The sequence below is a fragment of the Streptomyces sp. BHT-5-2 genome, from assembly GCF_019774615.1.
Classification (GTDB): Bacteria; Actinomycetota; Actinomycetes; order Streptomycetales; family Streptomycetaceae; genus Streptomyces.
This window is the reverse complement of record NZ_CP081496.1, coordinates 4,693,298-5,154,670: the sequence shown is the minus strand read 5'-3', so window position 1 is coordinate 5,154,670 and position 461,373 is coordinate 4,693,298. Positions and strand designations below refer to the sequence as shown.

The window sequence follows — 461,373 nt, the reverse complement described above, 5'->3', positions numbered from 1 at the left end:
TCAGGTCCATCGTCTTGAAGAGCGTGCGGGCGGCGCCGATGACGGGCGGGTAGACGAACTCGGCCATGTCCGGGGGACCCCTTTTCTTTGCCTGGGGAGGGTTCTCCCGGCGGAAACCTACGCAGAGGTAACTCTGCGGCTCGGGAGATCGTGCCCGATATTCGCGCTCGGCGGCCAGCGGGTGGGCGTCCCGGGCCGGGAGATTCTCGTCACGTGGGCCCGGCGGGAGAGGGGAAACGGCAGGTCGCAGGTGGTTTCCGGGGGTGCTGTACGGCGTTGTCGGGCACGGCGGGCCGTTGTGCGGGGGTTCTTGCCGGGAGCGCGGGGTGCGCTGGTGGTGCGGGGCCGGGAATCTTTGGGGTCCCGGGGACGCTGCATGGTGGTGGAGGGCGCGGACGGGGAGGGGCGTGGGGGACGGTGGAGACGGCGGGGGCGGTCAGGGGCGTCGGTGCGGGGTGCCGTGCGCGTGGGGTGGCGGGCGGGTTCGCCGGTCGCAGGGACGGAAGGACGAAGGTGGGCGAGCGGGACGACGAGGCACGGCTGGGAGCCGTGGAGATCGGCGCGGAGCTGGGCGAGCGGGCCACCCTCGTCCAGTTCTCCAGTGCCTTCTGCCAGCCGTGCCGGGCCACCCGGCGGGTGCTGGCCGACGTCGCGGGGATGGTCGAGGGCGTGGCCCATGTCGAGATCGACGCGGAGGACCGTCTGGAGCTGGTGCGCCGACTGGAGATCCTCCGTACGCCGACGGTCCTGGTGCTCGACAGACACGGTGCGGTCGTCCGCCGCGCCGCGGGGCAGCCGCGCAAGGCCGACGTCATCGCGGCACTGGGGGCGGCGGTCCGTGATTGATCTCCCAGATTCCGGGCGCCACTTGACGCCTCGGGCCACGCATCGTCAGCCTGACGTGATGGGGCCAGGCATCTTCCTTCTTCTGTACGGACGCGTGCACGTCGATCTCCAGCGGACCGCCAGCGCGCGCTGTCCCGGCGTGTGAGCAGCGACGACGTCACCGCCGCCGCCCGCCGTTCGGCCGCCGGCGGCCCCGCCCGGGCTCGTAGCCCACAGCAGAAGGACAACTCCATGACGGTCTCGCCCGAACTCGGCACGGCCCGCACCGCCTCCCCGGAACTCCTGCGCTCCGTCTTCCGCCGGCACGCCGCGGGCGTCGCGGTGATCACCGCGGCCGGTCCCGGACCCGTCGGCTTCACCGCCACCTCGCTCACCTCCGTCGCCGCCGAGCCCCCGCTGCTCTCCTTCGGCATCGGCACCGCTGCCTCCAGTTGGCCGGTGGTCTCCGAGGCCGAGCACATAGGCGTCCACCTCCTCGGCGAACACCAGGGGGAGTTGGCCGCCACCTTCGCCCGCAGCGGCGCCGACCGGTTCGGCCCGGCCACCTCCTGGCGCACCGGCCCCGAGGGCGTGCCCCTGCTGGACGGTGTGGTGGCCTGGCTGGTGTGCCGGGTGGTGGCCCGCGTCCCGGCCGGAGACCACCGGATCGTGCTCGCCGAGCCGGTCGTCGGCGACCCCACCGGACCGGGCCGGCCGCTCCTCTACCACCAGGGCGGTTTCAACGCGTTGCGGGACTGATCGGTTCCTCCGGACCTGCTTCGTCACCCGGTCCGGGCCGTTGGGAAGGTCACATTTCGACGGCCTTGATTCGGGGCACCAGACTGTATGTACTGGCGAGTAATATGACGGTCGGCGCGGGGATCCGTATCCGACCGGGAGCCGCCCCGTGAGGCGCCTATGCTGCCAGCACAAGGCAGTTCTGAAGAGACGAAGCAGGTAGGAGAGCCGGCGTGAGCTTGAGGATCGTTGTCTGTGTGAAGTACGTGCCCGACGCCACCGGCGACCGGCACTTCGCCGAGGACCTGACCGTCGACCGGGACGACGTGGACGGCCTCCTCTCGGAGCTCGACGAGTACGCCGTCGAGCAGGCCCTGCAGATCAAGGAAGCCAACGACGACGACGCGGAGATCACGGTCCTGACCGTCGGTCCCGAGGACGCCACCGACGCGCTGCGCAAGGCGCTGTCGATGGGTGCCGACAAGGCCGTCCACGTCGAGGACGACGACCTGCACGGCACCGACGCGCTCGGCACCTCGCTCGTGCTCGCCAAGGCCATCGAGAAGACCGGCTACGACCTGGTGGTCTGCGGTATGGCCTCCACCGACGGCACCATGGGCGTGCTGCCCGCGCTGCTCGCCGAGCGGCTCGGGGTCCCGCAGGCGACCCAGCTCTCCCAGGTCGCCGTCGCCGACGGCAAGGTCACCGGCCGCCGGGACGGCGACACCGCCAGCGAGCAGCTGGAGGCCGCGCTGCCGGCCGTCGTCTCCGTCACCGACCAGTCGGGCGAGGCGCGTTACCCCTCCTTCAAGGGCATCATGGCGGCCAAGAAGAAGCCGCTGGAGACCCTGGACCTGGAGGACCTGGACATCGAGGCCGACGAGGTCGGCCTGGAGGGCGCCTGGACCAAGGTCGAGTCGGCCACCGAGCGCCCGGCCCGCACCAAGGGCACGATCGTCACGGACGAGGGCGAGGGCGCCAAGCAGCTCGCCGAGTTCCTCGCGGGCCAGAAGTTCATCTGAGCCGCGGGCCCGGGGCGCCACCCCGGGCCGGGACCGCCGCCGCGGCCGGGACGGAAGTCAACTCCCCTCTCCCCGCCGGCATCTGACGGTCCGTCGGAACCACCGTCCTCCCCTCGCCCGCACTCTTCCCGCAGGAGCAATTCCCATGGCTGAAGTCCTTGTCTACGTCGACCACGTGGACGGCGCCGTCCGCAAGCCCACCCTCGAACTGCTCACCCTCGCCCGCCGCATCGGCGAGCCGGTCGCCGTGCACCTCGGCGCCGGCGTGGACACCGCCGCCCCGGTGCTCGCCGAGCACGGCGCGGTGAAGGTCCTGACCGCCGACGTCCCGGAGTTCGCCGAGTACCTCGTCGCCCCCAAGGTCGACGCGCTGCAGGCCGCCCACGAGGCGGTCTCGCCGGTCGCCGTCCTGCTGCCGTCCTCCGCCGAGGGCAAGGAGATCGGCGCCCGCCTGGCCGTCCGGATCGGCTCCGGCATCATCACCGACGCCGTGGACGTCGAGGCCGGCGACGAGGGCCCGGTGGCCACCCAGTCGGTCTTCGCGGCCTCGTACACCACCAAGTCGCGGATCACCAAGGGCACCCCGGTCATCACCGTCAAGCCCAACTCCGCCGCCCCGGAGGCCGCGCCGGCCGCCGGCTCGGTCGAGCAGCTCGCGGTGACCGTCGCGGACGCCTCCAAGGCCACCAGGATCGTCTCGCGCACCCCGCGCGAGTCGACCGGCCGCCCGGAGCTGACCGAGGCCGCGATCGTGGTCTCCGGCGGCCGCGGCGTCAACGGCGCCGAGAACTTCCCGGTCATCGAGGCCCTCGCCGACTCGCTCGGTGCGGCCGTCGGCGCCTCGCGCGCCGCGGTGGACGCCGGCTGGTACCCGCACACCAACCAGGTCGGCCAGACCGGCAAGTCGGTCTCGCCGCAGCTGTACATCGCGGCCGGCATCTCCGGCGCCATCCAGCACCGTGCCGGCATGCAGACCTCGAAGACCATCGTCGCGATCAACAAGGACGCCGAGGCGCCGATCTTCGACCTGGTCGACTACGGCGTGGTCGGCGACCTCTTCAACGTCGTCCCCGCTCTGACCGACGAGGTCAAGACCCGCAAGGGCTGACCCGGCCGGGCCCGCCGCGGGCCCGCGCGCACCGCACGGCCGAAGGCCCCGTACGCAGGCGGCGTACGGGGCCTTCGGCCGTCCGGCGGCTGCCGCTCCTCCGCTGCTCAGGCCCCGGTCGCGCCGTCCAGGGCCTCGCGGAGCAGATCCGCGTGCCCGTTGTGGCGGGCGTACTCCTCGATCATGTGGACGTAGATCCAGCGCAGGTTGAGGGTGCGGCCGCTGCGGACGGTGAAGGTCTCGTCGAGGCCGCGGTCGGCCACCGCCGCGTCGCAGGCCGCGATCTCGGCGCGGAAGGCCATGTGTTCCGCCTCGGCCCGGGCCGGGTCGAGGTCGTCGAAGTCGGCGTCCGGGGCGTCGTCGGTGCAGTAGAGGCTGTCGACCGCCTCGCCGACGAACCGCTGCCGGAACCAGACGCGTTCGGCGTAGGCCAGATGACGCACCAGGCCGAGCAGGGTGAGCGGGGACGGCGGGGTGGCGGGCCGGGCGAGCTGCTCGGCGGTCAGGCCCGCGCACTTGGCGAGCAGGGTGTCACGGTGGAAATCGAGCCAGCCCTGCAGCATCGCGCGCTCGCTCACGGCGGCGGGTGTGTCCCGGCGTTCGATCCGGGGTGCGGTCCATGTCATGACGGGGATTGTGGGCCGTACGGGGCGGCCCGCGCCACGGAGTTGTCGGCCCGCGGTGGGCCGGTGACCTGCGTCGCCACGGCCGGGAAGGTGTTGACCTCGCCTACCGACACCGTTAGCTTCGCTATACGGATTGTTGATTCCGTTAAGCGGAAATGCTCGGGGTCGGCGACGGCGGCGGGCACAAGCACCGGGAGGGTACCGAGATGGGGCAGCAGGAGACCGTGGCGACGAGCCTCGCGGACACCGTACGCGAGGGCATCGGGGCCGCTCTCGCCGAGGTGGACGCCGACCTGGCGCGGCGCTACCCGGGCGACCCCGGCACCCGCCAGCCGGTCCACACGGTCTACGTCCCCGGCGACACCTTCACCGCCGGCACCATCCGCTCCTGGGGCGACCAGGCGCTCGCCATGCTCGACGAGCACGCCCCCGACGCCGGCGCGCTCGCGGCCGTCCTCGGACTCCCCGACGACCTCGCCGGCCCGGTGTACGAGCGGGTCCGCGCCAAGCTGGAGCGCGAGCCCGTCGAGGACCTGCGGATCGACTTCGAGGACGGCTACGGCCCGCGCTCCGACGCCGAGGAGGACGAGACCGCCGCCCGCGCCGCCGCCCTGGTCGCCGCCGCCCACGAGAACCGCACCGCCGCCCCCTACATGGGCATCCGCATGAAGTGCATGGAGGCCGCCGTCCGCGACCGCGGCATCCGCACCCTGGACATCTTCCTCACCGGCCTCATGGAGGCCGGCGGCCTGCCCGACGGCCTGGTCCTCACCCTCCCCAAGGTCACCTACGCCGAGCAGGTCACCGCCATGGTCCGGCTGCTGGAGGCGTTCGAGAAGGCCCGCGGCCTGGCGCCCGGCCGGATCGGCTTCGAGATCCAGATCGAGACCACCCAGGCCATCCTGGGCGCCGACGGCCGCGCCACCGTCGCCCGCATGATCGAGGCCGCCGAGGGCCGCGCCACCTCCCTCCACTACGGCACCTTCGACTACAGCGCCTCCTGCGGCGTCAGCGCCGCCTACCAGGCCAGCGACCACCCCGCCGCCGACCACGCCAAGGCCGTCATGCAGGTCGCCGCCGCCGGCACCGGCGTCCGGGTCTCCGACGGCTCCACCAACGTCCTGCCGGTCGGCCCCACCGCCCAGGTCCACGACGCCTGGCGGCTGCACCACGGCCTCACCCGCCGCGCCCTGGCCCGCGCCTACTACCAGGGCTGGGACATGCACCCGGGCCACCTCCCGACCCGCTACGCCGCCGTCTACGCCTTCTACCGCGAGGGCCTGGAGAAGGCCGCCGCCCGGCTCACCGCCTACGTGGCCAAGGCCGGCGGCGACGTCATGGACGAACCCGCCACCGCCAAGGCCCTCAGCGGCTACCTCCTCCGCGGCCTCGACTGCGGCGCCGTCGACCCCGCGGAGGTCGCCCGCCTTACGGGGCTGACACGGGCGGAACTGGACGGGTTGGCGGGTCGTCCGGCGAAGCTCGGCTGACATCCCACGTTGTCGGCGCTCCCGCCGTGGGGGTCGCGGTCTTTCCGCCTTCGGCGGAGGGGGTGTGTCGGGCGGGGCGCCCGGTTGCCGGTGGGTGCCGGGTGCGGTCCTCCGGGGGCTGGTTGCCCCCTTCCGTGAGTTGGCCGCCCCCGCCCGGTGAGGGGTGAGGGAAGAGGGCCGGAGCGGGGTGCTGCTTGTACCTCTTCTCCCACCGGGGCGGGATCCCGTCCCCGTACGGGAGGGGGCGGTGCCGGAGGGGTGGGTGTTCGGACGTAAAGCGCAGCAGTCCGAACACCCACCCCGGAGGCACCGAACCCGGCACCCACCACCCAGCGGGGCCCCGCCCCGACACCCCCTCCGCCGAAGGCGGAAAGACCGCAACCCCCACGGTGGGAGCGCCGACCACGTGGGGCGTCACCCGGTGGGCCGGATCTCGCCGGACCCGCGCGCGATCAGGCGCGTCGGGATCTCCAGCCGCTGGGGCGGTTCGTCGGTGCCGTCGAGGCGGCGGAAGAGGAGGGTGGCGGCGGTGCGGCCGAGGCGGGCGGCGTCCTGGGCGACGACCGTGATGGCGGGGCGGACGAGGTCGGCCAGTTCGAAGTCGTCGAAACCGACCAGGGCGACCGGGCGCGGGTGGTCGCGCAGGACCCGGACGGTGGTGACGGTGACGCGGTTGTTGCCGGCGAAGAGGGCGGTGACCGGCTCGGGGGCGGTCAGCATGGCCGCGGCCGCGGCGCGGACCCGGTCGGGGGCGGTGGAACCGGGGGAGACCCAGGCGTCGGCGACCGGCAGACCGGCCTCGGCCATCGCGGTGCGGTAGCCGCGCAGCCGCTCCTTGGCGGTGTGGATGCCCGGCTGGTCGCCGATGAAGCCGATCCGGCGGTGGCCGTGTGCGATGAGGTGGGCGACCGCGGCCCGGGCGCCGCCGAAGTTGTCGGAGAGGACCACGTCGGCGTCGATCCGGCCGGCCGGGCGGTCGACGAAGACGGTCGCGACACCGGCGGCTATCTCGGGCTCCAGATAGCGGTGGTCGTCGCCGGCCGGGATGACGACCAGCCCGTCCACCCGGCGGGCGCACAGCGCCAGCGCCAACTCCTGTTCGCGGGCCGGGTCCTCGGCGCTGGAGCCGTTGATCAGCAGGGCGCCGTGGCTGCGCGCGACCTCCTCCACGGCGCGGCTGAGCGGGCCGTAGAAGGGGTCGGCGAGGTCTTCGAGGACCAGGCCGATGCTGGCCGTCCGGCCCTTGCGCAGGACCCGGGCGGAGTCGTTGCGACGGAAGCCGAGCGCGGTGATGGCCTCCTGGACCCGGCGTTCGGTGTCCGGGGTGACGCCCGGTTCGCCGTTGACCACCCGGGAGACGGTCTTCAGACCGACGCCGGCCCGCGCCGCGACGTCCTTCATCGTGGGGCGGGTGCCGTAGCGATGGGAGGTGCCGCGGGCGGTCTCGGTCACGAGTGCGGTCCTGTCTGGAGGGGGCGGATGCGGTGCCGGGGCGCGGGTGGACGGGGCGCGCGGCCGGACCGTCGTGTGGCGACGAGCATAGTCCCTGGACAACGTTGTCAATTGCCGGAAGACTGGCGTTCTCACGCCGGGCCGGACCCCGGCCCCCCGGGCCCACCAGGAGAATTCGACACCGATGCAGACGGACCTCAGCGCAGCGCTGGACATTGGCGGCACCAAGATCGCCGGCGCTCTGGTGGACGCGCAGGGCAGACTCGTCGTCCGGGCCGCCCGGCCGACCCCCGCGGACCAGGACGGCGCCACCGTGATGCGCGCGGTGGCCGAGGTCGTCCGGGAGCTGGCCGCCGGGCCGGACTGGGCGCGGGTGGCGGCCGTCGGCATCGGCAGCGCCGGCCCGGTGGACGCCGCGGCCGGCACCGTCAGCCCGGTCAACATCCCCGGGTGGCGCGACTTCCCGCTGGTCGCCGGCGTGCGGGCGCTGGTCGGGGAGCTCCCGGTGACGCTGGTGGGCGACGGGGTCGCGATGACCGCGGCGGAGCACTGGCAGGGCGCCGCGCGCGGCCACGACAACGCGCTGTGCATGGTGGTCTCCACCGGGGTCGGCGGCGGACTGGTCCTCAACGGGCGGCTGCACCCGGGGCCTTCGGGCAACGCGGGGCACATCGGGCACATCAGTGTCGACCTCGACGGCGACCCGTGTCCCTGTGGGGCGCGCGGCTGCGTGGAGCGGATCGCCAGCGGCCCCAACATCGCCCGCCGGGCGCTGGCCGACGGCTGGCGGCCGGGCCCCGACGGGGACACCAGCGCCGCCGCGGTCGCCGCCGCGGCGCACGCCGGCGACCCCGTCGCGCTGCGCTCCTTCGCACGGGCCGGACAGGCGCTGGCCGCCGGGATCGCCGCCACCGCGACCCTCGTCGACATCGACATAGCGGTCGTCGGCGGCGGGGTGGCGGGCGCCGGCGAGGTGCTCTTCGCTCCGTTGCGTTCCGCTCTGCGGGACTATGCGACGCTGTCGTTCGTCTCCGGGCTGACGGTGGTCCCCGCACGGACGGGGACGGACGCCGGCGTGGTGGGTGCCGCCGCGGCCGCCGCACAACAGTCCCGTCTCGATGCGTTCGCCCCTGCTCCATAGGGGCATCGGCCGAGCCCCTCCGCCCCGTAGTCTGGTGCCGGCCGTCTTGAGGGCCGAGGCGCGGCGCCCCGGCACCCGGACGGACCGGCCGCGGTGGGGCATGGACTCGTAGCGAGGGGATCGGCACGGTGACTTCGGGGGAGCACGAGCAGCGCGGGGCGGACGAGGCAGGTGCGGCGGGCGGTGCCAACGGCACCGGACCGGCGGGCCGGGAGCCGGGTGCCGCGGCCGGCGGGGTGCCGCGGGCGGCCGCCCGCAGCGGCCCCCGGCGCGGTGCCGACGACGACCTCACCGGGCGGGTGCTGGGCGGCCGCTACCGCGTCACCGGCCGGATCGGCCGCGGCGGCATGGGTGTGGTCTGCCGGGCCGACGACCAGGTGCTGGGCCGCGCGGTCGCCCTCAAGGTCCTGCGGGCCTACACGGACGCCTCCGCTCCGGAACTCGCCGACCTGCGCACCCGGATGCAGCGCGAGGCGCGGGCCGCGGCCCGGATCCGGCACTCCGGCGTGGTGACCGTCCACGACGTCATCGAGGAGGACGGGCGCCCGGTCATCGTCATGGAGCTGGTGGACGGGCCGTCGCTGGACGACGCCGTCGGCGAGCACGGACCGAGGGACCCCCGGGAGATCGCCCGCATCGGCGCCGCCGTGATGGACGCGCTGGACGCCGCCCACCAGGTGGGCGTGCTGCACCGCGACGTCAAGCCGGGCAACGTCCTGCTCGACCGCACCGGCCGGGTGGTGCTCACCGACTTCGGCATCGCCAGTATCGAGGCCCCCGGCGACGGCGCCACCACCAACATCACCCGCAGCGGCGAACTCGTCGGCTCCCTCGACTACTTGCCGCCCGAGCGCGCCCAGGGCATGGACCCCACCCCGGCCTCGGACATCTGGTCGCTGGGCATGACGCTGTACGCGGCGGTGGAGGGCGGCACCGCGCCGTTCCGCCGCACGTCGGTGTACTCCACGCTGACCGCGATCGTCACCGAACCGCTGCCCGAGCCGCGCCGGGCCGGGCCGCTGACGCCCGTGCTGCACGCCCTGATGGCCAAGAACCCGGCCGACCGCCCGTCCGCCGCCGAGGCCCGCAGCATGCTCCGGGCGGTGGCGGACGGCCGCGACCCCGGTGTGACGCCGCCCGCCCCGCCGTCGGCCGCTCCGCCCGGCCTGTCGTACGCGCCCACCGCGACGGACGTGACGGCGGGGGGCGGGCCGGTGCCCGGTCCCGCCGGCTCCGGCGTGGCACCGGCCGGCTGGCTCGGCGGGCCCGGTGCCCAGGCCGGCGCCGCCCCGCAGCCGCCGGCCCCGTACGCGCCGCAGGGTCCGGCCGCCCACGACCCGTCGGCCACCGCGGCCGGCTCCTCGATGGGTGCCACCGGACCGCACCCCTATCCGGGCGGCGCGAACGGCGACACCACCCGGCTGCCGGCCCGTCGCCGCCGTCGGGTGCTGCTGGCGGCGGCGGCCGTCCTGGCGGTGCTGGCCGGTGGCGGTGGGCTCACCTACGCGCTGGTGGGCGGCGGTTCCGGCGACCGGGACACCGCGGGCGGCCGGCAGCCGGCCGCGCCGGTCGGCTCGCCCACGGCGGGCCGGCCGAGCGTGTCCGCCGGGAAGGGCGGCGACGGCAAGGCCCTGAGCCCGTCGCCGTCCGACGCGACGACACCCTCGGGCGACACCTCCGCGTCCGGGAACCCCGAGCCCGGTGGCCCGGGCGGCAGTTCGGGCGGCCAGAACGGCGGAGCGGCCGCGGGCGGCGAACAGGGCGGCACAGCCGGCGCCGCCGGTGGGGCGCAGGGCGGCACGTCGGGCGGCGCACACGGCGGCACGACCGGTGGCTCCGGCGGTGGCTCCGGGTCCGGCGGTGCCGGTGGGGGCAGCGCCGGCACCGGCGGCGGGCCGACCCAGGGCCCGTCCTGCGTCGACGTCGGCGGCGGCAAGGCCAACTGCACCGTGTGGCGCACCGCGGCCTCGTACACCGCCTCCTTCCAGCAGGTCGGCCATCTCAACATGGGCACCAACTACTTCTACTGCCAGGCGAAACTGGGCCGTCGCGAGACGTCCGGGAAGTGGACCAACGTGTGGTGGGCCAAGACCGACGACGACAGCGGCAACTCCGGTGTCTACATCAGCGTCGTCTACCTCACCGGCGGGGAGAACGACCAGCCGGTGCCCGGGCTGCGGGTCTGCTGAGGCGCGGGGTCCGCTGAAGCGCGGGCGGCGCGCCCGGCGCGCCGGGCCCATGGGACTCCGGCATATGCGACGTACCGCCCCGCCCCCGGTCGGCCGGACGCCATCCGCGGGTGGGGGTTTCGGTGCTGGAGGGGCGGGGGAGCGCTTGTTTGCCGGGACTTCGCGGCGGGGGAAGCGGACCGGCATCCTCCGTGCGGTGTGTTCCAGAGGCGGTGTTCCCGGCCCTGCGCGCGGCCCGTGATCCCGAGCGTTTCCGTGGCAGGGTGTTGCGGGCAACTCACCTGGGTCTAGGGAAGAGGGGAAACCGTGATCGTCTGGCTGAACGGCACGTTCGGTGCGGGCAAGACCACTGCGGCTCATGAACTGCTCGACCTGCTTCCCGGAAGCACGCTCTACGACCCCGAACTCCTGGGCAGCGGGCTGCGGTTGATGCTGCCTGCCAAGCGGTTCGAGGAGGTGGACGACTACCAGGACCTGCCGTCCTGGCGGCGGATGGTGGTGGACACCGCGGCCGCACTGCTCACCGACGTGCCGGGCCCGCTGGTCACGCCGATGACGCTGCTCCGCCAGGAGTACCGCGACGAGATCTTCGGCTCCCTCGCCGCCCGCCGGATTCCGGTCCGACATGTTCTGCTCCATGCGGAGGAAACGATCCTGCGCGAGCGGATAGCCCACCGCGAGGAAATCCCCGGCGACCCCGAGGGCAGCGCCTCGGCCCGCCGCTGGTGCCTGGAGCACCTCGGGCCCTACGCCCGGGCGCTGGACTGGCTCAAGGGCGACGCGCACGTCGTCGACACCACGACGCTGACGCCGCGTCAGACCGCCGAGCGGGTCGCCGAGGCCGTCCGCACCGGAGCCGGTGCCTGCGACATCGTGCAGACCCCCGAACCCACCGCGGAGACCCTCGCCGCCGGCGTGCTCCTCTTCGACGACCAGGGCCGCGTACTCCTGGTCGATCCGACGTACAAGCCCGGCTGGGAGTTCCCCGGCGGCATCGTGGAACCGGGCGAGCCACCCGCTCGCGCGGGCGTGCGCGAGGTCGCCGAGGAACTCGGCATCCAACTCCCTTGCACACCACGGCTGTTGGTCCTCGACTGGGAAGCACCCAAGCCGCCCGGCTTCGGCGGTCTCCGCCTCCTCTTCGACGGCGGCACCCTCACCGAGGACCGCATCGGCGACCTCCTCCTCCCCGGCTCCGAACTCCGCGCCTGGCGCTTCGTCACGGAGTCCGAGGCGGAGTCGATGCTGCCGCCGGTACGCTGGAACCGCCTACGGTGGGCGCTTCGCGCCCGGGAGCGGGGGTGTCCGCTGCATCTGGAGGCCGGCGTGCCCTTGGGGTGACCCCCACGTTTTCGGCTTTCCCGCCGTGCGGGTTCCTGTTTTTTGCGCCTGGCGGCGCTTGGACTTTGTGCCTGGCGGCGCGGGTCCGCTGCGCGGGGCTGTTCCGGCCCGCTTCGCGGGCGTTGTTGGTCCGCTGCGCGGGGCTGTTGGGTGCGGTGACGGGCCTCCGGGGCAGGGGGTGTGTCCGGACTGCTGCGCTTTACGTCCGGACACACCCCCTGCCCCTCCGACCCGTCCCCTCCCGTTGTGGGTCATGAAAACCCATAGACGGGGCAACGGTTATCGGTCCCCTGCGAGCTCTGGATTGATGGGCGACCGTCCCTCTACGCCTGACCGTCGGCCATCAACGAGTGACCGTCAGCGGACCACTGGGGCTGGCCCCCACCCACCGTCTTATGACCACTCACGGGAGGTGACGGGTCGGAGGGGTGGTGTGTCGGACGTAAAGCGCAGCAGTCCGACACACCACCCCCGGAGGCCCGTCACCGCACCCAACAGCCCCGCGCAGCGGACCAACAACGCCCGCGAAGCGGGCCGGAACAGCCCCCGCGCAGCGGACCGGCCCCGCGCCGCAAGCGCAAAGGCCAAGCGCCGCCAGGCGCAAAAAACAGGAACCCCTATGGCGGGGCAGCCGACTACGTGGGGATCAGCCCCGCTTCGCGAACCGCTGGAGGAACAGCGCCTCCGCCAGCGAGAGCCTCCGGAGCTCCTCCGGGCAGACGCTCTCGTTGACGGCGTGGATCTGCGCCTCCGGTTCGCTGAGGCCGATCAGCAGGATCTCTGCGTCGGGGTAGAGGGCGGTCAGCGTGTTGCAGAGGGGGATCGAGCCGCCCATGCCGGACGTCTGCATCTCCTGGCCGTCGTACGCCTCGCGCAGCGCCTCGGCCATGGCGGCGTAGGCGGGGCTGGTGGTGTCCGCGCGGAACGGCTGGCCCTGGCCGACCTGCTCGGCCGTGACCCGGGCGCCCCAGGGGGCGGCGCCCTCCAGGTGGGCGGTGAGCAGCTTGGTGGCCTCGGCGGCGTCGGTGCCCGGCGGCACCCGCAGGCTCACCAGGGCGCGCGCCGAGGCGTGTACGGACGGGGTGGCGCCGACCACCGGCGGGCAGTCGATGCCGAGGACCGTCACCGCGGGGCGGGCCCAGAGGCGGTCCGCGACGGTGCCGGTGCCGATGAGTTCGACGCCGTCCAGGACCTTGGCGTCCGAGCGGAAGTCCTCCTCCGGGTACTGCAGGCCCTCCCAGGCGGCGTCCGTGGTCAGCCCGCGCACGGTCGTCGAACCGTCCTCGGCGCGCAGCGAGTCCAGGATGCGGATCAGCGCGGCCAGCGCGTCCGGGGCCGCGCCGCCGAACTGGCCGGAGTGCAGATTGCCCGCCAGGGTGTCGACCCGGACCTGCACCATCGTCATGCCGCGCAGCGTCGCGGTGACCGTCGGCAGCCCGGCCCGGAAGTTGCCGGCGTCGCCGATGATGATGGCGTCGGCGGCCAGCAGTTCGGGGTGCGCCTCGGCGTACCGCTCCAGGCCGCCGGTGCCCTGCTCCTCCGAACCCTCGGCGATCACCTTGATGTTGACCGGGACGCCGCCGTGCTCCTTGAGGGCGCGCAGCGCGGTCAGGTGCATGATCACGCCGCCCTTGCAGTCCGCGGTGCCGCGTCCGTACCAGCGGCCGTCGCGCTCGGTCAGCTCGAACGGCGGGGAGATCCAGGCGGCCTCGTCCAGCGGCGGCTGGACGTCGTAGTGCGCGTACAGCAGCACGGTCGGCGCACCGGCCGGGCCGGGGAGGTGGCCGTAGACGGACTGGGTGCCGTCGGGGGTGTCCAGCAGTGCCACGTCCTGGAAGCCCTCGGCCCGCAGTGCGTCGGCGACCCAGCGGGCGGCGCCCTCGCTCTCGCTCTTGGGGAACTGTGCGAAGTCGGCGACCGACTTGAAGGCCACCAGCTCGGTGAGCTCGGCCCTGGCGCGCGGTTGCAGCGCGGCGACGGTCTGGGCGAGCGGGCTGTCGGACATGGAACGCTCCTTGTGGGCGCGACGGCGGGTAGGCGCGGCACGTCCGGCGGAGTGGGCCGGGCGGGCCGGACGTACGGGTGTGCGTATCACCGATCTTCCCACAGGCGGTCCGGCCGGACGCGGCCCGTAGGATGCGGGGCGGTACGCGCAGCCAGGCATCGGACGGGAGCGGAAGCACAGGTGAGCAGCGAGCAGGCAGCCGAGGGCGAGCAGCAGGTGTGGGACGTCGTGGTGGTGGGCGCGGGGCCCGCCGGCGCCTCGGCGGCACACGCCGCGGCGTGTACGGGACGCCGGGTGCTGCTCCTCGAGAAGGCCGAACTCCCCCGCTACAAGACCTGCGGCGGCGGCATCATCGGCCCGTCCCGGGATTCGCTGCCACCGGGTTTCGAACTTCCGCTGCGCGACCGGGTGCACGCCGTCACCTTCACGCTCAACGGCAAGCTGACCCGCACCCGTCGTGCCAAGAACACGCTCTTCGGGCTGGTCGACCGCCCCGAGTTCGACGCCGCGCTGGTGGCGTCCGCCAAGGACGCCGGGGCGCAGCTGCGGACGGGCGTCACCGTCTCGCGGGTCGAGCAGCACGGCGGCAACGTCCCCGACCGGCGGACCGTCGCGGTGGTGCTCGGCGGCGGCGAGGTGGTGCTGGCGCGGGCCGTGATCGGCGCGGACGGCAGCGCGAGCCGGATAGGCGCGCACGTCGGCGTCAAGACCGACCAGGTCGACCTCGGGCTGGAGGCCGAGATCCCGGTGCCGGAGACGGTCGCCGAGGACTGGGCGGGCCGGGTGCTCCTCGACTGGGGCCCGCTGCCGGGCAGTTACGGCTGGGTCTTCCCCAAGGGGGACACCCTCACCGTCGGCGTGATCTCGGCCCGGGGCGATGGTGCGGCCACCAAGCGCTATCTGGACGACTTCATCGGCCGGCTCGGCCTGGCCGGCTTCGAGCCGCGGATCTCCTCCGGGCACCTGACCCGCTGCCGCACCGACGACTCCCCGCTCTCCCGCGGCCGGGTGCTGGTCTGCGGCGACGCGGCCGGTCTGCTGGAGCCCTGGACCCGCGAGGGCATCTCGTTCGCGCTGCGCTCGGGGCGGCTGGCGGGCGAGTGGGCGGTGCGGATCTCCGAGGCGCACGACGCGGTGGACGCCCGCCGGCAGGCCCTGAACTACGCCTTCGCGATCAAGGCCGGGCTGGGTGTGGAGATGGCGGTCGGCCGGCGGATGCTGGCCGCCTTCGCGCGCCGCCCGGGGATGTTCCATGCCGCGCTGACCGGACTCCGGCCCGCGTGGCGGGCGTTCGCGAAGATCACCCGCGGTTCGGCCACGCTCGCCGAACTGGTGCGTACGCATCCGCTCGCCCGGCGCACGCTGGACGCCTTCGACCGGGCGGAGGCGGCCCGGGGGACCGTGCCCGCCGCCCGGCCGGAGGAGATCGGCGACCCGGAGCCGGCGGCCGAACGGCGGTGACACGCCGGGCGGCGTCGCGCGCCCACCGGCGGCCGCGGCCGGTGGCCCGCGTACTCCCCGGGGAGTAGCCGCGGCCACCGCGTCGGGCGGACGCCGCCGCGCCCGCCGCGGTCTAGCGTGGCGGCATGGACAACGCACGGCCGCCGTGGGCGCGGCGACCCGGCGCGGCGGGGGAGCGGTGGGCGGCGGGCCCGGGGCCCGGAGGGCGGGCCGGCGGCCGGCTGCCGTGGCGCTCGACGCTGGCGGTGACCGTACTGGTCACCGTGGGCAGCAACGCCGCCGCCCACAACCCGCACGGACGCGTCCCGCTCGATCCCCTCGGCCATGTGCTGCTCCTCGTCGGAGCCCTGCTGCTGCTCTTCCGGCACCGCTTCCCGCGGGCCACCGCGTCGGCCGTCGCCATCTGCTGCGCCGCCTACTTCGCGGCCGGCTACCCCTACGGACCGATCTTCGTCACCCTGGCCCTCGGCGCCTACGCCGCGATCGTCGCCGGGCACCGGGTGGTCGCCTGGTGCGCGGTGGGCGGGGTCTGGCTCGTCCACCTCCTGGTCGCGCACTGGCTCTACCGCTGGCTGCCTCCGCACACCGGCCCCGCCCCCTGGGCGCAGGAACTGGTCGTCGCCGCCTGGGTGGTGGCCGTACTGGCGGCCTCCGAACTCGCCCGGGTGCGCCGCGAGCAACTGGCCAGGGCACGGGCCGAACGCGCCGCCGCCGAGCGCCGCCGGGCCGACGAGGAGCGGCTGCGGATCGCCCGCGAACTGCACGACGTGCTCGCGCACAGCATCTCGGTCATCAACGTCCAGGCGGGCGTCGGACTGGCGCTGCTGGACTCGGACCCCGAGCAGGCCCGCACCGCGCTGACCACCATCAAGTCCGCGAGCAAGGAAGCACTCGGCGAGGTCCGGCAGGTCCTCGACACCCTGCGCACCCCGGGGGACGCCCCGCGCGCCCCGGCTCCGGGCCTGGACCGGCTGCCCGAACTCACCGAACAGGCCGGGGGCGCCGGCCTCGCGGTGGACGTCACCACCGAGGGCGCCCGCGTCGCCCTGCCGCCCGGCACCGACCTCGCCGCCTTCCGCATCGTCCAGGAGGCGCTCACCAACATCGTCCGGCACTCCGGCTCGCGCACCGCCCGGGTGCGGCTCCGCTACGCTCCCGGTGCGCTGGAGATCCGGGTCGACGACGACGGCCCGGCGACCGCCGGCGGCACCGAGCCGGCCGGCGGCGGCAACGGACTGGCCGGGATGCGGGAGCGGGCCGCGGCACTGGGCGGCAGCGTCGAGGCGGGCCCCCGGCCGGACGGCGGCTTCCGGGTCCGGGCGCACATCCCGCTCGCCGCCAGGGCCCGCACCGCCACCGAGGAGGAGTCGTGATCCGGGTACTGCTCGCCGACGACCAACTGCTCGTCCGGGCCGGCTTCAAGGCGCTGCTGGACGCCCAGCCCGACATCGAGGTGGTCGCCGAGGCGGCGGACGGTCAGGAGGCGCTGGCCGCCGTCCGCGCGCACCGTCCGGACGTCGTCCTGATGGACATCCGGATGCCCGTCGTCGACGGCCTGGCCGCCACCCGCCGGATCACCGAGGACCCCGCGCTGCGGGACGTCAGGGTCGTCATGCTGACCACCTTCGAACTCGACGAGTACGTGTTTGAAGCGATCCGTTCCGGGGCCTCCGGCTTCCTGGTCAAGGACACCGAGCCGGAGGAACTCCTGCGGGCCGTGCGCGCGGTGGTGGCCGGCGACGCGCTGCTCTCGCCGGGGGTGACCCGCCGGCTGATCGCGGAGTTCGCCGCCCGCTCCAAGGAGCCGGCGCCGGCCGCGGCCCTCCGCTCCCTCACCGAACGCGAGCGGGAGGTGATGGCCCTGGTGGGCATCGGGCTCTCCAACGAGGAGATCGCCCGCCGCCTGGTGGTCAGCCCGCTCACCGCCAAGACCCACGTCAGCCGCACCATGGTCAAGCTGGGCGCCCGCGACCGCGCCCAACTGGTCGTCCTGGCCTACGAGTCGGGACTGGTCCGCCCCGGCTGGCTGGGCTGAGGAGCGGCGACGGGGCGGGGAGGTCGCCGTCTCCGCCCGGCCGTGCGGTCGGGGGGAGTGGGGCGGTGGGCGGCGGGACGGAGTGGGGCGGGGGTGCGCCGCTGCCGAGCGACGCGTGGCACACGGGGTGGCCGGGGCATGCCCCCACGCGGCACCCCGGCACCCACAGCGGCAGCGGGCACCGGCACACGCCGTACCCGGCACAGGGGAGCATTCCCACCTCGCCCTCCGCCCCGACCGCCCGCCACAGCGTACGGATCAGATGGCCCCGCGCTCCTGTCAGATGGCCCCGCGCTCCTGCCAGAGCTTCGGCAGGGACGGGTCGCCGGAGACCTTCAGGCCGTCCCACGGCAGGCGGTTCCACAGCGCCAGATACAGCTCCTCGGCCGGACCCTCGACCGTGCAGTCGGGCGCGGCCCCGTCCGCTTCGGGGGTCGGCACCGTGCGCGGCGGTGCGTCGGGCGTGAGGTGCACCGTCCAGTCGGCGTCGGGGGTGTCGGTGGCGCGCAGCCGCAGGCTCCGCGGTGCGTCCGGGTGCACTCGGCTGCGGCTGCCGGCGTGGAAGCCCGCCAGTATCTCGTCGACGCCGTCGGCGGCGAAGCGCGCCGGCAGCGGCGTGAGCGGCACGCCGGCCGCCTGCTGGGCGTCGGCGCGGTGCACCGACGTCTCGTGGGCCTGCCGGCGCGCCCAGAAGGCGAGCGGGGACGGCGCGGGCAGGAACGTCCACGTCCGCAGGTCCGCCGGCGCGGTGTGCAGCGCCACGACCAGGCGGTGATGGCCCTCGCGCAGCCAGGGCACCAGCTCGTCGTCGGCCGGCATCGGGTCCTCCGGGAACGGCTGCCGCTGCTCCTGGGGCTCGGTGATGTGTTCCGCGGCCCAGCGGTGGACCCGCCCCATGTGGTGCACCAGATCGCGCATCCGCCACTCGGGGCACGACGGCACCGGGGCGTCGGGGCCGGCTTCGTCGGCGGCGTCCGCGAGCAGCCCGCCGTCCAGCCGAAGGGTTTCGACGAACTCAGTGATCTCCATGCGTCCGAGTCTGCCAGCCACCACTGACAACCGACCCCGCCGGGTTGCCCGCCCCCGGCCGGGCGCACCCACCACTCCACCGCCATGACCTCAACCGCCCCCGACTGGACGGCAACCGGCCGTCAGCCGACCTCAATCGCACATCAACCGGACAGGGGGCCGGGGGCCGTGGCCGACAACGCGCCTGCGGGCGGCGGAGGTTGGGGCTCCGGATGCGCTCAGCCGACGGAGGGTGCCGCTCCGCTCCGGTGTGCCCCGCGCGCCATGTGCGCGACCAGCGCCGCCACCGCGGCCAGCAGCGCAACCGTGGTCAGGGCGACCGGCAGGCCCCACACCTCGGCGAGGAAACCGATGGCGGGCGGCCCCAGCAGCATGCCGCCGTAGCCGATCGTGGACGCGATCGCGACCCCGTCCGGCCCGCCGGCGGCCCCGGCCCGCGCGATGGCGATCGGGAAGATGTTGGCCAGCCCCAGGCCGGCGATCGCGAAGCCCGCGCAGGCGCCCCACGCGGTCGGCGCGAGCGCCCCCAGCAGCATCCCGGCCGCCGCGGTGGTGCCGCCCACGACGAGGGCCCGGGTCGGACCGAAGCGTTCGACGATGGCGGTCCCGGACAGTCGCCCGGCGGTCATCGCCAGCGCGAACACCGCGTAGCCGGCGGCCGCGAGCCCTGGGGAGGCGGCCAGGTCCTGGGTGAGGTGCAGGGCACCCCAGTCGGCCAGCGCGCCCTCGCCGTAGGCCGTGCACAGTGCGATCACCCCGAAGACGCACACGAGCCGGCGGGTCCGGCCGGAGACGCGGGACCGTTGCGGCCGCCGCTCCGCGGCCACCGCGCCCCGCTCCTCGGCGGGCGGCACCTCCGCCCCGGAACCAGCACCCGTACGCGTACCCGTATCCGTGCCCGTGCGTCCCCGCACCAGCGGGACGCCCGCGACGGCCGTCACCAGCAGCCCGCACACCGCCAACGCCAGCAGATGCGCGAACGGTGAGAGTCGGCCCGCGACCAGACCGCCGAGCCCGGCGCCGATCATCCCGCCCAGGCTGAAGGCGGCGTGGAAGCCGGACATCACGGGGCGGCGCAACGTCGCGATCAATTCGACCGCGGCGCTGTTCATGGCGACATTGAGAGAGCCGTAGGCGGCGCCGAACACCAGGAGCACCAGCCCCAGCACGGTGGCCGAAGGGGCCAGTGGGGGCAGCAGGATGCTCAGCGCGAGCGCGGCACCGGAGGCGACGGTCACGGCATGGCTGCCGAAGCGCCGGCACAGTCGCCCGGTGAGCATCATGAACGCCACCGCCCCGAACGAGACGCCGAGCAGTGCCAGCCCGAGGGTGCCCGCACCGGCGCCGGTCTGCGCCTTGATCGCGGGAATCCGCACGACCCAGCCGGCGAAGAGGAAGCCGTCCATGGCGAAGAACGCGGTGAGCGCGGCGCGCATCCGGCCCGGTCGTGGGGGGACGCGCACGACCGGCGCACCAGTACGCGCCCCCGGCGCACCGGTATGCGCCCCGGACGAGATGTCACTCGCTCCGGGCGGGACGTCACACGTTCCGGGCGGGACGTCATCCGCCCCGCTATGCGGTGATCTCGCAGCCTGCAACGGCTTGGAGGAGGAATGGGCCCGATTGCGGGTCAAGGCCGTGCGTATTTTGTTTAGCGTCGGCACAAAGCCAGAATAGAGGTGTGACCCAGACTCGGACAACCAGGCTGGAGCGGGGCCGTAGCGCCCTCGGACCCGCACTGGAGCTCGTACACACCGGACGCGCCCCCACCCGCGCCGTCCTGACCACCGAACTCGGCGTGACCCGTGCGACCGCGGGGGCGGTGGCCGCCGAGCTCGAAGCGCTCGGCCTGATCACCGTCGACTCCCGACCGCACGCCTCCGCGGGCTCCCAGGGGCGGCCCTCGCACCGGTTGTCCGTCAACGAGAACGGCCCCGTCGTGCTCGCCGCCCAGATCCACGCCGACGGCTACCGCGCCGCCCTGGTCGGCCTCGGCGGCCGGGTCGTCGCCACCACTCCCAGCTGCGGCATCATCCCCGCGGACCCGGCGCACGTCCTGGCCGAGGTGGTCGAGGCCGGCGCCGCCCTGCTGCACGAGACCGGCCGGCGCTGTCTGGGCGCGGGCCTCGCGGTGCCCTCCGCGGTCGCCGAACCGGACGGCGAGGCGCTCAACCCGCTCCACCTGGCCTGGCCTTCGGGTGCCCCGGTCCGCGAACTCTTCCTGCGCGCGCTGGCCGACGCCGGCATCCCCGGCGTCACCGAGAAGATCGGCTTCACCGGCAACGATGTCAACCTCGGCGCGCTCGCCGAACACCGTCACGGCGCCGGCCGCGGCGCCCGCCACCTGCTCTGCGTCGCCTCCGGCCACCGGGGTGTCGGCGGTGCGCTGGTGCTCGACGGCCGTCTGCACAGCGGCAGTTCGGGCCTCGCCCTGGAGGTCGGGCACCTCACCGTCAACCCCGAGGGCGCGCCCTGCCACTGCGGCAGCCGCGGCTGCCTGGACGTGGAGGCCGACCCGCTCGCCTTCCTCGTCGCCGCCGGCCGGGAACCGGGACCGGAGGTCTCGCTCGTCCACCAGGCCGGCGAACTCCTCCGCAACGAGTACGCCGACCCGGGCGTACGCGCCGCCGCCGACCTCCTCATCGACCGGCTCGGCCTGGGCCTGGCCGGCCTGGTCAACATCCTCAACCCGGACCGCATCATCCTCGGCGGCCTGCACCGCGCACTCGTCGAGGCCGACCCGGAACGACTGCGTGCCGTCGTCGCCGAACGCAGCCTGTGGGGGCGCAGCGGTGGCGTCCCCATCCTGCCGTGCACCCTGGACCACAACAGCCTCGTGGGCGCGGCCGAGTTGGCCTGGCAGCCCATCCTTGACGACCCGTTGGTCATCCTTCCCTGACGGTCCGCTGCGCGTAGCCGGCGTTTCCGCCGGGGTTTGCCGCTTGTCTGTTGCGCCTGCGGCGCGGTGCCCGCCTGACGGCGGGATTGTGGTCCGCTGCGCGGGGCTGTTGGGTGCGGTGCCGGGCCTGCGGGGGTGGTGTGTCGGACTGCTGCGCTTTACGTCCGACACACCACCCCCTCCGGCCCGTCCCCTCCCGTTGAGGGTCATAAAGACGGTGGGTGAGGGCTGGCCCCAGTGGTCCCCTGACGGTCACTCGTTGAGGGCTGACGGTCACTCGTTGAGGGACGGCCGCCCCTCAGTCCAGAGCCCGCAGGAGCCCAGCAACCGTTGCCCCGTCTATGGGTTTTCATGACCACCCACGGGAGGGGACGGGTCGGAGGGGCAGGGGGTGTGTCCGGACGTAAAGCGCAGCAGTCCGGACACACCCCCTGCCCCGGAGGCCCGTCACCGCACCCAACAGCCCCGCGCAGCGGCAACGCAGTCGATGCGCCGCAGGCGCAAACGGCAAGCGGCAAACCCCGGCGGAAACGCCGGCTACGTGGGACGCGGCCATTCGGCCGCAAACGCTCGGGAGGGGTTCGCGGTCAACATGCCCCGTACGGCCGCCGCCCCCACCGCGGCCTCCAGGCGCGGTCGTAGCCTGCGCAGCAGATACCGCAGGCCGGGGCCGCCGTTGACTGCGCGGGCGGCGGCCGTCGTGGTGTCGCCGCCGAGCAGGATCCGGTCGGCGAAGCCGGCGTCGCAGAGGGCGGCGACCGCGTCCGGCATCCGCCAGTCCGTGGGGTGGTTGGCGCGCGAGGGGCCGTCGAAGGCGAGGTACGCGCCGGAATCGGCGGCCATCCGGTGCACCGCGAAGTCGGGTGAGCGGTTGAGATGGCCGAGGATCACCCGGTCCGGCGGGACCGCCAACTCGCCGCACAGCAGGTCGAGGACGTCCAGCGCGCCGGTGCCCAGCTCCAGGTGGACGCCGATGGGCGTGCCGGTCGCCCGGTGGGCCTCCGCGGCGGCCGTCATGGTGTACCGGGCGTGCCGGTCCAGCCCGTGGAAGCCGCCGGCCACCTTGATCATGCCGGCCCGCGGCCGGGGCTCCGAGGAGTCCCCGGAACCGGCGCTTCCGCCGTCGGTACCGAGGGTGCCCATGGCGCCCATTCCCTCGGTGAGTTCGCCGACGAACAGCTCGGCCAGGTCGGCCGAGGTCGACAGCCCCTCCAGGGCGTCGGGGTGATAGTGCGCCGCCTGGTGGAGCCCGGTCGCGGCGACGATCGTGACGCCCGACTCCCGTGCCAGCCGGGGGAGTTCGGCCGCGTTGCGGCCCATACCGTACGGCGTCCACTGGATCACGGACGTTCCGCCGGCGCCCCGGAAGGTGCGCAGTTCGGCGGCGGCCGCGTCGGCGTCGGCCAGTTCCTGGCCCGGGAGTTGGGGGCTGCTCATGAAGAGGTGGTCGTGGGCGTCGCAGACGCCGAGCCGGTCGGGGGCGATGTCGCCCAGAACCGTCCGGACGGTGGGGCCGGGTGTGGCCGCGGGGCTCGGGGTCACCACTGCCGCCCGGCGCCCAGCCGGCCGACGCCCGGGGCAGACAGGTGCAGCACCTGGAAGCGCTCCCCGACGGCGGATTCCGGGGCGGCGCCCGCCCACAGGGTGAAGTGGAGCAGTTCCCAGCGCCTGGGATCGAGGCCCAGGGCGGTGGTGTGCACCCCGTCCGCGGTCGCCGGATCCTCGTGCGCGGCGAGGGCGTCCTCGACGACGGCCGCGAGGTCGGCGCCCTCGGGGACGGGCACGGTGCGCCGGGTGAAGGCGGTGGGGAGCCGGTCGGCCGCGGGGCCCGGACGGTGGTACAGGCCCTGCCAGTTGTGGACCGCCGGACGTCCGAAGTCCCGGACCACTCCGCGGAAGCCGTCGCCCAGCAGGAAGCGGTTCATCGCCTCGTCGTCGGCCCAGAGGTAGAACGGCGCGTACTCGTTGACCGGCGAGCCGTCCGTGCCGCGCTCCCGGATGCCATAAGCCTTGAGGCCGAGGCCGTCGAAGCCGTCCAGGAGGTGGCCCCTGGTCCTCACGCGGTGCCGGATGATCTCCATGTCGTAGTCGGCGGGCAGGGTGACGCTGTACTGCATGGCGTGCATCGGGTGCTCCGTAGGGGAGGGGAGAGGGGCAGGGGCGTCGCTCAAGGGGTGGCCGGGTCGTTCCCGTGCGCCGGCGCCGCGGTGGACTGCGCGGCCAGCAGCGCCAGCAGGCCGTGTACGGCGGCGTCGAAGGGCGCGGGGTCGTCGGCCGCCCGGGCCAGGACATAGCCGCCCTGGACGACCGCGACGACGCCGGCCGCGGTGGCCGACGGGTCGAGGGCGGCGGTGAGTTCGCCGCGCCGCTGCCCCTCGGTGAGCACCTCGGCGATCCGCTGCCGGAGCCAGCCGAACATCTCGTCCAGCGGCGCCCGGAGTTCGGGGTCCTGCACCACGTCGCGGTCCTGCGTCATCCGCCCGATCGGGCAGCCGCGCAGCACCTGCCGCTCCCGGAGCAGATAGGCCGCGACGCGGTCGTACGCCGTGCCGGGAGCCGCGAGGAGTTCCTCGGTCGCCGCCCGCATACCGTCCGCGGTGCGCCGGATCGCCGCCAGCGCGAGATCGGACTTGCCCGCGAAGTGGTGGTACATGCTGCCCTGGCCGACGCCCGCGCGCTCCAGGATCGCCTTGGGGCTGGTGCCGACATAGCCGCGCTCCCACAGGAGTTCCTGGGTGCTGGTGACGAGGCGTTCCCGGGTGCTGCCGGCCGGAGGAGCGCCGGCTGCCGTCGTCCCGCTGTCGTCCCGCATGCTCTTGCTCATACCTTGACTGTACATACTGGTAGTTACAGAGATCAAGAAAGCGAGGGGTCGGGGGAGTGAGGGATCGAGGGCGGGGGAGGTCGAGAGGGGGAGGGGAGAGGCGGCCCTCGGAGCGCCCCCCGGCCCCGGCCTACTCCCCGCCCCCGCCCGTGCGCCCCGCTCATACCCCCACCGTCGTATCCCCACCGCCGCCGCCCGTACGACGACGTGGCCTCGTTCGGGCGCGACGCTCGAAGGGAGAGATCCGGCGACTCGGGCCGGTTCGTTCCGTCGAGGAGTTGACTTTCATGAACGCACTGGCAGCGCACTGGTCCGGCGGCGGCCCGGGGCCGTGGATCCTGTTCGTCCCGCTCGTCTGGGCGGCCGTCGTCCTGGGTGTGGTGACGCTGCTGCGCCGTGCCGGGTGGCGGCGTGGTGGCCCCGGGCGGGCCTTCCCCGGGCCGTGGTCCGGTCCCCGGACCGCGGGTGGGGGTGACGCCCCGACCCCGATCGCCGTCCTCGGTCGCCGGTTCGCCGCGGGCGAGATCGACGAGGAGGAGTACTGGCGGCGGTTGTCCGTCCTGGAGGAGCACTTCGGCGGGGGCCGTAAGGGGAGCGCCGCGTAACGCCCCGGCCCGCGGTCAGCCGACCCGCGCGCTCCGGGGTCGGGGTCGCGGGTCGGCGGCCGCGTCCTCCAGCGGCGCGGTGTCCCAGCGGGTGTGCGGCGCGCCGGCCTCCTCGGGGGCGGCGGTCAGAGCGGGGAGGGTGAACCAGACGACCTTGCCCGGGTCGTGCGGGCGCACTCCCCAGCTCTCGCTGAGCGCCGCGATCAGGGCCAGGCCGCGGCCGGAGGTCTCCCAGCCGTCGGCGTCCCGGAGGCGTGGCAGCCGGGGGTCGAGGTCGTGCACCGAAACCGTCAACTGGTCGAGCAGTACGTACAGTTCGATCGTGCACTGCTTGCTGGGGCGGGCGTGCCGGTGGACGTTGGCGAGGAGTTCGGTCACCCCCAGGGCGGCCGGATCGACCAGGGCGTCGAGGTGCCAGAGGCGCAGTTGCGCGGAGACGATTCTGCGCGCGTGGCCGATGCGGGCCGGGTCGGCCTGGAGCTCCACCGTGCAGTGTCTGCTGGGCTGCCTGATCACGACCGCGACTCCCTGATGAGGCCGGGCGCCCCTCGTACCGGGGAGGGGCGAAGATCGGAACCAGCGATGCCGATGCCGGCTGCGTCACAGTGTCACCGCTGGTGAACCCTCAGTGATACGTGTCCAGAGTCGGGCAGGCGATGCGCCACCGCAACCGCACCGCCGCGCCGAAGCCGGCGTTCACGCGCGTGGCCGACGGGCCGCCTCCACGGCGTGCAGGAATCGGTCCCGGGCGCCCAGGGTCAGGGAGTAGCGGTTGCCGTTGAGGATGGCCAGTGCCCGGTCGCGGGCCGCGAACAGCGGCTTGTGGGCCTCCACCGCACCGAGTGGTGCGCTGTCGATCTCCCTGCCGTAGCTGGTCAGCAGGGCCAGCCGGCCGCCGCTGATGCGGACCTGGCCTGCTCTGGTCAGCGACCGCAACGAGCGCTCGATCCGTACGCCGGTCGCGTTGTACTCCGGCTCCGCCATTCTCACCACTCCCCGATGCCGTGGGCGGGTGCCGTCCACCGCCCCCCGTAGGGAAGTTTGCCGCCACCGCGGCCGGTGCACCAGTGCCACAGGGGGCGCCAAGGCGCACAACCCCCTTTCCCCAGGGTCTTCTTGGGGCCTCTCAAAGGGATGTTTATGCAGGTGAGAAGCGTGCGCCGGGTGGTTATAGTCGAAACCGGCCCGGCCTTCCGACGGGCCCGTACACCCCCTTGAGGAGCGCGCCGGTGAGCACCGCACAACCGCCCCAGAGCCGGCCCGGCGACCCGCGCGCGGCCGGCGCGACGACCCCGTCCGCCGCGCCGACCGTCGACGTCGACCGCTCGGATCCGGACTACCGGGCGTGGCTCAAAGAAGCCGTCCGCAAGGTCCAGGCGGACGCCAACCGCACCGCCGACACCCACCTGCTGCGCTTCCCGCTGCCCGAGGAGTGGGGCATCGACCTCTACCTCAAGGACGAGTCGACGCACCCCACCGGCAGCCTCAAGCACCGGCTGGCCCGCTCGCTGTTCCTCTACGGGCTGTGCAACGGCTGGATCCGCCCGGGCAAGCCGGTGATCGAGGCGTCCAGCGGCTCAACGGCGGTCTCCGAGGCGTACTTCGCCTCGCTGATCGGGGTGCCGTTCATCGCGGTGATGCCGGCGACCACCAGCCGGGAGAAGACCCGGCTCATCGAGTTCCACGGCGGCACCTGCCACCTGGTCCAGGACCCGCGGACCGTCTACGAGGTGTCCGCCCGGCTCGCCGCCGAGTCCGGCGGGCACTACATGGACCAGTTCACCTATGCCGAGCGGGCCACCGACTGGCGCGGCAACAACAACATCGCCGAGTCGATCTACCAGCAGCTGCGGCTGGAGCGCTACCCCGAGCCGGCCTGGATCGTCGCCACCGCCGGCACCGGCGGCACCTCCGCGACCATCGCCCGCTACGTCCACTACATGCAGTACGACACCCTGATCTGCGTCCCCGACCCGGAGAACTCCTGCTTCTTCGACGGCTGGCTCACCGGCGACGCCTCGACCGACTGCGCCACCGCCTCCCGTATCGAGGGCATCGGCCGGCCGCGCATGGAGCCGAGCTTCGTGCCGGGTGCGATCGACCGGATGATGAAGGTGCCGGACGCGGCCAGTGTCGCGGCCGTCCGCGCGCTGGAGCGGGCCATCGGCCGCAAGGCGGGCGGTTCGACGGGCACCGGGCTGTGGAGCGCGTTGCGGATCGTCGCGGAGATGGTCGCGGAGGGCCGCACCGGATCCGTGGTGACGCTGCTGTGCGACCCGGGCGACCGCTACCTCGACAAGTACTACTCGGACGACTGGCTGGCCGAGCAGGGGCTCGACATCGCCCCCTACGCCCGGACCATCGAGCACTTCCTCGCCACCGGGTCCTGGGGCGACTGAAGGCGCGGTCGGGCCGGCGTCCGGTGGCGTCCGCCACCGGCGGGCCGGACACCTTGGCTGACGTGACGTCAGCAGTCTGTGTCGGTCGCCGGTTCGCCCGCCACCACCAGCTCCGTCGGCCGGTCCGCGAACTCCGCCCGCGCCTCGGCGGACAGCCCGGCATCCGTCACCAGCACATCCACCTCGTCCAGCGCGGCGAACGAACTCAGGCCGACCGTGCCCCACTTGGTGTGGTCGGCGACCACCACCACCCGCCGCGCGGACCGCACGAAATGGCGGTTGGTCTCCGCCTCGGCGAGGTTCGGCGTGGACAGCCCCGCCTCCACCGATATGCCGTGCACCCCGAGGAAGAGCAGATCGAAGTGGAGCGAGCGGATCGCGGCGTCCGCCACCGGGCCGACGAGGGTGTCCGACGGCGTGCGCATCCCGCCGGTCAGCACCACCGTCGCCGCCTCCGCGGGCGGGCGGCCCTCGCCGGCGCTGGCCGCGGCCCGCTGGGCGGTGTAGAACACATCGGCCACCCGCACCGAATTCGTCACCACCGTCAGCTCCGGCACCTCCAGCAGCCGCTGGGCCAGCGCATACGCCGTGGTGCCGCCGGCCAGCGCGATCGCACTGCCCGGCACCGCCAGCTCGGCCGCCGCCTTGGCGATCTCCGCCTTGGCGCCCGGCTCCAGCCCCGACTTCACTTCAAAACCCGGCTCGTGCGTACTGGGATCGCTCACCGGCAGGGCGCCGCCGTGCACCTTCTCGATCATGCCCTGGCGGGCCAGCGCGTCCAGATCGCGACGGATCGTCATATCCGAGACGCTCAGCCGGCGGGTCAGTTCATTGACCCGCACCCCGCCCCGCCGCCTGACCTCGTCGAGGATCAGGGCCCGCCGCTGCTCCGCGAGGAGGTTGTGGTTGTCGCCCACCGCGGCCCGTCCCTTCCACCCGGCTCACCGCCCCGGGTCCTTCCGCCGGCTGTCCGCCGCCTGCGCTCTGTGCTGCTGCCGACCTTCATCCTCGCACGCGGGTCCGACAGCGCCCCCGCTCCGGGCACGCCGCGGCCCGGGAACCGCAACCGGCGCCCCGGGAACCGCAAGCCGGATGCGAACGCTCCCAGAAGACGGGGACAATCCGAGAGGGGGCGCAGCACCACACGACCGACCACCCGCCTCCCGCACCACGCCATGCCAGCCGCACCGCGCACCTCACCACTCCGTCCACTTCGCACCGCACCACACTGACATCGGGGGAAAGCCAGTGGAGACCGCGGCCACACCACCGTCCGCCCGCACGCCGGAACCGAGCCCGGCGGTCGACCCGTCACCCGTCACGGCACCGCAACCGCAGCTCGCCCTGGAGCTCCTCGTCCACGGCGTCGGCGGCACCACCCCGCAGGAGATGCTCGGCGATCCACGCGTCCAGCTGATCACCGGCGACGACACCGCCGCCTGCTACCGCCGCACCGAGGACGCCGACGCCGAGCGGCGCCCCGGCGCCCACCGCACCCGGCCGGTGCGCGAGGCGTACTGCTGGTCCAACCTCACCTCCGGCAACGGCGCCCGCGCGCTCTGGCTGATCCTGCTGCCGTTCATGGTCGCCAACCTCGCCCACTGGATGCGCCCGGCCGCCCCGCCCGACCACCGGGGCCAGCGCATCTACGACCTCCTCGTACGGCTGCTCGCGCTGACCCTCACCGTCCTGCTGGCCGCCGCGGCCTGCGAGGTCGCCCTCGACCTGAGCGCCTGGCAGTGCGCCGGCACCCCGGTCTGCGCCACCGGCAAGTCCTGGCTGGGCTTCCTCGACCCCGCCGGCGGCGGCTGGTGGAGCGCCCCGGGCCGCCGCCTGGTCCTCGCCTCCGCACTGCCGCTGGCGGTCGTCGGCTTCCTGTGGTGGCTCTCGCACCGCACCTGGAGCGCCTACGAGTCCGCCTCCCCGCCACCGCGCCGCCCCGGCACCTCCCGCGACACCCCCGCCCACGAGCGCACCGCGCTCGGCCTGGACGGCTTCTGGTACGGCCGCCGGCTCGTCGCCCGGCTGCGCGCCGCGCACAGCACGGCCGGGGTGCTGACCATCGCCGCCGCCCTGCTCGTCGCCTCCCTGCGGGCCGACGACCGGGCCGGCGCCGCCGCCCTGACCGCCGTCGGCCGGACTCTCACCGGCCTGGTCGTGCTGCTCGCCGCCGGCACCCTGCTCGTCGTCTGGCGCACCGCCCGCAGCGAGGCGGTCCGCGACGAGGAGTCCGACCGCCTCGCGGTCCGCGCGCTGCCCTACCTCGCGCTGGCCGCCCTCGTCCTCACGGCCGGCTACGCCGCCTGGTCGCGGCCGGCGGCGCACAGCAGCGGCCCGCTGCCCGGCGTCGCGGCGTTCGGCGGGATCGCCGTCCTCCAGGGCGGGTTGGTGCTGGCCCTGGTGGTGACCGCCTGGTTCCTCCAGCGCGCCGCCCGGGGCGAGGCCCGCACCGCGCTGCGCGGCATGGGCGGGCCCGCCGTCGCGCTGCTGTCCTGCGCGGTCGCCGGGGTGCTGACGGGGGGCGTGGCCCAGCGGTTCGCCGACTGGATCGACGGCCCCGCCACCCCCGGCCAGGACCACGCGCCGATCCCCGGGCCGCCGGTGCTGCTGTCCTGGCAGGCGTCGGTACTGCCCGCGCTGCTCGTCGTGGTCGCGGCCGTCGCCGTCCTGGCCGGCATCCGGGTCCTGATGGTCCGCAAGCGGGTCGTCGAGGACGTCCCCGGCCTCTACGACCCGCGCGAGCGGCCCGACGCGCTGCGCACCGAGCGCATCGCCGGCACCATCGCCCGCGCCGGACTCACCGACGCGGCGCCGGTCCTGGTGGCCGCGATCGCCGCCGTCACCTTGTCCCTGGGCGCCGGCGCGGTGGCCGGTGCCTGGCTCACCGACCGGGCCCCCGGCCGCGCCACCGAGGGCGCGCCGCCGTTCGTGCACGCCGCCGCCACGGCCGCCGAGTCCCTCGGTTCCTGGCTGATGGGCGCCGGGGTGCTCCTGCTGCTCACCATGGGCCGGCGCGCCTACCGCGACCACTCCGCCCGGCGCACCATCGGCATCCTCTGGGACGTCGGCACCTTCTGGCCGCGCGCCGCACACCCCTTCGCGCCGCCCTGTTATGCCGAGCGCGCCGTCCCCGACCTGACGTGGCGGATGGCCACCTGGACCGAGCGCTACGACGGCCGGCTGGTGATCTCCGGCCACTCCCAGGGCAGCGTGCTGGCGGCGGCCGCCGTCTGGCAGTTGGACCTGGTCACCCGCAGCCGGGTCGCCCTGCTCACCTACGGCAGTCCCCTGGAACGCCTCTACGGCCGCTGGTTCCCCGCCTACTTCGGCCCGCCGGCCCTCACCGGCCTGCACCGCGAGATGGACGACTGGCGCAACCTCTGGCGCTTCACCGACCCCATCGGCGGCCCGATCCGGCTCACCTGCGAGGACGGCCGGGCGATCGACGAGGGGCCGCTGCGCGACCCGCTGGCCTTCGGCCGCACCCTCCAGAACCCGCTGCCCGCCCAGATCCTGGGTCACGGCGACTACCAGGCCGACCCCGTCTTCGACCGGGTGCGTGCCCAACTGCTCGCCCGGCTGGCCGCGGGGATACCGGCCCAGCGGGCCGACGGCGCGGAGAATCAGGGGAGTTCGGGCAGGTCCTCGGCGTAGAGCAGGGTCAGGTCGTCGGTGCTCGGGTCGGTGATCCTGGCGACCCGGCCCGCGTGCCGCTCGACCATCGCCTCGAACGTCTTCCGCGCGGTGCGGCCGTTGCCGAACGAGGGCCCCTTGGGCAGCGCGGTGAAGTACTTGAGCAGCGCCTCGCCGGTCCCCTCGGCGAGGCGGTACTCGTGCTCCTCGCCCTGCTGCTCGACGATCCGCAGCAGCTCCTCCGGCGCGTAGTCACCGAACCTGATGGTCCGTGAGAAACGCGAGGAGATACCGGGGTTGACCGCCAGGAACCGCTCCATCTCCGCGGTGTAGCCGGCCACGATCACCACCACCGCGTCCCGGTGGTCCTCCATCAGCTTCACCAGGGTGTCGATGGCCTCCTTGCCGAAGTCCCGCCCGGAGTCCTCGGGGGAGAGCGCGTACGCCTCGTCCACGAAGAGCACCCCGCCGCGCGCCCGGTCGAACGCCTCCTGGGTGCGGATCGCCGTCGAGCCGATGTGCTCGCCCACCAGGTCCACCCGCGACACCTCGACCAGGTGACCGCGCTCCAACACCCCCAGGGAGTGCAGGATCTCGCCGTACAGCCGGGCCACCGTGGTCTTGCCGGTGCCGGGGGAGCCGGTGAACACCAGATGGCGCCGGACCGACGCGGCCTTGAGGCCGGCCTGTTGCCGGCGGCGCCCCACCTCGATCATGTTGATCAGGGTGCGCACCTCCCGCTTGACGCTCTCCAGCCCCACCAGGGCGTCCAGTTCGCCCAGCACCTCCTCGGAGGGGCGGCCGGGCGCCGGGGCCTCCGGGGCGGGGTCGGCGGCGGCCGGCGCCCGGCGCGGCGCCGGGACGTTGCCCAGCAGCCCGGCCGTCCCGGTCGCCGGCTGCACCGTCGGGGCGGTCACCGGCGGCGCCTGCGTGGTCCGGCTCTCGTCGCTGGTGCAGTCCTCGACGGTGGGCCCGCCGCCGCTGCCGTCGCCGAACGCGTCGGCGAACTCGTACCCGCCGCGCGCGCACCGTTCCGTACGGCACCGGGTCAGCGTCGTCCGGCAGCCGTCGATGACATGGAAGCCGAAGCCGGAGCTGCCGGTGACCCGGCAGCCGTGGAAGGTTCCCCGGCCCTCCGCCGAGACGTAGAACCCGGCCTCGGTGGGCGAACTGACCGTGCAGCCCTCGATGGTGGGGTCCGCGCCCTTGGTGACGATGACCCCGGTCTGCGTCCCGTCGATGGTGCAGTTGGCGAGCGTGCCGCCGCTGCCGTGGTCGCGGAACCAGGCACCGGTCGAGGTCTCCCGGATCCGGCAGTCGTCCAACTGGACGGTGGCGCCGTCGCTCACCGACACCGCGGTGTTCCGGACCTGTGTGAGGTCGCAGTCCACGACGTCGGCCCGGGAGCCGCGGTCCAGGACGAACAGCGCGTCGGGCACGTCGTGCAGCCGCGTGGAGTCCAGCACCGCGGTCGCGCCGTCGCTGACCCACACCGCCGGGTAGTCGCCCGTACTGTCGTGGATCTCGCACTGGTTGGCGTCCACCCGGGTGCCCGGGTCCCACACCGACAGGCCGTTGCGCCCGAAGTGCCGCACCGTGCAACGGGTCAGCGTCAGCACCGAACGGGACCGCAGGTCCACCGCGTTCTCCGGGACGTCGTGGATGTCGCAGCCGGCGAGGGTGAGCACCGCGTCGGTGTCCAGGGTGACGCCGTCCGCCGTGGTGCGGTGCACCGTGCAGTCGGTGAGCTGGCCGGCGGCCCGCCCCGTCACCTGGACGCCGGTGCCCTTGATCTCGTACAGCTCGCAGCCCACCGCCTCGACCGTGCTGCCCTCGCCGGTCAGCGACAGGCCGGCGCCCGAGGCGTGGTGGATACGGCAGTTCGTCAGCCGCGGGTGGGCGCCGCCGCGCACCGCCACCCCGACTTGGCCGGCCGCCACCACCTCGCACTCCTCGAACACCCCGCCGGCGCCGTCCAGGACGCTGATGCCGACGCCGCCGGCGTTGTCGACCGTGCAGCGCCGCACCGTCGGACGCGCGCCGCCGCGCACCTCGATGCCGGCCGCGGACCGGGTCACCACGCGGATGTCGGTCAGCTCGGGGGCGCCGTCCTCCACCAGCAGTGCCGGCGACGCCGAGTCGGTGGCCTCCAGGTGCAGGTCGTGGACGGTGGCCGAGGCTCGTATCGTCAGCGCCACCCCGTCGGCCGGCGCGATCCGCACCGAGCCGCGCGCCCCCTCCGGTCCGCGCAGCGTCACCGCCCGCTGGAGCACCAGGTTCTCCCGGTACGTCCCGGCCGGCACGGTCAGGACGTCACCGTCGCCGGCGGCCTCCAGGGCGGCGGCGAGCGAACTGTACTCACCGGTGCGGCGCCGCCAACGCGACGTTCCGGAGTGCGTCACCTGGACCGAACCCTGTGCCATGGCGGTGTCGTGTCCCCACTTCGTGCGGCGGATGTCGGCCCGGCAGCCATGCGTGAAGCGGGTGTCCGCTCTCGGTCTGCGGGGCCCCAGCCGAGGGGCTGGAGGGACCACCGTAGCGCGCCCGGCGGGCGGCAGTTGACACGGTCCGCAGCCTGGTCAGCCGCTCCTCAACTCCCGGCGTCGGCCCGTCCCCAGTCCTGTCCGGCGCGTGCCCAGGCCGCGCCCCAGCGGCGGAACCGACGTGCCATCAGCCGCCGCACGGCCAGCCGCCGGCCGCCCTCGACGAGCCAGCCGACCGCCGTCGCGGCGGCCACCCCGGCCACCCCGGCCAGCGCCGCGTGCGTCCGCGCGGTGTCCTCGCGGAGCCGTACCGCCGCCAGCGCCAGATGCCCGTGATCGCCCGCATCGTGCCCCTCCCGCTCCCGCGGATACCGCATGACGGGGCTTCCCGTGCGTCGGTTCCGCGCAGAGAGCGCAACGTCGCCCCGCGGGCGCCGTCGACGGGCAGGAGACACTCCCGCCCCGGTCACCCCAGACACCCCACCCGGCCCACTTGCCCCTAACGCCCCTGTTGGCGCGTCCGGTTGGTGGCCGCTCGGCGCACCCGCCGCCCGTCCCGTCCCCGCCCTCGACCGAGGCCGGCTCCCGCTGCGGACGGGCCTGCCGTCAGCGCAGCCGGACCGCCACCGTGACCACCGCGCCCCGCTCGCCCGCCGTGCCGGTGCCGGGGCCGACCGCGAACCGGTCCGCCACCAGTCGCGCCAGCCACAGCCCCCGCCCCTTGGGCGCACCGTCCAGGCCCGGCAGCAGTTCCGGGATCACCGTCTCGCTGAAACCGGGGCCCGCGTCGCTGATCCGGCATTCCAACTCGTCCCCCACCCGCCGCAGCACCAGCCGCCCCGCGCCGCCGGCGTGCTCCACGGCGTTCCCGGCGATCTCGTCCACCGCGAGCACGAACTCCCCGCGCCGCGGCTCGTTCAGCCCCTCGCGGGCGGCGCACTCCTCGACCAGCAGCCGCAGCTGCGGCAGCAGCCGCGCGGTGAAGCGCCGCTGCAGCAGCCGGCGCCCGGCCTCCTCCGCCGGCTCCTTCGCCCGACCGTGACCGGCCGTTTCCGGATTCAGCACGGCCGTACCACCTCCCTCGGCGCCAGCCGCGGCACCGCCTCGGCGCCCGGTCGCCGCAGCATCCGGTGCTGCCCGCGGTCGCAGCGCACTTCGATCAGATCGTGTCCCGTGGCGCCCCGGGGCAGGGTGAGCAGACCCACCGCGCAGCCCACCGGCAGGAAACGCAGCCGCGTCAGGTCCACGGTGAGCCGGTGGGCCTTCGCCGTCCGGGCCGGCGCGATCCGCAGCGAGCGGTCGGTGCTGGGCGCGGCCACCCAGCCCACGTCGATGAGCGCCCGCAGCCCGGTGCACCCCTCGGCCGTCGCCCGGTCGGTGGCCGCGCGCGGCGGCCTCAGCTGCCGGACGGCGGTGAACTCGACGTCCGGCCCGATGAGTTCCCGCACGCTGGTGACCAGCAGCTGGCCGCGCTCGCGGGCGCGGGCCGTGCTGCGGCCGGGGAAGCCGACCCGGGCCGGCACCTCTTCCTCCGGTCCTTCCGGCACCTCCGGGCACGGCAGCACCATGACCTGCTCGCCGCGGGCCGGACCGAGCCGGACGAAGGCCGTCACGGCCTCCTCGCGGACCTCGTCGTCGCCGTGGCCCGCAAAGGCGCGGTCCCGGCGCTGGACCGGGACGAAGTGGCCGCTCACGGCATCCCTGGCAGGCATCGGCACAGCAGCTCTCTGTCTCCCCCCGCGGCCGGTCCCGTCGGCGGCGCTGAGCGCTCACTGTAGGCAGCCGCCGACCGGCCCGCAATGAGGGCGACGGCGACCGCGTGCGGCCGTCAGCCGAGTATCTCGAACGGGTCGCCGACGCGGAGCGTGCCCGCGCCCCGGGGGATCAGATTCTGGCCGAACACCAGTTGGTCGCCGAAGCGGCGATGGCGGGCGAGGGCCCGCAGCGGCTCCTTGCCGCGCTCGGCGGTGCGCTGGTCGATGGTGGTCACCACGCAGCGCCCGCTGGGCTTGGCCACCTGGAACTCCACCTCGCCGATCCGCACCCGCCGCCAGTCGTCCTCGGCCCAGGGTGCCGTACCGGCGATCACCACATTGGGCCGGAAACGGCTCATCGGGAGGGGCCCCTCGCCGGCGTGGTCGCCCAGCGCGACGAGGGAGTTGAGGGCGTCGAGCGACCCGGCGGTGGTCAGCAGCAGCGGATAGCCGTCGGCGAAGCTGACGGTGTCGCCGGGATTGCCGTAGCGGGGGTCCACGGGGCGCCGCTTCTCCGGGGCGTCCATGTGCAGCAGCCGGCACTCGACGCCCAGGAAGCCCCGGCACCAGGCGGCCGCCTCGGGGCCCGCGGGCACCGCCTCGACGATGACGTCGAAGACCCGTACCGGGACCGTGCCCAGCGGCTCGGGCACCTCGACGACCAGCGGCGGCATCCCGGGCGCGGTCAGCCGCAGGGCGCCACCCGGAAGCCCCTCGGCGCGGGCCAACGCCAGCCTCCGCTGTTGCCGTTGGGTGATCTGGCGCCCCGCACCGTCGTCGACCAGCCACCGCCGGTCCCCGGCGAGCCCCCACGGCTCGACGACCGCCTCGCCGGGATCGGACCCCGCCAGGGCCTTGACCGGATAGATGTGCAGCGACTGGACCTGTGGCCTGGACATGGGCTCATCCTGCCAGCCGCTTCGCACATCCGGTCGAGCGGCCGCTTCAGTAGCCCCGCGGCGGATACTGCCGGCCGTAGCCCGGCTCGTCGAACGGCGAGGCGGGCCGCGGCGCGACCGGGCCGGCCGGACGCATCGCCTCGTACCCCGTGCCCATGCCCGGTGCCGGGCGCTGGTGCTGTTGCGGGGGCTGGTAGCCGCGGTGGCCCGCCTGCTGCGGGATGTACGGCGCCGGGGTGTGCTGTAGCGGGGCGGCCGGCTGCGGCACGGCGCCCGGATACCCGTGGCCCTGCGCGGGCGCGGACGGCGCCGCGGGCAGCGCAGGCAGTGCGGAGGGCAGGGCCGGCAGCGAGGAACCGGTCTCCCAGGGGGAGGGGTTCACCCGGATCGGGGCGATCTGCGGAGTACCCCGCTCTGCGACGAGGCTGTCGTAGATGGGGGTGTCGGGGAAAGAGGGCGATGCGTAGTAGCCGCCGCTGTAAGTGGAGCGGGGGGAGGTCATGCCTCATAAGTTAAGCCCACGATGTGTCGATTGGGGAGCCTGACAAGCAGGTTGTTTTACGGGTTCGGAGAGGCTCCGGGTCCGCAATGTGAGCGAACTTGTGAAAATCGGTCGCGATCGCCCGTAGGGATCGTGTAAAGACCTCCCTTCCCGCAGATGAACAGGGGGCTTCGGGGTGTTCCCGGCCAAGTGGGTTGGTGACGGCCACGGCTGACGGGGCGCGAGGGCTCCACGAGGGCTCCATGACGACGGGAAGGTGCCGCGATGTCGCTGCTCATGGGAGGCGACGTCCCGGTTCGGCGCCGACGGTCCGCGTGGAGCCGGTGCCCGTCCCGCGGTCTGCCGTGGCGCCGTTGCCGACCGGTCAACCGGTGGCGTCAATTCCGCCCCCGCCCGGCCGGACCGCGCCGGCCCCCGCGCCCACTCTGGTTCCCCCGACGAAACTCACCCTCACGAAGGACGTCGCGGCCGTCTCGTTGACGAAGCGGGGTGGGGCCTCCGGCGTGATGCGGGCCACGCCTGCGGCCGGAGCCTTACGTGGTTCCCGGCCGGCAGGGGCCCGCTCAGGGTGCCCCGTAGGTGCGGCCCTTCCACGCGGCGCCGCGGCCCCGGTGGTGCTGCACGGCCGAGTCCACGGTCATCAGCAGGTAGAGCAGCGCGGTGAACGGGAGCAGTGGCGCCGTCCAGAGCGGCTGCCGGTAGTGGCGCAGCATCGGCAGATACGTCCCGCACATCACCGCCCAGGCCGCGCCGCCCAGCCCCGCGGCCACCGGGTCGTCGGCCGCGAGTCCGGCCAGGAGGGCGGCCGGCGGCACCAGGTAGACCAGCGTCAGCCCGAGGACCGTGCCCAGCAGGAGCAGCGGCCGGTGGCGGAGTTGGGCGTAGGCGCTGCGGGAGACCATCCGCCACAGTTCCGCCAGCCGCGGGTAGGGGCGAACGCTGCGCACCCGGTCCGCCAGCCCCAGCCAGACGCGTCCGCCGGAGCGCTGCACCGCCCGCGCCAGCGACACGTCGTCGATCACCGCGTGCCGGATCGACTCCGGGACGCCGGCCCGCTCCGCCGCCTCCCGCCGCAGCAGGACGCAGCCGCCGGCCGCCGCCGCGGTCCGGGCGCCCGACCGGTTGACCCACCGGAACGGGTAGAGCTGGCCGAAGAAGTACACGAAGGCCGGCACGATCAGCCGTTCCCAGCGGGTCGCCACCCGCAGCCGGGCCATCTGCGACACCAGGTCCAGCTCGTGGGACCGGGCCGCGGCCACCAACTCCCGCAGGCTGTCCGGCTCGTGGGCGATGTCGGCGTCGGTCAGCAGGAGGTATTCCGGGGCGGTGCGCTCCCGCGCCAGCGCGATGCCGTGCCGGACCGCCCACAGCTTCCCCGTCCAGCCCGGCTCCGGTTCGCCGGGCGAGGCGACGGTCAGCGGCAGCCCGCCCCCGCCGGCCGCCAGCTCGCGGGCGAGCGCGCCGGTCCCGTCCGTGCTCCCGTCGTCGATCAGGAAGACCGCGACCCGGCCCGGGTACTTCTGCGCCAGCAGCGTCGGCAGGCTCGCCGGCAGCACCGCCGCCTCGTCCCGCGCCGGCACCACCACCGCCACCGACGGCCAGCGGTCCGGATCCCGGCGGGCCGGCAGCCGGACGTCGGTCCGCCAGAAGAAGCCCTGCCCCAGCAGCAGCCACAACCAGGCCACCAGGGACACCGCGGCGATCCACTCCATCGCGTCCACGGCCGCAGTGTGCCCCACCGGGGCCGCCACGGACCGGTGCCCGACACGGACGCGCGGCCCCCGCCCCCTTCCGGTCCCTCCCGGCCCGGATGACCAGCCGGTATGACAAGTGGGACGGACCGTTGAGTAAAGTGTCCGGGTGAAGATCGCGCTGATGGACTCCGGAACCGGCCTGCTCCCGGCGGCCGCCGCCGTGCGGCGTCTGCGGCCGGACGCGGATCTGGTCCTCTCCACCGACCCCGACGGCCTGCCGTGGGGACCGCGCACCCCCGACGACGTCACCGCGCACGCCCTGGCCGTCGCCCGGGCCGCGGCCGCGCACCGCCCGGACGCGCTGATCGTCGCCTGCAACACCGCCTCCGTGCACGCGCTGCCCGCGCTCCGCGCCGAGCTGGAGCCGGCCATCCCCGTCATCGGCACCGTCCCGGCGATCAAGCCCGCCGCGGCCGGCGGCGGGCCGGTCGCCATCTGGGCCACCCCCGCCACCACCGGCAGCCCCTACCAGCAGGACCTGATCGCCCGCTTCGCGCAGGGCGTCGAGGTCGCAGGTGTGCCCTGCCCGGGCCTCGCCGACGCCGTCGAGCAGGCCGACGAGGACGCGATCGACGCCGCGGTGGCCGCCGCCGCCGAGCGCACCCCGCGCGACATCCGGTCCGTCGTCCTCGGCTGCACCCACTACGAGCTGGTCGCCGAACGCATCCGCGCCGCCCTCCAGCAGCCCGGCGGCCCGTCGTTGGTCCTGCACGGTTCCGCCGACGCGGTCGCCGCCCAGGCACTCCGCCGGATCGGCGCCGAGCCGGCCCCCGCGGCCGCCCCCACCGGCACCCTCGACGTCCTCCTCAGCGGCCGTCCGAGCCCGCTCCCCGAGGTGGTCCTGGCCTACGCGGAGGGCCGACTGCTCGCCGGCGCCGTCCAGGCCGCGCCGCGCACCGCCTGACGCACCGCCCTGCCACACGGACGCAGCGGCCGGGCTCCCGGATGCGAAGGCGCGTACGCTGCGTCTCATGAGGGACCACCCCCAGGAGGGGGCCGCCGCCCCCGGTGAGCGCGGAAGCACGGACGGTGCCCCGGCCGGTGGCCGACCGGCCGGCGGCGCGCGTGCGGAGATTCCCGAGGTCTGGCACGGCCGGGCGTCCAACCGCTTCCAGTGGCTGCTGGCCGCCGTCGGTGCCGCCTGTCTGGCGCTGGGCGTCGAACTCGCCGTGAACAGCACCTGGACCTCCGCGCCGGCGCCCCTGGTGATGGCCGTGGTCGGCTGTGTCGCCGCCGGCCTGCTGGTGCTCTTCGGCACGCTCGCCTTCGTCCATGTCGCGGTCCGGGTCGACGCGGACACCCTGGAGGTGCGGTGCGGACACATGGGCCTGCCGCGCCGCCGGATCCCGCTGGACAGCGTCGTCGACGCGGACTTCGCACCCCGGGTCACCCCGCGCCACTGGGGCGGCTGGGGGTACCGCTGGCGGCCCGATCAGGGCACGGCCGTGATCGTCCGCCGCGGTGAGGCGATGGTGCTCCGACTCGGCGACGGGCGGACGTTCACCGTCACCGTCGACGACGCCGAGGGCGCGGTGCGCTGCATCCGCGAGCGACTCCGGCTGCGCCGCTCTGCGTCGACGGCCTAGGACCGGCGGACCGCGTCCGCTCAGGGCCGGTGATCGTCCCGTAGGGTCGGGGCATGGCCACCCCCGATTTCATCCGCGACCTCCGGGCCGACATCGGCACCAAGCTGCTGTGGCTGCCCGGGGTGACCGCGGTGGTCCTCGACGACGCCGGCCGGGTGCTGCTGGGCCGGCGGGTCGACACCGGTGGCTGGTCGGTGATCGGCGGCATCCCGGAGCCCGGTGAGCAGCCCGCCGAGACCGCGGTCCGCGAGGTGTACGAGGAGACCGCGGTGCGGGTCGTCCCCGAGGGGGTGGTCCTGGTCGAGGCCATGCCGCCGGTGCGGTACCCCAACGGCGACGAGTGCCAGTTCCTGGACGTGACGCTGCGCTGCCGGGCGGTCGGCGGCGAGGCGAGGGTCAACGACGACGAGTCGCTGGAGGTCGGCTGGTTCTCCGTGGACGCCCTGCCGGAGCTGGACGACTACGCGCGCACCCGGATCGAGCGGGCGCTGGCGGGCGGGCCGACGTGGTTCCGGGAGATGGCGGTGCCGGAGGAGGCCGGCCAGGGACGGGACGGTCGGTCTGCCGAAGCCTAGAGCTCGGTGGTCGACGGTTCGTCCATGGGGAGCGAGGGGTCGTCGGGCGAACCGGGATCCTGGCCCGGGTCCTCGGTGTGCATGGCGCGCTCGTCCTGCCGGCACTCGGTGACCCAGGTGCCGGTGGGGCCGCCGTCGTACTGGCAGGTCCAGCCCTTCACGGCCAGCGAACTCGGGTGCCCGGCCGACTGGGGCGGCGCCCGCAGGAAGAACTCCTTCATCACCGCGCGGGCCTCGGCGCAGCCCACCGTGCCGCCGGCGCCGGGGTCCGCGTAGAGGGCGACGCCGTGCGCCTTGCCCAGCGCGTCGGCGATGGCGCCGCAGCTCACCGGCTGGCCCGGGATGGTGGGGGAGCCCTGCGGCTCGGGGGCCCCGCCCGGGTCGGGCGCGGACGCGGTGGCCGGCGTCTCCTCGCGGTCCTCGCCGGTTCCGCAGCCCGCGGCGGCCAGGGCGAGCAGCACAGTCGGCACGGCGATGAGCCTCCGCATGTCGGCCTCCTTGGGGGCGGCGGTGCGCAGTCGGAGCTGCGTCGTTCGACGCTAGGAGGCCGACGGGGTGCGGGGCGATCCGGGACGGCCGTTCGGGTGAACGGGGCGGGGCCCCGAGCGGGCCCCGAGCGGGTGCCGGGCGGTGCCCGGCGGGGCCCTGCCGCGGCGCGGCCGGCGTCCCGGCCCGGTGGCACTCGACCTGCGCGGCCGGACCGCCTGGTCATGGGCGTCGCGCGGGGGTACCTCCCGCGCCGTTCAGGCAGTGGGGGAGGCATCGGACGGGCCCGCGCGCACCGGCTGGCCGCCGCCGGTGCCGCCGTGCGGGCGGTGGACCCGGACAACGGTTCATCGAGCCCGAGGAGGTCGCCGAGGCGGTGGCGTACCTCTGCCCGCCGCAGGCTTCGTTCATGACCGACACCCATGACCGACACCTCCCTGGCAATGGACGGGGGTTGGACCGCGCACCGGGCGGCGTCGGCGGGCGTGGTTCCGGATGCGGGCGGCGGGAAGCTGCGGCAGCGTGGTGGCGGAGCCCCGCACTCTGCCGGGGCTCCGCAACCTCCCTGTCGAACGAAGGAGTTCGTCATGCCTGACAAGGGCGCCATGGACAAGATGAAGGGCAAGGCCAAGGAGATGGCCGGCAAGGCGAGCGGCGACAAGCGGATGACCGCCGAGGGCCGCACCGACCAGGCCAAGGGCAAGGCCAAGCGCGCCCTGCGGGACGCCGAGGATCGCGCCCGCGGCATGAAGGACTCGCTCAAGGGACGCGACGACGCCTCCTGATCCTTCCCGACCCTTCCCGGCGTCCGCGCTGGACGATCCGGGCCTCCGTGGTGGCGTACCGCGGGGGCCCGGGGGCGTTCCCGACGGTGCGGTTCCCGGCGGCGCGGCGAGGGTGGTGCGGCGGGGCGTGCGGGCGGGAAGTACGTCCGGGAGGTATGCCCGAGAGGTACGTCCGAGAGGTACGTCCGGGTATCAGTGGTGGCGGTGCGGATTGCGCGGCGGGGAGGCGGCCGGGGGAAGTGGGGCGCCGAGCGCACACTTTCGGCCACCCGCCATACTGCGAGCGATCCGCCGCCCGGCCCGAAGGGAACCGCCCGCCGTGTCCTCGCCCGCAGCACCTCCCGCCGCCCCGCCACCCGCCCGCACGTCCGTCGTCATCGTCGGGGCCGGCCCCGCGGGGCTCACCGTGGCCAATCTGCTGCGGGCCGCGGGTGTCGGCTGTGTCGTACTGGAGGCGGAGAACCGGGAGTTCATCGAGCGGCGGCCGCGGGCCGGCTTCGTCGAGGAGTGGGCGGTGCGGGCGCTCGCCCGGCACGGGCTCGCCGGCCGGCTGATCGAACGGGCCGTGACCCAGGGCGAGTTCGAGTTCCGCTTCGACGGCGGGCGGCACACGGTGCGGACCGCCCGGCTCTCTGGGCGGCGGCATTTCGTCTGTCCGCAGCCGCTGTTGGTCTCCGATCTCCTCGCCGCCTACGCGGACCGGGCCGGTGGGACGGTGCGCTTCGGGGTGCGCGAGGTGCGGCTGCACGACATCGACGGGCCGCAGCCCGCGGTGTCGTACCGGGATCCGGAGAGCGGCGCGCGGCACCGGATCGCCTGCGACCACATCGTCGGCGCCGACGGGGCGCGCGGGGTGAGCCGTGCGGCGATACCGGAGGGGCGGGGGCGGCTGACCCGCCATGACCACGGGGTCTCCTGGCTCGCGGTGCTGGCCGAGGCGCCGCCGTCCGCGGACGGGGTGGTCTTCGGCATCAACCCGCGGGGGTTCGGTGCGCACATGGCGCGCAGCGCCCACGTCACGCGCTACTACCTGGAGGTCCCCGCCGGCGACGAGGTCGCGGACTGGCCGGACGAGCGGGTGTGGGCGGAGCTACGGCTCCGGCTCGCCGCCGAGGGGGCCCGGCCGCTGTGCGAAGGGCCGTTGAGCGAGAAGACCGTGCTGGCGATGCACGACTACGTGGTGGAGCCGATGTCCTACGGCCGGCTCCATCTGGCCGGTGACGCGGCGCATCTGCTGGCGCCGATCGCGGCGAAGGGGATGAACCTCGCCCTCAACGACGCCCTGTTGCTGGGCGAGGCGCTGATCGCCCACCACAAGGGCGACGACCGTGGGCTGGCCGGGTACTCGGCGGCCGGCCTGCGGCGGGTCTGGCAGTACCTGGAGTTCTCGCAGTGGCTCTCGGAGCTGCTGCACGGCGCCTCGTCGGGCGACCGGTTCCGGGCCGGGACGGCCTCCGCCCGGCTCCGGCGGCTGCTCGGTTCGGAGGCCGCGGCCAAGGCGTTCGCCGGGCTCTACCTCGGCGAGGAGGCCGATCTGTGAGATCGATGTGTGAGATCTGTGCGTGAAGACGTTCTCTGAATGCGATCGGTGAGCTCGTACGGTGAGTTCGTACGACGGCGGGGCCGCCAGCGGCCGGGTGCGGGGCGCGGAAGCGGTGCGCTCGGCCGCTGTACGGGCGCGTCAGGCGGTCGCGTAGACGCGGTTGGCGAATTCGGCGACCTGGGTGTCGGTGAGGTTCTTGGCCAGGTTGGCCTCGGTGATCATGCCCACCAGTTGGTGACCGCCCTTGACGTCGATCACAGGGAGGCGCTTGATCCGGTGCTGCTCCATGGTGCGCAGGACATCGCCCGCGTCCGCCTCGGCATCGATCCAGTGGATCTTGCTTTGCAGGGTTCCGGCCTGCACCGTCGCCGGGTCGATGCCCTCGGCACAGCACTTGATGACGATGTCACGGTCGGTGATCATCCCCGTCAGCTTGTTGTTGTCACCGCAAATCGGCAACGCGCCGACCCTCAGGTCGCGCATCATCTGCGCCGCGTCCTTCAACGACTGGTGCGCGCCGACGCATTGCACTCCGCCCGTCATGATGTCCCGGGCTCGCAGCTTGCCGGCCATGATTCCTCCCGCTGTCACAGGGTTCTTCTCAGGACTTCTCCGGAGTGTTCGTCGCATGGCGTCCGCGCGGCACGGCGGCCACGTGGTCCGCGTGGCCCGCGGGCGTCCACCCTTCGATGACATCACGGATGGCGCAAGGTCGCTTCCGGGGCCGGGAGGCCGCCGGACCGCCCGAAATCCGGCTGCCGCACGGCCGGGACGCCGCTGCCGACGCACCTGCTGCCGCCCCGGAGAAACGGGCATATCGTGCATAGTGTGGTAGGGGAGTCGGGGGTCGAACGAGGCTATCCGCAGGGACCGCATCCTGCCGGGCCGGGCCCGACTCCGCGCTCCACGGCGCCCCGTGAATCCGCTGGATCCGCACGCGAGTCCACCGGATCCGTTCGTGAAAACCGCTCGTGAAAACTGCTCGTGAAACCGCTCGTGAATCCGCTCACCGAAAGAAGGGTTCCGATGCATGCTGCGCTCAGCCCCGCTGAACTCGCCAGGCTTCGCCGGCAGCGGCCCTACCCGGCCGTGTCGGTGCTGCTGCCCACACATCGCCGTGAGCCGGACAACGCACAGGACCCGGTCCTGCTGCGGAACATGCTCGCCGAGGCCAAGGAGCGGCTCCAGGCCGATCCGGACGTCACCAGGGAGCGACGGATCGACGTCGTCGAGCAGTTGGACAAGGCGGCGGCGGAGGTCGATCTGGCCCACGCCGAGGAGGGCATGGTCCTCTTCGCCGCGCCGGGGGAGCACCAGGTGTGGTCGCTGGGCCGCACGGTCCCGGCGCGGGTGGTGCTCTCGGACACCTTCCTCACCCGCAATCTCGTCGCCGCGCACGCCGCCGAGCATCCCTTCTGGGTGCTGGCGGTCTCCGCCGACCACGTCAGCCTGTGGAGCGGTGCGCTGGACCGCCTCACCGAGGTGCGGCGCGGCGCCTTCCCGCTCACCCGCAGCCTGGTCGATCCCGACCCCGAGGACCAGTTGCAGGTGGGCGAGGTGCCCAGCACCTTCCGTGACGAGCACACCCGCAAGTTCCTGCGCGAGGCGGACACCGCGCTGGCCACCGTGCTCAAGGCCGACCCCCGACCGCTGTACGTGGTCGGCAAGGCCGCGGCGCTCTCCCTCCTCGACGACGTGGGGACGGTCATGCGGGGCGGCACCGGCACCAAGGTCACGGTGACGCAGGTACCGCAGGCCGGGCTGGCCGCCGGACCGCCCGAGCCGCTCTGGCAGGCCGTCCGCCCGTACGCGGAGAAGCGCGCGGAGGCCGAAGTCGCCGATGTGCTGGCCGAACTGGACCGGGCCCGCGGGCGCCGGGCCTTCGCCGCCGGACTGGACGAGATCCGGCAGAACGCGGAGACCGGCCGGGTCGCCCTGCTTGCGGTGGAGGAGAACTACCGGGAGACCATGCGGGACACCGGCGGCCATCTGATGCCGGCCGAGCCCGGTGAACGGGACGCCGTCGACGACATCGTGGACTCGATCGTGGAGCGGTCGCTGGACACCGGAGCGGAGGTGCGGTTCGTACCGGACGGCGTGCTCGCCGAGGTGGGCGGGATCGCGGGGACGTTGCGGTACTAGCTCGGTACCAGGTACCAGCCGTACCAGCCCCCGTAGAGACCTGTAGAGACCCATGTAGGTAGAGAGTAGAGACAACAGCAGAGGCAACAGTGGTCAGCGGATCGCCCGTTGACCACTGTTGTCAGTTGACCGCTGTTGTCACGTGGGCCTGTCACGTTGACCGCGGTTGCGTTGTCGCGCGGCTTGCGGCGCCGCCTGCGATGCGGCCCCGTTATGCGGCCCCGTTATGCCGGGAGCAGACGGAAGTGGCGGGTGAACCAGTCGCGGGCGAGGGTGGACACCTTGTCCAGGGCTCCGCGCTCCTCGAAGAGGTGGGTCGCGCCGGGCACGACTTCCAGTCTGTTCTCGCAGACCAGCGCGGACTGCGCCTGGCGGTTGAGATCCAGTACCAGGGTGTCGGCGCCGCCGACGATCAGCAGCGTCGGGGCCCGTACGGCGGAGAGCAGCGAGCGGCCCGCGAGGTCGGGGCGGCCGCCGCGGGAGACCACGGCGCCGATGTCCGCGTCGGGGTAGGCGGCGGCCCGCAGGGCGGCCGCGGCGCCCGTGCTCGCGCCGAAGTAGCCGATCGGGACGTCCTCCCGGGCCCGCAGCCAGCGGGTGGCCTCGGCCAGCCGCCGGGCCAGGGTCTCGATGTCGAAGACCTTGGCCCGGTCGGCCTCCTCGGCCGGGGTGAGCAGGTCGAAGAGGAGGGTGCCCAGGCCCGCGCGGTTCAGGGCGGTGGCCACCGCGCGGTTGCGCGGGCTGTGCCGGCTGCTGCCGGAGCCGTGCGCGAACATCACGACCGGCCCGCCCGGTACCGGCAGGGTGAGGTCGCCGACCAGCCGGACCGGCCCGGCCTCGATCCGCACCTCCTCCCAGTCGCCCGCCCGGTGCGCCGTCGTCGTACGGGCGCCGTGCGCCGTACCGGTCGGGGCGGTGGTGCCGCCCGCGGCCTGGGAAAGCAGGGAGACCACCTCGTCGTCGGAGGTCTGCGAGAAGTCCTGATACCACTCGCCCACCGCCGCGAACGCATACGGGGTGGACAGGCAGACGAACTCGTCGGCCGCGGTGCGCAGACGCTCGGCGGCGTCCGGCGGGGCGACCGGCACGGCCAGTACGACCCGGGCCGCGCCCTGGGCGCGGACCACCTGGCAGGCGGCCGCCGCGGTCGATCCGGTCGCGATGCCGTCGTCGACGACGATCGCGGTCCGGCCGTCGAGCGGCAGCCGCGGGCGGCCGGCCCGGAACCGTTCGGCCCGGCGCGAGAGTTCCGCCTCCTCGGTGCGCTGCACCGCGTCGACGTCCTCGGGCGCGACCCGGCCCCGGCGGATGATGTCCTCGCTGAGGACCCGGACGCCGCCCTCGCCGATCGCGCCGAAGCCCAGTTCCCGCTGGTACGGGACGCCGAGCTTGCGGACCACGATCACATCGAGGGGCGCGCGCAGCGCCTGGGCAACCTGATAGGCCACGGGGACGCCGCCGCGGGGCAGGCCCAGGACGACGGGCTCTTCCTTCTCCAAGTGGCGCAGCGCCTCGGCGAGCCGCCGTCCGGCGTCTGCGCGGTCAGTGAACAGCACAGTGTGCACCCCCTACCCAGGGGAGACGGAAGCCACGTCCACACCTAAGTCCGGAATAACTCCGTCCCGGTCGTTCCGCAAGCCGCGCTGGTCACTGAGCTGCTGGTCGCTGAGCCGCGCCGGTCAGTTCGCGGGTCCGGGTGGCGGGGCCGGCCCGGCCGAGTCCGGGTCGGCGGCCAGCAGGGCGGTGATCTCCGGTACCGACCACCGAGGGTGCACCCCCGGGCACGTGGCGAGGTACTCCGCCGTGCGGAGCGCGGACCAGCCGTGGGCGACGGCGATGCCGGTCCCGATCAGGCGCAGATAGGCGGGGGAGGGCGGGTTCGGCGGGACCTCGGTGCTCCGCCAGGGCGCCGTGAACGTCAGGACCGGATGGCCGTCGAGCCGGCCGGCGCAGACCAGCGTCTCGTAGCGGCCGGGGCCGAGCCGGGCGCGCCCGGCGGCGAGGACCTCCGTCAGATCGAGGTCCGCGACCGGTTCCCGGTACATCTCCTGTGCCGCCACGTCGGAGAACTGACCAAGCGTCAGGAGGTGGGCGTGGGCGGGGGTTTCGCTGTCGGCGTCGGGGTCGTAGAAGGCCCGGCCGCCGGTCCACACCGCGGACTCGGTGGCGAAGTACAGTCGCCCGCGCAGCAGTACCGGCGCGCTGCGCCGCGGCCGCCGGGGATCGCGGCAGCCCGGGAACTCCCGCAACCCGCCCGGCGGACGGCCGCCGGCGAGATAGCAGCCGAGCCGTCCGGGGTGGGTGTTGGAGCCGTACGCGGCGTACCAGACATGGGTGACGGGGAGCGGGCGGGCGTTCCCGTCGGCGTCGAAGGGTTCCGGGGCGCGGGGCGCGGTCACCTCCTCACGGTAGCGCCCCGGCAGTGCGTCGCCGGGGCCTGCCGACGGGGTGTGCCGACGGGGTGTGCCGACGAGGCGGTCCGGGCTGTCCGGATCGCCCGGGTCGTCCGGGTGCGGAAGGGGAGGCGTGCGGGCAGGCAGGCGGGCGGGCGGTCTGCGGGAGCGGGGCCGGCGGCGCGGGGGCACGATGACCGTATGCTGCTCGCCGCTCTCGCACGGGTCTCGGGCGAGGTCGCCGCGACCTCGGCCCGGTCGCGGAAGACCGCGCTGCTGGCCGAGCTGTTCCGGGCCGCCGCGCCGGAGGACGTCGCGGTGGTCATCCCCTGTCTGGCCGGGCGGCTGCCGCGGGGGCGGATCGGCGTCGGTTGGAGCGCGCTGCGCGACCCGCCGCCGCCCGCCGACCGGCCCACCCTCACCGTGCGCGACGTGGACACCGCGCTGACCGCCCTGGCCCGGGTCGCCGGCCCCGGCGCCCAGGCCGAACGGCGCCGGCTGGTCGGGACGCTGCTCGCCGCCGCCACCGCCCAGGAGCAGCGGTTCCTCCACGGGCTGCTGACCGGCGAGGTCCGGCAGGGCGCCCTGGAAGCGCTCGCCGTCGAGGGGCTCGCCGCCGCCACCGGCGCGCCCGCTGACGCGGTGCGGCGCGCGGTGATGCTGGCCGGCTCGCTCCCGGACGTCGCCCGGGCGCTGCTCGCCGAGGGCCCGCCGGCGCTGGCCGGCTTCCGGCTCACCGTCGGCCGGCCGGTCGGGCCGATGCTCGCGCAGACCGCCGGCTCCGTGGACGAGGCGATCGGCCGGCTCGGCCGCTGCGCCGTCGAGGAGAAGCTCGACGGCATCCGGGTCCAGGTGCACCGGGACGGCCCGGACGTGCGGGTGCACACCCGCACCCTCGACGAGGTCACCGGTCGGCTGCCCGAAGTCGCCGCCCTGGTAGCGGAGTTGCCGGCGGAGCGCCTCGTCCTCGACGGTGAGATGATCGGCTTGGACGCGGACGGGCGCCCGGTGCCGTTCCAGCGGGTCGCCGGCCGGTTCGGCTCCCGGAAGGACGTCGCCGCGGCCCGTGCCGCCCTCCCGCTGACCCCGGTCTTCTTCGACCTGCTCGCGCTCGGCGACCGCGAGCTGCTGGACCTCCCCGGCGACCGCCGGCACGCCGAACTCGCCGCCGTCGTACCGGAGTCGGTGCGGGTGCGGCGCTGTGTCGTCGAGGATCCGGAGGACCCCGGCGCCCGCGCCGCCGCCGCGGAATTCTTCGCCGCCACCCTCCGGCGCGGCCACGAGGGCGTCGTGGTCAAGTCCCTGGACGCGCCCTACAACGCCGGCCGACGGGGCGCGGCCTGGCTGAAGGTGAAGCCGGTGCACACCCTGGACCTCGTGGTCCTGGCGGCCGAGTGGGGCCACGGCCGCCGCACCGGACGGCTCTCCAACCTGCACCTGGGGGCGCGGGCCGCGGACGGCGGGTTCGTCATGCTGGGCAAGACCTTCAAGGGGCTCACCGATGCCACCCTGGACTGGCAGACCGCACGGCTCCGGCAACTGGCGGTGGCGGACGACGGCCATGCGGTGACGGTCCGTCCGGAACTCGTGGTGGAGATCGCCTACGACGGGCTGCAGACCTCGCCGCGCTACCCGGCCGGGATCACCCTCCGGTTCGCCCGCGTGGTGCGCTACCGGGAGGACAAGACGGCCGCGGAGGCCGACACCGTGGAGACCGTGCTCGCCGCCCACCGCTGAGGTGACGTGCGGGAGCGGTGAGGGGAAGCGATACGGGAATCAGGAGCGGAGGGAGCGGCGGGACGATGGCCGGGAAGCGGAGCGCCGGGCTGTTGCTGTACCGCGGTGGTGCGGACGGCGGTGTCGAGGTGCTGTTGGCGCACATGGGCGGCCCGCTGTGGGCCCGCCGGGACGCCGGCGCCTGGTCGGTGCCCAAGGGCGAGTACCTGCCGCCGGAGGAGCCGCTGGCCGCGGCCCGCAGGGAGTTCACCGAGGAGCTGGGTGCGGTGCCGCCGGACGGGCGGTACGTGCCCCTGGGGGACGTCCGGCAGTCCGGCGGCAAGGTGGTGACGGTCTGGGCCGTCGAGGCCGACCTCGACCCGGACCGGATCGAGCCGGGCACCTTCGAGATGGAGTGGCCGCGCGGCTCCGGGACGATGCGGACCTTCCCGGAGATCGACCGGGTGGCGTGGTGCACACCGGGGGAGGCGTACGACCGGCTGATCACGGCCCAGCGGGCGTTCCTGGACCGGCTGGCGGACGCCCTCGCCGAGGGCGGGCCCGGGGCCGGGCGCTGAGGGCCGGTACCACCGGCACCGTTCCGGGCGTGCGCTCTCGACCGGGTGCGCGCCGCCGTGCGCCCGCTCGTCCGCCGCGCTCCGTCCGGGCGGGTGCCGCGCGGCGTGCTTTCCGTTCGGCCATGGCGGTGCCCGTCTCAGCCCGCAGCCGGGTTTGTGGCACGGGTTCTATTGCCCGAGGTTGCCCGCAGTGGACGGAAATGCGCCTGTTTCTGACCGATTCCGAGTGCTCCTTTTCGGGCCTGCGTCGCTGGTCCGGGCCCGTTCGGGCCCTTGCGGACACCCGTGTCCGCCACCGGAGCCCGCCCGCGTACGCCGGTGGCACGGCGGTGGTGCCGGGCACCGCGGCGCTTAGGCTGGACGGCATGAGCTCGGAGATGCGGTCGTTGGCGGTCACCGCACTCGTCCAGGAGGACGAGTGCGCGGTGCTGCGGGTCAGCGGTGAGCTGGACCTCCGCACCGAGCAGGCGTTCCTCGCCGAGGCCCGGTCCGTCGTCTCGGCCGGCCACCGCTTCCTCGTGCTCGATCTGACCGCCCTGCGCTTCTGCGACTCCCGGGGCCTGAGCTGCCTGCTCGCCCTGGAATGGCTCTGCCGCCGCCTGGAGGGCCGGCTGCTCCTGGCCTCCCTGGGCGTACGGATGCTCAAGCTGCTGGTCGGGACGCAGTCGCTCGGGGTCTTCTCCTGCTACCCGACGGTCGGCCACGCCCTGGCCGCGGTCCCCGACGGCAGCCGCCCGGCGTGGCCGCCGCCCGAGGACCCCGCGGACTGACCACCGCCCGCCCGGGGCCCGCCCGCCCGCGGACCGGCTGCGCCATCCGGGGGAGCGGTCACGCCTGCGGGCGAAGCGGTCCGGCCCGTCCGTGCTGACCCCTGCGTGTGACGCTCCGGCCGCCCGGCACCGACCCGCGGGCCCGGAGCCGCCTCGGGGCCCGGCTCCCGGCCGTCCCTTGCTTCGGCCTCCGGCCCCGCCGCCGACCTCGACGCCGCGTCCGACGCCGCGTCCGACGCCGCGTCCGACGCCGTGTCCGTCTCCGCGTCCGGTTCCGCGCCCGCGCGTAGCGCGGCGATCAGTGCCGCGACCGAGGGCCGGGACCGGGCGGCCGTGCCGACCGCCACCACGATGTGCCGCTCGACGGTCTCCCGCAGCGGCACCGCGGCGATCCCCGCCGACCGCAGCCGCAGCATCAGTCCGGTCAGCGGCGCCACCCCCAGCCCCGCCCCGACCATCGCCAGCGACGTCGCGGTGTCCGTCACCTCGTGCACCACCCGCGGCTCGCCGCCGGCCCGGCGGCAGGCCGTCCGGATCGCCCGCCCGTAGTACGAGCCGGCCGACGGCAGGATCCAGTCGTACGCCGCCGCCTCCGCCAGGGGCAGGGGGGCCGCCTCCCGGGGCGCCCGCCCGGCCGGCACCGCCAGCGAGAACCGCTCGGTGCGCAGCCGCACCAGCTCCACCGCGCCGTCCCGGGCCAGCGGTGCGTCCGGATAGTCCAGGCCGAGCGCCAGATCGACCCGCCCGGCCAGCACCTCCGCGTACGCCTGGTCCACGTCCACCTCGCGGCCGACCACCCGCACCTGCGGATGCCGGGCCGCCAGCCGCCGCAGCGCCGGCGGCAGGAGCAGCGCCGCCGCCGTCCCGAACACCCCCAGCCGCAGCCGCCCGGCCACCTCCCCGCGGGCCCGCTCCAGGGCCGCCACCGCCTCGGCCTGCGCCCCCAGGATCCGCTCCGCGTGCACCGCCAGCGTCCGCCCCGCGTCCGTCAGCTCCACCCGGCGCCCGGCCCGCCGGACCAGCTCGGTGCCGGTGGCCCGCTCCAGCGCGGCGATGTGCAGGGAGACCGCGCCCGGGGTGTACCCCAGTGCCGTGGCCGCCGCCGTCATCGTCCGGCTCCGGGTCAGCTCCAGCAGCGTCCGCAGCTGCACCCCCGGCAATTCCACGGCGGGACCCTACCCACCCGCCACCGGCGCCACCCGCGCCCCGCGAAACCCGCGGACGCCGACACCTCCTCACAGATCACCCGCAGCGACGCTGCATGGACGGCCGACCCCCGGCCGGTCACCATCGAAGGGCACCGGCCCCGCGGTCCGCCGCCGGGACGGCCCACGGCGTGACGACGTGCCCACCCGACCATGTGACGACGGGAAGGCGGCCCGGATGGCCCGCTCCACGGCTTCGGCCCCCTCGCTCCGCGACCCGCAGCCCGCCCCGCTCCCCGCCTCCGCCGACATCGTGGTCATCGGCGGCGGGGTGATCGGCGCGAGCATCGCCTTCCACCTGGCCGAGGCGGACGCCGGCCGGGTGCTGCTGCTCGAACGCGACCTGCCCGCCGGCGGCTCCTCCGGCAAACCGCTGGGCGGGGTCCGCGCACAGTTCTCCGACCCGCTCAACATCCGGCTCGGCCTGCGCAGCCTGGACGCCTGGCGGGACTTCGCCCGCCGCCCCGGCGCCGACATCGGCCTGGAGACCGTCGGCTACCTCTTCCTCCTGGGCGACGAGACCGAACGCGACACCTTCGCCGCCGGCGTCGAGCTGCAGAACGCCCACGGCGTGCCCAGCCGGCTGATCACCCCGCGCGCCGCCCGCGACCTGTGCCCCTACCTCGACCCCGGCACCCTCGTCGCCGCCGCCTTCTCGCCCAACGACGGCTACGCCACCCCCAGGGCCGCCGTCACCGGCTACCTCCGTGCGGCCCGCCGGCTCGGCGCCACCGTCCGCACCCGCTGCCCGGTCACCGCCATCGACACCGCCGACGGCCGGCTCCGGGCCGTCCGCACCCCGCACGGCACCGTCCGCACCCGCACCGTGATCTGCTGCGCCGGCGCCTGGTCCGGGCAGGTCGGCGCGCTGGCCGGGGTCGCCCTCCCGGTCACCCCGCTGCGCCGGCAGATCGCCTTCACCGGGCCGCTGCGCCCCCGCCCGCCCCGTATCCCCTTCACCCTCGACTACGCCTCCACCCTCTACTTCCACAACGACGGCGCCGACGGGCTGCTCCTCGGCCTCTCCGACCCCGCCCAACCACCCGGCTACGACCGGGAGTTCAGCCGCGAATGGCTGGTCCCCTTCCGGGCCGCCGCGGCCCGTCGGGCACCGGCGCTGGCCGACCTGCCGGTGACCGGCGGCTGGGCCGGCCTCTATGAGATGACCCCCGACCGCAACGCCCTCATCGGCGAGGCCCCGCACCCCGGCCGCTTCCTCTACGCCACCGGCTTCTCGGGTCACGGTTTCCTCCAGGCCCCCGCCGTCGGCGAGCTGGTCCGCGACCTCTACCTGCGCCGCGAACCCTTCCTCGACATCGGCCCGCTCGCCGCCACCCGCTTCGACGGCCGGCACGCCGCCGCCCGGCCCGAGGCCCACATCATCTGAAACATCCGCCCCGTCCCCGGAGAGGAGCCCCCATGGCAGGCCCCCTGGCCACGATCCCCACCTGGCGGCTGCGCGCCGCGTTCGCCCGCCGGCTCTCCGCCATGTACGGCACCGAAGTCCCCGCCTACACCACCCTCCTGGAGGTCACCGGGCAGATCAACGACGAGGTCGCCGCCCGCGACCCGGACGCCGGCCGGCTCGGCGGCCTGGACCGGGTCACCGCCGAACGCCACGGCGCCATCCGCGTCGGCACCCCCGCCGAACTCCGCCAGGCCGCCCGGATCTTCGCCGCCCTCGGCATGCACCCGGTCGGCTTCTACGACCTCCGGGACGGCGCCGTCGGGGCGGTCCCCGTCGTCTCCACCGCCTTCCGCCCCACCGACCCCGCCGAACTCGACCGCAACCCCTTCCGCGTCTTCACCTCCCTCCTCACCACCGGCGACCGCCGCTTCTTCGACCCGGACCTGGAGGCCCGCCTTACCGCCTTCCTCGCCCGCCGCCGCCTCTTCCCGCCCGAACTCCTCGGCCTGGCCGAGCGCGCCGAACGCGAACAGGGCCTGGACGAACCCGCCGCGGAACGCTTCCTGACCCTCGCCGTCGGCGCGTTCACCCTCTCCACCGAGCCCGTCGACCGCGCCTGGTACGCCGAACTGGAACGGATCTCCGCGGTCGCCGCCGACATCGGCGGGGTCACCACCACCCACGTCAACCACCTCACCCCGCGCGTCCTGGACATCGACGCCCTCTACCGGCGGATGGGGGAGCGCGGCATCGCCATGATCGACCGCATCCAGGGGCCCCCGCGCTGGGCCGGCCCCGACGTCCTGCTGCGCCAGACCTCCTTCCGCGCCCTGGCCGAACCCCGTACCTTCCGCGACCCCGGCGGCCGGCTCACCCGCGGCGCGCTGCGCGTCCGCTTCGGCGAGGTCGAGGCCCGCGGCATCGCACTGACCCGCACCGGCCGGGCCCGCTACGACGCCCTCATGGCCGAGACCGACCGCCGGACCGCCGAGCGCCCCGACGCCGACCGGCGGACGACCGCCCGCGCCGTGTGGGACGACGGCTTCCCCCGCACCGAGGCCGAACTCGCCGCCGAGCGGCTGGCGTTCTTCACCTACCACCCGGTGACCGACCGCCCCCGCGACGGCCGCCGCCCGCCCGCCGGCCTGCCCGCCCTGCTCGCCGAAGGCTGGCTCACCGCCCGCCCCCTGGTCTACGAGGACTTCCTGCCCCGCTCCGCCGCCGGCATCTTCCACTCCAACCTCACCGGCGACGGCACCCGCGACCCGCACCGCGACGGCACCCCCTTCGACGCCGAACGCCTCTCCGCGACCCTGGACCGCCCGGTGCTCGACCCGTTCGCGCTCTACGGCGAACAGCAGGAGCGCTCGCTGCGCCGGGCCCTGGCCGCCCTACAGGCCGACGAGGCCCTGGCCGCCCTGGCCCCACCCGCATCCAACGCCTAGTCACATACCTTGAAACACAAGGGAGTTGTCGATGACCGTCAGCGCACAACCAGCCACCCTCGGCCTTCCGGGCACCGACGCCCTGCGGGCCCGCGCCACCACCGCGCTGCGCCGCTGCGGCGCGGCCGGGCTCGACGTGTACCCGGAGGCCGCCCCCGGGGACACCGCCACGGTCGCCGCCCGGACCCCGCTCACCGGCGCCGTCCTCGCCCACCTGCCCGCCACCACCCCCGAGCAGGCCGAGGCCGCCCTCGCCGACGCCCACCGCACCTTCCTCGCCTGGCGCACCGTCCCGGCCCCGGTCCGCGGCGCCCTGGTCAAACGCCTCGGCGAACTCCTCACCGCCCACCAGGAGGACCTCGCCGACCTCGTCACCCTCGAAGCCGGCAAGATCCGCTCCGAGGCGCTCGGCGAGGTCCGGGAGATGATCGACATCTGCGACTTCGCCGTCGGCCTCTCCCGCCAGCTCTACGGCCGCACCATCGCCGGCGAACGCCCCGGCCACCGGCTCTCCGAGAGCTGGCACCCGCTCGGCGTCGCCGGGGTGATCTCCGCCTTCAACTTCCCCGTCGCCGTGTGGTCCTGGAACACCGCCCTCGCCCTGGTCTGCGGTGACCCGGTGGTCTGGAAGCCCTCCGAACTGACCCCGCTCACCGCCCTCGCCTGCGCCGCCCTGCTCGCCCGCGCCGCCGCCGACACCGGAGCCCCGCCCGGCCTCCACCACCTGCTGCTCGGCGGACCGGAACACGGTGAACTGCTCGCCGACGACCCCCGGGTGGCCCTGGTCAGCGCCACCGGGTCGGTGCGGATGGGACGGCAGGTGGCGCCGCGGGTCGCCGCCCGCTTCGGCCGCTGCCTGCTGGAACTCGGCGGCAACAACGCCGCGGTGGTCGCCCCCTCCGCCGACCTCGACCTCACCGTCCGCGGTGTGGTCTTCGCCGCCGCCGGCACCGCGGGCCAGCGCTGTACCACCCTGCGCCGGCTGATCGTCCACGAGGACCTCGCCGACCGCCTCGTCGAACGCGTCGCCCACGCCTACCAACAGCTCCCGCTCGGCGACCCCTACCGGCCCGGAACCCTCGTCGGACCGCTGATCAGCACCGCCGCGCACACCGCGATGACCGAGGCGCTGGCCGCCGCGCGGCGCGCCGGCGGCACCGTCGTCACCGGCGGCGACCGCCGGTTCGCCGACGAGGCCCCGGACGCCGCCTACGTCCGCCCCGCCCTCGTCCGGATGCCCGCCCAGGCCGACATCGTCCGCACCGAGACCTTCGCGCCGATCCTCTACGTCCTGGCCTACCGCACCCTGGAGGAGGCCATCGCCCTCCAGAACGGCGTGCCGCAGGGCCTGTCCTCCAGCATCTTCACCCGCGACCAGCGGGAGGCCGAGGCATTCCTGGCCGCCGACGGCTCCGACTGCGGCATCGCCAACGTCAACATCGGCACCTCGGGCGCGGAGATCGGCGGCGCGTTCGGCGGCGAGAAGGAGACCGGCGGCGGCCGGGAGTCCGGCTCCGACGCCTGGCGCTCCTATATGCGCCGGGCCACCAACACCGTCAACTACTCCGCCGACCTGCCGCTCGCCCAGGGCGTCGACTTCCTCTGACCGCCCGCCCGCCGGCGTCAGTTCATGGCCCGGCCCAGGTCCGCCACCAGCGTCGGCGACGGCCGGGGGATGGCCCCGAAGTCCTCGTCGTCGCCCTCCACCACCAGCCGGTTGATGACGTTCTCCAGCGCGGCCGGCAGCGTCGGCGCCAGTCCGCTGTGCCACTGGACGAGGAGGTTGTGCCGGGCCTCGTCCGGCAGCAGCTGCCGCTCGTCGAAGGCCGCCACCGCCCGCGGCTCCTCGTCGGGCGCGTGCGCGGCCTGCTCGCGCCAGTAGGCGGCGTCGCGGAACTCGCCGTCCCGGCGGTGCGCCAGATACAGGCAGTACGCGGCGGTCCGGCTGCCCGCGCCGGCGCCGAAGAGCCACCAGAACCGCGCCGCCGCCGACCGCCCGGTGATGTGCAGCAGGCACCCGAAGACCAGGGCCCCCTCCGGGTCGATGTGGTGGTCGTCCACCAGCCGCTCCAGACTCGCCGCGGCCGCCGCCGCGTTGACCACCAGGGCGCACGCCAGTTGCAGCTCGTGGGTGGCCTCGTCGCGGGCGGTGGGATACGCGCTGGGTGCGGCCCGGTCAGGACCGGCCGGCGGCGGCACCACCGCCCGCGGTGACCGCTCCGACCACTCCGTCGCCGGCGTCAGACAGCCCAGCCCGTCCAGCGCCCCCGCCTCGTCCAGTGCGCCGAAATCCGCCAGTCCGCCGATCCCGGACACCGCCGCGGCGGCGCTGAGCAGCGACTCGACGGTCTCCCGCCGCTCGCCGGGACCCCGATACGCCCTCGTCATGTTCCGTTCCCCCATGTTCGACTCTGCCCGGCTCTGTCCGACTACCGCTGATCTCCGGCCGGTCGGGCCGGCTGTCCCTGATCGATGCCGAGCGCGGCGGCCAGCTTCCGCCGGCCCCGGCTCGCGTACGAACGCACGGTGACCTCGTCCACCCCGAGCAGCGCGGCGATCTGCGCGTCGCCGTAGCCGATGACGTGCCGGAGCACGATCACGTCGCACTGCCGCTCCGGCAGCCGGGAGATCGCCGCGTAGAGCCCCAACTGGCTCTCCAGCACGGCGAACTGCTGCTGGCACTCGCGCAGCAGGGCATGGGTGACGACGGCGAAGGCGGCGGTCTCGGTGAGCGCCGTCGACTGCCGGTGGTCGTAGAGCCACTCCATGACCTGCTCCTTGAGCAGCGCCCAGGCGTACGCCTCGACCGACGCCTGCCGCAGCGCGTGCGGCCACACCCGGCCGAGCCGCTCGTACGCCGCCCGGGTCACCGCGCGGGCCGCGTCCTCGCTGCCGGTGTGCAGATAGGCGTAGGCCAGCCACTTGCGGGCGTGGGTCGACAGGAACGCCTCGAAGGCCAGCGACAGCCGACGGCCCGACTCCGGTGGCGGAGCCGGCTCCGTTATGGCGGCACGGCTCGATCCCAGGGCCGGCAGAAGTCGGTTCCGGTGTGTGCTCACGCGCCGTCCTCGTTCCGTTCGCCGTGCACCGCCGCGGCGCCACCGAGGACGGCGGCCGCGCCGGGAGGACGGTTTGCCCTCACCCTCCAATCAACAGCAAACCTCGTGGATTTGTGGCACCCGGCGACAAATAATCCTGCGCTCCGCAGTCACCCGACTACTCGTGATCGAGAACGATCAGAAGCGGACGCCCATGCCCATCGCGCGACCACCGGCACCCCGGCGCACGCCACCAGGCGCCCCGCGTACGACTCCGCCCGGCGCATGAACGCGCACACGCCGGGCAGTGCTCACCACGCGGTCGCCGCTCCCCGGGAGCGCTCTTCCGGCGACCCATCAGGCGGCGGGAGGCAGCACGCGATGAACGACCACGAGCCGGTGGTGGACCTACAACTGGACCGGGCCCACTCGGCCCGGATCTACGACTACATGCTGGGCGGCAAGACCAACTTCCTGGCCGACCGGATGGCCGCCGGCCGGGTCCTGGGCGTCTTCCCCGCCGCGCTGGTGGCCGCCCGCATAAACCGCGAGTTCATGCACCGCGCCACCCGGCACCTCGCCGCCGCGGGCCTGCGGCAGTTCCTGGACATCGGCACCGGCATCCCCACCTCGCCCAACCTCCACGAGATCGCCCAGCGCACCGCCCCCGACGCCCGCGTCGTCTACACCGACAACGACCCCGTCGTGCTCGCGCACGCCGCCGCCCTGCTGCGCGGCACCCCCGAGGGCCGCACCGCGTACGTACCGGCCGACGTCACCGACCCCGCGAGCATCCTGACCGCCCCGCAGCTGCGCGCAACCCTCGACCTGACCCGGCCGGTCGCCCTGAGCCTGAACGCCCTGATGCACTTCGTCACCGACGACGGCCGGGACCGCGCGCACACCGTCGTGGCGGCCCTGAAGTCCGCCCTCCCCAGCGGCAGCACGCTGGCGATGACCCACGCCACCCCCGACTTCAGCCCCGACACCATGCACCGGATCCTCGGGATCTACCGCGAGGCGGGCACCGAGCTGCAGTTCCGCACCCGCGAGGAGTTCCTGCGCTTCTTCGACGGGTGGGAACTCCTCGACCCCGGCGTCACCCTCTCCCACCAGTGGCGCCCCGACCGCCCCGAGGACGCCACCCACGTCACCGACGGCGAGGCCGCCAGCTACGCCGCGGTCGCCCGCAAACCCTGACCCGGCGTCCGCGCGGCGGCCCCCCCGCTCAATGCTTCCGGTAGCCGTACGCCTCCTCGGCCGCCGCCGCCACCGCCGCCAGATCCGCCCCGGCCGACGCGCTGACCACGGCGGCCACCGCCCCCTCGACGAACGGCGCGTCCACCAGCCGGGCGTCCGGCGGGAGTTCGTCGCCCTCGGCGACCATCGCCTTCACCGTCAGCACCGCGCTGCCGAGATCGACCAGCAGCGCCACTCCCGCGCCGCGGTCCACCTCCCGGGCCGCGGACGCGATCAGCTCGGCGCTCGTCCCCAGCCCGCCGTCCGGGGTCCCGCCCGCCGCGGCCACCGGGGCCGTGGCACCGTCCCCGGTCAGTCCGGCGGCCAGCTCCGCGACCGCCTCCGCGACCGCCTTGCTGTGCGAGACCAGCACGATGCCCACCACCGGCCGCGCGTCGCTCATCGCGCCACCTCCGCCAGTGCCGCGAACAGCAGCGCGGTGGACGTCGCCCCGGGGTCCTGATGCCCGATGCTCCGCTCCCCGAGATAGCTGGCCCGGCCCTTGCGCGCGAGCATCGGCACCGTCGCCCGGGCCCCCTCGTCGGCCGCCGCGGCGGCCGCGTCGAGCGAGTCCCCCAGCGCCTCCACGGCCGGCACGAGGGCGTCCACCATGGTCTTGTCGCCGGGTGCGGCACCCCCCAGCTCCCGCACCGAGTCCAGCCCGGCCCGCAGTCCCGCCTGCAACTCCGCCGCCGTCACCTGCGGTGCCTCGCCCAGCCGCTTCCCGGCCCGCCGCAGCAGCGTCCCGTACAGCGGCCCGGCCGCGCCGCCCACCGTCGAGATCAGCTGCCGCCCCGCGGTCATCAGCACCGCGCCCGGCGCGGCGGGCGGCTCGGACTCCAGCGCCTTCACCACGGCGGCGAAGCCCCGCTGCATGTTGGTCCCGTGATCGGCGTCGCCGATGGCCGAGTCCAGCTCCGTGAGCCGCCCGGCCTCCCGCTCGACCAGACCGGCCGCCGCGGCCATCCACCGTACGAAGAACGCACCGTCAAGCGTCACGTCCACCACACCATCACCCCTCTGCACAACCGACAGCCAACAACGTCTGCGACAGTCAACACCGTGCACGTCACGACGGCACCCGGTGGCCGGCCGCTACCGCCCCCACCGCAGGCCGGCCGTCGCCACCGGCGCGTCCCACAACCGCAGCAGTTCCTCGTCGACCTGACACAACGTCACCGAGCAGCCGGCCATGTCCAGCGACGTGACGTAGTTCCCCACCAACGTACGGGCCGCCGCCACCTGACGCTCGTCGAGCACCCGGTGCACCTCCGCGGCGAAGCCGTACAGCTCCAGCAGCGGCGTCGCCCCCATGCCGTTCACCAGCACCAGCACCGGCAGCCGGGGCCGGAGGTCCGCCAGCACCGCGTCCACCGCGGCGTCCGCGATCTCGTGCGCGGTCATCATGGCCCGCCGCTCCCGCCCCGGCTCGCCGTGGATGCCCACCCCCAACTCCAGCTCGCCTTCAGGGAGTTCGAAGGTAGGGCCGCCCTTGGCCGGTGTCGAGCAGGCGCTCAGCGCCACGCCGAAGCTCCGGGACGACGCCACGACCTGCCGGGCCAGCGCCTCGACCCGCTCCAGCGGCATCCCCTCCTCGGCCGCCGCGCCCGCGATCTTCTCCACGAACAGCGTGGCCCCCGTCCCGCGCCGCCCGGCCGTGAACGTCGAGTCGCGCACCGCCACGTCGTCGTCCACCAGCACCGAGGCGACCTGCACCCCCTCGTCCTCCGCCAGCTCCGCCGCCATCCGGAAGTTGAGCACGTCGCCGGTGTAGTTCTTCACCACGAACAGCACGCCGTGCCCGCTGTCCACCGCCGCCGCGGCCCGCACCATCTGGTCCGGCACCGGCGAGGTGAACACCTCTCCCGGGCAGGCCGCGTCCAGCATCCCCGGCCCCACGAACCCCCCGTGCAACGGCTCGTGCCCGCTTCCGCCCCCGGAGACCAGCGCCACCTTCCCGGCCACCGGTGCGTCCCGCCGCACGATCACCCGGTTCGCCACGTCCACCACCAGCTCCGGATGCGCCGCGGCGAACCCTCGCAGGGCGTCCGCCACCACGGTCTCGGGGACGTTGATCAGCATCCTCACGGGTACCTCCCAGGGAGCTCAGCAAGCATGGCCATGATCCGAGTCTTCCCGGGCACGCCTCGGCGGATCAAGTATCGGGCTCCGAGGAGTTCGACGCACCGCCGTCCACGAGGTTTCTCCGCCGCGCCGGGCTCCCTGGGCCGCCGCCCGCCCCGCGCACGCGGCGCGAGCCCCCGTCCCGTCCACTCGAACGGGGCAGCCGGCGGCCGGGGGACATCCGGCCGTCGCGCCCGGTGGCGGCCGCCCGTCACCGGTCCCGGGCGGGAGTCGCCCGCCGGTCGTCCGGGGCCGCGACGGGCCCGGCTTCGGCGTCGACGAGGCCGGCGACCCGGCGGGTGGTGCGCAGCGCCCTCCTCGTCGTGGTCGCGGCGGCGACGACCGTCACGACCAGGCCGCCGGCGGCGATCGTCCACCAGCCCGCGTGACTGGCGGCCGGCAGCGATCCGGCGACGTCGCCCGGGGCGAGGCGGGGGACGATGAGCGCGCCGGTCACCGCCACGCCGAGGGCCTGGCCGGTCTGGCGGCCGGTGGAGGCGACCGCCGAGGCCACCCCGGACCGGGCCGGCGGCATGCCCTCGACCGAGATCGCGGTGATGGGCGCGTTGAGCATCCCGAACCCCAGGCCCAGCAGCACAAGAGAGGTGGTCAGCAGCCAGCCCGGGGTGTCCGGCCGCAACCGGGTGAGCGTGAGCGCCCCGAGCGCGATCCCGGCCCCGCTGAGCACCAGCGGGATCCGCGGCCCCCGGCGCGCGGCCAGCCGTCCCGAGAGCGGTGCGACGACCAGCACCGTGAGCGCCAGCGGCAGCAGGAAGGTGCCGGCGGCCGAGGGCGTCATCCCCCGGGCGTCCTGTAGGTAGAACGTCATCACCCACAGATAGCCACCCGCGGCGGCCATGCCGACCAGGGCCATGACGACGCCGCCGCTGAACGGTGCACTGGCGAAGAAGCGCGGGTCGATCAGCGGCTCGTCCCGGCGCCGTTCCCACCGCACCAGCACCGCGGCGGTGCCGGCGGCAACGGCCAGCAGGCCGACGACGGCCGCCGAGCCCCAGCCCAGCGCGGGGCCCTCGATGATCGCGTAGGCGAGCGCCAGCAGCAGCACCACCACCATGGCCTGCCCGGCCGGGTCCGCGGCGCGCGGCCGCGGGGCCCTGGACTCCGGAACGAACCGCGCGCACAGCGCGATCGCGGCGATCCCGACCGGCACGTCGACCCAGAAGACCGACCGCCACCCCGCGCCGTCGACGAGGTACCCGCCCAGGACCGGGCCGATCGCCATGCTCAGCCCGTACACCCCGCTCCAGACGCCGAACGCCTTCGCGCGCTTCCCCGGATCCGGGTGGACCTGCGCCACGATCGCCATCGCCACCGGGTTCATCATCGAGGCGCCGACCGCCTGCGCCACCCGGAACGCGATGAGCCAGCCGGCCGTCGGCGCCACGCCGCACAGCAGGGACGTCACCGTGAACACCGCGAGACCGGCCTGCAGGGTGCGGCGCCGGCCCCACCGGTCCGCCGTCGCCCCGGCCGTCAACAGCAGGGCGCCCAGTACGAGTTGATAGGCGTCGACGGTCCACTGGGCCGCGGCGAACGAGGTGTGCAGATCGGCGCGTATCGAGGGCAGGGCGATCGTGACGATCGTGTTGTCGACGCCCACGATGAGCAGGCTCAGGCAGCACACGGCCAACACCAGGCCGGGGCGGGTGGCGGATTCACGTGACATGCCCCCACCCTCGGAGGCCGGCCCCCGCCGCGTCCAACAATGATTCCGTTTCATCATCGATGACGGATCGGTATCGATGAGGGGTCGGGATCGATAGCGGACCCGTATCGGTTGTCGCGTGGTCTCGCTAGGGTCGACGCATGCCGGTCACCCTCGACATCGCCCCGCTGCGCAGCCTCGTCGCCGTCGCGGCCTGCGGCGGCTTCCACAAGGCCGCCGGCGCCCTGCACCTGACCCAGGCCGCCGTCAGCCGGCATGTCCAGCGCCTGGAGGACGGCCTCGGCGCCGAACTCGTCGTCCGCGAGGGGCGGTCGATCCGGTTCACGCCCGCCGGGGAGCGGATGCTGGCGCATGCGCACACCATCCTGGAGGCCCACGACGCGGCCGTCGACGAGTTCCGCACCCGCACCGGCACGTTCACCATCGGCGCCATGGACCACGCCGCGGACCTGCTGCTCCCGGGGCTGGTGGACGAGGTGCGCGCGGCGCTTCCGCACCGGACGGTCCAGGTCAGGCTCGGCCGCAGCGCCCGTCTGCGCGACGCGATGGCGAACCACCAGCTCGACGCGGCGCTCGTCCTGGAGCGACTCGCCGACGAGCCGGCCGGGCGCGGCATCCTGCCCACGCACTGGGTCGGCGGGGCCCGACCGGCCGACGCCGAACCCCTCGCGGCCCCTCTGCCGTTGGTGCTCTTCGACGACCATTGCGGGCTGCGCACGGGTGCCCTCAGGACGCTGAACGCGGCCCGCATCCGCTACCGCATCGTCGCCGAGGCCCCGGACCTGGCCGGAATCCAGTCGGCCGTCCGGGCCGGGCTCGGCTACACCCTCCTGCCCCGTCTGGGGCGCCTGCCCGACCGGCTGCACCCCGCGCACGGCCTGCCGGTACCGCCGGGCGTCGTCGTCGGCGTCCGGATCGCGGACCACGTCGGTGCCCGTGACGCCCGCACCGTGCGCCGGCTGATCCGGGCCGGGCTCCAGGACCGGAACTCGTCCGGGACGACCGGTACGCGGGACCGCTGAGCTGCGTCGAACGGCCGGTCGGTCAGTTTGACTTCTCCGTAAAACATGGTGAGTTCCGGGCTGTCCTGGGATCTGGTGACCGCTGTGGTGACAGTTGCTGACCCCTCAGGAGGAGCCATGGCTTCCGCGCCGGCCGTGTCGCTGATCGTTCCGACGTTCAACGAGGCAGGGAACATCGATGAGTTGCTGGACGTGGTGAGCGCGGCGGTTCCGACCGGGTGGGACGTCGACGTGCTGTTCGTCGACGACTCGACGGACAACACGCCGGAGGTCATCGAGAAGGCGGCCGGCCGGGTGCCGATCCCGGTCGCGGTGCTGCACCGGGAGGTGCCCGAGGGCGGGCTCGGCGGGGCGGTGGTGGCCGGGATCGCGCGCACCAGCAAGCCGTGGATCGTGGTGATGGACGCCGATCTGCAGCATCCGCCGCACCTGATGCCGGAGTTGGTGCGGGCCGGCGAGCGGGCCGGGGCGGAACTGGTGGTCGCCAGCAGGTACGCGGACGGCGGCAGCCGCAGCGGGCTGGCCGGCGGGTACCGGATGGCGGTGTCCGGGGTGTCGACGAAGCTGACCAAGGCGCTGTTCCCGCGGCTGCTGCGCGGGGTCTCCGACCCGATGAGCGGGTTCTTCGCCATCCGCCGGGAGGCGGTCGAGCGGGCCGCGCGGGAGGGCGAGGCGCGGCAGGAGGGCGGGCTGCGGCCGCTGGGGTACAAGATCCTGCTGGAGCTCGCGGTGCGCTGCCGGCCGCGCGGGGTGGCCGAGGTGCCGTACGAGTTCGGGGAGCGGTTCGCGGGGGAGTCCAAGTCGACGGTGCGGGAGGGGTTGCGGTTCCTGCGGCACCTCGCGGAGCTGCGGAGCAGCGACAAGCGGGCGCGGATGGTGGCGTTCGGGCTGATCGGGGTCTCCGGGTTCGTCCCGAACCTGCTGGCGCTGAGCGCGCTGACCGGCCTCACCTCGCTGAACTACGCGGTGGCCGAGGTGCTCGCCAACCAGCTCGGGGTGGTCTGGAACTTCGCCCTGTTGGACTTCCTGGTCTACCGCAGCGTGAAGCAGGGGCACTGGGCCGGCCGGCTGGTGGGGTTCGCGGCGCTCAGCAACCTCGATCTGCTGGCCCGGATCCCGTTGATGGTGCTGTTCGTGGAGCGGGCCGGGATGGGGCCGGTGCCGGCGACCGTGCTGAGCCTGGTGGTGGTGTTCGTGCTGCGGTTCCTGCTCGTGGACACGTTGGTCTACCGGCGCAGGCAGCGTCGGCGGGCCGCGGCGGTGCACGGTGCGGGGGAGGAGCGCACCGCCTGAAGGGGCGCCGGTGCCCCGTATGGGCGCGCTGCTTAGCTGACAACGCAAACTCGTGGCGGTCCGCCCCGGCCCGACAGGAGACTCCAGTCGATGATCGCGCCGTCCGGACCGGACGGCGCCGTGACCGACGTCGTGCCTCATGAAGTGCCTCATGAAGTGCCTCACGACGCGGCTTACGACTGGCTTTCGACGGCGGATGGGGCGGTGGACGTGGCGGCGGTCGCTGTTGAGGTGCGGGATGTGCCGGTTGCCGGACCGCGGGTGCGGCCGGCCTGGCGGACGGCCGCCGCGGTGGCCTGCGCCGTCGTCGTACTGCTGCTCGCGCTGGCCGGCCGGTACGGCTACAACGTCGACGAGCTGTACTTCCGGCTGCTGGGCGAGCGCGGCTGGGCGTGGGGGTACACCGACCAGCCGCCGCTGGTGCCGGCACTGGTGCACGCCACGACCCAGGTCCTCGGCGACTCGGTCTGGGCGATCCGGGTGCCGGCCGCGCTGTGCGCCGGCGCCGTGGTGCTGCTCGGCACGCTGATCGCCGCCGAACTCGGCGGCTCCCGGCGGGCGCAGACCCTGGCCGCGCTGGGCCTGGGCAGCTCGTTCCTGGTGCTCAGCGTGGGCCACATCATGGTGACCACCACCCTGGACCTGCTCGCCTGGTCCGCGTTGCTGCTGTGCGTCGTACGGGCGCTGCTGCGTGGCCAGGGCCGATGGTGGGTGTGGGCGGGGATCGTGCTCGGCCTGGCGCTGTACGCCAAGTACATCGTGGCGCTGCTGCCGGTGGGACTGCTGGTGGGGCTGGCGCTGGTGGGGCCGCGGAAGGTGTTCCGGGACCGGTGGCTGTACGCGGGCATCGCGCTGGCGCTGGTCATCGGGGCACCGAACCTGATCTATCAAGCCACCCACGACTTCCCGCAGTTGCAGATGGCCGACGCGCTGGGCGCCACCGACGGACCGATGAACCGCGTCATCTTCGTGCCGAGCCTGGTGATCCTGTTCGGGCCGGTGCCGACCGTGGTGTGGGCGGCCGGGCTGGTGCGGCTGCTGCGCGACCCGGCCTGGCGCCCGGTGCGGGCGCTGGCACCGGCGTTCGGCGTGGCGGTGGCGCTGACGATCTACGGCGGGGGGCGGCCCGACTACGTCGGCGGGTTCCTGATCGCGCTGTTCGCGGCGGGGGCGGTGGCCGTCGACCGGTGGCTGGGGCAACGGCGCTTCCGGCAGGTGCTGTTGGGCGGCGGGCTGGCGGCCAGTGCGGTGCTGCAGCTGCTGATGGCGCTGCCGGTGCTGCCGCAGAACTCCCCTTTCACTCCGCTGAACAACATCTCCCTGGAGAGCGTGGGCTGGCCCCGGCTGGCCGACCAGGTGCGCACCGCCTACCTGGCGCTGCCGCCCGAGCAGCGCGAACGCGCCGTGGTGCTGGCCGACAACCTCGGGGAGAGCGGGGCCCTGGACCGGTACGGGCACGGACTGCCGCCCGTCTACAGCGGTCACAACGAACTGCACAAGTGGGGTCCGCCGCCGGAGTGGGCCGATGTCGTGGTCGCGGTGGGTGTCGAACGGCCCCGGCTGGCCGCCGACTTCCGCAGCTGCACCGTCGTCGGCCACCTGGACAACGGCGTCGGCGTGGAGAACGCCGAACAGGGCAAACCGGTGACGGTCTGCCACGGCCGCAGGGCCCCGTGGGCCCGGCTGTGGCCCGCCTACCACTACTTGAGCGGCTGAGCTGCCCGGCCGGACCGGGGGAGAAGCGAAGACTCGGCGGGAGATGAGGCGTGATGACGACGACGTCCCTGGACAGGGAGAGCAAGGCGAAGGCGGGCGGCGCACCGCCGCTGCGGGCGGCGCCCGTGGCGTGGCGGCCGATCGCGGTGGTGGCGGCCGCACTGGCCGTGCTGCTGTTCGCGTTCGCGAGTGAATACGGCTACCACGCCGACGAGTTGTACTTCCGGCTGCTGGGGAAGCACGGCTTCGCCTGGGGCTATGTGGACCAGCCGCCGCTGCTGCCGATGGCGGTACGCGCGGCGATGGCGGTCTTCGGCGACAGCATGTGGGCGATCCGGGTGCCCGCGGTGCTGTGCGCCGTGGTCGTCACCCTGCTCGGCGCGCTGATCGCCGCCGAACTGGGCGGCACCCGGCGGGCGCAGACGCTGACCGCGTTCGGGGTGGCCACCTCGACCATGGTGCTGAGCTTCGGCCACTGGATCCTCACCACCAGCTTCGACACCGTCGCCTGGGCCGCGGTGCTGCTCTTCGCGGTGCGGGCGCTGCTGCGCGGCGAGGGGAAGTGGTGGCTGTGGGCCGGTGTGGTGGTCGGCGTGGGGCTCTACGCCAAGTACATCGTGCTGCTGCTGGCGGTGGCCCTGTTGGTGGGGCTGGCGCTGGTGGGGCCGCGGAAGGTGTTCCGGGAGCGGCGGCTGTACGCGGGCATCGCGCTGGCGCTGGTCATCGGGGCGCCGAACCTGATCTACCAGGCCACCCATGACTTCCCGCAGTTGCAGATGGCGGAGGGGCTGGCGGGCACCGACGGCGAGGCCAACCGCGCCATGTTCGCCACCAACCTCGTGCTGCTCTTCGGGCCGGCGCTGTTCGTGCTCTGCCTGATCGGGCTGTGGAAGCTGTTCCGGGTTCCGCAGTGGAAGCCCGTACGGGCCCTGGGCGTCGGCTACTTGGCCGCCACCGCGGCGTCGTACCTGATCGAGGGCGGCCGGCCGGACTACACCGGCGGACTGCTCATCGCGCTGCTGGCCGCCGGGTGTGTGGCCGCCGACCGGTGGGCCGGCCGGCGCAGGCTGCGGCTCTCGGTGCTCGCGTTCTGCATGGCGCTCAGTGCCGCGGCGCAGATGCTGCTGTCGCTGCCGGTGATCCCCAAGAGCGCACTGCGCGACTTCCAGATCGCCAGCATGCCGTTGGAGACCGTGGGTTGGCCCCGTATGGTCCAGCAGACCGAGGCGGCCTACCGGGCGCTGCCGGCCGCCGAGCGCGACCGGGCGGTGCTGCTGGTCGACAACTTCGGTGAGGCGGGGGCCCTGGACGTGTACGGGCACGGGCTGCCGACCGTCTACAGCGGCCACAACGAGCTGCACAAGTGGGGTCCGCCGCCGGCGCGCGCCGATGTCGTGATCGCGGTCGGCATCGACCGGGCCCGGCTCGCCGCGGGCTTCCGCTCGTGCACCGTCGTCGGCCACATCGACAACGGGCTGGGCATCGACAACCCCGAGCAGGGCGTGCCGATCACCGTCTGCCGTGGACTGAAGCAGCCCTGGTCCGCGCAGTGGCCCGAGTACCGCCACTACAACGCGTATCTGTGACGGGTCCCGGCCCGCGGCCCGGTGCGGGGACCTCCCCCGGACCGGGCCGCGGGGCGACCTGCTTCGCTGCACGGTAAAAGTCGTGGATCGGCCGGGAAGTTCCCCCGAGACTGGAAATAGCTGGAATGCGTACGCCCAATCGAATTGCGGACGGACCCCGTTGGGGTGGAGGCGGGATATGAGTACCGAGGTTTCCGAGGCGCAGGCGCGACGCGCCGTCGCAGACATCTTCAACTCGACGTTGGCCTCGTCGGCCATAGGCGCCGCGTGGGAGCTCGGAGCTCTTGACGAGCTGCGGGAGAGCGGCAAGCTGGACGTTTCCGATTTCGCCGTGCGGCACGATCTGCACCGGCCGGCGGTGGTCGGTATGTTCACCGCCCTGGCGAGCGTGGGAATCGTGCGGCGGGACGACGAGACGGTTCTTCCCGGGCCGTACTTCGCCGAGGCCGACCATCACCGTTCACTGTTCCACTGGCTCAACCAGGGCAGCGGCGAACTCTTCCGCCGCATGCCGCAGGTGCTGCCGAACGCCAACCGCGTCGGCGACTTCTACCAGCGCGACGCGGCGGCGATCAGCTACGCCTGCCGGGAGATCAGCGAGCGCTACTTCGACCCGGCGTTCTGGTCCGCCGTCGACGGCCTGGGCTACGAGCCCACCACCGTCGCCGACCTGGGCTCCGGCAGCGGCGAGCGGCTCATCCAGCTCGCCCGGCGGTTCCCCGGCGCGCGCGGACTGGGCATCGACATCGCCGACGGCGCGATCGAGATGGCCAAGCAGGAGGTGGCCGCCAAGGGATTCGGCGACCGGATCTCCTTCGTGCGCGGCGACGCCCGCACCATCGACCAGGTCGAGGCGCCCGAGGAATTCGCCGAGGTCGATCTGCTCACCTGCTTCATGATGGGGCACGACTTCTGGCCCCGCGAGAACTGCGTGCGGATCCTGCGGAATCTGCGGGAGTCCTTCCCGAACGTCCGCCGGTTCCTGCTCGGCGACGCCACCCGCACCGTCGGCATTCCGGACACCGAACTCCCCGTATTCACCCTGGGATTCGAGTTCGGACACGACATGATGGGCGTCTATCTGCCGACCCTCGACGAATGGGACGGGGTATTCGAAGAGGGCGGCTGGCGGTGCGTGAAGAAGCACGCCATCGATTCGCTGTCGGTCTCCGTGGTCTTCGAACTCGAATAACCGCGCAGGGCACCAACGACCACGTCGGCTGAGGGGGTTTTCCATGGGTGAGTGGCGCGAGCGTCGCCTGGACGAATTGTTCGCGGAGCAGGTGGCCAGGACACCGGACCGCACCGCGGTGGTGTTCGAGGGCCGGGCGGTGAGCTACCGCGAACTCGACGACCGGGCCGAGCGCCTGGCCGCCGTGCTCGCCGCGCGCGGGGCGGGCCCCGAGCGGTTCGTCACGCTGCTGCTGCCCCGCTCCGCCGACCTGGTCGTGGCGATCCTCGCGGTGCTGAAGTCCGGCGCCGGCTACGTCCCGATCGACCCGGAGTACCCGGCCGACCGCATCACCTACATCCTGGGCGACGCCCGCCCGGTGACGACGGTCACCACCGAGGACCTCCGGGACGCCCTGGCCGGGGAGCCCGCCGCGGCAGGGACGGACTGGCTGGTCATGGGCGCCTGGGAGCGGGCGGCGGCCGAGGCCGCGGCCCGCCGCGCGACCGGGGCGGACACCGTGCCCGTCCCGGCCGCCCCCCGCTCCCCGGAGAACCCCGCCTACGTCATCTACACCTCCGGCTCCACCGGCCGGCCCAAGGGCGTCGTCGTCCCGCACGGCAACGTCGCGCGGCTGCTGTCGTCCACCGCCCACTGGTACGGCTTCGACGAGCACGACGTCTGGCCGCTGTTCCACTCCTTCGCCTTCGACGTGTCGGTCTGGGAGATCTGGGGCGCGCTGCTGCACGGCGGCCGGCTGGTGGTCGTCCCGCACGCCACCACCCGCGCCCCCGCCGACTTCCTGCGCCTGCTGGTCGAGGAGCGGGTCACCGTCCTGAACCAGACGCCGTCGGCGTTCTACCAGCTGATGACCGCCGACCGGGAACACCCGGAACTCGGCGCCGAACTCGCCCTGCGCTACGTCGTCTTCGCCGGCGAGGCGCTGGACCTCGGCAAGCTCGCCGACTGGTACGAGCGCCACGACGACGGGACCGCCGGCGGCCCGACGCTGGTCAACATGTACGGCATCACCGAGACCACGGTGCACGCCTCCTTCCTGGCGCTGGACCGGGAGGGCGCGGCCCGCGCCGCGGGCAGCGCTGTCGGCGTCGCCATCCCCGACCTGGCCTTCCACGTCCTCGACGAGGACCTCAGGCCGGTGCCGGCGGGCGCCGAGGGTGAGCTGTACGTGGCCGGGCCCGGCCTGGCCCGCAACTACGCGGGGCGGCCGGGGCTGACCGCGGAGCGCTTCGTGGCCTGCCCGTTCGGCCCGCCCGGCGCCCGGATGTATCGCTCCGGCGACCTGGTGCGGCTCCTGCCCGACGGCGGCCTGGAATACCTCCGGCGCAGCGACGACCAGGTCAAGATCCGCGGCTTCCGGATCGAACTGGGCGAGATCTCGCACGCGCTGGCCCAGGACCCCTCGGTCGACCAGGCCGCCGTGGTCGTGCGCGACGACGCCTCGGGGGAGCGCCGGCTGGTCGCCTACGTCGTGCCGTCCGGCGACGGCCGCCCCACCCCGTCCCGGCTGCGCGCCGCGCTCGCCACCCGGCTGCCCGGCTACATGATCCCCACCGCCTTCCACACCCTGGCGGCCTTCCCGCTGACCGCCAACGGCAAGCTGGACCGCCGGGCGCTGCCCGCGCCGACCCGCGAGGACAGCGTCGACGCCGCCTACCGCGCGCCGGAGGGCGCCACCGAGGAGGCGCTGGCCGGCATCTGGCGGGAGGTGCTCGGTGCCGAACAGCTCGGCGCCGAGGACGACTTCTTCGAGCTGGGCGGCGACTCGCTGTCCGTGGTGCGGGTGCTGTCGCGGATGCGCACCGCCCTCGGACTGCACCTGACCGCCGCCGAGTTCTTCGCCGCCCCCACGGTCCGCGCGCTGGCCCGGCGCCGCACGGCGGCCGGCACGGCGGAGGCCGAGCGGATACCGGCCGCGCCGCGCACCGGCGCGCTGCCGCTGTCCTTCACCCAGCAGCGGTTCTGGCTGTTCCACGAACTCGACCCGGGCGAGGTCGAGTACAACGTGCACTCCGCGCTGCGGCTGCGCGGCCCCCTCGACACCGCGGCGCTGCGCACCGCCCTGGCCGGGCTGATCGCCCGCCACGAACCGCTGCGCACGACCGTGCTGTCCCGGGACGGCCGCCCCACCGCGGTGATCGCCCCGGCCGAGGGCCACCCCGTGCCGCTGGACGTCCGCGACCTCACCGCGCTGACCGGCGAGGAGCTGGAGCGCGCCCAACGCCGGCTGCTGGCCGAGGAGGTGGCCCGGCCGTTCGACCTGGCCGCCGGTCCGGTCCTGCGGGTGCTGCTGATCAGCCGCAGCGACCGCGACCACGTCCTGGTGATCGGCGTGCACCACGTCGCCACCGACGGCTGGTCGATGGGGCTGATCACCGACGAGCTGAGCACCCGCTACCACGCCGCCCACCGCGGCGTCCCCGTGGAGCTGACGCCGCTGCCGGTCCGCTACGGCGACTACGCCGCCTGGCAGCGCACCCTCGCCGACGAGGGCCGACTGGCGCCGCAACTCGACTACTGGCGCGACCGGTTGGCGGGCGGGACACCGCTGCAGCTGCCCACCGACCGGCCCCGGCCCGCGGTGCGGACCTCCGCCGGCGCGGCGTACCGCTGCACCCTGGACCGCCGGCTGGTCGCCGGCCTCAAGGAGCTGGGCGCGGCCCACGGCGCCACCCTCTTCATGACACTGGCCGCCGCGCTCCAGGTCCTCCTCGCGCGCTGGTCCGGGCAGCGCGACATCGCCCTGGGCACCGCCGTCTCGGGCCGCGACCACCCCCAGGTCGAGCGCCTGGTCGGCGCGTTCATCAACACCGTGGTGCTGCGCTCCGACGTCCGCGGCGAGCTGCCGTTCGACGCCTTCCTCGGTGAGGTGCGCCAGACCGTGCTGGGCGCCTTCGCCCACCAGGACGTGCCGTTCGACCAGGTCGTGGACGCGCTGGGCGTCGAGCGCGACCCGAGCCGCACCCCGGTGGTGCAGGCGATGCTGCTGTTGCAGAACGCCCCGGCCGCCGCAGAGGAGTTCGCCGGCCTGCGCACCGAGACCGTCGCACTGCCGCGACCGGCCGCCATCTTCGACCTCACGGTGGACGTCACCGAGCGGGCCGGCGCGCTGGAGGTCTCGGTCGAGTACAACACCGACCTGTTCGACGCGGCGACGATCGAGCGGCTGGCGGGGCAGCTGCGGGTGCTGCTGGACGCCGTCCGCACCGCCCCGGGCACGCCGCTGCACGACCTGCCGCTGCTGACCGCGGACGAGCGCCGGACCGTGCTCCACGACTGGAACGACACCGCCACCCCGCTGCCCACCACGCTGGGCGTGCACCGCCAGTTCGCCGAGCAGGCGCGCCGCACCCCCGACGCGCTCGCCGTCACCCACCGCACGGAGTCCCTGACCTACGCCCGACTCGACGCCCGCGCCAACCAGTTGGCGCACTTCCTGATCGGGCTCGGGGTCGGCCGGGGCACGCCGGTGGTGCTGCACCTCGACCGCCGGCCGCAGCTGGTCGTGGCGATGCTCGCGGTGCTCAAGGCCGGCGGCGCCTATGTGCCGACCGCACCGGACACCCCCGCCGCGCGGCTCGGCCAGCTCCTGACCGAAACCGGCACACCGGTGCTGCTGACCACCGGCGGCCGGGCCGCGGGCCTCCCGGCCACCGCGACCGTCGTCGACCTCGACGCGGCGGCACCGCAGATCGCCCGCCGCCCCGCGGACGACCCCGGGGTCCCGACCGGCCCCGACGACCTGGCGTACATCGTCCACACCTCCGGCTCCACCGGCCGCCCCAAGGGCGTCGCGGTGCCGCACGGCGCACTGACCGACTACTGCGCCTGGCACAACGACGCCTGGGGCGTCCGCCCGCAGGACCGCGGCTCCTCGGTGGTCGGGCTCGCCTTCGACGTGGCGGTCGGCGAGGTGTGGCCGTACCTCTGCGTCGGCGCCCGGGTGGACCAGCCCGACCAGGAGACGCTGGACGACCCGACGGCACTGGTCGAGTGGTTCACCGCGAACGGCACCACGGTCGCCTATCTGCCGACCCCGCGCATCGAGTCGCTGCTGGACGTCCCGGCGATCACCGGGACCCGGCTGCGCACCCTCATGGTCATCGGCGACTCGCTGCGCCGCCGGCCCCAGCCTGGGCTGCCGTTCACGCTGGTCAACGCCTACGGCCCGGCCGAGGCGACGGTCGCCGCGACACAGGCGGCCGTCGCACCGGCTGCCCCGCACGGTGCCGGCGCGCCCACCGGCCTGCCGTCCATCGGCGCCCCCCTGTACAACACCGCCGCCTACGTCCTCGACGACCGGCTCCGCCCGGCCCCCGTCGGGGTGCCCGGCGAGCTGTACCTCGCCGGCGAGGGGCTGGCCCGCGGCTACTTCGGCCGGCCCGACCTGACCGCCGAGCGCTTCGTGGGCTGCCCGTTCGGCCCGCCCGGGACGCGGATGTACCGCACCGGCGACATCGTGCGCTGGTTGCCCGACGGCACCCTGGACTTCCTCGGCCGCGCCGACAACCAGGTCAAACTCCGCGGCTACCGCATCGAGTTGGGCGAGATCGAGAGCGTGCTGGCCCGCCGGCCGGAGCTCGCGCAGGTCTTCGTCACGGTCCGCGAGCCCGCACCGGGCCGGCGCGCGCTGGTCGCGTACGTCGTCCCCGACCGGGGCGCGGCGCCCGACCCGGAGGAACTGGCCGCGCACCTGGCCTCCGCGCTGCCGGAGTACATGGTCCCGTCCTCCTTCGTCGTGCTCGACGCGCTGCCGCTGACCCCGAACGGCAAGATCGACCGGCGGGCGCTGCCCGACCCCGAGCCGGCTGCCGGCGGGACCGCCTACGCCGCGCCCCGCAACGCCGTCGAGGAGGCGCTGGCCGCCGTCTGGGCCGAGGTGCTCGACGTCGAACGGATCGGCGTGCACGACAACTTCTTCGCCCTGGGCGGCGACTCGATCGCCGGGCTCCAGGTCGCCGTGCTGGCCCGCAAGGCCGGTCTGCGGCTGGCGTCCAAGGACCTCTTCCGGCTGCAGACCATCGCCGCACTCGGCCCGGCCGTGACCGTGGACCGGCGGCCCGCCGAACCGGAACGGGAGGTGGCCGGCCGGGCGTTCGCCCTGAGCGGCCTGGACGCCGCCGGCATCGCGCGGCTCGGCGCCACCGGCGCCCCGGCCGAGGACGCCCACCCGCTCACCCCGATGCAGAGCGGGCTGCTCTTCCACAACCTGATGGACACCGAACGCGGCCTGTACGTCGAGCACTTCCACTTCGTGCTGGACGGCATCCACGCACCGGAGCTGCTCGCCGACGCCTGGCAGCGGGTGGTGGACCGCACCCCGGTGCTGCGCACCGACCTGTTCTGGGAAGGGCTCGCCGAACCCCTCCAGGTCGTCCGGTCCGGCGCCCGGATACCCGTGGTGCACCTGGACTGGACCGCGCTGGACGAGGCCGGGCAGCGGACGGCGCTCGCCCGCCACCTGGCCGAGGACCGGGCACGGGGCCTCGATCTGCACCACGCGCCGCTGATGCGGCTCGCCCTGGCCCGGCTCGGCGGCGGCCGGCTCCAACTGGTGTGGACCTTCCACCACCTGCTGCTGGACGGCTGGAGCGCGCTCCAGGTGCTCGCCGAGGTGCTGGGGGAGTACGCCGCGCTCGCCGACGGCGTGCCGTACACCGCACCGGAGCGGCACACCTACGCCGAGTTCGTGGCCTGGCTCGCCGCCCAGGACGGTGCCGCGGCCGAGAAGTACTGGCGGGCGGCGCTCACCGGACGCGAGTCGCCCACCCCGCTGCCGTACGACCGGCCGCCCACCGGCACCCACCGGGCCGCCCCCGACGCCACCCGCACGGTGCGGCTGTCGACCGCGGAGACCGCCCGGCTCGGGGAGGTCGCCCGGCGCGCCGGGGTCACGCTGAACACCGTCGTACAGGGCCTGTGGGCGCTGCTGCTCGCCCGGTACAGCGGCGAACGGGACGTGCTGTTCGGCGCGACGGTCGCCGGCCGCCCGGACGACCTGGCCGGCGCCGAGTCGGTGATCGGGCTGTTCATCAACACCCTGCCGGTGCGCGTCGAGGTCGATCCGGACGCCGCCCTGCCGGCCTGGCTGCGCCGGGTGCAGGACGAGCAGGCCGAGGCGCGCGACCACGAGCAGGTCTCCCTCGCCCAGGTGCAGGGATGGGCGCCGGAGGGCTCGGGCGGCGCGCTCTTCGACTGCGTGCTGGCCTTCGAGAACTTCCCCGCCGAGGTGGGCGTCGCCCGCCGGTACGGCCTCCGGCTCGACGCGATCGAGGCCAGCAACACCTCCAACTACCCGCTGAACGCCATCGTCCACGCCGGCGACGCGCTCTCCGTGGTGCTGTCCTACGACACCGCGCTGTTCGACCCCGGCACCGTCGAGCGGCTGGCCGGGCAGCTGCGCACCCTGCTGACGGAGACCGCCCGCGACCCCGACCGCCGGGTCCGCGAGCTGCCCTGGCTCACGCCGGCCGAGCGGCACACCATCGTGGACACCTGGACCGACACCGCCTCGGCGTACCCGGTCGACCGCCGGCTGGACACGGTCATCGCCGAACGGGCCGCGGCCCGGCCGGACGCCGTGGCCGTCGTCGACGGCGAACGGCGGCTGACCTACGGCGAGTTGGACCGCCGGGCCAACCAGCTGGCACACCGCCTGCGGGCGGCCGGCGCCGGCCGGGGCACGCTGGTCGGGATCGCCGTGGAGCGCAGCGCCGAGGTCGTGGTGGCCATCCTGGGCACCCTCAAGGCGGGCGCCGGGTACGTCCCGCTCGACCCGGAGTTCCCCGCGCAGCGGCTGGCCGCCATGCTCGCCGAGTCCCGCCCCGCGGTGCTGCTCACCCAGGAGCACGTGCGGCCCGGACTGCCCCCGACCCGGGCCCGGGTGATCTGCCTGGACCGGGACCTGACGGCCGTCGCCGGGTACCCGGAGACCGCCCCGGAGGGCCCCGGTGGCGCCGGTGACCTGGCGTACGTCACCTACACCTCGGGTTCGACCGGCCGCCCGAAGGGGGTGATGGTCGAGCACCGCTCGCTGTTCAACATCGTCACCGAGGCCGTCCGGCTCTACGACCTCGGTCCCGGCAGCCGGATGCTGCAGTTCTACACGATGAGTTTCGACGGCGGCGTCTGGGAGGTCTTCCTGACGCTGGCGTCCGGCGCCACCCTCGTCATCGCCACGCCCGAGGCGCGGCAGAGCCCGGCCCGGCTCGCCGAGCAGCTGCGCGCGGAGTCGATCAGCGCGCTGACGCTGCCGCCCGCGGTGGCCGCGGTGCTGGACGCCTCGGCACTGCCCGGCGTGCGCAGCCTGGGGCTGGCCGGCGACGTGCTGGCGCCCGAGCTCGCCCGCGAATGGGCCCGCGGGCGGCGGCTGTTCAACATCTACGGGCCCAGCGAGGTGACCCTGTCGGTGGCGCTGCACCGCGTCGACCCCGAGGCGACCGGCCGCCGGGTGCCGCTCGGCCCGCCGGTGCCCAACACCCGCTGCTACGTCCTGGACGAGCGGCTGGCCGTCGTACCGGTCGGTGTCACCGGAGAGCTGTACCTCGGCGGCGCGGGCCTGGCCCGCGGCTATCTGGACCGCCCGGACCTGACCGCCCAGCGCTTCGTCGCCGACCCGTTCGGCCCGCCCGGCAGCCGCCTCTACCGCACCGGCGACCTGGTGCGCTGGACCCCCGAGGGCCGGCTGGAGTTCGCCGGGCGGGTGGACAACCAGGTCAAGATCCGCGGCTACCGCGTGGAGCCCGCCGAGGTGGAGAGCGCCCTGCTGCGCCAGCCCGGCGTCGCGGAGGCGGCGGTGATCGCCCGGGACGACGGCACCGGCCACAAGCGGCTCGTCGGCTACGTCGTGACGGACCCGACCGGCCCGGCCGGCCCGACGGGCGGTACGGCGGCGGACACCACCGCACTGCTGCGCGCCCTGGCGGGCGAACTCCCCGGCTACATGGTGCCGTCGGCCCTGGTCGCCCTGGCGGCGCTGCCGCTCGGCCCCACCGGCAAGGTCGACGTCCGGGCGCTGCCCGCACCGGACCCCGCCGACCGGGCCGCCGACGGGCCGATCGCCCCCCGCACCCCCACGGAGGAGGCCCTGGCCGCCATCTGGGCGGAACTGCTGGGCCTCGCACGGGTCGGGGTCGAGGACAACTTCTTCGACCTCGGCGGCGACTCCGTCACCAGCCTGCGACTGATGGCACGGATGAGCGGCGCGTTCGGCGTGGAGGTCTCGCCCCGCGACTTCTTCGACGCTCCCACCATCGCCGCACTCGCCGAGCGCCTGGAGGACACGATCCTGGCGCAGTTGGAAGAAGCCGTCGGAGGCGGCGCCCTATGACCAGCTCTGCACCGGACCAGTCCGAGAACCCGACCACCGCCCCGGCGTCCCGGGCCGCACGCACCGCCGCGCTGCCCGCCCACGCCCGGGAGCTGCTGCGCGCCCGGCTCGCCGGCAAGGCGGCCGCGGCGCCCGGCGCCGAGCCGATCCCCCGCCTCGGGCACGACGGCCCGGTCCCGCTCTCGCCCGCCCAGGAACGCCTGTGGTACCTGCACGAACTCGAACCGGACAGCAACGAGTACAACACCCTGCGGGTGCTGCGGCTGCACGGCCGGCTCGACCTCGACGCGCTCACCGAGGCGCTGACCGGAGTCGTCGCCCGGCACGGGGCGCTGCGCACCACGTTCGACTCCCGTGACGGCCGGGCGCAGCAGACCGTGCACCCGCCGGGTAAGCCGGAGTTCCCGCTCGTCGACCTCTCGGCGGCCGCCGACGACGAGCGCGACGACGCGCTGCGCACCCTGCTGCTGGCCGAGGCCCGGCGCCCGTTCGACCTGCGCCGCGGCCCGGTGCTGCGGGCCCAGCTGGTCCGGCTGGCCGCCGACGACCACGTCCTGGCGCTGGGCCTGCACCACATCGTCACCGACGGCTGGTCGACCGGCGTCCTCCAGGGCGAGCTGACCGCCCTCTACACCGCCGCGGTGCGCGGGGAGCCGGCCCGGCTGCCCGAACTCCCGGTCCGCTTCACCGACGTCGCCGCCTGGCAGCACGACCGGCTGACCGCCGAGCGGCTGGCCGAGGGGCTCGACCACTGGCGTCGCGCGCTGGCCGGGCTGACCCCGCTCGACCTGCCGACGACCCGGCCGCGGCCGCCGGTGCGCACCAGCGCCGGCGCGCTGCACACCTTCGAGGTCCCCCCGCGGCTCACCGCCGGGCTCAAGGCACTGGGCCGGGAGCACGGCGCCACCCTGTTCATGACGCTGGTCGCCGCGGTCCAGCTGCTGCTGTCCCGCCGGACCGGGCAGGTGGACCTGGCGGTGGGCACCGCGGCGGCCGGCCGCGGCCGGCCGGAGACCGAGCACCTCGTCGGCTTCTTCGTCAACAACCTGGTGCTCCGCACCCGGATCGCGGAGGACCGCCCGTTCACCGAGCTGCTGACCGCCGTGCGCGGCACGGTCCTGGACGCCTTCGCGCACGAGGACGTGCCGTTCCAGCGGGTCGTCGAGGCGCTGCGGCCGGAGCGCGACCCCAGCCGACCGCCGCTGGCCGAGGTCGCGGTGAACCTCCACAACACCCCGCGCACCGGCACACAGGTACCGGGGCTGCGGATCGAGGAGATGCTGCCGCCGGTGGTCACCTCCAGCATGGAACTGGCCTTCGACTTCACCGAGCGGGACGGCCGCCTGGACGGGCATCTCACCTACAACACCGACCTGTTCGACGCGGACGCCGCCGCGCGCACGGCCGCCGGGCTGCTCACCCTCCTCGACGACCTGACGGCGCGGCCCGCCGTCCCGGTGGCGGAGCTGGCCGTGCTGCCGGCCACCGAGCGCCGCGAGGTGACCGAGGAGTGGCCGCACTCCGGGCCCGGCCGGCCCGCCCGCACCATCCCGGAACTCTTCGCCGAGCAGGTGGCCCGCACCCCCGAGGCCGACGCCCTGGTCACCGACGAGGAGACCCTCGACTACGCCGAACTGGACGCCCGCGCCAACCGGTTGGCGCGGCTGCTGCTCGCCCGTGGCGCCGGCCCGGAGAAGCTGGTGGCGCTGGCGCTGCCGCGCTCCGCGGAGACCGTCGTGGCGATCCTCGCCGTCCTCAAGGCCGGCGCCGCCTATCTGCCGTTGGACCCCAGGAACCCGGCCGAACGCAACCGGCTGATGGTCCAGGACGCCCGCCCGCTGCTGGTGCTCACGGTGTCCGGCTTCGACGGCGGCACCGACCTCGGCGCGCCCGCCCTGCTGCTCGACGGCCCCGAGGCCGACACCGCCCGGTACGACGGCGCCCCGCCGACCGCCGACGAGCTGCCGGCCCTGCTGCTGCCCGGCCACCCGGCGTACGTCATCTACACCTCCGGCTCGACCGGCCGCCCCAAGGGCGTGGTGGTCACCCACGCCGGTGCGCACGGCCTGGCGGCGGGACAGTCGGCGCACTTCCGCTCCGGCCCCGGCGCCCGGGTGCTGTCCTTCGCCGCGCTCGGCTTCGACGCCGGCTTCTCCGAGTTCGGGATGGCGCTGCTGTCCGGCGGCGCGCTGGTGGTCGTCGACCAGGAGCGCATCCTGCCCGGCCCGTCGCTGACCGAGGTGCTGGCCGCACACCGGGTCACCCATGTGACGCTGCCGCCCGGCGCGCTCTCCGCGCTCACCCCGGGCACGCTCCCCGCGGACCTGACGCTGATCGTGGCGGGCGAGAGCTGCCCGCCGGCGGTGGCCCGCACCTGGTCGGCGCACCACCGCATGATCAACGCCTACGGTCCGACCGAGGCCACCGTCTGCGCCAGCATGAGCCGTCCGCTGACCCCCGACACCGTCGGTGCGGCGGTCCCCGTCGGCCGCCCGCTGCCCGGCGTCCGGGTCAGCGTCCTGGACGACCGGCTGCGCCCGGTGCCGGCCGGCGTCCCCGGCGAGGTGTACCTCTCCGGCATCGCGCTGGCCCGCGGCTACTTGGGGCGTACCGCGCTGACCGCGGAACGCTTCGTCGCCGACCCGTACGGCCCGCCCGGGAGCCGGATGTACCGCACCGGCGACCGCGCCCGCTGGCTGCCCGACGGCGACCTGGACTACCTGGGCCGCACCGACGACCAGGTCAAGGTGCGCGGCTTCCGGATCGAACTCGGCGAGGTCGAGGCCGTGTTGTCCCGCCACGACGGCGTCACGGCGGTGGCCGCCGCGGTCCACAAGGACGAGCGCGGCACCCGCCGCCTGGTCGCCTACGCCGTCCCGGCCGCCCCGACGGGCCCCACGGGTTTCGCGGACACCGACACCGCCGCCCGCCTGCGGGAGTTCGCCCGCGGCGCGCTGCCCGAGCACATGGTGCCCTCGGTCGTCGTCCTGCTGGACCGCCTCCCGGAGAACGCCAACGGCAAGGTCGACCGGCGGGCGCTGCCGGCACCCGACCTGCGCCGGACGGGCCACGCCCCCCGGATCGCCCCGCGCACCCCGGCGGAACGGACCCTGGCCCGCATCTGGTCGGAGGTCCTCGGCGTCGACGACCTCGGTGTCGAGGACAACTTCTTCGACCTGGGCGGCGACTCCATCCTCAGCCTCCAGGTGGTGGCGCGGGCCCGGGCCGCCGGACTGCGGGTGACCGCCAAGCAGACCTTCCTGCGGCAGACCGTCGCCGACCTGGCCGCCGAGGCCGTCGCCGAGGAGGCGACCGCCGGGCCGGCCGCGGCCGACGACGGCCCGGTCACCGGCGAACTGCCGCTCACCCCCATCCAGCACTGGTTCTTCGACACCCTCGGCGCCAGCCTGCGGCAGTTCAACCAGTCGCTGTACCTGGAGCTGGCCGAGGACCCGGACCACGGGGCGCTGCGCACCGCACTGGCCGCGCTGACCGCGCACCACGACGCGCTGCGGCTGCGCGCGGAGCCCGACGGCGACCGGTGGCGGCTGCACCACGCCGCCGCCGAGACCGGCGAACTCCTCGTCCCCGTCGACCTGTCCGGCCTCGCCCCGCAGGCCCAGGACGCGGCGATGACGGCCGCGATCGACGCCGCCCAGCGCGGCTTCGACCTGGCCGAGGGGCCGCTGCTGCGCGCCCGGCTGTTCGCCCTCGGGGCCGACCGGCCGGCCCGGCTCTACCTCGTCGCCCACCACCTCGTCGTCGACGGGATGTCCTGGCGCATCCTCCTGGCGGACCTGGAGACCGGCTACCGCCAGGCGCTGGCCGGCCGGCCGGTCGACCTGGGCCCGCGGACCACCTCCTTCCGCGACTGGTCGCGCCGGCTCTCCCGGCACGCCACCGAGGGCGGTCTGCGGGACGAACTTCCGTACTGGGAGGCCGCGTCGGCGGCCGCCCGCCGGGCCGCACCGCTCCCGGTGGACTTCGCCGGCACGCCGGACGGCAACACCGCCGGCTCCGCCCGTACGGTCACCGCGCGGCTCTCCGCGGCGGCCACCGACGCCCTGCTGCGCCAGGTGCCCGAGGCGTACCGCACCCAGATCAACGACGTGCTGCTGAGCGCGCTGGGCCGGGTGCTGGCCGACTGGACCGGCGGCGACCGGGTCCTGGTCGCCCTGGAGGGGCACGGCCGGGAGGACCTCTTCGAGGACGTCGACCTCAGCCGCACCGTCGGCTGGTTCACCACCGTCTTCCCGGTCGCCCTGCAACTGCCCGGCGACCGTGACTGGGGGGCCGTCCTCAAGAGCGTCAAGGAGCAGCTGCGGGCGGTACCGCGCAACGGCCTGGGCCACGGCGTGCTGCGCCACCTGGCCGGCCCCGACACCCGGCTCGCCACCGGCCCGGAACCGGAGGTCGGCTTCAACTACCTCGGCCGGCTGGAGGCGACCGCCGGACCCGGCGGGCTGGCCCGCGCGCTGCTGGACAGCCCGGGCGCCGAACGGGCCGCGGACCAGCGCCGGCACCACCTGCTGGAGATCAACGGCCAGGTGACCGGCGGCCGGCTGGAGTTCGCCTGGACGTACTCCGCCGAGCGGCACCGCACGGAGACGGTCGAGCGCCTCGCGGCGGCGTTCATGGCCGCCCTGGAGGCGATCGTGGCGCACTGCGCCGAGCCCGGCTCCGGCGGCGCCACCCCCTCCGACTTCCCGCTGGCCGCCCTCGACCAGCCCACCGTGGACCGGATGGTCGGCGACGGCCGGGCGGTCGAGGACGTCTACCCGCTCACGCCGATGCAGAGCGGCATGCTCTTCCACGCGCTGAGCGAGTCCGGACGCGACCCGTACACCGGGCACTTCGGCGTCCGGATCGACGGGGTCACCGACCCCGGGGCGCTGGCCGCGGCCTGGCAGCAGGTCGTGGACCGCACCCCGGCGCTGCGCACCGCGATCGTCTGGCAGGACGTCGCCGAGCCGATGCAGGTGGTGCACCGCACCGCCCGGGTGCCGGTGACCCACCACGACCTGCGGACGCTGCCCGAGCAGGACCGGCGGGCGGCCCTGGACGAGCTGTGGGCGCGGCGCACCGAGACCGTCGTCGACCTCGCGCAGCCGCCCGCGCTGCGGCTGACCCTGGTGCGGCTGACCGACACCGCGGTGCAGATGTACTGGACCTCGCACCACATCCTGATGGACGGCTGGAGCTTCGCCGGGCTGCTGTCGGAGGTGTGCGCCGGCTACGCCGCGCTGACCGGCGGCCCGCGGTCCGCCGCCCCCGCCCGCCGCCCGTACCGCGACTACGTCCGCTGGCTGGGCGAACAGGACGAGGCGGCGGCGCGGGCCCACTGGCGGTCGGTGGTCGAGGGCTTCACCGTGCCGACCCCGCTGCCCTACGACCGGCAGCCGGTGAAGGCACACGGCACCCGCTCCTCCCGCGAGGTGCAGGTCACGCTGTCCGCCGAGCGCACCGCCCGGCTGACCGAGGCCGCCCGGGCGGCCCGGCTGACCGTCAACACCCTGGTGCAGGGCGCCTGGGCGGCACTGCTGGCCCGGTACTCCGGCGCCGCCGACGTCTGCTTCGGCACCACCGTCTCCGGTCGGCCGGCGACCCTGCCGGGCGCCGAGGCGATGGCCGGCCTGTTCATCAACACCGTTCCGGTGCGGGCGCGGCTGGACGGCACCCCGGCCGTCGAGTGGCTGCGGGACCTCCAGGGCGCACAGCTCGACTCCCGGCAGTACGAGCACGTCTCGCTGGCGCAGATCCAGCGCGCCAGCGGCGTCCCGGCCGGCACCAACCTCTTCGACAGCATCGTGGTCTTCGAGAACTACCCCTACGACGGCGACGCCGCCGCCGCGTACGGCCTCGGGCTGGGCACCTTCCAGGGCGACGAGGTCACCAACTACGCGCTCACCCTGACCGCGTACGCGGCCGACACGCTGCACCTGAACCTCGGCTACGACCCGGACCTGTTCGACGAGGCCACCGTGCGCCGGCTGACCGGGCACCTGGCGACGCTGCTCGACGGCATCGCCACCGCCCCCGGCACCCCGATGGACGACCTGCCGCTGCTCGACGCGGCGGAGCGCGAGCGCCTCCTGGTGCGCTGGAACGACACCGCGACCGCCTTCCCGCCGCCCCGGCCGGTCCACGAGCTGTTCGCCGAGCGGGCGGCCCGCACCCCGGACGCGGTGGCGGTCACTGACGCCGAGCGTCGGCTGACCTTCGCCGAACTGGAGACCCGCGCCAACCAGTTGGCCCACCACCTGGTCGGCCTGGGCGTCGGCCCCGGCACCCTGGTCGGGGTCTGCGCCGACCGCGGGGTGGACGCCGTGGTGGCGCTGCTGGGCGTGCTGCGGGCCGGCGGCGCGTTCGTGCCGCTGGACCCGGCCTACCCGGCGGAGCGGCTGCGGATCATGCTGACGGACGCCGCGGTCCCGGTCGTGGTGACCGAGGAGCGGCTGCTCGACCGGGTCGCCGGCCACGACGCGGTCACGGTCTGCCTGGACCGCGAACTGCCCCTGCTCCAGGGGCTCCCCGCCGGACCGCCGCAGACCGCCGTCACGCCCGAGGACCTGGCGTACGTCATCTACACCTCCGGCACCACCGGCCGGCCCAAGGGCGTGATGGTCGAGCACCGGCACGTCCACCACATGCTGCACGGCTGGGACCGGCGGTACGGCCTGGCCGCCCTGCGGCCGCGGGCACTGTCCGTCTCCAGCATCTCGGTCGACCTCTTCTTCAGCGACTTCCTGCTCTCCGCCCTCTTCGGCGGCACGATGGTGATCTGCCCGCAGGACGCGGTCGCCGACCAGGTGGCGCTGACCGACCTGCTGTTGGAGAGCCGGGCCCAGCTGATGGTGACCGTGCCGACGCTGGCCCGCGCGGTGGTCGCCGAGCTGACCTGGCGCGGAATCCGGCCGGAGGACCTGCGGGTGCTGATGGTCGGCTCGGAGGGCTGGCCGGCCGACGCCGCCGCCGAGATCCTCGACGGACTGGCGCCGGGCACGGTGCTGGTCAACGCCTACGGATCGACCGAGACCACGGTCGACTCCACGGTCTTCCAGCTCGGCCGGGACCCGCTCGGGGACGCCGCGTTCGTTCCCGTCGGCCGGCCGCTGGCCAACACCCGGATCTACGTCCTGGACGCCCGGATGCGCCCGGTGCCCACCGGCGTCGCCGGCGAGTGCTACATCGGCGGCGACGGCGTCTCCCGCGGCTATCTGGGCCGCCCGGAGCTGACCGCCGAACGCTTCCTCGACGACCCGTTCGCACCGGAACCCGGCGCCCGGATGTACCGGACCGGCGACCTGGCGCGCTGGCGCGCCGACGGGAACCTCGAATGCCTGGGCCGGGTCGACGACCAGGTCAAGGTCCGCGGCTTCCGGGTCGAACTGGGCGAGGTGGAGGCCGTGTTGGCCCGGCACCCGGACGTCTCGGCGGCGGCCGCCGCGGTCCGTCGGGACGACGGCGGACCGGCCCGCCTGGTGGGCTATGTCGTGCCCGCCGCCGGACGGGTCCCGGACCCCGGCGCGCTGCGGGCGTTCGCCGCCGAACGGCTGCCGGCGCCGGCGGTACCCACCGCGTACGTGGTGCTGGACGCGCTGCCGATGACACCGAGCGGCACCGTCGCCCGGCGCGCCCTGCCGGCCCCGGCCGGCGGCCAGGACCCGGCCCGGCCGTACGCCCCGCCCACCGACGGCACCGAACTGCTGCTGTGCGGCATCTGGCAGGAGGTGCTGGGCATCGAACGGGTCGGCGTGCACGACAACTTCTTCGAGCTGGGCGGCGACTCGATCCTCAGCATCCGGGTCATCTCCCGCATCCGGGCGTCGCTGGGGGTGGCCCCCTCGCCCCGCCAGCTCTTCGACACCCCGACGGTGGCCGCGCTCGCCGCGGCCCTCGGCCGGCAGGCGCCCACGGACGGCGCCGGCCTGCCACTCGTCCCGGCCGACCGCGACGCCCCGCTGCCGCTGTCGTCCGCCCAGCAACGCCAGTGGTTCCTGCACGACTTCGACCCGGACAGCAGCGAGTACCACATCGTCACCGGCCTCCGGCTCGGCGGCACGCCGGACGCCGGGGCGCTGCAGCGGGCGCTGACCGGGCTCGTCGCCCGGCACGAGGCGCTGCGCACCACCTACGAGGCCGTCGACGGCGGCGCCCGCCAGGTCGTGCACCCGGCGGCCGAGGTGCCCTGGACCCGTACGGACCTGTCCGGGGTGCCGGCACAGCGGCGCGAGGACGCCCTGCGCGAGGAGGTGGCACGCGCCGCGGCCCGGCCGTTCAGCCTGGCCGAGGGCCCGGTGCTGCGCGCCGAGCTCTTCCGGCTCGACGCCCGGGACCACCTGCTGCTGCTGGTCGTCCACCACATCGCCACCGACGGCGCTTCGATGGCGGTGCTGTGCGAGGAGCTCGGCGTGCTCTACGCCGCGGAGCTGGCCGGCACCGCCCCCGCCCTGCCCGAACTCCCCGTCGCCTACGCCGACTACGCGGCCTGGCAGCGCCGGATGCTGTCCGGGCCGGCGCTGGACGGCCAGCTCGCCTACTGGCGCGAACAGCTCGCCGGGGTCCGCCCGCTGGCGCTGCCCACCGACCGGCCCCGGCCGGCGGTCCGCAGCTCCGCCGGCCGGATGCTGCTGGTGGACGTCGAACCGCGGGTGGCCGCCGGCCTCAAGGAGCTGGCGCGCCGCCACGACGCGACGCTGTTCATGGTGCTGACCGCCGCGGTCCAGCTGCTGCTGGCCCGCTGGACCGGCCGGCCGGACATCGTCGTCGGCACCCCCTCCGCCGGCCGCCCCCGGCAGGAACTCGAAGGCGTGGTGGGGCTGTTCGTCAACACCGTCGCGATCCGCTCCACCGTCGAGGCGGACCGCACCTTCGGCGAGCTGCTGGAGTCGGTGCGCGGCACCGTGCTGGAGGCGTTCGAGCACGCGGAGGTGCCGTTCGACCGGCTGGTGGAGGTGCTCCGACCGCGCCGCGACCCGAGCCGCAACGCACTGGTCGAGGTGTTCGTCGGGCTGGAGACGGACCGCTCGGCACCCCCGGCGCTGCCCGGTCTGACGGTCACCGAGGTCCCGTACGTCAGCGACGAGGTCAGCCACGACCTCAGCTTCGACTTCGTGGACCAGCCGGACGGGCTGCGGGCCGCGATCGGCTACAGCACCGCGCTGTTCGACGAGGCGACCGTCGAGCGGCTGGCCGGCCGGCTGCTGGCGCTGCTCGCCGCGGCGCCGGAGGACTCCCGCGCGGTGTCCGAGCTGGTGCCGGCCGGCCCCGGCGAGGCCGCCGACCCGGCGGCGTCCCCGAGCGCCCGGCAGGCCGGGCACGACGGCCCGGACGCGGAAGGGGACGACGACGCGGCATGGGAGGCGGCCGCGCCCTACCGCGCGCCCGCCACCGACGCCGAGCGGACCCTCGCGGAGATCTGGGCCGCCGTCCTGGGCGTGCCCCGGGTCGGCACCGACGACAACTTCTTCCAGCTGGGCGGCGATTCGCTGCTGAGCATCCAGGCCGTCCAGCGGATGCGGCAGGCCGGCCTGGCGGTGACCACGAGGGACCTGTTCGTCCACCAGAGCATCCGGCCGCTGGCCGCCCAGGCGGCCGACCGCGCCGCGGCGCGGGCCGCGGAGACCGGACCGGCCCCGGCGGCCGAGGACGCCGCCGCGGCGGGCCCGATCCCGCTCACCCCCGCCCAGCACGACTACTTCGCCGCCGTGCCGCTCGCCCCGCACCACTTCACCCAGTCCGTCCTGGTCGAACTGCACGCCGACACCGACCTCGCGGCGCTGCGCCGGGCGCTGACCGCGCTGGTCGACGGGCACGAGGCGCTGCGCCACCGCTTCGTCCGCGAGGCCGGAGCGTGGCGGCAGTACGCCACCGCGCCGCGGGCGGCGGACGTCCTGCGGCAGCACGACCTGTCGGAGCTGCCGACACACCAACGCGCCACCGCGATGGACGAGTTGGCGGCCGAGGCGGACGCCGGGCTGGCCCTGGGGTCCGGCCCGCTGTTCGCGGCGCTGCTGTTCACCTTCGGGCCCGGGGAGCGCCCGGCGCTGTTCCTGACCGCCCACCACCTCGTCGTCGACGGTGTCTCCTGGCGGATCCTGCTGGCGGACCTGGAGGACGGCTACGGCCGGGCCCGCGGCGGCGCACCGGTGTCCCCGGCGGCCCCCGGCAGCACCTTCGGCCGCTGGGCGCACCGGCTCGCCCGGCACGTCGCCGACGGCGCGCTGGACGCGGAGGCCGCGTACTGGCGGGGGCTGCCGCCCGCGACCGAGGTCCCCCGCGACGGCGTCGGCCCCGCGGTGGTGGAGTCCGTGCAGACCGTCACGGTGGAGCTGCCCGAGGACCTCAGCGAGGTGCTGCTGCGCCGGTCCGCCGGGGTGTTCCGCACCCGCTTCCACGAGGTGCTGTTCGCCGCGCTGGCCGGTGTGCTGTCGCGCTGGACGGGCGAGCGGCAGGTGGTCTTCGACACCGAGGGGCACGGCCGGGAGGAGCTCTTCGAGGACCTGGACCTGTCCCGTACGGTCGGCTGGTTCACCACCGAGTACCCGGTCGCGCTCGATGTGGGCGACGATCCGGACGACTGGCCCGCGCTCGTCAAGGGCGTGCGCCGGCAACTGCGGGCGCTGCCGGGCAACGGCTTCGGCTACGGCGCGCTGCGCCGGCTGGGCCCGGCCGGCTCGCCCGGCGCCGCACTGGCCGAACGCGCCCCGGCGCAGCTGGTGTTCAACTACCACGGGCAGGCCGACGAGGCCCAGCGCGCCGGGGGGAGCGGGCTCTACCACGCCTTCGGCGACCCGATCGGACGCGAGCAGCGGCCCGACGAGGTGGTCCGGCACCCCCTTGAGGTGGTCGGCGCCGTCCAGGCCGGACGGCTCCGCTTCACCTGGTACTTCTCGCGCAACGTGCACCACCGGGCGACCGTCGCCAAGGTGGCCGACGACTTCGCCGACGCGCTGCGCGCCCTCGCCCGACACGTCCAGGAGCGGTGACCGATGGACCCTGACAGACTGCACCGAACCCTGGCCGAGCTGGCCGCCCGCCACCAGGTGCCGGGCGCGCAGCTCGCCGTCCTGCACGGCGGGGACCGCTTCCTGGTGCACACCGGCGTGGCCGACACCACGACCGGCGCGCCCGTGGCGGCGGACACCGCCTTCCCGGTGGGCTCGCTGACCAAGCCGTTCGGCGCCGCCCTGGCGATGATCCTGGTGGCCGACGGGGACGTGGACCTCGACGACCCGCTGGACGGGCCGCTGCCGGAGTTCGGCGCGGGGCACCTGGTCACCCTGCGGCAGCTGCTCAGCCACACCGGCGGCCTGCCCTCCGACGTGCCGGAGGGCACGGCCGGTACCGGCGACCGCGCCCGGTGGGTGGCACGCCACTGCCGGACGGAGGACCTGGCGCATCCGCCGGGGACGGTCTTCTCGTACTCCAACGTCGGCTATGTCGTGGTGGGCCGGCTCGTCGAGGCGGTGACCGGGATGACCTGGCAGGAGGCGGTCGGCGCGGTGCTGCTCGAACCGCTGGGCATCCGGCCGGCGTTCGTCGCCGGACCGGAGCGCACCGACCGCCCGGTGGCCTCCGGGCACGGCGTCCAGGCGGCCCGCGGCCGGGTGCTGCCGGTCGCCGAGCAGGACCTGCCCGAGGTGGAGCTGCCCAACGGCGGCCTGGCGCTGAGCGCCGCGGACCTGGTCTCCTTCGCCCGCCGTTACTTCGCGGGCTGCCCGGACCCGGCCCCACTGGACCGGGCGACCGCCGACGACATGTGCTTCGACCAGCTCGCCTCGATCGCCGTCGGCCCGTACGGCATGGCCGACGGCTGGGGGCTGGGCTGGGCGCGCTACGACGACGGCGCGGCGGACGTCTACGGCCACGACGGCACCGGCGACGGCACGCACTGCTCGCTGCGGTTCGACCCGTCCAACGGCAGCGCGGTGGCACTGACCGCGAACGCCAACACCGGCGCGCGGCTGTGGGCGGACCTGGCGCCGCGGCTGCGCGAGCTGGGCCTGCCGGTCGGCGACCGGCCGGAGCCCGGGGCGCCCGCCGGGCCGGGGCCGGTGTCCGCCGCCGCCCGCTGCCCGGGCCGCTACGCCAACGGCGACACCGTGTTCGAGGTGACCCGTGCGGCCGACGGCGGGCTGCTGCTCGGCTTCGGCGGAGCGCCGCGCGCCGAGCTGCTGTGCACTCCCGAACTACGCTTCACCATGCGGGAGCTGGGCAACGGCACCTGCTCCCCGGGGCGGTTCGTCGCCGATCCGCTCACCGGGCGGATCGACTACCTCCAGATCACCGGTCGGCTGGCCGCCCGGACCGGCGACGGCAGCGGCCCGCTATGACCGCGGTCCCCATGGGCGCCGCCGGCACCGCCGACACCGGCGACGACACGGATGCCGGCGACGCCGGTAGGGTGCCCGGCCGCCCGGTCGTCCCGCTGTCCCGCAACCGCGACTACAACGTCCTGTGGACGAGCCAGCTGCTGTCCGAACTGGCCCTGGAGATCGCCGCGGTGGCCGTCCCGCTGCTGCTCATCGCCCGGCACGGGTCGCCGGTGCAGCTCGGCCTGGCGTCCTCGGCGCTGGCCGCCGCGCACATGATCGCGGTGGTGCCGGCCGGGGTGCTCGCCGACCGCTGGGACCGCCGGCGGCTGATGCTGGGCTGCCAGCTGCTGCGGGTGCTGGGGACGGCGAGCCTGGCCGGGGCGCTGCTGCTGGGCCGGTACGCGTTCTGGCACATGCTGCTGGTCGTGGTGGCGGACGGCTTCCTCGGCTCGGTCTTCGACCCGGCCGAGCATGCGGCGCTGCCCCAGGTGGTGCCGCCCGCCCAGCTCTCCACGGCGGTGGCCCGCAACGCCGCCCGCCCGTATGTGGCCACCCTGGTCGGCCCGGCCGTCGCCGGCTTCCTCTTCGCGGCGCTGCCGTCGGGGCCGTTCCTGGCCAACGCGGCGATGTTCGTGCTGTCGTCGGCGGCGCTGTGCTTTCTGCGACTGCCCCGCGGCCGCACCGGCACAGGTGCGCGACGACGGCCCGTGGACCGGCAGGCGGCAGGCCCGGAGGGGGCAGGCCCGGAGGGGGCGGACAACGACGGGCCGGGGGCCGGCGCCGATGCCATGGCCGGGTTCCGCTGGGTCCTGGGGCAGCCGGTGATCCGGGCCACGATGGCCTGGATGCTGGTCACCAACCTGGTGTTCAGCGCCCTGCTGATCGTGCTGCTGGCGCTCTCCGGCGAGGACCGGGTCGGGCCCGGCGAACTGGGCCTGACGATGGCCTGCTTCGGCGTCGGCGGGCTGCTCGGCGGGCTGCTCGCCGCGCGGCTGCACGGCGCCGTCCGGCCACCGGTGATCCTGCTCGGCTTCGCCTGGACGGCGGTGGCGGCCACCGCGGTGATGGCCCTGGTGCCGGCCGGCCTGCCCCAGGGCGGGCTGCTCGCGGTCCTCGCCTTCCTGGCCCCGCTCGCCAACACCACCGTGCTCACTCACCAGTTGACGGTGACCCCGGACGCGCTGCGCGGCCGGATGAGCGGGGTCGCCGGCTTCTGCTCCGGGGGCGCGGGTGTGCTGGGCCCGGCGCTCGGCGGCGCGTTGACCGGGATGGCCGGCGGCGTCGCCGCCGTGCTGCTCTGCGCCGGCTGTCTGCTGGTGGTGGCGCTCGCCGCGACCCTCAGCCCGACCCTGCGGCGCTTCCCCGCCCCGGCATCCGAGTCCTGACGGCCGCTCGGGGCCCGACGGCCCGGGGGAGACGCGCCACGGTGCCGTGCCGACCCGTGCCGACCAGCCAACTTGACTCCACAGTCAAGAAGGTGGAACGCCCTCCTGGTTCCGACGATGCTCGGAGATCACCATTTGGAGATGTCCGCGCGGCCTCGGTGCAGGGGGTCCCGGGCGCCGGTCCGCGGGACCCGCCCCGGCCACTCCGGCGGGTGCCGCGCGGCCAGGCGAAGGGCCCTGTATGCAGACCACCCCCCGACCACCGCGCCCGGCACCGGACGCGTCGACGGCCCGGCCGGCCGGCCCGGCACCCAACCCCAACCTCCGCTCCCTGACCGGCTTACGGTTCCTGGCCCTGTTACCCGTCTTCCTCACCCATGCCGCCTTCGAGGGCGTCTTCGGCGACGCGAAGCTGAGCTGGGGCTTCCTCGACGCGATGGGGAGCACCGGCTACACGGCGGTGTCGTTCTTCTTCGTGCTGAGCGGCTTCGTGATCACGTGGTCGTACCGCTCCACGGACACCGCGCGGAAGTTCTGGCGCCGGCGCCTCTTCCGGGTCTTCCCCAACCACCTCGTGGCCTATGCGTTCACGGTGGCGCTGATGCTCGCCGCGGGCGCCGTCCTCGACGTACCGGGCATGCTCGCCCAGCTGTTCCTGTTGCAGGCGTGGGTCCCCGATCCGCTGTTCATCGACACCGGCAACACCGTCACTTGGTCGCTCGGCGCCGATGTCGCGTTCTACGCGCTCTTCCCGCTGCTGCTCGCCCTGGTGCACAGGATCAGGCCGACCCGCCTGTGGTACTGGGCCGGTGCCCTGGTGCTCGTGGTGATCGCACTGCCGACCGTGGCCCTGTCCGTGCTTCCGGACAGCCCGTTGATGCCGGTCGGCGGTGCCTCCCGCGCCCAGTACTGGTTCACCTACTTCTTCCCGCTCTCCCGCGCCGTGGAGTGCGTGATCGGCATGGTGTTCGCGCGGATCGTGCTCACCGGGAAGTGGATACGCCTGCCGGTGCCGGCCGCCGCGGCCCTGGTGGTCGCCGCGTACGCACTCGCCCAGTACGTTCCCTTCCTCTACCGGCTGAGCGCGGTGCCGGTGGTGCCGCTGGCGCTGCTGACCGCCGCGCTGGCGGTGGCGGACGCCGAGGGCCGCGGCACCTTCCTCGGCGGCCGGCGGATGGTGTGGCTCGGTGAACTCTCCTTCGCCTTCTACCTCGTGCACCAGCCCGTCCTGGCCTACGGGCACACCCTGGTCAGCGCGCGGAACGACCGGGGCGAGGTGGTGCCGCGCACCTGGGACACCCCGGCCGGCATCGCGGTGGTCGCCGGGGCGTTCGTGCTGTCGATGGCGCTGGCCTGGCTGCTGCACAACGGCGTCGAGAAGCCGGCGATGCGCCGCTGGTCCCGCCCCCGGCGTCCCGCCGCGCCACCGCGTCCCGCCGGGGCCCCGGCGACGTAGCCGAGCGCACCCGCGGCCGCACCCCGGCCGGCCCCGACCCGGCCCGGAGCACGGCAACTTAGCCGCCAAGTGAAAGATGTGGAGCGAGCGAACGATCTCGGCCAAACTCCGGCTCAACGGGGGAGCGAGGCAACCGTTGCCAGAAGTCCGCGTGCGCCGTGGAGATCCGGTGCCGGCGACCGCACCCGGGTCATCCAACAGCAGACGGTGGTGCGGCCGCCGCGGACCTGCGCCGTCCGCACCGCCCGTCGCCCGTCCGGCGGAGGTCCGCATGCAGACGAGTGCCCAGCCAAGTACCCAGCCAAGTAAGCAGCCGAGACCGCGGCCGGCGCCGCCCAGGGTGAATCTCAGGTCCCTGACGGGTCTGCGCTTCCTGGCCACCCTGCCGGTCTTCCTCACCCATGCCGCCTTCGAGGGGGTCTTCAGCGACGCCAAGCTGAGCTGGGGCTTCCTCGACGGCATGGGGACCATCGGCTACACCTCGGTGTCGTTCTTCTTCGTGCTGAGCGGCTTCGTGATCACGTGGTCGTACCGACCCACGGACACCGCGCGGAAGTTCTGGCGCCGGCGCTTCTTCCGCGTCTTCCCCAACCACCTGACGGCCTATGTGCTCGCCCTGGTGCTGATCCTCTCGGTCGGACTGAGCGTCCAGGTGCTGCCGTCGATCACCCAGGTCCTGCTGGTGCAGTCCTGGGTGAACGACCCGGCCTTCACCGACACCGGCAACAGCGTGAGCTGGTCGCTGGCGGTGGACGTGGTGTTCTACGCGCTCTTCCCGGTGCTGCTGGTGCTGGTGAACAAGATCAAGCCGAATCGGCTGTGGTTCTGGGCGGCCGGCGCGGTCCTCTGCGTGGCCCTGGTCCCGACGATCGCGTTCACCGCGCTGCCGGACACCCCGAAGATGCCGCTCGGCGGGGTCTCGGTCACCCAGTACTGGTTCACCTACTTCTTCCCGCTCTTCCGGATGCTGGAGTGCGTGCTCGGCATGCTGATGGCGCGGATCGTGCTCACCGGCAAGTGGATACGCCTGCCGGCGACGGCCGCCGCGCTGCTGCTGGTGCTCGCGTACGTGATCGCCCAGCACGTGCCGTACCTGTTCCGGCTGAGTGCGATGACGGTGGTGCCGGTGGCGCTGCTGACCGCCGCGTTGGCGGCGCGGGACGCCGGGGGCCGCGGCACCTTCCTGGGCAGCCGGCTCATGGTGTGGCTCGGCGACCTCTCCTTCGCCTTCTACCTGCTGCACAACCTGGTGCTCAAGTACGGCCATCTGCTGCTCGGCCACACCGAGCAGGACGGCGAGCTGGTGGGCCGCACCTGGAGCACGCCTCTGGGCATCGTCGTGATCGCCGCCGGCTTCGCGGTGTCCCTGCTGCTCGCCTGGCTGCTGCACAACGGCGTGGAGAAGCCGGTGATGCGCCGCTGGTCCCGGGCCAAGGCGACTCCTGTGGCTGGTGTGACCAGTGAGATCCCTGTGAAGGACGGGGCAATTTAGCTGGCGAGTAAATAACGTGGAACAACCACTCGAAAGCGTCAAAGATTCGAATGACCGGCCGTTCGGTGCCGGAACGGCCCATTCCGGTGCCCTATCTGAAGGGACGAGTACGTGCTGACGCACCATCTGCAGGATGACGACGTCGCCGCGATCGACACCGTGGTCGACGAACTCAGCCGGCGCCACGACACCGTGGAGTCCACGGACTTCCAGGCCGAGAGCCGGCTCTTCGCCGACGAATTACCGCGTCGGGTGCGTCAGGCGCTGCACGAGTACCGCAGCACCGAGAAGTCCGGCCTCCTGGTCGTGCGCGGGCTGTCCGTGGACGACGCCGCGCTGGGGCCGACGCCGGCCGAGCGCCGGCACAAGCCGGGGCCGTCCTCGTCCCTCCGTCAGGACATCGCGTTCTACCTGATAGCCAACCTGCTCGGCGACCCCATCGGTTGGGCCACCCAGCAGGACGGCCTGATCATGCACGACATCTACCCCGTCCGCGGCTTCGAGCACGAGCAGATCGGCTGGGGCAGCGAGGAGACCCTCACCTGGCACACCGAGGACGCCTTCCACCCGCTGCGCACCGACTACCTCGGCCTGATGTGTCTGCGCAATCCGGACGGCGTCGAGACCACCGCCTGCGACATCGCCGACGTCCGGCTGGACGCCGCGACCCGCGAGATCCTCGCGCAGGAGCGCTTCCACATCCTGCCCGACGACGCACACCGCATCTCCGGGCAGGCACCGGCGGACGAGAGCCCGCGCGAGGCCGCCCTGCGCGCCCGCAGCCGGCAGCGGGTCGACGCCGCCATGGAGACGCCCGAGCCGGTCGCCGTGCTCTTCGGCGACCCCGACGACCCCTACCTGCGGATCGACCCGCACTACATGCAGGGCGTCCAGGGCGAGGCCGAGCAGCAGGCGCTGGACACCATCGGCGCCGCGATCGACGACGCCATGTCCGGTGTCGTCCTCACCCCCGGCGACATGGTCTTCATCGACAACTACCGTGTCGTCCACGGCCGCAAGCCGTTCCGCGCCCGCTTCGACGGCACGGACCGCTGGCTGCGCCGACTCAACGTCGCGCGCGATCTGCGCGCGTCCCGCGGATCGAGGCTCGCCGCGCACACCCGCGTCATCTACTGACGCCGCCGCGCCACCGCCGACCGGTGGCGGCCCACCGACCTGCGGCCGCCACCGCCCGCATCACACCGTGTCGTTCGCACGGCCCCGTCCGGGAGCACTCCCGCGCCGGCGGCCGAGCGGACCCCGCCATCCCGCAACCGGGGAACACCCACGTCTCTGCGAGGTACACCTGTGTCCGGAAAGCAGCAAGAAAACGCCGCTCGGGGGAACTCCGAAGGTGCTACCGGAAATCTCACACAACTCGAATTCCTGGCGATCAACAGCGAGTTCAACCTCGCCGACGGCCACGCCCGGCAGTCGCTGACGGCCGGTCAGAGCCAGATCGTCGCCGAGCTGCCGCTGCTCTTCGAGGAGGGCGAGAAGCGCCCCGTCGAGGAGCTGGAGCGTGAGGCGCACGCCGCCTTCTTCACCGCGCTCGGCCAGCACAGCTACCCCTCGGCCCCCGGCCGGGTGCTCAGCTGCTACTCCTCGTCCGTCGCCATGGAGATCCTCTCCCGCGCGCTGGCCGAGACCACCGGGTCGGTGGCCCTGGTCCACCCGACCTTCGACAACATCGCCGACCTGCTGCGCGGCAACGGCCTGAAGCTGGTGCCGCTGGCCGAGGACCCGCTGCACGGCGACGACCTCGACACCGAACTGCTCGCTTCGGTCGGCTGCGTCTTCGTCACCACCCCGAACAACCCCACCGGCCGGGTCGTCTCCAAGGAGCGGCTCACCCGGCTCGCCGAGCAGTGCGCCGCCCACGGCGTGGTCCTCGCGCTGGACACCTCCTTCCGCGGCTTCGACACCCGCGCCCACTACGACCACTACGAGGTCCTCCAGGCCAGCGGCGCGCGCTGGGTGGTCATCGAGGACACCGGCAAGCTCTGGCCGACCCTCGACCTGAAGGTCGGCATGCTGGTCCACTCCGAGAACCTCGCGCTGCCCGTGGAGAAGATCTACTCCGACATCCTGCTCGGCGTCTCCCCGCTGATCCTCGCCATGGTCCGCCGCTTCTCCGAGGACGCGGCCGCCGGCGGCCTTCAGGACCTGCACCGCTTCATCGCGGGCCACCGCGCCATGGTGCGCGAGGAACTGGCCGGCCTGCCCGGCGTCTACGTCCCGGACCCCGACAGCCGCGCCAGCGTCGAGCGGATCGGCCTCACCGACCTGACGGGTACCGAGGTCTGGGAGCGGCTGCGGGCGCACAACGTCTACGCCCTGCCGTGCCGCGCGTTCCACTGGGACGACCCGTCCCAGGGCGACCACACCCTGCGGCTCGCCCTGGCCCGGTCCACGGACCCGCTGACCCAGTCCGTGCGCGCGCTGCGCCACGTTCTGCAGCAGCGTTGAGGGCGCCACTCGACGCGGCCGGACCCTCGCCCGACCCGGAGCCCGCGCTGCCGCACACCCGGCAGTGGCGGCCCGGCGTCGTGCAGGAGGTCGCCCCGGCCGACGTGCTCGACCTGGGGCCCGGCTACATCGAGCCCGCGCTGCTGCCGGTACCGCTCCTCCGGGACGCGTACGCGCAGGCGCTGGCGGAGTACGGTGCGGCGGCGCTGGGCTACGGCCACAACCCGGGCGCTGAGCCGCTGCGCGCCCTGCTGGCCGCCCGCGCCGCCGCGGCGGACGGGCGGCCCTGCGACCCCGAACAGGTCGTGCTGACCGCCGGCACCTCCCAGGCCCTGTACCTGCTCGCGACCGCCCTGGCGGCCCCGGGCGACACCGTGCTGACCGAGGAGCTCTGCTACGACCTGGGCCGCCGGATCTTCCGGGACTGCCGGCTGCGGCCGGCCCCGGTCGCCATGGACGGCTCGGGGATGCTGCCCGAGGCGCTGGACGAGGCCCTGGCCCGTCTGGCGGCCGAGGGTGCCCGGACGGCCTTCGTCTACCTCACCCCCACCCACCACAACCCGGTGGGCCACACCATGCCCACGGAGCGCCGCCGCCGGCTGCTGGAGGTGGCCGCCCGGCACGACGTACTGATCGTGGAGGACGACGCCTACGCGGAACTGCCGCTGGACGACGACACCGCCCCGCCGCCGTCGCTGGCCTCTTTGGCCGGTTACCGCGGTGTGGTGCGGCTGTGCAGCTTCTCCAAGACCCTCGGCCCGGGCCTCCGCCTGGGCTGGCTGCTCGCCGACCGGGCGCTGGCCCGACGGCTGGTGGCGCACGGCCTGTTCGTCAGCGGCGGCTCCCTGAACCACACCACCTCCCTCGCCGTGGCCACGCTGCTCGCCGGCGGCGCCTACGACCGTCATCTGACGTCGTTCCGGGCGCGGTTGCGGGACCGGCGGGACGCCCTGGTGGGCGCCCTGCGCCGGACGGCGGGGGAGCGGGTGGAACTCCGGGTGCCGCAGGGCGGGTTCTTCCTGTGGCTGCGCTTCGGGGCCGGGGCGGACGAGTCCGCGCTGCTCGCCGGCGCGGCCCGGGCCGGCGTCGGCATCGCCGCCGGCTCGCGCTTCGGCACCACCCAGGAGGTCGGCGTCCGGCTGGCCTTCAGCTTCAACCCGCCCGCTGTACTGGAGCAGGCCGCACAGCGGCTGACCACCGCATGGGCCGGCAGCATGCCGGAGCCCCGGATCGGAGTGAGATCGTGACGACCAGCATCGGGACCAACGGCCGGCCCACGGCGGCCGGTCCGGGCGACGGCGGCCCCGTCGGCTACAGCCTGCCGCTCTCGCCGACCGGCGAGTCGGCGATGCTCACCCCGCCGCCGTGGCACTTCTCCGGCGAGGTGGTCATGGTCGAGTACCGCGTCGACCCGGACGCGGCACGGCGCTTCCTGCCGCCGGGGCTGGAGCCGGGCGCCGACCCGGGTGCCGCGGCCGCGGTGTTCGCCACCTGGCAGTGGTGCTCCGCGGACGGGGCGGAGCTGACCGATCCCGCGCGCTGCCAGTTCGGGGAGTTCCTGATCCTGCTCGGCTGCGAGTTCGAGGGCCGTCCCATGGCCCGGGCGCCGTACGCCTGGGTGGACCAGGCCGTGCCGATGATGCGCGGCTGGGTGCAGGGCATGCCCAAGCAGTTCGGCGTGGTCCACCAGAGCCGGCCGGTCACGGTCGGCCGGGCCGGCTCCCGGCTGGAGCCCGGCGGCCGGTTCGACGGCGCGCTGTCCGTCAACGGACGGCGGGTCGTGGAGGCCGCCGTCACCATCGAGCGGCAGACCGACCGGCGGCCGGTGCTGCACGACGTCCCCCTGGCCCACACCCTGGTGTTCCCGGAGTGGGTGCCCTCGGCGGCCGGGCCGCGGCCGCGGCTGGTCGCGTCCGAGGTCAGCGATGTGGAGTTCTCCCCGATCTGGACCGGATCGGGCGATCTCACGTTCTTCGAGGGACTGGGGGATGATTTCCGGACGCTCGCGCCTTTGGAGGTAGGGGACGGCCACGTGTTCGCCTACGGGGAGACCCTGCACGGCGGCCGACTGCTCAGCGACTACTCGTCGAGCGCGCACGACATCAGAGATGACAATGGGGGAGCACGTGCTGAGGATCCACTTCACAGTTGAGGACCTGGCTCATACCAGGATGCTGGCGACCCTGGGGCCGTTGGCGGAGAGCGCCTTCGCGCTCTACCTCTTCGGCCGCAACGGGGACGTCGCCTTCCACGAGTGGCGGCGCACCGTCCGCGCCGAACTGGGCAGGGACGCGGCACGGTTCATGGCGCTGTCCCAGCAGTTCCGCACGCTGGAGGAGCTGCCGGAGGCCTTCGCCGACGCCTTCACCTTCGGCGCCGATCCTGACCAGATCGCGCCGGGCGAGGAGCGCAACGGCACCCGGATGCTGGCCGAACTGTGCCGGGTGGCGGTGCTGCCCCACTGGAGCCTGATCCGCGGCCATCTCGACGGCGCCCGGGAGGGCTGGGGCAGGGTGGCCATCGCGCACGGCGTCGAGCGGCTGCTGAGTTCGGTGCACCCGAAGGTCCGCTGGCGGGCACCGGTGCTGGAGGTGCGGCACGGGCCGCACCGCGACATCCACCTGGACGGCCGCGGGCTGCTGCTGTGCCCGTCGTTCTTCCTGTCCGAGCAGTCCTGCGCCTTCGTCCCGGCGGTCGGCAAGGAGTCCATGCCGGTACTGGTCTACCCCGTGAAGGTCTCCTCGCGCGGTGACATCTGGGGGACGCCGGAACACGACGAGCAGGCGCTCGGCGCGCTGGTCGGCCACACCAGGGCGGCCGCGCTCGAAGCGCTCACCGAGGGCTGCTCCACGGGCGAACTCGCCGAACGGCTGGGCATCTCGCTGGCCGGTGCCAGCAAGCACGCGGCGGTGCTGCGCCGGTCCGGGCTGGTGACCACCTCCCGCAACCGCAACACCGCCCTGCACGCCCTCACGCCCCTGGGCACCGCCCTGCTGCGGCACAGCGGGGGCGACAGCCTCCCCGCACGGTCCCCCGCTCCGTTACCGATCGTTCCGCCGCAGCGCATGCGGACGATGCCGTTCAGGCCCGTGGGCCCCGGCGCCGACCGGCAGGCGGTCTGAAACTCCTGGCGGCGGCCCCGTCCCCCGGGCCGCCGCCAGGGCCCGGCACCACCGGCACCGCTCGCACCCCGAACACGAGAGGACACAAGAACAGATGGGCGCAAACCCCTTCGACGACCCCGACGGCCGCTTCCTGGTGCTGATCAACGACGAGGGCCAGCACTCGCTCTGGCCGGCCTTCGCCGAGGTGCCGGCCGGCTGGACGGTGGCCCTCGCGGAGACCGACCGCCAGTCGGCCCTGGACCACATCACCGAGCACTGGACCGACATGCGGCCCCGCAGCCTGGTGCGGTCCATGGAAGGGGCCGACTCGGCCTGACGGTACGTCATATCCGGCCGGTGGCGGCGCCGGGCAGGAGCTGCCCGGAGAAAGCCGCCCCGGCCCGTCCCGCCATACGGCAGAATTCCCGCTTGTGACTATTCGTTTGTTGATCGCCGACGACCAGGAGATGGTTCGCCGGGGAATGCGCCGCATCGTGGAGAGCCAGTCCGACATGACGGTGGTCGGCGAGGCGACGAACGGCGCGGACGCCGTCGAACTGGCCCGCACACTCGGCCCCGACGTCGCGCTGGTGGACATCCGGATGCCGCGGATGGACGGCCTGGAGGTGACCCGCCGGCTGGTCGATCCGGCATTTCCGCATCCGGTCCGGGTCGTCGTCGTCACCACCTTCGATCTCGACGAATACGTCTATCCCGCGCTGCGCTTCGGCGCCTCGGGATTCGTCCTCAAACGCTCGGGTCCGGCGCTGCTGGTCGAGGCGGTCCGGGCGGCGGTGGCCGGCGACAGCCTGATCAGCCCGCAGATCACGGCGCGTCTGCTACAGCACGTCACCGGTCCGACGACCGGCCGGCGGGGCCGGAAACAGCGCGACTCGGTACTGACCGAGCGCGAGGCGGAGATCGCCGGAAAGGTCGCCGAGGGCAAGTCCAATTCCGATATCGCCCGCGAGTTGTTCATCTCGGCGGGCACCGTCAAGACGCATGTCGCCAGCATTCAGCGCAAGCTCCAGGTCCGGAATCGGGTCGGGATCGCGGTGCGCGCCTGGGAATTGGGCTATGCCACCGGGCAGCTGCCCGGCTGACATTCCCCGGCCCCGGTGCGGACACCGCCGCGTAACGGCCCGGGACCGCCCGCCGGAAATATCTGCCGTACGGCAGATGCCGCACGATGCGTTCCGTGCTCACCGCCGCCGGCGGCCTGGAAGGTGCGTAGCCTCACCCCATGGATGACGAAACTCTTCCGCTCCCGGAGCGCCGACGGCAACGGCGCGGCCGCTGGGCCGGGTTCGCGGCCGGCGCGATGCTGCTCCCCGCCCTGGTGTCGCCCCCGAGCGCCGCTCCGGCGGCCGTCGTCGCCGCGCTGACGCTCGCCGCGGCGCTGCTGGTCTGGCCGATCGGCCGGATCTCGCTGGACCGGGCGGCGGCCGGGGCGGCCCTGCTCTCCCTGGCCGCCGACGCGGGCTACTTCGGCCCACCGGGCCTGGTGATCCTCTGGTACCCGTTCGAAACCGTCGCGCTGTTGGTCCTGTTGGAGCGGGTGGTACGCCATGTGCCCAGCCCCAAGGTGGCCTTCGTCGCCCCGCTGACCGGCGCCGCCGCGGTACTGCTGCCGCTGCGGTTCACCCTGCACGCCCCCACCACGGGGCTGAAGGAGTCGGTCGCCGGCGCGCTCTTCGCCCTGTTCCCGGTCGCCGTCGCGGGGGGCGTCGGGCTGTATCTGCGGTCGCTGGACAACCGCCGTTCGCACGCGGTGGCCCTGGCCCGGCGCGAGCAGCGCCTGGAAGTCGCCCGGGACCTGCACGACTTCGTCGCCCACGAGGTGACCGGCATCGTCCTGGAGGCCCAGGCGGCACAGCTCGTCGACGACGCCGGCCCCGAGGAGTACCGGGCGCTGCTCCAGCGCATCGAGCAGGCCGGGCTGCGGGCCCTGGACTCCATGGACCAGACGGTGGCCGCGCTGCGCGCGGCGGAGAGCCGCAAGTGGGGCGAGCCGCCGCCCACCCGCCTCTACGGCCTGGCCGACCTGCCCGAACTCATCGGCCGCTTCTCCTCGATGGCCGCCGCGGAGGTGGCGCTGTCGCTGGAGGACGAGGTGACCGGCACGCTGTCGCGGGAGGCCGAGGACACCGCCTACCGGGTGGTGCTGGAGGCCCTGACCAACGTACGGCGGCACGCGCCGCAGGCCGGACGGGTCGAGGTGTTCGCCGGCCGCACCGCCGACCGCGCCGTGGAGGTCACCGTCGCCGACGACGCCGGACCCGCGGCCCCGGCCGGCTCCCGGCAGGGCGGCGGCACCGGCCTGGCCGGCCTGGACGAGCGGGTCAGTGCCCTGGGCGGCACCCTGCAGGCCGGCCCGCACGGCCCCGGATGGCGGGTCCGCTGCCTGCTGCCGGCGCCCGCACTCCGGTGAGCCGACGGCCCCGCCGAGCCGACCGCTCCGCCGAGCCGATATCTGCCGATCGGCAGATGTGGCGGCGGCGGGGAATCGAGATCCTTTCATCAGTGCACCGCCCATGAGTGCACCGCCCGTAACCCTGGAGGAACCGATGTTCTCAAGCGCCCGAGCGAAGCGGCCCGTCACACTCGTCGCCGCGGCGGCGGCCTGCGTCGCCGCGTTCGGCCTCACCGGCTGCTCGGTGGACGCCTCGAAGGCCAAGCCCGTGACCAAGACCTTCGCCTACAGCGGCAAGTCGCTGAACGTGACCACGCACGAGGTCGCCACCAAGATCGTCGCGGCCGACCGCAAGGACATCAAGGTCACCCGCTGGTTCGACTCCGCCGCCGGCACCGAGCACCTCAAGTGGGTCCTCAAGGGCGACACCCTCGACATCGACGCCGGCTGCAGCGGGATCGCCATCTGCGACGCCAAGTTCCAGGTCGAGGTCCCCAAGGGCATCACGGTCTCCAAGGACGGCGAGCAGTCCCTGAGCGGCAAGAGCTGAACCGTGCTGGAACTCGTCGACGTCACCAAGGTCTACAAGGGCGGCAAACGCGCCGTCGACAATCTGACGCTGCGTCTGGAACCGGGAATGGTGGGCCTGTTGGGCCCCAACGGCGCCGGCAAGTCGTCCCTGATGCGGATCGCCGCCACCGTCACCCGGCCCACCAGCGGCACCGTCCGCTTCCACGGCGAGGACGTGGTGGCCCGCCCCAACACCCTGCGCCGGGCGCTGGGTTACCTCCCGCAGGACTTCGGGGTCTACCCGAACCTCACCTCCCGCGAGTTCCTCCGGTACATGGCCGCGGCCAAGGGCGTCTCGGCCCGCACCGCCAGGGCCCGGATCGACGAACTGCTGGAGCTGGTCAACCTCACCGAGGCGGTCAAGCGGCCGCTGGGCAAGTACTCCGGCGGCATGCTGCGCCGGGTCGGCATCGCCCAGGTGCTGCTCGCCGACCCGCAGGTCATCATCGTGGACGAGCCCACAGCGGGCCTCGACCCCGAGGAGCGGGTGCGGTTCCGCAACCTCCTCAGCGACCTCGCGGCCGACAAGGTCGTGCTGCTCTCCACCCACATCGTCTCCGACGTCGAGTCGGTGGCCTCCGACATCGCGGTGCTGGCCGGCGGTCGGCTGCAGCGCCGCGGCTCCCCCGAGGACCTGCTGCGCTCGGTGACCGGCCAGGTGTGGGAGGTGCTGGTCGACCCGTCCTCCGTACCGGCGGTGCAGGCGCAGTACATCGTCAGCCGCCTGGTGCGCACCGCCGAGGGCGTCCGCATCCGGCTGCTGTCGGAGGAACGGCCCTACGAGGGCGCCGCCCCGCTCACGCCCGACCTGGAGGACGCCTACCTCGGCATCATCCGGTCCGCCGAGGGCGGCCGGCCCGCCCAGGGCTTCGGCGGGCGGACGCTGCGGGCCGGGGCGGTGTGACGCGGTGTTCCAGATGCTCACCGGTCTCGCGGTGGCCGACTTCCGCGACCGGATCCGTCGCCCCGCCTACCTCGTGGTGCTGGCCGCGGCCGTCGCCCTGGGATACGTGGCGGTACCGTCCTCGGACGCCAAATGGATGATCATGCAGGTCGGTGATCACCGAGGGATCTACAACAGCGCCTACGTCGGCATGGTGACGGCGCTGGCGGCCGGCCTGTGGCTCACCCTCGGCGGCTTCTACATCGTCCGCAACTCCATCGAGCGCGACCGCAGCACCCGCGTCGGCCAACTGCTCGCCGCCACCCCGCTGCGCACCCCCGCGTACATGGCCGGCAAGTTCCTGAGCAACCTGCTGCTGCTGGCCTCCATGCTCGGCGTGCTCGCGGTCACCGCCCTGGTCATGCAGCTGGCCCGCGGCGAGTCCACGGACCTCGACCTGGTGGCCCTGTGGCAGCCGTTCGCGCTGATCGCGCTGCCGCTGGTCGCGCTGACCGCCGCCTGCGCCCTGCTCTTCGAGTCGCTGCCCGTGCTGCGCACCGGCGTCGGCAACATCCTGTGGTTCTGCATCTGGCTCGTCGTCTCGACCGCCGGTCAGGGCCCCGGGCTGCCGCTCGACGGCATCGGCGTCAACAGCGTCGTGAAGTCCATGTACACCGACATGGTCGCCCAACACATCGACGTCACCGGCGCGTTCAGCCTCGGCCTGACCTATCTGGACAAGCCGCTGGGGCTGTTCACCTGGCACGGTTTCACCCCGACCGCCGGCTATGTCCTCGGCCGGGTGACCCTGCTGCTGATCGCCGCCCTCGTCGCCCTGCTCCCGACGCTGTGGTTCGGCCGCTTCGACCCCTCGCGCAGCCGCCGTCACCGGCCCGCCGCCCAGCAGGTCCAGGACGCGGCCGACGGCACCGTCCAGCCGGTCTTCGTCGACGAGGTCGGAGCCGACGCCGCCACCCGACCCACCGTGGGCAGCGTGCTGCGCACCCGCCCGGAACCGGGCGCGGTGACCCTGCGGCTGTGGGCCGGCGAGATCCGCATCCTGCTCCAGGGCGTGCGCTGGTGGTGGTGGCTGGGCGCCGCGTTCCTGATGATCTGCGGGCTCACCGCCCCGGCCATCCACGGCATCACCCGCGTCATGCTGCCGCTGTCCTGGATCTGGCCGGTCCTGATCTGGTCCCGGCTCGGCACCCAGCGCCACGAGCACGGTGTCGAGGGCATGCTCGCTGCCTACCCCGCGGTACGCCGCCGGGTGCTGGCCGAGTGGGCCGCGGGCCTGACCGTCACCGTCGTGGCCGGCATCGGCCCCCTCATCCGCCTGATCGCGGCCGGGGACTGGCTCGCCCTGGCGGGCTGGACCGGCGGCGCCCTGTTCATCCCGTCGCTGGCCATGGCCCTGGGCACGCTCAGCCGCACCCACCGGCTCTTCCAGGCGGTCTACGTACCACTGTGGTACTCCGTCGCCAACGGGCTGCCGATCTTCGACTTCATGGGCGCCCTGCGGGACAGCAGCGAACTGGCCAAGGTGCAGCCGCCGATGACCGTCATGGTGGCCGCGGCCCTGATGGCCGTCGTCTTCGCGGCGACCGTGCTGCGCCGCTTCAGCCGCGACTGATCCGGCCCGGCCGGCGCCGCCCCGTCGGCCGCCGGCCGGCCGCCCGGCGCGACACCCGCACCACGCACCGCGCCCCGAGCCCCGAGCCGCGCGAGAGATCACCGAGCCCCGAGCGAGGAGAGATCCATGCCCGAACCCGCCCCCGTCCACCCCTTCCACCTCATCCGCCCCGAAGCCGACACCGCCGGCCGGACCGTCCCCGCCGGCCTGCCGCGGACCGAGTCCCGCATCGCGGAACTGGAGCGGGAGGTCGACGAGTTGCGCAGCGCCAACGCGATCCTGCTGTCCGTCGCGACCTACTACAGCAAGCACCACGTTCCGCACTGCACACCCGGCAGACCGTCCGCATCCAGCGGGAGTTGACGGTACGTCGGTACCAGTACGTCAGCCGCCCCGCGGACACGACCACAACGGGGGTGACATCCACACACGAAACGACCACACACAAGGAGCTCCGATGCGACTGCGGCGCCGACACCCCAGCGCGGCCGACCCCGCCCGCCGGCCCCCGCACACCGGTGTCCGTCCCTTACGCGCGACGGCCGTCGCCATGCTGGCCACCACCCTGGCCGCGGCGCTCACCGGCGCCTGTTCCCCCGCCGACCCGGCCCTGCGGACGACGGCAGCCGCGTCCCACGCCCCCCGCACCGGGCAGCAGTGGACGGCCTCCTGGGGAGCCACGATGCAGCAGGCCACGGACTACAGCGACCACACCGACGACGCCAAGGACGCCAAGGACGCCGACGGCGCGGCCAACTGGTCCCGGGAGGGGTTCCACGACGAGAGCCTGCGCCAGGTGATCCGGATGAGCGTGGGCGGATCCGCGCTCCGGCTCCGCTTCTCCAACGCCTACGGCACCCGGCCGCTGCACCTCGCCGGCGCCACGGTCGCCAGATCCGACGGGCAGGCCAAGGCGCGCCCCGGCACCGCCCGCGCGCTCACCTTCGACCACGCCCGCTCGCTCACCCTCCCCGCCGGCCGCACCACCGTCACCGATCCGGTGTCCCTGCCCACCGCCAACCTGGAAAAGCTCACCGTCACCCTGCGTTTCACCACCCCCACCGGCCCGGCCACCATGCACCGCTTCACCACCGCCACGTCCTACCGCGCCCCCGGCGACCGGCTGGAGTCCGCCGCCGACGACGCCTTCGACCGCCGGACCTCGCACGCCTGGTACTACCTGACCGGCGCCGACGTGCTCGCGGCCGGGCCCGACCCGGCCTCGTCCGTGCTGGTCTTCGGCGACTCCCTGATGGACGGTGTGGGGACCAGCCCCGGCACCGACGACCGCTTCTCCGACAAACTCGCCGAACGCCTCATCGCCGACGGCCGCCCCACCGGCATCGCCAACGCCGGCCTCGCGGGCGACCGGCTGCTCCACGACTCGCCCTGCTTCGGCGAGAAGGGCACCGCCCGCTTCGTACGGGAGCTGCGCAACCACGCCGGGCTGCGGGCCGTCTTCGTCCACCTCGGCGCCAACGACCTCTCGCGGCTCCCCGACGGGGACTCCTGCGGTGAGAACCGGCCGGTGACCGCCCGCCAGCTGATCGACGGCCACCGCGCCCTGATCCGCGAGGCGCACGCCCGCGGCGTCAAGGCCATCGGCGTCACCCTTCCCCCGCTGGCCGGTGCGGTCTTCCCGTTCACCGACCCGGCCGGCATCCAGGCCCGCCGGGAGCTCAACCACTGGATCCGCACCAGCCACGCCTATGACGCGGTGCTGGACGCCGCCCGGGTCCTGACCGACCCCCAGGACCCCGACCGCACCCGCCCCGGCTACGTCTCCCAGGACGGCCTGCACCCCAGCGACGCCGGCTACCTGGCCATGGCCTCCGCCGTCGACCTGACCACGCTCTGACCCCCGCCCCCCGATCAGCCCCGACCAGGAGCCCCCTGTCCCTGGTCGGGGCGCCCGCCTACGGAACCGGCCCGTCGGCGGCTACAGTTCGCCGGCCCGCCAGCGGGTCTCCTCCGCCTCCGCGGCCCGGGCCGCGCGGCGCGGCGCGCGACGCCGTACGGCCGTCAGCCACGCGCCCAGCCGGACGCCGAACTCGCCGTCCCTGCCCCCGCTTTCGTCCTCGGTCCCGACCTCCGTGAACAGCGCCAGCAGAGCGTCGGCCGCCGGATCACCGCGGTCGCAGCCGGCGCACAGCACGCTCTCCCGGAGGCCGTCGACGCGCGCCCCCGACCGGTTGTGCCAGGAGTGGGGATAGCGGGCCACCAGGAGCACCGGGGTGTCGCAGCGCGGGCAGGGCGCGGGAGCGGACGCGGGCGTCCGCAGCGTCACGGCCGCCGGCCGTTCGGCGCCGGGCGTCACGCCGGCCCCGCCCATGCCTCGGCGCCGAACGCGCCCTTCACGTCCGAGGCGAGGCCGGCGGCGTCCACCGTGGCGCCCAGCGCGTAGACCGTGGTCCGCCGGGGGTCGCGGACGCTGAGGTGCACCGGACTCTCGCCCGGATGGTCGGCGAGGATCCGCTTCAGCTCGCGCACCCCGTCCGCGGTGATCCGGTGCACGGGGAACGCCAGGCGCACCGGTGGCCGCCCGCCGCCCTCCGCCGAGCCCACGTCCAGGACGCCCAGCTCGCGCCCGAAGACGTTCAGGGTGCCGTCGCGGTCCTCGATCCTGCCCCGGACGGTGACGACGGTGTCCTCGGCCAGCGCCTGCTGGACGAGCTGATAGGCGGCGGGGAAGAACAGCACCTCGATGCCGGCGTCCCGGTCCGCGAGGGTGACGACGGCCCAGGCGTTGCCCTGCTTGGTCACCTTGCGCTGGACGCCGGTGATCAGCCCGGACAGCCGTACCTCCCCGGTGGTGCGGCCGGAGGCCAGCAGCTCGGCGAGCGGGCAGTCCCGGGCGCCGGCGAGGATGTGCTCGGCGCCGTCGAGCGGGTGGGCGGAGACGTAGAGACCCAGCATCTCCCGTTCGAGCGCCAGAAGTTGGCGGCGCGGCCATTCCGTCTCCTCGACGGGGAGGTCCAGGCCGAAGGCCGGCCCGCCGTCGTCCCCGCCGCCGAGTTCGGCGAAGAGGTCGTCCTGGCCGAAGCCGGCCGCCTTCTTCACGGGGATGATCGCGTCGATGGCGCTCTCGTGGACGGCGGTCAGGCCCTTGCGGGTGTGCCCGAGCGAGTCGAAGGCACCGGCCTTGACCAGGGACTCCACCGCCCGCTTGTTCAGCGCGGGCAGCTCCACCTTGTCCACGAAGTCGGCGAAGGAGGTGAACCGCCCCTTCCGGCGGCGGGCCTCGACCACGGCGTCGATGACACCGTCGCCGACGTTGCGGACGGACCGCAGCCCGAACCGCACGTCGTCCCCGATCGCGGTGAACTCCGCGACGGACTCGTTGACATCGGGCTGTAGCACCCGGACGCCGTTCTTGCGGGCGTCGGCCAGATAGACGGCCGCCTTGTCCTTGTCGTCGCCGACGGAGGTGAGCAGGGCGGCCATGTACTCGGCCGGATAGTTCGCCTTGAGGTAGGCGGTCCAGTACGACACCAGGCCGTAGCCGGCGGTGTGGGACTTGTTGAAGGCGTAGCCGGAGAACGGCAGCATCACGTCCCACAGCGCCCTGACCGCCTCGTCGGAGTAGCCGTTGGCGCGCATCCCGCCGTGGAACTTCTCCCACTCCGCCGCCAGCACCTCCGGTTTCTTCTTGCCCATCGCCCGGCGCAGCATGTCCGCGCCGCCGAGGGTGTAGCCGGCCAACTGCCGGGCGATGGCCATGATCTGCTCCTGGAAGATGAGCAGGTGGTGGGTGGAGCCGAGGATCGGCTCCAGGGCGTCCTTCAGCTCCGGGTGGATCGGGGTGGGTTCCTGCTTGCCGTTCTGGCGCAGGGCGTAGTTGGTGTGGGCGTTGGCGGCCATCGGGCCGGGCCGGTAGAGGGCGTTGGCCGCCGCGATGTCCTCGAAGCGGGTGGGTGCCATCAGCTTGAGCAGCGCCCGCATTCCGCCGCCGTCGAGCTGGAAGACGCCGAAGGTGTTGCCCGCGGCCAGCAGCCGGTAGGTCTTCGCGTCGTCGAGCGGGATCACGACGGTGGACGGGTCGCCGTCCATCGGGTCCACGGTGGCGAGGGCGACGCCGCGGTTCTCCCGGATGTTGGCGAGGGCCTGGTCGATGACGCCGAGGTTCCGCAGCCCCAGGAAGTCCATTTTGACCAGGCCCATCGCCTCGCACGACGGGTAGTCGAAGCCGGTGATCCGCGCGCCGTCGGCGGCCCGCATGTGCAGCGGGATCCGGTCGGTCAGCCGGGTCTTGGAAAGGATCACCGCGGCCGCGTGCACGCCGGTGCCGCGGGTCAGCCCCTCCACGCCGCGGGCGGTGTCGATCACCTGCCGCACGTCCGGCTCGTCCTCGTACATCCGCCGGATCTCGCCGGCCTCGGCGTACCGCTCGTGCGCGGGGTCGAAGAGCGCGGCCAGCGGCGCGGACTTGCCGTTCTGGTCCGGGGGGAGGGCCTTGGTGATCCGTTCGCCGTGGGAGAAGGGATAGCCGAGGATGCGCGCGGAGTCCTTGATCGCGTTCTTGGCCTTGATCTTGCCGAAGGTGTTGACCATGGCGGTGTACGCGTCGCCGTACTTCTCGGTGACATAGCGGACCATCCGGTCGCGCTGGCGGTCGTCGAAGTCGAGGTCGATGTCGGGCGGGTTGATCCGCTCGGGGTTCAGGAAGCGCTCGAAGAGCAGGCCGTGCTCCAGGGGGCACAGCTCGGTGATCCGGGTGGCGTAGGCCACCAGCGAGCCGGTGGCCGAACCGCGGCCCGGACCGATCGGGATGCCGTTCTCCCGCGCGTACCGGCAGATGTCCGCCACGACCAGGAAGTACGCGCTGAAGCCCATCGGCCCGATGACCGCCATCTCGGTCTCGAACCGCGCGAGGACGTGCGGCGGGACGGGATCGCCGTAGCGCATCGCCAGGCCCCGCAGGACCTCCCCGCGCAGCCAGGACTCCTGGGTCTCGCCCTCGGGGACGTCGGGGAACCGCGGCATCTCGTCGACGTGGTCGAAGACCCCGTCGTAGGGTTCGACGCGCTCGGCGACCAGCAGGGTGTTGTCGCAGGCGTCGGGGAGTTCGGCGAAGAGGCGGCGCATCTCGGCGGCCGACTTGAGGTAGTAGCCGGAGCCGTTGAAGCGGAAGCGGACGGGGTCGTTCTTGTTCTTGCCGACGCCGATGCACAGCAGGTTGTCGTGGGCGTCGGCCTGGTCCTCGGTGACGTAGTGCGCGTCGTTGGTGGCCAGCAGCGGGAGGGCCAGCTCCTTGGCCAGGCGCAGCAGGCCGTCGCGGACGGTCCGCTCGATGTCCAGGCCGTGGTCCATCAGCTCCAGGAAGTAGTTCTCCGGCCCGAAGATCTCCTGGTACGCACCGGCCGCCGCCCTGGCCTCCGCGTACTGGTTCAGCCGCAGCCGGGTCTGGATCTCGCCGGAGGGGCAGCCGGTGGTGGCGATGATGCCGTCCGGCCGCTGCGCGATCAGCTCCCGATCCATCCGCGGCTTGCCGGCCGGGAACTGGCCCTCGTAACTCGCCTGTGTGGAGAGCCAGAAGAGGTTCCGCAGGCCCTGGACGTTCCGCGCCCACATGGTCATGTGGGTGAAGCGGCCGCCCCCGGAGACGTCCTTGGACCCCTCGCCGTCGTCGCTCACCGCGCGCCGGCCGCCCGGCCCCCAGAACTCCTGCTTCCGGGCGAACCGCGAGGACGGTGCCACATACGCCTCGATGCCGATGATCGGCCGCACGCCCGCGAAGTCCCGGGCGACCTGCTGGAACTCATAGGCCCCGAACATGTTCCCGTGGTCGCTCATGGCGATCGCCGGCATCCCCTGCCGGGCGACCTCGGCGAACATCGGCGCCATTCGCTGCGCGCCGTCGAGCATGGAGTATTCCGTGTGGTTGTGCAGATGGACGAAGGAGTCCGGCACCGCTGCGTCACCTCCGGGACGAGTGGGCGGCCCGCCCGGCCGGAGCCGGGGCGGGCCTGGAAGGCCGACTGCGTCAACGGGGTCGGACGGCGCGGACGGACACGGCCCGGCAGGCATCGCACAACCAATGGTTGTTTCAAGTCCCGTCGACCGTTCCTGTCGCCCATGGCGCGGCGAGAACCGCCGGTACCGGCCGGCGATCCCGACCCCAGTCCGGCGCATGTGCCCAATCCGCCCAATTCGCCCGATCAGCCCCACACATGACCCATACTCCGTGCGGTTCTGCCCGGGTTCCCCGTTGGCGACCGCCATCAAAGCCCCCGACCACCCGGCGGATCAAACAACCGCCACGTCGGCGAGCCACAACGCCGCGTTGTGCCTATAGGGTGTGCGCCGTGGACCTCAACGCTGTGCGCACCTTTGTCGCGGTCGCGGAAACGGGGCAGTTCCAGAAGGCCGCCGTCGACCTCTCGCTCACCCAGCAGGCCGTCTCCAAGCGCATCGGCGCCCTGGAGACGGAGCTCGGCGTGCGGCTGTTCACCCGCACCGCGCGCGGCGCCGGCCTCACCATCGACGGGCAGGCGTTCCTGCCGCACGCCCGCGCACTGCTCCAGGCCGAGGAGCGGGCCGCCGCCTCCGTCCGGCCGGGCAGCCGCGCGCTCCGCGTCGACGTGGTCGGCCGGCGGACCGCGACGGCCGGCCTGCTGCGCGCCTTCCACCGCGCCCACCCCGAGATCGCCCTCGACGTCGTCACCCTCTTCGGCGCCGACGAGGCCGTCGCCGCCGTCCGGGCCGGCACCATCGACGCCACCTTCCGCGCCGTCACCCGGCCCGGCCGCCAACTGCCCGAAGAGGTGCGGGCCGCCCCGGTCTTCGACGAGGAGCTCCAGCTCTGCGCCGGCCCGGCCCACACCTTCGCCGGTGCCCAGGCACTCACCCTCGCCCAGCTCGCCGGCCACCGGATCTGGATGCCCTCCAACGCGCCCGGCACGGAGTGGCGCGCCTACTACGACGATCTCGCCGCCGCCTTCGGCCTCACCATCGACACGATCGGCCCCGACTTCGGCGTCGAGGCCCTCCTCGACGCCCTCGCCGACTCCGCGACGGTGGTGAGCTTCTTCGGCGAGCAGACCCCGCTCGTCTGGCCCGCCGGCCACGACCTGCGGCGCATCCCGCTGCGGGACCCGACCCCGGTCTACCCGCACTCGCTGCTCTGGCGCGACGACAACCCGCACCCCGGGCTCACCGCGCTCCGTGACCACCTCACGTCCCGGTACCCCAACCGCCCCGACGCCGGCACCTGGCGCCCGGACTGGGCCCTGCGCCAGGCGCACTGAACCGGTGCCGGCGGCTTGGCCCTCCCCGGCCAGGTCCTTCCTGAAGACCGTCGAGCCGCGGACCACCGCCATGCCCACCCGCAGATACAGGTCGAGCGCGCCGGTGTCCGAGCGCGTCCACAGGGCGCAGGTCCGCCGGCCCCGCCGGTGACAGGCGCGGAAGGCGTGCCGCAGCAGCAGTCGGACGACGCCGCGGTTGCGGTGGCCGGGGCGGACCGCGAGCTGTTCGACATGGCCCTCGTCGGCCTCCGGAAGGTCCGACGCCATGGCCGCGCCGACGAGTCGGCCGCCGGCGAACGCCACCGGCGACAGCCGGGGCGAAGGCGGGCCGGTCGACGGTGTGCCGGGCCCACTCCTCGTAGGACCTGCGGCGCGGCTGCCAGGTAGCCGCGCGAGCGGACCAGTGTGCGGGCGGCCGCGTCCTCGGCCGGCACGGTCTGGACGATGCCCTCGCTCCCGGCCCGGCGGGCCCGCGCCTCCGCCCAGCCCGGCAGCGCCGCCCCCAGGCCCCGGCCCCGGTGCGCGGGGTGGACGTCCACCCCGGAGCGCCGGTTCGCCCAGGCCCGCGCCGCCGGCCGCCCTGCCCGGTCGTGGACCAGCAGGGTGTCCGACTCCGGTTCCGGACCGGGCCGTTCGAGGTCGGCGGCGATCGCACCCGGATCGCTCTCCGCCCGCCCGTAGAGGGCGTGCTCACAGGCGGCGACCAGGGCGTGGATCGCCGGGATGTCGTCGGCGGACACCGGCCGCGCCCGGTAGCCGGCGGGCAGCGCCGGTAAGGGATCGGGCATCCGCGCAGGCTGCTTGCGGCACGGACGGGCCCGCCACCGTCTCAGTCCGCCTCGCCGTCGCCGCCGGTGCGGCCGGCCAGGCGCTCGAAACGCTGCCGGGCCGCCTGCGGCGTGCCCAGGCCGAGGCCGAAGGAGATCTCCTGCCACGTCATACCGCGGCCGCGGGCCATCTGGAGAAGTCCGGTTTCCAACTCGTCCATCTCCCCGCGCACCATGGGCACCAGGCTCAGCGCGGCGGTGATGTCGGCGCGGTCCACCTCCGCCTCCCCGTCGTGGAGTTCGGCCGCCCCGCTGAGCAGGAACGACACCAGCCGCACCGCTTCGTGGGGCGCGAGGATCGCGGGGTGGGTCTGGCGGCGGCGCTGCTCGTCGGTGGCCGCGTGGCGTTCGGCGATCCGGAAGAGCGCGGCATGCGCGCGGTGCGCACGGGCCCGGCCGGGATCCGGGGGAGTGAACGGGTCGGCGGGGGCGGCGGGTTGGGCGGCGGACGGGGTGGACGGCTGCGGTTGCTGCTGCTCCGACTTCGGTGACATGGCGTCAGAATGGCGGCTTCCTTGATTCGTTGTCAACGATTTATTGTGAACGAAGTGTTCAAGAGCTTAGGGGGCGCGAGGCGCCCGTCCTGCGGTCCCGGTGAAGCGACGGCGGATGTCGGCAGACTTCGCGAGACAAAGCCGGAAGCCGTCACCCTGGGCGCGGTGGGCGCGCAGCTGGTGCATGCCCGGGAGATCGACGGCCGGGCCCCGTTCCGGCTGATCGGCGCCGCCCTCGGGGTCTCCGGGAACACCGTCGCCCGCCGTTACCGCCGGCTGCCCGGGCCCGGCTCCCCGGCGTCCGGATGCCCGCCGGGGGACCCGGCCCTACCCTCGGGGTATGCCGGGTCTTCGCGGGTCCCTCGCGGTGCTGGCGGCGGGCGCGCTGGCCGGCGCCCTGGTGGGAGCCCCCGCCCCGGCCACCGACGGCCCGGACCTCACCCGCTTCTACGCGCAGCGTCCGGCCTGGGAGACCTGCCCGGCGGACTTCACCGGCGCCGCCCCGGCCCCGCGGGGATCGCCGCCGGCACCGTCCGGCGCCGCGCCGGACGGCGCCGCGAGCCGCTTCCAGTGCGCCCGGCTGGAGGTCCCGCGGGACTACGCCCACCCCGAGCGCGGCACCGTGCAGGTGCAGCTGGTCCGGCTGCCCGCGACCGGGCCCGGCAAGCGGCTCGGCTCCCTGGTCGTCAACCCCGGCGGTCCAGGCGACTCCGGCGTCGACTACCTCATCGGCAACAGCGACGGCTTCGCCGATCTCGGCCGGCGCTACGACCTGGTGAGCTTCGACCCGCGTGGCACCGGCCGCACCGAACCGATCTCCTGCGGCAGCGGCTACACCCCGGCCGCCGGCAACGGCACCGCCGCGCTCGCCGCCGACGAGAAGCGCATCAACGAAGCCTGCGGCCGCCACTCCGGCGCGCTGCTGCCCTGGGTCGGCACCCCGACCGTCGCCCGGGACATGGACGTCCTGCGGTCCGCGGTGGGCGACCGCAAGCTCGCCTACCTGGGGTTCTCCTACGGCACCCGGCTCGGCTCGGTCTACGCCCACACCTTCCCCCGCAACGCCGGCCGGTTGGTCCTGGACAGTGTCGAGGACCCCACCAAGAACATGTGGCAGACCGCGGTCGCGCAGGCCGCCGGCTTCCAGCGGGTGCTCGACGACTTCGCCACCGACTGCGTCCACGGCAGTCAGTGCCCGATCGGCCCGAACACCGCCGCCGCCGAGCGCCAACTCACCGACTGGTACCAGCAGTTGACGAACCATCCGATCCAGTCGCAGGGCATCGGGGTGGACGGCACGACCTATGTCTACGCGCTGCGCCAGGCCCTCTACAGCCGGAGCAGCTGGCCCGACCTGAGGGACGCGCTGGCGCGGCTCAAGCACGGCGACGCGAGCGGGATCGCGCAGCTCAGCGGCGGCGGCAGCGGCAGCGGCACGGGCCACGCCGGCCGGGCCCCCGGGAGTGCCGCCGCGGCCATGCCCTCCCAGGACCAGCTGGCCCTCCGGGCGGTCACCTGCCGGGACACCTCCGAGCGCTACGGCCCCGACGACTACCCGCGCGCCGTCCGCGAACTCACCCGGGCCTCCCCGCTGTTCGGCCCGGACATCGCCCCCACGCTGCTGGACTGCTACGGCTGGCCCGTCCCCGGCGACGACGCGGTCCGCGACGTGCCCGCCCACGACGCACCGCCCGCCCTGCTCGTCGCCACCACCGGCGACCCGGCCACCCCCTACGAGGGCGCCGCGAACATGGCCCGGGTCCTCGGCAACCACAGCGTGGTGCTGACGTACCACGGCGAGGGCCACGCGGCGTACACCTCCGGCAACCCCTGCATACGCCAGAAGGTGGCCGCGTACCTGACGGACGGGGTGCTGCCCGCGGGCGGCACGGGCTGCCGCTGAGCGGCCCGCGCCCGGCGGCCCCGCGGCGCTCAGCCCGCCTTCCGCCCGCGGCCGGCGGTCCGTTCGGCCGCGGCGGACTTCCGGGCCGCGCCCGCCGTCTTCGCCGTGCCGCCGCGCTTCGCCGCCGCGGCCTTCTTCCCGTCCGTGGAACCGCTCTTCGAGGCACCGGCCGTCGCCTTCGCCGTCGGCTTTTTCGCCGTTTTCGCCGCTGCCTTCGCCGTCGTCCTCGTCGTCGCCCCGGCCGTCTTCTTCGCGGCCTTCGCCGTAGCCTTCTTCGCGGTCCTCGTCGCCGTACGGCCGGCCGTGCGCGTGCCACCGGCACCGGCCTTCTCCGCCGTCTCCTCGTCGAGCTCGCCGCGGGCCCGCTTCGCGGCCCGCACGCTGTCCTGGAGCGCCGCCATCAGGTCCATCACCTGGCCCGCCGGGGCCTCCTCGCCGGCCTCGAACTCCGGCTCGCGGTGCGCGAGCTTGGCCGCCACGATCTCCTCCAGGGCCTCCCGGTAGTGGTCGTGCACATCCTCCTCGGACAGCTCGCCGAAGGAGTCCATCAGCGTCTCGGCGGCCCGCACCTCGTTGGCGCCGACCTTCACCTCCCGGTCCGGGAGGACCCCCGTCATCGGACGGATCTGGTGCGGCCACAGCAGCACCTGCATCACCAGCATGTCCTGCACCGGCCGGATCATGGCCAGGGTCTCCCGGCCGTGCAGTGCGATCTTGCCCAGGCCGACCCGCCGGTGCCGCTCCATCGCGTCCCGCAGCAGGGCGTAGGGCTTGGCCGCCGCGGGGCCGTCCGCGCCCAGGTAGTAGCCCTTGCCGATCTGGAGCGGATCGATGTCGCCGCCGGCGACGAAGGCCAGGATCGTCAGGGTCCGGGCGGTCGGCAGCGGCAGCGCGTCCAGGTCCGCGTCGCTCAGCGGGACGATGGCCTCGTCCTCGGTGCGGTAGCCGCGGCCGATCTCGTCGGCGGCGACCTCGGTCCCCTCCAGGGAGCAGACCGGCTGGTTGCGGACCCGCCCGCCGTCCTCGGTGTGGATCCGTACGAAGCCGACCGAGGCGGCGGTGTCCGTGGCGTTGTAGGCGGCCACCGGGATCGTGACCAGGCCGAAGCTGATGGAGAACTTCGCGGTGGGCCGCATGGGAGCCGCCTTCGTGGTGCGGTTCGGTGCCGTTCCAGCCTAGGAGCGCGACCTGCCCGGCACCTCCCGGGCGAGTGCCCGCCACCCGGACGCCGGGGCGACCGGGTACCCGGCCCGCACGAACCCCCCCGCACACCGACCGCGCGGACCACTGCGGGCGGCACACGACGTCGGGCGGCCCGGCTCCGCTCACCCCGACCAGGTCCACTCCGCGACCTCCGGCAGGTCCGTGCCGTGCTCCCGGATCCAGGCGTGGTGCCGGGTCCGGGCGTCCGCCATCGCCTGCCGCAGGGCCACCGCGCGGTCGCCCAGCCCCGGCACCCGGTCCACCACGTCCATCACCAGCCGGAACCGGTCCAGGTCGTTGAGCACGACCATGTCGAACGGCGTGGTGGTGGTGCCCTGTTCCTTGTAGCCGCGGACGTGCAGGTGCTCGTGGCCGGTGCGGCGGTAGCAGAGCCGGTGGATCAGCCAGGGGTAGCCGTGGTAGGCGAAGATGACCGGTTTGTCGCGGGTGAACAGCGCGTCGAACTCGGCGTCCGGCATCCCGTGCGGATGCGCGTCGGCCGGCAGCAGCCGGGTCATGTCGACGACGTTGACCACCCGCACCGCCAGCTCCGGAAGATGGCGGCGCAGCAGGTCGGCGGCGGCCAGCGTCTCCTGCGTGGGCACGTCCCCGGCGCAGGCCAGCACCACGTCCGGGGCCCGGGTGCCGTCCTCGGTGCCCGCCCACTCGAAGACGCCGGCGCCGCGGGCGCAGTGCGTCCGCGCCCGGTCCAGGGTGAGCCAGTCGAAGCAGGGCTGCTTGCCGGCCACGATCACGTTGACGTGGTCGCGGGTGCCCAGCACGTGGTCCGCCACCACCAGCAGGGTGTTGGTGTCCGGCGGCAGATAGACCCGCACGACCTCCGGGCTCTTGTTGAGGACGTGGTCGACGAAGCCGGGGTCCTGGTGCGAGAAGCCGTTGTGGTCCTGCCGCCAGACATGCGAGGTGAGCAGGTAGTTGAGGGAGGCGATCGGCTGCCGCCAGGACAGCCCGCGCGCGGTCTTCAGCCACTTGATGTGCTGGTTGACCATCGAGTCGACGATATGGGCGAACGCCTCGTAGCTGGAGAACAGCCCGTGCCGACCGGTCAGCAGATAGCCCTCCAGCCAGCCCTGGCAGAGGTGTTCGGAGAGCACCTCCATCACCCGGCCGTCCCGCGCCAGGTGCTCGTCGGTGGGGAGCGTCGCGGCCTGCCATGCCTTGCCGGTGGCGCCGTAGACGGCGTCCAGCCGGTTCGAGGCGGTCTCGTCCGGGCCGACCAGCCGGAAGTCGCGGCGCTCCGCCGTCGCCGCCATCACCTCGGCCAGCAGCCCGCCGAGCACCCGGGTCGGCTCGTGCACGGCGGTGCCGGGCTTGGCGACCTCCACCGCGTGCCGCTCCAGCGGCGGCAGCGGCAGACTGCGCAGCAGCAGCCCGCCGTTGGCGTGCGGGGAGGCGCCCAGCCGGCGCCGGCCCGTCGGCACGCACGCCAGCACCTCCGGCCGCGGCCGCCCCGCCTCGTCGAACAGCTCCTCCGGCCGGTACGAGCGCAGCCAGTGCTCCAGCTGGTGCCGGTGGTCGGCGTGGTCGCGCACCCCGGCCAGCGGTACCTGGTGGGCGCGCCAGGTGCCCTCGACGGGCTGCCCGTCCACCTCGCGCGGACCGGTCCAGCCCTTGGGGGTGCGCAGCACGATCATCGGCCACCGTGGGCGGCCGGCGCCGCCGTCCTCGCGGGCCCGCCGCTGGATCGCCGCGATCCGGTCCAGCGCCCGGTCCATGGCGGCGGCCAGCGCCTGGTGCACCGCGGCCGGGTCGTCGCCGGTGACGTGCAGGGGCTCGTGGCCGTGGCCGCGCAGCAGCGCGTCGAGGTCGCCCTGCGGGATGCGGGCCGGCACCGTCGGGTTGGCGATCTTGTAGCCGTTGAGATGGAGGATCGGCAGCACCGCCCCGTCGTGCACCGGGTCCAGGAACGCGGTGGAGTGCCAGGACGTGGCCAGCGGCCCGGTCTCCGCCTCCCCGTCGCCGATCACGCAGGCGACCAGCAGCTCCGGGTTGTCGAAGGCCGCGCCGTACGCATGGGCGAGGGAATAGCCCAGCTCACCGCCCTCGTGGAGGGAGCCGGGGGTCTCGGGCGCGACATGGCTGGGTACCCCGCCGGGGAACGAGAACTGCCGGAACAGCCGCGCCATCCCCGCGTCGTCCCGGGTCACGTCCGGGTACGTCTCGGTGTACGTCCCGTCCAGCCAGGAGTTGGCCAGTACGGCCGGCCCGCCGTGCCCCGGCCCCCAGACGCAGACCGCGTCCAGGTCCCGCGCCTTGATCACCCGGTTGAGGTGGGTGTGCACGAGGTTCAGCCCGGGGGAGGTGCCCCAGTGGCCCAGCAGCCGGGGTTTGATGTGCTCCGGGCGCAGCGGCTCGGTCAGCAGCGGGTTGGACATCAGGTAGATCTGGCCGGCGGAGAGGTAGTTGGCGGCCCGCCAGTACGCGTCGAGGGTGCTCAGCTCGGTCGGGCCGAGCGGCCCCTCGGCGTCCGTCGCCGCGGGCCGGGTGCCCTTCGTCGGGACGGGGCCGGTCCCCGTGTCCCGGCCCGTGTACTTGGCCGTATTCGTCGTCCGGACGGTGCGCGCTCCCACACTCCTGCTCCTTCACGTCGGTTCACGGTCCACGTCGTCGCCGCACGGGACGGCCCCGGCGGTTCGGGCCGGGGCCGGACGGGCCTAGGGTCTGTCCGATGGGTCGGCGTGGGCCCTCGACGCCTGGTACCGCACCTCGCGGCGTTGTCGCATCACCCACGGACATCCAGTCCGCGGGCGACGCTCCGCCTTGCGATGCACGGCACCAGAAGCCGCGGGCTGATCCACGCCGACCCATCGGACAGGCCCTAGCCGTTGTGCCGTTCGGGCGTCCGGGGTTCGGTCCGGTCCGTCGCCGTCCGGTCCGTCGCCAGGTACTGCTCCGCCTCGATGATCGCCTCGTGGACGGTGCGCCGCCCCATCAGTACGCAGAGCGTGTACGCGACGTCCTCCAGCCGGCGCCGGGCGGCCGGATCGTGCGGGTCGGCGAGCACCACCCGCTCCCAGACGCGATAGCGCCGCAGCAGCTGCGCGAGTACGGACTTGTCCGGCAGCAACATCGCCGTTCTCTCCCGACCTCGGCCCGGCGTACCCGGGCGGCTGACCGGCGCGTCGGCGCGCGCCCGGACCGGAGTGGCTCCCACCTTGCGCCGATCGGGCGGCGGCTGCAACCGGACGGCCCCCCGGGGCGGCGCCCGGCGGGCTCAGTCGGGCGGCTCGGGCGCCGGGTGTTCGCCGGGCCGGGCGCCGGGCGGCTCCTCGGGGGCCGACTCCGGGTCCTCCGGCGGCTCCGGGGGCTCGTCCTCGGGGTCGGGCGTCCCCGGATCGCGCGGCACCGGCCGCGGGGTGGTGGGCACCGCCTCCGGCCCGTCGCCGGTCGTTCCCTTGTTCATGCCGGCGGCCCTCCCTTCTGGGTGGTTCCATCCTGCGCCGATCTGCTGCCCGCCGCTCCTTCCGGCAAACGGGTCGCCCTTTCCGGCAAACCGGCCGCCGCTTCGGGCAGTCCGGCCGCCGCGGGACCCGCCGCCGTGGCCGGGCCGTCCGCCGGACCCTCCGCGGCCAGTACATGCCCGGAGCCCGCCCCGGCCCTGCCCACCGCACCTCCCGAGCCACCTGAACCACCCGCCCCACCGGCCTCGTTGGCGCCGTTCCGGCACCCTCCCGCCCCTTCCGAGGCCGTCCCGGACCACCCCGGACTCTCCCGGTCGCCGAGCCGCCCGCCGGCACCGATCGCGTCTTCGCGGCGGCTGTGCTCCTCTGGAAGCGAGGACGGCCCCGGTACGGGAGACGGGCCGCGGGCCGAGGAGCACCGAGGAGCGCCGCGCCATGCCCCCCACCTTCCGTATCGCGATCATCGGCGCCGGTCCCGGCGGGCTGCTCTGCGCCCGGGTGCTCCAGCGCTACGGGGTACCGGTGACCGTCTTCGAGCGCGCGCTCGGCCCGGTGGGGTCCGCGCCCGGCGGTCCGCTGGAGCTGCGGCCGGCGAGCGGGCAGGCGGCGCTGCGCGCGGCCGGGCTGGAGCGGGAGTTCCGCGCCGCGGCCCGGCCCGCCGGACAGGAGGTCCGGCTGCTGGACCGCACCGGCACGGTGCTCGATCAGGAGGTCCCCGCGCCCGGCCCGACCGCGCAGCGCCCCGAGATCGGCCGGCGCGAGCTGCGCCGGCTGCTGGCGGACGCCCTCGCGCCCGGCACCGTCCGGTGGGGCAGGTATCTGCGGACGCTGCACCCGCGCGGCGGCGGCCGGCACCAGGTCGTCTTCGACGACGGCGAAACCGCCACCTTCGACCTGGTGATCGGCGCCGACGGGACCTGGTCCCGGGTGCGGCCGCAGCTGTCCGAGGCGGTCCCGCACTACTCCGGCGTGACCTTCGTCGAGACCGGCCTCCACGACGTCGACGCCCGGCACCCCGCGATCGCCCGACTGGTGGGCCGCGGCACCATGATGGCGCTGTCCGGACCGCGGGGTCTGCTCGCCCGGCGCGACGGCCGCGGCCGGATCCGGGTCTACGCGGCCCTGCGCTGCTCCGAGGACTGGGCCCGGCAGGCGGGGGTGGGCACCGCCGACACCGAGGCGGTCCGCGCCGCGCTGCTGGCCGCGTTCGACGGCTGGCACGACGGGCTGCGGGCGCTGCTGCGGGACAGCGACGAAGGCTTCGCCAACCGCCCGCTGTTCGCGCTGCCGGTCCCGCACACCTGGCCGCACACCCCGGGCCTGACGCTGCTGGGCGACGCCGCGCACGTGATGACGCCGCTCTCCGGCCCGGGCGCGGACCTGGCCCTGCGGGACGGCTGCGAGCTGGCCCGGCACCTCGCCGAGGCGCACACCTGGCAGACCGACCCGGACCAGGCGGTCCGGGCGTACGAGGCGGCGCTCTTCCCCCGCTCGGCCGCCGCGGCGGCAGCCGCCGCCCACGACCTGGACGCCGCCCTCGCCCCGGCCGCCCCGCGCCCCGTCCACCACCTGCCCCGCCGCCGGCACCCGCACCCCTCCTGACCCGGCCCGCCGCCGGGTTGCGGGCCCGCACCGCCCGTCGGACGATCGGCACCGGAGGACGCCGGGGGCGGCGCGGCCCCGCGCACCGCCGGCCCGGCCCGTGGCGCCGAGGGACGGAGCGACCCGTGAAGATCACCGAGCCCACGCCCGGTGCGCCGTGCTGGGTGGAGCTGGGCACCTCGGACGTGCCCGCGGCCGCCCTCTACTACCGCGAGGTCTTCGGCTGGCACGCCGACACCGACCCGCGCCCGGAGTCCGGCGGCTACACGGTCTTCGCGGTGGGCGGCGCCCGGGTCGCCGCGGCCGCCCCGCTGTACGCGCCGGGCCAACCGACCGCCTGGACCGTCACGTTCGCCACCCCGGACGCCGAGGCCCTGGCCGAGGCGGTGACCGGGGCCGGCGGCCGGGTGCTGGTGCCGCCGCGCGACCTCCTCGACCTGGGCCGGTTCGCGGTGCTGGCCGATCCGGCGGGCGCCGCCTTCGCGGTCTGGCAGGCCCGGTCCTTCGCCGGCGCCGAGCTGCTGAACGAGTCCGGCGCGCTCGGCTGGGTCGAACTGGCCACCGGCGACGCCGAGTCCGCGGTGTCCTTCTACTCCCGGACCTTCGGATGGTCCGTCAGATCCCACGGCACCTACACCCAATGGGGCATCGGCGGCGCCGACTTCGGGGGGATGAGCACCGTGGAGGCGCGCGACCGGGAGGACGTCCGGCCGCACTGGCTGCCGTACTTCGCGGTCGAGTCCGTCGACGCGACCGCGGCGCGGGCCGCCGACACCGGAGGGATGCTGCTGATGGCGCCGACGGACGTGCCGGACGGGCCGCGGATCGCCATGCTGCGCGATCCGCAGGGCGCCGTCTTCGGCATCCACCAGGCGGGCACCGAAGGCTGACCGCGCGTACCGCCGCGCCGCCGGGGGCGGGCGGGCTCGTTCGGCCACCGGCGACCGCCGTCACACGATCGGCCGCGTGGTCGTCGTTTCACCACACTATTTGGGGTCTTTACGCGTAATGTCCGCAACGCACCGATGGGTGGCACTGCGCGGCAACGCATCGCGCGTCAAGAACAGGAGACCCCTATGCCCACGACCGACGTCCTCGTGGCCCGAGGCAAGAAGCTCGCAGCCGGTGCGGGCGCCCTGACCACGGCTGTCGCCCTGGGGGCGACGCTGCTCGTTGCGGCTCCGGCCCAGGCCGCGCCGCACCCCCGGCCCACCCCGCAGGAGCAGCCCGCTCCCGAGGAGCAGCCGGCCCCCCAGATGGAGTCCGGTCAGGACTACGCCTACGGCAGCGTGACCGCCGCCCGCGGGATGAACGAGCGCGAGTACCCCAGCACCGACTCGTCGTCCAAGGGTTACCTCCGCAACGGCACCCGGATCTACCTGGTCTGCAAGGTCCGCGCCCAGAGCATCCGCGGCAACGACCTCTGGTACCTGATCCGGGGCAGCCGCCGGACCTGGATCGCTGCCAAGCACGTGTCGAACCACGGCAACGTCCGGTACTGCAAGGACGTGCACCGTGACCGCGCCCAGCCGAACGACGAATACCGGTACGCCGGCTGACGCCGCCCCGCGCGGCGGTTCCGGAACGGGCCCGGCCCGGCACCCCTCCAGGTGCCGCGCCGGGCCCCTCGCGCATCGCCGGCCGACCGGTCACCACCCTTCCGTATTTCTGGAACGCGTTCTACTGTGCCCCCGACCGCGGAATCCGACGGGCCGTCAGCACCCGGCGGCCGCCGGGCGACGGAACGAGTGGACCGGACGACTGGTGGAGGGGCCGTGCACCTGGACTACACCCCGGAACAGCAGCGGCTGCGCGCCGAACTGCGCACGTACTTCGGCGAACTGGTACCGGACGACGCCCACACCCGGTACGCCGACCCGGCCGCGCAGAAGCGCTTCTACCGCGAGACCGTGCGCCGGCTCGGCACCGACGGCTGGCTGGGCGTGGGCTGGCCCAAGGAGTACGGCGGGCGCGGCCTGACGCCCATGGAGCAGTTCATCTTCTTCGACGAGGCCGCCCAGGCCGGGGTGCCGCTGCCGGTGATGGCGCTGAACACCGTCGGTCCCACCCTCATGCGGTTCGGCACTGAGGAGCAGCAGGCGTACTTCCTGCCCCGGATCCTCTCCGGGGAGCTCGACTTCGCGATCGGCTACAGCGAACCGGACGCCGGCACCGACCTGGCCTCCCTGAAGACCCGCGCGGTGCGCGAGGGCGACGAGGAGACCGGCCACTACATCGTCAACGGCCAGAAGATCTGGACCACCAACGGCGACACCGCCCACTGGGTCTGGCTGGCGGTGCGCACCGCCCCCATCGAGGAGGGAGTGCCGCCCCACAAGGGCATCACCCTGCTCCTGGTCCCCACCAGTGACCCCGGCTACTCCTGCACCGTGATCAACACCCTCGCCTCGCACGACACCACCGCCAGCTACTACGAGAACATCACCGTCCCCGCCACCCGCCGCGTCGGCCGGGAGAACCAGGGCTGGCGGATCATCACCAACCAGCTCAACCACGAGCGGGTCACCCTCGCCGCCCACGGCACCATGGCCATCCGCGCGCTCCACGACGTCCGGCGCTGGGCGGCCGGCACCAAGCTCGCCGACGGCCGCCGGGTCATCGACCTGGGCTGGGTGCGCGGGCGGCTGGCCCGCACGCACGCCAGACTGGAGGCCATGAAGCTGCTGAACTGGCGGATGGTCGACGCCCTCCAACAGGGCACGCTGACCCCCCAGGACGCCTCCGCCGTCAAGGTCTACGGCTCCGAGGCCCGCCGGGACGCCTACGCCTGGCTGATGGAGGTGGCCGGCGCCGCCGGACCGCTGAAGGAGGGCTCGGCCGGCGCGGTGCTCCACGGCGAACTGGAGCGCGGCTACCGCTCCGCGGTCATCTTCACCTTCGGCGGCGGCAACAACGAGATCCAGCGCGAGATCATCTCCTGGATCGGCCTGGGCATGCCCCGGGTGCGGCGCTGACCGGCCGGCGGGAGGCGAGGCCGATGGCAGGCGACCCCGGGCTCTTCGGGCCCGGCTCGGTGACCTGGCAGCTGCACGCGGACCCGATGATGTGGATCGCGGGCGTCCGCGCGCTCTACCTCCAGGCGCTGTACCCGCGCGCGGTGCGCGGCGTCATGCAGAACTCGGCCGCCTTCGGCATGGACGAGCAGGGCCGGCGGGACGCCTGGGGGCGGCTGATGCGCACCGCCGACTTCGTCGGCACCCTCACCTACGGCACCACCGACGCCGCCGAACGGGCCGGCGCCGCGGTCCGCGGCCTGCACCGCCGGCTGACCGCCACCGACCCGGACACCGGCGAGCGCTACCGCATCGACGCACCGGAGCTGCTGCTGTGGGTGCACTGCGCCGAGGTCGACTCCTACCTCCAGGTGCTGCGCCGCTCCGGCCACCCGCTCGCCGACCGGCAGGCCGACCGCTATCTCGACGAACAGCGCACCAGCGCCCGGCTCGTGGGCCTGGACCCGGACACCGTCCCCGGCGACACGGCCGCGTTCGCCGCCTACTTCGACCGGGTCCGGCCGGACCTCGCGCCGACCCCCGAGGCTCGCCAGGTCGACGCCTTCCTGCGGCGCCCGCCGATCGCGGCGCCGCTCGTCCCGGCCCGTGCCCTGCTCTGGCGGCCGGTGGCGGAGCTGGCCTACGCGGCGCTGCCCCCGTACGCCCACCGGCTCTACGGCCGGCCGGCGCCGCCGCCCGCCCTCGTCACCCGCCGGCTGCGCAGGGCCGGCCGGCTGCTGCGCGCGGTCCCGGCGGGGGTCCGCTGGCAGCTGCCGCCGCGGCACGTCCTGCGGGCGGTGGCCAGGCTCGGCCCCGATGCGCGGCCGGTCCGGCCCTGACCCGTCGGACAGGCCCTACAAGCCGGGTCGCTCCGCCGCCATACTGGACGGGCACGGCACACAGGGGGATCCACGCGGCTGAACGCGGGAGCGGGGGCGGCGACAGGGATGGCGGAGCACAGTCTTGTCCAGGGGCGTTACCGACTGCTCGACACCATCGGACGCGGCGGCATGGGGGAGGTGTGGCGGGCCCGCGACGAGTCGCTGGGCCGGCTGGTCGCCGTCAAGTGCCTCAAGCCGATGGGGGATCGGCAGGAACCAGGATTCCTACGGGTGCTGCGGGAGCGCTTCCGCCGCGAGGCCCGGGTCGCGGCCGCGCTCCAGCACCGCGGCATCACCGTCGTGCACGACTTCGGCGAGGACGACGGCATCCTCTTCCTCGTCATGGAGCTGCTGAACGGCCGCAACCTCAGCCAGCTGCTGGACGACAACCGGCGCCAGCCGCTGCCGGTCCCGGACGTCGTCGAGATCGCCGAGCAGATCGCCGCGGCCCTGGCGTACACCCATGAACAGGCCGTGGTGCACCGGGACCTGAAACCGGCCAACATCGTGCGGACCACCGACGGCACGGTCAAGATCTGCGACTTCGGCATCGCCCGGCTCGGCCACGACATCGGCTTCACCACCCGGCTCACCGGCACCGGCGTCGCCATGGGCAGCCCGCACTACATGTCGCCCGAGCAGATCGGCGGCGGCACCGTCGACCACCGCAGCGACCTGTACTCCCTGGGCTGTGTGCTCTACGAGATCGCCACCGGCGCCCCGCCGTTCGCCCAGGGCGACGCCTGGGCGGTGCTGGTCGGCCACCGCGACACCGCCCCGGACCCGCCGCGCGCGGTCCGCCCCGACCTGCCCGAGGCGTACGAGCGGATCGTCCTCGACCTGCTGGCAAAGGAGCCGGACGACCGGCCGCGGGACGCCGACGACCTCGCCAAGCGCCTGGCGGACGCCCGCCACCGCCGCGCCCCGCGGGGTGCCGGCCCGGCGCCGGAAGACCTGACGGTGCCCGCCCCGCGGCTGCCGTCCTGGACCCGCGGGATCACCGCCGGCGCCCCGGCCGCCGGCACCCGGCCACCGCACCGGCCCGCGGCGGACCCGGCCGTCGCGGGCCTCACCGACGTCTGGACCCCGCCCGGCGACCCGCTGCGCGGCGAGGCGTCACCGGCCCTCGGCTCCGACCGCCCGGCCCCGCCCGGCGACCACCACGCCCTCCTCGCCGCGCTGGCCGGACGGCTGGCGCAGGCCCACGCGCTGGCCGGGGCGGACCGGCACTTCGAGGCCCAGGAGCTGCGCACCGAGGTGCTGGCCGGCCGCGAGCGGCTGCTCGGCCCGGACCACCCCGACACCCTCGGCTGCCGCCACGACATCGCGGTCGGCCTCGGCCGGCTGGGCCGCCTGGAGGAGTGCCGGACCGCCGCCCGCGAGGTCGCCGAGGCCCGCACCCGGGTGCTCGGCGCCCACCACCCCGACACCCTCGCCTCCCGCTGGCAACACGCCTTCGTATCAGGGCGGTTGGGGCGCTGGGCGGAGGCGCTGACGGCCTATCAGGAGGTGGCCGCGGGGCAGGCCGCCGCGCTCGGCCCGGACCACCCGGACACCCTCGCCGCCCGCTACGAGACCGGTGTCGCGCTCGGCCGGCTGGGCCGCAGCGCGGAGGCGCTGGCCCACTACCGCGACCTGGTGGCGGCCCGCACCCGCGCCCACGGTCCGCACGACCCGGAGACCCTCCGCGCCCGGCACGGCCTGGGCGTCAACTACGGCCGCCAGGACCGTTGGCCGGAGGCGCTCGCCGAGGCCCGGGAGGTGGCCGCGGTCCGCGCCCGGGTGCTCGGCGCCGACCACCCCGACACCCTGGCCAGCCACCGCGAGACCGCCGTGGCGCTGGGCCGGCTCGGCCGCTGGGCCGAGGCGCTGGACGTCCACCGCCGGGTCGCCGACGCCCGCGCCCGGGTCCTGGGTGCGGCCCACCTCGACGCGCTGGCCAGCCGCGGCGAACAGGCCCAGTGCCTGGCACGGCTGGGCCGGCCGGACGAGGCGGACGCCCTCCACCGCCGGGTCGCGGCGCTGCGCCGGGAGCGAGCCGCGACCCGGCGGTAGTGGACGCCCGCGGAGCCCCGCCGCGGTGCGCGGGGCCGCCGGTTCAGTGCTCCGGCCGGACCCGGAAGAGCACCGTGGCGTGCGGCGGGACGTTCCGGGCGATGATCGTCCGGGTGGTCCGGGCGCTGCGCCCGGTGACGAGGTCGCGTGCCACGTAGGAGTGGGCCCTGGGCAGTTCGGCGGCGCCCGCCGTGATGGACAGCGTGCGGGCGGTGCCGCCCCCGTTGAACAGCGCAACGGCCCGGTCGCCGTTGCGCAGCGGCTTGGTCAGCACCACCCCGTCGCCGTCCTGCTGCACGATGTGGCCCTGGACGCCCAGCGGGTCCTGGTCGACCGCGATCACCTCGCGGTTCCCCAGGATCGCCCGCGCCGCCGGCGACAACCTGCCCAGGTCGGTGCTGGAGATCAGCGGCGCGGCCATCATCGCCCACAGCGACATCTGGCTCTGCATCTCGTCCCGGCTCAGCCCGGAGTCGCCCACCAGCAGGAAGTCCGGGTCGTTCCAGCGTCCGGGGCGCTGGAGGTCGGCGAGGTTGGCGTTGTAGCGGAAGTTGCCGCTGATGGACGCCCACTTCGCGGCCGGGGTGCTCTGCTGCAACGCGATGTCCGCCCCGCCCCGCCACAGGTTGCCCAGCTGCGCGGACCACTGGATGACCTTGTGCCAGACCGCGTCACCGGAGAACTGGAAGTAGGCCGGCGCGGAGACCGAGAAGACGATGCGCCGCCGGGTGGCCCGCAGTGCCCGGCTCTGCTGCGCGTACAGGTCGTGGTAGGCCCGCTCCTTGCTCTGCCCCTTGGGCACCGGGACGTTGCAGCCGTCCGCCTTGAGGTAGTCCACCCCCCAGCTCGCGAAGAGCTTGGCGTCCTGCTCGAAGTGCCCGTAGCTGCCCGGGTACTTGCCACAGGTCAGCTTGCCGACGTCCTCGTAGATGCCGAACTTCAGTCCCAGCTTGTGGAGTTCCCGCCCGAGGTGCGCCATGCCGTGCGGGAACTTCGCGGGGTCGGCGACCAGCTCGCCGCCGGCGCCGCGCTGCTTGGCCATCCAGCAGTCGTCGACGGTGACCGTGCGGTAGCCCTGGCTCGCCAGTCCGCTGCGGACCAGGGCCCGGGCGTTGTCCAGGACGACCTGCTCGTTGAGGCCGCCGCACTGGTAGTACGACCAGTTGTTCCAGCCCATCGGGGGCGTCGGGGTGAGGTTCGGGTACCCGGAGTCCGGTGCGGCGCCGGGGGGTCTCGACGGGGTGGCGGAGGCGGTGGCGGTGGCCGAGAGAACTCCCGCCGAGCAGGCGGTGACGGCGACGAGTCCGGCGAGGGTGCGGCCGATGCGGGATACCGACGGATGGGACACGAGTCACCTCACGTGGTGGGTGGGTCGGCCGGGCAGAACGGCCGACAGGGCGGTTCCAGGGCGCGCACGGCCGGACGCTAGAAGTCATCTGATGACCGGTCAAGAAGCCGCACCGCCCGGAACAAACGATTCATTCCGCCGCAGCCGCGCGTTTCCTCCCTGGCGGCCGCCGAACCTCCGTGCTAACAAGAGGCATGCCGGAACGGACTTCGTACGACGTCGTCATCGTGGGCGGCGGGCACAACGGGCTGGTGGCCGCCGCGTACCTCGCCCGCGCCGGGCGCAGCGTGCTGGTGCTGGAGCGGCTGGACCACACCGGCGGCGCCGCCGTCTCCACCCGGGCGTTCCCCGGGTTCGACGCCCGGCTGTCCCGCTACTCCTACCTCGTCAGCCTGCTGCCGCCGAAGATCGTCCGGGACCTCGGCCTCCGCTTCGCGGTCCGCAAGCGCACCGTCTCCTCCTACACCCCCGTGGTGCGCGCCGGCCGCCCCACCGGCCTGCTGGTCGGCGGCGGAAGGGCCCGCACCCGCGCCTCCTTCGCCCGACTCACCGGCTCCGACCGGGAGTTCGCCGCCTGGCAGGACTTCTACGGCGCCACCCGCCGGCTCGCCGAGCGGGTCTTCCCCACCCTCACCGCGCCGCTCCCCACCCGCGCGTCCCTCCGCGCCCGGGTCGGCGACGACGCCACCTGGCACGCGCTCTTCGAGCGCCCCCTGGGGGAGCTGATCGAGGCGACCTTCCACGACGACCTGGTGCGCGGCGTGGTCCTCACCGACGGGCTGATCGGCACCTTCGCCACCGCCCACGACCCGACGCTCCGTCAGAACCGGTGCTTCCTCTACCACGTGATCGGCGGCGGCACCGGCGACTGGGACGTCCCCCTCGGCGGGATGGGCACCCTGACCGACGCCCTCGCCGACGCCGCCCGCCGGGCCGGCGCCGAGATCGTCACCGGTTGCCCGGTCGCCGCGCTGGCAACCGACGGCCGCACCGCGGAGGTCACCACCGCGGAGGGCGGCACGATCGGCGCCCGCCGTGTGCTCGTCAACGCCGCGCCCCGCGAGCTGGCCCGGCTGCTCGGCGAGCCCGCGCCGCCGCCCGCCGAAGGCGCCCAGCTGAAGGTGAACATGCTGCTCACCCGACTGCCCCGGCTCCGCGACCCGCACACCGACCCGCGCGAGGCGTTCTCCGGCACCTTCCACATCGCCGAGGGCTACGGGCAGTTGGAGACCGCCCACCGGGAGGCCGCGGCCGGCCGGCCGCCCGCCGCGCCGCCCTCCGAGATCTACTGCCACTCCCTGACCGACCCCTCCATCCTGGGCGCCGACCTGGTCCGCCAGGGCTACCACACCCTCACCCTCTTCGGACTGCACACCCCCGCCCGGTTGTTCGCAGCCGACACCGCCGATGAGCCGACCACCCGCGACCGGTTGCTGGCCGCCACCCTCGCCCAGCTCGACGCGCACCTCGCCGAACCGCTCGCCGGCTGCCTGGCCCGGGACGCCGACGGCCGCCCCTGCGTCGAGGCCCGCAGCCCGCTCGACCTCGACCGCGAACTGGGCCTGCCCGGCGGCAACATCTTCCACCGCGAGCTGGCCTTCCCGTTCGCCGAGGACGCGGACGCCCTCACCACCGCCCCGGCCCGCTGGGGCGTCGCCACCGGCCACGCCAACGTCCTGCTGTGCGGGGCGGGCGCGCCGCGCGGCGGCGGCGTGAGCGGCATCCCCGGCCACAACGCGGCGATGGCGGTGCTGGAGGAGTCGAGGTGACCGCGGGGACGCGCGGGAGCCGGCCACGACCGACCAATTTCTGACGCTGCATCAGAAAATCTCTTCCCTCGTGCGGCCCGCTGCGGCATCCTGCGCCCATGCAGACGGAGCTGAGCAACGCGCTGGGCGTCGAGCACGCCGTCTTCGGGTTCACGCCCTTTCCCGCGGTGGCCGCGGCGATCACCCGGGCCGGCGGGTTCGGGGTGCTCGGCGCGGTCCGCTACACCGCCCCCGGTGAACTGGCCCGCGACCTCGACTGGATGCAGGAGCACACCGACGGACTGCCCTACGGCCTCGACGTGGTGATGCCCGCCGCGAAGGTCGAGGCCCCGGAAGGCCGGACACTGACCGAGGCCGACGTCGAGGCGATGATCCCCGAGGAGCACCGCCGCCACGTCACGGCGCTCCTGGAGAAGTACGACGTGCCGCCGCTCCCGCCCGGCGAGCCGTCCGGCTGGCGGATCACCGGCTGGATGGAGCAGGTCGCCCGCAGCCAGCTCGACGTGGCCTTCGACTACCCCATCGCCCTCCTCGCCAACGCCCTCGGCTCCCCGCCCGCCGACGTGATCGCGCGCGCCCACGACCGTGGCGTCCGGGTCGCCGCGCTGGCCGGCAGCCCGCGCCACGCGCTGCACCACAAGGCCGCCGGGATCGACGTCGTCGTGGCCCAGGGATACGAGGCCGGCGGCCACACCGGCGAGATCGCCACCATGGTGCTCACCCCGGAAGTGGTGGCCGCCGTCGACCCGTTGCCGGTGCTGGCCGCCGGCGGCATCGGCACCGGCGAGCAGATCGCCGCCGGACTCGCGCTGGGTGCCCAGGGCGTCTGGCTCGGCTCGATCTGGCTCACCACCGAGGAGGCCGACCTGCACTCCCGGCGGCTGACCGCGAAACTGCTCGCCGCCGGCCCCGGCGACACCGTCCGCTCCCGCGCCCTGACCGGCAAGCCCGCCCGCCAGCTCCGCACCGCCTGGACGGACGCCTGGGACGACCCCGACGGCCCCGGCACCCTGCCGATGCCGCTCCAGGGCCTGCTGGTCGCCGAGGCCAACTCCCGTATCCAGCGGCACGAGGTCGAGCCGCTGCTCGGCACCCCGGTCGGCCAGATCGTCGGCCGGATGACCAGCGAACGCAGCGTCCGGGCCGTCTTCGACGACCTCACCCGCGGCTTCGAGCGGGCCGTCGACCGGATCGACCGGATCGCCGGCCGCGCCTGACCGCCGGTCCCCGCACCGCCGTCCCCGCACCGCCGACCGCCCTGCCGCCACCGCCCGAGGAGGACCCGACCATGCCCGACACCCCCAACGGCTTCTGGGCACAGGCCACCGCCGACCCCGGCCGGACGGTCCTGATCGCCCCGGACGGCGAGGAGTGGACCGCCGGCCGTCTGCACGCCGCCGCCAACCGGCTGGTCCACGGGCTGCGCGCGGCCGGCCTGGAACGCGGCGACGCCTTCGCCGTGGTGCTCCCCAACGGCGTGGAGTTCTTCACCGCCTACCTCGCCGCCTCCCAGGCCGGCTTCTACCTCGTCCCGGTCAACCACCACCTGGTCGGCCCGGAGATCGCCTGGATCGTCGCCGACTCCGGCGCCAAGGTGCTGATCGCCCACGAGCGGTTCGGCGACGCGGCCCGGCAGGCGGCCGACGAGGCGGGCCTGGCCGCCGAGCGGCGGTACGCCGTCGGACCCGTCGACGGCTTCCGGCCCTACCGCCAACTCCTGGACGGACAACCGGAGTCCGCGCCCACCGGCCGGACCCTGGGCTGGGTGATGAACTACACCTCCGGTACCACCGGCCGCCCCCGCGGCATCCGCCGCCCGCTGCCCGGCAAGCCCCCCGAGGAGACCTACCTCGGCGGCTTCCTCGCCATCTTCGGCATCCGGCCGTTCGACGACAACGTCCACCTGGTCTGCTCGCCGCTCTACCACACCGCCGTCCTGCAGTTCGCCGGCGCCTCCCTGCACATCGGCCACCGCGTCGTCCTGATGGACAAGTGGACGCCACCGGAGATGCTGCGCCTGATCGAGCGGCACCGGTGCACCCACACCCACATGGTGCCCACCCAGTTCCACCGCCTGCTCGCCCTCCCAGAGGAGGCCCGCGCCGGCTACGACGTCTCGTCGATGCGGCACGCCATCCACGGCGCCGCACCCTGCCCCGACCACGTCAAACGCGCCATGATCGACTGGTGGGGCGGCTGCGTCGAGGAGTACTACGCGGCCAGCGAGGGCGGCGGCGCCTTCGCCACCGCCGAGGACTGGCTGAAGAAGCCCGGCACGGTCGGCCGAGCCTGGCCGATCAGCGAGCTGGCGGTCTTCGACGACGACGGAAACCGGCTGCCGGCCGGTCAACTGGGCACCGTCTACCTGAAGATGACCACCGGGGGCTTCGCTTACCACAAGGACGAGGACAAGACCCGGAAGAACCGCATCGGCGACTTCTTCACCGTCGGCGACCTCGGCTACCTCGACGAGGACGGCTACCTCTTCCTCCGCGACCGCAAGATCGACATGATCATCTCCGGCGGGGTCAACATCTACCCCGCCGAGATCGAGTCGGTGCTGCTCGCCCACCCGGCCGTCGCCGACGCCGCCGCCTTCGGCGTCCCGCACGACGACTGGGGCGAGGAGGTCAAGGCGGTCGTCGAACCCGCCGACGGCCACCGCGCCGGACCGGAACTGGCCGCCGAGATCCTCGACCACTGCGCCCACCGGCTCGCCGGCTACAAGCGCCCCCGCACCGTCGACTTCACCACCGCCCTGCCCCGCGACCCCAACGGCAAGCTCTACAAGCGGCGGCTGCGCGACCCGTATTGGGAGGGCCGGGAGCGCGCCGTGTGACCGCGCGCGCCGTACGCCGCGGCCCCCGGCAGCCGTGACCCGCCCGCGTCCACCGCCTTGACCGGTCCCCGGCCGCACTCCAGGATCGCCGCATGACGGATGCCACGGGCGCGGCGGGCGCGCGGAACAACACGGTCGACGGGGTCCTGCGGCGCAGCGCGCGCCGGGTGCCGGAGCGGACGGCGGTCCGGTACGCGGACCGGAGCTGGAGCTACCGGGCGCTGGACGGCGCGGTGACCGCCGCCGCGCGGGTGCTGCTGGCCGAGGGGCTGCGTCCCGGGGACCGGGTGGCGTCCTACGGCCACAACTCCGACGCCTACCTGATCGGTTTCCTGGCCTGCGCCCGCGCCGGGCTGGTGCACGTCCCGGTCAACCACGGCCTGGCCGGTGAGGAACTGGCCTACCTCCTGGGGCAGTCCGGCAGCGCCCTGGTGCTCACCGACACCGCGCTGGCGGCCCGGCTGCCGGACGGCACCCGCACGGTGCCGCTGCACGGGGCGCCGGACGGGCTGCTGGAGCGACTGGCCGAACAGCCGGCGGGGCAGCCGACCGAGGCCGGCGGCCCCGCCGCGGCGGACGCACCGCCCGAGGTGCCCGACGACGCCCTCGTCCAGCTGCTCTACACCTCGGGCACCACCGCGCTCCCCAAGGGCGCGATGATGACCCACCGGGCGCTGGTGCACGAGTACACCAGCGCCGTGGTCGCCCTCGACCTGAAGGAGAGCGACCGCCCCGTCCACTCGCTGCCGCTCTACCACTCCGCGCAGATGCACGTCTTCCTGCTGCCCTATCTGGCGGTGGGCGCGGAGAACACCATCCTGGACGGGCCCGCCCCGGAGCGGATCTTCGCGCTGGTGGAAGCGGGCCGCGCGGACAGCCTGTTCGCGCCGCCCACGGTGTGGATCGCACTCGCCGACCACCCCGGCTTCGCCGTACGGGACCTCGGCGGGCTGCGCAAGGCGTACTACGGCGCCTCGATCATGCCGGTGCCCGTACTGGAACGGCTCCGCGCCCGGTTGCCGCACCTGGCTTTCTACAACTGCTTCGGGCAGAGCGAGATCGGCCCGCTGGCCACCGTCCTCGGCCCGGACGAGCACGCGGACCGGCCGGACTCCTGCGGGCGGCCGGTGCTGTTCGTCGAGGCGCGGGTGGTGGACGAGGAGGGCCGGGAGGTCCCGGACGGCACCCGGGGCGAGATCGTCTACCGCTCGCCTCAGCTGTGCACCGGCTACTGGGACAAGCCGGAGGAGACCGCGGAGGCGTTCCGGGACGGCTGGTTCCGCTCCGGGGACCTGGCGGTCCGCGACACGGCGGGCTACTTCACGGTGGTCGACCGGGTCAAGGACGTCATCAACTCCGGTGGCGTGCTGGTCGCCTCGCGCCAGGTGGAGGACGTGCTGTACACGCATCCGCAGGTCGCCGAGGTCGCGGTCGTCGGGCTGCCGGACGAGCGGTGGATCGAGGCGGTGACCGCGGTGGTGGTCCGGCGCACCGTCACCACGGACGGGACCGAGGGGAACGGTGTGGTGGGGGAGGCGGAGCTGATCGACGTGGCGCGGGCCCGGCTCGCGCCGTTCAAGGTGCCCAAGCGGGTGGTGTTCGTGGACGCGCTGCCGCGCAACGCCAGCGGCAAGGTCCTCAAGCGTGCGCTGCGCGAGCGGTTCGGGAGCGGCGGAACGGCGCGCTGAGGGCGACTGTCGGTGCCCCCTGCCAAGCTGGGAAACGGCACTGACCAGGACGTGATCGGAGTACCTCGTGTTGACCACCAACTTCGTCCCCGGCGCACCGAACTGGCTCGACCTCGGCGCCCCCGACATCGACGCCGCCGCGGCGTTCTACTCCGCGGTGCTCGGCTGGACCTTCCGGTCGGCCGGGCCGGAGGGCGGCGGCTACGGCTTCTTCCAGCTCGACGGCAGGACGGTCGCCGCGGTCGGCCCGCTGACGGAGGAGGGTGCGAGCCCGGCCTGGACACCGTACTTCCACACCGCGGACGCGGACGCCACCTGCAAGGCGGTGGAGCAGGCCGGCGGCCGGGTCCGGGTCGCGCCGATGGACGTGTTCACCGCCGGCCGGCTGGCCATGCTCACCGACCCGACGGGCGCCGACTTCGCCGTCTGGCAGCCCGGCGACGTCAAGGGCCTGGACGCGGTCATGGAGCCGGGCACCCTGTGCTGGACGGAGCTCTACACCACCGACGCCGCCGCGGCCAAGGAGTTCTACCGCAGTGTGTTCGGCTGGACCTACCAGGACATGCCGATGGGCGGCGGCCCCGTCTACAGCATCGCCTCCGCCTCCGGTGCCGGACAGGGCGAGGACACCGCGCACGGCGGCGTCATGCAGCTCCCGCAAAAGAATCTGGACGCCGGCTCGACGCCCGAGTGGCACCCGTACTTCGGCGTGACCGACTGCGACGCCACCTTCAACGCCGCCGTCCAGCACGGCGGCACGCCGCTCATCGCCCCGATGGACGTGCCAGGCGTCGGCCGGCTGGCGATGCTGATGGATCCGGCGGGCGCCCCCTTCGCGCTGATCAAGGGGGACCCGTCGATGACCTGACGTCAGCCGTCCCGGCGGGCGTCCACGATGCGCTTGAACTTCCCGACCGAGCGCTCCAGGGTCTCCGGATCGACGATCTCGACGTCGACGGTGACGCCGATGCCGTCCTTGACGCCGCGGGTGATCAGGCCGACGGCGGCCGCCCGGGCGGCCGCCGTGGCGTCCGGCCGGGCCTCCGCGCGGACGGTCAGCCGGTCCAGCCGGCCCTCGCGGGTCAGCCGCAGCTGGAAGTGCGGGGCCACGCCTGGCGTGCGCAGCACGATCTCCTCGACCTGCGCGGGGAAGAGGTTGACCCCGCGCAGGATGATCATGTCGTCGCTGCGCCCGGTGACCTTCTCCATCCGGCGGAAGGCCGGCCGGGCGGTGCCGGGCAGCAGCCGGGTCAGATCCCGGGTGCGGTAGCGGACGACGGGCATGGCCTCCTTGGTCAGCGAGGTCAGGACCAGCTCGCCGTGCGCACCGTCCGGCAGCACCTCCCCGGTGATCGGGTCGACCACCTCCGGGTAGAAGTGGTCCTCCCAGATGTGCAGTCCGTCCTTGGTCTCCACGCACTCCTGCGCCACGCCGGGGCCCATCACCTCCGACAGGCCGTAGATGTCCACGGCGTCGATGGCGAACCGCTCCTCGATCTCCCGGCGCATCTCCTGCGTCCAGGGCTCGGCGCCGAAGATGCCCACCTTCAGCGAGGTCGAGCGGGGATCGACGCCCTGCCGCTCGAACTCGTCGAGCAGGGTGAGCATGTAGGAGGGCGTGACCATGATGATCTCGGGGCGGAAGTCCTGGATGAGCTGCACCTGACGGCTGGTCATCCCGCCGGACGCCGGGACGACCGTGCAGCCGAGCCGCTCCGCGCCGTAGTGCGCGCCCAGGCCGCCGGTGAACAGCCCGTAGCCGTAGGAGACATGGACGGTGTGCCCGGGGCGGCCGCCGGCCGCGCGGATCGACCGGGCCACCAGGTCCGCCCAGTCCGAGAGATCCCGCTCGGTGTAGCCGACGACCGTCGGCCGCCCGGTGGTGCCGCTGGAGGCGTGCAGCCGCCGCACCCGCTCCTTGGGGACGGCGAACATCCCGAACGGGTAGTGCGCCCGCAGATCGTCCTTCACGGTGAACGGGAAGCGGGCCAGGTCCGCCGTCGAGCGGCAGTCCTCCGGCCGCACCCCGGCGCGGTCGAACGCCGCGCGGTAGAAGGGGACGTTCTCGTAGGTGTGGCGCAACGAGCGCTGTAGCCGGGTGAGTTGGAGTGCGTGCAGGGCGTCCGCCGAGAGCCGTTCGGCGTCGTCGCACCAGTCGGCCCCGCAGGCCCCGTCGATCGTCCCGCTGTCCGTCGCCGCTTCCGGCATGGATCTCACCGCCTCGTCTCCCTACCGATCATTCGGTAGTCGCGTGCGGGTCCAAGTAATCAGCGCGCGGCGAACGCGTCAAGGGGCGTGCCGCGGACGGCCCACGGGTAGCGTCGGACGCATGGGTGACGTACGGAAGGTGCACGTCGGTGGCGTCCGGTTGGCATACCGCGTATGGGGCGAGCCGGACGCGCCCCCGGCCGTGCTGCTGCACTGCCTCGGGGAGGACGGCGAGGACTGGCGCGGAGTGGTCGGCCGACTGGCCACCACGCACCGGGTCTTCGCCCTCGACCAGCGCGGCCACGGCCGCAGCGACTGGCCGGGGGAGTACGGCTTCGAGCGCTGGCGCGACGACGCCATCGGCTTCGTCCAGGCGCTCGGCCTCGGCCCGGTCACGCTGATCGGCCACTCCCTGGGGGCCACCGCCGCCCTGCTGCTGGCCGCCCACCGCCCGGACCTGGTCGCGCAGCTGATCGCGGAGGAGCCGGCCCCGCCGGTCCCCGCCGACCCGCCGCAGCAGGTCCCGGAGCCGCCGCCCGGCCCTCCGCTCTTCGACTGGCGGGCCAAGCTCGCCGCCGTGGCCGAGCGGAACGCCCCCGCCCCGCACTGGCGCGACGCCCTGCCCGGCATCACCGCCCCGACCCTCGTCATCGCCGGCGGCCCCACCAGCCACATCCCCCAGCACCACCTCGCCGAGCTGGCCGGCGCCATCCCGGCCGCCCGGCTGGTCACCGTCGAGGACGCCGGCCATCTCGTCCACGAGGAGCGGCCGGGCGCGTATCTGGCGGCGGTCACGTCGTTCCTGGCGGGCGTGGGATGAGCGCGTACGGGCCTGCCGCGCAGCGAGTTTGACGGTGCGCCAGTCAGCTGCCGGTCGCCGGTGAGGTTCGGTTCGGGGTGTCGGCGGGCGGCGGGGCGGCCGTAAGCTCACAGCGTCCGCAACACCCCGCGGCCCGTGCGCCGCGCGCCGGGCCCGCGGTCTTCGAGAAGGGCTCGATGTGCAGGTGACGACTTCGATCCGCCGTGCGCTGCTCGCCGGGACCGCGGCCGCGGTGCTGTTCGCCGGGACCGGGAGCGCCGTCGCGGCGCCCGCCACCGGGGACGCGCGGCCGGCCGTCGGGCCGGTCGGTGCCGCGCCCGCGTCGGCCGGACCGCTCCGGCCGCTCGCCGCGCTCTCCGCCGACCGGCTGGCCACCGCCGACCTCGTCGCCGCGGCGAAGTGGGGGACCGGCAGCCCGATCGACGATCCGGTCCGGGAGCGCGAGGTGCTGGCCGCGGTGGCCGCCCAGGCCCGACAGTCGGGCGCCGACCCGGAGGCGACGGTGCGGATCTTCCGGGACCAGATCGAGGCCAGCAAGCTCGTCCAGCGCGGGTTGCACCGCCGCTGGGCGGCGGACCCCGCGCAGGCCCCCACCAGCCGACCGGACCTCGCCCGGGTCCGCGCGGAGATCAACCGGATCAACGCGGAACTGGTCCGAGCCATCGCCGCGACCCCGCAGGCCCGTACGGCGCCGGGCTGCGTGCCCCGACTGACGGTGACCGCACTCCGGGTGGGGCACGAGCGGCATCTGGACCTGCTGCACGCGGCGGGGCTCGCCCGGTCGCTGCGCTCGGTCTGCGGAGGACAGGGCCCGTCCGACGGGTGAGCGCGGGCCCGGACTTCGAGCCTGCGCGCCGCCCCCCGGTCCCGTACGGGAGGGAGGCGGCGACGTGCGCGTTCTTCCTGCGTACGACGGTATTAGCCGGATGTTAGCGGAGCGGCAGGCTCTCGATAGCAGCCCCCGCCAGTGTGGGTGACGTACCGAGGAGACACCCACACAGACCGCCCCGGGGGGAACCGAAATGAGCTCCACCACCGTCCGCACCGCTCGTCGCCGCACCCTGCGGGTGGCCGCCGCGGCCCTGACCGCGGCCGCCGCCCTCGGTCTGACCGCCTGCTCCGGCTCGGACCCCGCCGGCGTGAAGCCCGTGGGCCACACGGCCGCCGCCGGGGCCGGCGGCGCGGGCTTTGCGGTGGAGTCCGGCGGCACGGGTTCCTCCGCGGCGGCGCAGGACTCCGCGTCCCGGGCGGACTCCGGTGCGAAGGGTGAAGCCAAGGCGGGCGCCGCGGGCAAGCGGACGGGCGGCTCGCACGACGCCACGGCCGGGGCCGCGTCCCCGACCCGCACCCAGCCCCTGCCGGACGGCAGCAAGGCCGAGATCCACAAGCTCGCTGCCCAGCACTACCGCGCCGAGATCGTCAACCGCGGTTCGGTCCTGGCCACGCTGGAGACGAAGGGCGGCGACGCCGGCCTCGACGCCAACGACATGTTCGTCGTGCTCACGTTGGACGGTCAGGTCCACGCCTGGATGGGCGGCGGACACCAGGGCCCGGGCACGTTCAAGGTCGCGGGCGGCTGGACCGTCAAGGTCAAAAAGCTCGGCGAACTGCACTACCGCGCGGACGTCATCGGCAACGAGGGCTCGGTGGACGGCACGCTGGAGGCGAAGGGGCACGACGCCGGGCTCGACGCCAACGGCGTGTACCTGGTGCTCAGCAACGGCGGTGTGCTCAGTGCCCACGCGTGAACCGCCGGGCCGCGGGCGGTCCCGCGCCGGCCCGGCTCACGCCTCCCCTTCCCCCGCCGCCACCGCCTTCGCCCAGCGGTAGTCCGCCTTGCCGCTGGGCGACCGCTGGATGCGGTCGGTGAAGACGACCTGGCGCGGCACCTTGTAGCCGGCCAGATGGGTCCGGCAGTGCGTCTGGAGCGTGGCGAGGTCCAACGGGCCGGCCTCCGGGCGGAGTTGGACGACGGCGGCGACCCGGCTGCCCCAGCGGTCGTCGGGCACGCCGGCCACCAGCGCGTCATAGACGTCCGGATGCGCCTTCAGGGCCTGCTCGACCTCCTCCGGGTAGATCTTCTCCCCGCCGGAGTTGATGCACTGCGAGCCGCGGCCCAGCACCGTGACGATGCCGTCCGCGCCGACGGTGGCCATGTCGCCGAGCAGCACCCACCGTTCCCCGTCCGCCTCGAAGAACGTCTCGGCGGTCTTCGCCGGGTCGTTGTGGTAACCGAGCGGGACATGGCCGCGCAGCGCCAGCCGGCCCGGCTCGCCGGCCGCGGCCGGGCGGTGGGTGGCCGGATCCACCACCGCGATACGGGAGTTGACCTGGAGCCGGAAGCCCCTGGCGGGGCCGGCGTCGTCCGTGGCGGTGCCGTTGAAACCGGACTCCGAGGAGCCGAAGTTGTTCAGCAGCACGGCGTTCGGGACCAGCGCGGCGAACTGGGCGCGGACGGTGTCGGAGAGCACCGCCCCGGAGCTGCTGACGCTGAAGAGGGACGAGCAGTCGGTCCCCTTGAGCGGGCCGGCCAGCGCGTCCACCAGGGGCCGCAGCATCGCGTCGCCCACCAGGGAGACGCTGGTGACCCGCTCCCGCTCGATGGTGCGCAGCACCTCCTCCGGTACGAACTTGCGGTGCACGACGACCTTCTGGCCGAAGTGGAAGCCGATGAACGCGGTGAGCATCGAGGTGCCGTGCATCAGCGGCGGCGTCGGGAAGAACACCAGGCCCTCGCCCCCGGCCGCGACCCGTTCGGCCAGCTCGCGCGGGCGGGCCACCGGCTCACCGGTCGGCGCGCCGCCGCCCATCCCGGAGAAGAAGATGTCCTCGTGGCGCCACACCACGCCCTTGGGCATGCCGGTGGTGCCGCCGGTGTAGATGACGATCCGGTCGTCGGCGGAGCGCGGCCCGAAGCCGCGGTCGGGGGAGCCGGCCGCCGCGGCCTCCGCCAGCGGCACCGGCGCGATCGACGGCTCGGCGGCGCCGGCGGGCGGCGCGCCGACCCGTATCAGGTGCCGCAGCTCGGGCGCCCGCGGCAGGGCTCCGGCGACCCGGTCGGTGAACTCCCCGTCGAAGACCAGCGCCACCAGGTCGGCATCCCGGTAGAGGTAGACCAACTCCTCCTCTATGTAACGGTAGTTGACGTTGACCGGGACGGCGCGGATCTTCAGGCAGGCGTAGACGGACTGGAGGTACTCCACGCCGTTGTAGAGGTGCAGTCCGACGTGGTCGCCGGGGCCGATGCCCTGGTCGGCGAGGTGGTGGGCCAGCCGGTTGGCGGCCCGGTCCAGCTCCGCGTAGGACAGCCGCCGCTCCGCGCCGGTGCCCGGGTGGTCGAGGTGGACCAGCGCCTCGCGTCCGGGGACGGCGTCGACGATCGACTCGAAGAGGTCGGCGAGGTTGTACTCCATGGCTCCTCCAGTCCGTGCGGGCGTCGGCTCGGGCCGGTCCGATGGGTCATGGCCGGGTCCGCGGTCATTAGAGCGCCGGCGCGGAACGCAGGGAAGGGGCCCGGCCAAGAAAACTGACTGGTCGTCAGAAAAGCCTTGAACTCGCCGTGCGGCTACTGCAACCTGTTCTACGTCGTGAGACGGGAGGACGGAATGGGCGGGACCGAACACGCCGCGACCGCACCGGCTCGGCCGGAGGACGCGGCCACCGAACACCTCACCGTGACGCGCACCGGCGCGACACTGGTGCTCACCCTCGACCGGCCGGAGGCGAAGAACGCGCTGTCGCTGCCGATGCTGGTCGGCCTCCATGACGGCTGGCTCGCCGCCGACGCCGACGACGGCATCCGGTCGATCGTGCTGACCGGCGCCGGCGGCTCCTTCTGCGCCGGCATGGACCTCAAGGCGCTGGCCGGCGGCGGCATGACCGGCGACGCGTACCGGGACCGGCTGCGGGCCGACCCCGATCTGCACTGGAAGGCGATGCTGCGCCACCACCGCCCGCGCAAACCCGTCATCGCCGCCGTCGAGGGCCACTGCGTCGCCGGCGGCACCGAGATCCTCCAGGGAACCGACATCAGGGTCGCCGGCGAGAGCGCCACCTTCGGGCTCTACGAGGTCCGGCGCGGGCTGTTCCCGATCGGCGGCTCCACCGTCCGGCTGCCCCGACAGATCCCCCGCACCCACGCCCTGGAGATGCTGCTCACCGGCCGCCCCTACCCGGCGCCCGAGGCCGCCCGGATCGGCCTGATCGGCCATGTCGTCCCCGACGGCAGCGCGCTGGAGGCGGCCCTGGAGATCGCCGAGCGGATCAACGCCTGCGGCCCGCTCGCCGTCGAGGCGGTCAAGGCGTCCGTCTACGAGACCGCCGGGATGACCGAGGCCGACGGGCTCACCGCCGAACTCGCCCGCGGCTGGCCGGTCTTCGACACCGCCGACGCCAAGGAGGGCTCCCGCGCCTTCGCCGAGAAGCGCCCACCGGTCTTCCGGCGCGCCTGACCCGATCCGACCGAGGAGTCCCCCATGCCAGAGGTCCTGACCGCGCCGCTCGCCGTGGAATTCCCCTTCACCCGCTCGCTCGGCCCGGTCCAGAGCGCCTTCCTCACCGGGCTGCGCGAACGCACCGTCCTCGGCGTCCGGGCGCGCGACGGCCGGGTGGTGGTGCCGCCCGTCGAGTACGACCCGGTCACCGCCGACGAACTGCGCGACCTGGTCGAGGTCGCACCGACCGGCACCGTCACCACCTGGGCCTGGAACCCGTCCCCGCGCCGCGGCCAGCCGCTGGCCACGCCGTTCGCCTGGGTCCTGGTCCGGCTCGACGGCGCCGACACCGCCCTGCTGCACGCCCTCGACGCACCCGGCCCGGACGCGGTGCGCACCGGCATGCGGGTCCGGATCCGCTGGGCCGCCGAACGCACCGGCGCCATCGGGGACATCGCCTGCTTCGAACCCGCGCGGGAGGGGGCGGGGGAGCCCGCCGAGGAGGCGGCGGGGGTGGGGGCGGGGGCACCTAGGGTGGGGGCGAACGGATCCCGTAGGGGTGGCGAGGCCCCCCTGCGGGGCCACAACGCGGACGGGCAGGGGGATATTCCCGCAGGGGGCGCAGGGGGCGCAGGGGGCGCAGGGGGAACAGGGGCCGCCGAGGCCGCCGAGGCCGCCGAGGGTACAGGGGCCGCAGAGACCACCGGGACCACCAGTACCACCGGGCCTGGCAGGACCACCGGTTCTCCAGGGACCGCTGGGTGCCCAGGCACCGCTGCGTATCAACCACAGGCGCACAGCGGTCAGTTCGGTGAGCCGGTCACCGGGATCATCGCGGCGGCTCGGCTCGACTACGTCTACGCGCCCGGCCGTACGCAGTCGCGTTACATCCAGGGACTCGCCGAGCGGCGGACGCTCGGTGAGCGCTGCCCGGCCTGTCGCAAGGTGTACGTCCCGCCCCGTGGCGCCTGCCCCACCTGCGGGGTGGCCACCGCGGAGCAGGTCGAGGTCGGCCCCCGCGGTACCGTCACCACCTTCTGCATCGTCAACATCAAGGCCCGCAACCTCGACATCGAGGTGCCCTACGTCTACGCCCATATCGCCCTGGACGGCGCCGATCTGGCGCTGCACGCCCGGATCGGCGACATCCCCTACGACCAGGTGCGGATGGGGCTGCGGGTGGAGCCCGTCTGGGCCGAGGGCGCCCGGTACCCCGACCACTACCGCCCCACCGGCGAGCCCGACGCCGACTACGACAGCTACAAGGAGCTGATCTGATGTCCGAGCCAGTGCGCGGCCCGGTGCGCGAGGTCGCCATCGTCGCCTTCGGGCAGAGCGAGCACGTCCCGGACAGCTCCGAGACCTCCGAGGTCGAGATGCTGATGCCGGTGCTGCACGACGTCCTGGCGCAGACCGGCCTTGCGGCCCGGGACATCGGCTTCACCTGCTCCGGCTCCTCCGACTACCTCGCCGGCCGCGCCTTCTCCTTCACCATGGCGCTGGACGGCGTCGGGGCCTGGCCGCCGATCTCCGAGTCCCATGTCGAGATGGACGGCGCCTGGGCGCTGTACGAAGCCTGGGTCAAGCTCCTCACCGGCGACGCCGACACCGCGCTGGTCTACGCGTACGGCAAGTCCTCGCCCGGCGACCTCCGCGAGGTCCTCACCCGCCAGCTCGACCCCTACTACGTCGCCCCGCTCTGGCCCGACTCCGTGGCGCTCGCCGCGCTCCAGGCCCAGGCCCTGCTCGACGCCGGCCTCACCGACGCCCGCGAACTGGCCGGGATCGGCGCCCGCAGCCGCGGCGGCGCGGACACCGGCCCCGGCCGGCAGGTCGTCGGGCCGCTGCGCACCGGCGACTGCCCGCCGGTCGTCGACGGCGCCGCCGCGGTGATCCTCGCCGCCGGCGACACCGCCCGCCGCCTGGCCGACCGCCCCGCCTGGATCCGCGGCCTGGACCACCGCATCGAGGCGCACGGCCTGGGCGTCCGCGATCTGACCGACTCGCCCTCGACCCGGCTCGCCGCCGAACGCGCCGGGGCCTTCGACGCACCGGTGGACACCGCGGAACTGCACGCCCCGTTCAGCTCGCAGGAGGTCGTACTGCGGCGCGCGCTGCGCCTCGACGCACCCGACTGCGCGGTCCGCGTCAACCCGTCCGGCGGCGCCCTGGCCGCCAACCCCGTGATGGCCGCCGGGCTGATCCGCCTCGGCGAGGCCGCCGCCGCCATCCGGCGCGGCGACGCGCACCGCGCCCTGGCGCACGCCACCTCGGGGCCGTGCCTGCAGCAGAACCTGGTCGCCGTCCTGGAGGGGGAGCGATGAGCAACGCAGCGACCGCGAAGGAGCCGGTGGCCGTCGTCGGCGTCGGCCAGACCAAGCACGTCGCCGCCCGGCGCGACGTCTCGATCGCCGGACTCGTGCGCGAGGCCGCCCGACGTGCGCTCGAAGACGCCGAGTTGACCTGGGCCGACATCGAAGCGGTGGTGATCGGCAAGGCCCCCGACTTCTTCGAGGGCGTGATGATGCCGGAGCTGTACCTCGCCGACGCGCTGGGCGCCGTCGGCAAACCGATGCTCCGGGTGCACACCGCCGGCTCGGTCGGCGGCTCCACCGCCCTGGTCGCGGCCAACCTCGTCGCCGCCCGGGTGCACGGCACCGTCCTCACCCTCGCCTTCGAGAAGCAGTCCGAGTCCAACGCGATGTGGGGCCTGTCCCTGCCGGTCCCCTTCCAGCAGCCGCTGCTGGCCGGCGCCGGCGGCTTCTTCGCCCCGCACGTCCGCGCCTACATACGGCGCACCGGCGCCCCCGACACCATCGGCTCCCTGGTCGCCTACAAGGACCGCCGCAACGCCCTGAAGAACCCGTACGCACACCTCCACGAGCACGACCTCACCCTGGAGAAGGTCCAGTCCTCGCCGATGCTCTGGGACCCGATCCGCTACGCGGAGACCTGCCCCTCCTCCGACGGCGCCTGCGCCATGGTCCTCACCGACCGGGCCGGCGCCGCCCGCGCCCCGCACCCACCGGCCTGGGTGCACGGCGGGGCGATGCGCAGCGAGCCCACCCTCTTCGCCGGCAAGGACTTCGTCTCCCCGCAGGCCGGAAAGGACTGCGCCGCGGACGTCTACCGCCAGGCCGGGATCACCGATCCGCGCCGTCAGATCGACGCCGTCGAGATGTACGTCCCGTTCTCCTGGTACGAGCCGATGTGGCTGGAGAACCTGGGCTTCGCCGCCGAGGGCGAGGGCTGGAAGCTCACCGAGTCCGGGGTCACCGCGCTCGACGGCGACCTGCCCGTCAACCCCTCCGGCGGGGTGCTCTCCACCAACCCCATCGGCGCCTCCGGAATGCTCCGCTTCGCCGAGGCCGCCCTCCAGGTGCGCGGCCGGGCCGGCGAGCACCAAGTGGACGGCGCCCGGCGGGCGTTGGGGCACGCCTACGGCGGCGGCGCGCAGTTCTTCTCGATGTGGCTGGTGGGCTCCGAGGCGCCCGCCGGCTGACGCCCCGGAGCCCGCCGGACGTCCTCTGTCCGTCCCGGGGCCCAGTCGTTACCCTGGCGCCACGGACGACGAGCGGGAGGAGCGGATACGTGGCCGACAGCATCATCGACCAGCGGCTGGCGGGCGGGCCCAGGCCCGAGCTCGACCTGACCGAGGCCGAGTGGCAGACGAGCAGCCGCGGCGTGGGCGGCGACGTCCAGATCGCCTTCGTCGAGGGCTACGTCGCGATGCGCAACGGCCGCAGCCCGGAGATACCGGCGCTGATCTTCACCCCCGCCGAGTGGCGCGGCTTCGTCCTGGGCGCCCGCGCCGGCGAGTTCGACCTGACCTGATCCGGCTTCGGCCGACGGGGCAGCGGGCTCCTACCAGGGCACCGTCTCCTCCACCGAGCCGTCCATGCTGCCGCGGAAGGTCCCGGTCGGCCCGTCCGGGCCCATGAGCGCGAGCCGCACCGGGACCTCGGCGCCCTCCTCGGGGCCGCGGGTCCCGCGGTCGAAGGGGGAGCGGGCGTTGAGGTCGGTGGCGACCAGCCCCGGGTTGGCCGCGTTCACCCGGACACCCGCCTCGCGCAGCGCGTTGGCGTACACCAGCGTGACGGCGTTGAGCGCCGCCTTGGACGCGCTGTACGGCAGCAGCCCGCGGGTGGAGATCGGATGGTCCGGGTCACCGAGGTAGGTCAGCGAGCCCAGCGGGCTGGAGATGTTGACCACCCGTCCGGCGGGCGAGCGGCGCAGCAGCGGCAGGCACGCCTGGGTCACCGCGACGGTCCCGAAGACGTTGACGTCGAAGGCCGACCGCATCTGCGCGGCGGTGACCTCCGGCACCTCGACGCCCCACTCCACCACCACGCCCGCGTTGTTGACCAGGACGTCCAGTCGGCCGCTGGTCTCCTCGATCCGCCGGACGGCGGCGTCGACCTGCTCCTGCACGGTCACGTCCAGCCGGACGAAGCGGACGTCCAGGCCCTCCTCGACCAGTGCGCGCTCGGCCTCCCGGCCGCGGTGCTCGTCACGGGCGCCCAGGTAGACGGTCATCCCCTCGGCGGCCAGCCGGCGGGCGATCTCCCGGCCGATGCCCTTGTTGGCCCCCGTCACCAGTGCCGTCTCGTCGTGGTGCCGTCCGTTGGTCATGCGGTGCCTTCCGTGCTCGGTGGTGGTGCCCGGTGTGGGTCCGGTGGCCGGCCCGTCGTCGGTCCATGGTGGCGGATCCGGCCCCGACCTGTCCGACGGATCCGTGGGACGGACCCGTGGGACGGACTCGTCGGCCGGACCTAGTAATTGCCCAGCCCGCCACAGACGTTGAGGGCCTGGGCCGTCACGGCGCCGGCCCGGTCGCTGCTCAGGTACTCCACCATGGCCGCCACCTCGTCCGTCTCCACGTAGCGGCGCATCGGCACCCGGGTGGTGATGCGGTCGAACGCCTCACTGGTCGTCACCCCCCAGATGTCGGCGTAGTGCTCCCGCACCCGTTCGGCCATCGGGGTCTCCACGAAGCCGGGGCAGACGGCGTTGACGGTGATGCCGGTCGGCGCCAGCTCCAGGCCGAGCGCCTTGCTGAAGCCGACCACACCGTGCTTCGAGGCCGAGTAGGGGGCGGCGTGGACGACGCCCTGCTTGCCGCCGGTCGAGGCGATGTTGATGATCCGGCCCCAGTCCCTGCCCTGCATCCCGCCGGTGGTCAGCACGGACTTCGTCATCAGGAAGACGCTGTTGAGGTTGGTGTTGACGACGTCGAACCACAGCTCGTCGGCGATCTCCGCGGTGGCGCCGCCGCCGCTGCGGCCGGCGTTGTTGACCAGGATGTCCACCGGGCCGTACCGGTCGACGGCGGCGCGGACGAAACCGCGGATCTGCTCCGGCACGGCCACGTCACAGGGGCTTCCGTCCACCTCCAGGCCCTTGTCCCTGAGGGACGCGACAAGGTCGGCGAGCACGTCCTCCCGCCGTGCGCAGACGTAGACGCGGTGGCCCAGTTGCGCGAGCCGTTCGGTGACGGCCAGGCCGATGCCGCTGGTGGCACCGGTGACGATGACATGCCGGTCGGTACGGGTCATGCTCTGCTCCTCCCACGGGGGGCACTCGGTCGGTGTCCGGGTCGGGCGCCACCCTGGCCGGGCCCGCTCGAAGACCGCTGGGACGCGCCTGGACGCCCGCGCCCCAGGGTTCTGCGGGCGATCCGCGAGCGAGTTGCGAGTCGCCCCGGCCACGTTGGCGGCCGTCCCCCTGCCGCGCTCCGGAGGAGAAGCCGATGACAGCGACCCAGGACCTCACCGCGCTCCACGCCGAGGTCCAGCACTTCCACGCCCGACAGATGCAGCTCATGGACCGGCGCGACTTCGAGGCGTTCGCGGCCACCTTCACCGAGGACGGCGAGTTCAGCCACACACCGGGCCAACTGGCCCGCACCCGGGCCGGGATCGTCGCCGAGCTGCGGGAGTTCCACCGGCGCTTCGACGACGATCCGGTCGTCCGCCGGCACTGGTTCGACATGCTCGTCGTCGATCCGCAGCAGGACGGTTCGCTGCGCGCCACCTTCTACGCCCTGGTGGTCGACACCCGGCCCGGCGCCGGCAGCCGGCTGGGGCCGAGCTGTCTGGTGACCGATGTGCTGGTCCGCGTCGACGGCGCGCTGCTGAACCGGTCCCGGCAGGTCAGGCAGGACCGGCTGCTGCTCGCGCCCTGACCCCGACCGCCGTCCGCCCCGGCCCGCGTCCGCCGTGCTCACCGGCGGGCGCGGGCCGCGTGCTGCGCCGCGTGGGCCATGGTGGTGGCGCTGTTGCGGCTCAGCCCCGTGCGCACCGCGTCCCGGGCGTCGGCCAGTCCGTGGCCCGGGCCGAGGACCTCGGCGACCGCGTCGGGATTCAGCAGGACGGTGTGCCGGGAGGTGAGGACCGCGCCGCCGGGGCCGTCGGCGAAGGTCCACAGGCCGCTGTGGCCGAGCAGCAGCTTCGGGGGGAGCTGCTGCTTGTAGGCGATCCACTCCGGCGGGTGGCACACCCGCACCGACCGCGTGGTGTGGCCGGTGCCGTCCGCCGTCACGGTGTCCATCTCCAACTCCTGGACGCCCTCGGCGGGTTCGGTCATGCGTACCCGGGCGACGTGCGGCAGCCGCTCGGCCCACCGGTCCGCCTGCGCGACGAACGCATAGGCGTCGGCCGGCGCACCGGGCAGCTCGACGTGGTCGGTGAAGGAGAAGGCGAGGTCCGCGACGGGGTGGCCCAGCTCGGCGATCCGGGCGAGGGCCGCGAGTTCCGCGAAGCTGTTGTGGTCCAGGGCGGCGACGGCCCGTGCGACCGCCTCTCGGCCGGGGTCCGTGGGGGTGAAGACGTGCCGCAGCATCACTTCGGTGCGCCCGCCCGGCAGTTCGCGGAAGAGCCATTCCCCGCCCATCGACGCGAACGGCGGGCGGCTGACCTCCTGCGCGAAGGTCACCTGCCGACCCTCCGGGTCGAGGGTTCTACGGGACCTCCAGGAGGTGACCGCTCCGTTCACCGTCGCCCACAGCTCGAAGCGCTCCGCGCGCTCGGACCGCTCCAGGTGCCGCACGTGGACGCTCGGTCCGAAGAGGGCCGGCCACAGGGTGACATCGGCCACCAGGCCGTAGAGCGCGTCCGCAGGGGCGGCGACGATCCGGCTGTGCTCGGTGTGCTGTGCGTGTGTGGCATCCATGCGGCCAAACTGGTCCGGCGGGCTCGAGGACCGCTCGAAACCGTGTCGGGCCGGTCGCGGGGCGGGTGCCCGCGCCCGGCCCGGTCGTGATGGTGCGTCAGTTCGCCTTGATCGACAGCGAGTGCCGGAAGACGTCGGTCGGGTCCCAACGGGCCTTGGTGTGCTGGAGGCGGGGGTAGTTCTCGCCGAAGTAGAAGGTGTGCCAGGGCACGCCCGAGGTGTTGAGCGCGGGGTCGAGGATGTCCAGGTCGGGCGCGTTGATGTTGCAGCCCTGGTAGCGGTCGCCGGGGACGGGGTAGCCGCCGGTCCCGGCGAAGACCCCGCTGTAGAGCTCGCGCAGCCAGCCGAGGTGCTTGTCGTCCTCGGCCGCTTCCGTCCAGAACGTCTCGAACAGCGCCACGGTCGCCGAACGGCGCTGGAACAGGGCGGTGTCGGACGGCGCCGGCGCGTTCATCCGGCCGCCGGCCATCGCGCCGAGCTGGATGAGCGCCGATCCGGGGGCGGTGTTGGTGTAGTCCCGGCGGGTCAACTGCCGGTACATCACGGCGCACTGCTCCTCGGTGAACGGCTGGCGCAGGAAGGCGTGCTTGATGGCGGCGCGCAGGGTGGCGTTGGTCTCGACCGTGGGGTTGCTGGTGTCGAGGGTGACGGTCGAGGCGAGCCAGGGCAGGCGGCGGGACGGGAACGGCCCGGCCAGGCCGGTGTTGGCGGTCACCGTGCCGAGGTACTCCTCCAGCAGCTTCTCCGCGTTCGGCGCCGCCGCGTCGACCTGGGTGAGCATGCTGATCCCGCCGCTCGACACATGCTGCAGGAAGAGCAGGCCGCACAGCGCCTCGGTCGGCGAGCCGGGCGCGCTGTTCTCCACGTACCACTGGCACTGGTTGCGGACCAGGCGGGTGAAGGCGGCCTGGTCGAGCTGGTCCCACGAGGCGAAGACCGTGCTGATCAGCACCTCGCGCGGCGGGCGGGGGAGTTGGTGCTCAGGCCGGTGCCCGGACGCCTCGCGGGAGCGGAACCAGAACCTGGTGATGATGCCGAAGCTCCCGCCGCCGCCCCCGGAGCAGGCCCACCACAGGTCGCGCAGCTCGCCGGTGTCCTCCCGGGAGGCGATCACGGCGCGGGCCCTGCGGTGGCGGTCGACGACCACGACCTCCACCGCCTCGATGAGGTCGCAGACATACCCGAACTGCCGCGAGAGCAGCCCGTGGCCGCCGCCGGTCGCATGCCCGGCGATGCCGACCGACGGGCAGACCCCGCCGGGCAGGGTCACGCCCCAGCCGCGGAAGAGCCGTTCGTAGATCTGCCCCAGCTGGGCCCCGCTCTCGACGGCGAACGCCCTGCGGTGCGGGTCGTAGGAGACGCCGTCCATCATCGAGAGGTCGACGACGATGTCGACGTCCTTGTTGTACGCGAAGTCGCCGTAGGAATGGCCGCCGCTGCGGACGGAGAGGCGCTTTCCGGCGTCGACCGCCTCCTGGACGGCCCGGACGACCTGCCCGGTCGATCCGACCAGACGAATGCACTCGGGCGTGGCCTGAAAGCGCCGATTGAATCCGGAAACAAGATCCAGATATCGTCGGTCGTCCGGCCCGACGGTCATGGGACCGAATTCCCGTGGATTGGTGAACGCCTCTTCCTGATCGGCCTGCATGCCGATTCCCCCTCCGGTGTTCGCTTTTCCTTTGTGGATCTTGTGTTGCAGATCTTGTTTCTCGGATCTTGACTGCGACGCGGTTCCCGCGGCGCGCCCGCGCGTGGGGCGCATCTTTGCATATCCCGGAGAGTCGCACCAACGATTCCCGTCGGTGTTTCCTTCCGGATTTCCTGGTTCCGCTATGGCGCGCCCATGGCATATTCGAGCGATATTCGATTCGGTCGGTCGACGCTGGTGCGAATTCGCTGCCAGGAGGACAGGAGAGCGCCCATGCGCACCACCCAAGCGGACCGGCCGGCCGGTGAGGGGGGAGCGGCGTGAGCCGTCTCGTCGACCTCAGCGTGGCCACCCGGGACACCGTCAGCGAGGCCACACCGGTGACGGTGGAGGTGCTCGACCACGAGGCGGCCGCCGCCGTGCTCGGCCTCACCCCGGAGGACTTCCCCGACGGCATGGCGATCTCGAACGAGACCGTCACGCTCACCACGCACACCGGCACGCACATGGACGCGCCCCTGCACTACGGCCCGTTCAGCGGCGGCCGCCCGGCGAAGAGCATCGACCGGGTGCCGCTGGAGTGGTGCTTCGGCCCCGGCGTCCGGCTCGACCTGCGCCATGTGCCGGCCGGCGAGGGCATCACCGTCGACGACCTGGAACAGGCGCTGGCCGCGGCCCGGCACCGACTGCGCCCCGGCGACCTCGTCCTGCTGTGGACCGGGGCCGACGCGCTGTGGGGCTCGGCACGCTACCTCACCGACCACCCCGGGCTCACCGGTGAGGGCACGCGCTTCCTCGTCGAGCGCGGGGTACGGGTCATCGGCATCGACGCCTGGGGACTGGACCGGCCGATGCGGTCGATGATCGAGGACTACCGGCGCACCGGCGACCGCGGCCACCTGTGGCCCGCCCACCTCTACGGCCGGACCCGGGAGTACCTCCAGCTCGAAAAGCTCGCCCACCTCGCCGACCTGCCGGCGGCCACCGGCTTCACGGTCGCCTGCTTCCCGGTCGCCGTCGCCGGTGCGGGCGCCGGCTGGACGCGGGTGGTGGCCCTCCTCGACTAAGGCCGCGCCCGCCGCGAACCGGCCCGGGCGGGCGCGGCGCCGGACCCGACCGCCGAACGGCCGGGCCCGGCGCCGCGGCCGCTCAACACCGGTCCGGCACCGCGCTCCCCTCGCTGAGCATGGCGTGCTGGAGGAGCTGCACCTCGCGCGCGGGCTCGACGCCCAGCTCCAGGTCGAGCGTCCGCCACAGGCTCTGGTACGCCTGCAGGGCCTCGGCCCGCCGGCCGCACTTGTGCAGCGAGGTGATGAGCTGGGCGTGCAGCCGTTCGTTGAGCGGGTTCGCGGCGACCAGCAGCCGCAGCTGCGGGATCAGCTCCTGGTGCCGCCCGAGGCGCTGGTTGGCCTCGATGCGCAACTCGGTGGCCGCGAACCGGAGTTCGTTGATGTAGGTGATGTGGGCGTCGAGGACGCTGCCGAGCATCATCCCGACGAGCACCGGCCCCCGCCAGAGGGCCAGCGCCTCGTCGAGGCGGTCCAGCGCCGCCTCCGCGTGCCCGTTCTCCAGCAGCCGCCTGGACTGCTGGACGAGCCGCTCGAAGACGGCGACGTCGATCGCGTCGTCGGGTACCTGGATGACGTAGCCGGCCGGCCTGGTGGCCAGGACCGCCTGGCCGTCCGGCAGCTCCGCGAAGATCTTCCGTGCGTGGTAGACGTACGTCTGGAGCGTGGTCGACGCGCTGCGCGGGACGTGTTCGCCCCACAGCTCCTCGATCAGGGTGTCCACGCCGACCGTCTCGCCGTTCTGGACCAGCAGCAGTCCGAGGAGCTGGCTCACCTTCGACCTGCTCAGTAAGAACGACCTGCCGTTACTCGACATGATCTCGAATTGTCCGAGCAGTTTGAACTTCACTGACTTTCCCCCCTTGTTCGATCAGCGAAATCCGTGGAGGCTTTGATTCCATATTCGAATGCAATGCATCGATGGTGGATCAATGGCTTCGTTGGCTCGACTGATCCTTGCAACCCCCGTCACCGGGACCCGCGCATTCCGTACGGGCGGCGGTGAATCACTTTCCTGGCAAGGTAACCCGACGGAACGTCCCGGAACCACCGCGACCGGCGTGACTCCGGTCACATCGCATAAATTACCAGTGCGGCTCTTTGTCGAACCTGCTCTCCGCGCCGGGTGGCACGGATTTTGCCGGATATTCGTAAAGGGCCGCGGACGGGCAGTCCTTTCGGGCAGGTGGAACAGCCCGCTCGGCCAGTGCGCCGTGCCGGGCGGAACTGGGAGGCTTCGGGCAGGACGCGCCGCTCCGTGCCGAGCGGCCGTCGGGGAGATACGGGTGCGCGCCGGGCGCGCCCCGTCGAACGTGCCATCACGAGGGGAAATCACATGTCCGACAGCACGGTGTCCGTCGTCATCGCCTACCACAGCGGGTACGGGCACACGTCCAGGATGGCCGAGGCCGTCCGGGACGGCGCGGCGTCGGTGGCGGGGGCCGCCGTCCAGATGCTCTCGGTCGACGCGCTCACCGAGGAGCACTGGGCCGTACTGGACGCCGCCGACGCGATCGTCTTCGGTGCGCCCACCTACATGGGCTCGGCGAGCCCGGCGTTCCACACCTTCGCCCACGACACCAGCGGACGCTGGTACGCCCAGACCTGGAAGGACAAGGTGGCGGCCGGCTTCACCAGCTCCGGCGCGATGAGCGGCGACAAGCTCAACACCCTGCAGTACTTCACCGTGCTGGCGGCCCAGCACGGCATGCACTGGGTCAACCTCGACCTGCTGCCCGGCTCCGGCGAGGGCGAACTCAACCGCCTCGGCGGCTGGTTGGGTGCGATGGCCCAGTCGCCCGGCGACTCCGGCCCGGACGCGATGCAGAAGTCCGACCTGCTCACCGCGTCCCACCTCGGGCAGCGCGTCGCCGAGCACACCCGCCTGCTCCACCGGGCCAGGTCGCTGGCCTGACCGCCGACGGGCGGCGCGGATCTCCGCGGCGCACGACGCCGCGGAGATCCGTCAGGGGCGCCCCAGCCCCCGGCGGAGCGCGTCGATCTGGTCGGCCACCATCCGCCGGGAGACCGCGGCGTGCGCGACGCCCACGGAACCGTGGAAGGTGCCCGGATAGTGCACCAGCTCGGTCGGTACACCGGCCCCGGTCAGCCGGCGGGCGAAGGCGATGCCCTCGTCCCGGAGCGGGTCGTACTCGCACACCCCCACGAAGGCCGGCGGCAGTCCGCGCAGCTCCCCGGCCCGGGCGGGCGCCGCGTACGGCGAGGGCTCCCGGCCGCCGAGGTAGTGCCGCCAGCTCAGCACGAGACCGCGGCGGTCGAGCATCGGGGTGTCCACGAACTTCCGGGCGGAGACGGTCGCCAGGCGGTCGTCCAACTGCGGGAAGAGCAGATAGAGGAAGCGCACCGGCGGGCCCCCGCGGTCGCGGGACCGCAGGGCGAGGCCGGCGGCCAGCCCGCCGCCCGCGCTGAATCCGCCGACGCCGATCCGGTCGCGGTCCACCCCCAGCGCGGCGGCGTGCGCCGCGGTCCACTCCAGCGCGGCGGCACAGTCCTCGAAACCGGCGGGGAAGGGGTGCTCGGGCGCGAGCCGGTAGTCGGGCGAGACCACCACCGCGCCCACCAGATCGGCGATCCGGGTGGCGGCCGTCCGCGAGGTCTCCAGATCGCCGGTGAGAAAGCCGCCCCAGTGCGGGAAGACCAGCGCCGGCCGCGGACCACGGCGGTCCAGCGGCCGGTACAGCCGTACGGTCACCGCGGGCCCGCCGGGCACCGGGACCCTGCGGTCCTCCACCGCCACCCGGGACACCGGCTCGTACGACGGCTGACGTGCCATCACCTCGCGGAGAGCGGCCCGCGCTCCCGCCGGGTCGGCGTAGTCGAGCGGCCGCATCCGTGCCGCGAAGGGCGCCAGTTCGGGATCGAAGTCATGGCTCACGGCCGGTCTCCCGCCGTCGTCGCCCGCCGCCAGATCAGGACGCGCTGCTGCGGCGGCCCGCCCGCGGCGCCCGCCGAGCCGGTCAGCGTCAACACCGGCCCGTCCAGCGTCAGTTGACGCACCTGCCGGGTGCCGACGAGGTATCCGTGCGAACTCACCGCGACCTCGTGGACGACCCGTTTCCCGGTCAGCCGCCACGTCCCGGCGTATCCCATGAACCGCGGGGCCGGCCCCTCCCGGCCGGCCGGCGGCGGGTCCCCGCGCATCATGCTCACCGCCACCCGCCCGTCGGCACTGTAGAGCAGCAGTCCCCGCGGGTCCGGCCCCAGGGGCCCCTCGCCCAGGGCGCCGCTCTCGCCGACGGTGACATAGGACATCAGCTCCCACGCCCCGACCAGCTCCTCCGGAGAGACCGCGGGCGGGCGGGGGTTGGTCGTGCTGGTCATCGGACCCCTTCGCAGACGTGGTGGGTGCGGGCGGCGGCGCGGCCGGGCGTCAGATCTCGATGACGGTCCGCCCGTAGGCGGTGGCGGCGGACTCCGGCCGGAGCGCCTGGTGCCCGGCCACCGAGTTGACGTCGCGCCAGAAGCGCTGCACCGGGTCGGTCGACGACTGGCCGCTGGTGCCCACCGCGCGGAACAGCCGGTTCACCACGCCGACGAGGATGTCGGTGGCCGCCGCGCAGTCGCGCCAGCTCCGCATGGTCGCCGGCCCCTCGATGCCGGGGCCCGAGTCCGCGGTCGCCGAGGCCCGTTCGAGCAGCAGGTCCGCGGCGTCGATCTCGGCGGCGCTGCGGGCCAGGACCATGTCGTAGGGGGCGCGGTCGACAGTCGGCATACCGGCCGGCACCGGCCCGGAACGGCGGGCCGCCGCCCGGAGCTTCGCCGTGGCGTGGTCGATCCAGGCGGCCAGCGCCCCCTTGGCGGCGCCGAGCGCGGGCGAGGCGAACATCATCGTCGTGGACTGCATCGGCACCGCATGGCAGGGCGCCTTCGACGCGGCGGCCCGGCCCGTGAAGAGGTCCTCCCGGCTGATCGAGCGGGCCGTCGGGACCAGGACGTCCTCGACGATCACCGTGTTGCTGCCGGTGGCGGCCATGCCCACGTTCCGCCAGCTGTCGACGGTCCGCCAGGCGCTGCGCGGCACCGCGAACAGCCGCGGCTCGGGCTCGCCGCCGGTGCGCGCCATGGCGGACAGCAGGCCCCAGTCCGCGTGGTCGATCGCGCTGACGAACGGCCAGGTGCCGGAGAGCCGGTGGCCGCCGGGCACCGGCTCGGCCGTGCCGACCGGGGACAGGGCGGCGACCAGCAGGGCGTCCGGGCCGTCCGCCCAGATCTCGCGGCAGCCCTCGGCGGGCAGGTGCGCGGCCATCCGGGACACGTGCGCGGCCAGCGAGGCGCACCAGGCGGTGGCGGTGCAGCCCGCGCCGACCGCGGTCACCGCACGGTGCAGCTCCACGAACGTGCCCTCCCGCCCGCCGTGGCCGGCCGGCACGAAGTGGCGCGGAAAGCCCGCCGCGACCAGGGACTTGACCACATCGGGGTCGAGCCGGCGGGCGGCTTCGGCGGCGGGCGCGCAGCGGGCCGCCGCCGCGGCGACGTCCCCGGCCGCCGCCAGCAGCGTGGTTGACGTCAGGTCGTCCATCCTGGTGCGCTCCTCGGCTCGGTGGATCGGCTGGTGCGGACCGGCCCGCCGCGAAAACGGCTGGCCGGCGCCCCGGAACGCTTGCGCCCCCCGTTCGCAGATGGCTCGATCCTCGCTCGAACCCGGCCGCCCCACCGGGGAGATCCGCGCACCACCGGGCTTCGAGCGAGGTCCGAGCAGCGGCCCGGAACCTGCCGAACGTCTTGTTGCGCCGTGCTGCGGCGGACCGTGCGCCGGCGCCGTGTGATTCCGGGGGAAGGGGATCGAGATGACCGACTCAGCAGCTTCGAGGACGACGGGCGGTGTGCGATGACGCGCCGCGTGGTGATCACCGGCATCGGGGTGCGGACGCCGGGCGGAGACGGGGCGAAGGCGTTCTGGAAGCTGCTGACGTCCGGCCGCACCGCCACCCGCCGGATCTCCTTCTTCGACCCGTCCCCCTACCGTTCGCAGGTCGCCGGCGAGGCCGACTTCGACCCGGTGCACGAGGGGCTCTCCCCGTTGGAGATCCGCCGCATGGACCGCGCGTCGCAGTTCGCCGTGGTGTGCGCGCGGGAGGCGATCGCCGACAGCGGGCTGCAGTTCGAGGCGTTCGACCCCGGCCGGGTCGGGGTCAGCCTGGGCAGCGCGGTGGCCGCGGCGACCAGCCTGGAGCAGGAGTACCTCGTGCTGTCCGACAGCGGACGGAACTGGCTGGTCGACCACGGCAGCCTGTCCCCGCACATGTTCGACTACCTGATGCCCAGCGCGATGCCCGCCGAGGTGGCGTGGACCGTCGCCGCCGAGGGCCCGGTGACGATGGTCTCCAACGGCTGCACCTCCGGCATCGACGCGGTGGGGCACGCCTGCCAGCTGATCCGGGAGGGCAGCGCGGACGTGATGCTCGCCGGCGCCTCCGACACCCCGATCACCCCGATCGTCGTCGCCTGCTTCGACGCCATCAAGGCGACCACCGCCCGCAACGACGACCCCGAGCACGCCTCCCGGCCGTTCGACCGGACCCGCAACGGCTTCGTCCTCGCCGAGGGCGCCGCCCTGTTCGTCCTGGAGGACCACGAGCACGCCAGGCGGCGCGGCGCGCACATCTACGCCGAGATCACCGGTTACGCCTCGCGCTGCAACGCCTACCACATGACCGGACTCAAGCCCGACGGCCGGGAGATGGCCGAGGCCATCCGCGTCGCCCTGGACGAGTCCCGGATCGACCCCACCGCGATCGACTACGTCAACGCCCACGGCTCCGGCACCAAGCAGAACGACCGCCACGAGACCGCCGCCTACAAACGCAGCCTGGGCGACCACGCCTACCGGGCGCCGGTCAGCTCCATCAAGTCCATGGTCGGGCACTCCCTCGGCGCCATCGGCTCGATCGAGATCGCCGCCTGCGCCCTGGCGCTGGAGAACGGCGTGATACCGCCGACCGCGAACCTCCACGAGGCCGACCCCGAATGCGACCTCGACTACGTCCCGCGGACCGCCCGGGAACGCAGGCTCGACAACGTGCTCACCGTCGGCAGCGGCTTCGGCGGCTTCCAGAGCGCGATGGTGCTGCGCCGGGCCGGGGGTGCCCGGACATGACGGCGCAGCGGGAAGCCGTCCAGGTCACCGGCATCGGACTGATCGCCCCCAACGGCCTGGGCCTGGAGGAGTACTGGAAGGCGGTCCTCGAAGGCCGCAGCGGCATCGGCACCCTCGACCGGTTCGACGCCGCGCGCTACCCGGCCCGGCTGGCCGGCCAGATCGACGGCTTCGAGGCGGCGGACCACCTGCCCAGCCGCCTCCTGCCGCAGACCGACGTCTCCACCCGGTACGCCCTGGTCGCCGCCGACTGGGCGCTGGCCGACGCCGGGATCGAGCCGGGCGCCTACGCCGACTACGACATGGGCGTGGTCACCTCCAACGCCTCCGGTGGCTTCGAGTTCACCCACCGCGAGTTCCACAAGCTCTGGTCCCAGGGCCCCGGCGCGGTCAGCGTCTACGAGTCCTACGCCTGGTTCTACGCGGTGAACACCGGACAGATCTCCATCCGCAACGGCCTCCGCGGCCCCGGCAGCGCGCTGGTCGCCGAACAGGCCGGCGGACTCGACGCCCTCGGCCACGCCCGCCGGACGGTGCTGCGCGGCACGCCGATGGTCGTCACCGGCGGCGTCGACTCGGCCCTGGACCCCTGGGGCTGGGTGGCCCAGATCTCCGGCGGGCGGCTGAGCACCGCCACCGACCCGCACCGCGGCTATCTGCCCTTCGACACCCATGCCCGCGGCTACGTCCCCGGCGAGGGCGGCGCGATCCTCGTCCTGGAGGCCGCCGGCGCGGCCGCCGCCCGCGGCGCCCCGCACCTCCACGGCGAGATCGCCGGATACGCCACCACCTTCGACCCGCCGCCGGGCTCGCCGCGCCCGCCCGGCCTGCGCCGCGCCGCGGAACTTGCCCTCGCCGACGCCGGGTTGACCCCCGACGACATCGACGTGGTGTTCGCCGACGCCGCCGGCGTACCGGACCTCGACCGCGCCGAGGCCGAGGCTCTCCGCGGCCTCTTCGGGCCGTGCGGAGTGCCGGTGACCGCCCCCAAGACACTGACCGGACGCCTCTACTCCGGCGGCGGTCCGGTGGACGTCTGCACGGCCCTGCTGGCCCTCCGCGACGCCGTGATCCCGCCGACCGCCGGCACCACCGAGGTGCCCGAGGAGTACCGGATCGACCTGGTGCGGGGCGCGCCGCGGCCCGGCCCGCTGTCGGCGGCCCTGGTGCTCGCCCGCGGCCGATGGGGCTTCAACAGCGCGCTCGTCGTACGCACCGCCCGCACACCCTGAGTCCGACACCGAACCGCCCGCCCACACCTCTCAAGGAGCCCACCATGCCCCAGATGACCCTCGACGACCTCCGCCGCCTGCTGATCGACTGCGCCGGGGCGACCGACGACGACAGCCTGTCCGGCGACATCCTGGACGCGGACTTCACCGACCTCGGCTACGACTCGCTGGCCATGCTGGAGACCGCCGCCCGCATCACCTCCGAGTACGGCGTGCACATACCCGACGACCGGATCGCCGAACTGACCACCCCGCGCGCGGTCCTCGACCTCGTCAACGGCGCCCCGCACCCGGCGGGTTGACCGGCGTGCACACCATGACCCACGACTTCAAGGACGCGATGGCCCGCTTTCCCACCGGCGTCGCCATCGCCACCACCTGCGACGAGGCCGGCGCACCGCACGGCCTGACCGTCGGCTCCCTGTGCTCGGTGTCCCTGGACCCGCCGCTGGTGCTGATCTGCGTGGCCAGGTCCGCACGGTGCTTCCCGGTGTTCGAGCGCAGCGGGGAGTTCGCGGTCAGCGTGCTCCGCCGGCAGCACGCCGAGCTGGCCCGGCGCTTCGCGACCCGCACCGCCGAGAAGTTCGCCGCCGGGGGCTTCACCCGGACCGCGCGCGGCGGCGTGGTCGTCGACGACGCCCTGGCCACCCTCGACTGCCTGGTCGACGGGCGGCACGAAGCGGGGGACCACCTGATCCTCGTCGGCAAGGTCGTCGACCACCGGCTCGCCGACGACGGGGCGCCCGCCGTCTACGTCGACCGGAAGTTCACCACGATCAGCCCGGCGCGCTGACCTACTGCGAAGGCGGTTGTCCCCATGGCGTTCAGCAGGCCGTTCAGCAGGCCGTTCCCCCCGCTCACCGGTGACGCACAGACCCTGCGGCGGCACCTGGCCGGCGCGGACGTCCCCGCGCTGCTGATGACGCTCGCGCACCTCACCGGCGACCCCTCGCTGCTCGGCGCCGAACCCGGCGCCCCCGGCTGGCTGTTCGCACCGCAGGGCGGCCTGACCGGCGAACAGCAGGCCGCCGCCCGCGAACGGGCCGTGCGGACCCTGCTGCGGCTGCGCGACCTCGGCCCCGGCGCACCGCCCGACCCACCGGACCGGGAGCTGCTGCGCACGATCACCACCTGGGCCATGGGCGCCGACACCGAGGACCTGCTGCCGCTGCTCGCCGAGGAGATCGTGCTCCCCGGCCACGACCCCAGGGCCCCCGACTGGACGCTCCGGCAGCTCGCCCCGGACCGCGACTTCCGGGTCGCGGTCATCGGCGCCGGGTTCAGCGGTCTGCTGGCCGGCCACCGCCTGGCGCAGGCCGGCATCCCGTTCGTCCTCTACGACAAGAACCCCGACGTCGGCGGGACCTGGCTGGAGAACACCTACCCCGGCTGCCGCACCGACGTCGCCAGCCATCTCTACAACTACTCCTTCGCGCCCAGGCCCGACTGGCCCGACCACTTCTGCACCCACGACACCGTCCTGGACTACCTCCGCGACTTCGCCAAGGAGGCCGGGCTCACCGACCGCATCCGCTTCGGCACCGAGGTCACCGCCCTGCGCTGGGACGAGCACGCGGCCCGCTGGCACCTCGACCTCCGCGGGCCGGACGGCGCGCGCACCGTCACCCACCACGCCGTCATCAGCGCCGTGGGCCAGCTCAACCGGCCCCAACTGCCGGACTTCCCCGGCCGGGACGACTTCGCCGGCCCCGCCTTCCACTCCGCCGCCTGGGACCACGGCGTCGACCTCGCCGGCCGGCGGGTCGCCGTCGTCGGCACCGGCGCCAGCGCCTTCCAGATCGTCCCGGAGCTGGCCGGAACGGCCGCCGAGGTCGTCGTCTTCATGCGCAACCCCCCGTGGCTGCGGCCCACCCCGCACTACCGCCGCCCGATGCCGGACGGCGCCCGCTGGCTGTGCGAGCACCTGCCCTACTACGCCCAGTGGTACCGCCTCTCGCTCCTCGCCCCGGGGCTGCGGGGCATCCTGGAGGGCTGGATCGTCGACCCCGGCCACCCGCCCACCGAGCGCGCGGTCTCCGCACTGAACGAGGAACTGCGCGCCGGACTCCTGCGGTCCATGGCGGCCCAACTGCCCGACCACCCCGAGCTGCTGGACGCCGTGACCCCGGCCTATCCGGTCGGCGCCAAGCGCGTGCTGCGCGACGACGGCCGCTGGCTGGCCGCCCTCCGGCGGGACGACGTCCGCCTGGTGACCGCGCCCGTCGACCGGGTGACGCCGACCGGGCTCGTCGCCGGCGGTACCGAACACGCCGCCGACGTCCTGGTCTACGCCACCGGATTCCAGGCGTCCCGCTTCCTCGCCCCCATGACCGTGACCGGCCGGGACGGTGCCGACCTGCACACGACCTGGCACGGCGACCCGCGGGCCTATCTGGGCATCACCGTGCCCGGATTCCCCAACCTGTTCTGCCTGTACGGGCCGAACACCAACCTTGTCGGCCAGGGCGGCAGCATCGTCTACTTCTCGGAGTGCGCCATGACCCAGGTCCTGGACGTCCTCCGGCTCGTGCTGGCCGGCGGACACCGCGCCGTGGAGGTCCGCCGGGAGACCCACGACGCCTACAACCGCTGGATCGACACCGGGAACGCCCACCGCGCCTGGGGCTGGTCGACGGTGGGCGGCTGGTACCGCACCAACGGCCGCTCCGCCACCAACTGGCCCTATTCCGCCCAGGAGTACTGGCGCCGCACCCGGACCGCCGACCCCGCCGACTACGTTCTGCGCCGAACCGATCGAGGATGATGAGAATGCACCCAGTGCGCGAGTCACTTCCGGCGGCCGCCGCGGCCGTCGCCGAACGGGCCGCCGGCCTGGTCGCCCAGATGGAACGCGAACGCCGGCTCAGTCCCGACGTGGTCAAGGCCCTGACCGGGGCCGGGTTCATGCGGCACTTCGTCCCCGCCGCGTTCGGCGGGAGCGCCGGCACCTTCCGCGAGCTGATGGGCGCGGTCACCACCATCGGCGAGACCTGCACGGCCACCGCCTGGTGCGCCTCGCTGTTCGCCAGCTCGCCCCGGTTCGTGTCGTTCTTCCCCGCCGAGGGGCAGCAGGAGATCTGGGCCGAGGGGCCCGACGCCGCCGTGGTCTGCTCGGTCATCCCGTTCGGCGAGGCGGTCGGCGAGGAGGGCGGACTGCGGGTCTCCGGCCGCTGGCCGTACATGAGCGGCATCGAGTGCGCCGACTGGGTCGTCGTCTGCGCCAAGGAGCTGCTGGCCCGCGGCGGTCCGCGACTGACGCTGGTGGCCGTGCCGCGCGCCCAGTGCCGGGCCGAGGACACCTGGTTCAGCGTGGGCATGCAGGCCACCGGCAGCAACACCGTGGTGCTGGAGGACGTCTTCGTCCCCGCGCACCGGATCGGCGACCGGGCGGCCCTCTTCGCCGGCCGCCCGGCCGAACCGGGCGAGCCGCCGACCGCCGGCCTCGCACCGCTGCCCGCCGTCAACGGCCTGACGTTCGTCGTCCCGGCCCTCGGCGCGGCCCGCGGCGCGCTGGCCCTGCTCACCGACCACCTCGGCAGGAAGCTGCGCGACGTCCCCGTACTGCCCGGCGTACCGGGCGCCCTGGACAACCGGACCACCTACGAGACCGTACTGGCCCGCAGCGCCGCCGAGATCGACGCGACCGGGCTCCTGCTGGAGCGCATCGCGGACCTGGCCGACGGCGGCGACCCGATCACCCCGGCACAGGTCGCCCGCAACGCGCGGGACAGCGCCTTCGCCGTCGACACGCTGGCCGGCACCGTGAACCGGATCTTCCGCACCGCGGGGACCAGCGGCCAGGCCGCCGGCGGCCCCCTCCAGCGCTTCTGGCGCGACGTCAACGCCATCGCCACCCACCAGGCCCTCCAGATCGAGCCGACGGCCCGCGCCTACGCCCGGTCCCTCTTCACCCCAAGGAGCACCCCGTGAGCCAGCCCGGACCGACCCCCGACCGCATCCTCGAACTCGGCATGGCCTTCCAGGCGTCCAAGACGCTGCTGAGCGCCGTCGAACTCGGCGTGTTCACCGAACTCGCCAAGGCCCCCGCGGACGGCCCGGCGCTGTCCGGCCGGCTGGGCCTGCACCCGCGCGCGGCGCAGGACTTCCTCGACACCCTGGTCGCGCTGGGCCTGCTGCGGCGGGTGGACGGCGTCTACCACAACGCCGCGGACGCCGACGCCTTCCTCGACCGCGACAAGCCGGACTACGCCCACCTCGGCGGCCTGCTGGAGATGGCCAACTCCCGGCTGTACGGCATCTACCACCACCTGACCGACACCCTGCTCACCGGACGGCCGCACGACGAGTCGCAGTCCAGCGAGCTGGACACCTACGACGCCCTCTACGCCGACCCCGTGCGCCTGAAGCAGTTCCTCGCGTCCATGACCGGCATCAGCCACACCGCCAACCGCGCCATCGCCCGGCAGGTGCCGTGGCGGGACTACCGGACCGTGGCCGACATGGGCACCGCCCAGGGCGATCTGGCGGTGCAGGTCCTGCTGGCCAATCCGCATCTGACCGGCGTCGGCTTCGACCTGCCGGCGGCCGGTCCGGTCTTCGACGAGTACGTCCGCGCCCATGGCCTGAAAGAGCGGCTGACGTTCGCCGGCGGCGACTTCTTCGCCGATGATTTCCCCCGGGCCGATGCCTTCACCTTCGGCCACATCCTGCACAACTGGGACCTGGAGAAGAAGCGGCTGCTGCTGAAGAAGGCATGGCAGGCCCTGCCCACCGGCGGCGCGGTCGTCGTCTACGACTCGCTCATCGACGACGACCGGTCCGAGAACGCCTTCGCCCTGCTGATGAGCCTGACCATGCGCGCGGTCACCGACGGAGGCTTCGGCTACACCGCACGCGAGTGCCGGGCCTGGATGGCCGAGGCGGGCTTCGGCCGCACCTGGAGCGAGCACCTCGTCGGCCCGGACTCGATCGTGGTCGGCATCAAGGAATGACGGAACGACAGCCAGGCACGAGGAAGGAAAACCACCGATGCAGTCCGGCTTCTTGAAGGCCAACAAGGAACTCGTCGCCGAGTTCATCCGCCTCTTCTACAACGAGAAGGACTTCGACCGGGCGCGAGCGCTGCTCACCGAGGACTTCACCAACCACCACCCGGGCGCCGGCGTCGGCCCGGACCGGACGATCGACAGTTTCCGGGAGCACGCCGCCACGCCGTTCCCCGACTTCGCCCTGACGATCCACCGTGTGCTCGCCGAGGGCGACCAGGTGTGGACCCACGGCGTCGTCCGGGTCGCTCCCGACGCCCCGCCGGTGATCGTGGTGGACCTGTGGCGGATCGCGGACGGCAGACTCGCCGAGCACTGGGACGTGGGACAGGCCGTCCCCGAGGGCACCACCCTCGACGCGATGATCGCGGACGCCCGGTGACGGCCGACCGGATGCACATCGTCACCCAGCGGTCGTTCGGCGGCCCCGAGGTGCTGGAGCCGGCCGCGGCCGACCGCCCGCGGCCGCTGCTCAACGAGGTCCTGGTGCGGGTGCGGGCGGCCGGGGTGAACCCCATCGACGCGCACGTCCGCTCCGGCACCATCCCGCTGCTGGGCCCACCGCCGTTCGTCGTCGGCTGGGACGTCTCCGGCGTGGTCGAGGAGGTCGCGCCGGGAGTCACCCGGTTCGCCGTCGGCGACGAGGTCTTCGGCATGCCGCTCATGCCGCGGGCCGCCGGCGGCTACGCCGAGTACGTCACCGCGCCGTCCCGTCAACTCGCCCGCAAACCGGCGTCGTTGGACCATCCGCACACCGCCGCGCTGCCGCTCGCCGGGCTGACCGCCTGGCAGGCCCTGGTGGACGCGGTCGGGGTCGGTGCCGGGCAGCGGGTCCTGGTCCACGCCGGCGGGGGCGGCGTCGGCCACCTCGCGCTCCAGGTGGCAAGGGCCCGCGGGGCCGAGGTCCTGACCACCGCCAGCGCCGCCAAGGCCGACTTCGTCCGGGCGCTGGGCGCCGCCGAGGTGATCGACTACCGCACCACGGACTTCGCGGACGCCGCCCGGGACGTGGACGTCGTCCTGGACACCGTGGGCGGTGACACCGCGCTGCGCTCCCTGGACGTGCTGCGGCCGGGCGGCACCCTGGTCACCATCGTCGAGATGCGGAACGCGGAGCTGGCGCGCGCGGCGGCCGACCGCGGACTGCGGTGCCTGGGCGTCACCGCCGAGCCGGACCACGTCGGCCTCGCGGCACTGGCCGACCTGGCCGACTCCGGCGCCCTGCGGGTGCACCTCGCCCACACCTTGCCGCTGTCCGACGCCGCCCGCGCACACCGGCTCATCGAATCGGGCTCCACCATGGGCAAGGTCGTCCTCATACCCTGAGCGCGCGGCGCGCCAGTACGGCGGGTCAGTGCACCAGCGACGCAGCGGCCGGGAAGCCCGCGGCGCGGGCCAGCGCTGCGGCCTCGCCGCGCGAGCGCACCTCCAGCTTCTTGAGGATCCTTCCCACATGGAACTTGACGGTGTGTTCGCTGATGTGCAGCGCCTCGGCGATCGCGCGGTTCCGGTGGCCGTGGACCAGATGGCGGAGCACGTCCAGCTCCCGGGGGTGCAGCCCGCTCAGCGGATCGCTGCGCGGGACGTCCGGCGCGGCCAGCGGCAGCCGCACGGTGACGATCGTCCCCCACGCCGGCACCGCGTCCACCGTCAGCGTCCCGCCCAGCGCGACGACCCGGTCGGTGAGCCGGTGCACGGCCAGCGCCTCCGCGGCGAGCGTGCCCGGCCCGTCGTCGCGGATCACCGTGCGCAGCTCGGTCTCCCCGACCTCCCAGCTCACCCGGATCCGCTCGACGCCGCCCTGCTCCAGCATCGTCAGCACCGTGCCGCGCGCCGTGGTGCGGGCGGCCCGCGCGATGTCCGAGGGGATCAGCCGCCGCGGGCTGCCGGGCGCGGAGTACTCCAGGGTGACCTCGCCGTGGCGGGAGAGCAGGCTGAGCATGTCCGTCAGCCGCCCGAACGCGTCCTGGAGGCTCTCCTCGGGCGGCAGTTGCGCGTCCTCGTCGGTGGCCCGCAGCTCGACCAGCGCGGCGACCGCGACGTCCGTGGCGGTCCGCCGGGCGACCCCGTCCTCCAGCGTGCGGCTGCGCAGAACGCCCAGCAGGGCGGTGAGGGTGGCGATGTGCGCGTCGGTCGCGTCGGCCACCGCCCGGGCCCGCTCGCTGTTGGCGATCCACGGGGCCGCCATGTCGACCGGCACCTCCCCGGGCAGCAGATCGATCACCCGCGCGGTGGCCAGATCCCACAGCTGCTGGACCAGCGCCAGCACTTCGGGCTCCGGCGCGCGCCCGGCGGAGACCACCACGGCCAGCAGCGCCCCGGCCGACCCCGGCGGAGCCGAGGCGACCGCCAGCACCGGCCGCGCCGCCCCGGCCAGCGCGGCCGGCCCCCACCACGGCCGGCCGACGTCGACCTGGGTGGCGAGCATCGCCAGCTCGGCCGTGGTGACCTCACCCGTCAACCCGGCGTCGCCGTGCCCCCAGTTGGCCGACTTGGGACAGTCCCCGGTGAGCATCACCAGGGCCTCGTGGGGGACGAGGTCGGCCAGCGCGGCCGACAGCGTGGACAGGATCTCCTTCAGGGGCGCCCGCATCAGCTCCGTCGCCACAGCCAGCGTGCGCTGCGGGTCCCCCCAGTCCGCATACACCATGGGGGCATCGTAATCGCCCTCCGGTCGGCCGCAGTTGAGACCCGGCGCGGGGCGCGGCATTTACGGTCAGGGCCGCAGCGTGGGCAGCGGCGCGGCGGCCCCCGCACGCTCGCAGTCGAGCGGGGTCTGCGGGGCGCGGCCGGCCGGCCAGGCCGCCGGCGCGGTGAGCGGACCGCGCACGGTCACCACCGGCCCGCCGGCCGGACCGTACCGGCGCACCGCCGCGGCGTCGTCCACCGGTACCGGCACCAGCCGGACGCCCTCGGGCGCACGCGGAGCCGGATACTCCAGGAGGTGGTGGCACAGCTCCCGCGGCCACCGGTCCGTTCCGGGACCGAGCCGGGCGTCCGCCGTGTGGATCACCAGCTCCCGCCACCAGACCGGCAGTGCCCCGCGCAATCCGGCGATGCTCGGGGGTGAGCTGCCCGACCCCGCCGCTCGGATCGCCGCCCACACCGCCGCACTGGACGGCGCCGAGGACGGCCCGCCCCCGACGGACCGGGCACTGCTCACCGCCGTCGGGAGCTCCGGGCCGCCGCCCGCTCGCTGTTCGCCCGCGCCGTCCGCCCGGGCCCGCCCGGCGCTCCGCCGACTGCTCCCCGAGGACGAGGCGCTCGCCCGGCTGAACGCCGCCGCCCGGGTCCCCACCACCCCCGGGCTCACCCGGGACGCCGACGCGCCCCCGTGCTGCGCGACCTCCCGACCGGCTCCCCACCCGCCGCCGACCGGCTCGTCGCCGCCCTGGCCCGGGCCTCCCCCCGCCTTCCTCGGCGGCCCCGGCCGCGACCGGCTCCGGGCCTGCCCCGCCCCGCGCTGGGTGCGGTACTTCGTCAAGGACCCCGCCCGCCAGGAACGGTGCAAACCCTCCTGCGGCAACCGCGCCCGCGTCGCCCGCCCCGCCCTCCGGGCGAACCACGGGAGTTCGACCACGGGCTCCGCACACCGCCACGGACGTGCGCCGGGCCGGGCCACGTACGATGGCGGCATGTCCTTCCTCCGTCGCCGCAGCGCAGCCACGCCCGCCGGTCCAGACTTCGACGTACTCGCCATGGACCCGGGCGACTGGCCCGGCAATCTCGGGGCCGGGCTGCTGCCCGCGCCCGACGGGAGCTGCCAGGGCGTGTTCCTCCGTTACGACCTGTTCGGCGGCCGCGGCCCGGCGATGATCATCGGCAACCTGCCGGAGGGCTCCCCGGCCCGCGAGGTCGAGGGGGACCAGGTGCCCTTCGAGGTGGCCCAGCTGCTCGCGGCGCTCGGCAACGACGAACCGGTGACGGTCGTCGAGACCGAGGACACCCCCGTGATGCACCAGGACAACCTCCTGATCGTCAAGCGCGTCAAGTGCTCCGAGGGCCGCATCTCCTGCGTGCAGTTCGACCGCGACGACGGCGTGCTGGTGACCATCGCCAGTTGGGACCGCCCGATCACCGACGACCTCTACGCCCTGCTCAAGCCGCTCCCGGCGGAGCTCTTCCAGCAGGGCTGATCGGCAGGACCGGCTGCGCACACACCACGCGCCCGGCGGGGCCCCAGGGCCACCACCGGGCGCGTCGGCGTTCCCGGCCGCTCCCGGGCTACGACTCCGAGGACCGGACGTCCACGTCGGCCGCCCGCACATAGCCGACCCGGTGCCCGAGCTGGATCTCGTAGTACACGTCCTGGCCGCGGACGATCGCATGCTTGGTGATGTCGAAGGTCGGCGAGTAGAAGTACTCCGACTGCACCCGCCCGCCGACCGCGTACCGCTGGCCCGCGAGCAGCGTGTACGGCAGCGGGGTCACCGCCTGCACCGGCACCTGCGACGGATACGCCGTCTGCTCCGGATACGCCCGCCCGTAGACCGGGATCTCCGCCCGGCCCGCCTTCGGCGTGACCACCAGCCCCTTGGCGTTCACCGCCGTCGGATGCGAACGCGGGTTGTGGAACCACGCCTGCTGCCCCAGATACCAGATCGCCGTCCAGTCACCGGCCCGGCCCGCCACCGCGAACCGCTGGCCGGTCGTCGCCCGCGCCCCGGTGTCGTTCACCCCGGTCGTGCTCGCCGAGCCGTCCGGGTGCAGCCCGATGTCCTTGACCAGCGGCGCGCTCTCGCTGGGCGCGGTGTACAGCCGCACCGCGCCGGACCCGTGCGGCGCACAGGGCTGCCCGGCCTTCTCGCAGTCGGTGTAGACCGGGCGGTTGAGGGCGTAGGACGGCCGGATGGTGACCAGGCCGCCGTGCGGGCCCGCGGTGCGCTTGAACGGCCGGCCCAGCAGCGCGAAGTAGTGCGCCCAGTCCCAGTACGGACCGGGGTCGGTGTGCATCCCCGCGATCGTCGAGGGGACCGTGCCCGGGACGTTGTCGTGGCCCAGGATGTGCTGCCGGTCCAGCGGGATGCGGTACTCCTTCGCCAGGTACTTCACCAGCCGGGCCGAGGCGCGGTACATCGCCTCCGTGTACCAGGCGTCCGGCGCGGCCAGGAACCCCTCGTGCTCGACGCCGATCGAGTGCGAGTTCACGTACCAGTTGCCCGCGTGCCAGGCGACGTCCTTGGTCGGCACGTGCTGGGCGATCAGCCCGTCCGCGGAGCGCACGGTGTAGTGCCAGGACACGTACTTGGGGTCCTTGATCAGCCGCAGGGTGGTCTCCCACGACCCCTCGGTGTCATGGATGACGATCGCGTCGATCTTCTGGTCCTTGGGCCGGTCGGCCAGATCGTGGTTGCCGTAGTTGGTGTCGTTGTCGTACTGCTCGTAGGGCGCCGGCCAGGACTCGCAGGCGACGGTCCAGGGGCACTCCAGCGCCCCGCCGGCACCGCGGGTGGCGGCCCGCAGGGCCGCGGCGGCGCTGGTGAGACGCCGTTCCTGGGCGGCGTCGGCGGCCAGCCGCGGCGCGGCCGCCAGCGTGACCCGCTGCCCCGCGTCGGTGGTGCGGCGCTGCCCCTGCCGCATCACCGCGAAGACGTCCCGGGCGAACGTCGCGCCGCTGCGCGGATCGTCCTCGCCGCCGTAGCGCGCCACCGCCGCGTACCACTTGCCCGGGTCGCTGCTGGCCGGCAGCCCCAGCGCGCGCTGGGCGGCGGCCAGCAGCGCGGCGCCGCCGAGCACGTTCGCGGCCGGATCGCTGCGCAGCCGCGCCGCCGGCAGCCCGGTGAGCTTCGCCGCGCTGGGCAAGGTGCGCAGCCGGGCCGGGAGTTCGACGGGCAGCGCCACCCGCCGGGACCGCGACTGCCCGGCCGCCCGGAGCGGCCGGGCGCCGTCGCCGCGCGCGTCCCCGCCGTCCGTGGCGAACTCCGGCGCCCGCGTCACGGCCGCCCGGGCGTCGGTCAGGTGCATCGGCCCGTACCCCCCGGACACACTGGGCGCGCCACCGTGGCCGTCCCAGCGCGACTCCAGATACGCGACGCCCATCAGCACGCTGCGCGGGACGTGGTAGCGCGCGGCGGCCTCCCCGAAGGCCCGCTGGAGGGCGCCGGAGCCGGACGGGGGCCGGTCGGCGCCCGCGGACGGGGCCGCGGAGACCAGCGGCAGCAGCAGCGCCGCGGCGGCGACGGCGGTGGCGGATCTGCGTAGGGCGGGGTGGCGGGTTCTCGGCGCGTCTTCCGGTGCGGATCCTCGCAAAACAGCCTCCTTCTAGCCGGCCCGGGTCGGGACGGTGTGACGGTGGTGTGCCAGGGGCCTGCCCGGTGGTGCGTGAGCCGGCCAGGCCGCGGTCGCGCGGGAGAACCCGAGAGTAAGCCTCAGGTCGGCCGAGAACCATAGGTTTGCCGACGCACCGTCAATCACCGCACCCGGTGCGGATTTCGCATGTCGGGACAGCAGTGCCAGGAGCCTTCCCGGCACAGGGCCGGGACCTGCGGGGCGTCAGTGGAATGGACCAACGCATGGGTGAGCGGCGCGGCCCGTAGCCGGGCGCGCCGCTCACTGATCTCCCGTTCGGCAGCCCCGGCGGTCAGCGGGTGCCGACCGCCGCCCGCACCGCCCGCCGCGCCATCTGCGCGTCGTCGTGCAGCCTGCGCAGCAGCAGCCGCTGCTCCTCGCCCGCCGCGGCCGCGCCGGGGTGACCGGCCCCCGCGGTGGTGGCCGGCGCGGGCTCCCGCATCGTCCGCTGGACCGCGGTCTCGTACCGCCGGATCTCCCGGGTGAGCACCAGCATGAGGTTCACCAGGAAGGCATCCCGCGCGGGGGTGCCCGCCGCCTGCGCCAGCTGGCTGATGTGCCGGCGGGCCACGGGTGCGTCGCCGAGCACCGTCCACAGCGTCGCCAGGTCGTAACCCGGCAGGTACCAGCCCGCGTTGTCCCAGTCCAGCAGCACCGGACCGGCGGGCGAGAGCAGGACGTTGTTCAGCAGTGCGTCGCCGTGGCAGAACTGGCCCTGGGTGTGCGCCAGCCCGTGCAGCAGCTTCTGTAGGTCGCCCAGGTCGCGGTCGGTGAGCAGCCCCAGGTCGTGGTAGCGCCCGATCCGGCCCGCGTAGTCCAGCGGGGCGTCGAACAGCCCGGCGGGCGGACGCCAGGCGTTCACCCGGCAGATCGCCGCCAGTGCGGCCCGCACATCGGCCCGCGGCGGGGCCTCGGAGGGGTGCCGCGCCAGGGCCGCCACCCGGCCCGGCATCCGCTCCACGACCAGCGTGCAGTTGTCGGGGTCGGCCGCCACCAGCCGGGGCACCCGCACCGGCGGACGGTGCCGGACGAACGCCCGGTATGCACTTATTTCCTGCCGGAAGCTCTCGGCCCACGCGGGGGAGTGGTCCAGTAAACACTTGGCGACGGCGCTCATCCGACCGGTCGTCCCCAGGAGCAGTACGGACTTCCCGCCGCGGCGCAGCACCTGGACCGGGTTGAACTCCGGGCAGATGCGGTGCACCGAGGCGACGGCGGCGCGCAGCTGGGCGCCCTGGGGGCCGGACAAGTCGAGTCTCCCGCTGAGCGGTTGGGTGCCCATTCCCTGTGCCCGCCGGTTCCGTCCTCCGGGGAGGCCGGCCACCGCCCCCGCGGAAGGGGAGGGATCGAGATACGGCCCGCTCCCGTGGGGGTGCGGGCGATACGTCCGGGTGGGGGCGGTCACGGCGGACGATGCTGCATACATGGGTGAGACAGATCCCTTCGTGCGCCGACGAGTTGCGTGCGCTCCCGGCCCGGTGGCGGGAACCCGCGAACGGGCCCCGTACAGGCGGCCGGTCCGTAGGTCCCCGTGCAGGGCACGCACCCTGGGGAATGCGGTCCCGCCACCGGGCCGGGGGCTGCACACCTACCGAACACGCGGATGCGGGTGGCAGACCATCTGGCGCACCCTGGCGAACCCTGGCGAATGCTCGCAGCCCATGTCACGGGCCGTTACTGTCAACTCAGTCGAGGAACCTGGGGGCTTGACGTGAGCAGGGAGCCGAACACCCGTCTCGCGGACCTTTTCGGCCTGGCCGGCTGGTCCAAGGGAGAACTCGCGAGGCTGGTCAACCGGCAGGCGGCGGCCATGGGCCATCCGCAGTTGGCGACCGACACCTCGCGGGTCCGGCGCTGGATCGACATGGGCGAGACGCCCAGGGATCCGGTGCCCAAGGTCCTCGCCTCCCTCTTCACCGAGCGCCTCGGCCGTGTCGTAACCATCGAGGACCTCGGGTTCGCCCGGACTGGTCGCGCGGGGAAGCGGCAGGCCATGGACGGTCTGCCATGGGCGCCCGAGCGGACCGCGGCGGTCCTCACGGAATTCACGGGAATGGACCTCATGCTCAATCGACGCGGCTTGGTGGGGGCGGGCGCGGCGCTCGCCGCGGGCTCCGCACTCACCGGCGCCATGCACGACTGGCTGCACACCGACCCCGCTCCGATCGCCCTCCGCCACGACGACCCGCTCGCTCACGAATCCCTGCACGAACTCGACCAGATCGGCCTCGACCGCTACGAGGCGGCCCCCGTGGGGTCACAGGAGATCGACGCGCTGGAGCACTCCGTCGAGGTGTTCCGCCGGTGGGACGCGGCGCGCGGCGGCGGCCTCCAGCGCAAGGCCGTGGTGGGCCAGCTCAACGAGGTCGGCGGGATGCTCGCCTACCGCCACCCCGACCACCTCCAGCGCCGGCTCTGGGGCGTGGCCGCCAACCTCGCGGTACTGGCCGGCTGGATGTCCCACGACGTGGGCCTGGAGCCCACCGCGCAGAAGTACTTCATCATCGCGGCGCACGCGGCCCGTGAGGGCGGCGACCGTCCGCGCGCCGGCGAGGCGCTCTCCCGCGCCGCCCGCCAGATGGTCCACCTGGGCCGCCCGGACGACGCTCTGGACCTGATGAAGCTCGCACAGTCCGGCTCCGGTCAGGAGACCCTGCCGCGCACCCGCGCCATGCTGCACACCATCGAGGCATGGGCGCACGCCGCCAAGGGGCACGGCCAGGCGATGCGGCGCACCCTCGGCGAGGCCGAGGAGCTGTTCGTCTCGGACAAGCGCGATGTGCCGCCGCCGGCCTGGATGCAGATGTTCGACGAGGCGGATCTGCACGGCATGCAGGCGCTGGCCTTCCGCACCCTCGCGGAACACGACCCGTCCGCCGCCAGAATCGCCCAGGCCCACGCCAAAAAGGCGCTCCAACTGCGCAAGAACGGCCATCAGCGGTCCCAGATCTTCGACTACATCTCGATGGCCTCGGCCTGCTTCATCGGCGACGACCCCGAACAGGCCGATCGCTACGCCCGGTTGGCGCTGGTCTCCATCGGTGAGAACTCCTCCCACCGCACCTGGGACCGGCTGCGCGAGATGTTCCGGCTCACCGGCCAGTACTCCGGCTGCGGCAAGATCCAGGACCTTCGCGAGGAGCTCCAGCAGGTGCTGCCCAAGCAGCGCCCCAAGGGAAAGGGACCGGCTCTCGGCACGGGCCTCGGGCCGGACCTGGGACCGAACTTCGCGATCTGAGCGCCCCCGCCACGGCCGCGATGCCGCCGGACTCCGGCACCGGGTCCCGCCCGTCAACCTTCCCGACCACCTGCTCGTCTGCTCGTCGCCGTGCTCGGCGACCCGCCGACTGGGCATCGCCGACGGGTGCATGACAGGACACGTCACAGGAAGTCCGTGAGGAGGCGTTCAAGCACAGGAAATTCGTGCCGGGACGTCGTGCCGCCGCCGTCAGGAGAACCCCGAACCCGCTGGGCGGCCGGCGCCGGTGGCGGCCGGTCCGCCCTCGACGGTGGTAGCGCCGTGCGTCAGTCGCCGACCCTGGCGATCAGCACACAGGCGTCGTCCTCCCGCTCGGTGCTGCCGAACTCCTCGACCACGATGCGGACGCTGTCCTGCGCACTGCGGGCCGCACCGAACCGCGGTGCCAGGGCCAGCAGCCGCTCGGTGCCCTCGTGGGTGCTCTCCGGCCCGTGGGTGCGGCGCGGCACCAGCCCGTCGGTGTGCAGCACCAGCAGGTCGCCCGGCTCCAGCTGCTTGGTGCGCTGGCCGTAGCTCGCGCCCGTCGTGGCGCCGAGCAGCATGCCCTCCGGCGGGTCCAGCGCGCGCCCCGTGCCGCCGCGGAACAGCAGTGGTGCGGGGTGCGCGGCCTGGGCCCACTCCAGCTCCCGCGTCGCGGGGTCGAACTGCGCGCACAGCGCACTGCCCAGCGCCGGCTGGCTGGCCGTGTCCAGCAGCTGGTTGAGGAATCCCATCAGCTGTCCGGGCCGGTGCCCGGCCATGGCCATCCCGCGCAGCGCGCCGAGCACCATGGCCATCCCGGACGTCGCCGCGACGCCGTGCCCGGTGAGGTCGCCGACGCTCAACAGCGTGCGCCCGTCGGGGAGTTGCAGGGCGTCGTACCAGTCGCCGCCGATCAGGGCGGAGGTGGCGGCGGGGAGGTAGCGGCCGGCCAGATCCAGGGTGACCGGGCCGCCCTGGGGGAAGCGCAGCGAGCCGCGCCAGGGCGGCAGCACGGCCTCCTGGAGCTCGACCGCGAGCCGGTGCTCGGTCTGTGCGATGTGCCGCTGGCGGCGCAGCGAGTCGCCGGTCTCGCGCACCGCCGACTGGCTGCGGCGCAGCTCGCTGACGTCGCGGAGCACCGTCCACACGCAGGCGGTGCCGCCGTCGGAGTCGAGCACCGGTTCGCCGACCATGTGGACCGTGCGGACGCCGGCGTCGGTGCGCACGATGCGGAACTCGCCGTCGATCGGCCGCCCGTCCACCAGGCAGTCGGTGACCATCACCGCCAGCTTCTCCTGGTCCTCGTGGTGCACGAGGGAGGGCAGCTCGTCGAGGGTCAGCGGGCCGTCGGCGGGGTCCTGGCCGAACATCGCGAACAGCTCGTCGGACCAGGTCACGTCGTCGGTGAGCAGATTCCACTCGGCGCTGCCCACCCGGCGCAGCAGGGCGCCCCGCTCGGGCGCCGCCGGCTCGGCAGGGGCCGCGACGGGCTCGGCGGGCGCCTCCGCGGCGTCGGCGAGAGCGCCGGGCAGGCCCTCTCTGAGCTGGTCGAGATGGCCGCCGAGGTCGTCCAGGTGGTGGACGGCGAGGTCGCACAGCGCCCGCTGCCAGCGCAGCTGCGGGTCGGCGGCGAGGTCACCGGCCACCGAGGACTCTCTGCGTACCGCGTCGAGGCCACCGCGCAGGGTGCGGGCCTGCGAGATGAGCGCCTCGACCGCATCACGCTCGGGGGTCCGATCGGCTGGGTGATCCGCGTAGAGAGGGGGCGGCATGACGTACTCCGTGATCAGGCGGCGCCGGAACGTATGGGCCGGTTACGACTCTTGCACAGGCTGCGACAGTCCGTAAGGGATTTGGCATTACCCGATACGGTGGTGCACTTGGCATATGCCAAGGGCCTCCCTTCCGTGGTCGGGCCCGAATCGGCGGAATGCAGGGTTCCACGCTAGGCTGCGGCCGCCGTACAGCTGTCTACCCCGCCGATCCATGGGGGGAACGACGCATAGGGCCCGCGGTCACCGGCAAGAATGCCGGACGGCGGAAATCCCGTTGCCAGCCTGTCCCCCGCACCGGATGCTGACCTCATGTTCGATCCAGACATAGCGCCCAGTGGCACCCTGCTCGGCCTCCTGCAGCGAGGTCGCGGCGACGGGACCCTGCATGCCCTCGCGGCGCCGCGGGCCGAGGCGCTCGCGGCACTCAACGCCAGTGTGCTGCGCGATCCCCGCCGGGACTGGCAGGTGGAGAACCGCTCGCTGTACTACGCGCGCCTCTACATGCAGCTCGACGGCGGTCTCGAGGAGATCGAACGGCACCTCTTCCACGCCGACGACCTCACCGACACCGGCGAGGAGCGCACCGGCCTCGCCCTCGCGGTCCTCGGCCACCTCGCCGCCTACGGCAGGGACGCCGCGCGGCTGCTGCTGCGCAGCTACGCCGCGGTCGGCGGCAACTGGCGCTGGGCTCTCGACGAGCTCGCGCTGCGGGACGACGACGCCGGGCTGCTCGGCCTGGCGCCCGCCGTCCTGGCCCGCTTCCCCGAGACCCCGGAGGGCGACGCCCTGCTGGCCGCCGCCGTCCGCGACGCCTTCGAGCCCCGCCCCTGGCGGCTGTGGGCCGAGGACCCGCGCTACCGCGAGCGGCTGGCCGCGGCCGGGGAGCAGGGCTCCTTCGACCGCTGGCAGCGGCAGCTCCGGCCGCGCGGGCCGCGTCCGGGCTGGAGCGTGGCCGAGGTGCTGGAGTGGGCCCAGCAGGAGCTGGAGCCGCGCCCCGACGAGCACCGCTACCTCGCCGCCGCCCGCTGCCTGAGCGCCGTCGCCGGTCCCGAGGACCGCGCCGAGCTGCTGCGGGCGGCCCGCGGCGGACCGGACGCGGCCCGCGCCGCCGTACTGCACCACCTCGCCGAACGCGGCGATGCGGAGGTCCTCGGCCTCATCGAGGCCGCCGTCACCGATCCGCTCGCCACCGAACCGCTGGTCGCCGCCGCGCTCTCCTCGTACGCGCGGATGCGCGGTGCGGCCGCCGTGGAGCGGGCGCGGGTCTGGGCCGCGCGCGCCGACCGGCTGGGCGGGGCCGCCGCCGCGGTGCTCGCCCGGCGCGGCACCCGCCGGGACGCCGACCTGGTGCTGGCCGCGCTGCGCCGCACGGTGCGGGAAGAGGGGCCGGACGTCGGCGCGCTGTGGGAGCTGGTGGACGGCGCCGGCCGGCTCGGTATCGGCTGCGCGGCGCCCGTGTTGCGCCATATCTATCGCGAGACCTCCTCCTCGCATCTGCGCGGGCTGGCCGCGGCCGCGCTCGCCGTCACCGATCCGGGGTTCGCGGCCGGGTTCGCCGTCGAGTGCCTGTGGGACTGCGAGGAGCACACCCGGGAGCTGGCCGCCCGGCACGCGGCCACCGCCGACGACCGGGTGGTCGAGCAGCTGCGCCGGCTCGCGTCCGATCCGGCCGAGGAGGCCGAGGTGCAGACCGCCGTACGCGCCCGCTTCGGGCCGGACGCCTCGGCGGTGTGAGTCCGCCGGGCCCGCCGGGCCCGGGGCCGGCGAGGCCGAGGGGCGAACGCTCATGGGACGTTCGCCGGTTGGAAAGATCCCCGTGGTCCCGTCCACGCACGGCCCGCCGACAACAGCGGTATGCGTGTCGCCCTTGTCACCGAATCCTTCCCGCCCGACGTCAACGGCGTCGCGCACTGTGCCCTCCAGACCGCCCGCCACCTCGTCCGGCGCGGACACGAGCCGCTGGTCGTCGCGCCGCTGGCGAACTCCGCCCCCACCGCCCCGCAGGCCCACGAGAGCCCGTGCCCCGTGGTGCGGGTGCCCTCGATGCCGCTGCCCGGGTACCCGCAGGTGCGCATCGCGCTTCCGGGGCGGCGGCTGTCCGCCGCGCTGGACGGGCACCGGCCCGACCTGGTGCACCTGGCCAGCCCCTTCGTCCTCGGGGCTCGGGGGATGGCGGCCGCGGCCCGGCGGGGGGTGCCGGCGGTCGCGGTCTACCAGACCGACATGGCGCGCTACGCGCACACCTACCTGGGGCGCGGCGGGGCCGCGGCCTGGCGGCGGATCCGGGCGGTGCACGCCGCCGCCGACCTCACCCTGGCCCCCTCCAGCGCGGCCCTGCTGGACCTGACCGAGCACGGGGTGCCCCGGGTGCGGCTGTGGCCGCGCGGGGTCGATTCGGGGCGGTTCCACCCCGGGCGGCGGGACGCGGTGCTGCGCAGCTCGCTGCTGGCGGGGCGGGAGCTGCTGGTGGGGTACGTGGGGCGGCTGGCGCCGGAGAAGGACGTCCGGCTGCTGGCCGAGACCTCCGCGCTCCCCGGCGTCCGCACCGTGGTCATCGGCGAGGGCCCCAGCGCCGCCGCCCTCCGGGCGCAGCTGCCCGAGGTGCGGTTCCTGGGCCGGCGCACCGGCGACGAACTGGCCCGGCTGTACGCCTCGTTGGACGTCTTCGTGCACACCGGGCCGTTCGAGACCTTCTGCCAGACCGTGCAGGAGGCGATGGCGTCCGGCGTCCCGGTCGTCGCACCGGCCGCCGGCGGGCCGCTCGATCTCGTCGACCACGGGCGGACCGGGCTGCTGGTCCCGCCCGGGGACGGAGTCGCGCTGCGGGACGCGGTGCGGACGCTGGGCGGGGACGCCGAGCGACGGCTGCGCTACGGCGCCGCCGGGCGGCGGGCGGTGGCGGCCCGCACCTGGGAGGCGGTCGGCGACCAGCTGCTGGCCCACTACGAGGACGTGCTCGCCGACCGGACGGCGGTGGCGGCGTGACCGCCCGCCGGCCCCGGAGCGCCCGGACGGGGCTGCGGATAGTCCGGGTCGCCAACTTCGTCGCCCCGGCCTCCGGCGGGCTGCGCACCGCGCTGCACGAACTGGGCGCCGGCTACCGGGCCGCCGGCCACGAGCCGGTGCTCGTCGTGCCGGGCCCGCCGGAGGCGATGGGACGCAGCGGCATCCTGGACGAGGAGAGTGCGCAGGGCCGGGTGCTCACCCTGCCCGGGCCCCTGGTGCCCGGCAGTGGGGGCTACCGGGTGCTGACCGACCGGCGGCGGCTGGCGCGCCTGCTGGCGGAGCTGGAACCGGACCGGCTGGAGGTCTCCGACCGCACGACGCTGCGCTGGACGGGGGAGTGGGCGCGGCGGGCCCGGGTCCCCGCGGTGATGGTGTCGCACGAGAGCGTGGACGGGGTGCTGCACACCTGGGGCGTGCCGCGGACGCTCGCCCGCGCGGTCGCCGACCGCGTCAACTCCCGTACCGCGTATGCCTACAGCCGGGTGGTGTGCACCACCGAGTGGGCGGCCGCGGAGTTCCTCCGGGCCGGGGCGCGCAACGTGGTGCGGGCGCCGCTCGGGGTCGACCTGACCGCCTGGCACCCGCGGCTGCGCAGCGCCGAGCTGCGCGGCCGGTGCGCCGGGCGGGCCGCCGTGGCGCTGCTGATGTGCTCCCGGCTGTCGACGGAGAAGCGGCCCGGACGGGCCCTGGAGGCGCTCGCCGAGCTGCGCCGGCGGGGCGTGGACGCGGCGCTGGTGGTGGCCGGCGACGGGCCGCTGCGGGCGCGGCTGGAGCAGCGGGCGCGGGCGGCCCGGCTGCCGGTGACGTTCCTCGGGCACCTGCCCGACCGGACCCGGCTGGCCGCGCTCCAGGCCGCCGCCGACCTCGTCCTGGCGCCCGGCCCGGCCGAGACCTTCGGGCTGGCCGCGCTGGAGGCGCTGGCCTGCGGCACCCCGGTCGTCGCCAGTGCGGCCTCGGCGCTGGCCGGGCTGGTGGGCGACGGCGGGGACACCGCGCTCGACGACGGCCCGTCCTTCGCCGACGCGGTGCAGCGGGTGCTGGCGCGGCCCGAGCCGGCGCGCCGGGCCGCCGCGCGGCGGTGCGCCGAGGGCTACGGCTGGCGGCCCGCGGTGGAGGCGTTCCTGGCGGCCCACAACGCGCCCCGGCCGGCCGGCGGCCGGCGGCCGGCCGCCGTGGCCGTGCCGCCCGCCGCGGGCCCCTGGAGCCGGCGGTGACGCCCCCGTTCGCGGCCCTCGGCGACTCGTTGACCGAGGGGCTCGGCGACCCGGTGGCGGGCGGCGGCTGGCGGGGCTGGGCGGCGCTGCTGGCCGCCGCGCTGGGGGAACGGCCGGGCGACGTCCCGCTGGTGAACCTCGCACGCAGCGGGGCGCTCGCGGACGACGTGGTGCGGGAGCAGCTGCCGCGGGCCCGGGAGCTCGCCCCGCGCTTCGCCTCCCTCCTGGTCGGGGCCAACGACACCCTGCGGGCCGCGTTCGCCATCGAGCGGGTCGCCGCCGCGCTGGACCGGGCACACGGCACGCTGAGCGCCGACGGCGCGGTGGTGCTCACGGCGTGTCTGCCCGACCCCGGGCGGATGCTGGGGCTGCCCGCGCCGCTGGCGCGTCCGCTGGCCCGCCGGATGCGCGCCGTCAACACCGTCGTGCACGCGGTCTCCGCCCGCTACGGCGGCGTCCACCTCCACCTGGCCGAGCACCCGTGGGTGGCCGAGCGGGCCACCTGGAGCGTGGACCGGCTGCACCCCGCCGAGCGCGGCCACCGGCTGCTGGCCCGCGGCTTCCACGACCTGCTCGCCGCCCGTGGGCTGGCCGCCGGCCCGCCGCCCCCGCTCGCCCTCGACGGGCCGCCGCCCACCCGGGCCGGCGCGGCGCTGTGGATGGCGACCCGCGGCACCCGGTGGGTGGCCGACCGCTGCACCGACCTGCTGCCCGGCCTGCTGGCGCTGGCCGTACGGGAGTGCCGGTACGGGCTGGCCGGGTCCGGCCGGCTGCTGGACGCCGCCGCCGAGCGCGCCACCCGCAGCGCGCTGGCGGCCCTGACCGAACCGGGCGGCGCTGCGACAATGGCGGGGTGACCGGACGCTGGGAATTCTGGATCGACCGCGGCGGCACCTTCACCGACGTGGTGGGCAGGCGGCCGGACGGGCGCCTGGTCACCAACAAGCTGCTCTCCCACCGCCCCGAGCGCTACCGTGACGCCGCGGTCGCCGGTATCCGGCTGATGCTGGGGCTCGGCCCGGACGATCCGGTGCCGGCCGAGCGGGTCTCGGTGGTCCGCATGGGCACCACCGTCGCCACCAACGCCCTTCTGGAGCGCACCGGCGAGCCGACGGTGCTGCTGATCACCGAGGGCTTCCGGGACGCGCTGCGGATCGCGTATCAAAACCGGCCGCGGATCTTCGACCGGCGGATCGTGCTGCCCGAGGCGCTCTACGCCCGGGTGATCGAGGTGCCCGAACGCATCGGCGCCCGCGGCGAGTCGGTCCGGCCGCTCGACCGGGAGCCCGTCCGCCGGGAGCTGCGGCGGGCGCACGCCGACGGACTGCGCAGCGCCGCCGTGGTGCTGCTGCACGGCTACCGCCACCCCGCGCACGAGCAGGCGGTCGCCGCGCTGGCCAGGGAGGCGGGCTTCACCCAGGTCAGCTGCTCGCACGAGGTCAGCCCGCTGATGAAGCTGGTGGCGCGCGGCGACACCACGGTCGTCGACGCCTATCTCTCGCCGATCCTCGCGCGCTACGTCGACGAGGTCGCCGCCCAACTCCCCGGCATCCGGCTGCTGTTCATGCAGTCCAACGGGGGGCTGCGGGAGGCCGGCCACTTCCGGGGCAAGGACGCGGTGCTGTCCGGTCCGGCGGGCGGGGTGGTCGGCATGGTGCGGACCGCCGCGGAGGCCGGCGGGCCGGGCCCGGACGGCGGCTTCGACCGGGTGATCGGCTTCGACATGGGCGGCACCTCCACCGATGTGTCGCACTACGCGGGCGAGTTCGAGCGGATCTTCGACAGCGAGGTCGCCGGGGTGCGGATGCGGGCCCCGATGATGCACCTCCACACCGTCGCGGCCGGCGGCGGCTCCGTCCTGCACTTCGACGGCCGCCGCTACCGGGTCGGCCCCGACTCCGCCGGCGCGGACCCCGGCCCGGCCTGCTACCGGCGCGGCGGCCCGCTCACCGTCACCGATGCCAACGTGATGCTCGGCCGCATCCAACCCGACCACTTCCCCGCGGTGTTCGGGCCCGACGGGGACCAGTCGCTGGACGCCGCGACCGTCCGCACCCGCTTCGCGGAGCTGGCCGCCCGGGCCGCCGCCGAGACCGGGGACGACCGCGGCCCCGAGGACGTCGCCGCCGGCTTCCTGGACATCGCGGTGCTCAACATGGCCAACGCGGTCAAGAAGATCTCCGTCCAGCGCGGCCGGGACATCACCCGCTACGCCCTGGTGAGCTTCGGCGGCGCGGGCGGCCAGCACGCCTGCGCGGTCGCCGACGCGCTGGGCGTCGCCACCGTCGTCGTCCCGCCGCTGGCCGGGGTGCTCTCCGCGTACGGCATCGGGGTCGCCGACGCCACCGCGATGCGCGAACAGGCCGTCGAGGAGCGCTTCGACGAGCCCGGCGCGATCGAGCGGGTCCGGGCGGTGTGCGACGGCCTCGCCCGGCAGACCCGGCGGGAACTCCTCGGCGACGGCGTGCCGGCGGCGTCGCTGACCACCCGCGCCCGGGTCCTGGTCCGCTACGCCGGGACCGACTCCACCCTCGGCGTGCCGCTCGGCGAACCGGCCGCCATGGCCGCCGAGTTCGTCCGCGCGCACCGCGAGCGGTACGCCTTCACCATGGACAAGCCGCTGGTCGCCGAGGCGGTGTCGGTGGAGACCCGGGGCGCGGCGGGCGGCGCGGCCGACTACTGCGTCCGACGTGGCTCCCGATCGGGGGAGTTGACGGCCGCGGCGACCGTCCGGACGTACGCCGGCGGGCGCTGGCGGGACACCGCGCTGTACCGCCGCGGCGACCTGCGGCCCGGCGACACCCTCACCGGGCCGGCGATCGTCGCCGAGGCGGACGCCACCACCGTCCTCGACCCCGACTGGCGGGCCACCGTCGGCGAGCGCGGCCATCTGCTGCTCACCCGCACCCGGCCGCGGCCCGGCCGGACCGCCGTCGGCACCGAGGCGGACCCGGTGATGCTGGAGGTCTTCAACAGCCTCTTCATGGCCGTCGCCGAGCAGATGGGCGTCCGGCTGGAGAACACCGCGCACTCCGTCAACATCAAGGAGCGGCTGGACTTCTCCTGCGCCCTCTTCGACGCCGCGGGCAACCTGATCGCCAACGCCCCGCACATCCCCGTCCACCTGGGCTCGATGGGGGAGTCCATCAAGGAGGTGCTGCGGCGGCGCGGGACGGACCTGCGGCCCGGCGACGTGTACGCGGTCAACGACCCGTACCACGGGGGGACGCACCTGCCGGACATCACCGTCGTCACCCCCGTCTTCGCCCCCAAGGGCCCCTCGGGGAGCGAACTCCTCTTCCTGGTGGCCTCGCGCGGCCACCACGCCGAGATCGGCGGCATCACCCCCGGTTCGATGCCCGCGTTCAGCCGCACCGTCCAGGAGGAGGGCGTGCTCTTCGACAACTGGCTGCTGGTCCGGGACGGCCGGCTGCGCGAGGCGGAGACCCGCGAACTGCTCGGCTCCGGGCCGTACCCGTCCCGCGCCCCGGACGCCAACCTCGCCGACCTGCGGGCCCAGATCGCCGCCAACGAGAAGGGCATCCACGAACTACGGCGGATGACCGGGGAGTTCGGGCTGGACGTCGTACGGGCCTACATGCGGCACGTCCGGGACAACGCCGAGGAGTCGGTGCGCCGGATCCTCACCCGGCTGCCGGACGGGCACTGCCGCTACGAGACGGACAGCGGGGCGGAGATCCACGTCGCGCTGACCGTCGACCGCGCCGCCCGCAGCGCGGTGCTGGACTTCGCCGGCACCTCCCCGCAGCAGCCCGGCAACGCCAACGCGCCCCGCTCGGTGGTGATGGCGGCGGTGCTGTACGTGCTGCGGACCCTGGTCGCCGAGGACATCCCGCTCAACAGCGGCTGCCTGGAGCCGGTCGAGGTCCGCATCCCGGAGGGCTCGATGCTGGCGCCCGTCTTCCCGGCCGCCACCGTCGCGGGCAACGTGGAGACCTCCCAGGCGGTCACCGGCGCGCTCTACGCCGCGATGGGCGTCCAGGCCGAGGGCTCGGGCACGATGAACAACCTGACCTTCGGCAACGACCGGGTGCAGTACTACGAGACCGTGGCCAGCGGGTCCGGCGCCGGCGACGGCTTCGACGGGGCGGACGCCGTCCAGACCCACATGACCAACTCCCGGCTCACCGACCCCGAGGTGCTGGAGTGGCGCTACCCGGTCCGGGTCGACGGCTTCGCGCTGCGCGAGGGCAGCGGCGGCACCGGCCGCTGGCACGGCGGCCGCGGCGCGGAGCGGCGGCTGCGCTTCCTGGAGCCGATGACCGTCGCCCTGCTCTCCGGCCACCGCCGGGTGCCGCCCTACGGGATGGCGGGCGGCGGCCCGGGCGCGCTCGGCGCCAACTCCCTGGAGCGGGCGGACGGATCGCGGGAGGAACTGCGGGGCTGCGACACGGCCGAGGTCGGGGTGGACGACGTGCTGGTGATCCGGACGCCGGGGGGTGGGGGGTACGGGGCGGCGTAGCGGGCGCGCCCGGTCGCGCACACCGTGGCGTCCGCGACCGGGCGCGCCGGGTATGCCCGTCGGCTACTCCTCCTCTGACGCCCGGCGGCACGCCTCCAAGGCGATCATCGCGGGGACGTAGTCCTGCCGCAGTTCGAAGTAGCAGGCCCGTACGGCCTCGGGGTGGCCCTCGTGCCCGAGGAGACAGGCCCGTTCGGCCACCTCCGGATCGGCGTCGGGGTGTCGCTCCAGGACGGTGTAGTAGCAGGTGTGCGGGCTGGCGTGGGCGGCCGGTGCCACGGCGGCGACGCCGCCCAGGGCGAAGACGAGACCGCTGAGGGCGGTGGTCAGACGAGGGATGAGACGCATGGCGGTGACGGGTCCTTCCGTGCGAGAACCCCGAGTCGGTCACTCGGGGCATGTGATCCGCTACGGACAGTGCCCGCCCGTGCCGGCGATGATGCGAGGGGAGCCGGAGCGCCGGGCGCGAACACCCGGCGCGCGGAACGCACTTGGGGCGGCAGAGCGCGCCCGTGTCAGCCCGGGCGCGCCACCGTCGCCGTCGCGGCCCCCGCCCCCGGCCGCCGGCCGAGCCGTACGAACCGGACCGGAGTCCCCGGCGCCGCCTGCGCCGCCGCTGCCAGGAAGCGTTCCGGGACGACCCCGACGACCGGGTAGCCGCCGGTCGTCGGATGGTCGTGCAGGAACAGCACCGGCAGGCCGTCGGGCGGCACCTGGAGCGCCCCCAACGGCATGCCTTCACTGGGGAGTTCGCCGTCCCGGGCGCGTTCCAGGGGCGGGCCCTCGGTGCGCAGCCCGATCCGGTTGGAGGCCGCGGAGACCCGGAACCGGCCGGCGGTCAGGGTGCGCAGCCCCTCGGAGGTGAACCACGCGTCGCGCGGCCCGGGCAGGAACGGCAGCACCAGCTCGGCCGCCGGTCCGGCGTGCGGGACCACGTCGGCCGCCGCCGGGGGCCCGTACGGGGACCCCAGCGGGAGCACCGCGCCGTCCGCCATCGGGTCCGGGCCGAGGCCGGAGAGCAGGTCGGTGGCGCGGCTGCCGAGCACCGGTTCGGGGCGGACGCCGCCGGCGAACGCGAGGTGGGAGCGCACGCCGTGGGTGGCCGGCCCGGCCTCCAGCACGGCGCCGGCCGGGACGTGGAACGGGGCGCCCCAGGGGGCGGGCCGGCCGTCCACCGTCACCGGGCAGGGGGCGCCGGTGACCGCGGCGGTGGCGGCGCCGCGCAGCCGGACGGCGCAGCCGGTGAGGGTGGTCTCCAGGGTGGCCGCCGACGCGGGGTTGCCCACCAGGTGGTTGGCGAGCCGGTGCGCGGGCCCGTCCAGCGCACCGGAGCGCGGCACCCCCAGGTGGGCGTGGCCGGGCCGGCCGAGATCCTGGACGGTGGTGAGCGCGCCGGCCCGGACCACGATCAGGGCGCGGTCGGTCATCGGGCGGACTCCTCGCAGACGCGGGCGGGGCGGGACGGCGCGGTGCGCGGGGCCGGCACGGCGGCGTCCCGGGGCGCGAAGCGGACGGGCGTGCCGGGGGCGAGCAGCGCGGCCGGTTCGCGCCGGGGGTCCCACAGGACGGCCTCGGTGCGGCCGATCAGCTGCCAACCGCCGGGGGAGGAGCGCGGATAGACCCCGGTGTACGGGCCGGCCAGGCCGACCGAGCCGACCGGGACCCGGGTGCGGGGGGTCTCCCGGCGCGGGACGTGCAGGCGTTCCGGAAGCCCCGTCAGATAGCCGAAGCCGGGTGCGAACCCGCAGAACGCGACGCGGAAGGTGGTGGCGGCGTGCAGCCGGACCACCTCGCCGGGGGAGACGCCCCACAGCGCGGCGACGTCGGCGAGGTCCGGGCCGTCGTAGTGCACCGGGATCTCGACGGCCGGGCGGTCGTCGGCGGCCGGCGGCGGAATGCGCCAGCCGGGCAGCTCGGCGGCGAGCGCACCGGGGTCGGCCAGGCCGTCGAGGAAGACCGTCCGGGCGGCCGGCACGATCTCGCGGACGGCGGGCAGGCGGCCGTCGGCGGCACGGCGCAGCAGTTCGGCGTGGAGCGCCTCGGTGTCCTCGGCGCGGGCCAGTTCGATCAGCAGCCCGTGCTCGCCGACCGGCAGCGCCGTCGGCGTCGCCCGCCGGGCCCCGCCGACCGCCGCCTCCGCCTCGTCCGGCGTCATACGAAGCTCCGCACGCGGACCCCGGCCGAGGTCAGCTCGGCGCGGACCCGGCGGGCCAGCTCCGCGGCGCCCGGGGTGTCGCCGTGCAGGCAGAGGGAGCGCGCGGCGACCGCGATCCGGGTGCCGTCGAGCGCGCCGACCGTGCGGTCCCGGGCCAGGCCGACGGCGCGCTTGACCACCGCGTCGGGGTCGTGGACCACCGCGCCCGGCTCGCGGCGCGGCACCAGGGTGCCCCGGCCGGTGTAGGCGCGGTCGGCGAACGCCTCGCCCACGACCGGGAGTCCGGCCTCCTCGGCGGCCCCGTGCAGCCGGGAGCCGGGCAGTCCGAGGACCGGCAGGCGGCCGCCCGCGGCGCGGATCCCGGCGACCACCGCGGCGGCCTGCTCGGCGTCGTGGACGCAGCGGTTGTAGAGCGCGCCGTGCGGTTTGACGTAGCCGACCCGGGCGCCGGCGGCGCGGGCGAAGACCTCCAGCGCGCCGATCTGGTAGGTGATCTCGTCGGCGAGTTCGTCGGGCGGCACGTCCATGGCGCGGCGGCCGAAGCCGGCCAGGTCGCGGTAGGAGACCTGGGCGCCGATCACCACCCCGCGCTCGGCGGCCAGGGCGCACACCCGGCGCATGGTGGACGGGTCGCCGGCGTGGAAGCCGCAGGCGACGTTGGCGCTGGTGACGACGGACAGCAGGGCCTCGTCGTCGGTGAGGTGCCAGCGGCCGAAGCCTTCCCCGAGGTCGGCGTTGAGGTCGATGACGGCAGGGGCCGCCGGGTTGCTCATGGATCTCCGTTCCGGATGCGGGGTGCCGTGCGGATGCGGGAGGCGGCTGCGGCGATGCCGAAGCGCTCGCCAACGTACAGATCGTTCAACGATCCGACAAGAGGTGTGTTGTCCCGCCCCGCCATCTGGGATTGACTTCGGCTGACAACACAGCCGAACAGCACAGCGGGACGGGCCCTGCCGGTCCGCCCCGACGGACGGAGCGGACAGCGGTATGGCCGGCGGAGTGGCGAGGAACGATCAGCGGCGGCCCGCCGAGGCCGCGGGACCGGAACGGGACCGCGCCCTGCCCGGCCGCGCCGGCACGGCCGAACGGGTCGCCGACATCCTGCGGGAGCGGATCACCGAGGGCCGCTTCCCGCCCGGCGCCCGGCTGTCGGAGGAGAGCATCGGCGGTGCGCTGGGCGTCTCGCGCAACACCCTGCGCGAGTCGTTCCGGCTGCTCACCCACGAGCGGCTGCTGGAACACCGGCTCAACCGCGGGGTGTTCGTGCGGATGGTGACCGTCGAGGACCTCGACGACATCTTCCGGGTGCGGATGCTGGTGGAGTGCGCGGCGGTGCGTGGACTGGGCCGGGGCCCGTACGACGCCGCGACCGCCCCGCTGGTGGCGGCGATCGAGGAGGCGGTACGGGCCGGCGAGGCGGCCGCCGCGGAGCGGGCCTGGCCGGAGCTGTCCACCGCCAACCTCCGCTTCCACCAGGCCGTGGTGGCGCTGGCCGGCAGCCCGCGCACCGACGAGCTGATGCGCGGCGTGCTGGCCGAACTCCGGCTGGTCTTCCACGTGATGGACGACCCGCGGCGCTTCTACGCGCCCTACCTGGTCCGCAACCGGCAGATCGCCGAGACGCTGCTGGCCGGTGACGCGGCCGAGGCCGAGCTGCTGCTGCGGGCCTATCTGGAGGACTCCCGCGCCCAGTTGTCGGCGGCGTACGCCCAGCGCATCGCCGGGAGCTAGGCCCTGTCGTCGAACTCCCGCCTGCCTCGCGACGCCTGGCACGCACTCCCCGGGCGCTCCTCACCGACCCCCGGGTCTGTTTCGTCGTCGCCGACCCCTTGTCGGATCGTTGAACAATCGCATAGCCTCCGCAGCAATTCCTGAGCAACCCCTCAACGCTCCCCCGTGCCCCCTGCCCGCCGATCCGGCGTGCGTCTCGCGGGGGGCCCGTACGCGGAAGGCGGATCCATGATCGTCCTCCTCGGTGTGCTCGTGGTCGTGATCGGCTTCGCCACGAAACGCAATGCCCTGCTGGTCGTCGCGGTGGCCGGGATCCTCACCGGACTCCTCGGCGGGCTCTCGCCGGCGAAGGTGCTGGCCGCCTTCGGCGACGGCTTCGCCGGCAGCCGGGCGGTGACCGTCTTCGCGATCACCCTCCCGGTCATCGGCCTCCTGGAGCGCTACGGCCTCCAGGAGCAGGCCCGCACCCTGATCGCCCGGTTCGGCCGGCTCACCACCGGGCGCTTCCTCGCGCTCTACCTGGGCCTGCGGCAGATCGGCGCCGCCGTCGGGCTGACCAACGTCTTCGGGCACGCCCAGACCGTCCGCCCGCTCGCCGTCCCCATGGCGGAGGGCGCCGCCGAGCGCCGCCAGGGTCCGCTCCCCGAGCGGACCCGGGAGCGGATCCGCTCGTTCGCGGCCAGTGCGGACAACGTCGGCCTCTTCTTCGGGGAGGACGTCTTCCTCGCCGTCGGCTCGATCCTGCTGATCACCGGCTTCGTCAACACCACCTACGGGACCCACCTCGAACCGCTCCAGCTGGCCCTGTGGGCGATCCCCACCGCGCTGTGCGCCTTCGTCGTCCACGGCTGGCGGCTGCTGCGCCTGGACCGCCACCTGGAGCGCGAACTGCTCGCCGCCCACGCCCGATCCAGCACCGCAGCGGAGGCCACCCGATGATCAAGGCAGAGTGGTTCTACTGGCTCGTCGGCCTCAGCTTCCTGGTGATGGCCGCCCAGATGGTCACCGACCGCAGCAACCCCAAGCGGCTGGGCACCGGCGCCTTCTGGGGCCTGATCGGCGCCGGGTTCATCTACAGCAGCTGGGTCGTCACCAAGCAGGCGCCGGCCGAACCGCTGGGCGTCGCGGTGCTCGTGATGGCCGCGCTCGCCGGCTTCGGCCGCACCGGGCGCGGCACTCCGCGCACCACCACCCCCGAGGAGCGCACCGCCAGTGCCGCCCGCCTCGGCAACCGGCTCTTCGTGCCGGCCCTGACCATCCCGGTCGTCGCGATGGCCTGCGCCATCGGCGTCAAACACCTCTCCATCGGAGGCCGACCGGTCCTCCAGGAGGGCAGCGAGACCATCCTGGGCCTCGGCGTCGGCGCGATCGCCGCGCTCGTCGTCGGCATGGTGATGCTGCGCGAGAAGCGGATCTCGGTGCCGGTGCGGTCCGGCCGCACCATGCTGGAGGCGATGGGCTGGGCGATGCTGCTGCCGCAGATGCTGGCCACCCTCGGCGCCATCTTCCAGGTCTCCGGCGTCGGCGGCCAGGTCGGCGAACTCGCCACCGCCCTGCTCCCGAAGGACTCGCTCTACGCCGCGGTCGTCGTCTACTGCGTGGGCATGTTCGCCTTCACGCTCATCATGGGCAACGCCTTCGCCGCCTTCCCCGTGATGACCGCGGCCGTCGGCTGGCCCGTCCTGATCGGCCACTTCCACGGCCACCCGGCCGCCGTCCTGGCCCTCGGCATGCTCGCCGGCTTCTGCGGGACGCTGGTGACCCCGATGGCCGCCAACTACAACATCGTCCCGGCGGCGCTGCTGGAACTGAAGGACCAGTACGGGCCCATCAAGGCGCAACTGCCGACCGCGGGCATCCTGCTGGGCTGCAACACCGTGATCATGGCGCTGTTCGCGTTCTGACCGCCCACCCACGAGAGGAGCCCCATGACCTCCGGCACCGCACCCACCCGCGTCCTGTTCACCGGATTCGAGCCGTTCGACGGCGAGGCCACCAACCCGTCCTGGGGCGCGGTGCGCTCCGCGGCGGCCGCACCGCTCGACGGGCTGGCCCTGCACACCGTCGAACTCCCCTGCGCCTACGGCGCCTCCATGACCGCCCTGCGTGCCGCGATCGACGAGACGTCTCCCGACATCGTGGTATGTGTCGGACAGGCGGGCGGACGCCCGGACATCACCGTCGAACGGGTCGCCGTCAACGTGGACGACGCCCGCATCCCCGACTCCGCGGGCGCCGAACCCGTCGACGAGCCCATCGTGCCGGGCGGGCCCGCCGCCTACTTCGCCACCCTCCCGATCAAGGCGTGCGTGGCCGCCGTCCGCGCCGCGGGACTGCCGGCCTCGGTCTCCAACACCGCCGGCACCTTCGTCTGCAACCACGTCTTCTACGGGCTCGCCCACCTCATCGCCACCGAACTGCCCCATGTGCGCGGCGGGTTCGTGCACGTCCCCTACGCGCCCGAGCAGGTCACCGACCGCGCGCAGCCGTCACTGCCGGTCGACGCGGTCGCCACCGCGCTGCGCGCGATCGCCGCCACCGCCGCCCGCACCCGCACCGACCTGCGGGTCGCCGAGGGGGCCACGCACTGAGCCGCCGGCGCCCCCGGTAAAATGGTCCGCCGGCCGGCCCGCGGTTCCCCCCGGGAATCCGGTGGCGGTCCACCGATGAGCGGATCCGCGCCGTTTCGTCCGTTGTCAGTGCCAGCGCCTACGCTGTGCGACGTGACTTTTTCCGCCCCGGGGGCCGCTGCGCCCCAGCTCAACGGCCACAGCCGGCCCGCGCCGGGCCCGGCCGCCGACGAAGGACTGGCCCGCCGGCTGCGCGCACTGGCGTGCACCGCGCCGCTGCACGACCTCGACGCGCGCAAGGCCAACCTCGCGGGCGAGTACGGCGTCTACGCCATGGCGGAGGTGGCGCTCGCCGTCATCGACCTGGTCACCCTCAACATGGACTTCGACACCGGCGCCGACCACGAGGAGATAGTGTCCAAGGTCCTCCCGAGGGTCGCCGCCCAGGCCCCGGACCGCCCCACCGCGGAGCACGAGCGGGTCGCCCGCTGGGTGCTGGAGAACCTCATCAACGTCGGCAGCGTCGATCGCGGCTTCCGCGCCGTCTACGGCACCTTCACCACCGACGGCGCGTACGTCCGCCGCGACTACGACTTCAAACTCGTCGAGGAGGTCCCCGGCGCCGGCGGCACCGTCTTCCTCCGCGCCACCGACGAGGCGGTCAACGTCCTCGTCGGCGCCCTCGACACGGACGTCACCAGCGCCCAGATCGCCGCCGAGGTCAAGCTGGAGGTACTGATCAGCCGAGGCCGGCTGGCCGACGCCCAGCTCGCCGCCGAGCAGGCCCGCTACCGCACCGTCCAGTACGCCGAGACCCTCCGCAGGACCCTGGAGGCCACCCGGCGCAACGTCCGCTCGGTCGACTGGCTGCACACCGTCCCCGACATGATCAACGAGGCGCTGGACCACGTGGCGGACCGCTACCGCCACGAGAACGCCATCCTCACCAACATCCGCAAGGCCCGCGACGAGGCCGAGGCCGTCGACGCGCGCACCGGCGAGCACAAGCGGCGCGCCGCCGAGCTGGTCGACATCGTCAAGGACTGCATCCGCCGGCACACCCAGCTGCAGTCCCGGCTCCTGGAGGCCGGCCCGCTCTTCCGCGCCGAGCAGGACCGCCAGGCGTTCGCCGCCCCCGCCGCCCGCACCGGCCTCGACCTCTACGGCCAGCTCGTCGCCCCCGTCCTCCCGCTCCCCGTCGAGGCGGCCACCCGGGTCACCGACGCCTTCTTCGCCCACGGCACCGGTCTGCGCACCCCCACCGCCGTCCGGGTCGGCGACCTCGTCGAGGTGCTGCTCACCCCGCCGCTGGAGCGCGAGCACCTCGGCGCCGAGATGCCCGAGCCCGACCTGGTGGCCACGCCCGACGACAGCCGCTTCAGCGAGGCCCAGCTGGACGCCGCGACGGCCCTGCTCGAACTGCCCGCGGACGCCCCCCGCCGGCTCTCCGGCCTGCTCGCCGAGGCCCGCCGCAGCGACCCCGAACTCCCTTACCTGGTCGCCCTGTTGGCGGTGCACGCCGCCAGCCCCCCGGTCGGCACCGCCTACCGCCAGGGCGAGCAGCGGCTGCTCTTCGCCGTCGACGACGGCACCGAGCTGGTCGACCCCGAGTTCGGCGGCGCCGACCTCATCGTCGGCACCGCGCTGCTGGACGCGGCCGGCATGGCCGCCGACCGCTCGGAGGTGGCCTGATGCCCACCGCGCACCCCCACCGCCTGATAGCGGTCGCATCGCCGCGCTACGAGATACCCCCGACCGTCCCCCGCAAGGAGCTCCACCCGTGACCCAGTACGACGCCGACGAGGCGCCGCGGCCCGACCCGGCGCCGGGCACCGGCGAGCCGGCCTGGGGCGCGCCCGCCGACGCCCCCGAGCCGCCCCCGGTCGCGACGGCCGCCCCCGCGGCGGTCACCCCGGCCGACGCCGCCGACGCCGCCCGGCTGGTCGCCTTCGGCCTCCAGCCCAAGCTGCTGCCGGCCCGCGACGCCGGCTACGCCGACCTGCTCCGCCGGTATCGCGACGAGCCCGCCTTCGCCCGGCTCGCCGACGCCGTCGCCTCGGGCCTCGGGCTGATCGTCCTGGAGGTCTCCACCCGCGCGGGGATGGCCGTCACCGCCGCCGAGGACTCCGTCTTCGCGGTCCGGATGGGCGACTACGCCCGCCGCGCCTCCGCCGACTCCGCCGACCGCTTCCTGCACGGCCTGGCCCATCTCGCCGTCGCCGCCATGTCCTTCCCGCGCCCCGAGGACCTCGCCGACGACGGCTACATCGGCCGGATCACCGTCAACGGCGTCGACGCCTTCGTCCGCCAGGCGTGCCGCCGCCTGGAGGAGCGCGCCGAGCAGGACGGCGAGAACACCGACCCGGTCACCGACGCCCCCGGCCTGGAGTCCGCCTGGCGGGTCTACGCCCGGCGCAGCGCCACCGGCGCCACCAAGGACGCCCGGCGGCTGGCCGGTTCGACCACCGGCATCATCGCCAAGGCCGTCACCTTCCTCGTCGACTCCGGCTTCCTCCAGCGCACCGGCGACGACGCCGGCGGCGCCTACCGCACCACCGCCCGCTATCAGCTCCAGGTCCGCGACATGGCCGGCACCGCCGCCATGGCCGAGCTGCTGGAACTCGGCATCGTGCCGGTCTCCGACGGCAGCGCCTCGCTGCTGCCCGGCGAGGAGTCCGACGACCTCGACCTGGTCGCCGAGGCCGGCCTGCCGTTCCACTCCGGCTGACCACCGCCCACCCCCGCCCACCGACCCACCCACACACCAACGAGAGTCCGCCATGTACGAGCTGTCCCGGGTCCGCCTCTACTCCATCGGGCCCGCCGGTGCGCGTTACGCCGACACCGTCCTGGACCTGCGCGGAGTCGGCGCGCCGGTGCCGCAGCCGGCCCCCGCCCAGGCGGACTTCTTCGAGGACGAACCGGTCGGCCCGCCGCGCCGCCCGGCCCCCGCCGGCGTGCTCTTCCTGGAGAACGGCGGCGGCAAGTCCGTCCTGCTCAAGCTGATCTTCTCGGTCATGCTGCCGGGCCACCGCAACACCCTCGGCGGCGCCAGCTCCGGCGTGCTCCGCAAGTTCCTGCTGGCCGACGACTGCGGCCATGTCGCCCTGGAATGGCAGCACGTCGTCACCGGCGAGTCCGTCGTCGTCGGCAAGGTCAGCGAATGGCGCGGCCGCCAGGTCTCCAACGACCCCCGCAAGTTCGCCGAGGCGTGGTACAGCTTCCGGCCCGGCCCCGGCATGAGCCTGGACTCCCTCCCCGTCGCCGAGGCCACCCTCGTCCGCCCCCGGACGGAGCAGGGCGAGGGCAACTCCGGCGCGCACGGCCGCCGCCGCACCATGAAGGGCTTCCGCGACGCCCTCACCGAGGCCGGCAAGAACTACCCCAACCTCGACGTGATCTGGGAGGAGGTCCACGAGCGCTGGAACGAACACCTCGGCGACCTCGGCCTGGACCCCGAACTCTTCCGCTACCAGCGGGAGATGAACGCCGACGAGGGCGAGGCGGCCGGCCTCTTCGCGGTCAAGAACGACTCCGACTTCACCGACCTGCTGCTGCGCGCGGTCACCGACACCCGGGACACCGACGGCCTCGCCGACCTCGTCCACGGCTTCGCCCACAAGCTCGGCCGCCGCGCCGAGCTGACCGCCGAACGCGACTTCACCGCCGGCTCGCTGGACCTGCTCTCGAAGATCGCCGAGGCCGCGGAGGCGCGCGAGCGGGCCCGCGAGGTGCACGCCGGCGCCGAGCGCCGCACCCGCGGCCTGGCCCAGCGGCTGCACGCCCGCGGCACCGAGGAGCGCGGCCGGGCCGCCGAGCTGGCCGAGGCGGTCGCCGCCGCCGCGCACCGCGTCACCGACGCCGAGCGCGGCCGCGAGCGCCGCGCCCTGATCTCCGCCGAACTCGCCTACCGCCACGCCTCGTTGGCGCTGACCGCGGCCGAGAAGGGCGCCGCCGCCCAGCGCCGCGAGCTCAACGACGCCCGCACCCTGCACAGCGCCTGGCAGGCCGCCGAGACCGCACTGCGGCACCGCGCCGCCGCCGACCGCTCCACCCGGGTCGCCGCCGCCATCCGCGAGGCCGAGCGGGACGCCGCCCCGGCGCTCGCCGCCCGCGCCACCGCCGCCGCCGACCTCGTCCGCGCCCTGCACAGCGCAGCCGAGGCCGGCGAACGCCTCGCCAACGAGGAGGAGGAGCGCTCCGCCGCCCTCCAGGAGGCCGGCGAGTCCGCGCACCGCGACGCCACCACCGCCGCCACCCACGCCCAGCGCGCCCGCAGCGAGGCCGACCACCTCAAGCAGCGGCTCGCCGAGGTCGCCGAGGAGACCGCGGAGGCGGTCCGGGCCGGCTGGCTCGACGACACCGCGCCGGACGCCGACCCGGCCCGCGCCGCGCTCGCCGCCTCCGACGCCGAGAAGACCGCCGTCGAGGCGTGGGACGCGGCCCGCGAGGCCGCCCGGCACGCCACCGACCGGGCCCGCGAGACCGCAGCGCGGCACTCCGCCGCCGAACTCGCCGCGGCCCGCGCCGAGGACGCCGCCCAGGCCGCCGAGCGCGCCCACGACGCCGAGCGCCGGGCCGCCGAGTCGATCGGCGCCGAGCAGCGGCTGGTCGAACTCCTCGGCCTCCCCGAGGCGCCGGCCGTCGCCCTGCCCGGCCCCCGCACCGCCGACGGCGCCCCGGCCGCCGCCCCCCGCCGCCCCGCCGGTCCGCTCTCCGCCGAGGAGCTGGACCGCAGCGCGGACGCCCTGCACGAGCTGCTGGAGGACGGCGTCGCGGCCGCCGAGCGCCAGCTGTTCGACCTGCGGACGGCCGCCGCCGACGACTCCCGGATCCTGGGCGCGCTGGGCGACGGCGGCTTGCTGCCACCCGGCCCCGACGTGCTGGCGGCGGTGGAGTATCTGGGCGAGCACGGCGTCCCCGCACTGCCCGGCTGGCGCTATCTGGCCCAGTCCGTCGACCCCGCCGACCACGCCCGGGTGCTGTCCGCCCGCCCCGAGCTGGTCGACGGCGTGATCATCACCGACCCCGACACCCACGCCCGGGCCCGCGAGGTCCTCGCGCAGGCGGCGCTGCTGCCCCGTTCCGCCGTCGCGGTGGGCACCGCCGCCGCCCTGCTCGCCCCCACCCCGGGCCCGGACGCGCAGGACACGGGCGTCTTTCTCGTCCCGCCGAATCCGGCCATGCACGACGAGTCCGCCGCCGACGAGGAGCGCCGCGCGCTGCGCGCCCGCGCCGCCGAGCGGGACGAGGAGATCCGGTCGCTGGCCGCCCGCCTCGCCGGGGACCGCGCGCTCGCCGCCCGCCTCGGCTCCTGGCGCGCCGGCTGCCCGGCCGGCCGCCTCACCGAGCTCGCCGAGGCCGCGGAGACCGCCCGGACCGCCGCGGAGGAGGCCGCCGCCGAGCTGACCGAGGCCCGCACCGCCCGCGCCGAGGCCGACGAGGTCGCCGGCGAGGCCACCCGGGTGCGCGACGAGCGGCAGGAGGCCGCGCAGCGCGCCCGGCGCGCCGCCGACCTGCTCGCCGGCCTCGCCCACCGGCTCCGCGAGCGCGCCGGCTGGCAGTCCCGGATGCGCGAACTCGCCGACGAGGCAGTGGAGTTCGAGGCCCGCGCCGAGGAGTGCGTGGACCGCGCCCGGGCCGCCGACGAGGACCGCCGGGCCGCCCAGCGGGCCGCCGACGACGCCCGCCGCACCGCCCGCGCACTGCGCGCCGAGCGCGCCGAGATCGCCGGCGTCCCCGACGACCTCGGCGAGGCCCCGGAGCAGCCGGCCGCCTCGCTGCCCGCGCTCCGCGAGGCCTACCGCGCGGCCTCCCAGCTCTACGAGAAGGTCGGCGTCGGCGCCGACCTGCGCGCCGAGCAGGCCCGCGCCGAGGGCGACGAGTCCGCTGCCCTGGCCGAGCTGAACCGCCTCACCAACAAGGTCCGCACCCGCGCCGAACAGCTCCTTCAGAGCCCGGACGCGGCCGACGGCCCGTCCCGCCAGGCCGCCGCGGCCCGCGCCGAGTCGATGGTGCAGATGCTGGAGACCCGCGCCTCGGCCGCCAGCGAGCAGCTCGGCCGGCTACGCGGCGAGGCGGAGCGGCTGGCGCCCACCGACGGCGAGGCGCACACCGAGCTGTCCGAGGAGCTGGTGCCCGCCGACGCCGACCGGGCCAAGGAGCTGCTGCGCACCGCGGGCGCCGAACTGGCCACCGCCGCCGAGGCCCTGGAGGCCGCCCGCGCCGAGCACGAGGAGCTGCTGCGCGCGCACCGCGCCGCCGAGGACGCCGCCGGCGGCTTCGACGAGACCGCCGCCCTGCTGCGCGATCTGCTGCGGGACCACCCGGACGCCGAAAAGGGGGCGGAGGGAGAGGACGCGCCGATCGAGCCGTACGCGGGCGGCCTGGCCGAGGCGCGGCAGGCCGCCGCGGAGTCCCGCCGCTCGCTGCGCGGCTGCGCCGCCGACCTCTCCGCCGCCGAGGCCGCCGTCCGGGACGCCTCCGACGTCCTCGTCCGGCACGCCAACGCCACCCGCTACGAGCAGGTGCGCACCCCCGCCCGGCAGCAGATCCGCGAGCTGCCCGCCGCGGCGCTGCCGGACCACGCCGCCAAGTGGGCCGAGGCGTTCGCGCCCCGACTGCGGGTGCTCACCGACGAACTGGCGCAGCTGGAGCGCAACCGCGACTCCATCGTCGACCGGCTCCGCGGGCTGGTGGAGTCCTCGCTGACGACGCTGCGCTCGGCCCAGCGGCTCTCCCGGCTGCCCGAGGGACTGGGGGAGTGGTCCGGACAGGAGTTCCTCCGGATCCGCTTCGAGGACCCGGATCAGGCCACGCTCACCGAGCGGCTCGGCGAGGTCATCGACGAGGCGACCCGCGCGGCGGTGAGGAAGAACAGCGACCTGCGCCGGGACGGGATGTCCCTGCTGCTGCGCGGGGTGCAGGCCGCGCTCCAGCCGCGCGGGGTGGCCGTGGAGATCCTCAAGCCGGACGCGGTGCTGCGCGCCGAGCGGGTCCCCGTCGGGCAGATGGGCGACGTCTTCTCCGGCGGCCAGCTGCTGACCGCCGCCATCGCCCTGTACTGCACGATGGCGGCGCTGCGCAGCAACGACCGGGGCCGCGACAAGCAGCGGCACGCCGGCACGCTGTTCCTCGACAACCCCATCGGCCGCGCCAACGCCACCTATCTGCTGGAGCTCCAGCGCGCCGTCGCCGACGCCCTGGGCGTCCAACTCCTCTACACCACCGGCCTGTTCGACACCACCGCGCTCGCGGAGTTCCCGCTGGTGATCCGGCTGCGCAACGACGCGGACCTGCGGGCGGGCCTGAAGTACATCAGCGTCGAGGAGCATCTGCGTCCCGGTCTGCCGCAGCCGGACCCGTCCGGCGAACCGGTGCACGGGCAGATCACCGCGACGCGGATGTACCGGCGTCCGGAGGAGCCGGCGGGAGCGGAGCCGGCCGCCGGCTGAGCGGGCCGGCCCGCCCGCGGCGGCCGCCCCGCCGCGCCCGCCGCCGCGCCGGGTTCAGCCGCCGTACCCCATGCGGCGGGAGAGCTCGGCCGCGGCCTGCACCGCCGCCTCCGTCAGTTCCGGGAGGCGCTCCGGGGCCATCCGGTAGGCGGGCCCGGAGACCCCGATCGCCCCGATCACCGCGCCGTCGTAGGAGCGCACCGGCGCCGCGACGGCGTTCAGCCCGGTCTCGAACTCCTCGGCGGTGCGGGCGAATCCGTCCGCGCGGACGGCCGTCAGCTGGTCCCGCACGGCGGCCGGGGCGGTCAGCGTGCCGTCGGTGAACCGCGGCAGCTTGCGGCCCAGCAGCGCCTCCCGGCGCTCCCGGGGCAGGTGGGCCAGCAGGACCTTGCCGCTGGCGGTGGCGTGCAGCGGGGTGCGGCGGCCCAGCCAGTTGAAGGCGGTGACCGCGGCGGCGCCCCGGGCCTGCATGATGTTGACCGCGGCATCGCCGTCCAGCACCGCGATGTTGGCGGTCTCGCCGGTCTCGTCGGCCAGTGCCCGGCACACCGGCTGGCCCTCCTGCGAGATGTCCAGCCGGATCGCGGCCGCGCCGGCCAGCCGCAGCACCCCGGCACCCAGGAAGTACTTGCCGCGCTCCTTCTCCTGCTCCACCAGGCCGCGGTTCTCCAGCACGCCCAGGATCCGGAACGCCGTCGACTTGTGCACGCCCAGTTCGTCGGCGAGTTCGGTGACCCCGGCCTCGCCCAGTCGGGCCAGGCTCTCCAGTACGCTCACCGCGCGGTCCACGGACTGGACGGAACCCGCCCCGCGCCGCTCCTCGGCGGGCTCCTCCGCCGCGTTCTTCGTCTTCGCCATGGCTCGTCGCCCCACCGCCCGTCGGGCCGGGGGCACGTCCTGGGGCCGCTCTCCGGGAAGCCCTTGGCGGGGCGCTCCCCGGCGTGGATTCTGTTGCGCATCGTGCGAGGTGATGCGCGATTCACAACGTCATGATAGCGATCGGTGCCGGGGCCGCCATGGCGAACGCCGGCCGCACACAGCGACGTTGGGCGTGCACACCGGCGTGCCCGCCCGTCGCGTCGCCCGTCAGGCCGCCGCGCGGTCCGTCCGTGCCGGCTCCTCCGGCGGGTGACGCCGCTCCCGGCGGCGCGCCTCCCGGCGCTCCCGGCGCAACTCCCGGGCGGTACTGCTCGGTTCGGACCGCACCCCGTGCCGCTGCACCCAGACCTGGCGCGTCACCCAGACGTCCAGCACCGCCCAGGTGGCGACGACGGTGCTGGCGACCGTGCACAGCACCGCGGGGAAGGCGAACCACGACCTCGCCAAGGTGCACAGGAAGGCCACCATGGCCTGGATCAGGGTGACCGCCACGACGATCACGGCGCGGACCGCGGCCGTGCGCACCGGGTCGGCCATCCGGCGCCGGACCTTCGTCTCCTCCTGCCACAAGGGACGCCTGCCGCCGTCCATCGCGTCACACTCCCGTACTCTCCCCGCGTCCCACCCGGGGCTGTCCGACTCCTCGTCGGCTGCCCGGGTTTCACCGGATACATGCCACACGGGAGGTGCTCCTGTCCACCCCGCATCCGTCGCCGGCGCCACGCACCGGGGTGCGCCGAAGCGCCCGGACCGGGTCCGGCCGCCCGCGCGCCCCGGGTGGTCATAGCCACACTCGCCCGCCGGCCGTCCGGTCATCGCCGGACATCTCGTGACGATCCCGGCCCGTCGGCGCCGCCAGCCGCCCCGCCGGGCCTCGGCTCGTTCCCCCGACAGTAGTAGGCTCGCGCCGCTGTTGACGGAACACCAACCCCGCACGCCGGGGGGCGACGTAGGGGAGGCCATGCGCTTTCGCGGGAGGTCGGTCCGCCGGAAGATCGTGGCGCTGCTGCTCGTGCCGCTGGTGTCCCTGACGGTGATGTGGAGCGTCACGACCTACTTCACCGGACGCGAGGCCGACCAGCTCCTCGAAGTCGGCACCGTCGTCCGCAGCCTCGGCTACCCGGTCGAGGACGTCATCCAGGCCCTCCAGCGCGAGCGCCGGCAGAGCCTGCTCTACCTCGCCGACCGCCGCGGCGCCAACGCGCTCACCGAACTCCGCGGCCAGACCCGGGCCACCGACGACGCCGTGACCCGGCTCCACGACGACGTCGACATCCAGGACATCCGTGAGGACCTGGCCGGCTCGGCCGCCCGCAAGGTCGACGACCTCGTCAAGGGCCTGGACGGCCTGGACGCCCTGCGCACCCAGGTCGAGGACAACCGGATCGGCCGCGACGAGGCCATGGAGTCCTACGACGCCCTGGTCGACCCCGGCTACGACCTGCTCGCCGCCCTCCACGCCCTGGAGAACGTCGAGATGGACAAGCAGGGCCGCGCCCTGGTCAACGTCACCCGCGCCCGCGAGGCGTTCTCCCGCGAGGACGCCCTGATGTCCGCGATCCTCGCCTCCGGCAGCATCGGCAGGCACGACCAGCGCGCCCTCTCCGACCGGATCGCCGAGCGCCGCATCCTCTACAGCACCAACCTCTCCCTGCTGCCCGCCACCGACCGCGGCATCTACGAGGACTACTGGCACTCGGCAGCCGCCCGCGAACTCACCTCCTACGAGGACAAGGTGATCGCCGCGGACCCGGCGAACGCCGCGCACGCGGTCAACGCCGACCGCTGGAACACCGCGGCGGAAAAGGTCCTCGGCGACCTCGGCCGGATGGGCCGGGAGGCCGGCGACCGCTACCAGGACCGGGTCGCACCGGTCGCCACCCGCATCATCGTCAAGGCCGTCGCCACCGGCGTGCTCGGCTTCGTCGCGCTGCTGGTCTCGGTCGTCGTCTCGCTGCGCATCGGCCGCCGGCACGTCCGGGACCTGACCCGGCTCCGCAAAACCGCCCACGAGGTCTCCGGAGTGCGACTGCCGAGCGTGATGCGCCGGCTGGCCGCCGGCGAACACGTCGACGTGGAGACCGAGGCGCCCCGGCTGGAGTTCGGCCCGGACGAGACCGGCCAGGTCGGGCAGGCGCTCAACACCCTCCAGCGGGCCGCGATCGAGGCCGCCGTCAAACAGGCCGACATGCGCCGCGGCGTCTCCGAGGTCTTCGTCAACCTCGCCCGCCGCAGCCAGGTCCTCCTGCACCGCCAACTGACGCTCCTGGACGCCATGGAGCGGCGCACCGAGGACACCGACGAACTCGCCGACCTCTTCCGGCTCGACCACATGACGACCCGTATGCGGCGGCACGCCGAGGGCCTGGTCATCCTCTCCGGCGCCGCCCCCTCCCGGCAGTGGCGCAAGCCGGTCCAGCTGATGGACGTGGTGCGCGCGGCGGTCGCCGAGGTCGAGGACTACGAGCGCATCGAGGTCCGCCGGCTGCCCCGGCTCGCGGTGGACGGCCCCGCGGTCTCCGACCTCACCCACCTGATCGCCGAACTCCTGGAGAACGCCACGGTCTTCTCCCCGCCGCACACCGCCGTCCAGGTGCTCGGCGCACAGGTCTCCAACGGCTACACCCTGGAGATCCACGACCGCGGCCTGGGCATGTCCCCCGACCAGCTGCTGGACGCCAACCTCCGGCTCGCCGAGACGCCCGAGTTCGAACTGTCCGACACCGACCGGCTCGGCCTCTTCGTCGTCAGCCGGCTCGCCCAGCGGCAGGGCGTCCGGGTCTCCCTCCAGCCCTCGCCGTACGGCGGCACCACCGCCGTGGTCCTCGTCCCCGGCGCGCTGCTCACAGACACGGCCGGGGGCGCCCGCCCCGCCGGACCGTCCGCCACCGACACCGGGGCCGGCGCCGAGACGTCCGAGGACGCCGGCCTCGACCCGCTCGCCCAGGTGCCGGTCCCGCTGCCCAGGCGCCCCCGCGGCGACGCCCTCGACGGCCCGGCCGAACCGGCGGCCCCCGCGTCCCGCGACCGTGCCGCCGAACCCGCCGACGACCAGGGGGCGTTGTTCCGCGACCGGACCCGCGGCCGCGGCGGCCGGCGGCCCGCCGCGCCGCACGGTCCCAGGAGCGCACCCGGGCGCGCCGACATCCCGTCCGGCGAACAGCACCAGCAGGCCGGCGACCAGGCGCCGACCGGCAACCTCACCCCGCTGCCCCGCCGCCCCCGCACCCCGGTCCTGGTCTCCGACCACGGCCGGACCGTGGACGCCGCCCGGACCCCGGACGAGGACGGCCGGCAGGAGCGCCCGCAGCCCGCCGAACCGCCGGCCACCGCGCAGCACACCCCCGACGAGCCCCCGGCCGACGGCACCCCCGTCCCGGCCACCACCCCCAAGGGCCTGCCCCGCCGGGTGCGCCAGGCCAGCCTCGCCCCGCAGCTCAGGACCGACCCGGGCGCCGGGTCCCCCGCGGACCGCCCGGCCGCACCGGCCGCGGACGACCGGGACGCCGAGGCGGTCCGGGCCCGGATGGCCTCGCTCCAGCGCGGCTGGCAGCGCGGCCGCCGGGAGAACGACCGGGCCCCGCACGCCCCCACACCCCCGGACCGGGGCACCGCAGACGGCGCCGCCGGGGGAGCAACCGCACCACGAACCACATCGGGAGAGGACGGTCCATGACCGCACCGAAGGCATCCGCTTCCACCGCAGTACCGCCGCACGGATCCGGCGAGCTGAACTGGCTCCTGGACGAGCTGGTCGAGCGGGTCGGCAGCATCCGCAAGGCGCTGGTCCTCTCCAGCGACGGCCTGGCCACCGGCGCCTCCAAGGACCTCAGCCGCGAGGACAGCGAGCACCTGGCCGCGGTCGCCTCCGGCTTCCACAGCCTCGCCAAGGGCGTCGGCCGGCACTTCGACGCCGGCCAGGTCCGGCAGACCCTGGTCGAGCTGGACGACGCGTTCCTCTTCGTCAGCGCCGCCGGCGACGGCAGCTGCCTGGCGGTCCTCGCCGACGCCGACTCCGACGTCGGGCTGGTCGCCTACGAGATGACCCTGCTCGTCAAGCGCGTCGGCATGCACCTGGGCACCGCGCCCCGGTCCTGACCTGCCGGCCGAGTACGACTACGGTGACGCCATGACCGATCAGGAGGGCCGGCCGGCACCGGAACGGCAGCCGGCCCGGTGGTTCGACGACTGGTTCGACGACGACGCGGGCCCGGTCGTCCGCCCGTACGCGATGACGCGCGGGCGCACCCGGACGGCCGCCGAGGGGCGGCTGGACCTGATCGCCCTGGTGATCGCCGAGAGCCGCGCCGACGAGCCGATCACCGACCAGACGCTGTCCCCGGAGCAGGTGGACATCGTCGAGCTGTGCCGGGAGACGCCGCAGTCGGTCGCCGAGCTGGCGGCCGAGTTCGACCTGCCGGTCGGCGTGGTCCGGGTCCTGGTCGGCGATCTGCTGGACGCCGGGCTGGTCCATGTCACCCGCCCGGTGCCGCCGGCCGAACTGCCCGACGAGGACGTGCTGCGCGAGGTCATAGACGGCCTCCGCGCACTGTGACGCCCCGGCCGGACGCCGCCGCGCACCACCACCACCCCGCCGCCCGCCCCGCCCGACGGGCGGGCGGCCCCGGTGCCGCACCCCACGGCAGCCGATGATCATGTGCCGTCCCGCCGGCCGCCACCGCACGCCCCGTACCGAGGCCGGCGCCCGAACCCAGGAGCCCCCCCCCGCCATGGCCGACCCCGCCCCCCTCGAACGCCTGCGGATCACCGCCGGACCCCACACCTTCGACGCCCTGGCCTGCGGACCGGCCGACGGCGAGGTCGTCCTGCTGCTGCACGGCTGGCCCGAGTTCGCCGACTCCTGGCGCGCGGTGCTGCCCGCCCTGGGCGCCGCCGGATACCGCGCGGTCGCCGTCGACCAGCGCGGCTACTCCCCGGACGCCCGCCCGCCCCGGATCGCCGACTACGCCGTCCCCGAACTCGTCGCCGACGCCCTCGCCTTCGCCGACGCCCAGGGCGCCGACCGCTTCCACCTCGTCTCCCACGACTGGGGCGGCCTGGTCGCCTGGGCGCTGGCCGGCGCCCACCCCGAGCGGCTGGCCTCGCTGACCGTCCTCGCCACCCCGCACCCCGAGGCGCTCAACCGCGCCGCCGCCGGCGACCCCGAACAGCACCACCGGCTGGACTACGTCCGCTTCTTCCGCCGCCCCGACGGAGCCGCCGAGTCCGCCCTGCTCGCCGACGACGCGGCCCGGCTGCGCGCCGTCTACGGCGGCAAGGTGCCCGCCGACCTGGTCGAGGACAACGTCCGGCGGCTCGCCGAGCCCGGCGCGCTGACCGCGGCCCTGAACTGGTACCGCGCCCCCGAGGCGGTGATCTCCGTGCCCGCCGGCCGGATCACGGTGCCCACCCTCTTCCTGTGGGGCAGCGAGGACATCGCCCTGGGCCGCACCGCCGCCGAGTCGACGGGGGAGTGGGTGGACGGCCCCTACTCCTTCGAGGCCCTGGACGGCGCCAGTCACTGGCTGCCCGAAGAGGTCCCGGCCCTCGTCGTACCGAAGATCCTCGACCACCTGGGGCGCTTCTGACGGAAGCGCCCCAGCCGCCCACCGGCCGGGCTGATCCGCCCGCCGCACGGCCCTTTTGGGGCGGTTGGCGGCCTTGGCCCGGTGGTCCCGCACGGTCCGACCGCACCTCAAGTGGGCGCCGTACCGGCCACGTTGTACGGTGCACTGGCGACCGCCCGGCGGCGGCCGCCAGTGCACCGGGGCGTCCCGCGCTGCCCCGTGCCCCGTATCCACGGCAACCAGGAGAACGAAACCCATGGTCTTCGGGCGTTCCGAACGCCGTCGCCGGCCCGCCGCGGCCGAGCCGGTGACGCTCAAGATCCTCGTCGCGGGCGGCTTCGGCGTCGGCAAGACCACCCTGGTCGGCGCGGTCAGCGAGATCCGGCCGCTGCGGACCGAGGAGCGGCTCACCGAGGCCGGCCGCCCGGTCGACGACCTGCACGGCGTCGAGGCCAAGTCCACCACCACCGTCGCGATGGACTTCGGCCGGATCACCGTCCACGACGAACTGGTCCTCTACCTCTTCGGCACCCCCGGCCAGGACCGCTTCTGGTTCCTGTGGGACGAGTTGGCCCGCGGCGCGCTCGGCGCGGTGGTGCTCGCCGACACCCGCCGCCTGGCCGACAGCTTCGCCGCCGTCGACTACTTCGAGCGCCGCGGCCTGCCCTTCGTCGTCGCCGTCAACTGCTTCGACGGCGCCGACCGCTACCCCGCCGAGGCCGTCCGGGAGGCCCTGGACCTCGACCCCGCGGTGCCAGTGCTGCTCTGCGACGCCCGGGAGCGGGACTCAGTCCGGGACGTGCTGATCGCCGTCGTCGAGCACGCGATGCACCGCGGCGCCCAGCAGCGCGAGCCCGCCCTGCCCTGACCGGCGCCGCCCCGGCACCGCGCCGCCCGGTGCGCGCCACCCGGACCCGCGCCTCCCTGACGGGGCGCGGAAGTACGGCCCGTACCCCGCCGCCCGGGGTGCGGGCCGTACGCCTGCCGGCCGCCGGCCTCAGGACGTGCCGCCGCCGTCCTCCGCCAGCCAGCCGAAGCTCCGCTCCACCGCCCGGCGCCAGTTGGCGTACTCGCGCTCCCGGACCGCCGCATCGAGCCGCGGCGTCCACTCGGTGTCCGGCCGCCAGTGGGACCGCAGCTCGTCCAGGTCCTGCCAGACACCGGTGGCGAGCCCGGCCGCGTACGCCGCGCCCAGGCACGTCGTCTCCGACACCACCGGACGGATCACCGGCACCCCCAGCACATCCGCCTGGTGCTGCATCAGCAGGCCGTTGGCGGTCATCCCGCCGTCGGCCTTGAGCCGGGTGATCGGCACCCCCGAGTCCCGCACCATCGCGTCCACCACCTCGCGGGTCTGCCAGCTGGTCGCCTCCAGCACCGCGCGCGCCAGATGGGCCTTGGTGACGTACCCGGTCAGCCCGGTGATCACCCCGCGCGCGTCGGAGCGCCAGTGGGGCGCGAACAGGCCCGAGAACGCCGGCACGACATAGGCGCCGCCGTTGTCCGGAACGCTCGCCGCCAGCTCCTCGATCCCGGCCGCCGAGGAGATCAGCCCGAGCTGGTCGCGGAACCACTGCACCAGCGCGCCCGTGACGGCGATCGAGCCCTCCAGGCAGTAGACGGGCGGCTCCCCGCCGAGCCGGTAGCCCAGGGTCGTCAGCAGCCCGTGCCGCGACGGCACCGGCCGGTCTCCGGTGTTGAGCAGCAGGAACGAGCCGGTGCCGTAGGTGTTCTTGGCCTCGCCGACGCCGTAGCAGGTCTGCCCGAAGACCGCCGCCTGCTGGTCGCCCAGCGCCGACGCCACCGGAACGCCCGCCAACTGCCCCACCGCCGTCCCGTACACCTCCGCCGACGACCTGATCTCCGGCAGCATCGCCTCCGGCAGCCGCATCGCCGACAGGATCGCCGGATCCCACTGAAGGGTGCGCAGATCCATCAGCAGCGTGCGGGCGGCGTTGGTGACGTCCGTGACGTGCACCCCGCCGTCGATGCCGCCGGTGAGGTTCCAGATCAGCCAGGAGTCGACGGTGCCGAACGCGATCTCGCCACGCTCGGCGCGGGCCCGCAGCCCCGGCACCTCGTCCAGCAGCCAGGCCGCCTTCGGCCCGGAGAAGTAGCTCGCCAGCGGCAGTCCGGTGGTCTCCCGGAAGCGGTCCGGGCCGGCCGCCCCGCCCAGCTCGGCGCAGAGCCGGTCGGTCCGGGTGTCCTGCCAGACCACGGCGTGATGGACCGGCCGGCCGGTGCCCCGGTCCCACAGCACCGTGGTCTCCCGCTGGTTGGTGATGCCCAGCGCACTCAGCTCGTCGGCCCGCAGCCCCGCCCGGGCCAGCGCGCCCGCGACCACCGCCTGCACCCGTGCCCAGATCTCGTCGGCGTCGTGCTCCACCCAGCCGGGCCGGGGGAAGATCTGGCGGTGCTCCTGCTGGTCGGCGGCGACCACCGCGCCGGCGCGGTCGAAGATGATGCAGCGGCTCGACGTCGTCCCCTGGTCGATCGCGGCGACATACGTGCCGTCCGCTCCGCGCCGTCCGCCCGTCCCGGTGTGCAGGGTCGTCATCCGTCCCGCCTCCCGCAGTGATGGCCGGCGGTACGGCGGTGCCCACGGGGCAGCCGGCGACCGGCACCCGGAAGTGTTCTCCGCGGCCGATGGGCCGTCAAGGCCGCGCGGGGGACCCCGCGTCCGCCTCCGCCACCGCGCCCCCCGCCGCCTCTTTCGCGCCCGCCGGGCCCGGCACCCGCGCGGCCGCCCCGCGCCGCACCTCCGTACGCTCCGTCCCCGGCCGCCCCACCACCCAGCTCGCCCCCGGCAGTTCCTTGGCGGCCTTCTTCAACGGCGCCAGCGCGGCCGCCGCCGGGCCGTGGCCGGTGACGCTCCCGGGCGGGCAGACCACCGTCGCCAGCGACAGCGTCACCGGCATCTCGCCCGCCGACCAGTCCACGTCCAACAGCGCCTTGGCGAACGGCTCCAGCCCGTCCGGCTCGGCCAGCACCAGGAAGTCGTCCCCGCCGATGTGCCCCACCCGGCAGCCCGGCTCGTCCACCGCCACCTCGGCCAGCGTCCGCCCCACCGCCCGGATCAGCTCGTCCCCCGCCGCGAACCCGGCCCCGTCGTTGACCTGCTTGAACCCGTCCACGTCCAGCCAGCTCAGGGCGAACTCCCGGCCCTCCGCGACCCGCCGGTCCACCTCGGCGTTGACCGCGTCCGAACCGGGCAGCCGGGTCAGCGGATTGAGCCGCGCCGCTTCCTCCACCCGGCTCTCGGCCAGCGCCCGCAGGATGTCCGCGAGATGCACCACCCCGATGCAGCGGCCGTGCTCGTCCACCACCGCCACATCGTCCCCGGTACGGTCCCGCTCCCCGTCGGCGATCATGTCCAGCACCTGCCAGGCGGTGGCGTCGACGCCCACCGTCCGCGGCCGGTCCGCCAGCCGCAGCGCCGGCCGGTCCGCGTACAGCGCGTGCCCGTACCGCCCGGAGAGCGAGAGCAGGAAGCGGTCGCGGTCGATCGCCCGCACCGGCACCCCCTCCGCGTCCACCAGCAGCACCCCCGACACCTCCGGGAACCCCGTCAGATGGCTGCGCACCGCGCCCGCCGACGCCTCCATCGGCAGCAGCGCCGCCGGCTGGAGGAACTGCGCCACCGGCGGCCCCGACGGCGGGCGGTCCGGGGCCGGCCGGCCGCTCACCGGCGGCGGATGCGAGGCCGGCAGATACACCTCGGCCGTCGCCCGCCGCGCCGGCGGCGCGAAGAGGTTCCCCTGTGCCAGCTGCACCCCGGCCTCCCGCACCGCCATGTACTGCCGCTCGGTCTCCACCCCCTCGATGGCCAGCAGCCCGCCCACCCGGTCGCACAGCTCCCGCATCGCGGCCACCGCCGCCTGCCGCCCCGGATCGCGCTCCAGCCGCGTACACAGCGAACGGTCCAACTTGACCAGGTGCGGCGAGAGTTCACCCAGCAGTCGGAGCGGCAGGTCGCCGTCCCCGACCCCGTCCGCGCAGATCCGGTAGCCCGCGTCCCGCAGCCCCGCCACCGCCGTCAGCAGCTCCCGCTCGGGGACCGGACCGAACGGCCCGACCAGATCCAGCGTGATCTCCCACGGCCGCCGCCCCACGTCCCGCACCGCCTCGCCCAGCGACGCCAGCCCGGGCCGGCGCGCGAGCGTCCCCGCGAAGACGTTGACGTGCAGGGGCAGCGGCGTCTCCTGCTCCGCCGCGGCCCGGACGGCGAGCGCGGCCAGCTCGGCGTCCAGTTCGGGGCAGTGGCGCGCACGGGTCAGCAGGTCGGTCTCGCCGTCCTCGGGTCTGGCGAGCGGCTCCAGCGCGGCGACCGTGCCGGTCGCGAGGTTCACCACGGGCTGGAAAGCGAAGCGGAGCTGGTCGGTCCAGGCAGGCACGAGGAGCAGCATGCCGCCCGCACGGCACCGGCGGCACCCCGTTCACGCACTGTTCACGCACCCTTCCGGAGGGTACGACCGTGCGGGTGGCAACCGGAGCCGCCGGAGCGCTATGTGATGGAGCGTCAGCTCCGGGTTGTCCCTCGGGCCGGGCCGGTGGGCGTCGGCACGGACACCGCCGCACCGGCGCCCACCCCTCAGCGCCGCACCAGCGAACCGCGCGCCACCGGGAAGTCGAAATAGGTGTCCGGAAACGTCTCCGGCGAGAAGGTGTAGTGCCACCACTCGTCCGCGTAGTTCACGAACCCGGCGCGCTCCAGCCCCGCCTTCAGCAACAGCCGGTTCGCCCGCTGCTGCCCCCCTGTCCGCGGGTCCAGGGTGTGCGCGAGGGTGTCGAAGCAGTCGAAGCCGGTCCCCATGTCCAGGGAGTTGTCCGGGAAACGGCTCGCCTTCGGCCCGAAGCAGGACGTCAACGGCTCCCCGGGCACATACGGCCGGGTCGGCCGCGCCGGCAGCCGGACCAGCGTCAGATCCACCGTACTGCCCCTGCTGTGCCCGGACTTCTGGGCGATGTACCCGTCCCGGAACAGCACCGACTTGTCCACCCGCGGATAGAACTCCGCCTTCATCCGCTGGTCCGACAGGTCCTTCGCCCACGCCACGAAGTGGTCCACCGCCCGCTGCGGGCGATAGCAGTCATAGACCTTGAGGGAGTAGCCGCGCAGCAGGAAGGACAGCTGCGCCCGGTGCAGCGCCCGCGCCGCACCCCGCGTCAGAATGCACATCGGCTCCCGATAACCCGTCACCGGCACCCCCACGAAATCGTGCGGGGTGGCATAGCGGATCTCCTGGATGATCGTGGGATCCACCTCGCGCAACGCCACGAACTCCCTCGGCGCCTTCGGGTCATGGGCCCGCGCACCCTCCCCGGTGCCGCCCGACGACGGCGCGGCGACGGTCCGCGCGGCGGCACCCGACGGGACGGCGGTGAGGGCCAACAGGGCGGCGGCCGCGGCGACCAGGCCGCGCCGCGTGGCAGCAAGTCTCGGCATGCCCCTCGTCTACCAGCCCCGGCGGGCCCAGGGGAACCCCCGGCCCACCGCCCGTACACCACCGCCCCGCGCACCCGCGCGCCCCAACAGGCCCTACCCGCCGCCCCGTTCAGCCCACCACCGGCCCCGGCCCCTCCAACCCCCGCACCCGCACCGGATACCCCGCCGGACCCCCGTCCCGCCGCTCGACGACCACCCGGCCGCCCTCCCACCGGGAGGCGAACCGTTCCACCTCCGGCCGCCGCCAGCCGTCCCCGCCGTCCGGCACCACCAGCCCCCCGCCCGTACGCCCGGCCGCCGGCGCCCACACCTCCAGCTCCGTCCCACCGTCCGCCCCCGCCACCGGCAGCACCGCACCCGCCCGCGCCAGCACCGGAATACGGGACAGCGGCGCGTCCACCCACACCCGCCCCGGCCCCTCGTACGCCCGCCCGGTCGCCGTGTCGTACCACCGGCCGCGCGGCAACCGCACCGCCCGCCGCACCGCCCCCGCCTCCACTATGGGCGCCACCAACAGCGCGTCCCCCAACAGGAACGCGTCCTCGCAGTCCCGCAGCGCCCGGTCCCGCGGCGCACCCCACCACACCGGACGCACATACGGCGCCCCCGACAGCCGCGCCAACTGCCCCAGCGTCACGAAGTACGGCACCAGCCGCTCCCGCTCCCGCAGCGCCGCCCGCGCGTGCGCCAGCACCTCCTCCCCGTACTCCCACGGCTCCCGCCGCCCCGCCCAGAGCGCCGAATGCGTACGGAACAACGGCAGATACGCACCCAGTTGGAACCACCGCAGATACAGCTCCGGCGACGGCACCCCCGAGAAGCCGCCCACATCCGGCCCGCTGTACGGCACCCCGCACAACCCCAGCCCCAGCACCAGCGCCAACGACGCCCGCAGCCCCGGCCACCCGGTCGCCACGTCCCCCGACCACGTCCCCCCGTACCGCTGCAGCCCCGCCCACCCCGACCGGGAGAAGAGGAACGGCCGCTCCCCGGGCCGCAGTTCGCACAGCCCCTCGTAGGCCGCCTGCGCCATGGCCAGCCCGTAGACGTTGTGCGCCTCCCGGTGGTCACCGCCGCGCCCCTCCAGGTCGTGCCGCGCCGACCGGGGCAGCGTCGGCTCCCCGAACGCCGCGAACGACACCGGCTCGTTCATGTCGTGCCACACCCCGGAGAACCCCTGCGCCAGCCGCTCCGCGTACAGCGCCCCCCACCACTTGCGCACCCGCGCGTCGGTGAAGTCCGGATACACCGACTCGCCCGGCCACACCTCGCCCCGCACCACCCGCCCCCGCGCGTCCCGTACGAAGCCGTCCACCGCCGCCCCGCCGTCGTACACCGCGTTCCCCGGCTCCGCCTTCACCGCCGGGTCCACGATCGACACCAGCCGCACGCCCTCGGACCGCAACTCCCCGGCCAGCCCCGGCAGATCCGGGAACCGCCCGCGGTCCACGGTGAACACCCGGTGCCCGTCGTAGTGGTCGATGTCCAGATGGACCGCCGACAGCGGCAGCCCCCGCTCCCGATAGCCCGCCACCACCCGCCGCACCTCGTCGGCACTGCCGAACCCCCACCGGGCGTGCTGATACCCCAGCGCCCAACGGGGCGGCAGCGCCGGCGCGCCCGTCAGCGCCGTCCACCCCAGCAGCACCCGGGCCGGCGTCCCCGCCAGCACCCAGTAGCGCAGCGGCCCGCCGTCCATCCGCAGCTCGCAGGTGCCCGGCCGGTCGTGCCCCGACCCGGCGCCCTCCGCCCCCTCCTGCAACGCCACCCGGCCGTCCCAGGAGTTGTCGTGGAACACCAGGTGCGTCCCCGCGTCCGCCACCACCATCTGCACCGGCATCGTCAGATACAGCGGATCGTCCCCGGGCCCGAACGCGCCGCCCGGATCGGTGTTCCACAGCCGGTACACCCCGTCCCGCAGCCGCGGCCCCGCCGACCGGCTGCCCAGCCCGAAGAACCGCGCGTCCGCCGTCACCTCCGACCGCTGCACCCACCGCGACGCCACCGCCCCCTCGGGCCGCCCGTCCCCGTCCGCTCCGCACCCCTGCGCCCCGGCACCCGCCGCACCCGCCCCGGCCTCCGCCACCCGGTCCCACCAGCGCGGCGGCAGCTCCCGCCGCAGCATCGCCCCGCCCGGCGTCCGCACCTCCACCCCACCGAACCGCGACACCACCACCAGCACCCGCTCCGAGACGATCCGCCAGCCGCCCTCCGTGTCCGGCTCCAGCACCGCCCGAGGGTCCACCGCCGGACACGCCCCGGCCAGCGCATACGACGGCTCCGGCCCGGCCCCGTCCCACCCGCAGAACACCGCGCCCCCCGCCGCGACCCGCACCCGCAGCGACGACCGCGCGAAACGGATCACCCCGCCACCCGGCAACGGCTCCGCCGCCAGCGCCGTACCCGGCACCCGCGCCCGCTCCGCCCCCCGCCGCGGCAGCGCCCGCGCATCCGCCCTGCTCCGGCGCCACGCCGCACGCACGGACCGCAGCCCCTGCGCCGGCCCGACCGCCCTGACCATCCGTACCGACCGCACCAGATCACGCCCGTTCATGCCGGTCAGCCTGCCACTGCCGACCCCTCCGGCGGGAACCGTTCAACTCCCGTTCACCTGCGCACCGCCGACCCGGCCACCCCACCGGCCCTGGCCGCTCGGCCCACTGGCCGGAACCGTCCCCGTCGAACCACCCCGAACCGTCCCGGACCACCTCCCCGCCGCGCCCCGCACCCGCCGGCCCCCCACCCCCGAATGTGCCGATCCACCCTGGTGCACAAGTCGATCACATGGCATCGTCCACACAAGCCGGCCACGCGCCCCACCGGGGGACCCCCGCCACCGCGCACGGCCGACGCCCACGACGCGTACCTGCCAGGAGCCGCATCATGACCACCGCACCGCACTCCGCCGCCCAGCCGGCCCCGGAACCCCTCTGGCAGCCCGGCCCGGACCGGATCGCCGGCGCACAGGTCACCCGCTTCCACACCTGGGCCGCCACCCACCACGGCGCCCCCGCCCCCACCCCCGGCGACCCCGCTGCCGGTTACGCCGCCCTGCACCGCTGGTCCGTCGACCAGCTGCCGACCTTCTGGCAGGCCGTCGCCGAATGGTTCGACGTCCGCTTCACCACCCCCTACGACACCGTCCTCGCCGACCGCACCATGCCCGGCGCCCGCTGGTTCCCCGGCGCCACCCTCAACTACGCCGAACACGCCCTGCGCACCGCCGAGGACGCCGCCCGCGCCGACACCCCCGCCCTCCTCCACGTCGACGAACGCCAGGAACCCGCCCCCGTCACCTGGGCCGAACTCCGCACCCAGGTCGGCTCCCTGGCCGCCGCCCTCCGCCGGCTCGGCGTCCGCCCCGGCGACCGCGTCAGCGGCTACCTCCCCAACATCCCGCAGGCCGTGGTCGCCCTCCTCGCCACCGCCGCGGTCGGCGCCGTCTGGACCTCCTGCGCCCCCGACTTCGGCGCCCGCAGCGTCCTGGACCGCTTCCAGCAGGTCGAACCGGTCGTCCTGTTCACCGTCGACGGCTACCGCTACGGCGGCAAGGAACACGACCGCCGGGACACCGTCGCCGAACTCCGCGCCGAACTCCCCACCCTGCGCGCCGTCGTCCACGTCCCCCTGCTCGGCACCCCCGCCCCCGAAGGCGCCCTGGAATGGTCCGACCTGACCTCCGATGCCACCGACCCGGTCTTCGAGCAGGTCCCCTTCGACCACCCGCTGTGGGTCCTGTACTCCTCCGGCACCACCGGCCTCCCCAAGGCCATCGTCCAGTCCCAGGGCGGCATCCTCCTCGAACACCTCAAGCAGACCGGCCTGCACTGCGACCTCGGCCCCGACGACCGCTTCTTCTGGTACACCTCCACCGGCTGGATGATGTGGAACTTCCTCGTCGGCGGCCTGCTCGCCGGATCCACGATCGTCCTGTACGACGGCAGCCCCGGCCACCCCGACACCGCCGCCCAGTGGCAGGTCGCCGCCGCCACCCGCGCCACCGTCTTCGGCACCTCCGCCGCCTACGTCATGGCCTGCCGCAAGGCCGGCCTGCACCCCGCCCGCGACCTCGACCTCTCCACCGTCACCTGCGTCGCCACCACCGGCTCCCCGCTCCCGCCCGACGGCTTCCGCTGGCTCCACGACACCTTCGCCGAGACCGGCACCGACCTGTGGACCGCCTCCGTCAGCGGCGGCACCGACGTCTGCAGCTGCTTCGCCGGCGCCGTACCCACCCTCCCCGTCCACATCGGCGAACTCCAGGCCGCCTGCCTGGGCACCGACCTCCAGGCATGGGACCCCCAGGGCAGGCCGGTCATCGACGAGGTCGGCGAACTCGTCGTCACCAAGCCCATGCCGTCCATGCCCACCCGCTTCTGGAACGACCCCGACGGCACCCGCTACCACGACAGCTACTTCGACACCTACCCCGGCGTCTGGCGGCACGGCGACTGGATCACCCTCACCTCCCGCGGCAGCGTCGTCATCCACGGCCGCTCCGACTCCACCCTCAACCGCCAGGGCGTCCGGATGGGCTCCGCCGACATCTACGAGGCCGTCGAACGCCTCCCCGAGATCCGCGAATCCCTCGTCATCGGCCTCGAACTCCCCGACGGCGGCTACTGGATGCCCCTCTTCGTCCACCTCGCCCCGGGCGCCACCCTGGACGACGCCCTCCGCGACCGCATCAAGCGGACCATCCGCGAACAGCTCTCCCCCCGCCACGTCCCCGACGAGATCATCGAGGCCCCCGGCGTCCCGCACACCCTCACCGGCAAGCGCATCGAGGTCCCCGTCAAGCGCCTCCTCCAGGGCACCCCTCTCGAAAAGGCCGTCAACCCCGGCTCCGTCGACGACCTCGAACTCCTCCACTTCTACGAGCGGATCGCCGCCGACCGCGCCAGGTACCGCGCCACATGAGAGCGGGCGGACCGGCGCCGGCGGCACCCCGCCCCGGCGCCGGCCGTCCCGCCGTTGTCAGACCCCCCGATTACTCTCGGTGACAGTCGTCGTCCGACCAGTGACGCCGACCCGTCCGCCCGACCAGCGCACCCACCGAGGGGGAGCCATGACACCCGCCCGACCCACCCACCACCCCGCCCACCCGCTCCGCCGCGAACTCCCCAGCACCGCCGCCGTCCTCGCCGACGCCCGGGACTTCGCCGCCATGCGCCGCTACCGCACCTTCCCCTTCGACGACCACCGCGGCTACCTCCGCCAGTTGGAGACCCTGCTGCGCACCCTCGCCGCCCAGGGCGTGCACACCACCCTCTGCCTCTTCGACCCGGCCGCCTTCGCCCGCTACTGCGCCGACCACGGCCTCGACCCGGACGCCCCGGCCAGCCGCAGCCGCTACACCGCCGCCGTCGCCTGCACCGGCGCCTCCCTCGCCTATGACGGCACCCCGCTCGACCGTCTCCTCCCCTTACTCACCGAAGAAGCCGCCCGCCGGGAATCCTGCGACCGCGCCACCACCCTCCTCGCCCGCGCCGGCCGCTGCGCCACCTGCGGCGAGGACCTCGCACACGCCGCCTTCACCCGGGCCACCGCCGCCCTCCACCACCTCCTCGCGGCCCTGGGGGAGGGCACCCATCACCTCGTCTGCACCCTCCCCGACCCCACCGGTTCGCTCCGCGCCTATCTGCACGCCACCGTCACCCCCGACGACACCCCGCCCCACCTCCCCCCATCCGAAACCCTCGCGTTCTGCACGGTCCTCGCCGCCGCCCTCGCCCAACCCGTCACAGGCGCCCTGGTCTGCCGCACCATCCCCACCACCGACGACCACCCCACCGACCCCGGTCCCGCCACCGTCCGCGGCTGGCGCCTCCGCGGCGCCTGGCCCGACCCCATCAGCGCCGCCGAGATCTTCGACGCCTACTGCACCGACCCCGAAACCGACGAGCCCATCCCGCCCGAACACCGCGTCGACCACGCCCCCGGCCTGCCCCTCCCACCCCCACCCGGCCCCCACTGCCACCCCTGACACCCAGCGGGGCCGGCCCCCCACGCACATGCGGGACGGCCGCCCCGCCACATCGGCGGGACGGCCGTCCCGATCACCTCACACGGCGTCGCGCGCCGCCCGGATCACTCCCCGGAGAGCACCGCCTGCGCGGCCGCCCGGGCATCCTCCGCGGTGTCCGCGGCCCGCGCCGCGGCAGCGGCCCGCTCGCACTGCGCCAGCGTGTGCTTGGCCAGCGTCGCCCGCACATACGGGAGCGACGCCGCACCCATCGACAGGCTGGTGACGCCCAGCCCCGTCAGCACACACGCCAACAGCGGATCGGAGGCCGCCTCACCACACACGCCACAGCTCTTGCCCTCGGCCTTCGCGGCCTCGGCCGAAGCCGCCACCAGGTCCAGCAGCGCCGGCTGCCACGGGTCCTGCAAACGCGACACCGCGCCCACCTGCCGGTCCGCCGCAAAGGTGTACTGCGCCAGGTCGTTGGTGCCCAGCGACAGGAACTCCACCTCCTGGAGGATCGACCGGGCCCGCAGCGCCGCCGACGGAATCTCGACCATCGCACCGAACTTCGCCCGCAGCCCGGCCTCCCGGCACGCGTCCGCGAACGCCCTGGCGTCGGTCCGGTCCGCCACCATCGGCGCCATGACCTCCAGGTACACCGGCAGCCCCTCGGCGGCCTTCGCCAGCGCCCGAAGCTGCGTCCGCAGCACCTCGGGGTGGTCCAGCAGCGTCCGCAGACCCCGGACACCCAGCGCCGGGTTCGGCTCGTCCGCAGGCGTCAGGAAGTCCAGCGGCTTGTCCGCCCCGGCGTCCAGCACGCGTACGACCACACGCCCCTCCGGAAAGGCTTCCAGCACCTTCCGGTACGCCTCGACCTGCTTCTCCTCCGACGGCGCCTGCTTGCTGTCGTCCAGGAACAGGAACTCCGTACGGAACAGCCCGACGCCCTCCGCACCGGCCTCCACGGCCGCCGGCACATCCGCCGGCCCGCCGACGTTCGCCAGCAGCGGCACCTTGTGCCCGTCGGACGTGGCACCCGGACCGGACGCCGCCGCCAGCGCCGCCTTGCGCTCCTCGGCCGCCCGCGTCAGCTCCGCCTTCTTCTCCGCGCTCGGGTCGACGAACACCTCACCGGTGCTGCCGTCCACCGCGATCACGGTGCCCTCGACGAGCTCGCCCGCACCGGGCAGCGCCACCACGGCCGGCACCCCCAGCGCCCGCGCCAGAATCGCGCTGTGGCTGGTCGGCCCGCCCTCCTCGGTCACGAACCCGAGCACCAGCGTCGGGTCCAGCAGCGCCGTGTCGGCCGGTGCGAGATCCCGCGCGATCAGCACGTACGGCTCGTCGCTGTCCGGCACACCCGGCATCGGCACGCCCAGCAGCCGCGCGACGATACGGTTCCGCACGTCGTCGAGGTCGGCCACCCGGCCCGCCAGGTACTCACCCGCCCCGGCCAGCAGCGCCCGGTAGGCGGCGAACGCGTCGTACACCGCGCGCTCGGCCGTGCTGCCCACGGCGATCCGCCGCTCGACATCGGCCATCAGCTCGGGGTCCTGGGCCATCATGGCCTGCGCCTCCAGCACGTGCTGTGCCTCGCCGCCCGCCAGATTGCCCCGCGCGATCAGATCGGCGGCCACAGCCTCCACGGCCTGGCGGGCGCGCCCCTGTTCGCGCTCCGCCTCCTCCGCCGGAATCTGCTTGGCCGGCGGCTCCAGCACCGCCGTCCCCATGTGCCGCACCTCGCCGATGGCCACGCCGTGGCTCACCCCGACGCCCCGCAGCGTTGTCTCCATGTCACCCGTCTCCGGTTGTTGCGGCGGGCCCGGCCGCCGCGGTGGATGTCGTACCTGCCGTCTCGCAACGGCGACCGGTTGCCCCTACTGCCAGGAGAAGAGCTCGTCGCCGGCCTTGACCTCGCCGTCCTCGCGGACGTCGCCGAGCGAGTCCGCGGTCGCCTCCAGCGCGACGACGGGGCACACCGGCGACTTGCCGGCCTCCTCGACCGCAGCCGGGTTCCAGCGCACGACGGCCTGTCCGCGGGTGACGGTGTCGCCCTTGTTCACCAGCAGTTCGAAGCCTTCGCCGTTGAGCTGCACGGTGTCGATACCGAGGTGCGTCAGCACGCCGTGTCCTTCGGCGTCCACGACGACGAACGCATGCGGGTGCAAGGAGACGACCACGCCCTCCACGGGCGACACCGCCTCCGAGGGCTCACGAACCGGGTCGATGGCGGTGCCGGGGCCCACCATCGCGCCGGAGAAGACGGGGTCCGGCACGGCCGCCAGTCCGATGGCGCGTCCGGCAAGGGGGGACGTCACGGTGGTCATGGGAAACCTCCCAGGGGTGAAGATTCATCAGGCCGCCGTCACTGCCTGTCCCGGACGGCGCACCGTTGAGAAGCGTAAGTCATAAGAACTGACGGTTCCGCATGACAGAGCCCAGTTGATGCCCCGTCCGGCGCCGAATCGATTTGCCTCGCCCACCGGGCCCCTGTACTGTCTTAGCTCTGCCCCGGACAGCCAGGAAGCGCCCAGCGCGACCGGCTGAGTGGGCGGCACTCCTCAGAGTCATGATCCAGATGCTCGGATCACGCAATTCTGCATGCCTGCAGAAAAGCGCGGTTCGAAAAGCCGGAAAAGCCCTGATAGAGTGTGGAACACCGAAGGGAAGCGCCCGGCGGAAACCCGGAAGGGAATCCAAAGGAAGCGTCCGTTCCTTGAGAACTCAACAGCGTGCCAAAAGTCAACGCCAGATATGTTGATACCCCGTCTCCAACGTCATGTTGGGGCGAGGTTCCTTTGAAAGTCCTTCCAAAGCTTTGGGAGGCGCACAGCGAGGACGCTGTGAACCGCGGGGATTATTCCTCCTTGTGGTTCCGCTCTCGTGGTGTTCGCCCCGATTACGGGGAAGCATTCACGGAGAGTTTGATCCTGGCTCAGGACGAACGCTGGCGGCGTGCTTAACACATGCAAGTCGAACGATGAACCGGCTTCGGTCGGGGATTAGTGGCGAACGGGTGAGTAACACGTGGGCAATCTGCCCTTCACTCTGGGACAAGCCCTGGAAACGGGGTCTAATACCGGATATGACACACGGAGGCATCTTCTGTGTGTGGAAAGCTCCGGCGGTGAAGGATGAGCCCGCGGCCTATCAGCTTGTTGGTGAGGTAATGGCTCACCAAGGCGACGACGGGTAGCCGGCCTGAGAGGGCGACCGGCCACACTGGGACTGAGACACGGCCCAGACTCCTACGGGAGGCAGCAGTGGGGAATATTGCACAATGGGCGAAAGCCTGATGCAGCGACGCCGCGTGAGGGATGACGGCCTTCGGGTTGTAAACCTCTTTCAGCAGGGAAGAAGCGAGAGTGACGGTACCTGCAGAAGAAGCGCCGGCTAACTACGTGCCAGCAGCCGCGGTAATACGTAGGGCGCGAGCGTTGTCCGGAATTATTGGGCGTAAAGAGCTCGTAGGCGGCTTGTCGCGTCGGATGTGAAAGCCCGGGGCTTAACTCCGGGTCTGCATTCGATACGGGCAGGCTAGAGTTCGGTAGGGGAGATCGGAATTCCTGGTGTAGCGGTGAAATGCGCAGATATCAGGAGGAACACCGGTGGCGAAGGCGGATCTCTGGGCCGATACTGACGCTGAGGAGCGAAAGCGTGGGGAGCGAACAGGATTAGATACCCTGGTAGTCCACGCCGTAAACGTTGGGAACTAGGTGTGGGCGACATTCCACGTCGTCCGTGCCGCAGCTAACGCATTAAGTTCCCCGCCTGGGGAGTACGGCCGCAAGGCTAAAACTCAAAGGAATTGACGGGGGCCCGCACAAGCAGCGGAGCATGTGGCTTAATTCGACGCAACGCGAAGAACCTTACCAAGGCTTGACATACACCGGAAAACTCTGGAGACAGGGTCCCCCTTGTGGTCGGTGTACAGGTGGTGCATGGCTGTCGTCAGCTCGTGTCGTGAGATGTTGGGTTAAGTCCCGCAACGAGCGCAACCCTTGTTCTGTGTTGCCAGCATGCCTTTCGGGGTGATGGGGACTCACAGGAGACTGCCGGGGTCAACTCGGAGGAAGGTGGGGACGACGTCAAGTCATCATGCCCCTTATGTCTTGGGCTGCACACGTGCTACAATGGCCGGTACAATGAGCTGCGATACCGTGAGGTGGAGCGAATCTCAAAAAGCCGGTCTCAGTTCGGATTGGGGTCTGCAACTCGACCCCATGAAGTCGGAGTTGCTAGTAATCGCAGATCAGCATTGCTGCGGTGAATACGTTCCCGGGCCTTGTACACACCGCCCGTCACGTCACGAAAGTCGGTAACACCCGAAGCCGGTGGCCCAACCCCTTGTGGGAGGGAATCGTCGAAGGTGGGACTGGCGATTGGGACGAAGTCGTAACAAGGTAGCCGTACCGGAAGGTGCGGCTGGATCACCTCCTTTCTAAGGAGCACTTCTTACCAGGCTTCGGTTTGGTCAGAGGCCAGTACATCAGCGAGTGTCTGATGCTGGTTGCTCATGGGTGGAACGTTGACTATTCGGCACGATCGTGATGGGGACTGTTAGTACTGCTTCGGCGTGGAACGCGGGGTCTCATCTGGTCGGGTCGGGCGCGCTGTTGGGTGTCTGAGGGTGCGAGCGTTGCTTGCCCTTCGAATGCCGGTCCCGGTGAAGCGCCACGTTGGTGGTGTGTGACGGGTGGCTGGTCGTTGTTTGAGAACTGCACAGTGGACGCGAGCATCTGTGGCCAAGTTTTTAAGGGCGCACGGTGGATGCCTTGGCACCAGGAACCGATGAAGGACGTGGGAGGCCGCGATAGGCCCCGGGGAGCTGTCAACCGAGCTTTGATCCGGGGGTGTCCGAATGGGGAAACCCGGCAGTCGTCATGGGCTGTCACCCGCTGCTGAACACATAGGCAGTGTGGAGGGAACGCGGGGAAGTGAAACATCTCAGTACCCGCAGGAAGAGAAAACAACCGTGATTCCGGGAGTAGTGGCGAGCGAAACTGGATGAGGCCAAACCGTATTGGTGTGATACCCGGCAGGGGTTGCCAGTGCGGGGTTGTGGGATCTCTTTTCTGCAGTCTGCCGGCTGTGGGACGAGTCAGAAACCGTTGATGTAGGCGAAGGACATGCGAAAGGTCCGGCGTAGAGGGTAAGACCCCCGTAGCTGAAACATTAGCGGCTCGTTTGAGAGACACCCAAGTAGCACGGGGCCCGAGAAATCCCGTGTGAATCTGGCGGGACCACCCGTTAAGCCTAAATATTCCCTGGTGACCGATAGCGGATAGTACCGTGAGGGAATGGTGAAAAGTACCGCGGGAGCGGAGTGAAATAGTACCTGAAACCGTGTGCCTACAAGCCGTGGGAGCGTCGCTGGTGAGTTTTCTCATCAGTCGTGACTGCGTGCCTTTTGAAGAATGAGCCTGCGAGTTAGCGGTGTGTAGCGAGGTTAACCCGTGTGGGGAAGCCGTAGCGAAAGCGAGTCCGAAGAGGGCGTTTGAGTTGCACGCTCTAGACCCGAAGCGGAGTGATCTAGCCATGGGCAGGTTGAAGCGGAGGTAAGACTTCGTGGAGGACCGAACCCACCAGGGTTGAAAACCTGGGGGATGACCTGTGGTTAGGGGTGAAAGGCCAATCAAACTCCGTGATAGCTGGTTCTCCCCGAAATGCATTTAGGTGCAGCGTCGTGTGTTTCTTGCCGGAGGTAGAGCACTGGATAGGCGATGGGCCCTACCGGGTTACTGACCTTAGCCAAACTCCGAATGCCGGTAAGTGAGAGCGCGGCAGTGAGACTGTGGGGGATAAGCTCCATGGTCGAGAGGGAAACAGCCCAGAGCATCGACTAAGGCCCCTAAGCGTGTGCTAAGTGGGAAAGGATGTGGAGTCGCAGAGACAACCAGGAGGTTGGCTTAGAAGCAGCCACCCTTGAAAGAGTGCGTAATAGCTCACTGGTCAAGTGATTCCGCGCCGACAATGTAGCGGGGCTCAAGTACACCGCCGAAGTCGTGTCATTGCAGCATGAGGGCTAACGCCTGTTGTGATGGGTAGGGGAGCGTCGTGTGCCGGGTGAAGCAGCCGTGGAAGCGAGTTGTGGACGGTTCACGAGTGAGAATGCAGGCATGAGTAGCGATACAAGAGTGGGAAACTCTTGCGCCGATTGACTAAGGGTTCCTGGGTCAAGCTGATCTGCCCAGGGTAAGTCGGGACCTAAGGCGAGGCCGACAGGCGTAGTCGATGGACAACCGGTTGATATTCCGGTACCCGCTTTGAAGCGCCCAGTACTGAATCAGGCGATGCTAAGTCCGTGAAGCCGCCCTGATCTCTTCGGAGTTGAGGGGAGTGGTGGAGCCGACGGACCAGACTTGTAGTAGGTAAGCGATGGGGTGACGCAGGAAGGTAGTCCAGCCCGGGCGGTGGTTGTCCCGGGGTAAGGGTGTAGGCCGTGTGATAGGCAAATCCGTCGCACGTTAAGGCTGAGACCTGATGCCGAGCCGATTGTGGTGAAGTGGATGATCCTATGCTGTCGAGAAAAGCCTCTAGTGAGTTTCAAGGCGGCCCGTACCCTAAACCGACTCAGGTGGTCAGGTAGAGAATACCGAGGCGTTCGGGTGAACTATGGTTAAGGAACTCGGCAAAATGCCCCCGTAACTTCGGGAGAAGGGGGGCCATTTCTGGTGAGGGAACTTGCTTCCTGAGCTGGGGGTGGCCGCAGAGACCAGCGAGAAGCGACTGTTTACTAAAAACACAGGTCCGTGCGAAGCCGTAAGGCGATGTATACGGACTGACGCCTGCCCGGTGCTGGAACGTTAAGGGGACCGGTTAGCTCCATTTCGGTGGGGCGAAGCTGAGAACTTAAGCGCCAGTAAACGGCGGTGGTAACTATAACCATCCTAAGGTAGCGAAATTCCTTGTCGGGTAAGTTCCGACCTGCACGAATGGCGTAACGACTTCTCGACTGTCTCAACCATAGGCCCGGTGAAATTGCATTACGAGTAAAGATGCTCGTTTCGCGCAGCAGGACGGAAAGACCCCGGGACCTTTACTATAGCTTGATATTGGTGTTCGGTTCGGCTTGTGTAGGATAGGTGGGAGACTGTGAAGCGCCAACGCCAGTTGGTGTGGAGTCGTTGTTGAAATACCACTCTGGTCGTGCTGGATGTCTAACCTGGGTCCGTGATCCGGATCAGGGACAGTGTCTGGTGGGTAGTTTAACTGGGGCGGTTGCCTCCTAAAGGGTAACGGAGGCGCCCAAAGGTTCCCTCAGCCTGGTTGGTAATCAGGTGTTGAGTGTAAGTGCACAAGGGAGCTTGACTGTGAGACTGACGGGTCGAGCAGGTACGAAAGTAGGGACTAGTGATCCGGCGGTGGCTTGTGGAAGCGCCGTCGCTCAACGGATAAAAGGTACCCCGGGGATAACAGGCTGATCTTCCCCAAGAGTCCATATCGACGGGATGGTTTGGCACCTCGATGTCGGCTCGTCGCATCCTGGGGCTGGAGTCGGTCCCAAGGGTTGGGCTGTTCGCCCATTAAAGCGGTACGCGAGCTGGGTTTAGAACGTCGTGAGACAGTTCGGTCCCTATCCGCTGTGCGCGTAGGAGTCTTGAGAAGGGCTGTCCCTAGTACGAGAGGACCGGGACGGACGGACCTCTGGTGTGCCAGTTGTTCTGCCAAGGGCATGGCTGGTTGGCTACGTTCGGAAAGGATAACCGCTGAAAGCATCTAAGCGGGAAGCCTGCTTCGAGATGAGGGCTCCCTCCCACTTGATGGGGTAAGGCTCCCAGTAGACGACTGGGTTGATAGGCCAGATATGGAAGCATCGTAAGGTGTGGAGTTGACTGGTACTAATAGGCCGAGGGCTTGTCCTCAGTTGCTCGCGTCCACTGTGTTGGTTCTGAAGCCACGAACAGACCAACGGTTGTTCTGAGTTTCATAGTGTTTCGGTGGTTTTAGCGTTAGGGAAACGCCCGGTTACATTCCGAACCCGGAAGCTAAGCCTTTCAGCGCCGATGGTACTGCAGGGGGGACCCTGTGGGAGAGTAGGACGCCGCCGAACTCAACGTAATAGAAAGCCCCGTCGGGAACCTTGGTTCCTGGCGGGGCTTTCTTGCGTTGCGGTACGGGGACCCGTGGCGCGGCAGGGCCGGCCGGCCAGGTAAAGTCGGAGGCATCATCGGCATATTTTTCCCACAGGAGGCTTCCGCGTGGAGGTCCAGGAGACGCGGATCCAGACAGATCGCGTCCTCACCATCCCGAATATTCTGAGCATGGCGCGCCTGGTCGGTGTGCCGCTGTTCCTGTGGCTGATCCTCTGGCCGAAGTTCGACGGCCCCAACGCCGATGGCTGGGCGCTGCTCGTCCTCGCATTGAGCGGGGTCAGCGATTACCTCGACGGCAAGCTCGCCCGGCGCTGGAACCAGATCAGCAGCCTGGGCCGGATCCTCGACCCGGCCGCCGATCGCCTCTACATCCTCTCCACGCTCGTCGGTCTGACCTGGCGTGAGATCCTTCCGGTCTGGCTCACCGCGGCGCTGCTCGCCCGTGAGCTGATGCTGCTGATCGCGGTCGGCATCCTCGGACGTCACGGATACGGGCCTCCCCAGGTGAACTTCCTGGGCAAAGCGGCTACGTTCAACTTGATGTACGCCTTCCCGTTGCTGTTGCTCAGTGACGGACATGACTGGCTTCACACACTCGCTGCCATTTTCGGATGGGCGTTCGCCGGGTGGGGTACAGCGCTGTACTGGTGGGCAGGGATCCTCTACGTGGTCCAGGTCCGCCGGATCATCAGGGCGGACGCCACGGCCGACTGAGCTCGCCGAATGGGCAGATCATGCCAAGGCCCGGCGCCCGCACGGGGGAGAAAAAGGGCGCCCTTGACAAGTGAAGTCGGCAAGACCGTCGTCTCTTCGAGGAGGACGCTTCCGACATGAAGGCCGTTGTGATGGCCGGCGGCGAAGGAACACGCCTTCGCCCCATGACGTCCAGCATGCCCAAGCCGCTGCTTCCGGTGGCCAATCGGCCGATCATGGAGCACGTACTGCGGCTGTTGAAAAGGCATGGTCTCAGCGAGACCGTCGTGACCGTGCAATTCCTGGCCTCGCTCGTCCGGAACTATTTCGGTGACGGCGAAGAGCTGGGGATGGAGCTCACCTATGCCAATGAGGAAAAGCCGCTCGGCACCGCCGGGAGCGTGAAGAACGCCGAAGAGGCACTCAGGGACGATGCTTTCCTCGTCATCTCGGGCGACGCTCTCACCGACTTCGATCTCACCGATCTCATCCGCTTCCACAAGGAAAAGGGTGCCCTCGTCACCGTATGCCTGACGAGGGTGCCCAATCCGTTGGAATTCGGGATCACCATCGTCGACGAGGGTGGCCGGGTCGAGCGCTTTCTGGAGAAGCCCACCTGGGGGCAGGTCTTCTCGGACACCGTGAACACCGGCATCTATGTGATGGAGCCGGAGGTCTTCGACTACGTCGAGGCGGATGTCCCGGTCGACTGGTCCGGGGACGTCTTTCCGCAGTTGATGAAGGACGGCAAGCCCATCTACGGCTATGTCGCCGAGGGCTACTGGGAGGACGTCGGCACGCACGAAAGCTATGTCAAGGCCCAGGCCGATGTGCTCGAAGGCAAGGTCGACGTCGAAATCGACGGCTTCGAGATCTCGCCGGGCGTGTGGGTCGCCGAGGGCGCCGAGGTGCACCCGGACGCGGTGCTGCGCGGGCCGTTGTACATCGGCGACTACGCCAAGGTCGAGGCCGATGTGGAGATCCGTGAGCACACCGTCGTCGGCTCCAACGTCGTCGTCAAGAGCGGTGCGTTCCTGCATCGGGCGGTGGTGCACGACAACGTCTACGTCGGGCAGCACAGCAATCTGCGCGGCTGTGTGATCGGCAAGAACACCGACATCATGCGGGCGGCGCGGATCGAGGACGGTGCGGTCATCGGCGACGAGTGCCTGATCGGCGAGGAGTCGATCGTCCAGGGCAATGTGCGGGTCTATCCCTTCAAGACGATCGAGGCCGGTGCGTTCGTCAACACCTCCGTCATCTGGGAGTCCCGGGGCCAGGCGCACCTGTTCGGGGCGCGCGGGGTGTCGGGGATCCTCAACGTCGAGATCACTCCGGAACTCGCCGTGCGGCTCGCCGGCGCGTATGCCACCACATTGAAGAAGGGGGCCACGGTCACCACGGCGCGCGACCACTCGCGCGGTGCCCGTGCCCTGAAGCGGGCGGTGATCTCCGCGCTCCAGGCGAGTGCCATCGACGTCCGCGACCTGGAGAACGTACCGCTGCCCGTCGCCCGGCAGCAGACCGCCCGGGGCAGCGCGGGCGGGATCATGGTCCGGACCACGCCAGGGGTGCCGGACTCGGTCGACATCATGTTCTTCGACGAGCGCGGTGCGGACCTCTCGCAGGCCGGTCAGCGCAAGCTCGACCGGGTCTATGCCCGGCAGGAGTACCGGCGGGCCTTTCCCGGCGAGATCGGTGACCTCCATTTCCCGTCCAGCGTCTTCGACTCCTATACGGGAGCGATGCTGCGGGCCGTGGACACCACCGGCATCAGCGACTCCGGTCTGAAGGTCGTCGTGGATGCCTCGAACGGCAGCGCCGGCCTGGTACTCCCCAGCCTCCTGGGCCGGCTCGGCGTCGACTCGCTGACCATCAACCCCGGTCTGGACGAGGCCCGGCCGACCGAGACCGCCGACGCCCGGCGCGCCGGGCTGGTCCGGCTCGGCGAGATGGTGGCGTCTGCCCGGGCCGCGTTCGGCGTGCGGTTCGACCCCGTCGGCGAGCGGCTCTCCCTGGTGGACGAGCGCGGCCGGATCATCGAGGACGACCGGGCGCTGCTGGTGATGCTGGACCTCGTCGCGGCCGAGCGGCGCAGCGGCCGGGTGGCGCTGCCGGTGACCACGACCCGGATCGCCGAGCAGGTGGCGGCGTACCACGGCACGCAGGTCGAGTGGACGACGACGTCTCCGGACGACCTGACCCGGGTGGGGCGGTCGGACGGCACGGTGTTCGGTGGTGACGGCCTGGGCGGTTTCATCATCCCGGAGTTCAGCAGCGTCTTCGACGGCGCGGCCGCGTTCGTCCGGCTGATCGGCCTGGTGGCCCGTACTCAGCTCACGCTCAGCCAGATCGACGCGCGGATCCCGCGGGCGCACGTCCAGCGGCGGGACCTGGCGACGCCGTGGGCGGTCAAGGGCCTGGTGATGCGGCACGTCGTGGAGGCCGCCGGCGACCGCGACGTGGACACCACCGACGGCGTGCGGATCGTGGAGGCCGACGGGCGCTGGGTGCTGGTGCTGCCGGATCCGGCCGAGGCGGTCACCCACCTCTGGGCGGAGGGCCCGGACGATGCCTCCGTCCAGCAGCTGCTGGACGAGTGGGCGGCCGTGGTGGACAGCGCCGGACGCTGACCGAGGACCCCACCGGCGTGCCGCTCGACGGGCGCGCCGGTGGGGCCATTGGGAGACCGCTTCGCCGACATGGGACGATGTGCGGCATGTCGCAGCAGCGCCCCGTTCGGAGCAGCCCCCACCCCTCGGCCGCGCGCCCGGATGCTTCGATGTCGCTGCTGACCAACGTGATGGACCACAGCCTCGACGACGGGTACGCCGAGGCCGCCGCGCGGAAGTCCGCGGCGGGTGTCGGCGGTCTGCCGCGCACGCTCCGGGCGAAGTTGGGTCTGGCGGCCGGTCTGGTGCTGGCGGCGCTGGTGGTGACGGTGGGGGCGGCGCAGGCACGGGTCTCCGCGCCCACGCTGGCCAAGGAGCGCGAGGAGCTGATCAACCGCATCCAGAAGGGCACCGCCGAGGCCGACACCCAGCAGCAGCGGGTGGACGCGGCCCGGGACGAGGTGGACCGGATGCAGCGCGAGGCACTGAAGCAGCACGGTGACGGCAAGGCCGACCTGCTGGCGCTGCTGGCCGGTTCGACCCAGGTGACCGGGCCGGGCGTGAAGCTCGTCGTGGACGACGCCAAGGGGTCCGAGGCCGGCACCGGAGGTCCGCGCGAGAGCAGCGACTTCTCGGACACCGGGCGGGTGCGCGACCGTGACATGCAGCGCGTGGTCAACGGCCTGTGGCAGTCCGGTGCGGAGGCCATCTCCGTCAATGGGCAGCGGCTTACGTCGCTCTCGGCGATCAGAGCGGCGGGAGACGCCATACTGGTCGACAACAAGCCACTGGTGCCGCCCTACACGGTGCTGGCGGTGGGAGACGGGCAGAGGCTGAGCACCGAGTTCCAGGACAGCCCCGACGGCCAGTATCTGCACGTGTTGCAGGAGAACTACGGCGTACGCGCCAGGATTTCCGTGGAGAGCTCGGTCACGCTGCCGCCCGCGCCCAGTTTGACCGTACGTACCGCAAAGCCGAAGGCCGGTGCCGCGAAGGCGGACGGCGCCGACACAGGGAAGGGCACATCGTGATCGCCGTACTGGGCCTCATCGTGGGAGTCGTGGTCGGAATCGTCGTCCGACCCGTGGTGCCGACGGTGGTCGAGCCCTACTTGCCGATCGCTGTCGTCGCCGCGCTGGACGCCGTGTTCGGTGGTCTGCGAGCGATGTTGGACGGCATCTTCGACGACAAGGTCTTCGTCGTCTCCTTCCTGTCGAACGTCGTGGTCGCCGCCCTGATCGTCTTCCTCGGCGACAAGCTGGGCGTCGGCGCCCAACTCTCCACCGGTGTCGTGGTGGTGCTCGGTATCCGCATCTTCTCCAACGCTGCCGCGATCCGCCGGCACGTCTTCCGGGCGTGAGGCCGATGGGAGCGGACGGGACCCCGGAGCCGGAGCGCACGCCGGACGAGCGGGCGGAGCCCGGCCCGGCGCCGGAAGGCGGTGCGGACCACCCCGCGGGGCGGCGGCCGATGCCTCCGGAGATGCCTCGCCGGCCCGGGGCGGAGCAGCGGGCCGCAGGCCCGGAAGCGGAGCACGAGGAGCCGGAAGCGGGACAGAAGCGGTCCGAACCGGCGGTTGGTGATGGTTCGGGCGCGACGGCGGACGAGGAGCCGGCGGCGCCCGCCGCGATGACGGGTCGGCAGCGGCTCCGGGCCAGTCTGTGGCCGCCGCGACTGACCCGGGCTCAACTGATCGTCGCGTTGCTCCTGTTCATTCTCGGCCTCGGCCTCGCGATTCAGGTACGTTCCACAAGTGACAGCAGTGCGCTGCGGGGTGCACGCCAAGAGGACTTGGTGCGCATCCTGGACGAACTGGACAACCGCTCCCAGCGGTTGACGGATGAGCAGCGGCGCCTGGAGGGACAGAAGGCCGAGCTGGAGAACAGCTCGGACCAAGCCGAGGAGGCCCGTAAGCAGACCGTGGAGAAGGAACAGCAGCTGGGCGTGCTGGCCGGTACCGTCGCGGCGCAAGGCCCCGGCATCAACCTGACCATCGACGACCCGCACCACTCCGTGGAGGCGGACAAACTGCTGGACACCATCCAGGAACTGCGGGCGGCCGGAGCCGAGGCGATTCAGGTGAACGACGTGCGCGTGGTCGCGAGCACCTCCCTCTCGGATCTCCGGGGCGGGGTGCAGATCGACGGCAAGCGCGTCACGCAGCCGTACCGTTTCAAGGTCATCGGGAAGCCGGAGGACCTCGAGCCGGCGCTCAACATCCCTGGCGGAGTGGTCCAGACACTGGAAAAGGAGCAGGCCAAGGTGTCTGTGGCCCGTGAAGAGAAGATCATCGTGGATGCCTTGCGACAGGCGAAGCGGCCTGACTACGCTCGGTTGTCATCCCAGTGAGGCATCTGCGTATGGTGATGGCCCGGCGAGGGCATGAGGTAGCGGGGGGTCGACGCACCGTGCGTGTGGTGTGTGGTGGAAACTGTCTGAAGGCCACGGACGTTCACAGGATGTCCGGATCGGCCGATGTGTGCATCGAGGGTTCGTCCTGCCCCACGGGCGGGTCTGTGTCGTACAAGGGGAATCGCCCGTGAAGTTGTTTGGAAAGCTGTTCGGCAAGAGCGCGCGCAAGGAAGGCGACGGCGGCTCCGCGCGGCACCGTGCGCCGCGCCGGCCGGAGGAGGACGCCGCGGCCGGTGACCGTCCGCTGTTCCGTGATGAGGTCGGCGGTCCGTCCGGGGGGCACGGCGCGGGTTCTGTTGACCCCTCCGGTGCCGGCCGCATAGGTTCCCAGGAACCATCAGCCGCACACACGGGTGGAGGGTCGACCTTGCCGGTTTGTACGAGGTGTGGGCACCGGAACGCCGAGGCGAGCCGGTTCTGCTCCAACTGCGGTGCGCCGCTGCGCGCGGGAGCCCAGCCCGAGCGGGCCTCCGAGACGACCTCGACCATCTCCATCTCGGGGATCGAGGCGTACGACGCGGAGGCCACCGGGCAGAACCTGTCGCCGGCCCTCTCCCCGGAGGCCCAGGCGGCCGTCGACGCCCTTCCGCTGGGCTCGGCCCTGCTGGTCGTCCGCCGGGGTCCGAACGCCGGCAGCCGCTTCCTCCTGGACGGCGAGCTGACGACGGCGGGCCGGCACCCGCAGGGCGACATCTTCCTCGACGACGTGACGGTCTCCCGTAGCCACGTGGAGTTCCGCCGCGGTGCGGACGGCCGCTTCACGGTCACCGACGTCGGCAGCCTGAACGGCACCTACGTCAACCGCGAGCCGATCGACTCCGTCGTCCTCTCCAACGGCGACGAGGTACAGATCGGCAAGTACCGGATGGTCTTCTACGCCAGCCAGCGAGGCGTCGGCATCTGACCGCCAGGGAAGGCATATGCGCCATACACCGACAGGTGGTGCCGGCTCGTCCGGCACCACCTCCTCGGACCGCAAACCGATGAGCATCGGCACGGTGCTCGGGGTTCTGCGCGAGGAGTTCCCCGAGGTCACCATCTCCAAGATCCGGTTTCTGGAGGCCGAGGGGCTGATCGAGCCGCAGCGCACGCCTTCCGGGTACCGCAAGTTCACCGCCGAGGACGTCGAGCGGCTGGCGAACGTGCTGCGGATGCAGCGGGACCACTACCTTCCCCTGAAGGTCATCAGGGACCATCTCGACGCCCTGGAGCGCGGCGAGCAGGTTTCGCTGCCCGCCCCGGCGGCGCCGTCGCGGGACCTCGTCGAGGGCGTGTCCGAGATGGACGGCGAGCGCCCGACGGTGTCCCGGATCGGACGGGCGGAGCTGCTGGCCGCCGCCGAGGTCGACGAGGCGGCGCTCGTCGAGTGGGAGTCGTACGGACTCATCGTCCCCCACGAGGACGGGGGATACGACATCGAAGCGGTGGCCGTCGCCAAACTCGTGGCGGACCTCGGCGGTTTCGGGCTGGAGCCGCGGCACCTGCGGGCGGTGAAGGCGGCCGCGGAGCGCGAGGCGGGGCTGGTCGAACAGGTCGTTGCACCCCTTCGGCGGCACCGCAACCCACAGACCCGGGCCCATGCCGAGGCCACCGCCACGGAGCTGGCCACGCTGTCGGTGCGGCTGCACGCGGCGCTGCTGCAGAGCGCCCTGCGGGTCCGAGTGCCGTGACCAAACGAGTGCCCGACTACCCAAACCGGCCGGGCACGGCCTAGGGTTGCTGTGTGAACGAGCTCGACGTCGTGGGTGTCCGGGTGGAGATGCCTTCCAGCCAACCGATCGTGCTGCTGCGGGAGGTGGGAGGCGACCGTTACCTGCCCATTTGGATCGGGCCGGGCGAGGCCACCGCCATCGCGTTCGCCCAGCAGGGCATGGTCCCCGCCAGGCCGCTGACGCATGACCTCTTCAAGGACGTGCTGGAGGCCGTGGGGCAGGAGTTGACGCAGGTCAGGATCACGGATCTGCGCGAAGGGGTCTTCTACGCCGAGCTGGTCTTCGCCAGTGGCGTCGAGGTCAGCGCCCGGCCGTCCGACGCGATAGCGCTGGCGCTGCGCACCGGGACCCCGATCTTCGGTACCGACGGTGTGCTGGACGACGCGGGGATCGCGATTCCGGACGAGCAGGAGGACGAGGTGGAGAAGTTCCGCGAGTTCCTCGACCAGATCTCGCCGGAGGACTTCGGCACCAACCAGTGATCGGCCAGGCGACCCGCCTGTTTCCGGCCAACCTGCCATTCCTTCCCCGTGACAAGTCACGAGAAACCACTCGTAGGGTGATTATCACTCGGCGTGGCGAGCGCGGCGATCGTTGACGCACCCCGGGTGACTGCATACCGTCGATATGGCAGGTCCCGTCCGGGACGTGGAGGACGGAGGGCGGCGTGGCAATCACCGGCGACGGTACGGCGGCGGAAGGGGCATTGCCGCTCCACAGGGGCGCGGCGGCCAACCGCAGCCCGGTACAGGCCGCTGCGATGTCGGGGGAGCGCGAGCCGGAGAGCATCGGCTACCGCGGACCGACCGCCTGTGCGGCGGCGGGCATCACCTACCGACAGCTGGACTACTGGGCACGCACGGGGCTCGTGGAGCCCAGCATCCGGCCGGCCTACGGGTCCGGCACCCAGCGGCTCTACAGTTTCCGGGACGTCGTGGTCCTGAAGATCGTCAAACGACTGCTGGACACCGGGGTGTCGTTGCAGAACATCCGCGCCGCCGTCCAGCACCTGCGGGCGCGGGGCCTGGACGATCTGACGCGGATGACGCTGATGAGCGACGGCGCGACGGTCTACGAGTGCACCTCGCCCGACCAGGTCGTGGACCTCCTCCAGGGCGGCCAGGGCGTCTTCGGCATCGCCGTCGGCGTGGTGTGGCGGGACGTGGAGGGCGCGCTGTCGCAGCTCCACGGGGAGCGGGTGGACACCGGCGAGACGCTCATCGGGAAGAACCCGCACGACGAACTGGCGCGGCGGCGCAACCGGGCCGGCTGACGGCCGACGGCGGTTCCCGGCCCGGGATCGGGTCGATTGTCAGTGGTGTGCGGCAGCATCAGTGGTGTGAGACGTGCGCCGACGATCCTGCATCTGGACATGGATGCGTTCTACGCGGCCGCCGAGCAGGCGGCCAAGCCGAGTCTGCGGGGGAAGCCCGTGGTCGTCGGCGGGATCGGGCCGCGCGGTGTGGTCGCCACCGCCTCGTACGAGGCGCGGGTCTTCGGGGTGCGCTCGGCGATGCCGACGGCGCAGGCGCGCCGGCTGTGCCCCAACGCCGCTTATCTCAGTCCCCGGTTCACGCTGTACCGCCAAGTGAGTGATGCGGTGATGGAGCTGCTGCGGGCGCTCTCGCCGCTCGTGGAGCCGCTGAGTCTGGACGAGGCGTTCGTGGATCTGGAGGCGGGCGGGGTGCTTGCGGAGACGGCCGCGGCGCGGGCCGTGGGGGAGCAGCTGCGGCGGGACATCAGGGCAGTCACCGGGCTGACGGGGTCGGTGGGGCTGGCCGGCGCCAAGATGCTCGCCAAGATCGCGTCCGAGGCGGCGAAACCGGACGGTCTGGCGGTGATCGAGCCCGGCACCGAGCGGGAGCTGCTGGGGCCGATGCCGGTGCGGACGCTGCCCGGGGTCGGGCCGGCGACGGCCGAGGCGCTGCGCCGGGCCGGGATCCACACCGTCGCGGAGACCGCGGAGGCCGGCGAGGCGGAGCTGGTGCGGCTGCTGGGCAAAGCACACGGCACCGGGCTGTATGCGATGGCGCTGGGGCAGGACGAGCGGCCGGTGGTGGCCGAGCGGGACGCGAAGTCGGTGTCGGTGGAGGACACCTTCGAGGTCGACCTCACCGACCGGACCCGGGTGCGGATCGAGATGCTGAGGCTGGCCGACCGCTGTGTCCAGCGGCTGCGGGCGGCCGGGCGGTCCGGGCGCACGGTGGTGATCAAGGTGCGCAACTACGACTTCTCGACGCTGACCCGGTCCGAGACGTTGCGCGGGCCCACCGACGACCCGGCCGTCGTCAGGGAGGCCGCCGTGCGGCTGCTGGAGACGGTGGACACCACGGGCGGGGTCCGGCTCCTGGGCGTGGGGGTGACCGGGCTGGCCGACTTCACACAGGAGGATCTCTTCGCGCAGATGGCCACGGAGCGGGAGACGGAGGAGGCGGGTGGGGCGGCGGAGCCGGAAGAGGGGACGGCGGCGGAGCCGGAGGCCGCCGTCGAGCTGCCGCGGCGCTGGTATCCGGGGCTGGACGTGGTCCATGAGGAGTTCGGCGCCGGATGGGTGCAGGGCAGCGGTGTGGGGCGGGTGACCGTACGGTTCGAGACGCCGTGGTCCGCACCGGGGCGGGTGCGGACCTTCGCCGTCGACGATCCGGCGCTGCGGCCGGGCGAGCCGCTGACGCTGCTGGGCGGGCCGGATCAGTCCTCCGCGCCGGCGATCCGTCCGAAGTCCGTGTCAGCGGGGGGCGGGTCGGAGTCCGCGGCCGGTGCGGAGATATCCAGGCGGTAGTGGTGGTAGAGCTGGAGCTCCTGCTCGGGGGAGAGATGCCGGCCGACGCCGAAATCCGGGGCATCCTTGATCAGCTTGCGGTCGTAGGGGATGTGCAGGCTGTCGCCGACCATCTTGCTCGGCTCCAGGGGGACGAACGCATCCCTGCTGAACAGGCCGGTGCGGACGGCCGCCCACTCCGGTTCGCCCGTCGCGTCGTCGAGGTAGACCTCGTCGACGGTCCCTATCTTCGTGCCGTTCCGGTCGAACGCTTTGCGGCCGATGAGGCTCCGGGGATCGATATCGGCTTGCACGGTCCCTCCAACTGGTCGCAACTGCCTTGTGACAACTACGAAACGGCACATTTCATGCCTCGGCCACTCGAAGGATCGTTCCGGCGGTGCGCTGGTAGGCTGGCAAATGGCCGTCGACCCCATGCGGGAGAGTCCTTTGTCGTTCGCGACCAGGGCGCCGAAGGAGCAAATCCTCCCCGGAATCTCTCAGGCACACGTACCGCATGGACGAGGTCACTCTGGAAAGCAGGGCGGGCCACGGACAGGCACCAATGCCGGAACCCCTCCTCACCGACGGTGAAAGCCGGACCGCGGTCGCGGGCCGGTGAAGCTCTCAGGTTGAGATGACAGAGGGGGAGGCCGTCCGGGCACCAGCGCCTTGGTGCCCCTCGTAGGTCGCACTGACCAGGAGGCCCCCGCAGATGACCACCCACCGCATCGCGCTGTCCGAGCTGGAGCGCGGCATTCCGTTCGAGGACCGGCACATCGGCCCCGACGACGAGGCCCAGGCCAAGATGCTCGCGCAGGTCGGCTTCGGATCGCTGGACGAGCTCACCGCCACCGCCGTCCCCGACGTGATCAAGAGCGCCGAGGCGCTGGGCCTGCCGCAGGGCCGCACCGAGGCCGAGGTCCTGGCGGAGCTGCGCGCGCTCGCCGACCGCAACCAGGTCCTGTCGTCCATGATCGGGCTCGGCTACCACGGCACCTTCACCCCGCCGGTGATCCTGCGCAACGTCATGGAGAACCCGTCCTGGTACACGGCCTACACGCCCTACCAGCCGGAGATCTCGCAGGGGCGCCTGGAGGCGCTGCTGAACTTCCAGACCGTCGTCGCCGACCTGACCGGACTGCCCACCTCCGGTGCGTCCCTTCTGGACGAGGGCACCGCCGCCGCCGAGGCGATGGCGCTCTCCCGCCGGGTCGGCAAGGTCAAGCAGGGCGTCTTCCTGGTCGACGCCGACTGTCTGCCGCAGACCGTCGCCGTCCTGGAGACCCGCGCCGAGCCGACCGGTGTGGAGGTCGTGGTCGCCGACCTCGCCGGCGGCATCCCGGACGAGATCGCCGAGCGCGGCGTCTTCGGTGTGCTGCTCCAGTACCCGGGCGCCTCCGGTGCCGTGCGCGACCCGCGGGCCGTCATCGAGCGGGCCCACGAGCTGGGCGCGATCGTCACCGTCGCCGCCGACCTGCTGGCGCTGACCCTGCTCACCTCGCCCGGCGAGCTCGGCGCGGACATCGCGGTCGGCACCAGCCAGCGCTTCGGCGTCCCGATGGGCTTCGGCGGCCCGCACGCCGGCTACATGGCCGTCCGCGAGCAGTACGCCCGCAGCCTGCCCGGCCGCCTGGTCGGTGTGTCCGTCGACGCCGACGGCAACAAGGCGTACCGCCTGGCGCTGCAGACCCGCGAACAGCACATCCGCCGCGAGAAGGCCACCAGCAACATCTGCACCGCGCAGGTGCTGCTCGCCGTCATGGCCGGCATGTACGCCGTCTACCACGGCCCCGAGGGGCTGCGCACCATCGCCCGGCGCACCCACCGCTACGCCGCGATCCTCGCCGAGGGACTGAAGGCCGGCGGCGTCGAGATCGTCCACGACGCCTACTTCGACACCCTCACCGCCCGGGTGCCCGGCCGGGCCGCCGAGGTCGTCGCCGCCGCCCGCGAGGCCGGCATCAACCTCCGCCAGGTCGACGCCGACCTCGTCGGCATCGCCTGCGACGAGACCACCGGCCGGGCCCAGCTGGCCGGCGTCTGGGAAGCCTTCGGCGTCCGGGGCGACATCGAGGCGCTGGACGCGGTCGTCGCCGACACCCTCCCGCAGTCGCTGCTGCGCACCGACGACTACCTCGCCCACCCGGTCTTCCGCCAGCACCGCTCCGAGACCGCGATGCTGCGCTACCTGCGCACCCTCGCCGACAAGGACTACGCGCTGGACCGCGGCATGATCCCGCTCGGTTCCTGCACGATGAAGCTGAACGCCACCACCGAGATGGAGCCGGTCACCTGGCCCGAGTTCGGCCAGCTGCACCCCTTCGCCCCGGCCGAGCAGGCCCAGGGCTACCTCACGCTCATCCGGGAGCTGGAGGAGCGGCTCGCCGCGATCACCGGCTACGACAAGGTGTCCCTCCAGCCCAACGCCGGTTCCCAGGGCGAACTGGCCGGTCTGCTCGCCGTCCGCGCCTACCACCGCGCCAACGGGGACATACAGCGCACCGTCTGCCTGATCCCGTCGTCGGCGCACGGCACCAACGCCGCCAGCGCCGTGATGGCGGGCATGAAGGTCGTCGTCGTCAAGACCGGCGAGGACGGCGAGGTCGACGCCGACGACCTGCACGCCAAGATCGAGAAGCACCGCGACGAGCTGGCCGTCCTGATGGTCACCTACCCGTCCACCCACGGTGTGTTCGAGGAGCACATCACCCAGATCTGCGCGGCGGTGCACGACGCCGGCGGCCAGGTCTACGTGGACGGCGCCAACCTCAACGCCCTGGTCGGCCTGGCCGAGCCCGGGAAGTTCGGCGGCGACGTCTCGCACCTGAACCTGCACAAGACGTTCTGCATCCCGCACGGCGGCGGCGGCCCCGGCGTCGGCCCGGTCGCCGTCCGCGCCCACCTGGCGCCCTACCTTCCCAACCACCCGCTGCAGCCCACGGCGGGTCCGGAGACCGGTGTCGGGCCGATCTCCGCCGCCCCCTGGGGCTCCGCCGGCATCCTGCCGATCTCGTGGACGTACGTCCGCCTGATGGGCGGCGAGGGTCTCAAGCGCGCCACACAGGTCGCGGTGCTCGGCGCGAACTACATCGCCAAGCGCCTGGAGCCGCACTACCCGGTGCTCTACACCGGCCCCGGCGGGCTGGTCGCCCACGAGTGCATCATCGACGTCCGGCCGCTGACCAAGGCGACGGGCGTGAGCATCGACGACGTCGCCAAGCGGCTCATCGACTACGGCTTCCACGCGCCGACGATGTCCTTCCCCGTGGCCGGCACCCTGATGATCGAGCCGACCGAGAGCGAGAACCTCACCGAGCTGGACCGCTTCTGCGACGCGATGATCGCCATCCGCGCCGAGATCGACAAGGTCGGCTCGGGAGAGTGGGAGAAGGACGACAACCCGCTGCGCAACGCTCCGCACACCGCGGCCGCGCTCGGCGGCGAGTGGACCCACCCGTACAGCCGCGAGGAGGCGGTCTTCCCGGCCGGCGTCAATGCCGCGGAGAAGTACTGGCCGCCGGTGCGCCGCATCGACGGTGCCTTCGGCGACCGCAACCTCGTCTGCTCCTGCCCGCCGCTGGACGAGTACGACGCCTGATCACCGCCGGCCGCCGGTGACCGGTGGCAACATCAAGGGCCCTCGGCGATGCGCCGGGGGCCCTGGTGTACGTGCCGGGCGATCGCTGGATCACGCCGCGGCGGTCACCCGTGGCGTGCCGAGTGGCCGGTGCGGGGCGATGACCTGCCCGTCCGGCAGCAGCTCACCGGTGTCCTCGAAGAGCAGGACGCCGTTGCACAGCAGGCTCCAGCCCTGCTCCGGATGGTGCGCCACCAGGTGGGCGGCCTCCCGGTCGGTGGAGTCGGCTGAGGGGCAGGGTGGTTGATGCAGGCACATGGAAGTTGTCTTTCGCTGCGGAGTGGTGAACGTCGCACGGCTCGACGAAGTGGTCATGGCCGTTCCCCCGTTTCATGTCGGTCCCAGTCTTGCCCTACGGACGGGAATCCGCAGGGATTTCGCAGCAGCGGTGCACACTCGATACGGACGTGTCACCCGTGCGGGCGGTTGCTCCCAAGTCGGCGTGTGACCCGGGGGGTTGACGCACTACCGGCGCACGGGGCGGACGGCGCCGTGCGCCCCGCGGCCGGGGAGGCCATGGGGCGCACGGTTGCAGGGCGGTCGCATGGTGGCCGGCGTCCTCTTGTGCGGGCCGGCCGGAGCGGCGTCGGCGCTGGTCGGGGCGGTCAGGCCGGCTCGCGGAGCAGCGGCGCCGGGCCCAGGCGCAAGGTGAGGCGGGGCAGCAGGTCGGCGAGCCGCTGCGGGAGATAGGAGGCGATCCCGGGTGGTGCCGGCGCCAGCGGCACCAGGAGGTCACCGTCGGCCGGCATGCCGTCGGCGCCGTCCGCGGTGAGGTCGTGGTGCAGCCACAGGGTCAGCATGTACAGCTCCGGGACGGACAGCAGCCGGGGCTGGTAGGGCGTGGCGAGCGACTCGGCCTGCAGCAGGGCCCGTTCCGTCGCGGCGACGTAGGGGCCGTCGCAGAAGTGCGAGAACGCCCAGCCGTCGGCGGTGAGCCGGGCCTCGGCGGCGGCCACGGCGCGCTCGCCGCCGCGGATCAGGAACCGCCAACCGAGGAGGCGGGTGCGCGGCGGACCGGCCTGGCTGACGTCGTCCCAGACGTGCACGGGCAGCGGGTGGTCGGGACTCAGCGGCCCCTGATGGGTGCGGAGCGCGGCGGCCGGGGCCTCGCGGACCGCGGTGGGGGAGCCGAGGGCGCTGAGAACGCCGCGCAGGGCGGGCGCGGGGGCGGGAGGAACATGCAGCGGCATGGCGGGTCGCCTCTCACTCAGGAGACACGGTGGAGCGTGGCAGTGTGGACGGCGCTGTCTGCGGGCGGGTCAGAGCCTGGCTGGCCGGGCTGCGGACCGGTGGGTCGGACGCAGTGCCGGGGCACCGGCGGAACACCGCCATGCGGGGCGCCAAATCTCTGCCTCGTCAGCGAAGTTTATACGACAGTTGTTCTGGGAGTGTTTCGGCTACCTGTCTTGCGGATTTCCGGCAAGGCGGAATCCGGTCCGCTGTCCGGGGTGATTTTCGCCGCTTTGTGCGGGAATTGGGAGGCGTCACCTCGCCAGTTATCGGTGAAACGGTCGGCCGGAACCCGTCGGTGTTTTTTACGAGCGGAAAGCGGACGGCGCCGGGCGACTGGATATGCCCGCGGAAAATGCCGCGCGCCCTCCTCTCCGAGAGTAACGGTACCGGCATGCCCCCGACGCGTTATCGATCAGACTGCCGGGGCATCATCGACCGTAGCCCGTACGCCCGGGGTGCCGGGACGGGTGCCCACCAGCCCGTGCCCGCGAGCAGTTCACCTGAGGAGGGACCCGCCGATGGGGGAGAAGGTCGCCGCGGCCGGGAACGACCTGGCGGACCGGGAGCGTTATCGAAGAAAGCTGTACGACTGTCTGGAGGGATTGCACCGGCTGCTGGCTGAGAAGCGTTTCGATCGCCCCAAGAATCTCATGGGTCTGGAGATCGAGCTCAATCTCGCGGGCGCCGACGGCCTTCCCCGCATGCTGAACTCCGAGGTCCTCGAAAGGATCGCCAGCGGCGATTTCCAGACCGAACTCGCCCAGTGCAATCTCGAGGTCAACATCACCCCGCACCGATTGTCCGGGCGTGTTCTCGACCAGCTCGCCGAGGAACTGCGCACCGGACTCGGCTATGCGGAGAGAAAAGCCCGGGAAGTCGCCGCCCGCATCGTCATGATCGGCATCCTGCCCACCCTGAACGCCGACGACCTCACCGTCGCCAGCCTCTCCGCCAACGACCGCTACGCCCTCCTCGACGAGCAGATGCGGGCCGCCCGCGGCGAGGACTTCGCCATCGACATCCAGGGCGTCGAGCACCTGGTCACCCGCTCGCCGTCGATCGCCCCCGAGGCCGCCTGCACCTCCGTCCAGCTGCACCTCCAGGTGACGCCCGGCCGGTTCGCCGCCGTCTGGAACGCGGCCCAGGCGATCGCCGCCGTCCAGATAGCCGTCGGCGCCAACGCCCCCTTCTTCTTCGGCCGGGAACTGTGGCGCGAGTCCCGGCCGCCGGTCTTCCAGCAGGCCACCGACACCCGTGCACCCGAACTCCAGGCCCAGGGGGTGCGCCCGCGCACCTGGTTCGGCGAGCGCTGGGTGGACTCCGCCTATGACCTGTTCGAGGAGAACCTGCGCTTCTTCCCGCCGCTGCTGCCGCTGTGCGGGCCGCAGGACCCGCTGCGCGTCCTCGATGAGGGCGGCGTGCCCGACCTCGCCGAAATGGTGCTCCACAACGGCACGATCTACCGCTGGAACCGCCCCGTCTACGCGGTCGCCGACGGCGTTCCCCATCTTCGCGTCGAGAACCGCGTCCTGCCGGCCGGCCCCACCGTCGCCGACGTCATGGCCAACACGGCCTTCTACTACGGCCTGGTGCGCGCCCTGGCCGAACAACCCCGCCCCGTCTGGACCCGGCTCCCGTTCAGTGCCGCGGCCGCCAACTTCGACACCGCCTGCCGCCACGGCATCGACGCGACCCTCCGCTGGCCCCGGCCCGGCCGCGCCGGCGGTCTCACCGAGCTCCCCGCCGTCCGCCTCGTCCGGCAGGAACTGCTGCCGCTGGCGGCCGCCGGACTGGACGCCTGGGGCGTCGAACCGGCCGACCGCGACCACTACCTGGGCATCATCGAGGCCCGCTGCGCACGCCGGGTCAACGGGGCCTCCTGGCAGGCCGGGGCCTTCCACCACGCGCTACGCCAGGGGCTGGCCCGGGACGCCGCGCTGGCCGCGATGACCCGCCGCTACAGCGAGCTGATGCACACCGGGGAACCGGTGCACACCTGGCCGCAGCCGTGGGCGGCCGGCGCGGTCGTCGTCCCGGCGCAGCGGCGCAGCGCCGCCGGGGGCACCGTGTCGTGACCGCCGCGCTGCGCCCGCCGACGGCCCCGTTCACCGGCTGACCCGATGCCGCCCTACCGGGGACCGTGCCGGCCCGCCGCCATGATGGCCTTGAGGATCACCTCGTGGATCCGGGACGGGTCGTCGACCTGGTGCGCGGAGCCGCCGGTGGGGGCCACGATGCGGTCCAGCGCCGCCCGGTCCGTCCGTGGGCCGATGCCGATCGCGATCAGCGGCACCGGCCGCTCGGGGGCGGTGAGCCGCTGCAGAGCGGTGACCAGCGCGTCCAGGCCGATGCCGGCGGGACCGGCGTCGGCGCCGTCGGTGACGATCACCAGCGCGTTGAACCTCCCGCTCGGGTACGTCGCGGACGCCCGCCGGTAGGCGGCCCGGGTGGTGTCGTAGAGGCCGGTGGCGCCCCGCCGGACGGGGGGCAGCGCGCCGAGGGCCGCGGAGAGTTCGTCGCGGTGGGTGCCGGCCTTGCCGGCCAGACGCGCGTCGGCGCGGCCGTCGCCGGCCCGGAAGCCGTGGTCGCGCAGGGTCCGCTGCCCGGGGGTGTCGTCCAGCAGGGTCATGAAGCGGTTGGCGGCGCGGCTCTCGTCGGCGGTCAGGGAGTCCTCGTCGACCAGGGTGTACGGGTAGGTGAGCTGCGCGGTGCCGTCCGTGGGGTAGAAGAGGTCCAGCGCCGGACCGCCGTCCTCTGTGGTGTTGTGGGCGTAGGCGGCCTGTTCGGAGAGGAAGAGGGCCTGGTTGCGGCGCGGATTGCCGCGTTCGGCGCCGGAGTCGTCGCGCGGCAGGGTGGCCAGAGCCTGGGCGTCGCCTTCGGTTGTCCGCTCGTAGAGCAGTTTGGCGGTGGCGGCGGTGCGGGCGGCGGCCTCGTCGTCGCTGCCGGCCTCCTTGTGGTCGGCGGCGACGATACGGGCCAGGGCGAGCAGCCCGGTGGCGCTGCGGGTCGGGTCGGCGACGCCCAGGCGTAAGGCGCCGCCGGTGGTCGCGGCCCGGGTCAGCGTGCCCCAGGAGTACCTCCTCCCTGGCCAGCCGAGCGTCTCGGCGGCACGGTGGAGCGCGCCCAGGGCGATCGGCGAGGAGGCGAGGGTGCTCACGGCGGTCAAGGAGGAACCCCGCTCGTCGGTGACCCGGTCCACCCACAGGTCCGAATCCGGCACCCACACCTGGAACTCCGGGTCGGCCGGCCGCTGCGCGAGCGAGTCGGCGACCTCGGAGGAGGGCTGCGCGTTGACCGTGACGTCCAGGCACTTGCCGTCGGTGCGGACCCCGTCCTCCCTGGCGCGTTCCGCCACCGCGTTCAGCGCCGGCGCCATATCGGGCGAGGCGACCACTTTCAGCCGCACGGAGTCGCCGTCGCACGGTGTGCCGAAGGGGAGTCCGCCGCGCAGCGCCACGACCGAGCCGGCGGCGACCACCACGACGGTGGCCGGGACGAGCGCCCGGCGGCGGGCGCGGGGGGACCCCGTGGTCCGTGGTGCGGAGTCGTCGGGCAAGCTGTGACGTCCCATGCGGTAGCACCCCTCCTGATCTCGGAGGTTCGGAGTCCCGGACCTCCGTCGGGATCGATGCGGACGGGAACGCGCCACGAGGAGGGCGCCCGTTCCCGGCCTGTCGCGAGCGATCTTCGTACCTGCTTTCGAGACCCTAGCGGGGTGGTGGCGGTGCAGAGGCGGTATTGCGGAAGAGGAGGAACCTTTTGCAGTCGGAAACAAGTCCCTTGGGGAACGCGGACGTTCCGGGCGCGGGGAACGGCTCGGGGCGGCTCGCCGAGGCGGCCGGCGAGCCCTCCCGCGGCGTGCTGCGGAACGAGACGCTGATCGTCCTGGCGCTCTCCCTGGGGGCCAGCGCGGTCTCCGCACTGATCAGCTTCGTCGGGTCGCTGACGAGACCCGGTGGCCTGGAGCACCAGGCGGCGACGCTCAACGCCTCGCACGCCCCCGGCCGGCCGTGGCTGGATCTCGCCTGGCAGCTGTTCGGGATCGCGACCGCGTTGGTGCCGGTCGTGCTGGTGGCCCATCTGCTGCTGCGGGAACGCGCCGACGGGCTGCGCGCGATCGGCTTCGACCGGCGACGGCCCGGCTTCGACCTCGGGTTGGGCACCGGGCTGGCGGCCGCCATCGGGGGCAGCGGACTGCTGCTCTACCTGGGCGCGCGGGCGGCCGGGTTCAATCTGACGGTGGTGCCCGAGGCGCTGCCCGACGTGTGGTGGAAGATCCCGGTGCTGATCGCCTCCGCGGTGCAGAACGCGGTCCTGGAGGAGGTCATCGTCGTCGGGTATCTGCTGCGTCGGCTGGGACAGTTGGGGTGGTCACCGTGGGCCGCGCTGGCGGCCAGTTCGGTGCTGCGCGGCTCGTACCACCTCTACCAGGGCGTCGGCGGCTTCTTCGGCAACATGGTGATGGGCGTGGTCTTCGCCCTGGTGTACCGACGCTGGGGCCGGGTGGGCCCCCTGGTCGCCGCGCACGCACTGATCGACATCGTGGCGTTCCTGGGGTACGCCGTGCTCGCGGGGCGGGTGTCCTGGCTGCCCACGATGTGACCGACGCGGTGAGGACGGTGCGGGGCGGGTGGCCTGAGGGCCCCCGCCCCGCACCGCGTCCGGGCGCCGTCAGGGGGTGGCGAGCAGCTCGCCGTCGATGACGGTCACCGCGGAGCCGGACAGCAGCGTGCGGTCGCCGCGCAGCGCGGTCCGTACGAGGCCGGTCCGCGCTCCGCCCTGGAGGCCGATCAGGGTGTCGCGGCCCAGGCGCGCCGACCAGAAGGGGGCGAGTGCGGTGTGCGCGCTCCCGGTGACCGGGTCCTCGTCGATGCCCACGGAGGGGAAGAAGCCGCGGGAGACGAAGTCGTGGGCGCCGTCGGGGTCTTCGGCGGCGGCGGTGACGATCACGCCCCGCGAGCGGTATCCGGCCAGCAGGGCGATGTCGGGCGTCAGGTCGCGTACGGACTTCTCGTCGGCCAGCTCGACCAGCAGGTCGCCGATGTCGGGCCCGGTGTCGTGGCAGGAGCGGATCTCGGCGCCGAGTGCCCGGGCGACGGTGTCCGGCACCTCCACGGGGGTCAGCGGGGAGGTGGGGAAGTCCATGGTGATCGAGCCGTCCGCGCCGGCCGTGGTGATCAGGACGCCGCTGCGGGTGCGGAAGCGGACGGTACCGGTGGCCGTCCCCGTGGTGTGCAGCACGTGCGCGGTGGCCAGGGTGGCGTGCCCGCACAAGTTCACCTCGGCGGCCGGGGTGAGCCAGCGCAGCGCCCAGTCGGCGTCGCCACCCGGCGGGAGCGGGTGCGCGAAGGCGGTTTCGGAGAGATTGACCTCGGTGGCGACGTGCTGGAGCCAGGCGTCCTCGGGGAACGCGTCGGAGTCCAGCAGTACGACTCCGGCGGGGTTGCCGGCGAACGGGCGCTCGGTGAAGGCGTCGACGATGCGGATCCTCATGGCCGGGAGCCTAGGCGGGCCACAAGGCCACTCGCCAAGGCCAATCCCGGGAAATTGGACCTGTGGAAGTGCGGGTCGGACAGTCCGCTTGCTTGTGTGCCGCCGCGGCGCTGCTCGCCAAGTGCGGTGGGGCGTAGGCCGGTTGAAGCGGATCGCGATCCGGGCTGGGCGGCGGAGGCGCCGAAGCGGTCGCGAGAAGGCCCTTGCTCGCCGAGCGCTCCCGATATATCGTTGAAGCATCGCGATCGGTCAACGATGGCGAGCGATAGCAGTGTGCGTGAGCACCGACGACGAGAGGGAGGACGCCATGCGTTCCCACGGATTTGAGTACGGATCCGAGCGCGGCCGTGAGCAGTTCGGCCCCGGGCGCCACGGCGGCCGCGGGGAGTTCGGCGGCGGCTTCGAGCGGCGCCGGGCCGCCTTCGGCGGATTCGGACCGCCCTTCGGAGGCCCGCCCTTCGGGGGCGGCCGGGGGCGGGGCGGGCCGCGTGGCCGGGCCCGGCGCGGCGATGTGCGCGCGTCGATACTGGCGCTGCTCAAGGACCGCCCGATGCACGGTTACGAGATGATCCAGGAGATCGCCGAGCGCAGCGGCGGGGCGTGGAAGCCCAGCCCGGGCTCGGTCTACCCCACCCTCCAACTCCTGGAGGACGAGGGGCTGATCACCAGCGCCAGCGAAGGCGGCAAGAAGCTCTTCTCGCTGACCGGCGCCGGGCGCGAGGAGGCCGACAGCGGCTCCGACGCCCCCTGGGAGGACGCCGGCCGCGGCGTCGACTGGGAGGCCATGAACGAGATACGCAAGGCGGGCGGCGGCCTGGTCGAGGCGTTCCGTCAGGTGTGGGCCACCGGCAGCCCTGAGCAGCGGGAGAAGGCCATGGCGGTGGTCAACAAGGCCCGTAAGGAGCTGTATCTGATCCTCGCCGAGGAGGACTGACGCGGCGGGCCGGGGTGGCGGTGCGACAGTGCGCGGCCGCCCCGGCCGGCGGCTCAGGCCACCAGGCCGGCGAGCCTGCGCAGGGAGTCGTCCAGCGCGGCGCGCGCCGAGTCCTTCAGCTTGGCCGCCATCAGGGAGACCGCGGCGCCGGTGAAGGTTCCGTCGATCCGGACCGCGGTCGCCTCGCCGTCGGGTGCCAGCTGATAGCGCATGCCGAGGTTGACGCCCATCGGACCCTTGCCCTTGACGGCGAGCAGCCGACCGGGCTCCAGCTCCTGCACGGTCCAGGTCACCTCTGCCGGGAAGCCCATCAGCTTCATGGTCTCCTCGTAGGCCGCGCCCACCTGGAGGGGCTGCGGGCCGCCGCGTGGGAAGCCGGTGTGGGTGGCGTTCCACTGCCCGTAGGAGTCGAAGTCGGTGAGCCGGGCCCAGATTTTCTCGGCCGGTGCGTCGATCCGGATCTGGGCGGTGACATCGGCCATGCGAGCACCCCTTCGGTGACGGTGTCCTGGCTGGTGCGCGGAACGTAGCGGTGCGGACGCGAAGGCGCAAGGGCGCTGACGGGGCGTTGCTGATGGGGTGTCAGGGGGTCGGTTCCGGGGGCCGGGGGAGGGGGTGTGAGCGGGGCGGGACGACTGCGGATCCGGAGGGGCGGACGCGACCGGCCGGCGGCGCCGACGGCTTCGGCGGTCGCCCTACGAGGCATGGGTGTATGGGGCGGTCGAACGGGAGTGCACCTGTTTGCGACGAGATGCCCGGCCTCCATGATCTCTCCGCATATCCTCCGTAAGGATGAGACCGTGTGCGGGCTTCCCCAACCAGGGTGGGATGCGCAAATGCTTCCCGCCGGGGATGCTCCCGCCTTCCAGGACTGGTGGGGTTGGGCTGTGCAAAACCGTACTGCGTACAGCGGCGGGGGCCGCTCCGCCCAGGAAGACCCCGACGGCCAGCTCACCGTGGAGCTCGCTTCGGTGGTTTCCGCTGCCCGCAGGCGGGCCACCCGCGACGGCGACCGGCAGGTCGACACCGCCCACCTGCTCCACGGACTCCTGGAATGGGACCCCGCGGTCCGCGAGGTCTTCGACGGCGGCCACCAGGTCGCCCGGCTCCTCGGCTATCTCGTCCAGCGCAGCATCGGCTACGGCCTCCAGTGGCACGGCACCGTCGAGGACTCCGGCGCCGTCCCGATGGTCGCCGAGGGCGGCGCCCCCGGCTGGTCGCCCGCCGCGGCCGCCGCCATGGACGGCGCCCTCGACCGCGCCCACGCCCGCTACGCCACCCGCGCCGACTGCCTCGACCTCCTCGCCGCACTCGTCGACGACCCCGAATCCCGGGCGGTGGAAGTCCTGCGCCGCGCCTCCGTCGACACCGCCCGGGTCGCCGCCCGCCTCGACGGCGACCCGCGCCCCGTGCCGGACTGACCGGGACGCCGCACACCGCGCCCACCCGGCCGCGTATCGCCAGTCGAGACAGGGATTTCGGGAGATGACGCTCCTGACCGTGGCTGCCATGATGACCCGATGCACGCCTCATCGGGGAGCCCGGCAGGTCGCACGACCGGCCCGGCCCAGGGAACCGGGCCCGGCGCGACCCAGCGGCCGGCCGTCCTCGATCCGCACTCCGCCCGCGGCACCGGACGCGGCGCCGGGCTCGGCATCGCCCTGCTCTCCGCGCTCGCCTTCGGCGGCTCGGGGGTCGCCGCCAAACCCCTGATAGCCGCCGGCCTCGAACCGCTGCACGTCACCTGGCTACGCGTCACCGGCGCCGCGTTGATCATGCTCCCCGTCGCCTGGCGCCACCGCGAACTGCCCCGCCGCCGGCCCGCACTGCTCGCCGGCTTCGGGCTGCTGGCCGTCGCCGGTGTGCAAGCCTGCTACTTCGCCGCACTCTCCCGCATCCCGGTCGGCGTGGCGCTGCTCATCGAGTACCTCGCCCCCGCCCTCCTCCTCGGCTGGGTGCGCTTCGTCCAGAAACGGCCCGTCACCCGGGCCGCCGCCGTCGGCGTCGTCCTGGCCGTCGGCGGACTGGCCTGCGTCGTCGAGATCTGGTCCGGCCTCAGCTTCGACGCCCTGGGCCTGGCCCTCGCACTGGGCGCGGCCTGCTGCCAGGTCGGCTACTTCGTCCTCGCCGACCACGGTGGCGACGCCGAGGGCGACACCGCCCCGGACCCCGTGGGCGTGATCGCCTACGGCCTGCTGACCGGCGCGGTCGTCCTCACCCTCGTCGCCCGCCCCTGGACGATGCACTGGTCCGTCCTGGCCGGCACCGCCGACATGAACGGCATCCGCATCCCCGCCGTGCTGCTCCTCGCCTGGATCGTGCTGGTCGCCACGGTGGCCGCCTACCTCACCGGCGTGGTGTCGATCCGGCGCCTCTCCCCGCAGGTCGCCGGCGTCGTCGCCTGCCTGGAGGCGGTGATCGCCACCGTGCTCGCCTGGGTGCTGCTCGGCGAACACCTCTCCACACCCCAGATCGCCGGCGGCGCGGTGGTCCTGACCGGCGCGTTCATCGCTCAGACCGCCAAACCGCGGAGCCGACCGGCAGAGCCCGGCACCGTCACCGTGGCCGCCGGCGGAGCACCCGCCGCGGACGCCCTCCGGGACCCGGAACTCGACGCGGAACGACGGCCGCACGGCGCCCCTCGACAATGATGTGGCGGCCGGCGCACCCACGGCATAAGCTGGCGATCATGCATTCGACCGTGCTGCCCCCTCCCGCCGCGTAAGGCGGGCGGCGGCCTCCGAGGAAATACCGGCCCGGGCGGAGTCCCGCGCCGGTCGACGCTGCCCGCACACGGGACCACGCGACCATGTCACGGCGCCCCGCGCCGTCCTGGATTTCCCGGAGCACACCTCCCATGCACAGCACACCCCACTCCGCCCTGCCCGTGGGCCGGGGCCTCGTCTACGTCTCCCTCGCCGCGACCGCCTGGGGTACCGCCGGCGCGGCCGCCGCCCTCCTCTACCAGGGCAGTGGACTCGGCCCCCTCGCCCTCACCTTCTGGCGCACCTTCGGCGGCCTGCTGCTCCTGCTCGCCGTACGGGCCGCGCGCCGTCCGCGCACCACCGGCACGGCCGACACCGCCGCCGCCCCCGCCGAGCCGCTGCGCCGCCGCGTGGCGCGGGCCGCGGTCATCGGCCTCGCCCTCGCCGTCTTCCAGGCCGCCTACTTCGCCTCCGTCGAAGTCACCGGTCTGGCCGTCGGCACCGTCGTCACGATGGGCGCCGGCCCCGTCCTCATCGCCGTCGGCGCCCGCCTCACCATGGGCGAACGACTCGGCGCCGGCGGCATCCTGGCCGTCGCCGGGGCACTGACCGGACTGCTCGTCCTCGTCCTCGGCGGCGAGGGCACCGCCACCGTCCGCCCGGCCGGCGTCGGCTACGCCCTGCTCGCCGCCGCCGCGTGCGCCGTGATGACCCTGACCACCCGCCGCTTCGGCCGGGGCGGCGGCAGCGACCCCTACGCCTCGACCCTCGGCGCGTTCGCGGTCGGCGCGCTGTGCCTGCTGCCGTTCGCCGCGGCCGAGGGCCTCTGGCCGCACCTGAACGACCTGGGCCGCAGCCTGCTGTTGCTCGGGTACATCGCCGCCATCCCGACCGCGCTCGCCTACGGCCTCTACTTCGCCGGACTGGCCGTCGTACGGGCCGCGACCGCCTCCGTGATCTCCCTGATCGAACCGGTGTCGGCGGCGGCCATCGCGGTGCTGTTCCTCGGTGAACGGCTCAGCACGGCGACCGCGGCCGGTACGGCGGTGCTGCTCACGGCCGTCGCGGCGCTGGCGGTGACCGAGGCCCGCACCATCGACCGCGGCCGAGCCGGATAGCCGGCCGGCGGCTGGTCCCACGGGGCGGCGACGCTCCTACGAGACGGTGCTCCTACGGGACCAGCCGCCAGAACTGCCGCTTGTCCTTGTCCCGGACGACGATGCCCAGCCGGGCCAGTTCGTCCCGCAACTCCCGGGCCTCCTCGGCCGTATTGGACTTGCCCAGGGCCCGTTCGCGGGCGGTGAACAGGGCGTTGGCCCCGACCGGCAGGTCCGGGGTGTCCGGGACCCAGCGCCGGAACTCGTCCTCGTGCGGATCGCGGTCCGCCCAGTGGTAGCCGTGCGCGCGGAACGCCTCGGCGAGGTCGCGGGCGCTCACGGTGCAGCCCTCCCGGGCGAGTTCGGCGGTGTCCGGGCCGAGGAGGACCAGCTGTTTGCCGTCCCGGAACGCCACGTCGACCCGCTCGCGCGGGAACGCCCGGGGCTTCGCCCGCCGGGTGAGGACCACCTCGTCGTCGGCGACGCGGACGGCCAGCTCCTCGTACTGCCCGTAGAGCGCCGCTGCCAGTCCCAACGCCCCACCCACGGTCAACAGGCCGACCGTCAGCCAGGGTTCCGGAATCGAGGTGAGCAGCCGGGCCGGGCCCTGCCAGGGCGCGTGGTCCAGTGTCACCAGCCACTTCGCGAGCAGTCGCACCAGCCAGCCGACGCCGGCGCCGAGCGCCGTGAACGCCACGCAGACGGTGACCACCAGCGCCGGCGAGTCGGCCAGGACGGTGGGGCCGGTCGGCCGGCCCGGCTCCGGCCCGGTGGGCCCCGAAGCGGACTGTGGTTTCTCGGCGTCCATGTGACGGATCCCCCTGTGTGCATGCGGTCCGGGCCGTGTGGGTCGACCACAATGATAAACCGAGTACGCGGTCTATTATTGGCCACCGGGCCCGTTGGGCGCCGGCCACGGTGGCGACACCGAAGCGGCCCGGCGAGGCGAACGGACGCAAGGGTCACGGGCAGGAAGGCAGCAGCGACATGAGGACGATCGACCCGGCGAAGCACCGGGCCCGACGCCGGCACATCATGCACACCGCCGCCCAACTCTTCGCCACCAAAGGCTTCGAGCGCACCACCACGGCCGAGATCTGCAAGGCCGCCGGCATGAGTTCCGGCAACCTCTTCCACTACTTCCCCAACAAGCGGGCGATCTTCCATGCGATCTTCGAGGACGACGAGGGAGGGGAGGCGGGCGAGGGCAAGGCCGAGCGACTCGCCCGGGCCCAGGCCGGCGACGATCCCTGGGCAGCGCTGCTGGAGGTCGTGGACCTGCTCACCGCCGACGCCATGGACCCGGTGGCTCCGCCGCTGGTCATGGAGGCCGTCGTCCAGGCGCACCGCGACCCCGAACTCGACGCCCTCCTGGGCCGGGATAACGCCCGGGAACACGCGGCCGTCACCGCCCTGCTCACCAAGGCGGCGGCCGCCGGCCAGATCGACTCCACACTGGACCCGCACGCCACCGCGTCCTGGGTCCTGGCCCTCGTCGCCTCCCTCTACACGGGCGCGGCCGGCGACCCGTCGTTCGAACCCGCCGAGCAACTGCCGCTGCTGCGCCTCATCCTCCAGCGCTTCCTCCAGGCGCCACCGCTCGCTGACGCCGCCCCCGCCGGGGAGTGACGGGTGTACGGGTGCCGCGGGCCCGGTGGGGGTCGACGGGCGGGTGCCGGCAGGTGCTCAGTGCTCCTCGGTGCCGGCGCCGGCGGCACGGGACCGGGGCTTGGCACGCACATGCATGCGTTCACCCTGGCGTCCGAAGAGGCTGAGGACTTCCACCGGGCCGTCGCCGGTGCTGCCGAACCAGTGCGGCAGCCGCGTGTCGAACTCCGCGGCCTCGCCCGCCCCCATGACCAGATCATGGTCGGCCAACACCAGCCGCAACCGCCCCGCCAGCACATACAACCACTCGTACCCCTCGTGGGTGCACGGGTCCGGCGTGCACTTCGTGGCCGGAATGACCATTTTGAACGTCTGCAAGGGCCCCGGGTGACGGGTCAGTGGAAGCACCGTGGAACCGTGTATGACCTGCGGCTTCAACCGCACCCGCGGATCACCGACCTCCGGCGCGCCGACCAGCTCGTCCAGCGGGACCTGATGCGCCTGCGCGATGGGGAGCAGCAGTTCCAGACTCGGCCGGCGCTGACCGGACTCCAGCCGTGACAGGGTGCTCTTGGAGATCCCGGTCGCCTCGGCGAGCGCCGACAACGTGACGCCACGCTCCGTCCGCAACCGCTTCAGACGCGGGCCGACCTCGGCGAGGGCCTGGGAGATGGCAGATGAGGATTCCACATCGCCCATTGCACCGCGCCGTTCCCGGAATCGGCAATACGGATTGCCGTGATTCGACGACGAGGGACGCTGTGGCACCGGACGCCCGGTGTGCGACGTCCGAAGCCCGAGCCCGATGCCCGATCCTCGACGGCCGATCGTCCGGCGCCCGGTCGTTCGGCGCCGGGGCGTTCGGAGCCCGGGCGCCGGGTGCGCCACGGGCCTCCCGGCCGCGGTTCCCCGACCCCTACCCTCGCTCGCTCGGGCGGCTCGTGGACGGGGCCGGGCCGCGGGCGGTCGCGAGGCGGCGCTGCTGGTGGCGGCGTGCGGCGGCATCGCCGGGACCGTCCCGGTCGGCGAGGCGTTCCGATATGCGGTGCTGGACGGTCTCGCTCCGCTTGCCGCCGTACTTGAACTTGGCGCGCACCTCGTGCACTTCGAGGCGCAACCCGCGGATCCCGGACAGCTGCCGCCCGTACGGGGCCTGGCCGGCGACGACAGGGGCCGAACCGCCGTCCGGCTGGAAGTGCGTCACCTGGCGTTGCAGCAACTCGGCCTTGGTGTCGGGATCGTCCAGCACATGCGCGGTGCAGACGAGCTGGGCCGCGGCATAGAAGCTGGTGGGCACGCCGTGCTCGGGGGGTTGGTCCACCTCGGCCTGCCAGGGGCCGGGGATGAAGGTGTAGTCGTCGACCACGCTCAGCAGGACCGTCGGGCGGTCGAGCAGGGCGGGCCAGATGGGGTTGGGGCGGGCGAGGTGGGTGAGGGCCTCGCGGCGGGCGGGGTCGTAGGCGAAGTGGAGCGGCTGCACCCACGGCGGTTCGCCGGCGGAGCCGTTGGCGGCCAACTGCCCGAAGTCGTGGGCGGCCAGCCACTCCTGCCATTCGGCGTCGTCGGTGGGCGCGTCCCAGGGATGGATGAGCATCGGGCGCTCCTCAGCGAGCGGAGAGGTAGGCGGGGGCCGGAATGCCGGGGGCGAGGTCGTCGGCCGGTATGGGGGTGCCGAACACGGGGGAGACGGGGAGGACGCCCGTCCAGTGGGGGAGGGCCAGGTCCTCCGGCTCGTCGTTGGGACCGCCGGTGCGGATCTTCGCGGAGACCTCGCGCAGGTCGAGGCGGAGGACGGCGGTGGCGGCCAGTTCCTTGGCGTTGGCGGGCCGGGAGTCCGCGGCGCGGCCGGGCAGCACATGATCGACGAGGGCGTCCAGGGCGGCCGTCTTCTCGCCCTGATCCGTGACCTGGTGGGCGGTGCCGTGGACCACGACGCTGCGGTAGTTGACGGAGTGGTGGAACGCGGACTTGGCGAGGACCAGGCCGTCGACATGGGTCACCGTGACGCAGACCGGGAGGCCGGGGTCCGCGCTCTGCCCGCCGGCCATCCGCAGCGGGCGGGAGCCGGTCGAACCGTGGACGTAGAGGCGGTCGCCGACCCGGCCGTAGAGGGTCGGCAGGACGACCGGGGCGCCGTCGCGCACGAAGCCGAGGTGGCAAACGTAGCCCTCGTCGAGGATCGCGTGCACCGTCGCCTCGTCGTACCGGGCCCGCTGCCGGGCGCGGGTGGGGAGGGTGCGATCCGTCGCCGCGAAGGACTTTTCCTCAGCCATTGCGAACTCCATTGCACTAGTGCATAATCGGCTTTGTGCTAGGAGAGTATCGGATCGAAGGGCGGCGCGCATCGGAGATTGCCGCAAGTGTCGAGCGAGCCGTCGGTGCAGGCGAGCTCCAACCGGGCGAAGTCCTGCCCCCACTAAGGGAGTTGGCCGTCTATCTGGAGGTGAATCCCAATACGGTCGCGGCCGCGTACCGCACCCTCCGCGACCGTGGAGTGATCGAAACGGCGGGCCGGCGCGGCAGTCGCGTCCGTCCCAGACCCGCCAGCACGCCCCGCGAGGCACTGAGGGCGGTGGCACCACCCGGCGTCCGGAACGTCGCGGACGGCAACCCCGACCCGGCGCTGCTCCCCTCGCTGGAGGAAGCCCTGGCCGAAGCCGCCGCGCGCAACAGACAGCGCCCCGTCCTCTACGGCATGCCCGCCGTCGACGACGACCTCGAAGCGCTCGCCCGGGCGGACTTCACCCGGGACGGAGTGCCCGAGGGCCCCGTCGCCGTCGCCAGCGGGTCGCTCGACGCCATCGAGCGCGTCCTCGCGGCACACCTGCGTCCCGGCGACGCGGTGGCGGTCGAAGACCCGGGCTGGGGCAGCCTGCTCGACCTCATCCCCGCCCTCGGGCTGCGCCCCGTACCCGTCGGCGTGGACGACGACGGCCCGATCCCCGAGCGGATGGCGGCCGCGCTCAACGGCGGAGCCCGTGCGGTCGTTGTCACCGACCGTGCGCAGAACCCCACGGGTGCCGCTCTCAGCGGCCCCCGTGCCGCCGAACTCCGCACCCTCCTCGGCAGACACCGCGGAGTGCTCCTCATCGAGGACGACCACGGTCACGGCATAGTCGACCTCCCGCTGAACCCGCTCTCCGGCGCCACCGACCACTGGGTACTGGTCCGCTCGACGGCCAAGGCGTACGGGCCCGATCTGCGCCTCGCGGCACTGACCGGCGACGCGATCACCATCGACCGGGTCCGCGGACGCCAGCGCCTCGGCCCCGGCTGGGTCAGCCATCTCATCCAACACGCGGTCGTGCACCTCTGGCGCACCCACGCGATCGACGCCAAGGAGATCGCCGGCGCATACGGCGAACGACGGGACGCGCTGATACACGCCCTGCAGGAGCACGGAGTCCCGGCGCAGGGCCGCAGCGGGATGAACGTCTGGGTACCGGTCCCGGACGAGACGGGGGCGGTGGCCCGCATCCTGCACTCCGGCTGGGCGGTCGCCCCCGGCGCCCGGTTCCGTATGCAGTCCCCCCAAGGCATCCGGATCACCGTCTCCGGCCTCGCCGCGGACGACATCGCCCCTCTGGCCGAGGCGGTGGCGGCGGCGCTGGGGGCGGGGATGGGCGAGGTGGGGAGGTATGAGTGAACTGAGGGTGGGTGAGGGGGCGGGGGCGGGGGGGGAGCCCCCCGGGGGGAGAGGGGAGTGGAGGAGGGGGCGGCTTGGTGGGGCGTGGTGGGTGACCGCTGGTGGGGCGGTGGGGGTGCCGGGGGCGGGGCTGGTCGGCCCCCGGGGAATTGGGGGCCGAGCGATGTCGGGGCCCTGGTGTTCGTGTCCGGTGTTTGCTTTGGACTTGGGCTTGTTCGGGGTGCGTTGGGGTTGGGGTGGCGGCTATGAGGTGCGGGGCTTGCTCTGGGTGAGGGCGGCGCCGGCCAGGATGATCAGGGCGCCCACGGGGGTGTTCCAGGCGAGGTGCTCGTTGAGGAGTGCCACGCCGGCTGCGGTGGCGATGACGGGCACGAAGTAGGTGACCATCTGGGCCGTGGTGGGGCCGACCTCCGAGACCAGACCGTACTGGAGGAGGAAGGCGATGCCGGTGCCCAGCGCGCCGAGGGCGAAGACGGCGAGCAGCGGGACGAGCGGGAACGACGTCGGCGCCGGTGTGAACAGCGCGGTGACCACGGCCAGTTGGGCGGTGGCGAGCAGGAGCTGCGTGCTGGACATGGCGAGGTGTGAGTGCTGGTCCCGCGCGAGGGTGCGGCGGACGTAGATCCAACCGATCGGGTAGCTGAGCGAGGCGCCCAGGGCCATGGCGGTGCCGGTCAGGTCGGTGCCGGAGAAGCCTTGCCAGGCACCGAGGACGGTGAGCACGCCCAGGAATCCGAGGCCGAGCCCCGCGACCCGACGCCGGGTGGGGCGGTCCTCCGAGAGCGCCACGACCGAGAGCACCATGCCCCACAGTGGCGAGGTGGCGTTGCAGATGCTGGCCAGGGTGGAGGGAATGGTCAGCTCGGAGTAGGCGAAGAGGGAGAACGGCAGCGCGTTGAGGAGGAACGCGGCGACCGCGAGGTGGCCCCAGGTCCGGGCCGAGCGCGGGAGCCGTTCGCGCTTGATCGCCAGGAACGCCAGCAGTACCAGTGCGCCGAACGCCACCCGGCCCAGCGTGACCTGAAGCGGTGCGAAGCCCTCGGTGCCCACCTTCATGAAGAGGAAGCTGAATCCCCACACCAGGCTGAGGGCGCCGAAGCGGATCTGCCAGGCGAGGGCGCGCCGTGGTGTGGGCGCGTCCTGGGTGGGGCGGGAGTTGGCCGTGATCCCAGTGGGCTTCGGCGTGGGGGCGGGCGCCGGGGTGTCGGTGGAGGCGACGGCTGTGGCGGCTGAGGCGGGTGTGTCGGTCGTGCTCATGGCGACTACGATGCCGGGATCGGAATTCTTAGCACAAGCGAAAATTGATGGCAGGTATCGCTTAGCATTGCTTACATGTTGAACCTTGATCGGCTACGTACGCTGTCCGCCGTCGCCCGGCACGGTTCGATCAGTGCGGCCGCCGAAGGACTGCATGTGACGACCTCGGCGGTCTCGCAGCAGATCACCAAGCTGGAGCGCGAGACCGACCAGCAGCTGCTGGCGAAGAACGGGCGGGGGATCCGGCTGACCGACGCCGGGCGCCTGCTCGCCGATCACGCGGCGCGGATCCTCTCCCAGGTGGAGCTCGCGCAGGCCGAGCTGGAGGCGCATCGTGGCCGGCCCGTGGGTGAGCTGCGGATGAGCGCCTTCCCGACCGCGGCGCGTGGCCTCTTCCCGTCCGCGCTGGCCGCGTTGCGTGCCGAACATCCGCAACTGCGGCCGCGATTGCGGGAGATGGAGCCGGATGACTCGGTGCGCGCAGTGGTTCGCGGTGACGTCGATCTGGCCGTCGTACTCGACTGGTACAACCGGCCGTTGTCACTGCCCGAGGGGTTGGCCAAGGCGCCGCTGCTCGACGACCCGTCCGATGTGGCGATGCCGTCGGGCCATCCGCTGGCCGGACGGCAGTACGTGGAGTTGGAGGATTTCACGGATGACGAGTGGATCTCCTGGCCCCAGGCGGGGTTCTGCCATGACTGGCTGATGTTCACCCTTCGCAGTAAGGGCATCGAGCCCCGGATCGCGCATCTGGCCGAGGAGCATCACACCCAGCTTGCCCTGATCGCAGCCGGGTTGGGGGTCGCGGTGGCGCCACGACTGGGGCGCGGGCCGGTGCCGGAAGGCGTGAGCGTGGTGCCCGTACGCCATCCCATGCGGCGCCATGTCTACGCCATCTGGCGCGCGGACGCCGATCGCCGGCCCTCGATCCGGGCGGCCGTGGCGGCGCTTCGGAAGTCCGGCGAGCGTGTTGAGGCGGGGATGGGGGCGGAGGTGGGTGGGGTGGGGGCGTAGGGGTGCGGGGGCAGGGGCGTGGGGGTGGGGAGAGGGGGTGGGTGGGCTGCGGCTGGTGGGTTGTTTGTGGGCTTCGCCTCCCCCTCCCCCTCCCCCCTCCCGCCCACCCACCACCACCCGAATCAGCGCAACACGGCTACGGCATCCTCCGTACCCCCTTTTTCTGCCCCTGTGCCCCCGCTTCCCTCCGCCCCTGCCCCTGTCCCCGCCCCTCCTCAGGCGCCGCCGGCTCCGTCCCCTACCCCCACCCCGGGCCCTGGGGTGGTGATGGCTTGGATGATGCCCAGGTTGAGCAAGTCCTGGGGGCGGATGTGGAGTTGGTCGGCGGTGTGGCGGGTTTCCGAGGGGGTGCGTTTGAGGATGGCGGCGGCGAGTTCGGGGGCGATGACGGAGAAGTAGCTGTCGGGGGTGGCCCACAGGCGGTTCGGTGCCGCCAGGGCCAGGGCGCCGCCCGAGCCGCCTTCGCCGATGAGCAGCGAGGTCACCGGGACGCGGGCGGTGGCGAGCGCGGTGAAGGTGTCGGCGATGGCTGCGCCGGCGCCCGCGCGTTCGGCGTCCGTGTCGTTGGCGGCGCCCGGGGTGTCCACCAGGGTGAGGACAGGGATGCCGAGACGGTCCGCGAGGCGTATCAGGCGGGTCGCGGTGCGGAATCCGGCGGGGCGGGTGGCCGTGCCGCACTGGGCGGCGAAGGCGATGGTGCGGCCGTCGCGGTGGCCGAAGCCGCAGCGCATACCGGGGTCGCGTCCGCCGCAGCGGTCGCCGCCGATCTCCTCCCAGTCGTCGAAGTATGCCCGTAGATACGCCTCGGCGCGGGGGCGTTGGGCGTCGCGGGCCCGGACGACGGCGTCCCAGCCGGTATCCGGTAGTTCGGCGGTGCCCAGTGCGGCGGGGACCGGGGCCGGGAGGGGTGGTTCGGTCGGTGGGCCTTGGGCTCTGCCGAGGAGATGGAGCCAGCGTCGGAGGGTGGCGCGGAGCGTGTCGGCGGGGACGACGGCGTCGACCTGGCCGGCCGCGAACTGGCCCTCGGCGGAGTAGGCGTGGGGGTCGGCGTCCGGAGGGCGCACCCGCGAGCCGGCGAAACCGATCTGGGCCCCGGGGAGGGCGAGGATCACATCGGCCCCGGCGCCCAGGGTGGCCCAGCCGCCGCCGGTGGTCGGATCGCGGAGTACCGCGATCTGCGGGAGTCCCGCGGCGCGGTTCAGTGCGGACTGCCGGGCCACCCGTTGGAGTTGGGACAGGGCCCGCATCCCTTCCTGCATGCGGCTGCCGCCGGTGGCGATCAGCGACACCAGTGGCAGGCGCCGCTCGCGGGCCTCGGTGTAGGCGGCTTCCAGCCGGTCGCCGGTGCGTTGGCCCAGGGAACCGCCGAGGAAGCCGAACTCGAAGGAGAGCACCACGGCCTCGGTGCCACCGATCGTGGCGAGGGCGGTGAGCACCGACTCCTCCTCGCCGGTGCGGGCGCGGGCGCGTTCCCGGGAGGCGTCGTAGCCGTGCCAGCCGAGTGGGCCGTCGGGGGGCGGGGGAGCGGTGGCCGTGGACGGGCCGGCGGGAGCGGGGTGGGGGAGTTCGGTGAAGGAGTCGGTGACGGCCGCCATGGCTTGACGGGCCGTCAGTCGGAGGCTGGGCAGTGGCGTGGTGGGGTGCGGTGGCTGCTCATGCATGGCCGGCTCCCGCCGGGGGCGCCGGGGCTCGGAGGTCGCGCTTGAGGATCTTGCCCATGTCGTTGCGGGGGAGGGCTTCGAGGAAGTGCACGATGCGGGGGCGTTTGTGGGGGGCCAGCTGGCGGGCGACGTGGTCGGCCAGTTCCTGGGCGGAGGGGGCCGGCCCGGCGTCGGGGCCGGTCACGGGCACGATCCAGGCGACGATCCGCTCGCCCAGGTCCTCGTCGGGCTCGCCGGTGACGGCGGCCTCGGCCACGCCGGGGTGCGCCAGGAGGGCGTTCTCGATCTCGCCGGCGCCGATCTTGTAGCCGCCGCTCTTGATGAGGTCGGTGGCCCTCCGGCCGACGATGCGGTAGTTCCCGGCGGGGTCCCGTACGGCCATGTCGCCGGTGCGGAACCAGCCGCCGTCGAAGGCCGCGGCGGTTGCGTCGGGGCGGTTGAGGTACTCGGTGAAGAGGTTGGGGCCGCGCACCTGGATCTCGCCGACCGTTTCGCCGTCGCTCGCCTCCAGGGCCTGCCCCGCGTCGTCGACGAGGCGGACGTAGACCCCGGGGAGGGGCACGCCGACCGTGCCGGTGGCGTCGGGGCCGTCCGCGCGCACGCTGGTGTTCATCAGCGTCTCGGTCATGCCGTAGCGCTCGATCACCCGGCGGCCGGTGGCGGCCAGCAGGCGTTCGTGGTCCGTGAGGGGCAGTGCGGCGGAGCCGGAGACCAGCAGCCGGGCGCGGCCCAGTGCCTTGGCGAGCGCCGGATTCCCGCCGGCTTCGAGGGCGAGGCGGTGGTACATCGTCGGGACGCCGAAGAGCATCGTGCCGTCCGCGGACAGTTCCCGGGCGACCCCTTCGGTGCTGAAGCGGCCCAGGTGGTGGACACTGCCGCCGCGGCGCAGCGGGCCGAGGACGCCCAGGATCAGGCCGTGGACGTGGAACAGAGGCAGGGCGTGCACCAGTACGTCGTCGGCCGTCCACTGCCAGGTGTCCGCCAGCGCGTCGAGGGTGTGGGCGAGGGCGCGCCGGGGGAGGACGACGCCCTTGGGCGCGCCGGTCGTACCGGAGGTGTAGACGATCAGGGCCGGGGACTCGTCGCCCGGCTCCAGGGGGAGCGGGTGGGGGGTGATCTCCTCCGAGGGCACGGCGGGGATCTCCACGTCCAGGCGGGGAAGCGCGGCGAGCGGGCCCGGCAGCGCGGCGTCCGGCTCGGCCAGGACGAGGGCGGGGGTGCTGTCCGCCACGATGTGCGCCAGCTCGCGCTCGCCGATCTTCGGGTTCACCGGCACCGCGGCCACTCCCGCGAGCAGCGCGGCGACGACCGCCACGGACGTCTCCAGCGTCGGGGTCGCCCAGACCGCGATCCGGGCCGCGCCGCCGCCCGGGGCCACGCCGCCGATCCGTTCGGCGAGTGGCCCGACCACCGCGGCCAGTTGGCGATAGTCCAGTGCGCGGTCGCCGAAGCGCAGCGCGGGGGCGGGCGAGCCGTCGCGCAGGGCGGGGAAGAGCACGTTCACCGGGTCTCCTTCGGTCTCGTCGGCTGCCGGCCGGGTGGGCCGGGCGTCCCGATCCCGCACGCGCTGCCGCGCGGAACGGGCTGACGAAGACCACTCTCGCAGAGACCGCAGACTTTGTGATCGACGTGCTGCCGGCCTGTGGACAACTCGGTTCGCGCGCCGGTGGGCGGCATGCCCGCGGTCGGTGCGCGAGGGCGGCGCTCAGCCCGGGATCTTGCGGAAGTCCCAGGACACCAACGATTCCGGCGTCAGGCGCAGCCAGGCGTGCCGGCCGTCGTGCGGCATTTCCGTGAGACCGAAGTACTTCCCCGCGAACAGCCTTTCCGGAGCGGCCAGTTCCGGGCAGGGTTCTCCGGTGCGCGGTGCCTCGCCGACGAACTCGGCGCGGCCGGTCAGTTCGGCGCCGCGCAGCTCCGCGTAGGAGTCTCCGTCGTCGACGAGCACCGAGAGCCGCGGGTCCCCGCGCAGTTGTGCCCAGCGCCGGCTGCGGGTGATCGAGTACAGCCAGAGCGCCGTTCCGTCCCAGGCGAACCACAGCGCGCCCACGTGCGGAGCGCCGTCCCCGCCGACCGTGGCGACCCGGCAGGTTCGCTGGGTCGTCAGGAAGGTGTCCAGTTCCTGCGGGGTCATCATGATGCGGCGGCCGTGGCGCTGGGGTGGCGGCGCGGGCCTCCTGGACGGGCCCTCCGTGTGCGGTGTGCCCGCTGCGTCGGGTGTGCCAGGTGTGATGGGTGCCCTGGGTGTACTGGGTGTCTCGGGTGCCCGGGTCATCTCTGCCGCCCCTCAACGAATCTGATGCTATGTCAGAAATCATCGGGGCTCTTCCCCGGCGGACGCAATGGTCGGTACCCTCGCGCCTTCCGGCCCGCCGCCCCGCGCACCGCCCCGTATCCGTGGGTGCCGCCGGCGCGACTTCCGCAGAGAGGAAAACCGATGTCCACGGACGCCCGGCTCGCCGAGCAGCTGGATCCGGACACGACGGTGCTGCTCACCGTCGAATGCCAGCGCGGCGTGGTCGGCCCCGACAGCGCGCTGCCCGAACTGGCCGACGCGGCCCGCACCTCAGGGGCGTTGATGCGGATCGCCCGCCTGGTGGCCGCCGCGCACGACACCGGCGTCCAGGTGCTGCACGCGGTCGCCGAACGCCGTCCCGACGGGCGCGGCGCCAACCGCAACGCCCGCCTCTTCCGGGCCGCCGAGCGGCTGCCGGTGCAGCAGGTCGTCGGGTCCACCGCGGTGCGCGTCGCCGACCCCATACCGGTGTCGGAGGACGACCTGGTGGTGCGCCGGCTGCACGGGCTCTCACCGCTCGCCGGCACCGACGTGGACCCGCTGCTGCGGAACTTCGGTTGCCGCACCCTCGTCGTCACCGGGGTCTCGGCGAACGTGGCGATCCCGAACGCGGTGTTCGACGCGGTCAACCTCGGCTACACGGTGGTGGTCCCGGCGGACGCCATCGCGGGGGTGCCGGCCGACTACACCCCCGCGATGGTCCGCAACACACTGGCGCTGGTGGCCACGGTGACGACCACCGAGGCCGTCCTCACCTGCTGGCGCCGGCCGCGGCGCGCTCACTGACCCGGACCGCCGGGCGCCGAAGGTGCGCTAACCCGCCGCGGTGGCACCTCCCGGGGCGGGCAGGGCGTCCTTGAGGAAGTCGCGCTGGACGCGCAGGAGGTTGGCGTTGACCGCGTCGTCGGCCGGCATGTGGGTGGCGCCCGGTAGCGGCAGCACCGTGTGCGGCCGGCCCGCCGCCAGCAACTCGGCCGAGAAGCGCAGGGTGTGCGCGGCGGCCACGTTGTCGTCCGCCAGCCCGTGGATGAGCATCAGCGGGCGGCGCAGTAGATGGCCGTCGCCGGCAAGAGAGGAGCGCGCGTAGTTCTCCGGGTGCACTTCGGGGTGGCCCAGGAACCGCTCCTTCCAGTGGGTGTCGTACATCCGCTGGTCGGTGGGCGGCGCACCGGCGACCGCAGCGTGGAAGACGTCCGGGCGGTGCAGGACGGCCGCCGCGGCCAGGAACCCGCCGAACGACCAGCCACGGATCGCCACCCGCCCAGGGTCCAGGTCGGGGAAGCGCTCGGCCGCCGCGCGTACCGCGTCCACCTGGTCCTTCAGCGCGGGCCCCAACTGGTCGCCGTGCACGGCCTTCTCCCAGACGGGTCCCCGCCCGGGAGTGCCGCGCCCGTCCGCCACCAGGACCGCGAAGCCCTGCTCGGCGAACCACTGGGACACGCAGCTGGTCCAGGTCCGCGCCCGTACGGCGAGTTGCATCGCCGGGCCTCCGTACGGGTCGAGCAGGACCGGCAGCCTCCTCGTGCCCGGCTGGTGCCAGGAGGGGAAGTACAGGGACGCCCGCAACTCCCTCTTGCCGAGGGAGAGATGGAGCGGGCGCGGTACGAGCACCGGCTCCTCGGCGAACGAGGCGATGTCCGCGGTGTGCCGCCGTGCGGGCTCGTGTGCGGGCTCGTGGGAGGAGCTGCGCGCGGAGTCGGGGCCGGAGCCGGGTCCGGGCCGCCGAGCTGGTTCCGGGGCGGTCGCTGCGTCGTCGTCACGCAGGACGTGCACCCCGTGCCCGTGCGGTGTCAGGCCCGCCAGGACGGTCGTGCCACCGCGAGCGGTGCCCGTCCAGACGCCGGGATCCCGGCTCAGCCGACGGCAGCCGGTGGCCGGCTCGTGGCACCACACATGCCTCTCCACCGGATCGTCGCTCGCCGTGAACAGCACCCGCTCACCCTCGACGCCCAGTACAGCGGCCAGTTGCAGCCCGTCGGGCGTGACCCGCCGTCCGCCCACCGTCAGCCGGCGGGTGCCGTCCGCGTCCTCCGGGAGCACCAGGGCACCGGAGGCAGTACGGGACGGGGTGCCGGGCACCAGCTCCACCCACGCGGGATCGGTCCGCTCGTGCCGCACCTCCGTGGCGCCGGTCTCGGGATCGACCGCCAGTGTCCGCAGCACCCGCTGGTCCCGGCTCTGCACCGCCATATACGGGCCGTGCGCGTCCCAGCCCGCGTCGACCACGTACTCGTACGCCGCGCGGTCCCAGGAGACCTCGGTGCGACCGCCGTCCAGGGCGAGCAGTTGGAGTGTCACGTCCGCGTTGGCGGTGCCCGCCGACGGATAGCGGATCACCTGGGGCGGCCGGGACGGGTCCGCCGGGGCGCCGAGGTAGCGCCGCGCCACCGGGGAGGTGTCGACCCGCGCCACCAGGAGGCGGCGGCCGTCCGGCGCCCACCAGTAGCCGCGCGACCGGCCCATCGACTCCGCGGCGACGTACTCGGCGAGCCCGTAGGAGACCTCCGGCCGCTCCGCCCCCGCCAACTGCCGGTCGCCGCCGTCCAGCCCGACGACGTGCAGCGAACGCCCGCTCACATACGCGACGCACCGCCCGTCCGGCGACGGTCGCGGATCGACCGCCGGCCCGGCCGTCGGAACGCTGAACGGCGCTCCACCGTCCGTACGCACCACCCACAGCGCACCGGACAGCGCGAACGCCACCACCCGCACCGCGGCATCGGTCGCGTACCCCACCACGCCGACGGAGCGCTCCCGCGCCCGCTCGCGCCGCAACCGCTCCTCCTCGGGGACATCCTCGGCGCCCCCGCCCACCAGGAGCGCCGGGTCGGCCAACAGCCGCTCCTCGCCTGCCTCGTACTGCCACAGCCGTCCGACGGGGTCACTGCCCGACCCGGTACGCACGAACAGCACCCGCCGCCCATCGGGGGAGACGGTGAACTGCCTGGGCACGCCCAGGGAGAAGCGCCTGGTACGGGCGAACTGTTCGGGAAAGGCATCGGTGTTGGTTGTTTGCCGTTTCACGGTGGGCGTCCTCCAAGGAGTGGTGGTGCGAACGGCGGGCACGCGTGCCAGGTGCATGGGTGCCCGCCCGTAACGGTGCGGGTGGCGTGCAGAGTTTGCGCATGGCGCAGCGCACGTGTCACCACGTGAGTGGAGATGGGTATTCGTGCGGTCCGGGCGCAGAGCCGGAAAGTCATCGAAGTCGTCGCGCGGAACCGGTGGTTGAACGGCGTGTCGGAAGCCCATGCCGGGACCCGGGTGGTGGCGGCCGTCCTCGGCGGTTGCCGTCCTGCGGGGCATCTACGCGGGGACGACGGCGGCCTGTGGCGATCCGACAGGCGACGGTCGATCAGAGCCGACAGATCATACCCGGACTGCGTAGCAGACCGCAGCGGAATTCAGCAGAAGGTCACCGGAGGAATCCAGCGGCGGGGCACCGGAACGGCAGCGGAGCGGCGGCGGAGTCCGGCAGCCCGCGGGCCGTGCGGAGGACGGCACGGCAGCGGGGCCCGGGACGGCCGGCGGCGCATGGGACGGCCGGCGGCGGGTGCCGAGCCGGTCGGCCCGCCGGGCGCGTGTCCTCAGCGGAAGTCGTCGGCGTGGTCGAGGGCCCACCGGGCGTAGGTGCGCCCCGGCCTGCCCATCAGGTCCCGGTACGTCGGGTGCACCGTCGCCGGCCGGTCGTCGGCGTCGGCGAGATGGCCGAGCAGGGTGTCGACCATCTCCTCGTCGCCCCACTGGCGGAGCGTCGCGCGGTACTCCTCGGGGGCGACCTCCGCCAGAGTGCGTTCACCGTCGGGGCCGGCTTCGCCGGCTGCGCGCTGCTGAGCGCCCTCGTCGTGGTAAGTGGCACTCGGACGGGGACATTCCGCCGAGCAAGGGACTTCGGAGGGTCGGGTCCCGGACTGAGGAGAGTCCGCCTTGACGTCAAGTTAACTTGACGTATCAGGCTGGGTCGCATGATCGATGACAGCGCAGTTTCCCGGTCCTCCGCCTCCGCTTCCTCCGACTCCTCCGCTTCCTCCGACTCCTCTGCCTCCTCCGACTTCTCTGCCTCCTCGGCGTCCGCGGCGGCGCTCGAACTCCGGGACTCGGCAACGCCTTTCGGTGCCGCGCCGCTGTCCGACGCCGCGCTCGACGAACTCGCCGCGAGCCTGGCGGACGGCACCACGATCGTCGGTATCGGTGGGTCCACCCGCTTCGCCCGGGAGACCTTCGAGGTGCCGGACCAGCTCTTCCGCCGGCTGGTCCGGCAGCACGGATTCCGGGCCCTGGCCGTGCAGGTGAGCGTCGACACCGCCGCCCGCCTCGACCGGTACGTGACCACCGGCGAGGGCACGGCCACGGCCGCCCTCGACGGCGCCTGGCGCCCGATGCGCACCGCCGAGACGGCCGCCGCCCTGGAGTGGATCCGCGCCTTCAACCGGGACCATCCGCAGGACCCCGTCCGCGTCTTCGGCGTCCAGCCGGCGAAGGCGCGCTCCGAGGACTACGACGCGGTGCTGGCGCACGTCCGCGCCACGGCCCCGGAGCGGGTGGCGGAGGTGGCGGCCCACCTGGAGCCGATCCGCACCGCCCACCGCGTCGACGAGCATGTGCAGCGCGCCCGGGGCGTCCATCCGGGCCGCCCGTTCGCCGAGCACGCCCGCGACGCGCTGGCGCTGCTCCGCGGGTTGCCCGACGCCGGACACGACGAGCGGGTCCTGACCAGGATGCGCCGGATCGTGGAGTTCCACGAGCACAGCGTCGCCGGCCGCGGCAGTTATGCGGGCGAGGCCGCGGTGTGGGCCGACGTCCTCGGCGACCAGCAGCGCCGCACCGGGCTGCGCGTCGTCTACTGGGACGGCATCGCCCACACCTCGGCCACCGGCGGCACCTTGGGCCTTGCCCCCGAGCGCGGCCCGCAGCCCAGCGTCGGCAGCCTGCTGCGCGAGCGGCACGGCGCCGGCTACGCCTCGGTGGCCGTCGGCTTCCACCACGGGGACCTCGGAGTCGTCGCCGTCCCCGAGCCCGCCGGCGACTTCCTGGACGCCCGGCTCGGCGCGGTGGACCTGCCCGCCCACTGGCTGGATCTGCGCCGTGCCGACGCCCGCCGCCGCTGGGACGGACCGGCGAAGCTCCGTGTCGTCAGCGGCGTCTACGACCCGTCCCGGGACGCCCGCGAACACCTCGCGGTGGCCTCCCTCGCCGACGCCTTCGACGTGCTCGTCCACCTCCGCCGGGCGACTCCCGTGCACTGGTTGCCGTAGGGCGTGTGCGCCGGCCCGGCGGGCACGTGCCAGGTCGCACCGTGCTTCCCGGCGGCCCGCGAGGACACTTCGGCCCCGGCCAAACGGAAATTCCGAATACTTGGATCAGGGCAGCCGGTGCGCACACCGTGCCGGCGCCCGCGTCAGTCGGCCCGCAGCGCAGAGGGTCCCGCCCGGCCGGAGCACCGGCGTCCGGTGCCGGCCCGGCCGATCTGCGGAACACCGGAGGAAAGGTAGTCGGATGCAGCACGCAGTGGCGGAGTTCCCCCTCACGATCCCGGCGTTGATCACCCAGCGGGCCGAGAAGCTGTACGCCGGCCGTCCGGTGGTCAGCCGGGTCGGGACGACCTTGCACCGCTCGACCTGGGGCGAAGTGGTGCACCGGGCACGGCGGTTGGCGGGGGCGCTGGACCAGCTCGGCATCCGGCCGGGCGACCGCGTGGCGACCTTCGCCGGCAGCACCCACCGGCACCTGGAGGCGTATCTCGCCGTGCCGTCGATGGGCGCCGTGCTGCACACCGTCAACATCAACCTCGCCGCCGAGCAGGTGGCCTACATCGTGGACCACGCCGACGACGCGATCGTCCTGTGCGACCGCAGCCTGCTCGCCGACTGGCGCCGTGTCGAACCGCACCTGAGCCGCGCCCGCCGCGTCGTCCTCCTGCCGGACACCGACGACACCACCCACGACGGGGACGCGCTGGACTACGAGACGCTGCTGGCCGCCGCCGAGCCGATGGCGACCTGGCCGACCGTGGCGGAGAACGCCCCCGCCCACACCAGCTACACCACCGGCACCACCGGACTCCCCAAGGGCGTCGTCTACAGCCACCGCAGCACCGTCCTGCAGAGCTTCTGCACGGGCCTGGCCGACGCGGAGGGCCTCGGCTCGTCCGAGACCCTGCTGGCCCTGGTGCCGCTGGCGCTCAGCCAGGTCGGGCTGCCGTTCGCCGCCGCCCTGCACGGCACCGCACTGGTGCTGCCCGGCTGCGACCTGAGCCCGGCCGGGGTCTGCGAGCTGGTGGAGAAGGAACGCCCCACCGTCGCCGTCGGGTTCGGCGCCGCGCTGCCCGCGCTGCTGTCCCACTGGCGCGCCGAGCGCCCCGACCTGTCCTCGGTGCGCCGCATGGTGTGCGGCGGCTCGCCGGTGGCCCGCCCGATCTCCCGGGCGTTCGAGGAGGAGGTCGGCTTCCCGATCGTCCAGGTCTTCGGGATGACCGAGACCAGCGGGCACGGCAGCTTCAGCAAGCTGCCCGCCGACGTCGGCGACGACCCGTCCGAGGAGACCCTCGGCTACTACGCCACCTCCCAGGGCCGCCCGCTGCCCCTGGTGGACATGCGGATCGCCGACGACGCGGGGACGGAGCAGCCCTGGGACGGGCGGGCGATGGGGGAGTTGCAGGTCCGCGGCCCCTGGGTGGCCCGCGAGTACGCCAAGGACGGTGCCCAGCCCGACAAGTTCATGGACGGCTGGCTGCGCACCGGAGACGTCGCGGTCATCGACGCCCTCGGCTACGTCCGCATCGTCGACCGGATGAAGGACCTGGTGAAGTCGGCCGGCGAGTGGATCTCCTCGCTGAAGGTGGAGGAGGAACTCCTCGGCCACCCGGCGGTCGCCGAGGCCGCGGTCGTCGCCGTCCCCGACGCCAAGACGGGCGAACGCCCCCTGGCCTGTGTGGTGTTGCGCCCCGAGGACGACGGATCGGTGACGGGGGAGCAGCTGCGGGAGTTCCTGGCCGACCGCCTCGCCCCGACCTGGGTGCCGGACACCGTCGAGCCGGTGGCCGAACTGCCCAAGACCAGCATCGGCAAGACCGACAAGAAGACCCTGCGGGCACGGTACGGCGAGGGCCGGGCCTGACGGTCGCCGCCGCCCGCAACCGTTGGCAAGGAGGAGGAGATCGTGGGGCAGAGCGTGACGACCGGCGCACCGACGCAGACGGTGCCGGCACCCGACCGCGTGACGAGCTGTGAGGTGGCCGACCGGCTGGCCCGGCAGGCGCTGGCGCTGCCGGAGCCGTGGCAGATCCCGACCAGCCCGAACCTGCGGATCCCGGCGAAGCTCGTCCGGGTCGTCGGTTCCCGGGCCTTCGTCTCGGGCCATGTGCCGATCACCGAGGACGGGAAGCTCGCCGGGCCGTACGGCAAGATCGGCGACACCGTCGGTCTCCCCTCCGCGCAGGACGCCGCGGTGCGCACGATCCTCGGCATGCTCGCCAGCATCCAGCAGGAGGTGGGGGACCTGGGCCGGGTCAAGGGCTGGTGCCGGCTGCACTGCATGGCCAACTCCGTGCCCGGTTTCATCGATTTCCCCGCCGTCTTCAACCCCGCCTCGCAGCTGCTGCTCGACGCGTTCGGGGAGGAGATCGGCTACCACGCCCGCGTGGCGGTCGGCATGATCGGGCTGCCGTGGGACGTACCGGTCGAGATCGCGGCCGAACTCGAACTGCACCCCGAGTGAGCACCGGGCGCGGCCGGCAGCGCACCTCACGCGGGCCGTGCCCCGTTTCCCTGGCCATCGGAACTCTGTCCGCACAAGCGGCCTTCACCGGCCTTGTCCGGGCACCTCACGGGAGGGCACCACGATGAAGACGCGCAAGCTGGGGGGACTGGAGGTCTCCGCCATCGGCCTCGGCTGCATGGGCATGTCGCAGAACTACGGCCCCGCCGACCGCGGTGAGTCGATCGCCGCGCTCCGGCGGTCCCTCGACCTCGGTATGACGTTCCTGGACAGCTCGGACATGTACGGGCGGGGCCACAACGAGGAGTTGATCGGCGAGGCGATCGCCGGGCGCCGGGACGAGGTGGTGATCGCCACCAAGTTCGGCATCAAGGGCTGGTCCGAGGACCGAAGTTTCGTCCTCGACTCCAGCCCGGCCTACGCCAAGGAGGCGTGCGAGGCGTCGCTGCGCCGGCTCGGGGTCGAGGTGATCGACCTCTACTACCTGCACCGCAGGGACCGTTCGATGCCCATCGAGGAGATCATCGGCGGGATGGCGGAGCTGGTGACCGAGGGCAAGGTGCGCCACATCGGCCTGTCCGAGGTCAGCGAGGAAACCCTCCGGCGGGCCCATGCGACCTATCCGCTGGCGGCCCTGGAGAGCGAGTACTCGCTGTTCGCCCGGCACGCCGAGCCCGATGTGCTGCCCGCCTGCCGGGAACTGGGCATCGGGGTGGCCGCCTTCTCACCGCTGGGCCGCGGCATGCTCACCGGCACGGTGCGCGACCTCGCGGCGCTCTCCGCCGACGACTACCGGCACACCGACCCGCGCTTCCAGGGCGAGAACCTCGCCCACAACCTCGCCCTGGTGGAGCGCATCCAGGAGTTCGCCGAGGAGGCGGGGGCGACTCCCGGCCAGATCGCGCTGGCCTGGTTGCTGGCCAAGGACGAGCACATCGTCCCCATCCCCGGCACCAAGCGGGTGCGCTACGTCGAGGAGAACGCGGCGGCCGCCGAGGTCGAGCTGACGACGGAGCAGGTCCGTACGCTCGACGAGCTGATGCCCGGCGACGCGATCGCCGGCGAGCGTTACCCGGAAGGGATCATGCGGACGATCGACGCCTGACGGCGCGGAGCGCGAAACGGGCGGAGCGGCGCCCGGGAGGCCGGACCGGCTTCCCGGGCGCCGCCGTGTGCTGTGTGGGCCGAGCGGCTCCGGGCCCGACCGGTGGTGGCGTTCACCGGTCGGGCCCGAAGTCGCTCAGCGACAGTCCGAAGGTGCGCCGTAAGCCCACCACCCCGGCCGCCGTCGCGGTGACGAGCCGGGCGTCCGTGGACACCCGGGTCAGCCACCCCAGGCTGAAGAGCCGCTCGGTCACCGCGGCGGCCAGCCCCCCGGCGATGTGGTGGCGCGGGCCGTTCCAGTCCGCGCAGCCGCGCACGATCGGCCGCCGGGAGCCCTTCAACGGCGCACACGTGATGCCCAGCGGATGCCAGGCGTCCCAGGCGTCGGCCGCCACCTCCCACTCCTGGGCGCGCCGGCAGATCAGGCCGCGTTCCTGGAGCACGTCGGTGAGCGCCACCCCGAGCCGGCCGCCGAGGTGGTCGTAGCAGGTCCGCGCGGTACTGAGGACGCCCGGGCCGTGGGTCGGCGCCGCGGCCGGCCGGGTCAGGCCCGGGGCCACCGAGGCCAGGGCCCGGAGCGCCACCGCGACGTCCTCGCTCGCGAGCCGGTAGTAGGCGTGCCGCCCCACCCGCTCGACATGGAGCACCCCGCCCTCGACCAGTTTGGCCAGGTGCTCGCTCGCGGTGGGCCGGGAGACGCTGACCAGGGCCGCCAGGGAACTGGCGGACAACGGTTCGCCGGTCGCCAACTCGCTGACCATCAATGCACGTGTCCGGTCACCCAACAGCTGGGCGACGATGGCGATATCCGGCCCGATCTCCGGTGTACGTGGCATGTCGATCACCATAATCGGGGAGCGCCCGGAAGAAGGGATTCGAGCGGCCGTTTTCGGCCATGCCGGCCGGAACCAGGCTTTATTATCCAAGAATTCGGGCGGAATCAGTGATTCGACGTCGCATCGGAATGTGGTATTCCGTCTCGTCGTCGCAGGGCCGCGACCGCTACCCACACTTAGGCGGCCTCCGAACTGTTCCTCAGGTAGTTTTTCGAACGGGCGGTACGGGGGAAATGACCACGCTGAACCCCGTTGTCGCGCCTGGTACGCCAAGTTGTCCGCTCATTCACGAGAGGGTTCACGCAATGGCTGACAGGATTACCCACCGCGGCACCTACGACGACAAATTCTACTGGGAGCGCGTCGACCGCAATCTCGGCTGGCTCGGCGACACCCCGGAAGAACAGCGGGCCCGTCAGGAGAAGCTCCGCGACTCCGTCGTCGGAATCGTCGGCACCGGCGGCATCGGCGGTGCGGTGGCGCTCCGGCTGGTCCGCATGGGCGTGCGGAACCTCAAGCTCGCCGACCCCGACCTGTTCGAACTCTCCAACGTGCAGCGGCAGATCGGCGCGGACGTCGAGCATCTCGGCCGCAACAAGGCCGAGGTCGTCGCGGAACTGGCCTACGACCTCACCCGGGACGTCAACATCGACGTGTTCCCGGAAGGCATCACCCCGGAGTCGGCCGAGGAATTCATGGACGGCTGCGACTACGTCATGGACCAGATGGAGTTCTACCAGATCAAGAATCGCTACGCCCTGCACCGGGCGTTCCGCAAGTCCGACCGCTGCAAATTCATGCTCAAGATACCGACGGTGGGGCACACCGTCATCGTCTACAAGTACACCAAGGACTCGATGACCATCGAGGAGGTGTACGACATCCCCGAGGACGCCGAGTTCACCCCCGACGTCATCCACAAACTCGTCGAGCGCGCCATCGCGGTCATGCCGTCGTACCCGAGCCGCGAGATGATCGACCACTGGTTCGTCGACATGCAGCGCATGCCCATCTTCGGGGCCTGCCCGCCGATGGCGGAAGGCATCCTCACCGAGCGGCTGGCCCTGGAGATCCTGGAAATCCCCGGCCTCGAACCGCTCCCCGTCCAACCCGGCTACGCCATCTTCGATTCCCTCAGCTGGACCGCCAAGATGGTCCCCGGAAAGTGGTGGACGGAGTGAGCGAGCCGCACCCGATCCGGGTCGTGCTCTTCTCCGAAGTCAACTCGAAGCTGGGTGCGCCCTTCCTGTCGATACTCGCGGAGCACCCGCTGGTCCGCCTGGTCGGCGTGGTCACCAGCCCGCCGGGCAGGCTGTGCCCCTACTTCATCGGGGAAGAGGACCAGGTCGACCTCGAGAAGCAGGCCGGCGAACGCGGCGTCCCGCTCTTCCGCCCGGCCAAGGTCAACGACCCCGGGCTGATCCGCGAACTGGCAGCACTGCGCCCGGACTACTTCCTGACCGGCAACTACCAGCAGATCCTCAAGCCCGACCTGCTGGCCGTCCCGGCCGTCACCTCCATCAACTTCCACCCCAGCCCGCTGCCGCGCTACGCCGGCTGGGCACCGTTCTTCTGGACGGTCAAGGAAGGCGAACGCGACAGCGGGGTGACCGCGATCGAGATGACGCCGGAGATCGACGGCGGACCGGTCGTCATGCAGAAGCGGATCCGGCTGGCCGGTGACGAAACGGCCCTGGAGGTCCGGGAGTCGCACACGATCGCCAACGTGGCGTTGCTGCGGCAGCTCCTCCCGCGGCTGATCGCCCGCGAGTACCCCACCGCACCCCAGGACGCCACCCTGCGCAGCTACTTCGGCAAGCCGGGCGACCGCGACTACTGGCTGGACTTCTCCGGGCCGACCGACACCGTTCTGCGCACGGTCCGCGCCGGCTACCGCAGTCCCGGTGCCTATGTGCACACCGACCAGGGAGGCCAACTCACCGTCCTGACGGCCGAGGACGTAGGACAGGCGTTCCCCGCTCCGCACGTCCCCGGGACGCTGCGCATCGAGTCCGGCGCCCTCTACGCGGCGAGCGCCGACGGCTGGCTGCGCCTGTGGTCCGTCGACGTCCACGGCCAGGAGCGGCCCGCCCGCGTCCCCGACGGCACCACGCGGTTCGACACCCGCTTCCAGGCCCGCGCCCGCGCCTGACGGCCGCCGCCACACGGTCGTCGGACCGCAGCCGACGCTGCGGTCCGGCGGCCGTTCCCCCCACCCGCGGCCGTGCCGGGCCGTCCACCATCCCGCCGGCCGTGCCCGGAAGCCCTTCCGGTCGTCCGGCCACGAGAGGAACTCCCCTCATGACCGAGCAATCCGTCAGCACCACCACCGCCACCCACGGCCACACCCGCGCCACCGGCGTCTCCGCCCGCCGCGACAACAGCGTCCGGAGCCTGGTGGACTACAACTACCTGTCCGCCACGACCGGCGAACGCAAGACCATCCGCGCGGCCCACCAGCTCTACGAACACCTCATCAGCCTCTGGGCACCCGCCATCATCGAAACCGCCCACGACCTCGGCGTCTTCGCCTGGCTCGCGGAGCGCAGCGGCACCGCCGAGCAGCTCGCCGACGGCCTGAAGACCGACCGGCGCGCCACCCGCGTCCTGCTCGACGGCCTCTTCGCCTACGGCGTGCTGGAGCGCTCCGCCGCCGGCGGCGAGGTCCGCTACACCCTGCCCGAGGACTTCCGGCACGCCCTCCTCCCCGGCGGGACCTTCAGCCTGGTGGGCAAGATGGCCCACGACCGGCACGTCGCCTGGGCCGCCTGGAACAACCTCGGCGACGCCGTCCGGCACGGCACCCGCGACCAGTCCGGCAACGACCGCACCAACCAGATCTCCGAGACCGACTACGAGGACCTGACCTCCGGCATCAACTTCTGGGCGCCCCCCATCGTCGACGTACTGGCGTCCTACCTCGCCGAATCCGGCTGGAAGCAGAACGAGACCGCCTCCGTCCTGGACGTCGGCTGCGGCACCGGCCTCTACAGCCAACTGCTGCTCGAACGCTTCCCGTCCTGGACGGCCGAGGGCATCGACGCCCCGCGCATCATCCGCCTCGCCGACCGGCAGGCCGAACGGCTCGGCGTCGCCGACCGCTTCACCGGCACCGTCCGGGACTTCTGGCAGCACGGCTGGGGCGAGATCGTCGACCTGATCCTGTTCGCCAACATCTTCCACCTCCAGACCGCCGACTCGGTCCAGAAGCTCATGCGCAGTGCCGCCGACGTCCTCGCCGCCGACGGCCTGATCTGCATCGCCGACCAGATCGTCGTCGACGAGGCACACCCCACCACGGCACAGGACCGCTTCGCCCTGCTCTTCGCCGCCTCCATGCTGGCCACCGGCGGCGGCGACGCCTACGCGCTGAGCGAGTACGACCAGTGGCTGGCCGAGGCCGGGCTGGAGCGGGTGGCCGTACTGGAGGCCCCCATGCACCGGCTGCTCCTCGTCGGCCACGCCGGCCGGCACCCGCGCACCGACTGAACACCCGCCGTCGTCGGGCGGCGGCGCGCGCCGCCGCCCGACGACAGTTCGGCCGGGGACAAACTCCCCGGCAACTAGGCTTGTTCAGCGAAACGGAGTGGCCACGGTCCACATCCGGTCTCCAGCATCCGAAAGAGTGACCATGACAGTGTCCTTATTCGCGGTGGGCGACGTCTTCATCGACCGGGAGAATCCCGAGACTGCATTCCAGACGGCCGGCGCATTCCTGAACACCGGCGACGTCGTCTTCGGCAATTGCGAGGGCGTCTTCAGCGACACCTGGGAAAGGGCGCCGAGTTCCGGATCCCCCGTCGTCGCCCCCGGCCGGAACGCCAAACCGCTCGCCGACGCCGGCTTCCACGTGATGTCGCTGGCCAACAACCACAGCGTGGACGGCGGCCACCAGGCACTGCTCAACACCCGGGACACCCTCCGGGACCTGGGCATCGCCACGACCGGCGCCGGCGCCGACATCGCCGAGGCACGCACCCCGGCGATCGTCGAACGCGACGGACTGCGCATCGCCTTTCTCGCCTATTCCTCGGTCTTTCCGCACGGTTACGAGGCCCGGGCCAAGGTGCCCGGACTCGCCCCGATCCGCGCCCACACCCGCTACACGCCGTGGGAACTCAACGAATGGAATCCCGGACTTCTGCCCCGCGTCACCACGGAGAACTTCCCGGAGGACGTGGCCGCCTTCACCCGTGACGTGCACGCCGCACGTGAGCAGGCCGACATCGTCGTCACCAGTTTCCACTGGGGCGACTTCACCCGGCCGTTCCTGCTCACCGACAACGAGCGCCGGCTGGCCCGGCTCGCCGTCGACGCCGGCGCGGACGTCGTCCTCGGACACCACCACCACATGCTGCGCGGCATCGAGTTCTACAAAGGCAAGCCGGTCTTCTACGGACTCGGACACTACGTCTTCGACCTGCCCGACCTCCCCCGGCGGCTGGCCAAGGACGGCTACCTCAGCGCCGCCCGCCCGGAGGACGAGCGCGAACTGAGCCGCCGCTTCGGCGAGTTCCGGATCCGCCCGCAGCAGGAGTACCCCCTGCTGCCCTTCCATCCGGACGCGCGGATGACCGGCGTGGCCGTGGTCCGCCTCGACGCCCGGGGCGTCCACGCCGCGGGCTTCTGCCCGGCCGTGATCGACACCCGCAACGAGCCGGTGCCGGTGGCACCGCAGAGCGAGGACGGCCGCCGGGTCGCCGCCTACCTCGCCGAATGCTGCGCCCAGGAGCAGCTGCCCACCCGCTTCACCCCGCCGCAGGAGGGCTCCGGGCTCCCGGCCGGCAGCATCCAGGCCCTTCCGGCGACCGAGTCCGAGCAGTCCGAGCAGTCCGAGCAGTTCGAGGAGCAGGCATGAGCGACAACCAGCGACAGGGCACCGAGGCCACGGCGGACGGGGCCATCGTGCGCCATGTGGACGTGCCCGGGGTCGGCGACCCGCGCAAGTTCGGCTACGCCCAGGCGGTGGCCGCCGGCGGACTGCTCTACATCTCCGGGCAGTTGGGCATCGACGAGGAGTACCAGCCGGTCAGCGACCGCTTCGACGACCAGGCGTACCGGGCGATGGAGAACGTCCGGCACGTACTGAAGGCGGCCGGCGGCGACTTCGAGCACCTGGTCTCCATGACCATCTACCTCACCGACATGCGCAACGCACCCCGCTTCTTCGAGATCCGCCGCGAGATCCTGGGCGACATCCTGGTGTCCAGCACCGCCGTGGCCGTCGCCGGTCTCCCGCTGCCCAACCTTCAGGTCGAGGTGCAGTGCGTCGCCCTCGTCACCCCCTTGCAACCCACGGCGTGACGACGGAGGAATCATGCTGGACCCCTCGCAGCCCCGACCAGACATCGCCACGGTCGCGGAACTCCTGGGCAACGCGACCCGCGCGGCGATGGTCAGCGCGCTGGTGGGGGACTTCGTGATGCCCGCCGGGGAACTCGCCTCGATCGCGGGCGTCTCCCGCCCCACGGCGAGCGAACACCTCTCCCGGCTGGTGGAACACGGCCTGCTCTCCGTCGAGCGGATGGGCCGGCACGCCTACTACCGGATCTCCAGCCCCCAGGTCGCCGAACTCGTCGAGGCGCTGGCCGTCATCGCCCCCGTCCGGCAGCCCACCTCGCTGCGCTCCGCGCGGCTGCTGAAGACGCTCAGCCACGCCCGCACCTGCTACCGGCATCTGGCCGGGCGGATCGGGGTGGAGCTGGCGGAGGCGCTGTGCCGGCGGGGGCTGGTCCGGCGGGCGGCCGGCGGGCTGGAGATCGACGTGGCCCGCTGGGACGCCAACGAGCCGCTGGGGCTGGCCACCCGCGCCCTGGAGGCCGAGGGACAGCCCCTGATCAAGGGCTGTGTGGACTGGAGCGAGCGGCGCCACCACCTGGCCGGCACCGCGGCCACGGCCCTGACGGACCGTCTGTTCGCACTGGGCTGGATCACCAGGGCCCGCGAGCACAAACGGGCCGTGGTGGTGACCGCCGAGGGCACCGCGGGCCTGTCGAGCGAGTTCGGAGTGCACCTTCGGTGAACCGCCCCCGCCGCCCCATGACGTCCAGGGCGCGGCGGGGGCAGCACAGTACGCGCAGACGGCGGCCGCCACGGCGCCGCCCGCGCGGCCCGTCTGCCCGCGCACGCTACCCATGGGAGAAGGTCATGGTCGGTCGACGGTTCGACATCTGCATCATCGGCATGGGCCCCAGAGGACTCTCGGTCCTGGAGCGGATCTGCGCCAACGCCCGGCACACCGCGGCGGACACCCGGATCACCGTGCACGTCGTGGACCCCCACCCGGCGGGCGCCGGCAAGGTATGGCGCACCGGGCAGTCCCGGCACCTCCTGATGAACACCGTCGCCTCGCAGGTGACCATGTTCACCGACGCCAGCGTGGACCTCGAAGGGCCGCTGTCCCCCGGGCCGAGCCTGCACGAGTGGGCCCGCTTCCTCAGCCTGATGGGGCCCTTCGACGGGCACCAGTACCCGCCCGAGGTCCTCGCGGAGGCCGCCGCGCTGGGACCGGACTCGTACCCGACCCGCGCCTTCTACGGGCACTACCTGCGCTGGGTGTTCCAACGTGTCGTGGACACCGCGCCGGACCACGTCACCGTCCGCACCCACCGTTCGGGTGCGGTCGCCCTCGACGACGCCGGCCCCGCCGCCACGACGCCCATGACGCCCGCGCCGGGCGCCGGGGACACCGGGTACGGGCGCCGCCGCCTGCAGACCGTGCGCCTGGCCGACGGCACCCGCCTGCGGGACCTGCACTCGGTGATCCTCGCGCAGGGCCATCTGCCCACCCGCCCCAGCGCCCGCGAGACCGAACTGGCCCGCTTCGCCGCCGAGCACGGCCTGCGGTACCTCCCGCCGACCAACCCCGCGGACGCGGACCTCGCACCGGTCCGCCCGCGGGAACGCGTCGGCCTGCTCGGCCTGGGCCTCAACTTCTTCGACTACATGGCGCTGTTCACCGTGGGCCGCGGCGGCCGCTTCGAGCGCCGGGACGACGGCTCGCTGCGCTACCGGCCGTCCGGCGACGAGCCACGCCTGTACGCCGGCTCCCGGCGCGGCGTCCCCTTCCACTCCCGCGGCGAGAACGAGAAGGGCCCCTACGGCCGGCACGTGCCGCGGGTGCTGACGCCCGAGGTGATCGACGAGCTGCGGGCACGGGCCGCCGGCGGCGACGGCGTCGACTTCCGCCGCGACGTGTGGCCGCTGGTGGCGAAGGAGGTGGAGACCGTCTACTACGCCACCTTCCTCGCCGCCGAACAGGGCCTGCGGGCCGCCGAGACCTTCCGCCGGCGCTATCTCGACGTGCCCTGGGGCGCCCCGGCCGAGGCCCGGATCCTCGACGTCTTCGGCTTCCCCCGGGACCGCCGCTGGGACTGGGAGCGCCTGGCCCGCCCGTACGGCGACCGAAGGTTCACCGGCCCCGGCGACTTCCGCGGCTGGCTGATGGACCACCTGAACCACGACATCGTCGAGGCGCGGGCCGGCAACGTCAGCGGACCCCTGAAGGCCGCCCTGGACGTCCTGCGCGACCTGCGCAACGAGCTGCGGCTCGTGGTGGACCACCGCGGCCTCACCGGAGGCTCCCACCACCGGCACCTCGACGGGTGGTACACCCCGCTGAACGCCTTCCTGTCGATCGGCCCGCCCCTCCGGCGCATCGAGGAGGCGTTGGCCCTCATCGACGCGGGCGTGCTGGACGTCCTCGGCCCGGACGTGGCCGCGCACGCCGACGCGGAGGCCGGGGTCTTCGTCCTCCAGGCGGGCGGCGTCCGGGCCTCCGGCATCCGCACCACCGTCCTCGTCGACGCCCGGCTCCCCGACACCGACCTGCGCCGGACCGCCGATCCGCTGCTGCGCCACCTCCTGGCCGGCGGCCAGTGCCGGCCGTACGCGATCCCCGACCCGGACGGCACCGTCTACCAGACCGGCGGCCTGGAAGTGACCGAGGACTACCGGCTGGTCGACGCGGCGGGCCGCCCGCACCCGCGGCGCTTCGCCTTCGGCGTACCGACGGAAGCGGTGCACTGGGTGACCGCCGCCGGCATCCGCCCCGGCGTCAACTCGGTGATCCTCGGCGACGCCGACGCCCTCGCCCGGACCGCCCTCGCCCTGGTCACGAAGGCGGCCACGACCGCACCCGAGAGCACGGAGGCGACGGTATGACGCCCCAGAGCACGCCCGAGGACACTCCCGCCCCGGCCTTCGATGCCGGCCCGGACTCCGGGCTGCTCGCCCCGGTCCGCGCGGGCGCACCTGCCGAGGGCGCGACCTCCGACGCGGCCTGGCTCCAGGCGCTGTTGGACGCCGAGGCGGGCCTGGTGCGCGCCCAGGCCGGTCTCGGCGTCGTGCCCGAGGCGGCCGCCGCGACCATCACCCGCGCCGCCCGGGCCGAGCGGTTCGACCTGGTCACCCTGGCCCGGCGCAGCCGCGGCGCCGCCAACCCCGTGGTGGCGCTCGTCGAGGACCTGACGACCGCCGTGGCGGCGGCCGACCCGGCCGCGGCCGACTACGTGCACCGCGGTTCCACGAGCCAGGACATCATGGACACCGCCGCCATGCTCGTCGCCCACCGGACCACCGGCCTGATCCTGACCGACCTGGACCGGGTGGCGGCGGCCCTGGCCCGCCTGGCCGAGCAGCACCGGGACACCCCGATGCCGGGCCGGACGCTGGCCCTGCACGCGGTGCCGGTCACCTTCGGGCTGAAGGCGGCCGGCTGGCTCCAGGCCGTCCTGGACGCCACCGCGGAGCTGCGCACGCTGCGCGCCGCGCTGCCCGCCCAACTCGGCGGCGCGGCAGGCACGTTGGCGGGCTACGTGGAGTACGCCCGGCTCACCGCGCGCCCCGGCCCCTCGGCCCCCGGCGACGGCCCCTCGGACGGTCCCGCCACCGTCGTCCCCTCCGACGGTCCCTCCGACGTCCGCGGCTACGCCGAGAAGCTGATCGCCGCCTTCGCCGCCGAGGTGGGGCTCGCCGAACCGGTGCTGCCCTGGCACACCGCGCGGGGTCCCCTCGCCCGGCTCGGCGCGGCGCTCGCCACCGTCACCGGGGCGCTCGGCAAGTTCGCCGTGGACGTCCAGACCCTCTCCCGCACCGAGATCGCCGAGGTCGCCGAGCCGGCCGCGGCCGGCCGGGGCGTCTCGTCCGCGATGCCGCACAAACGGAACCCGGCCCTGGCCACCCTCATCCGCTCGGCCGCGCTCCAACTCCCCGCGCTCTCCCTGGTGCTGGCCCAGTCGATGCTGGCGGAGGACGAGCGGCCCGCCGGTGCCTGGCATGCCGAGTGGCAGCCGATGCGGGACTGTCTGCGCCTGGCCGGCGGCGCCGCACACACCGCCGTCGAGCTGGCCGAGGGACTCACCGCGGACCCCCGGCGGATGCGGCACAACCTGACCCTCACCGGCAGTCTGCTGACCACCGAACGACTGGCCGCCGTGCTCACCCCCGTCGTCGGCAAGGCCACCGCGAAGACGCTGATGAGCCGGGCCGCCGCCGAGTCGTCCCGCACCGGCCGTCCGCTCGCCGCCGTCCTGCGCGAACTCCCCGGCCTGGCGGGCCGCTTGGAGCGCCTGGACGCGAGCGGACTGGCCGAACTCCTCGACCCGGAGCGCTACACCGGCGCCGCCGGCGAACTCGTCGACCGCGCACTGGCCCACTACCGGCAGACCGGCCGCCCGCGCTGACCGCCCCCGCTCCCGCAGCCCGGATCCACGTCCCTCCCGACCGCATCCGCACAGGCAAGGGGTACCGCGATGTCCCAGTCCGCCCAGGCCGCCCAACCCGATCCCGCACCCGGCGAGCAGCGCCGGACCCAGATGCGCCGCGTCGTGCTGTCCGGCCTGCTCGGCAGCACCATCGAGTACTACGACTTCATGCTCTACGGCACCGTCGCCTCGCTCGTCTTCGACAAGCTCTTCTTCACCGGCCTCTCGCCGCTGGCCGGGACGATCGCCGCCTTCGGCACCTTCGCCGTCGGCTATCTGGCCCGCCCGCTGGGCGGTGCCCTCTTCGGCCACTTCGGCGACCGGCTGGGCCGCAAGACGATGCTGGTGCTCTCGATGGCGATGATGGGCGTCGCCAGCACCCTCATCGGGCTCCTCCCCACCCACGACCAGGTCGGCAACCTGGCACCTACGCTCCTGGTCGTCCTGCGCCTGGTCCAGGGCGTCGCGGTCGGCGGCGAGTGGGGCGGGGCCGCACTGCTGACCGCCGAGCACGCGGCGCGCCGCAGACGCGGACTGCTCACCAGCTACGTGCAGATGGGCGGGCCGGCCGGCACGGTCCTGTCCACCCTCGTCCTCACTCTGTTCGCCACCCTGCCGGACGACCAGTTCCTGTCCTGGGGCTGGCGGGTGCCCTTCCTGCTGAGCGCGGCGCTGCTCGCGATGGGCCTGTTCGTCCGGCTGAAGGTGACCGAGAGCCCGCTGTTCGCCGAGGTGCAGCAGAGCAACGCCGTCGTGCGCAGACCGGTGATGGAGATCCTGCGCCGGCCCAAACCCCTGCTCCTGGCCTGCTTCGTGGTCTTCGGCGCCACCGTCTCCCAGGCGCTGACCGGCGTCTTCGCGATCAGCTTCGCCACCGGCGTCGGCTACGAACGCACCGACATCCTGGTCGGCCAGCTCCTCAACGGCATCACCGCGGCCGCCGCGATGCCCCTCTCGGCGGCCCTGTCGGACCGGATCGGACGCCGTCCGGTGCTCCTGGGCGCGGCGCTCGCCCTCGCCGCGGTCGCCTTCCCGGTGTTCCTGATGGTCGGCACGGGCTCGGTGCCGCTGATGATGCTCGCCCTGGGCCTGCTCGCCCCGCTCCCGATGGGGGCGTTGCTCGGACCCGTACCGGCCCTGTTCTCCGAGATGTTCGGCACCAGCACCCGCTACACCGGAGTGTCCATGGGCTACCAACTGGCCGCCGTCCTCGGCGGTGGCCTGGCGCCGCTGGCCGCCACGACACTGCTCTCCGCCTCCGGCGGCCACAGCCCCACCCTGGTCGCGCTCTACATGCTCCTCGCCTGCCTGGTCAGCGCCACCGCGATCCGCCTCACCTCCGAGACCCACGGCCACGACCTGGACCACACCACCACCCCCGAGCCCGAAAGACCCCTGGCCGGCCACCTCTGAGCCGCTCGCCCCGGGCGCCCGACCCGTCCGGCACGAGGAGGAGCAACGGGACCTCGGCCGCTGCCCGGCCGAGCCACAGCAGGCGGCACCACCTGGGCCTCGGCCGGGCCATGAGGAACCATGCCGTACATGACCCTGGCCATAGCACCCGCCATCCAGCCCGGCACCCTCTCCGCCTCCGCGCAGCCCGTCATCCCCTCCCACGACGGCGACCTGCTGCTGCGACCCTGGGCGGCGGCGGACGCCCCCGTCCTCCAACGTGCCTACGAGGACCCGTCGGTCCGCCGCTGGCACATGCACCATGTGACCTCGGCGGAGGAGGCCCGGGACTGGATCGCGGCCGCCCATCGGTCCTGGCAGCAGGAGCGGGCCGTCCAGTGGATCGTCACGCGGGGTGGCGACGAGGCGCTCGGCCGGATGGCCCTGCGCCGGCTGGACCTCGTCCACGGCCGCGCCGAGTGCGCGTACTGGGTCCTGCCGCACGCCCGCGGCACCGGAGTCGCCCCGCGGGCCCTCGCCGCGTTGGCCGCCTGGGCGCTGGACGAGGCCGGTTTCCACCGCCTCGAACTCGCCCACTCGGTCGCCAACGAACCCTCCTGCCGGGTGGCCACCAAGTCCGGCTTCGCCCTGGAGGGCACCCGCCGCAGCGCACATCTGCAACCGGACGGCTGGCACGACATGCACATCCACGCCCGAATCCACGGCGACACCTGACCCGCTCCACGCGCGGATTCTTCCCAACTAGCCCTGCAAGCCCGGTTCCAGTGCCGCGACCTGTTTTGCGGGGAGTGCCTGGTCGAAGACCTGGACGCGCTCGATGCTGCCGGAGAAGAAGTCGACGGGGCGGCCGCCGAAGGTGGCGCGGCCGATCATGAGGGAGCCGGGCCTGGTGACGGGGCGGGTGTCGGTGGCGGCGCCCTGCTGCGTGCCGTTGACGTAGAGGTGGAGCCGGCGGGCGGCGCCGTCGCCCGCCCCATGCCGCCGGCGCCCAGCCGGACCGACAACTCGTACCCGCCGATGGACCGCGGACCGTCCGGATCCAGCGCTGCCACAACCCCCTCCTGCGCCGTCGCCCCGGTCACTTCCGGCCGGGCGGCCTCCAGCATTGGGGGCGGCCCCGCGTCGCCCCGGTACGCCCTCCGGCCGGCCGGTCAGGTCGTCGATGCCGGCCGTGGCGTTCCGGGGACCGGACGGCGTACCAACGGGTGACGTCGAAGTCACCGTCGATCAGGTGGACTTGTGCGCCCGGGCGCAGCGTGGCCGCGAGCGGTGTGCAGGGCGCCCCCGGGTTGCGTCTGCACGGCTGGATAGCCTGGGCCCGTCAGTGAAGATCACAGAAGGGCGGAGCGCATGGCGGACATCGTGGAGACGGCGGCGCGGAAGGTTTTCGAGCGTTACGACATCGACGGGGACGGTCAGGTCACCGCGGAGGAATACCGGAAGGTGGTTGCGGAGCTGGAGGGCACCGAGATCACCGAGGCGCAGGCTCAGGAGCTGATCGACTCCGTCGACACCGACGGCGACCGGATGATGTCCTTCGAGGAGTTCTGGGCGGCCATGAACGGCTGACGCTGCCGGGTCCGGCACGCTCACGTGCCGGACCCGGTTCGTCCGGCGGAGATGCGGTCGGGGCCGGTTGCCCGGGGCGCATCCGCAGGGGCGGCGTCCCGGCGTTCTATGTCCAATCTGCGTTGTTTCTAGAATGGTCGTGTGAACGACATCGACGCGATCGCGGCGTTGCAGGATCCGGTGCGGCGCCGCCTGTACGAGTACGTGGCGGCACAGGGCCGCGAGGTCGGCCGCAACGAGGCTGCCGAGGCGGTCGGGGTGGCGCGCACGCTCGCCGCGCACCATTTGGACAGGCTGGTCGAGGCCGGGTTGTTGGAGAGCGGGAGCCGTCGCCTGACGGGCCGTGCGGGGCCGGGGGCGGGCCGGCCCGCCAAGGTGTACGCGCGGGCGCCGGTCGAGCGAACGGTGTCGCTGCCCGCCCGCGACTACCGCACCGCCGCCGAGCTGCTCGCCGAGGCCGCCGAGCAGGCCGGGCTGGATGCCGGGCTGTGTGCGGCCGCGCGTCGCCGGGGCGAGTCCCTGCGCGGCTCGGCGGCACCCTGCGGCGGTCTTGAAGAGGCCATGGAGATGCTGGCCGCCCGTGGCTACGAGCCGCACTTGGAGAGCGTTGAAGGCGCAGAAGGCACTGAAGGTGCTGAAAGCGCTGACGGCGGCGAGGGTGTTGAGGGGGCGTCCGGGGCGGGTGGGCGCGTTGTTCGTATGCGCAACTGCCCCTTCCACGCCGTCGCCGAACGCTTCCCGCCGCTGGTCTGCGGCATGAATCTCGCGTTGCTGGAGGGGCTGTTCGGCACGGACGGTCCCGTCCGTGCCCGCATGGACGCCAGGCCGGGGGAGTGCTGTGTGGTGATCGAGCCTTCTAAAAACAATAATCGTTGACATAGAAAACCGGGCCGTGCTGGGATGGCGCCATGACCGCATCCACGCCTGCCGTCCACCTTGCCCACCTCAACGTCGCCACGCTCCGATACCCCCTGGACGACCCGCGCATGGCGCCGTTCGTCGAGCTGCTCGACCCCGTCAACGCCGCCGCCGACGGCGCTACCGGCTTCGTATGGCGGCTGGTCGAGGAGGGGAAGGCCGACGCCACCGGCCTGCGCCCGGCGGGTGAGGACGTCGTCGTCACGCTGTCGGTGTGGGAGTCCCGGGAGGCCCTGTGGGAATTCACCTACCGCAGTGGGCACTTGGAGGCGATGCAGCGGCGTCGCGAATGGTTCGAGCGGCACGTCGAGGCGCATCTGGTGCTCTGGTGGGTGCCCGCCGGTCACCTCCCGACCGTCGACGAGGCCCTGGAGCGGCTGGCGGACCTGCGGGCGCACGGGCCGTCCCCCCGTGCGTTCACCTTCACCTCCTCCTACTCCGCCGCCGAGGCCGCCGAGCGGCTTCAGGCCGTGCCGTCCGTGCCACCCGCTGCGCGCTCCGTGCAGGAGTAGAGGGTCTGGGTGGCGGCGCCGTTGCCGTAGCCGTTGCCCCCTCGGGCCGGTGCGGCCGCCGACGCTGCCCGCGCCGAAGACCAGGAAGTACGTGGTCAAGGCCACCTGCCGGGCGCGGTGCACCTGTCTGTCGCGGCATCCCGGCTCGGTGCCGCAATCCTTTTGGACCCAGCGGTTTCCGCCATCGGCTACTTCTTGGGTCCGGCTGTGACGGCGCCACTTGTACGGCGCCCGCCCTCGCTCGACTCGGCTACCGGATCGAGGAGATGATCGGTGGCACCGAGCACCGGATCCGTGAGGGCTTTCCGCTCGAAACCGCCATCTGCGCCCGCTGAACGAACGCGCGTGCTGAATGAGATCGCGGATGCGGGTCATGGCTCGGGCACGGAATTCTTCGTTCCTCGCTCGGACGGACCGGCGCGTGGTGGGCGGGCCGGCGGGCCGCGATGCCGTATGTGGTCGGCTACGCTCTCGCCCCCTTGCGGGCGACCGCTGTCTGGGCCATGCCGGGCAAGAAATCGGTGAACAGTTCGTGCACCTCGTGGACCAGTGGGCGCAGCACCCGGAAACGAGCCAGCGACACGCCCCTTGCGGTCAGTTGGGCGCCGCGGCCGGCCAGTTGGCGGCTGCGTTCGCGACCGGGGGAGCGGTCGAAGACCCAGTACAGGACGAGTCCCATCTGGGACAGCCACATCAGCTCGGGCAGGACGTCGGCGAGTTCGGCCGGTACCTTCGCCTTCGAGCCTGCCAATACTTCGCGGTGCACGTCGATGGCTGCCTGACGGGCGTGCTCGGACTCGGCCGAAAAGGGGCTGAGGGGGCTGTCCGGGTCGGCGGCGTTCTTGAAGAACTGGGCGGCGAATTCGTGGTACGGCGTGGCGATGTCGAGCCATGCGCGCAGTACTCCGGCCAGTCGTGCCTCCAGATCCGTCTCCTGGTCCAGGACGTCGCGGACCGCCGCCTGGTGCTCGGCTGCGATCCGGTCGTAGAAGCCCTGGATCAGGTGCTCCTTGCTCCCGAAGTAGTAGTAGGCGTTCCCGACGGAAACCCCGGCCTCCTTGGCGATGGCCCGCATCGTGGTCTTGTCGTAGCCCCGTTCCTGGAACAGCCGCATTGCCGTCTCCAGGATCAGAGTGCGGGTCTTCTCGCTTTTGGCCGGTGGGGGCTGGTTCTGTGCTGGCACGGTCAGAGCCTAATCGTGCACTGCGCAGCCGCTGCGGCACCCCGGGGGTGCGGAGTGGGCCGCTGGGGCGGCCCGGCTGTCCCAGGAGGTGTACGCCGGCTGTTCAGTGGGCGGGGAGACCCGGTGTGTCTCGCGGTACTTCGCCGCGGCGAGGACCGCGCCACGTGCGAAGCGGAGCCCGGAGGGGGTTGCGACCTTGTGGGCGAGCGGTCGGTACTTGTGCAGCGCCCACAGGCATACGACCCAGGCGGCGGCGCCCCGGTACACCTGCCCGCCGTCGCCGACCACGGTGATCTCTTCCAGCGTGGCGGTGTGGTCGAGTTCCGGAAGCCGCTGCCGGGCTTCCGGCGTCCCGGCCGGCACCAGGTCCAGCGGCACCAGTTGCCGCTGCCGGGCGAGCCAGTCACGCAGGAAGGCGCACAGCGGACAGTGCGCGTCGTAGAGCACGGTGAGCCGGCGGACCGGGGCGCTCGGGGCGCCCCGGTCGGCGGTGGCGACGGTCACTGTCATCCTTGTACCTGACCGGCGGGCGCGCCCCAGGGCCCGGGCTGGGTGTATCCCTGAGGCAGCACCGGCGGGTTCTGCTCCCGATCCATCATGCCGCGCCGGCGGAACTTGTTGAGTGCGAAGACGTTGCCGAGGTGCATCAGCCCGAGCACCAGCAGCACGACGCCGAGCTTCTGCGACAGTGCCTCGAACACCTGCCGGGAAGTGGCGATCACGGCGTCGTCCTGCAGATAGAGCGCGACGAAACCGAGGTTCACGAGGTAGAACCCGACCACGAGCAGGTGGTTGACGGCATCCGCCAGCTTCTCGTTCCCGTGCAGCACGTCGGCCAGGAAGATCCGCCCGTTCCGGCTGAGGGTGCGGGCGACCCAGATGGTGAGGCTGATGCTGACAAGCAGGTAGATGACGTATGCGACGACGCTGAGGTCCACGTTCCCCACTCCTTCTTGAACGTGTTCAAAAGTATTGCCGCCGGTGACTGTAGACCTGTTTTTGAACGCGTTCAAGCGAGGCGTGGGTCTTGGAGTGGAGACGTGACTGGCCCCGAGCCTCGGAGTGCACCCTGGCGTGCCTGGTGGGTCAGCCGCCGGAGCATGGAGATGCCTGTGTGTCGACAACCCACCGGCTGGCCGCGGAACGCCTCCTTGTTTGTGACGCCGTGACCGCGCAGCTGTGGGCAACGCGGGGTGGACCACATGCGGGGCACGTGGGTGCACCTCTCGTCGCGTTGCTGCAACGACGGGATGCGACCTCAATGGGGCGCCGGGACCGGGAACTTTTCATCTCGACGCCAAGCCGGTCCCGATGACCTGGCAACTCGACGGTGATGAAGTGTCGGCCGGGAGCCCGAAGACGCTCCCGGCCATCCCTTCGTTCGACCAGGGCGTGTATCGAGTCGTGATCAATCTTCGGATTCGCCTTCGTGGCGACACGTGGTCCGGTGGATCGTTTGGCATGGCACGGGTAAATCGCTTATGGAGTACAGGAGTTCGGGGTGGGGTCGCGTTCGGCCCGATTCTCCGAAACCCGGCTGACACGGGCTCGTCAACGCGACACGATGTCCGTTTGCCGTACCGGCGAGTGAGAGGCAGTCCGCATGCCGCACCCTGCACCGCGACCGATTCCCGACTCGACCGGCCTGCTCACCGCGGAACTGGTGGTGGACATGGCCGCCCCCGTGGCGCCGGCCATCTCACCGGACGGTCGCCTGGTCGCCTACGGCGTGGTCGCGAACAGCGGAAGTGGCGGACGTCCGCACAGCTCAATCTGGGTCGCCGCCGTCGATGGCAGCGCAGCCCCGCGCAGGCTGACCGGCGGCACGGCCCGCGACGCCGCCCCGAAGTGGGCGCCGGACTCGGCTTTTCTGTTCTTCACTTCCGACCGCGAGGAGCGGGGCACCGCTCAACTCCGGCGGATTCTGCTGGATGGCAGCGAGGACATCGCCGAGGCGGAGGCCCTGACCAGGTGGCGCGGGGGCATCTGCGACCACTACCCGCTCGCCGACGGGAGCACCGTCGCGCTGCTCACCGAGGACGAGCCCACCGCGGAGGACGCACGCCGGGAGGCCGAGGGTGACGACGCGAAAGTATGGGGCCGGCACCTCCCGGTCACCCGGCTGCGCCTGCTTAACCTGGCGACCGGCGTGGTCCGCACCGTGGACGGCCTCGGAAACCGCCATGTCGTGGAGGTGACCCAGCGTCCGGACGGCGGCCCGCTGGCCGTGCTGAGCTGGGCCACCCCCGAGCTCGACCCCGGCGTCACGACGGCACGACTGCACCTGGTCGCCCCGGAGACGGGAGCTGTCCAGGACCTGGGCCCAGTCGGAGTCGAGGCCCGGTCCCCGGTCTGGTGGCATCACGACGGTGAATGGCATCTGGCCCACCTGGCGGTGACCCCTGGGCACTTGGTGGGCGCGCTCGCCGTGATCGACACGGCCCCGCCGGCGACCGGCCCGACCGTCGAACAGCGCAATCTCACGGTCGGCATGTCCGCCTGCCCCACCGAGCTGGTGCAGGTCGCCGACGGGCCGCCGCTGGCGCTGTTCGCCGACGGGCTGGACACCGCGCTGTACCGCCTCGATCCGCAGTCGCTGCGCTTCCACCGATTGCTCTGCGCGCCCGGCACGCTCGCCGGGCTCACCGCGAGTCACTCCGGAGAGAGCCTCGCGGTGCTGATGAGCACCGCGCACGAGCCCAAGAACGTCCACGCAGGCCCCACGGGCGGGCCACTGCTCCGGCTCAGCGACACCAGTCCCGAACTGCGCAGGATCCGCTGGGGTGTCCAGGAACGGCTCAGCTACCAGGCGTCCGACGGACTCCAGCTGGACGGCCTGCTGATCCTGCCGGCCGGCCGGACTCGCGACGAGGGTCCGTTCCCGCTCGTCACCATGGTCCACGGCGGCCCGTACTTCCGCCATGCCGACGAGTTCACGCTCACCGTGGTCGACTGCGGCCAGTGGCTGGCGACGGCCGGATATGCGGTCTTCCTGCCCAATCCCCGGGGCGGGTCGGGCCACGGCCATGAATTCGCCGCCGTGGTGGCGGGCGCGGTGGGCGGCGACGAGTGGACCGACATCCTCGCCGGGATCGACCTGCTGGTCGCCCAGGGAGTCGCCGATCCCGAACGCCTGGGCATCTCCGGCTGGAGCCACGGCGGTTTCATGGCGGCCTGGGCGATCGGCCAAACCGAGCGGTTCAAGGCCGCCATGACGGGCGCCGGCATCAGCGACTGGGGCATGCAGGCCGGGACCGGCGAGTGGGGAATCATGGAAGCGGCGCTCGGCGGCAGCACCGGCTGGAACGGGCCGGGACCGCACATCCACGACCGGAACAGCCCGATCTCCTACGTGTCCCGGATCCGCACCCCGGTCCTGATCCTGCACGGCGAACAGGACACCAACGTCCCACTCGGCCAGGCGGTCCACTTCCATCGCGCACTGCGCCACTTCGGCGTCGAGCACGAGTTCGTCGTCTACCCCCGAGAGGGCCACGGGCTTCACGAGCGCGCCCATCAACTCGACGCCCTCCGGCGCATCCGCGCCTGGTACGACCGCTGGCTGTAGCCCCGCGGTCAGGATGAACGCCGGCGGTCGGCACGTGCGGTCGGCGACGAGACGGACCCTGCCGGCCTGGCCGCCTCTGGAACGTCCGAGGAGGGCGACCTTCAGTCGGAGCTTTCGCCGACGGCGGCTGCGTCGTCACTCCTCGCGCCCGGGATAGGGGCCGTACGCACCGACCGGCAAGCAGCGGGGTGCTTGAACGGGTGAGGACCTTCTGGGTTTGCTGTGGATTGGTGAGACGGACACGTTCAAGGTCCTCCTGCCAACCGTCGCAAATACGCAGTCCGCCGACACCGGATCAGCAGGAGGCCCGCCACCGGTCCACCCACGGCGCTGACGAAGCACCAGCTCAACAGCGGTCCACCGCCTGGGTCGACCCCTGCGACGATCAGGCATACGGCGAGGAAGCCGAGGCCGAACCCATACATTCCCGGCCCGTGTACGGCCGGCTGCCACAGCGCATAGGGTCCCACCGCACGCAACGGACGGGCGTCTGGGAGGGGCAGGCCCACCGGCTCGCCCTGCGGAAGGCCCTCAGCACTTCCCGGCGGCGTCACCCCGTAGACGTACCGGTCGTCGTCAAGAACGAGCAGGGCCGCGACGGACCACTCCGGGGGCTTGCCTGAATCCGGGGCCCAATAGAGCCACCCGGCCTGGCCTTCGAGCACCCCGGCCAGCGCCTGAGGGTCGAGGCACCGGTCGATGAACAGGTCACGGGTGCCTTCTGGCGACGAAAGACGCAAGGCCGGGGACAGCGTGGCCCGAGGGGCGTCGGAGTTCTTTTTGGGATCAGGTGCTGTGAGCCATGTCCCGGCTGTCCCACCCGCGATATGCACGCGTAGTCTGCGCGCCGGTCTGTCGCCGAACACGGACTCGGGGGTCAACGGTCCGCCCTTGTTTTTGGAGCCGGACCTGGCGAGCACGAGGAACAGGCCGACGGGGAAGGCGCTGATGGCGGCCAGGAGAGTCATCTCGGCACATGAGGCCGGACCCCCCAGGAGAGAGGCGACCTGTCGACGGTTGGTCAGGATGACGCCCAGGGATGGGGCATCCGGAGCGTAGAGGCCCCCCGTCAAACGATCTCCGATTGACAAGCTGCCAGATGATGATTCCGCTTCCCCTCGCAGGCTTAGGTCTTTACCCTGCCCACCAGGGCCGGGCGCCTGGACGGTGACCATGTATCTGTACGTCGTGCCGGTCTTGGATTGGTTTCGGTATTTGTGGTGGATCTTCGTGATCGTGACAGGTGCGAACCGGTAGTCGTGCCGGGTAATGGCTGCCAATTGAGGGGTGTTGTCCGCTGTCGAAACACCCAGTAGAAGGAAGGGGACGAACAAGAGCCAGACCGCGAGGATGATGTAGGTACCGCGAACCGGTGGCCACCACCATCGGCCCACCTTCAGCCCGAACGCCGGGGGTACAACTCCTCCGAGTGGAGAACGCCACCGTCCAGTTGCCCGCAGCCACCACGCCAGGAACGCCACCGCCGACAGCGTCAAACAGGCCAGCAGATCCCAGCGCGGATACGGCGCGATCTTCCGCACCAGCAAACAGACCAGAAACGCCGCGGCACCGGCCCAGGCCAGTGCCGACGCCGCAGCGGTTCCAAGGTCTCGCTCCCTCATCCGAAAACGTCCTTCACTGACCCCTTCTTCTGCCCTTGTGGTGTGTCGGCGGCTTCGCTGTTCGCCTCACCGGAGTTCTCGGGCCAGAGGGCGTCGTGCAGTGGCTTGGCGATGGCTCCGGCGCCGCCGTAGACGATTCCCTGCGCCGGACCCTCGACCGGGAAGTGCGGACCTTCCCGCCCAGGAGGCAACTGCGTGTTCGCGCCGTGTACGGCGGCGCCTCCCGCAGCGCCGCCGACCACGTTGACCCCCGCATCCCACAGCAGATCGCGCTCGTTGACGTGGTCCGACGGGTCGTTGCCGAGGTTCTTCGCCCCGTCGACGGCGAGCCCGCCGGTCATGCTGCCCGCGGCGCCGCCCGCCATATCTCCGAGCAGTCCAGAGTGTCGACCGAGCCCCCGGGCAAGGGGATTGGTGAGTTTCCCGGCAGCCTCGCCCAGAGCTTTGCCGCCGGCCGTCGCGAGCATGCCCGGCCCGGTGCCGACAACCGACGAGAGTCCGCCCTGCCAGACCGCGTCGCCCAGATTGGTTTCCTGCCCCGTGAGGGCGTTGGTGATGACGGTGCCGCCGGTGTTGCTGGTCCAGTTGACCAGGACGTTCTTCAGGAAGCGGTGTTCCTTGGCCAGCCGGGAGATGACTTTGAACGCCTCACTGACCTTCCGCAGGATCGTGCCGAGCGTTTTGGCGAGTTTGGCGGCGCGGGCGGCGAGTTGGGCGGCTCGGGCGGCCCCCGCGGCCGCCGAGAACCCCATGGTCAGGAAAGACATGCCGACCGAGACCCCGATGGATATGCCGATCTCAAGGTAGATCTCGTGGATCTCGTGATTGATGTCCTCGATGGCGTCCGCGGCCTTGTCGAGGCTCTGCGCCGCCTCCGGCAACTGCGGCAGCGTCTTGCCCATCGCCGTGTTGAGGTGTTTCCAGTGTTCGGCGAAGGAGTCGGCTGCCGGACCGCGCCAGCCGGACTCCAGGGTCCGCTGCACCTCGCGGTCGAGGTCATGGAACATGGTTTGGAGGTTTTCGTGGAGGTCCCGCCAGCCCTTGGCGGCCGAGCGCAGGACGTCCGGATCGCCCCCAGGGTTGATGATTTCCAGGCCGGCCTCGTAGACCTGCTCCGCTACGGACTCGTCACCGCTCATGCGCCACGCCCGTGACTGAATCCGGCGGCCAGGGACTCGTCCGTGCCCGTGGCATTCTGCTGAACCGTGCGCAGGCCCTGGCTGATGTGATCCAGGTGCTGCCGCAGAGCGTTGAGCGTCTCCACCATGTCGGTGGACATCTCGACGTAGGCGGAGGTCACTTCCTCGGATTCCGTGAGGACACCGAACCCTTTGTCAATCACTTCGGCGTCGGTCTTCGCCCGGAACTCCTTGTTGTAGGTCTCCAAGTCCGAACCATGGGTATCGAAGCTTTTCGCTAACCTGGCGAGAGCCCCCGCGTCCACTAACGACCCATTTTCGGGCATGGTTCACTCCTCGTTTCTTACTCAAACTATCTAGACCTGCCAGTGAAGATTGGCGTGCAACCAATAGATCCTAGAAACGAGTGATCACTGAACTGAGGGCCTGACGATCTACTGATGCACCCTTATCGAATCTCATACGCCGTGCCTTCCTTGCTCGGCGCGGCGCGACGGCCCTTGTTGCGTTCACGCGGTTTCGGGAGTGCGGCGTTCGATCTGGTGGGTAGGGGGTGCGGAGAGAGAACGGTCGTCTGTGGGGCGCGGTCTTCGCCACCATCCCCAACCTTGCCCAGGCATTCTCAACCGCCTTGTCGGACCCGCAGCCGGTGATGCGCCCACGTGGGTACCTCACGCTCACCGACCGGAGCCGCACCACGTCGGTCTCCGTCCGGCCGAGCGAACTGCGGGCTTGGGAGCAGGCCCGCATCCACGCAGCCCGCGCTGCCGCCTGAGCCCCCAACTCCCCCAGCACGCACCCCCGTGGCACCCCCGGATCCCCCTCTCGGTCGGCGTGATCAACACCTCGCACTCTGCCGCCGTTTCCCCTGCTATCCGGGAGTGCACTGACAGAAACAGGGCTACGCGTAACTCATCCGTAGATGCAGGAAACTTCGAGAGGCCCGGTGTGTGCACACCGCGAACAGCCGCCGAGGAGGTTCGAGGCGATGGTCGACGTCTTCGCGCGGGACGAAGGCACTGCTTCCGGAACGTCCCGTAGAGAGCGGTCCCCGAGGGGCCGAAGGCCGGCAGCATCCCGCTGCCCCGCGGGCCGACAAGTTACGGTATCGGGATTCATCGGCAGTGTGAGGCGGCGGGTGGACGGCCGCTCGTCGCGCGCCGCCAGGACGCCTGAGGAAAGGTGCGCAGATGACCAATGTGCAAGGTGTATCACTCGGCCTTCCCACTCCGGATGGGACTGCCGACGCCTATCTCGCCCACCCCGACGACGGTGCGCCTCACCCTGGCGTACTGCTCTACATGGACGCCTTCGGGCTGCGCCCCTCATTGGAGGCGATGGCCAGGCGACTGGCCGGGCACGGTTACACGGTGCTGGTGCCCAATGCCTTCTACCGTGCGGGGCGCGCTCCAGTGGCGGAACTGCCCACGTACATCAAGCCGGCCGAGCGGCCCGAGATCTTCGCCCAACTCGGTCCGATCATCCAGGCCCTCACCCCCGAAGCGGCCATGCGCGATGCCGGCGCCTATCTCGACTGGCTGGCCGCCTCGCCCTTGGTCACGAACGGCCCCATGGGCACTACCGGTTACTGCATGGGCGGCGCCCTCGCGGTCCGTACCGCCGCACGCTTTCCTGACCGGATATCGGCTGCGGCGGCCTTCCACACCAGCCGTATGGTCACCGATGCTCAGGACAGCCCGCATCGGCTTGTCGACCACATCACGGCAGAGCTGTACTTCGGTCATGCCGACCAGGACCCCTGGATGTCGGTCGAGCAGGTCAAAAGCCTGGGGCAGGCGCTGGATGCTGCGGGCGTGTGCTACCGCAACGAGGTCTACGAGGGGGCCCAGCACGGATACACCCAGTCCGACACCGCCGCATACAACGCCGAGGCGGACGACCGTCATTGGCGGGCACTGCTAGACCTCCTCGACCGGGCACTCTGAGCCAGGTCGGTACCGCCGCGCATTCACCAACCGGCGCCAGTCACCGAGAAGCTGAATGTGGTCCGGCATGGCCACTCTGCGGTTGGCAGCGGGGTTCGGCGGCCACCTCACGGGCGGGGTCGGGCAGGTTCTCCAGATGAGCGTGCTCGCCGGGGTGAGTACGGTACGCGTGTCGGACAGCGGCGACAGCTCAAGTTCGTCATGGCGCGCACCGTAGGAAAGGGGCTGACACGGCGTACCCCGTCCGGCACAGCGGAGAGCGGCTCCGGGGAATCCAGGTCGCACGACCGGCCGCTCACCGTGCTCGGCAGTTGACGGCCGGATCATCTCGGAGGCCGCGGATGCAGAGCCCCGGCGCATTGGGCGCCGCGACCTGGCCGGTGGTGTTCTGCGAGTTCGCCGAATTTCAGCTTGAGTTGGTCTCTGGGGTGAAGTGAACGAGCACTTCACTTGGCGGATGAGTGCCTGGTTGGGCGGGGCTGAGTGGTCAGTTGGCGGGTGGGGCGCAACTGGGCGTTTCGTGAGGGCTTATGGCGTGGGGGTGGTGCCCGTCGCTGTTTCGAGGTTGCGGGTCATGCGTTCGAGGACGTGGACGGCCGTGCAGTACTCGTCCTGGGAGATGCCGGCGGTGGAGAGTGTGCGGAAGGTGTCGACGTGTTCGGCGATGCGGGCCAGGCGCTGACGTCCGTCGGGGGTGAGGGAGAGTCGGTTCGGTGCGGGGCGTGTGGCCCAGCTCTCGACGAGCACGGCGTCGATGGCGGCGGTCAGTGTGGGGGTGTCGGCGTTGGCGGAGAGTGTGGACAGCACTTGCGCGTCGGTGACTTGGGGGGTGTCGTGGATGACGTTGAGGACCTGCCAGGCGATCCGGGTGAGCCCGAATTCCGCAAGCATGTCGTTCATGTGGCGGGTGAGGGCTTTGTCCGTGCGGTTGAGCCAGTAGCCGATGGGCTTCACGGTGATGCTCCTTCAGAGGTATGGGCGGGTGTGCGCTTTGGGCAGGGATCTCACTGATGCGCCGGGGTGGGGGCCAGGAGTGTGGGCCAGTCCTGGCCGGCGGCCCAGTTAGTGAAGGTGTGCCAGCCGACTTCGGGGTAGTCGCGTCGCAGCCCGGCGACATCGACATCGAGGCCGACGGTGGTGAAGTACTCGAACATGGCGGCCAGATCGGCGGATCGGGTACGGACCTGGGAGAGCGGGACCTCGTGGTGGGCGATCGGCCGGTCGGCGGCTGCAGCGAGGATCTCTGCGATCTGGCTGGGGGTGCACTCGTCGGAGGCGATGTCGATGCGATGGCCGGCGAACTCGTCGCGGTGCTGGAGGACCAGCGCCGCGAATGCGCCGATGTCGGCGGCGGGGATGAGTGTGAGTGGCCGGTCGGCGGGCATGGGCCAGGCGAAGGTGCTCTGGCGCAGCCCGTCGAGGGTCCAGTCACTGGCGTAGTTGTCCATGAATGCCGCCGGGGCGATCACGGTCCAGGGCACGTCGGCTGTGTGGAGGTACTGCTCGACCAGGTACTTGCTTTCGTAGTGCGGGACCGCGGTGCCGCGGTCGGCGTGTGCGGCGGAGGTGAGGACGATGTGTCCGAGGCGGGCGGCTGCCGCGGCGTCGACGAGGGCCTTGCCCCGCCGGGTTTCGGTGGTGGTGTCGGTGCCGAACGGGGTGGTGACCGCGAAGAGGGAGTCCGTCCCGGCCAGGGCGGCGTCGAGGGAGGCGCGGTTGTCGAAGTCGGCGTGGCACACGTCGGCTCCCAGGCCGCGCAGGGCCTCGGCGGCGGGCGAGTCGGGGCGGCGGGTGAGTGCGCGCACGTGGTGACCGGCGGCCAGCAGGGCGCGAGCGGTCGCTCCGCCCTGGGCTCCGGTGGCTCCGGTGATGGCGACGGTGAGCATGGTTCCCCCAGGCAGGTAGTATTGATGCGCGGTGCATTAACTGCGCCGCGCAGTGAATATTACCGGGAAGACTGCTGCGTCGCGCAGCGATTTGGGATGTGATCCAGGTGACAGACTCACACCGGGCCCGGCTGTGCGAGGAACTGTCGAGGGAGTCGCGCCGCTACCTGGCGGCCTACGTACTGTTCAACCAAGCCGTCGCCGATCATCTCGGGCTGCACCCGACTGACGTGCAGTGCCTGAGCCTGCTCACGGCCGACCCCGCGCCGCGCACGGTGAAGCAGATCGCCGAGATCACGGGTCTGACCACGGGGTCGGCCACACGGCTGGTGGACCGGCTGGAGCGCGGTGGTTATGTGGTCCGCACACCCGACCGGCAGGACCGACGCCGGGTGCTGGTCACGCCGGTGCCCGATCGCATCGCCCGCGTCGCCGCGGTGTGGGACGACCTCGGTCCGGCCTGGCAGTCGCTGCTCGACGACCACAGCGAAGACGAGCTAGAGGTGATCACCCGCCATATGCGACGGGCGTACGACCTCAGCCACGCCCAGATGCAACGCCTGCGATCCCTGCCGAAGCCGGACTGAACCCCTCGGCGGTGCGGCATCCGTCAGGCTGCGAAGTCCGGGTGGCGGGACGCCGTCTTCGCCAGCCGGTTCCAGGATGGCCGGCAATGCTGCTGAACTGGGCGTGTGCGGTGCCGACTTGGGGTGCCGGAGCGCGGTCCCGGGCCCCACTATTCAGTCTTGCCAAGTACCGGTAGTCAGTGTTACGTTCTACCGGTACTCAGCAACGCCAACTAGTGCAGGGAGGAGGTGCTTCATGGCCAAGCTGCTGACGGAGATGCTCAAGGGCACGCTGGAGGGCATCACCCTCGCGTCCCTGTCCGACCGACCCGCCTACGGCTACGAGATCACGGCACGATTGAGGGAGCAGGGGTTCTCCGACATCGCCGAAGGGACCATCTACGCGCTGCTCATCAGGATGGAGAAGCGCGGTCTCGTCGACGTGAAGAAGGTGCCCTCCGAGAAGGGGCCACCACGCAAGGTGCACTCTCTCAACGCTCAGGGACGTGAGTACCTCGATGAGTTCTGGAGGACCTGGAGCTTCCTCGCAGAACGACTGGAACAGCTCCGTGAAGGGGGCGGATGACATGTCCGACGCAGAAGAGCACGGCTTTCTCTCCAAGGTGATCGGGCCCAAGAGGCGTTGGTGGGCGTACAAGGCGCGCGTCAAGGAGCTTCCCGAGAACTACCGCACGGCGGTCGACGCGATCGAGCGGTACCTCATGCACTTCGTGCCGACGGACGACGACAGCGCGTCCTCCGCGTTCGAGGACCTTGTCGACCTGTTCGAGCAAGCCGCGGCGGACGGCACGGCGATCCGTGATGTCGTCGGGGACGACCCGGCGGAGTTCGTCGAGGAGTTCGCGCAGAACTACACGACGGGCGGCTACGTCCCCGCCCGCGCGCGGAAGCGGCTGGCCGAGGTCATGGAGCGCGTCGCCGGCTAGGCCACCGGAAAAGACCACACGACCGCCCGATACCGGGCACGACACATCGTGCCCGGGCCGGGCGCTACTTTCTCAACCCTCTGCACTGTCGCGACCTCTGCACGGTCTGCGCGACCTGCGGGGTCGACGACGACGCGGCCGCACGGTCATGCCTGCCTGGCCGGCGAGTTCACGCCGCACTTGTCAGTAGCGGCATCAGGACGGCGACAGCTGATAGCAGCGCAATCGACGCTGCGAATGTCATGAACCGTTCACTCATGCGTGCGCCTTGGGCCGTGAACCGGGCCACGCCGAACCACCCACCTCGTGCGGCGCCCAGGGCTGCCCCGGAGCGCCACACCGGGACGCGTCCGTCCTGCACATCGAGCACCGCACGTATCCGAGCACCGCACACATCGAACGTTGCACGTGAGGAGATTCATCATGGGACAAGGCAACAGCGGCTTTTCCGAAGCAGGGTTGCGCAGGCTGCGCGAGGTACTGGCGCGGTATGTCGACTCCGGGAAGATTCCCGGGCTGGTCGCCCTGGTCAGCCGGGGCGAGGAGACCCACGTCGAAACGCTCGGGACGATGTGCCACGACGGCGGCGCGCCGATGCGCCGGGACACCATCTTCCGGATGGCCTCGACGACCAAGCCGGTCGCGGTCGCGGCGACGATGGTCCTGCTGGACGAATGCCGGCTGCGGCTGGATGACCCGGTGGACCACTGGCTGCCCGAACTCGCCGACCGGCAGGTGCTCAAGCGGCCCGACGGCCCGCTAGAGGACACCGTGCCGGCGCGCCGTCCGATCACCGTACGGGACCTGCTCACCGCCACGTTCGGGCTCGGACTGGACATGACGGCACGCACCGCCCCGATGATGAGCGCGCTCTTCGAGCGGGGGGTCTACGGCCAGGAGGACGGATGGCTGCTGCCGGCGGTGGAACCGGATGAGTGGATGCGCCGCCTGGGCACGCTTCCGCTGATGTGCCAGCCCGGAGAACGCTGGCTGTACAACATCAGCGACGACGTCCTCGGGGTGCTCGTCGCCAGGGTCGCCGGCCAGTCTTTCGAGTCGTTCCTGCACGAGCGCCTTTTCGAGCCGCTGGGCATGAAGGACACCGGCTTCTACGTGCCCGCCGACAAGATCGACCGGCTGCCGCCCCTGTACGCCCCCGATCCGCAGACCGGTCAGTTCAAGGTGGAGGACCCGGCCCAAGGGGGACACCACAGCAAGCCCCCGGCCTTCGCCTCGGGCGGCGGCGGACTGGACTCCACCGCCGACGACTACCACGCCTACTTCCGGATGCTGCTCAACGGCGGGACGCACCAGGGCCAGCGGATCCTCTCCCGTGCCGCCGTCGAGCTGATGACCACCAACCGCCTCCCCGCCGAGCAACTGGCTGCCCGGGAAGCCTTGGCCCGCAACCTCGTCCATCTCTCCTACGGCCAGGGACAGCAGGGCGGTTGGGGCTTCGGAATGGCCACCCGAACCTACCGGGGCGACTACGCACCCATCGGCCAGTTCGGCTGGGACGGCGGAAGCGGCACCACCACCTACGCCGACCCGCACAACCAACTCGTCGGCATCCTCCTCACCCAGACCGGGATGACCACCCCGGACTCGGCACGAGCCATCACCGACTTCTGGACCACGCTCTACCAGGCCCTCGACAACTGACACCGGCGCTGAACACGACGACCGACTCAGCACAGTCGCGAACACCACCTTCAAGGGGGCTCGGCACCACCGAGCGCCGAGCCCCCCCACACAACAGCGAGGGACGGGAGCGGCCCCCTCCGGGGGAATGACCGCGACCAGGCCCAGGCCCGCGCACCACGTGCGGCACCGAAGAGACGTCGCGTACGACACCTCACGCAACCAAGGAGGAACACATGACGAAGAACCGTACGTCCTCGACCACTTCACCGTGGACCGGCATGCTGCCGGTGGACGACACGGCCCTGGCCGTCACCGACACCGGCGGCCCCGGCATCCCCATCGTCTACCTCAACGGCCACTTCGCCACTCAGGGGTACTGGCGGCGGGTCCTGGCCGAACTGGGGCCGGGCTGGCGGCACATCACCTACGACATGCGGGCCCGCGGCAAGTCGAAGCGTTCGGCGGACCCCCATTCCTTCGAGACGCACATGCGGGACGTCGAAGCCGTTCTCGCGGCCAGAGGGGTGGACCGGGCACTGGTGGTGGGTTGGTCCTACGGAGCCTTCCTCGCGGCGCATTGGGCCAGCCGGAACCCCGGCCGCACCGTGGGCGCCGTCCTGGTCGAGGGCGCACAACCGGACGACTGGCTGGACGAAGCCATGGAGCAGCGGATCCGGAAGCTGTTTCGACGGCTGAGCCCGCTCATGCTGTTGCTGCGCCCGACGGGCCTGACCCCGCGGATGACCGCCGCACAGATGGCGAACAGCAACATCGAGGGCGGCGTACTCGCCCGCAACCTGGGCCCCGTGCTGGACAACATCACCGTCCCGACCCGGTACGTGGTCGCCTCGGGGAAGTCCTTCGGAAGCAAGGGCGACGAGCAGGAACGACACCGCGCCACCCTCCCCGCGGTGGCCGCCCGCAACCCGAACATCACCATCCACCCAAAGGTCACCAGCACCCACGCTACGATCCTGAAAAAGGACTTCCGCGCCGTCGCCGCGGCCGTACGCAAGGTCGCCGCCCCCAACCACACCAAGGCCCGCAACACCTGAACCAGGACTGGCGGTTGGCCAGGCAACGGCCTTCGCCGACGCCACGGTGAAGGCAGGATTGCGCAGTCGCCTCAAGCGCATGTTGCCGCACTGGGTCTGTCACCGGTGGTCGGTGAGAACGATCAAGGCCATGTGCCGGGCGCCGCGACGTCCGGATGCGGACAGGGAGCGCCGGCACCCAGGGGCGGCGACGTCGGGGTGGGTCCACGCGACAGCTTGGGGTACGCCGCGTGTCCGGCGAGTCCCGTAACGCCGGCCGGAAGGATCTGCACCTGGTCCTCACCCCGGTTGGTCCTCGTCCTGCCGTGGCTGATCGGTTTTCTGATCGATGATGCGGATGCCAAGCCGAAGTACTGGCAGTACAAGGTGCGCGGGAAGCAACTGCTTCGGCTCGCTGAGAGCACGGAAAACCCGGCGCAGATGAAGAAGCTGCTGGCGCTCGCGCATGCGGCTGGCCTGGAACACGCCGAGCGCATCGTTGAAGGCATGCGAGGAGCGGCCGCCGAGCCGGTCGAGCCCCAGGGCGTTCACGGCACGGTCCTTAGAAGTCGATAGAAGTCGATGTCGGCTCCTCTCACTGCTGGCTATGGCCCCAGGCCCGAGCCCTACCTGATCGTTGCGACGGGCGTGAGCGTATGAGCGAGCCGAGCAATGGGGGTGACCGCGTGAAGTCGGCGAGGCCGACCGCAGGGTCCGCGATGGGGGCTCGGACGCCCCTATTCCAGCTGGTCAGCGGTAGGAACGGTTGTTGGAGGCGGGGGAGTCCATGGTGACTGTCGCCCGGTGGCTCGGGCACTCATCCCCGGCCATCACGCTCGGTTACTATGCTCACTTCATGCCGGAGGCCGGAAGCAAAGGTCGAACGAGAGGGGTGATCTGTGCGCCAGTCGATTCTCCCCAGATTCTCCCCAGGGCCGATCGGGGGCGATTTCGAGGTGAGCGCCTCCTCGAAGCAAACCGTTGAAACTAAGGAAAGTAGCCCGTGGGGCCTAAGGAAGCGTTGAGAGAGGTGGTTGCGACCCGCTATGTCACGCCGTTGCGTGAGGGTGGGTCGCTCCCGGGGCTCGTCGAGGGGGACGACCTCGGGACCTACATCATGAAGTTCACCGGCGCCGGGCAGGGGCGCAAGACCCTGGTCGCGGAGGTGATCTGCGGGGAGCTCGGACGGCGGCTCGGGCTGCGGGTGCCGGAGCTGGTGCGGATGCAGCTCGACCCGGTGATCGGGCTGAGCGAGCCGGACCAGGAGGTCCAGGCGCTGCTGAAGGCCAGCGGGGGACTGAATCTGGGGATGGACTACCTCCCCGGGTCGCTGGGGTTCGATCCGCTGGCATTCGAGGTGAGCGCGCGCGAGGCGGGCCGGGTGGTGTGGTTCGACGCGCTGATCAACAACGTGGACCGGTCCTGGCGCAACCCCAACCTGCTGGTGTGGCACGGGGAGTTGTGGCTGATCGACCACGGTGCGGCGATGATCTGGCACCACAACTGGCCGACCGCGGAGAAGGCGTCGGCGCGGCCGTACGACGCCTCCGACCACGCACTGGCCACGTTCGGGCCCGATGTGGCCGCCGCGGCCGAGGAGTTCACGCCGCTGATCACCGAGGAACTGCTCGTCGGGATCGCCGCCGACGTGCCCGACGAGTGGCTGGCGGACGAGCCCGGTTTCGACTCGCCGGAGGAGCTGCGTGCGGCGTATGTGCGCACACTGCTGGCCCGGGCGCGGACGATCGGCGAGCAGATCACCATCGGGGAGCCGACGAAGGACAGGCCGTCACAGGCACCGGAGTGGCTGGCGGGCAAGTTGCCGCGGAGGGCCGTGAAGTGAGCGGACTGCACAACGGACGCGACGTCTTCGAGTACGCCCTGCTCAAGGTCGTACCGCGGGTCGAGCGCGGAGAGATGATCAACGCGGGGGTGGTGGTGTACTGCCGCGCCCAGCGGTTCGTCGAGGCTCGTACGTATCTGGACGAGGCCCGGTTGCGGGCACTGGATCCCGAGGTGGACATGGCCGGTGTACGGGCCGCGCTGTGTGCCGTCGAGGGCGTCTGCGCGGGCGGCGCGCGGGCCGGACAGGCCGCCGGCGACGATCCGGGGCAGCGCTTCCGCTGGCTGATCGCGCCGCGCAGCACGATCGTCCAGCCGGGGCCGGTGCACACCGGTCTGACCGTCGACCCCAGGGTCGAGGCGGAACGACTGCTGGAGCTGCTGGTGCGCTGACGGCGCGCCGGGCACACGGTGAGCGGGGCGGATTCCTTCGGGGTCCGCCCCGTGTGCTGTTTGCGGTCGGTGTGTGGTGGTGGGGCGTTGACAGGGGGTGGCCGGGCTTCTAGCGTCAGCCCTGCTGAGGCTACTAAGCGGTTGCTCACCTGGATCGGGAGCCGGCCGCTGGTGTTCGAGGTATCGACGATCGAGGGTGAGGAGAACCCGCATGTCCACCACCGAGCAGCGTGTCGCCATCGTGACGGGCGCGGCCCGCGGCATCGGCGCGGCCACCGCCGTCCGCCTGGCCGCCGAGGGCCGCGCCGTCGCCGTACTCGACCTCGACGAGGCGGCCTGCAAGGACACCGTCGCGAAGATCACCGCGGCCGGCGGCAAGGCCGTCGCGATCGGCTGCGACGTCTCCGACGGCGACCAGGTGGCGGCCGCGGTCGAGCGGGTCGCGGGGGAGCTCGGCGCACCCACCGTCCTCGTCAACAACGCGGGCGTGCTCCGCGACAACCTGCTGTTCAAGATGAGCGAAACCGACTGGGACACCGTGATGAACGTCCACCTGCGCGGTGCGTTCCTGATGTCGCGGGCCTGTCAGAAGCACATGGTGGACGCCAAGTTCGGGCGGATCGTCAACCTCTCCTCCAGCTCGGCGCTCGGCAACCGCGGCCAGGTCAACTACTCGGCGGCCAAGGCCGGCCTCCAGGGCTTCACCAAGACCCTCGCCATCGAACTCGGCAAGTTCGGCATCACCGCCAACGCCGTCGCCCCCGGCTTCATCGCCACCGACATGACCGCCGCCACCGCCGCGCGGGTGGGGATGGACTTCGAGGACTTCAAGTCCGCGGCCGCCACCCAGATCCCGGTGCAGCGCGTCGGCAACCCGGACGACATCGCCAACGCCATCGCGTTCTTCACCGGCGAGGCGGCCGGGTTCGTCTCCGGCCAGGTCCTGTACGTCGCCGGCGGCCCGCTGTGCTGACCGCCGGACCGACCGCAGGAGCACACGAGCAGGAGAACGGGATATGACCGAGCAGCACAGCGGGCTCCCCGAGCCCTCCGGCAAGGTGGCCCTGATCACCGGGGCCAGCCGTGGCATCGGCTACGGCATCGCCGAGGCCCTGGTGGCCCGCGGCGACCGGGTCGTCATCACCGGTCGCAATGAGGAGGCCCTGAAGGAGGCCGCCGAGAAGCTCGGCGCCGACCGGGTGCTCACCGTCGCCGGCAAGGCCCACGACGAGGCGCACCAGGCCGTCGCCGTCGAGCGGGCCATGGAGACCTTCGGCCGGGTCGACTACCTCGTCAACAACGCCGGCACCAACCCGGTGTTCGGCCCGATCGCCGACCTCGACCTCGATGTGGCGCGCAAGGTCTTCGAGACCAACGTCGTCTCGGCGCTCGGCTTCGCCCAGCGCACCTGGCACGCCTGGCAGAAGGAGAACGGCGGCGCGATCGTCAACATCGCCTCGATCGCCGGCGTCGCGCCCTCGCCGTTCATCGGCGCCTACGGCATCAGCAAGGCGGCCATGGTGAACCTGACGCTCCAGCTGGCGCACGAGTTCGCGCCGGTGGTTCGGGTCAACTGCATCGCCCCCGCGGTGATCAAGACCAAGTTCGCCGCGGCGCTCTACGAGAACCGCGAGGAGGAGGCGGCCGCCGTCTACCCGATGGGGCGGCTGGGCGTCCCCGAGGACATCGGCGGGGCCGCGGCCTTCCTGTTGTCCGACGCGTCCGGCTGGGTCACCGGCCAGAACCTCGTCGTGGACGGCGGGCTGTTCCTGAACGCGGGCGTGTGACGGCCGGGAGGTGACGGCCGGGGCCGCCCCGCAGCGGGCGGCCCCCGATCCGGGCCGTCGGACATCGCCCGCGGAGCCGGCCATGCCGCCGTGGGCGCCGGCGAACGGCCCGCTGCGGGGATTGTCAGTGGTCGCCGGTAGGTTCTGAGGAGAGAACGGAACGCACACCGGAGGTTGTTGACGTGGTCACCGACATGCTGCCCGAGTCCTGGCGCGGGGTCCTGGGCGAGGAGTTGGAGAAGCCCTACTTCAAGGAGCTGATCGACTTCGTCGAGCAGGAGCGCGCGGCCGGCCCCGTCTACCCGCCCCGCGAGCAGGTCTTCGCGGCGCTGGAGGCCACGCCCTACGACCAGGTCAAGGTGCTCATCCTCGGCCAGGACCCCTACCACGGCGCCGGCCAGGGCCACGGACTGTGCTTCTCCGTGCAGCCCGGGGTCAGGACGCCGCCGTCGCTGCGCAACATCTACAAGGAGATGCAGGAGGAGCTGGGCCACCCGGTGCCGGACAACGGCTATCTGATGCCCTGGGCCCAGCAGGGCGTCCTCCTGCTGAACGCCGTGCTCACCGTCCGCGAGGGCGAGGCCAACTCCCACAAGGGCAGGGGCTGGGAGAAGATCACCGACGCGGTGATCCGCGCCGTCGCCAGCCGCCCGGACCCGGCCGTCTTCGTCCTCTGGGGCAACTACGCCAAGAAGAAGCTGCCGCTGATCGACCAGGAGCGGCACGCGGTGGTCCAGGGAGCGCACCCCTCCCCGCTGTCCGCGAAGAAGTTCTTCGGCTCCCGTCCCTTCACCCAGATCAACGACGCGATCGCCGCCCAGGGCCACGCCCCGATCGACTGGCGCATCCCCGACCTGGGCTGACCGGCCCCCGGCCACCCGGTGCGTCGCGCACACCGCGCGGAGCCTCCCCCCGGCGGTTAGCGTCGGGGGGAGCAGGCGGTGGCGGCGATCGAGACGGGGAGTGCGCGGTGGCGGAGCAGCGACGGGAGGCGGAGCACGAGGACCGCATGCTGACCCGGATCGGCCAGGCGATCATGCTGCACCGAGCCGGCGACCGGGAAGAGGCCCGCAACCGCCTGGCCGCCCTGTGGCAGGAGATCGGCCCGCGCGGCGACGCCTTCCACCGCTGCGCCCTCGCGCACTACATGGCCGGCACCCAGGACGACCCCCGGGACGCCCTGGACTGGAATCTGCGCGCCCTGGAGGAGGCGGAGGGGTTCGTCACGGAGCGGCCCCCGCGGGCCCGGGCCGCGGAGCCCGCCACCGGGACGGCGAAGGCCGGCGAGGCGGGCACCGCCGGTGGGCCGGCCCCCCGCCACCCCTTCGCCGCGGTCCGGGCGTTCTTCCCCGCCCTCCACCTCAACCTCGCCGCCGACTACGCCGGACTCGACCGCCCGGCCGACGCCCGCGCCCAGCTCCGGCGGGCCCGCGCCTCGGCGCGCACCCTCGCCGAGGGCGACTACCGGCGGCGCCTCACCGACGCCATCGAGCGACTGGAACTCCGCATCGAGGGCGCCTCGGGCCCGTCCCGATAGCACGCGCGGCCCGGCCCCGCCCCGCCGCCGGCCCGGCCGGCCCCGTCCGTCGGCTCAGCCGCGCAGCATCCCGTCGAGCAGTTCCGCGCACGAGGCACGCAGCGCTTCGCGGGTGGGGGCCTCGGCGTGGAACTGCCCCGCGACGCAGGAGAACAGCACCCCGTCGCACCACGCCACCAGGGCCAGCGCCTGCCGCTCCGGGGCGCGCGAACCGGCCGCCCTCAGCAGTGCCTCCACCGGATCCCTGAAGGCCCGGCCCGCCTGGTCGTAGACCTCCCGCAACTCCGGCCTGCGGGTGGCCTCCAGCGCCAGTTCGTAGCGGGCGATCAGCAGCGCCCGGTGGTGCGAGAGATGGCGGTGCAGACCAAGCGCGAGCGCGTCCGCGAGCGCCGCCGGGGCGCCGGCCGCCGGGTCGGCGACGCCCGGCATCTCCTCCGGCGCCAGCACGGCCGCCTCCCGCTCGGCCAGCCGCCGCACCGCCGCCGACAGCAGCGCCGCCCGGGTCCGCGCGAGGTTGGACGTGGAGCCCTGCGGCAGTCCGGCCGCCTCGTCGACGGCGCGGTGCGTCAGCCCCCGCATGCCCCGCTCCGCGAGCAGGGCCAGGGCGGTGTCGGCGATCAGTCGGTGCCGGGGGGCCGGAGGCGGGGGAGCGGCGGCCTTGCGGGCGTTCATGCAGGTGAGCCTAGCGGGACGGCCCATCGGTGACTACGTCCGTAGTCACCGTGCATCCTCACGTAACTACAGGTGTAGTCTCAGCTTCATTCGGAACTACAGGTGTAGTCACACCGGGTGGCGCGTGGCCGCGCGTCGGAGGCGTCGCCGCCCGGCAGAGGGAGGGAGGCGGCGCCGTGCCGCAACGCACCGCGATCGTGATCGGCGGCGGGATCGGCGGGCTCACCGCCGCGGTGGCGCTGGACCGGCGGGGCTGGCGGGTGACCGCGCTGGAGCGGGCCGCCGCCCTGGAACCGGTGGGCGCGGGCATCGGACTGGCCCCCAACGCGCAGCGCGCGCTGGACACCGTCGGCGTGGGCGACGCGGTCCGCGCCATGGCCTCCCGGCAGCTGACGGGCGAGATCCGCCGGCCCGACGGGCGGCTGCTGGCCCGTACGGACAACGCGGCCGCCGTCCGGCGGTACGGCGGACCCGTCGTGATCGTCCACCGTGCCGACCTGATCGCGCTGCTCGCCGGCCGGCTGCCCGGCACCGCCGTCCGCACCGGCGCCCCGGCCGCCCTCGTGGACCCCGGCGATCCGCTGCGCGACGACCGGCCGGCCCGGGTCCGTGTCGCCGGCCCGGACGGCGAACCGGAGGAGCTGACCGCCGACCTCGTCGTCGCCGCCGACGGCATCCACTCCGCCGTCCGCCGCGGCCTCTTCCCCGCCCACCCCGCGCCCCGCTACGCCGGCTTCACCGCCTGGCGCTTCGTGGTGTCGGCCGCCGACGCCGCCGGGCTCACCGCCCCCGACACCGCGCACGAGACCTGGGGACCGGGCGGCGTGTGGGGCACCCTGCCGCTGCACGACGGGCGGATCTACGCGTACGCCACCGCGGCCGTCCCGCCCGGCGGCGGCCGGGACGGCGGCGACCAACGCGCCGAGCTGCTGCGCCGGTTCGGCGGCTGGCACCGGCCCGTCCCGCAGTTGCTGGCCGCCGCCGACCCGGCCGCGGTCCTCCGCAACGACGTGTACGCCGCGGCCGCGCCGCCGCCCGCCTTCCACCACGGCCGGGTCGCCCTGCTCGGTGACGCGGTGCACCCGATGACGCCCAACCTCGGGCAGGGCGGCTGCCAGGCCGTGGAGGACGCCGTGGTCCTCGCCCACGAGGCCGCCCGGGACACCGCCCTCGCCCCGGCGCTCGCCGCCTACACCCGGCAGCGGCTGCCCCGCGCCATGGCCGTGGTCCGCCGGTCGGGGCGGATCGGCCGGCTCACCACCTGGCGGTCCCGGCCCGCCTGCGCGCTGCGCGGCGCCCTGATCGCGGCCACCGCCCGCCTGGCGCCCGACCTCGCGCTGCGCGGCCTGGACGGCATCGCCGACTGGCGGCCGCCGACCGCCCCGTAAGCTGCGTGACCAGGTGCCCGGACGCGCGATGGGCCGGGCACCGGACCGCGGAACCAAGGGAGAAGTCGAGTGAAGGTCGGTTGCATCGGGCTCGGGGACATCGCACGCAAGGCGTATCTCCCCGTACTGGGCGCGCAGCCCGGGATCGAGCTGCATCTGCAGACCCGCAACCCCGTCGCGCTGCAACAGGCCGGCGACACCTATCGGCTGACCGGGCGGCAGCTCCACGCCGATCTGGACGGGCTGCTCGCGGCCGCGCCGGACGCCGTCTTCGTCCATGCCGCCACGGTCGCCCACCCGGAGCTGGTGACCCGGTTGATCGAGGCCGGGGTGCCGACCTACGTGGACAAGCCGATCGCCTACGACATCGCCGACACTCGGCGGATCGTCGCCCTCGCCGAGGAGCGCGGGGTGGGTCTGGCCGTCGGCTTCAACCGCCGCTTCGCGCCCGGTTACGCGCAGTGCCTGGAGCACCCCCGCGAACTGATCCTGCTCCAGAAGAACCGCGCCGGGATGCCCGAGGCCCCCCGCACGCTGGTCCTCGACGACTTCATCCACGTCGTCGACACCCTGCGCTTCCTCGCGCCCGGCGAGATCGAGCACCTCGACGTCCGGGCGCGGGTCCGGGACGGCCTGATGGACCATGTGGTGCTCCAGCTGTCCGGCGACGGGTTCACCGCGCTCGGCACCATGAACCGGCGCAGCGGCTCCGTCGAGGAACTCCTGGACGTCTCCGGGCAGGACGCCCGGCGCCAGGTCGTCAACCTTGCCGAGGTCGTCGACCACAAGGGGCAGCCGAGCGTCCGCCGTCGCGGCGACTGGGAGCCGGTGGCCCGTCAGCGGGGCATCGAACAGATCGTGCGGGCCTTCCTGGACGACGTCCGGGCCGGGCGGCGGCCGTCGGCCCAGGACGCGCTGCGGACCCACGAGCTGTGCGAACGGGTGGTCACCGAGGCGCTCGCACAGGCCGCCGCCCGGAGCTAGCCCCGGGCCCCGCGGAGCGCTCGGCGCGGCGCCGTCGGACGGCCCGGCTGGCCTCGATCGCCCCGTAGACGAGCAGCGCGGCGACCGCCCCCTGGACCGCCCAGTCGCCCCACCGGGTGTACGGGCTGGTGCCGCGGGCCAGCGGCAGGTCGTAGACGGCTGCCGTGCTGTGGTCGGTGCCCAGCCGCTCGCCGACCGGCTCGCCCCGCGGCCCGTACACCGCGCTGACGCCGGTGAGCGTGGCGTGCACCATCGGGCGCCAGGTCTCCGCCGCGCGCAGTGCCCCCAGGGAGGCGTGCTGGGCCGGTGCCCAGCTGTCCTGGAACGTCGCGGTCGAGGACTGGGCCACCAGCAGCTGCGCGCCGTCGGCGGCCAGTCGGCGGCTCATGTCCGGGAACGCGGTCTCGAAGCAGACCAGCGGACCGGCCCGCAGTCCGGCCGCGGCGGGCAGCGCCATCACCACCTGGTGGGTGCCCCGCCGGCGGTCGCTGGCGGCGGCCTTGCCCACCTTCGTCGCCCAGCCCAGGACGGACCTGGCGGGTATGTACTCGCCGAACGGCACCAGCCGCATCTTGGCGTAGCGGTCGCCGGTCGGGCCGGTCGGGCCGATCAGCACCGCGCTCTTGGAGATCCCGGTGCCCGCGCGGCCCGGCGCGTCGGCGTTCACCAGCAGGTCGGCGCCGGTGTGCCGGGACAGCGCGGCCAGCCGGGCGGCGAGCGCCGGATGGTCGGCCGGGTCCTGGTAGAGGCTGCTCTCGCCCCAGACGACCAAGCGCGTCCCGCGGCCGGCCAGCGCGCCGGTGAGCGCCTCGCTGCGGGCTAGCCGCTGGGCGGGCGTACCACCGGGGCCCGGCTGGACGACCGCGATCCGCACCGTCCCGGCGCGCCGGGGGAGCGGCGCCCACAGCCAGGCCGCGGTGCCGGCCAGCGCGCACACCAGCAGGCCCGCGACGGCCGGCGCGCGGGCCGCGGGGACGGCGATCAGCCCGGCCAGCGCGGTGTTCACCGCCACGATCAGCAGGCTCAGCAGCCACACCCCGCCGAGCGACGCCAGCCGCAGCGCGGGCGGCACCTGCCACTGGCTGGCGCCCAGCAGTCCCCACGGACCGCCCAAGTACTCCCAGGAACGGACCAGTTCGACCATCAGCCAGCCGGACGGCACCAGCACCAGCGCGGCGGCGGCCCGCCCGACGGACGACGCCCCGCCCAGCAGCGCCCGCACCAGCATCCCCCAGGGTGCCCACAGCGCACCCAGCAGCAGCGCCAGCACCAGGATGAAGACATGCAGGCTCGGCAGCAGCCAGTGGTGCACCGCCAGCATGAAGCCGGCGCCGCCCAGCCACCCGTACACCGCCGCCCGCCGGGCGGTCCGCGCCGAACGCACCAGCAGCAGCCACGGCACCAGCGCCCCGTACGCCAGCCACCACCAGGACGGCGCCGGGAAGGCGAGGGCGGGCAGCGCGCCGGCGAGCGCGGCGGCCGGGCCGCGGATCCAGAGGGATCCGGCCTCCCGTGTCCGGTGGCCGAGCGGTATGTCCATACGGGCTCCCTGTCGCCGTGCCTGGCCCAACGTCCGGTACGTCCCGTCGATATCTCTTGCCACGCTCAAGGGTTGTCAGCCCTCCCCGGCTTCCGCCACTTCTCGTGCACCCGGATCGCCGCTCCGGTCGAGGGTGCGCCGAGGCCCCCGCCCCAAGGGGCGAGGGCTTCTCGTCCGTCTTGCCTTGTCCGGTGGCCGCCGTCGTCAGTTCACCAGCGAGGGGACGGGGGCCGGCTCCGGCTCGGCGTCCGCGGCGGCGAACTGGGTCCGGTACAGCTCGGCGTACCGGCCGCCGCTCGCCAGCAGCGTCTCGTGCGTCCCCCGCTCGACGATCCGGCCGCCCTCGACGACGAGGATCAGGTCGGCGGCCCGCACGGTCGACAACCGGTGGGCGATGACCAGCGCGGTCCGCCCGTCCAGCGCCTCGGTGAGCGCTTCCTGGACGGCCGCCTCCGAGGTGTTGTCGAGATGGGCGGTGGCCTCGTCCAGGATCACCACCCGGGGGTGGGCCAGCAGCAGCCGGGCGATGGTCAGCCGCTGCCGTTCGCCGCCGGACAGGCGGTAGCCGCGTTCGCCGACGACGGTGTCCAGACCGTCGGGCAGGCCGGCGATCAGCTCGTCCAGGCGGGCCCGGCGCAGCGCGTCCCACAGCTCTTCCTCCGCCGCCTCGGGGTTGGCCAGCAGCAGGTTCTCCCGGATGGAGTCGTGGAAGAGATGGCCGTCCTGGGTGACCATGCCCAGGGTGTCCCGCAGCGAGGCGGCGGTCAGCTCGCGGACGTCGACGCCGGCCAGCCGCACCGCACCGGAATCCGCGTCGTACAGCCGCGGCAGCAGCTGGGCGATGGTGGACTTGCCGGCCCCCGAGGAGCCGACCAGGGCGACCATCTGGCCCGGCTCGGCGCGGAAGGAGACGTCGTGCAGGACCTCCTCGCCGCCCCGGGTGTCGAGGGTGGCGACCTCCTCCAGGGAGGCCAGTGACACCTTGTCGGCGGACGGGTAGCCGAAGCGCACCGCGTCGAACTCCACCGACACCGGGCCCGCCGGCACCGTCCGGGCGTCCGGCCGCTCGGTGATCAGCGGCTCCAGGTCCAGCACCTCGAAGACCCGCTCGAAGCTGACCAGCGCGCTCATCACCTCGATGTGCGCGCCGGACAGGGCGGTCAGCGGGGCGTAGAGCCGGGTGAGCAGCAGGGCCAGCGAGACGATCGAGCCCGCCTCCAACTGCCCGCGCAGCGCCAGGAAGCCGCCCAGCCCGTAGACCACGGCCAGCGCCAGCGCGGAGACGAGGGTGAGCGCGGTGACGAAGTACGTCTGCACCATCGCCGAGCGGACGCCGATGTCGCGCACCCGGCGGGCCCGGGCGGCGAACTCGGCGGACTCGCGGGACGGCCGGCCCATCAGCTTCACCAGGGTGGCGCCGGGCGCGGAGAACCGCTCGGTCATCTGGGTGCCCATCGCGGCGTTGTGGTCGGCGCCCTCCCGCCGCAGTGCCGCCAGCCGCCGGCCGACCAGCCGGGCGGGCAGCACGAACACCGGCAGCAGCACCAGCGCGATCAGCGTGATCTGCCAGGACAGGCTGAGCATCACGCCGAGCGTGAGCAGCAGGGTGACGATGTTGCTGACGACTCCGGAGAGGGTGTCGCTGAACGCCCGCTGGGCGCCGATCACATCGTTGTTGAGGCGGCTGACCAGGGCCCCGGTGCGGGTGCGGGTGAAGAAGGCGATCGGCATCCGCTGGACGTGGTCGTAGACGGTGGTGCGCAGGTCCAGGATGAGGCCCTCGCCGATGCTCGCCGACAGCCAGCGGGTCAGCAGCCCCAGCCCCGCCTCGGCCAGCGCGATGGCCGCGATCAGTCCGGACAGTTCCACGACGAGCCCGGCCGACCGGCCGCCGACGATCGCGTCCACCACCCGCCCGGCGAGCAGCGGGGTGGCCACCGCGAGCACCGCGGTGACGGTGCTCAGCACCAGGAACCACACCAGCATCCGGCGGCGCGGTCGGGCGAAGCCCGCGATCCGGCGCAGCGTCCCCCTGGAGAAGCGGTGCCTGCCCCGCTGGGCGTTCATCGTGCTGTGCAGCGAATGCCAGGCGGTGACTTCCATGTCCATCGCGGCCTCCTGTTTGCCGGTCGTCACGGGATCGCCGTGAGCACCGGCGACACGAAAGAACCTAGAACCTCAACCAATCTTTAGGTCAAGGGATTCCGATCACCGTCACCCCGGGGGGACGATCGGACCGCGCCCGTCCCCGCAACCGGGCCACACCGCCACGCCCGCCACCGCCTCGCCCCCGTGCCGCGCCCGGGCCCCGGCCCTACGGCTGAAGGGGCCGCTCCCAGACCACCGGCCCGGCCGGACCCTCCGTGCTCTCCCCGCCGCCCTCACCGGTCACCGTCATCCGCACCACCTCCCGGCCGTCGGCCAGGACGGCGGTCGCGTCCACGACGACCCGCGCCGAGGTCGCCGTCCGCGCCACCTCCGCCAACGCCCGCCCGACTGCCGCCACCAGCTCCCGGGCGCATTCCGCACCGACCCGCGCGTCCACCGGCCCGACGAACTGCACCGACGGCCGGGCGCCCAGCACCGCCGTGGCCGCGCCGGCCTCCCGCAGGATCCGGGTGCGCGGCCCGGCCGGCGCCTCCGGCGGCCCCTGCTGGAGCGCGATGATCGCGGTACGGATCTCCTGGATCGTGGCGTCCAGCTCGTCCACCGCCCGCCCCATGTCCTCCTTGACCTCCGGGAGTTCGGCCGTGCGCTGGGCGCTCTCCAGCAGCATCCCGGTGGCGAACAGCCGCTGGATCACCAGGTCGTGCAGATCCCGGGCGATCCGGTCCCGGTCCTCGTAGACCGCGAGCCGCTCCCGGTCGCGGTGGCGGTCGGCCAGGACCAGCGCCAGCGCCGCCTGGGACGCGAACTGAGCGCCCAGCGTCCGCTCCATATGCGTGAAGCGGGGCCCGCCGGACGCCCGGCACAGGGCCAGCGCGCCCAGCACCCGGCCGCTGCTGCGCAACGGCAGCAGCATCGTCGGCCCGTAGTGGCGCGACAGCGGGGAGATCGAACGCGGATCGCCGGCGAAGTCGTCGGAGAAGACCGCCAGCCCGGCGTGGATCCGGTGCAGCACCGGGCTCTCCGGCGGGATCGTGCCCCCGTACGCCTCCGCGCGCACGGGCTCGGGCAGCTCCGTGGAGATCGCCACCACCTCCATCGCGCCGTCCGGCTGCGGCAGCAGCACCGCCCCGGTCGCCGCCTCGGCCAGCTCCCGGCCCTTCTCGGCGACCACCGTCAGCGCGTGCTCGGTCGTGGAACCGGTCTCCGGCCCGGCCAGCAGTGCCGTGGTCACCGACGCCGCGCCGTCGATCCAGCGCCTGCGCTGCCGGGCCGCGGCATGCATCCGGGCGTTGCCCATGGCGATCCCGGCCTCGGTCGCCAGCACCCGCACCAGCTGGAGGTCGACCTCGCCGAACCGCCCGTCGCGCGCAGCGGCCCCCGCCGCCACGCCGTCCACCTTCCCGGCCAGGAAGACGCTCCCGAACAGCTCGCCCTGCACCTTGATCGGCACCCGGAGGGCGAACGGGGCGGCCGGCCGGCCCTTGGGCGGGCTGCCGTGGGTGATCAGGTCGCGCAGCCCCTCGCCGTCCTCGTCCAGCACCTCCACGGCCGCGTAACGGGCGCCGGTCAGCGACGCGGCGGTCTCGGCGATCCGGTGCAGCACCCGGTGCACGTCCAGGTCGGAGCCGATCGCGACCATCGCCTCCAGCAGCTGCGGCAGCCGGGACAGCGGACCGCCGGCCAGATGCCGCAGGCTCTGCGCGGTCCGCTCGGCGAGCTCCGCCGCCGAGCCCTCGACCCCGGCCCCGGCATGCGGGTCGGTGGGCTCGGGGGACGGCGACGCAGGCGGCATGAAGACGGCTTCTGGTTCGGCGCAGCGCGGAAACGAGGCGAAACGATACGGCTGCGGCCAGTCTAATTCGCCCGCAAGGAGGACATCGGGCCGGCCGCACCGCCGCCCTGCACTGTCGGTCCGTCGGTGTGCCATTTAGACGCCATGTCAGCGCCACGTCAGCGCTGTGTCCACGGACCGGACGATCGTCCCCTGCATGGAAACCATACGGAAGCCCCTGTCCACGACAGCAGGCGCCCGACCGAGCCGAATCGCCGAGCGGTTGCTGGCCGACCGCCACTCGCTGCCACTCTCCATCGCGCTGCACTTCGCCCCCGGAGCGCTGATCGTCGCCGTCTACCTGCTCGTCGCCGAACCACTGGTCAAGTCCCTCGGATATCCGCCGTTCCTGGGCTGGGCGGTCGCCATGCTGCTGGCGCTCGTGCCGTTCGAGCTCGGCCTGCTGCTGTGGCTGGGCCGCCGGCGCAACGGCGGGTTCTCGCTGCGCGGAGTGGTGCACTACCTGGACGAGCCGATCCCGCGCCGGAAGCTCGTGGCCCTCGTCCTCCCCCTGATCCTCTGGTTCCTGGCGGTGTCATCCCTCCTCACCCCCATGGACAACTTCTTCTACCGGTCGCTGTTTCGGTGGGTTCCCTTCGAGGGTGCGGGCGGTGGCGTCACCGACGTCCTCGCCGGATACCCGCACTCGGTCATGCTGACCGCGCTGGCGGTGTGCATTCCGCTGACCGGGCTGTCCTTCCCGGTCATCGAGGAGCTCTACTTCCGCGGCTTTCTGATGGCCCGCCTGTCCCGACTGGGCCGGTGGGCGCCGGTGGTCAGCACGGTGCTGTTCTCGCTCTACCACCTGTGGACGCCATGGGTGTTCCTGTCCCGGGTGATCTTCTTTCTCCCGGGGCCCTGGTTCGCCTGGCGGAAGCAGGATCTTCGGGTGTCGATCGGGATGCACGCCGGCACGACCTTCGTCCTGCAGACGTTCGGGACCATCGCCCTCCTGCTGAACCTCGTACCGTGACGGCCGTACTGCGGTTCGCAGGCTGGACCGGGCAGCCCCCGGATCGGGGCGGCAGCTACGCCTGACCAGGGACGGCCGCACAGTCGCCCGGGCCCGGCCGGCGCCGCGCACCGGCCGGGCCCGCCGCCGGGACGCCGCGGATCAGGCCGGCAGTGCTGCCTCGATTGCCGCCACCAGCTCCGCCGCCTCCGGCTCCGTGCGCGGGCGGAAGCGGGCGGCCACCGTGCCGGTGTGGTCGATGAGGAACTTCTCGAAGTTCCACTGGACGTCGCCGGCCGTGCCCTCGGCATCCGGGGTGGCGGTGAGTTCGGCGTACAGCGGGTGCCGGTCCGCGCCGTTGACGTCGGTCTTCTCGAACAGCGGGAAGCTGACGCCGTACGTCGTCGAGCAGAACGTCGCGATCTCCTCGGCCGTGCCCGGTTCCTGGCCCGCGAACTGGTTGCTGGGGAAGCCCAGAACGCTGAAACCACGGTCGGCGAACAGCTGCTGGAGCCGCTCCAGCCCCGTGTACTGCGGGGTCAGCCCGCACTTGGACGCCACGTTCACCACCAGCAACGCCTTGCCTTCGTAGTCGGCGAGGGAGGCGGGCTCACCGGTCAGGGTGCGCAGCGGGATGTCGTACAGGCTCATGCTCGGGCTCCTCAATGCGGTTCCGTGGACGGGGACATCCGTCATCGCCCCCAACAACCGTGCCCGGCCTGATCTTCCCCGGATCGTCGACCGGCCAGGTGACCGCCGGCCGCAGCTCGCCGGCCCGCCACTCCCTGAGCAGCTGGTCGAAGATCGGCGTGTCCTCCTCGGCGGACCGCCGGGCGGCGGGCGGCGGCAGCCGGGGCGGCTGGTGCGGCAGCGAGATGCGGTGCAAGGAAGGCCCCGCGGTCTTCTTGGCGTCCATGCCCGGACTCAACACCACATCGCCTTGGGAGTTGCGGCACGGGGCCGGTCACGCGCCAGATGACCCCTGCGGCGGTGACGGTCAGAAGATACGTTCCAGAGGGCGGGAGATGTGTGCGCGATGGTCGGTGGTGGACGGGGGCGACCGCTCGCCGGCCCCCCGGCGCGCTGCCGTCCGTGGACCGGCCCGGCCGCCCCGGTCGGTTCGGGCCGGTCGGCTCAGGCCCGGCGGAGCAGGCCGCCGAGCACCTCGCGCAGCGCGCCCTCCGGGTCGGCGACGCGTCCCTCCGCGCGCCACCCCACGAAGCCGTCCGGCCGCACCAGCACCGCGCCCTCCGGCGCCGTCCCGTGCACCTCGGCCCAGTCGGTGCCGCCCTCCGGGACCAGGTCGGCGTCGGCGTCGGTGCCCACGCGGTAGTGGTCCAGCCGGGCCGTCCAGTGCGCTGCGGCGGCCTCCGCCGCGGCGCGCCAGATCTTGCCGTCCTCGGTGCCGGTCAGCAGGACGAACGACCGCTCGTAGAGGTCCAGCGTGGAGCGCCGCTCGCCGTCCGCGTGCACCCACAGGTGCGGAGCCCGGGTGCCCGGCTCGCCGGTCAGCCGCATCCGCTCGGGAACGACCGGGAGTTCGGGGTCGGCGCCGATGACCGCGCCGCGCGGATAGCAGTAGCCGAGCGCGACGGTCAGCACCCCGCGCTGCCGGCCGCCGCCCCCGGGGCCCGGGTCGTAGCCGGGGTGGCTGTGCTCGGCGGAGCGGGCCGAGGCGCGGGCGCTGGTCACCTCGGCCACCGGCCGGCGCTCCTCCTCGTAGGTGTCCAGCAGCGCGGGGTCCGCGGAGCCGTCGAGGACCGCGGCGAGCTTCCAGGCGAGGTTGTGCGCGTCCTGGATGCCGGTGTTGGAGCCGAACGCGCCCGTCGGGGACATCTCGTGGGCGGCGTCGCCGGCGAGGAGGATCCGGCCCGCGGAGTACCGCTCGGCGACCCGCTCCGCGGCGTGCCAGGGAGCCTTGCCGGTGATCTCGACCGCCATGCCCGGTACGCCGGTCGCCCGGCGGATGTGCTCGATGCAGCGCGCGTCGGTGAAGTCCTCCAGGGTCTCGCCCCGGTCGGGGTGCCAGGGCGCGTGGAAGACCCACTCCGCGCGGTTGTCCACGGGCAGCAGCGCCCCGTCGGCCTCCGGATTCGTCAGGTAGCAGGCGATGAAGCGGCGGTCGCCGACCGCGTCGGCCAGCTCCGGGGCCCGGAAGGTGATGCTGACGTTGTGGAAGAGGTCGCCGGGGCCGGACCGGCCGATGCCCAGCCGCTCCCGCACCGGGCTGCGCGGCCCGTCCGCGGCGACGAGGTAGTCGGCGCGGAGAGTGGTGTGCTCGCCGGTGTTCCGGTCCTTGACGACCGCGGTCACGCCGTCGGCGTCCTGGTCGCACGTCATCAGCTCGGTGTGGAACCGCAGGTCGCCGCCCAGCTCGCGGGCGCACTCCAGCAGCACCGGCTCCAGGTCGTTCTGGCTGCACAGGCACCACCGGGACGGGCTGAAGCGGGCCAGCGCGCCGCCCGGGTCGATCTCCCGGAACAGCCACTCCTGTTCGTCGCCGGTCAGTGAACGGGCCTGGAGGATCCCGTGGTTGTCGGCGAGGACCGAGGCCGCCTCCTGGATCCGGCGCTCGGCGCCGGCCACCCGGTACAGCTCCATCGTGCGGACGTTGTTCCCCCGTCCGCGTGGATGCCGCGAGGTGGCCGGGTGCTTCTCGACCAGGACGTGCGGGACGCCCAGCCGCCCCAGGAACAGGGAGGCGGACAGGCCCACCAGGGACCCGCCCACGATCAGTACCGGCACCCGGTCTTCGGCCTTCGGGTTCATGTGCTTGGCTCCAGCTCCAGCGACGCAGACGGGAGATGGAGCAACGCATGCCCGGCCCGTGGTGCCTTCCATCAGGGTTCACCTGCATGGCTCACAGATCTCGCGCCGACCGTGGGTCTTGGCCACGATCGAATCCGGACCGCCGCCCGCGACACGCCGGGGCCGGAGGTCCCCCATCCGGCTCAGTCGCCCGGATCGCACCGGGCGTGCCGGAGGCACCGGAATCCCGGTTCGCCCGGAACTGACGACGCACCACAGGGGCCCGCCGCCCCGGAGGAGATGCGTAGACGATGACACCGCTGTCGGAACGAATATCGCAGTCCGCCTTCGACGGATCCAGACTCCGGGTCGTGCTCCTGCTGGACCTGCGGGAAGGTGCCCAGCAGCAGTTCCTGGAAGCCTACGAGCAGCTGCGGAACCAGGTCGCGTCGGTCCCCGGGCACCTCAGCGACCAGCTGTGCCAGTCCATCGAGAACCCCTCCCAGTGGCTGATCACCAGCGAATGGGAGAGCGCTCCGCCGTTCCTCGCCTGGGTCAACAGCGAGGAGCACGTGAAGATGGTGCAGCCGCTGCACAGCTGCGTACGCGATACCCGCTCCCTGCGCTTCAGCGTCCTGCGCGAGACCTCCGGTGCGGCCGCCGGTGCCCCCGAGTCCGCGCGGGGCCGGCTCCAGGCGCACCCCCGGGTCGGGGACGGCGTGGTCCGGCACGCGCTGACCTTCACCGTGAAGCCCGGCAGCGAGTCGATGGTGGCCGACATCCTCTCCGGCTACACCTCCCCCGAGGCCCGGGTCGACGCCGGCACCCGGCTGCTCCGCACCTCCCTCTTCATGTACGGCAACCGCGTCGTGCGGACCATCGAGGTGCAGGGCGACCTGGTCGCCGCGCTGCGCCATGTCTCCCGGCAGCCCGAGGTCCGGGCCGTCGAGGAGGCCATCAACCCGTACCTGGAGCAGGACCGGGACCTCAACGACCCCGATTCCGCCCGGGTGTTCTTCACCCGCGCCGCGCTGCCCGCGGTCCACCACGTGGCGATCGGCGGCCGGGAGCCCCGGGACTCCCGGGACCTCGAGCGGCATGCGCTCTTCTACCCGGCGAAGGACGGCTGCGGCCTGTCGCTGGCCAAGCTGCTGGCCCGTCAGGACGAGGAGGCCGCCGACGACCCGGTGTGCCCCGTCCACAGCAGCACGGTCTTCCAGCGCGACGACATCGTCGTCCGCCTCGTCGACCTGCGGGTCCCGCTCGACCGCGACCCGCTGGTGTCCCTCGGGGCCCGTGGCCCCCGCAGCCTCGCCGCGCTGCGGCGGCTGCTCGACGGCGACGTGGCCGGCGGTCTGACCAGCGACCGCGACCTCGCGCGCTTCCTGGCCCGCGCCGACATGGACCTCGTCACCGACCGCCGGGCCCCCGGCGCCTGAGCGCGCCGTCCGCCCGGCCGTCCACGGGCCACCGGCCGCACCCGGCCGTTCCCCCTTCTCGCCCGCCCCGCCCCTTCTCCCCGTGCTCACGTCCGCCCTGCCCTCACCGTTCCACCCGTCCACCGGCATCACGCCCTGGAGGAATCAGCCATGACCACGCACCGCCCACGCATCGTGGACCTCAGCGAGACCCAGCCCAACCGCCGGCGCGGAGGTGACCTGCGCGCCATGCTGACACCCAGCGCGGTGGGCGCCACGAGCGGCTTCATGGGCATGGCACTGGTCCAGCCCGGCGAGCACATCGGGGAGCACTACCACCCGTATTCCGAGGAGTTCGTGTACGTCGTCCAGGGTTCCCTGGAGGTCGACCTCGACGGGGAGACGTACGCGCTGCGCCCGGACCAGGGGCTGATGATCCCGCCGTACATGCGGCACCGCTTCCGCAACGTCGGGGACACCGAGGCCCGGATGGTCTTCCACCTCGGCCCGCTGGCGCCGCGGCCGGAACTGGGGCACGTCGACACCGAGGGCGCCGAGGCGAGCACCCCGGCCGCCCCACCCGAACGACCGGAGCCGGTGTCATGAACCGCCGCGTGGCGGTCACCGGCCTCGGTGTCGTCGCCCCCGGCGGCGTGGGCATCCCGGCCTTCTGGGACCTGCTGTCCGCCGGCCGCACGGCCACCCGCGGCATCACCCTCTTCGACCCGACCGGCTTCCGGTCCCGGATCGCCGCCGAGTGCGACTTCGACCCGGCCGCGCACGGTCTGGACGAGGAGCAGGTGGCCAGGTCGGACCGGTACATCCAGTTCGCGCTGGTCGCCGCGGCCGAGGCGCTGCGGGAGGCCGGCCTGGACGTGGAGCGGGAGGACCCCTGGCGGATCGGGGTGTCCCTGGGCACCGCGGTCGGCGGCACCACGCGCCTGGAGCACGACTACGTGGCGGTCAGCGAGTTCGGCCGCCGCTGGGACGTGGACCCCCGGCCCGCCGGGCCGCATCTGCACCGGGCCTTCTCGCCCAGTTCGCTGGCGTCCGCAGTCGCCGAGCAGATCGGCGCGCACGGGCCGGTGCAGACCGTCTCCACGGGGTGCACCTCCGGCCTGGACGCGATCGGTTACGCCTTCCACACCATCGAGGAGGGCCGGGCCGACGTCTGCGTCGCGGGCGCCTCGGACTCGCCGATCTCCCCGATCACGGTGGCCTGCTTCGACGCCATCAAGGCCACCTCCGCCAACAACGACGACCCCGCCCACGCCTCCCGGCCGTTCGACGCCCGGCGCGACGGGTTCGTCATGGGCGAGGGCGGCGCCGTCCTCGTCCTGGAGGAGCTGGAGCACGCCCGGGCCCGCGGTGCCACCGTCCACTGCGAGATCCGTGGCTACAACACCTTCGGCAACGCCTACCACATGACCGGCCTGACCCAGGAGGGTCTGGAGATGGCCGAGGCGATCAACCGCTCGCTGGCCCACGCGCAGCTCGACCCCACCCAGGTCGACTACATCAACGCGCACGGCTCGGGCACCAAGCAGAACGACCGCCACGAGACCGCCGCGGTCAAGAAGTCGCTGGGCGCCCACGCCTACAAGGTGCCGATGAGCTCGATCAAGTCGATGGTGGGCCACTCGCTGGGCGCGATCGGCGCGATCGAGGTCGTCGCCTGCGTCCTGGCCCTGATCCATCAGGTGGTCCCGCCGACCGCCAACTACGAGAACCCGGACCCGGAGTGCGACCTCGACTACGTGCCGAAGACCGCACGGGAAGTGCCGCTGCGGTCGGTGCTGTCCGTGGGCAGCGGATTCGGCGGCTTCCAGTCGGCCGTGGTCCTGACCCGCCCGGGTGGGAGGACCCGATGAGTTCCCCGCGCACACGCTGTTCCGTCGTCACCGGCATCGGGGTGATCGCCCCCAACGGGGCCAACACCGAAGCCTTCTGGAAGGCCACCAAGGAGGGCATCAGCGTCCTCGACAGGGTCACCCGCGAGGGGTGCGAGGAGCTGCCCCTGAAGGTCGCCGGAGAGGTCCGCGACTTTGACCCGACCGAGCTGATCGAGGAGCGCTTCCTCGTCCAGACCGACCGGTTCACGCACTTCGCGATGGCCGCGGCCAACCTCGCGCTGGACGACGCCCTGCTGGGCCGGGCCGACTACAACCGCTCGCCGTTCGCGGTGGGAGTGGTGACGGCGGCCGGCTCCGGCGGCGGCGAGTTCGGCCAGCGGGAGCTCCAGCACCTGTGGGGCCAGGGCTCGCGCCATGTCGGCCCGTACCAGTCGATCGCCTGGTTCTACGCGGCCAGCACCGGCCAGATCTCCATCCGCGGCGGCTTCAAGGGGCCGTGCGGGGTGGTGGCCAGCGACGAGGCGGGCGGGCTGGACGCACTGGCGCACGCCAGCCGCGCCATCCACCGCGGCACCGACGCCGTGGTGGTGGGTGCCGCCGAAGCACCGCTGGCCCCGTATTCGGTGGTCTGCCAGCTCGGCTACGAGGACCTCAGCCGCGCCGTCGAACCGGACCGCGCCTACCGCCCGTTCACCGCCTCGGCGTGCGGGTTCGTGCCCGCCGAGGGCGGCGCGATGCTCGTCGTCGAGGAGCGGGACGCCGCGGTGGACCGGGGCTCCCGGCCCCGGGCCGTGCTCGCCGGTCACGCCGCCACCTTCACCGGGGCCGCCCTCTGGGACGCGTCCCGGGAGGGCCTGGCGCGGGCGATCCAGGGCGCGTTGGCGGAGGCCGGCTGCGCCCCCGAGGAGATCGACGTGGTGTTCGCGGACGCCCTCGGGGTGCTCGCGGCGGACCGGGCCGAGGCGCAGGCGCTCGCCGACGCGCTGGGCCGGCACGCCTCGGAGGTGCCGGTGACCGCACCCAAGACCGGCTTCGGCCGGGCGTACAGCGGTGCCCCCGTCCTGGACATCGCGGCCGCGGTGCTCTCCATGGAGGGCTCCGTCGTGCCCCCGACCCCCAACATCGTCGAGATCGACGTGGACCTCGACGTGGTGACCGGCAGGTCCCGGCCCGCCGAACTCCAGACGGCGCTGGTGCTGAGCCGGGGACTGATGGGCTCCAACGCGGCGCTGGTGCTGCGGCGGTGCGAGAAGTCCCCCTCCTGAGAGGAGAACCCCATGACCGCTCGACTGACCCTCGACGAACTGGCCGCGCTGATGAAGTCGACGGCCGGTCTCACCGTCGACCCGACGGAGATGGCGGACCGGCCCGAGGCGACCTTCGCCGAGTACGGCCTGGACTCGTTGGGCCTGCTCGGCATCGTGGGCGAGTTGGAGAACCGGTACGGCCGGACGCTGCCGCCCGACGCCGAACGCGCCAAGACCCCACGCGACTTCCTCGACCTGGTCAACACCGACACCGTCACGACGACAGGAGCCTGAACATGCCCGGCCACACCGAGAACGAGATCACCATCGCCGCCCCGCTCAGCCTCGTCTGGGACATGACCAACGACCTGCGGAACTGGACGCGGCTCTTCAGCGAGTACGCCTCCGTCGAGGTGCTCTCCCGCGAGGGCGAGACGACCACCTTCCGGCTGACCATGCACCCCGACGAGAACGGCAAGGTCTGGAGCTGGGTCTCCGAGCGGACCCCCGACCGCGGCGCGCTGACCGTCCGCGCCCGCCGCGTGGAGACCGGCCCGTTCAAGTTCATGGACATCTTCTGGAAGTACAAGGAGATCCCCGGCGGCACCTCGATGCACTGGACCCAGGACTTCGCCATGAAGCCCGAGGCCCCGATCGACGACCGGGGCATGACCGAGCACATCAACCGCAACTCCCGGGTCCAGATGGAGCTCATCCGGGACCGGATCGAGCAGCGCGACCGCGAACTGCGCGCCGGTGCCCCGGTCGACTGACGCGCCCGACGCCCCCTCGGCCCCACCCCGGACCGCCGCCCGGCGGCAACGAAGGGAACCTCCCCGATGCACCACGCTCTGATCGTCGCCCGGATGAAGCCCGGCTCGGCTCCCGACATCGCCGAGGTCTTCGCGGCCTCGGACCGCACGGAGCTGCCCCACCTGGTGGGCGTCAACCGGCGGACGCTGTTCCAGTTCGGCGACGTGTACCTGCACCTCATCGAGTCCGACGCGCCGCCCGGCCCGGAGATCGCCAAGGTGCACGGGCACCCGGAGTTCCGGTCCGTCAGCCGGCGGCTGTCGGCGTACGTCAGCGCCTACGACCCGGAGACCTGGCGCAGTCCCGAGGACGCCATGGCCCGGCAGTTCTACCGCTGGGAGCGGGACGGCACCGGCTGATCCCGGCCGGCGCACGGTGCACGGCCTCCCCGCTATGCCGGGCGGGGAGGCCGCCGCGGTGTCCGCCGGACCGCTCACGCCCGCCTCACTTCGCCGGGACGGTGCACTCGAAGGCGTGCAGATACGGGTTGACCTCCACGATGTCGTGGACCTGCAGCCCCGCCTCGGCCAGGTGCCGCACCAGGCTCTCCTTGGAGTGCTTGGCCCCGCCCACGTTCAGGAGCAGCAGCAGGTCCATGGCGGTGGTGAACTTCATCGACGGACTCTCGTCGACGAGGTTCTCGATGACCACCACCCGGGCACCGGGCCGGGCCGCCTCGACGACCTTCGCCAGCGTCCGCCGGGTGCTCTCGTCGTCCCACTCCAGGATGTTCTTGATGATGTAGAGGTCGGCCTGCACGGGGATGTCCTCCCGGCAGTCGCCGGGCACGATCCGCGCCCGGTCGGCCAGCGCACCGCCTTCGCGGAGCCGGGGGTCGGCGCTGCCCACCACCGACGGCAGGTCCAGCAGGGTGCCGCGCAGCGCCGGGTACTTCTCCAGCAGGCCGGCCAGGACGTGGCCCTGCCCGCCGCCGATGTCCGCGACCGACGACACCCCGGTGAGGTCGAGGAGTTCGACGATGTCGCGGGCGGACTGCCGGCTGGAGGTGGTCATCGCCCGGTCGAAGACCTGGGCGGAGTCCCGGGCGTCCTCGTGCAGGTAGTCGAAGAACCCCTTGCCGTAGAGGTCCTCGAAGACGTTCCGGCCCGAGCGCACCGCGTCGTCCAGCCGCGGCCACGCCTCCCAGGTCCACGGCTCGGTGCACCACAGCGTGATGTAGCGCAGGCTGTTCGGGGCGTCCTCCCGCAGCAGCCGCGACATCTCGGTGTGCGCGAACGACCCGTCCTCGGTCTCCTCGAAGATCCCGTAGCAGGCCAGCGCCCGCAACAGCCGTTGCAGCGGCCGTGGTTCGGTGCCCACCGCGGCGGCCAGCTCCGCCACCGCGGTGGGCTGCTCGCCCAGTGCGTCGGCCACGCGGAGCCGGGCGGCCGCCCGGACGGCCGCCGCGCACGCGGCACCGAAGACGAGTTCCCGCAGCCGCATGGTGGGCTGGGGGGTGGGGCTCACGGTGGTCATGCCGCCTCGTTTCTCCGTTGACGTTCGCCGGTTCGCGCCCTAGCCGCACAGCCCGGGCGGCCTGGAGGTCCGGCAGGTGTTGCGGGTGAAGACGTTCCCCCGCCCGTTCCGGTCCGCGTTGATCAGGTCCGCCGGGGCGTTCCGCAGCACGACGTTGTCGCTGATGACGTTCCGGTCGCCGGTGGCCTTGACGAAGCTGGGGAAGAGCACCACACCGCCGGAGAGCGGGGACTTGCCGACGTTGTCGCGGACGAGGTTGTGCGTCACCAGCGTCTCCTCGGTGCCGGTGAGGACGACCCCGGAGCCCTGGAGGAACGGCAGCCGCTTGGTCTTCGGGCAGTGCTTGTTGTTCCGCGAGACCTCGTTGTCCCGGACGGTCAGCGCCCCGGCCTTGGGCCGGCCCTCGTCGCCGACGACGAAGATCCCGGCGCAGTTCCCGGACACGGTGTTGTGGCCGATCTCCAGGTTCCGCAGCCGCCGGACCGTGATGCCGATGCGGTTGCCGAGCAGCCGGTTGTCCACGAGCCGGGTGCGCCGGGTGTCGAGCGCCCCGCCCTCCTCGTCGACCACGTTGGCCAGGAAGATCCCCGCGTCGCCGTTCTCCGAGGCGGTGTTGTCGCTGAGCAGGCTGCGCACCGACTTCTCCAGCGCGATGCCCCACTGGCCGTTGTGCCGCGCGGTGACGCCGCGCACCGTCAAGTCCTCGGTGCCGGAGGCCCAGATGCCGTTCCGGCGGAAGCCCTCGACGGTCAGCTGCCGCAGCTTGACGCCGGTGACCGGGCCGCCGGCGCGGCCGGTGACGCAGATGCCGTCGCCGTTCCGCCCGCAGGCGTTGCCCGCCCGTCTGCCCGGCGGGACGATCACGGCGTCGCCGTCGGTCCCGCGGAGCGTCACATGCGACTTGTCGATCAGCACGCTCTCGCGGTACACGCCCGGCAGCAGCAGCACGGTGTCGCCGGGATGCGCCGCGTCCACCGCGCGCTGGATCGATTCGCCGGGGTGGACGACGAGCACCTCGTCGTCGCGGTCCGACGAGGCGCTGGACGGCGGGGCCGTTCCGAGTGCCCCGGCCAGGACCGCCGCCGCGCAGCCCAGGTAGCTCATCCGCCGTGCCCCATGGGCCTTTTGCCGTGCCCCATGGGCCTTTTGTCGTAGTGCCATGAAGCGAAGCTATGGGCGATCATCCGCGCTCGCCACACGGGGTAACCCGGTGGGCACAGTGCGTGCAACGCTCAGCTTTCCGGGCCGGAGGCGGCCGGCCGGCGACCGGGGGAGCGCGGCACGGTCGGCCGTTCGGCGCTCCCGGGAGTCGGCCGCCGGTCGGCCGCCGGGCCGGGCCCGGGATCGGACGGGGCATCAGCCGTACCGTCCGGCAGGGCCTCCGTCAACAGGGCCGCGAGGCTGGCGGGCAGGAACCACGGGCGGAGGCGCGGGACGGTCACGGATGCTCAACGCCGTCACGCGGCCGGACGACACCCGTCCGCCGCGCTCCCGTCCGCTTCATCACTCCAACGGCCGCTACCGGGGTGGCCGCCCGCCCCGCACTGCCGGGAGCTCCCAGGACGGGCGGCCGGGTCGGGTCAACCGAGGCGGCGGCCCTCGCCGGCCGCCGCCCGGATCAGCACCTCGGTCAGCTCACCGGGCCGCGACAGCATCGGATAGTGCCCGGTGTCCAGGTCGAAGTAGCCCACCCGGGGCTCGGTGAGCACCGCGTACCGCGGGTCCCCGGTGGCCACCAGGGCCTGCACCGCCGCGATGCTCGCCCCGTTGGCGGTGCAGAAGACACCGGTGCCGGGCAGCTCCGCGGCCGCGCCGGTCAGGCGCAGCGGCCGGGTCAGCGTCGCCAGCGGCTGCGGCGCCGCCAGCCGCACCAGCCGCTCCCGGTCGGCCGGCGACACGCCGGTGAGACTGCCCCACCGCTCCTCGTCGTCCAGCAGCGGAGGCGGTATGAACCGCCCGTCGCCCTCCGCCGCCAGCCGCAGCAGCAGGTCCCGCAGGGCCGGGTCGGGCATCACGTCGACGCCCGCGTCGCCGTCCCGGGGCATCCCGGTGTCCAGATGGACCACCGCGCCCGCCCGGTCCGGGCGCCGGTCGGCGGCCCCCAGCACCGGGAGCAGGCCGTAGCAGTGCCCCACCAGCACCCCCTCCCGGACGTCCTCGTGGTCCAGCACCTGCACGATGTCCTCGATGTGCGTCTCCAGGTCCGTGTCCGGGCCGGCCAGGTGCCTCCGGTCGCCCATCCCGGTCAGCGTCACCGGAAGCGCGGTGTGCCCCCGCTCCCGCAGCAGCGCGGTCACCTCCCGCCAGATCCAGCCACCGGTGTGGCCACCCGACACCAGGACGAATGCCGTCATGCGCGCGCTCCTTGTTCCTCGTCCACCGCACGGGTCCGCCGGGGCGGCGGCCGCGGGCTTCGGACCGTAGAAGCTCCCGCAACGGGAGATTCAAGGGCGGCAAGTGACGGGGCCGGGCCGTCGGTTCGGTACGAGGAGCGGACCCGCCGGTCGCGCCCCGGCCATTCAACCCGGCGGGTCCTTCGTCTACAGTTGAGGAATTCCCCTGTTCAACGATCAACGCGATGGCCGGTCGGCCTGAACGCGGAGGGCATGCGTGGGCGGTTTCGCCGAGTCGGTACGGGAGCGGGTGCGCGCGGCACGGGCCGCCGTCGAAGCGGCGCGCGACGCCGACGACGCCTGTGCGCTGGCCGTCGCGCAGGACGAACTGGACGACGCGCTGCGGATCGCGCACGGCATCGGGATCGACCCGGACCGCGCCTCCGGGGCCGCGCCCCAGGCCGGGGCGCCGGAGTGAGCGGCACGCCGCCGCGGCCGCGCCCGGTGCGGTCCGGCGCCGCCGTAGCCGGGTGACCGCCGATGTCCGGCGCACCACGACGCAAAGGGCCGCCGCTGTGGCGCGCGGTCCGCTCCCGCACCTGCATACCCACCGCCTCCGCCCGGACCTGCCGGGGCCGCCGCCCCGGTCCGGGCCCGCTGCGCTCCGCCCGCGGCCACGGGCGGAGCTGCCCCGACCTCGCCGCCCGGCACCGGATGTCGCCGCGCTGCGGCGTCCGCCGGGCCCGGGCCACTGCGGTCCGCCCCGGCACCCGCCTGGCCCGTCTGCCCGGCACCGTCCTGGTGACCCACCGGGCCGCCGCCCACGAGGCGGTCCGGCGCAGCCTGTGGATACGGGCGCTGCTCTACATCGCCGTGACCCACCTGGTGCTGGTGTTCCTCGTGCTCGTCGTCTACCTCGGCCGGCACGCCGGGACCTGACACGACCCCGCCCTCACCCCGGGCGCGGCACCGACTCCCCGCCGCCCGCCCGCACCGCGGACGCCCCGCCGGCCCGCTCCCGGGCCCGCCACAGCCACCCGACGTCCCGCCCGAACGACCACACCAGCAGCGCCAGCGCCCCCGCCACCGCACCCCGCTCCAGCACCCGCGGTGCGAACCCGGCCCCCGCCGCCACGAGCACCACGCCCTGCACCGCGGCCACCGTCTTGCGCGCCATGCTGGGCGGCAGCGGCGCACACAGCCACGGCAGCACCCAGGACGCCGCGACGAACAGATAGCGCAGGGCGCCGATGACCGGCACCCACGGCCCCAGCGGACCCGCCGCGTGGACGGACAGCACCAGGATCAGGAACGCGTCGACCTCCATGTCGAACCGCGCCCCCAGCGCCGTCGCCGTCCCGGTGCGCCGGGCCACCCGTCCGTCCACCGCGTCCAGCGCCAGCGCCACCGAGGCCGGCCCCACGAGCGCCGCCACCGGCACCGGCCGGGCGAAGGAGTCGGCGACCAGCGCCGTCACCCCGCCGACGAGCGCGGCCCGGGCCAGCGTGACGCGGTTGGCGGGACCGAAGCTCCGCAGCCAGGACCCGCGCACCGCCCGGACGAGCACGGCCCCGGTGACCGCCGCGAAGGCGACACCCGCCAGCCAGCCCACCGGGCCCAGCCCCACCACCCGGCACAGCACCTCCAGCAGCACCAGCTGCGCGACCGCCCCGACCACCAGGTCCGGGCCGAACAGCCGCGCCCCGCACCGTACTTGTCCGGCCATCGCACCTCCCCGACCCTGTGGCGGAGCCGGGGGACGCCGCGTAGGGTGACCGCGTCGCCATGAGCCCCGGCATGCGCCCCTCAGCATTCATGACGCATCGCCGCACCGTCCAGGAGGAATCCTTGCCGCGCGTCGCCGAGAGCTTCTGGCTGAGCGCCCCCGGCCGCGGCGAGATCCGGACGGCCGAGCTGCCGCGCCCCGGCGCCGGCGAGGTCCTGGTGCGCACGCTGTACTCCGGGGTGAGCCGGGGCACCGAGAGCCTGGTCTTCCGCGGCGGTGTCCCCGAGAGCCAGTACACGGCGATGCGGGCCCCGTTCCAGGAGGGCGCGTTCCCGGCACCCGTCAAGTACGGCTATCTGAGCGTGGGCGTGGTCGAGGAGGGGCCGGGCCCGCTCCACGGCCGCACGGTCTTCTGCCTCCACCCGCACCAGACGCACTACGTCGTCCCGGCGGACGCGGTGACCCCCGTGCCCGACACCGTCCCCGCGGCGCGCGCCGTCCTCGCCGGCACCGTCGAGACCGCGGTGAACGCCGTGTGGGACGCCGCGCCGCTGCTCGGCGACCGGATCGCGGTGATCGGCGGCGGCATGGTCGGGGCCGCGGCCGCCGCGCTGCTGGCCCGCTACCCGGCCGCCCGGGTCCAGCTGGTCGACGCCGATCCGGCGCGCGCGGCCACCGCCGCGGCGCTGGGCGTCGCGTTCGCGCTGCCCGCCGACGCCCGCGGCGACTGCGACCTCGTCGTGCACGCCAGCGCCACCGAGGAGGGCCTGACCCGCGCTCTCGAACTCCTCGCGCCGGAAGGCACCGTGATCGAGCTGAGCTGGTACGGCGACCGCCGGGTGAGTCTGCCGCTGGGGGAGTCCTTCCACTCCCGCCGGCTGACCGTCCGCAGCAGCCAGGTCGGTGCCGTCGCCCCGGCCCGCCGCGGCCGGCGCGGCTTCGCCGACCGGCTCGGGCTGGCGCTCGACCTCCTCGCCGACCCCGCCTTCGACGCGCTGATCACCGGCGAATCGCCCTTCGCCGAACTGCCGTCGGTGCTGCCCCGGTTGGCCTCCGGCGCGCTCCCGGCGCTCTGCCACCGCATCCGCTACCCGGCGTGACACTGCCCCGCGCCGCCCCGTTCACCGCACACCTGGAGGAACACCCGTGTTCAGCATCACCGTCCGCGACCACCTGATGGTCGCGCACAGCTTCCGCGGCGCGGTCTTCGGCCCGGCGCAGCGCCTGCACGGCGCGACCTTCATCGTGGACGCCACCTTCCGCCGCCCCGAACTCGACGACGACGACATCGTGGTCGACATCGGCCTGGCCACCCAGGAACTGGGCGCGGTGGTCGCCGAGCTCAACTACCGCAACCTCGACGACGAACCCGCCTTCGCCGGCACCAACACCTCCACCGAGGCACTGGCCAGGGTCATCGCCGACCGGCTCGCCGACCGTGTGCACGCCGGCAACCTCGGTGCCGGCGCCCGCGAGCTCGCCGGCATCACCGTCACCCTGCACGAATCCCATATCGCCTGGGCCAGTTACGAGCGCGCGCTGTGAACCGGCCCGGCGGCCGTACCCGGTGACCGCCCCCGGCCCGGAGGGCCCGCGCGAGGTGCACGCCGTCCTGCCCGGCGGCGTCGCCGACCCCGCGGCGCCCAGCGGCGGCAACGTCTACGACCTGCGGGTCTGCCGCGAACTGGCGGCCCTCGGCTGGCGGGTGCACCGCCACCCGCTGCCCGGCGGCTGGCCGCGCCCGGACGCCGCCGCCACCGCCCGCCTGGCCCGGCTGCTGGCCGAACTGCCGGACGGCGCACCGGTGCTGCTGGACGGCCTGCTGGCGTGCGGGGTGCCCGATGTCCTCCGTCCCGCGGCCGCCCGGCTGCGCCTGGCCGTCCTGCTGCACCTGCCGCTCGCCGACGAGACCGGGCTCGACCCCGGGACGGCGGCGGAGCTGGACGCCCGGGAACGGCGCGCCCTGCACACCGTCGGCGCGGTGATCGCCACCAGCGACTGGGCGGCCCGCCGCATCCGCGCCCACCACGGGCCGGGACTGCCGCCGGTGACGGTCGCCCGGCCGGGCGCCGACCCGGCCCCGCCCGCCCCCGGCACGGACGGCGCCGGCGGACTGCTGTGCGTGGCGTCGGTGACCCCGCGCAAGGGCCACCGCCGCCTGGTGGACGCCCTAGCGACCGTCACCGACGCGCCCTGGACCTGCACCTTCGTCGGCGGGACGGACCAGGACCCGGAATGCGCCCGGCAACTGCGCGCACGGATACGGGAGCTGGGCCTGACGGACCGCGTCCGACTGGCCGGACCGCGGACCGGTGCCGCGCTGGCCGCCTGCTACGCCGCCGCCGACCTGGTGCTGCTCGCCTCGTACGCCGAGACGTACGGCATGGTGCTCACCGAGGCGCTGGCGCGCGGCATCCCGGTGCTGGCCACGGCCGTGGACGGGGTGCCCGAGGCGGTCGGACGGGCCCCCGACGGCCGTGTGCCCGGCCTGTTGGTCCCGCCCGGCGAACCGGCGGCGCTCGCCGGGGCGCTGCGCGCGTGGTTCGACGGTCCGGCGCTGCGGCGGCGACTGGCGGACGCCGCCGCGGCCCGCCGTGCCATGCTGGAGGGGTGGGAGACGACGTCGCACAGCCTGGCCGGGGCGCTGGAACGACTGCGGACCGCACCGCGGAGCCCATGAGAGGTGCGGTCGGCAGCCCGTACTTCTGCCCCGACTGGCTGGAGTTGCGCGAGCCCGCGGACGCCGCGGCCCGCGCACCGGAGCTGCTGGGTCCGCTGCGCGACCGGCTCGCCGCCGCCCCCGAGCGCCCGGACGGCCTCGTCATCCGCGACCTGGGCTGCGGCACGGGCGCGATGGGCCGCTGGCTCGCGGCCCGGCTGCCCGGCCCCCAGCGCTGGATCCTCCAGGACCACGACCCGGAGCTGCTGGCCCGGGCCCGGAGCCGGCTGCCGTCAACCACCGCCGACGGACGGCCGGTTACGGCCGTGACCGCGCACGGCGACCTGACCGCCCTGACCGCCGAGGCGCTCGCCGGCACGTCCCTGGTGACCGCCTCCGCACTGCTCGACCTGCTCACCCGAGACGAGCTGGCATCCCTCGCCGCGGCCTGCACGGGCGCCGGCTGCCCGGTGCTGCTGGCGCTCTCGGTCACCGGCCGCGTCGAGCTGTCCCCGGCCGACCCCCTCGACGCCGCGCTCTCCGCCGCGTTCGACGCCCACCAGCGGCGGACCGCGGGCGGCCGCCGGCTGCTGGGCCCGGACGCGGTCGCGGCGGCCACCGAGGCGTTCACCCGGCGCGGCGCGCGGGTGCTGACCCGGCCCAGCCCCTGGCGGCTGGGCGGGCCCGAGCGCGCGCTGACCGAGCACTGGCTGCGGGGCCGGGTCGCCGCCGCCCGCGCGCAGCGCCCGCAGCTGGCCGCCGCGGCCGACGGATATCTGCGGCGGCGCCTGGCGGCCTGCGCGGCGGGGGAGTTGGCGGTCACGGTGCACCACACCGATCTGCTGGCGCTACCCGGACCGGCCCCGGTGCCGGCCCCCCGCACGGGCTGATGGGCCGTCATCTCTGGCCCTGGGCGAAGGTGTGCGGGGGACTGGCCATCCTGGCGGTGCTGCTGTGGCACCTGGGCTCCGGCGCCTTCGTCGACGGCCTGTGCCGGATCGACGCCGCCACCCTGCTCGCCGGGGTCGGCATCGGTGTGCTGACGACGGTGTGCAGCGCCTGGCGCTGGTGCCTGGTGGCCCGCGGCCTGGGCCTGCGGCTCCCCCTGGGCAGGGCGGTGGCGGACTACTACCGGGCGCTGTTCCTCAACGCCGCGCTGCCCGGCGGCGTGCTGGGCGACGTCCACCGGGCGGTGCACCACGGCCGCACCGCGGGCGCGGTGCGGCGGGCCGCCGGCGCCGTGGTCCTGGAGCGGGCCGCGGGCCAGTTGGTCCTGTTCGCGGCCGGGGCGGTGGTGCTGACCGGCCGGCCGTCACCGGTGCGCACGGCGCTCGGCCGGGCCCTCGGCACGCCGGCGGCCGAACCGCTGCTCGCGGTGGCCGCGCTGTGCGTGGTGGGCGTCCCGGCGGCCGCACTGCTGCTCCGCGCGCACCGGCGCCGCACGGGCGCACCCCCACGACCCGGCGACCGGCTGCGCGCCGCCCTCACCGAGGCCCGGCGGGCCGGCGCCGCCCGGGCGCTCTGGACGGGCGTCGCCGCCTCGTCACTCGTCGTCCTGGCCGGCTATGTGGCGACGTTCCTGCTGGCGGCCCGGGTCGCCGGAGTCCGGGCGCCGGCCGCCGACCTGCTGCCGCTGGTGCTGCCGGCCCTGCTGGCCATGGCCCTGCCGTTGAACGTCGGAGGCTGGGGGCCCCGCGAGGGCGTCGCGGCCTGGGCCTTCGGCGTCGCGGGGCTGGGCGCCGGGCAGGGCCTGGCCACCGCCGTCGTCTACGGCGTGCTCGTACTGGCCGCGAGCCTGCCCGGCGCCGGGGTGCTGGTGGTCCGCTGGGCCGCCGGGCTGCGCGCCGCCCGGCGGCCGCAGCTCCAGCTCGAAGAGCGTGTCCTCGCCGAGTGCGGACCGCCGGACCGGCGGCCGTAGAGCCCGCCGCATCACCGGCGTACCGGGAAAGCGCAGGCCGGGCACGCCGTCGCCGAGCAGGACCGGCGCGACGGTGAGATACAGCCGGTCCAGCGCCCCGGCCCGCAGGAACCGCGAGACGGTGACCCCGCCGCCCTCGACCAGCAGACGGCCCAGGCCGCGCGCCGCCAGCGCGGTCCGCAGCCGCGCCGGGGCGAAGGCGTCCGGGCCGGGCGGCGCCAGCACCTCGACGCCGTCCCCGACGCGTTCGGTGGCCACGCCCGGGCCGACCACCCACAGCGTCGGCGCCGCACCGTCGGTGAACACCCGCCGGCTCCGCGGCACCCGCCCGCGCGGATCGAGCACCACCCGCACCGGGTCGGGCCCGGAGCAGGCGCGGACGGTCAGCCGGGGGTCGTCGGCCACCGCGGTCCCGGCGCCGACCAGCACCGCGTCCGCCAGCGCCCGCAGCCGGTGCAGATGGCGGCGGTCCGCCTCCCCGGTGACGTAGTCGGCGTCTCCGGTGCGGGTCGCGATGAAGCCGTCCAGGCTCTGTCCGAGCTGGGCGAACGCGAACCGGGGCCCGGCCAGGCACAGCGGCAGATACCGCTCGGTCAGCTCCGCGGCGGCTGGTGAGAGCGCCAGGGGCGCGCGTCCCCCGGGACGGTCCCGTCCGTCCGTGCCGTCCGTCGGCAGCCCGGCCGCCGCCGCGTCCGGCGCACCGCGGACTCCGAGCAGCAGTTCCCAGACCTCCGCCGCGGCCAGCGGTTCAGCCGCCGACACCGCACACCTCCGGGTACCCGTCGAACGCCTCGGCCAGCCCCGCCAGCAGCGCCCGGCCCTTCTCGGCCGTGGCCAGCGACGGCCGCCCGATCACCCCCGAGGCGGTGTAGGCGGCCATGCCCAGGGTGAGCAGATGCGGCCGTGGGCCGCCGTCGTGATCGGCCGAGGCATACCCGTCCCGGACCACGTCGGGACGGGTGTGCAGCAGGATCGAGGTCTCGGTCTCGCCGGCGTGCATGTCGTCGTGGGCGGAGGTCTCGATGCCGGCCCGTTCGCGCGCCGTGTCCCAGTCCGCCGGGCCGGGGAAGAGCGCCATCCGGATGCCGCCGTCCGCCGCGGACTCCTGGACGACGTTGCGCAGCACGTAGTTGCCGCCGTGGCCGTTGACCAGCACCAGCGCGCCGAGGCCGGCGCGGCGCAGCGACCCGGCGATGTCGGCCACCACCACGTGCAGGGTCCGGGCGGAGAGACTGACGGTGCCCGGCCAGCCGGCGTGCTCGTGGGAGCAGGAGAAGGTCAGCGGCGGCAGCAGCAGCACGTCGTGGCGCCCGGCGATCTCCTCGGCGACGGCGCAGGCGATCAGGGTGTCGGTGGTCAACGGCAGGTGGCCGCCGTGCTGTTCGAAGCTGCCGACGGGCAGCAGGGCCAGCGCGGGACGTCTGCGGCGGATGTCCTCGGTGGTGTCGGTCGGCAGTCCGTCGGGCGAACTCCGGTGTCCCGGCGCGGTCGTGGGCATCGGCGGCTCCGATTCGTCGGCAATCCGGCGCGAGAGGACGGGAGTCGGCGGATCCGCGAGGGCCGGGCCGGCCGCCGCGGGTCCGAACGCGGGTACGATCATGCCATGACGGACTCCGAGGGCGCGTCCGGCGCCGCTGACGAGGGCGTGCGACGGGTGGTGGAGGTCCGACTACCCACCACCTACGGGGAGTTCCGGGCGGTCGGCTATCTCGACCGCCGCACCGGCACCGAGCAGGTGGCCCTGGTCCAGGGGGATCCGGCGGGGGAGCGGGTGCTGACCCGGCTGCACTCGGAGTGCCTGACGGGCGAGGTCTTCGGCTCCACGCACTGCGAGTGCGGTGAGCAACTGGCCGCGTCGCTCCGGGCGATAGCCGAGGAGCGGCGCGGCGTCCTGGTCTACCTCCAGGGGCACGAGGGCCGTGGCATCGGGCTGCTGGCCAAGCTGCGGGCGATGCGTCTCCAGCAGGACGACGGCCTGGACACGGTGGACGCGAACCTCGCGCTCGGGCTACCGGTCGACGCCCGCGACTACGCCGGTGCGGCCGGGATGCTCCGCGACCTCGGCGTCCGCTCGGTACGACTGCTGTCGAACAATCCGCGCAAGGGCGAGGCGCTGGAGCGGTACGGCGTCCCGGTCGCCGCACGGCTGCCGCTGCTGGTGCCGCCCGGCGCGGAGAACCTCCGCTACCTCCGCGCCAAGCGGGAACGGCTGGACCACGACCTCCCGCATCTGGACGGCATCCCCGGCCGGCTCTGAGCGGCGACATCTTGATTGTCCGGATCGCGCCAAAATTTCCCGGCCAGGCATCTACACATAAAGGCGACATAAGCGCAAAATAAAGGTGCGCGGCTAATGCCACGCGACACGGCCCCGACTTGTGAGCGAAGGAGGCGAGTCGTATGGCCGACGTCTCACACCACAGAGGAGATCTCGCTGGTCACCCCGACGTTTCCGAGATGAGAGAGCGGTTCGAGCGGACGGTCGGCGGGCGTGATGTGGTGCTCGTCGACGGGCCGGTGTTTCTGGTCGGTCTGTACTGCGCGGTATCCGCGTGGATCGTGCACTTCAGCGCCTCGCAACCGGCGCTGACGACCCACAACCTCATCGTCGGCATCGCGATCGCCCTGCTGGCGGTCGGGTTCACCGCCACTCCGGAGCGCATGTACGGCCTGAGCGGCGCGATGTGCGCGATCGGCGTCTGGATGATCATTGCGCCCTGGGTCGTCGGGCGCGCCCCCGACGCGGGGGTCATCTGGAACAACGTCGTCATCGGCGCCCTGACGTTCCTGCTGGGCGCGCTGTGTGTCGCCGTGGCTTCGAGGAGCCGCCGTGTCACGTGAGACGCGCTCCCGCCGGGGCGTGTGAGAACCACCGGCCCGCCTGCCCTTCGGTTCCAGAACGACGGCAGGCGGGCCGGGCACGTCCGGCCGCGTACGGGCGGTTCCCGTCCGGCTACCGGTGGTGGTCGGACTCCCGGCCGGCCGGCCGGTTCGGCGTGACGAGCTGCCCGGCCACACCGGCCAGCACCAGCCCACCGGCCAGCACCAACCCGTGCGCCAGCGCCACTCCGGTGACCAGCACCGCGATCGCGGTGGCCAGTATCAGCCACACCGTCCAACGCCGGAACGGCGCCGCGGGGGCCGCCGGTATGGCAACCGGCGGGCAGGGGGCGGCATCGGGCGGGAACTCCTCCGCGAGCTCGCGGAGTCGGGGGTCGTCGTCGGGGGACAGGGAGCGTCCCTCCTCTCCCGGATGGTGCGGCCGATCGTGCGCGCGGACTGGCGGCACACACGCGTTGTTGTGCCCTTTGCGGCTGGCGCCTAATCGGTTCCCACGTAGCCGGCGTTTCCGCCGCAGGTTCGCCGCTTGCCTGTCGCGCCTGGCGGCGCGAGCCTCGTCGTACGTTGTCGGCCTTCCGGCCGTGGGGGGCTTGTCTGTTGCGCCTGCGGCGCGGTGCCCGCCTGACGGCGGGATTGCGGGTCCGCTGCGCGGGGCTGTTGGGTGCGGTGCCGGGCCTGCGGGGGTGGTGTGTCGGACTGCTGCGCTTTACGTCCGACACACCACCCCCTCCGGCCCGTCCCCTCCCGTTGGGGGTCATGAAGACGGTGGGTGGGGGCCGGCCTCAGTGGTCCGCTGACGGTCGCTTGTTGAGGGCTGAAGGTCAGTTGTTGAGGGACGGCCGCCCATCAGTCCAGAGCCCGCAGGAGCCCAGCAACCGTTGCCCCGTCTATGGGTTTTCATGACCACCCACGGGAGGGGACGGGTCGGAGGGGCAGGGGGTGTGTCCGGACGTAAAGCGCAGCAGTCCGGACACACCCCCTGCCCCGGAGGCCCGTCACCGCACCCAACAGCCCCGCGCAGCGGCAACACAACGCCCGCGAAGCGGGCCGGAACAGCCCCCGCGCAGCGGACCGGCAAGCCAAGCGCAACGGACGGTCACTCACGAGGGTGACCCCCCGCCGGGGTCATCGCTCTGGTCCCGGCGTCGTCCCTGGTCGCCGGGCTCCGTGCGGGGCACGGAAGGTGCACACTGGCCGGGTGGCGAGCAACATTCCCGAGGAGTCGACGAGCTTCGTCGGCCGGAGAGCCGAATTACGGCGACTGAGCAGCGAGTTGACACGGCACCGGCTGACCACCCTGACCGGTCCCGGTGGCGTGGGCAAGACCCGGATCGCGGTACGGGTCGCGCAGGCCGCCGCCGCGCGGTTCCCCGACGGCGTCCGCTGGGCCCCGCTGTGGCCCTTGCAGGGCGATCAGCTGCTGGTCGCCACCGTCTGCGACGCCGTGGGGCTGGCGGACCACTCGGCACGGACGCCGATGGACGCGCTCTGCGAATGGCTCGTCGACAAGCACCTGCTGCTGGTCCTGGACTCCTGCGAACATCTCGTCGCGGCCTGCCGCGACCTGGTCGGCGACCTGCTGACCGCCGCCCCGGGCCTCGGCGTTCTGGTCACCAGCCGTCAGCCGCTGGGCGTCGCCGGGGAGCGGGTCACCGAGGTCGGCCCGCTGCCCTGTACCGGCGACAACGACGCGCTGACGCTCTTCACCGAACGGGCCGGTGTCGCGGCCCCCGGCCTCCTGCTCACCGAGCCGGCCAACGCCCAGGCGGCCGACCTGATCTGCCGGCGCCTCGAAGGCATCCCGCTGGCCCTGGAGCTGGCCGGGGCCCAGCTGGCGCACCGTCCGCTCGACCAGGTCGCCGAGCGGCTCGGGTCCCGCCTCGACGCGCTGGACGGCACCGGCCTGCCCTGGACCGCGCGGCACCGCACCCTGCGCAACGCCATCGGCTGGAGCCACGAGCTGTGCGCACCGCTGGAGCGGCTGCTGTGGGCCCGGCTCTCGGTCTTCCGCGGCACCTTCGACACCGACTCGGCGGCCGCCGTCTGCGCCGACGGCCCGCTCTCCGCCGACGGGGTGCGCGCCGCGCTGGCCGGCCTGGCCGCCAAGTCCGTGCTCAGCCGGGAGGGGAGCCGCTTCCGGATGCTGGACACGCTGCGCGAGTACGGTCGGATGTGGCTGGCCGAACTCGACGAGGCGGCCATCGTCGCCGACCGGCACGCCGAGCACTTCGTCGGCCTCGGCCGCCGCGCCGAAGCCGGCTGGCTCGGCCCCGACCAGGTCACCTGGTACGGCCGGATCGCCGAGGCGTACGTCGACCTGTGCACCGCGCTGGACCACCTGCTGGGCAGTGCCCCGGGCCGCGCCCAGGAACTCTCCGCGGCCGTCGGCTTCTTCTGGTCCTGCTGCGGCCATCTGCACGAGGCCCGCGACTACCTGGAGCGCGCCCTGGCCGCCCAGGACGCCCCCGGCCCGGCCCAGACCCGGGCCCTGTGGGCGCTGGGCATCGCGGTGCTCCTCCAGGGCGAGCTGCACACCGCCGAGTCCCTGGGCCGGCAGTGCGCCCGCGCGGCCCGGGAGGACGGCGACCGGGACGCGCTGCTCGCCGCCGGCTACCTCATCGGCCTCACCCACCTGATGGCCGGCCGCCCGCTGACCGCCCACACCGTCGCCGGGCAGGTGCTCGGCCCGCCCCCGCAGGACCCGTTCGGCTCCGCGAGCCGGCTCCGCTGCCACCTCGTACGGCTCTTCGCGCTCACCGCCCTCGGCCGGCTCGACGAGGCGCGGCGCCAGGCCACCACGCTGCGGCACGGCTGCGTCCAGCGCGGCGAGTACTGGTCCCGCTCCTACACCGACTACCAGCTCGGCCTGATCTCCCTCTTCCAGGGCCGGCCGGAGGAGTCCGCGGAGCACGCCCGCGCCATGCTCGCCGCCAAGCGGCTGATCGGCGACAACTTCGGGATCGCGCTCGGCCTGGACCTGCTGGCCGCCGCGGTCGCCGCCCAGGGCAAGGGCGCCGCCGCGGCCCAGGTCTACGGCGGCGGCCAGGCCGTCTGGCGCACCGTCGGCCACCCGCAGCGCGGCACCCCCGAACTCCGCGCGGTGCGCGAGGAGGGCGAGCAGCGGGCCCGCGCGGTGCTCGGCGACGAGGCGTACGCCGCGGAGTTCGACCGGGCCGCAGAGCAGGACCCGGAGGTGCTGCTCGCCCGTATCCTCGCCGGGGAACTGTGACGACCGGTCCGGGCCGGACTCAGCCCTCCTCGCCGGCCAGCGCGTACAGCAGCTCGTAGGCGGTGGCGGCCAGTCGGCAGGTCCGGCCGCGTCGTGTGGCCAGCGCGACGAGCCCGGTCCCGGACGCCGGGTGGTAGCCGGCGAACGCCTGCTGGCCGAAGGTCGCCCCGACGTGGAAGAGCAGCGGACCGCGCGCCGCGGGGTGCTGGTACCACGTCAGGGTGTGGGTGTCGCGGTGCCGCAGGCCGCGCCGCAGCAGCGGGACCCGCACCATGCGCAGCGCCTCGGCCAGCGGAGCGTCGTCCGGGAAGAGGTGCGCCTCCAGGTAGGTGAGCAGGTCGTCGGGGGTGGCGCGGACCGCCCCGGAGGGGGCGAAGGCGCCCATGTCGGTGCTGCGGACGGGGGTGATGCCGTTGGTGCGGTGGCCGATGGCGTCGGTGCCGGTCGTGCCGGGCGCCAGGGTGGTGCCGGTCAGGCCGAGTGGCTTCAGCACCCGGGCGGTGAGGAGGTCGGCGTAGTCCGTGCCGGTGGTGTGGCCGATGGCCGTGCCGAGCAGCGCCGGGCCGAAGTTGGAGTAGTGCCAGCGGGTGCCGGGCCGGTGCCGGGGCCGGGTCCGGGCGAAGGTGGCCAGCAGCCGCTCGGTGTCGTAGCCGGCGTAGCTGTTCTCGTACGGCCGGACCAGCGCGCCGAACAGCATGTCGGTGGGGACGCGCGGCAGGCCGGAGGTGTGGGTGGCCAGGTGGCGCAGGGTGATCCGGCCCGAGCGGGGGTGGCGCAGCGGCAGCCGCGGCAGCCGGGCGGTGAGCGGGTCGTCCAGGGACAGCGTCCCGTCGACGACGAGGTCCGCCAGCAGCAGCATGGTGAACGTCTTGGACAGCGAGCCGAGTTCGTAGCGCAGCGCGGGGCGCGGGGTGGGTGGGGCCAGCGCGGTGCCGCCGTCGGCCACCGTGCGGTGGCGCTGGCGGGTGACGGCCAGCACGACGTCCGGCGCGTCGATGCGGTTCACGGCTTCCGCGAGCCGGTCCGCGAGCGCCGGCCCGCCCGGTGCGGTCCGCATCAGCCGGCGTCCGCGCTCAGCGCGCGGGAGGTGGCCATCGCCGAGGCGAACGCGGCGACCAGTGTGGGGTGGTGTACGAGGTCGAAGACGATGTCCGGGTCGCCCTCGGGCATCCCGCGCTGGACGGGCATCGCGCCGGAGGCGTCCTGGGCGGCGGCGAACCGCTCCCACATCCGGGCGTCCAGGGCGGGGCGCGGCAGGCAGGCGTCCACGACCAGGAACTCGCCGATCAGGTCCCAGTGTTCGAGGTCGGCCCAGTCGTCCAGCCAGGCCGGCAGATAGCGGGTGAGGTAGTCGGCGATGTCCGGCGGCATCCGGTCGGGGGCCTCGCCCCAGTTGGTGATGTGGAAGACGGTGTGGGTGATCTCGTAGGCGATGTGCAGCTGGACCGTCCAGGGCTCGGGCATCCGGCCCAGCCAGGTGCGGGCCAGGGCCTGGTCGAAGTCGGAACTGGGCGCCAGCCCGAGCCGGCGTTCGGCGTTGAGCACGCCGAGCCGCCGGTAGGGCGCCATCTCCAGGGCCGTCCAGGTGGCCGTCTGCCGGGCGACGGCCAGTGCCGCCTCCAGGCCGGGGTGGCGGTGGCCGAGTTCGTGGAACGGCGCGTAGATCTCCAGGGGCACCGGGGAGTGCGGCTCGTCGTGCTGGTGCTCGGCCAGGAGGTTGCCGCCGTCGAGCAGTTCCCGCCAGGCGAAGTCGAGCAGGGAGCCGGCCCGGGTGCGCTGCCGGGAGCCGGCCACGCCCTCCCGGAACAGCACCTGCATGTTGATCGCCAACTCGCCGACGGGCTTGAGCCGTTCGATCCTCGCGCGGCCGGTGGTGCGGTCCTCGGGGGTCAGCCGGAAGTGCTCGCGGTGCGCGTCGAGCCAGCTCAGGGCCCGGTCGCCAATCCGGTGCAGCACTGCCGGGGAGGCCGGCGGGGCCTGGGACGCAGCCGTCACGGTCACAGCGCAGCCTCGCTTTCGCAGGGGGCCGGGCCGGTCACCGCCACCGCGTCCCCGGCCGCCGCCGGGCCGGCCCCGGCCTCGTCCGAGGCGGTACGGGCGAGGGTGGCGGCGAACGCGGACACCAGGGTGGAGTGGTAGCAGGCCCGGAAGTCCTCGGTGGGGTCGGTGGGCCGGGGCACGGTACCGGTCTCGGGCAGGCCGCCGTCGGCGCCCTGTGCGGCGGCCAGTCGTCGCCAGGCGGCCGCGTGGTAGGGGGCCGCGGGGAGGATGGCAGCGACGGCGAGCAACTCGCCGACCAGGTCCCACAGTTGCTCGTCCAGCCAGTTCTCCAGCCAGGAGGGGAGCCAGAGCCGCAGATATCCCGCGGTCTCGGGGGCCAGTCGCCGGCGGTCGTGGCCCCAGTCGGTGAGATGGAGGACGTCGTGCGTGACGCCGTACGCCGCCCGGACGTCCAGTGCCCAGGGCTCCGTCAGCATCCCCAGTCCGGTCTGGGCGAACTTCTCGTCGAAGTCGTCGTGTTGGGCCAGTCCGATCCGGCGTTCGGCGTTGAGCACTGCCAGGGTGCGGGTGTGGTCCTCGCGGGCCACCCGCCAGCCGCGCAGTCCGGTGGTGGTCGGCACCAGTTCCTCGACGACCGGGTGCCGTAGTCCGGCCCGGGCGAAGGCCCCGTAGATCTCCACCGGGTAGGTGGCGTACGGCTCGCCGCGGATCAACTCGGCGAAGAGCTCGCCCTCGCGGGTCTCCTGCCAGGCGAAGGCGAACAGCTCCGCCGCCGCGTCCCGCAGGTCGGCGCGCGGGTGCCGGGTGGCGATCTGTCCGCTCAACTCGGCCAGTTCGCCCAGGGGTTTGAGGGTGTGGTTGGGGTCGGCGTCGGTGGTGACGTCCGGCGGCAGGCGGAAGAAGTCCCGCTGCTCCGTCAGCCAGTCCAGGCTGCCGCCGGCCACCCGGTCCAGCAGCTCCGGGTCGCCCCGGCCGGCGGTCACCAGCCCCGCCCGAAGAACCGCTGGGCGGCCACCACGTGCAGGGTCACGCGTGGGTCGGTGCCGCCCATCTGCCGTACGAACGCCAGCCCGGCGTCCAGCCCCAGGGTGGGCGGCACGTCGGGGAGTCGGGCCAGCCAGCGGCCCACCCCGGCGGCCTGGAGCCAGTCCCGGCGGCGCACCGCCCGGACGAAGCCGCGGGCCAAGTCGTCGGTCCGCGCGGCCAGTTGCTCCTCCACTTCGGATGCCAGGCCGGGCAGGGCCAGCGCCGCGAGCTGGGAGATCCGGTGCGCGAGCCGCGGCCAGGGGGCGGTGTCGATCCACTCCGCGCCGGCCTCGGGGGGCCGTGGCCAGGGCTGGGTTCCGGAGGGGAGGTAGGCGTGCGTGGCCTCGACCAGCCCGCGGTAGCTCCATGCCGATACTTCGGAAGCGTCCGCGCCCGGCGGGAAGCTCGCCAAGGTCTGCCGCACCACTGCCTCGTCGTCCGCGCCCACCGGCACCGCCCGGTGCTCCAGTGCGTACGGCGCGAGTGCGTCGGCGCCCAGGACCCGGACCGCGGCCGGGGCGAGCGGATCGCCCTGGCGCAGGATCCGGGAGAGCGCATAGGGGTCGCCCCCGCCCTGGAGGGCGAGGGCGACACCGGTTGCGGCATCGGCGATCACAGCGCTGAGCGAGACAGCTCCCTGCGTCTGTTCAGCCAACACGGTTCCTCTCAGCGGGCGCCGGACTTGGGGCGCGGAGTGGGGGGCGAGAACAGCAGTGCTCCGAGCAGCAGCACCGCACCACCGCATTCGCGGCTGTCGCGGTAGATGCCGTCGGGCTCGGCGGGGCTGAGGAGCCCCTCGACCTCGGAGGCCAGGGCAGCGGTCTCGACCGGCGCTGTGGGATCCGTAACCATGTGATCAACTCCTTCGATGAGCGGGGACACCAGGCTGACATTCGGCATAAACGGTCGCAATCCAGATGATGACGGTGTGTGACTGGGGTGCCGGTGGCTGCGCCGCGTCACCATGCCGACCGATGATCATGGGGTCGGCAACTCTCATTTCCCACAAGGGAGTTGGCGGTATCCGAAGTGCGGGAAACGGCGCTTCGCCGGCGCCGCGTGCCGCTCGCGCAGGCCCTGAAGCCCCCGTTCCGCACTGCTCTGATCGGTGGGTTTTCGGCGGTGGATCACCAACTCCGCGCCCAGCGCCGCTCCTCGGCCCCGTGCGATGCGGCGGAGCCGCCAAGGCACCTGCCGGAAGCCCGGCCAGGCACCCCGGACCGGCCCGACTGGTGGGGCAACCTCACCTTCGCCGCCGGACTCGTCGCCGTGCCGTGCCCTGCCGGGATCACCTACGGCATCCAGCCCTGTGCCGGGCACACCGGGGGGGGGCTGGACCAGCCGCGCGGTGTGGGGCGCGGACCTTCGCCACCGGCGGGATGGTCCTGGCCGCCGCCCCGCCGCGGACCCACCCCGCCGCCCCGCCGCCCCGGCCCCGCCGCCCGGCGCGCCAGCCTGATCAGCCTGAACGACGCAGGCCAGGCGCTGCTGGACGCCGTACGGCAGGAGACCGCCGGCGTCCTCGCCGAGGGGCTCGGCCGGCTCGCCCCCGCCCGGCGGCGGCTGCTGGCCCGCGCCCCGCCGGCGCTGGAGGAGCTGGCCGAGGCCCTGGGGCAGCGCCCGGCCCCCGGCCCGAACGGGCGGGGCGGCCCCCCCGGCCGCCGGCCCGGCAACGGCCGGCGGTGAAGCCGGGCCGGCACCCCCGGCCGCCGGCCCGCCCGACAAGATCGATCTCGCCGGGACGTCCTGTACCGCGCCGCGCCGCGCCCGTAGAGTGCCGACGTGCCCTCGTACAGCATTGGCCAGGCAGCTCGGCTGCTGGGCGTGAGTTCCGAGACCGTCCGCCGCTGGGCCGACGGCGGGCAGTTGCGGATGGACCGGGACGGAGCGGGCAACCGCGTGATCGACGGGGTGAGCCTGGCCGGGTTCGCCAAGGAACGGGCCCTGGGGCAGCATCCGGTGCCCGGCGAGATCCGCACCTCGGTCCGGAACGCCTTCGCCGGGATCGTCACGGCGGTCACTCTCGACGACGTGATCGCCCAGGTCGAGATCCAGTCGGGGCCGCACCGGGTGGTGTCGGTGGTCAGCCGGGAGGCCGTCGAGGACCTGGGGATCGAGGTCGGTGTCGAGGCCACCGCCCGGGTCAAGTCCACGCATGTGCATGTGGACCGGCCGGCCGGGCGCGGCTGACGCCGTCCCGCGCGGCAGTCGTCAGCGGCACAACAGCGCCGCGTGCAGATCCAGTTTGTGGTCGAGCCGGGACAGGTCGCGGCCGGTGAGCGTCTCGATCCGCTGGATGCGGTAGTGCACGGTGTTGACGTGCAGATGCAGGATCTCCGCCGTCCGCGCCCAGGACCCGTGCTGGGCGAGGAAGACCTCCAGCGTCTCCATCAGCATCCGGTGCGAGGCGCTGCCACCGCGCGCCAGCGGCCCCAGCACCCGGCTGCTGAACGCCTCCCGCACCTCGGCGGGCACCCCGGAGAGCAGCGCGCCCAGCGTGGCCAGCTCGTCGACGGAGGTCACCCCGGCGCCATCGGGGGCGGCCGAACGGGCCGCGGCCAGGGCGTAACGAGCCTGGCGCAGCGCCGAGTCGAGGTCTCCGGCGGTGGCCGCGGGGCCGCTCACCCCGGCATGCAGCGGCGCCTGCGGACGGCACTCGTGCAGCGCCGGCCATATCGCGTCCAGGGGCCGCGGGTCCGCCTTCCCGGCGCCGGCGGCGATCACCGCGGCGGGCCGGCCGCCGGGCAGCAGCCCGGCCGCGAACGGCTCGTCGGGGGAGTGCCGCAGCGCCTCGGCCAGCGCCCGGACCGCCTGGTCGGGCTCCGCGTCCTCCAGCGCGGCGACCACCACGCGGAACGGGCCGTCCGCGGGCAGCCCGCAGGCGTGCAGTGCCGCGTCGAGTGCCGGCCGCTCGGCGGCGTCCCCGGCGACCAGCGTCAGCAGCGCGTCCGCCGCCCGCCGCGCGGCCGCCTCCCGGGCGGTGCCGTGGTGCCGGTACTGGGCGAGGACCTCGGCGATCTCGTGCAGCACCCGCGGCGGTGCGTCGTCCGCGCCGCGCAGATGCAGGAACCACGCGTCGTACGGCCCCTGTTCGCCCTCGATCCGCAGTGTCGTGCCGACGCCGGCGGCCATGTCCCGCCGCGCCTGACTGCTCGTCATATCCGGCGCGGCGGGGGTGCGGGCGACCATCCGGCCGGTGGCGGTCAGCAGATGGCAGGCCGGGCCGCCCAGGTGCGCGAACGCCCGGTCCAGCAGGGCGTCCGGCGCGGCGCCCTCGGCGAGCAGACCGGCGAGTTCGGTGCGGACGTTCTCCGGCAGTGCGTAGTGCCCGGCGGGCCGGCGGCTGAGGTCTCCCCAGCGGCGCAGGTACACCGCCTCGGTGATGGCCCGGAAAGTGGTGTGCGCGGGCACCGCGAGCAGGGCGACCCGGTGCGCGCGGCAGGACTCGACCAGGACCTGTGGCACCGTCCCGTGGGTCTCCTCCCCGGCCAGCAGTGCCGACGCGCCCGCGTCCGCCAGCGCCGCCACGAAGCGGTCCACCTTCTCCCGGTCGTCCCCTGGCGCCCACCACACCAGTCCGCTCAGCACCAGCTCTCCCGGCTGGAGGAAGCGGGCCGGGTCCTCCAGGTCGGTGGCGGTGACGCCGCTGACCTCCTGGGCGAGCAGCGGGTCCTCGCCCCACAGGACGGTCAGGTCGAGCGCGGCGAGCTGGAGAAGATCGTGGACGTGCATGTGGTGGCTCCTTGGACGGCTGCCGAGCGCGTACCCCGGCATCTCACATTCACCAGGCGAATGCGGGTCCAGGCATCGTAAATGCCAGCCGCTCACATCGATATCCCTCTTGGTTGATCATCCAGTTCCGGGCTCCGGCGTTGGTGTGTTTTCCGTGCCGCGCACCAGTCGTGCACCGGGGCGCCGCGTTGCTTCACTCGGCGGCATGGACCTGAACACCGTGCTGGAGGTGCGCGACGCCCGGCAGCACGCCCCCTGGCGCACCGGTGACGCCTGGCTGGGCGGCGGCACCTACCTCTTCTCCGAGCCGCAACCGCGCCTGCGCCGCCTGGTGGACCTGAGCCGGATGGGCTGGAAGCCGGTCGGGCAACTCCCGGACGGCTCCCTGGAGATCGCCGCCACCTGCACCATCGCCCAGCTCTCCCGCTTCGCCGCCGCCTTCCCCGCCCCGGCGGCCCCTCTCTTCGAGCGGTGCTGCCGCGCCTTCCTGGCCTCGTTCAAGATCTGGAACATGGCGACCGTCGGCGGCAACCTCTGCAACGGGCTGCCGGCCGGCCCGATGATCTCGCTCACCGCCGCCCTGGACGGCAGCTGTCTGCTCCAGGCCCAGGACGGCTCCCGGCGCCGGGTCGCGGTCGCCGACTTCATCACCGGCGCCGGCCGCAAGGACCTCGGCGAGGGCGAGCTCCTCCGCTCGGTCACCCTGCCCGCCCGCGCGCTCACCTGCCGCACCGCCTTCCGCCAGGTCTCCCTCTACGGGCTCGGCCGCTCCGGCGCCCTGGTCATCGGCGCCCTCGACCCCCTGGACGGCTCGCTGGCCGTCACCGTCACCGCCGCCACCGTGCGCCCCTTCCGTCTCTGGTTCCCCACCCCGCCCGGCGCCGCCGCGCTGCGCGCCACCCTCGACGACGCCGTCACCGACGCCGAGTGGTTCGACGACATCCATGGCCTGCCCGCCTGGCGGCGCCACATGGCGCTCCGCCTCGCCGAGGAGGTCCGCGCCGAACTCACCACCCGCCCGCCGTCCCCCAGGGAGGTCCTCCGATGAGCTACGCCGTCCACGTCAACGGCCGGGACTTCGACGCCGAACCGCGCCCCGGCCAGTGCCTGCGCACCTATCTGCGGGACCGCGGCTGGTTCGGGGTGAAGAAGGGCTGCGACGCCGGGGACTGCGGCGCCTGCACCGTCCATGTCGACGGCGAGCCCGTCCACAGCTGCCTCTACCCGGCCGTCCGCGCCGCCGGCCGCCGGGTCACCACCGTCGAGGGACTGGCCGAGCCGGACGGTGAACTCCACCCCGTCCAGCGGAAGTTCCTCGATGCCCAGGGCTTCCAGTGCGGCTTCTGCACCGCCGGCTTCCTGATGACCACCGCCACCCTGGACTCCGATCAACTCAGCGATCTGCCAAGGGCGTTGAAGGGCAACCTCTGCCGCTGCACCGGCTACCGGGCCATCGAGGACGCGATCCGCGGCGTCACCCACGTCGAGGAGCCGCGCCCGGGGGAGTCCGTCGGCCGCAACCTCGGCGCCCCCGCCGGCCCGCAGGTGGTCACCGGCACCGCCCGCTACACCTTCGACATCGAGGTCGAGGGACTGCTGCACATGAAGCTGCTGCGTTCCCCGCACCCGCACGCCCGGATCGTCTCGATCGACACCGCCGACGCGCTGCGCGTCCCCGGCGTCCGCCTCGTCCTCACCCACCACGACGCTCCCGAGCGGCTGTTCTCCTCCGCCCGCCACGAGCACCCCACGGAGGACCCCGACGACACCCGCGTCCTGGACGACGTGGTCCGCTTCGTCGGGCAACGGGTGGCCGCCGTGGTCGCCGACACCGAGGGCGCCGCCGAGGAGGGCTGCCGCCGGATCGCGGTGGAGTACGAGGTGCTGCCGCACGTCCTCGACCCGGAGGAGGCGATGCGGCCCGGCGCGCCCGTCCTCCACGCCAAGGACCCCGGCACCGCCCGGATCTCCCGCCCGGACGACAACGTCGTCGGCGAGGTGCACGGCGAGATCGGCAGCGTGGCCCAGGGCTTCGCCGAGGCCGACGTGGTCTACGAGGAGACCTTCCGCACCCAGCGGGTGCAGCACGCCAGCCTGGAGACGCACGGCGCGCTCGCCTACTTCGAGGAGCCCGGGGACGGCGCCGGCGAGCGGCTGGTGGTCCGCTCCAGCACCCAGGTCCCCTTCCTGACCAGGCGCGCCCTGTGCGCCCTCTACGACCTGCCGGAGGACGGGGTCCGGGTGGTCGCGGGCCGGGTCGGCGGCGGCTTCGGCGGCAAGCAGGAGATGCTCACCGAGGACATCGTGGTGCTCGCCGCGATGCGGCTGCACCGGCCGGTGAAGCTGGAGTTCACCCGCGCCGAGCAGTTCTTCGGCGCCACCACCCGGCACCCCTTCACCATCGGCATCAAGGCCGGCGCGAAACGGGACGGCACCCTGACGGCCCTTCAACTGAGGGTGATCGCCAACACCGGCGCGTACGGCAACCACGGCCCGGCGGTGATGTTCCACAGCGTCGGCGAGTCGATGGCCGTCTACCGCGCGCCCCACAAGAAGGTCGACGCCCACTCCGTCTACACCAACTGCGTTCCCGCCGGGGCGTTCCGCGGCTACGGGTTGGGCCAGGTCACCTTCGCCGTGGAGTCGGCCATGGACGAACTGGCCCGTCGGCTGGGCCTCGATCCGCTGGTCTTCCGGGAGCGCAACATCATCGGCCCCGGAGAGCACATGATCAGCCCCGGCGGCGAGGAGGAGGACCTGCAGATCGCCAGCTACGGCCTGGACCAGTGCCTCCAGGTCGTGCGCGACGCGATCGCCGGGGACCGCGACGACCCGGACGTCCCCGAGGGCTGGCTGATCGGCCAGGGCACCGCCATGTCGATGATCGCCACCGGCCCGCCCGGCGGCCACTACGCCGACGCCACGGTGTCCCTGCTGGACGACGGCACCTACGACATCGCCGTCGGCACCGCGGAGTTCGGCAACGGCACCACCACCGTCCACAAGCAGATCACCGCCGGCGCACTGGGTACCACCGCCGACCGGATCGCCGTCCGGCAGTCCGACACCGACGTCGTCCGGCACGACACCGGCGCCTTCGGCTCGGCCGGCACCGTCGTGGCCGGCAAGGCCGTGATGCGGGCGGCCAACGGCCTGGCGGAGAAGGTCCTTTCGTTCGCCGCCGAATACGCCCGCACTCCGCGGAGCCGGTGCCGGCTGCTGGCGGACGCGGTGGAGTGCGCGGACCGGACGGTTCCGCTCAAGGAGCTGCACCAGGCCGCCCGCGAGCGCGACGTGGAGCTGGCGGCCGCCGGGCACTGGGGCGGCTCACCGCGGTCGGTGGCCTTCAACGCCCAGTGGTTCAAGATCGCCGTCGATCCGGACACCGGCGAGATCCGGATCCTGCGCAGCGTCCACTCGGCCGACGCCGGCAGGGTCATGAACCCCATGCAGTGCCGCGGCCAGGTCGAGGGCGGGGTCGCCCAGGCCCTCGGCGCCACCCTCTTCGAACAGGTCCTGGTCGACGAGCGCGGCGCGGTCCTCACCCCCGCCTTCCGCCGCTACCGGCTGCCCGCCTACGCCGACGTCCCGCGCACCGAGGTCCACTTCACGGAGACCTCGGACGCCATCGGGCCGCTGGGCGCGAAGTCGATGAGCGAGAGCCCGTTCAACCCCGTCGCCCCCGCCTTCGGCAACGCGCTGCGCGACGCCACCGGGGTCCGCTTCACCGAAGTGCCGTTCCTGCGGGACAAGGTGTGGCTGGCCCTGGCGGAACACCGTGCGGCGGGCGGCGAGGAGGGCCGGCCGGCCCGGGCACACCCCTCCCGCGAGGGCTCGGTCTGAGGCCGGCCGGGAACGCCCACGGGGCCGGCAGGTCCGGGGCCGCACCGGGGGCGGCCTCGGACCTGCGGTCCTCCTGGCCCCATTTGCCTCACTTACGCAAGGGGAACATCCGCAGTCGGATGGCATATGTGATTGAGTCATGCATCGCCGGGGCATCACTGGGACGCAGCCTCCGCATGGATCGTCTCCAGGGGGACACCGATGAGCCGACTCAGCCCGTCCCGCCCCGCCGCCGTCCGCGGCCCGTCCGAGGCCGCCCCGCCCGCCGCCCGGCGCTTCCGGATCAGCGGGCAGCTGCACCGCCCGCTCGTGCTGACCGTCGCCGACCTGCGGACGCGCTGGCCGCAGCGGCACGCCCCGGTCGTCTTCGACTGCGCCACCAACGGGCCGCAGCACCACACCTTCGACGGCCCGCTGCTGCGGGACGTCCTGGACGCGGCGGGCCCCGCCTTCGACGCCCGGCGGCGCAAGGACCGCTCCCGCTTCCTGCTGACGGTCACCGGCGGGGACGGCCACCACACCGTGCTGTCCTGGGCGGAGATCGACGCCGACTTCGGCAACGCCCCGATCCTGCTGGCCACGGCCATGGACGACCGGCCGCTGGACGCCATGGGTAGCCAGCTCGTGGTGCCGTCCGACCGCTGCGGCGCGCGGTACATCAGCGCCATCACGGGTATCTGGGTGGGTACGTGCCCGGCACCGGGGGAGCGGTAGCCGGGGACGGGGCCCGTCGCCCCGGCCGGTCCGGGACGCGTCCTGCCGGATGCCGCGCGGGGCCGGGCCACCCGGCTTTCCGCTGGCCGGAATTCGCCGTTGTCCCATCCTCCAAGTGGCCTTGCATCTGCCATGGAGGAAAGCCAAAAGGATTGTAAATGCGAGACAACACCTCATATCTTGTCGCACATGCAGTCCTACACAATCGGCCAGGCGGCCCGTCTGCTGGGCGTGAGCCCGGACACCGCCCGCCGCTGGGCGGACGCCGGACGGGTCGCGACCCATCGCGACGAGAGCGGCCGTCGCCTGATCGACGGCCGGGACCTCGCCGCCTTCTCCGTCGAGGTGGGCCAGGCCCCCGGCGGTGAGGACGACGACACCTACACCTCCGTCCGCAACGCCTTCCCGGGCATCGTCACCGCCGTCACCCTCGGCGACGTCGCCGCCCAGGTCGAGATCCAGGCCGGCCCGCACCGCCTGGTGTCCCTCCTCACCCGAGAAGCGGTCGAGGAACTCGGGCTGGAGGTCGGCATGCAGGCCGTCGCACGGGTGAAATCCACCAGCGTGCACATCGACCGCACCTGACCCCCCGCGACATCCCCGGCGGTCCGCTCCACGTCCCTCGGACCGGCAGCCCACCCAGCGGCGTCGCCCTTCCCCGGCTCCCGAACGTCCTCGACGAGCAGGGGAGACCCCACTCGGCGCGGCTTTGTCCCCATCCGCTCGGGCGACCGCATCGCCCCGCGTTCCAAGGAGTCCCGCACCATGTCCCCGTTCCTCACCGGGCGCCGCGCCGCCGCCGCGATCGTCACCGCCGCCCTCCTCGTCCCGCTCGCCGCCTGCTCCGGCGGCAGCGGCGACAGCGCCAAGAAGGACGGCGGCGCGTCCGGCGGCACCACCAAGCTCACCGTGCTCGCCGCCGCCTCGCTCACCGACGTCCTCCAGAAGGCCGGCGCCGTGTACGAGAAGGAGCACCCGGGCACCAAGGTCGCCTTCTCCTTCGCCGGCTCCCAGGAGCTCGCCGCCCAGGTCAAGCAGGGCGCCCCCGCCGACGCCCTGGTCACCGCCGACACCAAGACCATGGACGGACTCAAAGCGGACACCGGTGCCCCCACCGTCATCGCCAAGAACCGCCTGGTCATCGCCACCGGCAAGGGCAACCCCAAGAAGGTCGGCGCCCTGAAGGACCTCGCGAACAGCAAGTTGAAGGTGGTGCTGGCCGCCCCCGACGTGCCGGTCGGCCGCTACGGCAAGAAGGTCCTGGACGCCCAGAAGCTGACCGTCAAGCCGGTCTCCCAGGAGCCCAACGTCCGCGCCGTCCTGAGCAAGGTGGAACTCGGCGAGGCGGACGCCGGCATCGTCTACAAGACGGACGCCGCCACCGCGCCCAAGAAGGTCGACGCCATCGACATCCCGGACGCCCAGAACGCCGTCGCCTCCTACCCGGCGGCGACCCTGAAGTCCTCCCAGCACTCGGCCGCGGCCGCCGCGTTCGTGAAGTGGCTGAGCACGCCCGAGGCGCAGAAGCTCCTCCAGGAGGCCGGTTTCCAGAAGCCGTGACGATCCGCGGGGCGGGGCCCGTCCGGCTCGGGGGAGCGGGCAGCCCCCGCCCCGCTGCCGTACCCGCCGCCCGGCTCGTACCCGCCGCCCGCCCCGATCCCAGGACACCCGATGAGCCGCCCCAGCACCCCCGCCGCGGCGCCGGCCCCCCGGCGCCGCGCACCCGGCGCCCGCACCCCGGCCGCCCTGGCCGTCCCCGCACTGCTCGCCGTCGCGTTCCTGCTGATGCCGCTGCTCGGCATCCTCGCCCGCACCGGCTGGAGCGACCTCGGCACCCATCTGACCAGCCCCGGAGTGCTCCAGGCGCTCCGGCTGTCGCTGCTGGTGTCGTGCTGGGCGCTGGGCCTGTCGGTGCTGCTCGGCGTCCCGCTGGCCTGGCTGCTGGCCCGGGTCGACTTCCCCGGCAAGGTGCTCGTCCGCTCGCTGGTGCTGCTCCCGATGGTGCTGCCGCCGACCGTCGGCGGTGTCGCCCTGCTGCTCGGCTTCGGCCGCCGCGGACTCCTCGGCCCCTGGCTGGAGGACACCTTCGGCATCGTCCTGCCGTTCCACACCTCCGGCGCGGTGCTGGCGGCGACCTTCGTCGCGATGCCCTTCCTCGTCATCAGCCTGGAGGGCACCCTCGCCGGTCTCCGGCCCAGCTACGAGGAGACCGCCGCCTCCCTCGGCGCCTCGCCGGTACGGGTCTTCTGCACCGTCACCCTGCCCCTGGTCGCCCCCGGACTGGCCGCCGGTGCCGCGCTGACCTGGGCCCGCGCGCTCGGCGAGTTCGGCGCCACGATCACCTTCGCCGGCAACCTCCCCGGCACCACCCAGACCCTGCCGCTCCAGGTCTATCTGCTGCTCCAGGACTCCCCGGAGGCCGCCACCTCCGTCTCCCTGCTGCTGCTCGCCATCGCCCTGGCCGTACTGGTGTGTCTGCGCGGGCGGTGGACGGGCGGGCCCGCGGACCGCACCGCCCGTGCCGCCCGCGGCGGGCTCACCACCGACGCGACGGCCGACAGCGCCGGGACCGGCGCGGCCGACGGCGCCGCATTCCCCGAAGACGGTCACTCGCAGCCCCTCGCACCCGACCCGTCCGCCGGCGGGCGCTGGCCGCTGGACGCCGAGGTCACCGGCTTCACCGAACTCACCCTCCGGGCCGAGCCGGGCACCACCATCGCCGTCGTCGGCCCCAACGGCGCCGGCAAGACCACCCTGCTGCGCGCCCTGCTCGGGCTCACCCCGCGGGCCCGCGCCGTGCTGCGCCTGGGGGAGAGCGACGCCACCGCGCTGCCCCCGCACCGCCGGGGCGTCGCCTGGGTCCCGCAGGACGGGGCACTCTTCCCGCACCTGACGGCGCTGGCCAACACCGCCTACGGGCTGCGCGCCCAGGGCGTCCGGCGCGCCGAGGCCCGGCGCACCGCCCAGCAGTGGCTCGACCGGCTCGGCGTCGGCGCGCTCGCCCACCGCCGGCCCGCCCAGCTCTCCGGCGGCCAGGCCCAACGCGTCGCCCTGGCCCGCGCGCTCGCCGCCCGGCCGCGGCTGCTGCTGCTCGACGAACCGCTGGCCGCGCTCGACCAGACCACCCGGGCACACGTCCGGCACACCCTGCGCAGCCATCTCGCCGGCTTCGGCGGGGTCTGCCTGATCGTCACCCACGACCCCGTCGAGGCGGTCTCGCTCGCCGACCGGGTCCTCGTCCTCGACGGCGGCCGTGCGCTCCAGGACGCCCCGCCCGCCGACGTCACCCGCCATCCGCGCTCGCCCTGGGTGGCCCGGATGCTCGGCCGCAACGCCTGGCCGGGCACCGCGGCCGGCGACGGGCTGGCGCTCACCGGGGGCGGGCACCTGGTCGCCGCCGAACCGCTTCCCGACGGCACCGCGGCGCTGGCCGTGATCGCCCCCGAGGCGGTCTCGGTGCACGTCGAGAAGCCCGCGGGCAGTCCGCGCAACGTCTGGGCCGGGACCGTACGGGAGATCACCGCCGCCGGCAGCCGGCTGCGGGTCCTCGTCACCTCGCCCGAGGCGCCCGACCTCGTCGCCGAGATCACCCCGGCGGCGGCCCTGGACCTCGGGCTCGCCGACGGCGCCGCCGTCTGGACCAGCGTCAAGGCCACCGAGGTGGCACTGGTGGCGATCTGACGGAGCGTCGGGTCAGGTCGGATGTCGGTACGCGCCAGGCCGGGACGGCGTCGTCCCCGGCCGGGCGCGCGGGCCGGGGACGACGGCGTCACGAGACCGGTTCGACCGCCCGGCTCCGGCTGCGGCGGTGCTGCTCGGCCCAGTTCGCCAGGGCCGCCTGGCAGGCGTGGTCCATATGCCGCAGCCCGCTCAGGTCGAGCTCCACGTCCCGGTCCGCGGGCAGCGTCTCCAACTGGTCGAGGAGCTTGGGCAGTCGCAGGAAGGTGGCATTGCCGACCGCACGCACCTGCACCGGACCCGGCACGCTGGGCACGTGGATCTCCAGATGCGCCTGGGAGGTCTCCCAGGCGGTCTTGGCGACGGCCAGCAGCAGACCGATCAGCACGCCCTCGAACATGTTCACCGTCACGATGGCCAGCGCGGTCACACACAGCACCACCGCCTCACCGCGATGCGACCGCCACAGCGGCCGCAGCTCCCGCAGCGGTATCAGCTTCCAGCCCGCGTGCACCAGTACACCGGCCAGCGCCGCGACCGGCACCACACCGAGCGCCGCCGGGAACGCCGCCGCGAACAGCAGCAGCCACACCCCGTGCAGCACCCGGGACGCCTTGCTCCGCGCCCCCGCCTGGACGTTGGCGGCACTGCGCACGATCACCGCCGTCATCGGCAGCGCGCCCAGCGCCCCGCACAGCGCGTTGCCGGCACCCTGTGCCATCAGCTCCCGGTCGTAGTCGGTGCGCGGCCCGTCGTGCAGCCGGTCGACCGCCGCCGCGCTGAACAGCGACTCGGCCGACGCGATCAGCGCGAACGCCAACACCGTGCCCAGCGCGCCGAGTTCGGTCAGCCGGCCGATGTCGGCGAACCCGGGCGGCTGGATCGCGTCCAGCAGGCCGCTGACCCGGACCCGGGCCACCGGCAGATCCAGCACCCCGACCGTGACGGTGGCCAGCGCGACCGCCGCCAACGGGGCCGGCAGCACCCGCGCCGCGGGTCGCCACCGGGGCCACAGCACCAGGACGGCGACGGTGCCGGCGCCGATGGCGAGCGCCGTCAGCGCGGTACCGGAGCGAGCGGTGTCCAGCACCAGCGGCGGCAGCGCCCCGATGTTGGCCAGTCCGCTGCCCGGCGCCTTGGCGTCCGCCAGCGCGTAGAGCTGCCCCGTGATCAGGACCAGCCCGATGCCCGCCAGCATGCCCTGCACCACCGCGACCGAGATGGCCCGGAACCAGCGTCCCAACTTGAGTGCACCCATGGCCAGTTGGAACAGTCCGGCGGCCAGGACCAGGGCGCCCAGCGCGCCCAGTCCGTACTCCTTGACCGCTTCGAAGACCAGCACCGTCAGACCGGCGGCGGGGCCGCTGACCTGGAGGCTGCTGCCGGGCAGCAGCCCGGTGACCAGCCCGCCGACGATGCCGGTGACCAGGCCCAGTTCGGCCGGCACACCGGAGGCCACCGCCACGCCCACGCACAGCGGGACGGCTACCAGGAAGACGACGAGGGAGGCGGTGAAGTCCGCCCGGAGGAAAGGAAAACGCTTCATCACGTACAGCTCGCCTTCACAGGGGGAGGAACGCGTCGACGGCCGGCCGGTACACCGACACCGACCCGGTGTGCACCTCGTAGAACCAGCCGTGCAGCCGCACCTCGCCGGCGTCCAGCCGCTCCCGCACACACGGATGGCCGCCCAGCCGGTCCAGCTGCCGGCACACATGGCGCTGCACGGCCTTGGTGACGGCCGGCCCGTCGTCGCCCGGGAGTTCGTCGGAGAGTTGGCGGGTGAGCCAGTCGCGGACGGCGGGCGCCCCGGTCAGGTCCTCGCCGCGGGCCCGGGCGCCGACCGCGCCGCAGTGCGAGTGGCCGCAGACGATGATGTCGGCGACCCGCAGGACCCGCATCGCGTACTCGATGGTGGCGGCCTCCGCGCCGGCCGCCATGCCTTCCTGGTGGACGGGCACGGCGTTGCCCGCCGTGCGGAGTTCGAAGAGTTCTCCGGGGCGTGCGCCCGTGATCAGGGACGGGACGACCCGGGAGTCGGAGCAGGTGATGAACAGGGCGAGGGGGGACTGGCCGGCCGCCAGCCGGCCGAAGGACTCCTGGTCCTCGGGCTGCGCGGCGATACGGGCGGTCAGGCCCCGGGCGTGCTGAATGAAGGTCTCCACGAGGAGGTCTCCTGCTGAAGAGTGATGCCACCGTGGGGATGGCGAGGATGTGCGGCACGGGGGGCGGGCGCGGCGCGGGGCCGTCGCCCGCCACGGGCCCGCTCAGCAGCGGAAGACGCAGTGGAGTACGGGGAGTTGGGCCGGTCTGTCGGCGGGCGACGCACCGCGGCCGGCCGGAATCCGCCCCGGCCTCCCGTCGCCGGCGGTGCCGCCGAGGGACGGCGGCAGCGCGCGCCGGGTGGCCGGGAGTCCTTCCGCGGCCGGCGTCGTCCGCCGGGGGCGGCCGCGCTCGGTCTCGCGCTTGGAGTGCTTCTCCTCCTCGGAGTTTGCGTTCGCGGCGGCCGGGGAACCGGTGGAACCGGCCGCAGGGGAAGCCGGGCGGCCGCAACCGGCCGCGGACGCCGGGGCCGCCGCGCCGAGCAGGAACGTCAGGACGACGGCGAGGGCGATCAGTGGCAGACGGCACAGGGCCGGTATCCGGGGGCGCCGCCCCGGTGTCCCGGTGTCCTTCCGCATCGTCGTCCTCCGCTTCGTCCCGTGTCGCCGGGGGCCGTTCGGTCGTTCGTCAGGGGTGGGGGCCGCGGCGGGCCGTGAGCGCGGCCGGCCGTCGTCGGGCACGGGCCTGGTCGTCGGGGCGCGGCTCCGGTCGCGTGCGCCGAGCGCCGAACGCGTCGTCCCAGAACCGCCCTCTCATGGTGCGGCAGCCAGGTTTCCAGCAGGAAAACGAGAAATGACGCCATGTTGCGTGCTTTCTCAGGATTCTCGAGGAGCGCCGGCACCCCGTGCGGCGAGCAGCGCCACAGGCACCACCACCGCCGCGAGCGCCCCGCGGCCCAGCGCCGGCACCGGGAATCCGCTCGCGGCCACCACCGGACCGGAGGCCGTCCCGCCGGTCGCACCGGCCAGCGCGATGCCGACGTCCGCCGGCCCCTGGGGCGTGGCCCGGCGAGCCGGCGGCAGCGGCCCGCGGCGCCCAGCGCCGAACCGGCGGTGAACAGCGCACCGGGCACGTCGACCGTGATCCCGGCCGCCGGGCCCGCCGCGCTGAGCACCTGCGAGAGCACCAGCACGGCCGGCGGCCGCCGCGGTGCGGCACCACTCATGCGGACAGCGGCTCCAGCGCCGCGATCTCCGCCAGGGACAGCCCCATCCGCCGGTGCAGGAAGCGGACGACGGTCCAGTGCGGCAGCGCGCCCTCGTCGAACGGCCCGAACTCCCGGCAGTACAGCGGGATCCAGCGCAGTGCCTCCTCCAGGACCTGCTCGCGGCCCGGCTCCCGCTGGTACGCCTCGTAGCCGATGCTGCGGTGTTCGACGAAGTACCGGCCCGGGAGCCGTTCCTCGCACAGCGCGCGGTACTCGCGGGTCTGCAGGATGAGGTAGTGCCAGATCTCGTCGATGTCCTGCTCGACGGGCAGGAACAGCCCACCGAGCAGGTCGGGATACCGGGAGACGAGATAGAGGTGGCGCAGGCACTCGGTGACCTGGCGGGCCACGAACTCCGGTGGTGCGTCGGTCCGTTGCCGGAAATGTGCGACGACTTCGGCGTGCAGCGGTGCCCCGAGGAGGTCCCGGAGGTCCTCGGCGGTCACCACCCGCCCCGTGGCTGTGGGCGCGGTCCGGTGCCTCATGCCTCTCCTCTCGCGAGCCAGGAGTACTTCCCGGACCTGCCGATGGGGATGTGCGGTCGGTGGTCGAGCCGGCAGCGCCGGTCGACGAGTTCGGAGATGCTGCGTTCCAGCGCGGTGGTCTCGGCCGGGCCCAGGGGCGCGCCGTGGAAGGTGGTGTAGGCCAGGCGGGCCTCGGTGCCGCCCACCAGCCGCAGTTGATGGACGAAGACGTGCGGGGTGGCCTCGCCGATGCACCGGTCGAGGTCGCCCTGGGCGACCGGGCCGTGCCGGGTCTCCAGCAACTCCTTCTGGCGGCCGCAGAACTGGGCGATCCGTTCCGGGTCGGGGGAACCGTCCGTGGTGCGCACGCAGTCGCCCGAGCGGTAGCGGACCAGTGGCATGTAGGGATTGCGCACACTGGTGACGACGAGGTGGTACAGCGGGCTGTCCGGGGCGACGGGGTGGAGTTCGACGCTCGTCCTGTCCAGGTGCGGCCGGTAGTTGCCGCGGCGGTCGCTGGAGTAGAGGTAGCCGAGTTCGGTGCTGCCGAAGAGGTCGATGATCGGGCAGGCGAAGTGCTGGTGCAGGAAGCGCCGCACGTTCACCGGCGTGTACTCGTAGGCGTGGACGATGCTGGCGGGCGGCGGGAAGTCGTCCCACAGGCCCCAGCCGCCGATCTTCCGGACCAGATGGGCCAGGTGGTATCCGGAGCAGTCGAGGTGGTACCAGCCCTGAGGGTGGGCCTCCTGGGCGAGGCGGATCTCGTCCAGCATGCGCACGACGTCGTCGCGGCTCCACAGTGCCGGGTCGAGCCGCAGGTTCACATAGCAGGTGCGGTCGTCGAGCCGGCGCTCGTCGAGGGCGGGCACGGGGTCGGGCGGGGCGCCGCGCCGGGCCGCGTTGACCCGCGCGACGTGCTCCGTCGCCAGGACGGTGGTCAGTGTGACGCGGCGGCAACCGGCGTCCCAGGTGGCGGCGAGGTCCGGGTGCTCGCTCCACAGCTCGTAGTAGGAGTGCAGCAGGAAGTACGGGGGGCGGATGAGCTGCATCCGGGCGTGGTTGGTGCCGGTGGAGAGCACGAACTCGGCCTCGCCGGACTCCAGCGCGGCGGCCAGGTGGGGAGTCATCCAGTTGTCGGGGAAGCCGCGGGCGATCTCCGGCTTCTCCAGCACCGGGAAGTGGCCCTTCGCCAGGGCGGCGCGGTAGAGCGGGATGTCGCGGATCTGCTCGATGACCTCGGCGGTCGGCTGGCCTTCCAATGGGATACCTCGGGTCGGGGTGCGCGGACGGGAACCGCGCGGACGTCGGGTGCGGGCGCCCGTCGGCGGACCGGCGGCGGGGGAGTGGCCGCCGCCGGCCCGCCGGGGGCGGCCGGGTGTCAGGAGATGCAGCCGTCCTTGGGGGTCGCGCTGATGCAGCCGGCCTTGGGCGCGGCGCTGATGCAGCCGTTCTTCGCCGTCCGCGGGTCCGGCCCGGCGGAGTTGGCGGCCACCCAGCTCTGCCAGACGTCGTCCTGGGCCATCTTCTTGATGAGCTGCTCCATGGGGACCTCCAAAGGTGTGGGAAGGGGGACGGCACTCGGTGTCGCGGTGCTGACCTGCGCCGGTGTCGACGCACCGAAAAAAGTAAAAGGATCGCCAAGTGAATGTCAATGAAAGGCAATATGGGGATGTCGGGAACGCGGCTCGGCGCGCCAACTTTGGCGGAATCCCGCCACGTCGACAGGGCGCGGAACTTTCTGACGAACCGTCAAGTGCCTGATCGGGGTCCGCCGCCCGGCGGGCGCGGACCGGACGCTATCGGGTGACCTGCCTGGCGGGTCCACCGCCCGGCCGCCGCGCACGAGTAACGATCACGACCGTCCACCGCCCCCAGCCACCCCAGGGAGCCCGCCGTGCGCATCCTGCTCCTCGCCGACGCCTTCAACAGCCTGACGCAGCGCGCCTACGCCGAACTCGCCGACCGCGGACACCGCCTCGGCGTCGAACTGGTCACCCGCGGGACGCCACTGGCCGCCCTGGTGCCCCGGCACGCCCCCGACCTGATCGTCGCGCCGATGCTCACCACCGCCGTCCCGCGCGAGGTCTGGTCGACCCGGCCCTGCCTGATCGTCCACCCCGGCCCGCTCGGCGACCGCGGCCCGTCCTCGGTCGACTGGGCCGTCCACCTGGGCGCGGAGCGCTGGGGCGTCACCGTCCTCCAGGCCGACGAGGAGATGGACGCCGGCGACATCTGGGCGACGGCCGAGTGCCCCGTCCCGGCCGTCGGCAAGAGCGACCTGTACCGCAACGAGATCGCCGACGCGGCCATCGAGGCACTGCTGACCGCCGTCGACCGCTTCGCCGCCGGCAGCCACCGCCCGGAACCGCAGCACGTACTGCCCGCAGCCCGGCTCCTCGGCCGCCCCCGGCCACCGCTCCGCCAGGACGACCGCCGCATCGACTGGGCGACGGACCCCACCGAGACCGTCCTGCGCACCCTGAGGGCCGCCGACTCCCGCCCCGGTGTACGGGACGAACTCCTCGGCGGGACCTGGTTCCTGCACGGCGGCCACCCCGAGGACACCCTCACCGGCCGCCCCGGCGAACTGCTCGCCACCCGCCACGGCGCGCTCTGCCGGGCCACCGCCGACGGCGCCGTCTGGATCCCCGAACTCCGCCCGGCCCGCACCCCCGGCGGGCCCGCCACCGTCAGACTGCCCGCCACCCTCGCCCTGGGCGACCGGCTCCCGCCGCTGCCCGAGATCCCCGCCCCCCTGGAAGCCGCCGACGGCGCCCCGCGCACCTGGACCGACATCCGCTACCACGAGGACGGACCGGCCGGATTCCTCCGCTTCTCGTTCCCCGGCGGGGCGATGAGCACCGACCACTGCCGCCGGCTGCTGGCCGCCTACCGCCACGCCTGCACCCGGCCCACCTCCGTGCTGGTGCTCGGCGGACAGCGGGACTTCTTCTCCAACGGCATCCACCTCAACGTCATCGAGGCCGCCGCCGACCCCGCGGCCGAGTCCTTGGCCAACATCAACGCCATCGACGACCTGGTGCACGCCGTGCTGACCACCACCGACCGACTGGTGGTCGCCGCCCTCGGCGGCAACGCGGCGGCCGGCGGCGCGATGCTGGCGCTCGCCGCCGACGAGGTCTGGTGCCGGCACGCCGCCGTCCTCAACCCGCACTACCGGCTGATGGGGCTCTACGGCTCGGAATACTGGACGTACTCCCTGCCCCGCCGGGTCGGTCCGCAGACCGCCGCCCGGCTGATGGACCGCGCCCTGCCGCTCACCGCGGCGCACGGGCAGCGGCTCGGCCTGGTCGACCGGATCATCGACTGCACCGCACAGGACTTCGGCGACCGCACCCGGACCCTCGCCCGCCGGCTCGCCGCCTCACCCGGCGTCCCCTCGCGGATCGCCGCCAAGAAGGACCGCCGGGAGGGCGACGAGGCACGGCGCCCGCTCGCCGCCTACCGGGCGGACGAACTGGCCCGAATGCAGCGCACGTTCGCCGACCCGGGCGCCCCCTACCACGCCCTGCGCCGTGCCTTCGTCCGCAAGGAGCGCCTGCCCGGCACCCCGGAGCATCTCAACACCGCTGCCCCGGCGGCCGGTTGCGCACCCCGCAGGCACGGCTGAACGGGCCGGGGCCGCGGGTGCGCCGGCCGCCGGCCCGCCCCCCCGTCCGTCCCGGCCTACCCCGCCGGGCTCACGGGATGGGCAGGTACTTGTACCCGATGCCGAAGACGGTGGTGATCAGCTTCCGCCGGCCCGGGCCCAGCCGCCGGCGCAGCCGGGCGATGTGCACATCGACGGTGCGGTCGCTGGAGCGGCAGTCGGGCCAGACCGCGGCCATCAGCTGCTGCCGGGTGAACGCCCGCCGCGGATGCAGCACGAGATGGGCCAGCAGGTCGAACTCCAGCCGGGGGATGTCGATCTGCCGGCCGTCGATGGCGACGGTGCGGGCCGCGGTGTCGATCTGGATCGGGTCCGGCGCGCGCGGCGGCGCACCGACGGTCGCGGGCGCTTCCGCGCACGACGGGGCGAGGATGATGTGCAGCTTGTCCGAGGTCAGTCGGTGAACCGATACCGGTTCCAAATCGTGCAGCGTGAGTTGCCACTTGCCGTCGGGGAGCCGGTCGACCGCCAAGGGTGGTCCTCCGGGGGCGGTCTTTGCCGGCCCGCCGAAATCGGCATCCGGACGCAACGCAAGGGGGGTCGTCGACGCGTTCATAAACATGATCTGGGCCCATTCCTCTTGCAAAGCAGGCGTGTTCGGACAGACATGGCGGTGCTCGACGCGCGGCGTGCGTACCGCTGTGCCGCGATCGCTGCGCAGCCCGGTGGCAGGCCGGGCCGGGGCCGGTGCACCGACACTCGTGATGCGGGTGCCCCTGATGAGCCGATCGCCCTCCCTCCCTGTTAGGGAGTGCGGTCGCGCCCGTGCCCGTACTCGGTCGTGACGTGAACAACCGTCACGTCACCGGTCCGAACGAACGCTACATGTGATCGCGCGCTTCCGGATAGTAGCTTCCGCTAATTACGGTTGCTCTTGAGCCGATTTCATGTTTGCCGGGCTTCGCGCCGGCCGCGCCCCGTTGCACCGAGTCGCCGGAGCCCGGGAATCAGTTCAATGGGCATCGATTTCCTTATGTATTCCTTATGGGGTCTTCCGCTTCTCGCGCCGGGCGCGGTGCCGCCGGACCGCGTCGCGGTTGGCACAGGTGGGGGAGCAGTACCGCTGCCGGCCCGCACGGCTGAAGTCCGCGAAGGCGCGGGGGCATTCGGCCAGCGCGCAGCGTCCCAGCCGGTGCATCCCCAGCCCGGTCAGATGCAGTGCGGTGCCGACACCGGCCACCGCCCGCAGCACCCCGGCGAGGTGCTGGCCGTCCTCGCGGTAGTGGATGTGCCAGCCGCCGTCGGCGTGGTCGGTGAGCCGTGGATGGGCGGCGGCCTCCGCGAGCAGGGAGTTGAGCAGTTCCGCCCGGCGGGCGTCGGTGGGGGCGTCGACGACCTCGGCGAAGCGGTCCAGGTAGGCCAGCACCTCGGTCAGGTCGTCGTCGGTCACCGGGTGGTCCAGGACCATGCCGGCCGCCACGGACCGCTCGGCCAGCTCCTTCGCGCTGGTGGGCGGGGAGTTGGTGAGGTCGACCACATAACGGACCGGGTCCGCCCCGTAAGGGTTCAGCTGCATAAGGGAATTACATCAGGGTGGGGCCATGGACGCACACCTGGCCGGCCGGCCACCCCGTACCTTTCCCTTTCCCGGCAACTCCCCGACGGGGCAGGGGAGATGGCTGCCGCTGGCGGCCGCCTGCCTGGGCACCTTCCTGCTGCTCGTCTACGCGACGATCGTGACGGTGGCGCTGCCCCGTATGGCCGGCGCACTGCACGCCGACTTCGGGGCGCTGCAGTGGATCACCGACGTCTACACCCTGGCCCTGGCCGGCCTGCTCCTGGGCATGGGCTCCCTCGGCGACGCCCTGGGCCGCAAGCGCCTCTACGTCCTGGGCCTCGCCGCCTTCACGGCCGCCACCCTCGCCTGCGCGCTGGCCGGAAACGTCCGCCTGCTGATCGCGGCCCGCGCGGTGCAGGGCATCGCGGGCGCGGCGATGTTCGCCACCCTCGTCCCGCTGATCGGCCTGGCCTACACCGGCCGCGACCGGGCCCGTGCCTTCGCCGTCTGGGGCGCGGTGGCCGGCGCGGCCGCCGGTGTCGGCAACGTCGCCGGCGGCATGCTCACCCAACTGCTGTCCTGGCCATGGATCTTCTACGGCGCGTTGCCGGTCTGCGCCGTGGCGCTGTGGCTGGCCACCAGGATGCCGGCCGACCGCGCCCGGAGCACGGCCCGGATCGACTGGCCGGGAATCGCCACCTTCAGCCTCGCCGCGACCGGCATCACCTTCGGCTTCATCCGCGGCGGCGAGGCCGGCTGGGGCGATGGCCCGACCCTGTTGGGCCTCGGAAGCGGTGTGGCGCTGCTGCTCGCCTTCGCCGTCGTGGAGCGCGCCGCCCGCCGCCCGATGGTGCCGCTCGGGCTGTTCCGCACCCCCGCCTTCAACGGACTCCTGCTCGCCTCCGGGGCCTACTACCTCGGCGCGTTCGCGTTCCTGCCGGTGCTCTCCCTGTGGCTCCAAAACGGCGCCGGGCTCGACTCGTTCGGCACCGCCCTCGTCATCACCGTCCAGCCGCTGGCCTTCTTCGCCACCTCCGCGCTGGCCGGCGGCGCGCTGCACCGGATGCCCGCCCGGTGGAGCGTCGGCGGCGGCACCCTCCTGGTGGCCCTCGGTGATCTGCTGTTCCTCCTGGTCCGAACCGGGGCGTCCTGGCAGGAGTTGGTACCGGGCCTGATCGTCACCGGCGTCGGTGCGGGCCTGGTCTCACCGGTCCTGCCGGCACTGGCCATGGCCTTCGCGGAACCGGCCCACAGCGGCGTCGCCGGCGCCGCGGCGAACAGTGCTCGCCAGCTCGGACTGGCGCTGGGCGTCGCCCTGTTGGGCACCGTCTTCCACGGCTCCGTTCCGGGCACCGGAGCGGGCGCCGCGCCGGCGGCGTACGCGGCCGGATTGACCGCGGTGTTCCTCGTCGCGGGCGCGGTCGCCGCCCTCGGCGGACTGGTGGCATGGCTGGTGTGCGGGAAGGAGTGAATATGCCACCCAAAACCTCCGGTGCACTGGTTTCTTTTTCAATCTCCGTCCGGCGAAAAGGTGCGGAACCAGATATTCCAGACGACTGTTTTCGAAAGGTGGAGGAAATGAGTAGGGTGTGGCCCGCTGCCGACCGACCAGCGGCGGCGGTCCGGTCGAATTCGGCACGGACGAAATGCGTGGGCGCCGCAAGGCACCCGCGTGCACCGGGAGGGGAACATGCCGGCCGGCTCTTTCGAGGGGCAGTACGTATGGAGTCCAGCAGCCGACGACCGGGCGCTGGCGCAAGCATGTGTGGATGTCCGGGCCGGGCGCTACTTCAGCGCCCATGAGGTGCTCCGGGAGACCCGCCGGGATTTCGAGCTGCGGGCCCATCGGTCACTGGTACTGGCCTCCGAGGCGGCCGGCTCCGACCTCGCCGAACGCTGGCTCGACGAGGAGCCGGGCCCGGAGGCCGCCCTGATCTGGGCGCGGGTGGCGATGCTCCGGGCGCTGCGGATGGCCGACGCCGGCGACCGGCGGGCCGGCGCCCTGGAACGCATCGCGCGCACCGCGTGCGAACGCGCCGCGAAGCTCGCGCCCGAGGACCCCACCCCCTGGGTCGCCCAGCTCGCCCTCGCCCGGCTCGACCGGCCCCGGGACCCCTCCCCGCAGGGCCTGTTGACCTCGCCCACCGGTCCCTGGTATCTCCTCGCGCACATCCTCCGGCTCGACCCCTGGCACCGCGAGGCGCACCACCGCTTCCTGTCCTTCTTCTTCGCCCGGTACGGCGGCTCGTCCAGCGCGAGCTGGGACGTCGCCGCCTTCCTGAGCCAGCGCGCGCCGGCCGCCTCGCCGCTCCGGCTGCTGCCCCTGGTGGCGCTCCTGGAGGACTACAACCCCGAGGCGCCGCTGGCCGCCCGGGCCTGGGAGCAGCCGCAGTGGATCAGTGCGGCCACGGGCGTCCACCGCAACTGGTTCCCCACCGTGGCCGCATACCGCTTCACCCCGGTCGTCGACCTGGCCTATCTCGGCCACGCGCTCTTCATGGCGAAACTCGAATTCGAGGCCCGCGAGGTCCTCACCGCCATGGGGCCCTATGCCTCCCGTATGCCCTGGAGCGCGTTCGGCGATCCCGAGGAGCAATTGACAAAGGCCCGGAGAGCGTGCGGACTTCCCGTCCCGAACACCTTGTGACGCACCGGCCGCATATTCCCGCCGAACCCGTTGACCCCCACCAGCAGAAAGGTTTCGGTAGTGTCCGACCGTACGTCCTCCCCGCCGCGTACCAAAAACCGATCGAAATCCTCGCAGGGCCTGGACCCCGCCGCCCTCGACGACGATGCCACGCTGCACGCCATGGGTTATCCGCGGAAACTCACCCGTAGATTCCGCGCCTTTGACAACTTCGCCATTTCCTTCACCATCATCAACATCATCTCCGGCATCTTCTCCTCCTTCGGCTTCGGCCTGAACGCCGGCGGACCCCGCATCCTGGTATTCGGCTGGATCGGGGTCTCCCTCATGGTGCTGTTCGTCGGGGCCGCCATGGGCGAGATCGCCTCCGCCTACCCCACCAGCGGCGCGCTCTACTTCTCCGCGGGCAAGCTCGCCAAGCGCCACCACGGCGCCTGGTCCTGGTACACCGGCTGGCTCAACTTCGTCGGACAGGTCGGTGGCACCGCGGCCACCAACTTCGCCGCCGCCACCTTCATCCAGGCGTTCATCGCCATGCAATGGCCCGCCTATCAGCCCACCGCCCCGCAGACCGTCGGCATCACCGCGGCGATTTTGCTGGTGCAAGCCCTCGCGAACACCTACACCGTCCGACTTGTCGCGCTGGTCAACCGGATTTCCGTGTGGTGGCTGCTGGTCGGCATGGTGGTCATCGTCGCCACCCTCACCCTGATTCCGACGCACCATCAAGCGCCGTCCTTCGCCACCCACTTCGTCAACAACACCGGCTTCACCAACGCCGTTTACGGCGGAATGCTCGGTCTGCTCGTCACCAGCTGGACCTTCACCGGTTTCGACGGCAGTTTCCACATGTCCGAGGAAACGGTGAAGGCGACGGTCAATGCCCCGCGCGGCATCATGCGGGCCATCGGATACTCCGCGATCACCGGGCTGATCCTCATGCTCGCCCTGGTGTACGCCATCCGCGACTACGCCGGCGCCGCGAAGGACGACGCCCCGCCGGTGCGGATTCTGACCGACGCGCTCGGCGTGCACACCGCGAAGTTCCTGCTGCTGATCGTCATCGGCGCGATGCTCTTCTGCGGGCTCGCCAACATGACCAGCAACACCCGGCAGATCTTCGCCTTCTCCCGCGACGGCGCGATGCCCGGCTCCCGTTGGTGGCACTCGGTCTCCGACCGCACCCGCACCCCCGTCAAGGCCGTCTGGTTCGCCGCCGTCTGCTCGCTGGTCCTCGTCGTCCCCGGCTGGTGGTCGCACACCGCCTTCACCGCCGTCGTCAGCATCAACGTCGTGGGCCTCTTCCTCTCCTACGGCGTGCCCATCTTCCTCCGCCTGCGACTTGCCGACTTCCAGGCCGGCCCCTGGAACCTCGGCCGCTACGGCAAGCCCGTCGCCGCGATCGCCGTGCTGTGGATCGCCGTCAGCAACGTCCTGTTCATGCTGCCGCAGCAGTCCCCGGTCACCCCGGCGACCTTCAACTACGCGCCGATCGCACTGGCGGTGGTCCTGGTGATCGCGACCGTCTGGTGGTTCGCCACCGCCCGCCGCCGCTTCCAGGGGCCGGTCAGCTACGGCAGCCCCGACGAGGTCGCCGCGATGGACCTGATCTGACCACACCCCCCACCAGAAAGGACGCACCCCCGATGCGACCGACCACCCGTACCGCTCCCGCCGCCGGCGAACTCGCCGTATCCGCCGGCCCGTTGGACCTCTGGCACGAGGTCGTCGACTGGACCGCAGACGAGGGCTGGAACCCCGGCGAGGGCGACATCACCCGCTTCCACCCCACCGACCCCGGCGGCTTCTTCCTCGGCCGCCGCGGCGACCGCACCGTCTCCTCCCTCTCCCTCGTCAACTACTCCGACGCCTACGCCTTCCTGGGCTACTACCTCGTCGCCCCCGACCTCCGCGGCCAGGGCCTCGGCCTCGCCACCTGGCGCGCCGCGCTCCCGTACGCCGGGGCCCGGACCGTCGGCCTGGACGGGGTCCCCGCCCAGCAGGACACCTATCGGCGCGCCGGCTTCACGCCCGCCCACGACACCCTCCGCTACAGCGGCCACCCCGCCCCCGGCGCCGCGCTCTCCCCGGACACCCGGCCGGTCGCCGCCGACCACCTGGACGCGATCGCCGCCTACGACCGCCGCTGCTTCCCCGCCGACCGGCGGGAGTTCGTCACCCGCTGGCTGACCGCACCCGGCCACACCTCCCGGGTCCACCTCCGGGACGGCGAGGTCGTCGGATACGGCGTGCTCCGCCCGGCCCGGTCCGGTCACCGCATCGGCCCGCTCTTCGCCGACTCCCGCGAGACCGCCGAGGCCCTCTTCGACGCCCTCACCGCCCACCTCGACCCCGACGACGAGGTCACCCTCGACATCCCCGAACCCAACACCCCCGCCCACACGTTGGCCACCACCCGCGGCCTGACCCCCCGTTCCCACACCGTCCGCATGTACACCGGCTCGGTCCCGGCGGCGGACGCCGCCCACACCTTCGGTGTCACCAGCCTCGAACTGGGCTGACGACCGGGACCGCCCCGCACGCCGCCGGCGTACCTGCGGCGACGTGCGCGGCCGGTCACGAGCCGGTCGGCACCCCGGCGTTGGCGAGGATCTCGTGGGCCGGCAGCGCGACGCTCTGCGCGGCGGTCAGCCCGGACGCCGCCAGATGCGCCGTCGCTATCCGCAGCCCGGTCGCGTACCCGGCGAAGTCCGGGAGCCCCACGGGCTCGGCCCCCATGAGCCGCGCGGTGGCGTCACCGTAGACGTACGGGGGGAGGTTCTGCATACCGGCGACATCGACGGCGCCGGTGACCTTCTCGTACGCGGCGTCCAGCGCGGAGCCGGTCAGGCCCCGGGTCCACGGGCCCATGGCCTGCTCGTCGTAGAGCTCCCGCACGAACGCCTCGGCGAGTCCCTCGGCGACGACCTGTTCGCCGACGGTGACGGCTGCCGGGTTCCAGACCACGTTCGCATAGCGCACGTTGTGGTGGAGCTCGTGCGCGGCGGCATGGCCGATGTGCCGCAGGCTCGTCTCGGTGGGCCAGATGTACAGCTGGATGGCGCCCGGGAACCCGCCGAAGCCGAGATAGCCCTGACTGCGGCCGGTCAGGTGCTCGTTGTCGGGATCGCCGAGCACCACCTGGACGTGCACGGTCCCGGCGTGCCGGACGCCGGGCACCGCGCCGTCGATCCGTTCCCACGCGGCCGTGAGCGCCTCCTCGACGCGGTTCCACACGTCCGCTTCCCGCATCGTGCGCAGGGCGGCCGGATACCGCGGGTCGTCGCGGTCGGTCCGGAAGCCACCGCCCGTCCGGTGCATCGCGACGAGGTCCACCGGGCCCATCACGCTCTGGACCGGCTCGAACATCTCTCGCAGGGCGTCCGCCCGCTGCTCCTGGGGCCGTTCCAGGAGCTCCAGCATGGTGGACGCGGTGTCATGAACAACGATCTTCATGTCCGGGACCGTAGGGCCTCCGGTAACAGGAGGGTCAAGCGAGTCGGCCGGGCCGCCCGCCGGCCCGCAGGGGGCACCGACGTAGATTGCTGTGGTTCAAGTGGACCCAGGGGAAGGGAAATTGCTCGTGGACGTCTACGAAGCGGTGACGAGTCGGAGGGCGGTGCGCGGCTTCAACGGTGCGCCGGTGCCCAGACGGGTGCTGGAGCGGGTGCTGGGCGCCGCGGCCCGCTCGCCGTCCGGCGCCAACCTCCAGCCCTGGTACAGCTATGTGCTGACCGGGGAGCCGCTGACCTTGCTCAAGAAGCGCACCGCGGCGCGGGTGGCCGCCGGGGACGCCGGTGACGAGCGGGAGTACCAGATGTACCCCGACGAGCTGGAACCCCCATACCAGGAGCGCCGGTCGGCCGCCGCCGAGCGGCGCTACGGAGCCCTGGGCATACCGCGGGAGGACGGCGAGGCGCGGCGGCGAGCCGTCGCCGCGAACTGGCAGTGCTTCGGCGCCCCCGCCGCCCTCTTCTGCTACATCGACCGCACCATGGGGCCGTCCCAGTGGGCCGACCTCGGGATGTACCTGCAGACCGTCATGCTGCTGCTCCGCGCCGAAGGGCTGCACAGCTGCCCGCAGATCGCCTGGTCGGTCTACCACGGGACGGTCGCGGAGATCGTCTCCCCGCCGGAGGGCATGATCCTCTTCTGCGGGCTGTCGATCGGCTTCGAGGACACCGCCGTCGCCTGGGCCCGGACCGACCGGGCTCCGCTCGCCGAGACGGTCACGTTCCTCGGCGACTGAACTTCCGGCCGCGGGCAGGCGGGGACGCCGCTCGCACTCCGCCGCCCGCGGCCCCCGCCCGGCTCACGCGACCGGCGCCGGGTGCTCAGTGCGCGAACACCGTGCTGGCCAGGACCACATGGACGGTGGTGCCGCCGAGGATGCTGAGCAGGGCGTTGCGGCGCCACAGGTGCAGGCCGACGGTGACGGCCAGCGCCGCCAGCGGGGCAAGGGCGCGCGGCTCGGTCAGCGGCAGGTCGCGCAGGCAGTAGACGAGCAGGATGACCATGACGCCGGCGGGCATGCCGCGGCTGAGGTACTGGACGGTCCGGCTCGCGCGCAGGGGGGCGAGGGCGGCGAAGGGAAGGGCGCGCAGCCCCCAGGTGACGGTGGCGGAGAGCGCGACCGCCGCGACGAGGTACGGGATGTCAGGCATCGGCGCGCCTCCGCTCGGCAACGAAGCGGCGGGTCAGGAGACCCGCGGTGAACAGGCCGAACGCGGCCGGGAGCAGCTGGTCGGGGAAGACCAGCCGGGCGGCCAGCGCGCTGAGCAGCGCCAGGGCCGGGGTGGGCAGGTCGCCCCGCCGGTCCCGGATGGCGTCGAGGGCCAGGACGGTGAACAGGGCGGTCAGTGCGAAGTCCAGGCCCTGCACGCTCTGGGGGATCAGCGAGCCGAGCAGGGCCCCGGCGGTGGCGCTGCCGGCCCAGTACAGGTGCATGAACACCTGCAGCCACAGAATGCGGCCGCTGGGCCAGGAGCGGGCCTGCTCGCCGGTGGTCAGGGCGAACGCCTCGTCGGTGAGGGCGAAGGTGCTGTACGTCCTGGCGGCGCGGCCCCTGACGCGGTGCAGGGGGAAGGACAGCGCGTAGAAGACGTGCCGGATGTTGACGAGGAGGGCGGTCAGCGCGACCGTCGCCAGCGGGGCGACCGCGCCGACCAGGCCGACCAGCACGAACTCGAACGAGCCGGCGTAGATGAGGGTGGCGAACAAGGTCGCCCACCACCAGGCGAGGCCGGAGTGGGTGACCAGTACACCGAAGGCGATGCCCAGCGGGACGAGCCCCAGGCCCACCGAGGCGGAGTCCTTGAAGGCGGCCCGGGACTGGGGCGGCGTCCGGGACGACGGGGCGGGAGGCGCGGGCCCGACGGGAGCGTCGGCGGTGACCGAGGGTATCGCCATGCCGCAATTTTAGGACGAAATGGATCTTATTTGGTTGCTGATTGTGCCTCTATGATCGCCCCATGGGCAATGAAATCGACCTTGATTCCCTTGATCGAGAAATTTTGTTTCACCTGCGCCAGGACGGGCGGCTGACCAACGTCGAACTGGCCAGACGCGTCGGACTGACGCCGCCGCCGTGTCTGCGCCGGGTCAAGCGCCTGGAGGAGAGCGGTGTCATCGCCGGCTATCGCGCCGTCATCGACCCCGCCGCGGTCGGCCGCGGCCTGGAGGTGCTGGTCGACGTCGAGGTGTACGCCACTGACCGCGAGACCGTCGAGGAGTTCGAGAACACGGTGGCCGCCTACGAGGAGGTCGTCGAACTGCGGCGGTTCTTCGGGCGGCCGGACTATTTCCTGCGGGTGACGGTCGCCGACCACGCCGCCTACGAGGCGTTCCTGACCCGCAAACTGACCGGTCTGCGCGGGGTGCTGCGGGTGGAGTCCCATCTGACCATGAAGAAGATCAAGACCGAGCTGTGAGCCCGCCCGGTCCGCCGGTTGGCCGCTTTGCCTCTCACGGGCGGCCGCCCCGACCGCACTACGCTCCGGTCGGTGACCACGCAACCGACGAACGACGCGGCGATCCGGCAGTGGAACGACATTCCCCGCGCGGCCCTGGAGGCGATGGAGCCCGACGGCGACTTCGCCAAACGCCATCTGGTCAACCCGGTGCTGCTGCGGATGCTCGGCGACGTGAACGGGCGCCGCATCCTGGACGCGGGGTGCGGGCACGGCTACTTCAGCCGTCTGCTCGCCGCCCGCGGCGCGCAGGTCACCGGCGTCGAGCCCACCGACACGATGTTCGGCTACGCACAGGAGAAGGAACGCGCCCGCGCCCAGGGCATCGTGTACGTCCAGGCCGATCTGACCCGGCTGCCGGACCTCGGCGGTCCGTTCGACGCCGTGGTGTGCAGCATGGTGCTGCCGGCCGTCCCGGACTGGAAACCGGCCATGCGCGCCTGCGTCGAGGCGCTGCGCCCCGGCGGACTGTTCCTCTTCTCCGTCAACCACCCGGCGTTTGAACAGCTGCTGTCGACGTGGCGCGAGCACGGCGACTACCGCCTGCGCCGCTATCTGGAGGAGTACCGGCTCGCCCGGACCCACGCCCCCGACTTCCACCGTCCGCTCTCGGCCTATCTCAACGAACTCGCCGCCCTCGGCTGCCGGTTGCGCGAGATCGCCGAGCCGGGACTCGACCCCCGTGCGGCCCGCGAGGAAGAGGCCACCACCCCCGGCATCACGAGCTACGTCCACCTGCCCAACTTCCTGATCGCGGCCGCCGAAGGCCCGTGACGCCGGGTACGAGAAGGCCACGGGGCGCGGGCGCAGCGCACTCCCGTGGCACGAGCGGCTTGAGGTCCGTGCAGGTCCGCGATCAGCTGAAGCGACCCGGTCCCCGACCGGGTCGCCGTGGTGGGCCCGAAGGGCTCAGTGGAGGCAGAGGCAGAACGGATGGCCGGCCGGGTCCGCGTAGACCCGCCAGTTGGCCTCCGGGCGGAGCTGGTCCGTCCGCTCCAGCACGGTCGCGCCGAGGGCGAGCGCCCGCTTCTCCTCCCCGTCGAGGTCGTCCACGTCGAAATCCAGGTGGAGCTGCTGCGGATACCGGTGGCCGGGCCATTCGGGCGGCCGGTAGCCGTCCACCCGCTGGCAGGCCAGGGGCGTTCCCTCGAACCCGTGCACCTCGACCCAGTCGGGCTCCTCCGGCTTAGCGACCACCCGGCCGCCGAGCAGGCCCGCGTAGAACTCCGCCAGCCGTACCGGATCGGCGCAGTCCAGCGCGACCGCCTGCAGCCTTCGAATCACTTCCGACTCCCCTCGTTCCTCGGCCACTTCCGGGACTCCCTCGTACGGGACTGGTCCTTCCCACCGCCGCGGCGGACATGCGCGGCGGTGCGTTGCGTGGATCGGCCGCCGAGCTGTCGCGGGCTCGCCTCCATCGCGGACTCGCGTCCGTGGAGGGCCGCCGGTACGCGTCCAAGAACCAGTGGCGTAGGGCGGTGGCGCCGGCGCATTCACTCGTGTGAGTGCTGCGCCGGAATTCGAACACGTGATGCAATTTCTGGTGTGACGAACTACGCCTTTCCCAGTGACCTCGTCCGGGCCCAGTCCGCCTGGTACGCCGCCTATCAAGAGCTCGCAGCCGAGGAGAGCCCGGCGCGGACTGCCGTGCTGCGCCGCCGACTTCAGCGGCTCTCCGTGCAGATCGCCACGCATCCGTACTGGGCCGACATCCCCGGCCATGCCCCGGCCGCCCGGATGGCGCTCAAGGAGCTGGCCTGGCAGGAGCTCCGGCCATGACCGGGCGGTCCGGTCGGGGTCAGCGGCCGAGGCGGCTGCGGAGCATGGTGGACATCGCGTCGAGTTCGGGGAGTTTGAACAGCTTGGCGAGGACGAGGAAGAGGGCGAGGAGGACGGCCGTGCCGGCGGCCAGGGCGGTCAGGGAGCCCAGGGCATCGCTGCCCATGGCGTGGAGCAGGGCGGTGGCGGTGACTCCGGCGGCGAGCGCGGCCGGTGCGGAGACGGCGCACAGGCGCGCGTATGTGCGCAGGACGCGCGCACCGTCCAGGTCGCCGCCCAGTCGGCTGCGCAGCCGGCGCCAGGCGACGACGATTCCGACGGCGAAGCCCAGGCCGTAGGAGGCGGCCATGCCGGCCACGGCCCAGTGTGCGGGGAGGAGGACGTAACACAGCGCGGAGGCGGCGGCGTTGACGGCGGCGACGACGAGGGTGTTGAAGAAGGGGGTGCGGGTGTCCTCGTAGGCGTAGAAGCCGCGCAGGACGACGTACTGCGCGGAGTAGGGGACCAGGCCCAGGCCGAAGGCCATCAGGACATGACCGATGCCCTGGGCGCCCTCGCTGCCCGAGCCGGCGTAGAGCAGGGTGGCCATCGGCGTGCCCAGCGCCAGGAAGGCGAAGGCGCAGGGGACGACGGCGACGGCCGAGGTGCGCAGGCCGTAGGAGATGTCGTGGCGGACGGCGGCGGCGTCGCCGTCCAGGGCGGCGCGGGAGATCCGTGGCAGCACGGCGGTCATGACCGAGACGGTGATGATGGCCTGCGGCATCTGCCAGATCTGGTAGGCGTAGTTGTAGGCGGTGATGCCGGAGCCGGGGTGGCCGGCGCGCTCGGCGAGGGCGCCCGCCTTGGTGGCGAGCTCGGTGACGACGATCAGGCCGAGCTGGTTGGCTAGCACGAACAGCAGCGTCCACTTGGCCAGACCGACGGCCCTGCCCAGGCCGTGGCCGCGGAAGTCGAAGCGGGGGCGGAGCCGGACGCCGGCCTCGCGCAGGTACGGCAGCATGGCCAGTGCCTGGACGGCCAGGCCGAGCAGGGTGCCCAGGCCGATCAGCCGGACGCCCTCGGGGGTGATGGTCGCCGCGCTGACGCCGGAGTCGGTGAAGCTGCCGAAGGCCCAGATGAAGGCGCCGAAGGCGGCGATGATGACGACGTTGTTGAGGACCGGGGTCCACATCATCGCGCCGAAGCGGCCGCGGGCGTTGAGGATCTGCCCGAGCACGACATGGAGTCCCATGAAGAACATGGTGGGCAGGCAGTAGCGGGCGAACGCCACGGTGAGGGCCATGCGTTGGGGGTCGGCGGCGATGTCCGGGGACATCATGCGCACCAGCAGCGGAGCGGCCAGGACGCCGAGCGTGGTGACGCCGGCGAGGACGATGACGACGAGCGTGAGCAGGCGGTTGGCGTACGCCTCGCCGCCGTCCTCGTCGTTCTTCATGGCGCGGACGAGCTGCGGGACGAACACCGCGTTCAGCGCCCCGCCGCTCACCAGCACGTAGATCATCGTCGGCAGGGTGTTGGCGACCTGGTAGGAGTCGTTGAGCGTACTGACGCCGATCGCGGCCGCCATGACGAGCGTGCGCAGGAATCCCGTGATCCGGGAGACGATCGTGCCCGCCGCCATCAGGGCGCTGGACCTGCCCAGGCGGCCGGTGCCGCCCTTCGGTTCGGGTTCGGGTGCCGGGGCGGGCGCGGTGGCCTGCGCGGTGGCCGGGCGCAGCGGCAGGGTGTCGTCCGGCAGAAGGCTGCGCGGCCCTCCCGGTCCGTGGGCCTCTTCGCTCGGCGCGGCCATGCCTGTTCCTCCTCGTCAGGGCGGGCCCCACGGCCCGTCGTTGGACTGCACACCCTCGCATCCCGCGCGGGCCGGCCGTTCGCGGACCGTCGCGGGCAGGGGCGTTTCCGTCATCTTCGGCCATGTTCGGCCGGAAGTCCGCCTGGCGAAACGGGGCCCGGAAGTCCGCTATGATCATGGACGAACTCCGGTCCTGCGGACGGGAGTCGCGCGTCCGTGGTCCAAGGAAAGACGTCCACCAACCGGTGGGAGATGCAGGTGCAAGGCCGGCCGGGCGCTCAGGAGAAGCAGCCGAGGTCCCTTTCCCGCGTGGGGAAGGGACCTCGTCGTATGTGCGGACGGCCGTGGGCGGCTGCGGGCGTCCGCCGCGGGGCTCAGGGGCCGGTGGCCCCGTCCACGCCCTCGCGCAGGAAGTCGGCATGGCCGTTGTGCCGGGCGTACTCGTGGATCATGTGCAGCATGATCAGGCGGAGCGAGACGTCCTTGCCCCACCGGGGCTGGTGGGCGGTGATGTCCAGGGACTCGGCGGCCTCCTCGATGCGCCGGGAGTGCGCCACCTCCGTCTGCCAGGTGGCGAGCGCCGAGGCGCCGGTGGACTCGCCGTCGTCGAACGCGGCCTGGTAGTCGCCCTCTTCGGACCAGACCAGCGGAATGTCCTCGCCGTTGACCACCCGGCGGAACCAGGTGCGCTCCACCTCGGCCAGGTGCCGCACCAGGCCGAGCAGGGAGAGCGTCGACGGCGGCATCGAGCGCCGCCGCAGCTGTTCGTCGGTCAGCCCCTCGACCTTCATCGCCAGGGTGGCCCGGTGGAAGTCCAGGTAGGCGCGGAGCATCTCGCGCTCACCGGCCTGCGAGGGCGGATCGATCCGTTCGATTGTCATGTACCGAGAGGGTAGTGGTGGGTCGCACCGCGCATGCCGCGGCCCGGGGGCCGCCGCCTCCGGGCCGGACGGACGGGGCGCGGCGTCACCGCCGCACCGCCACCACTAGGGCAGATACCGCTCGATGGCGGCCCGCCCCTTCTCATCGATCAGGCGCTGGGCCCAGGCCAGGCTGTGCGGCGTGGGCTCGCGCCCGGACGCCCTGACCAGGTCCTCCGCGTCGAAGGGCCGTTCGCTACCGGTGTACAGCTCCGCTGGCCGCTGCTGGGCCGGGGTCTCACTGCCATTGGTCGTCACAGGTCCTCCTCTTTCCTCGCCCGCCGAGTGCCGGGACCTCGTTGGTGGTTTCCATCATGGGACCGGCTTCGCCGACCCGCACGGCGTACACCGGCCCGCCTGCTCAGCCCACCGGCCGCGGAGCCCCCGGATAGTCCGCCGGGAACGCCTGCTCCGTCCAGATCGTCTTGCCGGACGGCGTGTACCGCGTCCCCCAGCGTTGCACCAGCTGCGCGACGATGAACAGCCCCCGGCCGCCCTCGTCGTCGCTCGCGGCGTACCGCAGGTGCGGCGAGGTGTGGGCGGTGTCGGACACCTCCGTCACCAGCGCCAGATCCCGCAGCAGCCGCAGGTGCACCGGTCCGGACGCGTGCCGCACGGTGTTGGTGACCAGTTCGCTGACCATCAGCTCGGTCGCGTAGGACAGCTCCGCCAGGCCCCACCGCGCCAGCTGCCCGGTGGCCAGCTCCCGGGCGGTGGCGACCGCGGCCGGCTCCGCGGGCAGCTCCCAGGCGGCCACCTGCCGGGCGTCCAGCTCCCGGGTCCGCACCAGCAGCAGCGCCGCGTCGTCGGCCGTCGCCCCGCCCGGCAGCAGTTCCGCCAGCGCCCGGTCGCACAGCTCCTCCAGTGGCCGCGCGTCCGCCCGCAGCACCTCGCCCAGGATCGCCAGTCCGGCGTCGACGTCCCGCTCCCGGTCGCGCAGCAGCCCGTCGGTGAACAGTGCCAGCAGGCTGCCCACCGGCAGCTGGGTCTCCCAGGACTCGAACGGCAGGCCGCCCAGCCCCAGTGGCGGCCCGGCCGGCAGGTCCGGGAAGGACACCGCGCCGCCGGGCGTCACGATCGCCGGCGGCGGATGCCCGGCCCGGGCCATCGTGCAGTGCCGCGAGACCGGGTCGTAGACCGCGTAGAGGCAGGTCACCCCGGGTGTCACATCGCCCGGGCCGGGCTCCGCCGCGCCCCCGGCGGCGCGCTCCTCCGGGGCCTGCCCCACCAGGTCGTCGAGCCGGCCGAGCAGCTCGTCGGGCGCCAGGTCCATCCGGGCCAGCGCCCGTACGGTCGTGCGCAGCCGCCCCATGGTGGCGGCGGCCTGGAGACCGTGCCCGACCACGTCCCCCACCACCAGTCCGACCCGGGTGCCGGACAGCCCGATCACGTCGAACCAGTCGCCGCCGACCCCGGCCCGGTCGTCGCTGGGCAGATAGCGGTATGCCGCGTCCACCGCGGACTGCGGGGGCAGGTGCTGGGGCAGCAGATCGCGCTGGAGGGTGAGCGCCGCGGTGTGCTCCCGGGCGAACCGGCGGGCGTTGTCCATGGAGACCGCGGCCCGCACGACCAGTTCGTCGGCCAGGTCGACCTCGCCGCCGTCGAAGACCCGCGGGCTGTCGCCGCGGTCGAAGGTGACCAGCCCCATGAGCGGGCCACCGGCCCGCAGCGGCACCACGATCGTCCGCTCGGTGCGGATCAGCCCGCCCGACGACAGGCTCCGGTACGGCAGCATGCCCCGCCGGTAGGCGACCGGGTGGGGCGGGGTCGGCGGCCGGTCCGGCGGGTCGTCCCGGGAGCGGGCGGCGACCCGGACCAGTTCGGGCATCCCGGCCTCGTCCGGCTCCGGGTCGCCGCCCTCCAGCACCGAGCGCACCAGGTCGACGGTCACGGTGCTCGCGAAGTCCGGGACCGCGACCTCGGTCACCTCCCGTGCGGTGCCGACCACGTCCAGCGTGGTGCCGATCCGCCGGCCGGCCTCCACCAGGAGGTTCAGCCGGCGCTGCGCCTGGTAGCGGTCGGTGATGTCGAAGGAGTCCTCGCACACCCCCAGCACCCGCCCGTCCGGGTCCTGGAGCCGGTAGTAGGAGCAGGACCAGACGTGCTCGGTGCCCGGATCGGTGGGCTGCTCGCCGACGAAGTGCAGATCGACGAAGGGCTCGCCGGTCGCCAGCACATGGCGCATCACCGCCTCCAGCGCGTGCGGGTAGCCCTCGGTCACGAACTCGCCCGGATACAGTTCGTTCGCCCGCTTGCCGATCAACTGCCGCAGCGGCAGCCCGATCTCCCGCCCGTACGAGCTGTTGAACCACGTCAGTTGCAGGTCGTTGTCGTAGATGGCCAACCCCACCGGCGACTGCGTCGCCAGCCCGTGCAGCATCGCCTGGCGCGCCTCCCACCGCCGCAGGTCGTCGAGCCCGGTCGCCACCAGCACCCGGGCCGGGCCGGCCGCGGCGTTCTGGAGCGCGTCGGCCAGCGGGCACATGGTGATCGCCACCGGCAGCCGGTGGCCGTCGGCGTGCCGTGCGGTGCGGGCCTCGATGTGGGACATGTCCGGGGCCGACGGTTCGGTGGGGCCCGGGGCACGGTCGGCCGTGCCCGGCAGGAAGGTGGCGGCGGGCCGGCCGACGATCTCCTCCGGTGCGTAGCCCAGCAGCTTCCGGGCCGCCGCGCTCCACCCGATCACCAGCCCCCGGGCGTCCAGGACCGCCGTGGCCGCCCTGGTGACGTCGAGGGGACCACGGAAGTCGGCGCTCGTCGCCGCGTTCCATGCGTTCATGGCATCAACCCAGCCCGGTTCGGTACCTCCAGCATCGAGCCCGGTATCGAGCCGCACAACCGGCCCTGCACCGAGCGGGCGACCGGCGGGGCGGGCGTCCCTTGGTGCGGGGCCGGGCGGTCGCTGGCACAGTGGGAGGGGGCGCCGAGGACCCGGCCGCGATCCACGCCGACCCGCGCGGGCTGACCCACGTTCACCCGTCGAACGGCCCGAGCACCAGGAGGCAGATGTCGATGCCGTCGCCCCGCCCGACCGCTCCGGTACGCGGCGCGCCCTGCTGGGTGAGCCTGATGACCAGCGACCTGCAGTCCGCCCATCGCTTCTACGGAGCCGTGCTGGGCTGGCAGTTCCGCTCGGCCAGCCTCGGCGAGGAGTTCTCGGTCGCCCTGCACGACGGGGAGCCGGTCGCCGGGATCGGGGCGCTGGCGCCGAGCTTCCAGGTGCCGGTGGCCTGGACCGCGTACTTCGCGGTGCCGGACGCCGACGACGCCGCCGCCCGGATCCGGGAGCGCGGTGCCACGGTCGCGGTGGGGCCGCTCAAGCTCGGACCGGGGCGGGCCGCCCTCGCCGCGGACCGCGACGGAGCCACCTTCGGCTTCTGGGAGGGGCAGACGCTGGCCTGGTCGGTGGGCACCGGCCACGCCCCGGCGATCCTGGAACTGCGCACCAGGGACGCGTTCGCCGCGGCCATCTTCTACGCCGAGGTCTTCGACTGGGCGTCGGAGAAACCTGGCGGCTGCCAGGTGACGTACGAGCACGACCAGGTGATCGTGCACGACGGGACGCATGTGGTGGCGGCGCTGCGCGGCGGGGCGGTGGAGGCCGCCCCGGATCCGCGGGTGCGGCCGCAGTGGCATGTGCACTTCCGGGTGCCGGACGTCCCGGCGGTGACCGAGGCCGCGGTGGACGCCGGCGGCACCGTCACCCCGGTGACCGCGACCCGGGACGGGACCGGCAGCCGCGCGATGGTGCGCGATCCGGACGGCGGGCTGTTCACCGTGACCGGCCCGGGGCCACCGGACTGATGCCGGCGGCGAGGGAGCGGCAACTCCCGCCCCACCGGGCCGCGTTTCCCGCTGCTGACGACCCCACCGGAGGCTGATGTGACGGCTCTGCATTCTTGTGACGAGTGGGGCGTAAAGGTGATCTGCGGGCGCGGTTAAGAAATCCTCGATGGACCCGGAGCCCGCCATACGGAAGATTTCTGGCCGAGATCGGCGGGCCGCACCCGGCCCCCGTGACGTCACAGCACTCATTCACGTACGGGAGCCGATGCGGTGAAGGCACTGGTCAAGCAGAAGGCGGAACCGGGACTCTGGCTGACGGACGTGCCGGAGCCGGCGATCGGCCCGGGGGATGTGCTGATCAAGGTGCTGCGCACCGGCATCTGCGGCACCGATCTGCACATCCGCGCCTGGGACGGCTGGGCGCAGCAGTCGGTGCGCACCCCGCTGACCGTCGGCCACGAGTTCGTCGGGGAGGTCGTCGAGACCGGCCGGGACGTGACCGACATCAACACCGGCGACCTGGTCAGCGGCGAGGGCCACCTGGTCTGCGGCCACTGCCGCAACTGTCAGGCCGGCCGGCGCCACCTGTGCCGCGCCACGGTCGGCCTGGGCGTCGGCCGGGACGGCGCCTTCGCCGAGTACGTCGCGCTGCCCGCCGGCAACGTCTGGGTGCACCGGGTCCCGGTCGACCTCGACATCGCCGCGGTCTTCGACCCGTTCGGCAACGCCGTGCACACCGCGCTCTCCTTCCCGCTGGTCGGCGAGGACGTCCTGATCACCGGTGCCGGGCCGATCGGCATCATGGCGGCGGCGGTCGCCCGGCACGCCGGCGCCCGCCATGTGGTGATCACCGACGTCAGCGAGCAGCGCCTGGCGCTGGCCCGCAAGGTCGGCGTCAGCCTCGCCCTCAACGTCGCCCACGGCTCCATCGCGGACGGCCAGCGCGAACTGGGCCTGCGCGAGGGCTTCGACGTCGGCCTGGAGATGTCCGGCCGGCCCGAGGCGATGCGCGACATGATCGGCAACATGACGCACGGCGGCCGGATCGCCGTGCTGGGCCTGGCCGCCGAGGAGTTCCCGGTCGACTGGTCCCGGATCGTCACCTCCATGATCACGATCAAGGGCATCTACGGCCGGGAGATGTTCGAGACCTGGTACGCGATGTCGGTGCTGCTGGAGGGCGGCCTCGACCTCGCCCCCGTGATCACCGGCCGCTACCCGTACCAGGAGTTCGACGCCGCCTTCGCCGACGCGGCGAGCGGCCAGGGCGGCAAGGTCATCCTCGACTGGAGCGCCTAGCACCCGCCCCGGTTGCTCCCCTCCCTCCCTCCCTCCCGTCGCCCGACCTCCACCCCCAGATGACGGCGCTGCGCGCCGGCCCTCCGCCGCCGACCTCCACTCCTAAGGAGACCCTCCTGATGTTCGACGCCGTACGCGACGATCTGCGCGCCGACCTCGACGAGATCCGCGCCGCCGGACTGCACAAGCCGGAGCGGGTGATCGGCACCCCGCAGTCCGCCACCGTCGCGGTCACCGCCGGCGGCCGCCCCGGCGAGGTCCTCAACTTCTGCGCCAACAACTACCTCGGCCTCGCCGACCACCCCGAGGTCATCGGCGCCGCCCACGCGGCCCTGGACCGCTGGGGCTACGGACTGGCCTCGGTCCGCTTCATCTGCGGGACCCAGGAGGTGCACAAGGAGCTGGAGCGGCGGCTCTCCGGCTTCCTCGGCCAGGAGGACACCATCCTCTACTCCTCCTGCTTCGACGCCAACGGCGGAGTCTTCGAGACCCTGCTCGGCCCGGAGGACGCGGTCATCTCCGACGCCCTCAACCACGCCTCCATCATCGACGGCATCCGGCTCTCCAAGGCCCGCCGCCTCCGGTACGCCAACCGCGACATGGACGACCTGGAGCGGCAGTTGAAGGACGCCGAGGGCGCCCGGCGCACCCTCATCGTCACCGACGGCGTGTTCTCCATGGACGGCTACCTCGCGCCGCTGCGGGAGATCTGCGACCTGGCCGACCGCTACGGCGCGATGGTGATGGTCGACGACTCGCACGCGGTCGGCTTCGTCGGCGCCGGCGGCCGCGGCACCCCCGAGCTGTGCGGCGTGATGGACCGGGTCGACATCCTCACCGGCACCCTCGGCAAGGCGCTGGGCGGCGCTTCCGGCGGCTATGTCGCCGCCCGCGCCGAGATCGTCGCGCTGCTCCGCCAGCGCTCCCGCCCCTACCTGTTCTCCAACACGCTCGCGCCGGTGATCGCGGCCGCCTCGCTCAAGGTGCTCGACCTCCTCCAATCCGCCGGTGACCTGCGCGAGCGCCTGCACGCCAACACCGCGCTGTTCCGCTCCCGGATGACCGAGGAGGGCTTTGCGATCCTGCCCGGCGAGCACCCCATCGCGCCCGTCATGATCGGTGACGCGGCCGAGGCGGGCCGGATGGCCGAACTGCTGCTGGAGCGCGGGGTGTACGTCATCGGCTTCTCCTACCCGGTGGTCCCCAAGGGGGCGGCCCGGATCCGCGTGCAGCTGTCCGCCGCCCACTCCACCGAGGACGTGCACCGCGCGGTGGACGCCTTCGTGGCCGCCCGCGCCGCCCTGGAGAGCTGACCGCACGGTTTCCGGGGCCCAAGGCGGCCTTCGGGCCTGTCCGGTGGAACATGACCGGGTCCGAACCTGATCCACCGGACAGGCCCGAACCCTGCGAAACTGGATCCATGATCGAAGCACGTCGGCTGCACATCCTCCGTGCCCTGGCCGACCACCGCACGGTGACCGCCGCGGCCGCCGCGCTCTATCTGACGCCCTCGGCGGTCTCCCAGCAGCTGGCCGCGCTGGAGCAGGAGACCGGCCACCGCCTCGTCGAGCGCGGCGCCCGCGGCGTCCGGCTGACCGCCGCGGGCGACATCCTGCTCGGCCACGCCAACGCCGTGCTGGCCCAGCTGGAGCGCGCCGAGGCGGAGCTGGCCGCGTACGACAAGGGCGAGGCGGGCACGGTGACGGTCGCGGCGTTCGCGACCGGCATCGGGCTGGTGCTCGCCCCGGCCCTGGCCGAACTCGCCGATTCCGCGCCCGGTATCCGCGTCCGGGTCCAGGACGTGGAGGGCGACGCCAGCCTGCCGATGGTGCTGGACCGGCAGGTCGACGTGGCGGTGGCCGTGGAGTACCGGGGCGCGCCGGACGCCGACGACCCCCGGCTGACCCGTGTCCCGCTCTACGCCGAGCCGTTCGACGCGGTGCTGCCGCCCGGCCATCCGCTGGCCGGTGCGGCGGCGGTGCCGCTGGCCCGGCTCGCCAAGGACCCCTGGATCGGCCCCTATTCCGGCAATCCCTGCCATGACGTGGTCGTCCTGGCCTGCGAGTACGCCGGGTTTCGGCCGGATCTCGCGCATTCCTCGGACGACTTCCGGGCGGTGGTGGCGCTGGCGTCGGCGGGCGCGGGGGTGGCCCTGGTGCCGCGCTCGGCGCTGCGCGGGATGGATCTGGGGGGTGTGGTGGTCCGGCCGGTCGACGGGGTCGCGCCCACCCGCCGGGTGTTCGCCGCGGTCCGGCGCGGTGCGGAGGGCCATCCGCTGTTCCGTCCGGTGCTGGCGGCGCTGCGGACGGCGGCGGCCGTGCAGGGCGGCTGACGGGCGCGTGGGTCAACCGCGGACCGTGCGCGGCGGGTCAGCCGTCGGCCGTGCGCGGGGTGCGGCCGGTCCGCTTCCAGGTCGCCAGTTGGCGGGCCGTCCAGGTGGTGACGACCCGGCCGGCCGGGACGCCGCACTCCTCGGCGCGGGCGCAGCCGTAGATCTGCCAGTCCAGTTGGCCGGGCGCGTGCGCGTCGCTGTCGACGGCGAAGAGGGTGCCGGCGGCCAGGGCCTGCCGCAGCAGACCGCGCGGCGGATCCAGGCGGTCCGGGCGGCAGTTGATCTCCACCGCGGTGCGGTGCTCGGCGCAGGCCGCGAAGACCTCCGCCGCGTCGAACGCCGACTCCGGGCGGCCCCTGCCGGTGACCAGCCGCCCGGTGCAGTGGCCCAGGACGTCCACCAGGGGGTCGCGGACCGCGGCCACCATCCGCCGGGTCATCGGCCCCTTGTCCATCCGCAGTTTCGAGTGGACGGAGGCCACCACCACATCCAGCTCCGCCAGCAGTTCCGGTTCCTGGTCGAGCGAGCCGTCGTCGAGGATGTCGCATTCGATCCCGGTCAGCAGCCGGAACGGCGCCAGGCGCGCGTTGACCTCCGCGACCACGGCCAGCTGCCTGCGCAGCCGCTCGGCGGTCAGTCCGCGGGCGACGGTGAGCCGTGGGGAGTGGTCGGTCAGCGCGCACCAGTCGTGGCCGACGTCGCGGGCGGCCCGGGCCATCGCCTCGATGGGACTGCCGCCGTCGGACCAGTCCGAGTGCAGATGGCAGTCGCCGCGCAGCGCCCGGCGCAGCGCCCGCCCCCGTCCACCGTCGACCAGCGGGCCGCCGGCCTCTTCCTCCAGGTGCGCGAGATAGCCGGGCCGTTGCCCGGCCAGCGCCTCCTCGACGACCCGGGTCGTCTTGGGGCCGAGCCCCTTGAGGCGCCCCAACGTGCCGTTCCCGGCCCGCGCGCTCAGCTCGTCCGCGGGCAGTGCGCCGATCACCGAGGCCGCGGTGCGGAACGCCTGCACCCGGTACGTCACCGCTCCCTGCCGCTCCAGCAGGAACGCGATCCGCTCCAGCGCCGCCACGGGATCCACACACCCACCGTGCACCGGGCCGGGCCCGGCTGCCACCGCGGCCGACCCCGGCGAAGGCCCCCTATCGCAGTTATGCGAATATGTCCGTTCTCTGGACGGTCGATCCGTTTCCAGTGGAATGCGGGGGCGATAGTCATGACGATTCCGGTCATGAGTGGACGGGAAGTGGCGGGCAATCATGTTCGGTTAAAACCTGGGCAACATCGCGGCTGTACTGCGGAAACGCGAATCGGACTTCTGGGTGTCCGGGCGGGCCGGTCGGGGGTTGCGTTCGACGGCCTCCAGGAAATCTGCACACCGAATGCGCAGCCGGCACACGTGGCGGGGTTTTGGGGTCGGCGGGGGCACCGGTGAGCAGCGACTTGGTTCCGGAATGCCCCATTCCGCGTGCGCCGTAACGACTGTTTGCGGAAAAGGAAACCGCAGGAGTTGTGAAGATGCTCGGATAAATTCATGGACGCGTGTACACGTCCGGTAATTTCCCGGTGCGGCCACGTCCGGATCTCAGCTCTTCCGATTAGCAGGGCAACCACCCCGCATGCTTTGATCCATCGCACCGCGGTGGTCGCCGGGGTTTCTCGATATCGGGGGCCCCACTACCGTGGCCGCGGCCGGGTCACCCACCGGACGGCCCGCTCGCCCTTTTTGATATTGACCCGAAGGGAAACACCATGAACAACGCCCAGGTTCAGACCCAGGAAATCTCCGACGCCGACCTGGACAACGTGTCCGGTGGCCTCGTGGGCGGTGTGCTGAGCACCGTCACCACCACCGTCGACTCGGTCGCCCCGGTCTCCGGCCTGCTCGGCAACGTCACCGGCACGGCCCAGGGCCTCACCGGCACCGACGTCACGGGCACCGTGAACGGCCTCACCAACGGTCTCTGATCCGACCGCCCCTGTGCCGCGGTGCGGCACAGCCACATAAGGTCGTGACGGTAGTCGGCGCCCCCTCCCTGCCGATCTGCCGTGCCGAGTGCCCCGGACGACCCGGTTCCGGCCGGGTTCCGGGGCACCCGGCTGTCCGCCGCCGGATCTCCGCACCGGCGGCGGACTCCGTCCGTCCGTACCGACCCCCGCAGTTGAGGGAGGAGTGCCGTGCAGTTCCGTCAACAGGCCCTGTCCAAGCTGCAATCGCCCGAGGAACTCGACCTTCCGGTGCGGTTCGCCCGCCCACAGGGCTGGCTGGTGCTGGCCGTCAGCGTGCTCGTCATGATCGCCGCGAGCGTCTGGGCGATCACCGGCACCGTCTCCGCCACCCTCACCGCCCCCGGCATCCTCACCCACGGCCACGGCAGTTACGTCCTGCAGAGCCCGGTCGCCGGGCAGGTGACCACGGTCCTCGCCGAGGAGGGCAAGCAGGTCGCCACCGGCGCCCCCCTGGTGCGGATACGCACCGCACAGGGCGGCACCACCGTCGTCCGCGCACTGGCCGCCGGCCGGCTCACCGGCGTCGTCGCCACCATCGGCTCGGTCGTCACCACCGGCGCCGACCTGGCCTCCGTCGAGCGGACCGGCGGTCCCCGCGACCCGCTGACCGCCACCCTCTACGTCCCGGCCGAGAGCGCCGCGACCCTCCCCGCGGGCGCGGCCGTCGACCTCACCGTCGCGTCCGCCCCCAGCCAGCGGTTCGGCGTACTGCGCGGCCATGTGGCGGCCGTCGGCCGCGCCGCCCAGTCCCGCCAGCGGATCTCCTCGTTCCTCGGCAGCGCCCAACTCGGCGAGCAGTTCTCCCGCGCCGGCCAGCCGATCGCGGTCCTGGTCCGGCTCGACACCGCGCCCACCGCCTCCGGCTATGCCTGGTCCACCTCCGGCGGCCCGCCGTTCGCCCTCGACTCGATGACCCAGGCCACCGCTGCCGTCCACCTGGCCGCGCAGCACCCGATCGATTGGCTGCTCCCGTGACCGCCCCCGACGCCTCCGCCGCGCCCCCGCAGCACCTTCCGCCGGCCGGGCGCCGCCGGCACCGCCCCGAGGGCCCCTCACCCGCCCGCCGCCGCAGACCGCCGGCCGCCGCCCCGAAGGCGCCGAAGGCCGTCCGCACCCCCACCGTGCTCCAGATGGAAGCCGTCGAGTGCGGCGCCGCCTCCCTGGCCATGGTCCTCGCCCACTACGGTCGGCACGTACCGCTGGAGGAGCTGCGGATCGCCTGCGGCGTCTCCCGCGACGGCTCCCGGGCCAGCAACCTCCTCAAGGCCGCCCGCAGTTACGGCCTGCAGGCCAAGGGCATGCAGATGGAACCGGCCGCACTCGCCGAGGTCCAGGCACCGGCCATCCTCTTCTGGGAGTTCAACCACTACGTCGTCTACGACGGCATGGGCCGCCGCCTCGGCCGCCGCGGCGTCCACGTCAACGACCCCGACAAGGGCCGCCGCTTCGTGCCCACCGAGGACTTCGACACCAGCTTCACCGGCGTCGCCCTGGTCTTCGAGCCCACCGAGGAGTTCCGTCGGGGCGGCCGCAAGCCCAGCGTGCTACAGGCCCTGCCGGCCCGGCTGCGCGGCACCGCCGGCACCCTGCTGGCGGCGCTGCTCGCCAGCCTGCTGCTGGTCGGCGTCGGCGCGGCGCTGCCCGCGCTCAGCCGCACCTATATCGACATGTTCCTGATCGGCAACCAGAGTTCGCTGCTGGGGCCGCTGTTCGCCGCGATGGCCGCGATGGTGGTGCTCACCGCCGTCCTCACCGGACTCCAGCAGGCCAACCTGCTGCGCGGCCGGATCATCTCCTCCACCCTCGGCAGCGCCCGCTTCCTGCGCCACCTGCTACGGCTGCCGGTCACCTTCTTCGCGCAGCGCTCGCCCGCCGACCTCGTCCAGCGCCTGCAGTCCAACGACGCGGTCGCCGAGACCCTCGCCCGCGACCTGGCCGCGGCCGCCGTCGACGGCGTCGTGGTCGTCCTCTACGCGGTGCTGCTGTGGACCTACGACCCCCAACTCACCGTCATCGGCGTGCTCATCGCGCTGCTCAACGTCGTCGCCATGCGGATCGTGGTGCGGCTGCGCGCCACCCACACCCAGAAGCTGCGCGCCGACACCGCCCGGCTCACCAACACCTCCTACACCGGCCTGCAGCTCATCGAGACCATGAAGGCCACCGGCGGCGAGAACGGCTACTTCCGCCGCTGGGCCGGGCAGCACGCCGCCACCCTGGAGGAGCAGCAGCGGCTCGGCGTCCCCAGCGCCTGGCTGGCCGTCGTCGCCCCCACCCTCGCCACCTTCAACAGCGCCCTGATCCTGTGGATCGGCGGCCTGCGCGCCGTCGAGGGCCATATCTCCATCGGCCTGCTGGTCGCCTTCCAGGCCCTGGTGACCCGCTTCACCGCCCCGATCACCCGGCTCAACGGCGTCGCCGGCCGGATCCAGGACTTCGCCGCCGACGTCGCCCGCCTCAAGGACGTCGAGAACTTCCCCGCCGACGCCCACTACTCCCGCCCGGACGCGGACGCCGGCACCCGCCGCCTCAAGGGCCATGTCACCCTCGACGGCATCACCTTCGGCTACAGCCCGCTCGACGCCCCGCTGCTGACCGGCTTCTCGCTGTCCGTCGGGCCCGGCCGGCAGGTCGCCCTGGTCGGCGGCTCGGGCAGCGGCAAGTCCACCGTCTCCCGGCTGATATCCGGCCTCTACGCCCCCTGGGAGGGCACCATCCGGATCGACGGACAGCGCCTCGCCGACATCCCGCGCAGCGCGCTGGCCGCCTCGGTCTCCTTCGTCGACCAGGACGTCTTCCTCTTCGAGGGCACCGTCCGGGACAACGTCGCGCTGTGGGACCCCTCCATCCCCGACGACGCGGTGATCGCCGCCCTCCAGGACGCCGCCCTCTACGACGACGTCATCGCCCGCCGCCCCGACGGCATCCACAGCCGCGTCGAGCAGGACGGCCGCAACTTCTCCGGCGGCCAGCGGCAGCGCCTGGAGATCGCCCGGGCGCTGGTCCGGCGCCCCAGCATCCTCGTCCTCGACGAGGTCACCAGCGCCCTGGACGCCGGCACCGAGGCGGTCATCATGGACAACCTGCGGCGCCGCGGCTGCGCCTGCGTCATCATCGCCCACCGGCTGAGCACCGTCCGCGACAGCGACGAGATCGTGGTCCTCGACCACGGTGCGGTCGTCGAACGCGGCCGGCACGAGGAGTTGGTCGCCGCCGGTGGCGTCTACGCCGACCTGGTCAAGGAGCACTGACGTGGCATCCGCACACCCGTCCCCGGACGCCGGACCCGCCACACCGCCGGCCATGCCGTCCGCACCGCCCGCACCGGCCCCTTCGGCGACCGGCCCGGCCGGCGCCGACGCGGTCACCCACGCGTTGGGCGGCCTGGGCACGCCGGTCGACTGCGCCGGGCTGCGCAACGTCCCCCTCGAAGGCCCGCACGTCCTCTGGCTCGTCACCGGCGGCACCCTCGACCTGTTCGCGGTGGACGCCACCCAGGAGGGGCCCTGGCACTTCCTCGGCCGCCTCGAAGCCGGCACGCTGCTGCTCGGCCCCGTCCAGGGCCCCCAGCACACCCTCGTCGGCCGCCCGTCACAGCACTGCGGACTGCGCCGGATCGCCCTGCGCGAACTGCCCCGCCCCGAGTACACCGGCTACGGCGACCAGGGGACGCACCCCGACGCCTACGGCCACGACGCCTCCGCCCACGACACCTACGGCGCTCCGGCGGGCCCCCTGGAGCACGCCTTCGCACTCGGCACCGCCCGCGGGCTGGGCGTGCTCTTCGAGGCGCCGCTGGACGGCCGGCCCACCGACGAGGCGGTCGCCGACGACGACGTCCTGTGGATGCCGGTGCCGCCCGGCAGCGTCCAGTACGGCGCCTCCTACAGCGCCGAGGCCGCCGCCGACCTGCTCGTCGACGCGGCGCTGTGGCAGCGGATGGTGAACCAGCAGTACCGGCTGCTGTCCGCCGTGGACCGCTGGATCGAGCAGCTGGAGCGCGCCCACGAGGACCGCGCCGCGGCCGGCATCAAGGCCGGCGAGGCCGTCCGGGAACGCGCCGACCAGGCGCTGCTGGCCTCCATCGGCAAGGACCGGGGCGCCGGCCGGGCGGGCGCGAGCCGCGACCGGGCCGGCGACGACCTGACCTTCGCGGTCTGCCGGAAGGTCGCCGGGGCCGCCGGCATCCCGCTCACCGAACCCCCCAAGGGCGCCGCCGCCGGCGACCGGATCAGCCCCGTCGAGCGGATCGCGCTGGCCTCCCGGATACGCACCCGCGCGGTCCGCCTCGACGGCCGCTGGTGGCGCACCGACGTCGGGCCGCTGGTCGGCCACCGCGCCAAGTCCGGTGCCCCGGTGGCCCTGTTGTGGCGGCGCGGCCGCTACGAGGCGGTCAACCCGTCCTCCGGGCTGCGGATACGGATCGGCGAGGACAACGCGGCGGAGTTCGAGCCGCGCGCGGTGATGTTCTACCGGCCGCTGCCGGACCGCCGGCTCACGCCCTGGCGGCTGATGCGCTTCAGCCTCCGCGGCAACCGCACCGACCTGCGCAACCTCGCCCTGAGCGGACTGGTGACGGTCGCCCTCGGCGCCCTCGTCCCGATCGCCACCGGCAAGGTCCTCGGCGTCTACGTCCCGGCCGCCGCCCGCGGCCCGATCGTCCAGGTCGCGCTCGCCGTCATCATCGCCGGCGTCGTCGCGGCCGCCTTCACCCTGCTGCAGAACCTCACCGTGCTGCGCATAGAGGGCCGGATCGAGAGCGTCCTCCAGCCGGCCGTCTGGGACCGGCTGCTGCGCCTGCCCACCAAGTTCTTCGCGGCCCGCTCCACCGGCGAACTGGCCAGTGCCGCCATGGGCATCAGCGCCATCCGCCGGGTGCTGGCCGGCGTCGGGCCGGTCGCCGTGCAGGCCGGTACGGTCGGCGCGGTCAACCTCGTGATGCTGCTGGTCTACAGCGTCCCGCTGGCGCTCGCCGCGTGCGCCATGCTGCTCGTCATCGGCGCGGTCTTCCTCGTGCTGGGGCTGTGGGAACTGCGCTGGCAGCGCCGGCTGGTGACGCTCGGCAACAAGCTCAACAACCAGGCGTTCCAGACCCTGCGCGGGCTGCCCAAGCTGCGGGTCGCGGCGGCGGAGTCCTTCGCCTACGCGGCCTGGGCGCGGGAGTTCGCCCGCTCCCGGGAGCTCCAGCAGAAGGCCGGCCGGATCAAGAACATCACCACCGTCCTCAACGCCGTCTACCTGCCGCTCTGTTCCCTGGCGCTGTTCGTGCTGCTGGCCGGGCCGGCCCGCGGCACGCTGTCCGCCGGCGCCTTCCTGACCTTCAACACCTCGGTGACCATGCTGCTGACCTCGGTCACCCAGCTCACCGGCGCCTTCGTCTCGGCCGCCGCGGCGCTGCCGATGTTCGAGCAGATCCGGCCGGTCCTGGACGAGGCGCCCGAGGTCCGCGGCGGCAGCTCCCAGCCCGGGGTGCTCTCCGGCGCCATCGAGGCCCGCAAGCTCTCCTTCCGCTACAGCGAGGACGGCCCGCTCGTCCTCGACGACGTCTCCCTCCAGGTGCGGCCCGGCGAGTTCGTGGCGATCGTCGGCCCCAGCGGCTGCGGCAAGTCGACCCTGCTGCGGCTGCTCATCGGCTTCGACCGGCCGTCCGCCGGCAGCGTCCTCTACGACGGCCAGGACCTCGGCGCGCTCGACCAGGCGGCGGTGCGCCGGCAGTGCGGGGTGGTGCTGCAGAACGCCCAGCCGCTGACCGGCTCGATCCTGGACTGCATCTCCGGCGCGGAGGTGTTCACCCAGGAGGAGGTCTGGGCGGCGGCCGAGATGGCCGGCCTGGCCGAGGACATCAAGCGGATGCCGATGGGCCTGCACACCATGATCGCCGGCGGCGGTGCCATCTCCGGCGGCCAGCGGCAGCGCCTGATGATCGCCCAGGCGCTGGTCCGCCGCCCGCGCATCCTCTTCTTCGACGAGGCCACCAGCGCCCTGGACAACGAGACCCAGCGGATCGTCATCGACAGCACCCGCGCGCTCAGCGCCAGTCGTGTGGTCATCGCGCACCGCCTGTCCACGGTGCTCGACGCCGACCGGGTCCTGGTCATGGCCGACGGCCGGGTCGTCGAGGAGGGGGCCCCGGCCGACCTCCTCGCCGACACCGGCGGCCGGCTGCACGACCTGGTGCGCCGTCAGATGGCCTGACCGCGCACCCGCCGCCGGCCGCCGGGCCGACCATTCCCGGTATCACCCCGATCCGCCGCATATCGTGCGAAGACTGCACAGCGGTCGATGGAGGACGAGATGCCCAAGGTCCAGCACCTGTTCGACGCGATGCCCCCGGACCGGCGCCGGCGGCTGACCGAAATCGCCCACGAGGTGTCGCTGCCCCGCGCCACCCGCGTCTTCGAGGAGGGCCGCCGGGCCGACCGCTTCTGGATCATCGGCACCGGCCGGGTCGCCCTCGACCAGCACGTCCCCGGCCGCCGGGCCGCCGTCGTCGAAACCCTCGGCCGGGACGAACTCCTGGGCTGGTCCTGGCTGTTCCCGCCCTACCTCTGGCACCTCGGCGCGGAGACCGTCGGCCCCGTCGAGGCCCTGGAGTTCGACGCCGTCCTCGTCCGCGCCCTGTGCGAGGACGACCCCGTCCTGGGCCGGGCCGTCTACCGCTACGTCGCCGAGACCGTCGCCGAACGCCTGCACGGCACCCGCGTCCGCCTGCTGGACCTCTACGGGCCCCAGGGAAGCGGCGAGCAGGCCCCGTGAACGGGGGCGGCCCGCCCGCCGGCGCGGTGCGCACGCCCCGCCGGAGCGCCGGCCGAAGCGCCCCGTCGCCCCGTCCACGTACGCGATGACCTGCGCCTCTGCGGGAACCGGAAGCCGCCCGCCCCCGACTGCCTGTGCCGGGTCACGAGGGTGGCCCGCGGCCGGAGACCGGCCGGAGCGGCACAGTGGTGGGGGAGAAGACCCATGCGCCCAGGAAGTGGTGCGGACTCGCGACGGTCGTCGCGCTGACCGCCACGGCGTGCGGTGGCGGCGGGCGCGGCACGGCGGCGGACGGCCACCAGCCCCCACCGCTCCCGCTGTCCCTCCGCCAGGTCCCGTGGCATCGGCCCGTCCTCTCCTCGATCCACCGTGCGGGTCCGGCATCGCGGCGTCTGAAAGGTCGGGCGGCGACCGGCCCGGGTTCCCGGCGAAGTGGGAGAAATTTCCGGGCGGAGGAGGCGCGGCGCTTCGAAGTGGACAGCGGCGAAACCCAGTTAGTCGGGCCGGAAGCGCACATGGTTCCGTCGGCCGGACGGGATGAACCTCACGCTCCGATCGACCCTCGATCGGCCGTTCGCCCCCGCTCCCACCTGCCACGATGACGCGATGACCACCCCCGCCCGCTCCGCACCCCCGCCCGACGCGTCCCCGGCCGGCTCCGCCCGGCGCCCCCGGACCTCCGTGCCGCTCGGCGGGTTCCGCCGGCTGCTGCCGGCCCGCTCGGTCCTCGGCTTCGTCGCGCTGCTGGCGCTGCTGTTCGCCCTCGCCTACGCGGTGGGCGGCGCCGTCGGTCCGGTCGCCCCCGGCCTCCGTCCCGACCGCCGCCCGGGGAGCACCGAACCGCCCGGCGGCGGCGGTTCGGGCGGCGGGATGCCGGGCATGGCGGGCATGAGCGCACTGGGTCAACCGCGGGCCGCGCAGGTCGCCCCCGCCACCGGCCCCGTCACCGACTCCGGATCCGCCTCCGCGGCCGCACCCGCCACACCTCTCCTCCCGACGCCGGGAGTCGGACGATGACCCGGCACCGGAACCAGCCACCGCCCCGGCCCGAAGCCCAGCCCCAGTCCCAGCCCGAGCCACGGCCCCAACCGCAAGCCGCACCGCAGTCCCCGCAGGAGCCCGACCGCGTCACCACCCTCGCCATCGGCGGGATGACCTGCGCCGCCTGCGTGGGCCGGGTGGAGCGGAAGCTCGGCCGGCTGGACGGCGTCACCGCCTCGGTGAACCTCGCCACCGAGCGGGCCCGCATCAACCACCCCGCGTCGCTCGACGTAGACGCCCTCATCGCCACCGTCGTGGCCGCCGGCTTCACCGCGTCCGCACCGCCCGAGGACGAGCCCCGGCACCCCTCCGCGGGCAGGTCCGACGACGCCACCCCCGGCGGCGCCCCGAGCGATGCCACCGAAGTCACCGACGGCACCGAAGCCGACTCCGCCGAGCTGCGCCGGCTGCTGCTGACCGCCCTGCTCGCCCTCCCCGTGCTGGCCCTGTCGATGGTGCCCGGCTGGCAGTTCCGCAACTGGCAGTGGCTCTGCTTCGTGCTCGCCGCCCCCGTCGCCGTATGGGGCGCGGCCCCCTTCCACGTCCGTGCGCTGCGCGGCCTCCGGCACGGCGCGGCGACCATGGACACCCTGGTGTCCCTCGGCGTCGCGGCATCCTTCGGCTGGTCCGTCTACGCGCTGTTCCTCGGCGGCGCCGGCACGGCCGGGATGACGATGCCGTTCAGCCTGCTGTCCACGGCCGACGACGGCACCGCCCACCTCTATCTCGAAGCCGCCGTCGGCGTACCGCTGTTCGTGCTGGCCGGGCGGCGGATGGAGGCCCGGGCCAGGCGCGGCACCGGCGCCGCGCTCCGCTCCCTGGCCGAACTCGCCGCCAAGGAGGTCTCGGTGCGCCGCCCGGACGGCACCGAACGCCGCCTCCCCGTCGCGCTGTTGCAGGTCGGCGACCACTTCCTGGTCCGGCCCGGCGAACGGGTCGCCACCGACGGCACCGTCGTCACCGGCAGCTCGGCCCTGGACCTCTCCCTGATCAGCGGCGAGAGCCACCCCGTCGAGGTCGGCCCGGACTCGCCGGTCGTCGGCGGCGCGGTCAACTCCGGTGGACTGCTGGAGGTCCGGGCCGACGCGGTGGGCGGCGACACCCAACTCGCCCGGATCACCCGGCTCGTCGAAGACGCCCAGACCGGCAAGACCCGGGCCCAGCGGCTCGCGGACGCGGTCGCCGCGGTCTTCGTCCCCGCCGTGCTGACCATCGCCGTCACCGTGCTGGGCTTCTGGCTCGGCGCCGGCGCCGACCCCCAGGCCGCGGTCACCGCCGCGGTCGCCGTGCTCGTCGTCGCCTGCCCGTGCGCCCTGGGCCTGGCGACGCCGACCGCGCTGCTGGCCGCCACCGGCCGCGGCGCCCAGCTCGGCATCCTGGTCAGCGGCCCGCGGGCGCTGGAACGCCTGCGCCGCATCGACACCGTGGTCCTCGACAAGACCGGCACCCTCACCACGGGACGGATGACCGTCAGCGCCTTCACGCCCCGCGCGGACGAACCCGACCCGGACGAGGTGCTGCGGCTCGCCGCCACCGTGGAGCAGGGCTCCGAACACCCCGTGGCCCGCGCCGTCCTCGCCTACTTCAGCGACCACGGGCCCGACGCGCGGCTCGAACCGGCCGCCGCGGTAGGGGACTTCACCGCCACCCCCGGCTTCGGCGTCCGCGGGGTGGTGGACGGGCGCACGGTCGCCGTCGTCCGCCCGCCCGACGACCCGGCCGGGCTGCCCGCTCCGCTGCCGGACGCGGTCCGCGCCGCCGAAGCCGCCGGCCGCACCGCGGTGCTGGTCGAGGTCGACGGCGACCCGGCGGCCGTCCTCGCCCTCGGTGACAGCCTCCGCCCCGACGCCTACCGCGCCGTCGACCACCTGCGCCGCCTGGGCCTGCGCCCGGTGCTGGCCACCGGGGACCGTACCGCCACCGCCCGGGCGGTCGCCGGGCAGTTGGCCATCACCGAGGTCCACGCCCAGGCCCGGCCGGACGACAAGGCCGCGCTGGTCACGACGCTGCGGGAGCAGGGCGCCCGGGTCGCGGTGGTCGGCGACGGGGTCAACGACGCGGCGGCGCTGGCCCTCGCCGACCTGGGCATCGCCATGGGCGGCGGCACCGACGCGGCGATCGGCGCCGCCGACGTCACGCTCGTCCGCGCCGACCTCCAGGCCATCCCCGACGCCGTCCGCCTCGCCCGTCGTACGCTCGGCACCATCCGCGGCAACCTCCTCTGGGCGTTCGGCTACAACCTCGTCACCGTGCCGCTCGCCGCCGTCGGACTGCTCAACCCGATGCTCGCCGCGGCCGCGATGTCCGTCAGCTCCCTGCTCGTCGTCGGCAACAGCCTGCGGCTCCGCGCCTGGCAACCGCCCACCGCCGCCCGCGCACCCCGCCGCCCCGCAGACCCGGCACACGACGGCACCACCACGCATCACGCCATCTGACCCGACCTCAACCCGCCCCAAAACCAAGGCACTTGGAAATCCTCATGAACCGCTCACGCCTTGCCGCCGGCGCCGTGCCGCTGCTCACCTGCCTGGTCACCCTCGGCACCCTCACCGCCTGGACCGCCACCGGCAACGCCGGCACCCCCGCCCGGCTGACCGCCGCCGAGGGCCGGGTGCTGATACCCGCCGGGAACGACGCCACCGCGGCCTTCTTCACGGTACGCAACTCGGGTACCGCGAACGACGTCCTCACCGCCGTCACCGGACCGCCGGGCCACCGCGCCATGCTCAGCCGTGACATCGCCGTCGGCCGCAACGCCCACTCCATGGCCATGGCCCCCGGCGCCACCGTCCCGGCCGGCGGTGCGCTCACCATGACGCCGACCACGCTCGACATCATGGTCAGCCCACCGCCCCGGCTGGCTCCCGGCGACCGCCTGACCTTCACCCTGCACTTCCGCGACAGCCCGCCGCTGACCGTGACGGCCCGGGCGGTACGGCCCGGCGAGAAGTAGGCGGCGGGCGGGGGAGGCCGGGCGGGACATACGGGACGGGCGGGCACGCTCGCCATCAGGTTGCGCTGCCCGTCCCACCCGTCCCGTCGCTCCGCCGCCATGGGGCTCATGGGCAGGCCACCGCCCGCCCATGAGCCCCGTCGGCCCGCCGTACCGGCCGGTCAGGCCACCGCGGTGGCGAGCCGGCGCGGCCGCCGGTCGCCCGGCACCGGTCTGCGCTGCGGTACGCCACGCGGGGGCGCGGCCGCCCGCAGCATCCGTTCGCCGTCGTCCGGCACCGCGGCACGTGCCCCGGCTTCCACTACGGCCCCGGCCCCGGCCTCTGCTTCCGTCTCGGCCTCGGCCAGCAGCGCGATCAGCGTCTCCCTGGCGCGGGCCACCCGCGAACGCACCGTCCCCACCGGACACCCCATCACCCCGGCCGCCGCCGCATACGGCAGCCCCAGCAGCTGGGTCAGTACGAACGCCTCCCGCCGCTGCGGCGTCAGCGCCGCGAGCAACTCGGCCAGCGCGATGCCCTCCTCGAAGCCCGGCATCCCGCGCGGCTGGACCCGCTCCGCGGCGGACTGCCAGTCGTCGGTCGCCGACAGCCGGGGCCGTACCGCATGGGTGCGGATCCGGTCGGCCACCACCCGCCGGGCGATCGTCAGCAGCCAGGTCCGGGCCGACGACCGGCCCTCGAACCGCGGCAGCCCGCGCAGCGCCCGCACATAGGTGTCCTGCACCAGGTCGTCGGCCGCCTGGGCCTCCCCGCTGAGGTGCGTCACATACCGCCGCACATCGAGCTGGGTGGCCCGCACGAACTGCTCGACGGCCCGTTCGTCGCCGTCCCGGGCGGCCAGCGCCCAGCCGGTCACCGTCTCGTCGTCACGCACGCCACGACCGCCCCTCGCCGGTACGGACCAATTCGGGGAGACTGGGCGCATGCTCTGCTCGCGCATCCGTACGGCACTCTCCGCCCGCCTCGACGGCGAGGCGCTGCCCCCGGGGCTGACCGCCCGCCGTCTCGACGACCATCTCGCGGGCTGTGCGGACTGCCGCCAGTGGCAGGCCCGGGCGCGGGCGTTGAGCACGGCGCTCGGCGGCGCCGCCGGACAGGAGGGGGAGGGGACCGCGCCCGCGGGCGGCGATCCGGCCTCCGTCGAGGCCCTGCTGGCCCGCCTCCGTCCGGGACGACGGGCGGGCTGACGGTCGGGCCGGCTGGCGGGCCGGCCGGCCGGGGAGCGCCGGGCGCCCGACGAGGCCGGCCCGCTCATGGGGTAGGGACACGGGTGGCGGTGCCACCGGCATCCGGACAGGATTCGTCATCTGGAGTCCTTGGAGTCCTTCGCGTGATCCGGTCGGCGCGCGTGCTGACGCGGCCCACCGGTGACGTCGCGGCCGGAAGCGCGGGCACGGGGCAGCGGCCCGTGGTGCCCGTATGCCGATTCCGGCCGGGGTGTTCGACCGTGCTGTCAGACGACAGCCGGCTCACGCGGGGGACCCCGCAAGGACATCGCATGGGCCAGCAGCAGCCGGCGCACCGCGCGCCGCGGCTCCTGCCGGACGGGGCGCGGAACCGGCCGGGACGACGGCAGAGCCGCCCGCAGTACCAGCACCAGCGGCGCGAACAGCCAGGCGGAGACGCTCCGCACGAGCCGGAACGCCGCCCGTTCCCCGCCCCACAGCCACCACGCGCTGAGCAGCGCGACCAGCAGGTGCGCGGCGAGCATGCCGACGGCGCTCCCGTGCATGCCCGCGCCGGAGGCGTCCATATGGGACATGCCCATGTGCGACATGCCCAGGTGAGCCAGGCCGGAGTGCGGCGGCTCCGTCGCACCGCCCGTGGCAGCCGAGGGATCCATCGATCCCATCGCCCCCATCGACCCGTTCTGCCCCATTTGTGCCAACGCCCGCGCCGCGTCGATCTCCTTGAGCGACAGTCCTTGGGCGCCGCACATCCAGGTGTCGGCCCATGCGCGGGCGAGCGTGGCCCGGTCCCCGCCGGCGCCGACCATCGCCTGCCCCAGCGAGAACGCGCTGTGCAGGGCGACTTGCGTACCGACGGTCAGCAGGCCCACGACCACCGGGCCGCGTTCGCGGGCGGCCAGGCACCAGGCGCCGGCCGCGGTCACCAGCCCGGCCGCGAGCAGCATCCAGCCGGGCACCGCGGCATCCGACATCACCGCGTGCCCCAGTGCAGCCAGGAGCACGCAGACCACCGCGAACACCGCGGCGCGCAGCCCCCTGAGAATGTGCCCCGCATCCATGACAGGCCCCATCGTCGCACCCCGCCCCCGCAGGCGGACCAGGAGGGGCGGCAGTCGAGCACAACGGAACACCGACACCGACACCGACGCCGGCCAGGTCCTGCCCGGTGAGCGCAGCCGGCCGCACCTTGGGCCGGCTGCTCCGCCCGACGGGATGGAACGCGGCCCTGGGCATCCGAGCCGACCGCACACGCAGCGGATGGCGCATTGTGCCATGTGGGCAATGCATGTCGATCGCGGGTGGGGCGCCGGCGGGCCGCGCCGCACCGCCGCCCGCCCGGGTGCCGGTCAGAACTCCCCGGCCAGGCCCTCCCAGTGATCGGCCAGGGAGGTCAGCAGCCGCCGCACAACGGCACGCTGCGCGTCGTCGTACGGCGCCATCAGTCGCTCGTCCAGCCGCTGCACCCGCTCCTGCGCGGCCCGCAGCGTCCGCTCGCCGTCCTCGGTCAGGAACAGCAGCTTGCGGCGGCCGTCCGAGGTGTCCGCGCGGCGGACTATCAGCCCCCGGCTCTCCAGCCGCCGGGCCACATCCGCCATCGTGGAGGTGTCCAGTGCCACCACCGACGCCATCGACCGCTGGTCCCGCCCCGGAGTCGCGCCCACCGCGGTCAGCACCGCGAACTGCGGCCCGGTCAGCGTCGGATCGACCGCACGCACCCACACGGCCAGATACGCCTGGTAGAGCCGCCGCACCTGATAGCCGGGCGCGGCCGTCAGCGTGGGCGGGACCATGGCCCCGGCTTCGGTGGTGCCAGGCGCCGCGGGCGAACCGGGCGCAGAGGAAGTGGTCTCGTCAGCCATGGGGCAACTCAATCACGGGGCACCGCCCCGACCCCCGCAGACCGGTCGACATCCTCGGCCGAGCGTCGGACCTAGCGCGCCGCCCGCAACTCCTGCTCCCGGCGCGGCCATCGCGGCCACGAGCCGGGAAGCGGCTCGTGCCCGCCCCCGCCGCAGCATCCTGAGCTCCCGCCGCATCCCCGCGAGCCGCCCCAGCAGCCGACCCTGACCCACCCCGCCCACGAACGCGACGACCAACGGCCCGTACTCGGCCAACACGGACCCGACGCCGGGACGGACAATCACACGGCGTCCGGCCGCCCGGCGAGGAACCCTTCGGCGAGCATCAGGAACCCGGGCGTACGGAAGCCGCACGGCAGGGCGTGATGTTTCCGGAACACCCCTTGCAAATCGGTCGGTTGGGTGCGGTCCGGTGGTCCGGATGCCAGTGATTCGACGGTGCGGATCCGTGCCCCTCCGTCTGGGCCACGAACATCGGGCAGGCCCGCACCGGCCGGCGGAGGCGTGCCTCCCCACGTTTTTCGGACATGCTCCGATTTGCAGCGACGCGTGATTCCGGACATCTCGGCCGAGTTAATCCGAACACGTACTATCCCGCTCGGCAAGGGATCCGTACGGAGTCGGCCGCCGATGTCCTGATTCACCGTCAGCGGTACGGCGCCGACCGCGGTCGACGGGCTCCGGTGTCCGCGCACGCGAAGCGGGGCGCGGCCCCCGGCCACGCCCCGCAAGCCATCCCTGCCCCCTACGGCCGGGGCCCGATCACCTGCCCGGCCGCGTCCCGCACCGTGATGGCCATCGCCGGACACAACTCCGCCGCGTCCACCGCCCGTTCGTCCTCCGGGATCTCCTCCCGCACCGCCCGGGCGTGCGGCCCGTCCAGCACGAACAGGTCCGGTGCGATCGCCGGACAGGAACCCGAGGCGATGCACAGCCCCGGGTCGATCTCCACCTTCCACGCCACCGCGCTCACCACCCCACCGGCAGGACGCGCGGACCGCGCACCAGCATCTGCGTCTTCCATTCCACGTCCCCGGCCAGGTGCAGGTCCGGGAAGCGGGTCAGCAGCGCCAACAGCGCCTCCTGGAGCTCCAGTCGGGCCAGCGGCGCACCCAGGCAGTGGTGTACGCCGTGCCCGAAGCCCAGGTGCTGATTGCCGGCCCGCCGGATGTCCAGCTTCCCCGGCGCGTCGAACCGCAGCGCGTCGCGGTTGGCCGCGCCCACCGCGACCAGTACGGGTTCACCGGCACGTACCAGCGTGCCCCCGACCTCGATGTCCTCGGTGGCGTACCGCGCCTGGCCCGCACCGCTTCCCAGGGGGACGAACCGCAGTAACTCCTCCACGGCGCCACCGATCAGCTCGGGCTGCTCCCGCAACAGGGCCAGCTGCTCGGGGTGATCCAGCAGCGCCAGCACGAAGTTGGGGATCTGGGTGGCAGTGGTCTCATGACCGGCGACCAGGATGCCCACGCACAGGTCGATCAGTTCCAGCTCGGTCAGCCGGTCGTCGACATCCCGCGCGTCGATCAGCGCGGTCATCAGGTCGTCCTGCGGCTGCTGCCGGTGCTGCTCGATCAACTTGCCCATGTACGCGCGGAGTTCCTCGCGATTGGCGTCGAACTCCTCGGCCGTCAGGGAACTCGTCGACAGCGCGGCGTCGCTCCACACCCGGAACTGCGGCCGGTCCTCGGTCGGCACCCCGAGCAGCCGGCAGATGACGGCCACCGGAATGGGCAGCGCGTACCGGTCGACGAGGTCCGCCGGCGGCCCGGCCGCCTCCAGTTCGTCGAGCAGTTCCCGCGTCAGTTCCTTGACCTGTGGTCGGAGTTTCTCGACCTGACGGACCGTGAAAGCCTTGGCGACCAGGGTCCGCAGTCGGGTGTGATCCGGCGGGTCCATGCTCAGGATGCCGCTGTTGCGGGTCCCCTCGGACTGTCGCGGTTCGTCGTGCCGGGCGCTTTCGGCCCGGCTGAACCGCAGGTCGCCCAGGACGAACCGGGCCTCGGCGTACCGCGTGACGAGCCAGGCCGGCTCGCCGTACGTCAACTGCACCTTGAGCAGCCCCGGGCGGTCGCGCACCTGGTCGTACTCCGCCGCCAGATCAAGGCTCTCGGCGATATTGAAGGGGTAGGAGAGGGGTGCTGTGTCGGCTGTGGTCACCGTGACCTCCCTTGTGTAAGCACCTGCTTACAAAGGTAGGACGCTTGCACGGGGCGGTCAACGGCGGATCGTCGCCGTCGTCATGACCGGCCGCGGCGGGCCACTGTGGTCACCTGACGGACCGACGGAAAGGGGAAGAGCCATGCGAGAAGCAATGGAGGAGGTCAGGGGGCGGTCGACGGGGGAGCCCCCGCGCGGCGGCTCCCCCGGCGAACACCGCCGGGACGCCCAGGGAACCCGGCGGCTGCTGCTGGACGCCGCCTCGGAACTCTTCGCCGAACGCGGCTACGAACGCGCCACGGTGCGCGACATCGCGGCCCGCGCCGGCGTCAACCAGGCCCTGTTGTTCCGCTACTTCGGCTCGAAGAAGGCCCTGTTCGGCGAGGTGATGGCGCGCGGCGGCCACGAGCAGCTGCGCACCACCCCCGCGGAGCGGCTCTTCGATGTCGCCCTGCGCGGCATGCTCGCCGAGGGCGGCGGCCCCGGCACCGACCGGTCGCTGGAGGTCTGCCTCCGCTCCATCGGCGGCAGCGACGAAATCGCCGAGGCGCTCCGGGGACTTGGCGACGAGTACGCCGAGGTGCTCGCCACCCTCTCGCGCGCCGACGACGGCGCGCTGCGCGGCGATCTGGCCCTGTCCTGGCTGCTGGGCATCGGCCTGATGCGGGTGGTGGTCGGCAAGGAGCCGCTGGCCAGCGCCGATCCGGACACGGTCTGTCGACTGGTGGGGGAGGCGCTGGGCGCCCTGCTGGAGGGCCTGCCGAAGACCGAGTGAGACCGCCCCCGGCCGGCGCCGCACTCGGGTGCGGCGCGGCCCGTGCTGCGTTCCGGTGACCCTCCGGCGGGTCGCCGCGCGGGGTTGGGCAGCCGCCCTATTGTCGCGATTGCAGGAGAATGTTCCTTTTCTGCCCAGCTGAGTAAAGGTGGAACAATGCTTCGTTCGATTCCTCGCGGGCTCGCGATGGCCGGCCTCGCCGCGGCTGCCCTGGTCGTCCCGGCCGCCGGCGCCGCGACCGCGGCCCCCAGTGGCGCGCAGGCCACGCTGTGCCCCTCCCACAGCCCTTGCCGCGCCCACCACGGCCGCCACCACGGCCACGGCGGCAGCCACGCAGGCCGACACGGGCAAAGCCGTTACGACGACGGCTACGGGCGCAGCGGCGAGCGCCGCCGTTACGACGACGACTACGGCCGCAAGGACGAGGGCTACGGTCGCCGCGACGACGACTACGGCCGCAAGGACGACGACTACGGCCGCCGCGACGACGAGGGCCACCGCCGCGACGACGGGGGCAAGCGCCGCGACGACGGGGGCAAGCGTGACGACGACGGCCGCCACGACGAGGAGGCGGCCCGCCTCGCCGACGGCCTGGGCCGGCACGGCCTCCTCGGCCTGGACTTCCTCGGTCTCCTCTAGTCGCCGCGCTCCGTCGCGTCGCCACCTCCATGGGCCCGGGTCCGGTACCCGGGCCCACCGGTGTGCGGAGGGGGCGAAGGCCAGGAGCCCGGCGGCACGGTCACGGGTGACCGATCGGCCGCAACCCGCCGTGCACCGGCGTCAGTTCGGTCGCGTACCGCGCGGGCGGCACGGGAACCGTCCGGCGCGGCGGCAGCACGTCCGGCGCCCGGTGCGGCCGCAGCGCGGTGAGCGCGTTCTCGGTCTCCTCCATCAGCGCCCGGTAGGACACCAGACGCTGCCATTCCGGGTCGGCGACGCCGGGTACCGTCGCGGAGCGCTCCGCCCAGATCTTCACCAGCCCCGCGTACAGGGGCGTCTGTCGGACGACTTCGGCGTTGATCCGCGGCGGCGGGGGGGCGACATCCGTGCCGGGGGGAGCGGGCTGGGTCCCCTGGGGGCGGGGGACGAAGGCGGTCCGGCCGTGGCCGGCGACGGTGACGGACGAGGGAGCACTCATGGCCGTTGAAACGATTCGCCCCGCCGATCGGTCACTGCGCATACCCCCGGTCGGCCCTGTGCGCCCCGTCTCATAACATCCCAAAGCACTGCGCGCGATGCGGGGAATATCACCTCTTACAGTGATCTCTCGTTGAGAACCGGACCAACCCCGGCCAAAAAGCGTTGTCGGTGACATGGAACCGAGGGAGTTGTGGGAGCGCCACGCGGTACTCGCACAGGCTTTTTGCATCAGCGATGACGAGGTCCGCCGGACCCAAGGACTCCTCGACGAGGCCGAGGCCCGCCGCTCGCGGACCCTGGCCGCCTTCGCGGTGACCGTCGGCAGCGACGAGGTGGTCGCCGATCTGCTCGGCCTCGACGCCCGCGAGGTCCGTCTGGCCCGCCGTACCGTCGGCAAGGACGACGCCCGTGCGGTGGCCAAGAGCCTGCTGGAGGAGTCCGAGCGGGAGCGCCGTGCCGCCCGCCGGGCCGAGCCCCAGCCGGAGAAGGTCGAGCCGCCCCGCCCCACCTCGCCCGCGGTTGCCGCCGCGGCAGCCGCCGCCGCGGCCGCGATCGGCAACGGCTGGCCCCGGGCCACCACCGTCGGCAGCGTGACCTCCGTACCCGCAGGGCCGGCCGACACACTCGGCCGCATCCCCCCGCGCCCGGCCACGCCCGCCCCCACTCCCGTCCCGGCCCCAGCCCCCGTCCATGCCCCCGCGCCCGCCCCGGCCGCCGCGCCCCCACCGTTGCCCGTCACCGAACCGGCCTGGTCACCGGCGTTGGACGCGGTCCTGGTGCACAGCTACCACACCGGCGCCGACCTCACCGCGCTCGCCACCGAACTGGGCCTGGACGTGAATATCCTGGCCGCCCGCGCGCATCAGCTCTCCTCCGAGTCCCAGACCGCCCGCCCCGCGAACACGGACCGCATCGGCCGCCACCGCCGGATGACCGAAGGCCAGCCACCGGGCCACACCGACACCGGCCACCTGCCCCGCAACGACGCGGCCGCACCGCCCCCGCCCCCGTACGATCCGCAGGCCGCCTGGGCGGCGACCGCCCACGCCGCCCAGTGGGCGGCATCGCAGGATCCCTATGCCGCCTGGCCACCACAGGAACACCAATCCCACGCCTCCTGGCCGTCCCAGGAGGCCCACAACCCCTGGGCGTCCCCACCACCCCCCACGCACTCCTGGGATCCCAGCGCCGTCACCGTCGCCCAACACGACTGGGACGGCATCCTCAGCCAATGGGAGGCCGCCACCGCGCCACACATCTCAAGTCCCGGCCAGCAGTACCCCTGAGCCGGGCGGTCCGTGCCGCCGCCCGCGAACACCCGTTCCCGCCGTCGCCCGGCCATCGCCTAGAGTGTCCGGCGAGCCGTGACTGGCGCTTGGGTGGAGTACCACCAGGGAGCGGCTCGACCTGCTTGGTCAATGCCGTGCGCCTGGGCGATCCCGTACGACGTACGACGCCCAGGAGGCGCCATGACCACGACCACGTCCCCCACCGCCCGGCTCATGGACGGCAGCGTGCTCGCCCGCCGCATGGTCGAGGAGGCCGCCGCGCGCGCCGCGGAACTCACCGCGCGCACCGGACAGGCCCCGTGCCTGGCCACCGTCCTCGTAGGCGACGACCCCGCCTCCGTCACCTACGTCCGCATGAAGCGCAACCGCTGCGCCAAGGCCGGAGTCCGGTCGCGGCACATCGCCCTCCCCGCCGAGACCACCACCGCCCAACTCGTCGACACGATCGGTGAGTTGTCGCGCGACCCCGGTGTGCACGGCATCCTGCTCCAGCACCCGGTCGGCCCGCACATCGACGAGCGCGCCGCCTTCGAGGCCATCGCCCCCGAGAAGGACGTCGACGGTGTCACCGCGCACTCCTTCGCCGCGATGAGCCTCGGCATGGACGGCTTCGCGTCCTGCACCCCCGGCGGCATCATGCGCCTCCTGGACCACTACGACGTCGATCTCACCGGCAAGCACGCGGTGGTCGTCGGCCGCAGCGCGATCCTCGGCAAGCCCGTCGGCATGCTGCTGCTCGGCCGCGACGCCACCGTCACCTACTGCCACTCGCGCACCGCCGACCTCGCCGCCCACACCAGGGAGGCCGATGTCCTGATCGCCGCGGTCGGCCGCCCCCGCTTCCTGCACGGGGACCAGCTCAAGCCCGGCGCCGTCGTCATCGATGCCGGTTACAACGCCGGCAACGTCGGCGACGTGGACTTCGACTCCGCGGCCGCGGTCGCGAGCCTGATCACCCCCGTGCCCGGCGGCGTCGGTCCGATGACCATCGCCACCCTCCTGACCCAGACCGTCGACGCGGCGAGCCGCCAACTGGGCGCGCCGGCGGCGGTCTGACGCCCCGCCGTGCGGTGCCCCGCCGTGCCGTGCCTCGTCACGCCACCGTGACCGTGACCTTCCATGGCACGACCACATGCGGGCAGACGGAGCCGGGAGCGGCGTGACACCGCCGCTGTGCGGTGACGGTGGTGGTGCCCCGCCGGGCGCCCGCGGTGAAGCGCCCGGCAGCACCTCCCGTCGGCGTCGCACCGGCCGACGTCCGCCGGAGCAGCGCGGGGTCGCCGGAGACCGGCAGGCTCCAGGCGAAGGCCGGCCCGCGATCGTGCCGACCGGTGAGCCGGACCTCGATCACGTCCCCGGTGTGCACGGTGAGCTGCCGGCCGCCGTCCTGGTCGGAGAGCAGGACGCCGTGGGCCGACGGGCCCCGGCCCGTACCGCTCGCGGTCGGGCGTGGACCGGCCGGCGCGGCGGCGGAGGCCGCTCCCGCGCCCATCGCCGCGCCCACGGCGCACACCACGGCCAGACACCTCATCGCCTTCATGGCACCCCAAATCCCCTTGGCTGACTGTGAGTTTGCCGCCCTCCGTCCGGACGCGGGCCCGGCCGTCCGCGCGGCGGCGCCGTCATGTTCCCAGCAGGGATGGGGCGGCGGTATCAGCAGAAAGAGTGAATGGAGGGTGGGTGGGGATGGTGGACGGGGTGGGGGAGGTGAGGGGGTGTGTGAGGGGCGCGGGGGGCATGGGCGCAGGTCACGGGGTGATCGGTAGCATTCCCTGCCGCTGCCACCATCGGTGGCTCATGTTCATGCCACACGGGGGGTTCGCTCTCAGATGTTCGGAATCGTCAGGCCCTGCGCCCATCGGCTGACGCAAGGGCTCAAGACGGAGTGGATGGCCCATCTGTGCGGCCTGTGCCTCGCGCTGCGCGCCGACCACGGCCAGTTCGCGCGGATCGTCACCAACTACGACGGACTCATCGTCTCGGTGCTGACCGACGCCCAGTCCGGCAGCGCCGATCTCCGCCGTCGGACCGCCGGCCCCTGCCCCCTACGGGGCATGCGGACCGCCTCGGTCGCCCAGGGGGAGGGCGCACGGCTCGCGGCGTCGGTCTCGCTCGTCCTCGCCTCGGCGAAGATCCGCGACCATGTCGCCGACGGGAACGGGATGTTGCGCCGCCGGCCGATGGCCGCCGCGGCACGCCGGGTCGCCGCGGGCTGGGACCGGGCCGGGGCGCGTACCGGCGCCGCGCTCGGCTTCGACACCGCCGTCCTCGTCGACGCGGTGGACCGGCAGCTGGGCATCGAGCAACTGGCCGGTCCCGGTACGCCGCTGACGAGGATCACCGAACCGACCGAGACGGCCACCGCCGCGGCCTTCGCCCACACCGCGGTACTGGCCGGCCGGCCCGGCAACGCCGCGCCGCTGGCCGAGGCCGGCCGGCTCTTCGGCCGGCTGGCACACCTCCTCGACGCCGTGGAGGACCGGACGGCGGACGCCGCCGAGGGCGCCTGGAACCCGATCACCGCCACCGGCGCCGGGCTGGCCGAGGCCCGCCGGCTGTGCGACGACGCACTGCACGGCATCCGCCTGGCGCTGCGCGATGTGGAGTTCACCGACTCCGCCCTGGTGCATGTGCTGCTGGTGCACGAACTGCGGCGCTCGGTGGACCGCGCCTTCGGCACGTCCTCCTGCTCCCACCAGGCCCCCGGCGCGACACCCGGCCCCTACGACCCACAGGGCGGGAACCCGTACGCCGGCAATCCCTACGCCAACAGCCCCTACGCCAACAGCCCTTATGGGAACGGCCCCTATGCCGGCAATCCGTACGGCGGCGCGTACGGGAACGGGGGCGCACCCAACGGGGGTCCTGGATACGGGCAGCCGGGGGCCGGGGGACCGGTCCCGCCGGGTGGGTCGGGCAGTGGCCATGGGGGCGGTGACGGCGGGTCCGGCTGGTCGGGGGGCTCGGGCGGGGTGGGTGGCGGTGACGGGCGGCCGCCGCACTTCTCGCCGGAGCCGAAGAAGCCGCGTGGCTTCTGGGCGGGCTGTGCGGTCGCGATCGGGCTGTGCTGCACCTGCAAGGTCTGCTGCGCGTCCGAGTTCGAGGGGCCGTGGTCGCGCAAGATGCGCGAGGGCTGCTGCTACTCCTGCGATTGCTGTGACTGCTGCAACAGCGGCGACAGCTGTGCGTGCTGCTGCAATTGCAGCTGTGACTGCTGCGATGGCTGTGGTTGCTGCGACTGCTGAGGTGGTGGTCGTGGTGGCTTCTGTGTCCGCTGCGGCTGCTGTGATCGCTGTCGCCGTCGCTGTCGGACGGCGCGACGGGCGGAAAAATCGTTCGTGGGGCTTGCGGCCGGCGTGTTAGCGTCGGCCCCGCCGTGCCGGACGGCCAGCGGCGTATGACCAGGCCCGGTGGACCCAAGGGGAGATGAGTTGATGACTGTCGTGGCGACCACCGCCCTGTGCGGTGCCCGGACATCCTCATCCCCCGGGCCCCGGGTCTGATCTGAGCCGTCCGCCTGCCGGCGGCCGCCCGACCGTGCTCGCGTCGGGCGGCGATCCGGCCTTGGCGCACTCAGGCGTACATCGGGGCCCCTTCTTCCCAGCAGGCGCGGGCCCTCGCCGCTCTCGACGAGGAACTCGCCCTCCGCCGCGAGCCCGCGGCCGGGGCCGCGCCGCACCCCGTACGCGAGAACGGAAACCCCCATGAGCACCACCACCTGGACCACCCGCCCCGAGATTCCCGGGGACACCGCCGCGATCCGCGAGATCAACCTCACCGCGTTCCCCACCGACCACGAAGCCGACCTGGTGGACGCCCTCCGTGCGGACCCCGATGCCTGGCTCGACGGGCTCTCCCTGGTCTCCGTGGCACCGGACGGCACTCTCGCCGGGTATGCGCTGCTCACCCGCTGCCACATCGACGACCGGCCCGCACTGGCCCTGGCCCCGTGCGCGGTCCTCCCCGCCCACCAGCGGCAGGGAGCCGGTGCGGCCGCCATCCGCGCCGCGCTGGACGCCGCCCGGACGATGGGCGAGAGCCTGGTGGTCGTCCTCGGCCACCCCGGCTACTACCCGCGCTTCGGGTTCGTACCGGCCTCCCGCTTCGGCATCCGGGCTCCGTTCGACGTCCCCGACGAGGCGCTGATGGCCCTCCCGCTGGACGCGTCCCGCCCAGTGGAGGGCGGAGTGATCCGTTACGCGGAGGCGTTCGGCGTCTGACAGGGCGGCGTCTGACGGAACGTCGGCTGTCGGCCGCTGCCGGTGGTCGGGGTGCTATGCCGCGTCCCAGGCGACGGGAAGGCTCTGCACGCCGTGCATGGTCAGGTCCGTGCGCAGTGGCACCTCCTCCGGCGGTACGGCCAGGCGCAGCGTCGGGAAGCGGGCGAACAGGGCCGGGAAGGCCACCCGCATCTCGACGCGGGCCAGTTGCTGGCCCAGGCACTGGTGGATGCCGTGGCCGAAGGCCAGATGGCCGGTGGCCGTGCGCCGCAGGTCCAGGGTGTCGGGGTCGGGGAAGCGCGCCGGGTCGCGGTTGGCGGCCTGGACCGCGACGGTGACCGTCTCCCCGGCCCTGATCAACTGGCCGTCCAGCTCGACGTCCTCCAGTGCCGTGCGCACCCCGGTGTGCGCGATGGTGAGGTAGCGCATCAGCTCTTCCACCGCCCGGTCGGCCAGGGCCGGGTCGGCGCGCAGGGCGGCGGCCTGATCGGGATGGGTCAGCAGGGCGAAGGTGCCGAGCCCGATCATGTTCGAGGTGGTATCCAGTCCCGCGCCCAGGAGGAAGCTGCCTATCCCGGCCAGTTCCTCGTCGGTGAGGTCGGTGCCGGTCAGGTCGCTGAGCAGATCGTCGGTGGGCCGGGCGCGCTTGGCGAGCACCAGGTTTCCGACGTACTCCTGGAGCGCGGCCATGGCGGCGTACTGGTCCTCCACCGTCCCCTCCGTGCCGGCCGCCCCCATCGCGTGTTGCTGGAAGAGCTCGCGTTCGGCATAGGGGACGCCGAGCAGTTCACAGATCATCAGCGCCGGGAGCGGATGCGCGAAGGCCTTCACCAGGTCGACCGGCGGGCCCTGGCGCTCCATGGCGTCGAGGTGCTCGGCGGTGATCTGCTCGACGCGCGAGGTCAGCTCGCGCATCCGGCGGACCGTGAACTTCCCCATCAGCAGCCGGCGATAGCGCGTGTGGTGGGGCGGGTCGATGCCGGTCAGGTCGCCGACCGGGGCCGGCGGGAACGTGACGTTCTCCGTGCCGGGGAACGGCGCGTGCATCAGCTCGTAGCGCGAACTGAAGCGGCGGTCGCCGGCCACCGCGCGGGAGACGGCGTAGCCGGTGGCCAGCCAGCCGACGTGTCCGTCCGGGTAGCGCATCCGGTGGAGCGGCCGCTCCTCGCGCAGTTCCGCCAGCTCGGCGGGCGGGTCGAAGGGGCACCCCTCGGGGCGAGTGAGCGGCAACGCGGCGAGCGGCTCCCGCTCGGGTTGATGCGACATGGTCCAAGTCCTCCATTGCGTACCGAAGTTGAGCGATCGGCGAAGCTCCGTGACGCCATCATGGCACACTTTTGGCGCTATGTGCGAGGGAGTGGTGCCGCGCGTGTGCCGTGATGGCGTCAAATGGTGGCGTCGTGTCGCTGTCGTGTGGGCTCAGGAGGTCGAGGGGTGAGGAGGGTGGCGAGGTCAGGAGGTGAGCGTGGCCGGTGTGGTGGTCGCCCGGCGGGTGGACGAGGAGACGTGTGCGGAGCGGTGAACCGGCGCGGCGTACGGGGGTGAGCGGGCGCTCGCTGCGCTACTAGGAGAAGCAGGGGCTGCTGGCGGCCGAGCGTGCGCCCGGTGGCCACCGCGACTGCCCGGAGGCCGCGATGGACCGGGTGATCCTCGTCCAGGAGCTGTTCGCCGCCGGGCTGGGCAGCAGCAAGATCGCGCAGCTGCTGCCCTGTTTGCGGGACGCGGACGGCGGGCCCTCCGGGATCGCCGCCCCGTGACTGGTCGACGACCTCACGGGAGAACGGGACCGCATCGACCGCATGATCAAGGATCCGGTCCGTTCCCGGGACGTCCTGGACGAGGTGATCGACTCCGCGAAGGGGCGGGCGGCGGCCGTCGGGTGAACGGCGCCCCTCCGGCGCCGCCCGCCGCGGCTATCCCTCCGGGTAGAACACGAACAGCGTGCAGCCCGTCGTCGTCTGTGGGACGTGCCAGGAGCCGGCGGGTGCGTGGATGAAGGAGCCGGCGGGGTAGTCGCGTTCCCCGTCGTTGAAGACCCCGGAGACCACGAACACCTCCTCGGGGCCCGGCTCGTGGACGTCCATGCCGTCCCAGCACGTCTCCGGGTCCATCTCCAGGACCTGGGCCTTGGCGCCGTTCTCCCCGCTCCACAGGGGCCGTGTCCGGATGCCGGGAAACAGCTCGCGCGCCGGTGCGTCCTCGACCGTGGCCCATACGTAGCCGGGCTGTTCGTCGTCCGTGTTCGTGTTCGTCTTCGTTGCCATGAGGACAGCCTTGCGGACCGGTGCCGATCGGCCGAGTGTCAGGAATGACATCCTGAGGTACTTTTCTGCCATGCCTGTCATGCCTGCCACGTCTGCCACGCCTGCCGTCGAGCACCGTGTCGTCGCACTCGTCCGACCGCCACAGGCGACCTTCGAACTGGGCTTTGTGGCCGAGGTGTTCGGGATCGAGCGCAGTGGCGTCCCGGTCCGGTACACCTTCGGGGTCTGCACGGAGCACCCCGGCCCGGTGGCCACCCTCGCCGGCTACGACATGCTCGTACCGGACGGGCTGGCCGCGCTCGACCGGGCGGACACCGTCGTCGTGCCCGGGTGGCTGCCTCCCGAGGAACCGCCGTCGCCCGCCGTCGCCCGCGCGCTGCGCCGGGCGCACGATCGCGGCGCGCGGCTGGTCAGCATCTGCTCCGGTTCCTTCGCGCTGGCGCACGCCGGGCTGCTGGACGGGCGGCGGGCGACCACCCACTGGGCGCGCGCGGGTCAACTGGCCGGGCTGTTCCCGGCGGTCGACGTGGATCCGGACGTGCTGTACGTGGATCACGGCGACATCGCCACCAGCGCCGGCTCCGGGGCCGGCATCGACCTCTGCCTGCACCTCGTCCGCGCCGACCACGGGGCCGGTTACGCCGCGCAGGTCGCCCGGAGCATGGTCATGCCACCGCATCGGGAGGGCGGCCAGCTCCAGTTCACCGCCCCGCCGCGCCCCGTCCAGATGGACGGCTCACTGGCACCCCTCCTGGAGTGGATGACCGCCCGGCTCGACGAACCCCTCACGGTCGAGGAACTCGCCGCGCACGAAGGCATGTCGGCCCGTACACTCGCCCGCCGGTTCGCCGACCAACTGGGCGCCAGCCCCGGACAGTGGCTGCTCGCTCAGCGCATCACCGCGACCCGGGAACTCCTGGAGTCCACCGACCTGCCGCTGGAGGCCATCGCGCGCCGCGTCGGCCTCTCCTCGGCCACCAACCTCCGCAGACGCTTCCTCCGCGCCCTGGGGACGACTCCGGGGGCCTATCGACGGGCGTTCCGTGCAGGGGCCGTCTGACCGGAGGCGGACGTGCGGCCGGGGCACGTGCCCGGGCGAGGCGTCCGGACTCAGTGCGCGCGGCCGGCTTCCGTGTGGGCGAGCACCATCCGGAACCGGGCCTTCCCGGCGAGCATCTTCCCGTACGCCTCGTTGGCGTGGTCCAGCGGCATGGTCTCGATCATCGGGCGGATGCCCTGGAGGACGGCGAACTCCATGGTGTCCTGGACGTCCTGCGCGGTGCCGGACGGATGGCCGCGGACGACCCGGGCGCGCATCAGGAGCTGGGTGGGGCTGATCCCCAGCGGTTCGGTGTCCGCACCCACGACCACCAGCTCGCCGCGGTGCGTCAGACCGTCCACGGTCGCGGTGATGGCGGCGGAGTTGGCGGCGGTGGCCAGGACCACCTGGGCGCCGCCGAGCGACTGCAGCGCGTCCGCGACGGGCGTGCCGGCGGTGCTGTCGATGTAGTGGTGCGCGCCGAGCTGCTTGGCGAAGTCCGCCTTGTCGGCGCCGCGGGCGATCGCGACCGTCTCGAAGCCCATCGCGGTGGCGAACCGCACGCCCAGGTGCCCCAGGCCGCCCAGGCCCAGGACGGCCACCAGATCGCCCGGCCGGGCCGAGCTGCGCCGCAGCCCGTTGTAGGTGGTGACGCCGGCGCAGGCCATCGGCCCAGCGTCGGCCGCGGACAGGCCGTCGGGGATCCGCGCCAGCGCGTCGGCCGGGGCGACCACCTGCCCACCGAACCCGCCGTCGTACGCCCAGCCGGGCACCTTCAGCCGCTCGCACACGATGAAGTCGCCCTGCCGGCAGGCCGTGCAGTGGTGGCAGCTGCCGCCGAACCAGCCCACCGTGACCCGGTCGCCCGCCTTCCAACGGCTGTCCGTGCCCTCCCCGACCTCCTCGATGCGTCCGGCGATCTCATGGCCGGGGACCAGGGGGAAGCGCACGTCCGGCAACGCACCGTTGACGAACATGGCGTCGCTGTGACAGATCCCGCAGGCGTCCACCCCGATCCGGACCTGTCCCGGACCCGGCCGCGGCACCTCCCGCTCGACGATCTCGAAGGGTGCGCCGACGGCACCCGTCTGCGCGACTCGGTAGCTGCTCATCTGGATCTCTCCCGTGTGCGTTACTCCCGCGTACCTGTGCGTTCTTCCGCATACGTGTGCGTCTGCGTTCTCCCGCTCGCGGTCCGGCTCCACCACCTGCCCGGCCACCCGCCGGCTCCGCCCCGTACGGTTGCAACGGCCTCCTGCCACCAGCACACCAGCTCCGGGGCGGTCCCGCGCGTCGAACGGGACGACGACGGTGCGCGGGGCGGGCCCGCCGCACCCCTGTGGCGCACCCCGCCGCCCCCGTCCGGTCGCAACGGTTAACCTGACCGCCGCGCGTGGACCGGCCCGGCCGGGCGGCAGCGACGACCGGACCGTCCGCCGCACGGTTCGCCACGTACCCGGGAGGGACACGCTCATGCCACTCAAGCGCCCGCACCAGCACCGCGACGTCAGCCGCAACCTCTCCGTCAACCCGGTCTTCAGCCAGCAGCCCGTGCACGTCCCCCGGTACGAACTGCCGGACGACGGTATGGAACCCGACACGGCCTACCAGATCGTCCACGACGAACTCATGCTGGACGGCAACGCCCGGCTCAACCTCGCCACCTTCGTCAGCACCTGGTCGGAACCGCAGGCCCAGCGGCTGATGGCCGAGTGCGCCGAGAAGAACATGATCGACAAGGACGAGTACCCGCAGACCGCCGAGATCGAGGCGCGCTGTGTGCACATGCTCGCCGACCTGTGGCACGCCCCCGACTCCCATGCCGCGGTGGGCTGTTCGACCACCGGCTCCAGCGAGGCGGCGATGCTCGCGGGGCTGGCGCTCAAGCGGCGCTGGCAGCACCGCCGGCGCGCCGAGGGCAGGTCCACCGAGCGTCCCAACATGGTCATGGGCATCAACGTCCAGATCTGCTGGGAGAAGTTCGCCAACTACTTCGAGGTCGAGCCGCGTTATGTGCCCATGGAGGGCGACCGCTTCATCCTCTCCCCGGAGGAGGCCGTCGAACTCTGCGACGAGAACACCATCGGCGTCGTCGCCGTCCTCGGCTCCACCTTCGACGGCGCCTACGAGCCGGTGGCCGAGATCGCCGCGGCCCTCGACGGCCTCCAGGAGCGCACCGGTATCGACGTCCCGCTCCACGTCGACGGCGCCTCCGGCGCGATGATCGCGCCCTTCCTCGACCCGGAACTCGTCTGGGACTTCCGGCTCCCGCGGGTCGCCTCCATCAACACCTCCGGCCACAAGTACGGCCTGGTGATGCCCGGCGTCGGCTGGGCCCTGTGGCGGGATGCCGAGGCGCTCCCCGACGACCTGGTCTTCCACGTCAACTACCTCGGCGGCGACATGCCGACCTTCGCGCTGAACTTCTCCCGGCCCGGCGCCCAAGTCATCGCCCAGTACTACAACTTCCTCCGCCTGGGCTTCGAGGGCTACCGCGCCGTCCAGCAGACCAGCCGGGACGTCGCCACCCGGATCTCCGCCGAGATCGCCGCGATGGGCCCGTTCACCCTGCTCACCGACGGCAGCCAACTCCCGGTCTTCGCCTTCCGGGTCAGCGACGACGTCACCAACTTCACCGTCTTCGACGTCTCCGCCGCGCTCCGCGAACGCGGCTGGCAGGTACCCGCCTACACCTTCCCCGCCAACCGCACCGACCTCGCGGCGCTGCGCGTCGTCGTCCGCAACGGTTTCGGTCACGACCTCGGCGACCTGTTCCTGGAGGACCTGCGCCGCGTCCTGCCGCGGCTCCAGGCCCAGCAGCGTCCGCACCGCGACGCGGCCGACGCCGGGGGCTTCGCCCACGGCGCGGAGACCAAGCAGGCCGGCCGCCCGGCCATCCCGGCGCAGACGGTCCGCGACTGACCGCGGCCGGTCCCGCCCCGGCCACCGCGCCGGGGCGCCGACCGGCCCCGTCGATCCGCGCGACCCATGCGATCCGCATCCAGAAGACGGTCGGGCGCAGCCCCTGCCCAAATCGGCGCGATTCGGTCACGCTGGTGGTGAGGGGGGCACGCTCCGGCCGACTTCGGCCACGGTGGCGGAGGGAGCTGACGGCCATGGCGACGATCGCCGAGGAATACCGGCCGGTACGGGTCGAGGCGGAGCTGGACGAGCCGCTGTCCCGCTGGCTCTGGACGGTGAAGTGGCTGCTCCTCGTCCCGCACCACCTCCTGCTGACGCCCCTGTTCATCGCCTTCCTGCTCGCCACCGCGCTGGCCTTCCCGGTGATCTTCTTCACCGGCCGCTACCCCAGACCGCTGTTCCGCTTCGCCCGGGGCGTCCTGCGCTGGTTCTGGCGGGTGGTCTTCTACTCCTACGGGGCGCTGGCCACCGACCGCTACCCGCCCTTCACCCTCGGCCTGGTGCCCGACTACCCGGCCCGCCTGTACATCGACCGCCCCGAGCACCTGCCCCGCGGCCCCGGTCTGCTGGTCTCCCGGCTGCGTGCCCTCCCGCAGTGGGTGGGGCTGGTGCTGGTCGGCCTGCTGTTCCGGCTCATGTGGTGGATCGGCGGGCTGTCGGCCGTGCTGGCGCTGGCCGTCCTGGTGGTCCTGGTCGTCAGCTCGCCGGCCGCGGTGCTGCTGTGGAAGGGGCGCTACCCCCGGCACCGTTTCACCGGCATGGTCGCCTTCGACCGCTGGGCCGTGCAGCTCCTGGCCTACACGTTCTTCCTCACCGACGCCTGCCCGCCGCTCCGGCCGGAGAGTGCCGGCCGGAGCGCCGGGGGCCTGCGCGCCCGGCTCCGCGGCGGCCTCCGCCACCGGCCGCCCCGCGGCCCCACTCCGGCGGTCAGCGCCCGCTGAGCCGCCCGGACACGCACGGGTCCTCGTTGCGGTAGCCGAGGCGGGTGTAGAGCCGGTCGGCGGGGGCGTTGTCGGCGAGCTGCCACAGCGTGCAGAAGCCGTGACGGTGGACGGCGTACCGGGTCAGCCACGAGGTCAGGGCCGCGCCGAGGCCCTGACCGCGCTGCTCCGCGTCCGTGGCCACCGACGCCATCAGCGGGGCGCCGCTGTCCCGCAGGCTGCTCAGCGCGCCGCAGGCCACCAGCTCCCCGTCCGCACCGCGGATCCCGACCCACAGGCTGACGTCCGCGGAGCCGGGCCCCGTCGAGTGGGCCGGACTGTGCTCGGTGAGGAAGGCCAGCAGCTCGTCGTGGTGCGTCTCGTCCAGCGCGACCACCCGCTCCTCCGCCGGATGGACCGGCGGCTCGGTCACCGTCCACCGGAAGATCCAGGCGATCGGGTCGACCACCGCCAGATGCCGGCCGAGCAGCGCCTCGGTGCCCCGCGGTCCCGTGAACTCCCGCACCGTATCGGGGAGTTGATGCGCGGCACGCAGGACGAGGCCGGTCGCCGCGGTCGGCTCGCCGACGCTCCAGACATGGCCGCGCGGCTCGTCGAGCCAGGCCGCCGCGCCGTCGCCGGACCAGCTGATCCGGCCGGTCGGGCGCGGTCGCGCGGCGCCGAAACGCAGCAGTGCCGAGCCGGTCTGCAACTCCAGGCCCTGGGTGAACAGGTCCGTGGTCCGGGGGAGAAGAGTCGTCGCCTGCATCGCTCTCTGGGGGAAGGAATCGCTGCACGAAGGACGGACGGGCAGGATCCACGCAGGGCGCGGCCGTAACCGTCATTCGGTGTCTCGGGTATGGGATTCCCGGCGGCCGCCTCCGCACGCGGCGAAGCGCCCGGCCGACCGGAACGCCCACTGTCGCACACCGCCCCCGGCCCGGGGCAAATCAGCCCCCGAGGGCCGCCCCCGGGCCGCCGTTCGGCCCGCTCCCGCGCTGCCGGAGATTCCCGCTGTGCGGCCCTGACCTGGCAATTCTTGCCGGGGCGGTCGATCGGTTGCGCACCGGCGCGGCCTCAGCGGCCGCTCGCCCGAGCGACCTCGTCACGCGCATGAGGCGACGGTCGGCAAGAGAAAGCAGAAGGTCCCCTCCCCATACGGGGAAGGGACCTTCACGGAGCGCCCGGCCGGCCTTGCACCTGCATCTCCCACCGGTTGGTGGACGTCTTTCCTTGGACCACGGACGCACGATCCGCACCCGCTGTCCGCGGGGCGAAGCTGCACCAAGATCATAACTGGTCTCCGGGGCCCGCAGCACCATCCGGGCCCACCGCCGGACGGCCACCGCCGCGTACGCAGCCGCCCGGCCGAACGAGTCACGGGCGCGGCCCCCCGGGGTGCGGCAGGCACGGCGGCCCGTCGTCGATCGGTACCTTCGGATCATGGTCCGCGGTCGTTGGAAGTGGTGTCTCACGCGTCACCGGCTGCGCGCTCCCCGCATCTGGGCGCTGCCGGTCGTGCTGCTGGCCGCCGGCCTGTTCCTGTCCTGGCTGTTCCCGCTGATCGACCGCGAGGTCACCTTCTACGGGGAGGAGCTCGGGGAAGCGTTCTTCGTCCATCTGGACAGCGGCTCGATGTCCACGCTGCTCTCCGCCGTCGCGGGCGGCATGATCACGCTGACCGGTCTGGTGTTCACGGCGATCACGCTGGCCATGCAGTTCGGCGCCTCGCAGCTGTCGGTGCGGGTGGTGCCGATCCTCCAGCAGGATGCCGTGATGCGCTGGGCGATCGGCACGTTCATGGCCACGTTCGTCTACACACTGATGATCTCGGTGCGGCTCGCGGTCAGCCAGGAGAGCTACCGGCCCGTCATCTCGATGTTCTTCGCGATCCTGCTCGCCGCGGTGTGCGCCGTGCTGTTCTTCGCGCTGGTCGCCCGTGTGACGACCGTGCTGAACTCCGGGCAGTTGCTCCGCTACCTGGCCACCGAGGGGCGCCGGGCCGTGGACCGTACGCACCCGAAGGGCGACCTGGGCGCGCCCGCCGCTGAGACCGCCTCGGCGGACCCCTCTCCGGGCGTCTCGCCGGACGGTGAGCCCACGGTGATCCGCCTCGGCACCCCGCCCAGGGGCGGCCAGACACTCATCGCCTGCGACGACCGCGGCCTGGAGCGGCTCGCACGGCGGCTCGGGGCCCGTATCCAACTCGTTCCGGTGATCGGTGACTTCGTGGCCCAGGAGGCACCGCTGTTCCTGGTGTACCCGGGCGCGCGGCCGCGGGACCGCAGAGACCTGATGCGCCATCTACTGTTCGGCACCACCTACAGCGCGGGCACCGACCCGGCCGGGGCGCTGCGCGCGTTCGTCGACATCGCGCTCAAGGCACTCTCCCCGGCGATCAACGACCCCGGGCGCGCGGTGCAGTGCCTCGACCACATCGAGGACCTGCTGGTGATGATCGCGCCCCGGCTCTCCGCCCGGCAGCCAGGAGCAGCACCGGCCGCCTTCCAGCACCGCACCCGCTCCTGGCCCGACTACGTCTGTATCGCCACGGATGAAATCCGCCATTTCGGCAGCGCCTCGCTCCAGGTACAGCGACGGCTGCGCGCCTTGTATGCCACGGTCGCCGAGGTGTGCACTCCCGAGCAGGTCGGGCCGCTGCGCTCGCGGCTGGCGACGATGGACGCCGAGGTCGGTGCGCAGTGGCCCCAGGATCTCGACGGCCGCCTGGCCCGCCTCCCCGATTCCCAGGGCCTCGGCACGGAGGCCGGCGACGCCAGAGAGGGCCTGGCCCGCCGCTTCTGAATGTGGCCGGGCCTCGACCCTGAGTTGTGGGGCCGGGGCCCTTAAGGGGTGTCCCGCAGTGCGCCCCGAGGCGGGGTGCTTCGGGAGTCGTTCGTGAGGGCGATGAACGGCGGTCCCGGCGGCCGGATCCTGGAGGTGACCGTTCGGCGGGGCACACCGCCCCGTCGGGAAGCAGGGAAGCAGAAGGGACCACCATCATGAATGCCCGGAGCGCGCGCCCCGCCGCGGTTCCCGCCGAGGCGCTCCAACACCCCCGCAGCATAAGGGCGTTCCGCGGCCTGAAGCTGCTGATCGGCGGCTACCTCGGACTCAGCGTGCTCACCCTCGCGGCCATCTACCTGCTCCGCGGCGACACCGCTCTCGTGACGGACGCCGTCTGGGTGCGGGCGAGCATCGTCGCGGTCAGCGCTCTGCTGACGTACGCCTTCGCTGTTCGAGCGGCCCGGGGCTCCCGTGGGGCCTACCGCAGGATGCGGATCGTCGCCACCGTCATGACGGTCGCCATCGCCGTCATCATCGCGATCCCCGGCTCGTTCCCGGTGTGGCTCAAGATAGAACAGGGCGTCTGCGGTCTGGCCCTGCTGGGAGCCCTCGTGGTCGCCAACGGCAGCCATCTACGCGGCCTGTTCGCCGCCAGGTAGATCACCGCGGGCCGGTCCCGGCAGCCGGCCGGCCCGCCCACCGCGGCTACGCCCGACCCGGGCGCCGGAACAACGCCGTCCACAGGAACGGCTCCCCGAAGGAGGGCGACTCCGGTGGCTCGTCACGCATCCGCCGCAGTTCGACCTCCGCCAGATCGGCGAAGAGGGCGCGCAGCGACTCCGGGGTGTAGGCGAGGCCGCCATGGAGGCCGGGCTCACGGTAGAAGTCGGCGTCCGGCAGTTCCGAACCCATCGCTCCGGCCGCGAAGCAGGTGAGACCGAAGTGGCCGCCGGGGGCCAGGGAACGTTCGAGGAGGGCGAGGTAGCTGATGCGCCGGTGCGGCGGCAGATGGTGGAAGCAACCGGAGTCGTAGATCAGGTCGTAGCGGCCGCCGGTGCGTGCGCCGTTCGCGGAGTCGCCGGGATCGGCGAGGGCGGTGAAGGCATCGCCGCAGTGGAAGCGGACCGCTGCCGCTGCGTCTGTCCCGGCCTCGCGGGCGCGGGCCTCGGCCCAGGAGACGGCGGCGGGGGAGAGGTCCACGGCGTCCACCTCGAAGCCCAGCGCGGCGAGGTGCAGCGCGTTCCGGCCCGGACCGCAGCCCAGGTCCAGGGCGCGGCCCACGGTGATCAGCCCGCGATCGAGATACGAGACGAGGTTCTCGTCCGGCTTGGCCACGAAGAACGGCACCGGCCGGTCGCGGTCCGCATAGAAGTCGTCCCACCAGCCGGCCGCACCCGCCGTCCAGCGGTCGGCCTCCGGCGCGAACAGGCCGTCCAGCAGCCGCAGTACGTCCTCCATCGTCCGGATGTTCCGCTCCACCTGCGCGCCCCCACCGGACCGCTCCGGCTCCGCACACCCGTCCACCGCAGCCACCCCGGCCATCCGCCCGCCCCCTGCCGTTCCCCGGCTGCTGCGCTCCCGCGCTCGCCGCAGTCTCTGACGTCGTACGCGCCCCGGCTTCCGGTACGTATCGACTTCCGGTGCTTGTCGACTTCCCGCGCTCCCGACTTCCGGTGCTACTCGGCGAGGCTATGGCGGAGTGCGGCCGGTGGCCAGGTCGGGCCGGTGGGTCGAAGTGCTCGATCGCCCGCCTGGCGCGCTGCGCCGCGGTCTGCGGGCCCGCCCCTCCACGGTGTACCGGAACCCCTGCCCGTCGCCCCGTCCCGGCCCACCACGGGCCCGTTGCCGGCCGAGCCACGGCCTGTTTTCCCGGAAGTCGCGCCCACGCCCCGCTCACCCCCCGGGCACCACCTCCACCGACCCGATGTACTCCTGCGTTTCCGCGTCGGGGAGGCGTACCGCCTGGGCCCAGAAGTAGATGGCGAGACTGAACGCGGCGATGAGCGCGATGTCCCACCACAGCGGAATGGCGTCCGTCGCGCCGCAGGACACCTTCGACGCCGGGCCCGTGCTACAGAAGCCGCCCTGCCAGGAGATCACGCCCAAGCCCAGCAGATACACCGGAAGCCACTGTGCGCTCCGCCAGTTCGGGCGCGGGGGCGTGGGGTTGAGCTTGATCAGTGCCGAGCCGCCGAGGAGCAGATATCCGAGGACGATCGCCACACCGAGGCGCCACAGGGTGTCCCAACCGGTCCAGTAGATGATGAGGTTGGCGACGACGAAGGCCAGCGGGGCCCAGAAGAGTCCGCCGGGCAGGCGGTACGGACGCGGCCGGTCCGGGTCCTGCTTCCGCAGGCAGCCGAAGGCGAGCGGGGCACCGGCGTACATCAGCACGCTCGCCGACGTCACAAAGCCGACCAGCTTCTGCCAGGTGGGGAACGGCAGAAAGACGATCAGCCCGACGACGAAGGCGACGAGCAGGCCCAGCCACGGCACCCCCCGCCTGGTGGTGCGCTCGAAGACCTCCGGCACATAGCCGTTGCGGGAGAGCCCGTACGAGACCCGGGAGGTGGCCGTCACATAGACCAGGCCGGTGCCGGACGGCGAGATGACCGCGTCGATGTAGAGGAGCGTCGCCAGCCAGCCGAGGCCGATCGACGTGGCAAGGCCGGCGAACGGCCCGGCCTTGCCGCTGAACGACAGATCGGCCCAGCCGCCGTGCGCGAACGCGCTCTGCGGGAGCGCCCCGATGAACACCGCCTGGAGCAGGACGTACACCAGCACACCGACCAGGATCGAGCCGACCACCGCCCGGGGGATGTCCCGCGCCGGATTGCTGCTCTCGCCCGCCAACTGGTCGGCCTGCTCGAAGCCGAGGAGGGCGAAGATGATGCCGCTGGTGCTGACCGCCGAGAGCATGCCCTTGGCGCCGAACGGCGAGAAGCCCTGGTAGCCGAAGTTGCCCGGGTGGAAGGCGGCGGCCGCCATCACGACGATGGTGAGGACCGGGACGGCCAGCTTCCACCAGGTCGCCACGCTGTTGGTGTGGGCCAGCCACCGGATGCCGAAGAAGTTGACCACGACGAAGAACGCCATGAAGGCGACGGCGAGTCCGTAGCCGGCCGGGGTGAGGTGGTTCTTCCCGGTCTGCACCCAAGGGGCGTGCACGCTGAGGTAGTTCAGGGACGCCATCACCTCGATCGGTGCCACGGTGACCGCCTGGAGCCACGAGAACCAACCGAAGGACGCGCCGGCCGCGCTGCCGAACGCGTAGTGCGGGAAGCGCGCGGTGCCACCCGCGACCGGGTACATCGCCCCCAGCTCGGCGTGCACGAACGCCAGGACGATGATGGCGGCGGCCCCGATGCCCCAGGAGACCAGCGCCGCGGTGCCGGCCGCCTGCGCCGCGTACAACGACCCGAACAGCCATCCGGATCCGATGATGGACCCCGCGGAGGTCCAGATCAGTCCGATCAGTCCGATCTCTCGTTTCAGGCCGGGATTCCGGGGCGCGGCCGGCGCGGGCGGTGTGTGCATCTCCATGGGGCGTGCCCTCGTTCTGCTGCGACGGGTGGCGGCGAGCCCGCTGAAGCCGCACGGGCGGGCTGCTGTACGCGTACCTTTTGTCCCCATAGTTCCGGATGGCTGGGAGGGGACGTGGCGCGCCGCGCCGGGAGCGCCGCCCGGCGGACGCCAGGAGGCAGCGGAGGGGCAGCGCCTGCGGTCCTACGGGTGCGAGGGCCGAGCGTGGTCCGGCGACGGCGACGGCGACGGCGCCGTCGCCGTCGCCCTGGGCGGGACGGGGGCGGCAGAGGGATGGTGGAGGGGGTCGGTGCTCGGCGGGGCGACCTCCACGCCGGTCTCGTCGAGCCCGGCCGTCCAGGCGACGCCGGTGACGCTCACGGCCAGCGCGAGGGCGAGGCCGATGCCCCCGAACGGGATGCGGCGCGCTCCGTCCCGCCCGAGGCGCTCGGAGGGGATGCGCCGGACCCCGTCTCGCCCGGTGGCCCCGCCGTGCGTATCCGTTGCCACCCTGGCGCTCCCTCCCCGTCGCCGCGCTGCGCCAGCCGCTCCAGCTGCGCCACCGGTTGCCGCTTCTCGTCCTTGCCGCTGCCCGCGTGCCTCTTCTTGCTTCTCCTGTCCATGTTCCTTTGTGATGGGGGGAGTTGGCCATCACTCATACGGGGGCATCGGAGGCGGGGCCGCCTCGACGCGTCACGTCACGGTTTGACGGCGTGCAGGATCCGCAGACCCCGAGGTCCGGTCTCGTCCCGCCGTACGTCCAGGCCGGCGGCGCGGCACTGCTCCGCAAGCCACTGCGCCGGAATCCGCAGCTTCGGATAGCTGCTGGTCCGCATCTCCCAACCCGCCGCAGTGCGGGTGTGCAGCAGGTCGTTGACCATCACCGTGTCGTCGTCGACGTATTCGAGAAAGCAGGTGAGCAGGCGGTCCTCCGAGCTGCGGACGGGCAGGAAGCGGTCCGTGCCGTGCAGCTCGGCCGTCAGATCGCGGTAGGTGGCGACGAAGTGGCCGCCGGAGCGCAGCGCGTGCGCGACGTCGCGGAGCAGCCGGCTGACGTCCTCCCTGGCGGGCAGGTGCGGGAGGGTGTCGCCCATGCACACCACGACGGCCGCGGAGGCCGGGGGCGCCGCCTCCGCGAGCGCGTCGCGGAGGTCCCGCCGGAGGGGGCGGATCGCCTCCGGGGCGCCGCCGGCGCGTGCGTGCGCCGCGGTCAGTTCGGCGAGCAGGCGCTCGCTGGTGTCCACGGCGACGACGGGGGAGAAGCCGAGGCGGGTCAGCGCCAGCGTCTGCGTACCGGGGCCGGCACCGAGATCGACGGCGAGGGTGTCCCCGACCGGGCCCCCGTCGTCCGTACTGCCGGACCGGCTGCGGTATTCGTCGGACCGGCTGCCGGTCCCGTCGGAGGCGGCGAACTCCGCATGGACGCCCAGCCCCCGGAGGAGTTCGAGCTGGCCCGAGGCGGCGGCGGATATGTCGCCGCCCAGCATCCAGGTGTAGTGCTCGGCGAGCAGTTGTGCGTAGTGCTCGTCAGCAGTGGTCATCGGTGGATCCCTTCGGAGGCGTGCGGCGTGCTCCGCACGGCCGACTCGCCGGTACGTACCCATGCCGCGAGGTCGGCGGGAAAGACGTTGGAGAGGGAGGCGCCCATGGCCGCACCGAGGGCCGCGCGGTACGTGGGCGTCGCCTCCGCGTACCGCTGCCGGCCGGCCTCGGTGATGCCGGCGGCGACCGCCCGGCCGTCGCCGGGGGCGGCGGTCCGCCGGGCCGGATCCTGCGCCTCCGGGCGGCCGATCGGACGGGTGACCGTGCTGACCTGAAGCCCGATCCGGTCGGTCACCGGCGGGTGCTGCGGGCGCGGCTGGGCCGCCATCCGATTTCGACCCGAACTCGATCACGTCGGCAACGTAACTGCTTGCTCAAGCAATTACCAGAGGGCGGTGAGGACAGCTGTTGTTGGTCGTCGGATTGGCCAACTCGACGGGCTGGCAGGGGGCTTGGCTATGTCGTGATGCGGTTCCCCAGTACGACCCCGCGTCCGGCGTACACCCGGTCCAGCGTGTCCCAGGTGACGTGTGCGAACTCCTGTGAGTGGTCGGGGAGTCCGGAGGGATTGTGGACGACGACATGGTCAGGGGTGACGCCGACGGCCAGGACGAGATGGCCGCCCCGCTGCGGCGGGGTGGCATCCGCGTCCCGGATGGACGGGTGGACGGAGAGGAGGACGAGTCGGCCGGTGCCGATCAGTGCGGGGATCTCCTCCCGGGGTAGCTCGGGCCGGGACTCGGCGAGCAACCCCCAACGGCGCTCCACGTAGGCCGCGAACGGTGCGTAGATCAGGCCGTGCAGGCCGTCCGCATGGCGCACGTAGGCGCCCGCTTCCACGCATTCGGCGGCCAGGTCCATCGCGGTGGGGGTAGGGAGCTGCCAGAAGTCCAGTGCCATCCGCAGACAGGCCATCCCGCACAGTCGCCACGACCACCACTCGTATTCCTCGGGGCTCTTGGCGCCGTAGTCCGGCCAGCGGGGGTCCTCGGTGGCCGACATGGTCCCGGCGAGCAGCGCGGGAACGAGTTCGGGGGACGCCCACTGGGAGTGGTACGGGACGGGGTGGACGAGGGCGCGGGTGCGGTGGCTGGTCATGGTGCACGGTACCTGTGAGGAGCAGTACCGCTGAGAGCCGGCAAATCTGAGAACCAGCGGCTCTGAGCAGCCGCGTCGAGATCGGGAGGGGGACGACGTGTCCCGAAGCGTGCCGGAAACCGGGAGTCGAAGCGTGCCGGAGCCCGTTGGGCAGACCGTTGCCCGCGGGCCGGGCGCGCGGAGCTCGCGCGGGCGGTGGCGGACGGAGCGGGACGCCCGGCGGCCGAGTTGGCCGAGGACGTCCGGTCCGCCCTGGCGCGGCTGGTCGAGGACGCCCGCGCCATGCCCGCCGGGGCATGGGAAGCGCCGGTCCGCGCGCTGGCCGGCTGGGCGCATCCGGCCTGGTACACGCTCTACCGGTGCTGGCGCGAGCTGGAGACCCATCACGTCGACCTGGGCGCCGGGTACCGCACGGCCGACTGGCCCGCCGGATATGTGGCATGGGCGCTGGACAGCACCCTGTCCGCGCTGGCCGCCCGGGACTTCCCCCTCGCCCGGGTCGAGGCCGTCGACCTGGAGCGGGTCTGGAGCCTGTCGCGGGCGGCCGGGCCGACGGTCGCCGGGCCCGGGCACGCCCTGTTGGGATGGCTGAGCGGTCGGAGCACCGAGGGGGTGGCGGTGCCCGCCGGACGGCTTCCGGTGCCGCCGGCGTGGCCCCTGCCGCCGTTCCCCGGGTGGGACGGTGCCGGGGAGCCGGGTGCCTGAACGGGGCCGGGCGGTCACGCCGGGCGCGGTGGCTCCCAGACCGAGCCGTCATGGGCGAAGTACACCCGGCGCGGGTCGAACGCGGCGAGCCGGTCCAGCCATGGGCGGTAGCTCGGGAGCGGCTGGGCCACGCCGTCGAGGGCGGCCCGGCGGGCCAGGTGGTCGCAGGCGTGGTGCGAGGCGAAGTCGTGGGCCTGGCCGGCCAGTACCACCGTGCCGTCGGGATGGTGCAGGACCAGAGACTGGTGTCCGTCGGTGTGGCCGGGCGTCGGGACGATCCGCACGCCCGGCCAGATCTCGGCCTCGCCGGTGAGTTCCTCGTAGGAGGCGCCCGGGAAGTCGATCAGTTCGTCGATGGTGTAGTCGCCCCGGCGGGCGGTGGCCAGTTCCACGGCCTGTACCAGGATGGGTTTCCCGGCCAGCAGGGGGTTTCCGCCGCAGTGGTCGAAGTGCAGATGGCAGTTGACGACGACGGAGATGTCGGCGAGGGACGCCCCGACGGCGCCCAACGCGGCCTGGAGGGAGCGGCGTTGGGGTCGGTAGTGGGCCTCGGTTTCCGGGTCGGCGGCGCCGATGCCGGTGTCGAAGAGGAGCCGGCCCCGCTCGTGTTCCACCAGATAGGCGAGTGCCGGCTCCACCCGGGGCTCCGGGCCGCCGGTCTCCGACGCCGGCCGTATGAAGTAGCCCAGGTCGAGCCGGTGCACCGCGGTGTGCGCTGAGGTTGTAGGCATGCCTCATGATTGCCGGAGTGCGCCGGTGGCCGCAGCGAAACCGCGGCGGCCCTGCCCGACCGCGGGCCCTGTCGACCCGGGTGTCCCCCTCAGGTCGTCCCCACGCACATCACATCGAGCCGGTGCGCCTTCGGCGCGGCGATCTCCAACTCCGGGCGCCACACGGCGAGGATCTGCGCGGACGGGGTGAACAGCGGGCCGGGCAGCGCGGTGGGGGAGTGCCACTCCCAGCGGCCGATGTTCTGCGGCTCCGCCGCGTACGGCGTGCCCTGACAGTGCGTGACCAGGGATGCCATGGTGATGCGGTTCAGGCCCTGGATGTCGTCGTGCAGCATCGCGAAGATCCGGACGTCGTCCGGCTCGGCCCGCAGTCCGGTCTCCTCGCGGAGTTCCCGGGCCGCGGCGGACCGCACGCTCTCGCCGGGGTCGACCTTGCCGCCGGGGAGTTCCCAGGTGCCCGCGTGGTGCAGACCGAGCAGGATCCGCCCGTCCGCGTCCAGCACGATGACGCCCACCCCGAACGCGGCCTGTGCCTGCGGCGGCCGGTCACCGCGCTGCCGGCTCGTCACCGCGTTCGTCCCCGTGCCCGTTCCGCTGACCATCCCGTCCCTTTCTCGGCTTTACGTCTGCTGGCTCTTCGTCTTCTGGTTCTCGGCTCTTCGCCGAGCGGCGAGCCGCCCCGGTCCCGGGGGTGGCAACACTTTCCCCCACATTCACCCATGGGGGTGGGCCACATCCATCGTTCCGGCCGGACTCGGCCCGCGCAACGACCACAATGCGCTCATGACCGATGACTGGAAGCGACAGATCGACCGGCTCCACGAGGAACTGGTGCGGCGCGACGATCCGGCCGAGTGGGTCGCGGAGGCGGATGCCGTCGATGCGTCCCGCCGCTACCCGGACCTCGCGCTCCGCGGCCCGGTCTTCGGTCTCGCCGTGCTCGACCCCGCGCGTGCCGCACCCCACGGGAACGGGTCCGAACCCGCCCCGGGATGGCGGCTGTTGAAGCCCGTGACCGACGGTACCCCGCAGGACGCCCGGGACACCCTCAACTCCCATCTCTGGTTCAAGGCCAAGGACGAAACCGACGATCCCGCCGTACGGCGCGAACTGCTCGCCGCGGTGGCGCGACTGGAGAGCGAACCGATCGACGAGCTCACGGTGTGCGGTGCCCGCTACCGGATCGTCCGCGGCGACGAGTTCGCCCGCACCGGCCCGGCCGGGCTGGAGCCGCCCCGGCCCACCGATCCCGAGCCGGCCGACCGTAAGTGGGATGGCCAGAACGACATCCCTTCACCGGACCGGGACTTCGGTCTCGTCCCCGGCCGGGAGACCAGCCCGATGGCCGCCGCCATGAAGGTGGCGCTCCAGGACTTCGCCTATTCGGGGCCGCGCTTCCCGGCCGCCGTCCGCGAGGACTCCGAGCGGGCCTGCACCACCCACCCGGACGTCGTGCTGCTGCCCGTCGGCTTCGCCGTCGCCGAACGCCGCTCCGGCGGCTGGCAGCCGCGGGGCGCGCTGATGCCGACGCCGCACGAGGCGCGGCGGCTGCTCTTCGACGCCATGGTCGAGTTCTGGCCCGAGCTGTACAAGTTCGACGAGGACGAGCGGAGGCGGTACGCGCGGGCCGCCGAGGAGTTCAAGGCCGCCGGCCGGGCGGACGAGGTGCAAGTTGGCGACCGGAAGTTCCAGATCTGCCGCGTCGAGCGGATGGTCCGGACGGGCCCCGACGGCCCGGAGCCGCCTCGCCCGTCGGACGTGGACGACTACGGCCCGACGAAGATCCATCCGACCATGGACGAGGACGGCACCCTGCACTACGACCGGTGACCGGCGGCGAGCACCGCCCGGTGCCCGGCCTCGGCCGCGATCGTGGCGGCGGTCTCCTGGGGCGTCTGTCCGGAGCTGTCCAGCCACCACCCCACCGCGCCCAGTTCCTCCTGCATCGCGCGGTAGAAGGGGGCGATGTCGTAGTCGACGCGTTCCTGGGCGGCGCGGGCGGCGTTGCGCTGTCGGCAGACCTCCGGAGGCGGGGCCAGTACGACGAACATCACCGGCCGGGGAAGCAGCAACTCGGCCATGAAGTCGAGGAGTTCGCGGTCGGCGATGGCGTACTCGATGACCGGGAAGATGTCCTGCTCGGCGAAGTTGTTGGCGAGCGTGCACATGTTGCGGGCGCACAGCAGCAACTGTCGCCGCGACTCGGCCGCGGGTCGGCCGAGGAATCCGACCCGCCCCCGAACGACCATGTACGACAGGAAGTCCCCGTTGATGTGCGCCGCCCGTTCGTGGTGCGCGGCCACCAGCGGCGACACCGTCGACTTCCCGGCCCCCGGCATCCCGGAGACGATCAGGCAGCCGGGCGCCGCCCGTCCTGCCGGCCGGCCGCTGTCCGTCGTCATGCGCAGCCCTCCCTCTCCCGCTGAAATCTCAATTATGTTCGAGATTCCGAGGATTGCCTTCCAATGAGTGAATTCCGGAATGCGGAATCGCTTCGCGGGCGATGCTTCCCGGGTGATGAGCAACGCCTGGTGGCGCCGTGCCGCCACCACAACAGCCCTGATCGTCGCGACAATTCTGCCGACCGGATCGACCACCGCGATAGCCGACCCGATTGCGGGGCCGGCTCCTGCCCCCGCGACGCGGCCCGCCGCCGCATTCGACGCCATTCCGCCGCGTCTCCCGGAGCCACCGCCCGTGGGCGAGGTGCGGACCGAACTCGCCGGCCTGCACGTCGCGGCACCGCATTCGATGAACGGCTACAGCCGGGCCAAATTCCCGCACTGGATCAAGCAGTACGGCGAATGCGACACCCGCGAAGTCGTCCTCGCCCGGGACGGCAAGAACGTCAAGGAGGACGAGAAGTGCCGCGCCGTGTCCGGGACATGGTTCAGCGAATACGACGCCAAGATCTTCACCGTCTCCGGGCAGCTCGACATCGACCACATCGTGCCGCTTGCGAACGCCTGGCGGTCCGGTGCCGACGAGTGGACCACCCCGGAGCGCCGGAAGTTCGCCAACGATCTCGTCCACTCCCAGCTGATCGCGGTGTCGGCCTCCTCCAACCGACAGAAGGGCGACCAGTCCCCGGACCAGTGGGCCCCGCCGCGGCACGCCTACTGGTGCACCTACGCCCGCGCCTGGACCGACGTCAAACACCTCTACCACCTGAACGTCACCGAACCGGAAAAGGCCAAGCTCGACGAGATGTTGGAAACCTGCGAACAGTGACCATCCCCGATCACCACGCACTCACCGACCGGGTCACCGCCGGCCCCGGTGGCGCGATGACGGTTCAGGTCGGCGTCATCACCGGCGACCTGACCGTCACCACCACCGACCGGGGCGACGGCACGGCCCGGGTCGTCATCCACTACACCGGGGCGGAGGACCGCTACGACCTCGAAGGCGGGCCGGTCCGGATTCCGCCCGGCGGCGTGGCCGTGCTCCACCGGGCCGTGTTGGACGCGGTGCGCACCGGCGGCGCCGCCCAGGTGCCCGGCACCCCGCCGCGTCCTTGAGGCGCACCCACCACGACCTCGTTCACGGCGTCAGCGCGCCCCCGTGCCCGTACCCCGTGTCGCCGCGCCCCGCGCCGGGTGCCCATGCCGCGTCAGCCGCGTCCCGCCCCGACGGCGTCCCGCCCCGACGGCCTTCTCGTCGGCGTCCGCGGGCCAGAAGCAGGCGTCCGTACCGGTGTCGACGTCCGTCTCCGTGCCCGCTGCCGGGTGGGGGTCCGGCGCCGTGGGTACCGTCCTCGTCATGCCGTGAAGCGGCGGACGTACCGCTTCTGCCAAGGGGTTTCCACGGCGTGCCGGTCGTAGTGCCGGCGGACGAACTCCACCGCCCGGTCGGCTGGTACGCCGTCGAGTACGGCGAGGCAGGCCAGCGCGGTGCCCGTCCGCCCGCGGCCGCCGCCGCAGGCGAGTTCGACCCGTTCCTCCGCCGCGCGCTCCCATGCCTCGCGGAACACGTGCTCGGCCTCGGTGCGGCTGTGCGGCAGACGGAAGTCGGGCCAGGCCAACCACCGTGATTCCCAAGGTACTTGGGGCGGCTGCTTGCCGAGCAGATACACCGCGTAGGTGGGTGTCGGGCCGGCGGGGAGCGGGTGGCGCAGGCCGCGGCCGCGGACCAGGCGACCGGAGGGCAGGCGCAGGACTCCGGGATCGGTGGCGTTCCAGGTCTCGGTCACTCGTTCACCCTAGGGCCTGCCCCCGTTCACCCGGGGTGAGTTGAGGGGGATGGCGCAAGCCGGGTCCTGGCTTCGGCCCGCGCGCCGGTCCTCGCCTCCCCGCCCCGCAAGGCCCCGCCAGTGCCGGGTCCGGACTCCTCGTCCGCAACCCCCCATGCGAGCGACCCGGGCTGTTCGAGCGGTCGCCGGTGGTCATCCGCCAGGCCCCCCACGGACTGTTCCGGGCAGGGGAACGTGCGTTCATCATCTGCCCCCGGATGCCCCGTTACGGGGACCGGAGTGGGCCGTTTTGTAGGGCACCTGTGCCCATCGTGCGCCTCGGGGGAGAGGAGCGGGTCCGGTGGCCGTGAGGGAGCGCGGCCGGGTTTCGTTCGAATTTCTCCGGGGTGGGAAACCCGGGCGCGGCATGCGGTTGACACCGTGGACGCCGGGGCCGGCCGCCCCCTGCGGCGAGCACGAGCACGAGCACGAGGGCGAGAACGAGAACGAGCGCGAAGGCACGAACGCGAGTCGAGGATCCTGGAAAGGGAGTAAGAGGGATGTTGCGAAAGCTGGTTGGGGACGGGGGTTCCGGGCGCGTGCGGAAGGAGAAACCCGGGGCGGTGACGGGCGGGGGGACGGTCGACGGGGAGGTGTTGCAGTACGTCGACCGGACCGGCAGCCGGGAGCGGGCGGCGCGGCAGATCCGGCTGGTGGACATGGCACGGCGCCTGCCGCAACTGGTGCGGCGCTCGGTCGCGTTGGCCTGGCGCACCGACCGCTGGGCGGCCCTGGGGCTGCTGGTCTGCCAGGTCGCTTCGGGCGCGATGCAGGCGCTCGGACTGCTAGCGGTCAGCGGGACCCTCACGGCGCTGCTGACCGGCGGCGACCTCTACGGCCGGCTGCTCGGGGCCTGGCCGTCGGTGGTCCTGCTGGCGGCCGCCGCCGGGGTGCGGGCGGCGCTCGGGATCGTGGTCGCCTGGCTGTCGTCGAGACTGGGGCCGCAGATGTCCCGGGAGGCCGAACTCCGGTTGCTCCAGGCGGTCACCGAGGTCGAGCTGTCGGCCTATGACGCACCCGGGTTCACCCACCGCAAGGAGGCGGCCGACCGGGGCGCCGAGATCGCGCAGGACCTGGTGGGGGAGGGCCAGGACCTGATCGCCTCGGTCGCCTCGCTGGCGGCCGGCGCGGGCGTGCTGACGGCACTGCATCCGGCGCTGCTGCCGCTGCTGATGCTGGCCAGTCTGCCGCAGGCGGTGGCCCAGGTCGGGGCCGCCCGGGTGCGTTACCTGGCGCGGTTGCGGGCCGGCGGCGACTACCGGCTGCTGTCGATCCTGCGCTGGCACGTCTGCGACCGGTACGCCGCCGACCAGGTCCGGGCCGGCACCATGGCCGACTTCCTGGTGGGGCGCTACCGGCAGATCACCGAGCGGATCAACCGCGCCGACCGGCGCGCGGCCGACACCGGTGCCCGGATGTCCGCGGTGGGCGCGGTCTGCGGCGGGCTGGCCTCGACGGCGGTCTGGGGGGCGGTGGTGTGGCTGCTGGCCACCGGCCGGATGAGCGTCGGGCACGCCGGCACCGCGGTGTTCGCGCTGCAAACGGTCGGCACCGCGCTGCGCGGCCTGGTCGCCGGGGGCGCCCGCATCATGCGCACCGGGCTGTACATGGACGACTGGTCGGAGTTCCTGGCGGAGGCCGGCGGCTTCCGGATGAGTCGCGGCACCGTCGTCCCGGCGGCCCCACGCGAGATCCGCGTCCAGGACCTCGTCTTCCGTTACGAGGAGGCGGCCCGGGACGCGCTGCGCGGCGTCTCGTTCACGCTGCGGCGTGGCGAGGTCATCGCCCTGGTCGGCTACAACGGCAGCGGCAAGACCACCCTGGCCAAACTGCTGAGCGGGCTGTATCTGCCGACGACCGGGGCGGTCACCTGGGACGGGGTGCCCACCGGCGACCTCGATCCGCAGGCCATGTGGTCGCAGGTCGCCCTGGTGCCCCAGGACTACGCGCGCTGGCCGCTGACCGCCCGGGAGAACATCACCCTGGGCCGGTCCACCGAGGGCGGCGACGCGGACATCCATGACGCCTGCGCCCGCTCCGGCGCCGACGAGGTGCTCACCGAGCTGCGTTCCGGCCTGGACACCGTGCTGGCCCGCGACTGGCTCGGCGGACAGGAGCTCTCCGGTGGGCAGTGGCAGCGGATCGCCCTCACCCGGGCGTTCCACCGTCCGGCCGGGCTGCTCGTCCTGGACGAGCCCACCTCCGCGCTGGACCCGTTGGGCGAGCACCGGATCTTCGCCGGCCTGCGGGAGATCGCGGCGACCCGCGCGGTGGTCCTGATCACCCACCGGCTCACCAATGTGGCGGTGGCCGACCGCATCCTGGTCATGGACAAGGGGCAGGTCGTCCAGCACGGCACGTTCCCCGAACTCGTCGCGCAGCCGGGGCTGTTCCGGGACCTGTGGGCCTACCAGCACACACGGGAGGTGCACCGGGCGGCGGAGCGCGGCGAGAGCGGCGTGCACTCGGAGAGTGGGGAGAGCGGACCGGTCGTGGTCACTGCCCTCACGGACGTGCTGCCGTCGGTGCCTGCGGACACCGAGGCCGCCGCGCAGCGGCCCGTCATCACGGGCACCGCGGCACTGCTCGTCAACAAACAGGGGCAGTACCTCCTCCATCTCCGGGACGCGCACAAGGAGATCCGCAACCCCGGCACCTGGTCTCTGCCGGGCGGTGCCCCGGAGGCGGGCGAGACCCCCTACGAGGCCATCGCCCGCGAACTGCGCGAGGAGGCGGAGCTGGTGGTGCCCGACCTGGTGCCGTTCGCGCTGCTGCGGCCCTCCGGGCCGGACGGCACCGTACACGGGCACATCCAGGTCTTCCTCGGGCACTGGAACGGCGACGCGGCGGCGCTGCCGCTCACCGAGGGCGTACTGCTGCACTGGTTCGACGCCGGGATGTTGCCCCGGCTGACGATGTGCGACTGGGCGGCGGAGGCCGTCCGCCGGCACCAGGACGAGCGGTGCGGGGCCGCCGAGGGCGCCTGCGGCTGAGGAGGGGCACGGGCCTGGACCGGGAGGGGGACGGACTGGGCTGAGAGGGGGACGAGCCTGGGCTGAGGGGGCCGGACCGGACCGCTTGCCGGCGGACCGGACCGGCCTCCGTCCCCGCCCGTCGGCCCCCGGCCCCGCATCCTGGTCCGCCGTGGGCTCAACTCGTCGCGCGGTGCCGGGAGACGCACGCGGGGGCTCCCGGCTCGAAGCTGAAACGTGGGCGACGGCCCGGCTCGGCGCCGTGCCATGGGAGGGAGCCGGGAGAACGGAAGGAGGAGTTCCGGTGAGCGGCTGTGAGCCGTCTCGGGGTCGGTGCCCGGCGCCCCCGGGCGGGACGCATCGGGACGGCGTCGCCCGCATGTCATTTGCGTCATCGCGAACGCTAATTTCCGAAGGCTGGCTTTCGGTCAACCTGTGGCCGACGGGCCGTCGGTCTCTTCCCACTTGCCGCACGTTGCGTCATACGTTTCCTACTCAGTGCAGTCGGCGGGAGCGGCCCGCCGCCGAGATCTGTCCGTCCACGGAGGAAGCGATGCCACAGGGAACCATCGTGCTGTTCAACAAGAGCGACTGTGTGGGCATCATCGCCGACGAGCGCGGAGAGCGGCTGCCGTTCTCCGGGATGGAGACGCAGACCACCGACGTCGGCCAGCAGGTCATCTTCGATGTGCGCGGGGCGAAGGCCACCAATGTGACAGCCCTGCGCTGAGGGTCCGGTGACCGTGGACGGCATCACCCCCGGGCCGTCCACGGTCACCGCTGTGCCGGGCGCGGGCCCGCCGTCCGGCCCCGATGGACGAGCAGGGTCCCGAGCGCCGTCCGACGGTGCAGCACCGCCCGGCCGGCACGCTCCGTGGTGAGCAACCCGGCCCCGCGCAGCGCCGCGGCGTGCGTCGAGGCGGTGGCATTGCTGACGCACAGTCGACGGGCGAGTGCGCCGGTGGTGTGCTCCTCTGCCAGAAGCAGCAGGATCTCCAGACGGGTTCGGCCCAGCACCGCTGCCAGCGCCTCGTCGGTACCGCCGACCGCAGAGGGCGGAAGCGGGAGCCCCGGCCCCGCCGGATAGGTCACGTGGAGCGGGCCGCCGGGCGGATCGGCGAGGAGCGGCGGCCCCGACCAGTGGAACGTGGGGACGAGGACGACCCCACGACCCTTCAGTGCGATATCGCGGCGCAGTGCGGCGTCGGCCGCGAACTCCCAGCAATCGCCCCGTAGTCGGGCGCCGGCGGTGAGCCCGTCGAGCGCGGCGGCCAGGCCGTGTTCGGCGACGGTCAGCGCATGGCGGGTGAACTCCGCATGGTGCAGGTCCTGGATCAGCGGCCAGACGGGCCGCAGCACGGCGTCGAAGGCGGCGTACTGGGCCCGGCGCAGCAGCCGCCAGGCAGCGGTGCCGCCCTGGTGGAGGTCATGGAGCCAGGCCGGGGTCGGTGCCAACTGCCCCGCGTATACCCGCTCGACCTCGGAGCGAACGAGCTGCGGCCGGGTGGCCCGTACGGACTCCAAAGCCTCGTCGAGGTCGTCGCCGAACTGGTCGAGGAAGCTCGGGGCCCGCAGACCGGGGACGAGATCCCCGAACGGCTGGGCGGCCGGCGGCAGGGCGCGCAGCGTGCGCTGCCGCCACCGGCCGAAGAGCGGCGCGGCGTCGCGCCGGAACATCATGCTCAGCGCCACGTTCAGCTCCTGGAGCGGCGCCGGCCGGGGTGCGAACCGGACCCGGGCGAAGTCGGCGGCCGTGAAGTGGATCCGGATCACTGCCACCCCTGTCTCCCCGTCGCCCCGCCACCGGCGGCGCCACCCTTTCGGCCAGAGCCTAAAGGATCGCCGCCTTCCGGCCGCGGCAGCCACGATGCCGGTGAACGGCCGACCCGCCACCGGCCCTCAGGGCGGCGGCAGGAGGGCGGCAGGAACGCGGCACGGAAGCGGCAAGCGAGCGATGGCCGCCGGGAGTTGACGGCGCGCGGAGGCGCGGCCGGGAAGCGAGGGGGAGCGATGTCGTGGAGACCGGCAAGGGAGAGTACGGGCGTGGGCGTGGGCGCCGGTGGCAGGGTGGACCGGCGGACGGTCGCCAGGTCGGCGGTGACGGTGGCGGCCGCGGCGCTGCTCGGCGCCGGCGGCCCGGGCGCCGCCCAGGGGCGGGAGCGGGCACCGGGGCGGGACAGGCCGGGGGAGCGGGGCGGCGCGCCGGCGCGGGAACGGGCCCGCCTGACGCCCCGCCTGCCGGCACCCGGTGGCCGGTACCCGGTCGGCGTCACCACGCTCTGTCTCGTCGATCCGGACCGACCCGATCCCTGGGAACCCCGTATCCGCGTAAGGGAGTTGATGCTCACCGTCTTCTACCCCGCCCGTGCGGTGCACGGTCACCCGGTCGCCCGGCAGATGACCGAGGCCGCGGCGATGGTCTTCGGGCAGCTCGACGCCGCCGTGCACCACCTGCCGGCGAGTGGCGTGAACTGGGCGGCCACCAGGACCCACGCACACACCGACGCGCCCGTGAGGGACGTCCCCGCGCCGGTGCTCCTCTACTCCCCGGGCGGCGGCGACCCGCGCACTCTGGGCACGGGCCTGGCGGAGGACCTGGCCGGGCACGGCGCGGTGGTGGTCGCGCTCGATCACCCCGGCGACACCAGCGAGGTGGAGTTCCCGGTGACGCGTCCGGGGCGGCCGGAGAAGGTCCGGACGACCGTGTTCCGCAGCGATCCGCGAAGCGACGCCGATGTCTTCCGCACCATGATCGAGACCCGGACCGCCGACCTCCGGTTTGTCCTCGGGCAGTTGGCGGTGCTGGCGGCGGGTGGCAATCCGGACGCGGTCGGCCGAGCGCTGCCGCCCGGTCTCGGCCGGGCGCTGGATCTGCGGCGGGTGGGCGTCTACGGCCACTCCGCGGGCGGGACCGCCGCGGCCCAGGCGCTCCACGAGGACCGGCGGATCCGGGTGGCGGTCAATATGGAGGGCTATCTCGACCATCCAGGACCGGCGCCGGGGCGGCCGGGGAAGTTGTTCCCCGTCGCCCGTGACGGGGTGGACCGGCCGCTGCTGCTGCTCGGCAGCGCGGGCTTCGCGGGCAGGGACGAACGCGAACGCTCCTGGTCGGCGGTGCGGGCACGCTCGGGCGGCCGGGTCCGCCGGGGGGAGATCGCCCGGGGTGCGCACTGGGTGTTCACCGACTACGCGGCCATCGCCCCGCAACTGGAAGCCGCCGGGCTGATGGACGTCGCCGACCGGCGGGCGTTGGTCGGGCCGATCGGACCGGCCGAATCCGTTCCACTGGTGCGGAGTTGGGTGCGAAGGTTCTTCGCCCGGCATCTGCCGCGGGAGTGACGACGCGGCGTCGGCGGGCGACCACGAGGGCGCCCGCAACGAGGCCGTGCCGTCAGGCCACCGCTCCCTCGGTCCACGCGCGGTCGAGGATCGTGTCCACCGTCTCCTCGACTGTCTGCCGTGAGGTGTCGAGCCACAGCCCGAGATCCCTGGGCGTCTCCGAGCGCAGCAGTGCGTCCAGATCGCGCACGCTCCAGTCCGGGCCGTACGCGGTCTTGGGCCGGCCCGCCTCGCGCGCCGCGACCGTCTCAGGATCGGGCAGCAGGGCGACCACGGCGAGCGGCCGGGTCGAGACGTCGGCGGCCATCCGGGCGAGATGCTCGCCGAGGAGGATGTCCTGTACGACCACGGTGAACCCGGCCGCGGCGTACTCGTCCGCGCAGGCGGCCGTCAGCCGGTGCCGCAACCGCAGCTGTGCGAGGGCCTCCGCCGCCGCGTCCGGGGTCATGCCGACCTGGCCCCGGACGATGTTGCGCCGGAAGCCGTCACCGCGCAGATGCACCGACCGGGGCAGCCGCTCGGCGAGGGCCTGCGCCACCGTGGACTTGCCGGCGGCCTGGATGCCGGTGATCACCACAACTCCCGGTGCCAGCCAGGGGCCTTGAGGGGCGGTCCGTCCGGGCGTGGGGGTCTCGGGAACGTTGGCGGTCATGGCGCCGATTATGTCCTTCGCCGTCCCACCGGGCCCCCGAATATTCCACGGGGCCGGGCTCCGTATGCTCGACGTGAGCAGATCCGGAAGGAAGTCGACCACCACCGGAGGGAGGGCGGCTCGTGACGACCCCCTACTACCAGGACCGTTGGATCACCTGCACCCCGGACGCGCTGCGGGTCCGCGGCTACTACTTCCCGTGGGGCACCAAGACGATCCCGTACACCGCGATCCGCTCGGTGCGGCGGGTGGAGATGGGTGCCCTGACGGGGCAGGGCCGTATCTGGGGCACCGGGCACCCCCGGTACTGGGCGAGCCTGGACCCTCGGCGGATGTCCAAGACCACCGCGTTCGTCCTCGATCTCGGGCGCCGTGTCCGGCCGTTCCTCACCCCTGACGACCCGGACGCCGTGGCGGCGGTCCTCCGTGAGCGGGTGCCGCCGGGCGCGGTGGTGGAGGGCGGCGGCCGGCGGTAGCGGCGACCGGCGCGGGCCGGCAGGGTGACCACGACCAGGTCGCCGAGCCGGATTCCGCCGTCCACCGTCATGGTCCTTTCCGTCGTCCGGTGGGGCGTTGGGTGGTGGCTTCGTACGGGCGGCGGGGGAGGGCGCCGCGGGGCGGTCACCCGGTGGTGGCGTGCGACGGGCGGGCCAGTTCGCGGCGCAGGCGCATGAAGGGGCGGGGGCGGTTGAGGGCGAGGACGGCGCTGGTGCGGCCGTCGCGTTCGTAGCGGGCGAGGAAGCTGCGGTCGTCCGGGGATCCCTCGACGATGCGCGGGACGTCGCCGGGCGCGCGGTGGCCGGCGAACTGGATGCGGACGCCGTACTGGTCGGACCAGAAGTAGGGGAGTGCCCGGTGGGTGCGGACGGTGCGGCCGGCGAGGAGGTTGTGGACGGCGGTGGCGGCCTGTTCGGTGGCGCTGGTCCAGTGTTCGGCGCGGGCGCCGGCCACCTGGGCGACGTCGCCGACGGCCACGATGGCGGGGATCGGGGTGGTGCAGCCGGCGTCGCAGCGGACCCCGTCGGCGAGCGGCAGGCCGGAGCCTGCCAGCCAGTCGGTGGCCGGTCGCACACCGATGCCGGTGACGACGATGTCGGCGGTGAGCAGGCGGCCGTCGGTGAGCTCCACCGCCGTGACCCGGCCGTCGCCGTCCGCGCGCAGTTCCCGGACGCCGGTGCCGGTGAGCAGGGCGACGCCGTGGTCGCCGTGCAGCCGGGCACACAACTCGGCCATTTTTTCGCCGAGTTGGGGCACGAGGGGCAGGGGTGCGGCCTCGACGACGGTGACCTGGTGGCCGAGGGCGGTGCAGGACGCGGCGACCTCGGCGCCGATGAAGCCGCCGCCGATCACCACGACCCGGGCCGGACCGCGGGCCAGGTCGGCGCGCAGGGCGCCGGCGTCGTCGAGCGTGCGCAGGGTGTACGAGCCGGCCGGTGCGGGGCCGGGGAGCCGGCGCGGGGCGGCTCCGGTGGCGAGCACGATGCCGTCGGTGGTCAGGACGCGTCCGGTGTCGAGGTGGACGGCGCGGTGGCGGGTGTCGAGTCGGGTGGCGCGGGTGCCCAGCAGCCATTCCGCGTCGAGGCCGGCGATTTCCTCGGCGTCGGTGAGGGCGAGCGGGGCCTCGCCGGCCGGGTCGGCGGAACCGTCCGCGGTGGCCGGGTCGGTGAGGAACTCCTTGGACAGCGGCGGGCGGTCGTAGGGCAGGTGCGGCTCGTCGCCCACGAGCGTGAGGCGGCCGTCGTAGCCCTGGGCACGCAGGGCGCGTGCGGCGTACAGCCCGGCCAGACAGGCTCCGATGACGGTGACCGACTTCATGCCGCGGTCCCTTCCTCGGCCGTGAGGTGGACGTAGACCATCCCGTCCTCGACCGTGACGGGGTGGGTGCGCACGGGGCGGCGGGCGGGCAGGCAGACCGGCGCTCCGGTGCGGAGATCGAATGAAGCGGCGTGCAGCGGGCATTCGACCAGACACCCCTCCAGCCAGCCGTCCGCGAGTGAGGCGTCCTGGTGGGTGCAGGTGTCGTCGATGGCGTACAGCTCTCCGTCGGCGTTGAAGACGGCGATCGGAGGTGCGGTGTCGAGGCGAACGGACTCGCCGGCGGGCAGGTCAGCGAGATGGCAGACGGGAATCACTGGGCCCCCCTATTACTGTTCGGTACTATCGAGTTTCGCAATCCGCACAACAGAGCGTTATGCGCAACAGAATCCAGTTGGGGGCCCGGCGCGTCAAGCGGTCTCCGGGAATGTCGGCCCGATCGGGCCGCTGGATGGTGGCAGCGAGCTGGGTGGTGACACGGACCTATGACGAAAACGGCCAAGGCGGAGGCGCACGCGAAGAAGCAGCCGGCAGGCAGGCCGGACGTGAAGCCGCGTCGAACGGTGGCGGGAAGACCGCCCGGAGGCGCGGTGAGCGCGGTGCAGTCGGTGGACCGCGCGGTGACCGTCCTGGAGATCCTCGCCGGACTCGGCGAGGCCGGGGTGACCGAGATAGCCGACGAGCTGGGGGTGCACAAGTCGACCGCGTTCCGGCTGCTGGGCGTGCTGGAGAACCGCGGACTGGTCGCCCAGGAGCAGGAGCGCGGCAAGTACTACCTCGGCGCGGGGGTGTTGCGGCTGGCCGGCGCCGCGGCGGTGCGGCTGGACATCTCGCAGGAGGGCGCGGCGGTCTGCCGGACGCTCGCCGACGAACTGGGCGAGACGGTCAACATCGCGGTGATGGAGAGCGATGCCGCGGTCAACATCATGCAGGCCCGCGGGCCGGCGTCGGTCACCGCCCAGAACTGGCTCGGCCGGCGGACGCCGCTGCACGCCACGTCCAGCGGAAAGGCGCTGCTCGCCTACCAGCCGGGGCCGGTCCAGGACGCCGTGCTGGCGAGGAAGTTGCCGCGGCTCACCGAGCGGACCGTGACCTCCCCGGTCGAACTGCGCGGCCAGCTCGCCGAGGTGGTCGAGAAGGGCTTCGCGGTCGCGGTCGAGGAACTGGAGTTGGGGCTGCGCGCGGTCGCCGCGCCGGTGCGGGCGCACGACGGCTCGGTCATCGGCGCGATCAGTGTCTCGGTGCCCGCCTACCGGCTGGACGCTGCGCGGCTGCCGGAGGTGGTCAAGCGCACCGTCGCCGCCGGTGAGGAGCTCTCCCGCCGGATGGGGTACGCCTGTTGACGGGTTCCGGGCGGTCCGGGCGCGGCGCCCGCTGACCGCCGGATGAGGGTCCTCGGGAGCGGGGCCGGGTCTCGGGACCCGGCCCCGCTGCCGTGTGCGCGGGGGCGTGCGCCGGCCGCGGGCGGTGCCTTCGGATGCGTAACCGGCCGTTTACGAACCGCCGGCGCGAACCTCTTGACGCTGCCGATACGGCGTTCCCACTATGTCTCTCATCGCGCAACCAGTCGTGCAGTGCGCAACACTGAGGGGTAGGGCATGCCACACGAAGTCCATGCCGTCGTCGCGGCGAAGAAGGGCGCTCCCGTCGGTCCCCAGATGATTGTGGTGCCGGATCCCGGCCCCGGAGAAGTGCTCGTCGACGTCCAGGCCAGCGGCGTCTGCCACACCGATCTGCACTACCGCGAGGGCGCCGTCACCGACGACTTTCCCGTTCTGCTCGGCCATGAGGCGGCCGGGATCGTCGAGGCCGTCGGCGCGGGCGTCACCGACCTCGCGCCCGGCGACTTCGTGGTGCTCGCCTGGCGTGCGCCCTGCGGACGGTGCCGGTCCTGCCGGCGCGGCCGCCCCTGGTACTGCTTCGACTCCCGCAACGCCGCCCAGCCGATGACGCTGCTCGACGGCACCCCGCTCACCCCCGCCCTCGGCATCGGGGCGTTCGCCGAGAAGACCCTGGTCGCGGCCGGACAGGCCATCAGGGTCGATCCCTCGGCCCGGCCCGAGGCGGCCGGGCTGATCGGCTGCGGGGTGATGGCCGGCTACGGCGCCGCCGTGCACACCGGGGCGGTCGGCAGCGGCGACACCGTCGCCGTCATCGGCTGCGGCGGGGTCGGCAACGCCGCCGTCGCCGGCGCCTCGATCGCCGGGGCCCGCCGGGTCATCGCCGTCGACATCGACGAACGCAAACTGGACGTCGCCACCCGCTTCGGCGCCACCCACACCGTCGACTCCCGCCGCACCGACCCCGTCGAGGCGGTCCGGGAGCTGACCGGCGGCCACGGCGCGGACGTGGTCATCGACGCGGTCGGCCGTCCCGAGACCTACCGCCAGGGCTTCTACATGCGGGACCTCGCCGGCACCCTGGTCCAGGTCGGGGTGCCCGAACCCGACATGCGGATCGAGCTGCCGCTGATCGACCTCTTCTCCCGCGGCGGCGCCCTGAAGTCCTCCTGGTACGGCGACTGCCTGCCCAGCCGCGACTTCCCCGTCCTCATCGACCGCTACCTCAGCGGCCGGCTCGACCTCGACGGATTCGTCACCGAGACCATCGGCCTGGACGACGTGGAGGCCGCCTTCGACAAGATGCGGGACGGCCGGGTGCTGCGCTCGGTGGTGGTCCTGTGACCGGCCCGCGGCACGACCCCGCCGACGCCCGGGTCGTCGTCATCGGAGCCGGCATCGTCGGCTGCTCGCTCGCCGACGAACTCACCGCCCGCGGCTGGCGCCGGGTCACCGTCCTCGACCAGGGCCCGCTGCCCGCCCCCGGCGGCTCCACCTCGCACGCCCCCGGACTGGTCTTCCAGACGAACCCGTCCAAGACCCTGACCGAGTTCGCCGCCTACACCGTACGGAAGTTCGGCTCCCTCGACGTCGACGGCCTGCCCTGCTTCCACCCCGTCGGCGGCCTGGAGGTCGCCACCACCGAGGCCCGCTGGGCCGACCTCCACCGCAAGGCCGGCCTCGCCGCCTCCTGGGGCGTCCGCGGCGAACTCCTCGACGCCCGGCAGTGCAGGAAGCTCTGGCCGCTGCTCGACGAGACCGAGCTGTACGGCGGGTTCCACACCCCCGACGACGGCCTGGCCCGCGCCGTGCTCGCCTGCCGCGCCCAGATGGCCCGCGCCGAAGGCCGCGGGGCCCGCTTCCTGGGGCGGCACACCGTCACCGGCATCGAGCGGGCGGCCGGTCGCGTCACCGGCGTCGTCACCGACCGCGGCGTCTTCCCCGCCGACCACGTCGTCTCCGCCGCCGGCTTCTGGGGGCCGGTGATCGGCGCGATGGCCGGCGTCGACGTCCCGCTGCTCCCCCTGGCTCACCAGTACGTCACCACCGCACCGCTGCCCGAACTCGCCGGCGTCGCCACCGATGATCGCCATGGGGGTCCCCCCTGCTCGAACAGAGTTGAGAGCTCGGGGGACGAGGCGAGCCGGCCGATCCTCCGCTTCCAGGACCGCGACCTCTACTTCCGCGAGCACCACGACCGCATCGGCATCGGCTCCTACGCCCACCGCCCCATGCCCGTCGACCCGTTCACCGTCCCCTCCTACGACGACGCCCCCGTGATGCCCTCCTCCCTGCCGTTCACCGAGGAGGACTTCGCACCCAGCTGGCGCGACAGCGTCGCACTGCTGCCCGCCCTCGGCCGGTCCCGGATCGCCGGCGGCTTCAACGGCATCTTCTCCTTCACCCCCGACGGCATGCCGGTCCTCGGCGAATCCCGCACCCTGCGCGGCTTCTGGCTCGCCGAGGCGGTCTGGGTCACCCACTCCGCCGGCGTCGCCAGGGCCGTCGCCGAGTGGATGACCGACGGCCGGCCCGCCACCGACATCCACGAGTGCGACCTCACCCGCTTCGAGGACGCCCAGCGCTCACCCGCCTACACCGAGGAGCGCGGCGCCCAGAACTTCATCGAGGTCTACGACGTCGTCCACCCCCTCCAGCCCATGGAGCGGCCCCGCCCGCTGCGCACCAGCCCCTTCTATCCGCGCCAGCAGGAACTCGGCGCGTACTTCCTGGAGGCCGGCGGCTGGGAGCGCCCCCACTGGTTCGAGGCCAACGCCCCGCTCGCCGAGGGGCTCCGACTCCCCGAACGCGACGCCTGGTCCGCCCGCTACTGGTCGCCGATCGCCGCCGCCGAGGCCGTCGCCACCCGCGAACGGGTCGCCCTCTACGACATGACCCCGCTGCGCCGCCTGGAGGTCACCGGACCCGGCGCGCTGGACTTCCTCCAGCGCATGACGACCAATCAGCTGAAGAAGAAGCCCGGCGCGGTGACCTACACCCTCCTCCTCGACGAGGCCGGCGGCATCCGCTCCGACCTCACCGTCGCCCGGCTCGCCCCGGACCGCTTCCAGGTCGGCGCCAACAGCCCGGCCGACCTCGACTGGCTGCTGCGGCACGCCCCGCAGGACGTCGCCGTCCGGGACCTCACCTCCGGCACCTGCTGCATCGGCGTCTGGGGACCGCTCGCCCGGGACCTCGTCCAGCCGCTGACCCGCGACGACTTCTCGCACGACGCCTTCGGCTACTTCAGGGCCAGGCAGACCTACCTCGGCCATGTCCCGGTCACCGCGCTGCGGCTGAGCTACGTGGGCGAACTCGGCTGGGAGCTCTACACCACCGCCGACCTCGGGCTGCGCCTGTGGGACACGCTGTGGGCGGCCGGCCGGGAGCACGGCGTGATCGCCGCCGGCCGCAGCGCCTTCAACAGCCTCCGCCTGGAGAAGGGCTACCGTGCCTGGGGCCAGGACATGACCACCGAACACAACCCCTACGAGGCCGGCCTCGGCTTCGCCGTCCGCCCCGCCAAGGGCGACTTCGTCGGCCGCGCCGCCCTGGCGGGCCTCGGCGAGGAGACCGCCGCCCGCAGGCTCGCCTGCCTCACCCTCGACGACCCCGCCGCCAACGTCCTCGGCAAGGAACCCGTCCACTTCGACGGCGCCCCCGTCGGCCATGTCACCTCCGCCGCCTACGGATACACCGTCGGCCGGGGCATCGCCTACGCCTGGCTGCCGGCCGCCGCCGCGGTCCCCGGCACCGCCGTCCACATCGAGTACTTCGGGGAGAAGGTCGCCGCGACCGTCGCCCAGGAGCCGCTCTACGACCCGGGGATGACCCGCATCCGCCGCTAGCCCGCCCGAAGCCCGCCATAAGGAGCGCGACCGCATGGCACCCACCTACGACGTCATCGTCCTCGGCCTGGGCGGGATGGGCAGCGCCGCCGCCCACCACCTCGCCGCCCGCGGCGCCCGGGTCCTGGGCCTGGAGAAGTTCGGCCCGGTCCACCACCGCGGCTCCAGCCACGGAGGTTCCCGGATCACCCGCCAGTCCTACTTCGAGGACCCCGCCTACGTCCCCTTGCTCCTGCGCTCCTACGAGCTGTACGCCAAGCTGGAGCGCGACACCGGCCGGCGGATCGCCACCCTGTGCGGCGGCGTGATGGTCGGCCGCCCCGACAGCCGCACCGTCCGCGGCAGCCTGGCCTCCGCCCGGCAGTGGGACCTCCCGCACGAGATGCTCGACGCCCCGGAGATCCGCCGCCGCTTCCCCACCCTCACCCCCGCCCCCGACGAGGTCGCCCTCTACGAGGCACGCGCCGGGCTCGTCCGCCCCGAGAACACCGTCGCCGCCCATGTCCAGCTCGCCACCCGGGACGGCGCCGAACTGCACTTCGAGGAGCCGGTCACCCGCTGGGAGGAGCTGCCCGGCGGCGCCGGGGTCCGCGTCCACACCCACGAGAACGCCTACACCGCCGGCCAGTTGGTGATCTGCCCCGGCGCCTGGGCGCCCGGGCTGCTCGCCGACCTCGGCGTCCCGGTCACCATCGAGCGGCACATCATGTACTGGTTCGCCCCCGACGGCGGCACCGCCCCCTTCGTCCCCGAAGCCCACCCCATCTACATCTGGGAGGACACCCGGGGCGTCCAGATCTACGGTTTCCCCGCCATCGACGGCCCCGACGGCGGCGCCAAGGTCGCCTTCTTCCGACGGGGCACCGCCTGCACCCCGGAGACCATCGACCGCACCGTCCACGACCACGAGGTCCGCGCCATGGCCGACCAGCTCGGCCCGCGCATCCCGACCCTGCCCGGCCGCTTCCTGAAGGCCGCCACCTGCATGTACTCCAACACCCCCGACGAACACTTCGTGATCACCCGCCATCCGGCGCACCCGGAGACCGTCACCGTCGCCTGCGGCTTCTCCGGCCACGGCTTCAAGTTCGTCCCCGTCGTCGGCGAGATCGTCGCCGACCTCGCGCTCACCGGCGGCACCGCGCACCCCATCGACCTGTTCGCCCCGTCCCGCCGCCGTACCGGGCAGAGCCCCGTCCGCTCCGCCGCCACGGTCGCCTGAGGAGAGCAGCCATGACGACCACACCCGCCGCTGCGCGACCGACCGCCGCCGACGCCACCGACCCCGCCGGGCCCAGTCTGATCGCCACCCTCCCCGGCCGCGCCTACACCGACCCGGACGGCTTCCGGCGCGAACAGGAGCTGATCTTCGAACGGTTGTGGTTCTGCGCCGTCCGCGGCGCCGACCTCGCCAGGCCGGGCGCCTTCCGCACCGTCCGGGTCGGCCGGGAGAGCGTCCTGATCACCCGCAACCGTGCCGGCCGACTCCGTGCCTTCCTCAACATCTGCCGGCATCGCGGCGCCCAGCTGTGCACCGCGGAGGCCGGCGAGGTCCGCCGCAACCTCCAATGTCCGTACCACGCCTGGACCTACGACCTCGACGGCCGGCTGGTGGCCGCCCCCAACCTCCAGAAGATGCCGGACGTGGACCGCACCGAACGCGGCCTGGTCCCCGTCCCGTTGCGGGAATGGCTCGGCTATGCCTGGGTGTGCCTGGCCGACGACCCGCCGTCCTTCGAGGACACCGTGATCGGCGCGGCCGTCGAGCGGCTGGGCGACGCCGCCGCCCTGGACCGCTACCGCACCGAGACCCTCGCCCTGGGCCGGCGCATCGGCTACGACGTACGGGCCAACTGGAAGCTGATCGTCGAGAACTTCATGGAGTGCTACCACTGCGCCACCATCCACCCCGAACTCACCGACGTCCTACCGGAGTTCGCGGACGGTTTCGCCGCCCAGTACTACGTCGGCCACGGCGCCGAGTTCGCCCCGGAGGCAGCTGGCTTCACGGTGGACGGCAGCGCGGGATTCGGCCGGCTCCCGGGCATCGACGACAGTCAGGACCGGCGCTACTATGCCGTGACCGTCCGCCCCCAGGTGTTCGTCAACCTCGTCCCCGACCACGTCATCCTGCACCGGATGTTCCCGCTCGCCGCCGACCGCACCCTGGTCGAGTGCGACTGGCTGTATCTGCCCGAGGTCGTCGACTCCGGCGCCGACGTCGCCAAGTCCGTCGAGCTGTTCCACCGGGTCAACGCCCAGGACTTCGACGCCTGCGAGCGCACCCAGCCGGCCATGGACTCCCGCGCCTACCGCGACGGCGGCGTCCTGGTGCCCAGCGAACACCACATCGGCGGGTTCCACGCCTGGGTCACCGCACAACTGGCGGGCGGGCGCGGCTGACCCGTTCCGCGGCGGGCGCCCGCTCCGCACCCACGGCCACGACCGGTTCGACTGAGGAGGACGGCCCTTGACCGCACCCGCCGACACCCCGCCGGAGGACGACACCGGCGACGACACCGGCCTGGCGGAGTTCGGCTACCGCCCCGAACTCCAGCGCACCCTGGGCAGCTTCCACACCTTCGCCGCCGGCATCAGCTACATCTCCATCCTCACCGGCACCTTCCAGCTCTTCTACTTCGGCTACGGGCACGGCGGCCCGGCGTACTGGTGGTCCTGGCCGATGGTCTTCGCCGGCCAGCTGATGGTCGCCCTCTCCTTCGCCGAACTGGCCGCCCGCCACCCGGTCGCCGGCTCCGTCTACAACTGGGCGAAGAAGCTCGGCAATCCGCACCTCGGCTGGCTGGCCGGCTGGATGATGCTGGTCGCCTCCATCGTGTCGCTGGCCGCGGTGGCCCTCGCCTATCAACTGACGCTGCCTCAGATCTCCCGGGTCTTCCAGTTCGTCGGCGACGGCACCGGCACCTACGACACCGCGACCAACGCCGTCCTGCTGGCCACCGTCCTGATCCTGTTCACCACCCTGGTCAACGCCTTCGGCGTGAAGCTGATGGCCCGGATCAACACCGCCGGCGTCTTCGTCGAACTGATCGCCACCGTCGTCCTCATCGCGCTGTTCGCGCTGCACATCGTCCGCGGCCCCGGCGTGCTGCTCCAGACCCACCACACCGGCGCCGGGCAACCCCTCGGCTACCTGGGCGCCTTCCTCACCGCCTCGCTCGCCTCCGCCTACGTCATGTACGGCTTCGACACCGCGGCCTCGCTGGGCGAGGAGTCGCTGGACCCCTCGCGCAACGCCCCGCGCGCCATCCTCCGCGCGCTGATCGCCTCGTTCGTGCTCGGCGGACTGGTCCTGCTGCTCGCCCTGATGAGCGTCGGCAGCCTCGACGGCAAGGGGCTGACCACCGACGGGCTCCAGTACGTCGTCCTGGACGTGCTCGGCGACACCGGCGGCAGGGCGATGCTCTGGTGCGTCCTGATCGCCGTCACGGTCTGCGCGCTGGCCGTGCACACGGCCGCGATCCGGCTCACCTTCGCGATGGCCCGCGACACCAACCTCCCCTTCGCCGCCCGGCTCGCCCGGGTCAGTCCGCGCTTTCGCACCCCGGTCCTGCCCGCGGTGCTCATCGGTGTGCTGTCGCTGGCCGTGCTGCTCCTCAACATCCGCCAGCCGCAGATCTTCTCGGTCGTCACCAGCCTCGGCATCATCCTGATCTACGCGGCGTATCTGCTGGTCACCGCGCCCATGCTGGTCGCCAGGCTGCGCGGCGGATGGCGGCCGGCCGGCGGCGGCCGGTTCACCCTGGGCCGCTGGGGACTGCCGGTCAACATCGCCGCCGTCCTCTGGGGCGCCGCCATGATCGTCAACCTCGCCTGGCCGCGCGCCACCGTCTACAACGCCACCGGCCCGCAGCACTGGTATCTGCGCTGGGGCGCGGTGCTCTTCGTCGGCGCCGTCGCGGTCGGCGGCTTCGCCTACTACTGGTGCGTCCAGCGCCACCGCACCGGCATCCTCGCCGACCACGCGGCACGACCGGCAGCGGCCGCCGGCACAGACACCGGCACCCAGGTCACCGTTTCCGCCGACGACTGATCCACCCGGGCCCGGCCGGCCGGATCGCCCGCCGGGCCCACGCGCCCGTCTACAGCCGCCGGTTGTCCAGCACCGCCACCGCCCGCCGCACCCGCTCGCTCTCCGCCGGGTCCACGTCACCGACCAGCATCCCCGGGGCGCCGCCCAGCCGCCCTCGCACCGTGCCGTCCGGGCCGATCAGCGCGCTGTGCCCCACCCCGGTCGGCGCCTTGGTGGGCGCCTCCGGATCGGCGTCCTGGTCCGGTGCCGCCTGGCCCACCGCCGCCAGCCACACCGTCGCGTCCAGCGCCCGGGCCCGCACCAGCAGGTCCCACTGCTCCCGCTTGCCCGGCCCCGCGCCCCACGACGCGGGCAGCACCGACACCGCGGCGCCGGCGTCCGCATGCGCCCGGAACAGCTCCGGGAAGCGCAGGTCGTAGCAGGTCGCCAGGCCCACCCGGACGCCGTCGACGTCGATGGTCACCACCCGCTCGCCCGGCGCGACGGTGTCCGACTCGCGGAAGCCGAAGGCGTCATAGAGGTGGATCTTGTCGTAGGACTCCTCCACACCGGGCCCGGTGGCCAGCAGGGTGTTGGCCACCCGGCCGTCCGGCGCGGGGGTGAACATCCCCGCCACCACCGTCACCCCGGTCTCCCGGGCCACCGCCCGCACTCCTTCGGCCCACGGCCCGTCCAGCGGCTCGGCCACCGGCCCGAGCGGCGCCCCGAACCGCACCATCGCCGCCTCCGGCAGCACCGCCAGCCGCGCGCCGTCGGCGGCGGCCCGGCGCACCAGGTCCGCGACCAGCGCGAGGTTCTCCTTCGGCTCGGTCGACGAGGTCATCTGGCACAGCGCGATCCGCATCGGAGCTCTCTCCTGTCGTGTCCGGTCCCGCGGGCCGCACGGAAGATCGCGCGGCCCGCCCTGCCTGGACGGTACGCCGTACCGACCCCGTCCCACAGCTCCCCCTCCGGACGCATGCGGTGCCTAGGGGCGTGCCCGACGGGTCAGGGCCGGGGGCGCCCCTGACCCATCGGACACGCCCTAGGCCCCGGCGGCCCCCGCCGACTCCCGGCCCGCGCCGGCGATCTCCTCCGGGCGGAGCAGCGCGGCCAGCCGGTCGGCGGGCAACAGCCCTCGCTCCAGGACGAGTTCGGCCACCCCGCGCCCGCTGGCCAGGGCCTCCTTGGCGATCGCGGTCGCCGCGGTGTAGCCGATGTGCGGGTTGAGGGCGGTGACCAGGCCGATGGAGTTCTGCACGCTCGCCCGCAGCGTCTCGGTGTTGGCGGTGATGCCGGAGACACAGCGCTCGGCGAGGGTGCGGCAGGCCGCTCCCAGGTGGGTGATGCTCTCCGAGAGCGCGTGCAGGATGATCGGCTCGAAGGCGTTCAGTTGGAGCTGCCCGGCCTCCGCGGCCATGGTGATGGTGACGTCGTTGCCGATCACCTCGAAGGCGACCTGGTTGACCACCTCCGGGATCACCGGGTTGACCTTCCCCGGCATGATGCTCGAACCGGCCTGCACCGGCGGCAGGTTGATCTCCGCCAGCCCGGCCCGCGGCCCGGACGACAGCAGCCGCAGATCGTTGCAGCTCTTGGAGAGCTTGACCGCGATCCGCTTGAGGACACCGGAGAGGTGGACGAACGCCCCGCAGTCCTGGGTGGCTTCCACGAGGTTGGCCGCGGTCACCAGCGGCAGCCCGGTGATCTCCGCGAGATGGCGGCGGGCCGCCTCGGCGTAGCCCCGGGGCGCGTTGAGGCCGGTCCCGATCGCGGTGGCGCCGAGGTTGATCTCGTGGACCAGGGTCACCGCCTCGGCGAGCCGGCTCTGGTCCTCCTCCAGCATCACCGCGTACGCCGAGAACTCCTGGCCCAGCGTCATCGGTACCGCGTCCTGGAGCTGGGTGCGGCCCATCTTGAGGACGTCCCGGAACTCCTCGGCCTTGGCGGCGAACGCCCCGCGCAGCACGGTCATCGAGGCCAGCAGCTCCCGCACCGCGATCACGGTGGCGACCTTGACGGCCGTCGGATACACGTCGTTGGTGGACTGGCTGAGGTTGACGTGCTCGTTGGGGTGCAGCTGCGCGTAGTCGCCCTTGGCGTGGCCCAGCAGCTCCAACGCCCGGTTGGCGATCACCTCGTTGGCGTTCATGTTGGTCGACGTCCCGGCGCCGCCCTGGATGACGTCGACGATGAACTGGTCGTGCAGGCGCCCGTCCCGGATCTCCCGGCAGGCGGCGGCGATCGCGTCGGCCTGGTCGGCGGCGAGCAGCCCGAGGTCGGCGTTGGCGCGGGCGGCGGCCTCCTTGACGGCGGCGAGCGCGTCGATCAGATGCGGGTAGCCGGAGATCGCGGTGCCGGTGATGGGGAAGTTCTCCGAGGCGCGCAGGGTGTGCACGCCCCAGTAGGCGTCGGCGGGTATCTCGCGGTCGCCGAGCAGGTCGTGTTCGCGGCGGTGGCCGGACGTCATGACGGGAGGTTCCTTCGTGTGGAGCGACGGGGGATTCGGGGCGGGGGAGAGGCGCGTCAGGTGGCAGGCGGAGCGGTCGCCCGGATCCGGCCGACCTCCGTACCGCCGCCCAGGACGGGCGCGGTGGCGAACGGGGCGAGCACCTCGGGGTCGATGCCGCAGCGGGCGAGCGCGGCGGCCGTCACCGGCATCCGGGCGCGGTCCGCACCGTCGGCGATCTTCACGCCGACCGCCCGGCCGTCCGGCAGGGCCGCGATCTGCACGCCCTCGAAGCCGTCCTTGGCCAGCAGTCCGGGCAGCGCGCGCACCAGCCGGGCGACATCGCGGTCGCGGCCGGAGACGATCTCCGGGTGGCTGCGCATGGCCTGGGCGACCCGGCCCTCGTCGGTGTCCTGGGCGGCCGTGGCCAGCCGGGCCGCGGCCCGGGTCAGACCGAGCAGCGAGACCGCGAACAGCGGGGCGCCGCAGCCGTCGACGGTGACCCGGGCGATGCCCTGGCCGGTCAGCTCCTCCACGGTGGCGGCCAGTTCCCACTGGAGGGGGTGCCCGGGATCGAGGTAGGTGTCCAGCCGCCAGCCCCGGGCGCGCGCGGTCGCCAGCATGGCGGCGTGCTTGCCCGAACAGTTCTGGGCGAGCCGGCTGGGACCCAGGCCGCGGCCCAGCCAGGCGTGCCGTTCGGCGATCCCGTAGGGGAGGTCGGGGACGTTGCCGAGGTCGTCCTCGGTCAGCCCGGCGCCGTGCAGGATGCGCCGGGCGGTCGCCAGGTGCCGCTCGTCGCCGGAGTGGCTGGCCGCGACCAGCGCCAGCGCCGCCTCGTCCAGCGCCGGCAGCCCGGCCCGCAGCAGACCGACTGCCTGCAGCGGCTTGATCGCGGAACGGGGGTAGAACGCCGCCTCGGGATCGCCGAGCCGGCACGCGACGGAGCCGTCCGCGGACAGCACCACGACCGAGCCGTGGTGCACGGCCTCGACCATGCCGCCGCGGACGACCTCGGCGACCGGCACATGGCCCGGAGTGCGCACGGCCGGCGGTGCGCCCGCGGCGACCCGGCGTGCCGTGCCCGTCCGCTCCTCGATCGGCTCGCTCATCGTCGCTCCTCGTGGCCGGCCTCGTCCGCGGCGGCGACGGGCCGCTCCGGCGACCGCACGATCGTCGACAGCGTCGTCTCGACCCGGGCCAGATGGTGTCGCATCGCCTCGGCGGCGTCCTGCTCCGACCGCTCCTCCAGGGCTTCCACGATCGCCCGGTGCTCGCGGTTCGCCTGTTCCCGGCGGCCGCCGACGTCGGTCAGGAACGCCGACTGGCGGGCCAGGGCGTCCCGGATCTCCTCGATCACCCGCCGGAAGACGGGGTTCCGGGCGGCCTCGGCGACCGCCAGATGGAACAGCGTGTCCATGGCGACCCAGGCGGTGGTGTCGGTCTCCCGCTCCATCCGCTCCAGCAGGTGCGTCAGCCGGTCGAGGTCCTCCGGCGTCCGGCGCACCGCCGCGTACCCGGCGACCGGGATCTCGACATGGCGGCGGACCTCCAGCAGGTCACTGGCCGCGTAGTCGCCGAAGGTCGGGTCCGCCACCGCGCCGGCCGAGACGACGAAGGTGCCCTTGCCGGTACGGGAGACCGTGAGCCCCATGGTCTGGAGCGCGCGCAGCGCCTCGCGGAGCACCGGCCGGCTGACCTCCAGCCGGCGGCACAGCTCGGCCTCGGAGGGGAGCTTGTCACCGACGGCGTAGTCGCCCCGCTCGATGGCCCCGCGGAGATGGCTCAGCACGGCCTCCATCGCACTCACACGACGGGGAACGGGGGCGGCGGATATGCCGCCGGGTGTCTGGCTGTCTGACAGGTTCACCCGGGGATCGTCGGACGGGGACGGGGGAGCTGTCAAGGGAGGGGCCGCGTCGAGCCCGCCGCGATCATGCGAGGCCCCCGCCCGAGCCGCCGGCCGGAAGGCCACGGCGCGGTCAACACCAATTCCCGACAAGGGAGTTGATCGAAAAAGACGGACCTCGGCGCCCCATGGGTGACACCCCCCGAAAGCTCGAACAGGGGTGGGGTTAGCATATGAGCACCGCCTAGCTCGATCGAGAGATAAGCCTGTGACTGTCAACGACGACTCGTTCACCAACTGGAAGAACCGCGAGGAGATCGCGGAGTCGATGATCCCGCTCATCGGGAAGCTGCACCGGGAGCGGGACGTCACCGTCCTGGTCCACAGCCGCTCCCTGGTGAACAAGTCGGTGGTCAGCATCCTCAAGACCCACCGGTTCGCCCGGCAGATCGCCGGCGAGGAACTGTCGGTCACCGAGACGCTGCCGTTCCTCCAGGCGCTCACCGCCCTCGACCTCGGCCCCTCCCAGATCGACATCGGCATGCTCGCCGCGACCTACCGCGCCGACGACCGCGGACTGTCGGTGGCCGACTTCACCGCCGAGGCCGTCGCCGGCGCCACCGGCGCCAACAAGATCGAGTGCCGCGAGGGCCGCGATGTCGTCCTCTACGGCTTCGGCCGCATCGGCCGCCTCGTCGCCCGCCTGCTGATAGAGAAGGCCGGCTCCGGCAACGGCCTGCGGCTGCGCGCCATCGTCGTCCGCGGCGGTGGCGGCCGGGCCGGCGAGGACCTCGTCAAGCGCGCCTCGCTGCTGCGCCGGGACTCCATCCACGGCCAGTTCCAGGGCACGATCACCGTGGACGAGGCGAACAGCACGATCATCGCCAACGGCAACGCCATCAAGGTGATCTACGCCAACGACCCCTCGGAGGTCGACTACACGGCGTACGGCATCAAGGACGCCATCCTCATCGACAACACCGGCAAGTGGCGCGACCGCGAGGGCCTCTCACAGCACCTCCGCCCCGGTGTCGACAAGGTGGTGCTGACGGCCCCGGGCAAGGGCGACGTCCCCAACATCGTCCACGGCGTCAACCACGACATGATCAAGCCGGACGAGCAGATCCTGTCCTGCGCCTCCTGCACCACCAACGCCATCGTCCCGCCGCTGAAGGCGATGGAGGACGAGTACGGCGTGCTGCGCGGCCACGTGGAGACCGTCCACTCCTTCACCAACGACCAGAACCTGCTGGACAATTACCACAAGTCCGACCGCCGTGGCCGCTCCGCGCCGCTCAACATGGTCATCACCGAGACCGGTGCCGCCTCCGCCGTCGCCAAGGCACTGCCCGACCTCAAGGCGAAGATCACCGGCAGCTCGATCCGCGTCCCGGTCCCGGACGTCTCGATCGCGATCCTCAACCTCCAGCTGGCCCGCGAGACCACCCGTGAGGAGGTCCTCGACTACCTCCGGGACGTCTCGCTGACCTCGCCGCTCAAGCGCCAGATCGACTTCACCAGCGCCCCCGACGCGGTCTCCAACGACTTCATCGGCTCGCGCCACGCCTCTATCGTCGACGCCGGCGCCACCAAGGTCGACGGCGACAACGCGATCCTCTACCTCTGGTACGACAACGAGTTCGGCTACTCGTGCCAGGTCATCCGCGTCGTCCAGTACGTCTCCGGCGTGGAGTACCCGACCTACCCGGCCCCCGTGGCCTGATCCAGGTGATCTGCCCGGGCCCGTCTCGGCGGGGCCGGGCAGATCGAGTCCCGGCAGCAGTCCCATTCGGACAGTTTGTTGAAGTGTGCTGAAAAGTGCCTGGTCAGGCAGGTGTCGGGACGTGAGGATGCCACGGTGAATGGTGATCACCGTCGTGCCACGAACCGTCGCCGGGCTCTCCGGGCCGGTGTGGCCGCCCTCAGCATGTTTCCCTTGCTCTCCGCGCTGCCCGCAGCCGCGCAGTCGCCCAACTCCCCGGCGCCGGAGCCGCGTTCGGCCCGTCCGGCGCTGACCGGTGCCGAAGCGCGCACCGCCGCGTACCTGGAGGCCATCCGTCAGGACCCGGCCCGGCTGCGCGACTTCTTCCGGCGGCTGCCCAAGGGCGGCGATCTGCACAACCACCTCTCCGGCGCGGTCCCGACCGAGTATCTGGTCACCCTCGCCGCCGAGGACGGACTGTGCATCGACGAGAAGACGATGACTGCGGTCGCGGCGCCGTGCGGGCCGGGCAAGCGGCCGGCCGCGGACGCCCGCACCGACCGGGCGTTCCACGACGCGCTGGTGCGTGCCTGGTCCATGGCGGACTTCCCGGCCGGCCAGTCCGGCCACGACCACTTCTTCGACGCGTTCGGCAAGTTCGGCGAGGTGACCTGGCGGCACCGCGGCAAGCTGCTCGCGAAGGTCGCCGACGGGATCGTCGAGCAGAACCAGTTCTATCTGGAGACGCTGGTCACCCCCGCCTCCGAGCAGGCCAAGAAGGTCGCCGACGAGATCGGCTGGAACGGCGACTTCGGCCGTATGCACCAGGCACTGGTCGCCGACGGCAAACTCGACCGCCTGGTCGCCACCGCCCGCAAGGAAGCCGACGACGCGGACGCCGAGTTCCGCCAGGTCTCCCACTGCGGCACGGCCCGCCCCGCCCCGGGGTGCGGTCTGATGGTGCGGTGGAACTCCCAGGTGTCCCGGGGCAGCACCCCGGAGCGGGTCTTCACACAGATGGAACTCGCCATGCGCCTGGCCGAGCGCGACCCGCGGTTCAGCGCGGTGAACCTCGTCCAGCCGGAGGACGGCGAGAGCGCCCTGCGCGACTACTCCCTCCAGATGCGGATGCTCGGCTATCTGCACCGGGTCTATCCGCGGGCCCACATCACCCTGCACGCCGGTGAGTTGTGGCCGGGCCTGGTGAAGCCCGAGGACCTGAAGTTCCACATCAAGGAGGCGGTCGACGTCGCCGGGGCCGAGCGAATAGGCCACGGCGTGGACCTCGTCCACGAGGACGACTGGCGGCGGCTGGCACGGACCATGGCCGCCCGCCAGGTGGCCGTCGAGGTGCCGTTCAGCAGCAACGCCCAGATCCTCGGCGTGAAGGGCGCCGCCCACCCCTTCACGACCTACCGGGCGTACGGGGTGCCGATCGTGCTGGCCACCGACGACCCCGGCATCTCCCGGGTCGACATCGGCCACGAGTACCAGTACGCGTCCACGACGTACCACCTCGGCTACGGCGAGCTGAAGGACCTGGCCCGGGCCTCCCTGCAGTACTCGTTCCTCCCCGGCCGCAGCCTGTGGCAGGGCAACCCGACCCGGTACGGCTACCACCCGGTCGCCGACTGCCGCGGTCAGCTCCCCGGCAGCGGATCGCCGGCCGCCGCCTGCCGGCGCCTGCTCGCGGCCAGCCCCAAGGCGGCCGTCGAGTGGAAGCAGGAGGCCGCCTTCGCCGCCTTCGAGCGGGACTCCGGCCACGGCCGCTGACCGTCGACCGGTCCGGACCGCCGGACCCAGAAAGGTCCCTTTCCCATCGGGGAGAGGGACCTTTCCCGTTCACTCCGTGCCGGCTCCCGCGCCCTCACCGGGGGCAGCCGCGTCCGATGCCTCCGTGCGGAAGTCCAGCATGTAGAAGACCTTGTCCCAGCGGCGTTCGCCGATGGCGACGAAGCCGGGGAGGCGGCCGTACTCCCGGAAGCCCAGGGACCGGTACAGCCGCAGGGCGTGCGCGTTGTCGGCGCGGGCGTCGAGGGTGAGGACCTCGATACCGGCCGCGCGGGCGTCGGCGATCAGCGCGGCGGTCAACGCCCGTCCGGTGCCCCGGCGGTGGGCGGTGCCGGCCACCGCGAGCTTCTCCAGGTCGGCGTGCGGGCGGTTGGTCGGACGGGCGTAACGCAGCCAGTAGCCCAGACCGATCAGGGTGCGCCCGGCGTACGCGGCCCGCAGTGCCCCGTCGCCGGCCGCGGCGGCGGCCAGCACCCGCTCGACCAGCCCGGCGATCTCCTCCCGGCCCGGCGGATCGACCCAGCCGAGCGGCGCGCCCCGGCCGACCAGGTCGGCGAGGATCCGGTGCGCCGACTCGGCGAACTCCGAGGCCAGTCCGGGGTCGGCCAGCACTCCGTGGGCGTCCAGAAGGACGGTCTCCTGGCCGCTTTCGAGCTCATTGATCATGAGGGGTCGCATGGGCGGCAGCCTAGAGCGCGACCGGCGCGGGGAACAGGGCCGGCGGGTTGGGCCGAGTCGAATCGACCCGGTCGTGGTGACGCCCATTGGCTGTCGGGCCGGACGGTCATTCCGCAGGGAGCCTTCGGACCGCGTCCGTCAGGGAACTGACGACCCGTTGGACATCCTCGGGGGTGGTTCGCCAATTGCTGAAGGCGGCGCGGAGGGCCGGACGGCCGGCGTGGACGGTGGGCGTCAGGAAGACCTCGGTGGCGAGGGCGTCGGCCAGGGCGGCGAGGCGTTCGGCGGTGGGGGAGTGGGCGAGGGTGAAGCAGACGACGTTCAGGCGTACGGGGGCGAGCAGTTCCAGGCCGTCGAGGTCGGCGACCGCCTCGCCCAGGGCGCGGGCGCACTCGACGCAGCGGTCCACGATGTCGCGGTGGCCCTCGCGCCCGTAGGCGCGCAGGGTGAACCACGCGGGCAGGGCGCGCAGCCGGCGGGAGTTCTCCGGGGTGAGATGGACCAGGTCGGGGGCGTCGCCCAGCGGGCCGAGGTAGGCGGCGGCGTTCTGGAACACCCGCGCCTGGAGGTCGCGGCGGCGGGTGAACTGGACGGCACTGTCGTAGGGGACGTTCAGCCACTTGTGCAGATCGACGCAGAGCGAGTCGGCGAGGTCGAGGCCGTCGGCCAGGTGCGCGTGGTGCGGGGAGAGCGCGGCGAAGGCGCCGAACGCCGCGTCGATGTGCAACCAGCAGTCGTAGCGGTCGCGGAGCGCGGCGAGGGCGCGGAGATCGTCGAAGTCGACGGTGTTGACGGTGCCGGCGTTGGCCACGATGACGCAGGGACCGTCGGTCTCCTGGAGGGCGCGTTCCAGGGCCGCCGGGTCCACCGCCTCGCGGCCGGGGAGGGTGGGGACGGTGACCAGCGCGGTCCGGCCGAGGCCGAGCATCGACAGGCCCTTGGCCACGCTGGAGTGCGGGGTGCCGGAGAGCACGCGCACCGGGCCGAGGGCGGCCACTCCGTCCTCGGCCGGTGAGACGCCGCGCCGCTCGCCCAGCCATTCGCGGGCGATCGCCAGTCCGACCGTGTTGGACAGGGTGGCTCCGCTGACCAGCGCGCCTTCGTGGGCGTCGGACAGCCCGAAGAGCGTGCGCAGCCAGCCGACCGTCTCCCGCTCCAGGTGCTGCCCGGTGGCGTCCAGGGACGACATGGAGTTCTGGTCCGCGACGGTGGTCAGCCAGTCACCGGCAAGGGCCGCCGGGGTCACGCCGCCGGTGACGAAACCGAGGTAGCGCGGGCCGGCGCTGGCCGACAGGCCGGGCTGCCAGCGTGCGGCGAAGTCCCGCAGCGCGTCCTGGAGGCCGGTGCCGTGCTCGGGCAGCGGCCGTGGCTCCGGCGCCGGCCGAGCCGGGACGACGGGCGCCTCCCCGAGGCGGTCGAGGAAGGCCGTGGCGCGCTGCCCGGTGGCCTCCAACAGGTCGGGCAGCGCGGCGAGATCGGCGGCGAGCTGGGGGTGCACGGTGCGCTCCGTTCGTCGGTTCGGTGGTGCCTGGTCCGGGACCTTGATCGAGACGACGCTAACGGGGGGCGGGCCCCCGCTTCCTGGTCCAATCCGGGGAAAGTGGACCGGAATCGGGGGCCGGGCACCTACGCTCGCGCTGCGCCCGCCGCCGGGCCCGGGGCACCAACGGCATCCGGCACCGCAGACAGCCCGGACGCTGCTGGTGCCTCCGCCTCCGCGGTGCGCCGCTCGTCCAGGAAGCGGGTGATCAGGGCCGCGAATCCGGCCGGGTCCTCGGCCGGGGCCCCGTGGCCGGCGTCGATCTCCGCGTAACGGGTGTGCGGGATGCCGGCCAGCAGCGCCTGTTGCTGGTCGGCGCCCATGATCCGGTCGTGGGCGCTGGCCAGCACCAGCGTCGGTGCCGTGACCCGGCCGAGCACCGGCCGCAGGTCCACCGAGAGGTCCACCTCGGTCTGCCGGACGATGCCGGGCGCCAGTGTGGTGGCCAGCGTCCGCACCAGTTCCTCGTTCGCCGCGGTGTCGGTGCGCTCCCAGTACCGGGGGCCGAACGCCATCAGCGGCAGCATCCGGGCGAAGTTCGCGGTGCCGTGCTCGGTGTCGGAGCGCAACAGGTCGAGCCAGTAGGTGAATTCGGCCCGCAGGCGGGTGTCGGTGTGGGCCCATCCGGCGTGCAGGACCAGCGAGCGGACCCGCTCGGGGCGGTGGGCGGCGAGGTGGGTGGCGATCGCGGCGCCGAGGGAGTGGCCGACGAGGTGGAAGCGGTCCAGCCCGGCGTGGTCGGCGG

Annotated in this window: 392 protein-coding genes, 3 rRNA genes, 5 pseudogenes and 2 riboswitches (2 of these 402 only partly in view); of the genes and pseudogenes, 238 read left to right on the top strand and 162 right to left on the bottom strand. The window is 73.4% G+C overall.

Features of this window, described 5'->3' with window-relative positions; all coding sequences use genetic code 11:
- Positions 1-67, bottom strand: partial view of a 1-acyl-sn-glycerol-3-phosphate acyltransferase gene (locus K2224_RS22805; protein WP_221908376.1) — the 5' end (the start) only. It extends 647 nt beyond the left edge of the window; only the first 67 of its 714 coding nucleotides appear in the window; its start codon is at positions 65-67; its stop codon lies off the left edge, out of view.
- Positions 68-513: 446 nt separating this feature from the next.
- On the opposite strand from K2224_RS22805, the gene K2224_RS22800 reads away from it, so the two are divergent.
- The 4 genes from K2224_RS22800 to K2224_RS22785 all read left to right on the top strand — a co-directional run bounded on the left by K2224_RS22800 (position 514) and on the right by K2224_RS22785 (position 3,693).
- Positions 514-846, top strand: a complete 333-nt coding sequence (locus tag K2224_RS22800; RefSeq protein WP_221908375.1) for a thioredoxin family protein — start codon at positions 514-516, stop codon at positions 844-846.
- Positions 847-1,077: 231 nt separating this feature from the next.
- Positions 1,078-1,584, top strand: a complete 507-nt coding sequence (locus tag K2224_RS22795) for a flavin reductase family protein (protein ID WP_221909882.1) — start codon at positions 1,078-1,080, stop codon at positions 1,582-1,584.
- 212 nt (positions 1,585-1,796) lie between these two features.
- Positions 1,797-2,585: an electron transfer flavoprotein subunit beta/FixA family protein gene (locus tag K2224_RS22790; RefSeq protein WP_221908374.1), complete on the top strand. Its 789-nt coding sequence runs from the start codon at positions 1,797-1,799 to the stop codon at positions 2,583-2,585.
- Between the two features lie 145 nt (positions 2,586-2,730).
- Positions 2,731-3,693: an electron transfer flavoprotein subunit alpha/FixB family protein gene (locus tag K2224_RS22785; protein WP_221908373.1), complete on the top strand. Its 963-nt coding sequence runs from the start codon at positions 2,731-2,733 to the stop codon at positions 3,691-3,693.
- A 107-nt stretch (positions 3,694-3,800) separates the two neighbouring features.
- On the opposite strand, the gene K2224_RS22780 is transcribed toward K2224_RS22785, so the two are convergent.
- Positions 3,801-4,319 carry a DinB family protein gene (locus K2224_RS22780; protein WP_221908372.1) on the bottom strand — a complete coding sequence of 173 codons (519 nt, stop codon included), beginning with the start codon at positions 4,317-4,319 and terminating at the stop codon, positions 3,801-3,803.
- 206 nt (positions 4,320-4,525) lie between these two features.
- Between K2224_RS22780 and K2224_RS22775 the strand changes: the two genes are divergently transcribed.
- Positions 4,526-5,809 carry a DUF6986 family protein gene (locus K2224_RS22775; protein WP_221908371.1) on the top strand — a complete coding sequence of 428 codons (1,284 nt, stop codon included), beginning with the start codon at positions 4,526-4,528 and terminating at the stop codon, positions 5,807-5,809.
- Positions 5,810-6,223: 414 nt separating this feature from the next.
- Here the strand turns inward: K2224_RS22775 and K2224_RS22770 are convergent, their stop codons facing one another.
- Positions 6,224-7,261, bottom strand: a complete 1,038-nt coding sequence (locus K2224_RS22770) for a LacI family DNA-binding transcriptional regulator (RefSeq protein WP_221908370.1) — start codon at positions 7,259-7,261, stop codon at positions 6,224-6,226.
- A gap of 184 nt (positions 7,262-7,445) precedes the next feature.
- Here K2224_RS22770 and K2224_RS22765 point away from each other — a divergent pair, with 184 nt between their 5' ends.
- The 3 genes from K2224_RS22765 to K2224_RS22755 all read left to right on the top strand — a co-directional run bounded on the left by K2224_RS22765 (position 7,446) and on the right by K2224_RS22755 (position 11,932).
- Positions 7,446-8,402 (top strand): ROK family protein, encoded by a 957-nt coding sequence (locus K2224_RS22765; RefSeq protein WP_221908369.1) that lies wholly within the window; start codon positions 7,446-7,448, stop codon positions 8,400-8,402.
- Positions 8,403-8,749: 347 nt separating this feature from the next.
- The gene (locus K2224_RS22760; RefSeq protein WP_221909881.1) at positions 8,750-10,591 is read left to right on the top strand and encodes a serine/threonine-protein kinase; all 1,842 of its coding nucleotides are present in this window, start codon (positions 8,750-8,752) and stop codon (positions 10,589-10,591) included.
- Between the two features lie 306 nt (positions 10,592-10,897).
- Positions 10,898-11,932: an NUDIX hydrolase gene (locus tag K2224_RS22755; protein WP_221908368.1), complete on the top strand. Its 1,035-nt coding sequence runs from the start codon at positions 10,898-10,900 to the stop codon at positions 11,930-11,932.
- A gap of 646 nt (positions 11,933-12,578) precedes the next feature.
- Here K2224_RS22755 and K2224_RS22750 read toward each other — a convergent pair.
- Positions 12,579-13,937, bottom strand: a complete 1,359-nt coding sequence (locus K2224_RS22750; RefSeq protein ID WP_221908367.1) for a dipeptidase — start codon at positions 13,935-13,937, stop codon at positions 12,579-12,581.
- Between the two features lie 180 nt (positions 13,938-14,117).
- Between K2224_RS22750 and K2224_RS22745 the strand changes: the two genes are divergently transcribed.
- The 3 genes from K2224_RS22745 (at position 14,118) to K2224_RS22735 (ending at position 17,433) form a co-directional block, all read left to right on the top strand.
- Positions 14,118-15,398, top strand: a complete 1,281-nt coding sequence (locus K2224_RS22745) for a geranylgeranyl reductase family protein (protein WP_221908366.1) — start codon at positions 14,118-14,120, stop codon at positions 15,396-15,398.
- 125 nt (positions 15,399-15,523) lie between these two features.
- A complete protein-coding gene (locus tag K2224_RS22740) occupies positions 15,524-16,771 on the top strand; it encodes a sensor histidine kinase (protein ID WP_221908365.1) in 1,248 nt (415 codons plus the stop codon).
- Positions 16,768-17,433 (top strand): response regulator transcription factor, encoded by a 666-nt coding sequence (locus K2224_RS22735; protein ID WP_221908364.1) that lies wholly within the window; start codon positions 16,768-16,770, stop codon positions 17,431-17,433. Before K2224_RS22740 ends, K2224_RS22735 begins: the two co-directional genes overlap by 4 nt.
- 279 nt (positions 17,434-17,712) lie before the next feature.
- Here K2224_RS22735 and K2224_RS22730 read toward each other — a convergent pair whose 3' ends face one another.
- Positions 17,713-18,462, bottom strand: a complete 750-nt coding sequence (locus tag K2224_RS22730; protein WP_221908363.1) for a maleylpyruvate isomerase family mycothiol-dependent enzyme — start codon at positions 18,460-18,462, stop codon at positions 17,713-17,715.
- Positions 18,463-18,680: 218 nt separating this feature from the next.
- Entirely contained in the window at positions 18,681-19,898 is a 1,218-nt protein-coding gene (locus tag K2224_RS22725) for an MFS transporter (RefSeq protein ID WP_221909880.1), read from the bottom strand.
- Positions 19,899-20,143: 245 nt separating this feature from the next.
- Between K2224_RS22725 and K2224_RS22720 the strand changes: the two genes are divergently transcribed.
- Positions 20,144-21,361, top strand: coding sequence for an ROK family protein (locus K2224_RS22720; protein ID WP_221908362.1), 1,218 nt, complete (start codon positions 20,144-20,146; stop codon positions 21,359-21,361).
- A 537-nt stretch (positions 21,362-21,898) separates the two neighbouring features.
- Here K2224_RS22720 and K2224_RS22715 read toward each other — a convergent pair.
- From K2224_RS22715 to K2224_RS22705, 3 genes are read right to left on the bottom strand one after another with little or no spacing between them, the layout of a single operon-like run.
- Positions 21,899-22,903, bottom strand: coding sequence for a phosphotriesterase (locus K2224_RS22715; RefSeq protein WP_221908361.1), 1,005 nt, complete (start codon positions 22,901-22,903; stop codon positions 21,899-21,901).
- On the bottom strand, positions 22,900-23,487 hold the full coding sequence (locus K2224_RS22710; RefSeq protein ID WP_221908360.1) for a DUF4865 family protein: 588 nt from the start codon (positions 23,485-23,487) through the stop codon (positions 22,900-22,902). The genes K2224_RS22715 and K2224_RS22710 overlap by 4 nt, the downstream gene beginning before the upstream one ends.
- A 41-nt stretch (positions 23,488-23,528) precedes the next feature.
- The gene (locus K2224_RS22705) at positions 23,529-24,185 is read right to left on the bottom strand and encodes a TetR/AcrR family transcriptional regulator (protein ID WP_260692899.1); all 657 of its coding nucleotides are present in this window, start codon (positions 24,183-24,185) and stop codon (positions 23,529-23,531) included.
- A gap of 287 nt (positions 24,186-24,472) precedes the next feature.
- Here K2224_RS22705 and K2224_RS22700 point away from each other — a divergent pair, with 287 nt between their 5' ends.
- The gene (locus K2224_RS22700) at positions 24,473-24,790 is read left to right on the top strand and encodes an SHOCT domain-containing protein (RefSeq protein WP_221908359.1); all 318 of its coding nucleotides are present in this window, start codon (positions 24,473-24,475) and stop codon (positions 24,788-24,790) included.
- 15 nt (positions 24,791-24,805) lie between these two features.
- On the opposite strand, the gene K2224_RS22695 is transcribed toward K2224_RS22700, so the two are convergent.
- Both K2224_RS22695 and K2224_RS22690 read right to left on the bottom strand, forming a co-directional pair.
- Positions 24,806-25,306: an ATP-binding protein gene (locus tag K2224_RS22695; protein WP_221908358.1), complete on the bottom strand. Its 501-nt coding sequence runs from the start codon at positions 25,304-25,306 to the stop codon at positions 24,806-24,808.
- A gap of 180 nt (positions 25,307-25,486) precedes the next feature.
- A complete protein-coding gene (locus tag K2224_RS22690; protein WP_221908357.1) occupies positions 25,487-25,774 on the bottom strand; it encodes a hypothetical protein in 288 nt (95 codons plus the stop codon).
- Positions 25,775-26,019: 245 nt separating this feature from the next.
- Between K2224_RS22690 and K2224_RS22685 the strand changes: the two genes are divergently transcribed.
- A complete protein-coding gene (locus K2224_RS22685) occupies positions 26,020-27,189 on the top strand; it encodes a PLP-dependent cysteine synthase family protein (protein WP_221908356.1) in 1,170 nt (389 codons plus the stop codon).
- Between the two features lie 68 nt (positions 27,190-27,257).
- Here K2224_RS22685 and K2224_RS22680 read toward each other — a convergent pair whose 3' ends face one another.
- Positions 27,258-28,106, bottom strand: coding sequence for a DeoR/GlpR family DNA-binding transcription regulator (locus tag K2224_RS22680; protein WP_221908355.1), 849 nt, complete (start codon positions 28,104-28,106; stop codon positions 27,258-27,260).
- A 331-nt stretch (positions 28,107-28,437) separates the two neighbouring features.
- On the opposite strand from K2224_RS22680, the gene K2224_RS22675 reads away from it, so the two are divergent.
- The gene (locus tag K2224_RS22675; RefSeq protein ID WP_221908354.1) at positions 28,438-30,843 is read left to right on the top strand and encodes a hypothetical protein; all 2,406 of its coding nucleotides are present in this window, start codon (positions 28,438-28,440) and stop codon (positions 30,841-30,843) included.
- Here K2224_RS22675 and K2224_RS22670 read toward each other — a convergent pair.
- From K2224_RS22670 to K2224_RS22640, 7 genes are all read right to left on the bottom strand, one after another.
- Positions 30,813-33,245 carry a right-handed parallel beta-helix repeat-containing protein gene (locus K2224_RS22670; protein ID WP_221908353.1) on the bottom strand — a complete coding sequence of 811 codons (2,433 nt, stop codon included), beginning with the start codon at positions 33,243-33,245 and terminating at the stop codon, positions 30,813-30,815. The genes K2224_RS22675 and K2224_RS22670 overlap by 31 nt on opposite strands.
- 167 nt (positions 33,246-33,412) lie before the next feature.
- Positions 33,413-33,682 (bottom strand): hypothetical protein, encoded by a 270-nt coding sequence (locus K2224_RS22665; RefSeq protein WP_221908352.1) that lies wholly within the window; start codon positions 33,680-33,682, stop codon positions 33,413-33,415.
- Positions 33,683-33,911: 229 nt separating this feature from the next.
- The gene (locus K2224_RS22660) at positions 33,912-34,370 is read right to left on the bottom strand and encodes an ATP-binding protein (RefSeq protein WP_221908351.1); all 459 of its coding nucleotides are present in this window, start codon (positions 34,368-34,370) and stop codon (positions 33,912-33,914) included.
- Positions 34,364-35,017: an MEDS domain-containing protein gene (locus K2224_RS22655; RefSeq protein ID WP_221908350.1), complete on the bottom strand. Its 654-nt coding sequence runs from the start codon at positions 35,015-35,017 to the stop codon at positions 34,364-34,366. The genes K2224_RS22660 and K2224_RS22655 overlap by 7 nt, the downstream gene beginning before the upstream one ends.
- A 116-nt stretch (positions 35,018-35,133) precedes the next feature.
- Complete coding sequence (locus tag K2224_RS22650) at positions 35,134-35,958, bottom strand: MOSC domain-containing protein (protein ID WP_221908349.1); 825 nt, start codon at positions 35,956-35,958, stop codon at positions 35,134-35,136.
- 46 nt (positions 35,959-36,004) lie between these two features.
- Positions 36,005-36,460 carry a DUF6643 family protein gene (locus tag K2224_RS22645; RefSeq protein ID WP_221908348.1) on the bottom strand — a complete coding sequence of 152 codons (456 nt, stop codon included), beginning with the start codon at positions 36,458-36,460 and terminating at the stop codon, positions 36,005-36,007.
- 563 nt (positions 36,461-37,023) lie between these two features.
- A complete protein-coding gene (locus K2224_RS22640; RefSeq protein ID WP_221909878.1) occupies positions 37,024-38,172 on the bottom strand; it encodes a glycosyltransferase in 1,149 nt (382 codons plus the stop codon).
- Positions 38,173-38,320: 148 nt separating this feature from the next.
- Here K2224_RS22640 and K2224_RS22635 point away from each other — a divergent pair, with 148 nt between their 5' ends.
- The 3 genes from K2224_RS22635 to K2224_RS22625 all read left to right on the top strand — a co-directional run bounded on the left by K2224_RS22635 (position 38,321) and on the right by K2224_RS22625 (position 40,375).
- Positions 38,321-39,118: a glutamate racemase gene (locus tag K2224_RS22635; RefSeq protein WP_221908347.1), complete on the top strand. Its 798-nt coding sequence runs from the start codon at positions 38,321-38,323 to the stop codon at positions 39,116-39,118.
- A 67-nt stretch (positions 39,119-39,185) separates the two neighbouring features.
- The gene (locus K2224_RS22630) at positions 39,186-39,800 is read left to right on the top strand and encodes a hypothetical protein (RefSeq protein ID WP_221908346.1); all 615 of its coding nucleotides are present in this window, start codon (positions 39,186-39,188) and stop codon (positions 39,798-39,800) included.
- Between the two features lie 53 nt (positions 39,801-39,853).
- Complete coding sequence (locus tag K2224_RS22625; protein WP_221908345.1) at positions 39,854-40,375, top strand: NUDIX domain-containing protein; 522 nt, start codon at positions 39,854-39,856, stop codon at positions 40,373-40,375.
- Here K2224_RS22625 and K2224_RS22620 read toward each other — a convergent pair.
- Entirely contained in the window at positions 40,372-40,863 is a 492-nt protein-coding gene (locus tag K2224_RS22620; protein ID WP_221908344.1) for a hypothetical protein, read from the bottom strand. The genes K2224_RS22625 and K2224_RS22620 overlap by 4 nt on opposite strands.
- A gap of 585 nt (positions 40,864-41,448) precedes the next feature.
- Between K2224_RS22620 and K2224_RS22615 the strand changes: the two genes are divergently transcribed.
- Together K2224_RS22615 and K2224_RS22610 are read left to right on the top strand one after the other, a co-directional pair.
- The gene (locus tag K2224_RS22615) at positions 41,449-41,646 is read left to right on the top strand and encodes a CsbD family protein (protein ID WP_221908343.1); all 198 of its coding nucleotides are present in this window, start codon (positions 41,449-41,451) and stop codon (positions 41,644-41,646) included.
- A 319-nt stretch (positions 41,647-41,965) separates the two neighbouring features.
- Complete coding sequence (locus K2224_RS22610) at positions 41,966-43,186, top strand: 4-hydroxybenzoate 3-monooxygenase (protein WP_221908342.1); 1,221 nt, start codon at positions 41,966-41,968, stop codon at positions 43,184-43,186.
- Positions 43,187-43,327: 141 nt separating this feature from the next.
- On the opposite strand, the gene K2224_RS22605 is transcribed toward K2224_RS22610, so the two are convergent.
- Positions 43,328-43,762, bottom strand: a complete 435-nt coding sequence (locus K2224_RS22605; RefSeq protein ID WP_221908341.1) for a CBS domain-containing protein — start codon at positions 43,760-43,762, stop codon at positions 43,328-43,330.
- Positions 43,763-44,215: 453 nt separating this feature from the next.
- Between K2224_RS22605 and K2224_RS22600 the strand changes: the two genes are divergently transcribed.
- Positions 44,216-45,331, top strand: a complete 1,116-nt coding sequence (locus K2224_RS22600) for a chemotaxis protein (protein ID WP_221908340.1) — start codon at positions 44,216-44,218, stop codon at positions 45,329-45,331.
- 224 nt (positions 45,332-45,555) lie between these two features.
- Here K2224_RS22600 and K2224_RS22595 read toward each other — a convergent pair whose 3' ends face one another.
- On the bottom strand, positions 45,556-46,887 hold the full coding sequence (locus K2224_RS22595) for a phosphoribosyltransferase (protein ID WP_221908339.1): 1,332 nt from the start codon (positions 46,885-46,887) through the stop codon (positions 45,556-45,558).
- A gap of 123 nt (positions 46,888-47,010) precedes the next feature.
- Complete coding sequence (locus tag K2224_RS22590) at positions 47,011-47,730, bottom strand: histone deacetylase (protein WP_221908338.1); 720 nt, start codon at positions 47,728-47,730, stop codon at positions 47,011-47,013.
- Positions 47,731-47,925: 195 nt separating this feature from the next.
- Between K2224_RS22590 and K2224_RS22585 the strand changes: the two genes are divergently transcribed.
- The 3 genes from K2224_RS22585 (at position 47,926) to K2224_RS22575 (ending at position 50,788) form a co-directional block, all read left to right on the top strand.
- Entirely contained in the window at positions 47,926-49,461 is a 1,536-nt protein-coding gene (locus K2224_RS22585) for an ATP-dependent DNA ligase (RefSeq protein WP_221908337.1), read from the top strand.
- A 65-nt stretch (positions 49,462-49,526) separates the two neighbouring features.
- A complete protein-coding gene (locus K2224_RS22580; protein WP_221908336.1) occupies positions 49,527-50,018 on the top strand; it encodes an NUDIX domain-containing protein in 492 nt (163 codons plus the stop codon).
- 365 nt (positions 50,019-50,383) lie between these two features.
- On the top strand, positions 50,384-50,788 hold the full coding sequence (locus K2224_RS22575) for an STAS domain-containing protein (protein WP_260692897.1): 405 nt from the start codon (positions 50,384-50,386) through the stop codon (positions 50,786-50,788).
- Here the strand turns inward: K2224_RS22575 and K2224_RS22570 are convergent.
- The gene (locus K2224_RS22570; RefSeq protein WP_260692896.1) at positions 50,704-51,954 is read right to left on the bottom strand and encodes a LysR family transcriptional regulator; all 1,251 of its coding nucleotides are present in this window, start codon (positions 51,952-51,954) and stop codon (positions 50,704-50,706) included. The genes K2224_RS22575 and K2224_RS22570 overlap by 85 nt on opposite strands.
- Positions 51,955-52,171: 217 nt before the next feature.
- On the opposite strand from K2224_RS22570, the gene K2224_RS22565 reads away from it, so the two are divergent.
- From K2224_RS22565 to K2224_RS22555, 3 genes are read left to right on the top strand one after another with little or no spacing between them, the layout of a single operon-like run.
- A complete protein-coding gene (locus tag K2224_RS22565) occupies positions 52,172-53,380 on the top strand; it encodes an FAD-binding oxidoreductase (RefSeq protein ID WP_221908335.1) in 1,209 nt (402 codons plus the stop codon).
- Between the two features lie 32 nt (positions 53,381-53,412).
- On the top strand, positions 53,413-54,846 hold the full coding sequence (locus K2224_RS22560) for a VOC family protein (protein WP_221908334.1): 1,434 nt from the start codon (positions 53,413-53,415) through the stop codon (positions 54,844-54,846).
- A gap of 31 nt (positions 54,847-54,877) precedes the next feature.
- The gene (locus tag K2224_RS22555; RefSeq protein ID WP_221908333.1) at positions 54,878-56,452 is read left to right on the top strand and encodes an aldehyde dehydrogenase family protein; all 1,575 of its coding nucleotides are present in this window, start codon (positions 54,878-54,880) and stop codon (positions 56,450-56,452) included.
- A 17-nt stretch (positions 56,453-56,469) separates the two neighbouring features.
- On the opposite strand, the gene K2224_RS22550 is transcribed toward K2224_RS22555, so the two are convergent.
- Both K2224_RS22550 and K2224_RS22545 read right to left on the bottom strand, forming a co-directional pair.
- A complete protein-coding gene (locus K2224_RS22550) occupies positions 56,470-57,234 on the bottom strand; it encodes a hypothetical protein (RefSeq protein WP_260692895.1) in 765 nt (254 codons plus the stop codon).
- Between the two features lie 41 nt (positions 57,235-57,275).
- Positions 57,276-57,905: an RNA polymerase sigma factor gene (locus K2224_RS22545; protein ID WP_260692894.1), complete on the bottom strand. Its 630-nt coding sequence runs from the start codon at positions 57,903-57,905 to the stop codon at positions 57,276-57,278.
- A 360-nt stretch (positions 57,906-58,265) separates the two neighbouring features.
- Between K2224_RS22545 and K2224_RS22540 the strand changes: the two genes are divergently transcribed.
- Positions 58,266-59,084 (top strand): SAM-dependent methyltransferase, encoded by an 819-nt coding sequence (locus K2224_RS22540; RefSeq protein ID WP_221908331.1) that lies wholly within the window; start codon positions 58,266-58,268, stop codon positions 59,082-59,084.
- 28 nt (positions 59,085-59,112) lie between these two features.
- Here K2224_RS22540 and dhaM read toward each other — a convergent pair whose 3' ends face one another.
- The 4 genes from dhaM to K2224_RS22520 all read right to left on the bottom strand — a co-directional run bounded on the left by dhaM (position 59,113) and on the right by K2224_RS22520 (position 62,934).
- Positions 59,113-59,526, bottom strand: coding sequence for a dihydroxyacetone kinase phosphoryl donor subunit DhaM (dhaM, locus tag K2224_RS22535; RefSeq protein WP_221908330.1), 414 nt, complete (start codon positions 59,524-59,526; stop codon positions 59,113-59,115).
- On the bottom strand, positions 59,523-60,089 hold the full coding sequence (gene dhaL / locus K2224_RS22530; protein WP_221909875.1) for a dihydroxyacetone kinase subunit DhaL: 567 nt from the start codon (positions 60,087-60,089) through the stop codon (positions 59,523-59,525). The genes dhaM and dhaL overlap by 4 nt, the downstream gene beginning before the upstream one ends.
- Positions 60,090-60,218: 129 nt before the next feature.
- Positions 60,219-61,211: a dihydroxyacetone kinase subunit DhaK gene (gene dhaK / locus K2224_RS22525; protein ID WP_221908329.1), complete on the bottom strand. Its 993-nt coding sequence runs from the start codon at positions 61,209-61,211 to the stop codon at positions 60,219-60,221.
- Positions 61,212-61,458: 247 nt separating this feature from the next.
- Positions 61,459-62,934 (bottom strand): MFS transporter, encoded by a 1,476-nt coding sequence (locus K2224_RS22520; protein ID WP_221908328.1) that lies wholly within the window; start codon positions 62,932-62,934, stop codon positions 61,459-61,461.
- A 140-nt stretch (positions 62,935-63,074) separates the two neighbouring features.
- Here K2224_RS22520 and K2224_RS22515 point away from each other — a divergent pair, with 140 nt between their 5' ends.
- From K2224_RS22515 to K2224_RS41440, 24 genes are all read left to right on the top strand, one after another.
- Entirely contained in the window at positions 63,075-63,956 is an 882-nt protein-coding gene (locus K2224_RS22515; protein WP_221908327.1) for a LysR substrate-binding domain-containing protein, read from the top strand.
- Positions 63,957-64,073: 117 nt separating this feature from the next.
- The gene (locus K2224_RS22510; RefSeq protein ID WP_221908326.1) at positions 64,074-65,249 is read left to right on the top strand and encodes a glycosyltransferase family 2 protein; all 1,176 of its coding nucleotides are present in this window, start codon (positions 64,074-64,076) and stop codon (positions 65,247-65,249) included.
- A gap of 90 nt (positions 65,250-65,339) precedes the next feature.
- Positions 65,340-66,965 carry a glycosyltransferase family 39 protein gene (locus tag K2224_RS22505; protein ID WP_260692893.1) on the top strand — a complete coding sequence of 542 codons (1,626 nt, stop codon included), beginning with the start codon at positions 65,340-65,342 and terminating at the stop codon, positions 66,963-66,965.
- A gap of 53 nt (positions 66,966-67,018) precedes the next feature.
- Positions 67,019-68,551: a glycosyltransferase family 39 protein gene (locus K2224_RS22500; protein WP_221908325.1), complete on the top strand. Its 1,533-nt coding sequence runs from the start codon at positions 67,019-67,021 to the stop codon at positions 68,549-68,551.
- A 178-nt stretch (positions 68,552-68,729) separates the two neighbouring features.
- The gene (gene mppJ, locus K2224_RS22495; protein WP_221908324.1) at positions 68,730-69,743 is read left to right on the top strand and encodes a phenylpyruvate C(3)-methyltransferase; all 1,014 of its coding nucleotides are present in this window, start codon (positions 68,730-68,732) and stop codon (positions 69,741-69,743) included.
- A gap of 43 nt (positions 69,744-69,786) precedes the next feature.
- Positions 69,787-78,072 (top strand): non-ribosomal peptide synthetase, encoded by an 8,286-nt coding sequence (locus K2224_RS22490; protein ID WP_221908323.1) that lies wholly within the window; start codon positions 69,787-69,789, stop codon positions 78,070-78,072.
- Entirely contained in the window at positions 78,069-89,060 is a 10,992-nt protein-coding gene (locus tag K2224_RS22485) for a non-ribosomal peptide synthetase (protein ID WP_221908322.1), read from the top strand. The genes K2224_RS22490 and K2224_RS22485 overlap by 4 nt, the downstream gene beginning before the upstream one ends.
- A 3-nt stretch (positions 89,061-89,063) precedes the next feature.
- Positions 89,064-90,407, top strand: a complete 1,344-nt coding sequence (locus K2224_RS22480) for a serine hydrolase (RefSeq protein ID WP_221908321.1) — start codon at positions 89,064-89,066, stop codon at positions 90,405-90,407.
- On the top strand, positions 90,404-91,774 hold the full coding sequence (locus K2224_RS22475) for an MFS transporter (protein WP_221908320.1): 1,371 nt from the start codon (positions 90,404-90,406) through the stop codon (positions 91,772-91,774). The genes K2224_RS22480 and K2224_RS22475 overlap by 4 nt, the downstream gene beginning before the upstream one ends.
- A 241-nt stretch (positions 91,775-92,015) precedes the next feature.
- Positions 92,016-93,230, top strand: a complete 1,215-nt coding sequence (locus K2224_RS22470) for an acyltransferase (RefSeq protein WP_221908319.1) — start codon at positions 92,016-92,018, stop codon at positions 93,228-93,230.
- 340 nt (positions 93,231-93,570) lie between these two features.
- Positions 93,571-94,722: an acyltransferase gene (locus tag K2224_RS22465; RefSeq protein WP_221908318.1), complete on the top strand. Its 1,152-nt coding sequence runs from the start codon at positions 93,571-93,573 to the stop codon at positions 94,720-94,722.
- Positions 94,723-94,833: 111 nt separating this feature from the next.
- Positions 94,834-95,859 (top strand): guanitoxin biosynthesis L-enduracididine beta-hydroxylase GntD, encoded by a 1,026-nt coding sequence (gene gntD / locus K2224_RS22460; RefSeq protein WP_221908317.1) that lies wholly within the window; start codon positions 94,834-94,836, stop codon positions 95,857-95,859.
- 171 nt (positions 95,860-96,030) lie between these two features.
- Positions 96,031-97,191, top strand: a complete 1,161-nt coding sequence (gene mppP, locus K2224_RS22455; protein ID WP_221908316.1) for an enduracididine biosynthesis enzyme MppP — start codon at positions 96,031-96,033, stop codon at positions 97,189-97,191.
- Complete coding sequence (gene mppQ, locus K2224_RS22450) at positions 97,188-98,438, top strand: enduracididine biosynthesis enzyme MppQ (protein ID WP_221908315.1); 1,251 nt, start codon at positions 97,188-97,190, stop codon at positions 98,436-98,438. The genes mppP and mppQ overlap by 4 nt, the downstream gene beginning before the upstream one ends.
- Positions 98,435-99,343 (top strand): enduracididine biosynthesis enzyme MppR, encoded by a 909-nt coding sequence (gene mppR / locus K2224_RS22445; RefSeq protein WP_221908314.1) that lies wholly within the window; start codon positions 98,435-98,437, stop codon positions 99,341-99,343. The genes mppQ and mppR overlap by 4 nt, the downstream gene beginning before the upstream one ends.
- 19 nt (positions 99,344-99,362) lie before the next feature.
- A complete protein-coding gene (locus K2224_RS22440) occupies positions 99,363-100,313 on the top strand; it encodes a helix-turn-helix transcriptional regulator (protein WP_221908313.1) in 951 nt (316 codons plus the stop codon).
- Between the two features lie 94 nt (positions 100,314-100,407).
- The gene (locus tag K2224_RS22435; RefSeq protein WP_221908312.1) at positions 100,408-100,632 is read left to right on the top strand and encodes an MbtH family protein; all 225 of its coding nucleotides are present in this window, start codon (positions 100,408-100,410) and stop codon (positions 100,630-100,632) included.
- A gap of 94 nt (positions 100,633-100,726) precedes the next feature.
- On the top strand, positions 100,727-101,398 hold the full coding sequence (locus tag K2224_RS22430; protein WP_221908311.1) for a response regulator transcription factor: 672 nt from the start codon (positions 100,727-100,729) through the stop codon (positions 101,396-101,398).
- 140 nt (positions 101,399-101,538) lie between these two features.
- Positions 101,539-102,726 (top strand): sensor histidine kinase, encoded by a 1,188-nt coding sequence (locus K2224_RS22425; RefSeq protein WP_221908310.1) that lies wholly within the window; start codon positions 101,539-101,541, stop codon positions 102,724-102,726.
- Between the two features lie 136 nt (positions 102,727-102,862).
- Entirely contained in the window at positions 102,863-103,258 is a 396-nt protein-coding gene (locus K2224_RS22420) for a hypothetical protein (RefSeq protein WP_221908309.1), read from the top strand.
- 3 nt (positions 103,259-103,261) lie between these two features.
- Complete coding sequence (locus K2224_RS22415) at positions 103,262-104,182, top strand: ABC transporter ATP-binding protein (protein ID WP_221908308.1); 921 nt, start codon at positions 103,262-103,264, stop codon at positions 104,180-104,182.
- 13 nt (positions 104,183-104,195) lie between these two features.
- On the top strand, positions 104,196-105,794 hold the full coding sequence (locus K2224_RS22410; protein ID WP_260692891.1) for an ABC transporter permease: 1,599 nt from the start codon (positions 104,196-104,198) through the stop codon (positions 105,792-105,794).
- A 126-nt stretch (positions 105,795-105,920) separates the two neighbouring features.
- Positions 105,921-106,157, top strand: a complete 237-nt coding sequence (locus tag K2224_RS22405; protein ID WP_221908306.1) for a hypothetical protein — start codon at positions 105,921-105,923, stop codon at positions 106,155-106,157.
- Positions 106,158-106,251: 94 nt separating this feature from the next.
- Positions 106,252-107,652, top strand: coding sequence for an SGNH/GDSL hydrolase family protein (locus tag K2224_RS41440; RefSeq protein ID WP_221908305.1), 1,401 nt, complete (start codon positions 106,252-106,254; stop codon positions 107,650-107,652).
- A gap of 81 nt (positions 107,653-107,733) precedes the next feature.
- On the opposite strand, the gene K2224_RS22395 is transcribed toward K2224_RS41440, so the two are convergent.
- Together K2224_RS22395 and dnaE are read right to left on the bottom strand one after the other, a co-directional pair.
- Positions 107,734-108,111, bottom strand: coding sequence for a DUF6300 family protein (locus tag K2224_RS22395; protein ID WP_221908304.1), 378 nt, complete (start codon positions 108,109-108,111; stop codon positions 107,734-107,736).
- Positions 108,108-111,704 carry a DNA polymerase III subunit alpha gene (gene dnaE, locus K2224_RS22390; protein WP_221908303.1) on the bottom strand — a complete coding sequence of 1,199 codons (3,597 nt, stop codon included), beginning with the start codon at positions 111,702-111,704 and terminating at the stop codon, positions 108,108-108,110. Before dnaE ends, K2224_RS22395 begins: the two co-directional genes overlap by 4 nt.
- Positions 111,705-112,099: 395 nt before the next feature.
- Here dnaE and K2224_RS22385 point away from each other — a divergent pair, with 395 nt between their 5' ends.
- Positions 112,100-113,041 (top strand): LysR family transcriptional regulator, encoded by a 942-nt coding sequence (locus K2224_RS22385; protein ID WP_221908302.1) that lies wholly within the window; start codon positions 112,100-112,102, stop codon positions 113,039-113,041.
- A 111-nt stretch (positions 113,042-113,152) separates the two neighbouring features.
- Here the strand turns inward: K2224_RS22385 and K2224_RS40755 are convergent.
- The 3 genes and pseudogenes from K2224_RS40755 to K2224_RS22375 all read right to left on the bottom strand — a co-directional run.
- Positions 113,153-113,308, bottom strand: a pseudogene (locus K2224_RS40755) (GNAT family N-acetyltransferase); the annotation flags it as partial.
- A 176-nt stretch (positions 113,309-113,484) separates the two neighbouring features.
- A pseudogene (locus K2224_RS40750) lies at positions 113,485-113,829 on the bottom strand (GNAT family N-acetyltransferase); the annotation flags it as partial.
- 41 nt (positions 113,830-113,870) lie between these two features.
- Complete coding sequence (locus K2224_RS22375; protein WP_221908301.1) at positions 113,871-114,362, bottom strand: DNA-binding protein; 492 nt, start codon at positions 114,360-114,362, stop codon at positions 113,871-113,873.
- A gap of 340 nt (positions 114,363-114,702) precedes the next feature.
- On the opposite strand from K2224_RS22375, the gene K2224_RS22365 reads away from it, so the two are divergent.
- Entirely contained in the window at positions 114,703-116,265 is a 1,563-nt protein-coding gene (locus tag K2224_RS22365; RefSeq protein WP_221908300.1) for an alpha/beta hydrolase, read from the top strand.
- Between the two features lie 29 nt (positions 116,266-116,294).
- Here the strand turns inward: K2224_RS22365 and K2224_RS22360 are convergent, their stop codons facing one another.
- The 4 genes from K2224_RS22360 to K2224_RS22345 form a co-directional block, all read right to left on the bottom strand.
- Positions 116,295-117,401 carry a Ku protein gene (locus K2224_RS22360; RefSeq protein WP_221908299.1) on the bottom strand — a complete coding sequence of 369 codons (1,107 nt, stop codon included), beginning with the start codon at positions 117,399-117,401 and terminating at the stop codon, positions 116,295-116,297.
- Positions 117,402-117,590: 189 nt separating this feature from the next.
- A complete protein-coding gene (locus K2224_RS22355) occupies positions 117,591-120,059 on the bottom strand; it encodes a phosphoketolase (RefSeq protein WP_260692888.1) in 2,469 nt (822 codons plus the stop codon).
- 248 nt (positions 120,060-120,307) lie between these two features.
- Entirely contained in the window at positions 120,308-120,559 is a 252-nt protein-coding gene (locus tag K2224_RS22350; protein ID WP_221908298.1) for a DUF5133 domain-containing protein, read from the bottom strand.
- 144 nt (positions 120,560-120,703) lie between these two features.
- The gene (locus K2224_RS22345) at positions 120,704-120,892 is read right to left on the bottom strand and encodes a hypothetical protein (RefSeq protein ID WP_221908297.1); all 189 of its coding nucleotides are present in this window, start codon (positions 120,890-120,892) and stop codon (positions 120,704-120,706) included.
- Positions 120,893-121,325: 433 nt separating this feature from the next.
- Here K2224_RS22345 and K2224_RS22340 point away from each other — a divergent pair, with 433 nt between their 5' ends.
- The 6 genes from K2224_RS22340 to K2224_RS22315 all read left to right on the top strand — a co-directional run bounded on the left by K2224_RS22340 (position 121,326) and on the right by K2224_RS22315 (position 128,442).
- On the top strand, positions 121,326-122,492 hold the full coding sequence (locus K2224_RS22340) for an NAD(P)/FAD-dependent oxidoreductase (protein ID WP_221908296.1): 1,167 nt from the start codon (positions 121,326-121,328) through the stop codon (positions 122,490-122,492).
- A 125-nt stretch (positions 122,493-122,617) separates the two neighbouring features.
- The gene (locus K2224_RS22335; RefSeq protein ID WP_221908295.1) at positions 122,618-123,382 is read left to right on the top strand and encodes a VOC family protein; all 765 of its coding nucleotides are present in this window, start codon (positions 122,618-122,620) and stop codon (positions 123,380-123,382) included.
- A 186-nt stretch (positions 123,383-123,568) separates the two neighbouring features.
- Positions 123,569-124,051 carry an SH3 domain-containing protein gene (locus K2224_RS22330; protein ID WP_221908294.1) on the top strand — a complete coding sequence of 161 codons (483 nt, stop codon included), beginning with the start codon at positions 123,569-123,571 and terminating at the stop codon, positions 124,049-124,051.
- Between the two features lie 216 nt (positions 124,052-124,267).
- Positions 124,268-125,467 (top strand): acyl-CoA dehydrogenase family protein, encoded by a 1,200-nt coding sequence (locus K2224_RS22325; RefSeq protein ID WP_221908293.1) that lies wholly within the window; start codon positions 124,268-124,270, stop codon positions 125,465-125,467.
- A 23-nt stretch (positions 125,468-125,490) separates the two neighbouring features.
- Positions 125,491-126,345, top strand: a complete 855-nt coding sequence (locus K2224_RS22320) for an oxygenase MpaB family protein (protein ID WP_221908292.1) — start codon at positions 125,491-125,493, stop codon at positions 126,343-126,345.
- A gap of 108 nt (positions 126,346-126,453) precedes the next feature.
- The gene (locus tag K2224_RS22315) at positions 126,454-128,442 is read left to right on the top strand and encodes a serine/threonine-protein kinase (RefSeq protein WP_221908291.1); all 1,989 of its coding nucleotides are present in this window, start codon (positions 126,454-126,456) and stop codon (positions 128,440-128,442) included.
- Between the two features lie 43 nt (positions 128,443-128,485).
- Here K2224_RS22315 and K2224_RS22310 read toward each other — a convergent pair whose 3' ends face one another.
- Positions 128,486-129,790 carry a glycoside hydrolase family 27 protein gene (locus K2224_RS22310; protein WP_221908290.1) on the bottom strand — a complete coding sequence of 435 codons (1,305 nt, stop codon included), beginning with the start codon at positions 129,788-129,790 and terminating at the stop codon, positions 128,486-128,488.
- A gap of 194 nt (positions 129,791-129,984) precedes the next feature.
- Here K2224_RS22310 and K2224_RS22305 point away from each other — a divergent pair, with 194 nt between their 5' ends.
- From K2224_RS22305 to K2224_RS22285, 5 genes are all read left to right on the top strand, one after another.
- Positions 129,985-131,559 (top strand): NAD(P)/FAD-dependent oxidoreductase, encoded by a 1,575-nt coding sequence (locus tag K2224_RS22305; RefSeq protein ID WP_221908289.1) that lies wholly within the window; start codon positions 129,985-129,987, stop codon positions 131,557-131,559.
- Positions 131,560-131,657: 98 nt separating this feature from the next.
- Positions 131,658-132,776, top strand: a complete 1,119-nt coding sequence (locus K2224_RS22300) for a nitronate monooxygenase family protein (protein WP_221908288.1) — start codon at positions 131,658-131,660, stop codon at positions 132,774-132,776.
- 71 nt (positions 132,777-132,847) lie between these two features.
- Positions 132,848-134,398: an acyl-CoA synthetase gene (locus K2224_RS22295; RefSeq protein WP_221908287.1), complete on the top strand. Its 1,551-nt coding sequence runs from the start codon at positions 132,848-132,850 to the stop codon at positions 134,396-134,398.
- Between the two features lie 92 nt (positions 134,399-134,490).
- The gene (locus K2224_RS22290) at positions 134,491-136,086 is read left to right on the top strand and encodes a fatty acyl-CoA synthetase (protein WP_221908286.1); all 1,596 of its coding nucleotides are present in this window, start codon (positions 134,491-134,493) and stop codon (positions 136,084-136,086) included.
- Between the two features lie 67 nt (positions 136,087-136,153).
- The gene (locus K2224_RS22285) at positions 136,154-136,954 is read left to right on the top strand and encodes a VOC family protein (RefSeq protein ID WP_221908285.1); all 801 of its coding nucleotides are present in this window, start codon (positions 136,154-136,156) and stop codon (positions 136,952-136,954) included.
- A 2-nt stretch (positions 136,955-136,956) separates the two neighbouring features.
- Here K2224_RS22285 and paaK read toward each other — a convergent pair whose 3' ends face one another.
- Positions 136,957-138,294 (bottom strand): phenylacetate--CoA ligase PaaK, encoded by a 1,338-nt coding sequence (gene paaK, locus K2224_RS22280; protein ID WP_221909872.1) that lies wholly within the window; start codon positions 138,292-138,294, stop codon positions 136,957-136,959.
- Between the two features lie 121 nt (positions 138,295-138,415).
- On the opposite strand from paaK, the gene K2224_RS22275 reads away from it, so the two are divergent.
- The 3 genes from K2224_RS22275 (at position 138,416) to K2224_RS22265 (ending at position 140,862) form a co-directional block, all read left to right on the top strand.
- Complete coding sequence (locus K2224_RS22275) at positions 138,416-139,114, top strand: alpha/beta fold hydrolase (protein WP_221908284.1); 699 nt, start codon at positions 138,416-138,418, stop codon at positions 139,112-139,114.
- Positions 139,115-139,292: 178 nt separating this feature from the next.
- Positions 139,293-139,940, top strand: a complete 648-nt coding sequence (locus K2224_RS22270; RefSeq protein WP_221908283.1) for a chorismate mutase — start codon at positions 139,293-139,295, stop codon at positions 139,938-139,940.
- Positions 139,941-140,136: 196 nt separating this feature from the next.
- Positions 140,137-140,862 (top strand): hypothetical protein, encoded by a 726-nt coding sequence (locus K2224_RS22265; RefSeq protein ID WP_221908282.1) that lies wholly within the window; start codon positions 140,137-140,139, stop codon positions 140,860-140,862.
- Positions 140,863-140,898: 36 nt separating this feature from the next.
- On the opposite strand, the gene K2224_RS22260 is transcribed toward K2224_RS22265, so the two are convergent.
- Positions 140,899-142,527 (bottom strand): acyl-CoA synthetase, encoded by a 1,629-nt coding sequence (locus K2224_RS22260; protein ID WP_221908281.1) that lies wholly within the window; start codon positions 142,525-142,527, stop codon positions 140,899-140,901.
- 192 nt (positions 142,528-142,719) lie between these two features.
- Between K2224_RS22260 and K2224_RS22255 the strand changes: the two genes are divergently transcribed.
- The 5 genes from K2224_RS22255 (at position 142,720) to K2224_RS22235 (ending at position 147,381) form a co-directional block, all read left to right on the top strand.
- A complete protein-coding gene (locus tag K2224_RS22255) occupies positions 142,720-143,565 on the top strand; it encodes a crotonase/enoyl-CoA hydratase family protein (protein WP_221908280.1) in 846 nt (281 codons plus the stop codon).
- A 24-nt stretch (positions 143,566-143,589) separates the two neighbouring features.
- Positions 143,590-144,825, top strand: a complete 1,236-nt coding sequence (locus K2224_RS22250) for a Zn-ribbon domain-containing OB-fold protein (protein ID WP_221908279.1) — start codon at positions 143,590-143,592, stop codon at positions 144,823-144,825.
- Positions 144,825-145,871 (top strand): thiolase domain-containing protein, encoded by a 1,047-nt coding sequence (locus K2224_RS22245; RefSeq protein WP_221908278.1) that lies wholly within the window; start codon positions 144,825-144,827, stop codon positions 145,869-145,871. The genes K2224_RS22250 and K2224_RS22245 overlap by 1 nt, the downstream gene beginning before the upstream one ends.
- Positions 145,868-147,049, top strand: coding sequence for a thiolase domain-containing protein (locus K2224_RS22240; RefSeq protein WP_221908277.1), 1,182 nt, complete (start codon positions 145,868-145,870; stop codon positions 147,047-147,049). The genes K2224_RS22245 and K2224_RS22240 overlap by 4 nt, the downstream gene beginning before the upstream one ends.
- Positions 147,050-147,138: 89 nt before the next feature.
- The gene (locus K2224_RS22235) at positions 147,139-147,381 is read left to right on the top strand and encodes a DUF397 domain-containing protein (RefSeq protein WP_221908276.1); all 243 of its coding nucleotides are present in this window, start codon (positions 147,139-147,141) and stop codon (positions 147,379-147,381) included.
- 30 nt (positions 147,382-147,411) lie between these two features.
- Here the strand turns inward: K2224_RS22235 and K2224_RS22230 are convergent, their stop codons facing one another.
- Positions 147,412-148,179 carry an SDR family oxidoreductase gene (locus K2224_RS22230; protein ID WP_221908275.1) on the bottom strand — a complete coding sequence of 256 codons (768 nt, stop codon included), beginning with the start codon at positions 148,177-148,179 and terminating at the stop codon, positions 147,412-147,414.
- A gap of 140 nt (positions 148,180-148,319) precedes the next feature.
- Positions 148,320-149,102 carry an SDR family NAD(P)-dependent oxidoreductase gene (locus tag K2224_RS22225; protein WP_221908274.1) on the bottom strand — a complete coding sequence of 261 codons (783 nt, stop codon included), beginning with the start codon at positions 149,100-149,102 and terminating at the stop codon, positions 148,320-148,322.
- A gap of 194 nt (positions 149,103-149,296) precedes the next feature.
- On the opposite strand from K2224_RS22225, the gene K2224_RS22220 reads away from it, so the two are divergent.
- Complete coding sequence (locus K2224_RS22220) at positions 149,297-149,731, top strand: nuclear transport factor 2 family protein (RefSeq protein WP_221908273.1); 435 nt, start codon at positions 149,297-149,299, stop codon at positions 149,729-149,731.
- Between the two features lie 38 nt (positions 149,732-149,769).
- On the opposite strand, the gene K2224_RS22215 is transcribed toward K2224_RS22220, so the two are convergent.
- A complete protein-coding gene (locus K2224_RS22215) occupies positions 149,770-150,717 on the bottom strand; it encodes an aromatase/cyclase (protein WP_221908272.1) in 948 nt (315 codons plus the stop codon).
- 97 nt (positions 150,718-150,814) lie between these two features.
- Complete coding sequence (locus K2224_RS22210; RefSeq protein ID WP_260692886.1) at positions 150,815-152,368, bottom strand: FAD-dependent oxidoreductase; 1,554 nt, start codon at positions 152,366-152,368, stop codon at positions 150,815-150,817.
- Positions 152,369-152,688: 320 nt separating this feature from the next.
- Here K2224_RS22210 and K2224_RS22205 point away from each other — a divergent pair, with 320 nt between their 5' ends.
- Positions 152,689-153,435 (top strand): cyclase family protein, encoded by a 747-nt coding sequence (locus tag K2224_RS22205; protein ID WP_221908271.1) that lies wholly within the window; start codon positions 152,689-152,691, stop codon positions 153,433-153,435.
- An 82-nt stretch (positions 153,436-153,517) separates the two neighbouring features.
- Here the strand turns inward: K2224_RS22205 and K2224_RS22200 are convergent, their stop codons facing one another.
- On the bottom strand, positions 153,518-154,210 hold the full coding sequence (locus K2224_RS22200; RefSeq protein WP_260692885.1) for an AfsR/SARP family transcriptional regulator: 693 nt from the start codon (positions 154,208-154,210) through the stop codon (positions 153,518-153,520).
- A gap of 561 nt (positions 154,211-154,771) precedes the next feature.
- Between K2224_RS22200 and K2224_RS22195 the strand changes: the two genes are divergently transcribed.
- Complete coding sequence (locus tag K2224_RS22195) at positions 154,772-155,350, top strand: flavodoxin family protein (RefSeq protein WP_221908269.1); 579 nt, start codon at positions 154,772-154,774, stop codon at positions 155,348-155,350.
- Positions 155,351-155,401: 51 nt separating this feature from the next.
- Here K2224_RS22195 and K2224_RS22190 read toward each other — a convergent pair whose 3' ends face one another.
- Genes K2224_RS22190 through K2224_RS22180 form a run of 3 tightly spaced genes read right to left on the bottom strand, consistent with a single transcriptional unit; the run spans position 155,402 to position 157,975 of the window.
- Positions 155,402-156,331 (bottom strand): alpha/beta hydrolase, encoded by a 930-nt coding sequence (locus K2224_RS22190; RefSeq protein WP_221908268.1) that lies wholly within the window; start codon positions 156,329-156,331, stop codon positions 155,402-155,404.
- Complete coding sequence (locus K2224_RS22185) at positions 156,328-156,777, bottom strand: lipocalin-like domain-containing protein (RefSeq protein ID WP_221908267.1); 450 nt, start codon at positions 156,775-156,777, stop codon at positions 156,328-156,330. Before K2224_RS22185 ends, K2224_RS22190 begins: the two co-directional genes overlap by 4 nt.
- 49 nt (positions 156,778-156,826) lie before the next feature.
- Positions 156,827-157,975, bottom strand: a complete 1,149-nt coding sequence (locus tag K2224_RS22180; protein WP_221908266.1) for a hydrolase — start codon at positions 157,973-157,975, stop codon at positions 156,827-156,829.
- A gap of 309 nt (positions 157,976-158,284) precedes the next feature.
- Here K2224_RS22180 and K2224_RS22175 point away from each other — a divergent pair, with 309 nt between their 5' ends.
- The 9 genes from K2224_RS22175 to K2224_RS22135 are packed head-to-tail and all read left to right on the top strand — an operon-like array spanning position 158,285 to position 167,117.
- A complete protein-coding gene (locus tag K2224_RS22175) occupies positions 158,285-159,553 on the top strand; it encodes a beta-ketoacyl synthase (protein WP_221908265.1) in 1,269 nt (422 codons plus the stop codon).
- Entirely contained in the window at positions 159,550-160,785 is a 1,236-nt protein-coding gene (locus K2224_RS22170; RefSeq protein WP_221908264.1) for a ketosynthase chain-length factor, read from the top strand. Before K2224_RS22175 ends, K2224_RS22170 begins: the two co-directional genes overlap by 4 nt.
- A 44-nt stretch (positions 160,786-160,829) precedes the next feature.
- Positions 160,830-161,087 (top strand): acyl carrier protein, encoded by a 258-nt coding sequence (locus tag K2224_RS22165; protein ID WP_221908263.1) that lies wholly within the window; start codon positions 160,830-160,832, stop codon positions 161,085-161,087.
- 14 nt (positions 161,088-161,101) lie between these two features.
- Entirely contained in the window at positions 161,102-161,578 is a 477-nt protein-coding gene (locus K2224_RS22160; protein ID WP_221908262.1) for a flavin reductase family protein, read from the top strand.
- Positions 161,579-161,602: 24 nt separating this feature from the next.
- Complete coding sequence (locus K2224_RS22155) at positions 161,603-163,549, top strand: NAD(P)/FAD-dependent oxidoreductase (protein WP_221908261.1); 1,947 nt, start codon at positions 161,603-161,605, stop codon at positions 163,547-163,549.
- 14 nt (positions 163,550-163,563) lie between these two features.
- Positions 163,564-164,715 carry an acyl-CoA dehydrogenase family protein gene (locus K2224_RS41435; protein WP_398201686.1) on the top strand — a complete coding sequence of 384 codons (1,152 nt, stop codon included), beginning with the start codon at positions 163,564-163,566 and terminating at the stop codon, positions 164,713-164,715.
- Complete coding sequence (locus K2224_RS22145; protein ID WP_221908259.1) at positions 164,712-165,737, top strand: methyltransferase; 1,026 nt, start codon at positions 164,712-164,714, stop codon at positions 165,735-165,737. Before K2224_RS41435 ends, K2224_RS22145 begins: the two co-directional genes overlap by 4 nt.
- Positions 165,738-165,774: 37 nt before the next feature.
- Positions 165,775-166,173: a nuclear transport factor 2 family protein gene (locus K2224_RS22140; protein WP_221908258.1), complete on the top strand. Its 399-nt coding sequence runs from the start codon at positions 165,775-165,777 to the stop codon at positions 166,171-166,173.
- 11 nt (positions 166,174-166,184) lie between these two features.
- Positions 166,185-167,117 carry an NADP-dependent oxidoreductase gene (locus K2224_RS22135; protein ID WP_221909870.1) on the top strand — a complete coding sequence of 311 codons (933 nt, stop codon included), beginning with the start codon at positions 166,185-166,187 and terminating at the stop codon, positions 167,115-167,117.
- 25 nt (positions 167,118-167,142) lie between these two features.
- Here K2224_RS22135 and K2224_RS22130 read toward each other — a convergent pair whose 3' ends face one another.
- Both K2224_RS22130 and K2224_RS22125 read right to left on the bottom strand, forming a co-directional pair.
- On the bottom strand, positions 167,143-168,441 hold the full coding sequence (locus tag K2224_RS22130) for a response regulator transcription factor family protein (RefSeq protein WP_221908257.1): 1,299 nt from the start codon (positions 168,439-168,441) through the stop codon (positions 167,143-167,145).
- Between the two features lie 66 nt (positions 168,442-168,507).
- Positions 168,508-168,840 carry a hypothetical protein gene (locus tag K2224_RS22125; RefSeq protein WP_221908256.1) on the bottom strand — a complete coding sequence of 111 codons (333 nt, stop codon included), beginning with the start codon at positions 168,838-168,840 and terminating at the stop codon, positions 168,508-168,510.
- Positions 168,841-169,426: 586 nt separating this feature from the next.
- Between K2224_RS22125 and K2224_RS22115 the strand changes: the two genes are divergently transcribed.
- Positions 169,427-169,927 (top strand): hypothetical protein, encoded by a 501-nt coding sequence (locus K2224_RS22115; protein WP_221909869.1) that lies wholly within the window; start codon positions 169,427-169,429, stop codon positions 169,925-169,927.
- Between the two features lie 88 nt (positions 169,928-170,015).
- On the opposite strand, the gene K2224_RS22110 is transcribed toward K2224_RS22115, so the two are convergent.
- Both K2224_RS22110 and K2224_RS22105 read right to left on the bottom strand, forming a co-directional pair.
- The gene (locus tag K2224_RS22110; RefSeq protein ID WP_221908255.1) at positions 170,016-172,040 is read right to left on the bottom strand and encodes an N-acetylmuramoyl-L-alanine amidase; all 2,025 of its coding nucleotides are present in this window, start codon (positions 172,038-172,040) and stop codon (positions 170,016-170,018) included.
- Positions 172,041-172,371: 331 nt separating this feature from the next.
- Positions 172,372-173,505, bottom strand: a complete 1,134-nt coding sequence (locus K2224_RS22105; RefSeq protein WP_221908254.1) for an aminoglycoside phosphotransferase family protein — start codon at positions 173,503-173,505, stop codon at positions 172,372-172,374.
- A 285-nt stretch (positions 173,506-173,790) separates the two neighbouring features.
- Here K2224_RS22105 and K2224_RS22100 point away from each other — a divergent pair, with 285 nt between their 5' ends.
- Positions 173,791-175,317 carry a hypothetical protein gene (locus K2224_RS22100; protein ID WP_221908253.1) on the top strand — a complete coding sequence of 509 codons (1,527 nt, stop codon included), beginning with the start codon at positions 173,791-173,793 and terminating at the stop codon, positions 175,315-175,317.
- Between the two features lie 287 nt (positions 175,318-175,604).
- On the opposite strand, the gene K2224_RS22095 is transcribed toward K2224_RS22100, so the two are convergent.
- Positions 175,605-177,071, bottom strand: a complete 1,467-nt coding sequence (locus tag K2224_RS22095) for a PP2C family protein-serine/threonine phosphatase (protein WP_221908252.1) — start codon at positions 177,069-177,071, stop codon at positions 175,605-175,607.
- A 312-nt stretch (positions 177,072-177,383) separates the two neighbouring features.
- Between K2224_RS22095 and K2224_RS22090 the strand changes: the two genes are divergently transcribed.
- From K2224_RS22090 to K2224_RS22070, 5 genes are all read left to right on the top strand, one after another.
- A complete protein-coding gene (locus tag K2224_RS22090) occupies positions 177,384-178,808 on the top strand; it encodes a HEAT repeat domain-containing protein (protein WP_221908251.1) in 1,425 nt (474 codons plus the stop codon).
- Between the two features lie 120 nt (positions 178,809-178,928).
- Positions 178,929-180,059 carry a glycosyltransferase family 1 protein gene (locus K2224_RS22085; RefSeq protein WP_221908250.1) on the top strand — a complete coding sequence of 377 codons (1,131 nt, stop codon included), beginning with the start codon at positions 178,929-178,931 and terminating at the stop codon, positions 180,057-180,059.
- Positions 180,056-181,294, top strand: coding sequence for a glycosyltransferase (locus tag K2224_RS22080; protein ID WP_221908249.1), 1,239 nt, complete (start codon positions 180,056-180,058; stop codon positions 181,292-181,294). The genes K2224_RS22085 and K2224_RS22080 overlap by 4 nt, the downstream gene beginning before the upstream one ends.
- A complete protein-coding gene (locus K2224_RS22075; protein ID WP_221908248.1) occupies positions 181,291-182,151 on the top strand; it encodes an SGNH/GDSL hydrolase family protein in 861 nt (286 codons plus the stop codon). The genes K2224_RS22080 and K2224_RS22075 overlap by 4 nt, the downstream gene beginning before the upstream one ends.
- Entirely contained in the window at positions 182,148-185,777 is a 3,630-nt protein-coding gene (locus K2224_RS22070) for a hydantoinase B/oxoprolinase family protein (RefSeq protein ID WP_221908247.1), read from the top strand. The genes K2224_RS22075 and K2224_RS22070 overlap by 4 nt, the downstream gene beginning before the upstream one ends.
- A gap of 63 nt (positions 185,778-185,840) precedes the next feature.
- Here K2224_RS22070 and K2224_RS22065 read toward each other — a convergent pair whose 3' ends face one another.
- The 4 genes from K2224_RS22065 to K2224_RS22050 all read right to left on the bottom strand — a co-directional run bounded on the left by K2224_RS22065 (position 185,841) and on the right by K2224_RS22050 (position 188,705).
- Entirely contained in the window at positions 185,841-186,125 is a 285-nt protein-coding gene (locus tag K2224_RS22065) for a hypothetical protein (RefSeq protein WP_221908246.1), read from the bottom strand.
- 167 nt (positions 186,126-186,292) lie between these two features.
- Entirely contained in the window at positions 186,293-187,204 is a 912-nt protein-coding gene (locus K2224_RS22060) for a biotin-dependent carboxyltransferase family protein (protein ID WP_221908245.1), read from the bottom strand.
- Entirely contained in the window at positions 187,201-187,932 is a 732-nt protein-coding gene (gene pxpB / locus K2224_RS22055) for a 5-oxoprolinase subunit PxpB (RefSeq protein WP_221908244.1), read from the bottom strand. Before pxpB ends, K2224_RS22060 begins: the two co-directional genes overlap by 4 nt.
- Positions 187,929-188,705, bottom strand: a complete 777-nt coding sequence (locus K2224_RS22050) for a LamB/YcsF family protein (RefSeq protein WP_221908243.1) — start codon at positions 188,703-188,705, stop codon at positions 187,929-187,931. Before K2224_RS22050 ends, pxpB begins: the two co-directional genes overlap by 4 nt.
- A 214-nt stretch (positions 188,706-188,919) precedes the next feature.
- Here K2224_RS22050 and K2224_RS22045 point away from each other — a divergent pair, with 214 nt between their 5' ends.
- The 7 genes from K2224_RS22045 (at position 188,920) to K2224_RS22015 (ending at position 199,687) form a co-directional block, all read left to right on the top strand.
- Positions 188,920-189,663 carry a GntR family transcriptional regulator gene (locus tag K2224_RS22045; protein ID WP_221908242.1) on the top strand — a complete coding sequence of 248 codons (744 nt, stop codon included), beginning with the start codon at positions 188,920-188,922 and terminating at the stop codon, positions 189,661-189,663.
- A 228-nt stretch (positions 189,664-189,891) separates the two neighbouring features.
- On the top strand, positions 189,892-190,602 hold the full coding sequence (locus K2224_RS22040; protein ID WP_221908241.1) for a DUF969 domain-containing protein: 711 nt from the start codon (positions 189,892-189,894) through the stop codon (positions 190,600-190,602).
- The gene (locus K2224_RS22035; RefSeq protein ID WP_221908240.1) at positions 190,599-191,567 is read left to right on the top strand and encodes a DUF979 domain-containing protein; all 969 of its coding nucleotides are present in this window, start codon (positions 190,599-190,601) and stop codon (positions 191,565-191,567) included. The genes K2224_RS22040 and K2224_RS22035 overlap by 4 nt, the downstream gene beginning before the upstream one ends.
- A gap of 24 nt (positions 191,568-191,591) precedes the next feature.
- Positions 191,592-192,254 (top strand): pyroglutamyl-peptidase I, encoded by a 663-nt coding sequence (gene pcp / locus K2224_RS22030; RefSeq protein ID WP_221908239.1) that lies wholly within the window; start codon positions 191,592-191,594, stop codon positions 192,252-192,254.
- A gap of 132 nt (positions 192,255-192,386) precedes the next feature.
- Entirely contained in the window at positions 192,387-193,925 is a 1,539-nt protein-coding gene (locus K2224_RS22025; RefSeq protein WP_221908238.1) for a hypothetical protein, read from the top strand.
- 88 nt (positions 193,926-194,013) lie between these two features.
- A complete protein-coding gene (locus K2224_RS22020) occupies positions 194,014-194,961 on the top strand; it encodes a hypothetical protein (RefSeq protein ID WP_221908237.1) in 948 nt (315 codons plus the stop codon).
- A 52-nt stretch (positions 194,962-195,013) separates the two neighbouring features.
- Positions 195,014-199,687, top strand: a complete 4,674-nt coding sequence (locus K2224_RS22015) for a hypothetical protein (protein ID WP_221908236.1) — start codon at positions 195,014-195,016, stop codon at positions 199,685-199,687.
- Positions 199,688-199,741: 54 nt separating this feature from the next.
- Here K2224_RS22015 and K2224_RS22010 read toward each other — a convergent pair whose 3' ends face one another.
- Both K2224_RS22010 and K2224_RS22005 read right to left on the bottom strand, forming a co-directional pair.
- Positions 199,742-200,545, bottom strand: coding sequence for an IclR family transcriptional regulator (locus K2224_RS22010; RefSeq protein WP_221908235.1), 804 nt, complete (start codon positions 200,543-200,545; stop codon positions 199,742-199,744).
- Between the two features lie 228 nt (positions 200,546-200,773).
- Positions 200,774-201,382, bottom strand: coding sequence for a hypothetical protein (locus K2224_RS22005; protein ID WP_399019291.1), 609 nt, complete (start codon positions 201,380-201,382; stop codon positions 200,774-200,776).
- A 145-nt stretch (positions 201,383-201,527) separates the two neighbouring features.
- Between K2224_RS22005 and K2224_RS22000 the strand changes: the two genes are divergently transcribed.
- From K2224_RS22000 to K2224_RS21980, 5 genes are all read left to right on the top strand, one after another.
- On the top strand, positions 201,528-204,242 hold the full coding sequence (locus K2224_RS22000; RefSeq protein ID WP_221908233.1) for a nitrate- and nitrite sensing domain-containing protein: 2,715 nt from the start codon (positions 201,528-201,530) through the stop codon (positions 204,240-204,242).
- Positions 204,239-204,664, top strand: coding sequence for a roadblock/LC7 domain-containing protein (locus K2224_RS21995; RefSeq protein WP_221908232.1), 426 nt, complete (start codon positions 204,239-204,241; stop codon positions 204,662-204,664). Before K2224_RS22000 ends, K2224_RS21995 begins: the two co-directional genes overlap by 4 nt.
- 31 nt (positions 204,665-204,695) lie before the next feature.
- Positions 204,696-205,121 (top strand): DUF742 domain-containing protein, encoded by a 426-nt coding sequence (locus K2224_RS21990; protein ID WP_221908231.1) that lies wholly within the window; start codon positions 204,696-204,698, stop codon positions 205,119-205,121.
- 175 nt (positions 205,122-205,296) lie between these two features.
- The gene (locus K2224_RS21985; protein WP_221908230.1) at positions 205,297-206,154 is read left to right on the top strand and encodes an alpha/beta fold hydrolase; all 858 of its coding nucleotides are present in this window, start codon (positions 205,297-205,299) and stop codon (positions 206,152-206,154) included.
- A gap of 235 nt (positions 206,155-206,389) precedes the next feature.
- The gene (locus K2224_RS21980; RefSeq protein ID WP_221908229.1) at positions 206,390-207,001 is read left to right on the top strand and encodes an ATP/GTP-binding protein; all 612 of its coding nucleotides are present in this window, start codon (positions 206,390-206,392) and stop codon (positions 206,999-207,001) included.
- A 129-nt stretch (positions 207,002-207,130) separates the two neighbouring features.
- On the opposite strand, the gene glpK is transcribed toward K2224_RS21980, so the two are convergent.
- From glpK to K2224_RS21960, 4 genes are all read right to left on the bottom strand, one after another.
- Complete coding sequence (gene glpK / locus K2224_RS21975; RefSeq protein WP_221908228.1) at positions 207,131-208,690, bottom strand: glycerol kinase GlpK; 1,560 nt, start codon at positions 208,688-208,690, stop codon at positions 207,131-207,133.
- 97 nt (positions 208,691-208,787) lie between these two features.
- Positions 208,788-210,527: a GGDEF domain-containing protein gene (locus tag K2224_RS21970; protein ID WP_260692883.1), complete on the bottom strand. Its 1,740-nt coding sequence runs from the start codon at positions 210,525-210,527 to the stop codon at positions 208,788-208,790.
- Between the two features lie 197 nt (positions 210,528-210,724).
- Positions 210,725-211,579: a M15 family metallopeptidase gene (locus K2224_RS21965; RefSeq protein ID WP_221908226.1), complete on the bottom strand. Its 855-nt coding sequence runs from the start codon at positions 211,577-211,579 to the stop codon at positions 210,725-210,727.
- A gap of 109 nt (positions 211,580-211,688) precedes the next feature.
- On the bottom strand, positions 211,689-214,133 hold the full coding sequence (locus K2224_RS21960; protein WP_221908225.1) for a glycoside hydrolase family 31 protein: 2,445 nt from the start codon (positions 214,131-214,133) through the stop codon (positions 211,689-211,691).
- Positions 214,134-214,462: 329 nt separating this feature from the next.
- Between K2224_RS21960 and K2224_RS21955 the strand changes: the two genes are divergently transcribed.
- Together K2224_RS21955 and K2224_RS21950 are read left to right on the top strand one after the other, a co-directional pair.
- Positions 214,463-216,499: an acetoacetate--CoA ligase gene (locus K2224_RS21955; RefSeq protein ID WP_221908224.1), complete on the top strand. Its 2,037-nt coding sequence runs from the start codon at positions 214,463-214,465 to the stop codon at positions 216,497-216,499.
- A 148-nt stretch (positions 216,500-216,647) separates the two neighbouring features.
- Positions 216,648-217,565, top strand: coding sequence for a hypothetical protein (locus tag K2224_RS21950; protein ID WP_221908223.1), 918 nt, complete (start codon positions 216,648-216,650; stop codon positions 217,563-217,565).
- A 104-nt stretch (positions 217,566-217,669) separates the two neighbouring features.
- Here K2224_RS21950 and ptsP read toward each other — a convergent pair whose 3' ends face one another.
- Both ptsP and K2224_RS21940 read right to left on the bottom strand, forming a co-directional pair.
- The gene (gene ptsP / locus K2224_RS21945; RefSeq protein ID WP_221908222.1) at positions 217,670-219,340 is read right to left on the bottom strand and encodes a phosphoenolpyruvate--protein phosphotransferase; all 1,671 of its coding nucleotides are present in this window, start codon (positions 219,338-219,340) and stop codon (positions 217,670-217,672) included.
- An 84-nt stretch (positions 219,341-219,424) separates the two neighbouring features.
- On the bottom strand, positions 219,425-219,874 hold the full coding sequence (locus K2224_RS21940) for a PTS glucose transporter subunit IIA (protein ID WP_221908221.1): 450 nt from the start codon (positions 219,872-219,874) through the stop codon (positions 219,425-219,427).
- Positions 219,875-220,459: 585 nt separating this feature from the next.
- Between K2224_RS21940 and K2224_RS21935 the strand changes: the two genes are divergently transcribed.
- The 13 genes from K2224_RS21935 (at position 220,460) to K2224_RS21875 (ending at position 235,851) form a co-directional block, all read left to right on the top strand.
- Positions 220,460-221,988: ribosomal RNA gene (locus tag K2224_RS21935) — 16S ribosomal RNA — on the top strand.
- Between the two features lie 302 nt (positions 221,989-222,290).
- A 23S ribosomal RNA gene (locus K2224_RS21930) occupies positions 222,291-225,412 on the top strand.
- Between the two features lie 71 nt (positions 225,413-225,483).
- A 5S ribosomal RNA gene (gene rrf / locus K2224_RS21925) occupies positions 225,484-225,600 on the top strand.
- Together the 16S, 23S and 5S rRNA genes form the textbook arrangement of a ribosomal RNA operon.
- Before the next feature lie 148 nt (positions 225,601-225,748).
- On the top strand, positions 225,749-226,357 hold the full coding sequence (locus K2224_RS21920) for a CDP-alcohol phosphatidyltransferase family protein (protein ID WP_221908220.1): 609 nt from the start codon (positions 225,749-225,751) through the stop codon (positions 226,355-226,357).
- A 116-nt stretch (positions 226,358-226,473) separates the two neighbouring features.
- The gene (locus K2224_RS21915) at positions 226,474-228,969 is read left to right on the top strand and encodes a mannose-1-phosphate guanyltransferase (protein ID WP_221908219.1); all 2,496 of its coding nucleotides are present in this window, start codon (positions 226,474-226,476) and stop codon (positions 228,967-228,969) included.
- A 77-nt stretch (positions 228,970-229,046) separates the two neighbouring features.
- A complete protein-coding gene (locus K2224_RS21910) occupies positions 229,047-229,979 on the top strand; it encodes a DUF881 domain-containing protein (protein ID WP_221908218.1) in 933 nt (310 codons plus the stop codon).
- The gene (locus tag K2224_RS21905) at positions 229,976-230,308 is read left to right on the top strand and encodes a small basic family protein (RefSeq protein ID WP_016578706.1); all 333 of its coding nucleotides are present in this window, start codon (positions 229,976-229,978) and stop codon (positions 230,306-230,308) included. Before K2224_RS21910 ends, K2224_RS21905 begins: the two co-directional genes overlap by 4 nt.
- 5 nt (positions 230,309-230,313) lie before the next feature.
- The gene (locus K2224_RS21900; RefSeq protein WP_260692882.1) at positions 230,314-231,297 is read left to right on the top strand and encodes a DUF881 domain-containing protein; all 984 of its coding nucleotides are present in this window, start codon (positions 230,314-230,316) and stop codon (positions 231,295-231,297) included.
- 118 nt (positions 231,298-231,415) lie between these two features.
- Complete coding sequence (locus K2224_RS21895) at positions 231,416-232,264, top strand: FHA domain-containing protein (RefSeq protein WP_260693492.1); 849 nt, start codon at positions 231,416-231,418, stop codon at positions 232,262-232,264.
- A 16-nt stretch (positions 232,265-232,280) separates the two neighbouring features.
- Positions 232,281-233,030 (top strand): MerR family transcriptional regulator, encoded by a 750-nt coding sequence (locus K2224_RS21890; protein ID WP_221908217.1) that lies wholly within the window; start codon positions 232,281-232,283, stop codon positions 233,028-233,030.
- A 53-nt stretch (positions 233,031-233,083) separates the two neighbouring features.
- The gene (locus K2224_RS21885) at positions 233,084-233,554 is read left to right on the top strand and encodes a bifunctional nuclease family protein (RefSeq protein ID WP_016571419.1); all 471 of its coding nucleotides are present in this window, start codon (positions 233,084-233,086) and stop codon (positions 233,552-233,554) included.
- A 185-nt stretch (positions 233,555-233,739) separates the two neighbouring features.
- Positions 233,740-234,345, top strand: coding sequence for a MerR family transcriptional regulator (locus K2224_RS21880; RefSeq protein ID WP_221908216.1), 606 nt, complete (start codon positions 233,740-233,742; stop codon positions 234,343-234,345).
- A 66-nt stretch (positions 234,346-234,411) separates the two neighbouring features.
- Entirely contained in the window at positions 234,412-235,851 is a 1,440-nt protein-coding gene (locus K2224_RS21875) for a DNA polymerase IV (protein WP_221908215.1), read from the top strand.
- Here K2224_RS21875 and K2224_RS21870 read toward each other — a convergent pair.
- A complete protein-coding gene (locus tag K2224_RS21870) occupies positions 235,761-236,144 on the bottom strand; it encodes a PRC-barrel domain-containing protein (RefSeq protein ID WP_260692881.1) in 384 nt (127 codons plus the stop codon). The genes K2224_RS21875 and K2224_RS21870 overlap by 91 nt on opposite strands.
- A 114-nt stretch (positions 236,145-236,258) precedes the next feature.
- A riboswitch (glycine riboswitch) is annotated at positions 236,259-236,356 on the top strand.
- A gap of 189 nt (positions 236,357-236,545) precedes the next feature.
- On the opposite strand from K2224_RS21870, the gene gcvP reads away from it, so the two are divergent.
- On the top strand, positions 236,546-239,431 hold the full coding sequence (gene gcvP, locus K2224_RS21865) for an aminomethyl-transferring glycine dehydrogenase (RefSeq protein ID WP_221908213.1): 2,886 nt from the start codon (positions 236,546-236,548) through the stop codon (positions 239,429-239,431).
- Between the two features lie 90 nt (positions 239,432-239,521).
- Here the strand turns inward: gcvP and K2224_RS21860 are convergent, their stop codons facing one another.
- Together K2224_RS21860 and K2224_RS21855 are read right to left on the bottom strand one after the other, a co-directional pair.
- Positions 239,522-239,728, bottom strand: coding sequence for a DUF5999 family protein (locus tag K2224_RS21860; protein ID WP_313904804.1), 207 nt, complete (start codon positions 239,726-239,728; stop codon positions 239,522-239,524).
- 347 nt (positions 239,729-240,075) lie between these two features.
- The gene (locus tag K2224_RS21855) at positions 240,076-240,660 is read right to left on the bottom strand and encodes a hypothetical protein (protein ID WP_221908211.1); all 585 of its coding nucleotides are present in this window, start codon (positions 240,658-240,660) and stop codon (positions 240,076-240,078) included.
- Between the two features lie 561 nt (positions 240,661-241,221).
- Here K2224_RS21855 and K2224_RS21850 point away from each other — a divergent pair.
- Positions 241,222-242,778: a glutamate--cysteine ligase gene (locus K2224_RS21850; RefSeq protein WP_221908210.1), complete on the top strand. Its 1,557-nt coding sequence runs from the start codon at positions 241,222-241,224 to the stop codon at positions 242,776-242,778.
- A 53-nt stretch (positions 242,779-242,831) separates the two neighbouring features.
- Here the strand turns inward: K2224_RS21850 and K2224_RS21845 are convergent, their stop codons facing one another.
- On the bottom strand, positions 242,832-244,274 hold the full coding sequence (locus K2224_RS21845; protein ID WP_221908209.1) for a substrate-binding and VWA domain-containing protein: 1,443 nt from the start codon (positions 244,272-244,274) through the stop codon (positions 242,832-242,834).
- 188 nt (positions 244,275-244,462) lie between these two features.
- Here K2224_RS21845 and K2224_RS21840 point away from each other — a divergent pair, with 188 nt between their 5' ends.
- On the top strand, positions 244,463-245,305 hold the full coding sequence (locus tag K2224_RS21840) for a CPBP family intramembrane glutamic endopeptidase (RefSeq protein ID WP_399019272.1): 843 nt from the start codon (positions 244,463-244,465) through the stop codon (positions 245,303-245,305).
- Between the two features lie 69 nt (positions 245,306-245,374).
- Here K2224_RS21840 and K2224_RS21835 read toward each other — a convergent pair whose 3' ends face one another.
- On the bottom strand, positions 245,375-246,196 hold the full coding sequence (locus K2224_RS21835; RefSeq protein ID WP_221908207.1) for a PhzF family phenazine biosynthesis protein: 822 nt from the start codon (positions 246,194-246,196) through the stop codon (positions 245,375-245,377).
- 307 nt (positions 246,197-246,503) lie between these two features.
- Between K2224_RS21835 and K2224_RS21830 the strand changes: the two genes are divergently transcribed.
- Positions 246,504-247,130 carry a PadR family transcriptional regulator gene (locus K2224_RS21830; protein WP_221909866.1) on the top strand — a complete coding sequence of 209 codons (627 nt, stop codon included), beginning with the start codon at positions 246,504-246,506 and terminating at the stop codon, positions 247,128-247,130.
- 53 nt (positions 247,131-247,183) lie between these two features.
- On the opposite strand, the gene K2224_RS21825 is transcribed toward K2224_RS21830, so the two are convergent.
- Positions 247,184-247,612, bottom strand: coding sequence for an SRPBCC family protein (locus tag K2224_RS21825; RefSeq protein WP_221908206.1), 429 nt, complete (start codon positions 247,610-247,612; stop codon positions 247,184-247,186).
- A 405-nt stretch (positions 247,613-248,017) separates the two neighbouring features.
- Between K2224_RS21825 and K2224_RS21820 the strand changes: the two genes are divergently transcribed.
- From K2224_RS21820 to K2224_RS21810, 3 genes are all read left to right on the top strand, one after another.
- Positions 248,018-248,551: a Clp protease N-terminal domain-containing protein gene (locus tag K2224_RS21820; RefSeq protein WP_221908205.1), complete on the top strand. Its 534-nt coding sequence runs from the start codon at positions 248,018-248,020 to the stop codon at positions 248,549-248,551.
- A gap of 99 nt (positions 248,552-248,650) precedes the next feature.
- Positions 248,651-249,781, top strand: a complete 1,131-nt coding sequence (locus tag K2224_RS21815; RefSeq protein ID WP_221908204.1) for a DMT family transporter — start codon at positions 248,651-248,653, stop codon at positions 249,779-249,781.
- A gap of 206 nt (positions 249,782-249,987) precedes the next feature.
- Entirely contained in the window at positions 249,988-250,953 is a 966-nt protein-coding gene (locus K2224_RS21810; RefSeq protein ID WP_221908203.1) for a DMT family transporter, read from the top strand.
- A 52-nt stretch (positions 250,954-251,005) separates the two neighbouring features.
- On the opposite strand, the gene K2224_RS21805 is transcribed toward K2224_RS21810, so the two are convergent.
- Positions 251,006-251,740 (bottom strand): hypothetical protein, encoded by a 735-nt coding sequence (locus K2224_RS21805; RefSeq protein ID WP_221908202.1) that lies wholly within the window; start codon positions 251,738-251,740, stop codon positions 251,006-251,008.
- Positions 251,741-251,919: 179 nt separating this feature from the next.
- Here K2224_RS21805 and K2224_RS21800 point away from each other — a divergent pair, with 179 nt between their 5' ends.
- Positions 251,920-252,561 carry a TetR/AcrR family transcriptional regulator gene (locus K2224_RS21800; protein ID WP_221908201.1) on the top strand — a complete coding sequence of 214 codons (642 nt, stop codon included), beginning with the start codon at positions 251,920-251,922 and terminating at the stop codon, positions 252,559-252,561.
- Between the two features lie 57 nt (positions 252,562-252,618).
- On the opposite strand, the gene K2224_RS21795 is transcribed toward K2224_RS21800, so the two are convergent.
- The 3 genes from K2224_RS21795 to K2224_RS21785 form a co-directional block, all read right to left on the bottom strand.
- Positions 252,619-253,239 carry a helix-turn-helix domain-containing protein gene (locus K2224_RS21795; RefSeq protein WP_260692877.1) on the bottom strand — a complete coding sequence of 207 codons (621 nt, stop codon included), beginning with the start codon at positions 253,237-253,239 and terminating at the stop codon, positions 252,619-252,621.
- A gap of 217 nt (positions 253,240-253,456) precedes the next feature.
- A complete protein-coding gene (locus K2224_RS21790) occupies positions 253,457-254,134 on the bottom strand; it encodes an FMN-binding negative transcriptional regulator (RefSeq protein WP_221908199.1) in 678 nt (225 codons plus the stop codon).
- A gap of 10 nt (positions 254,135-254,144) precedes the next feature.
- Entirely contained in the window at positions 254,145-254,813 is a 669-nt protein-coding gene (locus K2224_RS21785; protein WP_221908198.1) for a pyridoxamine 5'-phosphate oxidase family protein, read from the bottom strand.
- A gap of 35 nt (positions 254,814-254,848) precedes the next feature.
- On the opposite strand from K2224_RS21785, the gene K2224_RS21780 reads away from it, so the two are divergent.
- A complete protein-coding gene (locus K2224_RS21780) occupies positions 254,849-256,186 on the top strand; it encodes an aminotransferase class I/II-fold pyridoxal phosphate-dependent enzyme (RefSeq protein WP_221908197.1) in 1,338 nt (445 codons plus the stop codon).
- A gap of 243 nt (positions 256,187-256,429) precedes the next feature.
- On the opposite strand, the gene K2224_RS21775 is transcribed toward K2224_RS21780, so the two are convergent.
- Positions 256,430-257,443, bottom strand: coding sequence for a DMT family transporter (locus tag K2224_RS21775; RefSeq protein WP_221908196.1), 1,014 nt, complete (start codon positions 257,441-257,443; stop codon positions 256,430-256,432).
- A 75-nt stretch (positions 257,444-257,518) separates the two neighbouring features.
- Here K2224_RS21775 and K2224_RS21770 point away from each other — a divergent pair, with 75 nt between their 5' ends.
- Entirely contained in the window at positions 257,519-258,457 is a 939-nt protein-coding gene (locus K2224_RS21770) for a LysR family transcriptional regulator (protein WP_221908195.1), read from the top strand.
- A gap of 215 nt (positions 258,458-258,672) precedes the next feature.
- Here K2224_RS21770 and K2224_RS21765 read toward each other — a convergent pair whose 3' ends face one another.
- From K2224_RS21765 to K2224_RS21755, 3 genes are all read right to left on the bottom strand, one after another.
- The gene (locus K2224_RS21765; RefSeq protein ID WP_221909865.1) at positions 258,673-260,052 is read right to left on the bottom strand and encodes a carboxyl transferase domain-containing protein; all 1,380 of its coding nucleotides are present in this window, start codon (positions 260,050-260,052) and stop codon (positions 258,673-258,675) included.
- Between the two features lie 58 nt (positions 260,053-260,110).
- Complete coding sequence (locus K2224_RS21760; RefSeq protein ID WP_221908194.1) at positions 260,111-261,622, bottom strand: acyl-CoA synthetase; 1,512 nt, start codon at positions 261,620-261,622, stop codon at positions 260,111-260,113.
- A 201-nt stretch (positions 261,623-261,823) separates the two neighbouring features.
- Entirely contained in the window at positions 261,824-262,255 is a 432-nt protein-coding gene (locus tag K2224_RS21755; protein ID WP_221908193.1) for a pyridoxamine 5'-phosphate oxidase family protein, read from the bottom strand.
- A gap of 300 nt (positions 262,256-262,555) precedes the next feature.
- Here K2224_RS21755 and K2224_RS21750 point away from each other — a divergent pair, with 300 nt between their 5' ends.
- Positions 262,556-263,200, top strand: coding sequence for a cysteine hydrolase (locus K2224_RS21750; protein WP_221908192.1), 645 nt, complete (start codon positions 262,556-262,558; stop codon positions 263,198-263,200).
- 27 nt (positions 263,201-263,227) lie between these two features.
- Here the strand turns inward: K2224_RS21750 and K2224_RS21745 are convergent, their stop codons facing one another.
- Positions 263,228-265,438, bottom strand: a complete 2,211-nt coding sequence (locus tag K2224_RS21745; protein WP_221908191.1) for a prolyl oligopeptidase family serine peptidase — start codon at positions 265,436-265,438, stop codon at positions 263,228-263,230.
- A gap of 560 nt (positions 265,439-265,998) precedes the next feature.
- On the bottom strand, positions 265,999-266,139 hold the full coding sequence (locus K2224_RS21740) for a hypothetical protein (RefSeq protein ID WP_221908190.1): 141 nt from the start codon (positions 266,137-266,139) through the stop codon (positions 265,999-266,001).
- A gap of 237 nt (positions 266,140-266,376) precedes the next feature.
- On the opposite strand from K2224_RS21740, the gene K2224_RS21735 reads away from it, so the two are divergent.
- From K2224_RS21735 to K2224_RS21720, 4 genes are all read left to right on the top strand, one after another.
- Positions 266,377-267,666: an erythromycin esterase family protein gene (locus tag K2224_RS21735; protein WP_221908189.1), complete on the top strand. Its 1,290-nt coding sequence runs from the start codon at positions 266,377-266,379 to the stop codon at positions 267,664-267,666.
- 241 nt (positions 267,667-267,907) lie between these two features.
- Positions 267,908-269,527, top strand: a complete 1,620-nt coding sequence (locus K2224_RS21730) for a long-chain-fatty-acid--CoA ligase (RefSeq protein ID WP_221908188.1) — start codon at positions 267,908-267,910, stop codon at positions 269,525-269,527.
- A gap of 42 nt (positions 269,528-269,569) precedes the next feature.
- Positions 269,570-270,127, top strand: a complete 558-nt coding sequence (locus K2224_RS21725; RefSeq protein ID WP_221908187.1) for a RidA family protein — start codon at positions 269,570-269,572, stop codon at positions 270,125-270,127.
- 124 nt (positions 270,128-270,251) lie between these two features.
- Positions 270,252-271,232, top strand: coding sequence for an aldo/keto reductase (locus K2224_RS21720; RefSeq protein WP_221908186.1), 981 nt, complete (start codon positions 270,252-270,254; stop codon positions 271,230-271,232).
- Positions 271,233-271,344: 112 nt separating this feature from the next.
- Here the strand turns inward: K2224_RS21720 and K2224_RS21715 are convergent, their stop codons facing one another.
- The gene (locus K2224_RS21715; protein ID WP_221908185.1) at positions 271,345-272,067 is read right to left on the bottom strand and encodes a helix-turn-helix transcriptional regulator; all 723 of its coding nucleotides are present in this window, start codon (positions 272,065-272,067) and stop codon (positions 271,345-271,347) included.
- A 305-nt stretch (positions 272,068-272,372) separates the two neighbouring features.
- Here K2224_RS21715 and K2224_RS21710 point away from each other — a divergent pair, with 305 nt between their 5' ends.
- The 10 genes from K2224_RS21710 to K2224_RS21665 all read left to right on the top strand — a co-directional run bounded on the left by K2224_RS21710 (position 272,373) and on the right by K2224_RS21665 (position 283,898).
- Positions 272,373-273,248: a ThiF family adenylyltransferase gene (locus K2224_RS21710; protein ID WP_221908184.1), complete on the top strand. Its 876-nt coding sequence runs from the start codon at positions 272,373-272,375 to the stop codon at positions 273,246-273,248.
- Positions 273,245-274,219, top strand: a complete 975-nt coding sequence (locus K2224_RS21705; RefSeq protein ID WP_221908183.1) for a methionyl-tRNA formyltransferase — start codon at positions 273,245-273,247, stop codon at positions 274,217-274,219. The genes K2224_RS21710 and K2224_RS21705 overlap by 4 nt, the downstream gene beginning before the upstream one ends.
- Before the next feature lie 149 nt (positions 274,220-274,368).
- Positions 274,369-275,556 carry a class I SAM-dependent methyltransferase gene (locus K2224_RS21700; protein ID WP_260692874.1) on the top strand — a complete coding sequence of 396 codons (1,188 nt, stop codon included), beginning with the start codon at positions 274,369-274,371 and terminating at the stop codon, positions 275,554-275,556.
- A 142-nt stretch (positions 275,557-275,698) separates the two neighbouring features.
- Positions 275,699-276,925: a CapA family protein gene (locus tag K2224_RS21695; RefSeq protein ID WP_221908182.1), complete on the top strand. Its 1,227-nt coding sequence runs from the start codon at positions 275,699-275,701 to the stop codon at positions 276,923-276,925.
- A complete protein-coding gene (locus K2224_RS21690; RefSeq protein WP_221908181.1) occupies positions 276,922-277,371 on the top strand; it encodes a RidA family protein in 450 nt (149 codons plus the stop codon). The genes K2224_RS21695 and K2224_RS21690 overlap by 4 nt, the downstream gene beginning before the upstream one ends.
- A 13-nt stretch (positions 277,372-277,384) precedes the next feature.
- Positions 277,385-278,089 (top strand): helix-turn-helix transcriptional regulator, encoded by a 705-nt coding sequence (locus K2224_RS21685; protein ID WP_221908180.1) that lies wholly within the window; start codon positions 277,385-277,387, stop codon positions 278,087-278,089.
- A 125-nt stretch (positions 278,090-278,214) separates the two neighbouring features.
- A complete protein-coding gene (locus K2224_RS21680; protein ID WP_221908179.1) occupies positions 278,215-280,230 on the top strand; it encodes an FAD/NAD(P)-binding protein in 2,016 nt (671 codons plus the stop codon).
- Positions 280,227-281,750 carry a lyase family protein gene (locus K2224_RS21675; protein WP_221908178.1) on the top strand — a complete coding sequence of 508 codons (1,524 nt, stop codon included), beginning with the start codon at positions 280,227-280,229 and terminating at the stop codon, positions 281,748-281,750. Before K2224_RS21680 ends, K2224_RS21675 begins: the two co-directional genes overlap by 4 nt.
- A gap of 69 nt (positions 281,751-281,819) precedes the next feature.
- Positions 281,820-283,184: an MFS transporter gene (locus K2224_RS21670; protein WP_221908177.1), complete on the top strand. Its 1,365-nt coding sequence runs from the start codon at positions 281,820-281,822 to the stop codon at positions 283,182-283,184.
- Positions 283,185-283,313: 129 nt separating this feature from the next.
- Positions 283,314-283,898 (top strand): GNAT family N-acetyltransferase, encoded by a 585-nt coding sequence (locus K2224_RS21665; protein ID WP_221908176.1) that lies wholly within the window; start codon positions 283,314-283,316, stop codon positions 283,896-283,898.
- A gap of 27 nt (positions 283,899-283,925) precedes the next feature.
- Here the strand turns inward: K2224_RS21665 and K2224_RS21660 are convergent, their stop codons facing one another.
- The gene (locus K2224_RS21660; RefSeq protein WP_221908175.1) at positions 283,926-284,405 is read right to left on the bottom strand and encodes a LamG-like jellyroll fold domain-containing protein; all 480 of its coding nucleotides are present in this window, start codon (positions 284,403-284,405) and stop codon (positions 283,926-283,928) included.
- Positions 284,406-284,534: 129 nt separating this feature from the next.
- Between K2224_RS21660 and K2224_RS21655 the strand changes: the two genes are divergently transcribed.
- The 3 genes from K2224_RS21655 (at position 284,535) to K2224_RS21645 (ending at position 286,183) form a co-directional block, all read left to right on the top strand.
- Positions 284,535-284,753 (top strand): EF-hand domain-containing protein, encoded by a 219-nt coding sequence (locus K2224_RS21655; RefSeq protein ID WP_100605725.1) that lies wholly within the window; start codon positions 284,535-284,537, stop codon positions 284,751-284,753.
- A 141-nt stretch (positions 284,754-284,894) separates the two neighbouring features.
- Positions 284,895-285,629, top strand: a complete 735-nt coding sequence (locus K2224_RS21650; RefSeq protein ID WP_221908174.1) for a metalloregulator ArsR/SmtB family transcription factor — start codon at positions 284,895-284,897, stop codon at positions 285,627-285,629.
- A 32-nt stretch (positions 285,630-285,661) separates the two neighbouring features.
- Positions 285,662-286,183: a DUF3291 domain-containing protein gene (locus K2224_RS21645; RefSeq protein WP_221908173.1), complete on the top strand. Its 522-nt coding sequence runs from the start codon at positions 285,662-285,664 to the stop codon at positions 286,181-286,183.
- A gap of 463 nt (positions 286,184-286,646) precedes the next feature.
- Here the strand turns inward: K2224_RS21645 and K2224_RS21640 are convergent, their stop codons facing one another.
- The 3 genes from K2224_RS21640 to K2224_RS21630 all read right to left on the bottom strand — a co-directional run bounded on the left by K2224_RS21640 (position 286,647) and on the right by K2224_RS21630 (position 288,304).
- Entirely contained in the window at positions 286,647-287,297 is a 651-nt protein-coding gene (locus K2224_RS21640) for a TetR family transcriptional regulator (RefSeq protein WP_398204350.1), read from the bottom strand.
- A gap of 78 nt (positions 287,298-287,375) precedes the next feature.
- Positions 287,376-287,876 carry a thiol-disulfide oxidoreductase DCC family protein gene (locus K2224_RS21635; protein WP_221908171.1) on the bottom strand — a complete coding sequence of 167 codons (501 nt, stop codon included), beginning with the start codon at positions 287,874-287,876 and terminating at the stop codon, positions 287,376-287,378.
- Positions 287,873-288,304, bottom strand: coding sequence for a hypothetical protein (locus tag K2224_RS21630; protein ID WP_221908170.1), 432 nt, complete (start codon positions 288,302-288,304; stop codon positions 287,873-287,875). Before K2224_RS21630 ends, K2224_RS21635 begins: the two co-directional genes overlap by 4 nt.
- 665 nt (positions 288,305-288,969) lie before the next feature.
- On the opposite strand from K2224_RS21630, the gene K2224_RS21625 reads away from it, so the two are divergent.
- On the top strand, positions 288,970-290,934 hold the full coding sequence (locus tag K2224_RS21625) for a S9 family peptidase (RefSeq protein ID WP_221908169.1): 1,965 nt from the start codon (positions 288,970-288,972) through the stop codon (positions 290,932-290,934).
- 245 nt (positions 290,935-291,179) lie between these two features.
- On the opposite strand, the gene K2224_RS21620 is transcribed toward K2224_RS21625, so the two are convergent.
- From K2224_RS21620 to K2224_RS21610, 3 genes are read right to left on the bottom strand one after another with little or no spacing between them, the layout of a single operon-like run.
- Complete coding sequence (locus K2224_RS21620) at positions 291,180-292,556, bottom strand: hypothetical protein (RefSeq protein WP_221908168.1); 1,377 nt, start codon at positions 292,554-292,556, stop codon at positions 291,180-291,182.
- Positions 292,553-293,695 (bottom strand): WXG100 family type VII secretion target, encoded by a 1,143-nt coding sequence (locus K2224_RS21615; RefSeq protein WP_221908167.1) that lies wholly within the window; start codon positions 293,693-293,695, stop codon positions 292,553-292,555. The genes K2224_RS21620 and K2224_RS21615 overlap by 4 nt, the downstream gene beginning before the upstream one ends.
- Entirely contained in the window at positions 293,692-293,943 is a 252-nt protein-coding gene (locus tag K2224_RS21610) for a hypothetical protein (protein WP_260692871.1), read from the bottom strand. The genes K2224_RS21615 and K2224_RS21610 overlap by 4 nt, the downstream gene beginning before the upstream one ends.
- Before the next feature lie 942 nt (positions 293,944-294,885).
- Between K2224_RS21610 and K2224_RS21605 the strand changes: the two genes are divergently transcribed.
- Positions 294,886-295,641, top strand: coding sequence for a dienelactone hydrolase family protein (locus K2224_RS21605; protein WP_221908165.1), 756 nt, complete (start codon positions 294,886-294,888; stop codon positions 295,639-295,641).
- Positions 295,642-296,169: 528 nt separating this feature from the next.
- Here the strand turns inward: K2224_RS21605 and K2224_RS21600 are convergent.
- Both K2224_RS21600 and K2224_RS21595 read right to left on the bottom strand, forming a co-directional pair.
- Positions 296,170-296,595, bottom strand: coding sequence for a MarR family winged helix-turn-helix transcriptional regulator (locus tag K2224_RS21600; RefSeq protein WP_221908164.1), 426 nt, complete (start codon positions 296,593-296,595; stop codon positions 296,170-296,172).
- A gap of 50 nt (positions 296,596-296,645) precedes the next feature.
- Entirely contained in the window at positions 296,646-297,527 is an 882-nt protein-coding gene (locus tag K2224_RS21595) for an NmrA/HSCARG family protein (RefSeq protein WP_221908163.1), read from the bottom strand.
- 98 nt (positions 297,528-297,625) lie between these two features.
- Here K2224_RS21595 and K2224_RS21590 point away from each other — a divergent pair, with 98 nt between their 5' ends.
- From K2224_RS21590 to K2224_RS21570, 5 genes are all read left to right on the top strand, one after another.
- Positions 297,626-298,114: a MarR family winged helix-turn-helix transcriptional regulator gene (locus K2224_RS21590; protein ID WP_221908162.1), complete on the top strand. Its 489-nt coding sequence runs from the start codon at positions 297,626-297,628 to the stop codon at positions 298,112-298,114.
- Between the two features lie 235 nt (positions 298,115-298,349).
- Entirely contained in the window at positions 298,350-298,679 is a 330-nt protein-coding gene (locus K2224_RS21585; protein WP_221908161.1) for a PadR family transcriptional regulator, read from the top strand.
- A gap of 1 nt (position 298,680) precedes the next feature.
- Positions 298,681-299,040 (top strand): DUF1048 domain-containing protein, encoded by a 360-nt coding sequence (locus K2224_RS21580; protein ID WP_221908160.1) that lies wholly within the window; start codon positions 298,681-298,683, stop codon positions 299,038-299,040.
- Between the two features lie 423 nt (positions 299,041-299,463).
- Positions 299,464-300,702 carry a serine hydrolase gene (locus tag K2224_RS21575; protein ID WP_221908159.1) on the top strand — a complete coding sequence of 413 codons (1,239 nt, stop codon included), beginning with the start codon at positions 299,464-299,466 and terminating at the stop codon, positions 300,700-300,702.
- 215 nt (positions 300,703-300,917) lie between these two features.
- Positions 300,918-301,739, top strand: coding sequence for an alpha/beta fold hydrolase (locus tag K2224_RS21570; RefSeq protein ID WP_221908158.1), 822 nt, complete (start codon positions 300,918-300,920; stop codon positions 301,737-301,739).
- Positions 301,740-302,018: 279 nt separating this feature from the next.
- On the opposite strand, the gene K2224_RS21565 is transcribed toward K2224_RS21570, so the two are convergent.
- Positions 302,019-302,270: a hypothetical protein gene (locus K2224_RS21565; RefSeq protein ID WP_221908157.1), complete on the bottom strand. Its 252-nt coding sequence runs from the start codon at positions 302,268-302,270 to the stop codon at positions 302,019-302,021.
- A 451-nt stretch (positions 302,271-302,721) separates the two neighbouring features.
- On the opposite strand from K2224_RS21565, the gene K2224_RS21560 reads away from it, so the two are divergent.
- The 6 genes from K2224_RS21560 (at position 302,722) to K2224_RS21535 (ending at position 307,277) form a co-directional block, all read left to right on the top strand.
- Positions 302,722-303,561, top strand: coding sequence for a HipA family kinase (locus tag K2224_RS21560; protein WP_313904788.1), 840 nt, complete (start codon positions 302,722-302,724; stop codon positions 303,559-303,561).
- The gene (locus K2224_RS21555) at positions 303,558-303,953 is read left to right on the top strand and encodes a DUF3037 domain-containing protein (RefSeq protein ID WP_221908156.1); all 396 of its coding nucleotides are present in this window, start codon (positions 303,558-303,560) and stop codon (positions 303,951-303,953) included. The genes K2224_RS21560 and K2224_RS21555 overlap by 4 nt, the downstream gene beginning before the upstream one ends.
- A gap of 211 nt (positions 303,954-304,164) precedes the next feature.
- Complete coding sequence (gene fabG / locus K2224_RS21550; protein ID WP_221908155.1) at positions 304,165-304,926, top strand: 3-oxoacyl-ACP reductase FabG; 762 nt, start codon at positions 304,165-304,167, stop codon at positions 304,924-304,926.
- Between the two features lie 43 nt (positions 304,927-304,969).
- Entirely contained in the window at positions 304,970-305,740 is a 771-nt protein-coding gene (locus tag K2224_RS21545; protein WP_221908154.1) for an SDR family oxidoreductase, read from the top strand.
- A 194-nt stretch (positions 305,741-305,934) separates the two neighbouring features.
- Positions 305,935-306,603 (top strand): uracil-DNA glycosylase, encoded by a 669-nt coding sequence (locus tag K2224_RS21540; protein WP_221909862.1) that lies wholly within the window; start codon positions 305,935-305,937, stop codon positions 306,601-306,603.
- Positions 306,604-306,749: 146 nt separating this feature from the next.
- Complete coding sequence (locus K2224_RS21535) at positions 306,750-307,277, top strand: hypothetical protein (RefSeq protein WP_260693489.1); 528 nt, start codon at positions 306,750-306,752, stop codon at positions 307,275-307,277.
- A gap of 54 nt (positions 307,278-307,331) precedes the next feature.
- Here K2224_RS21535 and K2224_RS21530 read toward each other — a convergent pair whose 3' ends face one another.
- Complete coding sequence (locus K2224_RS21530) at positions 307,332-307,949, bottom strand: TetR/AcrR family transcriptional regulator (RefSeq protein ID WP_221908152.1); 618 nt, start codon at positions 307,947-307,949, stop codon at positions 307,332-307,334.
- Positions 307,950-308,125: 176 nt separating this feature from the next.
- On the opposite strand from K2224_RS21530, the gene K2224_RS21525 reads away from it, so the two are divergent.
- Positions 308,126-309,337, top strand: a complete 1,212-nt coding sequence (locus K2224_RS21525) for an FAD-dependent monooxygenase (RefSeq protein WP_221908151.1) — start codon at positions 308,126-308,128, stop codon at positions 309,335-309,337.
- 69 nt (positions 309,338-309,406) lie between these two features.
- Positions 309,407-310,321, top strand: a complete 915-nt coding sequence (locus K2224_RS21520) for a Gfo/Idh/MocA family protein (RefSeq protein ID WP_221908150.1) — start codon at positions 309,407-309,409, stop codon at positions 310,319-310,321.
- Here the strand turns inward: K2224_RS21520 and lnt are convergent.
- From lnt to K2224_RS21505, 3 genes are all read right to left on the bottom strand, one after another.
- Entirely contained in the window at positions 310,284-311,861 is a 1,578-nt protein-coding gene (gene lnt, locus K2224_RS21515; RefSeq protein ID WP_221908149.1) for an apolipoprotein N-acyltransferase, read from the bottom strand. The genes K2224_RS21520 and lnt overlap by 38 nt on opposite strands.
- Before the next feature lie 204 nt (positions 311,862-312,065).
- Positions 312,066-313,970 (bottom strand): ABC transporter ATP-binding protein, encoded by a 1,905-nt coding sequence (locus tag K2224_RS21510; protein ID WP_221909861.1) that lies wholly within the window; start codon positions 313,968-313,970, stop codon positions 312,066-312,068.
- Between the two features lie 205 nt (positions 313,971-314,175).
- On the bottom strand, positions 314,176-315,762 hold the full coding sequence (locus K2224_RS21505; protein WP_221908148.1) for a GAF domain-containing sensor histidine kinase: 1,587 nt from the start codon (positions 315,760-315,762) through the stop codon (positions 314,176-314,178).
- A gap of 196 nt (positions 315,763-315,958) precedes the next feature.
- Between K2224_RS21505 and K2224_RS21500 the strand changes: the two genes are divergently transcribed.
- Positions 315,959-316,774 carry a CPBP family intramembrane glutamic endopeptidase gene (locus K2224_RS21500; protein ID WP_221908147.1) on the top strand — a complete coding sequence of 272 codons (816 nt, stop codon included), beginning with the start codon at positions 315,959-315,961 and terminating at the stop codon, positions 316,772-316,774.
- A gap of 141 nt (positions 316,775-316,915) precedes the next feature.
- On the opposite strand, the gene K2224_RS21495 is transcribed toward K2224_RS21500, so the two are convergent.
- Both K2224_RS21495 and K2224_RS21490 read right to left on the bottom strand, forming a co-directional pair.
- The gene (locus K2224_RS21495; RefSeq protein WP_221908146.1) at positions 316,916-317,404 is read right to left on the bottom strand and encodes a glutathione peroxidase; all 489 of its coding nucleotides are present in this window, start codon (positions 317,402-317,404) and stop codon (positions 316,916-316,918) included.
- Between the two features lie 483 nt (positions 317,405-317,887).
- Positions 317,888-319,522, bottom strand: coding sequence for an FAD-dependent monooxygenase (locus K2224_RS21490; protein ID WP_221908145.1), 1,635 nt, complete (start codon positions 319,520-319,522; stop codon positions 317,888-317,890).
- Between the two features lie 290 nt (positions 319,523-319,812).
- On the opposite strand from K2224_RS21490, the gene K2224_RS21485 reads away from it, so the two are divergent.
- The 7 genes from K2224_RS21485 (at position 319,813) to K2224_RS21455 (ending at position 325,191) form a co-directional block, all read left to right on the top strand.
- On the top strand, positions 319,813-320,940 hold the full coding sequence (locus K2224_RS21485; protein WP_221908144.1) for a SchA/CurD-like domain-containing protein: 1,128 nt from the start codon (positions 319,813-319,815) through the stop codon (positions 320,938-320,940).
- Between the two features lie 150 nt (positions 320,941-321,090).
- Complete coding sequence (locus K2224_RS21480) at positions 321,091-321,525, top strand: cupin domain-containing protein (protein WP_221908143.1); 435 nt, start codon at positions 321,091-321,093, stop codon at positions 321,523-321,525.
- Positions 321,522-322,790 (top strand): beta-ketoacyl synthase, encoded by a 1,269-nt coding sequence (locus tag K2224_RS21475; protein WP_221908142.1) that lies wholly within the window; start codon positions 321,522-321,524, stop codon positions 322,788-322,790. The genes K2224_RS21480 and K2224_RS21475 overlap by 4 nt, the downstream gene beginning before the upstream one ends.
- On the top strand, positions 322,787-324,037 hold the full coding sequence (locus K2224_RS21470) for a beta-ketoacyl synthase N-terminal-like domain-containing protein (RefSeq protein WP_221908141.1): 1,251 nt from the start codon (positions 322,787-322,789) through the stop codon (positions 324,035-324,037). The genes K2224_RS21475 and K2224_RS21470 overlap by 4 nt, the downstream gene beginning before the upstream one ends.
- A gap of 12 nt (positions 324,038-324,049) precedes the next feature.
- Entirely contained in the window at positions 324,050-324,313 is a 264-nt protein-coding gene (locus tag K2224_RS21465) for an acyl carrier protein (protein ID WP_221908140.1), read from the top strand.
- 2 nt (positions 324,314-324,315) lie between these two features.
- Positions 324,316-324,792: an SRPBCC family protein gene (locus tag K2224_RS21460; RefSeq protein ID WP_221908139.1), complete on the top strand. Its 477-nt coding sequence runs from the start codon at positions 324,316-324,318 to the stop codon at positions 324,790-324,792.
- Between the two features lie 66 nt (positions 324,793-324,858).
- Complete coding sequence (locus K2224_RS21455; RefSeq protein WP_221908138.1) at positions 324,859-325,191, top strand: TcmI family type II polyketide cyclase; 333 nt, start codon at positions 324,859-324,861, stop codon at positions 325,189-325,191.
- A gap of 85 nt (positions 325,192-325,276) precedes the next feature.
- Here K2224_RS21455 and K2224_RS21450 read toward each other — a convergent pair whose 3' ends face one another.
- From K2224_RS21450 to K2224_RS21440, 3 genes are all read right to left on the bottom strand, one after another.
- Positions 325,277-326,308, bottom strand: coding sequence for a methyltransferase (locus K2224_RS21450; RefSeq protein ID WP_221908137.1), 1,032 nt, complete (start codon positions 326,306-326,308; stop codon positions 325,277-325,279).
- Positions 326,309-326,347: 39 nt separating this feature from the next.
- Entirely contained in the window at positions 326,348-327,412 is a 1,065-nt protein-coding gene (locus K2224_RS21445; protein ID WP_221908136.1) for a nitrous oxide reductase family maturation protein NosD, read from the bottom strand.
- 476 nt (positions 327,413-327,888) lie between these two features.
- Positions 327,889-328,662 carry an alpha/beta hydrolase gene (locus tag K2224_RS21440; protein ID WP_221908135.1) on the bottom strand — a complete coding sequence of 258 codons (774 nt, stop codon included), beginning with the start codon at positions 328,660-328,662 and terminating at the stop codon, positions 327,889-327,891.
- Positions 328,663-328,918: 256 nt separating this feature from the next.
- Between K2224_RS21440 and K2224_RS21435 the strand changes: the two genes are divergently transcribed.
- Both K2224_RS21435 and K2224_RS21430 read left to right on the top strand, forming a co-directional pair.
- Positions 328,919-329,119 (top strand): hypothetical protein, encoded by a 201-nt coding sequence (locus K2224_RS21435; protein ID WP_221908134.1) that lies wholly within the window; start codon positions 328,919-328,921, stop codon positions 329,117-329,119.
- 62 nt (positions 329,120-329,181) lie between these two features.
- Positions 329,182-329,580, top strand: coding sequence for a DUF6126 family protein (locus K2224_RS21430; protein ID WP_221908133.1), 399 nt, complete (start codon positions 329,182-329,184; stop codon positions 329,578-329,580).
- Between the two features lie 13 nt (positions 329,581-329,593).
- On the opposite strand, the gene K2224_RS21425 is transcribed toward K2224_RS21430, so the two are convergent.
- On the bottom strand, positions 329,594-330,367 hold the full coding sequence (locus tag K2224_RS21425; RefSeq protein ID WP_221908132.1) for a CDP-alcohol phosphatidyltransferase family protein: 774 nt from the start codon (positions 330,365-330,367) through the stop codon (positions 329,594-329,596).
- Positions 330,368-330,456: 89 nt separating this feature from the next.
- Between K2224_RS21425 and K2224_RS21420 the strand changes: the two genes are divergently transcribed.
- Genes K2224_RS21420 through K2224_RS21400 form a run of 5 tightly spaced genes read left to right on the top strand, consistent with a single transcriptional unit; the run spans position 330,457 to position 334,944 of the window.
- Complete coding sequence (locus K2224_RS21420; protein ID WP_399020105.1) at positions 330,457-331,467, top strand: dehydrogenase; 1,011 nt, start codon at positions 330,457-330,459, stop codon at positions 331,465-331,467.
- 46 nt (positions 331,468-331,513) lie between these two features.
- Positions 331,514-331,912 carry a 6-carboxytetrahydropterin synthase gene (locus tag K2224_RS21415; protein WP_221908131.1) on the top strand — a complete coding sequence of 133 codons (399 nt, stop codon included), beginning with the start codon at positions 331,514-331,516 and terminating at the stop codon, positions 331,910-331,912.
- Positions 331,913-331,934: 22 nt separating this feature from the next.
- Positions 331,935-333,047, top strand: a complete 1,113-nt coding sequence (locus tag K2224_RS21410) for a glycosyltransferase family 4 protein (protein WP_260692869.1) — start codon at positions 331,935-331,937, stop codon at positions 333,045-333,047.
- Entirely contained in the window at positions 333,044-333,916 is an 873-nt protein-coding gene (locus tag K2224_RS21405) for a trans-aconitate 2-methyltransferase (RefSeq protein ID WP_221908130.1), read from the top strand. Before K2224_RS21410 ends, K2224_RS21405 begins: the two co-directional genes overlap by 4 nt.
- The gene (locus K2224_RS21400) at positions 333,916-334,944 is read left to right on the top strand and encodes a lysylphosphatidylglycerol synthase transmembrane domain-containing protein (RefSeq protein WP_221908129.1); all 1,029 of its coding nucleotides are present in this window, start codon (positions 333,916-333,918) and stop codon (positions 334,942-334,944) included. Before K2224_RS21405 ends, K2224_RS21400 begins: the two co-directional genes overlap by 1 nt.
- A 102-nt stretch (positions 334,945-335,046) precedes the next feature.
- On the opposite strand, the pseudogene K2224_RS21395 reads toward K2224_RS21400, so the two are convergent.
- Positions 335,047-335,706: pseudogene (locus K2224_RS21395) on the bottom strand (RibD family protein); the annotation flags it as partial.
- Positions 335,693-336,442, bottom strand: a complete 750-nt coding sequence (locus tag K2224_RS21390) for a creatininase family protein (protein ID WP_221908128.1) — start codon at positions 336,440-336,442, stop codon at positions 335,693-335,695. The gene K2224_RS21390 and the pseudogene K2224_RS21395, both read right to left, overlap by 14 nt.
- A gap of 105 nt (positions 336,443-336,547) precedes the next feature.
- Between K2224_RS21390 and ribA the strand changes: the two genes are divergently transcribed.
- Positions 336,548-337,201 carry a GTP cyclohydrolase II gene (ribA, locus tag K2224_RS21385; RefSeq protein ID WP_221908127.1) on the top strand — a complete coding sequence of 218 codons (654 nt, stop codon included), beginning with the start codon at positions 336,548-336,550 and terminating at the stop codon, positions 337,199-337,201.
- Positions 337,202-337,344: 143 nt separating this feature from the next.
- The gene (locus K2224_RS21380) at positions 337,345-337,785 is read left to right on the top strand and encodes an SPW repeat protein (protein ID WP_221908126.1); all 441 of its coding nucleotides are present in this window, start codon (positions 337,345-337,347) and stop codon (positions 337,783-337,785) included.
- 112 nt (positions 337,786-337,897) lie between these two features.
- Here K2224_RS21380 and K2224_RS21375 read toward each other — a convergent pair whose 3' ends face one another.
- Positions 337,898-338,233, bottom strand: a complete 336-nt coding sequence (locus K2224_RS21375) for a hypothetical protein (RefSeq protein WP_221908125.1) — start codon at positions 338,231-338,233, stop codon at positions 337,898-337,900.
- A gap of 750 nt (positions 338,234-338,983) precedes the next feature.
- Between K2224_RS21375 and K2224_RS21370 the strand changes: the two genes are divergently transcribed.
- Positions 338,984-341,014 (top strand): NB-ARC domain-containing protein, encoded by a 2,031-nt coding sequence (locus K2224_RS21370; protein WP_221908124.1) that lies wholly within the window; start codon positions 338,984-338,986, stop codon positions 341,012-341,014.
- Between the two features lie 19 nt (positions 341,015-341,033).
- Here the strand turns inward: K2224_RS21370 and K2224_RS21365 are convergent, their stop codons facing one another.
- The 5 genes from K2224_RS21365 to K2224_RS21345 are packed head-to-tail and all read right to left on the bottom strand — an operon-like array spanning position 341,034 to position 344,893.
- Positions 341,034-342,071, bottom strand: a complete 1,038-nt coding sequence (locus tag K2224_RS21365; protein ID WP_221908123.1) for a serine hydrolase — start codon at positions 342,069-342,071, stop codon at positions 341,034-341,036.
- The gene (locus K2224_RS21360; protein ID WP_221908122.1) at positions 342,071-343,015 is read right to left on the bottom strand and encodes a DUF6895 family protein; all 945 of its coding nucleotides are present in this window, start codon (positions 343,013-343,015) and stop codon (positions 342,071-342,073) included. The genes K2224_RS21365 and K2224_RS21360 overlap by 1 nt, the downstream gene beginning before the upstream one ends.
- Complete coding sequence (locus tag K2224_RS21355) at positions 343,012-343,998, bottom strand: DUF6895 family protein (RefSeq protein ID WP_221908121.1); 987 nt, start codon at positions 343,996-343,998, stop codon at positions 343,012-343,014. Before K2224_RS21355 ends, K2224_RS21360 begins: the two co-directional genes overlap by 4 nt.
- On the bottom strand, positions 343,995-344,657 hold the full coding sequence (locus K2224_RS21350; RefSeq protein WP_221909858.1) for a hypothetical protein: 663 nt from the start codon (positions 344,655-344,657) through the stop codon (positions 343,995-343,997). Before K2224_RS21350 ends, K2224_RS21355 begins: the two co-directional genes overlap by 4 nt.
- Before the next feature lie 50 nt (positions 344,658-344,707).
- Positions 344,708-344,893, bottom strand: a complete 186-nt coding sequence (locus K2224_RS21345; RefSeq protein WP_221908120.1) for a hypothetical protein — start codon at positions 344,891-344,893, stop codon at positions 344,708-344,710.
- A gap of 270 nt (positions 344,894-345,163) precedes the next feature.
- Here K2224_RS21345 and K2224_RS21340 point away from each other — a divergent pair, with 270 nt between their 5' ends.
- Both K2224_RS21340 and K2224_RS21335 read left to right on the top strand, forming a co-directional pair.
- Positions 345,164-345,727, top strand: a complete 564-nt coding sequence (locus K2224_RS21340) for a hypothetical protein (RefSeq protein ID WP_221909980.1) — start codon at positions 345,164-345,166, stop codon at positions 345,725-345,727.
- Positions 345,728-345,823: 96 nt separating this feature from the next.
- Complete coding sequence (locus K2224_RS21335; protein WP_221908119.1) at positions 345,824-346,231, top strand: molybdopterin-binding protein; 408 nt, start codon at positions 345,824-345,826, stop codon at positions 346,229-346,231.
- Positions 346,232-346,252: 21 nt separating this feature from the next.
- Here K2224_RS21335 and K2224_RS21330 read toward each other — a convergent pair whose 3' ends face one another.
- The gene (locus tag K2224_RS21330) at positions 346,253-347,773 is read right to left on the bottom strand and encodes a PucR family transcriptional regulator (RefSeq protein WP_221908118.1); all 1,521 of its coding nucleotides are present in this window, start codon (positions 347,771-347,773) and stop codon (positions 346,253-346,255) included.
- Positions 347,774-347,978: 205 nt separating this feature from the next.
- Between K2224_RS21330 and K2224_RS21325 the strand changes: the two genes are divergently transcribed.
- From K2224_RS21325 to K2224_RS21300, 6 genes are all read left to right on the top strand, one after another.
- Positions 347,979-348,821: a xanthine dehydrogenase family protein subunit M gene (locus K2224_RS21325; RefSeq protein WP_221908117.1), complete on the top strand. Its 843-nt coding sequence runs from the start codon at positions 347,979-347,981 to the stop codon at positions 348,819-348,821.
- Entirely contained in the window at positions 348,818-351,616 is a 2,799-nt protein-coding gene (locus K2224_RS21320; RefSeq protein ID WP_221908116.1) for a molybdopterin-dependent oxidoreductase, read from the top strand. The genes K2224_RS21325 and K2224_RS21320 overlap by 4 nt, the downstream gene beginning before the upstream one ends.
- 201 nt (positions 351,617-351,817) lie before the next feature.
- A complete protein-coding gene (locus tag K2224_RS21315) occupies positions 351,818-352,330 on the top strand; it encodes a molybdopterin-dependent oxidoreductase (protein WP_221908115.1) in 513 nt (170 codons plus the stop codon).
- Positions 352,331-352,519: 189 nt separating this feature from the next.
- Complete coding sequence (locus tag K2224_RS21310; protein ID WP_221908114.1) at positions 352,520-352,915, top strand: molybdopterin-binding protein; 396 nt, start codon at positions 352,520-352,522, stop codon at positions 352,913-352,915.
- Positions 352,916-353,095: 180 nt separating this feature from the next.
- A complete protein-coding gene (gene modA / locus K2224_RS21305) occupies positions 353,096-353,890 on the top strand; it encodes a molybdate ABC transporter substrate-binding protein (protein ID WP_221908113.1) in 795 nt (264 codons plus the stop codon).
- Between the two features lie 111 nt (positions 353,891-354,001).
- Entirely contained in the window at positions 354,002-356,011 is a 2,010-nt protein-coding gene (locus K2224_RS21300) for an ABC transporter permease (RefSeq protein ID WP_221908112.1), read from the top strand.
- Positions 356,012-356,099: 88 nt separating this feature from the next.
- On the opposite strand, the gene K2224_RS21295 is transcribed toward K2224_RS21300, so the two are convergent.
- From K2224_RS21295 to K2224_RS21270, 6 genes are all read right to left on the bottom strand, one after another.
- Positions 356,100-357,554, bottom strand: coding sequence for a SulP family inorganic anion transporter (locus tag K2224_RS21295; protein WP_221908111.1), 1,455 nt, complete (start codon positions 357,552-357,554; stop codon positions 356,100-356,102).
- A 16-nt stretch (positions 357,555-357,570) separates the two neighbouring features.
- Positions 357,571-358,173 carry a carbonic anhydrase gene (locus K2224_RS21290; RefSeq protein WP_221908110.1) on the bottom strand — a complete coding sequence of 201 codons (603 nt, stop codon included), beginning with the start codon at positions 358,171-358,173 and terminating at the stop codon, positions 357,571-357,573.
- A gap of 102 nt (positions 358,174-358,275) precedes the next feature.
- Entirely contained in the window at positions 358,276-358,689 is a 414-nt protein-coding gene (locus tag K2224_RS21285; protein ID WP_221908109.1) for a hypothetical protein, read from the bottom strand.
- A 583-nt stretch (positions 358,690-359,272) separates the two neighbouring features.
- Positions 359,273-359,803: a hypothetical protein gene (locus K2224_RS21280; RefSeq protein ID WP_221908108.1), complete on the bottom strand. Its 531-nt coding sequence runs from the start codon at positions 359,801-359,803 to the stop codon at positions 359,273-359,275.
- The gene (locus K2224_RS21275) at positions 359,800-361,041 is read right to left on the bottom strand and encodes a hypothetical protein (RefSeq protein ID WP_221908107.1); all 1,242 of its coding nucleotides are present in this window, start codon (positions 361,039-361,041) and stop codon (positions 359,800-359,802) included. The genes K2224_RS21280 and K2224_RS21275 overlap by 4 nt, the downstream gene beginning before the upstream one ends.
- Positions 361,042-361,160: 119 nt before the next feature.
- The gene (locus tag K2224_RS21270) at positions 361,161-361,325 is read right to left on the bottom strand and encodes a hypothetical protein (protein WP_221908106.1); all 165 of its coding nucleotides are present in this window, start codon (positions 361,323-361,325) and stop codon (positions 361,161-361,163) included.
- Positions 361,326-361,676: 351 nt separating this feature from the next.
- Here K2224_RS21270 and K2224_RS21265 point away from each other — a divergent pair, with 351 nt between their 5' ends.
- Entirely contained in the window at positions 361,677-363,413 is a 1,737-nt protein-coding gene (locus K2224_RS21265) for a hydrogenase maturation protein (protein WP_221908105.1), read from the top strand.
- Positions 363,414-363,483: 70 nt separating this feature from the next.
- Here K2224_RS21265 and K2224_RS21260 read toward each other — a convergent pair whose 3' ends face one another.
- Together K2224_RS21260 and K2224_RS21255 are read right to left on the bottom strand one after the other, a co-directional pair.
- A complete protein-coding gene (locus K2224_RS21260) occupies positions 363,484-363,924 on the bottom strand; it encodes a winged helix-turn-helix domain-containing protein (protein ID WP_221908104.1) in 441 nt (146 codons plus the stop codon).
- 510 nt (positions 363,925-364,434) lie between these two features.
- Positions 364,435-364,968: a CGNR zinc finger domain-containing protein gene (locus K2224_RS21255; RefSeq protein ID WP_221908103.1), complete on the bottom strand. Its 534-nt coding sequence runs from the start codon at positions 364,966-364,968 to the stop codon at positions 364,435-364,437.
- A 25-nt stretch (positions 364,969-364,993) separates the two neighbouring features.
- On the opposite strand from K2224_RS21255, the gene K2224_RS21250 reads away from it, so the two are divergent.
- From K2224_RS21250 to K2224_RS21235, 4 genes are all read left to right on the top strand, one after another.
- Complete coding sequence (locus tag K2224_RS21250) at positions 364,994-366,421, top strand: MFS transporter (protein ID WP_221908102.1); 1,428 nt, start codon at positions 364,994-364,996, stop codon at positions 366,419-366,421.
- 219 nt (positions 366,422-366,640) lie between these two features.
- Positions 366,641-367,597, top strand: a complete 957-nt coding sequence (locus K2224_RS21245) for a hypothetical protein (RefSeq protein ID WP_221908101.1) — start codon at positions 366,641-366,643, stop codon at positions 367,595-367,597.
- Between the two features lie 162 nt (positions 367,598-367,759).
- Positions 367,760-369,211 carry an amino acid permease gene (locus tag K2224_RS21240; RefSeq protein ID WP_221909857.1) on the top strand — a complete coding sequence of 484 codons (1,452 nt, stop codon included), beginning with the start codon at positions 367,760-367,762 and terminating at the stop codon, positions 369,209-369,211.
- A 32-nt stretch (positions 369,212-369,243) separates the two neighbouring features.
- Positions 369,244-370,119, top strand: coding sequence for a GNAT family N-acetyltransferase (locus K2224_RS21235; protein ID WP_221908100.1), 876 nt, complete (start codon positions 369,244-369,246; stop codon positions 370,117-370,119).
- Positions 370,120-370,174: 55 nt separating this feature from the next.
- Here the strand turns inward: K2224_RS21235 and K2224_RS21230 are convergent, their stop codons facing one another.
- The gene (locus tag K2224_RS21230) at positions 370,175-371,053 is read right to left on the bottom strand and encodes a DUF2268 domain-containing protein (RefSeq protein ID WP_221908099.1); all 879 of its coding nucleotides are present in this window, start codon (positions 371,051-371,053) and stop codon (positions 370,175-370,177) included.
- A 127-nt stretch (positions 371,054-371,180) separates the two neighbouring features.
- Between K2224_RS21230 and K2224_RS21225 the strand changes: the two genes are divergently transcribed.
- Positions 371,181-371,846, top strand: a complete 666-nt coding sequence (locus tag K2224_RS21225) for a nitroreductase (RefSeq protein WP_221908098.1) — start codon at positions 371,181-371,183, stop codon at positions 371,844-371,846.
- An 85-nt stretch (positions 371,847-371,931) separates the two neighbouring features.
- On the opposite strand, the gene K2224_RS21220 is transcribed toward K2224_RS21225, so the two are convergent.
- Entirely contained in the window at positions 371,932-372,261 is a 330-nt protein-coding gene (locus K2224_RS21220) for a branched-chain amino acid transporter permease (RefSeq protein WP_221908097.1), read from the bottom strand.
- Complete coding sequence (locus tag K2224_RS21215; protein WP_221909856.1) at positions 372,254-372,898, bottom strand: AzlC family ABC transporter permease; 645 nt, start codon at positions 372,896-372,898, stop codon at positions 372,254-372,256. The genes K2224_RS21220 and K2224_RS21215 overlap by 8 nt, the downstream gene beginning before the upstream one ends.
- Before the next feature lie 170 nt (positions 372,899-373,068).
- Here K2224_RS21215 and K2224_RS21210 point away from each other — a divergent pair, with 170 nt between their 5' ends.
- Both K2224_RS21210 and K2224_RS21205 read left to right on the top strand, forming a co-directional pair.
- Complete coding sequence (locus tag K2224_RS21210; protein ID WP_221908096.1) at positions 373,069-373,527, top strand: Lrp/AsnC family transcriptional regulator; 459 nt, start codon at positions 373,069-373,071, stop codon at positions 373,525-373,527.
- Positions 373,528-373,599: 72 nt separating this feature from the next.
- Positions 373,600-374,340 (top strand): bifunctional 2-polyprenyl-6-hydroxyphenol methylase/3-demethylubiquinol 3-O-methyltransferase UbiG, encoded by a 741-nt coding sequence (locus tag K2224_RS21205; RefSeq protein WP_221908095.1) that lies wholly within the window; start codon positions 373,600-373,602, stop codon positions 374,338-374,340.
- Between the two features lie 135 nt (positions 374,341-374,475).
- On the opposite strand, the gene K2224_RS21200 is transcribed toward K2224_RS21205, so the two are convergent.
- On the bottom strand, positions 374,476-374,850 hold the full coding sequence (locus K2224_RS21200) for a VOC family protein (protein ID WP_221908094.1): 375 nt from the start codon (positions 374,848-374,850) through the stop codon (positions 374,476-374,478).
- Between the two features lie 261 nt (positions 374,851-375,111).
- Here K2224_RS21200 and K2224_RS21195 point away from each other — a divergent pair, with 261 nt between their 5' ends.
- On the top strand, positions 375,112-375,345 hold the full coding sequence (locus K2224_RS21195; protein WP_221908093.1) for a hypothetical protein: 234 nt from the start codon (positions 375,112-375,114) through the stop codon (positions 375,343-375,345).
- Positions 375,346-375,364: 19 nt separating this feature from the next.
- Here K2224_RS21195 and murJ read toward each other — a convergent pair whose 3' ends face one another.
- From murJ to K2224_RS21175, 4 genes are all read right to left on the bottom strand, one after another.
- A complete protein-coding gene (gene murJ, locus K2224_RS21190; protein ID WP_221908092.1) occupies positions 375,365-377,134 on the bottom strand; it encodes a murein biosynthesis integral membrane protein MurJ in 1,770 nt (589 codons plus the stop codon).
- A 374-nt stretch (positions 377,135-377,508) separates the two neighbouring features.
- The gene (locus K2224_RS21185; RefSeq protein WP_221908091.1) at positions 377,509-378,015 is read right to left on the bottom strand and encodes a DinB family protein; all 507 of its coding nucleotides are present in this window, start codon (positions 378,013-378,015) and stop codon (positions 377,509-377,511) included.
- 105 nt (positions 378,016-378,120) lie between these two features.
- Positions 378,121-378,312 carry a hypothetical protein gene (locus K2224_RS21180; protein ID WP_221908090.1) on the bottom strand — a complete coding sequence of 64 codons (192 nt, stop codon included), beginning with the start codon at positions 378,310-378,312 and terminating at the stop codon, positions 378,121-378,123.
- A 103-nt stretch (positions 378,313-378,415) separates the two neighbouring features.
- Positions 378,416-380,833: a SpoIIE family protein phosphatase gene (locus K2224_RS21175; RefSeq protein WP_221908089.1), complete on the bottom strand. Its 2,418-nt coding sequence runs from the start codon at positions 380,831-380,833 to the stop codon at positions 378,416-378,418.
- Positions 380,834-381,123: 290 nt separating this feature from the next.
- Between K2224_RS21175 and K2224_RS21170 the strand changes: the two genes are divergently transcribed.
- The 4 genes from K2224_RS21170 to K2224_RS21155 all read left to right on the top strand — a co-directional run bounded on the left by K2224_RS21170 (position 381,124) and on the right by K2224_RS21155 (position 385,471).
- Complete coding sequence (locus tag K2224_RS21170) at positions 381,124-381,858, top strand: VOC family protein (protein WP_260692862.1); 735 nt, start codon at positions 381,124-381,126, stop codon at positions 381,856-381,858.
- Positions 381,859-382,110: 252 nt separating this feature from the next.
- Entirely contained in the window at positions 382,111-383,139 is a 1,029-nt protein-coding gene (gene tdh / locus K2224_RS21165) for an L-threonine 3-dehydrogenase (protein WP_221908087.1), read from the top strand.
- 119 nt (positions 383,140-383,258) lie between these two features.
- Positions 383,259-384,452 carry a glycine C-acetyltransferase gene (locus K2224_RS21160; RefSeq protein WP_221908086.1) on the top strand — a complete coding sequence of 398 codons (1,194 nt, stop codon included), beginning with the start codon at positions 383,259-383,261 and terminating at the stop codon, positions 384,450-384,452.
- Positions 384,453-384,559: 107 nt separating this feature from the next.
- Positions 384,560-385,471 carry a LysR family transcriptional regulator gene (locus K2224_RS21155; protein WP_221908085.1) on the top strand — a complete coding sequence of 304 codons (912 nt, stop codon included), beginning with the start codon at positions 384,560-384,562 and terminating at the stop codon, positions 385,469-385,471.
- A gap of 37 nt (positions 385,472-385,508) precedes the next feature.
- Here K2224_RS21155 and K2224_RS21150 read toward each other — a convergent pair whose 3' ends face one another.
- The gene (locus tag K2224_RS21150; RefSeq protein ID WP_221908084.1) at positions 385,509-386,549 is read right to left on the bottom strand and encodes a PHP domain-containing protein; all 1,041 of its coding nucleotides are present in this window, start codon (positions 386,547-386,549) and stop codon (positions 385,509-385,511) included.
- Between the two features lie 671 nt (positions 386,550-387,220).
- Here K2224_RS21150 and K2224_RS21145 point away from each other — a divergent pair.
- The 8 genes from K2224_RS21145 (at position 387,221) to K2224_RS21110 (ending at position 398,228) form a co-directional block, all read left to right on the top strand.
- Entirely contained in the window at positions 387,221-387,436 is a 216-nt protein-coding gene (locus K2224_RS21145; protein WP_221908083.1) for a type A2 lanthipeptide, read from the top strand.
- 210 nt (positions 387,437-387,646) lie between these two features.
- Positions 387,647-388,453 (top strand): HlyD family efflux transporter periplasmic adaptor subunit, encoded by an 807-nt coding sequence (locus K2224_RS21140; RefSeq protein ID WP_221908082.1) that lies wholly within the window; start codon positions 387,647-387,649, stop codon positions 388,451-388,453.
- Positions 388,450-390,729, top strand: coding sequence for an NHLP family bacteriocin export ABC transporter peptidase/permease/ATPase subunit (locus tag K2224_RS21135; protein WP_221908081.1), 2,280 nt, complete (start codon positions 388,450-388,452; stop codon positions 390,727-390,729). Before K2224_RS21140 ends, K2224_RS21135 begins: the two co-directional genes overlap by 4 nt.
- 52 nt (positions 390,730-390,781) lie before the next feature.
- A complete protein-coding gene (locus K2224_RS21130) occupies positions 390,782-393,673 on the top strand; it encodes an NHLP bacteriocin export ABC transporter permease/ATPase subunit (protein ID WP_221909855.1) in 2,892 nt (963 codons plus the stop codon).
- A 99-nt stretch (positions 393,674-393,772) separates the two neighbouring features.
- Entirely contained in the window at positions 393,773-394,234 is a 462-nt protein-coding gene (locus tag K2224_RS21125; RefSeq protein WP_221908080.1) for a cyclic nucleotide-binding domain-containing protein, read from the top strand.
- A gap of 606 nt (positions 394,235-394,840) precedes the next feature.
- Positions 394,841-395,251 carry a hypothetical protein gene (locus K2224_RS21120; protein ID WP_221908079.1) on the top strand — a complete coding sequence of 137 codons (411 nt, stop codon included), beginning with the start codon at positions 394,841-394,843 and terminating at the stop codon, positions 395,249-395,251.
- A 134-nt stretch (positions 395,252-395,385) separates the two neighbouring features.
- Positions 395,386-397,710, top strand: a complete 2,325-nt coding sequence (locus K2224_RS21115) for a cation-translocating P-type ATPase (protein WP_221909854.1) — start codon at positions 395,386-395,388, stop codon at positions 397,708-397,710.
- A gap of 44 nt (positions 397,711-397,754) precedes the next feature.
- The gene (locus K2224_RS21110; protein WP_221908078.1) at positions 397,755-398,228 is read left to right on the top strand and encodes a copper chaperone PCu(A)C; all 474 of its coding nucleotides are present in this window, start codon (positions 397,755-397,757) and stop codon (positions 398,226-398,228) included.
- A 161-nt stretch (positions 398,229-398,389) separates the two neighbouring features.
- On the opposite strand, the gene K2224_RS21105 is transcribed toward K2224_RS21110, so the two are convergent.
- On the bottom strand, positions 398,390-399,154 hold the full coding sequence (locus tag K2224_RS21105) for a sigma-70 family RNA polymerase sigma factor (protein ID WP_313904787.1): 765 nt from the start codon (positions 399,152-399,154) through the stop codon (positions 398,390-398,392).
- Between K2224_RS21105 and K2224_RS21100 the strand changes: the two genes are divergently transcribed.
- Positions 399,153-399,416 (top strand): zf-HC2 domain-containing protein, encoded by a 264-nt coding sequence (locus K2224_RS21100; RefSeq protein ID WP_221908076.1) that lies wholly within the window; start codon positions 399,153-399,155, stop codon positions 399,414-399,416. The genes K2224_RS21105 and K2224_RS21100 overlap by 2 nt on opposite strands.
- A gap of 266 nt (positions 399,417-399,682) precedes the next feature.
- Here K2224_RS21100 and K2224_RS21095 read toward each other — a convergent pair whose 3' ends face one another.
- The 4 genes from K2224_RS21095 to K2224_RS21080 form a co-directional block, all read right to left on the bottom strand.
- Positions 399,683-400,477: a PE-PGRS family protein gene (locus tag K2224_RS21095; protein WP_260692860.1), complete on the bottom strand. Its 795-nt coding sequence runs from the start codon at positions 400,475-400,477 to the stop codon at positions 399,683-399,685.
- Positions 400,478-400,765: 288 nt separating this feature from the next.
- Positions 400,766-401,278: a MarR family winged helix-turn-helix transcriptional regulator gene (locus tag K2224_RS21090; RefSeq protein WP_221908074.1), complete on the bottom strand. Its 513-nt coding sequence runs from the start codon at positions 401,276-401,278 to the stop codon at positions 400,766-400,768.
- 745 nt (positions 401,279-402,023) lie between these two features.
- On the bottom strand, positions 402,024-402,242 hold the full coding sequence (locus tag K2224_RS21085) for a ferredoxin (protein WP_398193025.1): 219 nt from the start codon (positions 402,240-402,242) through the stop codon (positions 402,024-402,026).
- Between the two features lie 5 nt (positions 402,243-402,247).
- A complete protein-coding gene (locus K2224_RS21080) occupies positions 402,248-403,438 on the bottom strand; it encodes a cytochrome P450 (RefSeq protein ID WP_221908072.1) in 1,191 nt (396 codons plus the stop codon).
- 142 nt (positions 403,439-403,580) lie between these two features.
- On the opposite strand from K2224_RS21080, the gene K2224_RS21075 reads away from it, so the two are divergent.
- Complete coding sequence (locus K2224_RS21075) at positions 403,581-404,213, top strand: TetR/AcrR family transcriptional regulator (protein WP_221908071.1); 633 nt, start codon at positions 403,581-403,583, stop codon at positions 404,211-404,213.
- 156 nt (positions 404,214-404,369) lie between these two features.
- Positions 404,370-404,852: a hypothetical protein gene (locus K2224_RS21070; protein WP_221908070.1), complete on the top strand. Its 483-nt coding sequence runs from the start codon at positions 404,370-404,372 to the stop codon at positions 404,850-404,852.
- Between the two features lie 100 nt (positions 404,853-404,952).
- Here the strand turns inward: K2224_RS21070 and K2224_RS21065 are convergent, their stop codons facing one another.
- On the bottom strand, positions 404,953-405,351 hold the full coding sequence (locus tag K2224_RS21065; RefSeq protein WP_221908069.1) for a hypothetical protein: 399 nt from the start codon (positions 405,349-405,351) through the stop codon (positions 404,953-404,955).
- A gap of 175 nt (positions 405,352-405,526) precedes the next feature.
- Between K2224_RS21065 and K2224_RS21060 the strand changes: the two genes are divergently transcribed.
- Both K2224_RS21060 and K2224_RS21055 read left to right on the top strand, forming a co-directional pair.
- Positions 405,527-406,639, top strand: a complete 1,113-nt coding sequence (locus K2224_RS21060; protein ID WP_221908068.1) for a hypothetical protein — start codon at positions 405,527-405,529, stop codon at positions 406,637-406,639.
- Between the two features lie 68 nt (positions 406,640-406,707).
- Positions 406,708-406,795, top strand: a riboswitch (ZMP/ZTP riboswitch).
- Positions 406,796-406,822: 27 nt separating this feature from the next.
- Positions 406,823-407,698 carry a bifunctional 5,10-methylenetetrahydrofolate dehydrogenase/5,10-methenyltetrahydrofolate cyclohydrolase gene (locus K2224_RS21055; RefSeq protein WP_221908067.1) on the top strand — a complete coding sequence of 292 codons (876 nt, stop codon included), beginning with the start codon at positions 406,823-406,825 and terminating at the stop codon, positions 407,696-407,698.
- 37 nt (positions 407,699-407,735) lie between these two features.
- On the opposite strand, the gene K2224_RS21050 is transcribed toward K2224_RS21055, so the two are convergent.
- Positions 407,736-408,182, bottom strand: a complete 447-nt coding sequence (locus tag K2224_RS21050) for a hypothetical protein (protein ID WP_221908066.1) — start codon at positions 408,180-408,182, stop codon at positions 407,736-407,738.
- A 289-nt stretch (positions 408,183-408,471) separates the two neighbouring features.
- Between K2224_RS21050 and K2224_RS21045 the strand changes: the two genes are divergently transcribed.
- Both K2224_RS21045 and K2224_RS21040 read left to right on the top strand, forming a co-directional pair.
- Positions 408,472-409,887, top strand: a complete 1,416-nt coding sequence (locus K2224_RS21045; protein ID WP_221908065.1) for a DUF5685 family protein — start codon at positions 408,472-408,474, stop codon at positions 409,885-409,887.
- Positions 409,888-410,346: 459 nt separating this feature from the next.
- Positions 410,347-410,862 carry a GNAT family N-acetyltransferase gene (locus K2224_RS21040; protein WP_221908064.1) on the top strand — a complete coding sequence of 172 codons (516 nt, stop codon included), beginning with the start codon at positions 410,347-410,349 and terminating at the stop codon, positions 410,860-410,862.
- Positions 410,863-410,916: 54 nt separating this feature from the next.
- On the opposite strand, the gene K2224_RS21035 is transcribed toward K2224_RS21040, so the two are convergent.
- The gene (locus tag K2224_RS21035) at positions 410,917-412,128 is read right to left on the bottom strand and encodes a cytochrome P450 (protein ID WP_221908063.1); all 1,212 of its coding nucleotides are present in this window, start codon (positions 412,126-412,128) and stop codon (positions 410,917-410,919) included.
- Between the two features lie 242 nt (positions 412,129-412,370).
- On the opposite strand from K2224_RS21035, the pseudogene K2224_RS21030 reads away from it, so the two are divergent.
- Positions 412,371-412,745, top strand: a pseudogene (locus K2224_RS21030) (MerR family transcriptional regulator).
- 30 nt (positions 412,746-412,775) lie between these two features.
- Here the strand turns inward: K2224_RS21030 and K2224_RS21025 are convergent.
- Positions 412,776-413,126: a cupin domain-containing protein gene (locus K2224_RS21025; protein WP_221908062.1), complete on the bottom strand. Its 351-nt coding sequence runs from the start codon at positions 413,124-413,126 to the stop codon at positions 412,776-412,778.
- Between the two features lie 79 nt (positions 413,127-413,205).
- Here K2224_RS21025 and K2224_RS21020 point away from each other — a divergent pair, with 79 nt between their 5' ends.
- Complete coding sequence (locus tag K2224_RS21020; protein ID WP_221908061.1) at positions 413,206-414,186, top strand: helix-turn-helix domain-containing protein; 981 nt, start codon at positions 413,206-413,208, stop codon at positions 414,184-414,186.
- Positions 414,187-414,236: 50 nt separating this feature from the next.
- Here the strand turns inward: K2224_RS21020 and K2224_RS21015 are convergent, their stop codons facing one another.
- Positions 414,237-415,277, bottom strand: a complete 1,041-nt coding sequence (locus tag K2224_RS21015; RefSeq protein ID WP_221908060.1) for an alcohol dehydrogenase — start codon at positions 415,275-415,277, stop codon at positions 414,237-414,239.
- A gap of 361 nt (positions 415,278-415,638) precedes the next feature.
- Here K2224_RS21015 and K2224_RS21010 point away from each other — a divergent pair, with 361 nt between their 5' ends.
- Together K2224_RS21010 and K2224_RS21005 are read left to right on the top strand one after the other, a co-directional pair.
- A complete protein-coding gene (locus K2224_RS21010; protein WP_221908059.1) occupies positions 415,639-417,087 on the top strand; it encodes a glutamate decarboxylase in 1,449 nt (482 codons plus the stop codon).
- A 194-nt stretch (positions 417,088-417,281) separates the two neighbouring features.
- A complete protein-coding gene (locus tag K2224_RS21005; RefSeq protein ID WP_221908058.1) occupies positions 417,282-418,028 on the top strand; it encodes a DUF4389 domain-containing protein in 747 nt (248 codons plus the stop codon).
- Here the strand turns inward: K2224_RS21005 and K2224_RS21000 are convergent.
- Positions 418,015-418,776, bottom strand: a complete 762-nt coding sequence (locus tag K2224_RS21000) for a GNAT family N-acetyltransferase (RefSeq protein ID WP_221908057.1) — start codon at positions 418,774-418,776, stop codon at positions 418,015-418,017. The genes K2224_RS21005 and K2224_RS21000 overlap by 14 nt on opposite strands.
- Before the next feature lie 674 nt (positions 418,777-419,450).
- Here K2224_RS21000 and K2224_RS20995 point away from each other — a divergent pair.
- Positions 419,451-420,812, top strand: a complete 1,362-nt coding sequence (locus K2224_RS20995; RefSeq protein WP_260692858.1) for a DUF2254 domain-containing protein — start codon at positions 419,451-419,453, stop codon at positions 420,810-420,812.
- A gap of 197 nt (positions 420,813-421,009) precedes the next feature.
- Positions 421,010-421,453, top strand: a complete 444-nt coding sequence (locus K2224_RS20990) for a hypothetical protein (RefSeq protein ID WP_221908055.1) — start codon at positions 421,010-421,012, stop codon at positions 421,451-421,453.
- Between the two features lie 46 nt (positions 421,454-421,499).
- Here the strand turns inward: K2224_RS20990 and K2224_RS20985 are convergent, their stop codons facing one another.
- The 6 genes from K2224_RS20985 to K2224_RS20960 form a co-directional block, all read right to left on the bottom strand.
- Positions 421,500-422,273: a class I SAM-dependent methyltransferase gene (locus K2224_RS20985; protein WP_221909853.1), complete on the bottom strand. Its 774-nt coding sequence runs from the start codon at positions 422,271-422,273 to the stop codon at positions 421,500-421,502.
- Positions 422,274-422,687: 414 nt separating this feature from the next.
- The gene (locus K2224_RS20980; RefSeq protein WP_221908054.1) at positions 422,688-424,337 is read right to left on the bottom strand and encodes an APC family permease; all 1,650 of its coding nucleotides are present in this window, start codon (positions 424,335-424,337) and stop codon (positions 422,688-422,690) included.
- Positions 424,338-424,520: 183 nt separating this feature from the next.
- Positions 424,521-424,826, bottom strand: coding sequence for a hypothetical protein (locus K2224_RS20975; RefSeq protein WP_221908053.1), 306 nt, complete (start codon positions 424,824-424,826; stop codon positions 424,521-424,523).
- Positions 424,827-425,014: 188 nt separating this feature from the next.
- Positions 425,015-425,857, bottom strand: a complete 843-nt coding sequence (locus K2224_RS20970; protein WP_221908052.1) for a bifunctional 2-polyprenyl-6-hydroxyphenol methylase/3-demethylubiquinol 3-O-methyltransferase UbiG — start codon at positions 425,855-425,857, stop codon at positions 425,015-425,017.
- A complete protein-coding gene (locus K2224_RS20965) occupies positions 425,854-426,153 on the bottom strand; it encodes a MarR family winged helix-turn-helix transcriptional regulator (RefSeq protein ID WP_221908051.1) in 300 nt (99 codons plus the stop codon). Before K2224_RS20965 ends, K2224_RS20970 begins: the two co-directional genes overlap by 4 nt.
- A 161-nt stretch (positions 426,154-426,314) precedes the next feature.
- On the bottom strand, positions 426,315-426,956 hold the full coding sequence (locus tag K2224_RS20960) for a C39 family peptidase (RefSeq protein ID WP_221908050.1): 642 nt from the start codon (positions 426,954-426,956) through the stop codon (positions 426,315-426,317).
- A gap of 156 nt (positions 426,957-427,112) precedes the next feature.
- Here K2224_RS20960 and K2224_RS41430 point away from each other — a divergent pair.
- Positions 427,113-427,661: pseudogene (locus tag K2224_RS41430) on the top strand (maleylpyruvate isomerase family mycothiol-dependent enzyme); the annotation flags it as partial.
- A 14-nt stretch (positions 427,662-427,675) separates the two neighbouring features.
- On the opposite strand, the gene K2224_RS20950 reads toward K2224_RS41430, so the two are convergent.
- The gene (locus K2224_RS20950; RefSeq protein WP_221908049.1) at positions 427,676-428,392 is read right to left on the bottom strand and encodes an N-acyl homoserine lactonase family protein; all 717 of its coding nucleotides are present in this window, start codon (positions 428,390-428,392) and stop codon (positions 427,676-427,678) included.
- 89 nt (positions 428,393-428,481) lie between these two features.
- A complete protein-coding gene (locus K2224_RS20945) occupies positions 428,482-428,994 on the bottom strand; it encodes an NUDIX hydrolase (RefSeq protein WP_221908048.1) in 513 nt (170 codons plus the stop codon).
- A gap of 181 nt (positions 428,995-429,175) precedes the next feature.
- On the opposite strand from K2224_RS20945, the gene K2224_RS20940 reads away from it, so the two are divergent.
- Positions 429,176-430,222, top strand: coding sequence for a DUF5954 family protein (locus K2224_RS20940; RefSeq protein ID WP_221908047.1), 1,047 nt, complete (start codon positions 429,176-429,178; stop codon positions 430,220-430,222).
- Here the strand turns inward: K2224_RS20940 and K2224_RS20935 are convergent.
- The gene (locus K2224_RS20935; protein WP_221908046.1) at positions 430,210-430,794 is read right to left on the bottom strand and encodes an AAA family ATPase; all 585 of its coding nucleotides are present in this window, start codon (positions 430,792-430,794) and stop codon (positions 430,210-430,212) included. The genes K2224_RS20940 and K2224_RS20935 overlap by 13 nt on opposite strands.
- A gap of 79 nt (positions 430,795-430,873) precedes the next feature.
- On the opposite strand from K2224_RS20935, the gene K2224_RS20930 reads away from it, so the two are divergent.
- Together K2224_RS20930 and K2224_RS20925 are read left to right on the top strand one after the other, a co-directional pair.
- Positions 430,874-431,623, top strand: a complete 750-nt coding sequence (locus K2224_RS20930; RefSeq protein WP_260692856.1) for an HNH endonuclease family protein — start codon at positions 430,874-430,876, stop codon at positions 431,621-431,623.
- The gene (locus tag K2224_RS20925) at positions 431,620-431,913 is read left to right on the top strand and encodes a hypothetical protein (RefSeq protein ID WP_221908045.1); all 294 of its coding nucleotides are present in this window, start codon (positions 431,620-431,622) and stop codon (positions 431,911-431,913) included. Before K2224_RS20930 ends, K2224_RS20925 begins: the two co-directional genes overlap by 4 nt.
- Before the next feature lie 239 nt (positions 431,914-432,152).
- On the opposite strand, the gene K2224_RS20920 is transcribed toward K2224_RS20925, so the two are convergent.
- The gene (locus K2224_RS20920) at positions 432,153-432,584 is read right to left on the bottom strand and encodes a protein phosphatase (RefSeq protein ID WP_221908044.1); all 432 of its coding nucleotides are present in this window, start codon (positions 432,582-432,584) and stop codon (positions 432,153-432,155) included.
- A gap of 602 nt (positions 432,585-433,186) precedes the next feature.
- On the opposite strand from K2224_RS20920, the gene K2224_RS20915 reads away from it, so the two are divergent.
- Both K2224_RS20915 and K2224_RS20910 read left to right on the top strand, forming a co-directional pair.
- A complete protein-coding gene (locus K2224_RS20915) occupies positions 433,187-435,616 on the top strand; it encodes an ATP-binding cassette domain-containing protein (protein ID WP_221908043.1) in 2,430 nt (809 codons plus the stop codon).
- Between the two features lie 532 nt (positions 435,617-436,148).
- The gene (locus tag K2224_RS20910) at positions 436,149-436,325 is read left to right on the top strand and encodes a hypothetical protein (RefSeq protein ID WP_221908042.1); all 177 of its coding nucleotides are present in this window, start codon (positions 436,149-436,151) and stop codon (positions 436,323-436,325) included.
- Between the two features lie 44 nt (positions 436,326-436,369).
- Here the strand turns inward: K2224_RS20910 and K2224_RS20905 are convergent, their stop codons facing one another.
- Entirely contained in the window at positions 436,370-437,368 is a 999-nt protein-coding gene (locus K2224_RS20905) for a helix-turn-helix transcriptional regulator (RefSeq protein WP_221909851.1), read from the bottom strand.
- 270 nt (positions 437,369-437,638) lie between these two features.
- Between K2224_RS20905 and K2224_RS20900 the strand changes: the two genes are divergently transcribed.
- The gene (locus K2224_RS20900; protein ID WP_260692855.1) at positions 437,639-438,934 is read left to right on the top strand and encodes an alpha/beta hydrolase; all 1,296 of its coding nucleotides are present in this window, start codon (positions 437,639-437,641) and stop codon (positions 438,932-438,934) included.
- A gap of 52 nt (positions 438,935-438,986) precedes the next feature.
- Here the strand turns inward: K2224_RS20900 and K2224_RS20895 are convergent, their stop codons facing one another.
- Positions 438,987-439,586, bottom strand: coding sequence for an AAA family ATPase (locus K2224_RS20895; protein WP_260692854.1), 600 nt, complete (start codon positions 439,584-439,586; stop codon positions 438,987-438,989).
- A 122-nt stretch (positions 439,587-439,708) separates the two neighbouring features.
- Here K2224_RS20895 and K2224_RS20890 point away from each other — a divergent pair, with 122 nt between their 5' ends.
- The gene (locus K2224_RS20890; RefSeq protein WP_221908041.1) at positions 439,709-440,062 is read left to right on the top strand and encodes a PH domain-containing protein; all 354 of its coding nucleotides are present in this window, start codon (positions 439,709-439,711) and stop codon (positions 440,060-440,062) included.
- A gap of 145 nt (positions 440,063-440,207) precedes the next feature.
- Here K2224_RS20890 and K2224_RS20885 read toward each other — a convergent pair whose 3' ends face one another.
- Together K2224_RS20885 and K2224_RS20880 are read right to left on the bottom strand one after the other, a co-directional pair.
- Positions 440,208-441,401: an NAD(P)/FAD-dependent oxidoreductase gene (locus tag K2224_RS20885; RefSeq protein WP_221908040.1), complete on the bottom strand. Its 1,194-nt coding sequence runs from the start codon at positions 441,399-441,401 to the stop codon at positions 440,208-440,210.
- On the bottom strand, positions 441,398-441,718 hold the full coding sequence (locus tag K2224_RS20880) for a bifunctional 3-phenylpropionate/cinnamic acid dioxygenase ferredoxin subunit (protein ID WP_221908039.1): 321 nt from the start codon (positions 441,716-441,718) through the stop codon (positions 441,398-441,400). The genes K2224_RS20885 and K2224_RS20880 overlap by 4 nt, the downstream gene beginning before the upstream one ends.
- Positions 441,719-442,000: 282 nt before the next feature.
- Between K2224_RS20880 and K2224_RS20875 the strand changes: the two genes are divergently transcribed.
- From K2224_RS20875 to K2224_RS20850, 6 genes are all read left to right on the top strand, one after another.
- A complete protein-coding gene (locus tag K2224_RS20875) occupies positions 442,001-442,744 on the top strand; it encodes an IclR family transcriptional regulator (protein WP_221909848.1) in 744 nt (247 codons plus the stop codon).
- A 255-nt stretch (positions 442,745-442,999) separates the two neighbouring features.
- Complete coding sequence (locus K2224_RS20870; protein WP_221908038.1) at positions 443,000-444,085, top strand: S-(hydroxymethyl)mycothiol dehydrogenase; 1,086 nt, start codon at positions 443,000-443,002, stop codon at positions 444,083-444,085.
- A complete protein-coding gene (locus K2224_RS20865; protein ID WP_221908037.1) occupies positions 444,082-446,589 on the top strand; it encodes an FAD-dependent oxidoreductase in 2,508 nt (835 codons plus the stop codon). The genes K2224_RS20870 and K2224_RS20865 overlap by 4 nt, the downstream gene beginning before the upstream one ends.
- A gap of 34 nt (positions 446,590-446,623) precedes the next feature.
- Positions 446,624-447,811, top strand: a complete 1,188-nt coding sequence (solA, locus tag K2224_RS20860; RefSeq protein WP_221908036.1) for an N-methyl-L-tryptophan oxidase — start codon at positions 446,624-446,626, stop codon at positions 447,809-447,811.
- An 11-nt stretch (positions 447,812-447,822) separates the two neighbouring features.
- Positions 447,823-448,992 (top strand): aromatic ring-hydroxylating dioxygenase subunit alpha, encoded by a 1,170-nt coding sequence (locus K2224_RS20855; protein WP_221908035.1) that lies wholly within the window; start codon positions 447,823-447,825, stop codon positions 448,990-448,992.
- A 67-nt stretch (positions 448,993-449,059) separates the two neighbouring features.
- Positions 449,060-450,643, top strand: a complete 1,584-nt coding sequence (locus K2224_RS20850) for an APC family permease (protein WP_221908034.1) — start codon at positions 449,060-449,062, stop codon at positions 450,641-450,643.
- 49 nt (positions 450,644-450,692) lie between these two features.
- On the opposite strand, the gene K2224_RS20845 is transcribed toward K2224_RS20850, so the two are convergent.
- The 4 genes from K2224_RS20845 to K2224_RS20830 form a co-directional block, all read right to left on the bottom strand.
- Entirely contained in the window at positions 450,693-451,487 is a 795-nt protein-coding gene (locus K2224_RS20845) for a carbon-nitrogen hydrolase family protein (protein ID WP_221908033.1), read from the bottom strand.
- 180 nt (positions 451,488-451,667) lie between these two features.
- Complete coding sequence (aspA, locus tag K2224_RS20840) at positions 451,668-453,092, bottom strand: aspartate ammonia-lyase (RefSeq protein ID WP_221908032.1); 1,425 nt, start codon at positions 453,090-453,092, stop codon at positions 451,668-451,670.
- Positions 453,093-453,148: 56 nt separating this feature from the next.
- Positions 453,149-454,180 (bottom strand): asparaginase, encoded by a 1,032-nt coding sequence (locus K2224_RS20835; RefSeq protein ID WP_221908031.1) that lies wholly within the window; start codon positions 454,178-454,180, stop codon positions 453,149-453,151.
- Entirely contained in the window at positions 454,177-454,938 is a 762-nt protein-coding gene (locus tag K2224_RS20830) for a FadR/GntR family transcriptional regulator (protein WP_221908030.1), read from the bottom strand. Before K2224_RS20830 ends, K2224_RS20835 begins: the two co-directional genes overlap by 4 nt.
- Before the next feature lie 247 nt (positions 454,939-455,185).
- Between K2224_RS20830 and K2224_RS20825 the strand changes: the two genes are divergently transcribed.
- Both K2224_RS20825 and K2224_RS20820 read left to right on the top strand, forming a co-directional pair.
- Complete coding sequence (locus K2224_RS20825) at positions 455,186-456,640, top strand: glyceraldehyde-3-phosphate dehydrogenase (RefSeq protein WP_221908029.1); 1,455 nt, start codon at positions 455,186-455,188, stop codon at positions 456,638-456,640.
- A 204-nt stretch (positions 456,641-456,844) separates the two neighbouring features.
- Positions 456,845-458,392 (top strand): adenosine deaminase, encoded by a 1,548-nt coding sequence (locus tag K2224_RS20820; protein WP_260692850.1) that lies wholly within the window; start codon positions 456,845-456,847, stop codon positions 458,390-458,392.
- A gap of 69 nt (positions 458,393-458,461) precedes the next feature.
- On the opposite strand, the gene K2224_RS20815 is transcribed toward K2224_RS20820, so the two are convergent.
- The 3 genes from K2224_RS20815 to K2224_RS20805 all read right to left on the bottom strand — a co-directional run.
- A complete protein-coding gene (locus tag K2224_RS20815; RefSeq protein WP_260692849.1) occupies positions 458,462-459,088 on the bottom strand; it encodes an N-acetyltransferase in 627 nt (208 codons plus the stop codon).
- 106 nt (positions 459,089-459,194) lie between these two features.
- Positions 459,195-460,586 carry a pyridoxal-dependent decarboxylase gene (locus K2224_RS20810; RefSeq protein ID WP_221908027.1) on the bottom strand — a complete coding sequence of 464 codons (1,392 nt, stop codon included), beginning with the start codon at positions 460,584-460,586 and terminating at the stop codon, positions 459,195-459,197.
- 128 nt (positions 460,587-460,714) lie between these two features.
- Positions 460,715-461,373 carry the 3' portion of an alpha/beta fold hydrolase gene (locus K2224_RS20805; RefSeq protein WP_221908026.1) on the bottom strand. 244 nt of this gene lie beyond the right edge of the window, so the window shows 659 of its 903 coding nt (coding positions 245-903); the start codon falls outside the window, past its right edge — the gene reads right to left on this strand; it ends in the stop codon at positions 460,715-460,717.

Coding starts and splice junctions, on each gene's coding strand:
- K2224_RS22795 (WP_221909882.1), top strand. CDS start 1,078: ATGACGGTCTCGCCCGAACTCGGCACGGCCCGCACCGCCTCCCCGGAA.
- K2224_RS22785 (WP_221908373.1), top strand. CDS start 2,731: ATGGCTGAAGTCCTTGTCTACGTCGACCACGTGGACGGCGCCGTCCGC.
- K2224_RS22780 (WP_221908372.1), bottom strand. CDS start 4,319: ATGACATGGACCGCACCCCGGATCGAACGCCGGGACACACCCGCCGCC.
- K2224_RS22775 (WP_221908371.1), top strand. CDS start 4,526: ATGGGGCAGCAGGAGACCGTGGCGACGAGCCTCGCGGACACCGTACGC.
- K2224_RS22765 (WP_221908369.1), top strand. CDS start 7,446: ATGCAGACGGACCTCAGCGCAGCGCTGGACATTGGCGGCACCAAGATC.
- K2224_RS22760 (WP_221909881.1), top strand. CDS start 8,750: ATGGGTGTGGTCTGCCGGGCCGACGACCAGGTGCTGGGCCGCGCGGTC.
- K2224_RS22750 (WP_221908367.1), bottom strand. CDS start 13,937: ATGTCCGACAGCCCGCTCGCCCAGACCGTCGCCGCGCTGCAACCGCGC.
- K2224_RS22740 (WP_221908365.1), top strand. CDS start 15,524: ATGGACAACGCACGGCCGCCGTGGGCGCGGCGACCCGGCGCGGCGGGG.
- K2224_RS22730 (WP_221908363.1), bottom strand. CDS start 18,462: ATGGAGATCACTGAGTTCGTCGAAACCCTTCGGCTGGACGGCGGGCTG.
- K2224_RS22725 (WP_221909880.1), bottom strand. CDS start 19,898: ATGCGCGCCGCGCTCACCGCGTTCTTCGCCATGGACGGCTTCCTCTTC.
- K2224_RS22710 (WP_221908360.1), bottom strand. CDS start 23,487: ATGCACGCCATGCAGTACAGCGTCACCCTGCCCGCCGACTACGACATG.
- K2224_RS22705 (WP_260692899.1), bottom strand. CDS start 24,185: ATGAGCAAGAGCATGCGGGACGACAGCGGGACGACGGCAGCCGGCGCT.
- K2224_RS22700 (WP_221908359.1), top strand. CDS start 24,473: ATGAACGCACTGGCAGCGCACTGGTCCGGCGGCGGCCCGGGGCCGTGG.
- K2224_RS22690 (WP_221908357.1), bottom strand. CDS start 25,774: ATGGCGGAGCCGGAGTACAACGCGACCGGCGTACGGATCGAGCGCTCG.
- K2224_RS22670 (WP_221908353.1), bottom strand. CDS start 33,245: ATGGCACAGGGTTCGGTCCAGGTGACGCACTCCGGAACGTCGCGTTGG.
- K2224_RS22665 (WP_221908352.1), bottom strand. CDS start 33,682: ATGCGGTATCCGCGGGAGCGGGAGGGGCACGATGCGGGCGATCACGGG.
- K2224_RS22655 (WP_221908350.1), bottom strand. CDS start 35,017: ATGCCTGCCAGGGATGCCGTGAGCGGCCACTTCGTCCCGGTCCAGCGC.
- K2224_RS22650 (WP_221908349.1), bottom strand. CDS start 35,958: ATGTCCAGGCCACAGGTCCAGTCGCTGCACATCTATCCGGTCAAGGCC.
- K2224_RS22645 (WP_221908348.1), bottom strand. CDS start 36,460: ATGACCTCCCCCCGCTCCACTTACAGCGGCGGCTACTACGCATCGCCC.
- K2224_RS22640 (WP_221909878.1), bottom strand. CDS start 38,172: ATGGAGTGGATCGCCGCGGTGTCCCTGGTGGCCTGGTTGTGGCTGCTG.
- K2224_RS22630 (WP_221908346.1), top strand. CDS start 39,186: ATGAGGGACCACCCCCAGGAGGGGGCCGCCGCCCCCGGTGAGCGCGGA.
- K2224_RS22625 (WP_221908345.1), top strand. CDS start 39,854: ATGGCCACCCCCGATTTCATCCGCGACCTCCGGGCCGACATCGGCACC.
- K2224_RS22620 (WP_221908344.1), bottom strand. CDS start 40,863: ATGCGGAGGCTCATCGCCGTGCCGACTGTGCTGCTCGCCCTGGCCGCC.
- K2224_RS22615 (WP_221908343.1), top strand. CDS start 41,449: ATGCCTGACAAGGGCGCCATGGACAAGATGAAGGGCAAGGCCAAGGAG.
- K2224_RS22605 (WP_221908341.1), bottom strand. CDS start 43,762: ATGGCCGGCAAGCTGCGAGCCCGGGACATCATGACGGGCGGAGTGCAA.
- K2224_RS22600 (WP_221908340.1), top strand. CDS start 44,216: ATGCATGCTGCGCTCAGCCCCGCTGAACTCGCCAGGCTTCGCCGGCAG.
- K2224_RS22585 (WP_221908337.1), top strand. CDS start 47,926: ATGCTGCTCGCCGCTCTCGCACGGGTCTCGGGCGAGGTCGCCGCGACC.
- K2224_RS22580 (WP_221908336.1), top strand. CDS start 49,527: ATGGCCGGGAAGCGGAGCGCCGGGCTGTTGCTGTACCGCGGTGGTGCG.
- K2224_RS22575 (WP_260692897.1), top strand. CDS start 50,384: ATGAGCTCGGAGATGCGGTCGTTGGCGGTCACCGCACTCGTCCAGGAG.
- K2224_RS22565 (WP_221908335.1), top strand. CDS start 52,172: ATGGCCCGCTCCACGGCTTCGGCCCCCTCGCTCCGCGACCCGCAGCCC.
- K2224_RS22560 (WP_221908334.1), top strand. CDS start 53,413: ATGGCAGGCCCCCTGGCCACGATCCCCACCTGGCGGCTGCGCGCCGCG.
- K2224_RS22555 (WP_221908333.1), top strand. CDS start 54,878: ATGACCGTCAGCGCACAACCAGCCACCCTCGGCCTTCCGGGCACCGAC.
- K2224_RS22550 (WP_260692895.1), bottom strand. CDS start 57,234: ATGACGAGGGCGTATCGGGGTCCCGGCGAGCGGCGGGAGACCGTCGAG.
- K2224_RS22540 (WP_221908331.1), top strand. CDS start 58,266: ATGAACGACCACGAGCCGGTGGTGGACCTACAACTGGACCGGGCCCAC.
- dhaM (WP_221908330.1), bottom strand. CDS start 59,526: ATGAGCGACGCGCGGCCGGTGGTGGGCATCGTGCTGGTCTCGCACAGC.
- dhaL (WP_221909875.1), bottom strand. CDS start 60,089: ATGGCCGCGGCGGCCGGTCTGGTCGAGCGGGAGGCCGGGCGGCTCACG.
- K2224_RS22520 (WP_221908328.1), bottom strand. CDS start 62,934: ATGTCACGTGAATCCGCCACCCGCCCCGGCCTGGTGTTGGCCGTGTGC.
- K2224_RS22515 (WP_221908327.1), top strand. CDS start 63,075: ATGCCGGTCACCCTCGACATCGCCCCGCTGCGCAGCCTCGTCGCCGTC.
- K2224_RS22510 (WP_221908326.1), top strand. CDS start 64,074: ATGGCTTCCGCGCCGGCCGTGTCGCTGATCGTTCCGACGTTCAACGAG.
- K2224_RS22505 (WP_260692893.1), top strand. CDS start 65,340: ATGATCGCGCCGTCCGGACCGGACGGCGCCGTGACCGACGTCGTGCCT.
- K2224_RS22500 (WP_221908325.1), top strand. CDS start 67,019: ATGACGACGACGTCCCTGGACAGGGAGAGCAAGGCGAAGGCGGGCGGC.
- mppJ (WP_221908324.1), top strand. CDS start 68,730: ATGAGTACCGAGGTTTCCGAGGCGCAGGCGCGACGCGCCGTCGCAGAC.
- K2224_RS22490 (WP_221908323.1), top strand. CDS start 69,787: ATGGGTGAGTGGCGCGAGCGTCGCCTGGACGAATTGTTCGCGGAGCAG.
- K2224_RS22485 (WP_221908322.1), top strand. CDS start 78,069: ATGACCAGCTCTGCACCGGACCAGTCCGAGAACCCGACCACCGCCCCG.
- K2224_RS22480 (WP_221908321.1), top strand. CDS start 89,064: ATGGACCCTGACAGACTGCACCGAACCCTGGCCGAGCTGGCCGCCCGC.
- K2224_RS22475 (WP_221908320.1), top strand. CDS start 90,404: ATGACCGCGGTCCCCATGGGCGCCGCCGGCACCGCCGACACCGGCGAC.
- K2224_RS22470 (WP_221908319.1), top strand. CDS start 92,016: ATGCAGACCACCCCCCGACCACCGCGCCCGGCACCGGACGCGTCGACG.
- K2224_RS22440 (WP_221908313.1), top strand. CDS start 99,363: ATGCTGGCGACCCTGGGGCCGTTGGCGGAGAGCGCCTTCGCGCTCTAC.
- K2224_RS22435 (WP_221908312.1), top strand. CDS start 100,408: ATGGGCGCAAACCCCTTCGACGACCCCGACGGCCGCTTCCTGGTGCTG.
- K2224_RS22425 (WP_221908310.1), top strand. CDS start 101,539: ATGGATGACGAAACTCTTCCGCTCCCGGAGCGCCGACGGCAACGGCGC.
- K2224_RS22420 (WP_221908309.1), top strand. CDS start 102,863: ATGTTCTCAAGCGCCCGAGCGAAGCGGCCCGTCACACTCGTCGCCGCG.
- K2224_RS22410 (WP_260692891.1), top strand. CDS start 104,196: ATGCTCACCGGTCTCGCGGTGGCCGACTTCCGCGACCGGATCCGTCGC.
- K2224_RS22405 (WP_221908306.1), top strand. CDS start 105,921: ATGCCCGAACCCGCCCCCGTCCACCCCTTCCACCTCATCCGCCCCGAA.
- K2224_RS41440 (WP_221908305.1), top strand. CDS start 106,252: ATGCGACTGCGGCGCCGACACCCCAGCGCGGCCGACCCCGCCCGCCGG.
- K2224_RS22375 (WP_221908301.1), bottom strand. CDS start 114,362: ATGTCACCGAAGTCGGAGCAGCAGCAACCGCAGCCGTCCACCCCGTCC.
- K2224_RS22365 (WP_221908300.1), top strand. CDS start 114,703: ATGCCGGGTCTTCGCGGGTCCCTCGCGGTGCTGGCGGCGGGCGCGCTG.
- K2224_RS22360 (WP_221908299.1), bottom strand. CDS start 117,401: ATGCGGCCCACCGCGAAGTTCTCCATCAGCTTCGGCCTGGTCACGATC.
- K2224_RS22350 (WP_221908298.1), bottom strand. CDS start 120,559: ATGTTGCTGCCGGACAAGTCCGTACTCGCGCAGCTGCTGCGGCGCTAT.
- K2224_RS22345 (WP_221908297.1), bottom strand. CDS start 120,892: ATGAACAAGGGAACGACCGGCGACGGGCCGGAGGCGGTGCCCACCACC.
- K2224_RS22340 (WP_221908296.1), top strand. CDS start 121,326: ATGCCCCCCACCTTCCGTATCGCGATCATCGGCGCCGGTCCCGGCGGG.
- K2224_RS22330 (WP_221908294.1), top strand. CDS start 123,569: ATGCCCACGACCGACGTCCTCGTGGCCCGAGGCAAGAAGCTCGCAGCC.
- K2224_RS22320 (WP_221908292.1), top strand. CDS start 125,491: ATGGCAGGCGACCCCGGGCTCTTCGGGCCCGGCTCGGTGACCTGGCAG.
- K2224_RS22315 (WP_221908291.1), top strand. CDS start 126,454: ATGGCGGAGCACAGTCTTGTCCAGGGGCGTTACCGACTGCTCGACACC.
- K2224_RS22305 (WP_221908289.1), top strand. CDS start 129,985: ATGCCGGAACGGACTTCGTACGACGTCGTCATCGTGGGCGGCGGGCAC.
- K2224_RS22300 (WP_221908288.1), top strand. CDS start 131,658: ATGCAGACGGAGCTGAGCAACGCGCTGGGCGTCGAGCACGCCGTCTTC.
- K2224_RS22295 (WP_221908287.1), top strand. CDS start 132,848: ATGCCCGACACCCCCAACGGCTTCTGGGCACAGGCCACCGCCGACCCC.
- K2224_RS22290 (WP_221908286.1), top strand. CDS start 134,491: ATGACGGATGCCACGGGCGCGGCGGGCGCGCGGAACAACACGGTCGAC.
- paaK (WP_221909872.1), bottom strand. CDS start 138,294: ATGCCGGAAGCGGCGACGGACAGCGGGACGATCGACGGGGCCTGCGGG.
- K2224_RS22275 (WP_221908284.1), top strand. CDS start 138,416: ATGGGTGACGTACGGAAGGTGCACGTCGGTGGCGTCCGGTTGGCATAC.
- K2224_RS22265 (WP_221908282.1), top strand. CDS start 140,137: ATGAGCTCCACCACCGTCCGCACCGCTCGTCGCCGCACCCTGCGGGTG.
- K2224_RS22260 (WP_221908281.1), bottom strand. CDS start 142,527: ATGGAGTACAACCTCGCCGACCTCTTCGAGTCGATCGTCGACGCCGTC.
- K2224_RS22255 (WP_221908280.1), top strand. CDS start 142,720: ATGGGCGGGACCGAACACGCCGCGACCGCACCGGCTCGGCCGGAGGAC.
- K2224_RS22250 (WP_221908279.1), top strand. CDS start 143,590: ATGCCAGAGGTCCTGACCGCGCCGCTCGCCGTGGAATTCCCCTTCACC.
- K2224_RS22245 (WP_221908278.1), top strand. CDS start 144,825: ATGTCCGAGCCAGTGCGCGGCCCGGTGCGCGAGGTCGCCATCGTCGCC.
- K2224_RS22240 (WP_221908277.1), top strand. CDS start 145,868: ATGAGCAACGCAGCGACCGCGAAGGAGCCGGTGGCCGTCGTCGGCGTC.
- K2224_RS22230 (WP_221908275.1), bottom strand. CDS start 148,179: ATGACCAACGGACGGCACCACGACGAGACGGCACTGGTGACGGGGGCC.
- K2224_RS22225 (WP_221908274.1), bottom strand. CDS start 149,102: ATGACCCGTACCGACCGGCATGTCATCGTCACCGGTGCCACCAGCGGC.
- K2224_RS22220 (WP_221908273.1), top strand. CDS start 149,297: ATGACAGCGACCCAGGACCTCACCGCGCTCCACGCCGAGGTCCAGCAC.
- K2224_RS22215 (WP_221908272.1), bottom strand. CDS start 150,717: ATGGATGCCACACACGCACAGCACACCGAGCACAGCCGGATCGTCGCC.
- K2224_RS22210 (WP_260692886.1), bottom strand. CDS start 152,368: ATGCAGGCCGATCAGGAAGAGGCGTTCACCAATCCACGGGAATTCGGT.
- K2224_RS22195 (WP_221908269.1), top strand. CDS start 154,772: ATGTCCGACAGCACGGTGTCCGTCGTCATCGCCTACCACAGCGGGTAC.
- K2224_RS22185 (WP_221908267.1), bottom strand. CDS start 156,777: ATGACCAGCACGACCAACCCCCGCCCGCCCGCGGTCTCTCCGGAGGAG.
- K2224_RS22180 (WP_221908266.1), bottom strand. CDS start 157,975: ATGGACGACCTGACGTCAACCACGCTGCTGGCGGCGGCCGGGGACGTC.
- K2224_RS22175 (WP_221908265.1), top strand. CDS start 158,285: ATGACGCGCCGCGTGGTGATCACCGGCATCGGGGTGCGGACGCCGGGC.
- K2224_RS22170 (WP_221908264.1), top strand. CDS start 159,550: ATGACGGCGCAGCGGGAAGCCGTCCAGGTCACCGGCATCGGACTGATC.
- K2224_RS22165 (WP_221908263.1), top strand. CDS start 160,830: ATGCCCCAGATGACCCTCGACGACCTCCGCCGCCTGCTGATCGACTGC.
- K2224_RS22160 (WP_221908262.1), top strand. CDS start 161,102: ATGACCCACGACTTCAAGGACGCGATGGCCCGCTTTCCCACCGGCGTC.
- K2224_RS22155 (WP_221908261.1), top strand. CDS start 161,603: ATGGCGTTCAGCAGGCCGTTCAGCAGGCCGTTCCCCCCGCTCACCGGT.
- K2224_RS22140 (WP_221908258.1), top strand. CDS start 165,775: ATGCAGTCCGGCTTCTTGAAGGCCAACAAGGAACTCGTCGCCGAGTTC.
- K2224_RS22135 (WP_221909870.1), top strand. CDS start 166,185: ATGCACATCGTCACCCAGCGGTCGTTCGGCGGCCCCGAGGTGCTGGAG.
- K2224_RS22130 (WP_221908257.1), bottom strand. CDS start 168,441: ATGGTGTATGCGGACTGGGGGGACCCGCAGCGCACGCTGGCTGTGGCG.
- K2224_RS22115 (WP_221909869.1), top strand. CDS start 169,427: ATGTCCTTCCTCCGTCGCCGCAGCGCAGCCACGCCCGCCGGTCCAGAC.
- K2224_RS22105 (WP_221908254.1), bottom strand. CDS start 173,505: ATGTATGCAGCATCGTCCGCCGTGACCGCCCCCACCCGGACGTATCGC.
- K2224_RS22095 (WP_221908252.1), bottom strand. CDS start 177,071: ATGCCGCCCCCTCTCTACGCGGATCACCCAGCCGATCGGACCCCCGAG.
- K2224_RS22090 (WP_221908251.1), top strand. CDS start 177,384: ATGTTCGATCCAGACATAGCGCCCAGTGGCACCCTGCTCGGCCTCCTG.
- K2224_RS22085 (WP_221908250.1), top strand. CDS start 178,929: ATGCGTGTCGCCCTTGTCACCGAATCCTTCCCGCCCGACGTCAACGGC.
- K2224_RS22065 (WP_221908246.1), bottom strand. CDS start 186,125: ATGCGTCTCATCCCTCGTCTGACCACCGCCCTCAGCGGTCTCGTCTTC.
- K2224_RS22060 (WP_221908245.1), bottom strand. CDS start 187,204: ATGACCGACCGCGCCCTGATCGTGGTCCGGGCCGGCGCGCTCACCACC.
- pxpB (WP_221908244.1), bottom strand. CDS start 187,932: ATGACGCCGGACGAGGCGGAGGCGGCGGTCGGCGGGGCCCGGCGGGCG.
- K2224_RS22050 (WP_221908243.1), bottom strand. CDS start 188,705: ATGAGCAACCCGGCGGCCCCTGCCGTCATCGACCTCAACGCCGACCTC.
- K2224_RS22045 (WP_221908242.1), top strand. CDS start 188,920: ATGGCCGGCGGAGTGGCGAGGAACGATCAGCGGCGGCCCGCCGAGGCC.
- K2224_RS22040 (WP_221908241.1), top strand. CDS start 189,892: ATGATCGTCCTCCTCGGTGTGCTCGTGGTCGTGATCGGCTTCGCCACG.
- K2224_RS22035 (WP_221908240.1), top strand. CDS start 190,599: ATGATCAAGGCAGAGTGGTTCTACTGGCTCGTCGGCCTCAGCTTCCTG.
- pcp (WP_221908239.1), top strand. CDS start 191,592: ATGACCTCCGGCACCGCACCCACCCGCGTCCTGTTCACCGGATTCGAG.
- K2224_RS22015 (WP_221908236.1), top strand. CDS start 195,014: ATGTACGAGCTGTCCCGGGTCCGCCTCTACTCCATCGGGCCCGCCGGT.
- K2224_RS22010 (WP_221908235.1), bottom strand. CDS start 200,545: ATGGCGAAGACGAAGAACGCGGCGGAGGAGCCCGCCGAGGAGCGGCGC.
- K2224_RS22005 (WP_399019291.1), bottom strand. CDS start 201,382: ATGACCGGACGGCCGGCGGGCGAGTGTGGCTATGACCACCCGGGGCGC.
- K2224_RS22000 (WP_221908233.1), top strand. CDS start 201,528: ATGCGCTTTCGCGGGAGGTCGGTCCGCCGGAAGATCGTGGCGCTGCTG.
- K2224_RS21995 (WP_221908232.1), top strand. CDS start 204,239: ATGACCGCACCGAAGGCATCCGCTTCCACCGCAGTACCGCCGCACGGA.
- K2224_RS21990 (WP_221908231.1), top strand. CDS start 204,696: ATGACCGATCAGGAGGGCCGGCCGGCACCGGAACGGCAGCCGGCCCGG.
- K2224_RS21985 (WP_221908230.1), top strand. CDS start 205,297: ATGGCCGACCCCGCCCCCCTCGAACGCCTGCGGATCACCGCCGGACCC.
- K2224_RS21980 (WP_221908229.1), top strand. CDS start 206,390: ATGGTCTTCGGGCGTTCCGAACGCCGTCGCCGGCCCGCCGCGGCCGAG.
- glpK (WP_221908228.1), bottom strand. CDS start 208,690: ATGACGACCCTGCACACCGGGACGGGCGGACGGCGCGGAGCGGACGGC.
- K2224_RS21965 (WP_221908226.1), bottom strand. CDS start 211,579: ATGCCGAGACTTGCTGCCACGCGGCGCGGCCTGGTCGCCGCGGCCGCC.
- K2224_RS21960 (WP_221908225.1), bottom strand. CDS start 214,133: ATGAACGGGCGTGATCTGGTGCGGTCGGTACGGATGGTCAGGGCGGTC.
- K2224_RS21955 (WP_221908224.1), top strand. CDS start 214,463: ATGACCACCGCACCGCACTCCGCCGCCCAGCCGGCCCCGGAACCCCTC.
- K2224_RS21950 (WP_221908223.1), top strand. CDS start 216,648: ATGACACCCGCCCGACCCACCCACCACCCCGCCCACCCGCTCCGCCGC.
- ptsP (WP_221908222.1), bottom strand. CDS start 219,340: ATGGAGACAACGCTGCGGGGCGTCGGGGTGAGCCACGGCGTGGCCATC.
- K2224_RS21940 (WP_221908221.1), bottom strand. CDS start 219,874: ATGACCACCGTGACGTCCCCCCTTGCCGGACGCGCCATCGGACTGGCG.
- K2224_RS21915 (WP_221908219.1), top strand. CDS start 226,474: ATGAAGGCCGTTGTGATGGCCGGCGGCGAAGGAACACGCCTTCGCCCC.
- K2224_RS21910 (WP_221908218.1), top strand. CDS start 229,047: ATGTGCGGCATGTCGCAGCAGCGCCCCGTTCGGAGCAGCCCCCACCCC.
- K2224_RS21900 (WP_260692882.1), top strand. CDS start 230,314: ATGGGAGCGGACGGGACCCCGGAGCCGGAGCGCACGCCGGACGAGCGG.
- K2224_RS21890 (WP_221908217.1), top strand. CDS start 232,281: ATGCGCCATACACCGACAGGTGGTGCCGGCTCGTCCGGCACCACCTCC.
- gcvP (WP_221908213.1), top strand. CDS start 236,546: ATGACCACCCACCGCATCGCGCTGTCCGAGCTGGAGCGCGGCATTCCG.
- K2224_RS21860 (WP_313904804.1), bottom strand. CDS start 239,728: ATGTGCCTGCATCAACCACCCTGCCCCTCAGCCGACTCCACCGACCGG.
- K2224_RS21855 (WP_221908211.1), bottom strand. CDS start 240,660: ATGCCGCTGCATGTTCCTCCCGCCCCCGCGCCCGCCCTGCGCGGCGTT.
- K2224_RS21850 (WP_221908210.1), top strand. CDS start 241,222: ATGGGGGAGAAGGTCGCCGCGGCCGGGAACGACCTGGCGGACCGGGAG.
- K2224_RS21845 (WP_221908209.1), bottom strand. CDS start 244,274: ATGGGACGTCACAGCTTGCCCGACGACTCCGCACCACGGACCACGGGG.
- K2224_RS21835 (WP_221908207.1), bottom strand. CDS start 246,196: ATGAGGATCCGCATCGTCGACGCCTTCACCGAGCGCCCGTTCGCCGGC.
- K2224_RS21830 (WP_221909866.1), top strand. CDS start 246,504: ATGCGTTCCCACGGATTTGAGTACGGATCCGAGCGCGGCCGTGAGCAG.
- K2224_RS21825 (WP_221908206.1), bottom strand. CDS start 247,612: ATGGCCGATGTCACCGCCCAGATCCGGATCGACGCACCGGCCGAGAAA.
- K2224_RS21815 (WP_221908204.1), top strand. CDS start 248,651: ATGCACGCCTCATCGGGGAGCCCGGCAGGTCGCACGACCGGCCCGGCC.
- K2224_RS21810 (WP_221908203.1), top strand. CDS start 249,988: ATGCACAGCACACCCCACTCCGCCCTGCCCGTGGGCCGGGGCCTCGTC.
- K2224_RS21805 (WP_221908202.1), bottom strand. CDS start 251,740: ATGGACGCCGAGAAACCACAGTCCGCTTCGGGGCCCACCGGGCCGGAG.
- K2224_RS21800 (WP_221908201.1), top strand. CDS start 251,920: ATGAGGACGATCGACCCGGCGAAGCACCGGGCCCGACGCCGGCACATC.
- K2224_RS21795 (WP_260692877.1), bottom strand. CDS start 253,239: ATGGGCGATGTGGAATCCTCATCTGCCATCTCCCAGGCCCTCGCCGAG.
- K2224_RS21790 (WP_221908199.1), bottom strand. CDS start 254,134: ATGCTCATCCATCCCTGGGACGCGCCCACCGACGACGCCGAATGGCAG.
- K2224_RS21785 (WP_221908198.1), bottom strand. CDS start 254,813: ATGGCTGAGGAAAAGTCCTTCGCGGCGACGGATCGCACCCTCCCCACC.
- K2224_RS21775 (WP_221908196.1), bottom strand. CDS start 257,443: ATGAGCACGACCGACACACCCGCCTCAGCCGCCACAGCCGTCGCCTCC.
- K2224_RS21770 (WP_221908195.1), top strand. CDS start 257,519: ATGTTGAACCTTGATCGGCTACGTACGCTGTCCGCCGTCGCCCGGCAC.
- K2224_RS21765 (WP_221909865.1), bottom strand. CDS start 260,052: ATGGCGGCCGTCACCGACTCCTTCACCGAACTCCCCCACCCCGCTCCC.
- K2224_RS21755 (WP_221908193.1), bottom strand. CDS start 262,255: ATGATGACCCCGCAGGAACTGGACACCTTCCTGACGACCCAGCGAACC.
- K2224_RS21750 (WP_221908192.1), top strand. CDS start 262,556: ATGTCCACGGACGCCCGGCTCGCCGAGCAGCTGGATCCGGACACGACG.
- K2224_RS21740 (WP_221908190.1), bottom strand. CDS start 266,139: ATGGTCGACACCCTGCTCGGCCATCTCGCCGACGCCGACGACCGGCCG.
- K2224_RS21735 (WP_221908189.1), top strand. CDS start 266,377: ATGATCGATGACAGCGCAGTTTCCCGGTCCTCCGCCTCCGCTTCCTCC.
- K2224_RS21730 (WP_221908188.1), top strand. CDS start 267,908: ATGCAGCACGCAGTGGCGGAGTTCCCCCTCACGATCCCGGCGTTGATC.
- K2224_RS21720 (WP_221908186.1), top strand. CDS start 270,252: ATGAAGACGCGCAAGCTGGGGGGACTGGAGGTCTCCGCCATCGGCCTC.
- K2224_RS21715 (WP_221908185.1), bottom strand. CDS start 272,067: ATGCCACGTACACCGGAGATCGGGCCGGATATCGCCATCGTCGCCCAG.
- K2224_RS21710 (WP_221908184.1), top strand. CDS start 272,373: ATGGCTGACAGGATTACCCACCGCGGCACCTACGACGACAAATTCTAC.
- K2224_RS21700 (WP_260692874.1), top strand. CDS start 274,369: ATGACCGAGCAATCCGTCAGCACCACCACCGCCACCCACGGCCACACC.
- K2224_RS21695 (WP_221908182.1), top strand. CDS start 275,699: ATGACAGTGTCCTTATTCGCGGTGGGCGACGTCTTCATCGACCGGGAG.
- K2224_RS21690 (WP_221908181.1), top strand. CDS start 276,922: ATGAGCGACAACCAGCGACAGGGCACCGAGGCCACGGCGGACGGGGCC.
- K2224_RS21685 (WP_221908180.1), top strand. CDS start 277,385: ATGCTGGACCCCTCGCAGCCCCGACCAGACATCGCCACGGTCGCGGAA.
- K2224_RS21680 (WP_221908179.1), top strand. CDS start 278,215: ATGGTCGGTCGACGGTTCGACATCTGCATCATCGGCATGGGCCCCAGA.
- K2224_RS21675 (WP_221908178.1), top strand. CDS start 280,227: ATGACGCCCCAGAGCACGCCCGAGGACACTCCCGCCCCGGCCTTCGAT.
- K2224_RS21670 (WP_221908177.1), top strand. CDS start 281,820: ATGTCCCAGTCCGCCCAGGCCGCCCAACCCGATCCCGCACCCGGCGAG.
- K2224_RS21665 (WP_221908176.1), top strand. CDS start 283,314: ATGACCCTGGCCATAGCACCCGCCATCCAGCCCGGCACCCTCTCCGCC.
- K2224_RS21655 (WP_100605725.1), top strand. CDS start 284,535: ATGGCGGACATCGTGGAGACGGCGGCGCGGAAGGTTTTCGAGCGTTAC.
- K2224_RS21645 (WP_221908173.1), top strand. CDS start 285,662: ATGACCGCATCCACGCCTGCCGTCCACCTTGCCCACCTCAACGTCGCC.
- K2224_RS21640 (WP_398204350.1), bottom strand. CDS start 287,297: ATGCGGCTGTTCCAGGAACGGGGCTACGACAAGACCACGATGCGGGCC.
- K2224_RS21635 (WP_221908171.1), bottom strand. CDS start 287,876: ATGACAGTGACCGTCGCCACCGCCGACCGGGGCGCCCCGAGCGCCCCG.
- K2224_RS21625 (WP_221908169.1), top strand. CDS start 288,970: ATGCCGCACCCTGCACCGCGACCGATTCCCGACTCGACCGGCCTGCTC.
- K2224_RS21620 (WP_221908168.1), bottom strand. CDS start 292,556: ATGAGGGAGCGAGACCTTGGAACCGCTGCGGCGTCGGCACTGGCCTGG.
- K2224_RS21615 (WP_221908167.1), bottom strand. CDS start 293,695: ATGAGCGGTGACGAGTCCGTAGCGGAGCAGGTCTACGAGGCCGGCCTG.
- K2224_RS21605 (WP_221908165.1), top strand. CDS start 294,886: ATGACCAATGTGCAAGGTGTATCACTCGGCCTTCCCACTCCGGATGGG.
- K2224_RS21595 (WP_221908163.1), bottom strand. CDS start 297,527: ATGCTCACCGTCGCCATCACCGGAGCCACCGGAGCCCAGGGCGGAGCG.
- K2224_RS21585 (WP_221908161.1), top strand. CDS start 298,350: ATGGCCAAGCTGCTGACGGAGATGCTCAAGGGCACGCTGGAGGGCATC.
- K2224_RS21580 (WP_221908160.1), top strand. CDS start 298,681: ATGTCCGACGCAGAAGAGCACGGCTTTCTCTCCAAGGTGATCGGGCCC.
- K2224_RS21575 (WP_221908159.1), top strand. CDS start 299,464: ATGGGACAAGGCAACAGCGGCTTTTCCGAAGCAGGGTTGCGCAGGCTG.
- K2224_RS21570 (WP_221908158.1), top strand. CDS start 300,918: ATGACGAAGAACCGTACGTCCTCGACCACTTCACCGTGGACCGGCATG.
- fabG (WP_221908155.1), top strand. CDS start 304,165: ATGTCCACCACCGAGCAGCGTGTCGCCATCGTGACGGGCGCGGCCCGC.
- K2224_RS21545 (WP_221908154.1), top strand. CDS start 304,970: ATGACCGAGCAGCACAGCGGGCTCCCCGAGCCCTCCGGCAAGGTGGCC.
- K2224_RS21540 (WP_221909862.1), top strand. CDS start 305,935: ATGCTGCCCGAGTCCTGGCGCGGGGTCCTGGGCGAGGAGTTGGAGAAG.
- K2224_RS21535 (WP_260693489.1), top strand. CDS start 306,750: ATGCTGACCCGGATCGGCCAGGCGATCATGCTGCACCGAGCCGGCGAC.
- K2224_RS21530 (WP_221908152.1), bottom strand. CDS start 307,949: ATGAACGCCCGCAAGGCCGCCGCTCCCCCGCCTCCGGCCCCCCGGCAC.
- lnt (WP_221908149.1), bottom strand. CDS start 311,861: ATGGACATACCGCTCGGCCACCGGACACGGGAGGCCGGATCCCTCTGG.
- K2224_RS21510 (WP_221909861.1), bottom strand. CDS start 313,970: ATGGACATGGAAGTCACCGCCTGGCATTCGCTGCACAGCACGATGAAC.
- K2224_RS21505 (WP_221908148.1), bottom strand. CDS start 315,762: ATGCCGCCTGCGTCGCCGTCCCCCGAGCCCACCGACCCGCATGCCGGG.
- K2224_RS21500 (WP_221908147.1), top strand. CDS start 315,959: ATGGAAACCATACGGAAGCCCCTGTCCACGACAGCAGGCGCCCGACCG.
- K2224_RS21495 (WP_221908146.1), bottom strand. CDS start 317,404: ATGAGCCTGTACGACATCCCGCTGCGCACCCTGACCGGTGAGCCCGCC.
- K2224_RS21490 (WP_221908145.1), bottom strand. CDS start 319,522: ATGAACCCGAAGGCCGAAGACCGGGTGCCGGTACTGATCGTGGGCGGG.
- K2224_RS21485 (WP_221908144.1), top strand. CDS start 319,813: ATGACACCGCTGTCGGAACGAATATCGCAGTCCGCCTTCGACGGATCC.
- K2224_RS21480 (WP_221908143.1), top strand. CDS start 321,091: ATGACCACGCACCGCCCACGCATCGTGGACCTCAGCGAGACCCAGCCC.
- K2224_RS21475 (WP_221908142.1), top strand. CDS start 321,522: ATGAACCGCCGCGTGGCGGTCACCGGCCTCGGTGTCGTCGCCCCCGGC.
- K2224_RS21470 (WP_221908141.1), top strand. CDS start 322,787: ATGAGTTCCCCGCGCACACGCTGTTCCGTCGTCACCGGCATCGGGGTG.
- K2224_RS21465 (WP_221908140.1), top strand. CDS start 324,050: ATGACCGCTCGACTGACCCTCGACGAACTGGCCGCGCTGATGAAGTCG.
- K2224_RS21460 (WP_221908139.1), top strand. CDS start 324,316: ATGCCCGGCCACACCGAGAACGAGATCACCATCGCCGCCCCGCTCAGC.
- K2224_RS21455 (WP_221908138.1), top strand. CDS start 324,859: ATGCACCACGCTCTGATCGTCGCCCGGATGAAGCCCGGCTCGGCTCCC.
- K2224_RS21450 (WP_221908137.1), bottom strand. CDS start 326,308: ATGACCACCGTGAGCCCCACCCCCCAGCCCACCATGCGGCTGCGGGAA.
- K2224_RS21445 (WP_221908136.1), bottom strand. CDS start 327,412: ATGAGCTACCTGGGCTGCGCGGCGGCGGTCCTGGCCGGGGCACTCGGA.
- K2224_RS21440 (WP_221908135.1), bottom strand. CDS start 328,662: ATGACGGCATTCGTCCTGGTGTCGGGTGGCCACACCGGTGGCTGGATC.
- K2224_RS21430 (WP_221908133.1), top strand. CDS start 329,182: ATGTCCGGCGCACCACGACGCAAAGGGCCGCCGCTGTGGCGCGCGGTC.
- K2224_RS21425 (WP_221908132.1), bottom strand. CDS start 330,367: ATGGCCGGACAAGTACGGTGCGGGGCGCGGCTGTTCGGCCCGGACCTG.
- K2224_RS21420 (WP_399020105.1), top strand. CDS start 330,457: ATGACGCATCGCCGCACCGTCCAGGAGGAATCCTTGCCGCGCGTCGCC.
- K2224_RS21405 (WP_221908130.1), top strand. CDS start 333,044: ATGAGAGGTGCGGTCGGCAGCCCGTACTTCTGCCCCGACTGGCTGGAG.
- K2224_RS21400 (WP_221908129.1), top strand. CDS start 333,916: ATGGGCCGTCATCTCTGGCCCTGGGCGAAGGTGTGCGGGGGACTGGCC.
- K2224_RS21390 (WP_221908128.1), bottom strand. CDS start 336,442: ATGCCCACGACCGCGCCGGGACACCGGAGTTCGCCCGACGGACTGCCG.
- ribA (WP_221908127.1), top strand. CDS start 336,548: ATGACGGACTCCGAGGGCGCGTCCGGCGCCGCTGACGAGGGCGTGCGA.
- K2224_RS21380 (WP_221908126.1), top strand. CDS start 337,345: ATGGCCGACGTCTCACACCACAGAGGAGATCTCGCTGGTCACCCCGAC.
- K2224_RS21365 (WP_221908123.1), bottom strand. CDS start 342,071: ATGCGGACCGCACCGGGCGGGCCGGCGCTCGCGGACCGGCTCGCGGAA.
- K2224_RS21345 (WP_221908120.1), bottom strand. CDS start 344,893: ATGGTTACGGATCCCACAGCGCCGGTCGAGACCGCTGCCCTGGCCTCC.
- K2224_RS21330 (WP_221908118.1), bottom strand. CDS start 347,773: ATGCACGTCCACGATCTTCTCCAGCTCGCCGCGCTCGACCTGACCGTC.
- K2224_RS21325 (WP_221908117.1), top strand. CDS start 347,979: ATGGACCTGAACACCGTGCTGGAGGTGCGCGACGCCCGGCAGCACGCC.
- K2224_RS21320 (WP_221908116.1), top strand. CDS start 348,818: ATGAGCTACGCCGTCCACGTCAACGGCCGGGACTTCGACGCCGAACCG.
- K2224_RS21315 (WP_221908115.1), top strand. CDS start 351,818: ATGAGCCGACTCAGCCCGTCCCGCCCCGCCGCCGTCCGCGGCCCGTCC.
- K2224_RS21310 (WP_221908114.1), top strand. CDS start 352,520: ATGCAGTCCTACACAATCGGCCAGGCGGCCCGTCTGCTGGGCGTGAGC.
- modA (WP_221908113.1), top strand. CDS start 353,096: ATGTCCCCGTTCCTCACCGGGCGCCGCGCCGCCGCCGCGATCGTCACC.
- K2224_RS21300 (WP_221908112.1), top strand. CDS start 354,002: ATGAGCCGCCCCAGCACCCCCGCCGCGGCGCCGGCCCCCCGGCGCCGC.
- K2224_RS21295 (WP_221908111.1), bottom strand. CDS start 357,554: ATGAAGCGTTTTCCTTTCCTCCGGGCGGACTTCACCGCCTCCCTCGTC.
- K2224_RS21285 (WP_221908109.1), bottom strand. CDS start 358,689: ATGCGGAAGGACACCGGGACACCGGGGCGGCGCCCCCGGATACCGGCC.
- K2224_RS21280 (WP_221908108.1), bottom strand. CDS start 359,803: ATGAGGCACCGGACCGCGCCCACAGCCACGGGGCGGGTGGTGACCGCC.
- K2224_RS21270 (WP_221908106.1), bottom strand. CDS start 361,325: ATGGAGCAGCTCATCAAGAAGATGGCCCAGGACGACGTCTGGCAGAGC.
- K2224_RS21255 (WP_221908103.1), bottom strand. CDS start 364,968: ATGCAGCTGAACCCTTACGGGGCGGACCCGGTCCGTTATGTGGTCGAC.
- K2224_RS21250 (WP_221908102.1), top strand. CDS start 364,994: ATGGACGCACACCTGGCCGGCCGGCCACCCCGTACCTTTCCCTTTCCC.
- K2224_RS21245 (WP_221908101.1), top strand. CDS start 366,641: ATGCCGGCCGGCTCTTTCGAGGGGCAGTACGTATGGAGTCCAGCAGCC.
- K2224_RS21240 (WP_221909857.1), top strand. CDS start 367,760: ATGGGTTATCCGCGGAAACTCACCCGTAGATTCCGCGCCTTTGACAAC.
- K2224_RS21235 (WP_221908100.1), top strand. CDS start 369,244: ATGCGACCGACCACCCGTACCGCTCCCGCCGCCGGCGAACTCGCCGTA.
- K2224_RS21230 (WP_221908099.1), bottom strand. CDS start 371,053: ATGAAGATCGTTGTTCATGACACCGCGTCCACCATGCTGGAGCTCCTG.
- K2224_RS21220 (WP_221908097.1), bottom strand. CDS start 372,261: ATGCCTGACATCCCGTACCTCGTCGCGGCGGTCGCGCTCTCCGCCACC.
- K2224_RS21210 (WP_221908096.1), top strand. CDS start 373,069: ATGGGCAATGAAATCGACCTTGATTCCCTTGATCGAGAAATTTTGTTT.
- murJ (WP_221908092.1), bottom strand. CDS start 377,134: ATGGCCGCGCCGAGCGAAGAGGCCCACGGACCGGGAGGGCCGCGCAGC.
- K2224_RS21185 (WP_221908091.1), bottom strand. CDS start 378,015: ATGACAATCGAACGGATCGATCCGCCCTCGCAGGCCGGTGAGCGCGAG.
- K2224_RS21175 (WP_221908089.1), bottom strand. CDS start 380,833: ATGAACGCATGGAACGCGGCGACGAGCGCCGACTTCCGTGGTCCCCTC.
- K2224_RS21170 (WP_260692862.1), top strand. CDS start 381,124: ATGACCAGCGACCTGCAGTCCGCCCATCGCTTCTACGGAGCCGTGCTG.
- K2224_RS21160 (WP_221908086.1), top strand. CDS start 383,259: ATGTTCGACGCCGTACGCGACGATCTGCGCGCCGACCTCGACGAGATC.
- K2224_RS21155 (WP_221908085.1), top strand. CDS start 384,560: ATGATCGAAGCACGTCGGCTGCACATCCTCCGTGCCCTGGCCGACCAC.
- K2224_RS21145 (WP_221908083.1), top strand. CDS start 387,221: ATGAACAACGCCCAGGTTCAGACCCAGGAAATCTCCGACGCCGACCTG.
- K2224_RS21130 (WP_221909855.1), top strand. CDS start 390,782: ATGCCGTCCGCACCGCCCGCACCGGCCCCTTCGGCGACCGGCCCGGCC.
- K2224_RS21125 (WP_221908080.1), top strand. CDS start 393,773: ATGCCCAAGGTCCAGCACCTGTTCGACGCGATGCCCCCGGACCGGCGC.
- K2224_RS21120 (WP_221908079.1), top strand. CDS start 394,841: ATGACCACCCCCGCCCGCTCCGCACCCCCGCCCGACGCGTCCCCGGCC.
- K2224_RS21115 (WP_221909854.1), top strand. CDS start 395,386: ATGACCTGCGCCGCCTGCGTGGGCCGGGTGGAGCGGAAGCTCGGCCGG.
- K2224_RS21110 (WP_221908078.1), top strand. CDS start 397,755: ATGAACCGCTCACGCCTTGCCGCCGGCGCCGTGCCGCTGCTCACCTGC.
- K2224_RS21100 (WP_221908076.1), top strand. CDS start 399,153: ATGCTCTGCTCGCGCATCCGTACGGCACTCTCCGCCCGCCTCGACGGC.
- K2224_RS21105 (WP_313904787.1), bottom strand. CDS start 399,154: ATGCGCCCAGTCTCCCCGAATTGGTCCGTACCGGCGAGGGGCGGTCGT.
- K2224_RS21095 (WP_260692860.1), bottom strand. CDS start 400,477: ATGGATGCGGGGCACATTCTCAGGGGGCTGCGCGCCGCGGTGTTCGCG.
- K2224_RS21090 (WP_221908074.1), bottom strand. CDS start 401,278: ATGGCTGACGAGACCACTTCCTCTGCGCCCGGTTCGCCCGCGGCGCCT.
- K2224_RS21075 (WP_221908071.1), top strand. CDS start 403,581: ATGCGAGAAGCAATGGAGGAGGTCAGGGGGCGGTCGACGGGGGAGCCC.
- K2224_RS21070 (WP_221908070.1), top strand. CDS start 404,370: ATGCTTCGTTCGATTCCTCGCGGGCTCGCGATGGCCGGCCTCGCCGCG.
- K2224_RS21065 (WP_221908069.1), bottom strand. CDS start 405,351: ATGAGTGCTCCCTCGTCCGTCACCGTCGCCGGCCACGGCCGGACCGCC.
- K2224_RS21060 (WP_221908068.1), top strand. CDS start 405,527: ATGGAACCGAGGGAGTTGTGGGAGCGCCACGCGGTACTCGCACAGGCT.
- K2224_RS21055 (WP_221908067.1), top strand. CDS start 406,823: ATGACCACGACCACGTCCCCCACCGCCCGGCTCATGGACGGCAGCGTG.
- K2224_RS21050 (WP_221908066.1), bottom strand. CDS start 408,182: ATGAAGGCGATGAGGTGTCTGGCCGTGGTGTGCGCCGTGGGCGCGGCG.
- K2224_RS21045 (WP_221908065.1), top strand. CDS start 408,472: ATGTTCGGAATCGTCAGGCCCTGCGCCCATCGGCTGACGCAAGGGCTC.
- K2224_RS21040 (WP_221908064.1), top strand. CDS start 410,347: ATGAGCACCACCACCTGGACCACCCGCCCCGAGATTCCCGGGGACACC.
- K2224_RS21035 (WP_221908063.1), bottom strand. CDS start 412,128: ATGTCGCATCAACCCGAGCGGGAGCCGCTCGCCGCGTTGCCGCTCACT.
- K2224_RS21025 (WP_221908062.1), bottom strand. CDS start 413,126: ATGGCAACGAAGACGAACACGAACACGGACGACGAACAGCCCGGCTAC.
- K2224_RS21020 (WP_221908061.1), top strand. CDS start 413,206: ATGCCTGCCACGTCTGCCACGCCTGCCGTCGAGCACCGTGTCGTCGCA.
- K2224_RS21015 (WP_221908060.1), bottom strand. CDS start 415,277: ATGAGCAGCTACCGAGTCGCGCAGACGGGTGCCGTCGGCGCACCCTTC.
- K2224_RS21010 (WP_221908059.1), top strand. CDS start 415,639: ATGCCACTCAAGCGCCCGCACCAGCACCGCGACGTCAGCCGCAACCTC.
- K2224_RS21005 (WP_221908058.1), top strand. CDS start 417,282: ATGGCGACGATCGCCGAGGAATACCGGCCGGTACGGGTCGAGGCGGAG.
- K2224_RS21000 (WP_221908057.1), bottom strand. CDS start 418,776: ATGCAGGCGACGACTCTTCTCCCCCGGACCACGGACCTGTTCACCCAG.
- K2224_RS20995 (WP_260692858.1), top strand. CDS start 419,451: ATGGTCCGCGGTCGTTGGAAGTGGTGTCTCACGCGTCACCGGCTGCGC.
- K2224_RS20990 (WP_221908055.1), top strand. CDS start 421,010: ATGAATGCCCGGAGCGCGCGCCCCGCCGCGGTTCCCGCCGAGGCGCTC.
- K2224_RS20980 (WP_221908054.1), bottom strand. CDS start 424,337: ATGGAGATGCACACACCGCCCGCGCCGGCCGCGCCCCGGAATCCCGGC.
- K2224_RS20970 (WP_221908052.1), bottom strand. CDS start 425,857: ATGACCACTGCTGACGAGCACTACGCACAACTGCTCGCCGAGCACTAC.
- K2224_RS20960 (WP_221908050.1), bottom strand. CDS start 426,956: ATGACCAGCCACCGCACCCGCGCCCTCGTCCACCCCGTCCCGTACCAC.
- K2224_RS20950 (WP_221908049.1), bottom strand. CDS start 428,392: ATGCCTACAACCTCAGCGCACACCGCGGTGCACCGGCTCGACCTGGGC.
- K2224_RS20945 (WP_221908048.1), bottom strand. CDS start 428,994: ATGGTCAGCGGAACGGGCACGGGGACGAACGCGGTGACGAGCCGGCAG.
- K2224_RS20940 (WP_221908047.1), top strand. CDS start 429,176: ATGACCGATGACTGGAAGCGACAGATCGACCGGCTCCACGAGGAACTG.
- K2224_RS20935 (WP_221908046.1), bottom strand. CDS start 430,794: ATGACGACGGACAGCGGCCGGCCGGCAGGACGGGCGGCGCCCGGCTGC.
- K2224_RS20930 (WP_260692856.1), top strand. CDS start 430,874: ATGCGGAATCGCTTCGCGGGCGATGCTTCCCGGGTGATGAGCAACGCC.
- K2224_RS20910 (WP_221908042.1), top strand. CDS start 436,149: ATGCCACAGGGAACCATCGTGCTGTTCAACAAGAGCGACTGTGTGGGC.
- K2224_RS20895 (WP_260692854.1), bottom strand. CDS start 439,586: ATGACCGCCAACGTTCCCGAGACCCCCACGCCCGGACGGACCGCCCCT.
- K2224_RS20885 (WP_221908040.1), bottom strand. CDS start 441,401: ATGAAGTCGGTCACCGTCATCGGAGCCTGTCTGGCCGGGCTGTACGCC.
- K2224_RS20870 (WP_221908038.1), top strand. CDS start 443,000: ATGCCACACGAAGTCCATGCCGTCGTCGCGGCGAAGAAGGGCGCTCCC.
- solA (WP_221908036.1), top strand. CDS start 446,624: ATGGCACCCACCTACGACGTCATCGTCCTCGGCCTGGGCGGGATGGGC.
- K2224_RS20855 (WP_221908035.1), top strand. CDS start 447,823: ATGACGACCACACCCGCCGCTGCGCGACCGACCGCCGCCGACGCCACC.
- K2224_RS20845 (WP_221908033.1), bottom strand. CDS start 451,487: ATGCGGATCGCGCTGTGCCAGATGACCTCGTCGACCGAGCCGAAGGAG.
- aspA (WP_221908032.1), bottom strand. CDS start 453,092: ATGACGTCCGGCCACCGCCGCGAACACGACCTGCTCGGCGACCGCGAG.
- K2224_RS20835 (WP_221908031.1), bottom strand. CDS start 454,180: ATGAGCGAGCCGATCGAGGAGCGGACGGGCACGGCACGCCGGGTCGCC.
- K2224_RS20820 (WP_260692850.1), top strand. CDS start 456,845: ATGTTTCCCTTGCTCTCCGCGCTGCCCGCAGCCGCGCAGTCGCCCAAC.
- K2224_RS20815 (WP_260692849.1), bottom strand. CDS start 459,088: ATGCGACCCCTCATGATCAATGAGCTCGAAAGCGGCCAGGAGACCGTC.